This window comes from Variovorax sp. R-27, assembly GCF_049913215.1.
Lineage (GTDB): Bacteria > Pseudomonadota > Gammaproteobacteria > Burkholderiales > Burkholderiaceae_C > Variovorax.
In genome coordinates this window covers 3,659,643-4,105,005 of record NZ_CP183984.1, presented here as the reverse complement: position 1 = coordinate 4,105,005, position 445,363 = coordinate 3,659,643, and the positions used below count along the sequence as shown (strand labels likewise).

The window sequence follows — 445,363 nt, the reverse complement described above, 5'->3', positions numbered from 1 at the left end:
CTCGCGCCCAACGTGCCGACGCTGGCGGAGCAGGGCTACAAGGACGTCGAAGTGACGGCCTGGAACGGCCTCTGGGGCCCGCGCAACCTGCCGCCCGAAATCGTGAAGACGCTCAACGGCCACTTCAACGAAATCCTGAAGATGCCCGAGATCGTCGCGCGCATGGCGGTGCTCGGCACCACGCCCGTGGGTGGCGACGCCGACGTGCTCGGCAAGACCAACGCCGCCGACTACACGCGCTTCGGCAAGGTCATCAAGGAGCTCGGCATCCAGGCCGACTGAACCGACTGAAGCCCGCATCCCCATGACCGAACTCAAAGCCATTCCCGATCCATCGAGCCTGCAGGCACTGCTGGCCGAGCTGCCGGCCAACCTGCTGGCCGGCCGCCGCATCCTCGTGACCGGTGGCGCGCGCGGCCTGGGCCTTGCCTTCGCGCAGTGCATTGCCGCGGCGGGTGCGAGCGTGGTGCTGGCAGACATCCTGGGCGAACTGGCCGAGACCGAGGCGAAGGCGCTGCGCGAAGCGGGCCACACAGCCCGCGCATTGCCGGTCGACCTGTCGAACCCCGGCTCCATCGTGGCCTGCGCCGACGAAGCCATCCGCCTGCTCGGCGGACTCGACGGCCTCGTCAACAACGCAGCCATTACCAATTCGGGCGGCCGCGACGCGCACCAGCTCGAAATCGACATGTGGGACCGCGTGATGAACGTCAACGTGCGCGGCAGCTGGCTCATGGGCCGCGCCTGCCGCAGCGCACTGGCCGAAAGCGGCCGCGGCGCCATCGTCAACCTCGCGTCCGACACGGCGCTGTGGGGCGCGCCCAACCTGCTGGCCTACGCATCGAGCAAGGGAGCCGTCATCTCCATGACGCGCTCGCTGGCGCGCGAGTGGGGCGGCGACAACATCACCGTCAACGCCGTCGCGCCCGGCCTCACGCTGGTCGAGGCCACCGAATACGTGCCGATGGCGCGCCACCAGAAGTACCTCGAAGGCCGCGCCATTCCCCGCGAGCAGCAAGCCGCCGACGTGTGCGGCGCGACCCTGTTCCTGCTTTCCGGCCTCGCACGCTTCGTGACGGGCCAGTTGCTGGCCGTCAACGGCGGCTTCGCGATGCACTGATTTTTCCGACCAAGGAGTACACCCGATGAGCGATCTGTCCGAACAGCAGAAGATCAACGAAGCCGGCACCAACAGCCTGGCACAGCCCGAAGGCACCAGCCTCGCGGAGTGGATGAACACCCGCATCGCGCGCTACGAAACCCGCAAGTACGACTGGGACGCGTTGAAGTTCCAGTCCGACTTCGACCCCAAGTTCCGCCGCGCGCAGATGCGCTACGTGGGCACCGGTGGCACCGGCGTCGCTAAGGACGTCAACACCGTGCCCGCCGAGCACTTCACGTTTTCGACCATGGTCATCCCGGCCGGCCACGAAGGCCCGCCGCACCTGCACACCGACGTGGAAGAAGTGTTCTTCCTGATTCGCGGCAAGCTCAAGGTGGTGATCGAGAAAGACGGCGAGCGCTTCGAAACCATCATGACCGACCGCGACCTGATCTCGGTGCCGCCTGGCGTGTACCGCGAAGAGATCAACATCGGCGACGAAGACGCGCTGATGTGCGTGATGCTCGGCGCGAAGAAGCCCGTGACGCCGACGTACCCGGCCGATCACCCGCTCGCCAAGATCAAGCGCTGAGCGAACAAGCCATGAACGACGCCATCGCCACCGACGCGCTGACGCTGCCGGCCTCCGAGCTGGCGCGGCTCGACGCACGCTTTCCGGCCCGCAATGTCGCGGTCGCAGGTGGGGCCGTGGTGTCGGTGCGCGAATGCGGCCAGGGCCCGGTCGTCGTGTGCCTGCACGGCATCGGCTCGGGTGCGGCGTCGTGGATCGACACTGCCGCGCTGCTCGCGTCGCAGGCCCGCGTGATTGCGTGGGACGCACCGGGCTACGGCGAATCGACGCCGCTCGAAGCCGCCGCACCGACCGCAGCCGACTACGCGGCACGTCTCAGCGCCTTGCTCGATGCACTCGGCATCGAGTCGTGCGTGCTGGTTGGCCATTCGCTCGGCGCGATCACCGCTGCATCGGCTGCGCGCACCGATTCGCGCATCCGCCGACTCGTGCTCGTCAGCCCGGCGATCGGCTACGGCGCTCCGTCCCGCGCGGAGGCTCGTGCCAAGGTGCGCACCGAACGCCTCGCCACGCTCGACGAACTCGGCATCGCCGGCATGGCCGCGAAGCGCGCGGGCCGGCTCGTCTCCGACAAGGCCAGCGACCACGCCCGCCAATGGGTGCGCTGGAATATGGCCCGGCTGAACGACCGCGGCTATCGCCAGGCCGTCGAGCTGCTGTGCAACGCCGACCTGCTGGCCGACCTGCCGCCGCCCATGCCCGTACGCGTGGCCTGCGGCGCGCTCGACGTGGTCACGCCTCCGGCCGCCTGCGAAGAAGTCGCGCGCCAGTGCGGCGTGCCGCTCGAATTGGTGGACGATGCGGGCCACGCCGGCTATGTGGAACAACCGCAGGCCGTCGCCGCACTGCTGCGCGAATCGCTCGCCGGCTGACCGCAACACAAACACAAGACATCCAAGGAAGGAAAAAGAGGCATGGCCAACAACGACAACGAGACGATGGAAGAGGGCGCCGACCGCTACAACGTGCCCGCGCTGGAGCGCGGCCTGCGCGTGTTGTGCGAGTTCAGCCGCGAAAGCCGCACGCTCTCCGCCCCCGAACTGGCCCGCCGCTTCGACCTGCCGCGCTCCACCGTTTTCCGCCTGCTCACCACGCTTGAGAACATGGGGTTCCTCGAGCGCGCCGAGGGTGGGCGCGACTACCGCCTGGGCCTGGCCGTGCTGCGCCTGGGCTTCGAATACCTCGCCTCGCTGGAACTCACGCAGCTCGGCACACCGCTGCTCAACCGCCTGTGCGACGAACTGCGCACGCCCTGCAACCTGGTGGTGCGCGATGGCCGCTCCATCGTCTACGTTGCCAAGGTCGCACCGTCCACGCCCTTTGCCAGCTCGGTCACCGTCGGCACGCGTCTGCCGGCCCATGCCACCGTGCTCGGCCGCATCCTGCTCGAAGACCTCACGCTGCCGCAGCTGCGCGCGCTCTACCCCGAGGACAAGCTCGAAACCTTCTCGCCGAGCACGCCCAAGACCGTGAACGAACTCTTCGACATGGTGCAGGCCGACCGCCAGCGCGGCTATGTGCTGGGCGAGGGCTTCTTCGAGTCGAACATCTCCAGCATCGCTGCGCCGGTGCGTGACCACAGCGGCCACATCGTGGCAGCGCTGGGCGCCACCATCACCTCGGACCACATCGAGGAAAGCCGCATGGACGAGATGGTGCTGCGCGTGCGCGGCACGGCCGACGAGATCTCGGGCTTGCTGAATTACTCCCCAGCGCGCGCCGCCAAGGTGGTGCCGCTTCGCAGCGCATGACGGTCATGGCACAGCAGACTTCCTCCTTCTTTGCAGCCAAGGCGCTGGCCGGCCGCGTGGCCGTGGTCACGGGCGGTTCATCGGGCATCGGCCTGGCCACCGTCGAGCTACTGCTCGGCTGCGGCGCATCCGTCGCGCTGTGCGGCCGCAATGCAGAGCGGCTCGACGACGCCGTGACCGATCTGCACGCGCAGTACCCGAACGCCAAGCTCTTCGCCCAGCCATGCGACGTGCTCGACGGTGCCTCGGTCCGCTCCTTCGCCGCCGCCAGCGAAGCCGCGCTCGGCCCGGCATCGATGCTGGTCAACAACGCAGGGCAGGGCCGTGTCTCCACCTTCGCCGACACCGACGATGCGGCCTGGACCGAAGAGCTCAACCTGAAGTTCTTCTCCGTCATCAACCCCACGCGCGCCTTCCTGCCGCAACTCGCGGCGCAGCGCGCGGTGCTGGGCGATGCTTCCATCGTCTGCGCCAACTCGCTGCTGGCGCGCCAGCCCGAGCCGCACATGGTTGCCACCTCGGCCGCGCGCGCCGGCCTGCTGAACCTCGTGCGCTCCATGGCCACCGAATTCGCTCCGCAGGGCGTGCGCGTCAACGGCATCCTGATCGGCCTGGTCGAGTCGGGCCAATGGCGCCGCCGCTTCGAGGCGCGCGAAGACAAGTCGCAAGACTGGGCCGCATGGAGCGGGCAGCTCGCGAAGAACAAACACATCCCGCTGGGTCGCCTGGGGCTTCCGACCGAAGCCGCGCGCGCGATTCTTTTTCTTGCTTCCCCGCTCGCGTCGTACACGACGGGCAGCCATATCGACATTTCCGGAGGCCTCTCGCGCCATGCATAACCCCACGAACAACAACACGGTCACCGTCGGCGCAGTCGTCGCCGCCTTTCTCGAACAGTGCGGCGTCAAGGCGGCCTTCGGCGTGATCTCTATCCACAACATGCCGATCCTCGACGCCTTTGCGCAGCGCGGTGCGATCCGCTTCGTGCCGGCGCGCGGCGAGGCCGGAGCCGGCAACATGGCCGATGCGTATGCGCGCTCCACGGCCAGCCTCGGCGTGTGCCTCACCAGCACCGGCCCGGCCGCCGGCAACATCGCGGGCAGCATGGTCGAGGCACTGACCGCCGGCGCGCCGCTGTTGCACATCACGGGGCAGATCGAGACGCCGTACCTCGACAAGGGCATGTCGTACATCCACGAGGCGCCCGACCAGCTCACCATGCTCAAGGCCGTGTCGAAGGCGGCCCTGCGCGTGCGCAGCGTCGAGACGGTGCTCGGCACGCTCAAGCGCGCAGTGCAGCTTGCGATGACGGCGCCGACCGGCCCGGTGAGCGTGGAGATTCCGATCGACATCCAGTCCGCGCTGACGACCATGCCGGCCGACCTGTCGCCGTTGCCCATCGAGCGGCCCGTGCCTTCTGCTGCTTCGCTCGACGCACTGGTTGCGCGCCTTGCTGCAGCCAAGCGCCCGATGCTGTGGGTCGGTGGCGGCGCGCGCCACGCCCGAGCCGCCATCCAACGCCTGCAGAAGCTCGGCTTCGGCGTGGTCACCACCACGCAGGGCCGTGGCACGGTGCCCGAAGACGATGCCGGTTCGCTCGGCTCGTACAACATCCACAAGCCGGTCGAGGCGCTGTACCAGCGCTGCGACGCGATGCTGGTCGTCGGCTCGCGCCTGCGCGGCAACGAAACGCTCAAGTACGAACTGAAGCTGCCGCGCCCGCTGCTGCGCATCGATGCCGATGCGGCCGCCGAAGGCCGTGGCTACGCCACCGACCTGTTCGTCTGCGGCGACTCCGCTCTGGCCCTCGAAGGCCTGGCCGATCGCCTCGAAGCCGCGAAGTACAAGGCCGACCCGGAACTGCTCGCCGACCTGCGCGCCGCGCACGAGCAGGCCGTGGCCTCGCTCACCGACGGCCTCGGCCCGTATGCCGAGCTTGTGAAGGCGCTGCAGTCCGCCGCCGGCCGCAACTTCAACTGGGTGCGCGACGTGACCGTGTCGAACAGCACCTGGGGCAACCGCGAACTGCGCATCTTCGAACCCAGCGCCGGTGTGCACGCCACGGGCGGCGGCATCGGGCAGGGCATGCCCATGGCCATTGGCGCTGCCATCGGCGCGGCCGAAACGGCCTCGGGCCGCAAGACCTTCTGCCTGGCCGGCGACGGCGGCTTCATCCTGAACCTTGGCGAACTCGCAACCGCCGTGCAGGAGCAGGCCGACATGGTCATCGTGCTCATGAACGACAAGGGCTACGGCGTCATCAAGAACATCCAGGACGCGCAGTACGGCGGCCGCCGCTGCTATGCCGACCTGCACACGCCCGACTACGCGCTGCTGTGCAAGTCGCTGTCACTGCCGCATGCCCGCGTGCAGCGCATGGACGAGTTGAAGGCGAAGCTGGGCGAGGCGCTGGCGAAGAAGGGCCCGTTCCTGCTGGAGATCGACATGCTCTCCATCGGCGATTTCAAGAGCGCCTTCGCAGGCCCGCCGACCAACACCGTCACGCAGATTCCGGCGCTCGGCAAGGCTGCCGCCGCTTCGGTGGAGTGACGGACGTGAGCGCATTGCCCGCATTGCGTATTGCCCTTGTAGGCTGCGGTGCCATCGGCACCTCGGTGCTCGAACTGCTCAAGGGCGATGCCGCCCTGGAGGTGGTTGCCATCGTCGTGCCCGCCGAGGGCGTGGCCGCGGCGCAGAAGGTTGCGCCCGGCGTGCAGGTTGGCAGTAGCGTGCCTGCCGATGGCATCGACCTCGTGGTCGAGACGGCTGGCCATGCGGCCATCGAAGAGCATGTACTGCCCGCGCTGGCACGCGGCACGCCCTGCGTGGTCGCTTCGGTCGGCGCGCTGTCGGCCGCCGGCTTCGCCGAAAAGCTCGAAGCCGCCGCCATCGCAGGCAAGACGCAGGTGCAGCTGATTCCCGGCGCCATCGGTGCAATCGATGCACTCGCCGCAGCCCGCATCGGCGGCCTCGACAGTGTGCGCTACACCGGCCGCAAACCGCCGCAGGCATGGAAGGGCACGCCGGCCGAACAGGGCCGCGACCTCGATGCGCTGGTGCAGCCCACCGTGATCTTCGAAGGCAGCGCGCGCGAAGCGGCCTTGCTCTATCCGAAGAACGCCAACGTCGCCGCCACCGTCTCGCTCGCGGGGCTCGGGCTCGACAGGACACAGGTGCGCCTGATTGCCGACCCCGCCACCACCGAGAACGTGCACACCGTCGAAGCCGAAGGCGCCTTCGGCAGCTTCGAGCTGACCATGCGCAACAAGCCGCTCGCGGCCAACCCCAAGACATCCGCGCTCACCGTGTACAGCGCCGTACGCGCGCTGCGCAACCGCGTCGCCGCGCTCGCCATCTGAGTCACTCCATGATTTCTTCCGAACTCCTTCCGATCTGCATTGCCGGCGAATGGCGCCTGGGCGGCGGCGACGTCTACGAAAGCCTCTACCCCGCCACCGGCGAGCCCATCGCGCGCCTGAAGGCCGCGAGCCTCGCCGATGTCGAGGAGGCCATCACTCGCGCCGACCACGCCTTCCGCACCAGCGGCTGGGCCCAGCGCCTGCCGCACGAGCGCGCCGCCGTGCTGCACCGTGTGGCGCAACTGATCCGCGAGGAGAGCGAATCGCTCGCGCAGAAGCAGCGCCTGGACAACGGCAAGCCGATCACCGAAACGCGCAACCTCGTGGCCAGCGCTGCGGGCACCTTCCAGTTCTTCGCCGCCGCGCTGGAGACGCTGGAAGAAACCATCACGCCGTCGCGCGGCGCGTTTGTCACGATGAGCGTGCACGAGCCCATGGGCGTGGTCGCGGCCATCACGCCGTGGAACTCGCCCATTGCCAGCGAGGCGCAGAAGCTGGCGCCTGCGCTGGCTGCCGGCAACGCGGTGGTCGTGAAGCCCGCCGAGGTGACGCCGCTGATGGCGCTGGAACTGGCCCGCATCTGCGAGCAGGCCGGCGTGCCGAAGGGCATCGTCAGCGTGCTGCCGGGCAAGGGCTCGGTGATTGGCGATGCGATCACCAAGCATCCGCTGGTCAAGCGCGTGTCGTTCACCGGCGGCACCACCACCGGCAAGCACATCGCGCACATTGCGGCCGACAAGATGATGCCAGTGTCGCTGGAGCTCGGCGGCAAGTCGCCGACCATGGTGCTCGACGACGCGGACCTCGACCACGCGGTGAACGGTGTGCTGTACGGCATCTTCAGTTCGTCGGGCGAGTCGTGCATCGCGGGCTCGCGCCTCTTCGTGGCGCGCGGCATCTACGACGAGTTCCTGACGCGCCTTGCGGAAGGCGCCAATGCGCTGCGCGTGGGCGACCCGGCTTCGGAGCGCACGCAGATGGGGCCGCTCATCACGGCGAAGCACCGCGAAGGCATCGAGCGCTATGTGGACCTCGGCGTGTCCGAAGGCGGCAGGATTCGCACGGGCGGCGTACGCCCGCATGGTGATGGCTATGACCGGGGCTATTTCTACAAGCCGACCATCATCGAAGGCCTGGGCAACAGCGCCCGCATCAGCCAGGAAGAAATCTTCGGCCCGGTGCTCGTCGCGATGCCTTTCGACAACGAGGAAGAACTGATCGCGCAGGCCAACGACAGCGTCTACGCACTGGCTGCAGGCGTGTGGAGCCGCGACTTCAAGCGCGCCTGGAAGCTCGGCCGCGCGGTGCAGGCCGGCACGGTCTGGGTCAATACCTACAAGCAGTTCTCCGTGTCCACGCCGTTCGGCGGCTGGCGCGACAGCGGCCTGGGCCGCGAGAAGGGCCGCGAAGGCATCTTCCAGTACATGGAGCAGAAGAGCATGTACTGGGGCACGAACGAACAACCGCTCCCATGGGCGAACTGAAGAGGACCGCACCATGAGCGTACTTGGCATCGACCAGATCACCTACGGCGCGGACGACCTGCCCGCATGCCGCCAGTTCTTCGAGGACTGGGGCCTCACGCTGAAGTCGGAAGCCGCCGACGAACTCGTCTTCGAATGCCTCAACGGCTGCAAGGTGGTCGTCGCGGCGTTGGACAAGCCGGGCCTGCCGCCCGCGATGGAAGAGGGCCCGACGCTGCGCGAAGTGGTGTGGGGCGTCGAGAACGATGCGGATCTCGACCGCTACGCCGCCGCCATCGCGCAAGACCCGGCCTTCTTCGACAGCACGATCGACGGCGCGCGCCGCATCGGCTGCATCGACCCCAACGGCCTGGCCGTGCGCCTGCAGGTCAGCCGCAAGCGCGCGGTGGAAGTCGATTGCGCCGCCATGAACACCTGGAATGCCAAGCTGCGCATCAACCAGGCCGCGCCGATCTACGAACGCGCGACACCCATCGAAGTCGGCCATGTCGTGTTCTTCGTGAGCGACGTGAAGGCCACCAGCGCGTTTTACGCGCAGCGCTTCGGCTTCGTGGCGTCAGACAGCTACCCGAACCGCGGCGCCTTCATGCGCTGCGCGGCAGAGGGCGGCCACCACGACCTGTTCCTGCTGCAGATTCCCTCGGGCAAGCGCGGGCTGAACCACGTGGCCTTCACCGTGCGCGACATCCACGAAGTATTCGGCGGTGGCCTGCACTTCTCGCGCCGCGGCTGGGAAACGCAGCTGGGCCCGGGCCGCCACCCGGTGTCGTCCGCGTACTTCTGGTACTTCAAGAACCCGGCGGGCGGGCTCATCGAGTACTACGCCGACGAAGACCAGCTCACCGCCGAATGGCAGCCGCGCGAGTTCGAGCCGGGCCCGACGGTGTTCGCCGAATGGGCGGTGGACGGCGGCCTCGACGGCAACACGCGCCGCCAGAAGAACGCGGAAGGCCCGAAGGGCGCTTTCCTCACCGAAAAGAAATGAACCCCTCGAATCCCTCGACTCTCATGCAACGACGTTTCTCCTTCTCCGTTCTGTTCGCCGCGCTGGCGGCCATCACGCTTGCCGCACCCGTGCACGCACAGCAGAGCGAGGCCCAGAAGCAGCTCGCCAGCGAGCGCTTCACCATCATCTCGCCGTTCCCGCCCGGTGGCCCGGTCGACACGCTGGCCCGCGTGCTTTCCGATGGCCTTGCCAAGCGCTATGGCCAGGCGGCCGTGGTCGACAACCAGGTCGGCGCGGCCGGCAACATCGGCATGGAGAAGGTCAAGCGCGCCAAGGGCGACGGCCACACGCTGCTGGTGATTCCCGCGGGCAACGTCACCATCAACCCGACGCTGATGCCCAACTTCCCGTTCGACATGGCGAAGGACTTCGTGCCGATCACCATGCTGGCCAAGGCGCCCAACGTGCTGGTGGCGTCGCCCGCATCGGGCATCAAGAATGCGAAGGAGCTGGTGGCGCAGGCCAAGGCCAAGCCCGGCACGCTGTCGTATGCCTCGCCCGGCGTGGGCAGCGGCCTGCATCTGGCGGGCGAGCTGTTCAAGCAGCAGGCCGGCATCGACATGCTGCATGTGCCCTACAAGGGCACGCCGCCCGCGCTCAACGACGTGCTCGGCGGCTCGGTGCCGCTGATGTTCAGCAACCTGCCCGCAACGCTGCCTTTCCTGAAGCAGGGCAAGCTGGTCGCCATCGGCATCACGGAGGCCAGGCGCAGCCCCGCCGCACCCGACATTCCCACGCTGGCGGAGCAAGGCATCCAGGGCGTGACCGTGACCTCGTGGTACGGCCTGATGGCGCCCAAGGGCACGCCGCCTGCCGTGGTCGAACAGCTCGCGAAGGACGCGGCCGAAATGCTGTCGCAGCCCGAGGTGCGCGAACGCCTGAAGCTGCAGGGCATGACCGACGCGGCCATGAAGCCCGTCGAGTTCGCCGCCTACATCCGCGATGAGACGGCCACATGGGCCAGGATCATCAAGGCCCACAACATCGTTGCCGAGTAAGCCGGCCGCACGCGAAAGAAGCTCTCATGAAGACAAGCGAATCAACCATCGGCATCGTCGGCGCCGGCATCGGCGGCCTCGTGGCTGCCATTGCGCTGCGGCGCGCGGGCCACGACGTGATCGTGTTCGAGCAGGCCAAGCAGTTTGCCCGCGTCGGCGCGGACATCAACCTCACGCCCAATGCCGTGCGTGCGCTCGACGGCCTCGGCGTGGGCGAGGCGGCCCGCGTGACGGCAGCACGCCCGTCGCACCGCATCAGCCGCACCTACGACACCGGCGAAGAAACCTCGCGCCTGGAGATGGCCGATTCGGCGGAGCAGCGCTATGGCGCGCCGCAGCTCACCATCCACCGCGCCGACCTGCTGGCCGCGCTGGCCGACATGTTCCCGGCGGAGCAGGTCGCGCTCGGCAAGCGCGCCGAGACCATCGCCGCCGATGAAGCCGGCGTGACCATCGCCTTCACCGACGGCACCAGCGCCCGCGTCGGCGCGCTGATCGGTGCCGATGGCATCCACTCCTGCGTGCGCACCGCGATGTTCGGCGCGGAGAGCCCGCGCTTCACCGGCATCGTGGCGTACCGCGCCGTGGTGCCCGCAGAGCGCGTGGCCGGCGTGCCCAACCTCGGCGCCTTCACCAAGTGGTGGGGCCCCAACCCGCAGAGCCAGATCGTCACCTTCCCGCTCAACCGCGGCAAGGACATCTTCATCTTCGCCACCACGCCGCAGGACACCTGGCATCTCGAGTCGTGGACCGCGCCGGGCAGCGTCGACGAGCTGCGCGAGCAGTACGTGGCCTACCACCCCGAGGCGCGTGCCCTGCTCGACGCCTGCGACACGGTGCTGAAGACCGCGCTGTACGAGCGCGACCCGATGCCTGCCTGGGCGCGGGGCCGCATGGCGCTGCTGGGCGACGCCGCGCACCCGATGCTGCCCTTCATGGCGCAGGGCGCGGGCATGGCCATCGAAGACGCGGTGGTGCTGTCGCGCCACCTCGAAGGCGTGGCCATGGCCGACGTTCCGGCCGCACTGCAGGGCTTCGAGAAGGCGCGCATCGAACGCGCCAGCCAGGTCCAGCTCGGCTCGCGCGGCAACAACTGGCTGCGCGAAGGTGGCAATGCCGACTGGGTCTATGGCTACGACGCCTGGACCGCGCCGCTCGCAACCCCGGCCATGGCCGCCGCCTGATTCACTTCACCTCGCTCGCCCCACGGAGGCTCACGATGCAACCCCAAGACCGCTACCTGCAACCGCACCAGGCGCGCCAGCGCCCCGCGACCACCTACGAAGACCTGCTGGGCGACGTGATCGAGCGCGCCTTCGGCGACGGCATCCACGACCTGCCAGGGCTCGTGCAGCGGCTCAACGATAGCGGCCTCGCCACGCCGGGCGGCCAGTCCTGGACCGAGGCGCTGTACCGCAAGGAAATGGCCGCGCTGGCCGCCTGAGGAGTACCCACCATGACCATCGCCATCCAACCCGTTCCCGCCGATCCTGTCGATCATCTTCTGGAGATCGGTCTGAAGGACCTCTGGTATCCGATCTGCCCCTCGCACTTCATCAAGGAGAACCCCATCTCCCTGCGCCGCCTCGGCCGCAAGATCGCGCTGTGGCGCGACGGCGAAGGCGTGCTGCATGCGCTGGAAGACCGCTGCCCGCATCGCGGTGCGCCGCTGTCGCAGGGCGTGGTGCTGGGCGACCGCCTCTCGTGCCCGTATCACGGCGTCGAGGTGCGGCATGACGGTGTCGTCACGCGCGTGCCCGGCAGCCCCGGCTGCAAGCTCGAAGGCTCGAAGGCGACTCGGCATTTCCACGTGCAGGAGCGCGCGGGTGCGGTGTTTCTCTACAACTCGAAGGAGCCGGTCGACATTCCGCCGCCGCTGATGCTGCCCGAGCAACTGACCGACGACGCCGAGTATTCGAGCTTCCTTTGCTACACCGAGTGGAAGGGCGACTACCGCTACGTGCTCGACAACGTGATGGACCCGATGCACGGCACGTACCTGCACAAGCAGTCGCATTCGATGGCCGAGGGCGACTCGAGCGCGAAGTTCGGCATTCGCCCGACCGACATCGGCTTCGTGTTCGAGAAGGAAGGCCAGCGCAACGTCAACTTCGACTGGACCGAGTGGGCCGACACCGGCATCCACTGGATGCGCCTGGAAATTCCGTACCCCAAGACCGGCGGCCCTGGCGGCAACTTCATCATCATTGGAGCCTTCTCGCCGATCGTGAAGGGCATGACGGCCACCTTCTTCTGGCGCGTGCGCAAGCTGGAGCCGGGCTGGCAGCGCGACACCTGGCGCTTCCTCTACAAGAACCGTCTCGAAGCGCGCCACTGGCACGTGCTGGAGCAGGATCGCGTGATGCTCGAGGAGATGGAGCCCGACGCCAATCAGCACGAGAACCTGTACCAGCACGACCTGGGCATCGTTCGCCTGCGCCGCCACATGCGCAACCTGGCGCAGGCCCAGCTGGCGGAAGCCGCAACGGCCTGAGCGGGAAGCGAGCATCGCCATGTCTTCTCCCACGCTCAACGCCCTCGTGCACACCATGCGCTACGAGGCCGACGGCATCGTGAGCGTCGAGTTCCGGCCGGCCACGCCTGCCGTGGACTTTCCTGCCTTCGAGGCCGGCTCCCACATCGACCTGCACCTGCCCAACGGGCTTGTGCGCAGCTACTCGCTGTGCAACCCATCGAGCGACCGCCAGCGCTACGTGGTGGGCGTGCTCAACGACCGCAAGAGCCGCGGCGGCTCGCGCTACGTGCACCAGCAGCTGCGCGTGGGCATGACGCTGCCCATCTCGGCGCCGCGCAACAACTTCAAGCTGGAGGAGGGCGCGGAACGCTCGGTGCTCGTGGCCGGCGGCATCGGCGTGACGCCCATCTGGTGCATGCTGCAGCGGCTGGTGGCCATCAGCAAGCCGGTCGAGATCCTGTACTGCGCACGCACCCGCAAGGAGGCTGCCTTCTGCGATGCCATCGAAGCGCTGGCGAAAGAAAAGTCGGTGCAGCTGACCTGGCACTTCGACGACGAGAAGGGCGCGCCGCCCAACCTCGTCGAGCTGTTGTCGGGTAAGGGCAGCGCCAGCCACTACTACTGCTGTGGCCCCACGCCGATGCTCGATGCCTTCGAGAAGGGCTGCGAGCAACTGGGCTACACCAACGCGCACATCGAACGCTTCGCCGCCGTGCATGTGGAGGCGCCCAGCGCCACGCAGAGCTACGTGGTGCAGTGCGCGAAGAGCGGCAAGAGCGTCGAGGTGCCGGCGGGCAAGTCGATTCTCGACAGCCTGATCGACGCCGGCCTCAACCCCGACCACAGCTGCAAGGAAGGCGTCTGCGGCGCCTGCGAAACGGCTGTGCTCGAAGGCGAGGTCGACCATCACGACGGCATCCTCACCAAGATCGAACGTGCGTCCAACAAGACCATGATGATCTGCGTCTCCCGCTGCAAGGGCGAGAGGCTGGTGCTCGACATCTGAGGCCCGCGGCCAGAGAAAAACCACTCCCGAAAATCCAATGAAAAACTACTTGATCGCGCTGGCTGCGGCCAGCACGGCTGGCGGAGCGCTGGCCCAATCTTCCCTCACGCTCTTCGGAGTGGTCGACGCAGCCGTCACCTACACCAAGGGCAGCGGCAACGGTTCGGCCCACAAGACGCAGCTGACCAACAGCGGCAACATGTTCAGCCGCCTCGGCTTTCGCGGCACGGAAGACCTGGGCGGTGGCTACTCGGCCAACTTCTGGCTGGAGATGGGTCTGCAGAACGACAGCGGCACGGGCTTTCCGTCGAACTCCAACAACCAGGCCAGCGGCAACGGCACCGCGGGCGTGCTGAGCTTCAACCGCCGCTCCACCGTGAGCCTTGCAGGGCCGTTCGGCGAACTGCGGCTGGGGCGCGACTATGTGCCGGCGTTCTGGAACACCGCCATCTTCGACCCCTTCGGCACGGGCGGCGGCATCGGCGCGAACCAGATCTACTTCTCGGGCCTCGGTGGCCTCGTCGCGCCCACGGGCACGCGTGCCTCGAACAGCATCGGTTACCTGCTGCCGGCCAGCCTCGGCGGCTTCTACGGGCAGGTGATGTACGCGATGGGCGAGAACGATTCCAACTCGGTGCTGCCTGGCACTCGGGTGTCGAACGAGCATGACGGCGACCACACGGGCGCGCGCTTCGGCTACCAGAGCGGCGGGCTCAACATCGCGCTGGCCACCGGCCGCACGCGCTATGCGAACGGCGACCTGCGCGTGACGAACCTCGGCGCGTCCTACACCTTCGATGCGTCGCTCATGAACCTCAAGCTCACGAGCGAGTTGTACAAGGAGTCGAAGGGCACGACCGATGCCAAGGGCGCGCTCATCGGCTTGCAGCTGCCCATCGGGCCCGGCGAGATCAAGGCCTCGTATGCGCGCTACCGGCTGGAGCCTGTCGGTGCAGCGCTGAAGCCAACCTCGTCGAAGCTGGCGATCGGCTATGTGCACAACCTGTCGAAGCGCACCGCGCTGTACGCGACCATCGCGCGCATCAGCAACAGCAATGGTGCGTCGCAAGCCCTTTCGGGCGCTATCACCGCGCCGAACCGCGCCTCCAGCGGCACAGAGTTCGGCATGCGCCACATGTTCTAGGCGCACGGGCGCGTCACCACCCCACATCGGCAGGACAGGTCATGCAGAGCAACAGCATCCGCAGTAGCAAGAACTTTCGTTGGTACGGTGTCATCACGCTGTTCGTGATCGTCGCGATCTCCTACGTGGACCGCATCAACATCGCGGTGCTGATCACCGATGCCGCGTTCCTGAACCATGTGGGCATCGCGGCCACCGACCGCGTGAGCCAGGGCTTCCTCGCGACGGCCTTCATGCTGGGCTACGGCGTGTCGGCCTTCGTGCTCACGCCGTTCTGCTCGGCGCTGTTCGGCGTGCGGCGCAGCCTGGTGTACGGCCTGATCCTCTGGGGCGTGGTGACGTGGGCCTCGCCGATGTTCCACAGCTACGGCATGCTGCTGGCCTCGCGCATCCTGTTGGGCGTGTCGGAGGGGCCGCTGTTCTCGCTGGCCTCGGCGTACATCAAGGCGCATTTCCGTAGCGATGAAAACGGCAAGCCCAATGCTTTCGTGAACATGGGCACGGGGCTGGGGCTGGCCATTGGCTATCCGCTGGTTGGCTATCTGCTCACGCAGTTCGCGTGGGACACATCGTTCCACGTGCTCGGCGTGCTGAACATCGTGCTCGGCATTCCGCTGGTGCTGGCCTTCGTGCGCATGCCGCCGGTGCATGCCGATGGCGTGAAGCCTTCGTCGTTCGGTGAGGCGATGGCGCGCGTGGGCGGCATCGTGAAGGGCGCGCTGCACACGCGGCACCTGTTCCTCATCACGCTGCTGACCTCGGCCGCGCTGGCTTATCTCTGGGGCAGCAGCAACTGGCTGCCGACGTATCTGCGCGAAGCGCGAGGCTTTTCGATGCGCGAGATGGGCTGGCTGGCCTCGCTGCCGCAATACGCCACGGTGCTTGCTGTGTTCGTGGGCGGTGTGCTCATCGACAAGGTCGGGCGCGAGCGCGTGCCCTTCATCTTCATGGGCGCGAGCTTGGGTGTGGCGCTGTCGGTGCTGATGGCCATCAACGCACGCGATCCATACGCGGCGGCAAGCTGCCTGGTGGCGGCCAACTTCTTCTGGGGCCTCCAGAGTCCGGCCATTCCGAGCACGGTGCAGTACTGCTCGCGGCCCGAGCACACGGCCAGTGCGTTCGGCGTGACCAATGGCGCGGGCAGCCTCGTGGCGGGCTTCATGCCGGCGCTGATGGGCGGCGTGATCGGCGCGGTGTCGCATGTCTCGGGCACCGCGAGCACGGCCGCTGCATCGGCGGCATCGGCCTCCGGTTTCTTCGCGGGCTTTGCGCTGCTGATCGGCACGCAGGTCGTGGTGTTCGCATGCGGCCTCTTGCTGTGGCTGCGCGACCGCGCGCACGGCGCTGCAGCAGTCTCAGGTTCACAGCTTTCCTGAGCTTTTCGAAGGCTTGTACCTTCGTACTGTGGCCACGCGGTCACAGTGCATGGGGTCGATTTCTGTCATCTGCGTGAGCAGGTGTTTCGGCGCTAGAACCATCTACATAGCGCACGGCATGCGCTGCATGTCATGACGCCATTCGGCCTATGGCGCGCGAACATTTTGAGAGAGAAAAGTTCCGCGATTCGTTGAGCTGACTTGTTCGTTCAGCTAAAACTGGCGCACATCAATGGACGAGGGAATGCGCGTGAAATCAACGACAAGAGCCGCAGAAAGTCTTGCCATAACCGACATGGCTCGTGCCGCTTCCGCTTCGCGGAAACGCACCGCGCAGATGCGCCGGCACTGAGCGCGAGCCTTCGCACTACAGCCCCGCGCTTGCATCCCATCACCCCGCGTCTGACGGGAATGGAACCTCTTACGCCCCGCATCCTGGGACCACCGCCTCGCACGCGGTGCGACCTTGCATGACTGTGCGGTCCTGACGAACGAAAGCGTTCGCCGGGAGGGCAGTGTGTTGCCCGTTTTTCTTCCCAGATAACCCCGTTGTTCATCTCATCACCGCGCGCGTCACGCGCATCGCCGGCTATCCGCCGGGCGCATGCGGGACGGCGCATGTTTCTTCTTACCAAGAGTACTCAGAGGCGATCATGAAAAAATTCAGTACCCCGGTGGTCAATCATCTTGCCATCACCGCAGTGACCCTTGCCGTTCTGACGGCATGCGGCGGCGGCGGAGACAGTGGCGGCGCTTCGCTCGGCGGTGCCGGCACCGGCCTCAGCGCACCGTCGGACTCCGTTGTTTCGGCGCCCGTGTCCGACCCCACCTCGAAGACGCCCGACGACGGCGTGCCCAATGCGGCGAATGCCGCCGTTGCAGCGGTCGATCGTTCGGCCAAGCCGATGGAACTGCCCGACACCGTCTGGCCCAGCAACTACAAGCTGTGGTTCCGTCCCGATGCGGCGCTCAAGACTTTCGTGGGCCGTGGCGATGTGGAGATCGAAGTGCTCAAGCCGGTCGACGCCATCGTCGTTGCCGCGCACAACCTGAACTTTGCAAAGGGCCGCACCACGCTGCGCAAGGTGTCGAGCCCCGCCGAGGCGATTCCGCTGATTCCCACGCCGCAGACGCTGGGCGACTTCGTGCAGCTGCGCCTGAACGACGGCCAGATCGCAAAGGGCAAGTACCTGCTGCACATGGAGTGGGACGGCAAGATCCAGTTCTCCGACGCCGAGTACTGCCCGCCCGCGGAGGTGGCGCGCAACCCGTTCTGTTCGGCCGCCACAGGCATCTTCAAGGTGGGCCTCTCCACGCCCGAGGGCGTGAGCAGCGATGCCATCGTGACGCAGGGCGAAACCAACTATGCGCGGCAATGGTTCCCGGGTTGGGACGAGCCGGCCTTCCGCCACACCTTCGAGATCTCGGCCGAGGTGCCGGGCGACTGGAAGACGGTGTCGAACGGCGCACAGACCGAGGCAACGAAGCTGCCCGACGGCTACCAGCGCGTGGCCTTCGAGAAGACGCCTTCGATGCCGATGTACCTGACCTTCTTCGGTGGAGGCAAGTTCGACATATTGGCCGACAACTTCAAGAACCCGCTCGACGGCAGCGACATGCCGCTGCGCTGGTTCACGCCGCCGGGCCGCGCCGACTGGGCCAAGTTCGCGATGGAGTGGACCAAGGTGTCGATGGACTACTACTACAAGTACACCGGCATCCCGCTGCCCTTCAAGAAGTTCGACACCGTCGCGGCCAACGACAGCTACAACAACAAGCCCAACACCGGCTTCGGCGGCATGGAGAACTGGGGCTCGATCTTCGAGTTTGCCGATTCGGTGCTCACCAAGCCGGGCGACACGCCCACGCTGTACTCGGTGACGGTGGTCACGCATGAGGTGGCGCACCAGTGGTTCGGTGACCTGGTCACGCTCGACTGGTGGGACAACGTGTGGCTCAACGAGTCGTTCGCGCGCTGGTTCGAAAGGCGCACCACGATCAAGTTCCACCCCGAGTACTACAGCTTCTCCGACTACGTGCTGGACAAGCACAACGTGATCGTGGCCGACCTGAAGAACACGGCGGTGCCGGTGCAGCGCAACCTCAACGACGCGGGTTCGTTCGGCTTCATCAGCCCGTCGATCTTCGTCTACAACAAGGGCAGCCACGTGCTGGAGACCATCCAGAACTACATCGGCGAAGAGGCGATGCAGAAGGGCCTGCAGATCTACCTGAAGGACTACGCGTACGGCAACGTCACGCCTTCGCGGCTGTGGAGTTCGCTGGAGAAGGCCACCGACAAGAAGGTGAGCGACATCGGCGACAGCCTCATCCGCCAGACCGGCATTCCGCTGCTCACGGTCGATGCGCAGTGCGCGGGCAACAGCACCTACGTGAACATCACGCAGGAGTCGTTCCCCAACCAGAACGTGTACCCGGCCTCGACCTGGACCGTTCCCGTCACGCTGGCATACGGCGACGCGATGGAAAAGCGCCAGACCTTCGTGATGTCGAACAACAGCACGCAGATCGAGCTACCAGGCTGCACGGCCGTGCTGGCCGGGCCGACCGGGCAGGACTACTACGTGAGCAACTACAGCGCGCAGTCGTGGAGCGCACTGCTGGCCAAGGCGCAGAGTTTTGCAAGCAACAAGCCGCTGCTGCTGAACATCGAGCGCGATGCGTTCCGGCTGCTGAGCGTGGGGCGCATCACGCAGGCGCAGTACGACCAGATCAAGGGTGTGGTCAACCTGCCGGCGACCTTGCTGGCCAAGACGCAGGTGAGCCAGCAGAAGATGGCGGCGGTCGATGCCGGGGTCGAGAAGGAAGAGTACCCGCATGCGCTGCGCTTCCAGGGCAGCCTGAAGCTGCGCGAGAACGACAAGCGCTGAGCGTTGTTTGAACCGGCGCGCGCCGCCCGGCATATCGGTCGGTGCGCGCCTCATCGCACGAGGATCAACATGAACACAGCATTGAAATGGCTGGCCGCCGGGGCGTCGGCATTGCTGCTTGCCGCATGCGGCGCAAGCAGCAGCAGCGGACCCGAGGCCGAACTGGTCGGCACCTACGCCGTCAAGCAGAACGGCGCGCTCAAGGAACTGATCAAGATAGAGAAGCAGGGCAACCGCTACGTGATGCGCGACAAGGTGCGCACGCCCGAGTGGAGCGAACCGAAGATGCAGATGAAGCCGGTCACGCGCGAGCAATGGGCTCGCATCACCACCGACAAGGAGAGCACCGCCTTCGTCGGCATGGCGAGCGAGCAGCTAGGCATCTTCAAAGTGCCGGCGGGCTGGAAGAAGAACGGCTTCCAGACTTCGACGGGCTACTTTCTCTTCTACTCGCGGGGGCCGGTGGAGGCGTACAAGCTCTGACGGCTGAAGCGCCGGTAGGTCAGGCCGCGGGTGCCACGCTCGCGCCCTCGATGCGATGGCGCTTCAGCGCATCGGCCACGAAGCCGCTGGCCTTCATCTCTTCGACGAAGGCGGCGAGCAGCGCTTGTGCTGCGGCGCCGCGGCTGGCCGGCGTGCCCATGGCCTGCTGGATCACCATGAAGCGGCCCGGCAGCACGCGCACGCCGGGTGCGCGCTGCGCTTCGCCTTCGAGCATCTGGCGGATGCCGGCCGCCACTTCGACTTCGCCGGAACGCAGCGCAGCAAGCGCCGGGCCCGCGCCCTGCAGCCGCACGATCTCGGCTGCCTTGATCTCGCGCGTGAGGAACAGGTCGTAGGCGCTGCCTGAGCCGACCGAGATGCGGTGGCCCTTCGCATCGACCTGCGCGTTGTCGGCGAGCGCCGAAGCTTCGGGCACGAGGTAGCTACCCTCGATCAGCACATAGGGCGCGGTGAACAGCAGCCCTTCGCTGCGTGCCGGGTCGATGGCGAAGAAGCCGATGTCGGCCTTTTCGTTTTTTACAGCCTCGACCGAAGCCGCCGCCTTCTCGAACACCACCAGCTCGACGCCTACACCGAGCCGCCGTGCGAACTCTCGCGCCAGATCGATCGAGACGCCTACCGGCTCGCCGCTGGCCGCGTCCTTGTTGGCCAGGATGGGGTTGCCGAGGTTGATCGAGGCGCGCAGCGTGCCGCCGGGCGCGAAAGCGGAAACGAGGGCGGGGGAGATCGTCATGGCGTGGGTCGTCGATGAGAGCTGGGGGATGCGCGTCAGTTTACGGCGCGGTCAGTGGCTCCAGCCCCGTCTTGGCAATGGTGGGCGCGGCAGCGGGCGAGTTGAGATAGCGGATCAGTTGCCGTGCCGCATCGGGTTGTTTCGATGCGGTGGCCACGCCGGCAGAGAACACCGTCACCTGCTGCACTTCTGCCGGCAGCGGGCCGATGTAGTCGATGCCCGCGATGGGCAACAGCTCGCTCACCTGCTGCAGGCCGAGCGCCGCGTCGCCGCGCGCTACCACCGTGCCGACGCGCTCGCTCAGGATGCGCCTGCTCTTGGGCTTGACCTGGTCTTCGATGCCGAGCTTCTTGAGCAGCTCGGTCTCGTAGTAGGTGCCGCTTGCGCTGGCCGAGTAGGCGATGGACGGGGCCGCGAGCAGCGTGCGCTTCAGTGCATCGACGGAACTGATGTCTGGCTTGGGCGCGCCCTTGCGCACCGCGAAGCCGATGGCCGAGCGCACCAGGTCGACCTGGCTGCCGGGCACGACCTTGCCCTGTGCGACGAGTGCATCGAGCGCGGGGCGAGCGAGGATCACCACGTCGGCCGGCTCGTTGCGCGCGAGTCGGCTGGGGATCGAGTCGTCGGCGTTGCCCATCGAGGCGCCGTATGCCGTCTTCACGGTGCGGCCGCTGCTGCGCTCGAACTCGGGGCGCAGGTCGTTGTAGGCGGCGGTGAAGCCGCCCGAGGTCATGACGTGGATGTCGCCACCGGCGGGCTTGCTGCCGCCGCCGAGGCTGCCGCAGCCGGCGAGTGCGAGGGCCGCAATCAGCGGAAGGGCTGCGCGGCGGGTGAGGGTGCGAAAGGAAGAAAAAAGAATGGGCTTTGTCACGATGTCTCCAGAAGGAAGGGAGCGGCGGCGTGGGCGCCGCCTGCTACTGCCATCGTAGAAGCCGTGGCTGTCATTCGGCCTTCAGCGGATTCGGGGTTATCACTGAGGGGATGACGCAGGCTCGTCGGGCTTGCCCGCGTCCGCGGCGGGCAGCCTTCCTCGCCTGGCCAGCCCTTCGCGCAGCAGGAACTCGACCTGCGCGTTCGCGCTTCGCAGCTCCTGCGCCGCCAGGCGTTCGATCTCGGCCCACAGGGCCGGATCGATGCGCAGGGGGTAGGATTTTTTTCCGGGACTGGCCATCGGGTGCGGGTAGAGAGACGGGCTTCAGGTGTACAGCGTACCGGTGTTGACCACGGGTTGCGTCTCCCGGTCGGAGCACAGCACCACCAGCAGGTTCGACACCATCGAGGCCTTGCGCTCGTCGTCCAGCACCACGAGATTGCGCTCCGACAGGCCCTTGAGAGCCGCTTCGACCATGCCCACCGCGCCCGCCACGATCTGGTGCCGTGCGCTGACGATGGCCACCGCCTGCTGGCGGCGCAGCATCACCTGAGCGATCTCGGGGGCGTAGGCGAGGTGGGTGAGCTTGGCGTCGAGCACTTCGACGCCCGCGCTGGCAAAACGCTGGTTGAGCTCGTCCTTGAGCGCATCGGCCACCGTGTCGAGCCCGGCGCGCAGCGTGGTTTCTTCGCTCTGCAGGTCGTCGCCGCTGTCGTAGGCATAGAGAGTGGCAAGGTGGCGGATGGCCGCTTCGGCCTGGATGGCGACGAACTTGTTGTAGTCGTCGATCTCGAACACGGCCTGCGCCGTGTCGTAGACCCTCCACACCACTGCCGCGCCGATCTCCACCGGGTTGCCGCGCTTGTCGTTCACCTTCAGCGGCGGTGTGTTGAGGTTGCGTGCGCGCAGCGAGATCTTCTGGCCGCTTTGCAGCGGGTTGGTCCAGCGCAGGCCCTCGGTGCGGTCGGTGCCCTGGTACTCGCCGAACAGCGTGAGGATGATGCCCTCGTTGGGCTGCAGCATGTAGAGGCCAGGGATCAGCACGAGGCCGATCACGATCAGCAGAATGCTCATGGGCAGCGGCATCAGGCGCTGCACCAGCGCCCATGCGCCGACGACGATCAGCAGCAGCACCACGGCCGACACGCCGTAGCCGTTGATCGACCGGTAGGGGCGCTCCTTGCGGACCTTGCGCGGTGTTGTGGGGGTCTTCTCTTGCATGTAGCCTCCGTTAAAAGTGATATCACTTTAATATCTTTTTGAAGGCCGTCAAGATGTTTTCGACGCCGATGAAGCGCTGCCTCGATCCAGAAGTAAAGACGGCCTGCTTTACCCCGGGTTTACGGGCTCGCAACGCCCGGGACAGCTGCCGCGCCTGAAATGCGCGGTGGTCCTTCGAGGGCCAGGCATCGAAGGAACCTGCAATGATGATGAATCGACCCCTGCAGCGCTTCGCGCTCGCCGCAGCCCTTGTCGCCGTGAGCGGCCATTGCTTTGCGCAATTCGGCGGTGGCGGAGGCCGGCGCGGTACGCGGCCCGACAGCACGACGAGCCCGCGCACAGGCGATGGCCTGTCCACGCCGGCAACCGCTGCGGGCAAAATCCGCGACAAGCTCTACGACTTGCGCGTGCAACTCATGATCACGCCCGAGCAGTCCCAGCTGTGGGACCGCTTCTCCGATGCGGTGTGGGACATGGCCAGCCGCGCCGGCATGACCGCTGCGGCACCACCAGACGACCTGACCGCCGTGCAGTTCGCGCAGCAGCGCGCCATGCAGGCACAAGATCGTGCCCGGCGCACACAGGCGGTGAGCGATGCGCTGTCGAAGCTCTACGACGCAATGACGCCCGAACAGCGCCACACGGCCGACCAGAACCTGCCGGCCGTCATTCCCTGACCGGGCCGATGCATCGGCGGGCGATCAGGTGATGAGGTCGAAGCAGCAGCCCGCGTAGTACGGCTTGTCCCCGCCGTCGACGAAGGGAACCTCGATAGGCTTGCCCTCGTTGCGCCACACATCGCGCTTCCTGTAGCCGGAGCGCGCGAGGTCGGCCAGGAGTTCGTCGTGGTGCTGGATGCGGTACGGGCACACGGCCACGCCGATGCTGTTGAGCGTGTAGATGGTGCGTTCCGGGTGCACGGCCGTGGTATTCATGACGATGCGCCTGGGCTTCACGGCCAGTGCGGAAAGAATCGCGTCCATGCGGGTCGGCAGGTACTGCAGGCTGCCCGACACATACAGCACGTCGCAGCCGCTCGCATCGCGGTAGTCGGTGGTAAAGCCGAGCTGCTCGGTCGCTTCGCGCTTGACGGCCATCGCGCGGCCGCTCTCGACCACGCCAGGCACGTCGCACACCGTCCAGCGCAGGGTGTCGGGGTAGCTCAGCACGCGGCGGAAGGCGTAGTACTTGATGCCGACGTGTCCGCCCAGGTCGAACACGCGCGTCAGGCCTGCATCGATGGAGCGGCCCAGCCAGAAGAGGCCGGGATAGTCGTAGAAATAGATCTGCGGGCTGTAGAGCTCGCCCGCGTCGGCATTGGCGTAGCCAACGGCCTTGCTGGGCGGTGCGCCAGCCTCGGCCGCCGCGAAGCTCTCGAACGAACCCATGAACAGGTTCTCGTCCGTGTTGTTCAGGAACTTGCGCCTGTACGCACTTTCGCGGGGAGGAAACTGCAGAAGGCTTGAAAGCATCTATTTCTCCGGTGGCATGCCCATTCTGGGTGCAACCGGAGCATTCGAGGGCTATAGCCCAGTGCCGTTGGGGCGGTTACCCCATGGGGGTTACATACCGCTCGCCAGCGCCGCCGCAGCCGCCCGCGTTTCCACCCCCAGCTTCTCGAAGATGTGCTCCAGGTGCTTGTTCACCGTGCGTGGGCTGGTGCCCAGGATCTCGCCGATGTCGCGGTTGGTCTTGCCCTTGGCGAGCCAAGACAGCACCTCGGTCTCGCGCGGCGTGAGTGCGGCGTCGGCCAGGCGGGCGGCCGGCCCCTCGCGCTGGATGGCGAAGAGCAGCATCGTCTCGCCGAGTGCCGCCGCGCCGAGGTTGCGCACCGACAGCCGCATGCCCGTGGCGGTGCCGATGGCAATGGCCGCGCCCGGCGCGAGAGCCGGTTCCAGCGAAGCAGGCAGCAGGCCCGGCGCCACCGGGTCTTCCAGCGCATGCAGCCACAGCGCGGCCTGCGGCGAGCGCCACGCGATGCGCCCGCGCGTGTCGATGAACACCACGCCCATGCCGGCCACGTCAACCGCGTCGCGGGCCATGCGCGTGATACGCGCGTTGCGCGCGTGCGTGTGCAGCCGCGCCAGCACCTCCTGCGCGCGGATCGGCTTCACCACGTAGTCGACGCCGCCGCACTCGAAGCCCTCGACCACGTGCGAGGTTTCAGAAAGCCCCGTCATGAACAGCACGGGAATGTGCGCCCATGCCGGGTTGGCCTTGATGCGCCTGCAGGTCTCGAAGCCCGAGAGGCCGGGCATCAGGCCGTCGAGCAAGATTGCGTCGGGCACCACCAGTTCGAGCCGCTGCAGCGCGGCCTCGCCGTCGGCCGCCACCAGCACGGTGTAGCCGCTGGCCTCCAGCGTGTCGCACAGCATGCCGAGGCTGCTGGGTGCGTCGTCCACCACCAGCACCACGGGGCGTTCGGATGATGATGGCGATTCAGGGGGTGAGGGTGTCTGCATCTTCGGCCAATGCGTTGCGGAGGTTGTCGAGTTCGAAGCGCGTGACCATGCCGCGCAGCCAGGTGCAGGTCGATGCCGCTGCGGGCGAGGCGGCCGCCAGCCGGTCGAGCGCCGTGTGCAGGCCGCGCACGTGGCCCATCTGCACGAGGCGCATGAGCTCGGCGCGGTCGTCTTCCGAAAGGGCAAGCTGGCGCGGGCGCTGCGGCGCGTCTTCTGCAGCGGCGGGCGGCAACGCCTCGCTGCCCGACAGCCATTCGAGGCCGAGGTGCCGCTCCAGCGTGGCGATCAGCGCCGACTCGATCACCGGCTTGCCCACAAAGGCTTGGCAGTCCGCCGCGCGCAGCCGCTCGCTCTGGTTCTCGAACATGTTGGCCGAGACGATGATGATCGGGATGTCGCGAAAGCCCGAGGCGCGCACCGACGCGGCGGTCTGCCAGCCGTCCATGTCGTCCATCGTCAGGTCGAGCAGGATGGCCGAGGGCAGCTCCTCGCGCAGGCTGTCGAGGCACTCGGTGCCGCTCGCAGCCTCGCGCACCTCGAAGCCCAGCGGCGCGAGCATGCCGGCGAGCATCTGGCGCTGCACGGGCTGGTCGTCGACCACCAGCAGCGTGCGGCGCGCGCCGATGTAGCCCGACACGGGTTGCCGCAGCGCGCCGGCCTTGCTGGCCTGCGGGCCGGGGTCGGCCACCTCGCGCAGGTACACCCGCACGCTGAAGGTGCTGCCTTGCGAAGAGGTCGAGGCCAGCTTGAGCTCGCCGCCCATCAGCGAAGTGAGCAGCCCGGTGATCGTCAAGCCCAGCCCCGTGCCGGGCTCGCCGCGACGGCGGCCCGCCGCACCGCGCTCGAAGGGCAGGAAGATGCGCTGGTGGTCCTGCGCCGCCACGCCGATGCCGGTGTCGACCACGTCGAAGCGCAGCACCTCGCGCCGCGCATCCACATGCAGCGTGACGGTGCCGCTGTCGGTGAAGCGCACCGCGTTCGTCAGCAGGTTGATGAGGATCTGCCGCAGCCACTTGGCGTCGGCATGCACCCAGGGCGGCAACTGCCCGGCGTGCGTGAAGACGAAGGCCAGTCCCTTGTTCTCTGCCTGCGGCCGCACCATGTGCACGAGCTGGTCGAGAAAGGCCGGCAGCGCGAGCGGCGCGGGCTCCAGCTGCAGCCTGCCGGCCTCGATGCGCGCCAGGTCGAGCAGGCCGTCGATCAGGCCCAGCATGTGCTCACCGCTGCGGTGGATGGTCTGCACCGCCTCGCGCGGCGGCGTCACCGCGTCGCCCTTCAGCAGGATCTGCGAGTAGCCCAGGATGCTGTTGAGCGGCGTGCGCAACTCGTGCGTCATGCCGGCCACATAGCGCGTCTTGGCCTGGTTCGCGGCCTCGGCGGCTTCCTTGGCGGTCTGCAGCGCGGCATCGGTGCGGCGGTGCGCCTCGATTTCGAGGGCCAGCAGGTTGTTGTGGCGGTTCGATTCTTCCTGCGCCATCTGCCGGCTTTCGCTGCCCAGCACCACCCACCACGCGGCCACAGCGGCCACGACGGAGAGCAATGCGAACACTTTGAGAAAGGCAGTGGCCATGACCGAATCGCTGGTGCCCGCCAGCGCCTCCTGCGCATAGACCACGCCGACCACGGTGGCCAGCAACGCGATGAGCGAGGCGGCTATCAGCAGGTAGTGCGCCACGCGGAAGTTCAGCCGCGCCGACAGCGCCGGCGGCAGCAGCGCCTGCAGCCAGCCGCTCATCTGCTCGGCCGCGCGCGAGTTTGTCTTGCAGCGATCGTGGCAGCGCGATTCGAGCGTGCAGCACAGCGAGCAGATCGGCGCGCTGTAGGCAGGGCAGTGCGCCATGTCTTCAGACTCGAAGCTGTTGTCGCACACCGAGCACTTCACGCTCTGGCCCGGCTTCCAGCGGTCGATGTCTGTGCGCGCGAGGTAGTAGCGCCCGCGCGTGCGCCAGGCCAGCAGCGGAGACACGGCCATGGCCGTCACCAGCGCGATGAAGGGCGAGAAGGCGCGGGCCCAATGCCCCAGCACGCCGGAGTAGGCCAGCATGGCCAGCGCGGCCGCCACCAGCATCGCCATCAGCCCCACCGGGTTGATGTCGTACAGGTGCGCGCGCTTGAACTCGATGGTCTTCGGGCTCCAGCCCAGCGGCTTGTTGATGACCAGGTCGGCCACCAGCGCGCCGACCCAGGCGATGGCGATGTTGCTGTAGAAGCCCAGCACGTGCTCCAGTGCCGCGAATACGCCCAGCGCCATCAGCAATATCGCGATGACCACGTTGAACACCAGCCACACCACGCGCCCCGGGTGGCTGTGCGTGAGCCGCGCGAAGAAGTTCGACCAAGCGAGCGAACCCGCGTAGGCGTTCGTCAGGTTGATCTTCATCTGCGAGATCACCACGAACAGCACCGTGATGCCCAGCACCCAGGCCGGGTCGCGCAGCACGTACGAAAAGCCCGTGAGGTACATCTGCGTGGGCTCGATCGCGTGGTTGGCCGGTATCTCGTGCTGCAGGGCCAGGAAGGCGAGGAACGCGCCGCCCATCATCTTCAGCATGCCCGGCACGATCCAGCCCGGCCCGGCGATGAGCACCGCGGTCCACCAGCGGCCACTGTTGGCGGCGGTCTTCTCTGGCAAGAAACGCAGGTAGTCGACCTGCTCGCCGATCTGCACCACCAGCGAGAAGGCCACCGTGGCGGCGGCGCCGAACATCAGCGGATCGAAGCCGCTGCTGTCCGAAGTGCGTCCGACCAGGCTGGTGAAGTCGGCGTACAGCTCGGGCTTTTTCACCAGCACCGCAATGAAGGGGCAGACGAACAGCACGATCCAGATCGGCTGCGTCCACAGTTGCAGCCCCGATATGAGCGTGATGCCCCGCGCCACCAGCGGAATGATGACGATCGACGACACCATGTACAGCAGCCATAGCGGCCAGTCGAGGTACATCTGCAGCGCCAACGCGAGGATGGCCGCCTCCAGCGCGAAGAAGATGAAGGTGAAGCTTGCGTAGATCAGCGATGTGAGCGTGGAGCCAAGGTAGCCGAAGCCCGCGCCGCGCGTGAGCAGGTCCATGTCCACGCCGTGCCGGGCCGCGTAGTACGAGATGGGCAGGCCCGTGAGGAAGGTGATGAGCCCCACCACCAGGATGGCCCACAGCGCATTCGAGAAGCCGTAGCTCAGCGCGATGGCCCCGCCGATGGCCTCCAGCGCCAGGAACGAGGTGGCGCCGAAGGCCGCGTTGGCCACGCGGAACTCCGACCACTTGCGAAAGCTGCGTGGCGTGTAGCGCAGCGCGTAGTCCTCCAGCGTTTCGTTCGCGACCCAGGCGTTGTAGTCGCGGCGGATGCGAAAGATCTTCTGTCCGGAGACGGATTGCATGGCTGGTTCTCGCGGCGGCGGTGGCATGGGGCAGGTACAGCAAGAAGCGCTCCCTGTGCTTCTTTACCCTCGATGTTTTCCACCGATGTCTGGCTCGCGAGTCTGCGGGCAGGGCCGGCTCCCGCCGCTACGTTGAATGACGTATTCGCGCAAACCCGGGTGATTTCTAAAGTACCAGCCATGGTGCTCGAGGCACCGTCCGATGCACTGCGATGGTGCGCGGCTCTACTTTCCAACAACCTGCCTGGAGTTTCCTGATGTCGCGTGATTCAGATCTTTCTCTCGATGCCCTGGCATTGCGCCGCCGCCGTCTGCTGCAGGGCGCCGCCGCGCTGCCCGTGATGGGCCTGAGCGGCCTGAGCTTCGGCCAGGGGCAGTTCCCCACGGCCAAGGTCAACACCACCAAGCTCGCCGTGACCGACACCGAGGTGACGGTGGGCCAGCTGCATTCGTCCACCGGCACCATGGCGATTTCGGAGACCGGCTCCATCCAGGCCGAACAGCTCGCCATCGACCAGATCAACGCCATGGGTGGCGTGCTGGGCCGCAAGATCAAGGTCATCAAGGAAGACGGCGCCTCCGACTGGCCGACCTTCGCCGAGAAGTCGAAGAAGCTGCTGGTCAACGACCACTGCGCGGCCGTGTTCGGCTGCTGGACCAGCGCCTCGCGCAAGGCAGTGCTGCCTGTGTTCGAGAAAGAGAACGGCCTCCTGTACTACCCGACCTTCTACGAAGGCCTGGAACAGAGCAAGAACGTGATCTACACCGGCCAGGAAGCCACGCAGCAGATCATCTGGGGCCTGGACTGGGGCGCGAAGGAGAAAAAGGCCAAGACCTTCTTCCTGGTGGGCTCCGACTACATCTGGCCGCGCACCTCGATGAAGATCGCGCGCAAGCACATCGAGAACTTCCAGAAGGGTTCGGTCAAGGGCGAGGAGTACTACCCGCTGGGCCACACCAACTTCAACTCGCTGATCAACAAGATCAAGGTGGCCAAGCCCGACTGCATCTTTGCGGCCGTGGTGGGCGGCTCCAACGTGGCCTTCTACAAGCAGCTCAAGGCTGCGGGCATCACCGGCGACAAGCAATTCCTGCTGACGCTGGCCGTGACGGAAGACGAAATGACCGGCGTGGGCGGCGAGAACTTCGCGGGCTTCTACTCGTCGATGAAGTACTTCCAGACGCTGGACAACGCGAACAACAAGAAGTTCGTGGAAGCCTTCAAGGCGAAGTACGGCAAGGACGCCGTGATCGGCGACGTGACGCAGGCGGGCTACCTCGGTCCGTGGCTGTGGAAGGCGGCGGTGGAGAAGGCCGGCAGCTTCGACGTGGACAAGGTGGTGGCGGGCTCGCCGGGCATCGAGCTGAAGACGGCACCCGAGGGGTACGTGAAGCTGGATGCAAACCATCACCTGTGGAGCAAGGCGCGTATCGGGCAGGGGCAGCTCGATGGCACGTTCAAGGTGGTGGCGGAGTCGGCTGAGCTGATCAAGCCGGATCCGTTCCCGAAGGGCTACCAGTAAGCCAGCAAGCAGGCCGTCGGCCCTCACCCCAACCCTCTCCCGCTGGCGGGAGAGGGGGCAACTCCAACATTCCGGACTTCCCGCCATGACTCTGTCGGACATGATGAACATCGGCCTCATGCAGGGCTTCGCGGGGCTGAGCCTCTTCGCGGTGCTGCTGCTGATGGGGCTGGGCCTGGCGATCATCTTCGGCCAGATGGGCGTGATCAACATGGCGCATGGCGAGTTCATGACCATCGGCGCCTATTCGATCTACCTGGCTGCACGCATCACCGAAAGCCTGGCGCCGGCGTTCATGCCGTACTACTTCCCGATCGCCATCGGGCTGGCCTTCGTCTTCGCCTTCATCACCGGATGGATCGTGGAGTGGGTGCTGATTCGCCATCTGTACAAGCGCCCGCTCGACACGCTGCTCGCCACCTGGGGCGTGAGCCTGGGCCTGCAGCAGATCTTTCGCACCTTCATCGGCCCGAAGGAAGTGAGCCCCACGCTGCCCGAGTGGCTCATGGGCTCGTGGACGCCGCATGAAGGCCTCGACATTCCGATCAACGGCCTGTTCGTGCTGGCGCTCACAGCGCTGGTCACGGGCGGCGTGCTCATTGCTCTGCACAAGAGCCGCTGGGGTCTGCGGGTGCGCGCCACAGTGGCCAACCGCACGATGGCCAACGCCACCGGCATCGACACGAAGAAGACCGACCGCCTGACCTTTGCCATCGGCTGCGGCATTGCCGGCATGGCGGGCGCGGCCTTCACCACCATCGGCTCGACCGGGCCGACCTCGGGTTCGCTCTACATCGTCGACGCCTTCCTGGTCGTCACCTTCGGCGGCGCGGCCAGCCTCTTCGGCACGGTGGTTTCGGCCTTTGGCATTGCGCAGACGCAGTCGATCTCCGAGTTCTTCATGACCGGCTCGATGGCCAAGGTGCTGACGCTGTCGCTGATCGTGCTGATTCTGATGATGCGACCCCAAGGCCTGTTCGCCGTCAAGGTCCGCCGCTGATGAACCCGATTCCCTTGCAGGAGAACGTTCCGATGAATTTCATCAAGGCCTCGATCCAGCGCTACCAGCTCGGCAGCCTGCTGCTCCTGGTGCTGCTGCTCGCGGTGGTGCTGCCGCTGTCGCTCGACATCTTCCGCCTCAACCTCGTGGGCAAGTACCTCACCTACGCCTTCGTGGCCGTGGGGCTCGTCATGGTGTGGGGCTACGGCGGCGTGCTGAGCCTGGGGCAGGGCGTGTTCTTCGGCATCGGCGGTTATGCGATGGCGATGTTCCTCAAGCTCGAAGCCTCCGATCCCATCACGACCAAGATCCAGTCGACGCCCGGCATTCCGGACTTCATGGACTGGAACCAGATCACCGAGCTACCCACGCTGTGGCTGCCGTTCAAGAGCCTGCCTCTGAGCCTTGCGCTGGTGGTGCTGGCGCCGATGGCACTGGCCTGGCTTGTCAGCTTTGCGATGTTCAAGCGGCGCGTGGGCGGCGTGTACTTCGCGATCATCACGCAGGCGGTGGCACTCATTTGCACCGTGCTCATCATCGGCCAGCAGGGCTACACGGGCGGCGTGAACGGCATGACCGACCTGAAGACGATGCTGGGCTGGGACACGCGCACCGACAGCGCCAAGTACGTGCTGTATTACGTCTGCGTCGGCTTGCTGGTGGCGAGCATCCTGCTGTGCCGCTGGGTGCAGACCAGCAAGCTGGGCACGCTGCTGCTTGCCATGCGGGACAAGGAAGACCGCGTGCGCTTCTCGGGCTACGACGTGTCGAACTTCAAGGTCTTCATCTTCTGCCTGGCGGCCGGGCTCTCGGGCATCGGTGGCGCGATGTTCGCGCTGCAGGTGGGCTTCATGTCGCCGAGCTTCGTGGGCATCGTGCCCTCGATCGAGATGGTGATCTTCTGCGCGGTAGGCGGGCGCATGAGCCTGGTGGGCGCGGTGTACGGCGCGCTGCTGGTGAATGCGGGCAAGACGCTGTTCTCCGAGAGCTTTCCGGACCTGTGGCTGTTCCTGATGGCTGGCCTCTTCATCGGCGTGACCATGGCCTTCCCGATGGGGCTTGCCGGAGTGTGGGAAGAAAAGATCCGGCCGTGGTGGAAGTCGCGTCGCCAGGCGCTGCGCGATGCAGCCGTCAAGCCGCCGGTCTCTGCTGTTGCACCTGCACCCGTGGCACCAGTCGCGGCACAACCCGAACCCACGCTGCCCGAAGGCGTCGGCAGCCAGCGCGCCTGACGACTGAACCTGGAGCCACACCCTCATGAGCAACACCGACTTCGCGCTCGCCGTGGAAGATCTCACCGTCTCCTTCGACGGATTCAAGGCCATCGACGACCTCACGCTGTACATCGACCGCAATGAGCTGCGCGTGATCATCGGCCCCAACGGGGCAGGCAAGACCACGCTGCTCGACCTGATCTGCGGCAAGACGCGCGCGAGCGCGGGCAGCATCAAGTTCAAGAACACCGAGCTCACGAAGATGGCCGAGCACAAGCGCGTGCGGCTGGGCATCGGCCGCAAGTTCCAGACACCATCCATCTACGAGAACCTGAGCGTGTTCCAGAACCTGGAGGTGTCGTTCCCGAAGGGCCGCTCGGTGTTCGGCGCGCTGGCTTTCAAGTGCGACGACGAGGTCAAGGCCAAGGTGCAGGCGATTGCGGAAGAGATCGGCCTGGCCGACCGCCTCGACACAGAGGCCGGCCTGCTGAGCCACGGCCAGAAGCAGTGGCTTGAGATTGGCATGTTGCTGATGCAGGAGCCCGAGCTGCTGATGCTCGACGAACCCATTGCCGGCATGAGCGCGCGCGAACGAGAGCTCACGGCCGACCTGCTCAAGCGCATCTGCCAGAACCGCGCGGTGATCGTCATCGAGCACGACATGGCCTTCGTCAAGCAGATCGCGCACAAGGTCACCGTGATGCACCAGGGGAGGATCCTTGCCGAGGGGCCCATGGAGAAGGTGCAGGCGGATCCCAAGGTCATCGATGTTTATCTGGGGCACTAGATGAAGGGCCGTCGTTCAAGGTGCGATCACGCCGACGGGGTACCTTGCTCCGCGAATGTCCCCCGCCCTTCGGGCTCCTCCTTTATTTCGCTGCGCAAGGCACCCCGCCGTCGTGATCGTTGGACAGAGCAGTCGTTGATCAGTCGTGCACCAGCGGCCTGTGCAAGCACCCCGAACACAACCCGAGAGAGTCCAAAGATATGAGCAACCTCATGCTGAAGGTAGAAGACCTGCACGTAGCCTACGGCCAGAGCGAGGCCCTGCACGGCATCTCCTTCGAGGGCCATGCCAACGAAACCATCGCCATCATGGGCCGCAACGGCATGGGCAAGACCACGCTGTTCAAGAGCCTCATGGGCGTGCTGCCGTTGAAGAGCGGGCGCATCGAAGTGGCGGGCCAGGACGTGTCGCGCGACGAGAGCTTCCGCCGCGTGGCAAAAGGCATCGCCTACGTGCCGCAGGGCCGGATGATCTTTCCGACACTGACGGTGGAAGAGAACATCCAGACCGGCCTCGAGAACTCGAAGACCCGCCGCATTCCCGAGGAAATCTACGCGCTGTTCCCCGTGCTGTGGGACATGAAGAGCCGCAAGGGCGGCAACCTCTCGGGCGGCCAGCAGCAGCAGCTTGCGATTGCACGCGCCCTCGTCACCGACCCCAAGGTGCTGCTGCTCGACGAGCCCACCGAAGGTATCCAGCCTTCGATCATCAAGGACATCGCCAAGGCGCTCAACGAGATCCGCAAGCTGCGCGGCATCACCATCGTCGTGTCCGAGCAGGTGCTCAGCTTTGCGATGGACGTGGCTGATCGGCTCTTCGTGATCGAAGGCGGCCGCCTCGTGCACGAGACCGCGCGTGACAAGACCGACGTGGACCACATCAAGGCCTACCTCTCCGTTTGATTTCCGTTCAACCACAACCCAACCAGGAGCCACTGCAAATGACGGACACGCTGATCAAGGTCGATCTGACCAAGTCGCCCACCGAGAACGAGTTGATTCACAACCGCTGGCACCCGGACATTCCGATGGCCTGCTGGGTCAACCCGGGCGACGACTTCATCCTCGAGACTTTCGATTGGACCGGCGGCTTCATCAAGAACAACGACAGCGCCGACGACGTACGCGACATCGACCTGAGCACCGTGCACTACCTCTCGGGCCCCGTGGGCGTGAAGGGTGCAGAGCCCGGCGACCTGCTGGTGGTCGACCTGCTCGACATCGGCGCCAAGCAGGACAGCCTCTGGGGCTTCAACGGCTTCTTCTCGAAGAAGAACGGCGGCGGCTTTCTCACCGACCACTTTCCCGAGGCGCAGAAATCGATCTGGGACTTCAAGGGCATGTTCACCAGCTCGCGCCACATTCCGGGCGTGAACTTCGCGGGCCTCATCCACCCCGGCCTGATCGGCTGCCTGCCCGACAAGCCCATGCTCGACATGTGGAACGAGCGCGAGAAGGCGCTCATTGCCACCGACCCCGATCGCGTGCCCGGCCTTGCCAATCCGCCGTTCGCCGGCACCGCCCACATGGGCAAGATGACCGGCGAGGCGAGGGCGAAGGCCGCCGCCGAGGGTGCGCGCACCGTGCCGCCGCGCGAGCATGGCGGCAACTGCGACATCAAGGACCTGTCGCGCGGCTCCAAAGTGTTCTTCCCCGTGTACGTCGACGGCGCAGGCCTCAGCGTGGGCGACCTGCACTTCAGCCAGGGCGACGGCGAAATCACCTTCTGCGGCGCCATCGAAATGGCCGGCTGGGTGCACATGAAGGTCACGCTCATCAAGGGCGGCATGGCCAAGTACGGCATCAAGAACCCGATCTTCAAGCCCAGCCCGATCACGCCGCAGTACAACGACTACCTGATCTTCGAAGGCATCTCGGTCGACGAGAGCGGCAAGCAGCACTACCTCGACGTGAACGTGGCCTACCGCCAGGCCTGCCTGAACGCCATCGAGTACCTGAAGAAGTTCGGCTACTCGGGTGCGCAGGCCTATTCGATTCTTGGCACGGCGCCGGTGCAGGGCCACATCAGCGGCGTGGTCGACGTACCCAACTCGTGCGCCACGCTGTGGCTGCCCACGGGCATCTTCGACTTCGACATCAACCCGAACGCCTCGGGCCCGGTGAAGATGATCGACGGCAGCATCAGCATGCCGCTGTCGCACGACCTGCGTTGAAAGACAGCCTGGCCATGCCCACTTACGACTACGCCTGCGGGCAATGCGGCGGCTTCGAGGCGCTGCGGCCTTCGGGCTTGCGCGACGAGCCCGCCGCATGCCCCGATTGCGGATGCGCCGCGCCGCGTGTACTTTCAGCCGCACCGCGGCTCGCGCTGATGGCCTCGGGCACGCGCCGCGCCATGGAGACCAACGAGCGCGCACGGCACGAGCCCGGCAGTTCGCGCGACTACGCGCGCTTCAAGCATCCGGCGGGCTGCGGCTGCTGCAGTTCGGGCAAGCGGGGTGCGACGGTGACGGCGCCCAACGGGGCCAAGTCCGCGCCTTCGAGGCGGCCGTGGATGATCAGCCACTGAGGCTGCCGTTTCATGGGGCAACCCCTATTGACCGGCTTCTTTTCAAGGCCCTGATTGTTTCAATCCTGTGAACGCCGTGGTTCATTTCGACGGCGTTTTTCAGGGCTCTTCAGGATCAAACTTCTCCTCACCAACCCATCACTTGAAGGAGATTGAAATGAATGCCTCGAAGATCCTCGCCGCTGCTGCCCTCTCGCTCCTGGCTGCTGCCGGAGCCCACGCAGAAACCTACGACGGCGTGCACGTCGTGAACTCTTCTGTGACCCGCGCTGAAGTCGCACCGCAAGCCGTTGCCGCCGCTCGTGCTGGCAACGAATACAGCGATGCCTCGGGCGCTGGCGCGCAAGCCTTCACGTCGACCGCCAACCGCGCGACCGTGCAAGCCGAAGCCGTTGCCAAGGCACACGACCCGTTCGCCAGCCTCGACCGCCGCGCGTTCTACCGCGACGAAGTGCCGGCTGCGTACAAGAAGCCCAGCGTGTCGTTCACGCGCCAAGCTGGCCTGTAAGCACCGACCACGACACCTCCGGGTGTTGCAAAAGAAAGAACGGGCCCTCGGGCCCGTTTTTTCATGGCCGATCACTTTGTGGTTGTTGTCAAAATATACGCATTGAGTATATATTTGCGGCCCATGAACATGCCGCAACAGGTGCTCCTTCGCGACGCGATGCGTCAACTCAACATGACGCGTGATGCTTTCGCAGAGCGCATCGGCAGCCGCAGAAGGGCGCTCGACGCCTGGCTCCTGCCCGACGAATCCAATGAATTCAGGGCCATGCCCGAAGTCGCACGGCGCTTCGTGAGCGAAATTCTGGCTTCAGACGGGCGGCGCAGTGAATATACGCAAAGCGCACATGAAGGCGCTCTGCGACAGGCGCTGGCCACTGAAGGCTCGCACCACCTGCTGTCGGTCAGCCAGTTCAACCGCGACGCCATCGACGAACTGTTCCAGCTGGCTGACGTGATGCAGCCCATCGCGCGTCGCCGCAAGGTCAGCCGCGTGCTCGAAGGGGCCGTGCTGGCCAACCTGTTCTTCGAGGCCAGCACGCGCACCCGCGTGAGCTTCGGCGCGGCGTTCTGCCGGCTCGGCGGCTCGGTGTGCGACACCACGGGCTTCACTTTCTCGTCGATGGCCAAGGGTGAATCGATCTACGACACCAGCCGCGTCATCAGCGGCTATGCCGATGCGATCGTGGTGCGGCATCCGGAGCAGGGCTCGGTCGCCGAATTCGCACGCGCCACCAACGTGCCGGTCATCAACGGCGGCGACGGCCCGGGCGAGCACCCCAGCCAGGCGCTGCTCGACCTGTACACCATCCAGCGCGAGTTCTCGCGCCTGGGCAAGCTGGTAGACGGCGCGCACATCGCGATGGTCGGCGACCTGAAGTACGGGCGCACCGTGCATTCGCTCATCAAGCTGCTTGCGTTGTACCGGGGCCTGAAGTTCACGCTGGTCTCGCCGCCGTCGCTCGCAATGCCGGCGGAAATCGTGGAGGCCGTCAGCCGCAACGGCCATGTGGTCGAGACCGCCGCCACGCCCGCGCAGGCGCTGGCCGGCGCCGACATCATCTACGCCACGCGCATCCAGAAAGAGCGCTTCGCGAACGACGAAGTGCTGGAGGGCTTCGACAACGCATTCGAGATCAACCGCGCGCTCATCGAATCAGCCTGCAAGCCCGAGGTGGTGGTGATGCACCCGCTGCCGCGCGATGGCCGCCCCGGCTCGCACGACCTGAGCGTCGACCTGAACAACGATCCGCGCCTGGCCATCTTCCGCCAGACCGACAACGGCATCCCGGTGCGCATGGCGATCTTCGCCACGCTGCTGGGCGTGGAAAAGCTCGTCAGCCGCTCGATGCGCGATGCTGCCTGGACGCCGCCCTCGCACATCGGGCCGGACGACAGCGTGTTTCACGGGCTCGATTGAGGCTCGCGAGAGCGCGTGGCCGTCAGGCGTGCGCGAGGATGTTGACCAGCTTGCCGAACGGATCGCGCACGTAGAAGCGGCGCACGCCCCAGGGTTCGTCTGCGGGGCCGTATTCGATGGCGAAGCCCGCGGCCTTCATGCGTTCGAAGGCCGTGTCGATGTCGTCGACCTCGATGGACAGATCGGGCACTGGCGTACCCGAGCCGCCTTCCGATGCGAAGCTGACCTGCAGCGTCATCTCGGTCTGCGAGCCGTAGGTCTGGATCCAGCCGTGGTCCATGAGCAGATCGAGGCCGAGGATGTCCTTGTAGAAGACAGCCGCACGCGCGGGCTCGGGCGTTGCGAAGTTGGCGACCAGTCGTTTGACTTTCATGGGGCAGGTTTTCTGATCGTGAAGGTTTGGAGTTGGCCGTCGCGCTCGACGTGCAGCAGGCCGCCTTCGATGCGGATGCCGGTCCAGCGTTCGATGCGCCCGTCCGAATGGATGATCTCGATGCCGTCGTCGGACACCACTCGGTAGTTGAACAGCGGCCCGGCCAGAGGGCCGTTCTTCTTGCCGATCGTCGCGGTCACTCGGCCCGTCGATCGAAAGCAGTAGCTGTTGACCAGCGTGTCGGACACGAGGTCAAGGAAGTGGTCGATGGGCAGGGCGTGGTTCGGCGTGATCGTCATGCTCTGGCGTTCGTTGTTTCCACAAGGCAGCCTTCCGATTCAGAAGCGGCCAAATATAGAGCCTCAAGCAGCCGCACGCCGATACGTCAGCAACCGCCCCCTGTATGCCGCCCGGCTCACGGTTGCGATCTGGTCCAGCCGCTCCTCGCACATGCCGAAGCCTTCGTCCGCCATCTGCCTGTTGAATGCCGATCGATTGCCCCGATCCGGGTCGACGATCCACACCTCGGCGGCGGGGCTGGTATGGCGGCCGATGAAGGCGGCGAGCAGGCCTTCCGCATCGCGCTCGTACAGCAGGTCGCTGCCGATCACGAGGTCGAACAGGCCGTGCACGTCGCCGTCGGCGCCGGTCTCCTGCATGCCCCAGTGGCCGCGCCTGTATTTCATGGGCGGCAGTGCGTTCAGCCGAAGGTTCTCCAGCAGGAAGCCGCCAGCGAGCGGGTGGCAGTCGCTCGCTGTCATGTCGTTGCCGCGCCGATGGCCGACCAGGCTTGCTAGCGCGAGGCCGCAGCCGATCTCGAGCACGCGCGCGCCCAGCACCACGGGGTGCAATGCCATGCGCGCGGCCAGTTGCGCGCCCGAGGGCCACAGCAGCCCGAACATTGGCCACGAGGCGGAAGAGATTCCCTGCGCGGCAGCCGTGCCCAAAGGGTCTGAGAACTGTTGCCGATCGAGCAACGATTGAATGACGAGGTCGTCGGCACCCGCGATGGCGATGCGCTCCAGCTTGAGTAGATAGCCCGGCATCGAAGGGAGCAGGGTCTCGCGTGCGAGGCCCCGGTGCAGCAAAGGTGGGCCAGTATGCGCCCTTGCCGGTTGCGTGCCTTCTCACGCTCATCTAAGCAAACTCTCACTGCTGTGTAAGCGGCCTCTCACGGCCTGGTAAGTACCGCGTCCTAGAGTGAATTCATCGTCATCACTCAAGGAGACAACCATGAGATTTCGTATCGCAACCCTCTGCATCGCCGCCGTTCCGGCGCTGGTGCTGACATCGCTCGCGCACGCAGGCGGGCTGGCCGATCCCGACTATCCGCAGATCTCGCATTCGACCCAGTCGCGCGATGCGGTGGCCGAGGACGCCATGCGCGCCAACAACGGCATTCACGCAACAGAGGTTCTGGAATCGCAGGTGCAGGCGCCTGTGTCGGGCGCCGACCGTGCGCAGGTGCAGGCCGAGGCGATTCGCGCGAACACCGGCATCCATCCGACGGAAGTTCTGGAATCGCAGGTGCAGCCGCCGGTGGCTTCTGCGAACCAGCCGGATGCGGCGATGACACACGCCACCAACACAACTGGCGCGACCACCTACTGAGCCGCCGCGGCGCCTTGCACGCCCGGCGTCAATCGCGCGTGAGCACGAAGCGCCTGCGGATGCCGCTTGCGGCCGAAGGCGCCACCCACAGATCGAACTCGCCGGGCTCGACGGTCGGCTTCATGTCGCGGCCGATGAACGCCAGGTCGTCGGCCGTGAGCGTGAATTCGACGACCGCTGAAGCTCCCGGCGCGATGCCGATCTTGCGAAAGCTCTTCAGCTCGCGCACCGGCCGCGTCACGCTTGCCGCGCGCTGGCCGATGTAGAGCTGCACCACTTCCTCTGCATCGCGCTGGCCGGTGTTGGTAACGGTGGCGCGCACGCGCAGCGTTTCCGACATTGGCAGCCGCTCTGTACTCAGTTCGACGTTGTCGTAGCGCACCGGTGAATAGCCGATGCCGAAGCCGAAGGGGTAGAGCGCTTCGTTCGTCGCGTCCAGGTAGCGCGTCTTGAATGACGTGCCCGGCGCGTTCTCGGGCGACGGCCTGCCGGTGCGCTTGTGGGCGTAGTAGTAGGGCACCTGGCCGGCCGTTTGCGGAAAGCTCACGGGCAGGCGGCCCGAGGGGTTGAAGTCGCCGAACACGACGTCGGCGATCGCGTTGCCGGTCTGCACGCCGAGGAACCACGTGACGAGGATGGCGCGCGCATTGCGCACCGCGCCCTTGAGCGCCATCGCTCGGCCGTTGCTCAACAGCACGATCACGGGCTTGCCAGTGGCGGCCACGGCCTCGGCCAGGTCTTGCTGCGCCTGCGGCAACCCGATGTCGCTGCGCGAGCGCGCCTCGCCCGACATCTTCTCGCTCTCGCCGATGGCGAGCACCACCACGTCGACATCGCGCGCGGCCGCCACCGCGGCGTCGATGCCGCCGGGCAGCGTCGACTCGATGCCCGAGCCGCGCACCACGTTCACCGACGAATTGGGCCCCAGCGCCGCGCGCAGGCCCTGGTCAATGCCCACCGGTGCCGACTGTCCGGGGAACAGGCTCCACGCGCCCATCAGGTCGACGGTGCCCTCGGCGAAGGGCCCGATCAGCGCGATCTTCGTGCCGGCCTTGGGCAGCGGCAGCAGCATGCGCTCGTTCTTCAGCATCACGATGGAGCGGCGCGCGCTCTCGCGGGCCAGTGAGATGAATTCGGGGTTCTCGGGGCGCTGCGAGGCGGGTGGGCCGTCGAGGCCGTGCATCGGGTCGTCGAACAGGCCCAGCTTCTGCTTGACGCGCAGCACGCGGCGCACGGCCTCGTCGAGCCGCTCCATGGGCACCTCGCCCGAGGCCACGAGGTCGGGCAGGTAGCGCATGTACAGGCCGCTCTGCATGCTCACGTCGGTGCCGGCCATGAAGGCCTGCTTGGCGGCCTCGCGCGGGTTGGCGGCGTAGCCGTGCTCCACCAGTTCTTCGTCGGCCGTGTAGTCGGAGACCACGAAGCCCTGGAACTTCCATTCGTCGCGCAGCACGCCTGTGAGCAGCGAGTGGTTGGCGGTGGAGGGCACGCCGCCGATTTCGTTGAAGGCGCTCATCACCGAGAGCGCGCCGGCATCCAGTGCCGCGCGGAACGGCGGCAGGTACACCTCGCGCAGCGTCTGCTGCGAGATGTCGCTCACGTTGTAGTCGAGCCCGCCTTCGCCCGCACCGTAGGCCGCGAAGTGCTTGGGCGTGGCCAGCATCGAGTCGGGCCGCGAAAGGTCGGGGCCCTGGAAGCCGCGCACGCGGGCGGCTGCGAACTGCCGCGAGAGGTATACGTCTTCGCCCGCGCCTTCGAGGCCGCGGCCCCAGCGCGCATCGCGCGCGATGTCGACCATGGGCGCGAAGGTCCAGCGGAAGCCGTCGGCCGTGGCCTCGACCGCCGCGGCGCGCGCGGTGCGTTCGGCCAGGTCCGGCTCCCAGCTGGAGGCCTCGGCCAGCGGCATCGGGAACATGGTGCGAAAGCCGTGGATCACGTCCGCGCCGAAGATCAGCGGAATGCCCAGGCGCGACTCGTTCACCGCAATCTGCTGCAGCCGCCGCTTGCCTTCGAGGCCGGCGTTGTTGAACAGGCCCGTGAGCCGGCCGGCGCGCACGTCGGCAGTCTCCTGCTGTGCATTGCGCCAGCCGGCCTGGGGGTTGTTGGGGGTGTCGATGTCGGCGGGGCCGTACAGGGTGAGCTGGCCGGCCTTCTCCTGCACCGTCATGCGGGCGATGAGGGCCTCGATGCGGGCCTCGGGCGTCAGCGCTGCATCTGCCGCGGCAGGGGCAGCGGATGCAGGGGGAAGCAGGAGCGCGAGGGAGAGAAGGGCGGAGGCGGGAGCGAGAAAGGAAGCCGGGGTTCTGATGCGCATGGCCTCCTATTCTCCAGATAACGCCGCCGTGCCCTCTCGGCGGGTTTCCGCGCTGGCCGTAGGCCTTCTCCGATAGCCGGGGCCGTGCTTACTCTGCGGTGGCGCCCGAATCCTTCGCCACCTTCACCCATTTCGTCGTCTCGCTGCCGATGAAGGTTGCGAGCTCGGCCGGCTTCATGCTGCCGGCCGTCACGCCCTGTTCCTCGAAGCGTTTCACCACGTCAGGCTGCTGCAGCACGCGCGACACCTCGGTGTTCAGGCGCTGCACCAGTTCGGGCGGCGTGCCGTGCGGCGCCATGAGCGCGAACCAGGTGGTCATGTCGTAGCCCTTGAGGCCGGCCTCGTCGAGCGTGGGTACGCCGGGGTAGGCGGGCGAACGTGTCTTCGTGGTCACGGCCAGCGCCTGCACCTTGCCGGCGCGGATGTGCGGTGCGGCCGAGGGGCTGGTCTCGATGGCCATCTGGATCTGCCCGCCCATCAGGTCGGCCATCATCGGCGCGCCGCCCTTGTAGGGCACGTGCACGATGTCGGTCTTCGTCATTGAACGAAACAGCTCGCCCGAGATGTGCTCCGTGCTGCCATTGCCCGCCGAGCCGTAGTTGACCTTGCCCGGGTTGGCCTTGATGTAAGCGACGAGTTCGGCCACCGATTTCACGGGCACCTTCTCGTTCACGATCAGCACGTTGGGCGTGGATGCGACCAGCGCCACCGGATCGAAGTCGCGCTGGAAGTCGTAGGGCAGCCGCTTGTAGAGGCCCGGCGCGATCGAATGTGCGATGGTGGCCATGAACAGCGTGTAGCCATCGGCCGGCGCCTTCGACGCGATGGCCGCGCCTACGGTGCCGCCCGCACCGCCGCGGTTGTCGATGATGACCGGCTGCTTGAGCGCTTCCGACAGCTTCTGGCCCACGGTGCGCGCGACGATGTCGGTAGTGCCGCCCGCCACGAAGGGCACGACGAGGGTGATGGGCTTGGCGGGCCAATCGGCCGCGCTGGAAGACGCCGCGGCGGTGGCCAGCAGCAGGGCGGCCATGCAGGTGCGCAGAAAAGTCGAGGGGTGCGGGAGGGAGGATTTCATGGTCTGGATGTCGTGGCGTCGTTGTTATTGGCTATTGAAAAAAGCGCGCGCTTCACGCCACGCGGTTCACCAGCGGCTGGTTGCGCACCCACCGCCGCAGGTTGTCGAGAAAGATCGCGGCCACGCGCGCTTCGTTGCCGTCCGAGTGGCCGGCGCTGTGGGGCGTGACGATCACGTTGGGCAAGCTCCACAGCGGCGAGTCGACCGGCAGGGGCTCGTGCGCGAACACGTCGAGGTAGGCGCCGGCCAGTGCGCTGCTGCGCAATGCATCGATGAGCGCTGGCTCGTCGATCACTTCGCCGCGAGAGACGTTCACGAGCCGCGCACCGGCGGGCATGTGCGCCAGCGCCGCCGCATCGATGAGGCCGCGCGTGCGATCGCTCAGCGGGCAGGCCAGCAGCAGCCAGTCCGCCTTCGGCAGCACTGTGTGCAGCTGTTCGTAGCTCACGCTCTCGTGGGCCGGCACGGCGGCCGGGGCCTCGCTCCCGCGCACGGACACGACACGAAGCCCGAGCGCCGCGAGCAGCGCACCGAGGCCTTGCCCGATCGGCCCCCAGCCGACGACCACTGCCGTCTGCCCCGCAAGATCGCGCGGCAGGCCACTGCCCATGAGCGGTGACCAAGTGCGTGCGTGCTGCGCGGCCAGCAGCTGTGGAAACTGCCGCGCCAGCATCAGAACGCCTGCCAGCGCGGTCTGCACGACCACGCCGGCGTTGGCGCCGGACGAGGTCGTGACCTCCACGCCGCGCGCCCGCAGCTCGCCGTACACCGGCCGGTCGGCGCCCGCGGAATGCGCGTGTACCCAACGCAGCGAGGGCGCGTGGCGCATTGCGTCGTGAAAGGCCTGCGTGTGCGGCAGCACCTCGTGCTTGGTCGACAGGCCGGTGACGTCGCGCGAGACAAAAGCGACGTCGGCGTCGTCGCCCGGGTTCACCAGCACGTGGGTGCGATCGCCGAGCGCCGCGGGCAGGCCGGGCACTGTCTGCGCCGCGGCTTGCGGCGTCATCAGGATGCGCAGCGGCGAGCTCATTCGGCCGTTGCGCCCGATTCGCGCACGATCGCCTTCCACTTCTCGTACTCCTGGCGCGTGAACTTGCCGAACTGCTCGGGTGTGCCGCCCACCGGGTCGGCGCCCTCGCGGATCATCTGCGCCTCGAGCGAGGGCAGCGCCTCGTTCACCGACTTGTTGAGCAGCGCGATTACCGGGGCTGGCGTGCCCTTCGGCGCGAAGAAGCCGAACCACGAGCCGGCGGAGAAATCGGGGAAGCCCTTCTCGGCCACGGTCGGCACGTCGGGCAGCGAGCGCGAGCGTTTCTGGCTGCTCACCGCAATGGCCCTGAGCTTGCCCGCCTTGATGTGCGCGATGACCGATGGAATGGTCGCGAACATGAATTGCACGCGGCCCGCGAGCAGGTCGTTGAGCGCGTTCGCGCCCTTGTAGGGCACGTGCAGTGTCTCGGCCCCGATGCGCTTGCTGAGCATGTAGCTCGACAGGTGCGACGAGGTGCCGACGCCGGTGGAGCCGTAGTTCAGCTTGTTGGGGTTGGCCTTGGCGTAGGCGATGAATTCCTCCAGCGTCTTCGCGGGCACCTCGGGGTTGACCACCAGCACGTTGGGCACGTCGGCGATCTGCACCACCGGCACAAGGTCGGTGAGCGGGTCGTAGGGCAGGTTCTTGTAGAGCGTCTGATTGACGGCCATCGGGCCGACCGAATTGACGATCAGCGTGTAGCCGTCGGCCGGTGCGCGCACCACGAATTCGGTGCCGATGTTGCCGCCGCCACCGGGCTTGTTGTCGATGATGAAGGACTGCTTGAGCCTTTCCGACATGTGCTGCGTGACGGCGCGCGCGAGGATGTCGGTGGTGCCGCCGGCTGTGAAGGCGACGACCACGCGCACGGGCTTGCTCGGGTAGGCCGTCTGTGCGGTGGCGCAGACGGCTGTGGCCAGCAGCGCCGCGGCGCAGAAGAGGCTCCGGAAGAAGCGGGAAGAAGGTTTGTCTCGTGTCATTGTTGTGTTCTCGTGGGTAGTCGGTCTGGTGTTCAGTCGCGAAAGCCCGGGTCCATCCGGTCGAGCTTGCGCAGCAGCGCAGGCCATTCCATGAGGCCGTAGGGCCGGCGCGTGCCGGGCTGGTAGTTGTTCCAGGTTTCTTCCAGCACCTGCTGCGGCACGGCCCGCAGCAGCGTGTTGCAAGACATCGCACCGATCTGCGCGCGGCAGGCCAGCTCGAGCCGGTGCATCCAGTTGAAGGCTTCGCCCACGCTGCGGCCCACCACCAGCGCGCCGTGGTTGCGGAAGATCACGGCCTCGCGGTCGCCCAGGTCGGCCAGCAGCGAGGCCTGCTCCTCGGTGTTCAGCACCACGCCCTGGTAGTCGTGGTAGCCGATCTTCAGGAATCGCATGGCGGTCTGAGTGAGCGGCAGCAGGCCGCATTCGAGCGACGACACCGCCATCGACGCCCAGCTGTGCGTGTGGATCACGCAGGCCACGTCGGGCCGTGCCGCGTGCACGGCGCTGTGGATCACGTAGCCAGCCTTGTTGATGCCGTAGTCCAGCTCGCCGAAGTCGGGCTTCGAGAGGATGTTGCCGTCCTGGTCGACCTTGATGAGGCTGGAGGCGGTGATCTCCTCGTACATCATCCCGTAGGGGTTGATGAGGAAGGCACCTTTCTCGCCCGGCACGTGCGAGGAGATGTGGTTGGCCATCATGTCGGACATGCCGTAGAGGTCCACCAGCCGGTAGCAGGCCGCGAGGTCGATGCGGGCCTGCCATTCGGCATCGGAGCATTGGCCCTTCATGGAGGGAATCTGGAGTACGCCGGGTCGTGTCATGGGGTTTCCTTCGGATGCATGGGGTTCATTCAGTCGGCGCCAAGCTGCAGGCGGTTGGGCAGGCGCTTCTCGATGGCGAACTTCAGCAAGGCGGCCGAGCGGAAGATGCCGTGCGCGAACTTGCCGTAGGGCAGGGTGAGAAAGAGCGCCATCACCACGCCCAGGTGCACCGCCAGCAGCAATGCCATGAAGGGCGTGTCGCGCCACGCCAGCAGCGCAAGGCCGGTGAGGCTGGTGAGCAGCAGCAGGGCGATGAAGCCGCGGTCCATGGGGCGCTGCGCCACGTCGCCGTGCGCCGGGTCGCGCCGCAAGTTGAGGCACAGCAGTCCGACCGGGCCCACCACCAGGCCGATGCCGCCCGCGGTGCCCAGCAGCACCGGCAGGCTGGTGAGCGCATAGGGCGCATGCAGGCTGAACAGGTAGTGGTACAGCGTGGCCACGCAGGTCGACGCGAAGCACAGCATGAAGCCGTAGAAGGTGAAGTGGTGGAAGCGCCGGCGCCACAGGGTGAAGCGGTCGTCTTCGTTGTTGCAGCCTTCGCCATGTCCGCCGCCCAGGTACTTCAGGCGCAGTGCATCTTGCGCGGCCTCGGCGCTGGCCGCGCCGCGTACGCCGGTCACCTCGGCAGGCACGTTGTCACGCGACGGCGATACCTCGCGCCAGAAGCGCCGCACGCCCATGGCCAGCGCGAACATCACGAAGAGAAACACCGCGCCGAACACCAGCGCGAGAAAGTTGTGCGGAAAGATCGCGTAGAAATTGCCCGCGAGCGGCTCGTGCAGCAGCGAGCCCGAGATCGCCACTGCCAGCACCAGGAAGAGCGCGAGCCCGCCGGCCAGAGCGAGCGCAACCGTGAGGCCCGCGCGCTGGTAGAGCGCACCCATTGCAGGCGGCCAGGCGTAGTCGTGATACGTCTGCATGCGCACCTGCGCCATCGCCTGCGGCACGTTCACCGCGAACTCGTGCGGCGGCGCGTACTGGCAGGCGTGCAGGCAGGCGCCGCAGTTGTGGCACAGGTTGGCGAGGTAGTGCGTGTCGGCCTTGCCGAATTCGAGCCGGCGCGTCATGGCCGGGAACACGGCGCAGAAGCCTTCGCAGTAGCGGCAGGCGTTGCAGATCTGCAGGATGCGGGCGACTTCGCCTTCGCTCGCTGTCAACGGAAGGGCGGGCTGTATCGGGATCACGCGAGACGTGGCACCGCCACCGATGCCGTCGGCATCCGCACGGGCGCGTGCGACGAGATCAGTGAGCTGCTGCAAGGGCGGTCTCCGGGGATTTCTTCGAAAGGTTCTTTGCCGCGTTCGCGGCCTGCGTGCCGGCAATGCGCCCGAAGGCCGTGCCGATGCTCATGCCGACGCCCGCCGTGTAGCCCTTGCCGAGCACGTTGCCGGCCATCATTTCGCCGGCCACGAACAGGTTGGGGCTGGCCCGGCCGCCGAAGCGCACGGCCGCTGTTTCGTCAACCTTCAGGCCCAGGTAGGTGAAGGTGATGCCGGGGCGTACGGGGTAGGAGTAGAAGGGCGCTGTGTCGATGGGGCGCGCCCAGTGCGTCTTGGCTGGCGCCAGACCCTCGGTGTGGCAGTCGTCGAGGGCAGTGTGGTCGAAGCGGCCTACGCGGCAGGCGGCGTTGTAGTCCTCCACCGTGCGCACGAAGGTGGCTTCGTCGAGGCCGATCTTGCGTGCCAGTTCGCCGAGCGTGTTCGCCTGCGTGCCGGGGAACACCGGCGGCATGAAGCGTCCGACCGCTTTCTGGTCGATGACCGACCAGGCAATCTGCCCCGGCTGCTGCGCGACGAGCCGGCCCCAGATCGCGTATCGCTTGGGCCAGAAATCTTCGCCCTCGTCGTAGAAGCGCTTCGCCTCGCGGTTGACGACCACGCCGAGCGACACGCAGTCGATGCGTGTGCAGATGCCGCCGTCGTACAGCGGCGCGCGCGCGTCGATGGCCACCATGTGGCCCTGCGACGGATCGCCGATGCTGTCGGCGCCCGCCGCGATCATGTGCTTCAGCAGCACGCCCTGGTTGAAGCGCGTACCGCGGATCAGGAAGTTGTCGGCCGGCCATTCGCCGCGCTCGTTCTGGCCCCAGGCTTCGCGCAGCCATTCGCGGTTCGACTCGAAGCCGCCTGCGGCCAGCACGCAGCTTTTCGCTTCGATGCGCTCGCCGGCCTCGGTGCGCGCGGCCACGAAGCGGTCGCCGTCGAGCTCGACCGATGCCACGGGCGTGTCGTAGCGGATCTGCACGCCCAGCCGTTCGGCGCTGCGGAAATAGGCGTTCACCAGCGCCTTGCCGCCACCCATGAAGAAGGCGTTGGTGCGCGCCACATGCAGCGCGCCCGACAGCGGCGGCTGAAAGTGCACGCCGTGGCTGCGCATCCAGTCGCGGCAGTTCGACGAGGCGCGAATCACCAGGCGCGCCAGGTGTTCGTCGGTGAGGCCGCCGGTCACCTTCAGCAGGTCTTGCCAGTATTCCTCTTCAGGGTAGGCCTCGATCAGCACGTCCTGCGGGGCGTCGTGCATGCAGCGCAGGTTGCGCGTGTGCTGCGAGTTGCCGCCGCGCCATGCCTTGGGCGAGGCTTCGAGCAGCAGCACCGAGGCGCCGGCCTCGCGTGCCATCAGGGCGGCGCACAGCGCGGCATTGCCGCCACCGACAACCAGAACATCTATCACTCGTGGGTCTCCTTGGAATACGGGAGACTCTAGGCACGCCGGCCTTCAGGCGAAAGACCGATCCGGGCAACGGGTGTTCAGTTTTCGAGAAGACTTGCTCCTGTCCAACTGCCATCGCGCACCAGGGCGCGCGCCGTGTCGGCCATCACCACGCGGGTCGCCAGCGCGGCGGGAGAGAGCTCGTCGTCCGACAGGCTCACGAGCAGGTTGCGGCGGCCCACGTGCGCGTCGGCGATCTGCGTGAGCTGCAGGTCATCGCGGTCGTGCCGTGCGGTAGCGGCGCCGGGCTGGATGGTGGCGCCGTGTCCCGCGCGCACCGCATCCATCAGCAGCGCGAGGCCGTCGACCTCGGCCACGATGCGCGGCGCAATGCGTGCCCGGGCGAAGGCCGCCATCAGCGTGGCGCGCAGGCCATGGCTGCCGCTGGGCAGTATCAGCGGCAGTTCGGCCAGTTGCGACAGGCGCACGCGGGCGCCGGTGGGGCGCTGCGGCAGCGTGGGGGATGCAATGACGAAGAGCTTCTCGGCCAGCAGCGGGGTCACGCTCCAGCGCCGCGGCGTGTCGGTCTGGAACAGCACGGCCAGGTCGAGCTGCCGCGCCTGCAGCATGGTCGTGAGGTGACCGGACAGTGCTTCGACCATGTGCAGCCGCACTTCGGGGTAGCGCTCGCGCATGGCGCGCATCAGCGGCACGCCGAGCACCGTGGCGGTGGTGGGTGCCAGGCCCACGCTCACGTGGCCCGAGAGCCGCGCCTGTTGCGCGGCGCGTACCGCGTCGTCGGCATGGCGCAGCGTGAGCTGGGCCTGGTGGAGAAAGGCCACGCCCGCATCGGTGGGCGCAACGCCGGTCGAGCTGCGCTGCAGCAGCCGGGTGGACAACTCGCTTTCGAGCCGGCTGATCTGCTGGCTCAGCGCCGAGGTGACGACGCCCAGCTCGACCGCCGCGCGGCCCATGCTGCGAAGCTCGCAGACCTTGACGAAGTAGCGCAGTTGCCGGAGTTCCATCGCCCGATCATCGCGCAGGCACGGCGGCCGGTGCGGGCCGGCGCAACAGCAGCCAGCCGAACAGCGGTGCGGTGATGTACATCACCACCGAGTAGATGGCCGCCGGCAGCGCGAGCTGGAAGCTGCCGAGCACGCTCACCGCGATGAAGATCGCGAGCGTGGAGTTGTGGATGCCGATCTCGTAGCTGATGGCGGTGGCCAGCGGCTTGTCGAGGCCCGCAGCGCGGCTCAGGTAGTAGCCCGCGAGCAGGCTCACGAGGTTGAACAGCAGCACGGGCACGCCGATCTCGGCGAAGGTGGCGGCCATGGTCTTCCACTCGTTGGCGATGGCGAGCACCGTTACCACCGCGAGCACCACGCCGCTGAAGATCTTGGTCGGCTTTTCCATGCGCGCAGCGAAGCCGGGGCTGCGCGAGGCCACGAACATGCCGATGGCCACCGGCACCAGCACGATGGCGATCACCTCCACCAGCTTGCGTGTCTGCAGCGGCACCACCTGGCCGCCCTGAGCGAAGTGCCCGATGGCCCAGTTCGCGATGAGCGGCAGCGTGACGATGGACAGCAGCGTGTTCACGGCCGTGAGCGAGATGTTCATCGCCACGTTGCCGCCGAACAGGTGCGAGAACAGGTTGGCCGAGATGCCGCCGGGCGAGGCCGCGAGCAGCATCAGCCCGACAGCGAACACGGGCGACAGCCCGAAGCCCACGATGATCGCGTAGCAAGCCAACGGCAGGCCGATGACCTGCAGCACGAGCGCGATGGTCACGGCCTTCGGGTGCTTGAAGAGGCGCCTGAAGTCGGCGAGCGAAAGCGAAAGCCCGAGCCCGAACATCACGAGCGCGAGCGCGCCGAACAGGAAGCGGGTAACGATGACGGTGGCGTCCATGGATTTGTCTCCTCGATGGTTCTTGTAGTTTTGATGCGTAAAAAAATAGCCGCCAGCACCTGTCGTGCAGGCGCTGGCAGCCGTGGAAACCGGGGTCGACGCTGTCTTATTGTTTGTAGCTGTCGTCGATGCGGTCGAGCTTGCGGATCAGCGAAGGCCAGACGAACTGGCCGCCCAGCCCGCCTGTCTGCACCTTCATCGCCTGGCCTACGCCCTCGACGATCTTCGGGTTGACTTGCGTGAGTTCGCTGCCGCCCGATTGCGCCGCAATCTGGATCTGGCAGGTGTTCTCGAAGGTGTACATCGAAAGAAAGGCGTCGGCAATGGTCTTGCCGCAGGTCAGCAGGCCGTGGTTGCGCAGCATGAGGAAGTTGGCGCTGCCCATGTCGGCCTGCAGGCGCGGCTTCTCGTCGTCGCGGAAGGCCACGCCTTCGTAGTCGTGATAGGCCAGCGAGGCCAGCACGAAGGTCGATTGCTGGCTGATGGGCAGCACGCCGTTCTTCTGCGCACTGACGGCGATGCCGGCCTTGGTGTGGGTGTGCAGCACGCACTGGATGTCTTCGCGCGCGGCATGCACCGCGCTGTGAATGACGAAGCCGGCCGGGTTCACGGGGTAGGGCGAGTCGATGATCTTGTTGCACTGCTGGTCGACCTTGACCAGGCTCGACGCGGTGATCTCGTCGAACATCAGGCCGTAGGGGTTGATCAGGAAGTGGTGCTCGGGGCCGGGAATGCGCGCGCTGATGTGCGTGAACACGAGGTCGCTCCAGCCGTAGAGCGCCACCAGGCGGTAGCAGGCGGCGAGGTCGACGCGAAGCTGCCACTCCTCGGCGGAGACGAGCTTCTGGATTTCGGGTTGGGAGAAGGCGTTCATGGTTTCCTCTTGTCGATGTCAGGCGGCCGCGGGCTCGGTCAGCGCGGCCTTGTAGATGCTCTGCTTCGGCTGCGCCATCACGCGGCGCAGCATGGGCTCGAACTCGCTGACGGGCAGCGTCTCGGCCTTGGGGTCGAAGGCGGGGTTGTCGTAGAGCGCGCAGAACTCGGCCGTGCGCTCGTAGTGCGGGTGGCCCTTGAAGTTGTCGCGCATGTCGCGGTCCAGGCCGATGTGGTGAAAGAAGTAGTGGCCCTGGAAGATGCCGTGGTTCTGCACCATCCAGTGGTTGGCTTCGCTCACGAAGGGCTTGAGGATGGCGGCGGCGATGTCGGGGTGGTTGAAGCTGCCCAGCGTGTCGCCGATGTCGTGCAGCAGCGCGCACACGACGTACTCCTCGTCGCGGCCGTCGCGCAGGGCGCGGGTGGCGGTCTGCAGCGAGTGGGTGTAGCGGTCGACCGGAAAGCCGCCGTAGTCGCCTTCGAGAATCTGCAGGTGCTTGATCACGCGCGCCGGCAGGCCGGTCGTGAACTGCATGAATTCGCCGCCGATCAGTTGCCAGTCTTCGCGCGTGCTTTCCTGCATGCTCTTGAAACTTGCGCGTGCGTTCATCGCTGGGGTCTCCGTTCTTGTGGGGTGCCGGCCACTGTATGCCTGCGCTTGACCTTGAACTGTCAAGAATTTGACAATGTGGGGTTCTGGTAAACCCCCGCCTCGCAGCGGTTCATGCCCATGGCTGCCTCCCCTAGACCGCGTCTTTCCGCTGCGCACCGCGCCGCGCTGGAGGGCAATCCGTGGTTCATGAGCATGCCGCGCGCCCAGCGCGAGGCGCTGCTGGGCGCGGCCGAACTCCACCACGTGCGGCGCGGCGCGATGGTGTTCCGCCAGGGCGATCCCATTCACGCGGCGGGCGGCGGCTTCTACGGGTTGGTGGCGGGCACCATCAAGATTTCATCGCTGCGCCAGGACGGGCGCGAGGCCATCCTCGCGGTGCTGGAGCCCGGCAACTGGTTCGGCGAGATCACGCTGATCGACGGCTCGCCGCGCACGCACGACGCCACCGCGCTGGAGGCGCTCGACCTGTTGATGGTGCCGCCCGAGGCCTTCGTGCAGCTGATGCGTGACGTGGTCTTTTCCAACGCCATTGCCGCGATGCTCGCGGCGCGCGTGCGCATGCTCTACGGGCTGGCCGAAGACGCCACGCTGCGCAGCCTGCGCGCCCGCGTGGCGCACCGGCTGCTGGTGCTGGCGCGCGGCGATGCCACGCAGTCGGTGCACCTGCGGCACGAACTGCAACTGCCGCAGGAAGCGCTGGCGATGATGCTGGGCGTGACGCGGCAGACGCTGTCGAAGGAGCTCAATGCGTTGGCGGGCGAGGGCGTGGTCGCGCTGGGCTACGGGCGCATCGAGCTGCTGTCGCTCGATGCGCTGCAGAAGCTGGTAAGCACGGGCTAGGCCCGCCTGCTGCCGTCAGCGCAAGACCCGGCCGTCGGCGGAGATGCTGATCAGGTCGATGTTGCGCACGCTGTCGCGCAGGCCCGGGCGCAAGTTGATGCGGAAGCCGCCCACGTCGTAGTCGGTCATGCCCGACATCACGCGCTGCAGGCTCGCGGTGTTGAAGCCGCGGCCGGCGCGGCGCACCGCTTCGCCAGCCGCCTTGGCGGCGATGAAGCCTTCGAGGCCTTCGTACGACGCGGTCTGGTCGGAGTTGTCCACGGCCGCGAGGTATTCCTTGACGATGGGAATGGCCGAGGGCCGCGGCGACGGCACCACCTGCGAGATCACGATGCCGCCGATGTCCTTGCCCAGCGTGGCGTAGAGCGGGTCGATGCCGACGATGGAAAAAGCCATGAAGCTGCCCGAGTAACCGCTCTTGCGCAGCGCGCGGATGGCGTTGGCCGTGGTGCCCGAGAGCGACACCAGCACGATGGCCTGGGGCGATTGCTGCTGCACCGTCTTCAGGGCTGCATCGAGCTTGTTGCCGGTGGGCGGCACCAGCGCGCTCGCGACCAGCGGCGTGAGCCTGAGCTCGGTGATGGCCTGCTCGACGGCCGCCATGCCGGCGCGGCCCATGGCGTCGTCGTCGCCCACCAGCGCGATGCGGGTCTGCCCCACGGTGGCGCACTGCTTCACGATCTTCAGGGCCTCGTCGATCATGCCGGGCCGCACATGGAACACGTTGGGGTGTTCGGCGCCGCGCAGCGTGTCGGAGGCCGCGAAGGGCGCGAACAGCAGGCTGCCCTGCTGCGTGGCGACGTTGGCGCCGGCTTCGCTGCTGGCCGTGCCGACAAAGCCGAAGAGCATGTCGGCCTTGTTGGTGGTGAGCAGGGTGCGCGCGTTGGCGGCTGCGCGGGCTGCGTCGTAGCCGTCGTCGAGCTGAAGCAGCTTCAGCTGCAGGCCGGTGGCGGCGTTCTTGTCGTTGAAGTCGCTCACCGCGAGGCGGCTGCCGGCGGCGAAGGCGGTGCCTATTTCGTAGGCACTGCCGGTGAGAGGCACCGATTGCCCGAGCAGCACGACACGCGGTGCGCCGCCGGCCGCGCGCGTGGACTGGGCCATGACGGGGTGGACGATGCCGCTTCCCAGCGCCAGTGCGCCCCACGCCGCCTTGCTCAACCATTCCCTGCGAGATGGGTTCATTGGACACCTTCTTTCACATTAGTAAAAAAGTGTAGCAATAACGGGGCCAGGGGGGAAGTCGGGTGCCGGGGCGGAATTCCCTGATGAGAGGGCCCGGGAAGGGCCGAGGCCGTTCAGGCGGCGCGTTCGAACACCAGGTCCCACACCCCATGCCCCAGCTTGATGCCGCGGTTCTCGAACTTGGTGAGCGGGCGGTATTCGGGCTTGGGCGCGTAGCCCTCGGCGGTGTTGCGCAGCAGCGGCTCGGCCGCGAGCACTTCGAGCATCTGCTCGGCGTAGGGCTGCCAGTCGGTGGCGCAGTGGATGTAACCGCCGGGGCGCAGGTGCTGCGCGAGCTTGGTCACGAACTCGGGCTGGATCAGGCGGCGCTTGTTGTGGCGCTTCTTGTGCCACGGGTCGGGAAAGAACACATGCACGCCGGCCAGCGTGCCGGGCTGCAGCATGTGGTCGAGCACGTCGACCGCGTCGTGCGCGCAGATGCGGATGTTCGACAGCGACTGCTCGCCGATGCGCTTGAGCAGTGCGCCCACGCCGGGCTCGTGCACTTCGCAGCAGAAGAAATTGGTTTCGGGCAGCACGGTCGCGATGTGCGCCGTGGCCTCGCCCATGCCGAAGCCGATTTCCAGCACGGTCGGGCCGGCGCGGCCGCCGAAGGCCGCAGTCAGGTCGAGCGGTTCGGGCTTGTAGGGCACGAGAAACAGCGGGCCCAGTTCGGAGAAGGCGCGTGCCTGGCCTTCGGTGGTGCGGCCGGCGCGCTTGACGAAGCTCTTGAGGCGGCGGTGCAGCGGGTGCGGCTTGGCCGCTTCTTCTTCGTCGCTGGCGTCTGGAGTGGGCGCATCTTCGCTGCGCGGGATGTCGTTGGGCACGGTGTCGGGAAAGTTCATGGAGGCCGCGAATTGTAGAGAGCGCGCCATTCGGGCACCCAGCCGGCCAGGGCGTCCGCGCAGTTGGCGCCCGTGGTGCGCCGCAATCCGAGTACGCGCGCGGCCGCATCGAGCGCGGCCAGCGCGGCGGCGGGGGAGCCTGTGTCGATGGATGTTGCGCCGTTCTGCTTCGACAGCTTGTCGCCGTCCGCGCCGCGTACCAGCGGCGTGTGCAGGTAGCTGGGCGTGGGCAAGCCCAGCGCGCGCTGCAGCAGGATCTGGCGCGCGGTGTTGTCGGCGAGGTCTTCGCCGCGGACCACGTCGGTCACGCCCTGTTCGGCATCGTCGACCACCACGGCGAGCTGGTAGGCCCAGGGGCCGTCGGCGCGGCGCAGCACGAAGTCGCCGACCTCACGGCTCACGTTCTGGCACTGGCGGCCGAGGCGGCGGTCGGTCCAGCAGAGTTCGCTGCCCGTGCCGGAATCGGCCGTTTCATCCCAGGGCACGCCCGGCGTGGGCGGCCGGTCGGCCTCGAATTTTTCGGTGGCGAAGCGCCAGGCCCGCGCGGGCTTGCCGTGCAGCCCGTCGCGGCAGGTGCCGGGGTAGACGCGCTCGCCGTGGCGCTCGTGCCGCTGGCCGAGTCGCGCGAGGGCTTCGTTGATGTCCTTGCGCGAACAGCCGCAGGGGTAGGCGAGGCCGCGCGCCTGCAGCCGCGCCAGCGCGGCTTCGTAGCGCGCGGTGCGCTGCGTCTGCCACACCGGAGCTTCGTCGGGCAGCAGGCCGCAGTCGGCCAGTTGCTGGAGGATGTGCTCGCCCATGCCGGGCAGGCAGCGCTCGGTGTCGGCGTCTTCGATGCGGATCAGCCAGCGCGCCTGCGGACCGCGGGCGCGCACGTCGAGCCAGCTCGCGAGCGCGGCCACCAGCGAGCCCGCATGCAACGGGCCGGTGGGCGAGGGCGCGAAGCGGCCGGTCTCCCTCATCTCCCGATCAGATGACGTCGAGCGCGAGCGACAGGCCCGAGAGGAAAGCGTCTTCGACGCGGTGGCCGGTGCACCAGTCGCCGGCCACGCCGATGCGGGCCTTGCTGTCCCAGAGGTGCGTCGTGCCCACGGGCACCTGCGTCTGCGCTTCGTTCCAGCACAGGGCCTGGGCGTGCGCGGGCGTGGCATGGATGCCGGTGATCTCGGCGAAGGCGCGCAGCAGCTTGGCTTCAACGCGCGCGGGCGTGTCGCGCAGGTGCTCTTGCGACCACGTGGCGCTGGCCTGCAGCGTCCAGCGCTCGATGGGCTCGCGGCCGGGCTTGGACGATTCGCGCGCCAGCCACGCCACGCGGTGGTGGGTGCTGCGGGCTGCATTCCATTGCGGGCCAAGGTGCGACATGGTGGGCTGGTTGGCCTGGGGGTAGGCGACCATCAGCGTCCAGCAGGGGGCGATGCGCACGGGTTCGATCTTGCGGCTGAGCGTGGCCGAGAGCTTGCCGTCGCCCAGCAGTGCACGGGTGCGTGCGGGCGGCACGGCGAGCAGCACGGCGTCGAAGCCGGAATACACGTGTTGCGAATCGTCGGCGCCCGCGGTGCGCAGTTGCCAGCGCTTCGCATCGAGCGCATCGGGCTCGATCTGCGTGACCTGCGTGCCGGTAATGAGGCTGTCGCCCAGCGGCTTGGCCCAGTGGGCGGCCAGCGCGTCCATGCCGGGCTGCGCCACCCAGTGGGGCTCGAGCGAGGGCAGGGCCGCCTCGGCCACGCGGCCATGGGCGTCGAGCACGCGCACGAGGTTGGCGCTCCAGCGCTTGCACAGGCCGGGCGTGCTTTCGAGCGCCAGCGCAAAGCGCGGGTCGCGCACGGTGAAGTACTGCGCGCCGCTGTCGAAGCGGCCGAAGGCGGTGTCGATGCTCGCCATGCGCCCGCCGGCCGCGGCCTCGCGTTCGAACAGCGTGACCTTGTGGCCGGCCTGCACCAGCGTTCGTGCACAAGCCACCCCGGCGATGCCGGCGCCGATGACGGCGAAATTGCGCGGCACGCGCGGGGTGGCTGGGGTTCGGTGACGGTCGGCGGCCTTGGCCGGCTTCTTTGCAGTTGCGCGAGTGCTCATGACGAACTCTTTTCTTCTGGATGGAATGCGGTTGGATGTGTCTGCACTCTACATCGGTCCGAGAGCCGCTTCGCCTGAGGACACACCCTTAGCGGCGCTGCGCGAATCCTCGGCAATACTCGTCAACCCCTCATCGACCCCGATGCCGCTCGAGCAGCGCACGCCGCGTGCCTTCATGCTCGAACTGCGCCAGCCACCATTCGAGCGCCCGCCCCGGCTTGCCCGCGCTGCGCACGCGCCATGCGCAATGCATCGTTCCCATTGGCGGCATGCGCTCGGTCTTCAGCTCGACCAGATGCCCGGCCTCGATGTACGGCCGCGCCATCGGCTCAGGCAGAAAGCCGCCACCCAGCCCGTGCAATTGCGCCGCGATCTTGGCCTGCATGCTCGGCACGGTGAGCACGTCCTGCCCGCCCATGAGGTTCACCGTCATGCTCGGCCCGTGCCGCGCCGAATCGGCCGCGGCCACCGCGCGGTGCTGCCGCATCACCGCGTCGCTCAGCGGCTGGGCCAGGCGCGCCAGCGGATGGTGCGGCGCTACCGCATAGACGAAGCGCAGCTCGCCGATCGGCCGGGTACGGATGCCCGTGGCGGTGAGTGCCAGGCTCGCGGCATCGAGCACCGCGCCGATGGCCAGGTCGGCCTCGCCGCTGGTCAGCGCCTCGATGGTGCCCAGTAGCGTTTCGTCGCGCAGCTTGAGCCGCGTGGGCGGCTCCAGCGCGAAGAAGGCTGTGGCGAGGTCGAGCAGCGGGTCGCGCGCGATCACGCTGTCGACCGCGATGGTCAGCATCGGCTCCCAGCCGGTGGCCACGCGCTTCACGCGGTTGGCCACTGCGTCGATTTCGTTGAGCAGCCGGTCGGCCTCGCGCAGCAGCTCGGCGCCGGCCTCGGTCACCTTGGCCTGGCGGGCGCTGCGGTCGAACAGCAGCACGTCGAGCGCGTCCTCGATCTGGCGCACCCGGTAGCTCAGCGCGCTGGGCACGAGGTCGAGGGCGCGGGCGGCGGCGGCAAAGCTGCCGGTGCTGGCCACGGTCTGGAGCATGGAGAGGGCGTCGGGGGTCAGCACGTCACGGGGGCTGGGCATGGTGGCTCCATTGATCAAATTATTTGAATGGTGCCATCAAACTGCGGCGTCTTTCCGAATGGGGTGCGGACCTAAAGTTCTTTACATCCGCTGCGCATCCGGCGCGGCATACGAAAAAGGCCCGCACACCCCCACAGGGCAGGGCCGAAGGAGTTCGACGATGTTGCAAGTCCGTAAATCACAGGAACGCGGTTATGCCGACCATGGCTGGCTGCGCTCGTTCCACAGCTTTTCTTTCGCCAACTATTACGACCCGGAGCACATGGGCTTCGGCAACCTGCGGGTGATCAACGAAGACCGTGTGGCGGCGGGCGCCGGTTTCGGCACCCACGGCCACAAGGACATGGAGATCATCAGCTACGTGCTTTCGGGCGAGCTGGCGCACAAGGACAGCATGGGCAACGTGGAAAGCATTCCGCCCGGCGACGTGCAGCGCATGAGCGCGGGCCGCGGTGTGATGCACAGCGAGTTCAACCACAAGGCCGACGAGACCACGCACTTCCTGCAGATCTGGATCCAGCCGAACGTGCGCGGCATCGAGCCCGGCTACGAGCAGAAGAAGTTCAGCGACGCCGAGAAGCGCGGCAAGCTGCGCCTCGTGGCCTCGCCCGACGGCACCGATGGCTCGGTGACGGTGCATGCCGATGCGCGCCTGTTTGCCGGCCTGCTCGATGGCGAAGAAAAAGCCAGCCTGGCTCTCGACCCGAAGCGCAAGAGCTACGTGCACCTGGTGCGCGGTGAGCTCGAAGTGAACGGCCAGAAGCTCGTGGGCGGTGACGCCGCGATGCTGGAAGGCGAATCGCAACTGACGCTGGGCGCCGGCAAGGACGCCGAAGTGCTGGTGTTCGACCTGGCCGCCTGATCCCCCTTGCCGGGCGCTTGCCGCCCGGCTTTTCTTTTTCCTTTTCCCTTTTCAATTTCAACAACCGAGGAGTTTTTCAATCATGGCAACTACAACTACCCCCAATTCGACCCAAGACCTGCAGACCCTGATCGGTCGCATCCTGATCGCCACGCTGTTCATTCCCGCCGGCTTCAGCAAGCTCATGGGCTTTTCGGGCACCGTCGGCTACATCACCAGTGCGGGCCTGCCGCTGCCGGAGATCGCAGCTGTGATCGCGATCATTGTCGAACTCGGCTTGGGCATCGCATTGCTGGTCGGTTTCAAGACGCGCTGGGTGGCCCTCATCATGGCTATCTTCACGGTCGCGACGGCGTTGTTCTTCCACAAGTTCTGGGCCGATGCGACGCAGAACATCCAGTTCTTCAAGAACATGGCCATTGCTGGCGGTCTGCTGTCGTTTGCTGCCTTCGGTGCCGGCCGCTTCAGCATCGACAAGCGCTGATCGCAACACCTCACCCACTCAGGAGCACCCAAACATGGCAAACATCGTCGTCGTCTTCCATTCCGGCTACGGCCACACCCAGCGCGTGGCGCAAACCGTGGCGGACGGCGCGGGCGCCCAGCTGCTCGCCATCGACGCGGACGGCAACCTGCCCGAAGGCGGCTGGGAGCTGCTGGCCGCGGCCGACGCCATCGTCTTCGGCTCGCCGACCTACATGGGCGGCGTGAGCTGGCAGTTCAAGAAGTTCGCCGATGCGTCGTCGAAGGTCTGGTACACGCAGGGCTGGAAAGACAAGCTCTTCGCCGGCTTCACCAACAGCGCCACCATGAACGGCGACAAGGTCACGACCATGACCTACCTGTGGACGCTCGCGATGCAGCACAGCGGCATCTGGGTCAGCATGGGCATCCTGCCGAGCAACAGCAAGGCCGCCACGCGCGACTCGATGAACTACGTGGGCGGCTACGGCGGCCTGCTGACGCAATCGCCGTCCGATGCGAGCCCGGCCGAAATGCTTAAAGGCGACTTCGACACGGCCCGCGCATTCGGCGAGCGCATTGCCACAGTGGCAAGATCGCGCGAATAACCGGCACCCGCCACCCCACGGAGAACACGATGACCGACACCGCCCCCGAGACCCAACTGCTCAAGCCGCACGACAAGGACCTCGGCGGTGGCTTCAAGGTGCGGCGCCTGCTGCCCGCGGCGCAGCGCCGCTCGGTCGGCCCCTTCGTGTTCTTCGACCATTTCGGCCCGGCCACCGAGCAGCCGGGCAGCGAGCACGACGTGCGGCCGCATCCGCACATCGGCCTCTCGACGGTCACGTACCTCTTCAAGGGCGCGATGATGCATCGCGACAGCCTGGGCAGCGTGCAGGAGATTCTTCCCGGCGCCATCAACTGGATGACCGCCGGCAAGGGCATCGTGCACTCCGAGCGCAAGCCCGATCGCCTCAAGGCCGACACCTACGTGAACCACGGCCTGCAGCTGTGGGCCGCGCTGCCGCAGGCGCATGAAGAAACCGAACCCAGCTTCGAGCACACGCCGGCCGATGCGATTCCCGAGCTGGTGGAGCAGGGCGTGGCGGTGCGCGTGCTGGTGGGCGAAGCCTTCGGTGCCCGCTCGCCGGTCAAGACGCTTTCGCAGACCGTGTACCTCGACATCGCCTTGTCTGCAGGCGGGCGCTTCGAATTGCCTGCGCTCGCATCCGAGCTGGCCATCTACGCAGTCGATGCCGATGTCAGCGTGAATGGCGAGCCGGTTGAAGCGCACACCATGGCCGTGCTGCCTGATGGACAAGGCGCGGTGCTCACGGCGAGCGCCGCCGCACGCCTGATGGTGATCGGCGGCGAGCCGCTCGACGGCCCGCGCTACATCACCTGGAACTTCGTATCGAGCCGGCGCGAGCGCATCCTCGAGGCCGGCTCCGATTGGGCCGCCCAGCGCATGGGCCACGTGCCCGGCGAGACCGAATTCATTCCGTTGCCCGGCAAGCCCTTTGGTGTGCGCGAACCCGACACGGGCACCACGCCGGTCTGAAGCTGAAACTCGAGCGCCAATGAAAAAGGCCCGACGTATCGGGCCCTTTTTGTTTCTGCGGTTACTCGTTGCCGATCGCCACAGTTTCCGACGGCGATGCACCCGGCGGTGCCTTCGGAAGCTCGACCATGCCCTTGCGGCCACCGCGACCGCGCCAGGCCGAGTAGCCCACGCCCAGCAGCAGCAGCACGCACAGCCCGATGAAGGTGCCGCTGATCGGCCGTGTCACGAACACCGACATGTCGCCGCGCGAGAGCAGCAGCGCGCGGCGGAAGTTCTCTTCCACCATCGGCCCGAGCACGAAGCCCAGCAAGATCGGCGCGACCGAGAATTCCAGCGACATCAGCAGGGCGCCGACGATGCCGAACACCAGCACTTCCCAGATCTGGAACAGGCTGTTCTGCGTGCTGTACACACCCGTCGCAATGAAGAACATCGCGGCCGGGAACAGGTACTTGTAGGGCACCTTCAGCAGCTTCACCCACACGCCGATGAGCGGCACGTTCAGGATCACGAGGATCACGTTGCCGATCCAGAACGAGGCGATCAGGCCCCAGAAGATGTCCGGATGCTCGGTAATGAGCTGCGGGCCGGGCTGGATGCCCTGGATCAGCAGCGCACCCAGGATCAGCGCCATCACCGCGTCGCCCGGAATGCCCAGGCTCATCGTCGGGATGAAGTCGACCTGCGTCTTCGAGTGGGCAGAGGCCTCGGGTCCGGCCACGCCTTCGATCATGCCGGTGCCGAACTTGTTCGGCGTCTTCGACACCTTGCGCTCCAGCGCGTAGGCGATGAAGGTGGTGATGGTCGGGCCCGTGCCGGGCATTGCGCCGAACACCGTGCCGACGATGGTGCCGCGGATCATCGCGGGGAAGGCGCGCTTGAGCTCTTCCTTGCTCGGGCGCATGTCGCTGAGCTTGAGCGTGCCGGTGTCGCCGATGGTCTTCATGCGGTTCACGTTGAGCAGGAAGTCGGCCACGCCGAACAGGCCCATCGAGATCGCCACCAGTTCGAGGCCGTCGCTCAGCTCGGGCAGGCCGAACGCGAAGCGGAAGCTGCCGCTGTTCACGTCGGTGCCGACCACGCCGCACAGCAGGCCGAACAGCGTCATGGCCACGCCCTTGAGCGGCGAGCCGCGCGACATGGTGGAGCCGGCGAGCAGGCCCAGCAGCATGATCGAGAAGATCTCGGTCGGGCCGAACTTGAACGCGATCTGCACCAGCAGGGGCGAGGCGAAGATCATCACGATGATGCCGACGGACGCCGCGAAGAACGAGGCGATCATCGTCACCCCTAGCGCGACGCCCCCTTTGCCCTGCTTGGTCATCGGGTACCCGTCCAGACAGGTCACCGCATGCGGCGGGTGCGACGGCATGTTCATCAGGATGGCGCCGATGGCGCCGCCGTACTGCGAGCCGTAGAAGATGCCGGCCAGCATCAGGATGGCGGGCACCGGATGCATCACGTAGGTGAGCGGCAGCAGGATCGAGATGGCCTGCAGTGCGCCCATGCCCGGCAGCACGCCGATCAGGTTGCCCACCAGCACGCCGAAGAAGGACCACATCAGGTTCGAGCCCTGGAAGGCCACGCCGAAGCCGAACCAGAGGTCGTGGAGCGATTGACCGATCATGGTGTCAGCCTCCCCACTGGAACAGGGGCAGCTGCAGCTTGAGCGCCCACCAGAAGATCACCACCGCGATGAAGCACATCGCCAGCGACAGCAGCAGCGCCTCGGTCAGCGTGTTGTCTCGGTCGCCGAGCGCCGAGATGAACACGATGGCGAAGGTGGCCGGCAGCAGGCCGCCGTATTCGCCGAACAGCAGGAACGCGAGGATGCCCAGGATGATGCAGATGCCGCCGCGAATGTCGGGCATGCCGCCCGGATGGCCGTGCGACGCGGCTTCTTCGCTTGCGCCTTCAGCTTGCTTGTCACCGCGCGCGGAGACAGCGATCAGCAGCCCCGTGAGTGCCAGCAGCGCACCGAGCGCGACCGGGAAGAAGCCCGGCCCCATGTGCGCAAGCTCGCCGACGCGGTAGCCGATGCCGGCATAGACGGCGGCCAGTCCGATGACGATCAGCAGGGCGCCGCCGTAGTAATCTTTTTTGAATTTTGAAGCGGGCCGAAGCGCGTGCGAGGCCGGATCTTCACCGAGCTGGTGCTGCATTGAGTCTCCTTCGATTGGAAGGAGCGCAGTCTAGGAATCGAGGCTTTCAATCGCCTTTCGGAGCAGGCGCAAACGGCCCGGCGACCCGCAAAATACGTGTAATCACGTACCGGTGTATCGGGTGAAACCCTTGCAAAAAAGGGCCTCAGAAGGCGCGCAGCGGCAGCCTGAGGATCGCGCGCAGTCCGCCGCCGTTGGGGCTCTCGGGCGTGTCGGCGTTGCCCAGTTCGATCTCGCCGCCGTTGCGCCGCGCATAGCTGCGAGCAATGGTGAGGCCGAGGCCCGCGCCCTGTGTTGCAACGGCAGCCACGGATGGGTCGCGATGGAAGCGCTCGAACACGCTGTCGCGCCTTTCGGGTGCGATGCCCGGTCCGCTGTCGCACACCTCGGCCAGCGCATATGAGGCCTCGCGCCGCACGGTCACGGTGATGTTGCCGCCGCGCGGCGTGTACTTGATGGCGTTGTGCACAAGGTTGGCAAGCACCTCGTGCAGCTCGGCGGCGTTGGCTGCCACGGGCAGCACGGGTGAGTCGTCTTCATCGCCGGCTTCGTCGGTGCCGTCCGTGTCTTCTCCGTCGTCGCCCGCGGTGGCGATGCGTTCGGCGGCGCCGTCGCCGCGCGCATCGACCCAGCCCAGGTCCTGGTCGTTCTCGCGCGCCAGCGGCAGGTATTGCAGCACCACCTCGCGCGCGATGGCGTTGAGGTCGACCACCGTGGGCTCGGCAGGGGCGACTTCGTCTTCGGTGGTGGCATGGGCCAGCGCCAGCAGTTGTTCGCTGAGGCGGCGCGTTCGCGCGAGCTGCCCGACGATGGCATGCAGCGACTCGCGCATGCGCGCCGGATCGGTCTCGCGCACCGCGTAGCCGGCCTGTATCGACAGGATGCTCAGCGGCGTGCGCAGCTGATGCGAGGCATCGGCCAGGAACTGCGATTGCTCGGCCACCATGCGCCGATGGCCCGCGATGTGGTGGTTCACCGCGTCCACCAGCGGCGCGACCTCCTGCGGCACGCCGCTGGCGTCGAGCGGCGTCAGGTCGTCGCGCGATCGCTCGCGCAGCGAGCTGCGCAGGCGCTCCAGCGGGCGCAGCGTCCACGCCACGCCGAGCCACACCAGCAGCGCCATCACCAGCACCATGCGCGTGTCGCGCAGCAGCTCCTGGCGCAGCGACTCGGCCTGGGCCTCGGTGCGCGGGCCGGTGCCCTCGGCCGCCTGGATCAGCACGCTGTAGGCCGCGCCGGGGTGGACGTTGTCGTACACCGTCTGGCGCAGCGCGGCCACGCGCACCGGGTGCTGCTCGTGCACCGCGTCGTAGAACACCGGCGTGCCGTCGGGCGGTTGCTGTGCCGGGCGGGGCAGGCCGGGCACGCCCATGAGCGTGGTCTCGGGCGAATTCACGTCGAGCGTTTCGCCCTTGGGAATGCGCTGCACGCCGACGTGCAGGTACTTGTAGCGCAGGTGCGTGGACTCGAACATTGCCTGGATCGAGAACGGCTCCTGCACGCGCACGCTGCCGTCGCTCGCCACCACGATGCCGTTGGCCAGCGCCTGCACGGGTTCGAGAAGGCTCTGGTCGTAGGCGACCACGAGCGAATCGGTCAGGGCCTTGTAGTCGTTCCAGCTGTCGAGCGCCAGCAGCGCGACGATGCCGGGCAGCAGCAGCGCGAGCAGCCGCGCGCGGATGCCGAAGCGCTGGGGCTGCGGCTCAGTCGTCTTCGCCGGGGAGTTCGGGTTGGGCTGGGGCTGAGGATCCATCGGCAATGCTCTCCAGCATGTAGCCCAGGCCGCGCACGGTGACGATGCGCACGTCGCTGTCCGCGAGCTTGCGCCGCAGCCGGTGCAGCACCACCTCGATGGCGTCGGGGCCGGCGGTGCTGTCGTTGGTGAACACCTTGGCGAAGAGCTGCGACTTGCCGACCGGCGCGCCGCTGCGCATCAGCAAGGCGGTGAGCGCGGCCTGCTCGCGCGGCGTGAGCGACAGCAGCGTGCCGCGCAGCGTGAAGGCGTGGCTCTGGCTGTCGTACGAGAGCGAGGCGCACTGCAGGCGCGGGTGCTGCTTGCCGCGGCTGCGGCGCACCAGGGCCGACAGGCGGGCTTCGAGTTCGACCAGCTCGAAGGGCTTGGTGAGGAAATCGTCGGCGCCCAGGTTCAGGCCGCGCACGCGGTCTTGCAGGGCGCCTTGCGCCGTGAGGATCAGCACCGGCGTGCGGTCGTCGGCATTGCGCATGTCGGCCAGCACGCTCAGGCCGTGCTTGTCGGGCAGGCGCAGGTCGAGCACGATGGCGTCGTATTCGGTGCCGGCCATGAAGGCTTCGGCGGTGCGCGCGTCGGGCGCGTGGTCGGCCACGAAGCCGCTTTGCGTGAGCGCGCGGATCAGCCACGAGGCCATGTCCAGTTCGTCTTCCACCAGGAGGATGCGCATGGGAGGCCTGTCGACGTCTTGGTTGTTGCCGTTACTGCTTGATGGCGAGGTCGGGGTCTTCCGAGGCGCGGGCGCTGGCGCGTGCCGAGCGTGCGCTCAGGTCGGGCGCCAGGGCCTCGCGGCCATCGAACACGAAGCAGTCGCCCTTGTAGTGCGCGCCGCCGACCTGCTCGAAATACTTGAGGATGCCGCCTTCGAGCTGGAGCACGTGCTCCACGCCTTCTTCGCGCATCAGGATCGCGGCCTTCTCGCAGCGGATGCCGCCGGTGCAGAAGCTCACGACCGTCTTGCCCTTGAACTCGTCGCGGTGCGCTTTCAGGGCGGGTGGGAATTCGGTGAACTTGCCGATGCGCCAGTCGATCGCGCCTTCGAAACTGCCGTGATCGACCTCGAAGGCATTGCGTGTGTCGAGCAGGGCGATTTCGCGGCCCTCGTCGTCGTGGCCCTGGTCGAGCCAGCGCTTGAGCGTGGGGGCGTCCACGCCGGGCGCCCGGCCCGCGGCGGGCTGGATGGCCGGATGGTCCATGCGGATGATCTCGCGCTTGAGCTTTACCAGCATGCGGCGGAAGGGCTGAGCGGCGGACCAGCTTTCCTTGGCCTCGAGGTCGGCAAAGCGGGCGTCGGCACGCAAATGGGCCAGAAAGGCCCGCACCCCGTCGGCGCTACCGGCCAGGAACAGGTTGATGCCCTCGGGCGCCAGCAGGATGGTGCCCATGAGGCCCAGGGCCTGCGTGCGGGCGCGCAGGTCTTCGCGCAGCACGGGGCTGTCGTCTATGGCCACGAACTTGTAGGCCGCGATATTCAGAATCTCTTGCACGGGGCGCGATTGTAGGGACTGGCAAAGAGTGAGCGCGCGAGGAGGATGCTTTCGTCTTATCGCGGTCATGACTGTAAAGTCCGCGCACAAATTATTACGAGGAGAAGTATGCGAAGAATCTCAGTGATTCTCGTCGCCGTCGTCTTGGCAGCCCCGGCTTGGTCTGCGTCTGGTGCGATAGAGGAGTCTTTCGATCTGTGCAATACGGGGCGTGGATTCACGACGGACAGACTTGCCGCCTGCGATAGCGTGATTGCGGCCAAAGGTCTCGCGAAGCGGCAGTACGCTGTGGCGCACACGGTCCAAGGTAACGCGCTGAAAGAGGCTGGAGACCTTGCGAGCGCCTTGGTCAAGTATGAGGAAGCTTCGCGCATCGACCCTCTGTATCCCTTCGGCTACAACAATCGTGGGGCGGTGTGGAACATGGCGGGTGAGTCACGAAAGGCGCTGCCTTTTTTGGACAAGGCAGTCGAAGTGCACAAGCAGCTTGCCAAAGAGGAGAGAAGTGCTCCCAAGTATTCGTCGATATATTCCAACCGCGGTGCGGCGTGGTCCAACCTAGGCAATGTGGAGAAGGCACTTGCCGATTTCGCCGAGGCGATTCGCCTAGACCCCAATAATTCAGATGCCTATCAAGGCCGGGCGATTCTCTGGAGCAATAACGGCGATCAAGATCGCGCGGTTGCGGATAACACGGAGGCCGTCCGTGTTGATCCTCGGAATGTGCAAGCCCTGAACAATCGCGGGTCTGTATGGCTGAAGAAAAACGAGCTGGACAAGGCCATGGCGGACTTCAACGAAGCTATTCGCCTCGCCCCCAATTTTCCGATGGCGCTTATGAATCGGGGGTACCTGTGGAGTCGCAAAGGTGACCATGATCGGGCGATCGCGGATTTCGATCGCGCGATTCAGCGTGTGCCGAGCTTCGCCATGGCTTATGTGGGGCGCGGTCTTGCGTGGCACGACAAAGGCGAGCATGACAAAGCGATGGCTGACTATAACGAGGCGATCCGCGTCGAGCCGCGGCAGACAAATGCGTATGTTTACCGTGGCAACGAATGGATGAGAAGGCGCGATTTCGATCGGGCATTTGCCGACTTCGATCAAGTCACCCGTGTGCAGCCGAACTATGTCGACGGCTATTTCGGCCGAGCAGATGCGCGCAAGGCCAAGGGCGACCTCGACGGTGCGCTGGTGGATCTCGACAAGGTCATCAGTTTCAAGACTTGGCGCGCCGTCGATGCTCATTTTTCGCGAGCTGAAATCTGGCGGAGCAAGGGTGATCTGAAGCGTGCCACGGAGGAGGAGGAGGCCGCCTACCGCCTCGATCCCGGACTTAAGGCCCGTCTCGCAAAACCGGCGAAATAGTCTGAGCGAGGGTCTTCCTGGCGGTGCCCAGTGCCCTTGAAAACTACAATGGCCGGATGTTTGTTCACCTGCGCCTGCACACCGAATTTTCCGTCGTCGACGGCACCAACCGGATCGACGAAGTCATCAAGGCCGCCGCTGCCGACAAGCAGCCCGCGCTGGCCATCACCGACCTGAACAACCTGTTCGGGGCGGTCAAGTTCTACAAGCAGGGCCGCGGCAAGGGCGTCAAGCCCATCATCGGTGCGGAAGTCTTCGTGGAAGGGCTGGGCAAGGAGCCCGGCGTGCTCACCCGCATCGTGCTGCTGGTGCAGAACATTGAAGGCTATCTGCACCTGTCCGAACTGCTGGCGCGGGCGTGGACGCAGAACGTGGGCCGGGGCCAGTCGCAGGCGGCCTGCAAGCTGGAATGGCTCGAAGAGCTCGCGGGCGGGCTGATTGCGCTCTCGGGCGCGCAGGCAGGGCCGCTGGGGCAGCCGCTGCTGCAGGGGCAGGGCGAGCGCGCGGCCGAGCTGGCATTGCGGCTGGCGGGGATTTTTCCGCACCGCTTCTACATCGAGCTGCAGCGCGCAGGCCGGCCCGAGGATGAGCCGCACGTCATCGCCGCTGTGCAACTGGCGGCCCGGCTGCATCTGCCAGTGGTCGCCACGCATCCCGTGCAGTTCGCCGCCCGCGAAGACTACGAAGCGCACGAGGCGCGCGTGTGCATTTCCGAAGGCGAAATTCTCGGCAACCCGCGCCGGGTGCGCCGGTTCACCGAAGAGCAGTATTTCAAGTCGACCGCCGAAATGCAGGCGCTGTTCGCCGACGTGCCGAGCGCGCTGGCCAACACGGTCGAGATCGCCAAGCGTTGCAACCTGACGCTGGTGCTGGGCAAGCCGCAGCTGCCCGACTTTCCGACGCCCTTCGTCAGCGAAGGCGTGCGCATGCCGATCGATGACTTCTTCCGCCAGGAGTCATTCGAGGGCCTGGAGGTGCGCCTGAAGCACCTCTACCCCGACGAGGCCAAGCGCGAGGCCGAGCGCCCGCGCTACGTGGAGCGGCTGGAGTTCGAGATCAACACGATCCTGAACATGGGGTTCCCCGGCTACTTCCTGATCGTGGGTGACTTCATCCAGTGGGCCAAGGCCAACGGCTGCCCGGTGGGCCCGGGCCGGGGCTCGGGCGCGGGCTCGCTGGTGGCCTATGCGCTGAAGATCACCGACCTGGACCCGCTCGAATACAAGCTGCTGTTCGAACGTTTCCTGAACCCTGAGCGCGTCTCGATGCCCGACTTCGACATCGACTTCTGCCAGGGCAACCGCGACCGCGTGATCGACTACGTGAAGGACAAATACGGCCGCAACGCCGTGAGCCAGATCGCCACCTTCGGCACCATGGCCGCGCGCGCGGCCATCCGCGACGTGGGCCGCGTGCTGGACATGAGCTACATGTTCTGTGACGGCATCAGCAAGCTGATTCCGAACAAGCCCGGCATGTCGGTCACGCTGCAATACCCGCCCGAGAAAAAAATCGAAGGCGACAAGAACAACTACGCCATCGAGATGGAGCCGCAACTGGCGGAGCGCATCGAGAAGGAAGAAGAAGTCCGCATGCTGGTCGAGCTCGCGCAGAAGCTCGAGGGCATGACCCGAAACATCGGCATGCACGCCGGTGGTGTGCTCATCGCACCGGGCAAGCTCACCGACTTCTGCCCGCTCTACCAGCAGCCCGGCAGCGAATCGGCCGTGAGCCAGTACGACAAGGACGACGTCGAAGCCATCGGCCTCGTGAAGTTCGACTTCTTGGGCCTTGCGACGCTCACCATCCTGGAGATTGCGCGCGAGTTCATCATGAAGCGCCACAAGGGCCAGGAGAACTTCGCGTTCGAGAACATCCCGCTGAACGACGCGGCCACCTACCGGCTGTTCTCCGACGGCAAGACGGAAGCGGTGTTCCAGTTTGAATCGCGCGGCATGCAGGGCATGCTGAAAGATGCGCGCCCGACACGCCTGGAAGACCTGATTGCGCTGAACGCGCTGTATCGCCCGGGCCCGATGGACCTGATTCCCAGCTTCGTGGCGCGCAAGCACGGCCGCGAGACGGTGGAGTACCCGCACCCGGCCGTGGCCGAGATGCTCTCCGAGACCTACGGGATCATGGTCTACCAGGAGCAGGTGATGCAGACCGCGCAGATCCTGGGCGGCTACTCGCTCGGCGGCGCCGACCTGCTGCGCCGCGCAATGGGCAAGAAGAAGCTCGAGGAGATGGCCGAGCACCGCGAGAAATTCCGCGCGGGCGCCCTTGCAACGCACGGCATCGTCCAGGACAAAGCCGACGAAATCTTCGATTTGATGGAGAAGTTCGCGGGCTACGGCTTCAACAAGTCGCACGCGGCCGCCTACTCGCTGCTGGCGTACCACACGGGCTGGCTCAAGGTTCACTACACGGCCGAGTTCTTCTGCGCCAATATGACCGTGGAAATGGACGACACGGACAAGCTCAAGCTGCTGTTCGAAGACGCCCAGAAAAACTTCGGCATCACCTTCGAGCCGCCGGACGTGAACCGCGGCAACTACCGCTTCGAGCCGGTTACCAACAAGATCATTCGCTACGGCCTGGGGGCAGTGAAGGGCACGGGCCAGCTCGCGGTCGAGGCCGTGGTGCGGGCGCGCGAAGAGGGCGGGCCGTTCAAGAGCCTGTTCGACTTCTGCGTGCGCATCGACCGCCAGCGCATCAACAAGCGCACGGTCGAAGCGCTGATCAAGGCCGGCGCCTTCGACGCGATCCAGCAGAACCGCGCGTCGCTGATCGCCTCGCTCGACCGTGCCTTCGAATTTGCGAATGCCACCGCGGCCAATGCATCGCAGGTCGACATCTTCGGCGACGCCGAGCACGGCTCGGCCACCGCCGAGCCCGACCTCGTCGACGCTACGCCCTGGGGCGTGAAGGAGCGGCTGACGCTCGAGAAAACAGCCGTCGGCTTCTACCTCTCGGGCCACCTGTTCGACGAGGTTTCGCACGAGGTGCGGCGCTTCTGCAAGCGCGAGATCGGCGACCTGCTCGACAGCCGCGACCAGCAGGTCATTGCCGGCATCGTGAGCGACTTCCGCGTGATCAACGGCCAGCGCGGCCGGCTGGCGATCTTCAAGCTCGACGACAAGTCGGACTCGATCGACGCCACCGCCGACGAGGCGACCATCAACGCCAACCGCAACACGCTGAAAGACGACGAGCTGGTCATCGTCAGCGGCCGGCTTCAGCCCGCGCGCGGCGGCTTCGAGGCGCGCTTCCAGGTGCAGCAGGTGTGGGACCTTGCCACGGCGCGCTGCCGCTTCGGCAAGTTCCTGCGCGTGGCAGTGAACGGCAAGGCGCCCGACATCGCGCGCCTGCTGAAAGACTTTCCGCCGCGCACCGAGCAGACCGAGGTCGGCGACCTGATCCAGGGCCTGCCGGTGCGTCTGTCGATGGCGCGTGGCGGCGCGCAGGTCGAGCTGCAACTGGGCGAGCGCGCCAAGTTCTTCCCGACCGATGCGGCGCTTGCCAGCTGGACCGCGCAGGCGGAAGCGGGCAAGGCGCTGATCGTCTACGACTGATCTGATCGCGCACGGCAAGAGCGCGACAAGTGCTTGGGTGGCGTGGGCCCTTTGACGGGCCCGCTACGATCCTTTCTGCTTTTTCCAATCAGCAGTTCAAGGAGGAACTCGCCATGAAGAAATCATCCCTCGTCCTCGCATTGGCCCTGGCGTTGCCCTTTGCCGCATCCGCCCAGTACGCCGGCCCCAGCACCGTGCCGACGATGAGCGTCAAGCAACTGCTCGACACCGGCAAGGATGATCAGCACGCCACGCTGCGCGGCTTCATCGTGTCGCATGACGGCGGCGAGCACTACACCTTTGCCGACGACACCGGCCGCATGAAAGTGGAGATCGACGCCAAGCATTTCCCGGCCGGCGTGAAGATCGACGACAAGGTGCGCGTCGAGATATCCGGGGAGTTCGACAAGGACCTGGTCGGCAACAAGGCCGAGCTCGACGTGAAGCGGCTCAGCGTAGTGCGCTGAACCGGGTTCGCGGGCTCAGTGCGCCATTGGCGCCACGGCGAGGTCGGGCACCACGTTCATGATGCGCAGCGTCTGCTGCACAACCTGGCTGAACACAGGTGCCGCCACCAGCCCGCCGAAGTACTTGCCGGCGCTGGGTTCGTCGACCATCACCGCGACGATGATGCGCGGCTTGTCGATGGGCGACATGCCGGTGTACCAGGCGCGGTACTTGTTGCTGGCGTAGCCCTTGCCGACCTGCTTGTGCGCGGTGCCGGTCTTGCCGCCCACCGAATAGCCCACGGTCTGCGCCAGCGGCGCGGTGCCGCCGGGCGCGGCCGCCATGTGCATCATCTGGCGCACCTCGCTTGCGACCAGCGGCGAAAACACCTGCACGCCGGCCGGCTCCTCGCCCATGTTCTTCAGCAGACTCACCGGGATCACCTCGCCGTTGTGCGCGAAGGCGGTGTACGCATGCGCGATCTGGAACAGCGAGGCCGAGAGGCCGTAGCCGTACGACATGGTGGCCTGCTCGATGGGGCGCCATGACTTCCACGGCCGCAGCCGGCCCGTTACCGCGCCGGGGAAGGGCGTCTGCGGCTTCTGCCCGAGGCCCACGGCCGTGAGCGAATTCCACATCTCCTGCGCAGTCATGCGCTGCGAGATCTTGGTGGCGCCCACGTTGCTCGACTTCTGGATCACGCCCTCGACCGTCAGCACGCCGAAGTTCTCGTCGTCGTGGATGGTCGCGCCCGACACGGTGATGCGCCCGGGGTTGGTGTCGATGATGGTCTTGGGGGTGACTCGGCCCAGTTGCAGCGCGGTGGCGATGGTGATCGGCTTCATCGTCGAGCCCGGCTCGAACACGTCGGTCATCGCGCGGTTGCGCAGCTGCTCGCCGGTGAGGTTGCGGCGGTCGTTGGGGTCGTAGCTCGGGTAGTTGGCCATGGCCAGCAGCTCGCCCGTCTGCGCATCGACCACCACCACGCTGCCGGCACGCGCCTTGTTGGCGACGACGGCGTCGCGGATCTTCTCGTAGGCCACGAACTGCACGCGGTCGTCGATGCTCAGCTGGATGTCGTGGCCTTCGGTCGGCGGCACCTGGTCCTCGGTGTCCTCGACGATGTGGCCCAGCCGGTCCTTGAGGACGTGGCGCGAGCCGGACTTGCCAGCCAGCTCCTGGTTGAAGGCCAGCTCCACGCCTTCCTGCCCGATGTCTTCCACGTTGGTGAAGCCGGCCAGGTGCGCCGCCGCCTCGCCCTCGGGATACTGGCGACGGTAGTCGCGGCGCAGGTAGATGCCCTTGATGTTGAGCGCCGCAACCTCCTTGGCAACCGGCTGGTCGACCTGGCGCTTGAGCCATACGAAGGTCTTGTCCTCGTCCTCCAGCTTCTTGTCGAAGTCCTTCTGCGGCATGCCGAGCAGCTTGGCGGCCTGCTTGAGCTTGGCCTGTACCTCGGGGTCGTCGCGCTCGATGTCCTCGGGAATGGCCCAGATGCTGGGCGCCGGAATGTCGGAGGCCAGGATCAGCCCGTTGCGGTCGAGGATGCGGCCCCGGTTGGCTGGCAGCTCCAGTGTGCGCTGGTAGCGCACCTCGCCCTGATGCTGGAAGAAGTCGTTGTTGAAGATCTGGACATAGGCGGCCCGACCTGCCAGCAGCACGAAGCCGAAGGCGATGCTGGCCACGATGAATTTGCTGCGCCACACGGGGGTGGGGCTGGCGAGCAGCGGACTGCTGCCGTAGCGGATGCGGCCGTTGGGATTCATCTTGTGCGGGCGTGGCGCCCGGCTGTTGTTGTCCGCGTGTAGACAGCGCGGCATCGAACGAGTTCCGGGCGGTTGTTCATTGCCGCCCGGAATCGATGCACGAATCGACGTTGTGCCGTCAGCGCTTGGGCCGCAGCGACACGATCAGCGAGGGGAAGATGCGCCCGTCGGTGTCGCGCGGCAGCTTCTCGGTCTTGCGCAGGCCGCGTTCGGCGGCCTCGTCCCAGCCCTGCAGGCCGCTCGACTTGCTGAGCTTGACGCCGACGATGGTGCCGTCGGGCGCCAGGTTGACTTCGAACTCCGCGGCCGGGTTGCCGTTCACCATGTCGGCATCGGGGAAGGTGATGTTCGGGCGCACGGCTGCGGCGATGCGGCCGGCGTAGCCGCTCGAGGGGCCCGACGAACGCTGGGCTGTGCCCTTCGAATCGTCGGCACCGCTGGCGCCCGCAAGACCCTGCATGCGCTTGAGCGCGGCGGCACGGTCGGCGGCTGCCTGCTTCGCAGCGGCGTCGGCCTTCTTGGCTTCAGCCTGCTTGGCGTCGGCTTCCTGTTGCTTCTTCTGGTCGGCCAGCTTCTGCTGCTGCTCTTTCTTGCGCTGGGCCTCGTCTTCGGCGCGCTGCTTGGCTTCGAGCTCTTTCTTCTTTTGCTGCTGTTGCTGCTCGAGTTCGCGCTCTTTCTGTTCCTTCTGCTCCTTGAGCTTCTTCTCGCGCTCCAGGGCAATGTCGGGCGCCTTCGGCGCGGGTGCGGGCTCGGGCGCCTTCGCCACCGGTGGGGGCGGCGGTGCGGGTGCGGGCGGCGGCGGCGCGGGGGCAGGTGTGGGGGCTTGCGGTGCCTGCAGGCGGGGTGCCGCCTGCTGCACCGTGGACGACCACAGCTCCGCGTCGACCGCGCCTTCGTCGGGGTCGCTGCGCCAGCGCACGCCCCAGGTCAGCGCGGCGATCAGCAACGCATGCGCAATGAGGGCCAGCACGACGGCACGCGGCGTGCCGCGCTGTGGCGGCGGCGCGAACTCGGGGCGATCCAGTGCGAGCGACATGCCTTATTTGCCGCCCGTGGTCGTGACCGACAGGCCCACGCGCTCGATGCCGCTGCGCTTGAGCTGGTTCATCGCCTTCACGACGGTTTCGTACTTCACCGACTTGTCGGCGCTGATGACCACCGGGCGCTGGTCGTCGCCGCCCTGGGCCTGCTTGGCCGCGGAGCCGATCTGGGTCATGGGGATCGAGGTGCCGCCCGAGCCGGTGGACGGGTCTTTCTTGATCTGTACTTCGTCTTCGCTCTTGATGACGATCTCGATGGGCTTGTCGGGCTGCTTGTTGGCGCGGTCGACCGAAGGCAGGTTGATCACGCTCGGCGTGATGAGCGGTGCCGTGACCATGAAGATGATCAGCAGCACCAGCATCACGTCGATGAACGGGACCATGTTGATCTCGTTGATCGTCCGGCGGCCGCGGCCCCGGGATGAAACGGCGGGCATGCGCTGCGCCTCCGTTCAGCGGTTGGCCGGAGCCACCGACGATGCGGCGCCGCCGGCCGTCGGATTGGCCGACAGGTTGCGCTGCAGGATGTTGGAGAACTCCTCGATGTAGGTTTCGAGGGCAATGGCGATCTTGTCGATCTCGCGGGCGAAGCGGTTGTAGCCGACAACGGCAGGAATGGCAGCGAACAGGCCGATGGCCGTGGCCACCAGCGCCTCGGCGATGCCGGGCGCTACAGTGGCCAGCGTCACCTGCGCCAGCGCAGCCAGGCCGGTGAAGGCGTGCATGATGCCCCAGACCGTGCCGAACAGGCCGACGTAAGGCGAGACCGAGCCCACGGTGGCCAGGAACGAGAGGTTCTGCTCGGCCGCGTCCAGCTCGCGCTGGAAGCTGGCGCGCATCGCGCGGCGGGCGCCGTCGAGCAGCGTGGGAGCATCGGTCACGTGGCGTTCGCGCAGCTTTTGATACTCGCGCATGCCCGAAGCGAAGATGCGCTCCATGGGGCCGGCGAACTTGGCGTTCTGCGCGGCCGAGGCGAACAGCTCATTGAGGCTGGTGCCCGACCAGAACTCGCGTTCGAAGTCGTCGTTGAGGGCACGCATGCGCCGAAGTGCGAAGTACTTGCGGATGATCGCGGCCCAGCTGGCGATCGAGACGATCACCAGCAGCAGCACGACCAGTTGAACCACGAAGCTCGCATGGAGCAGGAGATTGATGATGGAGAGGTCTTGGTTCATGGCTTGAAAGGTTGTGTCATGGAGCCGCTGTAGCGCTCGAGGGTTCCCGTCACTTGCTTCGGAATGCGTGCGGGACGCAATGTGGCGGCGTCCACCCAGCCGATGCGGATCGTGCCTTCGCACAGCAAGACGGGTGCCGAGGCCCCCGTTCGCTCTTGCTCTGTTTTTGATAGCACTCGCTGACCGATTATCAACGACGCAGTGCCCAATTGTTGAAGATCGGCTGTAACGAGCAGTTCGTCGTCCAGCCGCGAGGGCCGATGGTATTTGAGCTGCGTTTCGCTCACCACGAACTGGCCGCCCGTTTCCTCGCGCAGCTTGCGCTGTTCGACGCCCAGGGAGCGCAGCCACTCGGTGCGGCCGCGCTCCATGAACTTCAGGTAGTTGGCGTAGAACACGATGCCGCCGGCGTCGGTGTCTTCCCAGTAGACGCGGATCGGAAACGCGTAGCTCATTGCGCCTGGTTCTCTGCCATGGCCCGCAGGCGTTCGATGGATTCCTGCAGGTGCGCCATCGAACTGGCAGTGGAGAAGCGCACGAACTTGGCCGTCTCGGCTGTGCCGAAGTCGCGACCGGGCGTGACAGCGACGTGGGCGCGCTTCATGGTCTCGAAGGCGAAGTCCCAGCTGCCCGAGATGCCGAGCTTTTCGGCGAAGCTCGTGCAGTCGGCCCAGGCGTAGAAGGCGCCGTCGGGCACCACGGGCACGTTCAGGCCCAATGCGTTGAGCTGCGGAATGAACCAGTCGCGGCGCGCCTTGAATTCGGCGCGGCGGCGTTCGTACTCGGCAATGCTCTCGTCCTCGAAGCAGGCGAGCGCCGCGTACTGCGACACGGTGCTCGCGCAGATGAAGAGGTTTTGCGCGAGGCGCTCGACCACCGGCACCAGCACTTCGGGCACCACCAGCCAGCCAAGGCGCCAGCCGGTCATGTTGAAGTACTTGCTGAAGCTGTTGATGCTGATGACGTTGTCGTCGATGGCCAGCGCCGTCTGTCCGAAGGCATCGTCGTACGAGAGGCCAAGGTAGATCTCGTCGATCAGCGTGATGCCGCCGCGCTGCGACACCACCTCGTGGATGCGGCGCAGTTCATCGGGCGCGATCGAAGTGCCGGTCGGGTTCGACGGCGAGGCGAGCAGCACCCCGCGCGTCTTGTTGGTCCACGCGGCCTCGACCTTGGCCGCCGTGAGCTGGAAGCGCTCTTCGGCGGTGGTCGGCACCAGCACGGCCTTGCCGTCCGCCGCGCTCACGAAGTGGCGGTTGCACGGGTAGCTCGGGTCGGGCATCAGGATCTCGTCGCCGGATTCGATCAGCGCGAGGCAGGCAAGCTGCAGGGCGGCCGAAGCTCCGGCAGTGACGACGATGCGGCGGGCCGGCACGTCGACGTTGAAGCGCTGGCGATACCAGGCGCTGATGCGTTCGCGCAGGTGGTCGAGGCCGGTGGCCTGCGTGTACTGCGTGGCGCCGGCGCGCACGGCGCGGGCCGCGGCTTCCTGCACCAGAGGCGGGGCGGTGAAGTCGGGCTCGCCGATGTTCAGGAAGATCATCGGCCGGTCGGTGTGGGCCACCTGGCGCGCCAATGCACTGGCGGCCTTCGCCACTTCCATCACATAGAAGGGCTCGATGCGCTGCGCGCGCGTCGAAATCCTCATGCCTTTGCTTTCCCCGAAGCGCGGTCTGCTTCCACTTCGAGCGGACGAAGCTGCGGCGCCAGTCCGTTGAGCACGGCGTTCACGTACTTGTGTCCGTCGGTGCCGCCGAATTCCTTGGCGAGTTCGATGCACTCGTTGAGCACCACGCGCCACGGCACGTCGGGGCAGTTCTGGAACTCGTACACGCCGATCCACATCACGGCGTGCTCGATGGGCGAAATCTCTTCGAACTTGCGGTCGAGCAGGGGGCGGATCAGTGCGTCGAGCTGCTCGGCGCCTTCGATCGAACCGTGCAGCAGCGCGTCGTAGTGCAGCGCATCGGCCTTGTGGAAGCCTGCGAGGTCGCGCGTGAAATGGTCGATTTCGGTCGGGTCGTTGCGGCCCACCAGGTGCTGGTAGAGCGCCTGCAGCGCGAACTCGCGCGCGCGGCTGCGGTTCGACTTGGCCGAAGCCTTGCGCGCGCCCGTGCTGGTGAGGCCGACGCGCGACTGGCGCGGCTTGGCGCCAGCGGGCTTGAGGGGCTTGGAGGTGTCTTCGGTCATGAAAGGGTGGCCAGCAGTTGCGCCATCTCGACCGCCACGCGGGCCGCGTCGCGGCCCTTGTCGGTCTGGCGGGCGATGGCCTGCTCGAGGTTTTCGGTGGTGAGGATCGCGTTGGCGATGGGCAGGCGGTAGTCGAGCGCAATGCGGCTCACGCTCGCGCCCGATTCGTTGGCCACGAGTTCGAAGTGATAGGTTTCGCCGCGGATGATGCAGCCCAGCGCCACCAGCGCGTGGTAGCCGCCGCGTTCGGCGAGCGCCTGCAGCGCCACGGGCACTTCGAGCGCACCGGGAACCTGCAGGTGATGGATGTCGCTGGCAGCCACGCCCAGCGCCTCGAGCTCCGAGAGGCAGGCCGAAGCCAGCGCATCGGTGATGTCGGCGTTGAAGCGCGCCTGCACGATGCCGATGCGCAGGCCTTTGCCGTTGAGCGTTGTCTCGCCCTTGTTTGAACCTTGCATGGTCGTTCAGTCTTTCGTGAGGTAGCCGGCGATTTCGAGCCCGTAGCCCGCCGCCATGCTTGGCATGCGACGCGGCGTGCCCAGCAGATTCATCTTGTGCACGCCGCATTCGCGCAGGATCTGCGCGCCGATGCCGTAGCTGCGCAGGTCCATGCGGCCGCGCTCGGGTGCTTGCGCGGGGCGCGCGGTGCCGTCGAACTGGGCGAGCAGCTCACCGGCGGTTTCGCCGCAATTCAGCAGCACGGCCACGCCCTTGCCCTCGTTCGCGATGTGCGAAAGGCTTGCGTCGAGGCTCCACGAGTGCAGCGAGCGGTTGATTTCGAGCGCGTCGAGCACTGACAGCGGCTCGTGCACGCGCACCGACACCGTGTCTTCGGGGGCCCACTTGCCGCGTACCAGTGCAAGGTGCACGCCGTGGCTGGGCTTGTCGCGGAAAGCGTGGGCGGTGAAGGCGCCCCAGTTGGTCTGGATCTCGCGGCAGCCGACCTTCTCGACCAGCGATTCGACGCGGCTGCGGTGCTCGATGAGCGCGGCGATGGTGCCGATCTTGAGGCCGTGCTCGGCCGCGAAGATCTGCAGGTCGGGCAGGCGGGCCATGGTGCCGTCTTCGTTCATCACCTCGCAGATCACCGAGGCGGGCGAGCAGCCGGCCATGGCGGCGAGGTCGCAGCCGGCTTCGGTATGGCCGGCGCGCATCAGCACGCCGCCGTCCACCGCCTGCAGCGGGAAGATGTGGCCGGGCTGCACCAGGTCGGCAGCTACGGCGTTGGGTGCCACGGCGGCCTGCACGGTGCGGGCGCGGTCGGCGGCGGAGATGCCGGTGGTCACGCCTTCGGCCGCTTCGATGGAAACGGTGAACGCGGTCGAATGCTTGGCGCCGTTGCGCTGCACCATCGGCGGCAGCTGCAGCCGCTCGCACATCTCGCGCGAGAGCGTGAGGCAGATCAGGCCGCGGGCATGGCGCGCCATGAAGTTGATGGCCTCGGGCGTGATGTGGTCGGCCGCGACGACGATGTCGCCTTCGTTCTCGCGATCTTCCTCGTCGACCAGGATCACCATGCGGCCGGCGGCAAGCTCGGCCACGATTTCCTCGACCGACGAGATCGGGGCTGGGGCGCGCGCGGCGCGGGGAGCGCCGATCGGCGTGACGGAGGCGTTCATTCGGCTGTGTCCTTGGAATACGTGGAAGAGGGGGGCACCAGCACGCCCGCCTGAAGCATGCGCTCCACGTAGCGCGCCACGGTATCGATTTCGAGGTTGACCTTCGAGCCGGCCTTCAGGCCGCCGAGGGAAGTGTTCTCGACGGTGTGCGGGATCAGGTTGATGCTGATCTCGGCGCCATCGGCGATGTCGTTCACCTTGTTGACGGTGAGGCTCACGCCGTTGACGGTGATCGAGCCCTTGTAGGCGAGGAAGCGGGCCAGCGCGGGCGGTGCCACCACCCGCAGTTCCCAGCTTTCGCCGATGGGCTCGAAGAAGCTCACGGTGCCGATGCCGTCCACATGGCCCGACACGATGTGGCCGCCGAGACGGTCGCTGGCGCGCAGGGCCTTTTCGAGGTTGATGCGGCTGCCCTCGTCGGTCAGGCCCGCGGTCTTGTCGAGGGACTCGGCGGAAATGTCGATGGTGAACTGCTGTCGCTCGGGAGCGAGCGTGGTGACGGTCATGCAGGCGCCGTTGAGCGCGATGCTGTCGCCAAGGCCCACGTCATCGAGATACCCGTCGGGCACCGCAATGCTGAGTCTTTTGCCAAAGGAGGAGGAGGTGCCGAGGTCGTGGATGGCGGCGATGCGCCCCACGCCGGTGATGATTCCGGTGAACATCTCGGCATTTTCGCAGAGAACGAGAGGGGCTTCGGGCTAAACGTCAGAAGGTGCCCCTTCCGGCGACTCGGGCCACGATGCGCAGGTCGGGCCCGATCTGCTCGAAGCCGCGGAATTCGAGGGGAAGAGCGCCCGTCAATTCGGTCAATGCGCCGCCGACGTGGATGCCCGAGGCGATATCCAGCCCGTCGCCGATCAGCTTGGGCGCTAGGTAAATCAACAGCTCGTCGACCAGCCCTTCGCGCAGCAGCGAGCCATTGAGCTTGTGCCCGGCCTCGACATGCAATTCGTTGACTTCGCGGCGGGCGAGATCCTTCAGCATCGCAGCGAGGTCGACCTTGCCCTGCGCATTCGGCAAGTAGGTGACGGTTGCACCGCGCGCCGCCAGTGCAGCCGCCCTCTGTTCGTCCTGCCTGGCGGCGTAGATCCAGACCGCGCGGCCGGGCACGAAGAGCTTTGCATCCGGGGGCGTCTGCAATTGGCTGTCGATCACCACGACGCGCGGCTGGCGCGTGGTCTGCACCAGGCGCACGTCGAGGCGCGGGTCGTCTTCCAGCACCGTGCCCACGCCGGTCAGCACTGCGCTGGCGCGAGCCCGCCAGGCATGGCCGTCGGCGCGTGCCGGCTCGGAGGTGATCCACTGGCTCACGCCGTTGCGCAGGCCGGTCTTGCCGTCGAGCGAGGCCGCCGCCTTGAGTCGCACCCACGGCGTCTTGCGCACCATCCGGCTGAAGAAGCCGAGGTTGAGCTCCCGAGCCTCATCAGCTCCAGGCCCGACCTCGACCGCCACGCCCGCGGCACGCAGCCGCTCGAAGCCCTGGCCCGAAACCAGCGGGTTGGGATCGGCCATCGCCGCCACGACCCGGCCGATGCCGGCCGCGACCAGGGCATCGCAGCACGGGCCTGTACGGCCGTGATGCGAACAGGGCTCCAGCGTGACCCAGGCCGTCGCGCCGGCGACCGAATTGCCGCGCGCCGCCGCATCGCGCAGCGCCATCACCTCCGCATGCGGACCGCCGACCTGCTGGGTGTGGCCCCTCCCGATCACCGTGCCGTCGGGCGCAGCCAGCACGCAGCCGACGCGGGGGTTCGGATCGGTCTCCGGGCCGGCCTGGCGCGCGAGATCCAGGGCCTGAACCATGAAATTCGGATTTTCTTTTGTCATTCTTTTGTTAAATCAATTGCCTTGCAAATGTCAATTTTGAAATCCATTGAAAACAATTCGCCGCCAATCCATTTGTTTTGACCGTCTGTCGCGCAATTGACGTTATTGGCCGGCCAACGGGAAATCGGAAAAATAGAATTCGCACCCATCGAAATCAGGGAGGAGCGCCCGTCCGGCACACAGGTGCAAGGCGGCGGGCGGCACGACATGGACAACAACGGATTCTGCGCGTCCGAACGAGGCTTCACGCTCATCGAGATGATGGTCGTGATCGTACTGATGGCCGTGATGCTGGGATTGGCGCTGCCGAGTTTCAGCGGCCTCGTCGAACGGTATCGGGTCGAAGGCATGGCCAAGGCGCTGATGGCGAGCATCAGCGATGCCCGCGCCGAGGCGGCTCGCCGAGGGGTGAAGGTGACCATGCAGCAGCGACCGGGGTGCCAGGGCCGGGACTGGAGCTGCGGCTGGGAGACGCTGGTCGGAAGCGGCGACGCCGCCGAAATCCTCAAGCGCCAGGACCCCGACGGCCGTGTCTCCATCGAGAAGAGTCCGGCTGGCACCATGTCGTTCGACCCCATGGGCCACTCGACCGGCGCGGGCCGTTTTCGCCTTCGTCCGGCCGACAGCGCCGATTCACCCAACATCGTTGCGGTATGCCTCGCGCTCGGCGGGCGCGTACGGCTGGGGAAGGGAGACGGCTCGTGCTGATGCAGCGTCTTTGCGTTCGCCGGCTGCATCGGGTGCAGTCGGGCTTCTCGATGATCGAAGCGCTGGTCGCGCTGCTCGTGCTCTCGCTGGGCCTGCTGGCGCTGGCCGGTTTCCAGGTTCGTGTGCTGGTCGACAGCGTCGGCGCAAGCAACCAGAACCTCGCGATGCAGCTGGCCGGCGACATGGCCGATCGCATCCGTGCCAATCCCGCAGCAGCGGCGGCGAAGCCCAGCCGGTACGTGTCAGACTGGTCGGCTGCAGCAGCCGACCGGCCCAGCCCTTCTTGCGAGGGGGCCAGGGCCGCCTGCAACGCCGCCGAACTCGCGGCGCACGATCTGTGGAGCTGGAAGCGCGCGATAGCTGCCGCATTGCCCGGCGGGGTGGCCGACGTGAAGGCCAGCGCGACGGCGGGCGGCATGCTGTTCATGCACGTTGCCTGGGATGAGCCGGCGGTGATCGACCCGATCGCGCCCGACCCGAACTGGCAGTGCCCCACGGGAAAGGCCTGCCTCGAAGTCGCCGTCGCGGTGCCGCAGCCATGAAGCGCCGAACGCCATCCGGCTTCACGCTGGTCGAGTTCCTCGTCGCGCTGGTCGTCGGCATGCTGATCGTGCTGGCCGCGATCGCGGCCATGCTCGGCACGCGCAGCGCCGCCATGACCGGCGACGACGTCAACACGCTCAACCAGTCCTCGGCGCTGGCCTTCAGGATGCTGGGCCAGCAGATACGGCAGGCCGGCTACATCCCCATCGATCCCACTGAGCCGCTCTACTACTTCAACGTCAGTGCCGACCGGGGCACCAACCTGAACGACGAGCGGGCTTTCTTCGCGATCAAGGGCGTGGAGTCTGCGGGAGGCTCCGCCAATGACAAGCTGAAGCTGGGCTATGCGCCGAACCCCGACTATTTCAAGGACTGCCTGGGTCAGGAGCCAGGGCGGTCTTCGGGCGGCGAATACGACAGGGCCGCCCCCGAAGCGCAGGGCAATGCGCGGCTCATCACCAGCGAGTTCTCCGTGTCGGACGGCGTGCTCAGGTGCCGGGGCAGCGGCAATACGACCCTGCAGCCGGTCATCGACGGTGTGGAGCGTTTCGACGTCATGTATGGGGTCAGCGCCACATCCGGAAGCCGGCAGGTGGTGCGCTACGTGACGGCCGACGACGTCGATGAGGGCTTCCGCGACGTCCGCACGGTTCGCCTCTGCCTGCAGCTCGCAGGCACTTCCAGGAGCAACCCTGCAGGCAGCCATGTCGACTGCGACGGGGTCTCGAAGACGAGCGGCGACGGCAAGCTGCGGCGCGTCTACACGGCAGTGTTCTCGCTGCGAAACGACCTGGGGGCGTTGTGAGCACGGCGAAGGCGACAGGTCCCGCCCGCAGGCTGGCCGGCGAACTGCCGGCACAGCATGGCTTCACGCTGTTCATCGTGATGATCATGCTGCTGCTTTCGGCCCTGCTGCTGATCGGTGGCGCGCGCACCGCGGTGCTTCTCGAGTCGATGGCGGGCAGCCAGCGCGAATACCAGCGCGCCTTCGAGGCTGCCGAGGCAGCGCTGCTGGATGCGGAGCGCGACATCCGGCAACTGGCCTTCGATTCCGCGAGCAAGACCTACGTGGCGTGTTCGGCACTTGCCGCGGCGCGCTGCCGCAAGGCAGAAGACGGCCGCGTCTTTCCCGACCGGGATACGGGCTGGGTCACCGCCTACATGAACGCCGGCCCCAACAGCTGCGAGCGGGGCATCTGCTATTTCTCCGAACCCGATTCGGTCGCCGCCGCCGCAGGCAGCGAGGCCTACCGCTTCTGGCGCGGCGATGCCTACAAGGCCAAGTACGCCAGGTACGGCGAGTTCACCGGAGCGCCCAGTGCCGGCAGTCCGGCGCTGCGCGGCGCCAGGTACTGGATCGAGGTGATCGATCGAAGGAACAGCAAATATCCGCTGTATCGCATCACGGCGACTGCCACGGGAGCGCGCAGCGGCACCGGCAAAGGGGATGCGACGAAGGTCGAGCTGCAGGTGTCCTTCGATCCGGACCCGGTCTCCGGGGTGAACTGAATATAGGGAGAGAAAGAGATGAGGATCAGGAAGCTGCCGGGACGCGCCGTCGTGTCCGGCCTGGTGCTGGCACAGACCGTCGTGCACGCCGCGCAGTATCCGCTGGCGCAGGTGCCGCGAAATGCCGCGGTCGCGGAGCCGGCGCCGAACGTGATCGTTTCCGTCGACAACTCCGGAAGCATGTACGGCAGCGGCATGGCTGCCCTGCAGGCTGCTCTCAGGGAGAACTTCTCCGAGGCCAACATTCCCGATCACCGCATCCGCCTCGCCTGGCAGGCGCTGAACGACGATCGCAGTGATCGCAACTGCGCTGCATTCAGAAGCGCCGCGCTTCCTTGCAGGATCGGCGGACGTGTCAACGCGAACCTGATGCGTTCGCTGGACCGGACGCACCGCGCCAATTTCATGGCCTGGGTCAATGCCGTTCAGGCGACGGGGGGCACGCCTCTTCACGAAATGATGACCCGTGCCGGCGAGTACATGCAGATCACCGGCCAGCACAGCCCCTTCTCGGATGATCCGGGTGTGGCCGGAGCCCCGCAGTCGGGCTGCCGCAGGTCGTTCCACATCTTCATGACAGATGGCGACTACTGGCCTCCCTCGGGGTTCGAGAGCTTCATGCCCATCGTCGCCAACGAAGACGGCACGCACCGGCGGCTCCCGGACGGCACCCTCTACGCGCCGTACGCACCCTATGCCGACAACTTCGGGAGGATGAAGCGTCCGACGCTCGCTGACTTGACCTTCGAGTACTGGGCCCGCGATCTGCAACCAGGCGTGCCGAACAGCCTGAGGAAGATCATTGCCGAACCGGGCGATGTGACAGTGGGGCGTGCCAAGGTTCCCGAGTACTGGAATCCCAAGAACGATCCGGCCACCTGGCAGCACCTGACGACCCACTTCATCGGGTTCGGTGCTGCGGGTGACTGGTGGTCGCGACCGAAAATCTCGACGACTGCATTGCACCCCACCTACAGCGGAGACTATGCCGGCGTGGTCGACGGCTCGATCCAATGGCTGGATCCGTTCAGTGGCAATGCACGCATGGACCTCTGGCATGCCGCCCTGAACAGCCGTGGCACGTTCACGCCGGCTTCCAATGCCAAAGCCCTGAGCAGCGCCTTCAAATCCATCCTTGGACAGGTTCTGGTCAACACCGGCACCCCGCTGACCTCCATTTCCGCCAGCGCTTCCCGAGTCTCGACAGACACTTCCGTCTATCAGGCCGGCTACGACACGGCCGACTGGTCCGGCAGGCTCAGCGCCACGAAGTTCGGCACCGACGGCAGGCTTGCTGCCAAAGCCGACTGGTCGGCGCGCGACCTGCTCGATACCCGCATGGCAAGCGCTGGCGCACACGACCGGGACCGCGTTGTACTCAGCTTCTCCGGTACCACGGCTGCGTCGAGGGGCCGCGCAGCGACCACCGGCGCGGGCGTGCCGTTCAGGTGGGCCGACTTGAGCGACGCGCAGAGGGCCGCGCTCAAGGCCAGCACCGACACCGACGCCGAGAGCACCGCCCTCGGCCGGGCCGTGCTCGACTTCCTGCGCGGCGACCGCAGCAACGAGGGCGCCGGCCGCCAGTTCCGCAAGCGCGGCCATGTGCTCGGCGACATCGTGGGCTCCAGCGTCTGGTACGCGGGACAGCCGAAGAGCGGCTTCACCGGCGACGCCTATGCGGCGTTCGCGGCCATCCCCCGCGCGCCGATGGTCTATGTCGGCGCCAACGACGGCATGTTGCATGCTTTCAACGCGAGCACCGGCAAGGAGGCGTTCGCCTACGTGCCCGAAGGCCTCTACGGCACGGCGGCGGCGCCGAATCTCAAGCGGCTCAGCGAAGGCGGCTACACCCACCGGTACTACGTCGACGGCAGTGCCTTCGTCGCCGACATCTACATGGGGCCGACATCCTCGGCCAAGACGACCGACGAGCAGAAGGCGGCGAACTGGAAGTCTTTGCTCTTGGGCACGCTGGGCGCGGGTGGCAAAGGCTACTTCGTGCTCGACGCCACCAGGCCCGAGAGCGTCGACGAGGGCAAGGCCGCCAGCGTCGCGCTGATCGACACGACCGCGCTTGCGGACGACGACCTGGGCCATCAGTTCCAGCAGCCTGCGCTCGATTCCTTCTCGGGGCGGGCGCTGCAGGTCGCCCAGTTGAGCAACGACCGAAAGGCCCTGATCCTGGGCAACGGCTACAACAGCAAGAGTGAGAAGGCGGTGCTGTGGATCCAGTATCTCGATGGCGACAAGGCGGTGCTCAAGATTCCGGCGCCGGTCACGCAGGAGAAGGACACGGGCAACGGCCTGTCCGCGCCACGTCCGGTGGACCTCAATGGCGATGGCAAGGTCGACCTTGTCTACGCCGGAGACCTGCTCGGCAATCTCTGGAAGTTCGACCTCGGCGGCACCGACAGCCGGCAGTGGAAAGCCACGATGGGGCCTCTCAGCTCGAATCGTCCGGCCGCAACCGGGGCCGCGACCCCGTCCGGCCTCGACAACAAGCCGCTGTTCGCGGCCGGCGCCAGCCAGCCGATCACGACGGCGCCGGTGGTTGTGGGGCATCCGCGCGGTGGCTACATGGTGGTGTTCGGCACCGGTCGGCTGTTCGCCTCCGGCGACGAGCGCTCGACCGCCGACCAGTACCTGTACGGCATCTGGGACCCGGTCAACGGAAGCTCGAGCACCGCGACGAGGAGCGACCTCGTGGCGCAGACCATCGGCGCCACACCGGTCGAGGAGGGCGATGCCGAGTTGCGCACCGTCTCCCACAACGCCGTGAGCTACACCGGCTCGGAGGCCAAGCGCGGCTGGCACCTGAAGCTGCCTGCGTCGGGAGAGCGTGTCGTCTATCCGGGTGATGTGCTGACCAGCGGCATCGGGCTGTTCTCGAGCACCATTCCCGGCTCAGGCAGCAATTCGGTCACCTGCACCGCCGGAACGGGCGACGACGGCTGGTCGCTGGTAATCGACTTCTTCAGCGGCTCTGCGCCCGAGGGCATTGCGTATTCCACTTCCGGCGCGGTGGGGGCCTATGCCGGCTTCCGGAATCGCTCCGGCAAGGACGACATGGTTCTTCAGCCGAAGAACAAGGAAAAGGGCAAGGACGTGATCTGCAATGCCGCCGGAGAGTGCAAGACGTTGACACGGCCCGACGTCGTGCGCCGCTTCGGCTGGCGCAGCCTGATGTCGACCGACTGAAGGGAGGAGAACCATGAAAAAGCAATCCAGGACACAGTCTGGTAGACGGGGCCGCTCGCGCGGCTTCACGCTGATCGAACTCATGATCGTGACGGCGGTGATCGGCATCCTCGCCGCCATCGCCTACCCGAGCTACACGCGCTACGTGCTGCGGGCCAAGCGGGCCGACGCGAAGCAGCAGTTGTTGCAGGCGGCGCAGTGGACCGAGCGCTACATGACCGCCAACGGACGCTATCCGCCGGCGACCGTCGCGCTGCCGGCCGGACTGGGGCAGTCGCCGTCGTCCGGCACGGCGAACTATTCCATCAGCTATGTCGCAAGAAACGAGACCAGCTACACCTTGCAAGCCGTTCCAGCGGGGGCTTCGCGCAATGACGAGTGCGGAACCCTCACGGTCAACCAGCTGGGCGTCAAGCTGGCGGGCAGCAGCACCGACGCTTCGAGTGCGCTGGTGCAGCTTTGCTGGAACCGTTGAGGTGCCTGTGAGAGTACGTCGGTTGCCGACGCGGCTCAGATATCGCGCAGCAACTGCCTGAACTCGTCCACGTCCTCGAAGCTGCGGTACACCGAGGCAAAGCGCACGTAGGCGACCTTGTCGAGCTTCTTGAGTTCGCGCATCACGAGCTCGCCGACCTTGGTCGAGTCGATTTCGCGCAGGCCGCTGGCCAGCAGCTTCTGCTCGATGCGCAGCAGGGCGTTGTCGATCTGCTCGATGCTCACCGGGCGCTTGCGCAGCGCCAGCATCATGGAGGCGCGCACCTTGGTCGATTCGAAGTCGGCGCGGCTGCCGTCCTTCTTCACGACGACGGGAAAATTGACGTCCGGCCGCTCGTAGGTGGTGAAGCGCTTGTCGCAAGCGCTGCACTGGCGGCGCCTGCGGACGAAGTCGGCGTCTTCCGAAACGCGGGTCTCGACGACCTGCGTTTCAAGATGACCGCAAAAAGGGCATTTCATGCGGTCAGGTCTTCTTGCTCGGAATCAGCGGTAGACAGGGAAGCGGCTCGTCAGCGCGTGGACCTTGGCGCGCACGGCGTCGATGTTCGCCGCGTCGCGCGGGTTCTCGAGCACGTCGGCGATCAGGTTTGCGGTGATTCGGGCCTCTTCGTCCTTGAAGCCGCGGGTGGTCATGGCGGGGGTGCCGATGCGCACGCCGCTGGTGACCATCGGCTTTTCCGGGTCGTTGGGGATCGCGTTCTTGTTGATCGTCATGTGGGCGCTGCCCAGCACGGCTTCGGCTTCCTTGCCGGTGATGCCCTTGGCGCGCAGGTCGACCAGCATCACATGGCTTTCGGTGCGTCCGCTCACGATGCGCAGGCCGCGCTGGGTGAGGGTGTCGGCCACGATCTGGGCGTTCTTGACCACCTGTTGCTGGTAGGCCTTGAACTCGGGCGCCATGGCTTCCTTGAAAGCGACGGCCTTGGCGGCGATCACATGCATCAGCGGGCCGCCTTGCAGGCCGGGGAAGATGGCGCTGTTGATGGCCTTCTCGTGCTGCGACTTCATCAGGATGATGCCGCCGCGCGGGCCGCGCAGGCTCTTGTGGGTGGTGGAGGTGACCACGTCGGCATGCGGCACCGGGTTGGGGTACACGCCCGCGGCCACGAGGCCTGCGTAGTGGGCGATGTCGACCATGAAGATCGCGCCGACGTCCTTGGCCACCTTGGCGAAGCGCTCGAAATCGATGCGCAGCGAATACGCCGAGGCGCCCGCGATGATGAGCTTGGGCATGTGCTCGTGCGCCTTGCGTTCCATCGCGTCGTAGTCGATGGCTTCGTTGGCGTCCAGGCCGTAGCTCACGACGTTGAACCACTTGCCGCTCATATTGAGAGGCATGCCGTGGGTCAGGTGGCCGCCTTCGGCCAGGCTCATGCCCATGATGGTGTCGCCGGGCTTCAGGAAGGCGAGCATCACGGCTTCGTTGGCCGAGGCGCCGCAATGCGGCTGCACGTTGGCGGCGTCGGCGCCGAAGATCTGCTTGACGCGGTCGATGGCCAGCTGCTCGGCCACGTCGACGTGCTCGCAGCCGCCGTAGTAGCGCTTGCCCGGATAGCCTTCGGCGTACTTATTAGTGAGCTGCGAGCCCTGGGCAGCCATGACGGCCGGCGAGGCGTAGTTCTCGCTGGCGATCAGCTCGATGTGATGTTCCTGGCGCGCGTTTTCGGCTTGAATCGCGGCCCAGATTTCGGGATCGGTCTGTTCGACCAGGATGTTGCGTTGGTACATGGCAGTCCTTTGAAGACGAGGTCCTTGTTCTTCAACCAAACAAGGGCTGCCCAGGCGAACGGCTGAACGCCTGTTGTGGTCAGGCGGTACGCTTCCCAGTGGTATTCCACGTCAGCGCGTGGCACCGTGTTCGGGTGCTGCGCCTATCGCCAGTCGCGTACCCGCCGAGTGTAGCTCACACCCGGCCCGAAACCTCTTCAGGAAACGGAGGAGAGCAGGGCCACCTTGGCCGGCTCAGTGCGTTCTTCGGCAGGCTTGGGCGGTGTTGCCACAGGGATCGGCTGCGGACGCACGGTTGGCGGTGTGACCGTCGACGGCGCGCGGCCGTTGGCCACCTGCAGCAGGCGTTCGTGCTCGGCCATCACCTTGGCGGCGTAGCCGCCGTCGTCCTCGAGGTTGGCCGCGCCCACGTAGTAGCGCAGGCCGCCTTCGAGGGAGCCGGCGCGCGAGATGCATTCCTGCAGCACCTTGACGCCGACGCGCATGTTGGTCACCGGGTCGAAGGCGGTGAGCGTGCCGCCCGCGCTTTCGTACTTGTCGCCGTGCACGCGGGTCATGACCTGCATGAGGCCTTGCGCGCCGACCTGGCTCTGGGCGAACGGGTTGAAGCTGGATTCGACGGCCATGATCGCGAGGATCAGGGTCGGGTCGATCTTCGTGCGCTTGCCGATGCCATAGGCCTCGGCCACGAGCACGCTCAGCGGTTCGGCGGCCACGCGGTACTTCTTGCTCAGCCAGTAAGCCACGGCGGCCTGCTGCTTGGGCAGATCGGCGGGGCTCGCGGCCGTGGTGCGCTCGATGGCGGTGGGCTCGAGATCGGTGACTTCAGGCGCAGGCTTGCGCGACTGCAGCCAGCCCATCAGTTGCTCCTCGCCGGTCTTGCGCAGGTCGGGCCGCGCCACGAGGGCGAGGGCCGCGAACACAATGGCCAGGCCGACCAGTGCAAACCCGTTGTGGGTAATTTCAAAAAAGCCGTCTGCCACATCGGACACGAAGGTCCTTAGCCCGCGGGCCGTGACATCAAACGCCTTGTTCATCGCTCTTCCTTTCTGTGCGGCACCCGAGTCGCAACGCCACGGAAGGCGATGGATGAAGGCAGCGGCGCTTGGATTGGTACGAATCAGGCTCCGCGCATGGAGTGAAGGGGGTTAGGGGCGCGGCGACCTGATCAAGCCGGGGGAGTTCGGCAGCGGATTCAGGGTGGCTCTGCCGCGTCGGGCGGTCAGAGCAGGGCGGATTCTAGCGTGGCTAAATACCCGGTCAAGCATAAGGACTTGCTTCGTTATGCTAATAGTTGTTTAAAAAAGTTGCCGTTTCGAGGCGTTTCGGCTTAGGGGAAATCCCTTTGTAAAACGCGTTTGCAATCCGAGGGTGCGACGCCTAATCTGGACGGGCCTGAGCTTTTCAGGTGTTTTTCCGAGGTCCGGCAGCCCGAGGTGCAAGTCAAGGGTTCAGCGTCCGAGGATCCACGGTGGCAATCTCTTGCTGCCAGCACGGCAGGAACCATTGACTTCCGGTCGCGCGAATCGATGGCATGGGTTTTGTGCCCGCCATCAAGCCCGGTGACTAGACACTCCGTCGAATCACCGGGCTTTCTTTTGGCTTGCCCCCAGGCCGCGCGCACTTCGTGTCGCTTCTCCTACCCCCTGCCGGGGGCAACACTTGAGGCCCGGCAAAGCCGGTTCCTCGGTGTTTCTGGCATTTCTTCCGGAGGTGGGCTTGCGTCCTTTTTGCGTACCTCGCGTTGCCGCTTGTTTGCGGCACACTCTGGCGATGGACGTAGCTTCGATCAAACAAAACAAATGGGTGCGACGTGGGATCGTCGCGGTGCTGGTTCTGTTGGCCTTCTGGGTCATTGCCTGGCTGGCGGTGCCGCCGATTGCCAAGAGCCAGCTTCAGAAGATCGCAAGCGAGAAGCTGGGGCGGCAGGTAACAGTCGGCAAGATCGATTTCAAGCCTTGGACGCTCGAACTCACGCTGAACGACCTGCGCATTGCCACCGCCGACGGCAGCAAGTCGCAGGTGGCCATCAACCGCATCTACGCCGATGCCGAATTGCAGTCGATCTTCCGGCTCGCACCAGTGATCGACGCGGTCACGGTCGACGGGCCTGCAATCCTGCTCACGCACCAGGCCGACGGCAAATACGACATCGACGACATCCTTGCCAAGCTCTCGGCCGGCCCGCCGCCCGACCCGAACGCCAAGCCGGCGCGCTTTGCCATCTACAACATCGCAATCAATGGTGGTTCCGTCGACTTCGACGACCAGACCGTCAAGCGCAAGCACGAACTGCGCGACTTCGTGCTCAAGGTGCCCTTCCTGAGCAACCTCGATTCCAAGCGCGACATCAACACCGAGCCCAAGCTCGCCTTCGCTCTCAATGGCAGCAAATTCGACTCGGCCGCCTTCACCACGCCCTTCTCCGACAACCGCAAGACCGACGCCCACGTGCAGTTCAAGGGGCTCGACCTCGTGCCGTATCTCGGCTACATCCCGGGCGGCCTGCCGGTGAAACTCCAGGCAGGCAGCCTCGATGCCGACCTGAAGATCGGCTTCGAGCAAGCCGCGACCACTGGTCTGAAGATCACTGGCACGGTCGAGGCGCACGCCACCAAGGTGGCCGATGCGCGTGGCCGCGACCTGCTGGCCTTCGATTCGCTCAAGCTGGCATTGGCCGACGTGCGCCCGTTGGAGTCGGTGTTCCATCTGAGCGAAGTCGCGCTGGTCAAGCCGCAACTGGCGGTGGCGCGCGACGCGGCCGGAAAGCTCAATCTGCTGGCCACCGACCCGGCCACCGGCGCGACCGAGAAGGTCGCGTCACCACCCGCCGCGGCAGCGAGCGCACCGGCCGGCAAGCCGGCACCAAAGCCCGTTCTGAAGGTGCAGGTCGACAAGGTGGCCCTGAACGGCGGGCGCATCGGCTGGCGCGACGAAACCGTCAATCCCGCTGCCGCCGTCGACCTGACCGACCTCGGCATCGACGTCACCGGCGTCACCTGGCCGATGGAAAAGCCGGCAGAGTTCAATGGCAGCACGGCCATTGCCGGCGCCTCGCTCAAGTTCAAGGGCAGCGCTACAGACAAGGTGGCCGACGTGCAGACCGAGGTCGACGCGCTGCCGCTGTCACTGGCCGCACCTTATCTGGCGCAGAGCCTGGAGCCCACGCTGGATGGCAAGCTCAGCGGGCAGATCGACATCGCCTGGGCCCAGCCCGACCTGAAGTTCAAGGCGCGCCGCCTGTCCGCCGATGGGCTTGCGCTGACCCAAGCCAAGACCGCACTGGCCAGCGTCGGCCGCTTCGAACTGGTCGACGCCGAGGTCGATATGACGAAGCACACATTGAATGTGGCCTCGTTCACTGCGACCAACCCCAAGGTGCGCGTGGAGCGCGACAGCGAGAAACGCTGGATGTTCGAGCGCTGGCTCAAGACGCCGGCCGGCGGCGGCACCAAGGAAGCCGAGGCGAAGGTCGCCGCACCCAAGCCTGCGGCTGCCGAAACGCCGCAGCCCGGCGCCAACACCAAGCCCTGGGCGCTGACCATCGGCACGCTGGCGGTCGACAACGGCGCGCTCTCTTATGCGGACAAGGCCGGCGCGAACCCGGTGACCGTGGAAGTCACTGCCTTCAAGCTCCACGCCCAGAAGGTCGCGCCCGACACCAATACGACGTCGCCGCTCGAAGTTTCCGGCCGCATCGGTTCAGGGCGCTCCGACCCGGGGCGCTTCGACTACAAGGGCAATGTCGTGCTCAAGCCGCTCGCGGCCGAGGGCCGGCTGGAGGTGGTGTCGTTCCCCGCCCATACCTTCAAGGCTTACTACGCGGATGCGCTCAACGTCGACATCCGCCGCGCCTTCGCGAGCTATCGCGGCACGGTGCGCTATGCGACGTTGCCGGCGGGCATGAGCATCAAGCTGTCGGGCGACACCGCACTCGACGACTTCCGCGCCAACAGCGTCTCGCTCACCCAGTCGCCCGGCTTCGACCGCAACACCAACCAGCTGCTGAGCTGGAAGACCCTGAGCCTGCGCGGCCTGCAGGTCAGCATGGCGCCCAACGCGCCGCCGAACGTGGACGTGCGCGAGACCACGCTGACCGACTTTTTCGCCCGCGTGATCATCGACCCCACCGGCCGGCTCAACCTGCTGAACCTGACCAAGAAGGGCGAGGCACAAGCCAACGCCGTTGCCGCGGCAGCGGGCGAAGCCTCCACCCGCAAGGGCCCGGGTGGCACGACCACCACGACACGAGCCGTGCCGGCCAGGCCTTCGGGCGGCGCACCGGTGTCGGCCGAAAACATGGTCGGGGGAACGCCCGAGCCGGCCAAGCCGGCGGCAGCCGCCGCGCCAGTCGCCACCGCGCAGGCGGACAGCGGCCCCGCGCCCGTCATCAACTTCGGCCCGATGAGCCTGGTCAACGGCAAGATCGACTTCACTGACCTGTTCGTCAAGCCCAACTACTCGGCCGACCTCAGCGAGCTGACCGGCAAGCTCAGCTCGTTCTCGTCGAACCCGCCGAAGGGTGAGAGCGGCCGGCCCGCGCTGGCCGACCTCGAACTGCGCGGCAAGGCGCAGCAGACAGCCGCGCTGGAAATCACCGGCAAGCTCAACCCGCTGGCCAAACCGCTCGAACTCGACATCACCGCCAAGATGCGTGATCTCGACCTGGCCCCGCTGTCGCCGTACTCGGTGCGCTACGCCGGCCACGGCATCGAGCGCGGCAAGATGAGCATGGACGTCAACTACAAGGTCGCGCCCGATGGCCAGCTGACGGCCACCAACAAGCTGGTGCTCAATCAGCTGCAGTTCGGCGACGAGGTGGCGGGCGCGCCTGCCAGCCTCCCGGTGAAGCTGGCCGTGGCCCTGCTGGCCGACCGCAACGGCGTGATCGACGTCGACCTGCCGCTCAGCGGCTCGCTCAACGATCCACAGTTCAGCGTCGGCCCGCTGATCTGGAAGGCCGTGGTCAACCTGATCGTCAAGGCCGTGACGGCACCGTTCAGCCTGCTTACCGGCGGCCTGGGCGGCGGCAGCGGTGAATCGAGTGCCATCACCTTCGAGCCCGGCAGTTCCGAGCTGAGCGCCGCCGCGAAAGAAGGCCTGGACAAGGTCGCGAAGGCGCTGACCGACCGGACCACGCTGCAGATGACGGTGATCGGCACTTCCAGCCTCGAGAAGGAGCGCGACGCCTACCAGCGCCAGCGCGTGCGCCAGCTCGCCTACGCCGAGAAGCGCCGCGTTGCGGTGCGCGGCGGCCAGACCGGCACCGACGTGCCACCCGTCACCGACGCCGAATACCCGGAGCTGCTGACCGCCGTGTACAAGCGCGCGGACATCACCAAGCCGCGCAACCTCGTCGGCCTGGCCAAAGACCTGCCCGTGCCGGACATGGAAAAACTGCTGTTCGCCAGCGTGCCGGTCGACGAGGAGTCGATGCGCCAGCTGGCGGTCGAGCGCGGCGCGGCCGTGCGCGACTACCTGCTCGCGAAGAAGCTGCCGAGCGAGCGCCTCTTCCTGGGAGCCGTGCGCACAAGTGCCAGCGGCAGCGACTGGAAACCGGGCGCCGAGCTCAGCCTGACCATGAAGTGAGGCGCGACGACCCGATCAGGATCCGGTCCGCGGACTTGGTTTTTTTCTCCAGCTTGCTATATATGTAGTCCGTTAACCTCCACGCCCACAACCCCGCGTACGCCACCGTTTCTGGACGGAATTCAATGGCCAGCCGCAAGTGGGTGAAAATGTCGATGTGCGCCGGCCTTTGCCGGCGCCTTCGCTTTCTCTACCAAGACAACGATTTCGCGCAGTGACCTCTACTTCTTCCAAGCCACACGACCTTCAGGCCCTCGACACGCTCACCGGCGGCGCCTTCACCGCGCCGACTTCCGGCGAGCGCGCCGCGCGCATCCGCGACTGGCTCGCGGGCACTCCCACTGCCGAGCAGATGCAGGAGGTCTTCAAGGAGCTGAGCGGTCGTGACAAGGGCGCCGCGCGCCTGCTGCGCGAAAAGCTCGACGAACTCAAGCGCGCCAAGGGGCAGGAGGCAATTGCCGCCGAATGGGCGCAAAAGGCCGAGGCCCTGCTGGGGCAGTCCAAGCTCAACATCGCCGATGCACTGGCCTGGCAGCGCGACGCCGCCAAGGCCGGCGCGCCGCTGTCGCGCGAGCCGTTGGCCGGCCTGAAGCTCAAGCTGGCCGAACGCGTCAAGGGCATCGAAGACCTGCAGCACCGCGCCCAGGTGCACCGTGAAGCCGCCGTGCTGCTGGCGCAGCGCTTCGAAGTGCTGTCCACCAAGGGCTGGCAGGACGCCCAGGCCGCCGAAGAATCGCTGCGTGCCGACGTGACCCACTGGCAGCAGCAGGCAGCCGAGATCACGACCGACGCCAACTGGACCAGCCTCGACGCCAAGTTCGCGCCGCAGCTCGAATCGTCCAAGTCGCAACTGCTGGTGGTGTCCGATGCGTTCCACAGCGCATTGGCCCAGGCCCTTGCTGCTGCCGCCGATGCTGCTGCGCCGTTGCCGCCAGTGCCCGTGTGGGCCGACGAACTGCGCGCCGCGCGCGGTGAGGTCGTGGCGCCCAAGCCCGCCGCGCCCGCTCGCCCCGCCGCACCCAAGGTCGACCCGGCCTTGCGCGCCGCCGCGCAAGACGCCGTGCAGGCTGCGCTCGCCAAGCTCGAACAGGAAACTGCCGAAGGCCATGGCAAGGCCAGCGCCGGCGCGGCTGCCGCGCTGCGCGCCGTGCTCAAGGAGCACGGCAAGCTGGTCGAAGCGCCGCTCGAAGCCCGCGTGCATGCCGCGCTGGTGGCCGCTGGCGAACTCGAAGGCTGGCAGCGCTGGAGCGCCGACAAGGTGCGCGAAGACCTCGTGGCCAAGGCCGAAGGCCTGCTCAAGCGCCCCGAAGGCCAGGCCCTTGGCGGCCGCAAGATGCAGGAAACGCTGCGCGCTCTGCGCGACCAGTGGAAGCAGGCCGACCAGGGCGGCGTGCCGAACCACGCGCTCTGGAAGCGCTTCGACGAAGCCTGCAACGAAGCCCACAAGGTGGTCGAGGCCTGGCTCGAAAAGGTTCGCGCCGATGCGGCCGAGCATCGCGCGCTCCGCGTCGCGCTGATCGAGGAAGTCAAGGCCTGGGCCGCCGAGCATGCCGGTGCCACCGACCTGAAGGCGCACAACCGCGCGCTGCACCAGTTCGCCGACCGCTGGCGCGATGCCGGTCACGTGGGCGAAAAGGTGTTCGCAGAGCTGCAGCCGCTGTGGAACGAAGCCTTCGGCGCGGCCCGCGCTCCGTTCGAGACGGCGCAGAAGGCCAGCGTCGAACGCCGCCAGGCCATGATCGCCGAGGCGGCTGAACTCGGCGCCCAGCCGATGCTGCGCATCGACGCCGTGAAGGCGCTGCAGCAGCGCTGGCAGGCCGAGGCGCAGAGCGTGCCGCTCGACCGCCGCCACGAACAGAAGCTGTGGGACGCGTTCCGCGCGCCCATCGACGAAGCTTTCAACCGCAAGACGGCAGAGCGCGAAAAGGCGTCGGCCGCGATGAGCGAGCACGACCGCTATGTGCTCGAAGCGTCCAAGGCGCTCGACGCAGCCAATGCCGGCGGCGACGTGCAGAAGATCCGTGCCGCCATTGCCCGCCTGGAAGGCGCGCTGCGCGGCGAGGCACCGCCGCCCGCGCCGAAGGCCGAGCAAGCCGCTGTCGCGACCGACGGCCCATCGGTCGGCGCGACCGAGGTCGTGGCCCCGGGGCAGGCGGCTGCCGAATTCGGCGAAAGCGCCGAGCAGGCACCGAGCCCGAGCGATGCGGAAGCCTCGCCCGGCACGACCGCCGATGCAGCGCCCGCCGCTTCGGCCGATCTCGTGGCTCCCGCCGACGGCGCCGATGCTTCGGCACGCACCGATGGCGAGGCGCATGACGCCGGCGAAGCCGCCGCTGCGGAAGCGCCAGCCGCGGCGCCGAAGCCCGCACCGAAGCCAGTCGTGGCCATGCGTGGCGACGACCGCCCGAGCAGCAAGAAAGCCGAAGCAGCGCCTGCAGCCCGCGGTGCCGGTGGCCGTTTCGGCGACCGTCGCGATGGCGGACGTCCCGGTGCCGGTGGCCCGGGTCGCCCTGGTGATCGCGGCGACCGTGGGGCGCCCCGTGGCGACGCGCGTGGAGATCGCGGTGCACCAGCCGGCCGCTTCGGCGATCGTCCGCCGCGCTTCGAAGATCGCGGCCCGCGCCTGGGCGACGCGGCCTTCCGCGCGCAACGCGAAGCGCTCGAACGCGCCGACATGGCGCTGCGCAAGCTCGCAGCACAAGCGCATGGCGAAGCCCTGACGCAGGTGCTGGGCGCATGGGAACAGCGCGACGCCAGCCGCTTGCCGAGCATCCAGGAACTGGGCCGCGCGGTCACGCCCGCGGTGCGCACTGGATGGTCGCAGGCCATCGGCTCTGCGCCGACGGCCGCCGCGAACGATGCCGCCGAAGCGCTGCTGCGTCTCGAAATGGCCGCCGAAGTGCCGACACCTGCCGAGCAACTCGACGCGCGCCGTGCACTGCAACTCAAGCTGCTGACGAAGCGCGGCGATCCGGCCCCGGCTCAGACCTGGGGCCAGGATGCCGGCAAGGTGCTGGCCGCGGCGCACGATGCTTCCAGTGCGCGCCGTCTGCAGAATGCGCTGAAGGCATTGCTGCGCAAGTAAGAGGCAACCTCCAAAGCCTCCGGCCAGATATCGATGGCCATGAAAAAGGCGCCCCGCGGGGCGCCTTTTTCTTTGGGGCAGTTGCTGCAAGTCGACTGCCCCCTGTTCAGGTGTCAGGGCCTTCTGGGCAGAAAGAATTCATCGAAGAGCGCGAGCACGCCGGGGAAGTCGCGAGCGAAGTTGGGACGGCTCACGAAGTAGGCCTCACAGGCTACCGCGAAGAATTCGCTGATCGACGTGGCGCCATAGGCGTCGAGCCACGGCGGCTCGGTGCCGAAGCGCTCAGCCTTGATGGTCTGCTCGCGGAAGTCGTCGTAGGCGGACTGCAGCACGGCGAGCCAGGCTTTGCGGGCCGCGCGCGCGTTGCGCTGGCCCGCAAAGCCGGGCGGCAGCGGCGGGCAGCCGTTGGCGTCGCCGCTGCGCATGTCGATCTTGTGGGCGAACTCGTGGATCACGACGTTGTAGCCGCGCTCACTGGTGACGCTGCTCGCCAGCACGTCGTCCCAGCTCAGCATGACGGGGCCACGCTCCATCGCTTCGCCAGCCACGACTTCGCCGTACTCGTGCACCACTTGGGCTTCATCAACCACTTTGCGCCGCGCTACTACCTCGGAGCGGTGCACGACGATGCCGACGAAATCGTCGTACCAGTTCAGCCCGCCCTTGAGGTGCAGCACCGGCAGCACGGCCTGGGCCGCGATGGCCAGCGCCACTTCGTTGGTGATGGTGAAGCCCTTGGCGCCGTGGAATTCCTTGTCGCGCAGGAACTCGGCCGTCAGCGTGCGAAGGCGTTGCCGGTCGGCTTCCGGCAGTGCGCCCAGGAAGGCGTAGCGCCTGAGCGCGGCCTGCCAGGCGGCTTCAGGAATCGGGGGCAGGGCGCGCAGGCGGCGCAGCCACTTGAACATTGCTGGCGGCGGCGCGGCTAGCGCAGATCGACGCGCTGCGCGCCGGCAGTGGAGAGGCACAGCAGCTGTGCGCGCGGCGGATGCGCGGCAGCATCCCAGTCGCTCAGCACGACGCGGCGCAGGCCGTTGCCCATGTCGTGATCGGCGGGGCGATGAGTGTGGCCGTGCACCAGCGTGCTGGCGTTTGCCTGTTGCAGCCACTCGCGTGCGGCGGCGGTGTCGACATCGGCCCAGACGGTCGACGGATTGCGCTTGCGGTCTTCGCTCTGCACGCGCATGGAGCGCGCGAGCGCGCGGCGCTCTTCCAGCGGCCTTGCGAGGAACGCGGCCTGCCACTCGGGCGTGCGAACCTGCGCGCGGAACTTGAGGTACTCGGTGTCTTCCAGGCAGAGGATGTCGCCGTGGCTCAGCAGCCAGCGCTGACCGTGCAGCACGAGCACCGTCGGGTCGTCGAGCAGCGTGAGGCCGCACTGCGTCGCAAACGCCGGGCCGACGAGGAAGTCACGGTTGCCGTGCATGAAGAACACCGGCAGCCGCTGCGCGGTGCGGCGCAGCAAGTCGGCGCACTGAGCCTCGAAGCCGGGGAGGGTGGCCGAATCGTCGCCGACCCACACTTCGAACAAATCGCCGAGGATGATCAGCGCGTCGGCAGGCGTGGTCTGCAGATAGCCCTGCCAGGCCTCGAAGGTGGCGGGCTCGCCGGCCTGCAGGTGCAGGTCGGAAATCAGGTCGACAGTGCGCCACGCGGGTGGCGCCACCAGCTCGGTAAAAGCCGGGTTCGCCACAGTCGTCATGCCGCGTCGCGCCTGTTCGTCATTCAGCGGTGACAACGGCCTTTTCGATCACGACGTCTTCGAGCGGCACGTCGTCATGAAAGCCCTTGCGGCCAGTCTTCACGGCCTTGATCTTGTCGACCACGTCGGTGCCGTTGATGACCTTGCCGAACACGGCATAGCCCCAGCCCTGGGCCGAAGGTGCGGTGTGGTTCAGGAAGCCGTTGTCGGACACGTTGATGAAGAACTGCGCGGTGGCCGAGTGGGGCGCGCTGGTGCGGGCCATTGCCACGGTGTAGTTGTCGTTCTTCAGGCCGTTGTTGGCTTCGTTCTGGATCTCGGCGTCGGTGGGCTTTTGCTTCATGCCGGGCTCGAAACCGCCGCCTTGCACCATGAAGCCGGGGATCACGCGGTGGAACACCGTGTTGTCGTAGTGACCCTTCTTCACGTACGAGACGAAGTTCTCGACCGACTTCGGCGCCTTGGCGGCGTCGAGTTCGAGCGTGATCACGCCGTAGTTCTTGATATGCAGTTCGACTTGGGGGTTGCTCATGAGGGCTCCTGCTTGAGAAAGGGGGAAAGGGATTACTTCGCCAGCAGCGTGGCGGACTTGATGGTGACGGCTTCGAGCGGCACGTTCTGCATGCCGCCCTTGTTGCCGGTGGCCACCGCGCGGATCTTGTCGACCACGTCGGCGCCGGCAACGACCTTGCCGAACACGGTGTAGCCGTAGCCGTCGGGGTTGGGCGCGTTGAGCGAGTCGTTGTTCTTCACGTTGATGAAGAACTGCGAGGTCGCGGAATTCGGATTGCCGGTGCGGGCCATGGCGATCGTGTACTTGTCGTTCTTCAGGCCGTTGCTCGCTTCCAGAGGAATGGGCGCGCGCGTGGGCTTTTGCTGCAGGTCGGCCGTGAAGCCGCCGCCCTGGATCATGAAGCCGTCGATCACGCGGTGGAACACCGTGCCGTCGTAGTGCTTGTCCTTGACGTACTGCAGGAAGTTCTCGACCGACTTGGGCGCCTTGGCTGCATCGAGCTCGACCACGATGTCGCCGGCCGAGGTGGCGAGCTTGACGCGCGGTGCCGCGGCCGTTTGCGCGTGGCCCGTGGCGGCGAACGTGAGTGCGGCGGCCAGGACGAGGGCGCTACGGCGGCTGAAACGGGAGAGGGTGTGAGTCGTCAAACGGGGCTCCATGTGCGGATGAAGGGGCGGGGCTGCGCGGCAGGCACCCTGGGGCGCCCGTGCCGGCGGCGATTACTTGCTGGTGCGGCCGACCGGCTTGCGGATGACCACCGGCGGCGCGGGCAGGGCGGCCGCTTCGGCTTCGGCCTTCGAGCTGAAGATCTGGCGGATCAGCGCGAGCTTGGGCGCGACGCTGGCGTTGGTGCTGGCGAACTGCTGCGCGCGCACGTATTCCTGTGCCGCGAGGCGGGCGTACACGTCGCCGAGGTTCTCGTGCGCCGTGGCGTAGTTCGGGTTGAGCTTGAGGGCTTGCTCGAGGGCGTTGCGCGCCTGGTCGAACTTGCTTTGCGAAGCGTACAGCGCGGCCAGGTTGTTGTAGGGCTCGGAGAGCTCGGGGAAATCTTGCGTGAGCTGCGTGAAGGCGGTGATGGCCTCGGCCTGCTTGTTCTGCTCGGTGAGGATCACGCCGCGCAGGAAGCGCATCTGCGGGTCGCGCGGCTTGCCGGCGATGTAGGTGTCGGCCTTGGCAAGCGCTTCGTTCGACTTGCCCTGGCGCAGCAGCGCGTTCACGTCGTCGTATTCGTTGGCGTGCACGGCGGAGCCCCACAGGCTGAACAGCAGTGCGAAGGCAATGGAGAGTCTGGAGAATGCGGCGTGCTTCATGAAGCCTCGGCGGAAATGGGGGGAGATGCAGGCTTGCGGGCTTGGGGAACACCCGAACGCTGCGCGGTGGCAGCCGTTTATACTTGGTTTCATTGTAGCCGAGGGGCCATGTCCAACCCCTCGCGACCACAGTCCCCGTCACCCCTGAAAAACACCGTCGTTCGCCCGTGCCGTACGTGCGCGAAGCGACGCTTTCCGAATCTCATGAGTCTGCGCATCTACAACACGCTGTCGCGTGAATTGGAGGAATTCTCCCCATTGCAACCGGGACAGGTGCGCATGTACGTTTGCGGCATGACGGTCTACGATTTCTGCCACATCGGCCACGCCCGCATGATGATGGCGTTCGACGTGGTGCAGCGCTGGCTGCGCGCCAGCGACTACGCCGTGACCTACGTGCGCAACATCACCGACATCGACGACAAAATCATTGCCCGCTCCGTGCAGCGCGGCATCACCATCCGCGAGCTGACCGACGAGGTGATCGCGGCCATGCACGAGGACATCGGCGCGCTCGGCATCGAGCCACCCACCATCGAGCCGCGCGCCACCGAATACGTGCCGCAGATGCTCGGCATCATCGAGAAGCTGGAGCAAAAAGGCCTGGCCTACCGCTCGGACAACGGCGACGTCAACTACGCGGTGCGCAAGTTCCCAGGCTACGGCAAGCTGTCGGGCAAGTCGCTCGACGAGCTGCATGCGGGCGAGCGCGTTGCCGTGCTCGACGGCAAGCAGGATCCGCTCGACTTCGTGCTCTGGAAGGCCGCCAAGCCGACCGAGCCCGCCGACGCCAAGTGGGAAAGTGCCTACGGCACAGGCCGGCCGGGCTGGCACATCGAGTGCTCGGCCATGAGCTGCGCCACCCTGGGCGAGACCTTCGACATCCACGGCGGCGGGGCGGACCTCCAGTTCCCGCACCACGAGAACGAAATCGCCCAGAGCGAAGGCGCCAACGGCAAGCCGCTGTCGCGCTTCTGGGTGCACAACGGCTTCGTGCGCGTGGACAACGAGAAGATGTCCAAGAGCCTGGGCAACTTCTTCACCATCCGCGAAGTGCTGCAGAAGTACGACGCCGAGAGCCTGCGCTTCTTCCTGGTGCGCACGCATTACCGCAGCGCGCTCAACTACAGCGACGCGCACCTCGACGACGCGCGCAATTCGCTCAAGCGCCTGTACACCGCGCTCGACCTGGTGGCCCCGGCCGACGTGGCCATCGACTGGGCCGATCCCCATGCGGCGCGCTTCAAGGCCGCCATGGACGAGGACTTCGGCACGCCCGAAGCCATCGCCGTGCTGTTCGAGCTGGCTGGCGAGGTCAACCGCACCAAGTCCGCCGAGACCGCCGGCTTGCTGAAGGCGCTGGCCGGCTCGCTGGGTCTGCTGCAAGGCGACCCGCGGGCCTTCCTGCAGGCCGGTAGCACGCTCGACGACGCGGCCATCCAGGCCCGTATCGCGGAGCGCGCCGCCGCCAAGGCCGCGAAGAACTTCGCCGAAGCCGATCGCATTCGCCAGGAACTCCTCGAGCAGGGCATCGTGCTCAAGGATTCGCCCACGGGCACGACCTGGGCGGCTGCGCAGTGAACGGAACGACGAACCCCATGCCCGCCAGCAAGAAGACCAGCGTTCAGATCTACACGCCGGACTATTGGGAAGAGGCATGCAAGCACCTCTCGCGGAAAGACCGCGTCATGAAGCGGCTGATTCCGAAGTTCGGCGACGCGTGTCTCGAATCGCGCGGTGATGCGTTCACCACGCTCGCTCGCAGCGTCGTGGGCCAGCAGATCTCGGTGAAGGCCGCGCAGTCGGTCTGGGACAAGTTTGCCGCGCTGCCGCGCAAGCTGACGCCGGCCAACGTGCTCAAGCTCAAGGTCGACGACATGCGCGGGGCGGGGCTCTCGGCGCGCAAGATCGAGTACTTGGTCGACCTGGCCCTGCATTTCGATTCGGGCATGGTCCACGTCGATGCGTGGAAGGACATGTCGGACGAGCTCATCATCGAAGAACTCGTGGCCATTCGCGGCATCGGCCGCTGGACGGCCGAGATGTTCCTCATCTTTCACCTGATGCGCCCGAACGTGCTGCCTGTAGACGACCTGGGGCTGCTCAACGGCATCAGCGTCAATTATTTTTCGGGCGATCCGGTCAGCCGAAGCGATGCCCGCGACGTCGCCGTGGCCTGGGCACCATATTGCAGCGTGGCGACTTGGTATATTTGGCGATCGCTGGACCCGGTTCCAGTCGCGTACTGAACAACAGGAGAAGACGTTGGCGAAACGAACCTTCCTCGACTTCGAGCAGCCCATTGCTGAACTCGAAACAAAGATCGAAGAATTGCGCTATGTGCAGACCGAATCCGCGGTCGACATCTCTGAAGAAATCGATCAGCTCGGCAAGAAAAGCCAGCAGCTCACCAAGGACATCTACAGCGACCTGACGCCCTGGCAGATCACCAAGATCGCGCGGCATCCGGAGCGCCCCTATACGCTCGACTACGTCAACGAAATCTTCACCGATTTCGTCGAACTGCACGGCGACCGGCATTTCTCGGACGACCTGTCGATCGTGGGCGGCCTCGCGCGCTTCAACGGCGTGCCCTGCATGGTGCTCGGCCACCAGAAGGGCCGCGACACGAAGGAGCGCACCGCGCGCAACTTCGGCATGAGCAAGCCCGAGGGCTACCGCAAGGCCTTGCGCCTGATGAAGACGGCCGAGAAATTCAAGCTGCCGGTGTTCACCTTCGTGGACACCCCCGGCGCGTACCCCGGCATCGACGCTGAAGAGCGCGGCCAATCGGAAGCCATTGGCCGCAACATCTTCGAGATGGCGCAGCTCGAAGTGCCGATCATCGTCACCATCATCGGCGAAGGCGGCTCCGGCGGCGCGTTGGCCATCTCGGTCGGCGACCAGCTGCTGATGCTGCAGTACTCGATCTACTCGGTGATCAGCCCCGAAGGCTGCGCTTCCATCCTGTGGAAGACCAGCGAAAAGGCGCAGGAAGCTGCCGATGCGCTGGGTATCACCGCGCACCGCCTCAAGGCGCTGGGTTTGGTCGACAAGATCGTGAACGAGCCCGTCGGCGGCGCGCATCGCGACCATCGTCAGATGGCTGCGTTTCTCAAGCGCGCGCTCAATGATGCCTTCCGCCAGGTCAGCGACCTGAAGCCGAAGGAACTGCTGGAGCGCCGCTACGAGCGCCTGCAGAGCTACGGCCGCTTCAACGACACCAAGGCCGACACCGGCAGATAACGCGCAGGCGCTGTCATGAACTCCGCTTTCGAACGCGCCATTGCCGCGTTCGAGCCGGCGCATTGGCCGCTGGCGGTGGGATTCAGCGGCGGTGCCGATTCAACCGCCTTGCTGGCCGCCTGCGCGGCGCGCTGGCCGGGGCAGGTGCTTGCCTTTCATGTGCATCACGGGCTGCAGGCTGCGGCCGACGGCTTCGAGCAGCATTGCCGTGTGGTGTGCGAGCGCATGGCCGTGCCGCTGGTCGTTCATCGCGTCGATGCCCGGCATGCGCCCGGCGACAGCCCTGAAGACGCGGCCCGCCGTGCTCGCTACGGGGCGTTTGCCGAGATGGCGCGCGCAAATGGGGCGAGGGCGGCTATCAAATCCATAGCGCTGGGGCACCATGCCGACGACCAGGTCGAAACCCTGCTGCTGGCGCTGTCTCGCGGCGCGGGGCTGCCGGGGCTGGCGGCCATGCCAGTGCATGCGCAACGCCACGGGCTCGACATCTACCGGCCGCTGCTTGCGGTTGCCGGCGCCGATATCCGTGAATGGCTGGCCGGCCGCGATCTGCCGTGGATCGAAGACCCGACCAACGACGACGCGCGCTACACCCGCAACAAAATCCGCTCCGTGCTGCTGCCCGCGCTGGAGCAAGCATTTCCGCAGTTCCGCACCACCTTTGCGCGAAGCGCCGGCCACGCCGCGCAGGCGCAGCAGTTGTTGAGCGAGCTGGCGGCACAAGACCTGGACGCCGTGGGCAGCCCGCCGCGCATTGCGACGCTGCAGACGCTGTCGCGCGCCCGCCAGGCCAACGTGCTGCGCCACTGGCTGATGCAATCGCATGGCTGCGCCCCCAGCGCTGCGCAGCTCGACCAGCTGCTGGACCAGGTCCGTGCCTGCACCACGCGGGGCCACCGCATCCACCTCAAGGTGGCCGCCGGTTTCGTCCAGCGGCAGGGCGATTTCCTGCATTGGTACAATGCCCCGCCCTCGCCAAAGACTTTGCTCTGACAGCTTGCAGGGCGCCGCCTTTCAAGCGGCCCTTTCCTTTTCTCTGATTTCACCCATGGCATTGATCGTTCACAAATACGGCGGTACGTCGATGGGCTCGACCGAGCGCATCAAGAATGTCGCCAAGCGCGTCGCCAAGTGGGCGCGCGCAGGCCACCAGATGATCGTGGTTCCGAGTGCCATGAGCGGCGAGACCAACCGCCTGCTCGGCCTGGCCAAGGAACTGGCGCCCAGCAAACCCGGCGTGGCGCACAACCGCGAGCTCGACATGCTGGCCTCGACCGGCGAGCAGGCATCGTCGGCGCTGCTGGCCATTGCGCTGCAGGCCGAGGGCGTCGAGTCCGTGAGCTATGCGGGCTGGCAGGTGTCGGTTCGCACCGACAACTCGTACACCAAGGCCCGCATCGAAAGCATCGACGACGAGCGCGTGATGGCCGACCTGAACGCCGGCAAGGTGGTGGTCATTACCGGCTTCCAGGGCGTGGACGACGACGGCAACATCACCACGCTGGGCCGTGGCGGCAGCGACACCTCGGCCGTGGCCATCGCCGCGGCCATGAAGGCGCACGAATGCCTGATCTATACCGACGTCGACGGCGTCTACACGACCGACCCGCGCGTCGAGCCCGATGCGCGTCGCCTGACGACCGTGAGCTTCGAAGAGATGCTCGAAATGGCGAGCCTGGGCTCCAAGGTGCTGCAAATCCGCTCGGTGGAATTCGCCGGCAAGTACAAGGTGCCGCTGCGTGTGCTTTCGAGCTTCACGCTGTGGGACATCGACATCAATGAAGAGGCCAAGTCCGGCACGCTGATCACTTTCGAGGAAGACGAAAACATGGAACAAGCCGTCGTATCCGGCATCGCATTCAACCGCGACGAAGCCAAGATCTCGGTGCTCGGCGTGCCCGACAAGCCCGGCATCGCGTATCACATCCTCGGTGCTGTGGCAGACGCCAACATCGAAGTCGACGTGATCATCCAGAACCTCAGCAAGGACGGCAAGACCGACTTCAGCTTCACCGTGCATCGCAACGAGTACGCGAAGACGATCGACCTGCTGCAGTCGAAGGTCATGCCCTCGCTGGGCGCGACCGAGATCGTCGGCGACACGAAGATCTGCAAGGTCAGCATTGTCGGCATCGGCATGCGCAGCCACGTGGGCGTGGCGAGCAAGATGTTCCGCGTGCTGAGCGAAGAGGGCATCAACATCCAGATGATCTCGACCAGCGAAATCAAGACCTCGGTCGTGATCGACGAAAAATATATGGAACTGGCCGTGCGAGCGTTGCATAAAGCGTTCGATCTCGACCAACCGAGCGCCTAAGTGATGGCATAATCTCGGCTTCTTTCAGGAACTGTGACCGAGTGGCCGAAGGTGCTCCCCTGCTAAGGGAGTATGGGGTGTAGAGCCTCATCGAGGGTTCGAATCCCTCCGGTTCCGCCAAGACAAAAGCCCCTGTAGTTGTGAGACTACAGGGGCTTTTTTCTGTCCGAGCCCATGGCAGAAAAGAACTTTGGCACTAAGCCTTGCTGCGCAGAGCCGAACCTCCGACCAGGAGCGCCACCAGGCTGGCGGCCGCGGCGAACATCACATACCACGCAGGGGCGAGCGGGCTCCCGGTCCGGGCGATCAGCGCCGTGGCAATGAATGGCGCGAAGCCCCCGAAGATCGTGACAGCAAAGTTGTACGCAATCGAAAGCCCCGTGGACCTCACCTGCGGTGGATAGAGCTCGGCCATGGCGGCGGGAGCGGGGCCGGTGAACCCGGCGATCAGTACGGCAAAGACGACCAGCACAGCCGTCAAGGTCGCGGCACTCGGAAAGGCCGTGAGCAGCCAGAGCGCCGGATAGGCCAGCACGAGGATCGCGGCAGCGAACCCGACCAGCAGCGGCCGGCGTCCGATCCGGTCCGACAGCCCGCCGAAAACCGGCGCCAGCACGACCAGCACCAGGAGCCCGGCGCCATTTGCCCACAGCGATGCGCTCTGCGGCAACTTCAGCGTGCGCACGGCGTACGTCGGCATGTAGACCAGAAAGAAATACGTGCACACCGTCCACACGATGGTGACGCCGAACCCGGCAATGATTTCCTTGCGGTACGAGCCCATCACCTGCCTCAGCGGCGACGCCTGTTGGTTGGCGGCCTTGGCCCGCTCGAAGGTTGCGGGCTCCCGCGTCTTGGCGCGGATGTACCAGCCCACCGGGCCGATGACCAGGCCGAACAGAAACGGAATCCGCCAGCCCCACGCTTCCAGTTGCTGGGGGCTCAGAACCCCCGTCAGCGTCGCGCCAAAGAGCGATCCGAGCAGGAGTGCACCGGCCTGGCTCGCCTGCTGCCAGCTTGCGAAGTAGCCCTTGCGATCTTTCGGCGCGTGCTCGACGAGAAACGCCGTCGCCCCTCCGACCTCGCCGCCGGCGGAGAAGCCCTGGATCAGCCTCGCCAGCACGATCCACGCGGGCGCCCAGAGGCCCGCATCGGCGTACGTCGGCGCCAGGCCGATCATTGCCGTTCCAAGCGCCATCAGCAGGATCGTTGTCGACAACGCGGCTTTGCGCCCATGTGTGTCGCCGAGCGCGCCAAGAATCACTGCACCGATCGGTCGCATCACGAAGCCCACGCCGAAGGTCGCCACGGTCAGCAACAGCGAAGAGGTTTCGTCGCCCGTGGGGAAGAACAGCTTGGAAATCGTGATCGCGAAGAAGCCGTAGACGGCAAAGTCGAACCACTCGAGCGTGTTGCCGATGACCGCCGCGGGAATCATCCGGCGCGTTGCATCGTGGGGCTCGTTGGAGGTGAGGGTGCCGAAGGCGCTGGTGGCATCAGCCACCGTGGCTGCGTCGAGGTTTTTCATGCTGTCTTGAGAGAAGGGGCGGGTGAGACATCGGCTTCGGCGAGCGCCCATGCGCCGGCCGATTGCATGAAGCGATCGGCCGCCTGCAGTTGGGCTGCGGAGATCCATTCGTCCGGCTGATGGGCCTGCGCGATGGAGCCGGGGCCGCATACCACCGTTGAAATGCCGACCTGCTGGAAGAAGCCCGCTTCGGTGCCGAACGGCAGGTCTGCCTCCGGCCAGAGCGCGCCGAGTTCGCGTGCGACCGAGACTGCCGCATCGTTGTCGCGTGCCGACAGCGCCGGCACGCCCGCTACCTGCACCGCCTCGACCGTGACGCCAAGAGGAAGGTCCATCAGCGCATCCCGGACCGTATCGCGCACGAGTTCCGCAGCCGCTTCGTCTTGCGGACGAAACTCCCACAGGACCTCGCAGCACCCCGGCACGATGTTGATGGCGGTGCCTCCGTCGATCCGGCCGATGTTGATGGTGGCCTCGCCACCCCGGCTGGCAAAGCTGCGCCGCAACCCGGCCAGGCAGGTGACCAGGTAGGCGGCGGGCTCGATCGCGCTGGCGCCGAGCGACGGGTCGCTCGAATGCGCGGGAAGCCCGCTGAAGAGCGCCCTGTGCCCGAAGAAACCCCGGTGCCTGACGCCGATCCGCATCTCGGTCGGCTCGCCGATGATGGCCAGCGCGGGGGCTTCCACTTGCGTCTTCAAGCGGTTCACGAGCTCCGGAACGCCGAGGCACCCGATCTCTTCGTCATAAGAGAAAGCAAGGTGGATCGGACGGCCCAGGGGGCGCCGCTGCCAGGCAGGCACGGCCGACAGGCAGGCGGCGATGAAGCCCTTCATGTCCGCCGCGCCGCGGCCGTGGAAGCGGCCGTCGCGTTCGACCAGCGTGAAGGGATTGGCGCTCCAGTTCTGGTCGGTCACGGGCACGACGTCGCTGTGCCCGGAGAGCACCATGCCGCCCGCCATGTCGGGGCCGATGCTGGCGAGCAGGTTCGCCTTCCGCTTGTCCTCGCTGTGCACGAGGTGCACCTTCACCCGGTGTCCCGCGAGGTAGTCGGCGATCCAGTGGATCAGGTCGAGGTTCGAGCGATGCGAGGTCGTATCGAATGCCACCAGGGTTCTGAGGATCTCGATGGTGGTCATGCGACACGCTCGGCCAGGGCATTGCTGGCGCTGTTGTTGCCGTTGTTCGCGCTTCTGCCGGAGTTGCCGCCGCCCAGCCGCTCCTGCACGAGCTGCATGGCCGCGGATTGCGTCGGCATGCCCGTGCGCCCGGCGAGTTCGAAGATCCGGTGCAGGGTGGCGCCGATGGCTTTCACCTGCGAATCCACTTTTGTGGAATTGAAGCCTTCGTGCTCCGACGCCACGCGGATCAGGCCGCCCGCGTTGATCACGAAGTCCGGCGCGTACAGGATTTCCTTGTCGCGCAACTGCCTGCCATGTTCGTCGCCGGCCAGCTGGTTGTTGGCGCCGCCGGCGATCACCCGGAACTTCATCTGCGGCAGGGTTCGATCGTTCACGACGGCGCCCATCGCGCAAGGAGAGAACACGTCGGCCTGAACGGCATAGATCTCGTCGGGCTCGACCGCCTGCGCATCGAACTCGGAGCAGGCCTTGCGCGCGAGCGCCGCATCGACGTCGGATACCGTGAGGCGTGCCCCCGCGCCGGCGAGCAACCGGCACAGGTTCCAGCCGACGTTGCCCAGGCCCTGCACTGCCACCGTCAGCCCACGCAGGTCGCGGTCCAGCCGATGCGCGACGCTGGCCACGATGCCGTGATAGACGCCCAATGCCGTGGTCGGCGAAGGATCTCCGGTGCCGCCCAGTTCTTCCGGCAACCCGACCACGTGCCGGGTGTTCTGTCGCACCCAGGCGAAGTCGGCGACAGTGGTGCCCACGTCTTCGGCGGTGATGTAGCGGCCCCCCAGGCGGTTGACCGCCACGCCCATCGCCCGCAGCAGTTCGGGCGTCTTGCTCTTGCGCGGGTCGCCGAGGATCACCGACTTTCCTCCACCCAGGCCGAGCCCCGCGGCCGCGGCCTTGAAAGTCATTCCGCGCGACAGGCGAAGCACGTCGCGCAGGGCGGAAGCTTCGTCGGCGTAGGGGTACATGCGACATCCGCCCAGGGCCGGCCCGAGCCGGGTGCTGTGAATGGCGATGATGGCCCGGAGCCCGACCCGATCATCGGATACGAAGACCACCTGTTCATGGTCCGCAAAAGACTCGGTAGAGAAGACGGTCATTTATTTATCTGTTTTTTGAGTTTCGATGTGAACGAATGCGGACGCGGCCTGCTCCAGGGCCGCTGCCGCATCAATGCCCGGGAACGCAGGCTAGAAACAGCAGCAAGCGGTGTAGATATAGCGATAGCTCTACTGGAGGAACGTCGAGCACCGCATCGGTGAGCGACAGAACTTCAGGGCTTGCTTGGCGGAATGATTGCGTCATGTGATGGCCTCGCTGTTGGGCACAGCATGACATCGGGAGACGCGGTGATATTGGTGAAAATTTGGCGCCGCAAGATCAGGCGCGGGACGGCTGCAATGCGGGCGCTGTCGTGATCAATCCCATCTCGCTGAACAGCCTTTGGTACTCGTTAAGCGCGAGATCCTGCAGCGACTGGTGATGCTCGGGGTCGATTGTTATTTCGCCGCCGGAAAATTCGAATTTTGCCGAATCTATCCAATCTTCATATTGAAGTTTGATTGGCGATGCCGGACGCTCCGGATCGGAGGCTTCGATCGTCGAATGAATATCCGGTATTCCCGGCTCGCCTTGGGGGATCAGGCAAGTCCAGACAAGGCCATGGCGTTCAACAGCAGGAAACATCGTGATCCTGAAGCATTCCACCGTCTTGAGTGCAAGCTTCTCCGGGGCCTTGCGGCATTGCCCATCGGACCCGTAGCGCAGGCCGTGATAGGCGCAGACCAGTTCGTCTTCTTCGATGCGCCCCGTGCTCAATGGCAGTCCGCGATGCGGGCACATGTCCCGGCCAATGCGAATGCCATGCGGCATGCGATAGATGGCCAACCGCAGATTCAGCAAGATCACCTGCCTCGGCTTTGCCGGCACCTCGTCGACGCGTGAGACCGGAAACCATTGCCTGGCCAGAACCGGCCAGTCTTGCTCGGAGAACGTGCAGTTCGGAGGCAAAAAGCCCTCGGGCAGAGGGCGCGAGGGGGGCGGTTCAACGGGCGGCATGGCTCGCTCGTCTTATTTGACCAGGCCGATCCGGATCCTCCGGTTGTGCTGCCCCTTGTTCTCGATCTTCAGGATGCGCAACGGTGCCGATTGCGAAGTCTTCGAAAGATGCGTTCCACCGCAGGCCTGCCGGTCGAGTCCCACGATTTCGATGATGCGCGTGGTGCCGTCGTCCTGGCTCGGCGGTGCGACGGACCGGCTGCGTAGTACCCCCGGTTCGCGCGAGAGTCCGGCTGCGTCGAGGTACACCGCATTCACCTGCAGCCCGTCGGAGATGAGGGTGTTGAGCTCGGGCTCGAGCTTGCGCAACTCGTTGTTGTCGGCCGCGGGCAAGTCGAAGTCGATGCGGGCCGTGCCGTCGGCCGCCATTTGCACGCCCGTTACCAGCGAGCCCTCGAAGCGCTGATAGACGAGCGCATTGAGGATGTGCAGGCCCGTGTGCAATTGGCTCATCATGAAGCGGAAATCCTGATCCACTTTGGCGACGACCTTGTCGCCGGGAATGGAGGCGGTTTCAGCCTCGTCGAAGACGTGCCACGCATTGCGACCCTCCGTTTCGACCCGGCCGATCTTGATTTCGCCACCATTCCATTGCAGCGTGCCGCGATCCGCCAATTGCCCGCCACCGCCCGGATAGAAGAAAGACCGGTCGAGAAGAACCGCATTCGGGCGGCGCGCTATGACATTGGCTTCGAATTGAAAGCAATCGGGTTCGATATGGCAGAGATAAGGAGACATGAATTCCTCGGTTGGCGAAACGCTTATGAAAATCGTCGTGCGGTAACGATGCCGATCAGAATGATCACGGCCCCCGCAAACTCGGTGGCGCTCAGATATTCGTGGAACAGATAGGCGCCGAGCACGGTTGCAATGACAGGCTGTATCAGCAGGGTGATCGAAGAAAGCGCGGCCGGGAGCTTGGCCAGCGCATAGGCAATGAGGCCCTGGCCTCCGACATGCGACACGACAGCCAAGGCCAGCAGCATCAGCATTCCGTTGATCGTGTGCGGAACAAGCGACTCGCCGCGCAGGATCGTGATGGGCAGGAGAATGATCAACGTACCGACGCTGCTCCACGCCATGACGGTCATCGTTCGATAGTTCGAGCGCACGAGGCTGACCGCCAGAAGATATGAGCCGTAAAAAACCGCGGTCAAAAGGCCTAACAGATTTCCTGCCATGTAGGTCGAACCAAAATCCAGCCGATGTCCGATCAGGATGAATGCGCCGGCCAGCGCAAACAGCATTCCGAACAGGAAGCCGGGCTTGAATTTCTTCCCCAGAAACAGGTTGGACCCAAGCACCACGAAGATCGGGGCAAGGTTGGCAAGAAGATTGGAATTGGCCAGCGTAGTCAGCGTCATCGACCAGTGATAAAGCGCCAGATTTCCGGAAAAGATGAATCCGACAAGGATGAGCTTGATCGGAATGGCCGGCATTTTTTCAGTGGGCGAGCCAGTCGTGCGCACGGGCTCGGCTCTTGCCGAAAGCATGTCGAGCAGAAAGAAAATCGGAATTGCCAGCGCAACCCGATAGACCGCGCTCGCGGTTGGAGGCAATTCGCTGTGGCGAAGAAAAACGCCGCCCAGCGCCAACGCCGCCGCGCCAAGCAGAAGCGCAACGAAAGAAAAGAAGTTTTTGCTTTTTGAAGCAACAGGTAGGGCAATAGTCGTCATATTTCGTTCCGGCACGACCGGGTCTCCATCGGTCGTGCCAGCCAGTTTGTTTTTTAAAGCATCAAAAGGGCAGGGCGAAAAGCTATCGCTATTCAAATCCCTCGATCACCATGAGCTGCATATCGGCTGCAGCATCTTTTCGCAATTCCTTTGCAAAGGTGTATTCCGGCGATTCGTAGAATTTTCTCGCCGCATCGGCAGATTTGAATTCGACAAGAACCACGCGCCGATCATCCAGAGCGCCTTCCAAATGCATGCGCTCGCCTCCCCGCGTCAGAAACCTGCCTCCGAACTTTTCTATGATCCCGGGCGTGAGTTGCTTGTATTGGTTGTATTGATCCGGATCCACAATGGACATCCGGCCAATCAGATAGGCGACCATATGACAACCAGGCTTGGCGCCGCCGTTATACGTAAGCCACTTTTCTTTGCTCCGCGGCGACACCGGATTGCAGCAATGCCGCATCCAGAACGTCCCAGAGGCCGGTCAGCGAATCGAGAAAATCGTCCGCGCCTTCGATGACCAAGTGGGCGTACTCGGTTTTCAAGGCGAGTTCGACCGCGGTGCGGGCGTTTTGCTCGTGGTGCTGCTCGGCGCCGACTTCGCCCCAGTGCTCCAGCAGGTAGTGCATTTCAGGCACTTCGAGGTCGGCGTTGTAGATGCCGCTGTCCACCAGGCAATACTTTTCGCCCGGAATCAATTGCTGGTTGGAGATCATTTCCAGCGCCAGCGTGGTGCCGAGATTCCGGTAGGTGTTTTCGATGTCCGTCATCTTGCGGTGATCGAAGACACCGATGGCCTTGCGGACTTGCGCGGTCAACCCGGTGTCCATGTCGTAGCCGGGCAGGGAGCCGAGCAACTGGTTGGAAAAGTCCTTGAGCTTCGCTTCGACCTTTTCCTGGTTGTAGAGGTCTGCAAACACGGGCTTTTCGGCCGACTGATTGACGATGTATCCCGCCATCGTCGCCAGTTCAGGGCCGTGGCCCGATTCGCTCTCGACGATTTCTTCCAGCAGCTCGCTCTGCCTGTGCAGCCCGTGCTCCTTGAGCGCATCCGGAAAACTCCATCCGGGACGCGTGGACGCGCAGAAGCTCTGGATCTGGTGGAAAAGGGCTCCCACAACAGGAGGCTCCGGTTCGATCTTTACCCAATTCTTGAAAATCGGGTGGGAATAGCAACGATGACTTTTAACTCTCTCAACCAGATCGGAAATGGTAACGCTCATTTCGTGCTCCTAATTACAGTTGGTTAAAAAATGCCGTGAAAATTCAATTATTTACTGGCCATCAACATTCGCCCTCCAGGGTGATCAAGTATTTCGACCCGCACATTGGAAAAGCCCGCGCGGAACAATTTTTCAGTCCATTCATCTTCACTGAGAAGCTTCCTGGACATGAAATGATTGTGCAGATGATTGAATGCCGCAGCGAACGGCTTTTCCCAGCTGGATTGAGCAACAGGAATCGCATCGACGATGATCAGCGTGCCCTTGATTGCATTGGCGCAGCAGGCACGCAGCAACGAGTCGAGCGTTTCTTCTTCGGCAGGAAGAAGATCGTGCATGACAAATCCTGCGTGGATGATGTCCGCGTCCCTGATGAGAGAGGCATCTTCCGTGAGGATCTGGATGGGGGCAGTCACGAACTGGAGCCTGTCGCTCATTCCCGCTTCACTGGCTGCGCGAACGGCCTGTTCGGTGGCCGACGCGCTCAGATCAATTCCAACGCCTTTTGAGCCCGGAATTTTCCTGAGCATGCGGATCAGGAACCCGCCGGAGCCTGATCCAAGATCTACGATTTTCTTTGGTGCCATCGCGACGATGGCGTTTTCCGGCTGCGGATAGAAGGATTTTTCGCCCATCCATTTCGATGTGCGGGCGACCAGACCACCGCTGCGTGGGTATTTGAGTTGCGCCTCTTCGTTGTTTTCCGAAAACTCTTTCGCGTTGTTGATCAAGGGGGCGCAAGCGCGGAGCGCCCAGGAAAGATATCCGACTTCATTGATCAATTCGTCGAAATTGCTGCCGGCCTTGTAGGTGGCGGGTGCTTTTTCATCCAACACCTCGATGATTCCGGCCTTGCTCAGGGAGTCGAGGTAGGCGGAAATCACCGATTCCTTGATTCCGCAGGATCGGGACGCCGTTGCAGCGTCCACGACCGGCGATTTCTGGAGAAATTCAATGATTCCGTACTCTGCACCTATTTCCAGCAGGATTGCGGAGCCTGCGAGGGAGGAACCAGTAATGCCGCGATCAACATTTTGCATGGGTCACCTGTGGGTTAAACACTATTGAAAACGAACTAATTACTTTGCGCTGGTCGAAACCATTTAGTTGCACGATAGTCAGCGCGGAGAAACCCGTATTGGTAAAAATTGCGGCCGGAAGCAATCGCGCCAAAAAGACGAATCCGAATTCCGCGCGAGCCGAGCGGAAACAAGAAGCGGAGGAAAGAAGGCCCTCAGCGCATGGCTCGAGGGCCGGGGGAAGCGGCTTCTCAGCAGGTCCGGGCGCGGACGTACTGGAGAGGCGTCATGCCGAAGGTGCGCTTGAAGTGCCTGGTGAGCGCGCTCTGGTCGTAAAAGCCGCTCGCAACAGCGGCTTCGATCAGCGGCCGGCCGGCAGTGAGATGACTGATGGCGGCCCTGAGCCGCAACTGCGTGAGGTACGTGTGGGGCGTCAATCCGATCGTGCGGTTGAATGCGCCGATCAGCTGAAAGGGCGTCAGGTCGGCGGCCGCCGCCATCTGCTCGAGGGTCAATCGCTCTGCAAAAGAGTCGCGCAGCAGTTCAAGCACTGGCGCGAGCACGTTGGCATCTGCCGGCACCGGGAGCACGCGTTGTCCCGGCTGTGCGTGGCTCTGGAAGAGCGTTCCGAAGCTATGAACGAACAACTCCTGCTGCCGCAGAGGGTCCCATTGATCGCTGTTTCCGTCGTAGGCGCGATGAAGTTCCAGAAAGCTGCCGATGAGCTCCTGGTCGCAGTAGATGTTCGATCCGAAGTACCGGGTCTGATCGATGCCCAGTGTCGTCATCAGATGCCTGATGCCCGGCTCGGCCAGATAGAGGGCCCGGTACCGCCAGCGGGCACTGCCGCCCATGCGGCCTGAATGGGGTTCGGCCGGGTTGAAGACGAGGAGCGCCTGCTGATTGGCAATGCCCGTGCGGCCGCGGCTCTTGAATTCGGCGCCTCCAACCTCGGTGACTGCGATCACGAAGGAATGGTGCACGTGGGGCGCGTATTCGTGCGTCGTGAAGTCCGCATGCAGCATGTCCATGCCCGGCATGCCGGGCACATGCCAGTAGCGCGATGTATTCAGAGGGTCCAGCTTGGCCAACGAAGCCTCCGTTTGGATCAGCGGTTGTAACGCTTTCAGCGTCCAACCGGTTGCATGGCACCTGAATGGTGAGCAAGGCTGTCTATTCCAGTGACTACGGCGCGATCTGGGGAGCGGGCGGGGCGGCGCCAGGTCGCTGTAGCCTGAGCACGCAAAGACTGTGCCATTTTGTGGTCCTGGTGTGTCGGGTGCCCGGCCCGGGAAAGAACGGATTCAGGTTCACGAATCGCGAAGAATGATTCACTATGCCTGTAGCGCGGCGAACTTCTGGAGACCTTCATGAACATGCCCCTCGAAAGTACGGCTCTGGCGTTTCAGTTTCCCCTGGCCGATGGCGTCGAGACGCACAGGGTATTCAACCAGGCCAGTGCTTGCACCGGCCACAACGCGTTCACAGGCGATGTGGCTCTACGAGAGCTCGTGGAGCGTCATGCGGCCTGGAGCATTCCTGATGCAACGGCGGTCGGCGCATTGGCGGGCAATGAAGAGGTGCAGGACCTTGCACGATTGGCCAACGAGCACAGCCCGCAACTGCGCACGCATGATCGGTTCGGCAATCGTCTGGACTGGGTCGAGTTTCATCCCGCCTGGCATCAACTCATGGCCCTGGGTTTCGCGCATGGCGTACCGAGCCTTGCATGGACAACCAATGAGCCGTCGGGCCACTTTGCGCGTGCGGTGCTGAGCTACCTGTGGAACCAGGTCGAGAACGGCACCGGATGCCCCACTGGCATGGCATACGCTGCCTGTGCTGGTTTTGCGGGGCGGCCGGAGTTTGCAATGTGGCGGGAGAAGACACTCTCCGGTCGCTACGACCCGCGCCGCCTGCCGCTCCCGCAGAAAACGGGCGCCGTGATCGGCTACGCCATGACCGAGAAGCAGGGCGGCTCCGACCTGCGCCAGACGCAGACCACGGCCACCTTCGTCGGAACCGAGAACGGTGCTCGCATCTACAACGTGACGGGCCACAAGTGGTTCTTTTCGGTTCCGACTTCCGACGGCTTCTACACGCTGGCTCAAACCAATTCGGGCGTGAGCTGCCTTTTCGTTCCGCGCTTCCTGCCGGACGGCAGTGCCAACCGCGTTGCCGTGCAGCGCCTGAAGGACAAGTGCGGAAACCGCTCCAACGCATCGAGCGAGGTCGAGTTCAACAAGACCTGGGCGATGCTGGTCGGCGAAGAGGGACGCGGGATCCGCGAGATCCTGTCGCATGCGCATCTGACCCGCCTCGACTTTGCCGTGGGTTCTGCAGGCCTGATGCGCCAGGCGCTCACGCTGGCGATCAACCACGCATCGACACGCGACGGCTTCGGTCGCCGGATGGCCGACCTGCCCATGCAGACGAATGTGCTGGCGGACCTGGCGCTGGAAAGCGAAGCGGCCATGTTGTCGGCGATGCGTGTCGCACGCGCAACCGACAGCATGGAATCGAACGAACGTGAGCGGCTTCTTGCCCGCGTGGCAACGCCCGTGGTCAAGTACTGGAACTGCCAGCGTGCGACGTACTTCGTCTACGAGGCATTGCAGGTTCACGGCGGCAACGGCTTCATCATGGAGAACCCCATCGCGCGGCTGTACCGCGAGGCGCCACTCAATTCGATCTGGGAAGGCACGACGAACATGATGTGCATGGACGTGGTGCGCGCGCTCGGCCGCGAGAAGGGCTCGCTCGAAGTCTTTCTCGATGAAGTCTCCCAGCCGGGAGTTGCCAACGCGGCGTATGCGAAGTTCATCGCCGGCCTGCGCGACGATCTTTCTGCGGGTGCAGTCGATGAGGGCAATTCGCGCGCCATCGTAACGCGCATGGCTCTTGCGCTCCAGGCGAGCGAGATGCTCAGGCACAGCGATGGCGCGGTGGCACAGCGCTTCGTCGAGTCGCGCCTGGGCGGCCAGCACGCCGGAGTGATGGGGACTCTGGCTACTGGGGCGGATCTGCGCGGAATCGTCTCTCGCGCTGATGTGTCTGAGGCGGCGCAGTCGGTATCCATCTGAAGGCTGGCCTCAAGCCGACTGGCGCTCCCGCTGCAACGGCAGCCACAACACGAACCGCGTTCCCGTCGGTTTGGATTCCCACTGGACCACGCCTTTGATCGCCTGCGCTCGCCGCCGCTGGTTCTGCAGGCCTCGGCCCCCCGCGGACTGATTGCCCATCACCTTCTGGACGTCGAAGCCCTGGCCGTTGTCCTCGATCGTCACCTGCACGCCCGCGCCTTCCAGCGAGGTGCCCACGCGTATCTCCGTCGCGCGCGTGTGCCTCAGGATGTTCGAGATGCTTTCCTGCACGATGCGCAGTATGTGCAGCGCACTCGACGGGTCGAGCCAGTCGAGGGCCGGCAGCTCCTGCACTTCCCACCGCAGCGAGACACCGGTGCCTTCGAGCCGCGGTTCCAGCCGGTAGCGCAGCGTGGCCAGCAGCAGCAGCAGGTCGGCTTCGATCGGCTCCAGCGAGTCGAGCGTGAGCTTCAGGTCGTCCAGGCAGCTCTTGAGAATCTGCGAGACCTTGTCGTCGCTCATGCCGCCGCCTTCGACCGAGCGGATGGCGCTGATCAGCGAAGAGCCGAGGCCGTCGTGCATGTCCTGCATCAGGCGCTGGCGTTCGTCGCTGATGGTCTGCAGGCGCTCGACCTCGCGCAGCCGCCGGTGGCTGAGCTCGAGTTCGGCTTCGCGCTTCTGCAGGCGCTGCGCAAGGCTCGCATTGAGCTGCTCGACCTCGCCGATGGCGTGCATGTAGCGGCGGTACATCAGCGCGCCGAAAACGCTGAAGGTGACGGCGTTGGTGTACGCCCCCAGATACCAGCCTTCGGGGCTGATGAAGTTGTTCTGCAGCAGCCAGTCGGTCATGCCAAGCAGCACGCAGATGCCGATGCCGACCGCGACCAGCCGGCCTTCGGTGGAGCGGCGCCATGCGCTGACGCTACCCACCAGGCAGACCAGCGTGCCCATCAGCGCCGCGACAGCGTAGATCAGGGGCGTTACCTGCGGCGTGTTCTGCACGATGTTCAAGCCGGGCAGGGTGACGAGGCCGATGGTGGTGGTCGCCACGACCACGCCGACGGTCAGCCACTTGAGCTGCAGGCCGTGCAACTGGCGCAGGAAGAAGTGCACCACCATCACCAGCCAGAAGAGCGAGTTGACGGTCAGCCACGCGAACCAGTCATTGGCGACGGGCAGGCTCACGTAGAAGTGCAGTCCCCGCATGAAGGAAGTGGCCGCGAGGTTGAAGAACAGCAGGTAGCCCGTCTCGTCGCGGCGCCTGAACCACACGAACAGCGCGAACACGCCCACGGCCATGAATGCCGCGCCGAGCATCGCGGGCAGCTCCTGCTGCAGCCACTGGCGCATGCCATGGCGCCCCCTGAGTGCGTCGATGGGGCCGATCCACAGCGACGACAGCGCCACCTGGGCGTTGCGGGTGTGCTCCAGGCGCAGGAGGATCTCGCTGGGCGGCTTGCTGTCGGCACTGTTGTCCAGCTGGACCCACAGCGGAGTGCGGGTGCTGTTCCACAACGGGCCCGACTGCTGCGCGCGATGGACCAGTTGTCCGTCGGCATAGACCGCGATGGTGCCGTCGGTCTTGATCCGGATGCCGTACAACGCCAGCGGCCCGGCGTCGGGCGGCAGGCCGCGCGTGGACAGCCTGATCCAGGTCGTGCGCGTCGTCCTGGTGGAGGCGGTCTCCGCCTGGCGCAGCAGCGCGATGGGAAGGGCCAGGGGCAGTTCGACCCGCTTCCAGGTGTCCGGCAGGGCGCCGCTGTCCTGCTTCAACGGCGGAGTGCTGAAGCCCGAGGCTTCATCGACCTGCCAGTCGGCGCGCGTCAGGTGCAGCAGCGAGTCGGACTGCTGCAAGCCGGCCGTCCCGCCCAGGAAGGCACCGATGGCGCCCAGCAGTGCCATCGACAGGACGAGCACCACGTTGGCGAAGAAGGGTGCGGGACGGTAGTTCAAGGGGTGTTCGGATGAGTCGCGCCCAAAGCTGATGCGGCAGCGCTTATGTAACCTATTTTCTCATTCTGTAACCATGCGCGCGATGTTGCTCGTCCAGGGCTTCTCGGTATGGCCCCACCGATCCAGGTCAGCCGTAGTGCATTCACGACAAATGCAGTTCAAGAGTAACTATATGTATGGTTAAATCCCCGCAACTATCGCGAAGAAGACGAGGGATTGCATGAAGCTGCTGCTGAGCATTGCGTTCGCTGCCGTGGCCCTGGCCGGTTGCGCCAGCGCACCGACTACACCCACCGAGCCCGGAACGGGCAGGGGCACTTCCTATGTGCCCATGGTCGCCATGGAGGGCGTGGACAAGGTGCGCTACGACAACGACGTGGCGGAATGCCGCACGGCATCGAACCGCATCACGGCGCGCAGCGAAACCGGCGACGCCATGTGGGGCGCGCTGGGCGTCGGCCTGATCACGGTGTACGGGCAGGGCATCGTCGCCGCGGCGTCGTATACCGGCATCACCGCAGCCGTCATCGACTGGAACGGCCGTCCCGACTCGGAGCTGATTGCCGAGCACCAGCAGATCGCCATCGTGCATTGCATGGCCAAGCGCGGCTATCGCAACCTCGACCCCAACGTGCGCGACTCGTTCTATGGCAACACCTTCGACCCCGGCGTCGTCATGAAGCCGCGCCGCACCGGCGTCGATACCTACAACGTCGAAACGCTGGCCAAGGCCGGCCGCTGCAACCTTCAGCCGCGCGCCGAACTCACGGCCAAGGGCCCCGGCTACGAAACCTACAACGTGCCTTGCGACAACGGCGGAACCTGGGCGGTGCGCTGCGAGTTCGGCAAGTGCCGCGTGCTGGCGCAGGCGCTGATCCGCCGCTCCTGAGCTTTCGATGGGCCCGCGAGGGCCCTGCCTGCTCAGCCGTCGCTCACTTGACGATCATTCCCTTGAGCGCCGGGTCCGGCGGCGGAGCCTTTAGCTTCATCTGACGCATCGTCTTCACCAGCAGCTGCGCGATCATCACGTTGCGGTGCCGCTTGCTGTTGGCTGGCACCACGTACCACGGCGCATGGTCGGTCGAGGTGGCGCCCAGCGCGTTCTGGTAGGCCTGCTGGTAGGCGCTCCACTTGGTGCGGACCTCCAGGTCGTCCATGCTGAACTTCCATTGCTTGCCGGGCGTGTCGATGCGGGCCTGCAGGCGTTCGCGCTGCTCGTCCTTGTCGATGTGGAGCATGCACTTGACCACCACCGTGCCTGTCTCGGTGAGCAGGCGCTCGAAGTCGTTGATCTGCGCGTAGCGGCGTTTTGCCTCGGCCTTGTCGATCCAGCCCTCGACCACGGGCACCAGCACGTCTTCGTAGTGGCTGCGGTTCCACACCATGATCTCCCCGGTGCGCGGCACGACGGCGTGGCAGCGCCAGAGGTAGTCGCGCGCGCGTTCGTCCACGGTCGGCGCCTTGAAGGCCGATACGCGCACACCCAGCGGCGAGGTGCGTGAGAACACCCAGCGCACGGTGCCGTCCTTGCCGCTGGTGTCCATGCCCTGCAGCACCAGCAGCAGCTTGCGCCGTCCCTCGGCGTGCAGCAGGTCCTGCAGCTCGTCGAGCTCGACGGCCAGCGCATCGACTTCGGCGCGCTGGGAGGCTTCGTCGCCCTCGCAGAAGGGCGTGTCGCCGGGGTCGATGTGCGAGAGCTTGAACTTGCCGCCGACGCGGTATTTCTTGAAGCTGGCCATGTAAGCGGGACTCCGTGAAGAACAACGAAGCCGACAGCGTAAGCGATCGACCCGATGGATGGTCGTCAGCGGTCGTCGTCTTCAGGGGGCAGCGAGGCGCTCCAGCGGTTGTCCCAATCGGCATGCTGGCGCACTGCGCCGTCGAGATCGCGCCGGTCGCGCTTGGTGGGGCGGCCCTGTTCGATGGCCAGCGCCGGTTCGCTGCCCATGCGGCGCAGCTCCCGGAAGGCGGCCTGCGCCGCCACGCTTTCGGCTGTTTCCTCGTAGAGCTGCTGCGCGACCGGTGCCGGTCCGCGCTGGCCGCTGAGGCCGAGCACCTTCACGGTTCGCGTCAGCGGGCCCATGCGCATGGCCACGGTGTCGCCCGCCTTGACCTCGCGCGAGGCCTTGGCGACGTCGCCGTTCACCTGCACGCGGTTCTTGCCGATTTCCTCCGCGGCCAGCGAGCGCGTCTTGAAGAAGCGGGCGGCCCAGAGCCATTTGTCGATGCGCAGACGGTCCATGGAGTGTCGGAAGTGGATTTCAGGAATTGTGCCGCGAGAGCGGCGCCGACGACAGCGGCAGGCGCACGACGGCGTCGAGCCCGATCACCTGTTCGGCGCCATCCTCTCCGGCCGGCGCACTGCGGTTGTCGAGGCTGATGCGCCCGCCGAGCGCCAGCACGATCTCGCGGCAGATCGCCAGCCCCAGCCCCGAGCCGCTCGACGTGCTGCCGGCGGAGAAGGGCGCGAACAGGCGCTGCCGCAGCTCGGGCGAGATGCCGGGGCCGCTGTCGCGCACCGTGAGCACCGCGTCCGCGCCTTCGGAGCGCACCGAGACCGACAGCGCGGCGCCCGCGGGGCTCTGCTTGATCGCGTTGTGCAGCAGGTTGCGCGTGAGCTCCTGAAGCATCCAGTGATGGGCCTGCACCGGCACGGGCTCGTCGATGGCGAGTTCGAAGTCGAGCGCCTTGTCGGCCACCAGCGGCGACAGGTCGAGCGCGATCTGCCGGGCCACCTCGCCGAAGTCGAGCGTTACCGACTCCGGCTGCTGGCGCAGTTGCTCCACCTTGGCGAGCGACAGCATCTGGTTGGCCAGCGTGGTCGCGCGCTCCACCGTGTGGCTGATCTCGCCCAGCGCCTGCTCGGGCGCCACGTCGCCGCGCTGCGCCGACTGCACCTGCGCCTTCAGCACGGCCAGCGGCGTGCGCAGCTGGTGGGCGCTGTCGCGCACGAAGCGCTTCTGGTGGTCCAGCAGCTGCTGCAGCCGGCCCATGACCTGCGTGGTGGCGTCGATCAGCGGCCGCAGCTCGCGCGGCGCGTCGGGCGCGTCGATGGGCGAGAGGTCGTCGGCCTGGCGCTTCTCGATGGCTTCGCCAAGCTCGCGCACCGACCGCGTGGCGCGCTGCACCACGAACACGGTGACCAGCGCGATCACGCCCATCAGCAGCAGCTGGCGCCACAGCGTGTCGATCAGCAGCTTGCGCACCAGTGTCTCGCGCAGCTCCAGCGTCTCGGCCACCTGCACCACGGCCATGCCGCGGCCGGTTGCGCTTGCCACCGGCTGCAGCAGCACCGCGACGCGCACCGGCTGGTTGCGGAACTGCGCGTCGTAGAAGTCGACCAGCGCCGCATACGCGCTGCGGTCCGGAATGCGGCCGCGCCAGAACGGCAGCTCGGCAAAGCCCGAGATCATTTCACCGTCGAGCGCCGAGACCCGGTAGAACAGCCGGCTGCGGTTGTCGGCCTCGAAGGCCTCGAGCGCGGAATAGGGCACGATGGCCCGCAGCTGCGCCAGGTCGTCGTAGCCCTCCACGTCGAGCTGTTCGCCGATGGTCTTGGCCGATGCGAGCAGCGTGCGGTCGTAGGCCGTGGTGGCGGCCGCGAGGCTCTGGCGGTACAGGCTCACGCTATTGATCACGATGAACACCGCAATCGGCGCGAGGATGCCGAGCAGCAGCCGCGCACGAAGCGAAGAGACGCGGGTCATGCCTCGGGGCGCAATAAATAGCCGAGGCCGCGCATGGTCATCAGCACCGCGCCGGTGCCCGCGAGCTTCTTGCGCAGGCGGTACACCACCACCTCGATAGCTTCGTACTGCACCTCGGTCTCGCCCGGAAACACCAGCTCGAACAGGCGCTCCTTGGTCACGGCGTGGCCCGGCTTCATCATCAGCGCCTTCAGCAGCGCCAGCTCGCGCGGCGTGAGTTCGAGCAGTTCGGCGCGGTTGTAGATGGCGCCGTTGTCGGGCTCGAAGCGCAGCCCGCCTATCTCCTGCGGGTTGAGCCCCGCGTCCGGTCCGGCAACGCCGTGGCTGCGCCGGCGCAGCGCGCGAATGCGGGCTTCGAGTTCGTCGAGGTCGAAGGGCTTGGGCAGGTAGTCGTCGGCACCGGCGTTCAGGCCGACGATGCGGTCGCCGACCGTACCGCGCGCCGTCAGCAGCAGCACCGGCGTGCGCAGACCCTCGGCGCGGGCCTGGGCCAGCACCTGCAGGCCGTCGAGGTTGGGCAGGCTCAGGTCGAGGGCGACCACGTCGGGCTCGATGGCGCGCCACTGGGCGACGGCTTCGGCCCCGTCGCCGCAGACGCGCACGTCGATCCGGCGGCGCCCGAGGGTTCGCTGCAGGGTGATTTGCATCGATGGGTCGTCTTCGACCAGCAGCAGCTTCATACGGTGGCGGCGGGCGTGTTTACTTTGGTGTTTTCCCCAGTCTGGCGGACAGCCAACTGACAGCAGGGCGGCGCATGATAGCGCTCAGCTAAAAGTCAGCTTCCTTTCAAGTTCCTTCCAATTCCAGGAGACACGCATGCGTCGCGACACCTTTCTGAAGTCTTTGGCCGCACTGGCCGCCGCCGGAGCGCTGCCGCTCTCGGCACGTGCTGCAGCCAACGTCAAGATGATGATCCCCGCCAACCCGGGCGGCGGCTGGGACACCACCGGCCGTGCGCTGGGCAAGGCGCTGAGCGACGCCAAGGTGGCCGACACCGTCACCTACGACAACAAGGGCGGCGCTGCCGGCGCACTGGGCCTGGCCCAGTTCGTGAACGGCTCCAAGGGCGACGCCAACGCGCTGATGGTCATGGGCTCGGTCATGCTGGGCGGCATCATCACCGGCAAGCCGCCGGTCAAGCTCGAGCAGGCCACGCCCATTGCGCGCCTGACCACCGAATACAACGTGTTCGTGCTGCCGGCCAATTCGCCGCTCAAGACCATGAAGGACGTGGTCGACCAGCTCAAGAAGGACCCGGGCAGCGTCAAGTGGGGCGGCGGTTCGCGCGGGTCCACCGAGCACATCGCCGCGGCCATGATCGCGCAGAAGGTGGGCGCCGATCCTTCCAAGATCAACTATGTGGCATTCCGCGGAGGCGGTGAAGCCACCGCCGCCATCCTGGGCGGCAACGTCACCGTCGGCGGCAGCGGCTACAGCGAATTCGCCGAATACATCGCCGCCGGCAAGATGAAGGCCATTGCCGTCACCTCCGCGCAGCGCCTGCCGGGCATCAACGTGCCCACGCTGAAGGAGCAGGGCATCGACGTCGAAATCGGCAACTGGCGCGGCGTGTACGGCGCCCCCGGCATCTCGGCCGAGCAGCGCAAGGCGCTGACCGACATGGTGCTGGCCGCCATGAAGAGCGCGTCGTGGGCCGAATCGCTCAAGAAGAACGACTGGACGCCGGCCGTACTGTCGGGCGAAGCTTTTGCCAAGTTCGTCGACGACGACTTCGCCAGCCTGCGCGCCATCATGACGAAATCCGGCATGGTCTGAAATCGGCTCGCCCCCAGGCTGCGCGCACTTCGTGTCGCGCGCGCCAACCCCCTACCGGGGGCAACACCTGCGGCCCGGCAAAGCCGGTTCCGCGGTGTTTCTGGAAGGGGCACCCGTACTCCCACTCCAGGACAAAAAAATGACAACTCCAGAATCCTCGGCCCCTGCGCAACCCGCGGCCACGTGGCCACAAACCCTGGTCGGTGTCGGCGTGCTGCTGACCGGCCTGGCGCTGGCCTTCGGCGCCATCGGCATTTCTTCCGAAGCCGGCTACGGCGGCGTCGGCCCCAACTTCCTGCCCTGGCTGGTGTCCGTGGTGCTCGTGCTGTGCGGCGGGTGGATCCTGTGGGAGGCACGCACCGGCGGCTTCCGCGAGCTCGATGCGCCCTCGGGCGCGGAGCATGCCTACTGGCCCGGCTTTGTCTGGGTGTCGGCGGGGCTGCTGCTCAACGCTGCGCTCATCACCACGCTCGGCTTCATCGTGAGCTGCACGCTGTGCTACCTGCTGGCCGTGCAGGGCCTGCGCCGCGCCAGCGGACAGGGCGGCGTCAACTCACCGCGCACCTGGCTCATCGACATCGTCACCGGCGCGCTGATCGCGGCCCCGGTGTTCTGGATGTTCACGCAATTCCTGGCCATCAACCTGCCTGGCCTCACTTCCACCGGGTGGTTCTGACATGGAAATCTTCAACGCACTCATGGCGGGTTTCGCCACGGCGATCACCCCGATCAATCTGCTCTGGTGCCTCGTCGGCTGCGCCCTGGGCACGGCCGTGGGCGTGCTGCCCGGCATCGGCCCGGCCGTGGCGGTGGCCATGCTGCTGCCCATCACCGGCAAGGTCGACATCACGGCCTCGATGATCTTCTTCTCGGGCATCTACTACGGCGCCATGTACGGCGGCTCGACCACCTCCATCCTGCTGAACACGCCCGGCGAAACCGCGAGCATGGTGACGGCGATGGAGGGCAACAAGATGGCCAAGAGCGGAAGGGCGGGCGCGGCGCTCGCAACGGCCGCCATCGGCTCTTTCGTTGCCGGCACCATTGCCACCGTCATCGTCACGCTGTTCGCGCCCTTTGTGGCCGAGTTTGCGGTCAAGCTCGGCCCGCCCGAGTACTTCCTGCTCATGCTGCTGGCCTTCACCACCGTGAGCGCGGTGCTCGGCAAGAGCACGCTGCGCGGCATGACGGCGCTGTTCGTCGGCCTGGCGGCCGGCTGCGTCGGGCTTGACCAGATCTCGGGCCAGGGCCGCTACACCGGCGGCGTGCCCGAGTTGCTCGACGGTATCGAGATCGTGCTGGTGGCCGTGGGCCTGTTCGCCGTGGCCGAAGTGCTGTACGCCGTGCTGTATGAAGGCAAGGTGGTCGAGGGCCAGAACAAGCTCAGCCGCGTGCACATGACCAAGCGCGACTGGAGGCGATCCGTTCCCGCCTGGCTGCGCGGCACTGCCATCGGCACGCCCTTCGGCTGCATTCCGGCCGGCGGCACCGAGATTCCGACTTTCCTGAGCTATGCGATGGAAAAGAAGCTCGCCAAGGACAAGGACGCCAAGGCCGAGTTCGGCACCACCGGTGCCATCGAAGGCGTGGCCGGCCCCGAGGCTGCCAACAACGCCACGGTGACGGCCGCGTTGATTCCGCTGCTCACGCTCGGCATTCCGACCTCGAACACCACCGCCATCCTGCTGGGCGCGTTCCAGAACTACGGCATCCAGCCGGGCCCGCAACTCTTCACCACCTCGGCCGCGCTGGTGTGGGCGCTTATCGCCTCGCTCTACATCGGCAACGTGATGCTGCTGGTGCTGAACCTGCCGATGGTCGGCCTCTGGGTCAAGCTGCTGAAGATTCCGAAGCCCCAGCTCTACGCCGGCATCCTGATCTTCGCGACGGTGGGTGCCTACGGCATGCGCCAGAGCGGGTTCGACCTGTTCCTGCTGTACGCCATCGGCCTGCTGGGCGTGGTGATGCGTCGCTTCGACTTTCCGACCGCGCCCGTGGTGGTCGGCATGATCCTCGGCCCGCTTGCCGAAGCGCAACTGCGCAACGCCATGTCGATCGGCGAGGGCAGCGCGGTGGTGTTCTTCCAGCGCCCGATGTCGATCGCGCTGGTCGTCATCGTGGTGGCCGTGCTGGTGCTTCCGCGCCTGGCCAAGCGCATGAGCGAACGCAAGCTGAAGCGGCTGGCACAGCTGGACGCCTGATCTTCCTTGGGGCAAAAAAAAGCTGCGGCAATGCCGCAGCTTTTTTTATTTCCGCCGGGGCGCCTTACCGCCCCGCCGCAGGCGTCTCGATCAGGTCGTCGTCGATATGCGGATCCGCCGGCTGCCCGCGCAGCTTGCGCACGGTGCGACGAATCCAGTGCTCGATGTCGTCGATGTAGGTGAACACGGCAGGCACAACCAGCAGGCTCAGCACCGTCGAGGTGATCAGCCCCCCGATCACCGCCATCGCCATCGGAGAGCGGAAGCTCGAATCTGCCGCGCCGAAGCCGACCGCGATCGGCAGCATGCCCGCGCCCATGGCGAGCGTAGTCATGATGATGGGCCGCGCGCGCTTGTGGCAGGCGTCGCGCAGCGCGTCCCAGCGGCTCATGCCGTGGTCGCGGCGCGCGACGATGGCGTACTCCACCAGAAGAATCGAGTTCTTGGTGGCAATGCCCATCAGCATGATGAGCCCGATCAGCGAGGGCATCGACAGCGCCTTCTGCCCGATCAGCAGCCCCACGAATGCACCGCCCAGGGCCAGCGGCAGCGCGCACAAGATGGTCACCGGGTGCAGGAAGTCCTTGAACAGCAGCACCAGCACGATGTAGATGCACAGCACGCCCGTCAGCATCGCGAGCCCGAAGCTCGCGAACAGCTCGGTCATGACTTCAGCGTCGCCTATCTCGGCGATGCGCACGCCCGGTGGCAGGTTCACGATCGACGGCAGCTTCGTCACCGCGTCCTTGGCGTCGCCCAGGCCCACGCCCGACAGCTCGATCTCGAAGTTCACGTTGCGCGAGCGGTCGTAGCGGTCGATGACGGCCGGGCCGCCTTCCATCGTGAGCGAGGCCACCTGGTTCAGCATGACCGGGCCGCGCGTGCCAGGCACTGCCAGGCGTCCGAGCAGGTCGATGTCTTTTCGCGCGGAGTCTTCCAGCTTCACCACGATCGGCACCTGCCGCTGCGCGAGGTTGAGCTTGGCCAGTGACTGGTCGTAGTCGCCCAGCGTGGCCACGCGCAACGTTTCGGCAATGGCGGAGCTGGTCACGCCCAGGTCGGCGGCGCGTGCGAAGTCGGGGCGCACGGCAATTTCGGGGCGGATCAGGCTCGCGGTGGAGGTGATGTTGCCCAGGCCGGGAATGGTGCGCAGGTCTTTCTCGACCGCGCTGGCTGCGCTGGCCAGCGCCACCGGGTCTTCGCCGGTCAGCGCCAGGATGTACTTCTCGCCCGAGCCGCCCAGGCCCACGGTGCTGCGCACGCCGGGCAGCGTTTCGAGCGCGGCGCGAATCTGGTTTTCGATCACCTGCTTGCGCGGCCGGTCGCCGCGCTCATCGAGCTTGATGGTGAGCGTGGCCTTGCGCGTCTCGGGCGTGCCGAAGTTCGCGAACGGGTCGCCGCCCGCACTGCCGCCGGCCACCGTGGTGTAGACGCTCTTCACGTGGTTGATCTGCATCACGCGGTTGCGGGTTTCCTCGGCGGCCGCGGTGGTTTGCGCCAGCGTGGAGCCGGGTGCGAGCGACAGGTAGATCTGCGTCTGCGAGTTGTCGTCCGGCGGAATGAAGCCGGTCTTGAGCAGCGGGATCATCGCCAGCGAGCCGAAGAAGAAGAGGGTGGCGAACACCATCGTCTTGAAGCGGTTGTGCGTGCTCCACTCCACCGCGCGCATGTACCAGCGCAGCCAGCCGGGTTCCTTCTCGGCGCCGACGACGGGCTTCAGGATGTAGGCCGCCATCATGGGCGTGAGCACCCGCGCGACCACCAGCGAGGCGAACACCGCGAGCGATGCCGTCCAGCCGAACTGCTTGAAGAACTTGCCAGCCACGCCGCTCATGAAGGCCGTGGGGAGGAACACCGCGATCAGCGTGAAGGTGGTGGCGATCACGGCCAGGCCGATTTCATCCGCCGCCTCCATGGCCGCCTGGTAGGGCGACTTGCCCATGCGCAGGTGGCGCACGATGTTCTCGACCTCCACGATGGCGTCGTCCACCAATATGCCGACCACCAGCGACAGCGCGAGCAGCGAGATCACGTTGACCGAGAAGCCCAGCAGGTGCATGCCGATGAACGCCGGAATCACCGACATCGGCAGCGCAATCGCCGAGACGAAGGTCGCGCGCCAGTCGCGCAGGAACAGCCAGACCACGATCACCGCGAGGATGGCGCCCTCGTACAGCAGGTGCAGCGAGCCGTTGTATTCCTCTTCCACCGGGTCGACGAAGTTGAAGGCCTCGGTCAGCTCGATGTCGGGGCGTTGCGCGCGCATGTCGGCCAGCGCCTTCATCACCGCGTGGCCCACTTCCACTTCGCTGGCGCCACGGCTGCGGGCCACTTCGAAGCCCACCACCGGCTTGCCGTTGAGCAGCGCGGCCGCGCGCGGCTCGGCGATGGTGTCGCTCACGCGCGCCACCTGGTCGAGGCGGATGCGGCGGCCATCGGTCAGCACGATCTGCATGTCGGCGAGCTGGTCGGCCGACTTCACGGTGGCCATGGTGCGCACCGGCTGTTCGCTGCCGCCAAGGTCGAAACGGCCCCCAGCGCTTTCGGTCTGCACCTGGCGCAGCTGGCGCGAGATGTCGGCCGCCGAGGCGCCCAGCGCCTGCAGCTTGCTCGGGTCGAGGTCGATGTGCACCTGGCGCGTGACGCCGCCCACGCGGTTCACCGCGCCCACGCCGGGCAGCGCGAGCAGCTTCTTGGTGACGTCGTTGTCGACGAACCAGCTCAGTGCCTCGCTGTCCATGGCCGACGAGGCAATGGTGAAGGCCAGCACCGGCTGGGCCGCGAAGTCGAGCTTGGTGACGACCGGGTCGCGCACATCGGCCGGCAGGTCGGCGCGCACGCGCTGCACCGCGGAGCGCACGTCGTCCACGGCTTCCTGCACCGGCTTCTCGAGGCGGAATTCGACGATCAGCGTGGCGGCGCCGTCCTGCACCTTGGTGGTGATGTGCTTCAGGCCCTGCACCGTGGCAATGGAGTTCTCGAGCTTGCGCGCGACGTCGGTCTCAAGTTGCGAAGGCGCGGCGCCGGGCAGCGACGCCGAGACCGTCACGGTCGGCAGGTCGATGTCCGGAAAGTTCTGCACTTTCATCGCGTTGAACGACAGCAACCCACCGAAGGTGAGCAGCACGAACAGCATCACCGCCGGAATCGGGTTGCGTATGGACCAGGCGGAAACGTTCATGGGCGTGTTCCTTTGAATTGCTTACTTGGCCGCGGCAGCGGAGGCCGCAGACCTGGCCGGCTGCGCCGCGGATGCGGATGCGGGCGCATCCACCACGCGCACCAGGTCGCCGTCGTTGAGGAAGCCCGCGCCTTGCACGATCACCTGGGCGCCGTCGGGCAGCGCGCTGGTGATCTCGATGCGGTCGTTCAGGCGCCGGCCGATCTGCACCTTCAGCTGGGTCACCTTGTTGTCGGGCTTCAGCAGAAAGACGTTGTTGAAGCCGTCGCGCGGCACGATGGAGGCCTGTGGCACCGTCGGCGCCGTGCTGCGACCCAGCTCGAAGTCGCCGCGCGCGAACATGCCGGCCTTGATGCCGGTGTTCTGCTGCACGTTGGGCAGGTCGACGTACACCAGCGCTGCGCGCGTCTGCGGATCGACCGTGGGCGCGATGCTGCGAACCTTGCCGCGCACCTGTGCGCCGCTGGCACTCACCACGAAGGCGGTGGTGCCGACCGCGATGCGGCTGAGTTCGGCCGAGGTCACTTCGGCGCGCCATTCGAGCCGGCCCTGGCGGATCAGCCGGAACAGCTCGGTGCCGGCCGACACCACGCTGCCCACCGTGGCGGTGCGTGCCGAGATCACGCCGTCGTCGGGCGCCAGCACCTGCGTATTGCGACCGCGCACCTGCTGCGCGGCCAGCACGGCCTCTGCCGCCTCGACGCGTGCCTTGGCGGTCTGCTCGGTGGTCTGGTACTGGTTGATCTGCTGCTGGCTCAGTGCGCCGGTGGCCTGCAGCGTGCGGGCGCGTGCGGCATTGCCTGCGGCGTCGGCAGCAGTGGCGCGGGCTTCGGCCAGGGAGGCGCGCGATTGCGCAATGTCGGCCTGCACCGTCTCGGGCGAGAACACCGCGAGCACCTGGCCCTTCTTGACCAGGTCGCCCACGTTCACGCGCACCTCGGCCAGCTTCAGGCCGTTGGACTCGGAGCCGACCACGGCCTCCTGCCAGGCGGCCACGTTGCCGTTGGCTGCGAGCGTGAGCATCAGCTCGGTGGCTTCGGGCTTGGCGACGGTGACGGTCAGCGCGGGCTTGGGCGAGTGGGCGCCGTCCTTGGTCTTGGCTGCTGCGGCAGGATCGGCCGACTTGTCCGACGGCTTGCCGCGCGTCATGAAGAAGATCGCCGCGATGACGACGACCAGCGCAATCAGCGCGATGACGAGGGTGGAACGCTTCATTGATTTCATGGCGACGTCGCGACCTTGGTGGCCGGGGTGGAGGTCATTGAGGACGATTCGGAAGATGGGGCCGAGGCCGACTGGCGGTTCCAGCCGCCGCCCATCGAGCGGTACAGCGCAACCCATGCCTCGGTGCGCTCGCGCTGCAGCGTGACGCGCGCGGTCTGCGCGGTGAACAGCGTGCGGCGCGAGTCTTCCAGCTCGAACAGGCTTGCGAGGCCGCTGCTGTAGCGGGCCTGCGTGGCGTCGAAGGAGGCTTGGTAGTTCTTCACCGCGGCGTCGGCATCGGTGGTGCGGGCGTCGGTGGCGTCGAGGTTGACCAGCGCTTCTTCGACTTCGCGCACCGCCTGCCGCACGTTGGAGCGGTAGAGCGACACGGCTTCGGCGTAGCGCGCCTTGGCTGCATCGATGTTCGCCTTGCGCGAGCCGCCGTCGAGCAGCGGCACGGTCAGCGAGATCGGGCCCACCGTCCAGGTTTCGAGCGACTGGCGCAGGCCATCGACGCGGTACTGCGTGCGACCGATGGAGCCCGACACCGTGAGCTTGGGGTAGCGCTCGGCCTCGGCCGAGCCCACGTCGGCGCTGGCCGAGGCCACGCCGAGTTCGGCCGAGTACACATCGGGCCGCTGCGAGATCGCCTCGGCCGGCACGCTGGCGATGCTGCCCACGACCGGCAGCGCGCGCTGCGCGGGCGAGGCGGCGAGCTTCTGTTCGAGCGTGGTTTCGTCGATGCCGCTGAGCGCCACCAGCGCCTTGCGCTGCACCGCGCACTGGGCACGCTGCTGCGTGAGCCGGCCCGAGGCGTCGGAGGCGCTGGCGCGTGCCAGCGCGGCATCGGCCGGCGCGGTGAAGCCGGCCTTCGCGGAGAGGTCGTTGAGCCGCGCGGTTTCCGAGCGCGAACGCGCGTCCGCTTCGGACACGCGCAGTTGCTGCTGGCAGGCGCGCTCTGAAAAATAGGCGTTGGCCGTTTCGGCTGCCACCGCCACGCGGGCGTCGTGCCACTTGGCGTTGGCGCTGTTCTGCTTGGCTTCGGCGGAGTCGCGGTCGGCGCGCAGGCGGCCGAACAGATCGACTTCCCACTTCGACTGCAGGCCGGCCTGAAGCGTGGTGATTGGCGTGCTGGCCGAGAGGCTGCTGCTCGAACTGCTGCTGGAAGAAAAGCCCGAGGTGCCGCGGCTGGCCGATGCCGTGCCGTCCAGGCTCGGCAGCAGCGCGGCGCCGGCCTGCACGCGCGTGGAGCGCGCTTCGGCCACGCGCGCCGCGGCGCTGGCGACGTTGGGGCTCGCAGCCTCGGCGGCGGCGATCAGCTCGACCAGCAGCGGATCGTCGAGCTGGCGCCACCAGTCGGCCAGCGACGCGAGCGAGCCGCCATGCGGCAGGGGAGCGTGCCATTGCGCGGGGACGGGCGCTTCCACCTGTGTCGGCGGGCGCGTCAACGAGCAACCTGCCAGGCCGATGCCCAGGCAGAGAGTGACGATCAATTTCAGTCGGAGTCTTCTCATCATTTCTTCAGCTTTCTCTCGGCGCGGCGGCGGGCCGCTTCGGCTTCCACCAGCGCCAGCGCATAGCCCGTGAGGCGGTCGGCCCAGGTGTCGATGGCGCGCGGCGTGCGCAGCAGCGAAGGGCGGATGGCCTCGATGAAATCCTGGCTCACGTAGAGCTGCATCGACAGTCCGGTGATCGCGAAGGTCAGGCGGTGGATGTCGTCGTCGGCCCGTTCCACCTTCAGGTGGCGGCACAGCAGGTCGGCAATGGCGCGGTGTGGGCCCTTGATGTCGCGCTCCAGCTCCTCGGCCCAGCGGCTGGTGGGCTCCAGCATCTCGCGCATGTGCAGCTGGATGCATTGCCGCACGATCTCGCCCTGCTTGAGCGGGTCGATCATGGACACCATGCACAGGCGCAGCGTGGTTTCGAGCGACTGGCCGGGCGCGTTGCAGGCGACGATCAGGTCGCTGGAGTCGCCGCCCATCGGCTCGCAGAAGGTGGCCGTGTACAGCCCTTCCTTGTCACCGAAGTAGTAGCTGATGGCCGAGATGTTGACTTCGGCCTCGCGGGCAATCTCGCGCGTGGAGGTCTTGGAAAACCCCTTTTGCGCGAACAGCCGCAGTGCGGTGTGGAGCAGCCGGTGGCGTGCCTCGGCGCCATCGCTGCGCGGTGCGCGGCGCGCGGCCTGGGTAATCGGGTCTCTCGCGTTCATGCCCGGCATTACACCACGCATGAAATCAAACGATTGATTTACTTAAGGCTTGCTGAAGGGTTTTGTCCGCGCGCCGGATCCTGAGCATTTCCTGAAGGCATTTGATGCCCGATTTGTTGCGGTTTGATGCGCGCTACGATTCGCGCCATGCCCGCCGCTCCCACCGCACCGCCCACATTGCCCCTCGATGCCGAAGGGATCCTCGCGCTGGCCGCGCGCTCGATGTTTCATTTGTTTTCAAGCATCAGCCAGGGCATGTTCCTGGTGGACAGCAGCGGGCGCATCGTGTGGGTGAATGAAGGCTACCGGCGCTTCCTGCCGGCGCTGGGCTTTTCTTCCATCGACCAGTTCATGGGGCACATGGTGGAAGACGTGATTCCCAACACGCAGATGCGGCGCGTGCTCGAGACCGGCGAGCCGATATTGATCGACCTGCTCACCAACAAGGCCGGCACCTTCGTGGTCAGCCGCATCCCGTTGCGCGAAGAACGCGGGGGCGGCGAAGGAGGAATGGGAGACGTGATCGGTGCCATCGGCATCGTGCTGTTCGACCAGCCCGAGACCACGCTGCAGCCGCTCATCAGCAAGTTCGCGCTGCTGCAGCGCGACCTCGACGATGCGCGGCGCGAGCTTGCGAGCCAGCGCAACAACCCGCTGTACCAGCACGCGCCCGACGGCCAGCGCCGTTCCAAGTACACCTTTGCGAGCTTCATCGGCAGCAGCCCGGCGGCGGTGGAAGTGAAGCGGCACGCGCGCCGCGCGGCGCAATCGGCCAGTCCGGTTCTACTGCTGGGCGAAACCGGCACCGGCAAGGAACTGCTGGCGCACGCGATTCATGCCTCGTCCGCGCGCGCGAAGGGGCAGTTTGTCAGCGTCAACATCGCGGCTGTGCCCGACACGCTGCTCGAAGCCGAGTTCTTCGGCTTCGCGCCCGGCGCCTTCACCGGCGCTGACCGCAAGGGCCGCGAAGGCAAATTCAAGCTGGCCGACGGCGGCAGCCTTTTCCTCGACGAGATCGGCGACATGCCGCTCGGCCTGCAGGCCAAGCTGCTGCGCGCGCTGCAGGAAGGCGAGATCGAGCCGCTGGGCTCCAACAAGCTCGTGCCCTTCGATGCGCGCGTGATCGCCGCCACCTCGCGCGACCTGCCCGAGCTGGTGCGGCGCGGGCAGTTTCGCGAAGACTTGTACTACCGCCTCAATGTGCTTCCGCTGCGCGTGCCGCCATTGCGCGAGCGGCGCGCGGATATTCCCGCGCTGGTCGAAGCGCTGGGCGAAGACATGGCGCTGCGCAGCGGCGAGGCACCGCCCGAACTCACGCCCGACGCGCTCGCGCTGCTCGCGGGCCAGCATTGGCGCGGCAACATCCGGGAGCTGCGCAACGTGCTGGAGCAGGTGACCATGCGCAGTGACTCGCAGCGTATCGACGCCGTTCAGCTCGAACGCATCCTGCGAGAAGCGGGGCTCGACCAGATTGCGCCGCCTGACGCCATGCAGCTGTCGGGCGACGAAGAGGGAGCGCTGCTGCGGCCGCTGGCCCAGCAGATTGCGGAGCTGGAGCACAAGGCCATTGCCGCCGCGCTCGCGAGCACGGGCGGCAACAAGCTCGCCACCTCGCGGCTGCTCGGCATTTCGCGCGCGACGCTGTACGAGCGCATGACGAATCCGGTTCGCTGAAGAGGAAGCGCCCGGGCCTGCGGAGGGCGGCCGCGTTCAGCAACAAAGCTGCAACACGGTGAAATTTGTGCGCAAAGCGGCTTGCGGAAGCTGCGGGTTTTAACCTGCAAGAAACCCCGCATGAAAACCTTCGGCGCCCACCCCGAATCGCAACACCACGGCCACAGCCTGGCAGAAGACCTTCCGCGCATGGAGGCGCAACTCCTGGAGCGTCGCCGAGCTTTGCTCTGGCTTTCTTCCTCGGCGCTGCTGGCCAGTTGCGGCGGGGGCGGCGGCAGCGATTCGAGCGGCGCCAGTGCGCTGACCGCTGCCGCCGTAAGCGCTGCGGCGTCGTCGGGCACCACGGCCGCCAGCACGAATACGACCTCCAGCACGTCGACCAGCACCACTACGAGCTCCAGCAGCAGTGCCTGCCCCGCGTTGCCCGCTGAGACCTCCGGCCCCTATCCCGCGGACGGCACCAACACCGCCTCCGGCTCGACCTCCGACGTGCTCACCGCCAGCGGCATCGTGCGAAGCGACATCCGCAGCAGCTTCATCAGTTCGAGCACCGTGGCGCAGGGCGTGGCCCTGACGATCACGCTGACGCTGCAGAACACCAACGCCAGCTGCGCCGGGCTGGCGGGCTATGCGATCTACCTGTGGCACTGCGACCGCAGCGGCAACTATTCGTTGTACACGGCGTCGGCCGAAAGCTACCTGCGCGGCGTGCAGGTCACCGACAGCGCGGGGCAGGTGAGCTTCACGACCATCTTCCCGGCCTGCTACTCGGGCCGCTGGCCGCACATGCATTTCGAGGTGTTCACCAGCCTGTCGGCCGCTACCACCGGTAAGAACTCCGTGCTCACCTCGCAGCTGGCCATGCCCAGCGACGTCTGCAATGCGATCTACCCGAACGTCACCGGCTACAGCGCGAGCGTGGCCAACCTGGCGGCGGTGTCGCTGTCCACCGACAACGTCTTCGGCGACAACACGGCCGCGCAGATTGCGGCGATGACGCCCACGATGTCGGGCAGCGCCAGCGCTGGCTACACCGCGCGTGCCGTCATCGGCCTCGCGGTGTAGGCGATCCGGGTGGTCCGAGAATGGGGGCATTGCATCACCCCCATTTCGTATCACCCATGAGCGTGCAAGCACTCAGATCGTCTTTCGGATCCAACTGTCACTGGTGCGGCCTGCCGATGGATTTCGAAGAGCCGCGCGACAAGCCCGATTCGGCGACCATCGAGCATCTTTTCGACGCAACCCTGGGCGGCGTTCGAAAACCAAAGTACCGGCGGCTCGCGCATGCCATCTGCAATCACACGCGCAACGAATTCAGGCTGCAGGCGCAGCGCCAGTTCGAGCAGTGGATCGCGCAGCGCCAAACCTCTGGCAAACCCTGACTGTAAAAAATACACTTGTCCGAAATTCAGGCAATACAAGTGTTTTGAATTCAGGCGAAAGGCACATCTTCCGAGTGAAGAAGCCTTTGTTATCAACGAGTTGGCGCGTGGCACGAACTGTGCAATATTCAGTCACCAATATCAGGAGACATGAATATGAATCGTCGCCACCTAGTCGCGCTGGCTGCGCTCGCCACGTGTGCCGCTGCCGCCCCTGCATGGGCCCAATCCAACGAAATCCGCATTGCCCACATCTACAGCAAGACGGGCGCGCTGGAGGCCTACGGCAAGCAGACCCAGACCGGTTTCATGATGGGCCTGGACTACGCCACCGGCGGCACGATGATGGTCAACGGCAAGAAGATCGTGGTCATCGAGAAGGACGACCAGGGCAAGCCCGACCTCGGCAAGTCGCTGCTGGCGGCGGCCTATTCCGACGACAAGGCCGCGCTGGCCGTGGGCCCGACCGCTTCGGGCGTGGCGCTGGCGATGCTGCCAGTGGCCGAGGAATACAAGAAGATCCTGCTGGTCGAGCCCGCGGTGGCCGACTCGATCACCGGCGACAAGTGGAACAAGTACATCTTCCGCACCGGCCGCAATTCGAGCCAGGACGCGATCTCCAACGCTGTGGCCGTCGACAAGGCCGGCGTTACCGTCGCCACGCTGGCGCAGGACAACGCATTTGGCCGCGACGGCGTGAAGGCCTTCGGCGCCGCGCTCAAGAAAGCCAAGCTGGTTCATGAAGAGTACCTGCCGCCCACCACCACCGACTTCACGGCCGGCGCGCAACGCCTGATCGACAAGCTGAAGGACCAGCCGGGCCGCAAGATCATCTGGATCGTGTGGGCCGGCGCGGGCAACCCGTTCAAGATCGTCGACCTCGACCTGAAGCGCTACGGCATCGAGATCGCCACCGGCGGCAACATCCTGCCGGCCATGGCGGCCTACAAGTCGCTGCCGGGCATGGAAGGCGCGGCGTACTACTACTTCGGCATTCCGAAGAACCCGGTGAACGAGGCCATGGTGTCGGCGCACTACAAGCAGTTCAAGACGCCGCCGGACTTCTTCACCGCCGGCGGCTTCTCGGCCGCGATGGCGGTGGTGACGGCGCTGAAGAAGACCAACGGCGACACCAACACCAACAAGCTCATCAGCACCATGGAAGGCATGAGCTTCGACACGCCCAAGGGCAAGATGACCTTCCGCAAGGAAGACCATCAGGCGATGCAGTCGATGTACCACTTCAAGATCAAGGTCGACCCGGCGTTCGCCTGGGGCGTGCCGGAGCTGGTGCACGAGATCAAGCCTGAGGAAATGGACATCCCGATCAAGAACAAGCGCTGAACACGACAGCGCCGATCACCCCCTGACCCGCGCGGCGCTCGAGGAAGCGCTGCTCCCCTTTCGCCCCGGATGGCCGCCGGGCGAAGCGCCAGCCTGCGTCCGCGCAGCCTGTCGCGACCTACGGCCGATTCGTCAGTCTGCAAGCAAGCGTTCGATACCCACAACACAAGGAGACAGCGATGCCAGCGATGAAATGGAACTGGAAGGGACTTGCCGCGGCTGCGGCAATGGCGGTGGCGGCGCATGCCGCGACGGCGGCGGTGCCGCTGCCGGCGCTCGGCGCCAACCCGGCGGAGGTGAGCGTGTCGGGCCTGTCGGCCGGCGGCTTCATGGCAGTGCAACTGCACGTGGCGTACTCGGCCACATTCAAGCGCGGCGCCGGCGTGGTGGCGGGCGGACCGTTCTATTGCGCCGAAGGCTCGGTGGTCAACGCCACCGGGCGCTGCATGACGCACAGCACCAGCATCCCGGTGTCGACGCTCGTGAGCACCACCAACAGCTGGGCGGCCAGCGGGGCGGTCGACCCGGTGTCGAACATGAGCGGCTCTAAGGTGTACCTGTTCTCGGGCACGTCCGACAACACCGTCAAGCAGGCGGTAATGGACGACCTGAAGACCTACTACCAGAGCTTCTTGCCCGCGGCCAACACGGTCTACAAGAACAACATCGGTGCGGGCCACGCGATGGTCACCGACGACTACGGCAGCGCCTGCAGCACCACTGCGGCGCCCTACATCAACAACTGCGGCTTCGATCTTGCGGGCGAGATCCTCACGCAGCTCTACGGGCCGCTGAACCCGCGCAACAACGGCACGCTGGGCGGCACCTTCACCGAGTTCAACCAGTCGGAGTTCATTTCCGGCCACGGCATGGCCACCACCGGCTGGATCTACGTGCCGCAGGCCTGCACCACCACCTCGTGCCGCGTGCACCTGGTGCTGCACGGCTGCAAGCAGAACTACACCGACGTGAGCGACCAGTACGTGCGCAAGACCGGCTACAACCGTTGGGCCGACACCAACAACATCGTGCTGATCTACCCGCAGACCAGCACGGCAGCCACCAACAGCTGCTGGGACTGGTGGGGCTACGACAGTGCCAACTACGCGAAGAAGTCGGGCCCGCAGATGGCGGCGATGAAGGCCATGATCGACCGCGTCACCGGTTCGGCGGGCGGTGGCGGCCTGCCCGCGCCCACCGGCGTGGGCACATCGGGCGCGACCAGCAGCAGCATGGTGATCGGCTGGGCCGGCGTGACGGGTGCCAGCGGCTACAACGTGTACCGCGGCGGCAGCAAGGTCAACGCCGCGCCCGTCGCCGCCACCAGCTACACCGACACCGGCCTGGCCGCGTCCACCACCTACAGCTGGACCGTGGCCGCGCTGGACGCCAGCAACGTGGAGGGTGCGATGTCGACCGCGGCCACGGGCGCGACCACCGCGGGCTCTGGCGGCGGCGGAACGTGCTACACCGCGAGCAACTATTCGCACACCGTCGCCGGGCGTGCCTATGCACTGTGGGGCCTGACCTATGCCTACGGCTCGGGACAGTCGATGGGCCTGTGGAACATCTACGTCACGACCACGCTGAAGCAGACGGGCCCCAACTACTACGTGATCGGCACCTGTTGAGGCAGGCTGCTCTTCGTTTCTCTTTTCGATTCGCAATGACCAACAACGATGCTTGAGACCCGAGATCTGACCATCCGCTTCGGTGGGCACGTAGCCGTCAACAGTGTGAGCTGCGCTTTTGCGCCGGGCACGCTGACGGCCATCGTCGGCCCCAACGGCGCGGGCAAGACCACTTACTTCAACCTGATCTCGGGCCAGCTCAAGGCGAGCGCGGGCACGGTGTCGCTCGACGGGAAGTTGCTGTCGGGCCTGTCCCCCTCCGCGCGCACGCATGCGGGGCTGGGGCGGGCCTTCCAGCTGACCAACCTGTTCCCGAACCTCACGGTGCTGGAGAACGTGCGCCTCGCGGTGCAGGCCACGCGCGAGGGCGCGCACCGGCGCGGGCTCAACCTGTGGAGCATCTGGAGCGACCATAAGGCGCTGACGGAGCGCGCCGACCAGATCCTGGCCGACGTGGCGCTGAAATCGCGCGAGTACGCGACGGTGGCGAGCCTGCCGCACGGCGACCAGCGCAAGCTAGAAGTGGCGTTGCTGATGGCGCTGGAGCCCAAGGTCTTCATGTTCGACGAACCCACGGCTGGCATGAATGCGGCCGAGGCGCCCGTCATCCTCGACCTGATCCGCAAGCTCAAGCAGGACAAGAGCAAGACCATCCTGCTGGTCGAGCACAAGATGGACGTGGTGCGCGAGCTTGCCGACCGCATCATCGTGCTGCACAACGGCACGCTGGTGGCCGACGGCGAACCAGCGGAGGTGATTGCCTCGCCGGTGGTGCAAGAGGCCTACCTGGGCGTCGCGAAGGAGGCCGCATGAGCACCCAGAATCTTTTGACGCTCGAAGGCGTGCACACGCACATCGGGGCGTATCACATCCTGCATGGCGTGGACCTCGCCGTGCCCAAGGGCCAGCTCACGATGCTGCTGGGCCGCAACGGCGCGGGCAAGACGACCACGCTGCGAACCATCATGGGCCTGTGGCATGCGTCGCAGGGCAGGGTGCGCTTCGGCGACAAGGAAATCACCGCGCAGCACACGCCGCAGATCGCCGGCCTGGGCATTGCCTACGTGCCCGAGAACATGGGCATCTTCTCCGACCTCACGGTGAAGGAGAACATGCTGCTCGCCGCGCGCGGTGCGAAGAATGCAGCGCAGATCGACGACACGCGCCTGAAGTGGATCTTCAAGCTCTTCCCCGCGGTCGAGAAGTTCTGGAACCACCCGGCGGGCAAGCTCTCGGGTGGGCAGAAACAGATGCTGGCCGTGTCGCGCGCCATCGTGGAGCCGCGCGAGCTGCTCATCATCGACGAGCCCAGCAAGGGCCTTGCGCCCGTGATGATCAACAACATGATCGACGCCTTCGCCGAGCTCAAGCGCAGCGGCGTGACCATCCTGCTGGTGGAGCAGAACATCAACTTCGCCCAACGCCTGGGCGACAACGTCGCGGTGATGGACAACGGCCGCGTGGTGCACAGCGGCTCCATGGCGGCGTTCTCGGCGGACGCGCAATTGCAGCAATCGCTGCTCGGACTGGCTTTATGAAGAAACTCGACTTCGACTGGAGGCCGCTGCTGCTGGCCCCGATTCTTGCGCTCGTCGCGCTGCCGCTCACCGGTTCGTTCTCGACCTGGCTCACGCTCACGGTCGCGGGGCTGGCGATGGGCATGATCATCTTCATCATCGCCTCGGGCCTCACGCTCGTATTCGGGCTGATGGACGTGCTGAACTTCGGCCACGGCGTGTTCATCGCTCTCGGCGCCTTCGTGGCGAGCAGCGTGCTCGGGCTGATGGGCGACTGGACCGGTTCGGGCGAACTGTGGCGCAACCTCGTGGCGGTGTTCCCGGCGATGCTGGTTGCGATGGCAGTCGCCGGGGCGGTGGGCCTGGCCTTCGAGCGCTTCATCGTGCGGCCCGTGTACGGCCAACACCTGAAGCAGATCCTCATCACGATGGGCGGCATGATCATTGGCGAAGAGCTCATCAAGGTGATCTGGGGGCCGGCGCAGATTCCGCTGCCTTTGCCTGAGGCGCTGCGCGGCTCGCTGCTGATCGGCGATGCGGCCATCAGCAAGTACCGGCTGCTCGCGGTGGCTGTGGGCGTGGTCGTGTTCGGTGTGCTGGCATGGACGCTGGGCCGCACCAAGATCGGCCTGCTCATTCGCGCCGGCGTGCAAGACCGCGAGATGGTCGAGTCGCTCGGCTATCGCATCGGCCGGCTGTTCGTCGGTGTGTTCGTGGTGGGCAGCGCACTGGCTGGCCTGGGAGGCGTGATGTGGGGGCTGTTCCAGCAAAACCTGGTGCCGCAGATGGGCGCGCAGGTCAACGTGCTGATCTTCATCGTGATCATCATCGGCGGGCTGGGCTCGACGGGCGGGGCGCTCATCGGCGCGCTGCTGGTGGGGCTGATGACCAACTACATCGGCTTCCTGCTGCCCACGCTTACGCAGTTCGCGAGCATCTTCCTGATGGTGGCCGTGCTGCTGTGGCGACCGCAGGGCGTGTACCCCGTGGCGAATCGTTGAGGAAGAAGACGACATGTTCCTGAAACGACTTCTCTCCAACGACATGCCGAAGAGCCGCCTGCTGGCGCTGCTGCTGGTGGCGCTGTTCATCGCCCTGGCGTTCGCGCCGTTCATCTTCCCGGGCGTGAAGGCGCTGAGCGTCGCGGCCAAGATCCTGGTGTTCGTGGTGCTGGTGGCCAGCTTCGACCTGCTGCTGGGCTACACCGGCATCGTGAGCTTTGCGCACACCATGTTCTTCGGCATCGGGGCCTACGGCATCGCGATTTCGGCAACGCGGCTCGGGCCCAGCTGGGGCGCGGTGCTGGTGGGGCTGGGCGCGTCTCTGGCGATTTCGCTGGTGCTCTCGTTCGCCATCGGCTTGTTCTCGCTGCGGGTGCGCGCGATTTTCTTCGCGATGATCACGCTGGCCGTGGCCTCGGCCTTTCAGACGCTGGCCTCGCAGCTGTCGGATTTCACCGGCGGCGAAGACGGCCTGACTTTCAAGCTGCCCGAGCTGATCTCGCCGAGCTTCGAGTTCTCGGAAGAGCCGTTTCTCGGCGTCTCGCTCGATGGGCGGCTGCTGTGCTACTACCTGCTGTTCGTGGCCGCGGTGGTGCTGGTGCTGGCGCTGCTGCGCATCGTGAACTCGCCCTTCGGCCGTGTGCTGCAGGCCATTCGCGAGAACGAGTTTCGCGCTGAAGCCATCGGCTATCGCGTGGTGGTGTACCGCACCACGGCCGCCGTGCTGTCGGCGCTGTTCGCCACGCTGGCCGGCGCGATGCTTGCGATCTGGCTGCGCTACAACGGGCCGGATACCTCGCTGAGCTTCGAGATCATGATCGACGTGCTGCTGATCGTGGTGATCGGCGGCATGGGCACGATCTATGGCGCGGCGATTGGCGCGGTGCTGTTCGTGGTGGCGCAGAGCTACCTGCAAGACCTGCTGCGCCTGGGCAGCGAGGCTGCGAGCGGGCTGCCGTGGCTGGCCGCGCTGCTGTCGCCTGACCGCTGGTTGTTGTGGCTGGGCGTGCTGTTCGTGCTGTCGGTCTACTACTTTCCGACCGGCATCGTGGGCAAGCTGCGGGCGAGGGCGGCGCGATGAGCGACAACAACATTCCGCTCTCCCGCTACGCCCAGCTCGCGGGCCGCGAAGTCCATTGGCTCGAATGGGGTGCACCCGAGGCGCCGGTGGTCATTGCCTGGCATGGCCTGGCGCGTACCTGCCGCGACATGGACGAACTGGCGCAGCACTTCGCGTCACGCGGCTTCCGCGTGATCTGCCCCGACACCATCGGCCGCGGCCTGAGCCAATGGAGCCCGCTGCCCGACGAGGAATACAAGCTGGCGTTCTACGCGCGCATCGCCAATGCGCTGTGCGACGAGCTGCGCCTGGGGCGCGTGCACTGGGTCGGCACCTCGATGGGCGGCGCCATCGGCACAGTCTGCGCGTCGGGCCTGTTCGAGCCGCGCATGAAGGCGCGCATCGCGAGCCTGGTGCTGAACGACAACGCGCCCGAACTGGCCCAGCCCGCCATCGAGCGCATCCGCGCCTATGCGGGCCAGCCGCCCGCGTTCGACACGGTGGCCGAGCTGGAGGCTTTCTTCCGCACCGTCTACAAGCCCTACGGCTGGCTCAGCGATGCGCAATGGCGCCGCCTGACCGAGAGCTCCACGCGCCGCCTGCCCGACGGCCGCGTCACGCCGCACTACGACCCGGCCATGGTCCGCCAGTTCAGCGCGCACGACAACGACTACCTGATCTGGCCGCACTACGACGCTATCGAAGCTCCGGTGCTGTGCCTGCGCGGCGCCGAGTCCGACCTGGTGCTGCCCGGCGTGATCGAGGAGATGGAGCGCCGGGGCCCCGGCGCGGCCGGCAGGCTGCAGGTCATTGAAGTGCCTGCCTGCGGTCACGCGCCCGCGCTGAACGTGCCCGGACAACTGGAGCCGATCGAAGGGTTTATTCGGGCGGCCGGTCGTTGAAGGAGCGGCGGCGTGACAATCGCCGCCGATTCCAACCACAACAAGGCCTCGAACACCATGACGCTCTCTCTGTACGACCTGTCAGTGCCCGTCTTTACCCGCGGACTCGGCCAACTCACCCACCTGCTCGACAAGAGCCTTGCGCATGCCAAGGCCAACGGCATCGACCCGGCCACGCTGGTCGAGGCGCGCCTGGCGCCCGACATGCTCACGTTGGCCGGCCAGATCCAGCGCGCGAGCGATGCTTGCAAGCTGGGCACGGCCCGCATCGCGGGCATCACCGCGCCGAGCTTTCCCGACGAAGAAAAGACCTGGGACGACCTGCTGGCGCGCATCGTGAAGACGCAGGACTTCCTGAATAGCGTCGAGCGCGCGCAGATCGACGGCCAGGAAGAGCGCCCCGTGACCATCAAGGCGCGCGAAGGCGAAGCACATTTCACCGCTCAGCGCTACCTGCTGCAGTTCGCGCTGCCCAACTTCTTCTTCCACGTGACCACGGCCTACGACGTGCTGCGCCACAAGGGCATGCCCATCGGCAAGATGGACTATCTGGGCAAGTTCTGAGGCGTTGAGGGCCGGCGGCCTTCACACCGCCGGGACAAACTTCAAATTGCCGTGACACATGCGCACGCACGGCGTGCGCCGCAAACAATCGCGCCAGACCGCTGTCGGTCTGACACACGAACGAGGTTTGCGATCATGAAGATGTTGTCCAGAAGGGCGTTCTCGGGGCTCGCCATGGGGTCCTCTGCGCTTGTTGCGGCAGCGGGCGGCGGATGGCCGGTGCGCAGTGCGCTGGCTGCGTCGCCGGGCCTGCGGGACTACGGCAAGGCCCCCGAGTTCGCAGGCATCGACAAGTGGCTCAACTCGCAGCCGCTCACGATGCAGGGGCTGGCCGGCAAGGTGGTGCTGGTCGACTTCTGGACCTACTCCTGCATCAACTGCATTCGCACGCTGCCGCACGTGGTGCGCTGGTACGAGAAGTACAAGGACCGGGGCTTCGTGGTGGTCGGCGTGCATTCGCCCGAGTTCGCCTACGAGAAGTCGACGCGCAATGTGCAGGACGCGATCGAGCGCTTCAACATCCGCTATCCGGTGGCGCAGGACAACAGCTTCACCACCTGGAAGGCCTACAACAACCAGTACTGGCCGGCGTTCTACCTGGTCGACAGCAAGGGGCAGGTGATGCGGCAGCATTTCGGCGAAGGGGAATACGCCGAGATGGAGGCTGCGATCGAGGTGCTGCTGGCGCGCAGGCCGGCAGCCTGAGCCAAGGCTACGGGGCTAATTCGGCGATTCGACGATGCGTCGTACTGCCGCCTTGCCCGCGGGCGTGAGCACCGGGCCGAGGTCGGCGTAGGGCACTTCGATCTCGACCGCGCAGCCGTTGCCGAAGTCGGGCTGCGCGAAGCGCATGCCCTTGGCTTCCAGAGTCAGGTCGTAATAGGCGTCTTGCCTGTAGTTGAACTCGCAGTTCTCTTCGGCCTTTGACGGATCGATGCCGGCGTGGCGGAACAGGAAGCGGCGCAGTTTCGGCGTCATGGAGCCGCCGCTGGTGGCGATGGGGCCCGGCCCGGGAGCGTTCGGCGACGGCTGGCGAGAGGCGAACCATGTCCACAGGTCGACCTGCTTGCCCGTCTGCAGGTCCCAGGTGCGATAGAACCACGAGATGCCGGCACGGCCCGTGCCGGCCGTCCAGGTGTAGTTGCGGATGCTCAGCCACTGCGAGGTCCAGTAGGACGGATCGGCGGTGTTCTCGTCTTCCGCCGGCACGCCGACCCGTCCGAGGAACTCGCGGCGCTTGTCGAAGTACTCCTTGATCGTGTCTTTGCTGGTGTCGAAGTCGCGGCGCAGCTCGCGGTTGATGGCCGCCAGCGTGGGCTCGGGGCCAGAGAGTTCGATGGTTTCCTGCCCGGCGAAGCGCAGGCGGCGAAAGCTGCGGCCGGCCGCGAATTCCTCTTTCTTCCCGGTCTCGATCTTCGGCGGTGCTTCGAGCAGGCCTGCATAGCCGTCGCTCGCGCAGGCCTTGTCGCCGCCCGTGGCATCGGACAGGTTCAACTGGATGGGCAGCGTCACTGGCGTGCCCTTCACGTTCTTCCAGGTGCCGGTGAGCGTCGCGCCTTTGCCCGGGCCGAGCGCCCACAGGCCGGTCTCGCCGCCTTCGTGCCAGAAGCTGTCCTTCTCGGAGCGGCCCAGCGCGATGGCCTTCCTGTATTGCCTGTAGAAGTAGCTGCCGCTCGGATATTCGGCGTTGAAGCAGGCCACGATGGCCTTGGTGCCGAGCGTGCCTTCCCACACGCCCTTGGGCACTTCGACGGTTCCAGTCGCGCTGGCCAGGAAGGGCGCCAGCAGAAAAAGGCCACCGAGGATGCGAAAGGGTTTCATGGCTTGCGTGCGGAGATCGAATACATGAGCGGAATGCGCGGCATGCCCTCGGGCGGCGCCATGCGGCGCCCACCGATGTCGCGCATGCCTTCGAAGGGCTTCCAGCCGTTGGCGTACGGGTACTCGTCGAGCCGCTCGATGACGAGACCGGCCAGCGACAGCGCGGTCGTCACCTGGCCCACGCCCCATGTGAACTCGAAGCTCGGATGCGGGTTGCTGAAGTTCTCCACGCCGCGCTCGTAGCCCTCGCGCACGAGGCCGTCGCCGGACTCGGCCACGTAGTCGCCCACGCCTTCCTCGGGCACGGGAGCTTCGTTGAAGTAGTCGTAATGGAACTTCCAGGCGGGGTCGAACACGAGTGCGAAAGGATGGAACTCGATGAAGACGAAGCGGCCACCGGGCTTGAGCAGCTGCGCCACGCCGCGCGCCCAGGCGCCGATGTCGGAGAGCCAGCACAGAGTGCCGTACGAGCAGAACACGATGTCGAAGCGCTCGCCGCGCGCCTGTGCATCGCGAAAGTAGTCGTAGACATCCGAGCGCACGAAGCGCACCGCGATGCCCGATTGCTGCGACAGCCGCGTCGCGAAGTCGATGGCCTCGTCGGAGATGTCCACGCCCGTCACTTCGGCACCCAGGCGCGCGATGCTCAGGCTGTCCTGCCCGGCATTGCACTGCAGGTGCAGCACCGACAGGCCCGTCACGTCGCCGAGCAGGCCGGCTTCCTCGGGAAAGAGGGTGGAGCCGCCCTTGCGGAAGAAGGCGGCCTGGTCGCCCTTGTGGCTGTTGTGCGCGACAGTGGCCGCGTTCCACGAGAGCCGGTTGGCTTCGTGCAGGTCCTGCTTCATGGAGTGGTGCTTGTTCTTTGCGTGGGCCAGCCCGCCAGATTGCGTTCGGCGATGCCCGCGAGCGCGGTGATCCATGCCGGGCTGTCGTTGAGGCAGGGGATGTAGCTGAAGGCTTCACCGCCTGAGTGCAGGAAGGCTTCGCGGCCTTCCATGGAGATTTCTTCGAGCGTCTCGAGGCAGTCGGCCGGGAAGCCCGGGCAGACCACGTCCACGCGCTTCACGCCGGAGGCGCCGAGTTCGCGCAGCGTGGGCTCGGTGTAGGGCTCCAGCCACTTGGCGCGGCCGAAGCGCGACTGGAAGGTCACGCGGTACTGGGCTGTGGAAAGGCCGAGCCGAGCGGCTAGCAGGCGCGCGGTTTCGAGGCACTGTGCCTGGTACGGATCGCCCAGCGCGATGTTGCGCGCGGGAATGCCGTGGAAGCTCATCAGCAGCACGTCGCCGCGGCCTTCGGTCTTCCAGTGGCGCTCGATGCCTTGAGCCAGCGCATCGATGTAGGCGGGGTCGTCGTGGTAGTCGTTGACGAAGCGGAACTCCGGCACGCGGCGTTGCTTGCGGCTCCAGTCGTTCACGGCATCGATCACGCTCGCGGTGGTGGTGCCCGAGTACTGCGGATAGGCCTGCAGCACCAGCACGCGCGTGGTGCCTTCGGCCTGCAGCGCGTCGAGCCGGGAGGCGATGGATGGATTGGCATAGCGCATCGCGTCGCGCACCGTCAGGCGGTGGCCGCGCTCGCCGAGCCAGCCGGCCAGCAGCGTGGCCTGCTTCTGTGTCCACACCTTGAGCGGCGAGCCTTCGGGCATCCAGATGCTCGCGTACTTGGCGGCAGATTTTGCCGGCCGCGTGCGCAGGATGATGCCGTGCAGGATCAGCGCCCAGAGCACCTTCGGGATCTCGACCACGCGCGGGTCGCCCAGGAAGCCGGCGAGATAGGGGCGAACGGCGGCGGCGGTGGGGGCGTCGGGCGACCCCAGGTTGCACCAGAGCACAGCGGTGCGCGGGGTACGGGGGGTACTTGGAGAGGCGGTCTCGTGGCTTGGAGGCATGCGATATTCTCGGGCATGACTTCCGCTCCCACGGCCTCCGCAAGCGCCGCGCCTCTCGATCTCAAGCGCATCTCGGCGATCTCTCTCGACCTCGACGACACCCTGTGGCCGATCTGGCCGACCATCGAACGCGCCGAAGCTGTGCTGCATGAATGGCTGTTGCGCGAAGCGCCGAAGACGGCCTCACTGCTCATGACGCCGGGCATTCTGCGCGAACTGCGTGAAGCCACGGCCAAGGAGCGCTCAGACCTCGCGCACGACCTGAGCGCGCTACGACGCGAGTCGATTCGCACCGCGCTCAAGCGAGCGGGAGAAGACCCGGCGCTGGCCGAGCCGGCCTTCGATGCCTTCTTCGCCGAGCGCCAGCGCGTGACGCTGTACGACGACGCGCTGCCCGCGCTGAAGTGGCTCAGCGAACGCTATCCGCTGGTGGCGGTCTCCAACGGCAACGCCGACATCCACAAGACCGGCGTGGGCCGCTGGTTCCGCACCGCCTTCAACGCACGCGCCTTCGGCAGCGGCAAGCCGCACGCGCCGATCTTCCGCGCTGCCGCAGCTTCGGTCGGCCTGCTGCCGAAGGACGTGCTGCACGTGGGCGACGACGCCGAACTCGACGTGGTCGGTGCGCTCAACGCCGGCATGCAGGCCGCGTGGCTGGTGCGCGACGAGCGGCCGTGGGTGCATGGCGCACGGCCGCAGCTGATCGTGCCGAACCTGCACGCGCTGTGCATGGCGCTGGGCGCCTGAGGCACTATTTGAAGACGGGGCGGAAGAAGCTGCGCTCGTAGCTGAGGATGCAGCGGGTTTCTTCCGCGTACTTGAACGCAGCCTGGCACTCCGGGTCTTGCATCGAATCGGCGCGGTACTTTTCGTAGGTGGCCAGGCTGGGAAACGTGAACATTGCCAGCGCAACGTCGTTCGCGCCCTCCGACGGCAAAAAGTAGCCATGGTGTTGGCCGCCGAACTTCTCGACCAGCGGAATCCAGAGCTTGCCGTAGTGCTCGAATTCCTTGAGCTTGTAGGGATCGACGATGTAGCGCAGGTAGCAGGTGACCATGGGTGTCTGTTCCGTGAGGTGGGCTGATGAGGGGTATTGGCGCGGCGTCTGCAGCGATTCGCCGGGCTGACTATAGTTTCCCGTCTGTCTCACCGTCTTGCGGCCTCGCGCCGGGCAGGAACCCCAAAGTGCATTTCTCCAACTGGCTCATCTTCTGCGGCGTCACGCTGCTTGTCGCCTTCACGCCTGGACCGGCGGTGCTGCTCGCGGTCTCGAATTCGATGAGCGTGGGCCCGCGACGCGCAATGATCAGTTCGCTCGGCAATGCAATGGGCCTGTTCATGGTGTCGGCCGCCGCTATGGCCGGGCTGGGCGTGGTGCTCTCCACCTCGGCGCATGCCTTCATGGTGCTGAAGCTGGCCGGCGCGGCCTACCTGATCTACCTGGGCATCAAGCAATGGCGCAGCCAGGGCAGCGTGTTCGCCGACCTGCAGGGCTCGTCGGCAGCGGCCTCGCCGCGTTCGAGCTGGCGCTTGTTCGGGCATGGCCTGACGGTGGCGCTGACCAATCCCAAGGGCATTCTTTTCTTCTCGGCGCTGTTCCCGCAGTTCCTCACGCAGGACGCGCCGCTCGCCATGCAGTTCGCGGTGCTGACGACCACCTTTGCGGCTGCCTCGGTGCTGTCGCATGCGTTCTACGTGCTGCTGGCGCGCCTGCTGCGCAAGCAGCTGTCGGACCCGCGCCGCACGCGGCTGTTCAACAAGCTGTCGGGTGGGGCGTTCGTGTTGCTGGGGCTGAGCCTGCTGCGCTTGCCCAACAAGACGGCCTGATTCTTTTCTTCTTGCTCAGTCGAGCGCGAACTGCTCGCGCAGTGCCGCGCAGAAATCAGCTGTACCGCTGAGCGAGAGGGTGACGGTGTCGAAGCGCGCATCGTCTTCCTGCATCTGCTGCAGGTCGTAGTCCCACATTGCGCCTTCTTCGAGCGCGCCGCGGGCATTGGGGAAGGTGGCTTCGGCCCAGGCGAGCACCTGCGCGATTTCGGCCTGCACCTCGGGCGTCTTGTCGGGCGTGGTGGATGCCATCGCATCGAAGGTGCCGTGGCCTTCGGTATCTTCGCTGTAGTCGAAATCGAGATAGCGCAGTTCGGTCGTCATGAGGTCGCCAATGCTTTCGCGGCTGCCAGTCCGCTGAGTACCGCGCCTTCGAGCGTGGCCGGGTAGGGGCCTTCGATGTAGTCGCCGCAGGCCTGCAGGCCGGGGGCGATGGCCGAAGCGGGTCTCGAAAGTGCGGGCGTGCAGGCGAAGGTGGCGCGCTTCTCGACCACTGTCTGCACGAGCTGCAGGTTTGTCTGGCCCAACTGTGCGGCCGCTTGAGCGACTACCTGTTCTTCCAGCACCTCGCGCGGTGTTTCATTGGCGCTCACGACCATCGCGAGCACGCCTTGCAGGCCGGTGAGCTGGCCGCGGTCGAACGCGAATTGCGCCGGTGCCGTGGCCGGGTTGCTGCGCAGCGCGAGCATCGGTTCTGCAAGTGGTGAGGCGCCGCGCACGTAGATGGTGGCGATGGCTTCGAAGCGCAGGGCTTCAGTGGTGTCGCACCAGGCATCCGCTTGCAGGCCAGACGCACGGACGAGCCGGGCGGCGTCCCACGGCGCGCAGGCCAGCACGACCTGGTCGAAGACTTCATCATCGACGAGCCATTGCCCGGCCTCAGGCGTGACGGCGCGCACGCGGGTGCCGATGCGTGTCACGGCACCATGCTGCGCCAGCCATCGGATCGCCGCGTCGGGAAGCAGCGCGCCCAGGTCGGCACGCGGCAGCAGAAGGTCGGCGCCGCCGCTGCCGCTGAAGAGGGCGTCTTTGAGCACGCGCAGGAAAACTTCACCGCTCGACTGCGCAACGGGCGTGTTGAGGGCCGAGACGCACAGCGGCTCAATCAGCTCCTGCATCACGCGGGGCGTGAGGCCGGTGCACAGGTTTGCGACGGTGGTGCTGGCGGCGCAGCGAAAACCCGAGAGCCGCCAACCGATTGCCGTGCGCAGCAGCGAAGACTTGTCACGCCACGTCCAGCCGCGCGCTGTGAAGATTCCGGCCAGCAGGTCAAGCGGCGCGGGCAGCCGCGGCAGCTTGAGCCCGCCGCCATCGGCGAAGCGCAGCGAGAGCGGCATGCGCAACAGCGCGCTGTCGACATCGACGCCAACGTCGCGCATGAGCTTCAGCGTAGCGGTGTACGCGCCGATCAGGATGTGCTGCCCGTTGTCGAGCGCCAGCCCGTGCATGTTGTCGACCCGCCGCGCGCGGCCGCCCGGCATGTGCGCCGCTTCGAACAGCGTGACGGCATGGCCGAGGCGCGTGGCCTCGACTGCGCAGGCGAGGCCGGCCCAGCCGGCGCCGATGACCGCAATTCTTTTCATTGAAAGTCGCGCGGGAGCAGGATGCGGTCGCTGTAGGGGTCCAGGTCGTTGTCCGGCTTCTCGCAACGGACGAAACACCCATGCGTGAGCAACTCGATGCGCTCGGCCCTTGTCAGCCCGTCTTCGCGCATTCGCAGGCCGCTGTCATTCAAGTCGTATTTGCCGTCTGCGTTGAATAGCAGCTTGTCGCCCAAGATGTAGTCGCGCCTGAACTGCGTGGCCCATTGCGAGTTGGAGCCCCATCCGTCCGCCAGATCCTCCCTGGGGCGGTATTTGCGCCGGTGAGCCCAATAGAGGGTCGACGACGTCGCGATTTCAGGTTGTAGTGCGCCAGACACGCAGGACACGGCGACACCTGCTCGCGAGAACATCATGGGACCGAGCATCAGTGCGGGCCAATCCACCCGTTCGAGATCGATGTAATCCTGGCGGGGGCTGGTTCCGTCTGCTTCGACGACTTCGACGATTTCATGAAAGAAGGGCGAGTAGGCCGGCTCGTCGACCACGCGAAAGCCCAGGCCAGTCATGAACGCGAGGTACTCCGGCATGGTCAAGGCCGGGCCTTCCCAGATGTCGTGTGTTCCCCGTTGAAATGCCATCAACAAGATCTGGTTGATGCGCGAAAGCGCATAGAGGCGCCATGAGTCATCGATTTCAATGGGCTCTGGCGACGTTTGCTGCTCGAACGCGGTCAACCATTCGCGCTCGCCTGCTATCCATGGACTGAGCAGCTCATGGAAAAGGTCAGCTTGGGGGTCTATGCTGAGGATCGCCCTGAACAGACCGACATGCGAAAGCTGGGAAGCATCCATGGAAACCGAAGCTAGATGCGCCCGAGCGCCTGGACCTTCCACGCCAGCCAGAACTTGCGCACCGGCGTCAGGCTCACCCGCTGGTTCAGCACCTGGAAGTTGTCGCGCTCGATCTCGCGCAGCAGCGTGCGATAGATGCTGGCCATCATCAGGCCCGGCTTCTGCGTGCGGCGGTCGGCGAGCGGGAGCAGGGCGAGCGCTTCGTCATACGCCACGTGGGCGCGCGCGGCCTGGAACTTCATCAGCGTGACGAAGCGCTCGGAGTGCACGCGGTTCAGGATCTCGTGCGCCTTCACGTCGAACTTCTGCAGTTCGTTCACCGGCAGGTAGATGCGCCCGCGCAGGGCGTCTTCGCCGACGTCGCGCAGGATGTTGGTGAGCTGCAGTGCCAGGCCCAGCTTGTGGGCGTAGGTGGTGGTTTTCGGATCGGTCTGGCCGAAGATGCGCGCCGCGACTTCGCCGACCACGCCGGCCACCAGGTGGCAGTAGCGTGCGAGGCCGGGAAAGTCGAGGTAGCGGGTCTGGTCCAGGTCCATCTGGCAGCCGTCGATCACTTCGTTGAGCTGGCGCGCCTCGATGCCGTAGGCCGCGGTGTGCGGCATCAGCGCCTGCATGACCGGATGGCGCGGCGTGCCCGCGAAAGACTGGGCTACCTCGGTGCGCCACCAGGCGAGCTTGGTGGCGGCCACGCCGGGGTCGGTGACCTCGTCGACCACGTCGTCGACCTCGCGGCAGAAGGCATAGAAGGCCGTGATCGCGGCGCGGCGCGGCTTGGGAAGGAACAGGAAGGCGTAATAGAAACTGCTGCCCGAGGCGGCGGCCTTGTCTTGCACGTATTGCTCGGGATTCATCGGGGAGGCGCTGCTTTCATGGGCCGCCATTGTCTCCGCATCCGCATGGCCTTCCAGAGCAGCACGGGCGCGTCGGTCTTGCCGATGGTGGGGCGCTGCGAGAAGGTGTCGAAGCCCAGGTCCTCGATCTTGTCGAGGATGCGCAGGCCGCCCTGCACGACGAGGCGCAGCTCCCAGCCGGCGCGGCCGGGCAGGCGGTGCACGAGAGGGGCACCTTCGTGCATGAGTTCGCGGGCCCAGTGCGACACCACTGCTATCAGATTGATAGCTTCCTGCGGCGGCGGGGCGTTCGAGAGCGGCGCAAAGACCTTGAAGTTTTCGCGCGTCATCTTGCGGCGGGCACAGTCGGTCAGCGGAAAGTAGAAGCGGTCGCGCGGCAGGTCGACGCTCGGGTCCTGCCAGAAGTTGATGAGCTGCAGCGCGCTGCAGATGGCGTCGCTCTGCGCCAGCGCCTCGGAGTCGTGCACGCCGTAGAGATGCAGCAACAGGCGGCCGACGGGGTTGGCGGAGCGGCGGCAGTAGTCGAGCAGTTCGGCGCGGTCGGCGTAGGTGCCGCGGTCGCGGGTCTTCTCGATGTCCTGCATGAAGGCGCTCAGCAGGTTGGCGAGCAGGTCTTCGGGCAGGCCGTATTGGGCAATGCTGTGGGCCAGCGGGCCGAATACGTGCGGCCAGCGCGACGACGGGAGCACTTCGCCCCGCGCGGCGGCGGCGAGTTCTTCACGGTAGGCGTGCAGCTCGGCCAGGCGCTCGCCGGGCGAGGCGGTGCCTTCGTCGGCAATGTCGTCGGCGGTGCGCGCGAAGTGGTAAATAGCCGCGATCGGCGGTCGCAGGTGTGGCGGGCACAGCCACGAGGCGACGGGGAAGTTTTCGTAGTGCGCAGGCGGCGCAGCGAGGTGGGGAGTGGCGGACACGCCACGATTGTCAGCGACGATGCAAAGCCCCGGCACTATGCTCGCAGCGTCGCCACTTTGAACTTCTGCTTCATGAAAGCATCCGCTTCGGCTTCCGGGCCCCAGGTTTCAGCGTACGGCGAGGCGGCGCATCCGAAGGGGCCCACGCTCATGATCGCGGCGCTGGGCGTTGTGTTCGGCGACATCGGCACCTCGCCCCTCTACGCCTTCAAGGAAACGATGAACCCCGAGCACGGCGTGCCGTTCTCGCCCGATTCGGTGCTGGGCCTGCTCTCGCTGATCTTCTGGGGGCTGATGTTCGTGGTCACGCTGAAGTACGTGGTGTTCGTGCTGCGCGCCGACCACGACGGCGAGGGCGGCATCCTGGCGTTGCAGGCGCTGGCGCGCAGCGCGGTTGCGGGGCCCAAGACCAAGCCGTGGGTGTGGAGCGTCATCGGCATGCTGGGCCTGGTGGGGGCGGCCATGTTCTACGGCGACAGCCTGATCACGCCGGCCATCTCGGTGCTGTCGGCAGTCGAGGGGCTGGAGGTGCAGGCGCCGGTGCTGCAGCGCGCGGTGATCCCGATCACGGTGGTGATCCTGGTTGCGCTCTTCATGGTGCAGAAGAAGGGCACGGGCGTGGTCGGCAAGATCTTCGGGCCGGTCATGCTGCTTTGGTTCGTTGTGCTGGCGGCAGCCGGGTTGTGGCAGGTGCTGCAGCAGCCCCAGGTGCTGGCGGCGCTGGACCCACGTCGCGCCCTCGGCTTTCTCGTCGAGCATCGGGCGCAGTCGCTGGCGGTGCTGGGCGCGGTGTTCCTGGCGTTCACGGGCGGCGAGGCGCTGTATGCCGACATGGGGCACTTCGGCGCCAAGCCGATTCGCCTGGCGTGGATGTTCATCGCACTGCCGGGGCTGGTGCTGAACTACTTCGGGCAGGGTGCGCTGGTGCTGGCGAACCCGGCGGCCATCGACAACCCGTTCTTCCGGCTCTTTCCCGCGTGGGGCGTGCTGCCGATGGTGGTGCTGGCCGCGATGGCGACGGTGATCGCCTCGCAGGCGGTGATCTCGGGCGCCTTCTCGCTCACGGCGCATGCGATGCGCATGGGCTACCTGCCGCGCATGCGGGTGATACAGACTTCGGGCACGGCCATCGGGCAGATCTACGTGCCGGCCGTCAACTGGCTGCTGATGGTGGGCGTGCTGCTGCTGGTGCTGGGCTTCCGCAGCTCTGGTGCGCTGTCGGCTGCGTACGGCATCGCGGTGTCGATCACGATGGTGACGACCACGCTGCTGGCCGGCATCGTGGCCTGGGGTCTGTGGCGCTGGAACAAGGTGGCGGTGGTGGTCGGCGTGGCGGCCTTCGCGGTGGTCGACCTGACCTTCGTGATCGCCAACAGCCTGAAGGTGGCCGAGGGCGGCTGGCTCACGCTGGCGGTGGCGGCCGTGGTGATGGTGGTCTTCACCACCTGGGCCAAGGGGCGCCGGCTGGGACTGGAGGCCGCTGCGGCCGAGAGCCTGCCGCTGCGCCCATTCGTCGAATCGCTGGCGTTGCACATGCCGCACCGGGTGAGCGGCACGGCGGTGTTCCTGAACCCCGACGCCACTGCGGTGCCGCATGCGCTGCTGCACAACCTCAAGCACAACCAGGTGCTGCACGAGCAGGTGATCGTGCTGCGCGTGCTGCCCTGCGACACACCGCGCGTCGATGCACGCATCCGCATCGAGGCCGAGCAGCTGATGGAAGGCATCTGGATGGTCACGGCGCGCCACGGCTTCATGGAGCGGCCCGACGTGCCCGAGTTCATCCGCATCCTGGCGTACCAGAAGACGTTGGCGATCGATTCGATGAAGACGTCCTACTTCGTCTCGCGCGCCTCGGTCGGCGAGGAAAACCTGCCGGGCATGAACCCGGTCCGGCGTGTGTTGTTCGGCTGGCTGCAGCGCAATGCGGGGCGGGCTTCGGACTACTTCGAGCTGCCTGACAACCGGCTTGTGGAGATGGGTCAACGCACCTAGTGACCGGCGGGTCATTGACAGTAGTTCACGTTTACCCTAAATTACTAACCAGTGGGTCAGTAATGATCCGGTTCGTCCTTTCCAGGGTGTTTCATGACCGCCTCCGCCGTCCTCTCGTCCCGTGTCCGCAGCGCCGCCTGGTTGCTGCTTCCCGCCATTTTTCTGGCCGGCTGTTCGCCGAAACCTGCGGCCGAGGACCCCGTTCGCGCGGTCAAGTTCGTGACCGTCGGGGCGAGCGAATTCGATGCCCAGCCCGAGTTTTCTGCCGAGGTGCGCGCGCGTGTCGAATCGCGCCTTGGCTTCCGCGTGGCGGGCAAGATCACCAAGCGCCAGGCCGAACTCGGCCAGCATGTGCAGGCCGGCCAGGTGCTGGCCCAGCTCGATCCGCAGGACTACCGCCTCGCCGCTGAAGCCGCACGTGCCCAGCAGGCCGCCGCGCTGACCAATCGCGACCTCGCGGCCGCCGACCTCAAGCGCTACGCCGAACTGCGGGCGCAGAACTTCATCAGCGGCGCCGAACTGGAGCGCCGCGAGACCACCTGGAAGGCCGCGCAGGCCCAGCTCGAGCAGGCCCAGGCGCAACTCGCCTCGCAGGGCAACCAGGCCAACTACACGACGCTGGTGGCCGACGTGGCCGGCATCATCACTGCCATCGAGGCAGAACCGGGCCAGGTGGTGCAGGCCGGCACGCCGGTCGTTCGCATTGCGCAGGACGGCGCGCGCGACGTGGTGTTCGCGGTGCCTGAAGACCGCGCCACGCTGATCAAGGCCGGCTCGCCTGTCACGGTACGTGGCTGGTCGGGCGGCAACGAACTGGAGGGCCAGGTGCGCGAAGTGGCAGCCAGCGCCGACGCGGTGACGCGCACCTACTCGGTCAAGGTCGCCATCGACGCGGCCACCTCTCCGCCGCTCGGCGCCACGGTCTATGCGCGTCCGCAGGCGCTCGCGCACGGCACCACCACGGTGATGAAGCTGCCGACCAGCGCGCTGCGCCAGGAAGGCAAGGGCTCGGCCGTATGGGTGCTCGACAAGTCGACCATGACGGTGCGCTCACAGACCGTGCAAGTAGCCACGGCCGACGGCAATGAGGCCGTGATCGCCGGCGGCATCGCGCCCGGCATGATGGTCGTGGCCGCTGGCGTGCACGTGCTGTCGCCGGGGCAGAAGGTCACCATCTACCAGTCCAAGGAGGCGGCAGCGGCCGCCGCCAATGCCGGTGCGAAGGAATCGGCGCAGCCCGTCGCGGCTGTCGCTGCGACGAACAAGGAGATCGCAGCGGGTGCCGGCAAATGAGCGGCGGCGCAGCGACTCCCACTGAAAAGCCCGCCGGCTTCAACCTCTCCAAATGGGCGCTGGACCACGCGCCCCTCACGCGCTACCTGATGGTGGTGCTGATGGTGCTGGGCGCCTTCGCGTACTTCCAGCTCGGCCAGGACGAAGATCCGCCCTTCACCTTCCGTGCGATGGTCGTGCGCACCTACTGGCCCGGCGCCACCGCGCAGCAGGTGGCCGAGCAGGTCACCGACAAGCTCGAGCGCACGCTGCAGGAAGCGCCGTACGCCGACAAGATCCGCAGCTACTCGAAGCCGGGTGAGTCGCAGATCATCTTCAACATCAAGGACTCGTCGAAGTCCACCGAGGTCGCGAACGTCTGGTACACGGTGCGCAAGAAGATCGGCGACATGCGCGCCACCTTGCCCGCCGGCGTGCAGGGGCCGTTCTTCAATGACGATTTCGGCGATGTCTACGGCGTGATCTACGCGCTGGAGAGCGACGGCTTCAGCTACGCCGAGCTCAAGACGCTGGCCGACGACGTGCGCCAGCAGCTGCTGCGCGTGAAGGACGTGGCCAAGGTCGACCAGTTCGGCGTGCAGGACGAGAAGGTCTACATCGAGATCTCGCAGAAGCGCCTGGCGCAGCTGGGGCTCGACTTCAACGCGGTGCTGGCGCAGCTCGGTTCGCAGAACGCGATCGAGAGCGCGGGCACGATCCAGTCGCCGCAGGACGTGGTGCAGGTGCGCGTCGCGGGCCAGTTCACCAGCGTCGACCAACTGCGCGAGATGCCCATTCGCGGCAGCTCGGGCAACCAGATCAAGCTCGGCGACATTGCGGACATCCACCGCGGCTACATCGATCCGCCGTCGGTCAAGATGCACCACCAGGGCAAGGAAGTGATCGGCCTGGGCGTGTCGATGGCCAAGGGCGGCGACATCATCGCGCTGGGCAAGGCGCTGAAGGCCACCACCGCGACCATCGACCAGCGCCTGCCGGCCGGCGTCAAGCTGGCGCAGGTGCAAGACCAGCCGGTGTCGGTGGCGAGCTCGGTCAACGAATTCGTCGGCGTGCTGATCGAGGCCGTGGCCATCGTGCTGGCCGTGAGCATCATCTCGCTCGGCCTGCACAAGGGCGGGCGCTTCGGCTGGTACATCGACATGCGCCCGGGGCTGGTGGTGGCAATCACCATTCCGCTGGTGCTGGCCGTGACCTTCCTGGCGATGAACTACTTCGGCATCGGGCTGCACAAGATATCGCTGGGGTCGCTCATCATCGCGCTCGGCCTGCTGGTGGACGACGCGATCATCGCGGTCGAGATGATGGTGCGGAAGATGGAAGAGGGCTACGACAAGGTCCGCGCCGCCACCTTCGCCTACGACGTGACGGCCAAGCCGATGCTCACGGGCACGCTTATCACTGCGGCGGGTTTCCTGCCGATCGGCATCGCCAAGTCGGTGACGGGCGAATACACCTTCGCGATCTTCGCGGTGACGGTGATCGCGCTGGTGCTGTCGTGGATCGTCTCGGTGTACTTCGTGCCGTACCTCGGCACGCTGCTGCTCAAGGTGAAGCCGCACGACCCCGATGCACCGCCGCACGAGCTGTTCGACACACCGTTCTACAACGTCTTCCGCCGCACGGTGAACTGGTGCGTGCAGCACCGCTGGATGACCATCGGCGCCACGATTCTGATCTTTGCGCTCGGCATCGTCGGCATGGGCAAGGTGCAGCAGCAGTTCTTCCCCGATTCGAGCCGGCCCGAGATCCTGGTCGACCTCTGGTTTCCTGAAGGCACCTCCTTCGCCGCCAACGAAGAAGTGGCCAAGCGCGTCGAGCAGCGCGTGATGCAGGAGGCCGGCGTGAAGACGGTCAGCACCTGGATCGGCTCCGGCGTGCCGCGCTTCTACCTGCCGCTGGACCAGGTGTTCCCGCAGACAAACGTGTCGCAGCTGATCGTGCTCGCCAAGGACCTGAAGGTGCGCGAGACGCTGCGCATCAAGCTGCCGCTGGTGCTGGCGCAGGAGTTTCCCGAGGTGCGCGGCCGCGTCAAGCTGCTGCCCAACGGGCCGCCGGTGCCGTACCCGGTGCAGTTCCGCGTGATCGGCCCCGACCCGGCGTTGCTGCGCGGCCATGCCGACGAAGTGAAGGCCGTGCTGCGCGACAACGCCAACATGCGCGGCGTGAACGACAACTGGAACGAGTCGGTGAAGGTGATCCGCCTCGAGATCGACCAGGCCAAGGCGCGCGCGCTCGGCGTGACGAGCCAAGCCATCGCGCAGGCCTCCAAGACCATGTTCAGCGGCACCACCGTGGGCCAGTACCGCGAGAACGACCTGCTGATCGACATCGTGCTGCGCCAGGCGCCCGACGAGCGCCAGGCTATCTCGGACATCGGCAACGCCTACATCCCGACGACCTCGGGCCGTTCGATTCCGCTCACGCAGATCGCCAAGCCGGTGTTCACCTGGGAGCCGGGCGTGATGTGGCGCGAGAACCGCGACTACGCCATCACCGTGCAGGGCGACGTGGTCGAAGGCCTGCAGGGCGCGACCGTGACGGCGCAGCTGCTGCCGAAGCTGCGCGAGCTAGAAGCCGGCTGGGTGGCGGCCGGGCAGGGCGGCTACCGCATCGAGGTGGCGGGCGCGGTGGAGGAGAGCAGCAAGGGCTCGGCCTCGATCGTGGCCGGCGTGCCGATCATGCTGTTCCTGGTGTTCACGCTGCTGATGCTGCAGCTGCACAGTTTCAGCCGCTCGCTGCTGGTGTTCATCACCGGGCCTATGGGCATTGCCGGTGTGGCTGGCGCGCTGCTGGTGCTGAACCGGCCCTTCGGCTTCGTGGCGCTGCTGGGCGTGATCGCGCTGATGGGCATGATCCAGCGCAATGCGGTGATCCTGATCGACCAGATCGAGCTCGACCGCGCGGCGGGCGTGCCGGCGTGGGACGCGATCGTGGAGTCGGCGGTGCGGCGGCTGCGTCCGATCGTGCTGACGGCCGCGGCGGCGGTGCTGGCGATGATCCCGCTGTCGCGCAGCGTGTTCTGGGGGCCGATGGCGGTGGCCATCATGGGCGGCCTGATCGTCGCGACGGTGCTGACGCTGCTGGCCTTGCCGGCAATGTATGCAGCGGCATTTCGTGTGAAGCGGGAGCCGAAAGAGGCGCCGATTAGCGTTTAAAATCGAAAGTTGACCGATTTCAAGCGGATGGTCTTTGGCCCATGGGCTTCCATGGTGCAAAGGGACCGTCCGCTTTTGCATTCACCTGAAAGATTGGCACTGCGCGGGTGGCGAAATTGGTAGACGCACCAGGTTTAGGTCCTGACGTTCGCAAGAACGTGCCGGTTCGAGTCCGGCCCCGCGCACCAGCCCTGCTATGTAGCCCGTCTATCGAGCAGTGAAAAAGCCCCGTTTCGCAAGGAACGGGGCTTTTTCTTTTCTGCCTTCTACCAATCGCTGCTGCTACCGCTGTCGCTGCTTCCGCTGTCACTGCTGCTGTCGGAACTGCTGCTGCTCGAGTCGTCCCACGAGCTCGTGTCCTTGATGCCGAAGTCGTTGTCCACGAAGCTGCGGTCGGGTTGCTGGTCCGGCTCCGGGTCGGACGAGGGCCAGAGGCTGCGGCCCATGCTGGCGTTGCCGTGACTGTCGCGGTGGTTGTTGAAGATGTTGACGGTGCTGCCCCTGTGGTCGTCGGAGCGGTCGTTCAGCAGGTGGCGCAGCACTTCGCCCGCGACCACCGCGCCGACACCTGCCACGGCCCCGGCCGCCAGCGCTCCACCGATGCCCGGGCCCTGGCCGGCTGCTGCGGGAGCCGAGGCGGGGTACTCCCGGTCTTCGTCGGCCCTGCTATAGCCCATCGACGAATCGCTGGTGGGCCTGGAGAACCGTGGCGCGCCAGCGGCGGCAGGCGCATCAAAGGTGGTGGCGCGCCTGCGCCGCTGGAAGACGAGGTAGGCGACGATGAAAAGGGCCACGATGCCGATCGGTGTCCAGGGGATTGGTCCGGACGACGACGCCGTATCTGCCTTCTCGGGTGAAGCGGCTGGCGCGGCGACCGGGCTGGGCACGGGCGGCGGTGGCTCGGCCTTGATCTCGGCCGGCTTCTCGAGCTTGCGTTCGAGCTTGGCGACCGAGTCGGCCTTCGCGAACTTGAGGCCCGGTGACAGCTCCTTGGCCTGGGACAGTTCGTCCCTGGCGTCGTCGAGCTTGCCGTTCATCGCGAGGAGTTCGGCGTGAACGTAGTGGGCCTTCGCGCTGTTGGGATGGTTCTTCAGCACCTTCGCGATCATCGCGTCGGCTTCCGCCATCCTGCCGCCGTTCGCCGCTTCGTAGATCTGCTGGATGGTCGGCTCTTTCGTCGCCGGCGCGCCCGCTGTCTTGGCCAGCGCGGGCGAAGGCATGCCGAATGCGAGGATCAGGGTGAAGGCGAGGGCGGCGAACAGTCGCTGTAGGGGCATGGGCATTCCTGTGGGCAATGGCGAATCGCAGCCACTGTAAAGGCGATGGAGGCGAAATCTCCGCGTGCAGACCCCCGGCCCGGCCAAAAGGGGTGTCTCCAGCCGATTAGAATCGCGGGTTGCCCAGTTTTGCGCGCGGCACGCGTGTGCCTCCGCTTAAATCCCGCTAGCGCGTGTAAGTCCTTGATCTGTATTGATAAAAAGATGCAGGCCCCGCGCACCAGCCCCCTCACAAGGAAGACATCATGACCGTGAACGTTGAAACTCTCGAGAAGCTCGAACGCAAGATCACGCTGACCCTGCCGGTCGGCACCATTCAGTCCGAAGTCGATTCGCGCCTCAAGAAGCTCGCGCGCACCGTCAAGATGGACGGCTTCCGTCCCGGCAAGGTGCCGATGAACGTCGTGGCCCAGCGCTATGGCTACTCGGTGCACTACGAAGTCATGAACGACAAGGTCGGCGAGGCCTTCTCGCAAGCCGCCAACGAAGCCAAGCTGCGCGTTGCCGGCCAGCCCCGCATCACTGAAAAAGAAGACGCACCCGAAGGCGAACTGGCCTTCGACGCAGTCTTCGAAGTGTTCCCCGAAGTCAAGATCAACGACCTGTCCGGCGCCGAAGTCGAGAAGCTCTCGGCCGAAGTGGGCGACGACGCGATCGACAAGACGCTCGACATCCTGCGCAAGCAACGCCGCACCTTCGCCCAGCGCGCGCAAGACGCTGTTGCGCAAGACGACGACCGCGTGACCGTCGACTTCGAAGGCAAGATCGACGGCGAGCCCTTCCAGGGCGGCAAGGCCGAAGACTTCCAGTTCGTCGTCGGCGAAGGCCAGATGCTGAAGGAATTCGAAGACGCCGTGCGCGGCATGAAGGCTGGCGACAGCCGCACCTTCCCGCTGTCGTTCCCGGCCGACTACCACGGCAAGGACGTGGCCGGCAAGCAAGCCGACTTCATGGTCACCCTGAAGAAGATCGAAGCCTCGCACCTGCCCGAAGTCAACGAACAGCTCGCCAAGTCGCTCGGCATCGCCGAAGCCACGGTCGAAGGCCTGCGCGCCGACATCAAGCGCAACCTCGAGCGCGAAGTGAAGTTCCGCCTGCTGGCCCGCAACAAGAACGCCGTGATGGACGCCCTGGTGGCCAATGCCGAGCTCGACCTGCCGAACGCCAGCGTGCAGTCGGAAGTCAACCGCATGGTCGAAGGCGCCCGCGCCGAACTCAAGCAGCGCGGCATCAAGGACGCCGACAAGGCCCCGATTCCCGACGAAGTGTTCCGCCCGCAAGCCGAGCGCCGTGTGCGCCTGGGCCTCGTGGTGGCCGAGCTGGTGCGTGCCAACAACCTGCAGGCCAAGCCCGAGCAGATCAAGGCCCACATCGACGAGCTGGCCGCCAGCTACGAAAAGCCGGCCGACGTGGTGCGCTGGTACTTCAGCGACAACAACCGCCTGGCCGAAGTCGAAGCCGTTGTCATCGAGAACAACGTGACCGATTTCGTCCTGGGCAAGGCCAAGGTCAACGAAAAGTCGGTGTCGTTCGACGAGCTGATGGCGCAACAGCAAGGCTGATTTCCGCCGCCGCCCGCTACGCCAATGGGGCTTGTGCTTTGCGGCACGAGCCCCATTTCACTCTGGCGTACAGTGCAAACAGCAGTGAACGATCCCATCTTCCGGAGAGAAAATTCATGATCGCAAACGAAATTCAAGGCCTCGGCATGGTTCCGATGGTCATCGAGCAGTCGGGCCGCGGCGAGCGGTCTTATGACATCTATTCGCGTCTCCTCAAGGAACGCATCATTTTCCTGGTGGGCGAGGTCAACGACCAGACGGCCAATCTCGTGGTGGCCCAGCTGCTGTTCCTCGAGAGCGAAAACCCGGACAAGGACATCTCGTTCTACATCAACTCCCCGGGCGGCAGCGTGAGCGCCGGCATGGCGATCTACGACACCATGCAGTTCATCAAGCCCGACGTGTCGACCATGTGCCTCGGTTTTGCGGCCAGCATGGGCGCCTTCCTGCTGGCGGCCGGCGAGAAGGGAAAGCGTTTCTCGCTGCCCAACTCGAAGATCATGATCCACCAGGTGCTGGGCGGCGCACGCGGCCAGGCGACCGACATCGAGATCCATGCGCGCGACATCCTGCGCACCAAGGACCAGATGAATCGCATCCTGGCCGAGCGCACCGGCCAGCCGCTGGAAAAGGTCAAAGCCGACACCGAGCGCGACTATTTCCTCACGGCTGACGAGGCCAAGGAATACGGTCTGGTGGACCAGGTCGTCGCCAAGCGCGGTTAAAGCTGCGGGGCGCCGGTGGCGCCAAATGGCAAAAAACGGCGTTTTCCACACGGGAAACGCCGTTTTTGTTTAGTTATCATTGTGCATACCCTGTCACGAGGCAAAAGTCCATGGCCGATAAAAAAGGCTCTTCCAGCGAAAAAACGCTTTATTGCTCGTTCTGCGGCAAGAGCCAGCACGAGGTCAAGAAGCTGATCGCGGGCCCTTCGGTCTTCATCTGCGACGAGTGCATCGACCTTTGCAACGAGATCATCCGCGACGAGCTCCCGGCGGGCGAAGAAGCGCGTGAAGCACGCAGCGATCTGCCGACTCCGCTGGAGATCAAGACCAATCTCGACAACTACGTGATCGGCCAGGAGCCGGCCAAGCGCATGCTGTCGGTGGCGGTCTACAACCACTACAAGCGCCTGCGCCACAAGGAAAAGGCCAAGGGCGACGACGTCGAGCTCAGCAAGAGCAACATCCTGCTGATCGGCCCCACGGGCTCGGGCAAGACGCTGCTGGCTCAAACGCTCGCGCGCATGCTCGACGTGCCTTTCGTCATGGCCGACGCCACCACGCTGACCGAAGCCGGCTACGTGGGCGAAGACGTCGAGAACATCATCCAGAAGCTGCTGCAGAGCTGCAACTACGAAGTCGAACGCGCCCAGCGCGGCATCGTCTACATCGACGAAATCGACAAGATCTCGCGCAAGTCCGACAACCCCTCGATCACCCGTGACGTGTCGGGCGAGGGCGTGCAGCAGGCCTTGCTGAAGCTCATCGAAGGCACGATGGCCAGCGTGCCGCCGCAAGGCGGGCGCAAGCACCCGAATCAAGACTTCCTGCAGATCGACACGACGAACATCCTGTTCATCTGCGGCGGTGCGTTCGCGGGCCTCGAGAAGGTCATCGAAAACCGCACCGAGGCCTCGGGCATTGGCTTCGGCGCCGCGGTCAAGAGCAAGGCCCAACGTAGCATCACCGAGGTGTTCCGCGAAGTCGAACCCGAAGACCTGATCAAGTTCGGCCTGATCCCCGAACTCGTGGGCCGCATGCCCGTGGTCGCATCGCTCGCGGAACTCAGCGAGGATGCGCTGGTCCAGATCCTGACCGAGCCCAAGAATGCCGTGGTGAAGCAGTTCACCAAGCTGCTGCAGATGGAAGGCGTGGACCTCGAGATTCGCCCTGCGGCGCTCAAGGCGATTGCACGCAAGGCCCTGGCCCGCAAGACCGGTGCACGCGGTTTGCGCTCGATCCTTGAACAGTCGCTGATCGACACCATGTTCGAATTGCCGAACGCGACCAATGTCGACAAGGTGGTGGTCGAGGAATCGACCATCGACGAAAACAAGCCCCCGCTGCTCGTGTACCGCGAAGCGGCGAAAAAGGCCTAAAGCCAAAGACGCGAAGGATCTGCATGTCTGGCCATACCCCTCTGCCTCCCGAGGCCCTCGACCTGCCGCTGCTGCCGCTGCGCGACGTCGTGGTGTTTCCCCACATGGTGATCCCGCTCTTCGTGGGTCGCCCCAAGAGCATCAAGGCGCTCGAGCTGGCCATGGAGGCGGAGCGCCGCATCATGCTGGTGGCCCAGAAGGCCGCTGCCAAGGACGAGCCCTCCGTCGAGGACATGTTCGAGGTCGGCTGCGTCTCGACCATCCTGCAGATGCTCAAGCTGCCCGACGGCACGGTGAAGGTGCTGGTCGAAGGCCAGCAGCGCGCACGCGTGAACCGCATCGACGACGGCGAGACGCACTTCTCGGCCAACGTGACGCCCGTCGAGGCGCCCGAAGGCGGCGAGAAGGGTACCGAGGTCGAGGCGCTGCGCCGCGCGGTGATGCAGCAGTTCGACCAGTACGTCAAGCTGAACAAGAAGATTCCGCCCGAGATCCTGACCTCGATCTCGAGCATCGACGATCCGGGCCGCCTTGCGGACACCATCGCAGCGCACCTGCCGCTCAAGCTCGACAACAAGCAGGCCGTGCTCGACCTCGACGACGTCAAGGCGCGCCTGGAGAACCTGTTCGGCCAGCTCGAGCGCGAAGTCGACATCCTCAACGTCGACAAGAAGATCCGTGGCCGCGTGAAGCGCCAGATGGAAAAGAACCAGCGCGACTTCTACCTCAACGAGCAGGTCAAGGCCATCCAGAAGGAGCTCGGCGAAGGCGAAGAGGGCGCGGACATCGAGGAGATCGAGAAGAAGATCAAGCTCGCGAAGATGTCGAAGGAAGGCCTGAAGAAGGCCGAGGGCGAGCTCAAGAAGCTCAAACTGATGTCGCCCATGTCGGCCGAAGCCACGGTGGTGCGCAACTACATCGACGTGCTCATCGGCCTGCCGTGGAGCAAGAAGACCAAGATCAAGCACGATCTGGCCAATGCCGAGGCCGTGCTCAATGCCGACCACTACGGCCTCGAGAAGGTCAAGGACCGCATCCTCGAATATCTCGCGGTGCAGCAACGCGTCGACAAGGTCAAGGCGCCGATCCTGTGCCTCGTGGGACCTCCAGGCGTGGGCAAGACTTCGCTGGGGCAGTCGATCGCCAAGGCGACCGGCCGCAAGTACACCCGCATGGCGCTGGGCGGCATGCGCGACGAAGCCGAGATCCGCGGCCACCGTCGCACCTATATCGGCGCACTGCCGGGCAAGGTGTTGCAGGGCCTGAGCAAGATCGGCACGCGCAATCCGCTGTTCCTGCTCGACGAAATCGACAAGCTGGGCACGGACTTCCGCGGCGACCCTTCGAGCGCGCTGCTCGAAGTGCTCGACCCCGAGCAGAACCACACCTTCGGCGACCACTACGTGGAGGTCGACTTCGACCTGAGCGACGTGATGTTCGTCGCCACCTCGAATTCGATGAACATTCCGCCGGCGCTGCTGGACCGCATGGAAGTCATCCGCCTCTCGGGCTACACCGAGGACGAGAAGACGCACATCGCGATCAAGTACCTGCTGCCGAAGCAGTTGAAGAACAACGGCGTCAAGGAAGAAGAACTCCTCGTCACCGAAGAGGCCGTGCGCGACATCGTGCGCTACTACACGCGTGAAGCGGGTGTGCGTTCGCTCGAGCGTGAACTGTCCAAGATCTGCCGCAAGGTGGTGAAGGGCCTGCTGCTCAAGCAGTTCACGCCCAAGGTCACGGTCGACGGCACGAATCTCAACGAGTTCCTTGGCGTGCGCAAGTACAGCTTCGGCCTCGCAGAGAAGCAGAACCAGGTCGGCCAGGTGGTTGGCCTCGCATGGACCGAAGTCGGCGGCGACCTGCTGACGATCGAAGCCGTGACCATGCCCGGCAAGGGCGTGATCAGCCGCACCGGTTCGCTGGGCGACGTGATGAAGGAATCGGTCGAGGCCGCGCGCACGGTGGTGCGCAGCCGCTCGCGCCGCCTGGGCATCAAGGACGAGGCGTTCGAGAAGCGCGACATTCACATCCACGTGCCCGATGGCGCTACGCCGAAGGACGGCCCGAGCGCGGGCGCGGCGATGACGACGGCCTTCGTGTCGGCACTTACGGGCATCCCCGTGCGCAGCGACGTCGCGATGACCGGCGAGATCACGCTGCGCGGCGAGGTGACGGCCATCGGCGGCCTGAAGGAAAAGCTGCTGGCCGCGCTGCGCGGCGGCATCAAGACCGTGCTGATTCCGGAAGAGAACGCCAAGGACCTGCAGGAGATTCCCGAGAACGTGAAGAACGGCCTCGAGATCGTGCCTGTGAAGTGGATCGACAAGGTGCTCGAGATCGCTCTCGAGAAAATGCCCGAACCGCTGTCCGACGAAGAGGTGGCTGCATCTGCGGCTGCAGTGGCAGAACTGGCCAAGCAGCGCGCAGGGGCGCCAGCTTCGGAAGGCTCGGTCAAGCACTGACCGGTTGATCGCAAAACTTGTGGAGCCTCGAAAAACTGGTATATAATTCGAGGCTCGAAACGCGGGAATAGCTCAGTTGGTAGAGCGCAACCTTGCCAAGGTTGAGGTCGAGAGTTCGAGACTCTTTTCCCGCTCCAGTTTTGAAAAAGGGAAGCAACAGCTTCCCTTTTTTTCGCTAGTTCGATTTCGTATTTCTGCGTGGCGCGATAGCAAAGCGGTTATGCAACGGATTGCAAATCCGTCTAGCCCGGTTCGACTCCGGGTCGCGCCTCCACTCTCTCGGTTCAACCAGATTCGACCCCGACTATCAAGCCCCGCCAACCCACGTTGCCGGGGCTTGTTTTGTTTGGGTTATCGTCGATGTTCAACCTGACGCCCGGATGGTGAAATTGGTAGACACATCGGACTTAAAATCCGCCGCTTCCTTAATCGGGGCATACGGGTTCGACCCCCGTTCCGGGTACCAAACTTACAAGGGAGCATTCGATGCCTCGCTACAACGCTCCATTTGAGATCCATGTGCACGGCGACGTGCCGCTGCGTTCGGACGTCACCTTCGACCAGATCCAGGAAGCGCTCAAGCCGCTCTGGAAGTACGCTGGTGCCAAGTCGCTGGCCGACGGTGCAACCAGCACCTATGAAGAAGAGCCCGGCATCCGCTTCGAGCAGAAGGACCACACGCTGCAGATGTGCTGGACCGTGCCCGGCGACGAAGATTTCCGCCAGGCGCTCGACGAGATGTGCATGGGCCTGAACGAGCTCTCCGAACGCGGCGCAGCCATCGAGGTCACCTTCTACGACACCGACTTCGACGAGGAAGAGGGCGACCCCGAAGAAGAATCGCGCGACGACTTCCTGATGCTGTTCGTCGGCCCGAACCCGGCCGCGATCATGCAGGTGCAACGCGACCTACTGGTGGAAGACGTCGTCAACCTCATGGAACGCCACTTCGACGGCGCCGAGCTGGGTGGCGTGGTCTCCGAGATCGACCGCCTCTTCAGCGATCGTTTCGACGCGCTGGTGAACTCGCTCGAAATCGGCAAGCGCCCGCGCGGCACCGGTGGCCCGGGCAGTGGCGGCAGCGGTGGTGGCCATGGCGGCGGTCGCCGTCCGCGTCACCTGCACTAAGCAACCCCACGCCCTGGTCCAAGGCCAAGGCCGCATGGCCCTGTTTCCCGCCTCCGCGCTGCGCCCGGGCGTTCGCAAGCGCGAGGTGTTCGGCTGGGCGATGTACGACTTCGCCAACTCGGGCTACACCACGGTCGTCATAACAGCCGTGTTCGCTGCCTACTTCGTGGGTGGTATTGCCAAGGGCGCGCCGTGGGCCGCCTTCGCGTGGACAGCGGCGCTCAGTACCTCCTACGCAATCGTGATGCTCACGATGCCCGCCATCGGCGCCTGGGCCGACTTGCGCGCGGCCAAGAAGCGGGTACTCGTCTTCGCGACCATTGGCTGCGTCTTCGCGACAGCGGCGCTTGCCATCACGCCGGGTTTTTCGGGTGCATCCGGTGTCGCGCTGGCGATGGCGCTGGTGATCGTCTCCAACGCCTTCTATTCCTACGGCGAGTCCCTCACGGGCGCCTTCCTGCCCGAACTGGCCACGGCCGAGGGAATGGGCAAGGTCAGCGGGTGGGGCTGGGCCTTCGGCTACGTCGGCGGCATGCTGGCGCTGGGCATCTGCCTGGCCTATGTGTTGTGGTCGCAATCGAAGGGCTTGCCGGCGGCGCATTTCGTGCCGGTGACGATGCTGATCACGGCAGTCATCTACGGTGGGGCCGCCTGCGTCACTTTCGTGTTGCTGCCCGAGCGCGCAAAGCCCCAGGCGGCCCGCGCGGAGCAGGGAGGTGCATGGCGGCAACTGCGCGCCACATATCGGCAGGCCCGGGCCTATCGCGACTTCATGTGGCTGCTGGCCTGCACGGTCTGCTACCAGGGCGGCGTGGCCGTGGCCATCACGCTTGCGGCGATCTACGCGGAGCAGGTGATCGGCTTCGTCGCGAGCGAAACCATGGTGCTGATCTTCGTGCTCAACATCGCGGCTGCGCTTGGCGCTTTCAGTTTCGGCTACATCCAGGACCGCACCGGCCACAAGGTCTCGCTGGCCGGCACGCTGGTCGCGTGGATCGCGGTCTGCGTGATCGCCGCGCTGGTGACGACCAAGGGCGGCTTCTGGTGGGCCGCCGCCATCGCAGGGCTCTCGATGGGATCGAGTCAATCGGCCGGTCGCGCCATGACGGGCTATCTGGCGCCGCCGCAACAGCTCGCGGAGTTCTTCGGGCTCTGGACCTTCGCGACGCGGCTGGCGAGCATCGTCGGCCCGCTGAGCTTCGGCGCCATCACGTGGATGACCGGCGGCAACCAGCGCATCGCGATCTTGTCGACCGCGGTGCTGTTCGTGGCGGGGCTTTTGCTGCTGCTGCCAATCAACATGCAGCGCGGCCGGCAAGCCGCGCTGCGTGCCTAGCCAACAATCAAGGCAGCTTGTCGCCGAACAGGCTGTCGTTGGTCAGCGGATAGCCGACTTCCGGTGCGTAGCGCTTGATCCAGTTCGCCGGGTCCTTCACGCGGGCAGCAAAGGCTGCCAGGTCCGAGCGGTCGAGCGAGCCGTTGTAGATCGCGTTGGTCTGGTTGGCGGGCAGCACCGTGAAGCTGATGCCTGTGCCGGCCGTCGTGACTGCGTCGGGGATGGTGCCCGCAGCACCGCCCAGCGTGATGGTCGCGAGGTGGTTGCCGACAGCGGTGATCTGTCCCGCCTGGCCGTTGCCCAGTCCGGCGATGGTGCCACCCGCGATGGCGTAGATGGTTTCCGATTTGCCGATGCCGCCCGGCGATCCGAGCGTGAAGCCCTTGTCCGCAATCGGATTGCCGGTGACGTCGGTCTGGATGGTCACGATGGTGCCAGCCGGCAGGTTCTGGTCCGCAGTCCAGAAGAATGCTGTTTCGTTGGTGATGCCGGCGAATTCGGTCGTGCCCGCCTTGCGGTCGCGGTCGGTGAACAGCACTTGCGTGCCACCGTTCACGGCCTTCAGCAGTACGAAGGCATAAGCGTCGGGCGCTTCGGCATTGGCTGCCATGAAGAGCAGGTCGCCGGCCACCAGCGGTGTGGCGCCGGCAGTGGTCGTGAAGCTCAGCTTCGTCGTATCGGAAATGCCTGCGAAGGCGTTGCCGGCCGCGTCGGTGATGGCATTGGCATCCACCGTGATGTAGTAGCCGGTGCTCAGCTCGAGCGGGGCCGTCGGCACCAGCTTCAGCACGTTGAAGGCCACCTGCAGGCGCGCGGCGGGGCTGTTGGTGTGGAAGGTCTCGATCACGCTGCCGTCGGCCTTGTGCAGCACGATGCTGCCCGAGCCCAGGCGCACGGCCTCGTTGAACGACAGCGTGATCGACGTGTCGAGGTTGACGCCCACGCGACCGGCCGCCGGCATTGACTTCTGCAGCTTCGGCGCGGCGGTGTCGACCCACGGCTTGCCGAGGCGCACGACGAAGCCGTCGAATTTCTGGTCGACGGCGGGCAGGTCTTTCGAGGCCGTCTTGCCGTCCCACTTGGTGTCGCCGTTGTCGAGCAGCAGTTGCACCTGCGTGCCGGCCGTCACGGGGCCAGGCACTTCGACGGTGGATTCGAAACTGCCGCCGGTTTCCTTGCGCAGCGCATCGAGGTCGTTCGACAGTTCCACCGGCGCGCTGTTCGGGTTGCCGTCCCATGCGAACAGGGCGAAGTTGCGGTCCACCTCGGGTACGGCGGCGCCAGCCGGGCCAGCGACGATCAGGTACTTGCCGTCGGTGCCCTTGTCGATGGAGCGGATGCCGCGGCCGCCCAGCTCCAGCTCGATGGGGGCGCCGAAGGTGGCTTGCGTGGTGGTGCCCGCCATCAGCGCGGCGTAGTTCTGCAGCGGCACGATCAATGCCTTGGCGCGTACTTGAGTGCCCGTCTGCGGAGCGCGAAAGCCGAGCCACAGGGCGGTGTCGCCCGGTGCGCTGGTCATGCCCTCGATGGAGAAGCCGTCGACGCGCTCGGGCACGATGCCGGCCGCGGCAGACACGGCAAAACCGAAGTGGTTGACGCCGAGCCCATGGAGGTTGCCCGTGTCCCAGGCGATCAGCTGCGCTTCGAGCAGCGAGAACTGGCCGACATAGTCGAAGGCGGTGGCGGCGCCCGTGCCGCTGACCTTGACTGCGAAGAGGTGCGAGCGGTCGGCGGCTGCGTCGGCGCCGTCCTTCTTGTTGCTGTTGGAGCCGGTGAAGTACAGCGTGTCTCCGATGCGCGTGCCGGCCTCCAGGTCGAGCTCCTTGGCCAGCTTCGGGCCTTCGAGCTCGTAGCTCCATTCCTTCACCGCGGCACCGCCGCCGCGCGGGTAGACGCGCAGCACGTTGGCCTCATCGTCCGCCACGATCATGAAGTTGTCGGGCAGCGCGATGGCGGTCGATGCGTCGGACGATCCCTTGGTGGTGCCCGCATTGGGCGTGAACCGTGCCTTCGACACGAACTGGTCGGGCTCCGGCTGTGCGGCGGGCGGCTGGGCCGGTGGCGGCGCAGTGCTGGTGGGCGGAATGAATCCGCTGAAGCCGCCTGAATTGTTACCACCGCCGCAGGCGCCCAGCAGCAACGCGAGTGCGCTGGCGAGCAACAGGGGCTTGAAGGGGATGCGGGTCTGGGAGGGTGAAGTCATTGTGCGCGGTAGTTCTTTTGGCTAAACCGCGCATCCTGTTACCTTAGTGTGACGGCTCGGTGAAAAACCGGCCGTGGGTCAGGCGCCCGTCAGGGCGTCTGTTGTCGCAGCGACTTCGGCACCTTGAAGCGCTCCCCGTCGTAGCGCAGCGTGACCGTGTCGAACTTCGCGGGCAGTGCCTTTTCCACGCAGCCCTGGTCTTCCTGCTCCTGCGCACGGCTCTGCAGCAGCGTGCGCGACAGCTGCAGATCGGCAAAGCCGTTGCTGCTGCCCTTGCCGACCGACAGCATGGTGCGCAGCTTCTCGAAGTGGCCGGTGCAAGTGGAGTCCCACCCGCCGTGGTCGTGGTCGAGCTCGATCTCCTGCAGCACTTGGCGCAACTGCTTGCCATGGTGCACGTAGAGCCGCACGGTTTCGCTGGCCAGGGGGCTGCCGGGCGCGTTGCTGCCCCGGTAGCGCACGCGCAGGCCGAAGGCGCGGGCCTCGGGCGACAGCACGTAGCGCGAGGTGTCGATGCGGATGTCCTGGATCGACGTGGTGGCGTCTTCGTCGAGTGCCTCGGGCTGCACGAGCCGGCCGATGACGGTGTCGCGATCGGTGTTGCCGTTGTCGGGGCGCTGGATCAGCAGGATTTCCAGGTCGAAAACCTTGGCGCCCCGGTCGGTGGTTTCGCGCGGCATCGGCAGCACGACGATGCTGCGTCCGGGAAAGGCCGGCCAGACCTTGCAGGCCGCGAGCCGCTCGTCGAGCGGGCGATTGGGATGCAGCTTGGCGTGCATGCGTTCGGCAAGGCCGCTCTCGCAGGCCGCGTGGCTCAGGCCGGCGGCCGAGAGGCACAGGAGGAGGGCGGCGTGGCGCAGGAGACGCATGACTCGGACCAGGTCAGGTCGTGGCCGCAGCAGAAGGGAGCCCGAGCCATCGCGCGGCCGCGGCTTCGAGCACGGCGATGTCGCCGCTGCTCTGCAGAAGCAGGCCGCCACTGCCGCTGTCCGCGAGCTGGCCTGCCGCTGTCAACAGGCGCCGCGTCTGCTGCGCGACCGGCACGCCCGTGTCGATGAACCGCAGCGTGGCCGGCGCATGTCGGCGCAACTCGTCCTTCACGAGCGGGTAGTGGGTGCAGCCAAGCACCACCGTGTCGACTTCGCCAGGCGCATCGCCGAAGGGGCCGGCTTCGGCCATGTAGCGTTCGCACAGCGCCGCGATGCCCGCCGAGTCGAAGCCTTCGATGGCCTTCACGAGCCCGTCGCAGGGCACGGGACGCACATCGGCCGACCCGGCGAACGAGGCGCGCAGCGTGGCGTACTTGGCGCTGGCCAGCGTGCCGCGCGTGGCCATCACCGAGATGCGCCCCGTGCGGCTCGCGGCCACGGCGGGCTTGAGACCAGGTTCCAGCCCGACGATCGGCAGGTCGGGATTCTCGGCGCGCATCAGATGGATGGCGGCCGTGGTCGCCGTGTTGCAGGCCACCACGAGCGCCTTGATGCCGTGCTCGCGCCGCAGGTGTTCGACCACGGTGCGCGAGCGCTCGATCACATAGGCGTCTCCGCGCTCGCCGTACGGCGCATAGGCCGTGTCGGCGAAGTACACGAAGCGTTCGTGCGGCAGTTCGGCCCGCAGCGCGGCCAGCACGCTGAGCCCGCCGACTCCGCTGTCGAAGACGCCTACAGCGCTCAAGCTTCTTCCATCATGATGGTCTTGAACTCGCCGCTGGCAATGCGCTTCTGCCACTCGGCCGGGCCGGTGATGTGCGCGCTGGTGCCGCCGGCATCGACCGCCACCGTCACGGGCATGTCGACCACGTCGAATTCATAGATCGCTTCCATGCCCAGGTCTTCGAAGCCCACGACCTTGGCGGTCTTGATGGCCTTGCTCACGAGGTAGGCGGCGCCGCCCACGGCCATGAGGTAGGCGCTCTTGTGCTTCTTGATGGCCTCGATGGCAACCGGGCCGCGCTCGGCCTTGCCGATCATCGCGATCAGGCCGGTCTGCGCCAGCATCATCTCGGTGAAGCCGTCCATGCGCGTGGCGGTGGTCGGGCCGGCGGGGCCCACGGCTTCGTCGCCGACCGGATCGACCGGGCCGACGTAGTAGATGACGCGGTTGGTGAAGTCCACCGGCAGCTTCTCGCCCTTGGCCAGCATGTCCTGGATGCGCTTGTGCGCGGCGTCGCGGCCGGTGAGCATCTTGCCGTTGAGCAGCAGCGTGTCGCCCGGCTTCCAGCTTGCCACTTCGGCGGGCGTGAGCTTGTCGAGGTCGACGCGCTTGCTCTTCTTCTCGTCAGGCGCCCAGTTGACGTCGGGCCACAGGTCGAGCGACGGCGGGTCGAGGTAGACAGGGCCGCTGCCGTCCATCGTGAAGTGCGCGTGGCGGGTGGCCGCGCAGTTGGGGATCATCGCAACGGGCTTGCTCGCCGCATGCGTCGGGTACATCTGGATCTTGACGTCGAGCACGGTGGCCAGGCCGCCCAGGCCCTGTGCGCCGATGCCCAGCGCGTTGACCTTCTCGTACAGCTCGATGCGCAGCGCCTCGACCTTGCTCAGCTCGGCGCCCGACTTCTTCTTGGCCTGCAGCTCATGCATGTCGAGGTCGTCCATCAGGCTTTCCTTGGCCATCAGCGCAGCCTTCTCGGCCGTGCCGCCGATGCCGATGCCCAGCATGCCCGGCGGGCACCAGCCGGCGCCCATGGTGGGCACGGTCTTGAGCACCCAGTCGACCACGCTGTCGCCGGGGTTCAGCATGACCAGCTTGCTCTTGTTCTCGCTGCCGCCGCCCTTGGCCGCGACCGTCACTTCAACGGTGTTGCCGGGAACGATCTCGGTGAAGATCACCGCGGGCGTGTTGTCCTTGGTGTTCTTGCGGTCGAACTGCGGGTCGGCCACGACCGAGGCGCGCAGTGTGTTGTCGGGGTGGTTGTAGCCGCGGCGCACGCCTTCGTTGATGGCGTCGTCGAGGCTGCCGGTGAAGCCACCCCAGCGCACGTCCATGCCCACCTTGAGGAACACGTTGACGATGCCGGTGTCCTGGCAGATCGGACGCTGGCCCGTGGCGCTCATCTTGCTGTTGGTCAGGATCTGCGCGATGGCGTCCTTGGCCGCGGGGCTCTGCTCGCGCTCGTAGGCGCGGGCCAGGTGGGCGATGTAGTCGGCGGGGTGGTAGTAGCTGATGTACTGCAGCGCGGCGCTGATCGATTCGATCAGGTCGGCCTGCTGGATCGTGGTCGTCATGGTGGGGGGAGTTTTTTTGGAGTGTGAAACGCCCCCCGATTATCTCAGCCGACGCGCCTACCGCGCTGCGGCTCGGGCTTGCTCTATCCAGCCGTCGAACAGAGGACGGTGCACCCGGATCCACCCGTCGGTGTGCCGCTCCACGTCCTGCTGCGTGTTGGCGCCCTGGCTCATGCGCAGGTTCTGGGCATTGATGTCGCCGATCGGCAGCTTCATCACCTCGAAGAGCTTGGCCGCGGCCGGGTTCTTCTCGGCGAAGGCCCGGTTGGCGACGATCTGCTCCTGGTTGGCCTGGAAGCCGTAGTTCCTGCCGTTGGGCAACTGCGTGTCGACGTTGCCGCCCTGCGAGGAGCCTTGCGAGGAAGAGAAGGGCACCTGCAGCCACACAACGTCAGCGCCCGGGCGCAGCACGGCGCTCACCCAGTACGGCGTCCACGTGTAGTACAGCACCGGCTTGTCCTGCTTGAAGCGGGCGATGGTGTCGGCCATCAGCGCGGCGTAGCTGCCCTGCTTGTGCGTGACGGTGTCGCGCAGCTGATAGGCCGTGAGGTGGTTCTCGATGGCCAGCTCGCAGCCCCAGCCGGGGTTGCAGCCAGTCAGGTCGGCCTTGCCGTCGCCGTCTGCGTCGAACAGCTTCGCGATGGCAGGGTCCTTCAGCTGTGCGATGTTCGTGATGCCGTACTGCTCTGCCGTCTTGCGGTCGATCAGGTAGCCCTGCACGGCGCCGTCCGAGTACACGCCCTTGCGCCACAGCTTGGCGTCGCCGCCGCTGTTCTTGTAGAAGTCGGCGTGCAGCAGGCTCCAGTGGTTGGCCATGAAGGTGGCGTCGCCGTTGGCAATGGCCAGATGCTCGGTGGCGGGCTCCAGGTCTTTCATGGGCTCGACGGTGTAGCCGAGCTTTTCGAGCGCGCGCATCACCAGCAGCGTCTGGAAGGCTTCTTCCGCGAGCGAGCTTTTCAGCGGCTGCACGGTAACGCCCTTGCCGGGCAGGTCGTTGGCAGCATGGGCGGCCATGCCCGAGGCCACGAAGGCGAGGGCCAGCAGGCCGCGTGCGATGAAACTGGTTTTCTTCATGCGTTGTGTTCCTCCGTGCGGCTTATTGCGCTTGCGTGGACAGGGCGGGAACCGGCTGGTTGCCCGGTTGCGAGGGCGAACCCACAAGGCGCTGCAGCACTCGCAGCGCGAAGCCCACTGGCCCGGTGTGCCACCAGCGGCGGCCAGCGCTGCGGCGCGACTTGCCCATGGCTTGCGTCAGCCGGTCCAGCGAGATCGCCAGCAGCACGATGCCGAGCCCGCCAACGGTCGCCAGGCCCATGTCGAGCCGGCCGATGCCGCGCAGCACCATCTGGCCCAGGCCGCCTACGGCGATCATCGAGGCGATGACGACCATCGACAGCGACAGCATCAGCGCCTGGTTGATGCCCGCCATGATCGACGGCATGGCCAGCGGCAACTGCACCTTCACCAGCATCTGCCAGGGCGAAGCGCCGTAGGCGCGCGCGGCCTCGATGAGGTCGGGGCGCACCTGGCGCAGGCCGAGGTTGGTCAGGCGCACCAGCGGCGCCAGCGCGAAGATGATCGTCACGATCACACCCGGCACATTGCCGATGCCGAACAGCATCACCACCGGCACGAGGTACACGAAGGCCGGCGTGGTCTGCATCGCGTCGAGCACCGGCCGCATGATTCGCTGCGCCCGGTCGCTGCTTGCCAGCAGCACGCCCAGCGGCAGGCCGATGACCATGCAGAACACCAGAGAGGTCAGCACCAGCGACAGCGTCACCATCGCCTCGGGCCAGATGCCGAGCATGGCCACGAGCAGCAGCGCCACCGTGGTGCCGATGGCCAGCGCGCGGCCGGCGAACTGCCAGGCGAAGAGGCCGATGAGGGCGATCATCGCCAGCGTGGGCAGGCCGGTGAGCAGGCCCTGCACCCAGTTCAGCGTGCTGTCGATGGGCAGGCGCACGGTCTGGAAGAAGGGGCGGAAGTGCTCGACCACCCAGCCGAGGCCCTGGTTGATCCACGATTCGACGGGCAGGGAGCCGTCCCACAGGCGGTGCAGCTGGAAGCCGCTGGTGGCGGCGTCGGCTTGTCCCGCAAGTTGGTGGGCGGCGTTCACCGGCGCGTCGAGCCAGGCGCTGGTGGCCGAGGTGTCGGGCGCGGCCGAGAGCGCTTCCCACGGATCGACGAAGGCAGGGGCCGCGGGCGTGCTCAGGTCGGAAGGAAGTGTGTTGTCGTTCATCGTTCAGGTCCTTCGTGAATTCAGTGCGGCTCGGCGGCGAGAGCAGGGGCAGCGTTGGGCAAGACGGGCTCGATCGGCGGCGTGTCGCGGTCGAGGAATTTCAGCAGCGTCGTCTTGCTGATCGCACCGCAGAAGCGGCCGTCGTTCGCCACTACTGGCAGCGCGCACGGCGCCTGCGCGAGCTGGCCGATCAGGCCTGCCACGGGAGCTTCGGCGTCGATGCGCGGCAGCTCGTTGAGAAACGCGTGCTGCAGCCCCAGCGGGCCCGAATGTCCATCGAGCGCGCCGCGCAGCGTGTCCGCCGACACCACGCCGAGGAAGCGCTTGTTGGGGCTCGTCACGTAGGCGAAGTCGCGATCCTGGTCTTCCAGCAGCTTGAGCGCCGCGCGCGCACCGCGCTCGGGGTGCTCGCACACCACGGTGAGCGATTTGCGCGCGATGTCCGCTGCCTTGAACACGGCCGCCGCGTCCACGCCGCGCACGAAGCTGCGCACGTAGTCGTTGGCGGGACTGCGCAAGATCTCGTCGGGCGTGCCGACCTGGATCACCTGGCCGTCCTTCATGATCGCGATGCGGTCGCCGATGCGCATGGCCTCGTCGAGGTCGTGCGAGATGAAGACGATGGTGCGGCGCTGCTCCTGTTGAAGCCGCAGCAGCTCCGACTGCATCTCGGTGCGGATGATCGGGTCGAGGGCCGAGAAGGCCTCGTCCATCAGCAGGATCGACGGGTCCGAGGCCAGCGCCCGCGCCAGGCCCACGCGCTGCTGCATGCCGCCCGAGAGCTCGTCGGGATAGCTGTCGCCCCAGCCCGCCAGCCCCACCTGCGCGAGCGCGAGGTCGGCTTGCGCCAGGCGCTCCTTCTTGCTCGTGCCCGAGAGTTCGAGGCCGAAGGCGGTGTTCTCGCGCACCGTCATGTGCGGCATCAGCGCGAACGACTGGAACACCATGCTGATGTCCTTGCGGCGCAGCGCGCGCAGCTTGGTGTCGGAGTGTTCGTTGATGTCCGCGCCGTCGATCACGATGCGGCCCGCGGTCGGTTCGATCAGCCGGTTCAAGAGGCGCACCAGCGTCGACTTGCCCGAACCCGAGAGACCCATGATGACGAAGATTTCTCCGGCCTGGATTTCGAAGGTGGCGTCGAACACGCCGATCGACTGGCCGGTGCGCGCCAGGATTTCCTTCTTGGAAAAACCTTGCCGGACCAGCTCCAGGGCTTGTTCGGGCTCGTCGCCGAACACCTTGAAGACATGGTCGATGAGAATTCCTTTGGCCATACGTCGGGGCTCCTTTGGTGAGGGGTTGACAGATCGCCACCCCCGCAAGGGCGACGCGAGCACGCCCCCAGCCCATTGGATGGGCTGCCGACAGGCACTGAAGACGACATGGCGACGAAGCCAGTGCCCGCCGGATGCTTCATTCGCAGGGCAACGGGCCTGGTCGAGGGGCGCCGCCTGGATGAGCGTGACGTGGCAATGGGGACGGAAAAGATCCGGCCGGTTTGCCGGGCTGGGCCCGGCGGGAGAACCTTGCACCGCGACGGGATTCGGAGATCCGCGAGTAGTGAAGGGGTGACCTGCAAGTTCAAGAGAGCGGGGAACCCGAACTCATCATGACTTGTTGGTCGTCAGAAGCCTTTGATCATAACTTTTCGACATGATGCGGTCAAGGCGGGAGGCGTATCGTGATGTCAGCGGCCAGCCAATGGCCTCGTCAGATGCGAGCTATTCCTATTGGCCGATACTCGGGCTCGCGCCCGCCGAGCGGCGCGACCTTTCATGATCCTGCGGAGCTTTTTCTCATGACGACTTCCCCCAAGACCCGTGCCGAGCGCGATACCTTCGGACCGATCGACGTGCCGGCCGACAAGCTGTGGGGCGCGCAAACGCAGCGCTCGCTGCAGAACTTCGACATCTCCGGCGAGCAGCAGCCGCGCGAGATCATCAAGGCGCTGGCACAGGTCAAGCGCGCATCGGCCGTGGTCAACCACGCGCTGGGCCTGCAGGACGAAAAGAAGACCAAGGCCATCGTGGCGGCCGCCGACGAAGTCATCGCCGGCAAGCACCCGGGCGAGTTCCCGCTGGTGGTCTGGCAGACCGGCTCGGGCACGCAGACCAACATGAACGTCAACGAGGTGCTGGCCAACCGCGCCAGCGAAATCCTCGGCGGCGAGCGCGGCGAAGGTCGCCTCGTGCACCCCAACGACGATGTGAACCGCAGCCAGTCGAGCAATGACGTGTTCCCGACCGCCATGCACGTGGCCGCCGTCGAGGCCATCACGCACAAGCTGCTGCCGGCCATTGCCAAGCTGCGCGGCACGCTGGAGCAGAAGTCCAAGGACTTCGCCGACATCGTGAAGATCGGCCGCACCCACCTGCAGGACGCCACGCCGCTTACGCTGGGCCAGGAGTTCTCGGGCTACGTGGCGCAGCTCGCGCACGGCGAGGCGCATGTGCGCGCCGCGCTGCCGCACCTGAGCGAACTGGCGCTGGGCGGCACGGCCGTCGGCACCGGGCTGAATGCGCCCAAGGGCTATGCAGAGCAGGTGGCCGCCGAGCTGGCGAAGCTCACGGGCCTGCCGTTCGTGACCGCGCCGAACAAGTTCGAAGCGATGGCCAGCGTCGACGCGCTGGTGCACGCCCACGGCGCGCTGAAGACGCTGGCCGCCAGCATGAACAAGATCGCCAACGACGTGCGTTGGCTCGCGAGCGGCCCGCGCAGCGGCATCGGCGAACTGAGCATTCCCGAGAACGAACCGGGCTCGTCGATCATGCCGGGCAAGGTCAACCCGACCCAGAGCGAGGCCGTCACGATGCTGGCCGCGCAGGTGTTCGGCAACGACGTGGCCATCAACATCGGCGGCGCCTCGGGCAACTTCGAACTGAACGTGTTCCGCCCGATGGTGGCGCACAACTTCCTGCAGAGCGTGCGCCTGCTGGCCGACGGCATGGTGAGCTTCAACGACCACTGCGCGGTGGGCATCGAGCCGAATCGCGAACGCATCACGGAGCTGGTGCAGCGTTCGCTGATGCTGGTGACGGCGCTGAACACGCACATCGGCTACGACAAGTCGGCCTACATCGCCAAGAAGGCGCACAAGGAAGGCACGAGCCTGCGCGAAGCGGCGATTGCCTCGGGGCACCTCACGGCCGAGCAGTTCGACCAGTGGGTGGTGCCGGAGAACATGACTGGCCGTTGATTCGGTCAGCCCATTGAAAAAGGACCCTCGTCGGGTCCTTTTTTGTTTCAGTAGCCGATCGTGTATCGCTGACGGGAGTGCGCCGGCTTTTCAAGCTCGTCGATGAACGCGATTGCGTAGTCCTCGAAGGTGATCCAGCTGCGGCCTTGGGCGCTCACGAGCAGGTCGTCCTTGCCCAGGCGGAACTTGCCGGTGCGCTCGCCTTCGACGAACTCGGCCGAGGGCGACAGGAAGGTCCAGTCGAGTTCCTTCTCGTTGCGCAGCGTGTCGAGGAACACGCCGCCGGCCGAAGCTTCGGCGCGGTAGGCATCGGGGAAGTTCGGCGTGTCGATCACTTTCAGGCCGGGCGCCGCGAACAGGCTGCCGGCGCCGCCGACCACCAGCAGGCGCTTCACGCCCGAGCGCTTGACCGGCTCGATGATGGCCGCGGGCGGTACCGTGGAGAAGTGCGCGGCACTGAACACGGCGTCGTGGCCGGCCAGCGCTTTTTCGAGCGCTGCGCCATCGAGCACGTCGAGGTCGACGGCCTTCACGTTGGCGCGGCCTGCCAGCTTGTCGGTGGCCTTGCGGGCGATGGCCGTGACGGTGTGGCCGCGGCGCAGGGCTTCTTCCAGAAGGCGGCCGCCGGCGCGTCCGGTGGCGCCGATGATGGCGATGTGGCTCATGAGTGACTCCTGTGAAAGATCGAAAGATCGGATGGGATGAACCGCATCTTAGGTTTCTGGTTTCGAAAGAAATACCTCGATTTGCGCGCTTGTTTATTCCTAAAATCGTTCGAATGGACCGATTGAACGCCATGCGCGTGTTTGTGAACGTGGTCGATTCGGGCAGCCTTTCGGCCGCCGCCGACAAGCTCGACATGTCCCGCCCGGTGGTCACGCGCTACGTGGCCGAACTGGAGCAATGGACCGGCGCGCGCCTGCTGCACCGCACGACGCGCCGCCTTAGCCTCACTGCGGCCGGCGAAGAGCTGCTGCCGCGTTGCCGCCAGGTGCTGGAGCTCACGGGCGACATGCAGGCCGCGGTGCGGCATCCGGCCGAGGCGCCGCGCGGGCAATTGCGCATCACCACAGGAACCTCGTTTGCGCAGGCGCAACTGGCCGACGCGATTGCCGACTATGTGCGGCTTTATCCGGCCGTGATGGTCGACCTGGTGTTGCTGGATCGAACCGTCAATCTCGTGGACGAGCGCATCGACCTCGCGATTCGTACAGCGGCAGAGATCGACCCCAATCTGATCGCTCGCCGGCTCACCACGTGCCGATCGGTGGTTTGCGCTTCACCCGCCTATCTGAAGGAGCACGGAAAACCCCTGCGCGTGGAAGAACTGGCCCAGCGCAACTGCCTCACGCATTCCTACTTTGGACGCAGCCTCTGGAACTTCACGCGCAAGGACAACGGGGAGCCGGTGTCCGTGGCCGTGGATGGCAATGTCTCCGCCAACGACGCGGCGAGCCTGATGTACCTGGCAAGGGCAGGGGCCGGCATCGCTATGCTGCCGACCTATCTCACGTCGGAGCTGCTGCAGAAGGGAGAACTGGTGCGGCTCTTCGGCGATTTCGAGCCGCAAGTGGTGGGCATGTACGCCGTGTACGCCTCTCGCAAGCACATGCCGGCCACCTTGCGCACGATGCTCGACTTCCTGGCCGAGCGATTCACCGAAGTGCCTGCGTGGGACGCGCCGCACGCAGGCTAGGGGGCAAGGCTCAGTGGCCGTCGCCGGCGTGAGGCGCCGGGGCCATCAGCCGGTCGGTGTAGGCAATGGCCATTGCCGAGAACAGGAAGGCGATGTGGATCACGGTCTGCGCGATCAGCACGCGGTCGGTGTAGTTGTCCGCGTTGATGAAAGTCTTCAGCAGGTGGATGGAACTGATACCGATGATGGCGGTGGCCAGCTTCACCTTGAGCACCGAGGCGTTCACGTGGCTCAGCCATTCGGGCTGGTCACGGTGGCCTTCGAGGTCCATGCGGCTCACGAAGGTCTCGTAGCCGCCCACGATCACCATGATGAGCAGATTCGAGATCATCACCACGTCGATCAGCGCCAGCACCACCAGCATGATCACCGTCTCGTTGAGCGTGCCGACCGGCGCCGTGGTCTTGTAGCCGATGCTGGTAATGAGCGCCTGCAGTGCTTCCTTGCTGCCGAACGCGGCCTCGACCAGGTGCAGCAGCTCGACCAGGAAGTGCACGACGTACACGGCCTGCGCCACGATCAGCCCCAGGTACAGCGGCAGCTGCAGCCAGCGGCTCGCGAAGATCAGCTTGGGCAGGGGACGCAGCGGTGAAGCGCGGGCTGGTACGGGCGGGTTCCGGGGGTCGAAAGGTTCGGGAGCGGACATCGGCAAGGCGGTGGTTGGGGACCGGGGATTCTAGAGGTGCCCCAGTGACGCACTCGTGATAACCCCGAGAACTAACATCTGACCTTCGCAAGCCCGTCAGTGACCCGTAAGTGGACCCGTCGACATTACGGCCGCACCCATCCAGGAGACATAGAGCATGAGCAGCGCATCGAAGAACATTGAATCCGTCCTGGTCGAGAACCGCGTGTTCCCGCCCGACGCCCGCGCCACCGAAGGCGCCCGCATTTCCGGCATGGCCGCCTATGAGGCCCTGTGCAAGGAGGCCGAGCAGGATTTCGAAGGGTTCTGGACCCGCCTTGCCAAGGACAACCTGGACTGGACCAAGCCCTTCACCAAGACGCTCGACGAGTCGAAGGCGCCGTTCTACGAGTGGTTCGGCGACGGCGAACTCAATGCCAGCGCCAATTGCCTCGACAGGCACATCGGCACCCCGGTCGAGAACAAGACGGCCATCGTCTTCGAAGCCGACGACGGCACCGTCACCAACGTCACCTACAAGGAACTGCTCGCCCGCGTGAGCCAGTTCGCCAACGCGCTGAAGGCGCAGGGCATCCAGAAAGGCGACCGCGTCGTCATCTATATGCCGATGACGGTCGAGGGCGTGATCGCCATGCAGGCTTGCGCGCGCATCGGCGCCACCCACAGCGTGGTGTTCGGCGGCTTCTCGGCCAAGGCGCTGCAGGAGCGCATCATCGACGCGGGTGCGGTGGCGGTCATCACGGCCAATTACCAACTGCGCGGCGGCAAGGAGTTGCCGCTCAAGGCCATCGTGGATGACGGCATCGCGCTCGGCGGCTGCGAGTCGATCAAGACGGTGTTCGTGTACGAGCGCACGCCTAGCGCGTGGAACCGCGTGGAAGGTCGCGACAAGACATTCGCCGAAGCGCTGAAGGGCCAGAGCACCGAGTGCGCCCCCGTGCCAGTCAACGCCGAGCACCCGCTCTTCATCCTCTACACCTCGGGCTCCACCGGCAAGCCCAAGGGCGTGCAGCACGCAACTGGCGGCTACCTGCTGTGGGCCAGGCTCACGATGGACTGGACCTTCGACATCCGCCCCGAAGACGTGTTCTGGTGCACGGCCGACATCGGCTGGATCACCGGCCACACCTACGTCGCCTACGGCCCGCTCGCGGCCGGCGCCACGCAGGTGGTGTTCGAGGGCATTCCGACCTTCCCGCATGCGGGCCGCTTCTGGCAGATGATCGAGAAGCACAAGGTCAGCGTGTTCTACACCGCTCCCACCGCCATCCGCTCGCTCATCAAGGCGGCCGAGGGCGATGAAAAAGTGCACCCGAAGAACTGGGACCTCACGAGCCTGCGCATCCTCGGCTCGGTCGGCGAGCCGATCAATCCTGAAGCGTGGATGTGGTACCACCGCAATATCGGCGGCGAGCGCTGCCCCATCGTCGATACCTTCTGGCAGACCGAGACCGGCGGCCACGTGATCACGCCGCTGCCGGGCGCCACGCCGCTGGTGCCGGGCTCGTGCACGCTGCCGCTGCCGGGCATCATGGCCGCCATCGTCGACGAGACCGGCAAGGACCTGCCCAACGGCGCGGGCGGCATGCTGGTCATCAAGCGGCCATGGCCCTCGATGATCCGCACGATCTGGAACGACCCCGAGCGCTTCAAGAAGAGCTACTTCCCCGAGGAGATGGGCGGCACGATCTACCTCGCCGGCGACGGCGCTGTGCGCAGTGCCGACCGCGGCTACTTCCGCATCACCGGTCGCATCGACGACGTGCTGAACGTGTCGGGCCACCGCCTGGGCACGATGGAAATCGAATCGGCGCTGGTGTCCAAGACCGACCTCGTGGCCGAAGCCGCGGTGGTAGGGCGGCCCGACGACGTGACGGGCGAGGCAGTGTGCGCCTTCGTCGTGCTCAAGCGCGCGCGTCCGACCGGTGAAGAAGCCAAGCAGATCGCCAACGAGCTGCGCGCCTGGGTCGCGAAGGAAATCGGCCCTATCGCCAAGCCCAAGGACATCCGCTTCGGCGACAACCTGCCCAAGACCCGCAGCGGCAAGATCATGCGACGGCTGCTGCGCAGCATTGCCAAGGGCGAGGCGATCACGCAGGACACCTCGACGCTCGAAAATCCGGCCATCTTGGAACAGTTGTCACAGACCAACTGACCGGTGCTGTAGGACATGGCCGTCTATGCGGCCATCTGCACCGAACGGAGCTCTTCGCTGAGGTAAAACCGTCGCAACCACCGTGCGCCTCGACGCGCACGGGTTTTCGACGTGTTCGATCTTTCCGAAGGAGGCCCCCATGGGCGTGAGATCCGCTTTTCTTTTTGTCATCGTGCTGCTCATCGCGGCGCTGGCCGCGCTGAACTGGGGCACGCTGTCTGCATCCACCGATGTGTGGCTGGGCTTCATGACCGTCTCGGCGCCGCTGGGCCTGATCATGCTGGGCCTGACGGTGGTACTGGCCGCCTTCTTCCTCGTCTACGTGCTGTACCTGCACAGCTCGGTGCTGATCGACACCAAGCGCCACACCAAGGAAATGCAGGTCCAGCGCGACCTGGCGGACAAGGCCGAAGCCTCGCGCTTCACCGAACTGCGCAATTTCCTGGAGGCGCAGGAGAACAAGCACATGGCGCAGAACGCCGATCGTCAGGCGGCGATGCTGGCTCGCCTGGAGCAGCTCGAAACCGCGATCCGCCTGCGCTCGGACCAGACCGACAACACCGTGGCCGCGCACATCGGCCAGCTCGAAGACCGCATCGAGCGCCGGCCGGTACCGGCGGACATCAACCCGCAGGCGTGATGCCCTGGGGCCTACTTCGTCGACAGCACCCAGGCCGCGAGCTTCTTTGCGTCGGCTTCGCTGACCTGGTTGTTCGCCGGCATCGGCACCGGTCCCCACACGCCGGAGCCGCCCTTCATGATCTTGCTGGCAAGAGTGTCGACGGCGCCCTTGTCGTCCTTGTACTTGGCGGCGACGTCCTTGAACGACGGGCCGAGCACCTTGCGCTCGACCGCATGGCAGCTCATGCAGTTCTTCGAAGTCGCCAGGGCCAGGTCTGCGAAGGCGGGCGCGGCGAGCGTTACGAGGCCGAGGCCCAGAGCTGCCGACAACAAGACTCTTTTCATGGGGGATCTATTTGGTAAGGGCTGAGTTACATTCGACTCAACGCGATTGTAGGTAGCACCGTGCACGGCGTACGGATGCGTTGCCAGTACGACCCGGAGGGATTCGCAATGTGGTTTCTGGCATTGGGCCTGCTTGGACTGGCCCTCAAGTATCTCGAAGTAGGCATGGTCGCCGGCTGGAGCTGGTGGATCGTGCTGTCTCCGTTCGCGATGGCCGTCGCGTGGTGGGCCTGGGCCGATTCGTCGGGCTATACCAAGCGCAAGGTCATCGAGCGGGAAGAGCGGCGCAAGCAGGACCGCATCGACCGCCAGAAGACCAACATGGGCATGAAGACCAGCAACGGGCAGCGCCCGCGCCGCTGAGTCAGCGCCATCGGCCGAAGTCCCGGCACCGCATGCATCAAGCAGAAGTGCCATGGACGAAGAAGCCACTACCCACGCACTGATCGTCTTCGGGCTGTCCCTGCTGCTCGGCCCGGCCCTCGGCGGGCTCGTGGGGTGGCTCAAGAGCTTTTTCTGGGGCGTGGGTGTCGGGGCGCTGGTGATCGGCTTCGCCGGCCTCTACGGTGCGGCCACCATCGGCTGGCACCGCTACCAGTCGATTGCCGGAACCACCAGCGTGCAGGGCAGCCTGGTCGAGTTCGTCGACGAACAAAGCAAGGACAGCAACGGCCGCACCACGGTTTCGCGCGCGCCCATCGTCGAATACACCGCTTCCGACGGGGAGAAGCGCCGCGTCAAGGGGCTGGGCGGCGGCCTGTCGGGCAAGGAGTGGGGCGACGCGGTGGAGGTGCGCTACAGCGTGGCCGATCCCTCGAAGGCGCTGGTGGCCGATTTCCAGAACATGTGGGGCGGGGTCTGGGGGCTCGGCATCTTCGGTGCGTTTCCGAGCATGTTCGGCCTGTTCTTCATCGGCATGGCTCTGAAGGAGGGGCGCAGCAGATACGGCTACGGCAGCAGGCCGCCGCCGGTGCGCGAGCCCACGCCTGTGCAGAAGCGCTGGCGCACGCGCGGCACCGTGCTCGCCAACATCGTCTTCCTGGCCGGCTTCGCGCTGGTGTTTCTCTATCCCGACCCGGAACCGATGAAGCAGTTTGGCGCGGGCTTCATGACCATCGGCGCCGGCGCCATGCTGCACTTTCTCGTGCAAAGCCTGCCGCCGGCACTGGAGTTCCAGGCTCGCAGCATCCTCGCGATCGTAGGCCTCGGGTTTCTGGCCTTCGGCTACGGCGCGTGGATGATGGCCTGACTGGTGGATTTCAGAACTTGTCGAGCACCGCGCCCGAGCTCGCGCTCGAGGCGTTGAACGCGAACTTCGCCTGCACGCCGCGCGTGTAGCGCGGAGCCGGTGCCTTCCAGCCTTCGCGGCGCTTGGCGATCTCGGCTTCTGGCACGTTCAGTTCGAGCTTGAGTTCGTGTGCGTCGATGGTGATCGAGTCGCCCTCGTTCACGAAGGCGATGGTGCCGCCGGCTGCGGCTTCAGGTGCTACGTGGCCCACCACCATGCCCCAGGTACCGCCCGAGAAGCGGCCGTCGGTGATCAGGCCCACGCTTTCGCCGAGACCCGCGCCGATCAGCGCGCCGGTCGGCGCCAGCATTTCGGGCATGCCCGGGCCGCCCTTGGGGCCGAGGTAGCGCAGCACCATCACGTCGCCGGCCTTGATCTTGCCGTCGAGGATGGCCTTGAGCGCCGACTGCTCGTCGTCGAACACGCGCGCCGGGCCGGTGATGACCGGGTTCTTCAGCCCGGTGATCTTGGCGACCGCGCCTTCGGGCGACAGGTTGCCCTTCAGGATGGCGAGGTGGCCTTCCGCGTACATGGGCTTGTCGATGGGGCGGATCACGTCCTGGTCGGCGCGCGGCACGTCCGGTACGTCCTTCAGCACTTCGGCGATGGTCTGGCCGCTGATGGTGATGCAGTCGCCATGCAGCAGGCCGGCCTTCAGCAGCACCTTCATCACTTGCGGAATGCCGCCGGCCTGGTGCAGGTCGACCGCGAGGTACTTGCCCGAGGGCTTCAGGTCGCAGATCACCGGCACCTTCTTGCGCATGCGCTCGAAGTCGTCGATGGTCCATTCGACCTCTGCCGCATGCGCAATGGCCAGGAAGTGCAGCACCGCGTTGGTCGAGCCGCCCGTGGCCATGATGACCGCCACCGCGTTTTCGATGGCCTTCTTGGTCACGATGTCGCGCGGCTTCAGGTCTTTCTTGATCGCCTCGATCAGCACCTTGGCCGATTCCTTGGCCGAGTTGGCCTTCTCGTCGTGCGGGTTGGCCATAGTCGACGAGTAGGGCAGCGAGATGCCCAGCGCCTCGAATGCGCTGGACATGGTGTTGGCCGTGTACATGCCGCCGCAAGAGCCGGTGCCGGGAATGGCGCGCTTCTCGATCTCGTGCAGGTCTTCGTCGCTCATGTTGCCGGCGGCGTTCTGGCCCACGGCCTCGAACACGCTCACGATGTTCAGGTCTTGCCCCTTGTAGCGGCCCGGCAGGATGGTGCCGCCGTAGACGTAGATGGCCGGTACGTTGGCGCGCAGCATGCCCATGAGGCCGCCGGGCATGTTCTTGTCGCAGCCGCCGACCACCAGCACGCCGTCCATCCACTGGCCGCCCACGCAGGTCTCGATGCAGTCGGAAATGACTTCGCGGCTGACCAGCGAGTACTTCATGCCCTCGGTGCCCATGGCCATGCCGTCGGAGATGGTGGGCGTGCCGAACACCTGCGCGTTGCCGCCTGCTTCCTCGATGCCGGCGATGGCCGCGTCGGCCAGCTTCTGCAGGCCCGAGTTGCAGGGCGTGATGGTGCTGTGGCCGTTGGCGACGCCGACCATCGGCTTCTTGAAGTCGCCCTCTTCGTAGCCCATGGCGTAGAACATCGAGCGGTTGGGCGCGCGACTCTTGCCTTCGACGATGTTGGCGCTGCGGCGGTTGATCTGGATTGGCTTGGTGTCCATGGTGTCTCTTCTATCGTGGGGAGATCGGGGGAGCCCAAGTATCGGACTTCTGATTGATTGCTTCCAATCCATTTTCAAGCACAGATTAATATGCTTGGCATATGAATGAAGCCCTGATCGACCTGCGGGCCTGGCGCCAGTTCGTCGCCGTGGCCGAAGAGCTGCACTTCGGCCGCGCCGCGCTACGGCTGCACATGACGCAGCCACCGGTCACGCAAGCCATTGCCCAGCTCGAGAAGACGCTGGGCGTGGTGCTGTTCGACCGTACCCGGCGGCGCGTGGCGCTCACGCCGGCCGGCGAGGCCTTGCTGCCAGATGTGCGCGAGCTGCTGGCCCGCGCGCAGGCGTTGCCTGCCCGGGCGCGGGCAGCGGCGGCGGGGCAGGTGGGCCGGGTGCGCATCGCCTTCGTCTCGACCGTCGGCTTCGAGCAACTGCCGGCCTGGGTGCGCGAGTTCCGCGTGCTGTGCCCCGAGGTGGCGCTCGAACTGGTCGAGGCCACCGGCGACGTGCAGCTCGAAGCCTTCGCACGTGGCGAGATCGATGCGGGGCTGATGCTGCATTCGCCCGGTGCGGCGCCGCCAGGGCTGGCCCGGTTGCCGGTGGAGGAAGAGGCGCTGGTGCTGGCCCTGCCGGCGCAGCACCGGCTCGCCCGCGCGCGGCCCGTGCCGCTGGCGGAGGTGCTGGCCGAGCCGTTGGTGATCTTTCCGCGCCGCATCGTGCCCTCGCTGCACGACGCGGTCTTCGACCTCTATCACGCGGCCGGCCGCGTGCCGCAGGTGGCGCAGGAGGCAATCCAGATGCAGACCATCGTCAATCTGGTGTCGGGCGGCATCGGCGTTGCCTGGGTGCCGCACAGCGTGATGCAGTTCCGGCGCGCGGGCGTCGTCTACCGGCAGGTCGACGAGTTCAAGGGCGTTGGGCGGCGCCGCGTGGCCTTGCCGGCCTGCGAGACAAGCCTCGTGTGGCCCGCACAGGCCGCGCATCCGGCGCTGGCGCGTTTCGTGGCGTTCGTGCGCGAGCGCACGGCACGGGCCCAGGCGAAATAGCGGGCAGGGCGCCTGCCTTTGCCTCTATCTGCGCGATGCCCGCGCGCCACCCGTCTTCGACATCGCTCGCGGGTCGAGCGAATCGGAGAGCAGGGTTTCGAGCCAGCCCGCGAAGGCCTGCACGCGCCGCGACAGGTTGCGCCGGTGCGGGTACACGAGCTGCACCGGCAGCGGCTCGGCGCGTGCGTCGGCCAGCACCTCGATCAGTTCGCCGGCCGCGAGGTGCTCGCGCACGTCGTACGCCGGAATCTGGATCAGGCCCAGGCCGGCCAGTGCGCAGGCGATGTAGGTCTCGGCATTGTTCGCCGCCACCTGGCTGCGCATGCGCAAGCTCGCGGTTTCCCCGTCGCGCTGCCATTCCCACGGCGCCGCGCGCCCGCTGGTCGGCGAGGCGTAGTTGACGGCCATGTGTTGCGGCAGATCGGCGGGCGTGCGCGGCGTGCCGTGGCGTGCCAGGTAAGCCGGGCTCGCGCAGTTGATCAACGTGAAATGCCCGAGCGGCCGTGCCACCAGGCTGCTGCTGGCCAGCGGCCCCACGCGCAGCGCACAGTCGACGCCTTCGAGCACAAGATCCACCGCGCGGTCGCTGGAGCCCAGTTCGAGCTCGATGGCCGGATGGCGCTCGAAGAAGCCCGGGAGTGCTGGCGCGATCAGCCGCCGCGCGATGCGGCTCGGCACGTCGACCTTGAGCCGGCCGCTCACCTGGCCGTGCGCGGGCAGGAACTGCTGCTCCATGTCTTCCATGTCGGCCACCAGCGCGCGGGCACGCTCCAGCATCACTTCGCCGTCGGGCGTGAGGCCCACCCGGCGCGTGGTCCGGTGCAGCAGGCGAGAGCCGAGGCGGGTTTCGAGCTGCTGCACGGCCGTCGAGATGGTCGCGCGCGGCAGGCCCAGGCGGTCGGCTGCGCGTGTGAAGCTGCCGGCCTCGGCCACGCGCACGAAGACCTGGAGGAGGTCGATGCGGTCCATGGGTAATCTGGATTGTTCGTGATTTATTGAACAGTCTAGCCTTGACTGGGTGATTTATCTGTCGTGTACTGATCAATAGACTGAATGCTCCCGTCACGCATCACCCTCTACAAAGGAGTCCATTCATGTCCGCACGCACTCTCAAGAACAAGGTCGTCGTCATCGCCGGCGGTGGCAAGAACCTCGGCGCCCTCATTGGCCGCCAGATGGTCGACGGCGGCGCCCGCGGCGTCGCCATTCACTACAACAGCGATGCCTCGCGCGCCGATGCCGAAAAAACCGCCGCCGCGCTCAAGGCCAAGGGCGCCGATACGCTGCTGGTGCAGGGCGATCTCTCGGTGGTCGACAACAGCGCGAAGCTGTTCGACCAGGCCGTGAAGCACTTCGGGCAGGTCGACATCGCCATCAACACTGCCGGCGTGGTCATCAAGAAGCCGATCCTCGACGTCACCGAGGCCGACTACGACAAGAGCTTCGACGCCAATGCCAAGGCTGCTTTCTTCTTCATCCAGCAGGCCGGCCGCACGATGGCCGACGGCGGCAGCATCGTCACGCTGGTGAGTTCGCTGCTGGCGGCCTACACGCCGTTCTATGCGATCTATCCGGGCTCGAAGGCGGCGGTGGAGCACTACACGCGCGCCGCGTCGAAGGAGTTCGGCGAGCGCGGCATCTCGGTCAACGCGATTGGCCCTGGCCCGATGGACACGCCGTTCTTCTACGGGCAGGAGAGCAAGGAGGCCGTCGAATACCACAGCAGCGCCGCCGCGCTGAGCAAGTTCTCGAAGAAGGGCCTCACCGACATCGAAGACATCGCACCCATCGTGCGCTTCCTCGTCACCGAAGGCTGGTGGATCACCGGGCAGACGATTTTTGCCAACGGCGGCTACACCACACGCTGATCCGGCAAGATGCCGCCTGGAGGACGAACGACATGCACACGATCATGGTGATGGGCGGCGGCTTCGTGCTGCTGGTGGTGTTCCTGCTGGCCGCGCGCTTCACGGGCGACGGCTCTTCGGCGGCGCTGGCCGTGGCGGCCAAATGGTTCATTCCGGCGTGGTTCATCGGCGCGGGCATCAACATGGCCGTGGGCGTGATCAAGGCGGGGTACTCGGTGGCCGAGGAGCTGCCGATCTTCCTGCTGATCTTCGCAGTGCCGGCCGTGGTGGCAGGGCTGCTGTGGTGGAAGTTCGGGCGCTAGTTCTTCGGTAGCGGCCTGAATATCCCCGTCCCGGCCCCGACATTCGGCCGGGGCACAATCCGCGGATGCTCATGTATCCGCAGATCAACCCCATCGCCCTGCAACTCGGGCCGGTGGCCATTCACTGGTACGGCCTGACCTACCTGGCCGCGTTTGCGCTCTTCTATTTTCTCGGCACGCGCCGGCTGCGGCATGAGCCGTATCGCTCGCTGGTGGGCGCAGGCGCATGGCAGCGCAGGGACATCGAGGACATTCTTTTCCTCGGCGTGATGGGCGTCATCGTCGGCGGGCGGCTGGGTTATTGCCTGTTCTACAAGCCCGAGTTCTATCTCACGCATCCGCTCGAAATCCTCTACGTGTGGCAGGGCGGCATGAGCTTCCACGGCGGGCTGCTCGGCGTGATTGGCGCAATGGTCTGGTTCTCGCGTTCGCGCGCACGGCCGTTCTGGCAGGTGATGGATTTCGTTGCGCCCTGCGTGCCGACAGGTCTGGCTGCCGGTCGCGTGGGCAACTTCATCAACGGCGAGCTGTGGGGCCGCTTCAGCAGCCCCGATCTGCCTTGGGGCATGGTGTTTCCGCAGAGCGGATCGATGCTGCCGCGCCATCCCTCGCAGGTCTACCAGTTCCTGCTCGAAGGGCTGCTGCTCTTCGTGGTGATGTGGCTCTATGCGCGCAAGGAACGCAAGCAGGGGCAGGTGGCCGCGGTGTTCCTGATCGGCTACGGCGTGCTGCGCTTCGTGGCCGAGTACTTCCGCGAGCCTGACGATTTCCTCGGCCTGCGTGCACTCAACTTGAGCCAAGGGCAGTGGCTCAGCGTGCCGATGGTGATTGCCGGTATCGCGCTGTGGTTCTGGTTCGGCCGCGTCGGCAGCAAGGCCGCCACCGCGCGCGCTTGAGCCTCTTGAATCGGAAGTTCGCAGGGTAAGTACCAGCCGCGCCGGATCGGGTGCAGGCTCAGAATTACGCGTAATTACAGAAAATTACGTCGCACTTGCTGCCCCGATCCGTATGCGCCTGGTCCCCAACTCCCTGCACGATGAAGTCGCCGCCACGCTGCGCGAGCAGATCTTCGACGGCACGCTGACTCCCGGCAGCTTCCTGGACGAGGCAGCCCTGTGCGAGCGGCTCTCCATCTCGCGCACGCCGCTGCGCGAGGCGCTCAAGGTGCTTACCGCCGAAGGCCTGCTGCGGCACGAGCCGCGGCGCGGCTGCTTCGTCAACGAGGTGACCGAGCGTGACCTCGACGAGATCTTTCCCGTCATCGCGCTGCTCGAAGGCCGTTGCGCCTACGAGGCCGCCCGCAATGCCAGCGACGCCGAGCTGCACGAACTCGACGCGCTGCACGAGCGGCTGGTGCGCCACGCCAAGGCGCGCCGCATCAACGACTACTACGCCACCAACCACATCATTCACGAGGCGATCATCAAGCTCGCTGACAACAAGTGGCTGGCGCAGGTGATCGGCGACCTGCGCAAGATCCTCAAGCTTGCGCGGCTGCAGCAGCTGCATGCGCCGGGTCGGCTCGACCAGAGCCTGTCGGAGCATCTGGCCGTGTTCGCCGCGCTCAAGGCGCGCGACAGCGAAGGCGCCGACGCCGCCATGCGCACGCACATGACGCGCCAGCGCGAGGCGCTGCGCGAAGTCATGAGCCATCAGAAATCAAGGGTGATGCCGTGACGATCACCCCCTCAAGCATTGGAGTCCCCCGATGAGTGCGACCGAATGGTTCCAGGCGCGGCTGCGTTCTGGCGAAAAGTCCAAGGTGCCCGTGGCGCCCGAAGCCGCTGCCAAGAGCGCGCCGAAGAATGCGCCCAAGCCCAGCGCACGCTCGACCGCCGAGCGCCTGCAGGTCACTCTGCGCAAGGCTGACGAAGCCCTGTCGCCGCGCGCGCTGCGCCGCGTGCTGGCCGACTTGCAGGCCGTGATCGACCCGCGCGTGAGCGAGGTCGAGGGTGGCCGCCGCGCCCACGCCATCGCGGACGCCTACCGCGCCGCCACGGCCGAGGAGCGCCGCGACTACTGGGCGCTGATGAGCGAGCATTTCGCCGCCGATGCGCAAAAGCTCAAGACTGCCCGCGACCAGCACCAGGCGGCGGTCGGCACGCCCGACGAAGGCCAGGCCGAGCTGCGCCTGCGCCGCGCACTGGTGTCGCCGCGCATGCGCCTGCTGCAGCGCTTTGCGGTCGAGCCTGAAGGCATGCGCTTCCTGGTCGACCTGCGCGCCGACCTGCTTCCGTGCCTGAAGGCCGACAAGCGCCTGCTCGCGCTCGACGCCGAGCTGGAGCAACTCTTCTCCACCTGGTTCGACGTGGCCTTCCTCGAACTGCGCCGCATCGACTGGGATTCGCCCGCCTCGCTGATCGAAAAACTCATTCGCTACGAAGCGGTGCACGACATCAAGAGCTGGTCCGACGTTAAGAACCGGCTCGACGACAGCGACCGCCGCTGCTACGGCTTCTTCCATCCGCGCCTGCCCAACGAGCCGCTGATCTTTGTCGAAGTGGCGCTGGTCGATCGCATCAGCGACGGCATCACGCCGCTGCTCGACGAAGCCGCCGTGCCCGTGCTGCCGGCAAGGGCCACCACCGCGATCTTCTATTCGATCAGCAACACGCAGAACGGCCTGCGCGGCGTGAGCTTCGGCGACTCGCTCATCAAGCGCGTGGTCGAGACCCTGCAGGACGAGCTGCCGCGCCTGAAGACCTTCGCCACGCTTTCGCCGATTCCGGGCTTTCGCACCTGGCTCGCGAAGAACGCCGCCGACCTGCTGCCGCGCCTCGACGAGAAGCGCGAGGCCGAGCTCGGCCGCCTCGTCGGCTCGCTTCCGCCGACCGCCGAGCGCCTGCTTGCCGCGGTGGACGCGGCCGCCACTTTCGATGCCAAGTCGCCGCTGCGCCAATGGCTGATGCAGGCCGCCGCCGAGTACCTCGGCCGCGCGCTGGTCGACGGCACGCCGGCCGACCCGGTCGCTCGCTTCCACCTGGGCAACGGCGCCCGCGTGGAGCGCCTGAACTGGGCGGGCGATCCGTCGCCCAAGGGGCACAGGCAGTCTTACGGGCTCATGGTCAACTACCTCTACGACCTCAAGCGCCTGGACAAGCATCGCACCTGGCTGGCGGATGGCAAGGTGGCAGTATCGGGAGACGTCGAAAGCCTGTACTTCAAAAAAGGCTGAAGTCCTTATCGGAAAGTCCCAAGCGCCGGCGCCGCAAGCGCCTGCAACAGCCGCATGGTGCGGCAAGATCCACAACGACAGACAGGAGAAGAGACATATGAACCCAAGCTTTCAACGCCGCGACGTCCTGCGCGTGGCTGCCGCCGGTGCGGCCGTTCTGTGCGGCGCAGCGCGGGCCCAGCAGGGCTGGCCGACGAAGCCCGTGACGATGATCGTGCCGTTCCCGGCCGGCGGCGGGACGGACGCGTTCGCGCGGCCGCTGTCGGGGCAGTTCTCGAGGCTGACGAACCAGTCGCTCATCATCGACAACCGCGGCGGCGCTGGCGGCACGCTGGGTGCGAGCGTGGCCTCGAAGGCTTCGGCCGACGGCTACTCGCTGTTCATGGGCGCGGTGCACCATGCCATTGCGCCGTCCGTCTATCCCAAGCTCGACTACGACATCGAGAAAGACTTCGCGCCGCTGATGCTGCTGGCCAACGTGCCGCAGGTGGTGGTGGTCAATCCGCGCCGCGTGGCGGCCAACAACATCAAGGAATTCATCGCGCTTGCCAAGGCCAACCCCGGCAAGCTGAACTACGGCTCGGCCGGCGCCGGCACCTCGCACCACCTGGCCGGCGAGTTGTTCAAGATCCAGACCGGCACCTTCATCACGCACATTCCTTACCGTGGTGCCGGGCCGGCACTGGCGGACCTGATCGCCGGCAATGTCGACCTGATGTTCGATGGCCTCGGCTCCTCGGCCCAGTACATCAAGAGCGGCCGCATCAAGGCACTGATGGTGGCCGGCACCAAGCGCAACCCCGCGTTCCCCGACGTGCCGTGCGCCGCGGAGGTGGGCTTGCCCGACTACACCGTGACCACCTGGTACGGACTGTGGGCACCACGGCGCACGCCCGCCGACGTGCAGCCGCAGATCGTCGCCGAGATGCAGAAGGTGCTGGCGGCGGACGACATCAAGAACATCTGGGCCCAGAACGGCTCGGAAATCCCGACCCTCACGGGCCCTGCCTACGGCAGCTTCGTGAGTTCCGAGATCAAGCGATGGGCCACGGTGGTGAAGGCCTCGGGCGCAAAGATCGAATGACAGGCGGCAGCGGCATCTCGTTGCGCCAGGAAGGCGCCAGCGCGTTCGTCACGTTGTCGAACGCGGGGCGCCTCAATGCCATGACGCGCGCCATGTGGCGCGAGCTGCGTGCCGTGTTCGACAGCCTGCGCAACGACGATGGTGGCCTGCGCTGCGTCGTCGTGCGCGGCGAGGGCGGGGCCTTCTGCGCAGGCGGCGACATCTCCGAGTACCCGTCGTTCCGCTTCGAAGAGCCCAGCCTGCGCGAGTTTCACGAGAACGAAGTGTGGGCCGCGCTGCAGGCCATGCTCGACTGCCCGCTGCCACTCGTCGCGCAGATCGAGGGCGCCTGCATGGGCGCGGGCATCGAGATCGCGAGTTGCTGCGACATCCGCTTGGCCGGCGCGTCCGCGAAGTTCGGCGCGCCTATCGCAAAGCTCGGTTTTCCGATGGCGCCGCGCGAAGCCGCGCTGGTGCATGGCGCCATTGGCGACGTGCTCGCGCGCGACATGCTGCTCGCCGCTGGCGTGCACGGTGCGCAGCGCCTGTACGACGCGGGCTTTCTGCTGCAGGTGCTGCCCGACAACGAAGTGGCAGCCGCCGTGCAGGCGCACGCCACGCGCATCGCCGCGCTCGCGCCGCAGGCCGCGCGCCTGCACAAGCAGACCTTTGCAGCACTGCGGGCCGGAGCCCCGTCGGCCCACCACCTGCTGGCCACCGCCTACGACTACGCCGACTCCGCCGAACACCGCGAGGGCATCGCCGCCTTTCTCGCCAAGCGCACCCCGAATTTCTGAAGATAAGAAACCGTCAGATGAAGAAGACCGCCAACGCCAACCTGTTCGCCGCCCTGCGCGCGGCTTTCCCAGCCGATCTCGACAGCATCGCCGTCGAAACCGACAACGGCCTGTTCTATTCCTGGCGCGACGTCGAGCGCGCCAGCGCCATGATCGCCAACCTGCTCGATGCGCTGAAGCTGGAGAAGGGCGCGCGCATCGCGGTGCAGGTCGAGAAATCTGTCGAGGCCATGCTGCTGTACCTCGCCACGCTGCGCGCGGGCTATGTGTTCCTGCCGCTCAACACCGCCTACCAGAGCGCCGAGATCGAATACTTCATCGGCAACGCCGAGCCGGCCGTGGTGGTGTGCACCAGCCGCAATGCGTCGTGGGTGGGGCCGATCGCCAACGCGGCGGGCACGCAGCACGTCTTCACGCTGGACGACGACCGCACCGGCACGCTGCTCGAAATTGCCGCGCAATGCAGTGACCAGCACACGCCGGCCCAGCGCAAGGCCGACGACATGGCCGCGATCCTCTACACCAGCGGCACCACCGGCCGCAGCAAGGGCGCAATGCTCACGCACGGCAACCTGCTGTCGAACGCCCAGGTGCTGAAGGACTACTGGGGCTGGACCGAAGGCGACGTGCTGATCCACGCGCTGCCCATCTTTCACGTACACGGCCTGTTCGTCGCGCTGCACGGCGCGCTGCTCAATGGCAGCAAGATGCTGTGGTTCTCGAAGTTCGACCCGAAGCGCGTCGTGCAGAAGCTGCCCGAAGCCACGGTGTTCATGGGCGTGCCCACCCTGTATGTGCGGCTGCTGGCCGAGCCGGGCCTCACGCGCGAGGCGGTGCGCAACATGCGCCTGTTCGTCGCGGGCTCGGCGCCGCTCTTGATCGAAACCTTCGACGAGTGGCGCGAGCGTACCGGCCACACCATTCTCGAACGCTACGGCATGAGCGAGACGGTCATGCTCACGTCGAACCCCTACACCGCCGCACAGGGCGAACGCCGCGGCGGCACTGTCGGCTTTGCGCTGCCGGGCGTGCAACTGCGCGTGCGCGACGACAGCGGCCGCGACTGCACCACCGACGAGATCGGCAACATCGAGGTCAGCGGCCCCAACGTGTTCGCGGGCTACTGGCGCATGCCCGAGAAGACGAAGGAAGAGTTCACCTCCGACGGCTTCTTCAAGACGGGTGATGTGGGCAAGATCGACGGCCTGGGCTACATCGTCATCGTCGGGCGCAGCAAGGACCTGATCATCAGCGGCGGCTACAACGTGTACCCGGCCGAGATCGAGGGCTACATCAACGAGATGGCCGGCGTGGCCGAGAGCGCGGTGGTCGGCGTGCCGCACCCCGACTTCGGCGAGGTGGGCGTGGCCATCGTCATCGCGAAGGCAGGTGCTTCGCTGGATGCCGAGGCCATCGTGGCCGACCTGAAGGCCAGGCTCGCGAACTTCAAGATTCCGAAGCGCTGCTTCGTCGTGCCGGAACTGCCGCGCAACGCGATGGGCAAGGTGCAGAAGGCGCTGCTGCGCGCGGAGCACAAGGCGCTGTTCGCGGCCTGATCGAATCGGCTCATGCAACGGGCGCCAGCCCGTTCATCAGCCCGCTGCGCGCGTGGCAGTTGATGTACTCGTAGCTCTGCTCGTCGGCCTTGAGCACCGACACCTCGTGGTACACGCGCAGCAGCAGCTGGAAGTTCAGCGCCTGCACATAGCGCATGAAGCTGCCGAAGATTGCGACGTGCGTGGGGTGCGATTCGGCCCAGCGCTCCATGTCGGCCAGCGAGCGCCAGTAGCTCAGGCCGAAGGACTTCTGCAGCGGTGCGCCTTGCGCGTCGAGGTGATGCATATAGCGGTTGCTGTAGCAGCCGATGGGCAGGCCCTGGTCGCGCAGGAAGTCCATGCCCTCGCGCAGCACCGGCTCCATGTCTTCCAGGTAGAGCGTGCGCTCCTGCCCGGTGGTGTCGGTCCATTCCTGTCCGGAGCGGATCATTGCGATGTTCTCGTGGCCCGCGATGCGCACGCGCTGGCCCGGAGCCGGCGTGCCGGCAATCACTGCACGCGTGCCCGAAGGCGCCATCGCATCGGTCTGCGAGAGCGGGATGCGGTCGCGCATCGAACCCCAGTAGCCGTGCTCCTGCAGTTCGCCGCTGACCTCGCCCATGACCACGCCGACGCCCTCGAAGCGGTCGGGTGTGTTGAACATGGTTTCGAAGTGCTCGACGCGCGGCGACGCGATCTCGCGGAAGTAGCCGAGGCCTTCGTTGAGCCGATCGTCGGAGCGCCACCAGGCATCGATTGCGGGCGTGGCGCACCAGCGTGCGTAGGCCGCGGCGTCGCTCCAGTAGGCGATGGCGACCATGTTGTCGAAGCCGTCGGCATCGACGTAGTGCGTCATGTCATGGTGGCCCGGGCCGTCGGGCAGGGCGAAGTCGCGGGCGATCTTCATCAGCGCGGCGCAGGCGCGGCCCTGTATTTCGGGGCCGCGCGATTGCACGCCGAAGTAGCCCATCACGACCTGCTTCACCGATGTTGGCGCACGGGCCGACCACACGGGGTAGGGCGGCGTGTAGTCGTCTTCCACGCGACGGTGCCGCGTGCGAGGGCACTTCAGATGCTCGGCAATGGCGGATTCCATGGCGTGCCTCCTTGGGTTCAGGCCGCGACCGGCTCGGGCACGCTGCTTTCAGGCTCGGGCGTGTGCTGCACCACCACGGGTTCGCGGCGCGTCTTGTTGAGCAGCAGTTGGGTGACGTCAGGCCGCGAGTAGTGGCCGCTGGGATCGGCCGCCGCCTTGGCGAGCGAGATCATGCCGAGGTCGATGTCGGCGATGACCAGACCCTCTTCGTCTTCCGCCAGCGGCGTGCCCAGGGGTGAACCGTCGGGCGCGTAGATGCGCGCAAAGCCGCCGCCAGTGCGCAGCATCTGCTGCTTGCCCGCGTCGGTGCACATCAGCTCGCTCATGGCCTTCGACACGGTGGCGCAGGGCGCGACCACGAAGCACTGGCCCTCGGCCGCATACACCTGGCTCGCGGCGTTGTTGACCTCGGGGCCCAGCGCGTAGGCCGCGCCGCGGTACAGCGAAAAGCTCGGCCATGCGCCGCAATGGATCTGCTCGTTCTGCGAATACATCGCGTACTTGCTCAGCGGCTGCAGGTGCTCCCAGCACGAGAGCGAGCCGATGTTGCCCAGCGCCGTCTCGACCACGGCGAGGTCTGAGCCGTCGCCTTCGCCGAACACCGTGCGCTCCACATGCGTGGGCTTGAGCTTGCGCCGCGTCTGCACTGTGTTGCCCTGGTCGTCGATGAGCGCCTGCGCAATGTAGAGGCTGCCCGCCGCCTTCTCGCTGTAGCCGAGCGAAACCCAGATCTTGAGCTTGCGCGCTGCCTCCCTGATGCGGTCGAACTCGGCCGAGCCTACGACCAGCGAGTTGTCGTGATAGCGCTGCACGAACTGCATGCCCCAGGCCGGCGAATCGAGCCAGATCCACCACGGATAGCCGGGCACCCAGGTTTCGGGAAAGGCGACGAGCTGCACGCCCTGTTTCGCGGCCTGCGCCATCAGGTCGATGGTCTTGTCGATGGTGCCGTCGAGGTCGAGGAACACGGGGGCGGCCTGTACGGCGGCAACGCGCAGCTTGGGGTGGACGGTGGTCGGCATGGTGGTTCTCCAGATGCAATGAAAGTAACGAGGCGTCTTCCGCACCTACGGCGCACCGGGTTTGCGCTGTGGCATGCGGGTTGCTTGAAGCGTAAATTCGCGCCGCCGGAACGCCTTGACCCGGATTGGCGGCGTTCTTGTTCCAGCGTTGCATGCCCTTGTTGCCAAGGCTTTCCGAGGACCCCCCGATGACCCAGTTGCTCAGCACCGACGCCGTCCCGCGGGACCAGCGGCTTGCCTACTGGACCGACATGATCTGCAACGTCTACGTGCAACTGGGCTGCGATCCGGTGCGCGAAGGCGATACCTGCGATTTCGAAGGCAGCATCCGCCAGCACGCGCTGCCCGGGCTCGACGTGTCGGTCGTCACCTCGAGCCCGCAGAAGGTGATGCGCACGCCGGGGCACATCTCGCACTCCAGCGACGACTACTTTCTCGTGAGCATCCAGGCGCGCGGCCGTGGCGTGGTGCGGCAGGACGGCCGCGACGCCGTGCTCGCGGCCGGCGACTTCGCGCTGTACGACAGCACGCGGCCTTATCAGCTGCTGTTCGACGAGTCCTTCGAGCAGATCGTGCTCAAGCTGCCCGGCGAACGTCTGCGCAGCGAACTGCGCGACACCGAGGCGCTGACGGCCACCACGGTGTCAGGCCGTGCGGGCGCGGGGCACCTGCTGCTGGGCATGATCCACACGCTGCGCGAAGACATCGACACGCTGCAGCCCGCGTCGGCGCTTGCTGTGGCCAACGGCGTTCAGAACATCCTGGTGGCGGGGCTGCAGACGCTGCCCGCGGCGAGTGCGCCGTCGCTCAGCAATCTCACGGCGTATCACCTCGCGCGCGTGAAGCGGCTCATCGACGAGCAGCTGGCCGACCCGTCGCTGTCGGTGGGCACGCTGGCGGCGGGGTTGGGCGTGTCGGTGAGCCACATCCACCGCGTGTTCAGGAGCGAGCCGCTGACGCCGTCGCAGTACATCTGGGAGCGCAGGCTGGAGGCGTGCAGCCGCGACCTGCTGGAGCCGCGCCTCGCGGGCCGGCCGGTGGCCGAGATTGCCTATGGCCGCGGCTTCAACGACGCGGCGCATTTCAGCCGCGCGTTCCGCGAGCGCTTCGGCTGCTCGCCGCGCGAATGGCGGCAGCAGCGCATGCAGTAAGAAGGGCTACTGGACCAGCATCACCGTCGTGTTGGTTTCGGCGACCACCTTGGTGGCGACCGAGCCCATCAGTGCGCGACCGAAGATGCCGTGGCCATGGGTGCCGAGCACGATCAGCCCAGCTTGTGCCGCCGCGGCCGACTTGAGGATTTCCTCGGCCACATGGCCGTGGCGCGAGTCGATCGTGTAGTTGCTCACGCCGCTCTCGGCGAACAGCGCCTTCACCGGGTCGAGCACCTTGGCGTTTTCCTCGGCGTAGTAGTCCGTCACCAATTCTTTGCTCAGGTGGCGCGCGACATGGCCCGAGATGCCGGTGCACACGTGCACCACCACCAGCTGATGCCCGTCCACGAACATGGCGCGATTGGCAAGCAGGTAGTCGAGCGCCTTGCGGGTGTAGGCGCTGCCATCGACGGCGATGAGGATTTTCATGAAACCCTTATACGGCGCGGCTCCGCGCACCGCAACGGGGCGTACCTCAGGCCCGAAGGGCTTTGCCCGGCCAGATCAGCCGTGCAGGCCCTTCCAGAGCATGTAGGCCGCGAGCAGGTACAGGATGCTCGCGAATACGCGCTTGAGCTTCTTCACCGGCAGGCTGTGCGCCGCCTTCGCGCCCAGCGGTGCGGTGAACACGCTGCACAGCGCAATCACGGCCAGCGCGGGCAGCCAGATATAGCCGAAGGAGCCGGCCGGCAGGCCTTGCACCGACTGGCCGCTGACCGCATAGCCGAGCACGTTCGCCACTGCAATCGGAAAGCCCAGCGCCGCGCTGGTGGCCACCGCGTTGTGAATGGACACGTTGCACCACGTCATGAACGGCACGCTGATGAAGCCACCCCCCGCGCCCACGAGGCCGGAGATGAAGCCGATCGCGCCGCCCGCCGCGAGCTGGCCGCCCGTGCCCGGCATCTGCCGCGTGGGCGCGGGCTTCTTGTCGAGGAACATCTGCGTGGCCGAGAAGCCCACGAACAGCGCGAAGAAGATGGCCAGCGCCGTGCCCTTGAGCAGCGAGAACACGCCCAGGCTGCCAGCAAGGCTGCCGATGACGATGCCGGGTGCGAGCCGCCGCACGATGTCCCAGCGCACGGCGCCGCGCCGGTGGTGCGCGCGCACGCTGGACACCGAGGTGAAGATGATCGTCGCCATCGAGGTGGCGATTGCCATCTTCACCGCGAGGTCGGCCGGCACGCCGCGATGGCCCATGATGATCGTGATGAACGGCACCATCAGCATGCCGCCGCCGATGCCCAGCAGGCCCGCGAGAAAACCGGTGCCGAGGCCGAGAGCGGCGAGTTCGGCGATCAGGAGAGGGTCGAGCAGGGCAGCGATATTCACGGGAAAGTCACGCAAGAGAAGTGAGGGGCTGGAAAAAGCAACGGCCCCGAGCAATGGATGCAGGGGGCCGTGGCAGGAAAAGGTGTCTGCAGGTGATGTGCCGGACCCGCATCCTGAACCAGGGTTCAGGTGGGCGAGGGCAGCAGGACTTCGGGTTCATCTGACGCGAGATGATCACGCCCGTCGAGCGATGTACCAAGCCCGGCTCCGGAGAGCATTGGAACAAGGAAATATTAAGCCCGACACAGTCTGCAGACGGACTGGATTTTACGCCTCGTCCGTCTTCGTGCCAGCCTTATTCAGAGTAAATGTCCATCGCCAGCCAGGGCCTGATCGAGTTTCTGGATGAGCTGCGTGGCCTTCGCGTCGGTTTCGACGCTGTCTGCAGCCGAAGTGGCAACTGGTGCCGCGGGCGCTGCGACAACAGCGGCCTGCTGCGCGGCGAGGTCGAACGCCAGGTTCAGCGAAGCCAGCACCGCAATGCGGTCACGGGCCTTGACTTTTCCGGCATCGCGGATCTTGCACATGGCTGCGTCCACGCGTTCGACGGCTTCGCGCAGCTGCGCCTCGCCGCCATCGGGACAGCCGAGCAGATAGCTCTGGCCCATGATCTGTACTTCAATCTGCTTCATGCGGGGGAGTCTTCGGAGGGTGGTTCAGCCGGCAACCGTTCGAGCAGGGCATCGAGGCGCGTGCGTGCCGCAACGAGCCGCGACTTCAGGGCGTCGCGTTCGCGCGTGAGCGCATCGACCTGCTCCTGCAGCAGCGCATTGGTGCGTTGCACCTCTTCGTGACGCACAAGCAGTCGTTCAACACGCTCGGCGATCTGATCGATAGGGCTGGAGGCGGGCATGGTTGGCGATTGTAGTTTCCCAAGGAAGCGGCCCCCAGGCGGTGCCTGGGCGTGGCATGGATTCTGCTGCCTTCCAGTTGCCTTTCAAACTCCAATAGCCTGTCAATGACCACGAAGAACAACACTTTATTCAGTCGGCGCGACCTGCTTACGCTCATCGGCAAGACCGCAGGGGGCGGCGCGATGTACCAGGCGATGACCTCGCTGGGCTTTGCCGCCGAATCCAACTACAGCGGACCACCGAAGCTCGATGGCGCAAAGAAGGGTGCGTCGGTGCTGGTTCTTGGCGCAGGCCTGGCCGGCATGGCCGCCGCGCTCGAACTGCGCAACGCAGGCTACTCGGTCAAGGTCCTCGAGTTCAGCAATCGCGCGGGCGGCCGGTGCTGGACGCTGCGCGGCGGCGACACCTTCACCGAGCTGGGTGGCGCCGTGCAGCAATGCGGCTTCGCCAAGGGCGAGTACTTCAATCCGGGGCCGTGGCGCATTCCCTATCACCACCATGCAGTGCTGGGCTACTGCAAGCGGCTGGGCGTGGCGCTGGAGCCCTTCGTCCAGGTCAACTACAACGCGCTGGTGCATTCGAGCAAGGCCTACGGCGGCAAGCCGCAGCGCTACCGCCACGTGCAGGCCGACTACCAGGGCTACGTCGCCGAGCTGCTCGGCAAGGCCACGACGCAAGGCAACCTCGACGCGGCATTGACGAAAGAAGACAAAGAGAAACTGCTCGAAGGCCTGCGCCGCTGGGGCGCGCTCGACACGCAGTTCCGCTATCTCGAAGGCACCATCAGCAGCGACCGCCGCGGCTACGAAGTCGATGCGGGCGGCGGCCTCATGCCGCTGGCCAAGCCGTCGAAGCCGCTCGACATGAGCGAGCTGCTGCAATCGAATCTTTGGCGTTACATCGCCAGCGGGCAAGACTACGAATTCCAGAGCGCGATCTTCCAGCCCGTGGGCGGCATGGACATGATCGCCAAGGCCTTCCAGAAGGAGGTCGGCAGCCTGATCCGCTACGGCGCCAAGGTCACGAAGATCGAGCAGAACGACCGCGGCGTGACGGTCACCTACACCGATGCATCAAAGGGCGGCGCGGTCACGCAGGCCAAGGCCGACTGGTGCCTGTGCACCATTCCGCTGTCGGTGCTCAGCCAGATCGACATCCAGGTGGGCTCGGCAATGCAGGAGGCCATCAACGCCGTGCCTTATGGCGCATCAGTAAAGGTGGGCCTGCAGTTCAAGCGCCGCTTCTGGGAAGAAGACGAACACATCTACGGCGGCATCAGCTACACAGACCTGCCGATCTCGCGCATTTCGTATCCCTCGACGCGCTATGGCGCCAAGGGCAAGTCGGTGGTGCTGGGCGCCTACGTGTTCGACGGCCCGAACTCCTACGAATTCACCGCCATGGCGCCCGAGGAGCGCGTGCGCCGCGCGGTCGAGTTCGGCACGCAGCTGCATCCGCAGTACGCGAGCGAATTCGACAACGGCATTTCCGTGGGCTGGCACCGCGTGCCCGGCACGCACGGCTGCTACGGCATGTGGACCGACGAGACGCGCCAGAAGCACTACAAGAACCTGTGCCAGGTCGACGGCCGCATCGCGCTGGCTGGCGAGCACGCTTCCTACATTCCGGCCTGGCAGGAGGGCGCACTGCTCTCGTCGCTCGACGCCATCCAGCGGCTGCATGCCCGCGCCGTTGCGTGAAAGCCGAGTGAAGGACACACCCACCATGAACAACAACATCACGACCTTCAAGCGCGCGTTGCTCGGCCTTTCGCTGGGCGCGCTGGCCTCGGTGGCCGGCCAGGCCGCTTTCGCGCAGTCGCCGGAGCCCGTCTTTTCCGTCGGCCCCCGATTCCAGGAGAGCTCGGGCGAGGCGATCTACCGCGCGACCTGCCAGGGCTGCCACATGGCGCAGGGACAAGGGGCGAAGGGCGCAGGCGCCTATCCGGCGCTCGCCTCGAACCCGCGGCTCGCAAGCGCGGAATACCCACTCTACGTGGTGATCAACGGGCAGAAAGGCATGCCCGCCTTTGGCAAGATGCTGAGCGACGAGCAGATCGCTTCCGTGGTCGGCTATGCGCGCACCCATTTCGGCAACCAATATCCTGACGCCATTGCGGCGGAGAGCGTCAAGAAGCTGCGGCCTTGATCGGCCTTCTTCTTTCGATACCTGGCAGATCCTTTCTTCATCCACCCCAGCAGAGAGACAACACGCATGACCATGACCTCCATCACGAAGAAGCTGGCGCTCGCCGCCGCACTGCTCGCAGCCGGCACCGGCGCCGCCCATGCGGCCGATGAAATCATTCGCCACCGCATTCCGAACTCCACCTTCCCGATCTCGGCGGCGGTGGAGGTGCCGTCTTCGTTCACCAACGTCTACCTCTCGGGCCAGGTGCCGCCGCTGCAGGACGCGACCGCGCCCAAGAACAGCGCGGCGGCCTATGGCGGCGACACCAAGGGCCAGACCGTCGGCGTGCTCAAAGCCATCGAGAAGAGCCTCACAGGCCTGGGCCTGACGATGGGCGACGTGGTGAAGATGCAGGTGTTTCTCGTCGGCGATCCGGCCAAGGACAACAAGATGGATTTCGCCGGCTTCATGGAGGGCTATACCCAGTTCTTCGGCACCACCGCGCAGCCCCGGCTGCCTGTGCGCTCGGCGATGCAGGTAGCGGCGCTCGCCAACCCGGCCTACCTGGTCGAGATCGAGGTGATGGCGGTGCGTCCCGCCAAGTAAAAAAGCAGTGCTGCGCTACTCGCTCAGCCGCACGTAGGTGGCGAGCAGCGCGCTCTTGGCAACAATCCCGAGCAGCACAGGGTTGCCGGCGCTCTCGATCACCGGCAGTCGCTCGCCCAGGTGATCGAGAAAACGCTGCAGCGCCTCGCCCAGCCCGGTGTCGGCGGTGAGCGGCTGGATGGCCTGCGAGAGCAGGGCGCCCGCGGTCGTTTCCGCTGGCGCCGTGCCGAGCGCCGAAAGCGGCACCACGCCGAGGTAGCGGTTGCCCGCATCCACCACGTACAGGTACTTCACCGGGTGCTGCAGGAAGAGCTTGCTCATGGCCTCGCGGTCCGCCTCCGGGCCCACCACCGTTTCGGCCGGCTGCACCAGGTCGCGCATGTGCAGCCCGCGCAGGCGCATCTGCGTGTCGCGCTGCTCGTTGCGGTGCAGGGTGATCTCGTACATCGAGCCGGCATTGGCCGAGCGCGCGACGAAATACGCGATGACGCTCGCCGCCATCAGCGGCAGCATGACCTGGTAGCTCAGCGTCATCTCGAAGATCATCAGGATGGCCATCAGCGGCGCCTGCGTGGCGCCCGCCAGGAACGCGCCCATGCCGACGATGGCATAGGCGAACGGCGCCGAGGTGGCCGCTGGCCACAGCGCCTGCGCGCCAAGGCCGAACAGCGCACCGACCATGCAGCCGAAGAACAGCGCCGGCGTGAACACGCCGCCCACCGCGCCCGAGCCGGCCGTGGCCATCGTGGCGACCGCCTTGGCGACCAGCACCATCGCGATCAGCGTCCACGGCCAGGGGGTGTGCAGCACCGAATTGACCACGCTGTAGCCGTTGCCCCAGACCTCGGGCATGGGCACCGACACCGCACCCATCACCAGCCCGCCCAACGCCAGCCGCCACGGCAACGCAACCGGCAAGCGCGAGAACAGCGCACGGCTGCCCTGCAACGCGCGCAGGAAGCCGACCGCCGCAAAGCCCAGCAGCACGCCGAGCACGCAGAACAGCACGACCTCGGTGCCGTGGATCTCCGGGAACGCCGGCATCTTGTAAGGAGGCTGGTAGCCGGGCAGGGCGCGCATCGCGACGTTGGCGACCACCGAGGCAATGATGATCGGCCCCACGCTTTCCATCGCGATAGAGCCCAGCACGATCTCGGCGACGAAGAAGGCGCCGGCAATGGGTGCGTTGTAGGCGGCGGTCAGGCCGGCCGCCGCGCCGCAGGCCACCAGCAACCGCAGCCGCTCGACCGGAAAGCGGAACAGCCGCCCCAGCAGAGACGACGCCAGCGCCGCCAGCTGCACCATCGAGCCCTCGCGCCCGATGGAACCACCGGTGCCGATGCTCACCAGCGACGAGGCGCTGCGCACCAGCGTCTGCGCCACCGGAATGCGCCCATTGCCGAGCACGATGGCTTCCATGTAGTCGGAGGCGGCGCTGCGCAAGGCGACGCGTTTCGCCAGCACCAGCAGGCCGCCGGCCACCAGTCCACCCAGCGTGGGGCAGGCGATGCGCGCCCACCACGGCAGGTGCTTCGCCATTGCCACCAGCCCTTCGCCGGGACCGAGCACCAGATGCTCGAAGTGATAGAGCGCCGCGCGGAAGAGTTCGGTCGCCAGCGTGCCGAGCAAACCGGCCACGATGGACCACAGCAGCATCGATTGCCAGCCCGAGACACCGAAGACACGCTGCAGCGCCGAACGAAGATTGAGAACTACCGAGGCGGGCCGCATCATGGGCTGGGATGTTAGCTGCGAGCGCCACCCAGGCGGGAACACCGAGGAACCGGCTTTGCCGGGCCTCAGGTGTTGCCCCCGGTAGGGGGAAGGAGAAGCGACACGAAGTGCGCGCAGCCTGGGGGCGAGCCAAGTCACTGGCATAAAATCCCGCCCGTTGGTGCTCGCGGCGTGGTTCGCACGGCGCAGTTCAACGGGAAGCAGGAGTGGAAGCCCCCGACCTCATCAGGACGGAACAAGGCCGAAGCCGCCTGCGCTGCCCCCGCAACGGTCAAGCAGACGGCGCCGCAAGGCGCCAACCCCTTTCCATCGAAGCCACTGGGTGCCCTGAAACAGGCGCCTGGGAAGGCGGTGAGGGGCCGTTCTGCCAGCCCGGATACCGGCCAACAAGGCGGCTGCCGCATGCGTGATCTGTGCATGGGGCGGCCATGGCGCCCAGGCGCCGGCGGGGAGGCCGGCGAGGGGTATTGACGTTCGTTCGGCTCATTCATGATTTCCCACGTTTGCTTTTCTCGCGGCCGCGCTCCTGCGCGCCGTCTCCGCCATGCCTGCCTGCCGCTGGCGCTGGCTTCCGCCTTCGGTGGCCTGGCCCATGCACAAGACGCCCCCACGCTGGGCGAAACGGTGGTCACGGCCAACCGCACGCCGCAGGCGCTGTCGGACCTGGTGGGCGACGTGTCCATCATCGACCGCAAGACCATCGAGCGCAGCGGCGCGACCGGCGTGGCCGACGTGCTGGCGCGCCTGCCCGGCATCGAGATCTCGCGCAGCGGCGGCGTGGGCAACACCACCAGCCTGTTCATCCGCGGCGCTGAAACGCGCTTCACGGCCGTGTACCTCGACGGCGTGCGCATCGACTCGCAATCGACCGGCGGCGCCGGCTGGGAAGGCATTCCGCTCTCGCAGATCGACCGCATCGAAGTGCTGCGCGGCCCGGCCGCCGCGGTGTATGGCTCCGACGCCGTGGGCGGCGTGATCCAGCTCTTCACCAAGCGTGGCGAAGAGGGCGTGTCGCCTTACGCCGGCATCGGCTTCGGCAGCAAGGGCCTGCGCAAGATCGAAGGCGGCGTGAGCGGCAAGTCGGGCCTGTTCGACTATTCGTTCGGCGTGGCGCATGAGGAAAGCAAGGGCTACAACGTGCAGCCCGCAAGCAAGCGCAACGTGGTGAAAGACGGCTACACCAGCCCCGACCGCGACGGCTACAACAGCACCTCGGGCAACGTGAAGCTGGGCTTCCAGATCACGCCGGACCAGCGCCTGGAGGCTACGCTGCTCACCAGCGACATCAAGGCCGGCTACGACGCCACCGTCTCCTACAGGACCAAGCCGCCGATCCTGTTCCGCGACGACTTGTCGAACAACACGCTGCGTACCGCCGGCCTGACTTGGTCGGCCAAGTGGAACGACATCTACAGCACCCGCGTGCAGGTGACCGATTCGCAGTCGGTCTACAAGACGCAGCCTTCGTTCTACCGCACCGAAACCAACCTGCGCGGCTACCTGTTCCAGAACGAGTTCCGCTTCGGCCCGCACCTGGTGACGGCCACCCTCGAGCGCCGCGAAGACGCGCTCGAAAACGCGCCCACCACCTCGTCGAAGCTGCTGTCGCGCGACCGCTCGCAGGACGCCATTTCGCTCGGCTACGGCTTCGTGCAGGGCCTGCATTCGCTGCAGCTGCATGTGCGCCACGACAGGGACAGCGAGTTCGGCGGCAAGACGACTGGCAGCGCGGCCTATGGCTACGCCATCACCCCGTCGCTGCGCTTCACGGCATCGGCTGGCACCGCCTTCCGCGTGCCCACGCTGTACCAGCGCTTCAGCGAATACGGCGTGTCCACGCTGCGGCCCGAAAGCAGCCAGAACGTCGAGCTGGGCATGAACTACGCCAAGGACGGCACCACCGCAGGCATCGTGGTGTACCGCAACCGCGTGCGCAACCTGATCAACTTCGTCGGCACCGCCACGGGCTGTGCCTCGACGTTCGGCTGCTACACCAACGTGAACCGTGCCACCCTGCAGGGCGCCACGCTGTCGGCCAGCCAGCGCCTGGGCGACGTCACGCTGCGCGCCTCGCTCGACGTGCAGGACCCGAAGGACGCCGACACCGGCAACCTGCTCGCGCGCCGCTCCAAGCGCCATGGCACCCTGGGCGCCGACTGGCGCGTCGCCGGCTGGACGCTGGGCGCCGAGGTGCAGTCCTCGAGCAAGCGCTACGACGACGCGGCCAACACCATCAAGCTCGGTGGCTACACCGTGCTGAACCTGTCGGCCAGCACGCAGATCACGCGAGACCTCAACCTCGTGGCCCGCGTCGACAATGTGGGCAACAAGGACTACCAGTTCGCGCGGCTGTACGCCAATGCCGGCCGCACCGCGTACGTCGGTCTCAAGTGGACGCCTCACTAAGCCAAGCTACCCAACCAGGCGACACCGCCGGTGCCGCGGCAGTCTCGTGCGCCGCGGTGCTGGTGGCTGCCCCGGCTTCGGGGCAGGGCAAGACCACCGTCGCCGCGGCGCTCGCGCGGCTGCATGCGCGCCAGGGGCGGCGCGTGCGAGCCTTCAAGTGCGGGCCCGACTTTCTCGACCCGCACTGGCTGGCGCTGGCCACCGGCGCGCCGGTGCATTCGCTCGACCTCTGGATGACCGGCGAGGCCGATTGCCGCTCGCGCCTGCGCGCCGCGGCGGCCGAGTGCGACCTGGTGATTGTCGAAGGCGTGATGGGCCTGTTCGACGGCACGCCCAGCGCGGCCGACCTGGCCGAGCGCTTCGGCCTGCCGGTGCTGGCGGTGATCGATGCGCACGCCATGGCGGGCACCTTCGGCGCGCTGGCCTACGGGCTGCAGAACTTCCGGCCCGGGTTGCCATGGGCCGGCGTGCTGGCGAACCGCGTGGCCAGCGAGAGGCACGCGGGCATGTTGAAAGACGCGCTGCGCGAACCCTCGCAGTGGCTTGGCGCCTTGCCGCGCGACGCGGGGTTCACGCTGCCCGAGCGGCACCTGGGGCTCGTCGCCACTACCGAACTCGGCGATGCGATGGCGCGGCTCGACGCGGCGGCCGACGTGCTGGCCGCCACGCCGCTCGGGCAGATGCAGACCAGTCAACTGCCGCAGGTGCGTTTCGAGGCACCCGCTTCCGGCGAGGCAGAAGCCGTGCCGCCGCTGCTGGCTGGCCGCACCATCGCCATTGCGCGCGATGCGGCCTTTTCATTCATCTACCCCGCGAACCTCGACGTGCTCACGGCGCTGGGCGCGCGGCTGTCCTTTTTCTCGCCGCTCGCAGGCGATGCCTTGCCGGCATGCGACGCGGTCTGGCTGCCCGGCGGCTACCCCGAACTGCACGCAGAAGCGCTGGCCGCCTGCGCGCCGATGCGCGAATCGCTCGCCGCACATGCCGCTGCGGGCAAGCCGGTCTGGGCCGAGTGCGGCGGCATGATGGCGCTGTTCGACGAACTGGCCACGCAAGACGACGCGCAGGTCCACCGCCTCTGGGGCCTGCTGCCGGGCCGCGTGACCATGCAGAAGCGGCTCGCCGGCCTTGGTCCGCAACAGCTCACCCTCGGCAGCCACACCCTGCGCGGACACACCTTCCACTATTCGCGCTGCGAAACGCCACTGGCGCCCGCCGCGCTCACTGCCAGGCCCGGCGCGACGCAGCCCGTGGGCGCACGCGGCGGCGAGGCGCTGTACGTGCACGGCCCGGTGCGCGCGAGCTATTTCCACGCGTGGTTTGCCTCCAGTCCGCAAGCCACGGCCCGCCTTTTCGGCGCCATGCCCATCGAGTTGGAGAGCCATGCCGCAATCGAATAAGCCGAAGACCGTCGAGCACGAGTTCATCCTGGGCGGCCAGAAGAGCGGCAAGTCGCGCCGCGCCGAGCAGCGCGCGATCGACTGGTTCGCGGCCGATTCCCGCACGCACCGCGCCGTGCTGATCGCCACCGCGCAGGCCTACGACGACGAGATGCTGGAGCGCATCGTGCGCCACCAGGCCGACCGTGCCGAGCGCGTGCCCGGCATGCGCACCATCGAGGAGCCGATCGAACTCGCGCGCGCCGTCGTCACGCAGAGCACGCCCGAGACGCTGGTGGTGGTCGACTGCCTCACACTGTGGCTCACCAACCTGCTGATGCCGATTCACTCCGAAGACGCCCGCCCCGTGACGCGTACTCCGGCGACACACATCGCCATGCTGCTGGTCGCGCTGCGCGAGGCGCGCGGGCCGGTGGTGCTGGTCGGCAACGAGATCGGCCTGGGTGTGATTCCGCTGGGCCGCGAGACGCGCGCCTTCGTCGACGCGCTCGGCCGCCTGAACCAGGACGTGGCCGCCGCCTGCGACCGCGTCACCCTGATGGCCGCAGGCCTGCCGTTGAGCCTGAAAGCGCCTGCTGCATGAAGAAGAAAAAGACGATCCGCACTCCGCTGGCCGCGCTCGGTCTGGCCCTGTTCGCGCTGGCCGCGCACGCCTTCGATGTGGTCGACGAGCGCGGCGTGTCCGTGAGCCTGCCGCAGCCGCCGCAGCGCATCGTCTCGCTGCTGCCGTCGCTCACCGAATCGATTTGTGCGCTCGGTGCCTGCAACCGGCTGGTGGGTGTCGACCGCTATTCCAACTCGCCCGAACAGGTGAAGGCGCTGCCGCAGCTCGGCGGCGGGATCGACCCGAACGTCGAGGCCATCGTCGCGCTCAAGCCCGACGCGGTGCTGCTTGCCAAGTCGTCGCGCGTCACGCAGCGGCTCGAGGCGCTGGGCCTGAAGGTGCTGGTGCTCGAACCCAAGAGCCATGCCGACGTGCAGCGCGTGCTCGACAAGCTCGACCAGGTGCTCGGCACGCACGAAGCGCCGAAGGTCTGGCGCGTGATCGATGCCAGCGTGTCGGCCGCCGCGCAGTCGGTGCCCGCGAGCGCCAGGGGCATGCGCGTGTACTTCGAAGTGAACAGCGCGCCGTATGCGGCGGGCGAGTCGTCGTTTATCGGTGAAACGCTCACACGGCTCGGCGTGAGGAACATCGTGCCGGCTTCGCTCGGCCCGTTCCCCAAGCTCAACCCCGAGTACGTGGTGCGGGCGAACCCCGACCTCATCATGGTCAGCGTGCGCAGCGCGCAAGGGCTGGAGCAGCGCCCCGGCTGGGCCGGCATCCGTGCGGTGCGCGAGGGCCGCATCTGCCGCTTCAGCGCGGAACAGTCCGACGTGCTCGTGCGCCCCGGCCCGCGCATGGACGAGGCCGCGCGCCTGATGGCGCAGTGCCTTGCCGACAAGGGAGGCAAACGGTGAACGCAGCGCGAAGGCACACGGTCCATCTGCGCCGCGTCTTGCTGCTTGGCGCAGGCCTGCTGGTGGCGGGCGCTGCGCTGATGGTGCTGGGCCTGGGCATCGGCAGCACCGGTTTCGAAAGCCTGCTCGCGGCGCGGCACGACCCGGTGGCACTGCAGATCGTGTGGGACATCCGCCTGCCGCGCACGCTTGGCGCGTGGCTGGCGGGCGCGCTGCTGGGGCTGGCGGGCGCGGTGGCGCAGGGGCTGTTCCGCAATCCACTGGCCGATCCGTACCTGCTGGGCAGCGCCTCGGGCGCCTCGCTGGGCGTGGCGCTGGCGCTGCTGATGTTCGGCGGCTCGGCCGCCAGCGCGCAGTGGGTGATGCGGCTCGGGCTCACGGGCGCGGCCTTTCTCGGTGCGGTACTGGCGGTAATGCTCACGCTGATGCTGGCGCGGGGCGTGCAGCAGACGCTGCGCCTGCTGCTTGCCGGCGTGATCGTCGGCGTGGTGCTCGGCGCGGCGAAAGACCTCATCACCATCGCCTCGGCAGACATCCTGCAAGCCATTCAGGGCTTCATTCTCGGCAGCACCGGCCTCGTCGGCTGGAGTGCCTGCGCGGTGATGGCGATGGTCGGCGCGGTCTGCCTGCTGCTGGCCTGGGCGCTGGCGCCGGTGCTCGACGGGCTCGCGCTCGGCGAGGCCACCGCGCGCAGCCTCGGCCTGCCGCTGGGCGCGATGCGCGCGGCGCTGGTCGTGGTGCTGGCACTGGCCACCGGCGCAGCCGTGGCACAGACCGGGTTGATCGCCTTCGTCGGCCTCGCGGCGCCGCACCTCGTGCGCTCGGCCATCAAGACCACGCACGCGCGGCTGATCCTGCTGTCGGCGCTGATGGGCGGGCTGCTGCTGATGGCGGCCGACCTGCTGGCGCGTTGGCTGATCGCGCCGCAGGAACTGCCGGTGGGCGTGCTCACGGCCGCGCTGGGCGGCAGCTACCTGCTGTGGTTGATGCACCGGCGCGGCGCGCGGAGTGGCGTGGCATGAGCAGCCGGCAGAACACACCCGCTCTCGAAGCACACAAGGTAAGTGCCACGCTCGGCGCAACCGAGGTGCTGCACGACATCGATCTGGCGTTGTCGTCGGCCCGCTGGACCAGCATCGTCGGCCCGAACGGTGCGGGCAAGTCGACGCTGCTCAAGGCGCTCGCGGGCCTGCTGGCGCACCGGGGCGAGGTGCGGCTCTTCGGCGAGGCGCAGAACAAGGTGCCGGCGCGCATCCGCGCCCAGCGCCTTTCCTGGCTCGGCCAGAGCGGCACGGGCGAGGGCAGCGCCGACGACCTGATGGTCTATGACGTCGCCATGCTTGGCCGCCTGCCGCACCAGCGCTGGCTGGCCGCCCCCAGCGAGGCCGACCGCAAGGCGGTGGAGCGCGCGCTGCGCAGTACGCAGGCTTGGGACTGGCGCGACCGCCCGCTGGGTCAGCTCTCTGGCGGCGAACGTCAGCGGGTGCTACTGGCGCGCGCGCTCGCTGTCGAGGCCGAACTGCTGCTGATGGACGAACCGCTTGCCAACCTCGACCCGCCGCACCAGGCCGACTGGATGCAGACCGCCCGCGCGCTGGTTGCCGAAGGCAAGACCGTGATCAGCGTGCTGCACGAGCTGCCGATGGCGCTGGCGGCCGACGAACTTGTCGTGATGGATCGCGGCCGGGTGGTGCACCACGGCGGCTGCAGCGACCCTGCCACGCACGCGGCGCTGGAGCAGGTGTTCGACCATCGCATTCGGGTGCATCGGGTGGCTGAGCAATGGATTGCGTTGCCGTTATGAGATGCGCTGTGTTTTCGGTGCGTTGTTGGGGGCGCGATCACGCCGACGGGGTACCTTGCTCCGCGAATGTCCCCCGGCCTGCGGCCTCCTCCTTTATTTCGCTGCGCAAGGTACCCCATCGACGTGATCGTCGGGCGCTGCGGTCGAACCGCCAGCATGAGAGCTGCGTCTATGTGCGAATGGCACCGGGTGCTCCCCGCAGCGAAATAAAGGAGGAGCCGAAGGCGGGGGACATTCGCGGAGGGGAGTACCCGGTGTCATTCGCACGCACCCCGAAACAACAGCCCCGAAACTGAACTGGAAAAGCCATGCAAATAGAGACCCCCCCGAGCGAAAAGCCATACGAGAAACCAGAAGGCGAACGCCGAGGCCTCGTCATCGTCAACACAGGCGACGGCAAGGGCAAGAGCACCGCCGCCTTCGGCCTCGCGCTGCGCGCCCACGGCCGCGGCAAGGCCGTGAAGATCTACCAGTTCATGAAAGTGCCGACCGCGCGCTTCGGCGAACACCGGATGTTCGAGCAGATTGGCATTCCGATCGAAGGGCTCGGCGACGGCTTCAGCTGGAAGAGCCAGGACCTCGAACGCTCCGGGCAACTGGCGCGCGACGGCTGGGAGAAGGCCAAGGCCGCGATCCTGTCGGGCGAGTTCTTCCTGGTGGTGCTCGACGAGATCACTTATCCGCTGATCTACGGTTGGCTGCCTCTGGAAGGCGTGCTCGAAACGCTGCGCGCGCGGCCAAAGCATGTACACGTGGTGCTCACCGGCCGGCGCTGCCCGCCCGAGATCATCGAACTGGCCGACACGGTGACCGAGATGACGCTCGTCAAGCACGCCTTCAAGGCCGGCATTCCTGCACAACGCGGCATCGAAGATTGAGCGTGATGGCACATGCGTTCGCGGTCGACGAGGTGAGGGCGGTCTACCGCGCCATCCACGAGCGGCGCGATATGCGCCACTTCGCGGGCGGGCAGGTCGCGCCCGAGGTGCTGCGCCGGCTGCTCGACGCGGCGCACCACGCGCCCAGCGTCGGTTTCATGCAGCCGTGGCGCTTCATCCGCATTCGCGGCGAAGCGCTGCGGCAGCAACTGCACCGTGTCGTCGAGCAGGAGCGCGTGCTGACCGCTCGGGCACTCGGCGAGCGCGAAGACGAGTTCATGCGCCTGAAGGTGCAGGGCCTGCTCGACGCGGCTGAGCTGCTGGTGGTGACGCTGGCCGAGGGCCGCGAGAAGCACGTGTTCGGCCGCCGCACGTTGCCGCAGATGGACCTGGCCTCGGCCTCCTGTGCCATCCAGAACCTCTGGCTCGCGGCGCGTGCCGAAGGGCTGGGCGTGGGGTGGGTGTCACTGTTCGATCCGGCCGAGGTGTCGGTGCTGCTCGGCCTGCCTGAAGGCGCGGAGCCCATCGCCTTGCTGTGCCTGGGGCCCGTGTACAGCTTTTACGAAGAGCCGATGCTGCAGCGCGAACGCTGGGCGAAGCGCGAGCCGCTCGCGTCGCTGGTGTTCGACGAGGGCTGGGGTCGGCCTTCGGACCTTTTCGACCATCCGTCTCCCGTGGAGCCCACCTGATGCTGGCTTTCGACACCGTTCTCTTCGAGCTTGCGCGCCTGTTCCTCTGGCCGGTGACGCTGGGCGTGCTGCTGTCTTTCGTCTATGCCGTGTACTGCCTCGGCGCGTTCGGCATCGAATACTTGCAGCGCCGCCGCGACCCATCGCGCGCGCTGGTGCTGCAGGGCCATGCGCAGGCCAGCCAGGAGCAGATGGAGCTGGTCGTGCTCAAGCAGCTCGAAGGCGTGCGCCTGTGCAGCCGCGTGGCGCCGATGCTGGGGCTGATCGCCACCATGATCCCGATGGGCCCCGCGCTCGTCGCCGTGGCCTCGGGCGAATCGCAGGGCGTGGCGCAGAGCCTGGCGCCCGCATTCGCGAGCGTGATCGTGGCGCTGGCCTCGGCCTCGATCACCTTCGTGGTCTATACCGTGCGGCGCCGCTGGCTGATGCGTGAGCTGGTGTCGGTGCTCGATGCTCGGGACCGGCTTTCATGAGCCGCCGCCAGTTTTCCATTCTGAGCAGCCTGGACAGCGATGACGACGATCCGGTGCTCTCGACCATCAACCTGATCGACGTGTTCATGGTGGTGATCGGCATGCTGATGATCGCGGTCATCAACAACCCGATGAACCCCTTCGCGCAGGACAAGGTGACGATCATCCGCAACGAGGGCCAGCCGAACATGGAGATCGTCACGCGCGAGGGCCGCAAGATCACGCGCTTCAAGGCCAGCGGCGCGACGGGGCAGGGTGATGGCGAGAAGGCCGGCACTGCCTGGCGGTTGAAAGACGGCACGATGGTCTATGTGCCGGCGGATGCTGTTCCGGCGCAGGGCGGGAAGTGACGCGGGTTTTCTTCTTCTGGCTTTTGGTGGCGGTGCTGGGGTTTCTTGCGCCGGCACAGGCCCAGCCTGCGGGTGGACGCATCGTTGTGCTGAGCACCTCGCTGGTTTCGCCGGCGCGGGTGGTTCGATTGGAGGCTGCGGCGCGTGAAGCCGGGTTGCCGTTGCAGGTGGTTTCGGCGTCGCAGGACTCGCCCGAGACGCTGACTGCTGCGCTCGAAGGGGCGCGTCTGCTCGTCATCGATGCACCGCACATCAGCGTCGCGCAGGCTGCTGCAGCGCGCTTCGGCGACACGATCTCGCGAAGCACTGCGCCGTATGTGCTGATCGGCGAATTCGCGCTGGTGGCCAAGGGGCAAGCCTCCACTGCCGCGCCGCTGGTGACCGAGCGCGGTGTCGATGCCGTATGGGCGCAGCGCCTGCGCGAGTACTGGCGCTTCTCGGGCGCGGCCAATCTCGGCGCGGCGATGAAGGCCCTGGAGCAGCCCGGCAAGCTCGATGGCCTGCCCGACCCCGTGCCGCTGCCGCTGGCCGGCCTCTATCACCCGGGCTGGCCGCGCATCGAGACCGACATCGCCGCCATCGAACGGTTGCCCGGCAGCAGCGGCACGGTCGCCATCGCCATCAACAGCGCCACCGTGACGGGCGACGACACCGGCTGGCTCGATGCGCTGATCGCCTCGCTCGAACGGCGTGGCCTGCGCGCCTATGCCTTCTACGGTCCGCGCCAGCAGAAAGACCTGTTCATTCGCATGACGCGCGCCGGTGATCGGCGCGTGGCCGATGCGATCGTCAATGCCTCGCTGGTCTTCAGCCCGAACGAGCGCAAGGCCGAGCTTGAGCGCATCGGCGTGCCGGTGCTGCAGACATTGCCCTCGCTGGCCATGGACGCCACCCAATGGACGCAGAGCAAAGATGGCTTGTCGCAAACCGACATTGCTGCCTACTACAGCCCGAGCGAGCTGGCCGGCATGACCGACCCGATGCTCGTGAGCGCCCGCGACGCAGCGGCTGGCACGCTGCAGCCGTTGCCCGCGCAGATCGATGCTGTGGCAGACAAGGCGGCTGTGTTGTTGCGGCTTCAACGCACGCCGGCCGCGGACCGCCGTGTGGCGATGCTGGTCTACAACTACCCACCGGGCGAAGCCAACTTCGGCGCGTCCTTCCTCAACGTGCCGCGCAGCGTGAGCAACATGCTCGCGGCAATGAAGTCCGCCGGCTACCGCACCGAACTGCCGGGCGCCGACGCGCTCATCGCGCAAGTGCAGGCGACGATGAGGGCCTACTACCCGACGGGGCAGGGCGACGAGCTGCAGCCGCTGCTCGACAAGAACCTGGCCGATGCGATGCCGCTGTCACGGTACCTCGCATGGTTCCGGTCGCTGCCGGTGGAAACGCAGCGCCGCATCGAGAGCTACTGGGGCCCGCCTGAGAAGTCGACCATGCTGCGCCCCGTCGCGGGCGAGCAGGCCTTCGTGATCCCGCGCGTGCAGTTCGGCAACGTCGTCGTGCTGCGCCAGCCGCCGCGCTTCGAGCCCGGCACACAGGTGGCGGACAAGGCTGAGCAGGTCTACCACCGCTCGGCCATTCCGCTGAGCCACGGCTACCTCGCCACCTACCTCTGGCTGCGCACGCAGTTCGGCGCGAGCGCCGTGGTGCACGTGGGCACGCATGGCACGGTCGAATGGTCGGCGGGCAAGGAGCGCGGGCTGTCGGTACAGGACGACCCATTGCTCGCGCTCGGCGATCTGCCCAACGTGTACCCGTACATCATGGACAACCTCGGCGAGGCCACCACCGCCAAACGCCGCGGTCGCGCGACCATGGTGAGCCATTCGACGCCGATGTTCGCGCCCGCCGGTTTTCGGCCCGGCGTGCAGGCCATGCACGAGCGCATGCACGACTGGGAGACGCTGTCGCCCGGCCCGGTGAAGACGGCGATGGAAAAGCAGCTGACGGCCGAGTTCGTGGAGCAGCACTACGACCGCGACCTGAACTGGACGCCCGCTCGGATTCGCGCGGACTTCGCCGGCTTCATCGCGGTGCTGCATCCGTACCTCGACGAACTCGCGCAGACCGCGCAGCCGCTGGGTCTGGCGACCTTCGGGCAGGCGCCCGATGCGCAGCGCCGGCGCATGACGATCCTGCAGATCCTTGGCAAACCTCTGGTCGAGGCGCTGGGTGAAGACATCGACGAGGTTTTTCTGATCGATGCGAAGAGCGTTGCCGGCTCGCGGCCCGCGCGCTGGGTCGAACTCGCGCTTACCGATGCGCAGGCAGCGAGTGCCATGGGCAAGACCCCGGCCGAACAGCGAAGTCTGCTGTCGCTGGCCCAACGCGCGCAGAAGCTCGATGCCGTGCTCGCCCACAACGAAGAAATCGAAGGACTGCTCACGGCGCTCGACGGCCGCTACCTGAAGTCGAGTTACGGCGGCGACCCGGTGCGCAACCCCGACAGCCTGCCGACCGGCCGCAATCTTTACGGCTTCGACCCGAGCCGGGTGCCGACGCGTGCGGCCTGGGACGCAGGCGTTGCCGCGATGGACGCCTGGATCGCCGGACACGCGAAGACCCATGCCGGCAAGGCGCCGGAAAAGATCGCCTTCACGCTGTGGGCTGGCGAGGCCTCGCGCCACCAAGGCGTGCTGGAAAGCCAGGCCTTCTACGCCATGGGCGTGAAGCCGCGCTGGGACGAGGGCGGGCGCATGATGGGCATCGAGGTGATTCCCGCGTCGGTGCTGAAGCGGTCGCGCATGGACGTGCTGATCAGCGTCACCGGCTCCTACCGCGACCAGTTTCCCAACGTGATGCGCTGGCTCGACGAGGCGGTGCAGCAGGTGGCTGCCTTGCGAGAGCCCGGCAACGCCGTCGCGCAGCACAGCGAGGCGATGGCGCGCAGGCTGCGTTCGGAAGGCGCGTCGGTGCAGGAGGCGCAGCGCTGGTCCACAGCGCGCGTTTTCTCGAACGAGCAGGGCAGCTATGGCGCCGGGCTCGAGGAGGCCGCGCTTGCGAGCGACGTATGGAAGAACCAGCAGCGCGGCGGCGGCGATGCGCAGATGGCGCAGCTCTACATGGATCGCATGGGCCACGCCTACGGCAAAGGCCTCGACGGCGCCGCACGGCCGGGCGCCTATGCGGGCAATCTCATGCAGGTCGATGCGGCGCTGATGGCGCGCAGCTCCAACCTGTATGGCGTGCTGACCAACGACGATCCGTTCCAGTACCTCGGCGGCATCGCGCAGGCCGTGCGCCAGCTCACAGGCAAGGACCCGGCGCTGTACGTGCAGAACCTGCGCGACGGCAGTGCGGTGCGCACCGACACGGCCGCAGGCGCCATCGCACGCGAGATGCAGACGCGCTACCTGCACCCGCAATGGATCGAGGCGCAGAAGGCCGAAGGCTACAGCGGCACGTTGCAGGTGCTCAAGACTGCGCAGTTTCTCTGGGGCTGGCAGGTCACGGCGCCGCAGGCGGTGCGGCAGGACCAGTGGCAGTCGCTGCACGACGTGTATATGCGCGACAAATACAAGCTGGGCACGCGCGAGTGGCTGGAAGGCGATAACCGGGCGGCCTTCGCGCAGACGCTGGAGCGCATGCTCGACGCAGTGCGGCTGAATTACTGGAAGCCGGATGGCGCCACGCGGCGCGAACTGGCACGGGCCTATGCGGAGGCGGTGCGCGCGACCGGACTGCTCGAGCGGAATGCGGGTGTGCAGCGGTTCGCGCAGGCGGAGTTGTCGCCACCTGCGCCTACGCACCAGCCGCGCCCGTCGGTCGAGCCCGTGGTCGCAGCAGCGCCCGTGCCAGCTCCTACCCCGGCAGCCGAGTCAGCGCCGGACAGCCCCCAGCCCGTCAGCGGCCTCAAGCTCGAACCGACGCCCGCTGACGCGCCATCGCCAAAGGCCGAGACCATCGTCCTTCGGCTCTGGGTGGCGTTGGGGGCCGCGCTGCTTGTCGCACTCGGTGCACTGATGCAGTGGCGCCGGGGCAGGGCGACTGCCTGATTCGCGAGAATGGCGGCTCCCATGCTCCTCCAGAATCTCGAATACGCCATCGCTGTAGCCGCCGCGCTGTGGATCGCGCTGGCTATCGACCACTGGCTGGGCGAACCTCCCGCGCCGCTGCACCCTGTCGTATGGATGGGACGCTACCTCGGGCTCGGTTCGCGCATCGCGCCGCCTGCGTACCCCGCGAAGCCGGTGGATCTGCCGATGTTCTTCATTGGCGCGTTGGTGTGGTGCGTGGGGGGCGCGTGCGTCTGGGGCGTCGCCATGGTCTTGCAGACGCTCATGGTGCTGTCGCTGCCTGCATGGGCCGTTGCACTGCTGCTGGGCCTGCTGCTGAAGCCACTCTTTGCCTGGCGCATGCTGCGCGATGAAGTACTTGCGGTCGAGGCCGCGCTGGCCGTTTCGCTCGATGCCGGCCGCAAGCAACTGGCGCGCTTGGTGAGCCGCGACGTTTCCCGGCTCGGCGAGCGCGAAGTGCGCGAAAGCGCCATCGAATCGCTCGCGGAAAACCTCAACGACTCGCTCGTGGCCCCGGTGTTCTGGTTCGTGCTGCTCGGCCTGCCGGGTGCGGCGCTCTACCGTTTTGCCAACACCGCCGACGCGATGTGGGGCTACCGCGGCGAGCGCAACGGCCGTGATTGGACCTGGCTCGGCAAATGGGCCGCGCGCGCGGACGACGTGCTCTCATGGGTGCCGGCGCGCATCACCGTGGGGCTGCTGGCGCTGGCGGCGTGGCGGTGGCCCACGGGGCTGTCAGAAGAGGCGCGCCGCACGCCGTCGCCCAACAGCGGCTGGCCGATGGCGGCGATGGCGCTACTCCTTGGTGTGCGGCTGGCGAAGCCGGGCGTGTATGCGCTGAATGCCGAGGGGCGTGCGCCTTCCGCGTTGGACATGCAACGCACCGCGCAACTGGGTGGCCGGGCCGCGCTGGCGGCGGGCGTGTTCGCGTCGCTGGTCATCGTGGCGACGGCCGGCTGGAGGTGGGTATGAGCACGGTGGTGCATGGCGGTCCTGATGCGGCTGGCGCCGCGCCGCACGACTTCTCGACCAATGCCAATGCCTGTGGCCCATGCCCCGAGGCTCTGGAGCGGGTCGGCGCTGCCGACGTCTCGCGGTATCCCGATCCGGCCTACACGGCGTTGCGTGAGCAACTTGCGGTCATGCACGGCGTGGAAGCCTGGCGCATCGTGCTTGCAGCCGGGGCCAGCGAGTTCATCCGGCGCATCACCACCTGGGCGGCCCTGGAAGATCGCGGCGGCCATGGCGAGGTCGCGCTGCCGCCCATGTCTTACGGCGACTATGCGGCCGCCGCGCGAGCCCATGGGTTGCAGGTGGTGCGCGCGCCGCATCCGGCGCGCCAACTGCGGCTCGCCTGGTGCTGCGATCCTTCCACGCCGCTGGGTCAGGCGCAGCAGGGCATTCTCGAGACAGTGGATGCCCTGCCCGAGGGCGTGCCCTGCGTGCTCGACCGCGCCTACGAGCCCTTGCGCCTGGAGGGCCGCCTTGCGCTGAGCCAGAGCCGCCTGGATCGCCTCTGGCAGATGTGGTCTCCCAACAAGGCGCTGGGGATGACAGGAGTACGTGCGGCCTATGTGATCGCTCCGTCAAACGCGCAGGATGCGGTGCGTGCCTTGCTGCGCCTGAGCGCCTCGTGGCCGGTGGGCTCGCACGGCGTGGCAATGCTCTCGGCCTGGACGCGGCCTGACGTGCAGGCCTGGATTCGGGAAAGCCTCGGGACCTTGCGCGACTGGAAGGCGTCGCAGATGGCCATGTGCAGTGAGATCGGTTGGCACGTCTGGCCCAGCGACGCGAACTTTCATGTCGCCCAGCCCATGGTGGACGACTTCGCCGGTCTGCTGAAGCACCTGCGCGCCGAAGGCATCAAGCTGCGCGACTGCGCCTCCTTCGGCCTGCCGGGCCATGTGCGTCTCGGCGTGCTGCCGCCCGACAGCCAGCAGGCGTTGAAAGAGGCCTGGACAAACGCGTCCTGAACACATACATCCGCACCCACAAGAAAAATGCTCTACGCCATCACCACGCTCTTTCTCTGCCAACTGGCCGGCGAACTGCTCGTGCAGTGGCTCGGCCTGCCCATTCCCGGTCCGCTGATCGGCATGGTGCTGCTGTTCATCGGCCTGCTGGTGCGAGGCGGCGTGCCTCAGGTGCTGACCGACACTTCGGGCCATCTGCTGCGCAACCTGATGCTGCTGTTCATTCCGGCCGTGACCGGCGTCATGCTGCATTTCGAGCGGGTGGGGCGCGAGTGGCTGCCGTTTCTTGCGGCGGGCATCGTCGGCGCGGCCTTCACCATGACGGTCACGGCGCTCACGTTCCGCTGGATGATCCGCCTCACCGGCAAGGATGCGCAATGACCGCGCCGGCCAAGCTTTCTGAAATCTGGGTCTTCCTCGCGCAGTCGCCGCTGCTGTGGCTGTCGCTCACGCTGCTGGCCTATCTTGGCGCGCTGTGGCTGCACACCCGCAGCGGGCGCAATCCTGTGGTCAACCCGGTGCTGATTTCGGTGATCGTCATCGTCGGCGTGCTGCTGCTCACGCGCACGCCCTACGACACGTATTTCGAAGGCGCGAAATTCGTGCATTTCCTGATCGGCCCCGCCACGGTGGCGCTGGCCGTGCCGCTGTACAGCCAGGTTGGCCGGCTGCGGCGGCTGTGGCTGCCCATCGGTGTGGCGCTGCTGGTGGGCTCGGTCGCGGCCATCGTGTCGGCCATCGGCATCGCGTGGGTGCTGGGCGGCTCGCACGAGTTGATGATGTCGCTTGCGCCCAAGTCAGCCACCATGCCCATCGCGATGGGCGTGGCCGAGAAGATCGGCGGGCTGCCTTCGCTGGCGGCGGTGGCCGCGGCCGTTGCGGGCATCTCGGGCGCGATCATGGCGACCGGGCTGCTGAACCTGCTGCGCATCAGGGAACCCGCGGTGCGCGGCTTTGCGGTCGGCATGGCGGCGCATGGCATCGGCACGGCGCGGGCCATCCAGGTGAATGAGACGGCGGGCGCGTTCTCCGCGCTGGCCATGGGGCTGAACGGCATCGCGACGGCGCTGCTGGTGCCGCTGATCGTCAGGCTGATGGGAGCATGAAGCCATCCATGTCCAAGGCCGAGACCCGTCCGATGGAACTGGTCTGGCCCGCCAAGGCCTACCTGCCCAGCTATGTGTCGGCCCTGAACCGGGGCTGGGCGCGCGACGAGACGCGACCCGAATCGGGCTCCGAGGAGCGCGCCGCCATCAAGGCCAATGCCGACCGCTTCCTTGCCAGCCTGGTGGACCGCGAAGCCAAAGGCGGGCGCATCGTCATGCCCGACGGCTCCAGGGTGCGGCGCCTGCCTGGCTACAAGTGCTGGATGTGGGACGGCGAGTTCTGCGGCAGCATCGACCTGCGCTGGCAGCCCGGCACCGACGCCTTGCCTCTCTACTGCCTGGGGCACATCGGCTACAACGTCGTGCCGTGGAAGCAGCGCAAGGGCTATGCGACGCGTGCGCTCGGCGCCATGCTGACGCTTGCTGCGGGCGAGGGGCTGAACCGCGTCGAGATCACGACCAGCCCGGACAACTTCGCGTCGCAGAAAGTGATCGCGGCCAATGGCGGCGTGCTGATCGAAACCTTCATCACCCTGCCGAGCCAGGGCAGCCTCACCAAGTTTCGCTACCGCATCGATCTCTGAAGGAAAATTGCGCATGGCTCACTACACCGCTGAAATCCTCTGGCTGCGCGGCGAGCAGGACTTTCTCGGCAACACCTACAGCAGAAGGCATTCGCTGCGCTTCGACGGCGGCGCGGAAGTGGCGGGCTCGTCGTCGCCGCACGTGGTGCCGCTGCCGATGTCCGATGCGTCAGCGGTCGATCCCGAAGAGATGTTCGTCGCCTCGCTCTCGAACTGCCACATGCTGTGGTTCCTCACGATGGCCGTGAAGCGCAAGTTCGTCGTCGACCGGTATTTCGATGCAGCCACTGGCGTGATGGAGAAGAACGCCGAGGGAAAGATGGCGATGACGGTGGTCACGCTGCGGCCGGAAGTGACCTTTTCCGGCGAGAACGTGCCGACGCGCGAGCAGATCGAGCAGATGCACCACCGGGCGCATGAAGAATGCTTCATCGCTAATTCGGTGAAGACCGAGGTGCGCTGCGAGCCGGCGTACTGACGCGCTCCCTGCCTCGGCTGCCCGCGCGGGCCAATTCAGCGGCGCTGCAGCCGCGGGTTCTTGGCAAACAGCTCCGCTGCCCAATCAACGAACGCCCGCACCTTCGCGCTCAGATGCCGGTTGGGCGGGTACACCACGTGAATGGGCAGCGGATCGCGACTCCAGTCCGGCAGCACCTCGACCAGTTCGCCGCTTTCAAGCAGCGGCTCGGCCATGAAGGTGATGCACTGCGAAATGCCGAAGCCGCCGAGCACTGCCGTGATGTGCGCGTTGCTCTCGTTGACCGACACGCGGTAGTGCCCGTTGAGCTCGATGTGCTCGTCACCCTTCTTGAACTCGTGCGGGTACACGCGGCGCGTGGTGCCCGAGAAATAGCTCACCACCACGTGGCGCTTCTCGATGTCGTTCGGGTGCTGCGGCACGCCGTAGCGCTTGATGTATGCCGGTGACGCCACGGTGACGAAGTGCAGGGTGCCGATGCGCCGTGCCACCAGCGACTGGTCGCTGAGGTCGCCCGCGCGGATCACGCAGTCGACGTTGTCGCTGATCAGGTCGACGGTGCGGTCGCTCACGCCCAGGTCGACCTGGATGTCGGGGTAGCGGTCGCAGAAGGTGGCCAGCGCGGGCAGGATGATCTGCCTCGCCACCGATGTGCCTATGTCGATGCGCAGCCGCCCCGTGGGGTTGGCCTGCGCATTCGTCATGCTGGCTTCCATGTCGTCGAAGTCGTTGAGCAGGCGCGCGGCGCGCTCGTAGTAGGCCGCGCCGTCGGGCGTGACGGTGACGCGGCGCGTGGTGCGGTTGAGCAGCTTCACGCGCAGGCGCGATTCGAGCGCCTGAATCTGCTTGGTGACCGTGCCCTTGGGCAGGGCGAGCGAGTCTGCCGCCCGGGTGAAGGTGCCGGCTTCCACGACGCGGACGAAGATCCGCATGGCCTGGATTTGATCCATCGAATGCCTGTTGTTGGTGCCCGGCCCACACCGGGGGGAGCGGATTCTCACACAAGGCGCCAAACCCTTGCGAAGCGCCGCGATTGTTGTCGGTTTGGAAACAGAGTAGGGGCGGCTTGCCTGTTTAACGTCACACTGGGCGACTTATATTTCAACCATCGCCCAATTCCCTGAGGTCGCCCATGTCACCCGTTCCATCGTCCCGTTCTGCCGAAGCCGCCGCCCGCGCTGCGGCGCAAGGCGTGGAAGCCGATCTGTCGATCGAGCTGCCTGGCCGCGAACCGGTCGGTGCCCGTGTGTACGGCCAGCGCGCCAAGGGTGACGTCGCACCGCTGGTGCTGCACTTTCATGGCGGCACCTTCGTCTGCGGCGACCTCGACAACGGCCGCAATGTGGCCCGGCTGCTGGCCGGAGCGGGTGCGGTGGTGGTGTCGGTGGCTTACCCGCTGGCGCCCCAGTCGCCGTTCCCGGAGCCGATCGAGGTGGGCTATGCCGCCCTCGAATGGCTCTACAAGCAGCGCACCAAGCTCGGTGGCAAGGGTGCGCAGGTGTACCTGGCCGGCGAAGAAGCCGGTGGCAACCTGGCGGCCGCGGTGGCACTCATCGCTCGCGACCGGGCGCATCCGCCGGTGGCAGGCCAGATCCTGCTGTCGCCCATGCTCGATCCGTGCGCCGGTACCGCCTCGCTGCGTAACGCCACCAGCGACGAGCCCGAGTGCCGCTGGGCCAGCGGCTGGGAAAAGTACCTGAGCTGCCCCTCGAACGCCACGCACCCCTATGCGGTGCCTAGCGGTTCGCTGCGGCTGTCGTCACTGGCGCCCGCGCTGGTGCTGGTGGGTGCGGACGACGCCATGCGCGACGAGGCGCTGACCTTCGCGGGCCGCCTGCGTGCCGCCGGCATCGAGGTCACGAGCAGCGTGCTGCCCAGCGCCTCGAACTGGCCCAAGGCGCTGTACGACACCGAGAACACGGGTTGCGTGGCCTGTGAGGCCACGGTGCAGCAGCACTTCCGCGAGTTCTTCAGCGCGACCACACCGCCGACCACCGTGCCCACGGGTGCGGCGCCCAACCACCCCAGCTAGCTCCCGGCCAGCCACGGCTGCCTGATCGACACGCTGCCAGCGCGGCAGCGTGCGAGGGCCCTCTTTTTCCTGAATTCCGCCTCCTGGTGCCAAAAGCGCCGGGGTGGCCTGTTGCATCCCCAAAGTCATCGAGAAGGACGAACCATCATGTCGAACAACGAGAAAAAGCTGTCTTCCGTAGCCCGCAAGGGCCTGTGGCCCGCCGTGACCGGCATTACCGCTCTGCTGGCGGTGGCCGCCGCGGTGGTTGGCATGTACAGCTTCAAGGCCGAAGCCAACAACGCCCCGGCCGCGCCGCAAGCTACGCCGGTTTCCGTCGCCACCGTGGCGTCGAGCGAGATCAACGCCTGGGACGAGTTCTCGGGCCGGCTCGAAGCCGTCGAGCGCGTCGACGTGCGCTCCCGCGTCGCGGGGGCCGTGCAGTCGCTGCACTTCCGCGAAGGCGCGCTGGTGAAGCAGGGTGAGTTGCTGGTCACCATCGACCCCGCACCGTACGCGGCCGAGGTCGAGCGCGCCGAAGCGCAGGTGGCATCCGCACAGGCCCGCCAGTCGTTCAGCCGCAGCGAGCAGGAGCGTGCCAAGCGCCTGTGGGACGACAAGGCCATTGCCCAGCGTGAATACGACGAGCGTGTGAACGCCGGCCGCGAAGCCGACGCCAACCTGCGTGCGGCGCAAGCCTCGCTGCAGTCGGCGCGCCTGAACCTGGGCTACACCCAGGTGCGGGCTCCGGTGTCGGGCCGCATCGGCAGGATCGAGGTGACGGTGGGCAACCTGGTGGCGGCCGGTCCGGGCGCTCCGGTGCTGACCACGCTGGTCTCGGTGAGCCCGATCTACGCGAGCTTCGATGCTGACGAACAGGTCATCACCCGTGCGCTGAAAGACCTGCCGAGCGGCTCCAGCGCCCGCGGCCAGATCGAGTCGATTCCCGTGCAGATGGGCACCGCCGGCCTCGACGGCACGCCCTTCACCGGCAAGCTGCAGCTGATCGACAACCAGGTCGACGCCCGCAGCGGCACGGTGCGTGTGCGTGCCTCGTTCGACAACAAGGACGGCGCGCTCATCCCCGGCCAGTTCGCCCGCATCCGCATGGGCCAGGCTCGCAACGACACCGCACTGCTGGTGAGCGAGCGTGCCATCGGTACCGACCAGAACAAGAAGTTCGTGATGGTCGTGGGTGAAGACAGCAAGGCCACCTACCGCGAAGTGACCCTGGGCACTTCCATCAACGGCCTGCGTGTCGTGAGCAAGGGCCTGAAGGCGGGCGATCGCGTCATCGTCAACGGCCTGCAGCACATCCGCCCGGGTGCGCTGGTGGCGCCGCAGCAAGTGACCATGGACGCCAAGGCGGACCCCAAGCAACAACAACCGGAACGCGTCGCGGAAGCGGCCAAGTCCTGATTTCGGAGGAGGGCGCACCCGCGCCCACCGGAGAACCATCATGAATCTCTCAAAATTCTTCATCGACCGGCCGATCTTTGCCGGCGTGCTGTCGCTATTGATGCTGATAGCCGGCCTGATCGCGCTGCGCGGGTTGCCGATCTCGGAGTACCCGGAAGTCGCGCCGCCCTCGGTGGTGGTGCGCGCCACCTACCCCGGCGCCAACCCCAAGGTGATCGCCGAAACCGTCGCCACACCGATCGAAGAGCAGATCAACGGCGTCGAGGGCATGCTCTACATGGGCAGCCAGGCAACCACCGACGGCGTGCTGACGCTCACCGTCACGTTCCGCCTCGGCACCGATCCCGACAAGGCACAGCAGCTCGTGCAGAACCGCGTCTCGCAAGCCGAGCCGCGCCTGCCCGAGGAAGTGCGCCGGCTCGGCATCACGACCGTCAAGAGCGCGCCTGACCTGACGATGGTGGTCCACCTCGTCTCGCCGAACAACCGCTACGACATCAACTATCTGCGCAACTACGCGGTGCTGAACGTGAAGGATCCGCTGGCGCGCATCGAAGGCGTGGGCCAGGTCCAGATCTTCGGCGGCGGCGACTACTCGATGCGTGTGTGGCTCGACCCGCAGAAGGTCGCGCAGCGCGGCCTCTCGGCCAGCGACGTGGTGGCTGCCATCCGTGGCCAGAACGTGCAGGCTGCGGCCGGCGTGGTCGGCGCGTCGCCGGGCCTGTCGGGCGTGGACATGCAGTTGTCGATCAATGCGCAAGGGCGCCTGCAGAGCGAAGAAGAATTCGGCGACATCATCGTCAAGAGCGGCACCGATGGCGCCGTGACCCGCCTGCGCGACATCGGCCGCCTCGAAATGGGCGCCGCCGACTACTCGCTGCGTTCGCTGCTGAACAACGACCCGGCCGTCGGCATGGGTGTGTTCCAGGCACCGGGCTCCAACGCGCTCGACATCTCGTCGAACGTGCGCAAGACGATGGCCGAGCTCAACAAGAACATGCCCGAGGGCCTGGAATACCGCATCGCCTATGACCCGACGCAGTTCGTGCGCGCATCGATCGAATCGGTGATCCACACGCTGCTCGAAGCCATCATGCTGGTGGTGCTGGTCGTGATCCTGTTCCTGCAGACGTGGCGCGCTTCCATCATCCCGCTGCTGGCCGTGCCGGTGTCGGTGATCGGTACCTTCGCGGTGCTGCACATCCTCGGTTTCTCGATCAACGCGCTGAGCCTGTTCGGGCTGGTGCTGGCCATCGGCATCGTGGTGGACGACGCCATCGTGGTGGTGGAGAACGTCGAGCGCAACATCGAGGCGGGGCTCACGCCGCGTGAAGCAACCTACCGTGCGATGCGCGAAGTGTCGGGGCCCATCATCGCGATCGCGCTGGTGCTGGTGGCCGTGTTCGTGCCGCTGGCCTTCATCAGCGGTCTCACGGGCCAGTTCTACCGCCAGTTCGCGGTGACGATTGCGATCTCGACGGTGATCTCGGCGATCAACTCGCTCACGCTGTCGCCCGCGCTCGCTGCCTTGCTGCTGCGCGGCCACGATGCTCCCAAGGACGCGCTGACGCGCGGCATGGACAAGGCTTTCGGCTGGCTGTTCCGCGGCTTCAACAAGCTGTTCCATCGCGGCTCCGAGGCCTACAGCGGCGGCGTGAAGCGCGTGATCTCGCGCAAGGCGCTGATGCTGGCGATCTACGTCGCGCTCGTCGCGGTGACCTTCGGTCTCTTCAAGGCGGTGCCCGGCGGCTTCGTGCCGGCGCAGGACAAGCAGTACCTGATCGGTTTTGCCCAACTGCCCGACGGCGCCACGCTCGACCGCACGGAAGAGGTGATCACCCGCATGGGCGACATCATGAAGAAGAACCCGAACGTGGAAGACGCCATCGCCTTCCCGGGCCTGTCGATCAACGGCTTCACCAACAGCTCGAACTCGGGCATCGTGTTCGCAACGCTCAAGCCCTTCGACCAGCGCAAGCGCCCCGACCAGAGCGGCGGTGCGGTGGCCGGCCAGCTCAACGGTGCCTTCGCGGGCATCCAGGACGCCTTCATCGTGATGTTCCCGCCGCCGCCGGTGGCGGGCCTGGGCACCACGGGCGGCTTCAAGCTGCAGCTGGAAGACCGTGCCTCGGTGGGCTACGACCAGATGGACGCGGCAGTGAAGGCCTTCATGGCCAAGGCACAGCAGGCGCCCGAACTGGCCGGCATGTTCACGAGCTGGCAGGTCAACGTGCCGCAGCTGTATGCCGACATCGACCGCACCAAGGCGCGCCAGCTCGGCGTGCCGGTGACGGACATCTTCGACACCATGCAGATCTACCTCGGCAGCCTGTATGCGAACGACTTCAACAAGTTCGGCCGCACGTACAGCGTGCGAGTGCAGGCCGATGCGCCTTACCGCGCCCGTGCCGAAGACGTGGGCCTGCTGAAGGTGCGCTCGACCACGGGCGAGATGGTGCCGCTGGCTGCGCTGATGAAGGTGAATTCGACCTTCGGCCCTGAACGCGCCATGCGCTACAACGGCTACCTGGCCGCCGACATCAACGGCGGCCCGGCACCGGGCTATTCGTCGGGCCAGGCGCAGGACGCGATCACCAAGATTGCGGCCGAGACGCTGCCCAAGGGCGTGAGCTTCGAGTGGACCGAGCTGACGTACCAGGAAATCCTGGCCGGCAACTCCGCCTTCCTGGTGTTCCCGCTGGCCATCTTGCTGGTGTTCCTGGTGCTGGCCGCTCAGTACGAAAGCCTGACGCTGCCGATCGCGATCATCCTGATCGTGCCCATGGGCATCATGGCCGCGATGGCGGGCGTATGGATATCGGGGGGTGACAACAACGTCTTCACGCAGATCGGGCTGATCGTGCTGGTGGGGCTGAGTGCGAAGAACGCGATTCTTATCGTGGAGTTCGCACGGGAGCTCGAATTCGCCGGCCGTACACCGATACAAGCCGCCATCGAAGCCAGCCGCCTGCGCCTGCGCCCGATTCTGATGACCTCGCTGGCCTTCGTGATGGGCGTGCTGCCCCTCGTGCTGTCGACCGGCGCGGGCTCGGAGATGCGCAAGGCCATGGGCGTGGCGGTGTTCGCCGGGATGATCGGCGTGACGGCCTTCGGCCTGTTCCTGACGCCGGTGTTCTACGTGCTGCTGCGCCGCCTCGCGGGCAACCGGCCGCTCAAGCTGCATGGCGAAGTGCCGCATGGCGACGACTTCGTGTCGGCCGAGCATCCGGCTGCGCCGTCGCACGGTGGCTCGGGCGGTGGTGGGCTGCACCCTGTGCCTGCATCGCCGCGTCCCTCGCATGACGACTGATCAATAAGAAAGAGAAAGCTCATCATGAAATTCTCAGTTCAACCGCTGGTGAAGCCTCTTCGTACCGCCTTGCTGCCGCTGATGGCCGCCCTGGTGCTGGCCGGCTGTGCCACCGTGCCTTCGGGCCTGCCCGAGATCACGACCACGGCGCAGTTCAAGGAGCAAGGCAAGGACGGCATGTCGCCGCCCGCCGGCTTCACGCGTGCCGTGCCTTCCGAGGCACAGGCACGCGGCGCCTGGTGGCTGGCGTTCAATGACCCGACGCTGAATGCGCTGGTCGAGAAGGCCGACGTCAGCAACAACAACATCCAGGCCGCGGCCGCGCGGCTGGCCGAGGCCCGCGCGCTGGCGCGCAGCGCCAACGCCGACCGCCTGCCGCAGATCGGCCTGAGCGCCGGCGCCAACCGCGGCGCCGGCCTGGACAAGGCCACGGCCAGCACCACGCCGGCCACGATGACCAACATCGGTGCCACGTTCTCGTACGAAGTCGACCTGTTCGGCCGCCTCTCGGGCGCCAGCAATGCGGCCAAGCTCGACGCGACCGGCCGCGAGGCGCTGCTGCAAAGCACCCGGCTCGCGGTACAGGCCGAAGTGGCGCAGACCTACCTGCAGCTGCGCGCGCTCGATGCCGAACGCGCGCTGGTGCGCGAGCAGGTCGAGGCTTATCGCGACACGCTGCGCCTGTCGCAGCGCCGCGAACAGGCCGGCGACATCGCCGAGCTCGATGTGGCGCGCGTGCAGACCGAGGTGTCGTCGACCGAGTCGGACGCGCTCGCACTCGACCGCCAGCGCGCCCAGGTGGAGCATGCGCTCGCGGTGCTGGTGGGCGACTCGGCTTCGAGCTTCGGCCTGCGCACCGACGAGTGGTCGACCGCCTTGCCGTCGATCCCGCCGGGCGTGCCGGCCACGGTGCTCACGCGCCGGCCCGACGTGTCGGCGGCGCAGAACGCTGTGCTCGCCGCGCAGGCCCGTGTCGGCGTGGCGCAGGCCGCGTGGTTCCCGGACATTTCGCTGACCGGCGCCGCCGGCTATGCCTCGCCCGAGGTCGGCGACCTCTTCAAGTGGTCGGCGCGCTCGTGGGGCGTGGGCGCGCTGCTGTCGCTGCCGATCTTCGACGGCGGCCGCCGCGAGGCCGGCGTGCAGGGCGCCAATGCCCAGCTCGACGGTGCGCTCGCGAGCTATCGCACGCAAGTGTTGGTGGCGTTCCAGGAGGTCGAAGACCAGCTGGCTGCCATACGCATCCTGCAGGAGCAATCGGTGGTGCAGGCGCAGGCCGTGACCTCGGCCCAGCGCGCTACCAGCCTGTCGGACACGCGCTATCGCAACGGCTACATCAGCCAGCTCGACCTGCTGGACGCACGCCGCAGCGAACTGCGCAACCGGCGGCAGGCGCTGCAGGTGAAGTCGGCCCAGTACCAGGCGGCCGTGGGGTTGATCCGCGCCATTGGTGGTGGATGGGAAGCTCCGGCGCCCGTGGCTGCGGCCGGCGCACAGACCAAGGTAGCCACGCGCTGAAAAGTGACGACCCAGACGACCCAGGATTGAAATTGACAGCCTGAACGCCGCAAGGCGGTCTTTGCGCCGTCGTGGGCTTAGCCGGCTTTGCCGGCGAGGTTCGCGGCGGCGCTTATTTTTTGCAGCTCCGCCGCGCCCATGGCCAGGGCGCTGGAATAGCTGGCCTGCGGCCTGGCCGCCGTCCGGTAGACCCGGTAGTCGAGGGTCTCGGAGGCTTCGTCGCCATGGCGGGCTTCGAGCAGGGTCCAGAAGAACTGGCCCGGTTCGCGTTCCTCGACGGTGAGCGCCAAATCGTTCAAGGCTGGCATGGGTCCCTGGGGTGCAGTGCGGTGTGTGATGCCGGGTTTACGCAAGAAAGGGACTGTTGGATTCACCGGATGCGTTTGCAACGCCTTGGGTGTGAAAAATGTCTCATTTCGTCGGCTTGGTTCTGTCTCGCTCGGTCTTTTTCGGGCCGGCGCGGTGCTCAACGACAATCCGCCGATGAGTTCAAAGGCGAAAAGCGGGCCGGCGCGGTGCGTCATGGTTCTGGGCACCACCAGCGGAGCCGGCAAGAGCTGGCTGGCCACGGCGCTGTGCCGCTGGTATGCGCGGCAAGGCCTGAAAGTAGCGCCCTTCAAGGCGCAGAACATGAGCAACAACGCCCGCGTGGTCGATGGCGGCGAGATCGGCAGCGCCCAGTATTTCCAGGCCCTGGCCGCGAATGCGCTACCCGACGTGCGCATGAACCCGCTGCTGCTCAAGCCCGAGCGCGATACCCATAGCCAGGTGGTGCTGATGGGGCAGGTGAGCGAAGAACTCTCGGCCTTGCCCTGGCGTGGCCGCAGCGAGCGCGTCTGGCCGCAGATTGCGCAGGCGCTAGACGAACTGCGCGGCGACAACGACGTGGTCGTGATCGAAGGCGCCGGCTCGCCGGCCGAGATCAACCTGATGGCCAGCGACATCGTCAACATGCGCATCGCCCGGCATGCTGGCGCGCGCTGCCTCCTGGCGACCGACATCGACCGCGGCGGCGCTTTCGCCCACCTGTACGGCACCTGGGCGCTGCTGCCCGAGGCCGACCGGGCGCTGCTGCGCGGCTTCGTGCTCAACAAGTTCCGCGGCGATGCCTCGCTGCTCGCGCCCGCGCCGCAGCAACTGCAGGAACTGACTGGCGTGCCCACCGTGGCCACGCTGCCGATGTGGTGGCAGCACGGCCTGCCCGAGGAAGACGGCGTGTTCGACGACCGCAGCCGCGCCAGCGGCACCGTCACCCGCACCGTGGCGGTGGTGGCGTACCCGCGCATCAGCAACCTCGACGAATTCCAGGCGCTGAAGAACGTACCGGGCGTGCGGCTGGTCTGGGCCCGCACGCCGGCCGACGTGGCTGGCGCCGACTGGATCGTGCTGCCCGGCTCCAAGCACACCAGCGGCGACCTGGCCTGGCTGCGCGCGCAGGGGCTGGACGGCGCCGTGGCCGCCCACGCCGAACGCGGCGGCGCGGTGCTGGGCATCTGCGGCGGGCTGCAGATGCTGGGCGAGGCGCTGGTCGATCCGCACGGCATCGACGGCAACGCGCCGGGGCTCGGCCTGCTGCCGCTGGTGACGGTGTTCGCGCGCGAGAAGACGGTGCTGCATCGCGCCGCGACCTTCGGCGAGCTGACCGGCACTTGGGGCCCGCTGTCGGGCGTGCCCGTTGTCGGCTACGAAATTCATCACGGCCAGACCGCCGCACACCCGCAGATGGCGCAGGACGGCCACGCGGTGATGCCTGACGGGCTGGCCTGGCAGAACGCGCGCGGCAACGTGCTCGGCATTTACCTTCACGGCCTGTTCGAAGACCCCGGCACGCTGCATGCATTGTTCGGTGCCTCCGTGCCCACGCTGGACGCCACCTTCGACGGCCTGGCCGACTTCATCGACACCCACTTCGACGCCGGCGTGCTCGCCGGACTGATTGCATGACCGAGACCATCCCCACCATTTCCGACGTCACCGACGCCCAGCTTGCCGCCCGCCTGCACAGCGCGATCGACAACAAGACCAAGCCGCTCGGTGCGTTGGGCCGGCTCGAAGCGCTGGCCTTGCGCATCGGCAGCATCCTGGGCACTGAGAACCCAGTGCTCGAAGCCCCGCAAATGCTGGTCTGCGCGGGCGACCACGGGCTGGCGGCGCGCGGCGTCTCGGCGTTTCCTGGCGACGTGACCTGGCAGATGGTCGAGAACTTCCTCGCCGGCGGCGCCGCCGTGAGCGTGCTCGCGCGCCAGCACGGGCTGGCGCTGACGGTGGTCGATTGCGGCGTGCGGCGCGACTTCCAGCCCCGCCCGGGACTGGTGTCGCGCCGGATCGCCGAGGGCACGGCCGACGCCTCCACGGGCCCGGCCATGACGGCAGCCCAGTGTGCACAGGCCATCGTCAACGGGCGCGAAGTGGTGCGTGCGCTGCCGGGCAATGCGCTGCTGCTTGGTGAGATGGGCATCGGCAACAGCTCGTCTGCCGCGCTGCTGCTGTCGCGGCTGGGCGGGCTGGACATCGACGTCTGCATCGGCGTCGGCACGGGCCTGGACGCGGCTGGGCTGGCGCGCAAGCGCGAGGTGCTGCGGCAGGTGCTTGCGTTGCACGCGGGTGCGACGGCGCCGCTGGACGCACTGGCGGCCTTTGGCGGTTTCGAGATCGCCACGCTGGTCGGCGCGGTGCTGCAGGCGGCCGAGGAGCGGCGCGTGATCGTGGTCGACGGCTTCATTGCCAGCGCGGCGGTGCTGGTGGCACAGGCGCTGCAGCCCTGTGTGGTGCAGCGCTGCGTGGCCGCGCACTGCTCGGCCGAACCCGGGCATCTGCTGCTGCTGGAGCGGCTGGGGCTGGACCCACTGCTGAACCTCGAACTGCGCCTGGGCGAGGGCTCGGGCGGTGCGTTGGCCTGGCCGCTGCTCGAATCGGCCTGCCGCATCCTGCGCGAGATGGCGAGCTTCGAGTCGGCTGGCGTGTCGCGCAAGGACGCCTGAAGCGGATGAACGGCGTTCGCCACTTCCTGCTCGCGCTGCAGTTCTTCACGCGTGTGCCGGTGACGGGGCCACTGGCCGCATGGGTCGGCTTCAGCCCTCAGATGCTGCGAGCGAGCGCGGCCCATCTGCCCGGCATCGGATGGCTGGTGGGCGGGGTGGCGGCGCTGGTGTTCACGGGTGTCGGCATGGGGCTGCCCGGCGTCGCGGGCGCGCTGGCGGCCGCGTTGCTGAGCACCGTCGCCACGGTGATGCTGACCGGCGCCTTCCATGAAGACGGACTGGCTGACGTGGCCGATGGCTTGGGCGGTTCGGCCGACCGGGACCGGGCGCTGGAAATCATGAAGGACTCGCGCATCGGCGCCTTCGGTGCGATTGCGCTGGCGCTGGCGCTGGGCCTGAAGTGCGCGCTGCTCGCCGTGCTGGCCGGGCGTGGCCTGCAGACCGTGGCCATTGCCATCGTCGGCGCGCACGTGTTGTCGCGGCTGATGCCGCTGTTCCTGATCCGCTGGCTGCCTTATGTGGGCGACAGCGGGGCGAGCAAGGCCAAGCCGCTGGCGGATGCGATCAGTGGCGGAGCGCTGGTGATTGCGCTGGTGTGGACGGTTCCGGCGGTGGCGCTGCTGCTGTGTGCGCACGACGCCGTGCACGTCGGGGCGGCCGTGCTTGCGGCCGTTCTGGCCGCGGGCTGGATGGCGAGGCTGTTTCTTCGGCGGCTGCAAGGCTTCACCGGCGATGGCCTGGGAGCGACGCAGCAGGTCTGCGAGCTGACGATCTACCTCGCGCTGGCGTGGCGTGCATGAGCACAAGCCGAAACCTCTGGCTCCAGCGCCATGCGCCCGTGGTGGCCGAGCCCGGCCTTTGCTACGGCGCCACGGACCTCGAAGCCCATGCGGACGCGACGCTCGAAGCCGCGCAGCGCATCGCGCCCTTGCTGCCTGCGGACATCACCTTGATCAGCTCGCCGCTGCGGCGTTGCGCCGGGCTGGCCGATGCCATCGCTGCATTGCGGCCCGATCTCCGGGTACAGCACGACGCCCGGCTCGCCGAAATGAACTTTGGCGGCTGGGAAGGGCGGCCGTGGTCCGCCATTCCGCGCGAAGACTTCGAAGCCTGGACCGGCAACTTCGCCGACGCGCCCGCGGGCGGCCATGGCGAAAGCGTGCGCGCCTTCATGCAGCGCGTGGCGGCCGCGCACGATGAATGGCTGGCGGGCAAGGGCGACGCGCTGTGGGTCACCCACGCTGGCGTGCTGCGCGCGATGACGCTGCTGCACCGGGGTGTGGGCTGTCCTGCAGCTGCTGCCGATTGGCCTGCCGGCGAGATTGCGTTCGGCAGCTGGCTGACTTTCGACAATTCACCCGCCATCTGACAGGCTCCCCGGCCAGTCAGCTCAGTTCTTCTGCCGCCACTGTTCGCGCCAGAGCCGGTCCAGCTGCGGTGCCAGCGCCGCCGGCGGCGAGCCTACGAGGCGGTTGCTGCCGTTGCGCTGCACCAGGCCGTAGATGCGGCCGGAGCCCTGGTCGTAGAGCGCGATCGCGTTGTTGTCGAAGCAGTCGTGCGGCTTGCAGAAGGCGTGCAGCAGGTAGCGCGTGCCCTCGACCGTCACCCATTGCGGCTCGGGTGCCGGGCCTTCGCGGCGCACCAGCCAGCGGTCGTTCTCGCGCGCCCCCAGGGCGGCGCGCCAGGCCTTCTGCATGGCCGGGCCCTGCGCCAGCGCCGCCGGGCTGCCCGTGGGCGGGGGAGGCACCTTGGCCTTGGGCTCGGTGGGCGGGGGCTCGGCCCGCGCGGCGCCTTCGCAGCGCCAGTAGCGTTGCTTCATCAACTCGGGGCCCAGCTGGCCGGCGACCGGCTTGTCGGCGTCCAGCGTGATGTACTGGCCGCGCGCTGTGCGGTAGACGAGGAATGTCATCGAGCCGGCCTTGCCCGCGTCGCTCATCAGCGCCACGTCGAAACCTGCCGGTGGCGGGCTGTTGCCGAAGAAGCTGTGGGCTGTCTGCGGCTCGCGGGTGACCACGCGGCGCTTGCCGCTCTCGGCGATCAGCTTGTCCTGGAGCACCTGCAGCGTCGGCGCCGAGGCGTCGGCGCAGTTCGTCGACCAGCGGCCGCCGTAGAGCGTCATGGCGTCGGGCGGCAGGCCCGCGGCCGGCTGCTGCGACCAGGCCGCGGCCGGGAGGAGGGCTGCCAGCAGCGCGGTAGCCAGCAGCGTCCGGGTGTCGTTCTTTCGTGTCGTCATTCTTCAGGCCGTTTTCGGGGAGGGCGTCTTTGGTTTATAGGCGCAGAAGGTGGCCACCGCACATTCCCAGCACCGCGGCTTGCGCGCCACGCAGATGTAGCGGCCATGCAGGATCAGCCAGTGGTGCGCATGCAGCCGGTATTCCGGCGGAACGCGCTTCTCGAGCTTGAGCTCCACTTCGAGCGGCGTCTTGCCGGGCGCGAGCCCGGTGCGGTTGCCCACGCGAAAGATGTGCGTATCGACCGCGATCGTCGCCTCGCCGAAGGCCACGTTGAGCACCACGTTCGCGGTCTTGCGTCCGACGCCGGGCAGCGCCTCCAGCTCGGCACGGGTGCGCGGCACCTCGCCGCCGTGCAGCTCCACCAGCATGCGGCAGGCCTCGATCAGGTGCTTGGCCTTGCTGCGGTACAGGCCGATGGTCTTGATGTATTCCTCCAGCCCCTCGACCCCCAGGTCGAGGATGGCCTGCGGCGTGTTCGCCACCGGAAACAGCTTGCGCGTGGCCTTGTTCACGCCCACGTCGGTGGCCTGCGCCGACAGCAGTACGGCTGCCAGCAGCTCGAAGGGGGTGTCGTATTCGAGCTCGGTCTCGGGTGTGGGGTTGGCCGCCTGCAGGGTGGCGAAGAAGAGGGGGATGTTGTCTTTTTTCATTGGGCTTCGTGAGAGCGGCTCGCGCAATATATCGTTGAAAGGCGATAGCCTTACGCAGCTTTATTGCCCGAGCTTTGGTGACAATGTCACCCAGAAAGTGAGACTGACCATGCAATTCGCCTCCCGCCTCGACAACGTCGAGACATCCGCCATCCGCGAACTCTTCAAGCTGCTGGGCAAGCCCGGCATCATCAGCTTCGCGGGCGGCTTCCCCGACAGCGCCATGTTCGACGTCGAGGGGCTCAAGGAGGCGAGCCAGAAGGCGCTCACCGAAGAACCCGGCGGTGCGCTGCAATACGGTGCCACCGAAGGCTACGAGCCGCTGCGCACCCAGCTCAGCGCTTTCATGAAGACCAAGGGCGTCGACGTCGACCCGAGCGGCCTGATCGTCACCACCGGCAGCCAGCAGGCGCTGGACCTGCTGGGCAAGACCATGATCTCGCCCGGCGACAAGGTGATCGTCGAGGGCCCGACCTTCCTGGCGACCATCCAGTGCTTCCGCCTTTATGGCGCGCAGCTCATCAGCGCGCCCATCGACGCCAACGGCGTGAAGACCGACGAGCTGGAGAAGCTCATCGCCGAGCACAAGCCCAAGTTCGTCTATCTGATCCCCACCTTCGGCAACCCCAGCGGCGCGATGCTGACGCTGGAGCGCCGCAAGAAGGTGCTCGAACTGGCCGTGAAGTACCAGACGCTGATCGTCGAGGACGACCCCTACGGCGACCTCTACTTCGGCGAAGCCCCGCCGCCGTCGATCCTTGCGCTGAGCAAGGACGTGCCCGGCAGCCGCGAACTGCTGGCGCATTGCGGCAGCCTGAGCAAGGTGCTGAGCCCCGGCCTGCGCATCGGCTGGATGATTGCGCCGCCCGAGCTGCTGGCCAAGGCAACGATGTGCAAGCAGTTCAGCGACGCGCACACGAGCACCTTCTCGCAGGCCACGGCCGCCCAGTACCTCAAGAGCGGCCGCATGCCCGCCACGCTGGCGCATGTGCGCGAGGTGTACGGCCAGCGCGCGCAGGCCATGGGCGCGGCGCTGAAGCGCGAGCTGGGCGATGCGGTGAGCTTCACGCAGCCCAACGGCGGCCTGTTCTTCTGGGCGCGCCTCACGGGCGCCAACGGCAAGCTGGCGGATGCGAATGAACTGGCGAAGCGCGCGATCGAGAAGCTCGTGGCCTTCGTGCCCGGCGCGCCGTTCTTTGCCGAGAAGCCCGATGTGGCGACGCTGCGTCTGAGCTTCGCGACGGCCGATGTGGCGAAGATCGAAGAGGGCGTGAAGCGTCTCGGTCAGGCGCTATAAAGAGCGTTGCCGATCAGGGCGAGCGGTGCAGCCGGGGCGCCGCAAGCAGCTCCAGGTTGTCCGCAATGGCCGCATCCACGTTCGGATAGCGGCCTTTCATTTTCGAGAGCGTCATGATGGTCTGCAGCGCCTTCAGGTCCTTGACCGAGGGCGCGACCTTGATCTGCGCGATGGCGGCGGTGGGGTTACCACCATTGATCAATGCCATCACCTTGCTTGCCCAGTCGTTTGCGCGCGCCATGTCTTTACCTGCTTCCATTCGAAGCGCCGACTGTACACAGCGCAGCGGCCGTCGCCGCCAAGACCATCACGCGATATCCGCGAATCCCCCGAAGAAGGCACTTGCATTGGCTTCCAGGCTCTCCAGGTGATAGCCGCCTTCCTGGACGATCAATGTCGGCAAGCCCAGCGCGCCAACAGCCTTGCCCAGGCGCCCGAAGCCCTCGGTCGTCACTGCGACCTGGGACTGCGGATCGTCCTTGTAGATGTCGAAGCCGAGGGCCAGCACCAGCGCGTCGGGTGCGAAGCGCCGCAGCGCCTCCGTGGCCTCGTCGAGCCGCTCGAAGAAGACGGCTTCCGGCGCGCCGTGCGGCATAGGGAAGTTGACGTTGAAGCCTTCGCCCTCGTTGGTCCCGCGCTCGTCTTCGTAGCCGGCCACTGCCGGGTAGAAGTTGGTCGGGTCACCGTGGATCGACACGTACATCACGTCGCTGCGGCCATAGAAGATTTCCTGCACGCCCTGGCCGTGGTGCATGTCGGTGTCGAGCACCGCCACGCGAGCGAAGCGCCCCCGCAGCGCCTGCGCGGCGATGGCGGCGTTGTTGAGGTAGCAGAAGCCGCCGGCGGCATCGACGCGTGCATGGTGGCCGGGAGGGCGGCACAGCGCATAGGCCGCGCGGGCGCCGTCGGTGATGGCCGCCGCGCCGGCCACCGCGCTCTGGGCCGACCAGTACGCGGAGCGCCAGGTCTCGGCTCCGACCGGGCAACTGCCGTCCGCAAGGTAGCGCGCCGCCTTCGCCAGGATGCCGCGCAGGCGATTGGGCTCGCGCACGTAGACGTTCGACATCACCTCGTCGCCCCAGTCGGGCGGCATCTGCTTCCATTCACCATGTGCTTCTTCGAGAAAGCGCAGGTAGTCGTCGCTGTGCACGGCGGCCAATGGCGCCATGCCGGCATCGGCCGGTGTCTGGAGGTCGAAGCCGAGCGATTGCACGGCGGCGACGAGCCGCAGCGCGCGCTCGGGAATTTCCTGTGGGGTGCGCATCTGCCCGCGCGACAGATAGCTGCGCGGATGGTGCAGCAGCTGCTCCGGATGAAAAAAGGTCAGCATGGGTGATTCGGCGTGGCCGCCGCAAAATTTGCCTGGCAGCCATGGTAGCGAGCAAGATCGATGCCCATCCAGGGCATCGGGCGGTGCCGGATTCGGTGGCTTTCACATTGGTTACGATCACCCATGAGAAAAACCTTTCAGCTTCAGGTCGAGGGCAAGCACCCCGACCGTCTCCTCGAAGCCATCAAGCACGAGATCCGCAAGTACATCAAGCGCGAGCGGCGGCGCGTATTGCCCGAAGGCGCGGACTTCTGGGACTTCGACTGCAAGTTCGGCACAGAGGCCGAGAACGCCGAAGTCGTTCACCTGTCGGCCATCACCGGCCTCATCGACGGTGTGGTGAAAGAGGCCGGCAAGCAGTTCTACGTCGAGATCCTGGCCAAGCCCGGCCAGCGCAAGGCGCGCCCCGCGGGCGAAGCCGCACCGCCCACCGACGCAGAAGACTGACCCTCGCTCAGACCAGCGCCTGCGCCAGCCGCAGGCCGTGGCGCTGCTCCGCATCGTGCAGCGAGCGCGCAATCGACGGGTGCAGCCGCACCCCGTTCTTCGACTGCGCTTCCCGACGCTTCAACCCGCCTTCGCCCGGCAGCCGCACAGGCCTGGCCGGGTCGATGGGCGTGTTGTCGCGGCACTTGGCCGCCACATGGTCCATCTGGTGCAAGAAGGCGTCCTTGCCGCCGAAGGCGTTCAGGTCGTGCAGCGTGATGTGCACCGTCGCGCCCCAGCCCTCGGGCGGGTCGGCACGGCCATGGCCCGCGAGGCCGGCCGTGAGGGTCTCGACCAGCAGCGCCATTCCGTAACCCTTGTGGCCGTGGCTCAGCCCGCCAACCGGCAGCAGCGTGCCTGGCGGCTGGTCGAACAGCACCTGCGGGTTGTTCGACGGCTTGCCGGTGGCGTCGATCAGCCATTCCTCGGCGAAGGTCTCGCCGGCCGCGCGCTTGCGGTTGCTCATGCCGTTGGTGGTGATGGAGGCCGAGATGTCGACCATCACGCCGCCCTGCGACAGCGGAAAGCCCATGGCCAGCGGGTTTGGCGTGAACACCGCCTGCGTGCCGCCGAAGGGCGCGACGCTGGCGGCATTGGGGTCGGAGCAGGCCAGCAGCATCAGCATGTCTTCCTGCAGCGCGCGCAGCATGTAGACGGCAAGGCAGGCGATGTGATGGCTGCGGCGGATCACGAGCGAAGCCGTGCCCAGCTCGCGCGCACGCGGCACCAGCAGGTCCATGCCCTGGTCCATGAGCCAGGGGCCGGGCAGGCGCTTGCCGTCCCACAGCACGGCGGCGGGGCGGTCCGACAGCACCTCGGGGGCGCCGTCACGCGTCATGCCGCCTGACTCGATTTCCTTCACATAGCCGGCCAGCAGTGCGAGGCCGTGCGTGTCGTGGCCCAGCAGGTCGCCTTCGACCAGCGTGCGGGCCACGCTGTCGGCCATCGACGCGGCGAGCCCGGCCTTCTGCAGCAGGGCGCTGGCGTAGTCCCTGAGCGCGTCGGCGCTGTAGAGCGGGGCGGTGTCGGTCATTTCAATACCTCCAGCACGCGGTCGAGGCCGCCTTCGTTGATGGCCACCATGGCCTGCTCGCGCACCTTCGGCTTGGCGTGATACGCAACCGAGAGGCCGGCCTCGCCCATCATCGGCAGGTCGTTGGCGCCGTCGCCCACGGCGATGGTTTCCTGCGGCGAGATGCCCATGAGCGACGCCACTTCGAGCAGCGTGCGGCGCTTTTCGGCGCCGTCGCAGATGTCGCCCCAGCTCTGCGTGACCACCTGGCCGGTGAGCTTGCCGCCAGCCTCGTCGAGCAGGTTGGAGCGCGCGAAGTCGATGCCCAGCCGGTCCTTCACGCGGTTCGCGAAGAAGGTGAAGCCGCCCGACACCAGCAGCACCTTGAGGCCGGCCGCCTTGCAGGCCGCCACCAGCTCGCTCGCGCCGGGGTTGAGCTTCAGCCGCTCGTCGTACACCTGCTGCAGCGCCTCGACCGGCACGCCCTGCAGCAGTGCCACGCGGCGGCGCAAGCTTTCCTTGAAGTCCTTGATCTCGCCGCGCATCGTGGCTTCGGTGATGGCAGCCACCTCGGCCTTCTTGCCGACCGCATCGGCGATCTCGTCGATGCATTCGATGTTGATCAGCGTCGAGTCCATGTCGAACGCGATCAGCTTGAAGTCGGCGAGCTTGAGCGGCGGCTTCACGCGCTGGATGACGAGGCCGGGGGAGATTTCTGTAGCGCTCATGCGGTGACGGTTTCCTTGACGATGGGTTGGCCCAGGCTGCGCAGCACGTCGCGCACCAGCTGGGCCCGGTCTTTGGGCTCTTTCAGTTCGCGCTCGATGCGCAGCTTCTCGTTGCCGGCGAGCTTGATGTGCTTGTTCTTCTGGATCAGCTGGATGATGGCCATGCCATCGACCGGCGCGTCCTTCTTGAAGGTGATGTTGATGATCCCCGGCGCCGCATCGACCTTCACCACGCCGTAGGGCCGTGCCAGCACGCGCAGGCGGTGCGTGTCGATCAGCGTCTGCGCCTGCGGCGGCAGCTTGCCGAAGCGGTCGACGATTTCTTCGAGCAGCGTGTCGATCTGGTCGGGCGTCTTCGCGGTGGCCAGCTTCTTGTAGAACGACAGCCGCAGGTGCACGTCGCCGCAATAGTCGTCGGGCAGCAGGGCGGGTGCGTGCAGGTTGATTTCGGTCGTGACCGACAGCGGCGACAGCAGGTCGGGCTCCTGGCCGGCCTTGAGTGCACGCACGGCTTCGCTCAGCATCTCGTTGTAGAGCTGGAAGCCGATCTCCATCATGTTGCCGCTCTGGTTCTCGCCCAGCACCTCGCCGGTGCCGCGGATCTCCAGGTCGTGCATGGCCAGGTAGAAGCCGGAGCCCAGCTCTTCCATCTGCTGGATGGCGTCGAGCCGCTGCGCCGCATGCTTGGTCAGGCCTTCGGTGTCGGGCACCATGAGGTAGGCATAGGCTTGGTGGTGCGAGCGGCCGACGCGACCGCGCAGCTGGTGCAGCTGCGCCAGGCCGAACTTGTCGGCGCGGCTCATCACGATGGTGTTGGCGGTCGGCACGTCGATGCCGGTCTCGATGATGGTCGAGCACAGCAGCAGGTTGTAGCGCTGCGCCACGAAGTCGCGCATCACGCGCTCCAGCTCGCGCTCGGGCATCTGGCCGTGGGCCACGGCGATGCGGGCCTCGGGCAAGATTTCTTCGAGCTTCTGGCGGCGGTTCTCGATGGTCTCGACCTCGTTGTGCAGGAAGTAGACCTGCCCGCCACGCTTGAGCTCGCGCAGCACGGCTTCGCGGATCACGCCGGTGCCCTCGTTGCGCACGAATGTCTTGATGGCCAGCCGGCGCTGCGGCGCGGTGGCGATCACGCTCAGGTCGCGCAGGCCTTCGAGCGCCATGCCCAGCGTGCGGGGAATCGGCGTGGCCGTCAGCGTGAGCACGTCGACCTCGGCGCGCATGGCCTTCATCGCCTCTTTGTGGCGCACACCGAAGCGATGCTCCTCGTCGATGATGAGCAGGCCCAGGTTCTTGAACTTGACCGACTGCGAGAGCAGCTTGTGCGTGCCGACCACGATGTCGACCTGGCCCTCGGCCAGCCCCTTGGCGGCTGCGGTGATTTCCTTGGCCGAGCGGAAGCGGCTCATCTCGGCCACCTTCACGGGCCATTTGGCGAAGCGGTCGACCAGCGTCTGGTAGTGCTGCTCGGCCAGCAGCGTGGTGGGCGCGAGAAACGCCACCTGCTTGCCACCAGTCACAGCGATGAAGGCGGCGCGCAACGCAACTTCGGTCTTGCCGAAGCCCACGTCACCGCACACGAGGCGGTCCATCGGCTGGGGCGAGATCATGTCCTGCACCACGGCGTGGATCGCGGCCTTCTGGTCCGCCGTTTCCTGGAAGCCGAAGTCGTTGGAAAACACTTCGTAGTCGGCCGGCGAGTAGCGGAAGGCATGGCCCTCGCGCGCGGCGCGGCGGGCGTAGATGTTGAGCAGCTCGGCGGCCGAGTCGCGCACCTGTTCGGCCGCCTTGCGCTTGGCCTTTTCCCACTGGCCGGAGCCTAGCTTGTGCAGCGGGGCTTCGTCGGCGCTGACGCCGGTGTAGCGACTGATCTGGTGGAGCTGCGACACCGGCACGTAGAGCGTGGCCTTGTCGGCGTACTCCAGGTGCAGCATTTCCTGCAGCAGCGGCTTGCCTTCGGCGTCGGTGCCCTGGCCCAGGTCCATGTGGATCAGGCCGCGGTAACGGCCGATGCCGTGTGCGGTGTGGACCACCGGGTCGCCCACGTTGAGCTCCGACAGATCCTTGATGAGCGCTTCGACGTCGCTGACCTGTTCCTGCTTCTTGTTGCGCCGGCGCGTGGTGGGCGCGGTGGCGAACAGCTCGGTTTCGGTGACGAGGTCGATGCCCTGTTCGCGCCAGGCGAAGCCCGAGGCCAGCGCCGCGGTGGCGATGCCGATTTTTTCGTCGGCGGAGGCTTCGAACTCGGCCAGCGAGTCGAAGGCCGGCGGGCTCACGCCGCTGGCGCGCAGGAAGTCGAGCAGGCTTTCGCGGCGGCCATCGCTCTCGGCGATCAGCAGCACGCGGTGCGGCGTGGCGCGGATGTGGGCCTTCAGGCCGACCAGCGGGTCTTCGGCACCGCGCACCACGGCGAAGGGCGGCAGTTTGTCGAACTCGGCGTAGGGCGCGTCGGTAGGCACGTCACCGCGAATTGCGAGCTGCGCATGGGGCTTGGCGCGCTGGTAGAACTGCTCGGCGTTCAGGAACAGCGCCTCGGGCGGCAGGGCCGGGCGCTCGGGGTCGCCGCGCACCAGCCGGTAGCGTTCGTTCGTGTCCTGCCAGAAATGCTGGAAAGCCGGTTCGAGATCGCCGTGCAGCACCACGGTGGCATCCGGCCCGAGGTAGTCGAACACCGTGGCCGTCTCGTCGAAGAACAGCGGCAGGTAGTACTCGATGCCGGCGGTGGCCACGCCGTTGCCCATGTCCTTGTAGATGCGGCTCTTGGTCGGGTCGCCTTCGAGCAGTTCGCGCCAGCGGCTGCGAAAGCGCCCGCGCGCGTCGTCGTCCATCGGGAACTCGCGGCCCGGCAGCAGCCGCACTTCGGGCACCGGGTACAGGCTGCGCTGTGTGTCGGGGTCGAAGGTGCGGATGGAGTCGATCTCGTCGTCGAACAGGTCGACGCGGAAAGGCACCGGCGAGCCCATGGGGAACAGGTCGATCAGGCCGCCGCGCACCGCGTATTCGCCGGGGCTCACCACCTGCGTCACATGGGTGTAGCCGGCCAGCGTGAGCTGGGCCTTGAGCTTCGACTCTTCCAGCTTCTGCTTGGCCTTGAACTGGAAGGTGTAGCCGGCCAGGAAGGCCGGCGGCGCCAGCCGGTAGAGCGCGGTGGTGGCGGGCACCAGCACCACGTCGGCCTCTTTCTGGCTGATGCGCCAGAGGGTGGCAAGGCGCTCGCTGATCAGGTCCTGGTGGGGCGAGAAGCTGTCGTAGGGCAGCGTTTCCCAGTCGGGGAAGAGGGCGCAGCGCAGGTCGGGCGCGAAGAAGGCGATCTCGTCGATCAGGCGCTGGGCATCGTTGGCATCAGCTGTGAACATCGCCGTGGCGCGCCCCGCGGCTTTCTCGCGCATGGCCAGCTGCGCCAGCAGCAAGGCATCGGCCGACAACGGGGGGCGCGGCAGCGTGAAACGCTTGCCCGCCGTGAGGTGGGGGAGGTCCATGGAACGCTTGGTGGAAATGCACAACACCCCGCGCCGGCTGGCGAGGGGTGTGCACAGCGGGCAATTCTAGAATGGCGGCCCCTTATTCGCTTGTCGGCCACCGCCGACGCCGGGCCCTCCCTCATGTCCTCTTCCCGACTCTTCGTGCTGATCCCGTGTGCCGGCTCCGGCTATCGCGCGGGGCATGCGCAGTCCACGCAGCCCAAGCAGTACCGGCGCTTGGCCGGCCTGCCGATGGTGGCCCACACGCTGGAGGCCTTCCGCGCGCTGGCGGGGCGCTTCGCCGGGCTGGCGCTGGTGGTGTCGCCGGACGATCGAGACGTGGATGCGGTGCTGCCGCGCTTTCCCGCCGAGAACGAATACCTGCTGCGCGTGGGCGGCGTGACCCGCGCGGCCACGGTGCGCAACGGCCTCGTGGCGCTGCGGCAGAAGGGCGCCGGCGCACACGATTGGGTGCTGGTGCACGACGCGGCGCGCTGCCTCGTCACCTCGAGCCAGATCGAGGCGCTGATCGCGGCCTGCGAGCACGACGCCGTCGGTGGCCTGCTGGCGCAGCGGCTGGCGGACACGCTGAAGTCGTCGACCACCGAAAGCCGCGTGGCCCAGACCCTGCCGCGCGCCGACAAGTGGCTGGCGCAGACGCCGCAGATGTTCCGCATCGGCATGCTGCTCGATGCGCTGGAACGCACGGGCGACACGGTGACCGACGAGGCCGGCGCCATCGAGGCGGTCGGCTTGTCGCCGCTGTTGGTGCCAGGCAGCGCGCAGAACTTCAAGGTGACCTTTCCCGAAGACTTTGCGCTGGCCGAAGCAGTTCTGCTTGGCCGCAAGAAGGGCCTGGCATGACGAGCGCTTTCAATATCCGCGTGGGCGAGGGCTGGGACGTTCACCAGCTGGTGGCAGGGCGCAAGCTGATCCTGGGCGGCATCGAGGTGCCGCACACCACCGGCCTGCTGGGCCATTCGGATGCCGACGTGCTGCTGCACGCCATTACCGATGCGCTGCTGGGCGGCGCGGGGCTGGGTGACATCGGCCGGCATTTTCCGGATACCGACCCGCAGTTTCGCGGCGCCGATTCGTCGGTGCTGCTGGCCGAGGCGGCGCGCCGGGTGCGCGCGGCGGGCTGGGAGATCGGCAACGTCGACAGCACCGTGATCGCGCAGGCGCCCAAGCTCGCGCCGCACATTCCGCTCATGTGCCAGCGCATCGCCGACACGCTGGGCATTGCGCTCGGGCAAGTGAACGTGAAGGCGAAGACGGCCGAGAAGCTCGGTCCGGTGGGTGAGGGCCGCGCGATGGAGGCCCGCGCGGCCGTTCTCCTTCACCGCTGACGCGGCCGGATCAGGCCGGCTTCTTGCCGCCGCCCTGCGGCTCGCCGGGCTTGGCGCTGCCGGGTGGCATCGCGCGCGGCATCCGGATATGCGCCGCCAGGCCGCGGCCCGGCGTGCTGGTCAGCGCAAAGGTGCCGCCCATGCGTTCGATGTTCTTCGCCACGATCGACAGGCCCAGGCCCGCACCGGCGGCTGAGGTGCGCGCGGCATCGCCACGGAAGAAGGGCTTGGTCAGCTGCGAGAGCAGGGCGGGCTCGACACCCGCGCCGTGGTCGCGCACCTTGATGAGCACCGCGTCGTTGTTGGCCTGCGCCTGGATCGTCACGTCGGCCACGCCCGTGGAGGGCGACTTGCCGTAGCGCCGCGCGTTCTCGACCAGGTTGGAGATCACGCGGGTGAGCTCGACCTCGTCGCCCAGCACCCGCAGGTCGGGGGGCACCTCGACCTTGATGTTCATTTCCTCGTAGTCCTGTACGGCGTAGGTACAGGCGTCGACCACGTCGCGCAGCAGCACGGGGCGCGGATCGACATGGTCGGGCCGCGCGTAGTCGAGGAACTTGTCGATGATCGCGTCGAGTTGGGCGATGTCGGCGGCCATGTGGTCGCGCGCGTCTTCGTCGGCCACGCTCATTTCGGTTTCGAGCCGCAGCCGGGCCAGCGGCGTGCGCAAGTCGTGCGAGATGCCGGCCAGCATGATGGCGCGGTCCTGCTCGATCTTGGCGAGCTGGTCCGCCATCCGGTTGAAGCCGATATTGACCGCGCGAATCTCGTTGGTACGGGCGCGCTCGTCGAGCCGGTGCGCCTCGTACTCGCCCTCGCGCACCTGCATGGTCGCGCGCGACAGCTGCTTGAGCGGCAGGTTGATGAGCCGGGTGATCAGCGCCGCGCCAGCCAGCGACAGCGCCATGGCAGTGCTGAGCCACACCAGCCAGGTGCGCCCGCCCACGCGGCTGAAGCGCGTCGGGTCGAGTAGCAGCCAGTAGGTGTCGCTCTCGATGGTGAAGCCGATCCACAGGCCGGCTTCGTCGTTCACGCGGCTGGCCACCGTGGTGCCTTCGCCCAACTGGTCGATCAGCTCCTCGGTCACACGCAGGTCGAGCGCGCCGCTGGTGTAGGGCTGGAACCGGTCGTTGGGTTCGCGCGGCAGGATGCGCACGCCCTCCTGGTCGGCCAGCGTCTTGATCAGCGACACCCGGGTGATGGCGTCCGAATACACCAGCGCCGCGCGCGTGAGGTTCACGAGCGAGGCGATCTGGTGGGCGGTTTGAATGGCGCGCGGCTCGTATTCGAGCGAGCGGAAGGTCTGCAGCCAGGCGACGGTACAGCCGATCAGCAGCAGCGCCAGCAGGAAGAAAGTGCGCCAGAAAAGGCTGAAGCCCAGCTTGAGGCCGGGGCGTCGGTCACGTTGCGCGCTCGCTTCGAGCGGGCTCGGCATCGTGACCTGTGCGCCGTCCTCCTGAGCGGGGCCTGGTCTGGTGGATTGGCCGATGGCCACCTCTCAACGTGGCGTCAGGCCGTGCCGTCCGGCACGAACACGTAGCCCACGCCCCAGACGGTCTGGATGTAGCGCGGCGCTGCGGCGTCGGACTCGACCAGCTTGCGCAGGCGCGAGATCTGCACGTCCAGGCTGCGGTCGAAGGGCTCGAACTCGCGCCCGCGCGCCAGCTGGGCCAGCTTTTCGCGCGACAGCGGTTGACGCGGATGGCGCACCAGCGCCTTCAGCATCGCGAACTCGCCGGTGGTCAGCGAGAGCTCTTCGCCATCCTTTTTCAAGGTGCGCGAGCCGAGATCGAAGGCGAACGGGCCGAAAGTGACGGTCTCGTTCTCCGTGGAGGGGGCGCCCGGCGCTTCGAGCGGCGGACGGCGGCGCAGCACTGCGTGCACACGGGCCAGCAGTTCGCGCGGGTTGAAAGGCTTGCCGAGGTAGTCGTCTGCGCCGACTTCGAGACCGACGATGCGGTCCACGTCTTCGCCCTTGGCGGTGAGCATGATGATCGGCGTACGGTCGTTGGCGGCGCGCAGGCGTCGGCAGACCGAGAGGCCGTCTTCGCCGGGCATCATCAGGTCGAGCACGATCAGGTCGACCGTGTCGCGCAACAGGATGCGGTTGAGCGCCTTGCCGTCCTCGGCCACGATCACTTCAAAACCTTCCTGGGTCAGATAGCGGCGCAGGAGGTCGCGGATGCGGGCGTCGTCGTCGACGATCACGATCTTGTCGGTGCGAGCGGGAACTTGAGTCATTTCTACAACGATGAATTTGTAACAGGGCCGATTCTGAAGGCGTTGGGTGGTCGTTGAGCCGGATTTACTTATGGTTTGACACTAAGTTACAAAACTTGCGGACGCTCGCCGTCTGGTCATCTGACGTTAGCGCGGAGGTGGCAAAGTCGCTTTTCCTGATGACTTCCACTCAATGAGACGTCCTTTTTCAGCCCTCCCGTTCATCCTCGTTTTCGCCTGCGGCCCGTCGCTGGCGGTGTCTGGCGACTTTTTCAGGGTGGGCGAGGTGCGTCGCAGCGAGGTCCGTGACGCGGTGGCGGCCCATCGGGCCGCGCAGCGCGAGGAGGTTCGCCGCGAACAGGCGATCGCCGGCCGGCGTCTTACCGCCGCCGAACTGTTCGAGCTGCGGCAGCAGGTCCGCGGCCAATGGACCCCGCCCGCGGCGGGTGCTTTGATCAATTCGGCAGAATCGCAGCCGGCCGAGCGGATCGTGCCGGTGCCTCCGGCCGCGGACCGCCAGTCGCTGACCGCGCCGCGCAGCCAGCGCCGCTGACGCGCCGGCTGGCCTGCCTGCTAGCGCAGGCCTGTTTTTCACACCGACAAAAGGGAGTACTTCGCCTTGAAGAAAAAAATCAAACTGCTCGCGGCCTGCGCCGCCCTGGCCGCTGCCGGTAACGCACTGGCCCAGAATGTCGTCACACCCGCGCCACAGAACGTGTTGCAGCTGACGGCTTCCGGCACGATCGAAGTCCAGCAGGACATGCTGAGCATGACGCTCGTGACCACCCGCGACGCAACCGACGCAGCCACCGTGCAGACGCAACTGAAGGCTGCGCTCGACGCCGCACTGGCCGAAGCGAAGAAGAACGCGCAGGCGGGCCAGCTGGACGTGCGCACCGGCAACTTCAGCCTGTCGCCGCGCTACACGAAGGACGGCAAGATCAACGGCTGGCAGGGCTCGACCGAGCTGGTGCTCGAAGGCCGCGACTTCCCGCGCATCACCCAGACGGCCGGGCGCATCACCACGCTCAGCGTGGGCAACGTGGGCTTCGGCCTGAGCCGCGAGCAGCGCGCCAAGACCGAGACCGAGGCGCAGAACATCGCCATCGAGAACTTCAAGCAGAAGGCCGGTGAACTGGCCAAGGGCTTCGGCTTCGGTGGCTACACGCTGCGCGAGGTGTCGGTGAACGCGAGCGACAACGGCCCGATCCGTCCGCGCATGATGGCGGTGCAGGCCAAGTCGTTCTCGGCTGATTCGGCTGTGCCGGTCGAGGCCGGCAAGACCAGCGTGGTGGTGAGCGTGTCGGGCTCGGTGCAGCTCAAATAAGAGAAACCCGTACCGGCGGGCTACCCTTTACTGGGCAGTCCATCCGCCGTCCATGGCCCAGGCAACGCCCCGGACCTGGTCGGCTGCCGGCGAGCACAGGAAGACGGCGAGGCCGCCCAGTTGCTCGACCGTGGTGAACTGCAGCGAAGGCTGCTTTTCGCCCAGCAGGTCGTTTTGTGCCTGTGCGGCTGTGATGCCTTCTCGCGCTGCGCGGTCGTCGATCTGCTTCTGCACCAGCTGGGTCAGCACCCAGCCCGGGCAAATTGCATTGGCGGTGACGCCGGTGGTCGCGGTTTCGAGCGCGACCGACTTGGTCAGGCCGACGATGCCGTGCTTGGCCGCCACATAGGCCGACTTCTGCGCCGACGCCACGAGGCCATGGGCCGACGCGATGTTGATGACGCGGCCCCAGTTGGCCTCGCGCATCGCGGGAATTGCCAGGCGCGTCGTATGAAAGGCGCTGGTGAGGTTGATTGCGATGATGGCGTCCCAACGTTCGGTGGGAAAGTCTTCGACCTTGGCCACATGCTGGATGCCGGCATTGTTCACGAGGACGTCGACGCGGCCGAATTTCGAAGCGGCGAAGCTCATCATGTCTTCGATCTGGTCGGGCTTGCTCATGTCGGCGCCGTGGTACTCGGCGCGCACGCCGAGCGCTTCGATCTCGGCCTTGGGGGCTTGGGCATCGCCGAAGCCGTTGAGCACGATGTTTGCTCCTTGTTGAGCGAGAGCCTTGGCGATGGCGAGGCCAATGCCGCTGGTGGACCCCGTGACAAGCGCGGTTTTGCCTTTGAGCATGAAGATCAATCTCCGGATGAATTAGGATGCGACGAGACAATTATCCGCACCAGGACGACTTCGTTTTCATGACCGAACCGACGCTTCATTACGTGGCGTGCGACGACGCCCAGGGCGGCCATCGCATGGCCTATTGGCAATGGGGCGACGCGCGCAGTGCGCATGTCGTGATCTGCGTGCACGGGCTGACCCGGCAGGGTCGCGATTTCGACCTGCTGGCGCAAGCCATCGTTGCGCGCGCCAAAGGCAATGTGCGCGTGGTCTGCCCTGACGTGGTGGGCCGTGGGCGCAGCGACTGGTTGCGTGATCCGGCCTTTTATCAAGTGCCGGTGTATGCGGCCGACATGGTCGCGCTGATTGCGCAACTGCATCGCGAGCAGGCCATCGACACGCTCGACTACCTGGGCACCAGCATGGGCGGGCTGATCGGCTTCGTGCTTGCAGGCCACAAGGAACTGCCGCTGGCGCGGCCTATCCGCCGCTTCATTGCGAACGATGTCGGCCCGACGATCGAGCCGGCCGCGGTGCAGCGCATCGGTGCCTATGTAGGAAAGAACGGCAGCTACGAGAGCGTGCAGGCGGCGGCTGATGCCATGTGGGCGCTGTCGACCACCTTCGGCCCGCACACTCCGGCCCAGTGGCTGGCACTGTCGCAACACATGGTGGTGCCTGCCTCGCAGCGCACGGCCGACGGTTCGGCCAAGGTCGAAGCGGGCAGTGATGATGAAGGCTCCTGGCTGCTTCACTACGATCCGGCCATCGGCGTCGCGCTGCGCGCCATCACCCCCGAGGCTGCGGCACAGGGTGGCGCGATCATGTGGAGCTTGTACGACGCGATCGAGGCGCGCACGCTCATCACTCGCGGCGCTGTGTCGGATCTGCTCTCGCGCGAAACTGCCCTGGCCATGACGAAGCGCGGCCCGCATGCCAAGCTGGTCGAGTTCGAGGGCGTGGGCCATGCGCCGACCTTTGTCGACCCCGCACAGATCGCTGCCGTCACCGACTTCCTTTTCGACTGAGTGATTGAGTGAACGAAGCGTGAAGCGCGATTCTTCGAGCCTCCAGACGGCACCCATGTCCGACGCGGCCATGGTCGACTACCCGTTGTCCGCCGCAACGGCCGACCGCACGCCGGTGATGGAGAACATGCTGGCGCGCGCGCGTGCGTTCGCCGAGCCGCTGATCGCCGATGAAAAGCTCGACACGGGCGAGAACACGCTCGCACACGCCGACGCGGTGGCCACCATCGTCGCGAAGATGGGCGGCTCCGAGGCCATGCAGGCGGCGAGCTACCTGGTCTATTCGTGCCAGCACCTGAACCGCCCGCAGGAAGTGATCGCCAAGGTGTTCGGCGACAACTTCGCAGCGCTCGCGGTCGAGACGACCAAGCTGGTGCGTGTGCAGGAGCAGGCCCGCTCGGCTTCGCAGGGGCATCACGTCGAAGGCGCCGGTGCGCAGACCGAGAACGTGCGCAAGATGCTGCTGGCGTTCTCGCGCGACCTGCGCGTGGTGATGCTGCGGCTGGCCTCGCGCCTGCAGACGCTGCGGCATGCGGCTGCGAGCAAGCGGCCCGCACCCGAGGGCGTTGCGCGCGAGTCGCTGCAGGTGTTTGCGCCACTGGCCAACCGGCTGGGCATCTGGCAGGTGAAGTGGGAGATCGAAGATCTCTCGTTTCGCTTCCTCGAACCTGAAACCTACAAGCTGATCGCGCGCCTGCTCGACGAAAAGCGTATCGAGCGCGAAGGGCACGTCGAGCAATTGCGCTCGCAGCTGGAGAGCGAGCTGCAGGCCGAAGGCGTCAAGGCTGCGGTGCAGGGGCGGCCGAAGAACATCTACAGCATCGTCAAGAAGATGCGCGGCAAGTCGCTCGACTTCGAGCAGGTCTTCGACATCCTCGCGCTGCGCGTGGTGGTGCCTGACGTCAAGGACTGCTATGCGGCCCTGGCGTGGGTGCACTCGCATTTCCAGCCGATCGACGAAGAGTTCGACGACTACATCGCGCGGCCCAAGCCCAATGGCTACCAGTCGCTGCACACGGTGGTGCGCGAGTTGGTGGATGGCAAGGCAGGCAAGCCGATCGAGATCCAGATCCGCACCGAAGAGATGCACGACCACGCCGAGCATGGCGTGGCGGCGCACTGGGCCTACAAGGAAGCGGGCCACAAGGGCTATGCGGGCGTGTGGGCCAGCGGCGAGTACGACGCGAAGATCGCGGTGCTGCGGCAACTGCTGGCGTGGGAGCGCGATCTTTCGGGTGGCCTGCAGGGGCAGGGGCTGTTCGATGACCGCATCTATGTGCTGACGCCCGATGCTGCCATCGTCGAACTGCCGCAGGGTGCGACGCCAGTCGACTTTGCCTATACCGTGCACACCACGCTGGGCCATCGCTGCCGCGGGGCGCGTGTCGATGGCGCGATGGTGCCGTTGAACACGCCGCTGTCGAACGGGCAGACGGTCGAGATCATCGCGGCCAAGGAGGGCGGGCCTTCACGCGACTGGCTCAATGCCGAGCTGGGCTACCTGGCCAGTCATCGTGCACGCGCGAAGGTGCGTGCATGGTTCAACGCACAGATCACGCACGAGACCGTGGCGCGCGGACGCGAAGCGGTCGAGAAGCTGCTGCAGCGTGAAGGCAAGACGGCCGTGCGGCTTGAAGACCTGGCGTCGCAGCTGGGCTTCAAGTCGGCGGACCATCTGTTCGAAGTGGTGGGCAAGGACGAATTCTCGCTGCGCAACATCGAGACGCTGCTGCGCCCACCGGAGCCCGCGCCGGGGCCCGACGACGGCGTGCTCATCAAGAAGGCGCGCGGCAGCGAGAAGTCGGGCAAGGGCGGCGTGCTCGTGGTGGGCGTGTCTTCGTTGATGACCCAGCTTGCCAAGTGCTGCAAGCCTGCGCCGCCCGATGCCATTCGCGGCTTCGTCACGCGAGGCCATGGTGTCAGCGTGCACCGCAGCGATTGCAGCAACTTCCGCACGATGGCTGCGAAGGATGTCGAGCGCGTCATCGACGTGGAGTGGGGCGTCGCGAAGAAGGGCGCCGACGCGCCCGTGTATGCGGTGGACGTGGCTGTGGAAGCTGCCGACCGTCAGGGCCTGCTGCGCGATATCTCCGATGTGTTCGCACGCGAGAAGATGAACGTGATCGGCGTGCAGACGCAGTCGATCAAGGGCACGGCGTGGATGACGTTCACCGTTGAAATCGCGGATGCCGCGCGGCTCACGCAGGTTCTTGGCATGGTCACGGCAGTGATTGGTGTGCGATCTGCACGTCGTCGCTGAAAAGCACGTTTTCTCCTGCTACAATAGCTGCTTCTCGGACACATCCTTAGGCGCGTAGCTCAGCTGGTTAGAGCACCACCTTGACATGGTGGGGGTCGTTGGTTCGAGTCCAATCGCGCCTACCAATTTCTGCTTCAGTCCCGGCCAACCACCGGATCAGCTGACAGAGCATGCACCGGGTTCCCCGGTGCACATATCGTCCCTTGTGGTGATGCAGGCAAAGACCTTGGCCATGTTGTTGTGCTACCTTGGCTGCTCTGCAATTCCATTCCACTTTTCTTGATAAGCGATCAGATGAATACGCGATCAACGCCTGTTGATCGGGCTCATGCCGACAAGCGCCTGGCCGCACTGTTGAGGCAGGCTCCTCTTGAGTTTGCGCGTGCTGTCTACGGCATCAACGACTATGCAGGTGGGCGCACCGACACCATGGCGGCACGCGAGGTGGCGCGTGCGCAACGCCAGGGCATTCCTCTGACCGAAGAGCGCGCCGAGCAACGCGCTCGCGCATATCTGCCGACCGTGGGACAAGAACATTGCCCGCGCTGCTGGGTTGTCTACGGGCAGAAAACCCCGCTGCGGTTTCGGGAGGCCGACGAAGAGCGACCCGAGACGGCTGCCTGCCATGCATGCGGCGCGGAGTACGCGACATCGCCGGATTGAGGAAAGTGCCGCGTCTGGTCAGGGTAAACCTTGTCGCGGCGCAGCAAAACCGCTCCCTAGAATCATCCGATGACATGGGCGTCCATGTGAAGGAGTCCGCAGTGCAGAGCAAGAAGTCCGGGGTCAAGCCGGTACAGCGTGTGATCAAGAAGTACCCCAACCGAAGGCTCTACGACACCGAGACATCCACGTACATCACGCTGACCGAGGTGAAGCAACTGGTCATCCAGAGTGCCCAGTTCGTGGTGCGCGATGCCAAGACCGGCGACGACCTCACGCGCAGCATCCTGCTGCAGATCATTCTCGAAGAAGAGGCGGGCGGTGCGCCGATGTTCACCGAGCAGGTGCTGGCCAACATCATCCGTTTCTACGGGCAGGCGATGCAGGGCTACATGGGCCCGTACCTCGAGAAGAACATCCAGGCCATGACAGAGGTGCAGGCGCAGCTGGCGGAAAAGGCCGAAGGCCTGACGCCCGAGATGTGGTCGCGCTTCATGACCATGCAGTCGCCGATGCTGCAGGGGCTGATGGGCAATTACGTCGAGCAATCGAAGAACGTTTTCCTGCAAATGCAGGAGCAGATGCAGAAAAACACCGAGCAGGTACTGGGGGCCTTTGGCATTAAGCGGCCCTGAATGTCCTGCCGTCACCGATAGCTGGGACAATAGAGGCATATGAGCGAAGTTGCCTCCCCCGAACGTACGGCCACGCCGACCGCCCCCAAGGTCGGTTTCGTGAGCCTGGGCTGCCCCAAGGCCCTGACCGATTCCGAACTGATCCTGACCCAGCTGAGTGCCGAGGGTTATCAAACCGCCAAGACTTTCGAAGGTGCCGATCTGGTGATCGTCAACACCTGCGGCTTCATCGACGATGCCGTGAAGGAGAGCCTGGACACCATTGGCGAAGCGCTGGCTGAAAACGGCCGTGTGATCGTCACCGGCTGTCTGGGCGCCAAGACCGGCGACCAGGGCGGCAATCTGGTGCGCCAGATGCACCCGAGCGTGCTGGCCGTGACCGGCCCGCACGCCACGCAGGAGGTGATGGATGCGGTGCATGCGAACCTGCCGAAGCCGCACGATCCCTTCATCGACCTGGTGCCGAATACTTTCGGTGTCGCCGGCCTCAAGCTGACGCCGCGCCACTATGCCTACCTGAAGATCAGCGAGGGCTGCAACCACCGCTGCACCTTCTGCATCATTCCCTCGATGCGCGGCGACCTCGTGTCGCGGCCGGTCGGCGATGTGTTGAGCGAGGCCAAGGCCTTGTTCGAAGGCGGCGTGAAAGAGCTGCTGGTGATCAGCCAGGACACCTCGGCCTACGGCGTCGACGTGAAATACCGCACCGGGTTCTGGGACGGCAAGCCGGTCAAGACCCGCATGCTCGAACTGGTGCGCACGCTGGGCGAAATCGCCGAGCCATATGGCGCCTGGGTTCGCCTGCACTATGTGTATCCGTACCCGAGCGTTGACGAGATCATTCCGTTGATGGCGAGCGGTCAGGTGCTGCCGTATCTCGACGTGCCCTTGCAGCACAGCCATCCCGATGTGCTGAAGCGCATGAAGCGCCCGGCCAGCGGCGAGAAGAATCTGGAGCGGCTGGCGCGCTGGCGCGAGGTGTGTCCGGAACTCGTGATCCGCAGCACCTTCATCGCCGGGTTCCCCGGCGAGACGGAACAGGAATTCGAGCATCTGCTCGACTTCATCCGTGAAGCCGAGATCGACCGCGCCGGTTGCTTTGCCTACAGCCCGGTCCAAGGCGCCACCGCCAACGACATTCCGGGCATGCTGCCCGAAGCCGAGCGCGAGGCGCGCCGCGCGCGTTTCATGGAGGTGGCCGAGGCGGTGTCGATCGCCAAGCTGCAAAGGCGCGTCGGCTCGACGATGCAGGTGCTGGTCGATTCGGCGCCGGGCATGGGCCGCAAGGGCGGGGTGGGGCGCACGTATGCCGATGCGCCGGAAATCGACGGCACGGTTCGCCTGCTGCCGCCCGAGAAGATCAGCAAGACGCTGAAGGTGGGTGAGTTCACCCGCGCGCGCATCGTGGGTGCCGAGGGCCACGACCTGATCGCATTGCCTGTTTGATGCGGATTCGAATGGACAAGAAAAAAGCCACCGGAGGCCGGTGGCTTGAATCGAATGACCTGGTAAGGGTCTGCTTGAATTTGGTGCCCAGAAGAGGACTCGAACCTCCACGATGTTACTCGCTAGTACCTGAAACTAGTGCGTCTACCAATTCCGCCATCTGGGCTTGTTCTGCTTTTCAGCAAAGACTACGAGTATACACAATTTGGCCCGGCAATTCCGTCGTCTCGAAGCGTGTGGAGAAGCTCCAGCGTCTGCTTGGCCTCGCTTGTGAAGGCTGCATCGAGCGTTTGATGCAAATTCAAACGGCCATGAAAAAAGCCACCGGAGGCCGGTGGCTTGAATCGAATGACCTGGTAAAGGTCTGTTTAAACTTGGTGCCCAGAAGAGGACTCGAACCTCCACGATGTTACTCGCTAGTACCTGAAACTAGTGCGTCTACCAATTCCGCCATCTGGGCCCACAGAGCTGCCGAAGCAGCAATGTTTTGAATTTCAGGAAAGAAGGAGATCATATCAAAAATAATGTCACTTCCAGCGGCTTGCTGGATGAATTCGAAGGAACTGTTCAAGGACATCGCGATGGGCACGGCTTCGTGCAGCGCGACGACGGTGAAGCAGACATCTACCTGCCGCCGAACGAAATGCGCGCGGTGTTGCACAAGGACCGCGTCAAGGCGCGTGTCGTGCGTCAGGACCGCCGCGGTCGCCCCGAAGGGCGCGTGGTGGAAATCGTCGAGCGTCCCGAGCAGCCCATCATCGGCCGCCTGTTGCACGAAGGCGGCATCTGGCTCGTTGCACCGGAAGACAAGCGCTACGGCCAGGACGTCCTGATTCCCAAGGGCGCAACCGGTCCCGCGAAGGTGGGGCAGGTGGTTGTCGTGCAACTCACCGAGCCGCCGGCTCTGTTCGGCCAGCCCGTTGGCCGCGTGAAAGAAGTGCTGGGCGAGATCGACGACCCCGGCATGGAGATCGAGATCGCCGTGCGCAAGTACGGCGTGCCGCACGAGTTTTCCGCGGAGTGCCTGGCCGAAGCCAAGGCATTGCCAGAGAAGGTCCGTCCCGCCGACAAGAAGGGGCGCGTCGACCTCACCGATATTCCGCTCGTCACCATCGACGGTGAAGACGCGCGCGACTTCGACGACGCCGTGTACTGCGAACCCGCGAAGGTGGGCCGCGGCAAGGGCTGGCGCCTGCTGGTTGCCATCGCCGATGTCAGCGCCTATGTGCAGACCGGCTCGGGCATCGACATCGACGCCTACGACCGCGCCACCAGCGTGTACTTTCCGCGCCGCGTGATTCCGATGCTGCCCGAGAAGCTGTCGAACGGCCTGTGCTCGCTCAACCCCGAGGTCGAGCGCCTGTGCATGGTGTGCGACATGCTGGTCGCGGCCGACGGCGAGATCTACGCGTACCAGTTCTATCCGGCCGTGATGTTCAGCCATGCGCGCTTCACGTACACCGAGGTGGCTGCCATCCTCGGCAACACGCGGGGTCCCGAAGCTGCCAAGCGCAAGGATCGCGTCAAGGACCTGCTGAACCTAGCCGACGTCTACAAGGCGCTGCTCAAGCAGCGCGGCAAGCGTGGCGCGGTCGACTTCGAAACCACCGAGACGCAGATCATCTGCGACGACGCCGGCCGCATCGAAAAGATCGTGCCGCGCACGCGCAACGAGGCGCACCGCCTGATCGAAGAGGCAATGCTCGCGGCCAACGTCTGCAGCGCCGACTTCATCGCCGAAGGCAAGCACCCGGGCCTGTACCGCGTGCACGAAGGCCCGACGCCCGAGAAGAAGGAAATCCTGCGCGGCTACCTGAAGGCGATGGGTGTCGGCCTGAGCATCACCGACGATCCCAAGCCGGGCGAGTTCCAGGCCATTGCCGATGCGACCAAGGAGCGCCCCGACGCGCAGCAGATCCACACCATGCTGCTGCGCTCGATGCAGCAGGCGATCTACACGCCGATCAACAGCGGCCACTTCGGCCTGGCCTACGAGGCCTACACGCACTTCACGAGCCCGATCCGGCGCTATCCGGACCTGCTGGTGCACCGCGTGATCAAGGCGATCCTGTCGAAGACGCGCTACCAGCTGCCGATGCTGCCCACGCCCGGCGAGGCGCATGCCAAGTTGGCCAAGCGGCTCGCGTCGCGCGTGAAAGCGCCAACCAGCAAGCCGCAGAAGGCCACTGTCGCTCCCACCAAGGAAGTGCTGGCATGGGAAGCCGCAGGCCTGCATTGCAGCGCCAACGAACGCCGCGCCGACGAGGCCAGCCGCGACGTCGAGGCCTGGCTCAAGTGCAAGTACATGCGCGAGCACCTCGGCGAGGAATACGGCGGCGTGGTCACTGCGGCCACCACCTTCGGCATCTTCGTCACGCTCGACGCGATGTACGTCGAGGGCCTGGTGCACATCACCGAGCTCGGCGGCGAGTACTTCAAGTTCGACGAGATGCGCCAGGAGCTGCGCGGCGAGCGCACCGGCATCCGCTATGCCATCGGCACGCGGGTGCGGGTGCAGGTGAGCCGCGTCGACCTGGACGGCCGCAAGATCGACTTCCGCCTCGTGCGCGAAGGCGAAGAGCTCACGGCCCGCGCCATGAAGGACAAGGGTGCGGCATCATCGGGCGTGCCGGTCAAGGCCTCGGCCAAGCGCAGCACGCGTCACAAGGCTGAGGCTGGCAACGCCGAGTCGCGCGCAGAGCGCGGCACCTCGGCCACGGCCGGGCCGCAGTCGGCGATGCAGGCCTTCAAGTCGGCGGTCAAGAAGGCCGCCAACAAGATGAAGGGGCGCAAGCCGCGCCGCTGAAGCAAGCCTCGCACGTCGCACGAACCATCGACAAACCGAAAAGAGAAAGAGACAGACAGCATGAGCGCTGAAGACAACAAGGGCCGCATCGCCATCGTCACGGGTGCGGGTTCCGGCATCGGCCGCGCCGCCGCGCTGGCGCTGCTGGGTGACGGCTGGAGCGTGGTTCTGGCGGGGCGCCGCCTGGAGCCGCTGGAGCAGGTGGCGCAAGAATCGGGCGCCGGTGCGCGCGCTTTCGCGGTGTCGACCGACGTGTCCAATGCGGACTCGGTGCAGGCCCTGTTCGCCGCCACCGTCGAGCGGTTCGGTCGCGTCGACCTGCTGTTCAACAACGCCGGCGTGGGCAACCCGCCGGGCCCGTTCGAAGACTGGACGCCCGAGCAATGGCAAGGTGTGGTCGACATCAACCTGACCGGCATGTTCTTCTGTATCCAGCAGGCGTTCCGCACAATGAAGGCGCAGACGCCGATGGGCGGCCGCATCATCAACAACGGCTCCATCTCGGCCACCGCGCCACGGCCGAACTCGGCCGCCTACACGGCGACCAAGCACGCGGTCGAAGGGCTGACCAAGACCGCGTCGCTCGACGGCCGCAAGTACGACATCGCCGTGGGGCAAGTGGACGTGGGCAACGCCATGACCGAACTGGCCGCGCGCATGGCCAAGGGCGTGCCGCAGGCCAGCGGTGAACTCGCGATCGAGCCGCTGATCGACGTCAAGATCGTGGGCCAGTCGGTGCTCTACATGGCGAACCTGCCGCTGGAGGCCAACGTGCTGTTCCACACCATCATGGCGACGAAGATGCCCTTCGTCGGGCGCGGCTAAAAAGCTCGCGTCAGGCGGGCGTGCGGCGGGCCAGCGTGCCTGCCGTGAGCGGGGCCGCATCGGCCGGCCATGTGTCGGCGATGTGGCCGTGCTGCCAGACGGCTTCGCGCGCTGCTTCGAAAGCCGGCTGGCGCATGGCCAGCGCCGTGCCGATCATGCCGGCCAGCACGTCGCCGGTGCCTGCAGTCGCGAGGCTGGCATTGCCGGTCAAGTTGATGACTGGCAGGGTGTCGGCGGCGCCGGCAATGACGGTGCCCGAACCCTTGAGCACAACCACGACACCGAAGCGTGCGGCGAGTTGGTGGGCGGCGGTCAGCCTGTCGGCTTGGACATCGCCGACGGTGCAACCCAGCAGGCGTGCAGCCTCCAGCGGATGTGGCGTGATCACGGTGGGCGATCCGCTTTTTCCCCGGGACGTCAGCTGTGCTTGCAGCGCGCCATCGGTTGCGATGGCGTTGAGCGCGTCGGCATCGAGCACCAAAGCGGCCGCCGTCGAGAGCACGCGCGGCAGCAGTTCTTGCACCGCCTCTCCACCGCCGCAGCCGCACACCGCCGTCATGCCTGACAGGTCGAGCGTTCGGGCGTCGCGCAGCATCAGTTCGGGTTGCGCGGTGTCGACGGGGGCCGCGCTCGGGTCGAGCAAGCCGACGAACACGCGTCCCGCGCCGCCATGCAGTGCCGCCGAGCCGGCCAGCAAGGCGGCGCCCGCCATGCCGGACGCTCCGCCGATCACCGCGACATCGCCGTAGCTACCCTTGTGCGAGGCATGGGTGCGCGGCTGTGCATCGGGTGCTCCGGCGATTCGGGCCAGGGGTTGATCCTTGAACGCGCTGCAACCCAGATCGTCGAACCACACCGTGCCCGCCGCATCACGGCCCTGGGCTGTGAACAGGCCAGGCTTCAATGAAAGAAAGGTGATGCAGGTGCGGGCCGATGCTTGCGCGTGGTCGATGCCGTGGGGCAGGGTGCCGGTGTCCGCATTCAAGCCCGATGGCACGTCGACGCAGAGCACGGGTTGGCCGCTCGTATGCATCTTCGCCAGCCACTCGGCCATCGTGCCTTCGGGCCGCCGCGTCGATCCGATGCCGAGCAGCGCGTCGATGGCCAGTTCGTAGGCCGAAGGCGGCGTCGATGCAAAAGTGACGCCCGCATCGCGGGCACGCTGCAGCGAAGCCTTGGCGTCCGGCGGCAAGCGGCTTTCATCTCCCAGGAACGTGACGACCGGAAAGAAGCCCCGGTGACGCAGCTGCGCGGCCGCCTCGAAACCATCGCCGCCGTTGTTTCCCGGCCCGCAAGCCACCCAGATCGTCCGCGCATGCGGCGCAATCGCCATCGCGAGCCGCGCTACCGCAAGGCCGGCGCGCCGCATCAGCGTGTGGGCGGGCAGGGCGGCCGCCGCGGCATGCTCGATTCGGCGCGTGGCGGCGATGTCGAACAACTCGGCAGCGGTGGCGGAGGTGATGCGTTGCATCGGCGCATTGTGCCGCCGCGCTGTCTCCCTATCATCCGGGGATGAGCTTCAAAGGCGTCGGTTGGCTGCTTGTCCTGCTTTTCGCAGCGCTTGTCTTTTTCCTCGCTGCGACGATGGCGTGGATTGCAGGGCTGGGATGGGTTCTGGGCCTGTTGTGCGCCGTATGGGGCGTCTTCCTGCTGGCAGAGCTGAAGCGGTGGGTGTCTCTGCGGGACGTGGCCTGGGCCGCCAATGTCGGCTTCGGCTGCAGCGTGATCCGGTGGTTCGACGTCCCGGGTGAAACTGCTTCCGGCCTGATGAGTCTGGCCCTGCTGGGTGCCGCTGCGCTGTGCCTGATTTTCTTTGCGCTGCTCAGCCCCGGACTGCTGGGATGGATTGCGAGCAGGCTTCGCCCACCGCCGGAGCCCGCGCTGCCTGTAGAGCAGCCGGCGAGCCCCGAGGCCCTGCGCCGGTGGGGTCCTAAAGACTGAGCCGTTCGACCCCGAGTCCTTCGAGGTCGATGCCCGGGTCCTGTCCAGCAATCAGGTCGCCCAGCACGCGCGCGCTGCCGCACGACAGCGCCCAGCCGCTCGATCCATGGCCGAGGTTGAGCCACACGCCGGGAATGCCGCTGGCACCCAGCACCGGTGGGCCGTCCGGCAGCATCGGCCGTGCGCCTTTCCATTGCTGGACGCCGGACTGCAGCGTTGCCGCACCCGGGAACCAGTCGTGCAGCACCTTGTAGAGCGTTTGCACCGCGGCCGGGTTCATCGTGTCGAGCGAGCCGCCGATCTCGGCGCTGCCAGCCACCCGCACGCGTTGGCCCAGGCGGGAGATGGCGACCTTGTAGCGTTCGTCCATCACCGCGCTGCGCGGCGCGTTGAGCGGCTCGCGGATCGGCGCGCTCACCGAATGGCCGTAGACCGGGGCCATCGGGATGCGCAGGCCCAGCGGCCGCAGCAGCGCGGCCGAAGCCAGGCCGGCGCACACCACGACTGCGTCGTAGCGCACGGGGTCGGAGCCGCTCGCCAGCGACAGCGAGGTGGGTGCCGCGCGGCTCAGCGGCGCGATGTCGCAGTTGAAATGAAACTGCGCGCCGAACGACTCGGCCTCCCATTTGAGCAGCAGCGCGAACTGGCGGCAGTTGGCCACTTCGTCTTCGGGCAGGTGGATGGCGCCTGCCAGCGGGGTATCGGGGTTGAGGGCGGGCTCGATCAGCCGGGTCTCGTCGGCGTCGATTTCCTTGAAGACGCTGCCCGCCGAGCGCAGCACCTCCAGCCCGGCCTGCACCAGTTTCTTGTCGCGCTTGGAACGCAGCAGCACCAGGTAGCCGTCGCTGCGTTCGTAGCTGAGCTCGCGCGCCTCGGTCACCTCGTGCAGCCGGTTGCGGCTGTAGAAGGCCAGGCGCTGCATGCGGGCGCGGTTGGCCAGGTAGGTTTCGAGCTTGCAGGCTTTCTGCCAACGCGACAGCCAGCCGAGATCGCGCGAGCCCAGCGGCCAGCGCAGCTTGATGGCGCCGTGCGAGGACAGCAGCGAGCGCAGCACCTTGCCGCGCATGCCGGGGGCGGCCCACGGCGTGACGTACCCGGGAGCGACCACGCCGGCGTTGGCGAAGCTGGCTTCTTCTGCGGCGGCGCCCCTGCGCTCGAACACGGTCACTTCATGGCCGTCGGAAACCAGTTCCCAGGCGGTGGTGACGCCGATGATGCCGGCGCCCACGATCGCGATTTTCATTGAATGTTCTGAATAAGAGAGATGGCTGACGCCCGTGAGGTGGGCAATGTCAGCTGTTAATTTTGCAGTGCGCGCTCGGTCTGGAGCGCCACTGCAAGCACCGCGTCGTCGTGCAGCGCGGCATGCCACAGCATCAGGCCAACCGGCAGTTCGCCGTCGGCGTGGCAGGGCAGCGAGATCGCGCAGCCGTCGAGCATATTGATGATCGACGGGTTGCGCAGCAGCAATGCATTGACGCGGAAGAATTCGTCGTCGCGCTCGGCGCCCGGCGCCACGCTGGCGATGGACGGTGCGGTGATCGGCACTGTCGGCGACAGCACGGCGTCGAACGGGGCGAGCGCGGTTTCGACTCGGGCGATCCAGTCGCGACGGGCATTGATCAGGTCGATGTATTCATGCGCCTTCATCGTGGCGCCGCGCAGGATGCGTTGGGCCACGCGCGGGTCGTAGCCTGCACCGCTGCGCTCCAGCAACAGGCGGTGCCAGGCGTGCGACTCGGCGGCGGAGAAGCCGCCGGTGGCGTTGATGGTGGCCAACTCGGCGAGTTCGGGCAGTTCGATTTCCACGATGCGGGCGCCGGCTGCGCGGAGCGCCTTCAGCGAGCGCTCGAAGGCGGCGGCCACGGCGGGCTCGATGCCGTCGAAGAAGATGTTCTTCGCCACGGCCAGCCTGTAGGCGGCCAGAGGGGCGTTGCCGGCGGTCACTCGCCGGGCCGCGAGGATCTCGTGCGCGGTGATGGCGTCGCGAACCGAGCGCGTCATGGCGCAGACAGTGTCCAGAGTGGTCGAGAGCGGCAGCGCGCCGTCGGCGGGCGTCAGCCGGGCCGTGTTCTTGAAGCCGACGATGCCATTCAGCGCCGCCGGGATGCGGATCGAGCCGCCGGTGTCGGAGCCCAGGCCGATGAACGCGGCCCCGCTGGCCACCGAGATCGCGGCGCCGGACGACGAGCCGCCCGGAACGCGCGGCGTAGCGGCGTCGCTCACGTTGGCCGGCGTGCCATGGTGAGGGTTGATGCCAACGCCCGAGAAAGCGAATTCCGTCATGTTGGTGCGGCCGGTCAGCACGCCGCCCGCGGCGCGCAGCCGCGCCACGGCGAAGGCGTCGGCCCTGGCGGCTGGTCCATGGGCCAGGACCACGGAGCCGGCGGGCGTTGGCTGGCCTTCGATGTCGAACAGGTCCTTGGCGGTGAAGGCGAGGCCCGAAAGCCGGCTGTCGGGGTTCGACCCGGCGGCAGCCTGCCGGGCCTCGTCGAACATGGTGCGGGTGAAGACGTGCGCGCAGACTGGGGACTGGGCGATGCCGATGGCGCGCTCCATTTCGGTGCGTGCATCGGAGCCACCTGCCAGAAGGTCGAGACGGGTGGCGTGAAGGTCGTTCATGAGAGGAGGCAGAGGCTGTGCGAGCAGCTCGGGTTCAGGGAGGAGGGGCGACGGCCGTGCTATACTCTTTGGGTTTCGCTGGCTGAGCGACGGCTCCCGTTGCACCCAGTCAAACACATCCGCAAACCGGCCCAATCAAGGTGTTGTGACTCCATTCAAAAAGAGCACAAAACGGGCTGGATTTTAGACCCAACCTTTGGAGTAATTTCAATGTCTACCACCATGCGCGAAATGCTGGAAGCAGGTGTCCATTTCGGTCACCAAACCCGCTTCTGGAACCCCAAGATGGCCCCGTACATCTTCGGCCATCGCAACAAGATTCACATCATCAACCTGGAAAAGTCGCTCCCGATGTTCCAGGACGCGATGAAGTACGCCAAGCAACTCACCGCGAACCGCGGCACGATCCTGATGGTCGGCACGAAGCGCCAGGCCCGTGAAATCGTGGCGGCAGAAGCCCGTCGCGCCGGCGTGCCCTTCGTCGATACCCGCTGGCTCGGCGGCATGCTGACCAACTTCAAGACCGTCAAGACCTCGATCAAGCGTCTGAAGGACATGAAGGCCCAGCAGGAAGCCGGCCTCGACTCGCTGAGCAAGAAGGAGCAACTGACCTTCTCGCGCGAAATCGAGAAGCTCGAAAAGGACATCGGCGGCATCCAGGACATGGCCGCGCTGCCCGACGCCATCTTCGTGATCGACGTGGGCTTCCACAAGATCGCCGTGGCCGAAGCCAAGAAGCTCGGCATTCCGCTGATCGGCGTGGTTGACTCCAACCACTCGCCCGAAGGCATCGATTACGTGATCCCTGGCAACGACGACTCGTCGAAGGCTGTCACGCTGTACGCCCGCGGCATCGCCGACGCGATCATCGAAGGCCGCAACAGCGCCACCGGTGACGTGGTCAAGGCCATCGCCGAAGGCAATGGCGACGAATTCGTCGAAGTCGAAGAAGGCGCTTCGGCCTGATTGGCGCGCCTGCGAGCCTGAAGAAGGGGCTTTGGTGCCCCTTTTTTTTAACCTGATTTTTGGATTTACGGAGATACCACAAATGGCTGCAATCACCGCAAGCATGGTCGGCGAACTGCGCGCAAAGACCGACGCGCCGATGATGGAGTGCAAGAAGGCCCTGACGGAGGCCGACGGCAACATGGAAAAGGCCGAAGAGCTGCTGCGCATCAAGCTCGGCAACAAGGCTGGCAAGGCATCGGGCCGCATCACCGCTGAAGGCGTGGTCACGGCTTTCGTCGACGGCGCTGCCGGCGGCATGATCGAAATCAACTGCGAAACCGACTTCGTCACCAAGAACGACAGCTTCCTGGCCCTGGCCAACGCCGCCGCCATGCTGGTCGCGAAGTACAACCCCGCGGACATCGCTGCGCTGGGCGCACTCGCCTATGAGCAAGACGGCTTCGGTCCCACGCTCGAAGACGTGCGCAAGGGTCTGATCGGCAAGATCGGCGAGAACATGAGCTTCCGCCGCTTCAAGCACTTCGCTGGCAACGGCAAGCTGGCTTCGTACCTGCACGGCACGCGCATCGGCGTGATGGTCGAGTTCGAAGGCGACGACACGTCGGCCAAGGACGTGGCGATGCACATCGCCGCCATGAAGCCGGTCGCCATCCAGGCATCGGACGTGCCTGCCGACCTGATCGAAAAAGAGCGCGCAGTTGCCAAGGGCAAGGCCGACGAAGACCGCAAGACCGCCGAAGCCGAGGGCAAGAAGCCGCAGCCGGACGACATCGTTGCCAAGCGCATCGAAGGCGGCGTGCAGAAGTTCCTCAAGGAAGTCTCGCTGCACAACCAGCCGTTCGTGAAGAACGACAAGCAGACCGTCGAGCAGATGCTCAAGGCCGCCAGCACCACGATCAAGGGCTTCACCCTTTACGTGGTCGGCGAAGGCATTGAGAAGAAAGTTGACGACTTCGCAGCCGAGGTGGCCGCGCAAGTTGCAGCGGCCAAGGCTGCTGCTTAAGCCTTTAAGGCTCAACGGCGGTGCGCCCACGCGCGCCGCCGTTTTTTCATCGCTACGTTTTACACTCGTCCCAGTCCAACCAAAGGAAATTGCCCATGTCTGATGCCCGCCCAGCCCACAAGCGAATCTTGTTGAAGCTGTCGGGAGAGGCGTTGATGGGCGATGACGCCTTCGGCATCAACCGCGCGACCATCGTGCGAATGGTGCAGGAGGTGGCCGAGGTCGTGAACATGGGCGTGCAGGTGGCGGTCGTGATCGGTGGAGGCAACATCTTCCGCGGCGTCGCGGGGGGCTCGGTCGGCATGGACCGCGCCACGGCCGACTACATGGGCATGCTGGCCACGGTCATGAACTCGCTGGCGCTGGCCGATGCAATGGACAAACAGGGCCTCGTGGCTCGTGTGATGTCCGCCATTGCCATCGAGCAGGTGGTCGAGCCCTATGTGCGCCCCAAGGCCCTGCAGTACCTCGAAGAGGGCAAGGTTGTGGTGTTCGCAGCCGGCACGGGTAACCCGTTCTTCACCACCGACACGGCAGCTGCGCTGCGCGGTGCCGAGATCGGTGCCGAACTGGTGCTCAAGGCGACCAAGGTCGACGGCGTCTACACCGCCGATCCCAAGACCAACCCCGACGCAACGCGCTATGTCTCGCTCAGCTTCGACGAGGCGATCGCAAAAAATCTCGGCATCATGGACGCCACGGCCTTTGCGCTGTGCCGCGACCAGAAGCTGCCGATCAAGGTGTTCTCGATTCTCAAGAACGGCGCTTTCAAGCGCGTCGTCATGGGCGAGGACGAGGGCACGCTGGTGCATGCCTAGGAGTATTTGAGATGACCATTGCAGATATCCGCAATGCGACCGACGCGAAGATGAATCAGTCGCTCGCCGCATTCCAGAACAACCTTACGAAGATCCGTACCGGCCGCGCCAACTCTGCGCTGCTCGACTCGATCCATGTCGAGTACTACGGCTCGCAGGTGCCGTTGAGCCAGGTGGCCAATGTGTCGGTGCTCGATTCGCGCACCATCAGCGTCCAGCCTTGGGAAAAGGGCATGGGCGCCAAGATCGAGAAGGCCATCCGCGAAAGCGACCTGGGCCTGAACCCCGCCTCCATGGGCGACCTGATCCGCGTGCCGCTGCCCGCCATGAGCGAAGAGCGCCGCAAGGAAATGACCAAGCTGGTCCGCAACGAAGGCGAAACCGCCAAGGTCGCCACGCGTAACCTGCGCCGCGATGCGAACGAGTCGGTCAAGAAGCTGGTCAAGGACAAGCTGGCGTCGGAAGACGACCAGAAGCGCGCCGAGGCCGAGATCCAGAAGGTCACCGACCGCCACATCGCGGAAATCGACCGCCTGGTCGCGGCCAAGGAAGCGGAGATCATGGCCGTTTGAGGCCTGTCATGGCCTCTTCAGCGCCACGCATTCCCCACCACGTTGCCATCGTCATGGATGGCAACGGCCGTTGGGCCACGCGGCGCTTCCTGCCCCGCGTCGCGGGGCACAAGCAGGGCGTCGAATCGCTGCGCCGCTGCGTCAGGGCCTGTGCCGACCGCGGCGTGGGCGTACTCACGGTGTTCGCGTTCTCGTCCGAGAACTGGAACCGTCCCGTCGAGGAAGTCTCCGGCCTCATGGACCTGATGGTCGGTGCACTGGCCCGCGAGGTGCCCAAGCTCAGCGCCGATGGCGTGCGGCTGCATTTCGTCGGCGAGCGGGCCGGCCTGTCGCCGAAGATGGTGAAGGGCCTGGTCGATGCCGAGGAAGCCACGGCGCACAACACACGCATGGTGCTCAACGTCTGCTTCAACTACGGCGGCCGCTGGGACATCGCGCAGGCCGCCGCCAGGCTGGTGGCGCAGGGCGATGCGATCACCGAGGCGAGCCTCGACCGCGCCATGGCCCTGGCCCATGTGCCCGACCCCGACCTGTTCATCCGCACGGGCGGCGAGCAACGGTTGTCCAACTTCCTGCTCTGGCAGAGTGCCTACGCCGAGCTTTTCTTCAGCGACAAGCTGTGGCCCGAATTCGACGAAGCTGCGCTGGACGAGGCCATTGCCGCGTTCCAGGGCCGTGAGCGGCGCTTCGGCCAAACCTCGGCACAGGTCAAGACCGCCACGGCCTGAGGGCCTGACAACTTCCCGCATGCTCAAACAACGCATCCTCACGGCGATCGTGCTGCTCGCGATCCTGCTGCCAGCGCTGTTCTATCGAAACTACATCCCCTTCGCCTGCGTCATGCTGGTGTTGATCGGCGCTGGCGCCTGGGAGTGGGGGCGTCTGAATGGATACGGCCAGCGGCTGTCGGTGTTTCTCGGCGTTGAAACGGTGGTGCTGTGCGCGCTGTCCTGGTGGCTGGGGCTGCTGGAGCAGCCGTTGGTCTTGATGTGGACCCTGGCCAGTGCGGCCTGGGTTCTGGGCGGCGCAGCGCTGCTGCGAGTGGCGGTGCCGGGCTGGCCCCGCATTCCGCGTGGGCTGCGGCTGGTCGGCGGTTTGCTGGCGCTATGGGTGGCATGGCTCGCTGCAGTGCAGGCACGCATGATCGGCATCAACTTCCTGCTGTCGATCCTGGTGCTGGTGTGGGTGGCCGACGTGTTCGCCTATTTCGCCGGCCGCGCTTTCGGCCTGAAGTTCACCCGCAACAAGCTCGCGCCCGCGATCAGTCCCGGCAAGAGCTGGGAAGGCGTGTGGGGCGGAATGATCGGCGTGGTGGTGCTGGCCTTTGCCTGGGTCTGGGCCGACAAGGCCACGGGCGCGACCGTGGCCAGCCTCTATACCCGCCTCAACGAGCGTGGCTGGTGGCTTTTGCTGCTCGCCGCGCTGTTCCTCGCGGCCATGAGCGTCGTGGGTGACCTCGTCGAATCTCTCATCAAGCGCAGCGCCGGCGCCAAGGACAGCAGCCGGCTGCTGCCCGGCCACGGCGGCGTCCTCGACCGCGTGGATGCCCTCTTGCCGGCGCTTCCCATTGCCATGATGCTGGCTTTCCTGTGAACACACCCAGAAGACAACGCGTCACGGTGCTTGGCTCGACCGGTTCGGTCGGCGTGAGCACGCTCGACGTCATTTCGCGGCACCCCGAGCGTTTCGAGGTGTTTGCCCTTTCGGCGGCTACCAAGGTCGACGAGTTGCTGGCGCAGTGCGCTCAGTTCTCGCCCCGGTTCGCCGTGATGGCCAGTGCGCCGCATGCTGCGTTGCTGGCTGAAAAGTTGAAGCAGAACAGCCTGAAAACGGTTGTTCTGGCGAGCGATGATGCTCTCGAAACGATAGCGTCTCACGACGAAGTCGATGCTGTGATGGCCGCCATCGTCGGTGCGGCGGGCCTTGGCCCTTGCCTGGCCGCCGCGCGCGCTGGCAAGCGGCTGCTGCTGGCCAACAAGGAAGCGCTGGTCGTCGGCGGCGAACTCTTCATGCGTACCGTGCGCGAAGGCGGCGCGACGTTGCTGCCTATCGACAGCGAGCATTCGGCCATCTTCCAGTCGCTGCCTGAAGACCCGTCCACCTGGGCGCGGCGTATCGACAAGATCATCCTGACCGCATCGGGTGGCCCGTTCCGTACTCGTGCGCCGGAAACCCTGGGTACGGTGACGCCCGAACAGGCCTGCGCCCATCCGAACTGGGTCATGGGCCGCAAGATTTCGGTCGACTCGGCCACCATGATGAACAAGGCCCTCGAAGTGATCGAGGCGCGTCACCTGTTCGGCGTCGCGCCTGATCAGATCGAGGTCGTGATCCATCCGCAGAGCGTGGTGCACTCGATGGTGCAGTTCACCGATGCTTCGGTCATCGCCCAGCTCGGTACGCCCGACATGCGGGTGCCGATCGCGGTGGGCCTGGCTTGGCCTGAGCGCATCGAGAGCGGTGCTGCGCGGCTCGACTTCCGCCAGATGGCCTCGCTGACCTTCGATGCGCCCGACGCGGCGCTCTTTCCCGGACTGGGCCTGGCATGGCATGCACTGCGCGCCGCGCCGGGCACGACGGCGGTGCTCAATGCTGCCAACGAGGTCGCAGTTGAAGCTTTCCTGAACCGCCGCCTGCGTTTTGATTGCATACATGCGGTCAACATGGAAACTTTGGAAAGGGTCGCCCCCTCCAAGCCGGCATCGCTGGCCGACCTGCTGGCGATCGATGCCAGCGCCCGTGCGGCGGCCAATGCCGCGGCGCTGCGTTTCGCAGCCTGACCTGACGACCCTCCGTAGAGACCAAGGACCCCGATGCTGCTCACTGTCATAGCCTTTGTGGTCGCACTCGGTGTCCTGATCGCGGTGCACGAATACGGGCACTACCGCGTGGCTGTTGCCTGTGGAGTCAAAGTCGAGCGTTTCTCCGTGGGATTCGGCAAGGCGCTGCTGCGCTGGCAGCCCAAGCGCCAGCATCCGGGGCAACAGACCGAGTTCGTCATCGGTGCATTCCCGTTCGGCGGCTACGTCAAGATGCTCGACGAGCGCGAGGGGCCGGTCGCACCTGAAGAGCGCCATCGCGCCTTCAACACCCAGCCTTTGCGTTCCCGAGCGGCCATTGTTGCGGCGGGGCCGATCGCCAATCTGCTGCTGGCTGTCGTGCTTTACACGGCCGTCAACTGGATCGGCGTGCAGGAGCCGGTCGCCAAGCTCGCGCGGCCGGTCGCCGCCTCTCTGGCCGAAGCGGCGGGCCTGCGCGGCGGCGAGCACATCACGCAAGCGGGCTTCGATGGCGACCTGTCGCCGGTCCAGTCCTTCGAGGATCTGCGCTGGCGCATGACGCGTGGCGCGCTCGATGGCCATGACCTGACGCTCGAAGTCGCAGGGGAACCCGGCCGGCCTGCGCGCCAGCTGGTGCTGCCGCTGAGCCGCATGGAGACCAAGGACGCCGATCCGCAGATGTTCCGCAAGATCGGCGTCGTCGCACCCCTGACCCGGCCTGAGATCGGCGAAGTCATGGCGGGTAGTGCGGCGGAAAGCGCCGGCCTGCGCAACGGCGATGTGGTGCGCGCCATCGGCGACACGGCCATCGTCGACGGGCAGCAGCTGCGCGAGGTGATCCGGGCGTCGGTCGATGGTGACCAGCCGCGCACCCAGGCCTGGCAGGTCGAGCGCGGCGGCCAGCCGCTCAAGATCGACGTGAAGCCCGAGGTGCGGGAGGAGGGCGGCGTCAAGGTGGGGCGCATCGGCGCCTACGTTGGTGCGCCGCCCGAAATGGTGACGGTGCGCCAGGGGCTGGTCGACGGTGTCTGGCGTGGTGTGGTGCGCACCTGGGAGGTGTCCGCGCTGACCGTGCGCATGATGGGCAAGATGGTCATCGGCGAGGCTTCGCTCAAGAACCTGAGCGGTCCGCTCACGATTGCCGACTACGCTGGCAAGTCCGCAAGCCTCGGTTTTACTCAGTATCTGGTCTTCCTGGCGCTCATCAGCGTGAGCCTCGGAGTCCTCAATCTCATGCCGCTGCCGGTCCTCGATGGGGGACACCTGATGTATTATCTTTGGGAGGGCCTGACCGGCAAGAGCGTCTCCGACGCTTGGATGGAACGGCTTCAGCGCGGGGGTGTGGCCCTGCTGCTGGTCATGATGTCGGTCGCACTCTTCAACGACGTCACACGGCTCTTTGGTTAACTTTCTGCCCGGCCCTTTCCGTGCCGGCTCAATTCTCAGATGAACAAAAACTTCAGTCGCTTTCGCCTGCGTAGCGTTGCCGCGGTGGTTGCCAGTGCGCTTGCCGCCACGGCAGCCTGGGCCGTAGAGCCTTTCACGGTGCGCGACATTCGCGTCGAAGGTCTGCAACGCGTCGAAGCCGGTACGATCTTCGCGTCGCTGCCGCTGCGCGTGGGCGATACCTACAGCGACGAGCGCGGTTCCGCCGCCATCCGTGCGCTGTTCGACCTGGGGTTGTTCAAGGATGTGCGCATCGACGTGAACGGCAACGTGCTGGTGGTGATCGTCGAAGAGCGACCGACCATTGCAGACGTCGATTTCGTCGGCACCAAGGAATTCGACAAGGCCGCGCTGCAGAAGGCGCTGCGCGAAGTCGGCCTGACCGATGGCCGTCCTTACGACAAGGCACTGGCTGACCGCGCCGAGCAGGAGCTCAAGCGCCAGTACGTGAGCCGCAGTCTTTACAACGCGCAGGTCGTGACCACTGTCACGCCCATCGAGCGCAACCGCGTCAACCTGACCTTCACCGTGACCGAAGGCGAGTCGGCCCGTATCCGCGAAGTGCACGTGGTCGGCAACAAGGCCTTCAGCGAATCGACGCTGCTGAGCCTGTTCGATCAGGACAGCGGCGGCTTCATGAGCTGGTACACCAAGTCGAACCAGTATTCGCGCGCCAAGCTCAACGCCGACCTCGAAACGCTGCGCTCGTACTACATCACCCGCGGCTACCTCGAGTTCCGCATCGACTCGACCCAGGTCGCCATTTCGCCGGACCGCAAGGACCTGACGGTGACCGTGAACATCAGCGAAGGCGAGAAGTTCGTGGTGTCGAGCGTCAAGCTCGACGGCAACTACCTCGGCCGCGACGACGAGTTCAAGTCGCTCATCACCATCAAGCCGGGCGAGCCCTACAACGGCGAGCAGGTCACCGAGACCACCAAGGCCTTCAACGACTATTTCGGCACCTTCGGCTATGCGTTCGCACGCGTGCAGGCGCGCCCCGATATCGACCGCGCGAACAACCGCGTGGCGCTCACGCTGCAGGCCGAGCCCTCGCGCCGTGTGTACGTGCGTCGCGTCTCGGTGGGCGGCAACAACAAGACCCGCGACGAAGTCATCCGTCGCGAGTTCCGCCAGTACGAAGCCTCCTGGTACGACGGCGACAAGATCAAGCTGTCGCGCGACCGCGTGGACCGCCTGGGCTTCTTCACCGAAGTGAACGTCGAAACGCAGGAGGTGCCCGGCTCGCCCGACCAGGTGGACCTGACCGTCAACGTGGCTGAAAAGCCCACCGGCAGCCTGCAACTCGGCGCCGGCTACTCGAGCGCCGAAAAGGTCGCGCTGACCTTCGGTATCTCACAGGAAAACGTGTTCGGCTCGGGTAACTTTCTGGGCGTGCAGGTCAACACCAGCAAGTACAACCGTACGCTGTCGGTGACCACGACCGACCCTTACTTCACGCCGGACGGCATCTCGCGCACGATCAGCCTCTACCACACCACGACGCGCCCGTATCAGACCTCCACCGATGGCGACTACAAACTGGTGAATCAGGGCGCTTCCATCCGCTTTGGCGTGCCGTTCAGCGAAGTCGATACCGTCTTCTTCGGCATCGGTCTCGAGCGCTATGCGTTCGATCCCAACAGTTCGACTGCATTCTCCGGCCTGTACACGCCGCCGTCTTACCTTGCCTATTTCCAGTGCCAGAAGGATGCCACGGGCCTGCTGGTGGTCAACTGTGACCAGAAGAGCGTCTGGGGTGTTCCGCTGAGCATCGGCTGGGGGCGTGACAGTCGCGACAGCGCGCTGATCCCGACCACGGGCCGTCTGCAGCGCGCCAACCTCGAAGTGGGCGCGGCCGGGGACATGAAGTACATCAAGACGAACTACCAATACCAGCAGTTCTTCGCGATCAGCAAGCAGTACACCTTCTCGATCAACGGCGAAGTCGGCTATGCCAAGGCGCTCGGCAACAAGGTCTACCCGATCTTCAAGAACTTCTATGCCGGTGGCCTGGGTTCCGTCCGTGGCTTCGAGCAGAACTCGCTGGGGCCGCGCGATGCCCCTCTGTTCCTCCAGAGCGAAGGTGCAGCCCTCGGTGGCACCAAGAAGGCGGTCTTCAATGCCGAACTGAGCACGCCGTTCCCGGGTGCCGGCAACGACCGCACGCTGCGCTTGTACGGCTTCTTCGACGCTGGCAACGTGTTCGGCACGCGTGCTGCTGGCGTGACCGACGAGCAATGGAAGGCCGAGAAGAAGTTGCGCGCGTCGGTCGGTCTGGGCGTCAGCTGGATTTCGCCGCTGGGCCCGCTGCGTCTTGCTTATGCCTTCCCCGTCAGGTCCCAGAAGGAAGTGGGGCAGCCGTTTACAGCCGGGTATATCCCGAAGGATAGAATTCAGCGCCTCCAATTCCAGATCGGAACGTCTTTCTAAATGAAGCATTTGATTCGCGCTGCGGCAGGCGCGTTGTTGATTCCCGCTCTCGCATTCGCTGCGGTGCCCGCCCAGGCGCAGGAAACCTTTCGCATCGGTTTCGTGAACCCGGACCGCGTGCTGCGCGAGGCGCAGCCGGCCAAGACTGCCCAGGCGAAGCTCGAAGCCGAATTCCTGAAGCGCGAGAAGGATCTGACCGCACAAGGCGACGCCCTGAAGGCGGCTTCTGAGAAGTTCGAGCGCGAGGCGCCCACCTTGTCGGAAAGCCAGCGGGTCACGCGCCAGCGCGCGCTGGTCGACCAGGACCGCGACTTCCAGCGTAAGCGCCGTGAATTCCAGGAAGACCTGAACGCGCGCAAGAACGAAGAGCTCCAGCAGGTCTACGAGCGCGCCAACCGCGTGGTGAAGCAGGTGGCCGAGGCCGAGAAGTACGACGCCATCCTGCAGGAAGCGATCTACATCAATCCGAAGCACGACATCACCGACAAGGTGATCAAGGCGCTGAACGCGTCGGTCGGCTCTCCTGCGCCCGCGGCCGGCAAGTAACGCCGCGAACCGGCGTGTCACTGCAGCTCGGAGCCATCGTTGACGCCCTTGGGGGCGAGCTTCATGGCGATGCGGCGCTGTCCATCGAGCGGCTTGCGCCGCTGCAGAATGCACAGCCCGATGCGCTCAGCTTCCTGAGCCATCCCAAATACCAGCAGGAACTGGCGGCCTCGAAGGCCGCCTGCGTGATCGTCTCGCCCGCCATGCGCGAGGCGGCCGCGGCGCGTGGCGCTTTCATCGTCACGCCCGATCCGTACTTCTACTTTGCCCGCCTGACGCAGCTCTGGAAGGCGCATCACGCGCGTCCGGAGGCCGACCGGATCCATCCCAGCGCGGTGATCCACGCCGAGGCGCAGGTCGACGCCACGGCGCGCATCGGTGCGCTGTGCGTGGTGGAGCGGGGCGCACGCATCGGCGCGGGCACGGTGCTGAAGTCGCGCGTGACGGTCAGTGAAGACTGCTTCATCGGCGAGCGCTGCCTGCTGCACCCTGGCGTGGTCATCGGCGCTGACGGCTTCGGCCTCGCGCCGCACGAGGGGCGCTGGGTCAAGATCGAGCAACTGGGTGCGGTGCGCATCGGCAACGACGTCGAAATCGGCGCCAACACCTGTATCGACCGCGGCGCGCTCGACGACACCGTGATCGAAGACGGCGTGAAGCTCGACAACCTGATCCAGATCGGCCACAACGTGCGCGTCGGCAAGAACACCGCCATGGCGGGCTGCGTTGGTGTGGCCGGCAGCGCCGTCATTGGCGCCAATTGCACTTTCGGCGGTGGCGCCATCGTGCTGGGCCATCTGACAGTGGCCGACGGCGTGCACATATCCGCCGCGACCGTGGTCACCCGTTCAATTCACAAGGCCGGCCAGTACACCGGTATGTTTCCCATCGATGACAATGCGAGCTGGGAAAAAAATGCGGCAACGCTCAAGCAGTTGCACAGCCTGCGCGAACGACTGAAGGCGCTGGAGAAAGCTCCCTCGAAAAAATGACGACGATGCAGGAACAGAAAATCATGACGACGACGCTCGATATCCATCAAATCCTCAAGCTGCTGCCCCACCGATACCCGTTCCTGCTGGTGGACCGCGTGCTCGACATGGAAAAGGGCAAGCGAATCACCGCGCTCAAGAACGTGACGATGAACGAGCCGTTCTTCAATGGCCATTTCCCGCACCGCCCCGTGATGCCGGGCGTGCTGATGCTCGAAGCCATGGCCCAGGCCGCGGCCCTGCTGTCGTTCCATTCGCTCGACATCGTGCCGGACGACAACACCGTCTACTACTTTGCCGCCATCGACGGCGCGCGCTTCAAGCGCCCGGTGGAACCCGGCGACCAGCTGACGCTCGAAGTCGAAATCGAGCGCATGAAGGCGGGCATTTCCAAGTTCAAGGGCCGGGCCCTGGTGGGCAGCGAACTCGCCTGCGAGGCGACGCTGATGTGCGCCATGCGCCAGATCAGCTGACCCGGCCGCAGCCAGTCGTCTCACAAGGCATGACCCAGGTTCATTCGACAGCACTCGTCGACCCCAAGGCACAACTCGACGCCTCGGTGTCGGTTGGGCCCTATACCGTGATCGGCCCGCACGTGCGGGTGGGCGCGGGCACCACCATCGGCGCGCACTGCGTAATCGAAGGGCGCACGACCATCGGGCGCGACAACCGGATCTTCCAGTTCTCGTCTCTCGGTGCCATACCGCAGGACAAGAAATACGCCGGCGAGCCGACGGAGCTCGTCATCGGCGACCGCAACGTGATCCGCGAGTTCTGCACCTTCAACCTCGGCGTGCCGGGCGCGGGGGGCGTGACGCGCGTGGGCAGCGACAACTGGATCATGGCGTACACGCACATCGCGCACGACTGCCGTGTCGACAACCACACCACGCTGTCCAACAACACCACGCTGGCGGGGCATGTGCACCTGGCCGACTGGGTCACGGTCGGCGGGCTCACGGGCATTCACCAATTCGTTTCGATCGGTGCCCATGCCATGCTTGGCTTTGCCAGCGCTGTCACGCAAGACGTGCCGCCTTTCATGCTGGTCGACGGTAATCCGCTGGCTGTGCGCGGCTTCAATGTCGTCGGCCTGCGTCGGCGCGACTTTTCCGCCGGGAGGCTCGCGGCGGTGAAGCAGATGCACCGCCTGCTGTATCGCCAGGGCAAGACGCTCGAAGAGGCGCGCGCCGGCATCGCCGCGCTCGCGACGGAAATGCCGGAAGCGGCAGGCGACGTCGCGCTGATGGAAGCCTTCCTCGCCAACTCGACGCGCGGCATCGCGCGCTGACGTGACGGCGATGCAGAAGGACGAACAGCGACGTTTCGCGCTGGTCGCAGGTGAAGCCTCCGGCGACCTGCTGGCGGGTCTGCTGCTCGACGGCCTCCAGGCCCGTTGGCCCGATCTCCAGACCGCCGGCATCGGCGGTCCCCGCATGCTGGCCCACGGCTTCCAGAGCTGGTGGCCCCAGGAAAAGCTCGCGGTGCGCGGCTACATCGAGGTGCTGCGGCATTACGCCGAGATCGCCGGCATTCGCCGCAAACTCAAGGCCCGACTGCTGCAGGAGCGCCCCGAACTCTTCATCGGCGTCGACGCGCCCGATTTCAACCTCGACCTCGAGGCCGGCCTGCGCAGCCACGGCATGAAGACAGTGCACTTCGTCTGCCCGTCGATCTGGGCCTGGCGGCCGGAGCGCGTCGAGAAGATCCGGGCGGCGGCTGACCATGTCTTGTGCATCTTCCCGTTCGAGCCTGCATTGCTGGCGGAGCACGGTGTGGCTGCGAGCTATGTCGGCCACCCCATCGCCAACGTGATCCCGATGATGCCCGACCGTGCCGCCGCACGCGCCGCGCTAGGCCTGGTGCCCGACGCGCAGGTCGTCGCCTTGCTGCCGGGCAGCCGTCGCTCGGAAATTCGCTACCTGGCCGCGCGTTTCTTCGCTGCAGCCGCACTGATGCAGAAGGTGCGCCCGGACCTCCAGTTCGTGGCCCCCATCCTGCCGGGCCTGCGCGCCGAGGTTGAGGCCCTGCTGCAGGCCAGCGGCATGGCCGGGCGCGTGAAGTTGCTCGATGGCCAGTCGCACGCCGCGCTGGCCGCCTGCGACGCCACGTTGATCGCCAGCGGCACCGCCACGCTCGAGGCTGCACTGTTCAAGCGGCCGATGGTCATCGCCTACAACATGAATGCGCTGTCGTGGCGTTTCATGCAACGCAAGCAGTTGCAGCCCTGGGTCGGCTTGCCCAACATCCTGTGTCGCGAGTTCGTGGTGCCGGAGTTGCTGCAGGAAGCCGCCACGCCCGAGGCACTGGCCCAGGCCACGCTGGCCTGGCTCGACGCGCCCGGGAAAACGCAAGCCTTGCAACAAAGATTTTCAGAGCTGCATGTGCAATTGCAGCGCGATACGCCGACACTTTGCGCCGATGCGATCCAGAAAGTTCTTGAAGGCTGAACAGGCCCCGCTGGTGTGGGACGCACCGGGGCTGATGGCGGGCGTCGACGAGGCGGGGCGTGGCCCCCTGGCCGGTCCGGTGGTGGCTGCGGCCGTGATCCTCGACGACCTGCGGCCGATTCGCGGCCTGGCCGATTCCAAGACTCTCACGGCCCTGCAGCGCGAGCGTCTGCACGACCAGATCCTGGCCAAGGCGCTGTGCTGTTCCATCGCGCAGGCCACCGTCGAAGAGATCGACACCCACAACATCCTGCAGGCCACCATGCTCGCGATGCGTCGCGCGGTCGAAGGGCTGCGGCTGAAGCCCGTCAAGGTGCTGGTCGACGGCAATCGCCTGCCCACGCTCGACGTGCTGGCCGAAGCCATCGTCAAGGGCGATTCGCGGGTGAAGGCCATTTCCGCTGCGTCGATCCTGGCGAAAGTGCACCGCGACCGACTGTGCGAGCAGTTGCATGCCGAATTTCCGCACTACGGCTTTGCCGGCCACAAGGGCTACGGCACGCCCGAACACCTGGAAGCGCTGCAGCGCCATGGCGCCTGTGTGCACCACCGCAGGTCGTTCAGCCCAGTGGCCGCGGCGCTCGCCCGCACGGGCGGCGTCTTGAATGTGGTGCTGCCGGCCGAATCTGAGCAGCCGGCGATGATGATCGGCGCCGTCGAGGCCGTGCGCCTCGATGATCTCCGCGCTGCCCCCTGAACCTTCAATGACCTCCGACACCGGCGCCAGCCACATCAGCTCGCGCGACAACCCGCTGCTCAAGGATTTGCGCAAGCTCGCGCAGGACCCGGGTGCTTACCGCAAGCTCGGCCGCCTCTGGCTCGAAGGCGATCATCTGTGTCGGGCGGCGCTGGCGCGGGGCGTCAAGCCCGCAATTGCCGTGTTTTCGGAGTCTTTCTGGCCCCAAGCACCTGCTGAATGGGCGAGTAGTGCTATCAAAACCGTAGTGGTCGCCGACGACCTGCTGCGTGGCGTCAGCGGGTTGGAATCGCCGGCGCCCATGGGCTTCGTGCTCGACCTGCCGTCCCGCCCGGAACTGATTCCCGACGCCCCCAGCGTCGTGCTCGACCGTCTGCAGGACGCCGGCAATGCGGGTTCCATCCTGCGCAGCGCCGCCGCCTTCGGCTTCACCCAGGTGATCGCGCTCAAGGGCACGGCCGCGCTGTGGGCGCCGAAGGTGCTGCGCGCCGGCATGGGTGCCCATTTCGGCCTGCGGCTGATCGAAGGCGTGGACGCCGATGTGCTCGACGGCCTGAAAGTGCCGCTGGTGGCGACCAGTTCGCACCATGGCGAGTGGCTCCACAAGGCCGAACTGCTGCATCCCTGCGCCTGGCTCATGGGCCACGAGGGGCAGGGCGTTTCGCCCGCGCTGGAAGCCCGGGCGACGCACCACATCCGCATTGCGCAGCCGGGCGGCGAGGAGTCGCTCAACGTGGCCGCTGCCGCTGCAATCTGCCTGCATGCGAGCGGAGCAGCCCTGCAGGCCAAATAACACACTCAGTCCGGGCTACAATCGGGGGCTTACTCGCAAATCAGCGTCGCCCGGCCGCCTTTAACGCCAAAATCCCCTTAAGCAGCAGCTCGCAGGCAACGCGCCTGGGGCTCCGGGCGACCGTAACCATCCGGAGAACCCAGTGCTTTTGTCTCTCAAGGGAAGTTTCCCGCCCGCCATCCTGGCGCTCGCAGACGGCACGGTCTTTCAAGGCAATTCGATCGGAGCCGCCGGCTCCACGACCGGTGAAGTGGTGTTCAACACCGCCATGACCGGTTACCAGGAAATCCTCACCGACCCGAGCTACTGCCAGCAGATCGTGACGCTCACGTATCCGCACATCGGCAACTACGGCGTCAACGGGGAAGACATCGAAGCCGACAAGATCCATGCCGCGGGCCTGATCATCAAGGACCTGCCCCTCGTCGCCTCCAACTTCCGCAAGACCGCCACGCTGACCGAATACCTCGTGTCCGGCAAGACGGTGGCCATCGCGAACATCGACACCCGCAAGCTCACGCGCCACCTGCGCACCCACGGCGCGCAGAACGGTTGCATCCTGGGCCTGGCCGAAGGCGAAGCCGTCACGCAGGCGCTGATCGACAAGGCCATCGCCGCCGCCAAGGCCGCGCCGAGCATGTCGGGCCTCGACCTCGCCAAGGTGGTGTCGGTCAAGCAGACCTACGAATGGACCGAAACCGAGTGGAAGCTGGGTTCGGGCTACGGCGTGCAGATCACGCCGAAGTTCCACGTCGTTGCCTTCGACTACGGCGTCAAGAAGAACATCCTGCGCATGATCGCCCAGCGCGGCGCGCGCATCACCGTGGTGCCGGCGCAGACGCCCGCGGCCGACGTGCTCAAGCTCAAGCCAGACGGCATCTTCCTGGCCAACGGCCCCGGCGACCCGGAGCCCTGCGACTACGCCATCAGCGCTGTCAAGGAACTGATCGAGACCGGCATTCCCACCTTCGGCATCTGCCTGGGCCACCAGATCATGGCGCTGGCCTCCGGCGCGAAGACCTTCAAGATGAAGTTCGGCCACCACGGCGCGAACCATCCGGTGAAGGACCTCGACAACGGCCGCGTGAGCATCACCAGCCAGAACCACGGCTTCGCGGTCGACGAGAAGTCGCTGCCGGCCAACCTGCGTCCCACGCACATCAGCCTGTTCGACAACACGCTGCAGGGCCTGGCGCGCACCGACAAGCCCGCGTTCTGCTTCCAGGGTCACCCTGAAGCCTCGCCGGGTCCGCACGACATCGGCTATTTGTTCGATCGCTTCACGGCACTCATGGAAAAGAACAAGACGGAAAAGACGGAGAAAGAGAATGCCTAAGCGCACAGACCTCAAATCGATCCTCATCATCGGCGCCGGCCCGATCATCATCGGCCAGGCCTGCGAGTTCGACTACTCCGGCGTGCAAGCCTGCAAGGCACTGCGCGAAGAGGGCTACAAGGTCATCCTGATCAACAGCAACCCCGCGACGATCATGACCGACCCGGCCACGGCCGACGTCACCTACATCGAGCCCATCACCTGGCAGACGGTCGAGAAAATCATCGCCAAGGAGCGCCCCGACGCGATCTTGCCGACCATGGGCGGCCAGACCGCGCTGAACTGCGCGCTCGACCTGTGGCGCAACGGCGTGCTCGACAAGTACACCGGCGCGGCCACCAACAAGCCGGTCGAGCTGATCGGCGCCACGCCTGAAGCCATCGACAAGGCCGAAGACCGCCTGAAGTTCAAGGACGCGATGACCAAGATCGGACTGGGCTCGGCCCGTTCCGGCATTGCGCACTCGATGGACGAAGCCTGGGCCGTGCAGAAGTCGGTCGGCTTCCCGACTGTGATCCGCCCCAGCTTCACGCTCGGCGGCACCGGCGGCGGCATCGCCTACAACCCGGAAGAATTCGAGACCATCTGCAAGCGCGGCATCGAAGCCTCGCCCACCAACGAGCTGCTGATCGAAGAATCGCTGCTCGGCTGGAAAGAGTACGAGATGGAAGTCGTGCGTGACAAGGCCGACAACTGCATCATCGTCTGCTCGATCGAAAACCTCGACCCCATGGGCGTGCACACCGGCGACTCGATCACCGTGGCCCCCGCGCAGACGCTGAGCGACAAGGAATACCAGATCCTGCGCAACGCCTCGCTGGCCGTGCTGCGCGAGATCGGCGTCGACACCGGCGGCTCGAACGTGCAGTTCTCCATCAACCCGAAGGACGGCCGCATGGTCGTCATCGAGATGAATCCGCGCGTGTCGCGTTCGTCGGCGCTGGCCTCCAAGGCCACGGGCTTCCCGATCGCCAAGGTCGCGGCCAAGCTGGCCGTGGGCTACACGCTCGACGAGCTGCGCAACGAAATCACCGGTGGCGCGACGCCCGCGTCGTTCGAGCCATCGATCGACTACGTGGTCACCAAGATCCCGCGTTTCGCGTTCGAGAAGTTCCCGCAGGCCGACTCGCGTCTCACCACGCAGATGAAGTCGGTGGGCGAGGTGATGGCCATGGGCCGCACCTTCCAGGAGTCGTTCCAGAAGGCCCTGCGCGGCCTCGAAGTGGGCGTGGACGGCCTCAACGAGAAGACGCAAGACCGCGAAGTGCTCGAGAAGGAGCTGGGCGAGCCCGGCCCCGAGCGCATCTGGTACGTGGGCGATGCTTTCGCCATGGGCCTGAGCGTGGACGAAGTGTTCGCGTTGACCAAGATCGACCCGTGGTTCCTGGTGCAGATCGAAGAGATCGTGAAGATCGAACTCGAGCTCGAAACCAAGTCGCTCGACGACATCGACCGCGACACGCTGCTGGCGCTGAAGAAAAAGGGCTTCTCCGACCGCCGCCTAGCCAAACAGCTCAAGACCACCGACACGGCCATTCGCGAGAAGCGCCGCGCCCTGGGCGTGCGCCCCGTCTACAAGCGTGTGGACACCTGCGCGGCCGAGTTCGCGACCAACACGGCCTACATGTACTCGACCTACGAGGACGAGTGCGAAGCCGACCCGACGGACAAGAAGAAGATCATGGTGCTCGGCGGCGGTCCCAACCGCATCGGCCAGGGCATCGAGTTCGACTACTGCTGCGTGCACGCCGCGCTCGCCATGCGCGAGGACGGCTACGAGACCATCATGGTCAACTGCAATCCCGAGACTGTGTCGACCGACTACGACACCTCGGACCGTCTGTATTTCGAGCCGCTCACGCTCGAAGACGTGCTCGAGATCGTCGACAAGGAAAAGCCGCTCGGCGTGATCGTGCAGTACGGCGGCCAGACGCCTTTGAAGCTCGCGCTCGACCTCGAAGCGAATGGCGTGCCGATCATCGGCACCTCGCCCGACATGATCGACGCGGCCGAAGACCGCGAGCGCTTCCAGAAGCTGCTGCACGAGCTGGGCCTGCGCCAGCCGCCGAACGCCACCGCTCGCACCGAACCCGAAGCGCTCGAAAAGGCCGCGGCCCTGGGCTACCCGCTGGTGGTGCGCCCGAGCTACGTGCTCGGCGGCCGCGCGATGGAAATCGTGCACGAGCAGCGCGACCTCGAGCGCTACATGCGCGAAGCCGTCAAGGTCAGCAACGATTCGCCGGTGCTGCTCGACCGCTTCCTGAACGACGCCGTCGAGTGCGACGTCGACTGCATCCGCGACGCCGAAGGCGGCACGCTGATCGGCGGCGTGATGGAGCACATCGAACAAGCCGGCGTGCACTCGGGCGACTCCGCCTGTTCGCTGCCGCCCTACAGCCTGAACGCCGACACCGTGGCCGAGCTGAAGCGCCAGAGCGCCGCGATGGCGGCCGCGCTGAACGTGGTCGGCCTGATGAACGTGCAGTTCGCGATCCAGCAGAAGGACGGCAAGGACGTCATCTACGTGCTCGAAGTGAACCCGCGTGCTTCGCGTACCGTGCCCTACGTGAGCAAGGCCACCGGCATCCAGCTCGCCAAGGTGGCGGCACGCTGCATGGCTGGCCAGTCGCTGAAGTCGCAAGGCATCACGAAGGAAGTGACGCCGCCGTACTTCAGCGTGAAGGAAGCCGTGTTCCCGTTCGTCAAGTTCCCGGGCGTGGACACCATCCTCGGCCCCGAGATGAAGTCGACCGGCGAAGTGATGGGCGTGGGCAAGACCTTTGGCGAAGCCTTTGTGAAGTCGCAACTGGGCGCCGGCACGCACCTGCCGAAGTCGGGCAAGGTCTTCATCTCGGTGAAGAACAACGACAAGGCGCGCGCGGTCGAAGTGGCGCGCGGCCTGGCGAAGCTGGGCTTCGAGCTGATTGCCACCAAGGGCACGGCCGCCGCCATCAGCGCCGCCGGCATCGAGTGCGCAACGGTGAACAAGGTGACCGAAGGCCGTCCGCACATCGTGGACATGATCAAGAACAACGAGATTGCGCTGGTCATCAACACGGTGGAAGAGCGCCGCAACGCCATCACCGACTCGCGGCAGATCCGCACCTCGGCACTGCTGGCGCGTGTGACTACCTTCACCACGATCTTCGGTGCCGAAGCCGCGGTCGAGGGCATGGGCTTCATGGACGAACTCGGTGTGATCTCGGTGCAGGAGATGCACGCGCAACTGGCCTCGGCCTGAGCGTCATCATGGAAACGCAGCTCGTCGAACTGGACCTGACGGACTGGAATGCAGCCACGCCCAACGAGGCGTGGATCGCGGAACTGGAAGCGGGCAAGGTGCTGTACTTTCCGCGCCTGGGCTTCGAGCTGCTGCCCGAGGAGCGCAGCCTGCTCACGCCCAGCCTGCTGTCGCCCGACGTGCGCAACATCAGCCTCGACGCCAACGGCAAGCTCAAGGGCGCGGTTGGCGACGAGGCGGTGCAGCGCATGGCGGCTGCAATGGTGGGGCGCTTTCGGGCGCAGGCCACGCAGCTGATTCACGGGCTGCTGCCGCACTACACGCCCGCCTTGCGGCTCGCACCTACCAGCTACCGACCGGCGAAGGTCGAGACGCGGGTGCAGTCGTGGCGCGCCGACGACCGGCGTTTGCACGTCGATTCGTTCCCGTCGCGGCCGAACTACGGCGAGCGCATCCTGCGCGTCTTCACCAATGTCAACCCTGAAGGCGCGCCGCGGGTGTGGCGCGTGGGCGAGCCGTTCGAGGACGTTGCCAAGCGCTTCCTGCCGCGCGCCAAGCCCTATGTGCGCTGGCAGGCAAAGCTGCTGCGCGCCTTGCGCGTGACCAAGTCGTTCCGCAGCGAGTACGACCACCTGATGCTGCAGCTGCACGACGGCATGAAGTCGGACATGGCGTACCAGGAAAACTCGCCGCAGGAAACCGCCAAGTTCCCGCCGGGCTCGGTGTGGGTGTGCTTCTCCGACCAGACCTCGCATGCCGTGATGGCGGGCCAGTACATGCTCGAGCAGACCCTTCATCTGGCCGCTTCGAAGCAATACAATCCCGAATCGAGCCCGCTCGCCATCCTGAGCCGGCTGACCGGACGCACACTCGTCTGATCAATTCCCTCAATCGACCGCCGAACGGCAGCGTTCGGCGGTTTCGCTTTATGGAGAACCAACAACATGGCAACCATCCCCATCACCAAGCGCGGCGCTGAAAAACTGCGCGCCGAACTGCACCAGCTCAAGACGGTGGACCGTCCCTGGGTCATCAATGCAATTTCCGAAGCACGCGCCCAGGGCGACCTGAGCGAAAACGCCGAATACGAAGTCGCCAAGGACCGCCAGGGCTTCATCGAAGGCCGCATCCAGGAAGTCGAAGGCAAGCTGTCGGCCGCGCAGATCATCGACCCGAGCGAGCTCGATGCCGGCGGCAAGGTGGTGTTCGGCTCGACCGTCGAGCTCGAGGAAGAGGAAAGCGGCGAAGCCGTGAAGTACCAGATCGTCGGCGAAGACGAAGCCGACCTGAAGCTCGGCCTCATCAACATTTCCAGCCCGATCGCGCGCGCGCTCATCGGCAAGGAAGAGGGCGACACCGCCGAAGTGCAGGCTCCCGGCGGCCTCAAGCGCTACGAGATCGTGGCCGTTCGCTACCTCTGATTCTTCGACCCATGAAAGACCGCGTTGCGCTGATGCTGGCCGCCTTCTGGTGGGGCAGCCTCACCACGATCGGTTTCCTGGTGGTGCCGCTGCTGTTCGCAAGGCTTGGCAACCCATCGGTGGCGGGCAACTTTGCCGGCCAGCTGTTCGAGGCGCAGAGCTGGATCGCAATCGGCTGTGGGCTGATCCTGCTGATCCACTTCAGGGCCAAGGCCGACGATCGCATGAGCGGGCCAGCGATGACCGCCATCTTCTTCATCCTGGGAGCACTGCTGCTGGCGCTGCTTCAGCAGTACGCCGTGGCGCCACGCATTCTGGCGCGCGAGAACCTCAAGCTGTGGCACGCCGTGGGCAGCGGCATGTACCTCGTGCAGTGGGTGTGCGTCGGCGTGCTGCTCTGGCGCATGGGCGCCCGCAAGCCAGACTGAACGGCAGAGGCGGCAGCCGCCGCCTCCGTGCTTACTCTTTCCAGTACTTCGCGACCCAGCGCGCCGGCCGGATGAACCGGAAGGCCCGGTTGCGGCGGCCCGCCAGCGCGTCCGGTGGGTTGCACTCGCCATGGAACACCATGATGCGTGCGCCCTCGGGCACGAAAGGCTCTTCCCAGTAGTTGGTCGGCCAAGTGGGGATGCCGTGGTACTTGAAGCTCGGGCACCAGCCGTCGGGCCAGTAAGCCAGCTTGCCCTGCTTGTGGAGCACGTCCGACAGGTAGGCCTGCTCGTTGCGGTATTCGGCCTGAACCTTGTCCATGTTGGCGCGGAAATACGCCAGCACGTCGGCGTGGGCGCCCAGCTCGAAGCGGTAGACCGACGAATTGCCCGTGATTCGCTCGCGCCGCCAGGGGCGGGCGTAGTCGTGAATGATCAGGAATTCACCGGGTTGCTCGAAGAAGGCGTCCAGGCTGCCCACCACGACCACGTCGAGGTCGAGGAAGAGGGCGGGACCGCGCAGGCCGTGCAGGTCCTGCTCGAAGGTCGTGAGCTTCTTCCAGGCGCCGTCGCGCTGGCCAGGGGCCAGGTGCAGGTTGAGCGGCGGAATCGGCAGGCAGGTCACCTCGGGGCGAACGCCGTTGCCATCGTCGGTCAGGCACACGAACTTGAAGTCGCCACTGAGGTTGCGGCGGACCATCGCGTAGAGCCGGTTGACGTATTCGGGGCCGTATTTCGTGCCCCACTTCATGCAGAGAATATGGCGCTGGGCGCCTTGCGCTGCCACCAAGCTCAGTCCGCCTGGTTACGCTTCTTGGCCGACAGGGGCCGTTTTGCCTTGGCGCGCTTGATGGTGCCGCCAGGGGTCAGGCGCTGGTTGCCGAGCACGCGCAGGGTCTTGATTTCAGGCCGTTGGCCGCCGCGCTTGCTGTACTTGACGATCTTCACGTCGCGCGGGCCGGGCATGCGGTCTTCATCGACCACGCGCTCCTTTTCGGGCTTCGGGCGCCACAGCACCAGCAGCTTGCCGATATGTTGAATGGGGGCGGCATCGAGCTCGTCGGACAGTTCGCGCAGCATGGCGTCGCGGGCGAGGCGGTCGTCGGAGAAGACGCGGATCTTGATCAGGCCATGGGCCTTGAGCGCCGCGTCGGCTTCTTTTTTCACGGCAGGGGTAAGCCCGTCTCCACCGACCATGACGATCGGATCCAGGTGGTGAGCTTCGGCGCGGTGCACCTTGCGCTCGGCAGGGGTAAGTTGAATGGCGGGCATCCCCGTATTATCGACGCGTACACGAAGACCCTCATGAGCACCAAAGCCAAAAGCAAAAAAGTCAATAAAGCGTGGCTTCACGACCATATCAACGACCCCTACGTGAAGCTCGCCACCAAGGAGGGTTATCGCGCACGCGCCGCCTACAAGCTCAAGGAGATCGACGAGTCGCTCGGTCTCGTCAAGCCGGGCCAGCTGGTGGTGGACCTCGGCTCCACTCCCGGCGCCTGGAGCCAGTACCTGCGCCGGCGCATGTCGCCCGGCGGCGCTGCGGCCGGCGAGTTGAATGGCACCATCGTTTCGCTCGACATCCTGCCGATGGAGCCCATCGAGGGCGTGACCTTCCTGCAGGGGGATTTCCGCGAAGATGCGCTCCTGCAACAGTTGCTGGGTGTCCTGGCAGGCCGCAAAGCCGACCTGGTGGTGTCGGACATGGCGCCCAACCTGTCGGGCATCCATTCGGCCGACGCCGCCCGGGTGGCGCACCTGATCGAGCTTGCAATCGATTTTGCCCAGCACCACCTGAAGCCCGAGGGGGCGCTGGTGGCAAAGCTGTTCCACGGGAGCGGCTACGACGAGCTGGTGAAGCTCTTCAAGGCGAATTTCCGCATCGTGAAGCCCTTCAAGCCCAAGGCGTCGCGGGACAAATCGGCCGAGACTTTCCTGGTCGGCATGGGCCTGAAGGCCCCGGATACGCCTTGATACCTTGCCGCTGAGAGTGCGTTTGTGGCGCAAACCCTTGTCAGGCTATGGCTGCATTAGGGAAATGCCCGCTTTTCGTAGCTTGAAAAGCCTAAAATGGGGCGCAATTGCGTACCCACAGCGCGTTTTTTCATTTAACTGTCACGCGCTTTAGCCTGGAGCTTCGTTTGAACAATCAGTGGTTTTCCAAAGTTGCCGTATGGCTCGTCATTGCCATGGTGTTGTTCACTGTGTTCAAGCAGTTCGACACCCGCGGTGGCGTCGGCTCGGGGACAGTCAGCTACTCCGAGTTTCTGGACCAGGTCCGCAACAACCAGGTCAAGAGCGCCGTCATTCCTGAGGGCGCTGCCGGCGGCGAGATCGTCGCAGTCACCAATGACGATCGCAAGATCCGCACGACCGCCACGGTGCTCGACCGTGGCCTCGTGGGCGACCTGATCGACCACAACGTCAAGTTCGACGTCAAGCCGCGCGAAGAGAGCTCGCTGCTCATGACGCTGCTGGTCAGCTGGGGCCCGATGCTGCTGCTGATCGGCGTCTGGATCTACTTCATGCGGCAGATGCAGGGCGGCGGCAAGGGCGGGGCGTTCAGCTTCGGCAAGAGCAAGGCCCGCATGATGGATGAGAACAACAACACGGTCACTTTTGCGGACGTCGCGGGCTGCGACGAGGCCAAGGAAGAAGTCCGTGAAGTGGTCGACTTCCTGAAAGACCCGCAACGTTTCCAAAAGCTCGGCGGCCGCATTCCCCGCGGTTTGCTGCTGGTTGGCCCTCCCGGCACCGGCAAGACGCTGCTGGCCAAGTCGATCGCCGGCGAAGCCAAGGTACCTTTCTTCTCGATTTCGGGCTCCGACTTCGTTGAAATGTTCGTCGGCGTGGGCGCGGCCCGTGTTCGCGACATGTTCGAGAACGCCAAGAAAAACGCTCCTTGCATCATCTTCATCGACGAAATCGATGCGGTGGGCCGTCAGCGCGGCGCCGGTCTCGGCGGCGGCAATGACGAACGCGAACAAACACTCAACCAGATGCTGGTCGAGATGGACGGCTTCGAAACCAACCTCGGCGTGATCGTGGTGGCCGCCACCAACCGCCCCGACATCCTGGACGCCGCACTGCTGCGCCCCGGTCGCTTCGACCGTCAGGTGTACGTCACGCTGCCCGACATCCGCGGCCGTGAACAGATCCTCGGCGTGCACATGCGCAAGGTCCCGCTTGGCCAGGACGTGAACCCGAGCGTGATCGCCCGTGGCACGCCCGGCATGTCCGGCGCCGACCTGGCCAATCTCTGCAACGAAGCCGCCCTGATGGCCGCCCGCCGCAATGCGCGCGTGGTCGAGATGCAGGACTTCGAGAAGGCCAAGGACAAGATCTTCATGGGCCCTGAGCGCAAGAGCATGGTCATGCCCGAGGAAGAGCGCCGCAACACGGCCTACCACGAGTCCGGCCACGCCCTCATCGGCAAGCTGCTGCCCAAGTGCGACCCGGTCCACAAGGTCACGATCATTCCGCGTGGCCGCGCCCTCGGCGTGACCATGAGCCTGCCAGCGCAGGACCGCTACAGCTACGACCGCGAATACATGCTGAACCAGATCAGCATGCTGTTCGGCGGCCGCATTGCCGAAGAAGTGTTCATGCACCAGATGACCACCGGCGCGAGCAACGACTTCGAGCGCGCGACCTCCATCGCCCGCGACATGGTCACGCGCTACGGCATGACCGACGCGCTGGGCCCGATGGTCTACGCCGAGAACGAAGGCGAAGTGTTCCTGGGCCGTTCGGTCACCAAGACCACGAACATGAGCGAGCAGACCATGGAAAAGGTCGACTCCGAAGTGCGCCGCATCATCGACGAGCAGTACGCCCTGGCGCGCCGCCTGATCGAAGAGAACAGCGACAAGATGCACGCCATGGCCAAGGCGTTGCTCGAATGGGAAACCATCGACAGCGAGCAGCTCGACGACATCATGGCCGGCCGCGCACCGCGCCCGCCCAAGGACTGGACGCCGCGCATCCCGCCTTCGGGCAGTGGTGGCAGCGGCGGCACGCCGGCAGTCAACCCTGACCCGGCGCCCACTGCGGCCTGAGGTGGACTTGGCATCAAGCAACAACGGGGCCTCTGGCCCCGTTTTCCATGGGGCGCCATCCGGCGGGGTGTGGCAGACCTCGCGCTTTCGCATCGACCTCGCGCAGCCGCGCGTGATGGGCATCGTCAACGTCACGCCCGATTCCTTTTCTGACGGCGGTGCCCACGCTTCTACCCAGGCCGCGCTGCAGCACTGCGAGCAGTTGCTGAAAGAGGGCGCCGACATCCTCGACATCGGCGGCGAATCGACCCGCCCTGGCAGCCCCGCGGTGCCGCTCGACACCGAACTGGCGCGTGTGCTGCCCGTGGTGCGCGAGGCGGTGAAGCTCAACGTGCCTATCTCCATAGACACCTACAAGCCGGAGGTGATGCGCGCGGTGCTCGACCTGGGCGCGGACATCGTCAACGACATCTGGGCGCTGCGGCAGCCGGGCGCGCGTGAAGCCGTTGCGGCACACCCTTCGTGCGGCGTCTGCCTGATGCATATGCACCGCGACCCGCAGACCATGCAGGCTGTGCCCATGGCGGGCGACGTGATCCCCGAGGTGCTGTCGTTCCTCACGGCGCAGGTGCAACTTCTGCGCGCGCTCGGGGTCGACCATTCGCGCATCACGCTCGACCCCGGCGTGGGCTTCGGCAAGACGGTGGCGCAGAATTTCGCCTTGCTGGCACGCCAGCGTGAGTTGCTTGCCGCCGGCTATCCGCTGTTGCTGGGCTGGTCGCGCAAGTCGTCGATCGGCGCGGTCACCGGCATCGAGGCGGCGGGGGAGCGCATCGTGCCCAGCGTCGCTGCTGCCGTGCTGGCTGTGGACCGGGGCGCGGCTGTGGTTCGCGTGCATGACGTGCGCGACACGGTCGCTGCGCTCGCGGTATGGCGCGCCATGAAGGCGCAAGAGTCACAACAACAAACACAAGAGCAGACATCAACACCATGACTCGCAAATATTTCGGCACCGACGGCATCCGTGGCACTGTCGGCCAGGCGCCCATCACGCCAGACTTCGTACTGCGCTTAGCGCACGCCGTTGGCCGCGTGCTCAAGAAGACCCAGTCACGCCCCACGGTGCTGATCGGCAAGGACACGCGCATCTCGGGCTACATGCTCGAGTCGGCGCTCGAGTCGGGCTTCAACTCGGCCGGTGTCGACGTGGTGCTGCTGGGCCCGCTGCCCACACCAGGCGTTGCGTACCTCACGCGCGCCCAGCGCGCGAGCCTCGGCGTGGTGATCAGTGCGAGCCACAACGCCTACCCCGACAACGGCATCAAGTTCTTCAGCGCGCAGGGCACCAAGCTCGACGACGCCTGGGAACTGGCCGTCGAAGCCGTACTGGAAGAAGCGCCGGTGTGGGTGGACTCCGCCAATCTTGGCAAGGCCCGCCGCCTCAACGACGCGCCGGGCCGCTACATCGAGTTCTGCAAAAGCACCTTCGCCAACGACCTGACCCTGCGCGACATGAAGCTGGTGGTCGATGCGGCGCACGGCGCGGCCTACCAGGTGGCGCCCAACGTGTTCCACGAGTTGGGCGCGGAAGTGACCAGCATCGGCGTCTCGCCCGACGGGCTCAACATCAACAAGGGCTTCGGCGCCACGCATCCCGAGGCCCTGGTGGCCGCGGTAACGGCTCAGCGAGCCGACTACGGCATTGCGCTCGACGGCGACGCCGACCGCCTGCAGCTGGTCGATGCCAGCGGGCGGCTCTTCAACGGCGACGAACTGCTCTACCTCATGGTGACAGAGCGCATCGCGCGCGGCGAAAAGCCGGTGGGCGTGGTCGGCACGCTCATGACCAACAAGGCCGTCGAAGTCGCGCTGCGCGGGCATGGCATCGAGTTCGTGCGCGCCAAGGTCGGCGACCGCTATGTGCTCGAAGAACTCGACAAGCGCGGCTGGCTGCTGGGCGGCGAGGGCTCCGGCCACCTGCTGGCACTCGACCGCCACACCACGGGTGACGGCATCGTGAGCGCACTGCAGGTGCTGCAGGCTTGCGTACGCAGCGGCAAGACCGTGGCGCAGTTGCTCGAAGGCGTCACGCTGTTCCCGCAGACGCTGATCAACGTGCGCCTCGCGCCCGACCAGGACTGGAAAGCCAACAAGGCGCTCGCTAGCGAAACGCAGCGCATCGAGGCCGAACTCGGCGACAGCGGCCGCGTGCTGATCCGTGCGAGCGGCACCGAGCCGCTGGTGCGCGTGATGGTCGAGGCGCGCGATGCGAAGCAGTCCGAGTCGTGCGCCAGTCGCCTCGCCGCCACGCTGGAGCCGGCCAAATGAGCATCGAAACCTTCGTGGTTGACTACCGCGACGCCGCGCAGGCTGCCGCTCTGGTGGACCTTCTCGACGCCTATGCCAGCGACCCGGCCGGCGGCGGCACGCCGCTCGATGCGGATGTGCGCAAGAGCCTGCCTGCGGCGCTGGCGGCGCGCCCCCAGGCCTTCAGCGTGCTGGCTTACGACGGTGGGCAGCCCGTGGGCCTGGTCAACTGCATCGAGGGCTTCTCGACCTTCGCCTGCAAACCGCTGGTGAACGTGCACGACGTGGTCGTGCTGCCCAGCCACCGCGGACAACGCGTGGCGCAGAAGATGTTCGTGCAGGTGGAGCAGGAGGCGCGCAGGCGTGGTGCCTGCAAGCTCACGCTCGAAGTGCTGTCGGGCAACGCGCCCGCGCTGCGCGCCTACGAGCGGGAAGGGTTCATGGGCTATCAGCTCGACCCAGCGTTCGGCAACGCTGTCTTCCTGCAGAAGAAGCTCTGAAAAGAAAAAGGGCCGGGGCGAATCGATCGCCGTCGGCTCTCACCCCAGCCCTCTCCCCAAGGGGAGAGGGAGCAGGTCAAATCAGAAGCGCGTCACCGGCATTTCGGCGTCGGCCTTGTTCGGCGCGTACTTGCCCAGCTCCCACTTGGCGATCGCGTTGCGGTGCACTTCGTCCGGACCATCCGCGAAGCGCAGCGTGCGCGCGCCGGCATAGGCGGCCGCCAGCGGAAAGTCGTCGCACATGCCGCCGCCGCCGTGGACCTGCATGGCCCAGTCGATCACCTGGCAGGCCATGGATGGCGCGACGACCTTGATCATCGCGATCTCGTTCTTGGCGACCTTGTTGCCGGCCACGTCCATCAGCCATGCGGCCTTGAGCGTGAGCAGGCGGGCCATGTCGATCTTGCAGCGGGCTTCGGCGATGCGTTCCTGCGTCACGGTCTGCGAGGCCACGGTCTTGCCGAAGGCCACGCGCGACGAGGCGCGCTTGCACATCAGTTCGAGCGCGCGCTCGGCCAGGCCGATCAGGCGCATGCAGTGATGGATGCGTCCCGGGCCAAGGCGGCCTTGTGCAATTTCGAAGCCGCGGCCTTCGCCGAGCAGCATGTTGCCGGCCGGCACGCGCACGTTCTCGAAGTACATCTCGACGTGGCCGTGCGGCGCGTCGTCGTAGCCCATCACGTTCAGCGGGCGCACGATGCGGATGCCCTTGGCATCGGCCGGCACCACGATCATGCTTTGCTGCGAGTGGCGGGGCGCGTCGGGGTCGCTCTTGCCCATGGTGATGAAGACCGCGCAGCGCGGATCGGCCGCGCCGGAAATCCACCACTTGTGGCCGTTGATCACGTACTCGTCGCCCTGGCGTTCGATGCGCGTGGAGATGTTGGTGGCGTCGCTCGATGCTACTTCGGGCTCGGTCATCGCGAAGGCCGAACGGATCTGGCCTTCGAGCAGCGGCTTGAGCCAGCGTGCCTTGATCTCGTCCGAGCCGTAGCGCGCGATGGTCTCCATGTTGCCGGTGTCGGGCGCCGAGCAGTTGAAGGCCTCGCTCGCCCACGGCACCGCGCCCATGATCTCGGCCAGCGGGGCGTATTCCTGGTTGGTCAGGCCCGCGCCTTCATAGCCCGAGGCGGCGGCGCTGTCGACCGGCAGGAACAGGTTCCACAGGCCCTGGGCCTTGGCCTTGTCCTTGAGCTTCTCGACCGTCTTGAGGGCCGACCAGCGCTTGCCGGCCACCGTGTTGGCGGCCAGTTCGGCGTGGTACTCGGCTTCGGCCGGATAGATGTGGTCGTCCATGAAAGCCTGGACGCGTTTCTGCAGGTCTTTGGTCTTGGCCGAGTATTCGAAATCCATCTTCGTCTCCTGGTGGGTGTGGGGCGGCTTATGCCTTTTGGGCAAACTGCCAGGCCATTTCGGCCATGGGGCGGGCGCCGCGGGCCGAGGCCACGGCTTGTTCGCTCGACGCGGTGCCGGCCTCGACCCGCTTGGCAATGCCTTGCAGGATCGCGGCCATGCGGAACAGGTTGTAGGCCTGGTAGAAGTTCCAGTCGGGCGCCAGCGCCTCGGGCGTGCTGATGCGGGTGCGTTCGCAATAGCGGCGGATGTATTCGCTCTCGGTGGGAATGCCCAGCGAGACAAGGTCTACACCACCGATGCCGCGCCCAGTGCTGGGCGGCATGTGCCAGGACATGCAGTGGTAGCTGAAGTCGGCCAGCGGGTGGCCCAGCGTGGAGAGCTCCCAGTCGAGCACCGCGATGATGCGCGGCTCGGTGGCGTGGAACATCACGTTGTCGAGGCGGTAGTCGCCGTGGACGATCGACACCTTGCTTTCGTCGCGTGCGCTCGCCGGCATGTGGGCGGGCAGCCAGTCGATCAGCCGCTCCATGGCCTCGATGGGCTGCGAGAGCTCGCCGGCGCCGTCGGCCGAGGCCTTGTACTGCTTGCTCCAGCGGCCGATCTGGCGCTCGAAGTAGTTGCCGGGCTTGCCGTAGTCGGCCAGGCCGCGGGCGGCGAAGTCGACCGTGTGCAGCGCCGCGATCACGCGGTTCATCTCGTCGTAATAGGCCGCGCGCTCGGCGTTGCTGAAGCCGGGCAGCGACTGGTCCCACAGCACGCGGCCCTGCATGAACTCCATGACGTAGAAGGCGCGGCCGATGATGGCCTCGTCTTCGCACAGGCAATGCATGCGCGGCACCGGCACGTCGGTGCCGGCCAGGCCGCTCATGACCTTGAATTCGCGCTCCACCGCATGGGCCGAGGGCAGCAGCTTGGCGACCGGGCCCGGCTTGGCGCGCATCACATAGCTCTGCGAGGGCGTGACGAGCTTGTAGGTCGGGTTCGACTGGCCGCCCTTGAACATCTCGACCGTCAGCGGGCCCTTGAAACCGTCGAGGTTCTTCTCGAGCCAGGCCGCGAGCGCATCGACATCGAAAGCGTGCTGTTGCGAGACGGCACGGGTGCCGATGAAGTTGGAGAAGTCCTGGCTCATGTCTGCTTTTTGGTTTGTCAGTGCTCTGCTTCGGAGACCCGCATCAAGGCTGCTCGGTCCAGAACCACAAGGCCGCCCGGCTCGATCCGGATGGTGCCCTCGCGCTCCATGGTCTTCAGTTCCTGGTTGACCCGCTGGCGCGACGCGCCCAGCAACTGCGCCAGTTCTTCCTGCGCCAGTTGCAGGCCGATACGCATCTGGCTGCCGTCTTCCAGGTTCGGCACGCCGTAGCTGCGCACGAGGTGAATCAGCTGCTTGGCCAGCCGTGCCCGCAGGGGCAGGGTGTTGAGGTCTTCCACCAGCCCGAACAGCGTGCGGATGCGGCGCGCCTGCAGCCGCATCAGCGCTTCGTACAGTTCCACGTGCGAGGCAAGGATCTTCTGGAAGTCGGCCCGCGCCACGCACAGGATGGTGCTGTCGCCATGCGAGTAGGTGTCGTGCGTGCGCCGGTCCCCGTCGAACATCGCCACGTCGCCGAACCAGATGCCCGGCTCCACGTAGGTCAGCGTTACCTGCTTGCCCGAGACGGCCGTCGAACTCACGCGCACCGCGCCCTTGGCGCAGGCAATCCAGTGGTCGGGCGGGTCGCCGCGGGCAGCGATCAGGTCGCCGTCCTTGTAGCGTTTGACAAAGGCGCATCGGAGGATGTCGTGCCGTAGCGATGGAGAAAGAGAAGAAAACCAGCGACCACTGTTGATCGCTTCACGTTCTTCGATGGTAAGAATGGGGTCGTCCATTGGTCTGTCCTCTCGGCGACTGAAAAGCTGGGGGGTGTCACGGGAGCGACGCCGTTTGGCGTTACTCGTATTGCGGCGGCTTCTTCTCGAGGAACGCGGCGATGCCGATGCCCGCGTTCGCATGGTGCAGGTTGCGCACGAAGTGGTCGCGCTCCTGCGAGAGCTGCGAAGCCAGCGTGGCGCCCCGTGCCTCGCTGAGCAGTTCCTTGATGCTGGCCAGCGAATTCGGCGCGCGCGCGTTGAGCTTGGCGGCCAGCGCCAGCGCACCCGCGAGCGCCTGGCCGTTTTCGGTGAGTTCGTTGACGAGGCCCAGCGCATGCAGGCGCGGCGCGCCGATGCGCTCGCCGTTCATCAGCCATTCGCTTGCCAACTGGCGAGGCAGCTGCTGCCCCAGGTGCCAGCTCAGGCCGCCGTCGGGCGACAGCGCCACGTTGCTGTATGAGGCCGCGAACACGGCGTCGCGCGCCGCAACCACGAAGTCGCAGGCCAGCGCGAGCGAGAAGCCGGCGCCCGCGGCAGCACCTTCGACCGCCGCGATGATCGGCTTGGGAAAGGTGCGGATCGAATCGATCCAGTTGTGCAGGCCCTCGATGCTTTCGGCCTGTACGGAGCGGTCGAGTTGCCGGTTGGCCAGAAGCCGCTGCAGCGAGCCGCCGGCGCAGAACCATGAGCCTTCGCCCACGATGACGACGCTGCGGATCTCGGCGCTGTTCTCGGCGCCGTTGAGCGCCTCGATACCGGCGGCGTAGATCTCGGGGCCCAGTGCGTTGCGCTGGGTGGGGTTGGCGATCGTCAGCACCATGGTGCTGCCTTCGCTCGTGCTTTTGAGTTCGGCGGTCATGGCTTGTTTTTATTCTTCTTCGTGCAGCAGGCTCAGGCCCAGCGCGCCGCGGCGGCGCAGCCACGGGCTCGGGCGATAGCGCGGGTCGCCGTAGACCGTCTGCAGGTTGAACAGCACTTCGAGCATGTTGGTCGGGCCGTAGAGGTTGCCCATGGCGAGCGGCCCGCGCGGATAGCCGAGACCCAGCTGCACCGCGGTTTCGAGGTCGGCCGGCGTGCACACGCGCTGCTGGCACATGTCGGTGGCGATGTTGACGATGGTGCCGATCACGCGCTGCGTGACGAAGCCGCCGCTGTCGCGGATCACGCTCACGGCCTTGCCGTCGCGCGCGAAGAGGGCGTGCGCGGCGTCGCGGATGTCGCGGCGGGTGGCGGGGTTGGTGGCGAGCACGCGGCGCTTGGTGGCGGCGTCATCGATCAGCATGTCGATGCCGATGGTGCGCGTGGCGTCCAGGCGTTCGACTGCGGCGACCGTGGTCACATCGAAGCCCAGCGGTGCGACCAGGATCAGCGAATGCGGCGCGGCGGTGGCGCCGCTGTCGATCTGCGCGCCCAGCGTGTTCACCAGGCGCAGCAACTCGGCGCGGCGTGCTGCGCGCGGCGACACCCAGACCGAAGGCGTGCCCTCGACCACCGGCGGCGGCGGCTCGGGCGTCTGCTGCATCACGCCGTCGTTGTAGCGGTAGAAGCCCTCGTTGGTCTTGCGGCCCAGGGCGCCGGCGGCCAGGCGCTGCGCGGTGATCACGCTCGGGCGGAAGCGCGGCTCCTCGAAGTACTGGTGGTAGATCGATTCCATCACCGGGTGCGACACGTCGAGCGCCGTCAGGTCCAGCAACTCGAACGGGCCGAGGCGAAAGCCGGCCTGGTCCTTGAGGATGCGGTCGACGGTCACGAAGTCGGTCACGCCTTCGCCGACGATGCGCAGCGCCTCGGTGCCGTAGCCGCGGCCCGCGTGGTTGACGATGAAGCCGGGCGTGTCCTGCGCCTGCACGGCGCTGTGGCCCATCTGCACCGCATAGTCGGCCAGTTGCTTGCAGACCTCGGGCGCGGTCTTGAAGCCCGCGACCACCTCGACCACCTTCATCAGCGGCACGGGGTTGAAGAAGTGGAAGCCCGCGATGCGCTCGGGCCGCTTGAGGCCGGCCGCGATGGCGGTCACCGAGAGCGAAGAAGTGTTGGTGACCAGCGTCGCGGTCTCGGCCACCACGCCTTCGAGTTCGCGGAACAGCTTGCGCTTGATTTCCAGGTCTTCGACCACGGCTTCGATTACCAGGTCGCAGCCTGCCAGTGCCTGGATGGAATCGACGGCCTTGACGCGCGCGATCTGGGCATCGCGCGTGGCGGCGTCGATCTTGTTCTTCTCGTGCAGCTTGTTCCATTGGGCGACGAGGGCTTCGCGGCCGCGTTCTGCGGCACCCGCGAAGCTGTCGAGCAGCAGCACTTCGCTGCCCGCCTGGGCGGCGATCTGCGCGATGCCGCGACCCATGGCGCCGGCGCCGATGACGCCGATTCGGGAGTAGTTCACTGTCATTTGCTGGAGATTTTCACTGGTTGGGTGGTTCCGGGCCTGCCGTGCAGGCGCCAATGCAGGTGTCGACGCAGGTGCCGAGCAGATGCTGCTGTCGAAGGCTTCGATTTTGCAGTCCCGCGCGGACGGGGCGTGACGGGTTTTACGCGGAGGCGTTTTCAGGCCGCGCGGCGCGGCTGCGGTCGATAGCCACGCTCAGCGAAATGGCGATCAGCACCAAGCCCAGGCCGGCCCAGCTCATCCAGGCGCCCGCATCGTTGGCGAGCAGCCAGCCGCCAAGCGCGGCGCCCACGGCCTGGCCGGTGTAGATGCCGGAGCTGTTGAGCGCTACCGAGCCCGGCGCGAGCGCGGGCGCCAGGCCCACCAGACGGGCCTGCTGGGCCGAATTGGTGGCGAAGCAACCCAGGCCCCAGGGAACGAGCACAACGGCCAGCCAGGCGAGCGTGGAGGCCAGTGGCCACACCAGAAGGCTCGAGGCGATCAGCACGGTCGTGATCAGCACCATGCGGCCGGCACCCACGCGGTCGATGTACCGGCTGACCACCATGTTGCCGATCAGCCCGCAAACGCCGAACAGCGCCCACATCACGCTCAGCGTGGTGGCGTCGGCGCCGAAGCTCTGCTTGAGGATCGGCCCGAAATAGCTGAACAGCACGAACTGGCCGGCGCCCTGCAGCGCCGTGACCGACACGATGCCCATCAGCACAGGGCTGCGCAGCACACGCAACCATGCTTCGGCGGTCAGTGCGGCAGGGCGGATGCCGCTCGGCAAGGTGAGCCAGATAGATGTCGCGCTCGCGACACTGAGCGCCGCGATTGCCATGAATGCCATGCGCCAGCCCAGATGCCCACCGATCAGCGCGCCGATGGGCAAGCCCAGCACCGATGCCATCGACCAGCCGAGGAAGACGAAGGTGACGGCGCGCCCGCGATGCTCGGGCGGCACCAGCATGCCGGCGCAGGCCGCAGCCTGGGGCGTGAAGATGGCCGGCGCGATCACTGTGAGCATGCGCACCGGCAGCAATGCACCGAAGCTCGGCATCAGCGCGCAGAGGACGTGACCGGCGGCGTACCAGAGCAGGGTGATGGCCAGCAGCTGCCGACGGTCCCAGCCCGCGACCGCGGCGGCCAGCAACGGAGCGCCGATGCACATTACCGCCGCGGCAGCCGTGATCAGTTGCCCTGCGGTGGCGACCGTGACCGAGAGCGATGCGCTGATTTCATTGAGCGTGCCGGGCACCACCATCACGCCCGTGCCGATCACGAAATTGCCAACGAGCAGCGCCCAGAGCGCACCCTGTGGCGCCGGCCGGCTCACCGGCGGACCTGCAGCGCGCCGGGATTCACGATGTTCGTGGGGTTGCCGTTGATGTAGCTCACGACGTTGTCGAAGGCCTGCCCGAAATAGCTCTCGTAGCTTTCCTGCTCGACGTAGCCGATGTGCGGCGTGCAGATGCAGTTCTCGAGGCGCAGCAGCGCGTGGCCTTGCAACGGCGGTTCGCTTTCGAACACGTCGATGGCGGCCAGCCCGGGGCGGCCGCGGTTGAGTGCGGCGAGCAGGGCGTCGGCTTCGACCAGTTCGGCGCGCGAGGTGTTGACGAACAACGCCGTCGGCTTCATGCGCGAGAGGTCTTCCAGCGTGATGAGGCCGTTGGTTTCTTCGTTGAGCCGCAGATGCACCGACAGCACGTCTGCAGCGGCGAAGAACTCGTGGCGGTTCTGCGCGACCTGGAAGCCGTCGGAGCGGGCCTTGGCGCAGCTGGCTTCACGGCCCCAGATCACAACCTGCATTCCGAAGGCCTGCCCATAGCGCGCGACCAGCTGGCCGATGCGGCCATAGCCCCAGATGCACAGCGTCTTGCCCTTGAGCACCGAGCCGAGCCCGAAGTTGGGCGGCATCGAGGCCGACTTGAGGCCTGACTGTTGCCAAGCACCGTGCTTGAGGTTGCTGATGTACTGGGGCAGCCGGCGCATGGCAGCCATGATGAGCGCCCAAGTGAGCTCCGCAGGCGCTTGCGGAGAGCCCGAGCCTTCCGCCACCGCCACGCCACGCTCGGTGCAGGCTGCGACGTCGATATGCCCGGCGACGCGCCCGGTCTGCGAGATGAGCTTGAGCTTGGGTAGCTTCTCGATCAGCTGGCGCGAGATATGGGTGCGCTCGCGGATCAGCACGATCACGTCGGCATCCTTGAGGCGGACCGATAGTTGCCCGATGCCTTTCACCGTGTTGGTGTAGACCTTGGCCGCGTACGCGTCCAGCTTGGCGGCGCAGCGCAATTTGCGCACGGCGTCCTGGTAATCGTCGAGGATCACAATGTTCATGGCGTGCCATTGTGCCTCGCAGCATTGGAATGTCGTGCCCGTGAACGTTTGGATACCCGCCCCCACAGCCGCTCGCAGGGGTGTTCGGGCTCAATGCAGGCGTGTCGAGCGCGGTGCCGTGGCCATGGTTTCGGCGGTTTCGAGTGCTGCTAGCCGGTCGAGTTCGGCGCAGACGTCGGCCATGCGGCCAGAGATCACGACGCGGTTGCTGTGCTGCTGGCCCTTGCCGTCGACCACGCGGACCACGCGCAATGGGCGCGCCGGTGCTGTGGGCGTTGCAGTGCCGCTGGAGCGGGCAGTGCAGGCGGGGCGTACTGCCACATAGCGCAATCCGGCCGAGGTTTCAGCTGCGTCGAGGTGATCCCTGCGGTGAGGGCGGCGTGCCGGCATCAGGCGGCTGGCCAGCGATTGCAGCGGCATCCAGAAATCAGCGATGGCGAGGAGGGCGATTCCCATGTGAACTCCAAAAAAGTATGAGGTTGAACACAGGCAGGATTTCTTGAATCGGCCGCGACAGGGTGATGGCGACTCTTCGCCATACGCCCGCCACCTGTTGCTGCCGGATGGGGTGCTGCGGAAAGCAGGCCGTGAGGCCTACATCAGCATGGTGTTGCGGATGAGCCCCACTGCGAGGCCTTCGATTTCGAACGGCTCGCCGGGCTGGACGATGATGGTCGGGTAGTCGGGGTTCTCGGCGTGCAGCTCGATGACCTGCTTGTTGCGCTTCAGGCGCTTGACGGTCACTTCGTCACCCAGGCGCGCGACCACGATCTGGCCGTTGCGCGCTTCCTTGGTGGCTTGCACCGCGAGAAGGTCGCCATCCATGATGCCGGCGTCGCGCATCGACATGCCGCGCACCTTGAGCAGGTAGTCGGGCTGGCGCTGGAACAACGTGTTCTCGACGTAGTAGGTCTGGTCGACGTGCTCTTGCGCGAGGATGGGGGAGCCGGCTGCGACGCGACCGATGAGCGGCAACGCCAGCTGGGCCATGCCGGGCAGCGAGAGCGAGAACTGGCCGCCCTCGCGGTGGCGCGTTTCATTGAGAGAGCGCAGGGCGTCGCCCTTGAGGCGGATGCCCCGGGAAGTGCCGCTGACCAGCTCGATGACGCCCTTGCGGGCTAGTGCCTGCAGGTGCTCTTCGGCGGCATTGGCCGACTTGAACCCGAGCTCATTGGCGATTTCGGCGCGCGTGGGTGGCGCACCAGTGCGTGCGATGGCGCTCTGGATGAGGTCCAGGATCTGCTGCTGGCGGGCTGTAAGCTTCACGGCGAACTGCATATGTGGTTCCTTGCGGCACTGGCTAGATATCCAGTACCTGTATTTTTAACCAGTTTTTAAAAGTTGACAAGCCATGGTCAATTCCTCTTCGCCTGAAGTGCGCCGTCGTGTGGTGGTTTTGGGAACGGGCGGCACCATTGCCGGCAGGGCAGCCAGCAGCGGCGACAACATCGGCTACACCGCCGGGCAGGTGGGCGTGGCCGATCTGTTGGGCGGGATCGAGGCGCCCGAGGGTGTATCGCTGGAAGCAGAGCAGGTGGCGCAGGTCGACAGCAAGGACATGTCGTTCGACATCTGGCAGCAGTTGGCCCGACGCTGTGCACACTGGTTGGCGCAGGCCGACGTGGCGGGCGTGGTGATCACGCATGGCACCGACACGCTCGAAGAGACGGCGTTCTTCCTGCACTCTGTGCTGGCGCCGTCCAAGCCCGTGGTGCTCACCTGTGCGATGCGCCCGGCCACCGCGCTGGCGCCCGACGGACCGCAGAACGTGCGCGACGCCATCAGCGTTGCCGCGACGGAAGGCGCACGGGGCGTGACCGTGGTGTGCGCCGGCGCAATCCACAGCGGCATCGATATCCAGAAAGTGCACACCTACCGACTCGATGCTTTTGCTTCAGGTGATGCGGGGCTGGTCGGCTACGTCGAGGAAGGAGAGGTACGCCGTGTCCGGGAGTGGCCCGAGGGATCGGCGTCGCAGGCGTCGAAGCTCTTCGAGGCGACCACCGTGCAGTGGCCCCGCGTCGAGATCGTCATGAGCCATGCCGGCGCCAGCGGCGCTGTGATCGACGCGTTGCTGCAGTCCGGAGGAGCCGATCCCGTGCGTGGACTGGTGCTTGCTGCCACCGGCAACGGCACCTTGCACCATGCGTTGGAGGCCTCAGCGCTCAAGGCGCAGGACGCGGGCGTTGCGGTGGTTCGAGCCACGCGCTGCGCGAACGGACGGATACTGTCGAAGACCGGCGATCAGCTCCGCGATGCGGGTGCGCTGACGCCCGTGAAGGCGCGCATCGCGCTGATGCTGGAACTGCTGGGGTGAAAACAAAACCGCCCCGTTGAAGGGGCGGTTTCGGAAATCAGATCAGGATCAGCTGCTCAGTGCAGCCAGCGCACGCTGCGTGATCTCGTCAACCGTGCCCACGCCCTTGATGGCACGGTACTTCGGCGCGGCGGCCGGGTCGGTCTTGGCCCAGGCGGAGTAGTAGTCGACCAGCGGGCGTGTCTGCTGGCTGTACACGTCGAGCCGCTTGCGCACGGTTTCTTCCTTGTCGTCTTCGCGCTGGATCAGGTCTTCACCGGTCACGTCGTCCTTGCCTTCCACCTTGGGCGGATTGAACTTGACGTGGTAGGTGCGGCCCGATGCCGGGTGCGAGCGGCGGCCGCTCATGCGTTCGATGATGTCGCCGAAGGGCACGTCGATTTCGAGCACGTAGTCGAGCTTGACGCCAGCCGCCTTCATGGCGTCGGCCTGGGGGATGGTGCGCGGGAAACCGTCGAACAGGAAGCCGGCTGCGCAATCGGGCTGCGCAATGCGTTCCTTGACGAGATTGATGATCAGGTCGTCACTGACGAGAGCGCCTGCGTCCATGACGGCCTTGGCCTGTAGCCCGAGCGGCGTGCCGGCCTTGACGGCGGCGCGCAGCATGTCGCCGGTCGAAATCTGGGGAATGCTGTATTTCTGGCAAATGAAGGCCGCTTGCGTGCCTTTGCCCGCCCCGGGCGCGCCCAGCAAAATTAGTCTCATGGTGTCCTCGGACGGTTCTTAGATTTTGTGTCGCGCCGAGCGTCGGCCCGAGGGCTGGGCAAGGCGGAGTTGCGTCGAGGATAGCACGCGTGCCCTCGAAGAATTCCAGCCGCCCGCGCAGGCATGAGGGCGCCTCAGGCGGGGGGCGCGGCGGCGAAGACGGCGCGTACGCGCGCCAGGTCTTCGGGCGTGTCGATGCCCGGCCCGGGCGCGACATGGCTCACGTGCACCGCGATGCGATGGCCGTGCCACAGCGCGCGCAGCTGTTCGAGTGCCTCGGTCGCCTCGACGGGAGCCGGTGGCAGCGACGGAAACTGCCGCACGAAGCCCGCGCGATAGCCGTAGATGCCGATGTGGCGCAGTGGGGCAGGGGTGGGCAGTACCGCAGGCGCCGAGCCGTTGGCGGAGCCGTCGCGCCACCACGGGATTGGTGCGCGGCTGAAGTACATGGCGTTGCCCTGTGCATCGAGCACGGTCTTCACCACGTTGGGGTTCATGAAGTCGCCGACAGAGTCGATCTCGTGGGCGGCCGTGCTCATCGCGGCTTCCGCATGGGTGGCCAGCGTGGATGCCACGGCGTCGATCAGCGCGGGGTCGATCAGCGGCTCGTCGCCTTGAACGTTGACGACGATGTCGTCGCCGTCAAGGCCCAGCAGTTCGCAGGCCTCGGCCAGCCGGTCGGTGCCGCTGGGATGATCTTGACGAGTGAGGATGGCCTCGACACCGTGCGCCTGGCATGCCGCAATGATGGATGGATCGTCGCCGGCGACCACCACGCGCGCCGCGCCGGATTCGCTGGCGCGCTGCGCCACGCGCACCACCATGGGCACGCCGGCGATGTCGGCCAGGGGTTTGTTGGGAAGCCGTGTCGACGCCAGGCGCGCCGGCACCAGAACGGTGAAGCTCACAGCCCGAGCTCTTCGTCGGAGAGCGTGCGTGCTTCGTTTTCGAGCAGCACCGGAATGCCGTCGCGCACCGGATAGGCAAGGCGCGCGCTGCGCGAGCAGAGCTCCTGCTTCTCGGGGTTCCAGGTCAGCGGCCCCTTGGTGACGGGGCAGACGAGCAGTTCAAGCAGCTTGATATCCATCGAGCGATGATAGCTTTGCGTCGAGCGCGGCGAAGAAATCCGCGGAGGGCGCGAACTCCAGCGGCACGGCCAGCGCATCGGGCGCCTTGCGCCACAGTTTGATGGCGTCTTTTTCGGTGCAGATGAGGGTATGCGCAGTGCCAGCAGGGCGCTGCCAATCCTCGAAATCGAAGTGATCGGGCAATGCAATGGTGTCGGCGAGCGTCAGGCCGCGCGCGCGCAGCATGTCGAAGAAGGCCTCGGGCCGTGCGATCGCCGCCAGCGCGGTCACGGGCTGGCCCGCAAGGGCAGCCAATGGCACACGCTTCCCGTCACTGCCCAACGCATCGTGCGCGAGAGCCCGGGTGGCCGTATAGCCCCCGGCAAAGGCCGGCTGTGCCCCGCTGTGCAGCACCAGATCGCATCGGCGTGGCCAGGCTTCGCGCAACGGCCCCGCGGGCAGTCGCCAGCCGTTGCCGATACCCCGGTCGTCGAACACGCAGATCTCGATGTCGCGCGCGAGCGCCAGGTGCTGCAGTCCATCGTCGCTGACGATGACCTGCGTGGCCGGATGCCGCTCGAGCAGCGCCCGCGCAGCATCGATGCGCTGGCGTGCCACGAACACCGGCGCCCTTGTTGCATGGTGAATCAGCGCAGGCTCGTCGCCGACATCCTGCGGATCGCTGTCGCCGAGCACTTCGCGGCAGTCATCGGTGCGGCGGCCGTAGCCGCGCGACACCACGCCGAGCCGAAATCCTCGCTCTCGCAGATGTCGCACAACGGCCATCACGACCGGAGTCTTGCCGGCCCCGCCCGCAATCACATTGCCGACCACGATCACCGGGACGCGCACACGCTCAGTCCGCAGCCACCCCACGCGATAGAGCCAGCCACGCACAGCGAAAAGCGCAGCGTAGATGAGCGACAGCGGCCACAGCAGGCAAGCCAGAGGGCCGCGACGCAACCAGGCGTTCTGCAGCCGCGAAGCCGACGGCGAACCCGTGTTGCCGCTGCTGCTGTCGGAAGGCACTCAGTGCCCGGCTTGCGCCGTCGACTGTGCGGCGAAGGTGATCTGCATCAGGCCGGCGCGGCGCGCGGCCTCCATCACCGTCACCACGGCCTGGTGCGGGCTGGTCGCGTCGGCGCTGATGATCACCACGCTGTCCTTGCCGCCCGTGGCCGCGGCGGCGAGGGCGGCCGTCACGGTCTCAACGCTGCGGTCGGCCACCGGGGTCTTGTTGATCGAGTAGCGGCCGTCGGCCGATACCGCCACGATCACTTCCTTCGGGTAGTCGCGCTGCGCATCGACATCCGCCGTGGGCAGCCGCAGCTGCATTTCGGTGAACTTGCTGTAGGTGGTCGACAGCATCAGGAAGATCAGGATCACCAGCAGCACGTCGATGAACGGGATCAGGTTGATCTCCGGCTCGTCGCGCGCGCCGTGGCGGAACTGCATGCGGGCGCGGGTCATGACAAGCCTCCGCCGGGCCGCCCCAAGGAGGCGGCGGCCCCCTCGGGGGGCAGCGCAGCACACGCAGTGGCAAGCGTGGGGGTCGTCATTTGCGCAGGGCGTTCAGGTGGCGGGCGAAACGCTCGCCCGAGAGTTCGAGATTCAGCAGGTACTCGTCGACCCGGCTGCGGAAGTAGCGCCAGAAGATCAGCGTCGGAATGGCGACGATCAGGCCGAAGGCGGTGTTGTAGAGCGCGATCGAGATGCCGTGCGCCAGTTGCGCCGGATTGCCCGAGCCCACTGCGCCGCTGCCCGGCGACTGCGAGCCGAAGATCTCGATCATGCCGATGACCGTGCCCAGCAGCCCCAGCAGCGGGGCGGCCGAGGCGATGGTGGCCAGGGCAGGCAGGTAGCGCTCGAGCTTGTGCGCCACGGTGCGGCCGGAGGCTTCCATGGCGGCGCGCAGGTCGTCTTCAGTGCAGCGCGGATTGGCATTCAGTGCGCGCAGGCCCGCGGCCAGCACCTGGCCGAGCATCGAGTTGCGTTCAAGTTTGGTCACGATGTCCGGGCCGGGAATGGCGCCGTGCGACACGGTGATGGTTTCGTCGAGCAGCTTCGGCGGCAGTACCCTCACGGTCTTGAGACTCGTGAAACGTTCTATAACCAGCGCGAGCGCAATGACTGAACAAGCGAGCAAGGGCCAGATTGGCCAACCCGCGGCAACTATGATGGAAAACAAGAAAATCCTCCGGCCCGTAGACTGCAAATGCGCGGCGATTATCCACTGAGCCCACCATCAGCACGCGCCTTGTTTTTGTGTCGGCAAGGACGCACAGATTCTGTGGATAACTTTGTGATTAACCTGCTGCGCAACTCATCCGGACCCGCATGGGGCGGCCTTTCCGCTAGATCGACTGAATTTTGAGCAGCACTTTTTTCAATGAAATCAATGGCTTGCACGAGAAACCGTGCGCCTGCCCCGCACCGGGGCCTGGAGACAGGGGGCGTGCGGCGCGTTGTGGAAGAGTGGCATTTGGCCGAGCGTGCATTTTGTGAACTTGCGTGAATCGAATTCCGCGCCCGGGCCACGCGTCTGGGCAGTCGGCGCGTTGTGCCACGCGGTGGCCGACGCGCTCGATGCGCGCTTCAATCCGGTGACCGTGCGCGGCGAGATCTCCGGTTTTTCGCGCGCGTCAAGTGGACATTGTTACTTCGCGCTCAAGGACGAGTCGGGCCAGCTGCGCTGCGCGATGTTCCGGCGGGCAGCCGGTTTGCTCGACTTTTCGCCCCGCGATGGCGATCAGGTCGAGGTGCGCGGGCGTCTTGCGGTGTACGAGCCACGCGGCGATCTTCAACTGGTTGTAGAGAGTCTGCGGCGAGCCGGGCAGGGCGCCTTGTTCGAGCAGTTCATGCAACGCAAGGCACGCCTGGAAGCCGAAGGACTCTTCGATCCGGCGCGCAAGCGAGCGCTACCGGCCATGCCGCGCGCGGTCGGTGTCGTCACGTCGCTGGGCGCGGCCGCCTTGCACGACGTGGTGACGGCGCTGCGAAGGCGCGTTCCACACATTCCGGTCGTGCTTGCACCAGCGGCAGTCCAAGGAGCCAATGCGCCGGCCGAACTGGTGCGGGCACTGCAATCGCTCTATGACCTCGCCCCTGCGGTCGACGTGATCTTGCTGGTGCGTGGCGGTGGCTCCATCGAAGACCTCTGGGCCTTCAACGACGAGACCCTGGCACGCACCATCGTGCAAAGTCCGGTGCCGTTGGTCAGTGGCGTGGGGCACGAAACCGACTTCACGATCGCCGATTTCTGCGCCGATCTGCGCGCGCCCACGCCAACCGCCGCGGCGGAATTGGTGAGTGCGCCGCGCGACATGTGGCTCGGTGCGCTCGATCTGCTCGACGAGCGTCTCGGCGATGCGCTGGGCGGGCGCCTCGACGCCCTCGGACAGCGCGTCGACCAGGCGGCGGGGCGTCTCGGCCGACCCTCGAACCTGGTGACGCGCCAGCAACTGCGCCTGGCGCACCATGTGCAGCGCCTTCGATATGCGGTGCTGTCGAGACGGGAGCGCCTGTCGCAGGCGCCCCGGTCAATCGCCGCCGACTTTCCCTTGAAGCTGGGGCGTGCGCTGGTGCAGCGTCGCGAGCGCCTGGAACGCGTGGCCTTGCGCATGCGGCTGCTCGATCCGGCACTGGTCTTGCAGCGCGGCTATGCGTGGCTGACCGATACAGACGGTCATGCGATCGTCAGCGCAACGCAACTGGCGGCGGGCGACGCCATCAAGGCGCGGCTCGCCGATGGCGAAGTCGACCTGACCGTCACGCCGGGCGACGCGACGGGAACGCGTCCGACGCTGCCTCAATAATTACTTCCTAGAATCCCTGATTCCCACAACCAACCCACGAGAAAAAACCATGGAACATGTGCTCCCACCCCTGCCGTACGCCCTCGACGCACTGGCACCCGAGTATTCGAAGGAAACCCTCGAATACCACTACGGCAAGCACCACAACGCCTACGTGGTGAACCTCAACAACCTGCAAAAGGGCACCGAGTTCGAGTCGCTGACGCTCGAAGAGATCATCAAGAAGTCCAGCGGCGGCATCTACAACAACGCCGCGCAAATCTGGAACCACACCTTCTTCTGGAACTGCATGAAGCCCCAAGGCGGCGGCGCTCCCACCGGCGCGCTGGCCAAGGCCATCGATGCCAAGTGGGGCAGCTACGACGCCTTCAAGGAAGCCTTCGTGAAGTCGGCCGTGGGCAACTTCGGTTCGGGCTGGACGTGGCTTGTGAAGAAGGCCGACGGTTCGGTGGACATCGTGAACACCGGCGCCGCGGGCACGCCGCTGACCACTGCAGACACCGCGCTGCTGACCGTGGACGTCTGGGAACACGCCTACTACATCGACTACCGCAACCTGCGCCCGAAGTTCGTCGAGACCTTCCTGGCCAAGCTGGTGAACTGGGACTTCGTCGCCAAGAATTTCGGCTGAGCCCGGGTTTCCCCAACAAAAAAGCCGACCCTTGGGTCGGCTTTTTTTCGGGCTTCAGGCAGCAGGAGCTCAGCGCTTGGTGACTGCGAACAGTTCGCCGCCGAGCTTTGCGCCCTTCTTGATGTTCTTCTTGGCGAACCAGCCCTGGTTCATTTCGAGCACGTAGCGCACCGGCTCCAGGGAGCAGTGCGAGTTCTCGGTCATGGGTTGCATGTCGACCAGATTCACGATGCGGCCATCGTCGGCCACGAAAGCGGCAGTCAGCGGAAGGATCGTGTTGCGCATCCAGAAGCACTGAGTGGCGGGCTGCTCGAACACGAAGATCATGCCTTCAGCCTGCGGCATTTCCTTGCGGAACATCAGGCCGATTTCGCGTTGCAGGGGTGTTTGCGCAATCTGCGCATCGATCTTGTACAGGCCGACCGACAACTGCGTGCGCGGCAGGTCGGTCTGGGGTTGCTGCTGGGCGTGCGCAGGCATCATGAAGGACGCGGACGCGAGGAGCAGGGCGGCTAGACGCTGGAACATCGGGCAACTCTTTCAGGGCGGGGTCAGGGCCCGGCCTAAATCAAAAAAACGCCAATAAAAATGCCCGCTGATGCGGGCATTGCCGGTGAGCGTGAAAGCTTACACCTTCTTGGCAGCGGCCGTGTGGGCCTTCGCCACGTGGCTGACCTTGTGCTTCTTGGCAGCAGCGTGCTTCTTGGCAGGCGCGTGCTTGGCGGCCTTGGGAGCGGCTGCGGGAGCAGCGGTGGTGGGTTCGGCTTGTTGAGCGAAAGCACCGGCAGCGAAGAGACCAGCGACCAGGGCTGCGAGCAGCTTGTTCATGAACATATCCTTTGAAATTCGTTGATTTGGATTGCCCTCCCTGCGGAAGGTAGACATTCAACGGAGGCCGATTCCTGCGGTTGACAGCAGAACGCTTGCGGCAGGCGAAAAAAAAGCGCTCCGAAGAGCGCTCTTTTCTGGGGCTGGGCCGACTTACTTGGCGCCTGCCATGTCAGGCGTACCGCCTTGGGTCGACTTGCGCTTCACGCTGCCGTCCTTGTTGCGACGACGCTGGTCGCGGGTGCTTGCGCGCTTCTCGCCAGAGGCAGCAGCCTTGTCGGCACCGATGGCGCCGCCTTCGGGCGTCTTGGCTTCGTCGCCAGCGGCAGCCTTGACTTGGCCAGCGGGCTTGGCAGCCTTCTTGGCTTCGGCACGTTGCTGCGACTTGCTGTTGGTGGCGTTACCTTGCTCAGGCGTCGTACCGGCCGGGTTTTGGGCGTAGGCGCCAGCGGCGAACAGGCCAGCGATCATGACTGCGAGAATTTTGCTCATTGATGATTCCTCTATCGAGAATTGGTTGGAAACGCCTCCCGGCGAGCAGAAGGTCAGCCACTAACGAGCCCATTGGCTCGCCGGTTGACAAACGCTTGCTGATGGGTTGCGTCTAAAATGTACAGCGATTTGTTCGCGGGCTGTACAGCGAATCCACCCCGTGTCTGAATTCGCTGACAGTCGTCAAAATTACGTCAATCCCGGAGCCATCCCCCCTCATGACCAGTTATCAGCACATCAAAGTCCCGACCGAAGGTCAGAAGATCACGGTCAACGCCGACAACTCGCTGAATGTGCCTGACCAACCGATCATTCCCTTCATCGAAGGCGACGGGACCGGCCTGGACATCACGCCAGTGATGCTGAAGGTGGTGGACGCAGCGGTGGCCAAGGCCTACGGCGGCAAGAAGAAGATCCATTGGATGGAGGTCTATGCTGGCGAAAAGTCGACCAAGGTCTATGGTCCCGACGTCTGGCTCCCCGAGGAAACCCTGCACGCTGTGCGCGACTACGTTGTCTCCATCAAGGGCCCGCTGACCACGCCCGTCGGCGGCGGCATCCGCTCGCTGAACGTCGCGCTGCGCCAGGAACTCGACCTTTATGTCTGCCTGCGCCCCATCCAGTATTTCGAAGGCGTGCCGAGCCCGGTGCGCGAGCCGCACAAGACCAACATGGTGATCTTCCGCGAGAACTCGGAAGACATCTACGCGGGCATCGAGTTCGAAGCCGAGAGCGACAAGGCCAAGAAGCTCATCAAGTTCCTGCAGGACGAGATGGGTGTCAAGAAGATCCGTTTCCCCAATACCTCGGGCATCGGCGTCAAGCCCGTGTCGAGGGAAGGCACCGAGCGCCTCGTGCGCAAGGCATTCCAGTACGCCATCGACAACGACAAGCCCAGCGTCACCTTGGTGCACAAGGGCAACATCATGAAGTTCACCGAAGGTGGCTTCCGTGACTGGGGTTACGGCCTCGCAGCCAAGGAGTTCGGCGCTGAACTGATCGACGGTGGCCCGTGGATGAAGTTCAAGAACCCGAAGACGGGCAAGGAAATCACCGTCAAGGACAGCATCGCCGATGCATTCCTCCAGCAGATCCTGCTGCGTCCCGCCGAATACAGCGTGATCGCCACGCTCAACCTCAACGGCGACTACGTGTCGGACGCGCTGGCCGCGCAGGTCGGTGGCATCGGCATCGCCCCGGGCGCGAACCTGAGCGACACCGTCGCCATGTTCGAAGCCACCCACGGCACGGCACCCAAGTACGCCGGCAAAGACTACGTGAACCCAGGCTCCGAAATCCTCTCGGCTGAAATGATGCTGCGCCACATGGGCTGGAAGGAAGCTGCCGACCTGATCATCAGCTCGATGGAAAAATCTATTGCCAGCAAGAAGGTCACCTACGACTTCGCCCGCTTGATGGACGGCGCCACGCAGGTGAGCTGCTCGGGCTTCGGTCAGGTGATGATCGACCACATGTAATTGCCGCGTGCTTCGACGTCTTGCGACGTCGTTGCAATGCAATGGGCCCTTGAACTTCCAGAAGGAATTCAAGGGCTTTTTATTGGCTCTTCGATCGGGCCGCGGCCATCCCTTTTTGCCTAAAACTCTCCGCAGGTGCGCTTCATCAAAAAAGCTGTCGCAACCGCCGCAATGCCCTTGAATTGTCGGATACGCGCCACCAAGTTTTTTTCGCCGGCACGGTGCTTGCACGCTCTATAGAATCTTTTTCATGGCAACGAGAATTCCCAAAACTCCCAGCACTCCGCCGGCCCAGAAGCCGGCCGGGGATGACGGAGATTCGGTCGTCCTGGAGCGCCGGCCGCAGAAAACCGCGCCGCCCCAGATGTACCAGGTGGTCATGCTGAACGACGACTACACCCCTATGGAGTTCGTGATCGTCGTGCTGCAGGAATATTTCAGCAAGGACCGAGAAACCGCGACCCAGATCATGTTGAAGATCCACCTCGATGGCCGCGGCGTCTGTGGGGTCTATTCCCGCGACATGGCGGCCACCAAGGTCAATCAGGTCATGGAAGCGGCGCAGCAGGCTGGGCACCCGCTGCAATGTGTCAGTGAGCCAGTTGCGTGAACCTGTTGAATTGCGCAAGCTCCAACCCATCTGAGAACTTATTTACAGCAAGGCAAAAGGAAATCACATGATTGCCCAGGAACTGGAAGTCAGCTTGCACATGGCCTTTGTCGAGGCCCGGCAGCAGCGCCACGAGTTCATCACCGTGGAGCATCTGCTGCTCGCTTTGCTGGACAACCCGAGCGCCGCGGAAGTTCTGCGCGCCTGCTCGGCGAACGTCGACGACCTTCGAGCGTCGCTCACCAACTTCATCAAGGACAACACGCCTCAGGTGGCGGGTACCGACGATGTAGACACCCAGCCGACCCTGGGTTTCCAGCGCGTCATCCAGCGCGCCATCATGCATGTGCAGTCCACCGGCAACGGCAAGAAGGAAGTCACCGGCGCCAACGTGCTGGTCGCGATCTTCGGCGAGAAGGACTCGCACGCCGTGTACTACCTGCACCAGCAGGGCGTCACCCGCCTCGACGTGGTCAACTTCATTGCCCACGGCATCAAGAAGAGCGATCCGCCGGAAGCCGTCAAGGGCAGCGGCGAAGCGCCTTCGGGCGAAGGCGAAGACGGTGGCGGCGAGCGCAACGAGAAGGCATCGCCGCTCGAGCAGTTCACGCAAAACCTCAACCAGATGGCCAAGGACGGCAAGATCGATCCGCTGATCGGCCGTGAGTACGAGGTCGAGCGCGTCATCCAGATCCTGTGCCGCCGGCGCAAGAACAACCCGCTGCTGGTGGGTGAAGCTGGCGTGGGCAAGACCGCCATCGCTGAAGGCCTCGCATGGCGCATCACGCAGGGCGACGTGCCGGAAATCCTGGCCGAGTCGAACGTGTTCTCGCTCGACATGGGCGCGCTGCTGGCCGGCACCAAGTACCGCGGCGACTTCGAACAGCGCCTGAAGGGCGTTCTCAAGTCGCTCAAGGACAAGCCGAACGCCATCCTGTTCATCGACGAAATCCACACCCTGATCGGTGCGGGCGCAGCCTCGGGCGGCACGCTCGACGCGTCGAACCTGCTCAAGCCGGCGCTCTCGAGCGGACAGCTCAAGTGCATCGGCGCGACCACCTTCACGGAATACCGCGGCATCTTCGAAAAGGATGCGGCCCTGTCGCGTCGCTTCCAGAAGGTCGACGTGGTCGAGCCGTCGGTGCAGGAAACCGTCGACATCCTGAAGGGCCTGAAGTCGCGCTTCGAGGAACACCATGGCGTGAAGTACGCCGTGGCGGCCCTGCAGGCCGCGGCCGAGCTCAGCGCCAAATACATCAATGACCGTCACCTGCCCGACAAGGCCATCGACGTCATCGACGAAGCGGGCGCCGCCCAGCGCATCCTGCCGCCGAGCAAGCGCAAGAAGACCATCAGCAAGACGGAAGTCGAGGAAATCGTGGCGAAGATCGCGCGTATTCCCCCGGCCAACGTCAGCAACGACGACCGCAGCAAGCTGCAGACCATCGAGCGCGACCTCAAGAGCGTGGTGTTCGGCCAGGACAAGGCACTCGAAGTGCTTGCCTCCGCGGTCAAGATGGCTCGCTCGGGCCTGGGCAAGGGCGACAAGCCGATCGGCTCGTTCCTGTTCTCCGGCCCCACGGGTGTCGGCAAGACCGAAGCGGCGAAGCAGCTCGCCTACATCATGGGCATCGAGCTGATCCGCTTCGACATGTCGGAGTACATGGAGCGTCACGCGGTGAGTCGCCTGATCGGCGCGCCTCCGGGCTACGTCGGTTTCGACCAGGGCGGCCTGCTGACCGAAGCCGTCACGAAGAAGCCGCACGCGGTGCTGCTGCTCGACGAAATCGAGAAGGCACACCCGGACATCTTCAACGTGCTGCTGCAGGTCATGGACCATGGCACGCTGACGGACAACAATGGGCGCAAGGCCGACTTCCGCAACGTCATCATCATCATGACGACGAACGCGGGTGCCGAGACCATGAACAAGGCAACCATCGGCTTCACCAACCCGCGCCAGGCGGGCGACGAAATGGGCGACATCAAGCGCCTGTTCTCGCCCGAGTTCCGCAACCGGCTGGATGCCATCGTCAACTTCAAGGCGCTCGATGAAAACATCATCCTGCGCGTGGTCGACAAGTTCCTGCTCCAGCTGGAAACGCAACTCAGCGAGAAGAAGGTGGAAGTCACCTTCAGCGACAAGCTGCGCAAGCACCTGGCGAAGAAGGGCTTCGATCCGTTGATGGGTGCACGACCGATGCAGCGCCTGATCCAGGACACGATCCGTCGTGCGCTGGCCGACGAGCTGCTGTTCGGTCGCCTGACCGACGGCGGCCGCCTCGAAGTCGACCTCGACGACAAGGACGAAGTGCTGCTCGACATCCAGCCGCTTTCGAAGAAGGAAGGCAAGTCGAAGCCCGAAGCTGAAGAAGCTGCGACAGGTTGAAAGAACCGGGCAGTCCGCGGCCGCTGAGGTTGCGGAACCGCCTCCAAAGGCCGGTAGCATCACGCTGCCGGCCTTTTTCTTTGGGCCGCCGAAATCACGAAGCCTCCTCGCCTTGATCCTCCCCGAACTCAGCCACGAATGGAAAACCGGCCTCTCCCTGGCGTGGAGCGGCTACATCGCGGTGTTGTCGATCTGGATCGTGATGCAGAAGCGCGCGCCGGTGTCCACGATGAGCTGGATCCTGTCGCTGGCGCTGCTGCCGTTCGCGGGCTTCGTCATCTACTACTTCCTCGGGCCGCAGCGCCTGCGAAAACAGCGGCTCAAGCGCCTGCGCAGTCGCGCCGGCGCCTCCGCCCAGGCCGACGTGGCGCGGCTGCGCGACGCGGCGCAGAACGCCCCACCGGCGCTGCAGCAGATGGCCAAGCTGGGCACCGCGACCTGCGGGCTGCCAGTGTCGAGCGCCGTCGACGTCGAGCTGCTCTCAGGCGGCGCACGCACTTTCGACGCGATCTTCGAGGCCGTGCGCGCCGCGCAGAACCACATCCACCTCGAGTACTACATCTTCGAGCCTGACAAGATCGGCACCGCCTTGCGCGACCTGCTGATCGAGCGCGCGAAGCAGGGCGTGGCGGTGCGGCTGCTGATCGACGCACTGGGCTCCAAGCGCATCGGCCGCAATTTCATGGCGCCGATGCTCGAGGCGGGCGTGAAGGTCGCGCTGTTCCACGACACCAAGATCGGCCGCCGCCTGCGCCCGGTGACCAACTACCGCACACACCGCAAGATCGTTGTGTGCGATGGTCGCATCGGCTTCACGGGCGGCGTGAACATCACCGACGAGGAAGACAAGCGCACCAACCCCGACGCCTACCACGACGTGCACCTGCGCATCGAGGGCAGCGCGGTGCGCTGGCTGCAGACCACCTTCCTCGAAGACTGGACCTACGCCACCGGCGAAGACCCGCGCGGCATGGACGACACCCTGAACGCCATGCTGCCGCAGCTGGAAGCCGGCGACATTCCCGTGCAGATCGTCACCAGCGGCCCCGACAACGCGATGGAAGCCATCCACCGAATGCACGTCGAGGCCATTCACTCGGCCACGCACCGCGCCTGGCTCACTACGCCGTACTTCGTGCCCGGCGAGCCGGCGCTGATGGCGCTCACCAGTGCCGCGCTGCGTGGCGTCGACGTGCGTCTGCTCGTGCCGCGCCGCAGCGATTCGGCCATCGTGAGCGCCGCGGCGCGCTCGTACTTCGACGAGCTCATCGCCGCCGGCGTGAAGGTCTGGGAGTACAAGGCGCGCATGCTGCATTCCAAGACCTTGGTGGTCGACGACCATTGCGCGATGATCGGCACCGCGAATTTCGACAACCGCAGCTTCCGCCTCAACTTCGAGGTGTGCGCGGTGGTTTATGGTCCGGAACTGACCCGGCCGCTGTCAGCGCAGTTCGAGACCGACCTGCAGAATGCCGGTGCGGTGCGCGGCAACCGGCACCAGAGTTTCTGGCGCCGCCTCGGCGACGCCATTGCGCGCTTGTTTTCACCCTTGCTCTGAATGAACCACACCTTTCTCTGGCACGACTACGAAACCTTCGGCGCAGTGCCGCGTCGCGATCGTCCCTCGCAGTTCGCCGCCATCCGCACCGACGCCGAGCTCAACGAAGTCGGCGAGCCGCTGATGATTTATTGCAAGCCCGCGCTGGACTACCTGCCCAGCCCCGAGGCCTGCCTGATCACCGGCATCACGCCGCAGGTGTGCCTGGAGCGCGGCATCCCCGAGCATGAATTCGCCGCGCACATCGAGCGCGCCTTCTCGCAGCCCGGCACCATCGGCGTCGGCTACAACACCATTCGCTTCGATGACGAGGTCACGCGCTTCCTGTTCTGGCGCAACCTGATCGACCCCTATGCGCGCGAGTGGCAGAACGACTGCGGCCGCTGGGACCTGCTCGACGTGGTGCGCCTCACGTACGCGCTGCGCCCCGACGGCATCGAGTGGCCGAAGAAGGAAGACGGCAAGCCCAGCTTCAAGCTCGAAGACCTGGCGCGCGCCAACGGCCTGCTGCACGAGTCGGCGCACGATGCGCTCTCCGACGTGCGCGCCACCATCGCACTGGCACGCCTGATCCGCGACAAGCAGCCCAAGCTGTTCGACTTCGCATTCGGCCTGCACAAGAAGGAGCGCGTTGCCAGCGAACTCGGCCTGCCCGCGATGCGTGAAACCGCGAAGCCCTTCCTGCACGTCTCGGGCATGTTCCCGGTCGAGCGCGGGTGCCTGGCCGTGATGTGGCCGCTGGCCAGCCATCCGACCAACAAGAACGAGCTGCTCGCCTGGGACCTGGCCCACGACCCGAGCGAGCTGCGCGACATCGACGTCGATACGCTGCGGCTGCGCCTGTTCACCCGCACGGCCGACCTGCCTGAAGGCGTGGTGCGCCTGCCCGTGAAGGGCGTGCACCTGAACAAGTCGCCGATGGTGGTCGGCAACCTGCGCACGCTGGCGCCGGCCATGGCCGAGCGCTGGGGCGTCGACCTCGACACGGCCATGCGGCATGCCGCCATCGCACGCGACCTGCCCGACATGAGCGCCATCTGGTCGCAGGTGTATGCCCGGCCAAAGGAGGCAACGCCCGACGTCGACGAAGACCTCTACGGCGGCTTCGTCGGCAACGCCGACCGCCGACGGCTGAACCAGCTGCGCGGCCTGTCGCCCGAGGAGCTGGCCAAAGACCGCACCGGTTTCGACGACGGACGGCTCGACGAGATCCTGTTCCGCTACCGCGCACGCAACTGGCCCGAGCTGCTCAACGAAGACGAGGCCGAACGCTGGGAAGCCTTGCGCGTGGCAAAGCTCTTCAAGGGCGAGGGCGGGGCGCGCACCATCGAGATGCTGTTCAGCGAGGTCGATGCGCTCTCCGAGAACGCCGACGAGCGTGGCGAGGAAATCCTCGGCGCGCTCTACGAATACGCCGAGGCCATCGCGCCCGAGGCTTGATCCGCGTCGCCCATGAGCCTCTCGATCAACGCCGAACTGTCGAAGGGGCTCGAAAGCTACGGGCTGTTCCTGTCGGAAGGCTCGCTGCTGCCAACGCCATTCCGCTTCGAGACACCGGTGCGCGTGTGGCATGCCGTGCAGATGCACGGCGGGTGCTCCGTGGGCACGTATTCGAGCATCTCGCCCGGTGCGCTGCTCGTGGACGTGCGCATGGGGCGCTATTGCTCGATCGGCGACGGTGTGCAGACCCTGTCGGATCATCCCGCCGGCTGGCTCACGACGCACATGCTGGCCTATGCGCCGAATTTCCCTGAGCCCTACCGGCACCAGTCAGTAGGTCAGTTTCCGTCGCACTCTCCAGTCGTGATCGGCAATGACGTGTGGATTGGCTCGAGGGTGAGCCTCAAGAGCGGCATCACCATCGGCGACGGCGCGGTGATCGGTGCGGGCGCCATCGTGACTCGCGACGTGGCGCCTTTCACCGTCGTTGGCGGCGTGCCGGCCAGGGTGATCCGCCAGCGATTTCCCGATGCGCTCATCGAACGCGTCCAGGCCTGCCCCTGGTGGGACTGGGACTTGCGCACGTTGGCGCTCGATTGGCAGCACCCTGAAAAAGCCCAGTCGACGCTGGAGGCCGGCGTTGCCGAAGGTCGTCTGTCGCGCTGGAATCCCGGCTGGCGCCTGCTCGACCACGGTACGCCGCCCGCCGAGGGCCAGCCTGCGCCGCTGGTCTTTCTGCCGGGTTGATCACGCATGGAGGTATTCGCATGACTACAGGTATTTCGCCCCTTGTCCGCACCGCGCTGGCAGCCGTCGCGATGGCCGCGGCGCTCGCCGGATGCAGCGCCTTGCCATCGGCGCCTGGTGCGGCGAAAGCCTGCGGGAGCAGCTTCGAGACCTTCGAGCGCGACACGCTCTATTTCGGCCGGGCCATTCCCTCGGGCGGCCAGGTGTCGGATGCCGAGTGGACGGGCTTTCTCGACACCACCATGACGCCGGCTTTTCCGCAGGGCCTGACGGTGATCGATGCCGCCGGCCAGTGGCGCGGCGTGTCGGGCGACGTGGTGCGCGAGCGCTCCAAGCTGGTGGTGCTGCTGCATCCGCGCAGCGACAAGGACGACGCCGCCATCGCCAGCATCATCGGCACTTACCGCCAGCGCTTCGCGCAAGAGGCGGTGCTGCAGGAGCGGCAATCCGTCTGCGTCCGCTTCTGAGGCTGCCGCGCTCAGGAGGGTTGTCCGTCGATGGCCGGCAGCCCACTCAGGTCTTCCGACCACGCCAGCGCGGAGCGGCACCAGATACGGCGACGCGGGGGCAGCAATGCGCGCTGCGCCAGTGCTCCCACGCGCAATGCATAGCTTGGCGGCGTGTCGCTGTCCGCGGCGGCCCAGATTGGCGAGCCGCAGTTCGCGCAGAAGCCGTGTCGTCTCCGCGCGCCGCTGTCTGCCGTCTTCACATAGGTCTTCGGCGTGCCGGTCAGCAGCCGGTAGCTGGAGGCCGGCACCGGCACCGACACGCGGTAGGCGGAGCCCGACAGCACCTGGCAGTCGCTGCAATTGCACAGCGAAACCTTCTCCGGATCGAGGTCGGCTTCGAAGGTGATCTGGCCGCAGTGACAGGCGCCTTGTACTTGCATGCGAATTCCTTTTTTCGGGGGAAGTGGGCATCGTAGGAAGAGCGGCCTGCGGGCGCAATGGCTGGCTATTTCCCCGGCCGCGCAGCCTCTGGCGCGGCCACGTATGCTCCCCGGATGGACGCCAATTCCACCGCGCTCGCCGACTTCGCCACCCGCCACCGCAAGCTCTTCGTGCTCACCGGCGCGGGGTGCAGCACCGAATCGGGCATTCCCGACTACCGGGACGTCGAGGGCGAATGGAAGCGCCCGTCGCCCGTCACTTACCAGGCCTTCATGGGCGAGGAGTCCACGCGACAGCGCTACTGGGCGCGCAGCCTGATCGGCTGGCCGACCATGGCCGGCGCCCGTCCGGGTGCGGCGCATCGCGCGCTGGCGCGGCTGGAGGCGGCGGGCCGCGTGGGCTTGCTGCTCACGCAGAACGTCGATGGCTTGCACGAAGCGGCCGGCAGTCGCGGCGCCATCGACCTGCACGGGCGCATCGACACCGTGCGCTGCATGGCCTGCGAGCGGCGCACGCCGCGCGCGGCGCTGCAGCTCGAACTGCGGCAGCGCAATCCGAGTTGGGCCGCACTCGAAGCCCGTGCCGCACCTGACGGCGACGCCGATCTCCAGGGCCATGATTTCTCCGCCTTCGACGTGCCCGCGTGCACGCACTGCGGTGGCCTGCTCAAGCCCGATGTCGTGTTCTTCGGCGAAAGCGTGCCGAAGGAGCGCGTCACGACCGCCTTCGCGGCACTGGAAGAAGCCGACGCGGTGCTCGTGGCCGGTTCGTCGCTGATGGTGTATTCGGGCTTTCGCTTCGTGCAAGCGGCCGCCGCGGCGGGCAAGCCCGTGGCGGCGGTGAACCTGGGGCGCACACGGGCCGATGCGCTGCTCTCGCTGAAGGTCGAACGGCCGGTGGGCGAGGCGCTGGAGGCGCTTGCGCAGCAACTGGCGCCCGAGCCGCAACCGGATCGCGGGGCCTAGCGTTCGCCCGGCGCCTTGCGCAGGGATCGGATGAACGCGTCCACCGACGCCGTGTATGCACCGGGCAGGCCCAGTTCACCGTCGATCTGCGCGTGCGTGAGGTCTTCAGGCACTACCTCCGCGCGGCCACCAATTGCCGCGGCCCGAGTCGCGAACTGATTCGCCTGCGTGCACGAGCCATCGCGCCGCTGGGTCGAGCACACCAGCAGCATCGGTGGTGCACCAGGCGCAAGAGTGTCGGTGGGCGATACGGTGCGCCAGTAGGCGGGGTCGTCGCCGAACACGCGGTCATAGAAGGGCATGTGGCGACGTCGCATCAGTGCCGCAGTGTCCAGCGCCGCGCTGTCGAGTGCCACGGTGCCGAGCCACGGGCGTGCGCCTTGCTGCCGCGCGATGCCGGGCGATGCACTGATCAGCGCAACAAGGTGCGCGCCGGCCGAATGGCCCATGAGCACGAAGCGGCCCGCATCGCCGCCCCACGAAGGCGCGCTTGCCTGCGCAGTGGCCACCGCGCGCGCCACGTCCTGAGCCTGCTGCATCACGTCGACCTGCGGCACGAAGCGGTAGCCCACCGACACCAGGATGAAGCCCTGGCCGCGCACCCAGTGCTCGATCTTCATGTCGACCACCGAGGCGGCTGCCTTGTTGCCGAACATCCACGCGCCGCCGTGGACCATCACGAGCACCGGGGCGTTGCGTGCGTTCGGTGGCAGATAGACGTCCATGCGCTGGCGTGCATCGGGGCCGTAGGGCACGTCGGCAAGCCGTTGCACGCCGGTGGGGGCGACCGGCGCGCCAACTTGCTGTGCCATCGCCGGAAAGAAGAGCAGCATGCCCAGCCAGGCCGCGCAAATCCGCAGCAAATGTGTCATGACGAAGCTCCCGGAGGACCGAAGAGGGTCGAGATTTTCGCGCGCCAGCCGTCGGCCTTCCAGAGGTCGCGGCCCAGGTTCACCCACTCGTGGAAGGCGATGCGCAACGGGTTGTGGGTGCGCAGCGGCGTGGTGAGGCCGTAGCGCAGCGTCAAGTCCTTGCGCTCGGCAGCGAAGGTGCCGAACATCCGGTCGAACACGATCAGCACGCCGCCGTAGTTGCGGTCGAGGTATTCCGGGTTCGACGCGTGATGCACCTTGTGGTGCGTCGGCGTGTTCAGTACCCATTCGAGCGGCCCCAGGCGCGGCATCCACGGCGCGTGCAGCCAGAACTGGTAGAGCAGGTTGGCCGCCAGCGTGGCCACCACCGCCAGCGGCGGAAAGCCCAGCCACACCAGCGGCGCGAAGAACAGGGCCGTGCCGGTGAGCTTGCCCGTCCAGCCCAGGCGCAGCGCGGCAGCCAGCGTGAGCTCGTTGGGCGAGTGGTGCACCGCGTGCGTGGCCCAGAACCAGCGCACGCGGTGCGCAGCGCGGTGATACCAGTAGTAGCAGAACTCCTGCCCTACGAAGAGCAGTGCGAAGGCCGCGGGCGTCGACAGTGAAATGGTGTCGACCCGGTGCGCGTGCGCCCAGGCCAGCACCGGCGCGGCAATCGACAGGCCCAGCGCATCGACCGCGCGCCGGCCTACCGCGTCGGCCAGCGAGGCGCCGTAGGCGCGCCAGTCGTAGGCCTGGCGCCGCACGAAGCTCTGCACCAGGCCTTCGAGCGTGGCTGCGGCCAGCACGAAGACGAGCAGGCCGGTCAGCCACAGCGCGATGCCCGGCCCCATCGACTCGCGGATCAGGTCGAAGGACATGCTATTTCTGCCGGCTGCTGCGTTGCTGGGTCACGGCATAGGCCTCGATCTGCGCCATCGTCACCGAGCCCGTGTGAGCGCTGTCGATGGCGTCGAAGTTGCGGTAGACCCACGGCATCTTGCCGCGTGCTTCGTCGCGTGTGAGACGGCCATCGACATTGGTGTCGGCGGCGCCGAAGCGCTTGTGCAGCTCGGCGCGCATCTGTTCGGCGCGGCCGGCATCGGGCGCCTGGGCGCAGGCGGCGAAGGACACGGCTGCGAGCAGCAGCGGCAGGACGTGGCGGGTTGTCATGGGCACGCTCCCTTGCATCAACGGCAGGGAATGAGCGCGCCGGCCGCGCTGTAGCAGGTGGCGCTGTGCGTCAGGCCGGTGGCGCTGTTGTAGCTCGTGCTGCTCTGCACGCTGTTGCCGGTGGCGGCGCTGGTGGCAGTGGTGCTGCGGCTCTGGGTCACGTTGCCCGATGCGTCGCGGCTCGCGCTGCCGCTGCTTTCTGCGCTGCCGCGCGTGCCGGCTGCAGCGAAGCCACTGCGGTGGCTGGCCGAGCCGTCGGGGTTGACCGAGGTCGTGCCGGCGCGGGCAGCATAGCCTCCGCCGGGCCCGCGTACCGCGCGCATGTTCGTGGCGGTGGTGCCACCCGCGGCGTTGGGCCGCACGACATGCCGGCTGGCCGCGCCAGCTTGGGTGGCCGTGAAGGCCGCCGCCAGCAGCACGCCGGCCAGCGCGGCGGAAGTGGACAGGGAAAGAACGCGCTTCATGTTCAAGACTCCTTGCGGTGCCGGCTGCGCACCTCGCGAAGCCGTGAAAGCGACTGTGGCCGCGAGATGTGAGCCAGCCATGGCGCAGCGCGGTGCGTTCATGACAATCCGTGAGCGCCCGTCCGGGGCTCTGTCATCGTTTGTCATGAATTCCCGCGCGACCGGGCAAGGCAGCCGCCGTTACGATTCGCCGCATGACCGAAGCGCTGGCCCGCATCCTGATTGCCGACGACGAAGCCGACCTGCGCGCGCTGCTGCAGCGCTACCTCGGCGACCAGGGCTATGCCGTGCGCACTGTCGAGAGCGCCCAGCCGCTCGACAAGCTGCTCGCGCGCGAGCGCTTCGACGTGCTGGTGCTCGACGTCATGATGCCCGGCGAAGACGGCCTGGCTGTGTGCCGCCGGCTGCGCGCACAGGGCGAGACCATTCCAATCCTGATGCTGACTGCGCGCGGCGACCCGGTCGACCGCATCGTCGGCCTCGAGATGGGCGCCGACGACTACCTGCCGAAGCCCTTCAACCCGCGCGAGTTGCTGGCACGCATCCAGGCGCTGGTGCGGCGCCAGCGCATGCTGGGCGCGCACACCGGGCCGGCGCCGGTGCAGGAAAGCGTGCGCTTCGGCGCCTTCACGCTGCACCTCGGCGAGCGACGCCTCGAGCGCGAGGTGGAGGGCGCGAAAGAAGACATCCCCCTGACCACCGGTGAGTTTTCGCTGCTCCAGGCGCTGGCGCTCAACGCCAACCGGTCGTTGGGCCGCGAGCGCCTGATCGAACTGGCCCACGGCCGCGAGCACGAGGCCACCGACCGCAGCATCGACGTGCAGGTCATGCGTCTTCGCAAGCTCATCGAGGCCGAGTCCGCGCAACCGCGCCACATCCGCACGGTCTGGGGCGTGGGTTACCTGTTCGTGCCATGAAGCTCTTTCCACGCAGCCTGTTCGGGCGCAACGCGCTGCTGCTCGTGCTGCTCATCGCGCTGGGCCAGATTGGCGGCGGGTTGCTGTTGCGCGAGATGGTCATCAAGCCACGGCTCGACCAGATTGCCGAGAGCGTGGCGCGCAACGTGGCAGCCATCCGCGCGGGCATGCTGGCACTGCCGCCGGCCCAGCGGCCGGCATTCGTGGACGGGTTCAACCAGCAGGCGACGGCTGGCCGCGCCGACAAGGCGCGCGGCCCGCGCGTGCTGCTCACGCCGCTGGAGCGCGGCTTCGTGCGCTCGGTGTCGGCGCGCATCGCGAGCCAGGGCGTGGAGGCCGTGTGGCGCCGCGAGCCCGACGGCGGCCTGGCGCTGCGGCTCACGCTCGATGGAAGCGATCACTGGGTCGTGATGCCCGGCCTCTTGCCCGCGCGCGAATTCACGGGTGCGCTGGTGGCGGTATCTGTAGGCAGCGCGTTGCTCGCGCTGGCGGGTGCGCTTTGGTTCCAGCGCCGGCTCAACCGGCCGCTGGTGCGCGTGGTGGAGGCCGCGCACACGCTGGCGGCGGGCCGCGAGCCCATGCCGCTGCCCGAAGACGGTCCCACCGAAGTCGCGACTGTGAGCCGCAGCTTCAATCAACTGGTCGGCAGCCTGCGCCAGACCGAGCGCGAGCGCGCCCTGATGTTGGCCGGCATCTCGCACGACCTGCGCACGCCGCTCACCAAGCTGCGCCTGAGCGTGGAAATATTGCGCGACCGCATGGAGCCCGAGCTCGTGAGCAGCATGACGCGCAGCGTGGAAGAAATGGACGCCATCGTCGGCCAGTTCCTCGACTTTGCGCGCGGCGACGGTGACGAGCTGCCGGTGCCGACATCGCTCGACGACATGGCCCGGGCGCTGGGCTCGGCCAGCGCCGACCATGGCCGGCCCATGGCGCTGCAGCTGGGCGGCGTGCCCACGCTGCCGCTGCGCCAGCAGGCCATGCAGCGCGCCATCGGCAACCTGATCGAGAACGCCTGGCGCCACGGCCGGGCGCCGGTCACGCTGTCGACGCGCGTGGTGGGGCAGGAGGCGATTGTCGAAGTCGCCGACCACGGCGACGGCATCGACCCGGCCGAGGCGGATGCTCTCAAGCAGGCGTTCCGCCGTGGCAATGCGGATCGCGGCGGGACGGCAGGTGCGGGGCTCGGCCTGGCCATCGTGCAGCGCATCGCGCAGGCGCATGGCGGTCGGCTCGAACTGGAGACACCCCCGGGCGAGGGCCTGCATGCACGCCTGCGGCTGCCGTTGCCGCCGGGCTGACGGCCTCGTTCAGCCGGCGCGCTTCGGTGCCATCCAGCTCGTTGCGGCGTCGCGTCCCGCGAGGTGCAGGCTCGCCGTGGCGGCAGGCGTTTCGGCCACCAAGCGCCCCTTGCGGAACACCTTGAGCCGCGTGGCGCGCAGGCGGATCGCCTCGACCGGATCGCGCGCCTGCAGCAGCACGAAGCTCGCGTCGCAGCCCGCCTCGATGCCGTAACCCTGCAGGTGCATCACGCGCGCCGCATTCGTCGTCACCGCCTCGAAGCACTGGCGAATGCCGGCCTGGCTGGTCATCTGCGCCACGTGCAGGCCCATGTGCGCCACTTCGAGCATGTCGCCCGAGCCCATGCCGTACCACGGGTCCATCACGCAGTCGTGGCCGAAGGCCACGTTCACCCCGGCGGCCATCAGCTCGGGCACGCGCGTCATGCCGCGGCGTTTGGGGTAGGTGTCGTGGCGGCCCTGCAGCGTGATGTTGATGAGCGGGTTTGCGATGACGGCCACGCCGCTCTGCGCGATCAGCGGCAGCAGCTTGCTCACGTAGTAGTTGTCCATCGAGTGCATCGAGGTGCAGTGCGAGCCGGTCACTCGGCCTTGGAGGCCGAGGCGCTGCGCCTCGAAGGCCAGCGTCTCGATGTGGCGCGAGAGCGGGTCGTCGGACTCGTCGCAATGCATGTCGACCAGCTTGCCCCGTCCGGCCGCGATTTCGCACAGCAGCTTCACGCTGGCCGCACCATCGGCCATGGTGCGCTCGAAATGCGGAATGCCGCCGACCACGTCCACGCCCTTGTCGAGCGCGCGTTCCAGGTTCTCGACGCCGCCGGGGGAGCGCAACACGCCGTCCTGCGGGAAGGCGACCAGTTGCAGATCGAGGTAGGGCGCCACCTGGCGCTTGACCTCGAGCAGCGCGTCGACCGCCAGCAGGCTCGGGTCGCTGGTGTCCACATGGGAGCGCACGGCCAGCAGTCCCTTGGCCACAGCCCAGTCGCTGTAGGCCAGCGCGCGTTCGATCAACGCATCGGCCGTGAGCAGCGGCTTCAGCTCGCCCCACAGCGCAATGCCTTCGAGCAGCGTGCCGCTTTCGTTGACGCGCGGCAGGCCGTAGCTGAGCGTGGCGTCCATGTGGAAATGCGGGTCGACGAAGTGGGGGGCGAGCAGCAGGCCTTGCACATCGAGCGTTTCGTGCGCCGGGGCGACGAGGCCTTCGGTCACTTCGGCGATACGGCCGCCCTCGACGGCAATCGACATGCCGGTGCGGCCGTCAGGGAGGGTGGCGTTGGTGATGAGGAGGTCGAGCATCGTGGGACCCTGTGATCGGTTGAACGGTATTTTCGGCCGCTTTGAGCGCCGCCGGAGAGCCGCTTCAGCGCGTGTTCTGCGCCCGGTACCGGTATTGCCCCGGTGCAGGCCCGACCTCGATGGTCACGCGGCGCAGCTTCTCGTCGTGCCCCGAGTCGGCCTTGGCCGTCACCACGATGCCGCGCGGCGTGGTGCGGCAGGTGAGGTCGGACAGCGAGATTTCTGCATGGTCGTTGTCGAGCTCGGCGATCGCCACCGTGTGCTCGGCGCGCAGGCTGCCGTTGGCGTCGCGCGTCATCCATTGCACATAGAGGAAGGACTGGGCGTACTGCTCGGCGTGCACCACCCGGTAGGTGCCCTGGTGGTCCTTGCCCCAGGTGCCGCACATCTGCACCCAGGTCACGGCATCGGCGGTGCTGAAGGCCTCGTAGCCGTAGTTCATGCCAAGTGCATGAGCACCGTTGCCGCCCAGCGCCAGCAGCGCCGCGAGCAGGGCGCCTCGCGCGGCGGTGGCGGTCCGGGTGGTCATCATCAGCGTTCCCCCTTGCGGTACGGTTTCATCAGCGCCTGCGGATAGCTCGCCTTGCGTGCCACCAGTACCAGCGCCAGGATCGACAGCAGGTAGGGCAGCATCAGGTACAGCTGGTAGGGCAGCACGGCATCGCCCGATTGTTGCAGCCGCAGCTGCAGTGCGTCGAAGAATGCGAACAGCAGCGCGCCGATCAGCGCCTTGCCCGGCCGCCACGAAGCGAACACCACCAGCGCCACGCAGACCCAGCCGCGGCCGTTCACCATGTTGAAGAAGAAGGCGTTGAAGGCCGACAGCGTAAGGAACGAGCCCGCCACGCCCATCAGCGCGGAGCCCGCGACGATGGCGCCGGTGCGCGTTGCTGCGACCGACACGCCCTGGCTCTCGGCCGCCTGCGGGTTCTCGCCAACCATGCGCAGCGCGAGGCCGAGCGGCGTGCGGTACAGCACCCAGCCCACCACGGGCACCAGCAGCAGCGCGAACAGCGTGAGCGCGGTCTGCGCATTCAGGATCGGCACCGGCAGCCAGTCCATCGGTGCAAACGGCGTGATGGTCGGCGGCGTGTTCACTTTCGGAAAGCTCACGCGGTAGCCGAAGTAGCTGAGCGCGGTGGCAAGCAGCGTGATGCCCAGCCCCGACACATGCTGCGACAGCGCAAGCCCGACGGTCAGAAAGGCATGCAGCAGCCCGAACACCATGCCCGTGAGCGCAGCCACGCCCACGCCCACCCACAGCGGCGCGCCCGCATACACCGCGAGCCAGCCGGTGAAGGCGCCCGCGACCATGATCCCTTCGATGCCGAGGTTGAGCACGCCCGCGCGCTCGCACAGCAGCACGCCGAGCGTGCCCAGAATCAGCGGCGTGGCGATGCGCAGCACCGCGACCCAGAAGGCGGGGTTGGCGAGGATGTCGAGGAGGTCCGTCATTTCTTCATCCGCACCCGGTATTGCGTCAGCAATGTCGCCACCAGCACCGCGATCAGCGATGCGGCAACGATCACGTCGGCGATGTACGTGGGCACGCCGACCGCGCGGCTCATGGTGTCGGCACCGACCAGCACGCCCGCAACGAACACGGCAGCCGCGATCACGCCCAGCGGATGCAGCCCTGCCAGCATCGCAATCACGATGCCTGTGTAGCCATAGCCCGGCGACATGTCGAGCGTGACGTAGCTCGTGCGGCCCGCCACCTCGATCGCGCCCGCCAGCCCGGCCAGCGCGCCCGAGAGCAGCGCCACCATCACCACGGTGCGCGTCACCGGCACGCCAGCGAAGGCCGCGGCACGCGCATTCGCACCCACGGCACGGATGTCGAAGCCCAGCACCGTGTACTTGAAGACCGCCCACACCATCACCGCGAGCGATACGGCCCACAGCAGCCCGGTGTGCACGCGCGTCTGCGCGATGAGCTTTCCGAGTTCGAGATCGGACTGCAGCGACACGCTCTGCGGCCAGCCCATGGCGCTGGGGTCTTTCATCGGCCCGTCGAGCAGCGCCGACACGCCCAGCAGCACGATGAAGTTGATCAGCAGCGTGGTGACGACTTCGTCCACGCCGAGCTTGTTCTTCATCAGCGCCGGGCCCAGCAGCATCAGCGCACCCGCCACGGCGGCGGCCAGCATCATCAGCGGGAACAGTACCCACGGCGACAGCTCGAAGCCCGTGCCGCCATGCATGCCGCCCACGGCGACGGCCGCCAGCGCACCGGCATAGAGCTGGCCCTCGGCGCCGATGTTGAAGAGCCGCGCCTTGAAAGCGACTGTGGCGGCCAGCCCGGTGAGGATCAGCGGGATCGCGCGCGTCAGCGTCTCGCTCCATGCGAACACCGAGCCGAAGCCGCCCTGCAGCAGCAGCGCGTAGGTGCGGCCGACCGGCGCGCCGGCCCACAGCACGAGCAGGGCGCTGACTGCCATGGTGAAGACGACCGCGCCGATGGGCGCAAGCACCAGCGCCGTGCGCGAGGTTTCGTGGCGCCGTTCGAGCCGCATCATGGCGTGGCTCCCTTTGCGGGGGCAGCCGTCGCGCCGGCCATTGCCAGCCCGATGGCTTCGCGTGTCCAGGCCGCGGCCGGGCGTGCCTCGCCCAGATGGCCGCCATGCATCACGGCCACGCGGTCGCCGAGCGCGAGCACTTCGTCGAGGTCGTCGGAAATCACCAGCACCGCCGCGCCGGCATCGCGCGCGGCAATGAGCTGCTGCTGCACATAGGCCACGGCGCCGATGTCGAGGCCCCAGGTCGGCTGGTGCGCGACGATCAGGCGCGGCGCGCGGTTCGGGTACTTCTTGTTGTCGTCGCCCTTGGCCGCTTCGGGCTGCTCGGGCGCCAGCAGGGCGCGGCCCAGAATCAGTTTCTGCATGTTCCCGCCGGAGAGCGAACGGGCCGGCGCCATCAGGCCGGCGCCGCGCACGTCGAATGCCTTTTCGATGCGCCGCGCATGCAGGCGGGCGGCCGCGCGCTTCACGATCCACGACCAGCGCGAGAACACCGGGCTGTGCAGACGCTCCGACACAGCGTTCTCCCACACCGGCAGGTCGCCGACCACGCCGACGGCATGCCGGTCTTCCGGAATGCGCGCGACACCGCGCTGCACCAGCCGGGCGGGCGAGGGCGGCAAGGCGCGGCCCATCAGTTGAGCCGTGCCAGACGTGGCGCGGCGTGTGCCGCACAGCAGCTCGGCCAGCGCCACCTGCCCGTTGCCGGAAACACCGGCGATGGCGGTGATCTCGCCGGCGCGCAGCGTCAGCGACACCTCGCGCAGCCGGTCTTGCCCGCCGTTCTTGTCTGATGCGGTGCTCACGTGGTCGAGAACGCAGACGGCATCGCCCACCGACTTGGCTGGCCGCCGCTGCGGCGCATCGACCGCATGCCCGACCATCCACAGTGCCAGCTGTGCCTGCGTGGTGTCGGCCGTGCGCGCCTCTGCCACGAGCTTGCCGCCGCGCAGCACGGCGATGCGGTGCGACACGCGCAGCACCTCGCCGAGCTTGTGGCTGATGAAGATCACCGACAGCCCTTGTGCCACCATCTGCGCGAGCGTGGCGAACAGTGCCTCGCTTTCCTGTGGCGTCAGCACGGCGGTCGGCTCGTCGAGGATCAGGATGCGTGCGCCGCGATACAGCGCCTTGAGAATTTCCACCCGCTGGCGCTCGCCGACCGACAGGCTGCCGATCTGCGCGTCAGGCTGCACCGGCAACCCGAAGCGCTGGGCCACGTCGAGAAGCCGGGCGCGTGCGGCCGCGCGGCGCGACACCGGCCGCCACAGCGGCTCGGTGCCCATCATCACGTTGTCGAGCACGCTGAGGTTGTCGGCCAGCGTGAAGTGCTGGTGCACCATGCCCACGCCGGCAGTGAGCGCGGCCTTGGGGTTGCCTGGCGGCAGCGGTGCGCCGAAGACTTCGATGCTGCCTTCGTCGGCGACGTAGTGGCCGAACAGAATCGACATCAGCGTCGACTTGCCCGCGCCGTTCTCGCCGAGCAGCGCCAGCACTTCGCCGGCCTGCAGGTCGAGGGAAATGGCGTCGTTGGCGACGAGGCTGCCGAAGCGCTTGGTGATGCCCTGGAGGCGCAGGACGGTGGCGTCGCTTCCTCCCTCCGTGGGAGGGAGAGAAGACTGGGTCACTTCCACGCAGCCAGGAAAGCCAGCATGACCTTGGCGGAGTTGTCCGCCGCGATGCCCATGAAGGTGCCCATCTCGTTCTCGCCGTCGCCGCCGCCTGCGAGGTCGCTGAGCGAGCGGAAGGCGATGTACGGCACGCCGTTGCTGTAGGCGACCATGCCCACGGCCGCGGTTTCCATGTCGAGCACGTTGGCCTGGAAGGTCTTGTAGGTGTATTCGCGGTAGGCCTTGTTGTCCATGAAGGCCTGGCCCGAGACGCCGTTGCCGCCAACTACCAGTTGGGGCTTGCGCGGCAGGCACTTGCCGGCGCTGCAGTTGGCCAGGTCGACGTTGCGGATGCTGCGTGCCACCTCGAGCATCTTCGGATCGGCCTCGAACCAGAACTTGCGCTGGATCTCCGGACGCGCGGCCGAGCGCACCTCCACCGGGCGCGGGAACATCATGCCGAAGTTGGGCAGCGTGGCGTCGGTGATGAAGGGCGGCGCGGCGTACTTGCCGGGCGCGGTTTCGCGCGCCATCAGCACTTCGAGGTACTGGCCCCATTGCGCCGGCACCGTGACGTCGCCCACATGCAGAGACGGATTCACGCCACCCGCGATGCCGCTGAACACGATGTTCGTCACGCGGAAGCGATTGAGCACGAGCTGCGTGTTCATCGTCGCGTTCGTCATGCTGATGCCCGACAGGAACAGCACCACGGGCTTGCCTTCGAGCGTGCCGGTGGTGAACTCCACGCCGTTCACGCTGTGCTTCGCCGGGCCTTGCAGGCGCGTGAGCAACAGCTTGAGCTCGGGCTCGAAGGCCGACAGCACCGCGATGCGCGGCGTGTCGTCGAGGCGCGTGCTGCTGTTGATGCTGACGCCAGTGCCCTTGTAGACGCCGACGCAGCCCGCGAGGCCAAGGGCCAGCACGCCGGCCGCGAGAAGGGAAGCCCAGCGGATCTTCATCGGCGCGCTCACTTTGCGGTGGACTTCGGTTGCGCGTCGTCCACCTTCACGGTGAACTTGCCCGAGAGGATGTCAGCCTGCTTGGCTTTCACCTTGGCGACGATGTCGGCAGGCACCTTCTTCTCGAAGGTGCCCAGCGGTGCCAGTTCGGAACCCTTGTGCTTCATCTGCGCGTACACGCCGTAGTCTTCGGCCGCGAACTTGCCTTCCTTCACGAGCTTGATCGCGCGGTCGGCCGCGGGCTCGAAATTCCACAGGGCCGAGGCGACCACCGTGTCGGGGTACTGGCTCTGGGTGTCGATCACGTTGCCGATGGCGAGCTTGCCCTTTTCCTTGGCTGCGTCAGAGACGCCGAAGCGCTCGGCGTACATCACGTCCGCGCCCTTGTCGATCATGGCGAAGGCCGCTTCCTTGGCCTTCGGCGGGTCGAACCAGCTGTTGATGAAGCTCACGCTGAACTCGACCTTCGGATTCGTTTCCTTCGCGCCGGCCATGAACGCGTTCATCAGCCGGTTGACCTCCGGAATCGGGAAGCCGCCGACCATGCCGATGCGATTGCTCTTCGTCATGCCGCCGGCCACCATGCCGCTCAGGTAGGCCGGCTCCTGGATGTAGTTGTCGAACACGCTGAAGTTGGGCGCCTGCGGCTTGAGCGACGAGCCCATCAGGAAGGCGACCTTCGGAAAGTCTTTCGCGACCTTGCGTGCCGCAGCTTCTACGCCGAACACCTCGCCGAGGATCAGCTGGTTGCCGGCCGTGGCGTACTCGCGCATCACGCGTTCGTAGTCGGCGTTGCTGACGTTCTCGGTGGCCTTGTATTCGATCTCGCCGCGCGCCTCGGCCGCCTTCAGCGCCTTGTGGATGCGGCCCACCCATTGCTGCTCGAACGGCACGGTGTACACCGCCGCCACCTTCAGCTTGGCCTGCGCGAGCGCAAGGCCGGGCGCGCCGGCCGCAAGTGCTACGGCAATGGCGACGGAACGGATGATCAACTGGCGGCGTGCTGTCACGGTGCTTCTCCTCGAGGTATGGAAATCTTCTTGTCGCTGCCGGGGGCAGCGCGGCGCCCTTCAATCGGACGCCGGGGCGTTACTTGGTGCCGAAGATGCGGTCGCCTGCGTCGCCCAGACCCGGCAGGATGTAGCCGTGGCTGTTCAACTCGCGGTCGATCGCGGCGGTGTAGATCGGCACATCCGGGTGGGCCTTCTGCATCGTCGCTACGCCTTCGGGGCAGGTCAGCAGGCAGACGAACTTGATCGACTTGGGGTTGAGCTCCTTCAGGCGCTCGACCGCGGCCACGGCCGAGTTGCCGGTGGCCAGCATCGGGTCGACCACGATCACGTCGCGGTTCTCCATCTCGCCGGGCATCTTGAAGTAGTACTCGACGGCCGTCAGCGTCTTCGGGTCGCGGTACAGGCCGATGTGGCCGACGCGGGCGCCGGGCACCACTGTGAGCATGCCGTCCAGGATGCCGGTGCCGGCGCGAAGAATGGATACCAGCACCAGCTTCTTGCCGTCGATGACCTTGGCCTGCATGGTCTCGAGCGGGGTTTCGACCTCGATGTCCTGCATCGGCATGTCGCGCGTGACCTCATAGGCCATCAGCATGCTGATTTCGTTGAGGAGCCGGCGGAAGCTGTTGGTGGACGCATCCTTGCGGCGCATCAGCGTGAGCTTGTGCTGGACGAGGGGGTGGTTGACGAGGTGGACGTTGCTCATTGGATTTTTTCTATCGTTGCTGCTGAACCCAGGAGTCTAAAAGACGGTGCCGTCGCTCTCGATCAGCAGAGGCGGAGCACCGTCACGCAAGCGTTGTGCCAGCGCCCGGCCCGCGGCCCAGGTGCCGCCTTCGAGCACGCAGGCCAGCGGGAGCTCTTCCTCGGTGCGGTCGAGAACCTTGCGCACGCGCGGCGCCACTTCGTCGAGCAGCGCCACGGTGAGCGCGCGCCATTCGACGATGAATTCGTCACTGGCCTTCCAGCGGCGGGTGAGAAACGCCGGGTCCTTCGGCACGATCACCCCGCTGTCGATCAGCAGGCCGCCGTTGCGGTACTCGGGCAGGGCGGTGAGCGCGTCGAGGTGGCGCACCTTCACGCCGGCCCATTCGAAGGGTTCGAGCAGCGAATACGTGAGCCACTGCGAGAGCTTGTGAAAGGGCATCCAGCCGTTGGTGAGGCCGGGGCCGCGCACCGCGCTGTGGCGCCAGCAGTCGCCCAGCGCCAGCGCCGGGTCGCCGGAGCCGATGCCGCCCGCGCTGTCGCTGCCGTCGGCCGCGATGCTGTCGACGGCATTGGCCGAGGGCCAGATGCGGGAGAGCGTTTCGAGCAGCAGCGAGAGGATCTGGTGCGCGGTGATCTCCGCAGTGGGCGGCGCGGCCGGGCCGTAGGGGCCGACCAGCGCGTCGAACAGGCCCCCGGGCCGGCCGTCGTCGCCGAAGGTCTCGGGCTGCTCGCTCATGGCTTCTCCGAGCCGGCGCAGCAGTGTGGTGCGGCCCGCCAGGCCGACCAGCGGATTCACCTCGCTGACCTGGAAGGCGTCGCCGAGCCGGTCGGTGACCAGGCCGCGCAGGCCGGCCGCATCGGCCTGGTAGGGATGGTTTGGGTCGGACGAGAAAAGCCCGCTCATGAACGCGTGGTAGCTCGCCACGCCCAGCCCTTCGGAACGCGTGAAGCGCTCGCCGGTGGCCGATTCGGTGTAGTGCCAGTCGGGGCCGGCGCCGGCGTCGAGCAGCACGCTCACGAGCACCAGGTCGATGTGGGCCCGGGCGCGCTGGCGGGCGTCGCATTCGCCCAGCAATGCGTCGAGTTCTTCAAGGCGATTGACGCCGCCGGCCTCGAAATGGCGCCAGCGGCTGTGGTACGGGATGGTGTCCCACGGATAGCGCTCGCGCGTGACCTCGGCGACGGTGCGCGCCGCGTCTTCGAGCGTGTTGTCGCTTCCGATGCGGAACCACTGCGATTCGCCCCGGCGTGCGCGTGCCAGCAGGGCGCCCGCGCGCTGGCGGATGGCGGCGGTGGTGCGCAGCAGGCTGGCCGCGCCGGCCGGGTGCGCGGTGTCGGCAGTGAATTCGATGGACGGATCGACCTTGCCCGCGCCGCCCGGCGGCAGGCTGCCGGAGCCGTCGACGGGCATGTTCTTGTCGTCGCTGTTGCGGTTGCTCATTCGCTCAATCCCCGGCCCTTGGCCTTCTTCAGTTCCTCGGCGTCCGGCACAGGGCCGGGCGTGAAATAGCCGGCGGCCATCTTGGCGTCCATCTCGACGCGGGCGTCGGCCGGAATCAGCGCGTCGGGAATGTTCACGCGTTCGCCGATCTCGATGCCCGAGCCGGTGATCGCGTCGAACTTCATGTTGCTCATCGACACGAGCCGATGGATCTTCTTGATGCCCAGCCAGTGGAAGACGTCGGGCATCAGCTCCTGGAAGCGCATGTCCTGCACGCCGGCCACGCATTCGGTGCGCGCGAAATACTGGTCGGCCGTGTCGCCGCCCACCTGGCGCTTGCGCGCGTTGTAGACCAGGAACTTGGTGACTTCGCCGAGCGCGCGGCCTTCCTTGCGCGAATAGGCGATGAGGCCGACGCCGCCGCGCTGCGCGCCCTGGATGCACTCCTCGATGGCATGCGTCAGGTAGGGCCGGCAGGTGCAGATGTCGGAGCCGAACACGTCCGAGCCGTTGCACTCGTCGTGGATGCGCGCGGTGAGCTCGACCTCGGGGTTGGCCAGGTCGCGCGGGTTGCCGAAGATGTAGAGCGTTTGCCCGCCGATGGGCGGCAGGAACACTTCGAGGTCGGAGCGCGTGACCAGCTCGGGGTACATGCCGCCGGTTTCCTCGAACAGCGTGCGGCGCAGGTCGGTCTCGGAGCAGCCGAAGCGGCGCGCCACCTCGGGCAGGTACCACACGGGTTCGATGGCGGCCTTGGTCACCATCGCGGCGCCGCCGGTGGTGAGGAAATGGCCGTCGGCCTTCAGGCGGCCGCTTTGCAGCGCCTCGATGACCTCGGGCAGGATCACATGCGCCTTGGTGATCGCGATGGTCGGGCGGATGTCGTAGCCCGCCGCCAGCTCGGTGGAGAACACATCCGCCACCAGTGCGCCCCACGGGTCCAGCGACACGATGCGCCCCGGCTCGCTCCACTGCGGATAGGGCCCGATCACGTCGGTGGGCGCGGTGTTGGTGAGGTCGGCCTTGTGCTCGCGCTTGAGCGCCCCGGCCGCCACTGCCAGCGCGCGGTACACGCTGTAGGAGCCGCTGTGCGTGCCGATCACGTTGCGATGCGCCCGCTTGGTGGTGGTGCCGACTACCGGTCCGCGCTCGGTTGCAGTGGCCGCGCCCCAGTGAATGGGCAGCGCACCGAAGCCGCCGGCATGCGAAGTCAGCCGGATGTGGCCGGTCGACGACGAGGGATGAAGTGGGGGGAGGGGCGTGACACCGCCCGGGGTGGAAGGGATCGTTGTGCTGTCTGCAGACATTGGTAGCCCTCAAAAAATGCAATGTACCGATCACTTGTGCGGCTGGCAAGCGAGGGCGCGCCCTTGGTTGCAGCGCGCTTCGGCGGTCCGCGGATGTTGAACAACAATGCGAGTGGACGGACCGCACCCACAACATCTTTTGCTGGAGGAAATCAATGCGCACGCTTCTCTGTGTATTTCTCGCCTTGAGCCTGTCTGCCTGCGACAAGGCCACCGAAGGCTTCTCGCAGGGCTTCGATTCCGCCTTCAAGACCAACTTCAGGACGAGCTTCATCGACAGCTGCGTCAAGAGCGCCGGATCGCGCGGGAACAAATCGCAGGAGGAGCTCACCAAGCTGTGCACCTGCGCGGCCGATGGCGTCATGAAGGACGCCACTGTGTCGGATCTGCAGGACGTGGACAAGATCAGGAGCAAGAGCGGCCCGATCATCGAGCAGTGCGTGAAGGAGGCCGTCGGCCTCGTGGTGGATACGCCGGCGCGGGTGTCTTGAGGCTCCGGTCCGGGGCCGGCCGCCGCTCGCGGCACAATCCACCGGAACTTTTTTCGACAAGGCTGTAACCAGCCAGCCCGATGGAACGAAACACCGTAGGCAGCAGGACGAACCCGAGCGACGCGGAAGCGGCGCTGCGCAGCCTGTTCCTTCGCGGCCTCGACGGCGACGCGAAGGCCTACCGCGACTTCCTGCAGCGACTCAGCGCGCACCTGCGCGCCTTTCTGGGCAAGCGCCTTTTTGGCTGGCCCGATGAAGTGGAAGACCTCGTCCAGGAATGCCTGCTCGCCATGCACAACCAGCGCCACACCTACCAGAGCGACCAGCCGCTGACGGCCTGGGTGCATGCGATTGCGCGCTACAAGATGATCGATCTGCTGCGCGCCAAGTCGGTCCGCGAAGACCTGCATGATCCGCTGGACGACGACCTGGCCGTGTTCGCCGAATCAGCCGAAGAGGCCAGCGATGCGAAGCGCGACCTCGGCGGCCTGCTCGAAACCCTGCCCGAGCGCCAGCGGCTGCCGATCGTGCACGTGAAGATCGAAGGCCTGTCGGTTGCCGAGACCGCGAGTCTGACAGGCATGTCGGAGTCGGCGGTCAAGGTCGGCATTCACCGGGGGCTCAAGGCGCTGGCCGCCCGGTTCGGCAACAGCTGGGGAGGTGCGGAATGAAGACCGACGATCTGGTCGCGATGCTGGCGAGCGGCGAGGTGGCCGTGCCGCGCCGCCGTGCCAGCCGACGCATCTGGCTGGCGGTGCTGCTGGGTTTGCCGTTCTCGCTCCTGATCCTGTTCGGCGAGTACGGCATGCGGCGCGACATCGTGCAGGCCATGTTCTGGCCGATGTTCTGGGTCAAGGTGCTGTTTCCCTTGTGCATCGCAGCGGCTGGCTTCGTGGCCGTGGAGCGGCTTGCGCGGCCGGGCGTCAAGCCGCGGCGCACCTGGGTGGGCGCGGTGCTGCCCGTGCTCGCGGTGTGGGTGCTGGCGGTGATCGCCTGGTTCACCGTGCCGGCAGAGGAGCGCATGCCCTCGCTGATGGGGCAGTCATGGCGCGTCTGCGCACTGAGCATCGGGCTGATGGCGCTGCCGGTGTTCGCGGCCACGATGGTGGCGCTCAAGGGAATGGCGCCCACGCGGCCGGCGCTGGCCGGGGCTGCGGCAGGGGCGCTTGCCGGGGGCATTGGCGCGGCGGTCTACGCGCTGCACTGCATGGAGCTGACCGCGCCGTTCCTTGCGGTCTGGTATGTGAGCGGGATCGCTGTGCCGGTGCTGGTTGGTGCCGTGCTCGGGCCACGCCTGCTGCGCTGGTAGCGCGCCGGCAGAGGCCCTGGGCCGGTCAAGTCAACGCTTCTTCGAGCCGAAGATCCCGCCGAGCACGCCGCGCAGGATTTCCTTGCCAACAGACGTACCCATGGTGCGCACCGCCGACTTGGCCATGGTCTGCACCAGGCCGTCGTGCTTCGCGCCGCGCGGGCCGGTGGTGCCGAAGAGCATGTCGTTGAGCATGCCGCCCATGCCGGAGCCGGAGGCCTCCGCCGCATCCTTGCCGCCGGGCAGCGTTGCTGCCGGTGCGTCGGGTGCGCTGTCGGCGCGGCCCTTGAGCTTTTCGTAGGCCGATTCGCGGTCTACCGTTTTCTCGTAGACACCGGCGACGAGCGAGCCGGCGATCAGTGCCTTGCGCTGGTCGGGCGTGATGGGGCCGAGCTGGCTGCCGGGCGGCAGCACGAACACGCGCTCGGTCACGCTCGGGCGGCCCTTTTCGTCGAGGAAGCTCACCAGCGCCTCGCCAACCGCGAGCTCGGTGATGGCGGTCTCGATGTCGAGGCCCGGCTTCTGGCGCATGGTGCTGGCGGCCGCCTTCACGGCCTTCTGGTCGCGCGGCGTGAAGGCGCGCAGCGCGTGCTGCACGCGATTGCCCAGCTGGGCCAGCACCGTGTCAGGGATGTCCAGCGGGTTCTGCGTAACGAAATACACGCCCACGCCCTTGGAGCGCACCAGCCGCACCACCAGCTCGATGCGTTCCACCAACGCCTTGGGCGCCTCGTTGAACAGCAGGTGGGCCTCGTCGAAGAAAAAGGCCAGCTTGGGCTGCTCGGGGTCGCCGATTTCGGGCAGCTGCTCGAACAGCTCGGACAGCATCCACAGCAGGAAGGTGGCGTACAGGCGCGGCGAGTTCATGAGCTTGTCGGCCGCGAGGATGTTGACGACCCCCTTGCCGCCCACGGTCTGCATGAAGTCGGCGATGTTGAGCATCGGCTCGCCGAAGAACTTGTCGCCGCCCTGGGTTTCGATCTGCAACAGGCCGCGCTGGATGGCGCCCACGCTGGCGGCGCTGATGTTGCCGTACTGGGTGGTGAACTGGCTGCTGTTTTCGCCCACGTACTGCAGCATGGCGCGCAGGTCTTTCAGGTCGAGCAGCAGCAGGCCGTTGTCGTCGGCGATCTTGAACACGAGGTTCAGCACGCCGGCCTGTGTTTCGTTCACGTCGAGCATGCGGCCCAGCAGCAGCGGGCCCATGTCGGAGACGGTGGCGCGCACCGGGTGGCCCTGTTCGCCGAACACGTCCCACACCGTGACGGGGCAGGCGGAGGGCTCGGGCAGCTCGATGCCCCGTTCCTTGAGGGTCGCAGCCAGTTTGCCGCCGATGGCACCCTTTTGACTGATACCGGTCAGGTCGCCCTTGACGTCGGCCATGAACACCGGCACGCCGATGGCGGAGAGCTTTTCGGCGATGGTCTGCAGGGTGACTGTCTTGCCGGTGCCGGTGGCGCCGGTGATCAGGCCATGGCGATTGGCCAGGCTGGGGAGAAGGCTGCACTCGATGGCGTCGTGCCGTGCGATCAGAAGTGGGTCGGCCATGGGGCGCTCCGGTCGTATCGAAGCGGGCAGTCTAATCAAGCGGCACTCCTATAATCCACGGCCCGCACGGTAGTTCAGGAAAAAGTTTTAGGAGGTTTTTTTGTCATCGACTGCTCAGCCCCCCATTCCCGCCACTGGCGATGCCTCCGAACAGTCGCCGATCGAAAAAGAGCTGGCCGTGCTGCTCGTGAACGCGCTGAATCTCGAAGTGGCCCCCGAGGACATCGTGCCGACCGACCCGCTCTATGGCGAAGGCCTCGGGCTCGATTCGATCGACATCCTCGAAGTAGCGCTCGAAGTCTCGCGCCGCTATGGTTTCCAGCTGCGTTCCGACGACGAACGCAACCAGCAGATTTTCCAGTCGCTGCGTACGCTCGCGACCCACGTCGCCCAGCATCGCGTGGTTTCCTGATCCCATGTCGCGATGGCGAATAGCACTCCTTCTGGTGGCAGGCGTGGCGTATGCCGGCCTGTCCCACTGGATGACGCTGTTCCATGCGACGGAACCGTGGGCGGTCGTGGTGTTGCTCGGGCCGCTCTGGCTCGCTGCCATGGGCCTTGCCGCCAGCTGGTTCGGTCGCTGGGGCCTTGCCGCCGTGGCCGTCCTGGGCGTGGGCGGCTTCTCGCTCGTCTTCCTGGGTGAGGCAGGCGATCCCAACCGCTTGTACGTGCTGCAGCACGTGGCCATCAACGCCGCGCTGTGCGGCTGGTTCGGCTCCACGCTGCGCGGCCGGGGCCTGCCGCTGATCACGCAGTTCGCGCAGCGGGTGCACCCGCTCAAGGGGCACATGCTGTCCTACACCACGCAGCTCACGCGCATCTGGACCGGCTTCTTCGCGCTGACGGTGCTGGCGTCGATCCTCATCTACCTGACAAGGCCGTTTTCCGACTGGTCGCTGTTCGCCAATGTGCTGTCGCCCGTGATGGTGACGCTGCTCTTCGTGGGCGAGCACTTTGTGCGCTACCGGCTGCATCCCGAATTCGAACGCACGCGCCTCGTGGATGCGGTGCGCGCGTTCTATGGCACATCGTCGGTGGACACCAGCCCCGGCGGCCAATGACACAGGCGCCGCCCGCGTGACGACAGATACCCGTTTCCTGCCACTGCTCACCGACCGAGACCCAGATTCCATCCTGGCCTGGCGCGCCGGCGTGCCCGTGAGCACGCGGCAGTTCCTGGCCGACGTGGCCCGCTTCGCGCCCGAGCTTCCGGGCGAGGGCTCCGCCGTCAATCTCTGCGTAGACCGCTATGCCTTTGCCGTGAGCCTGGGCGCGGCGCTGGTGCGCGGCCATGCCAGCCTGCTGCCGCCCGACGCGCGGCCCGACACGCTCGCGCGCCTGCTCGAGTCCGGTGGCTCACGTCTTTTTGCGCTCACCGACGATCTGAAGCAGCAAACGCCAGGCATGCAGCGCGTGCTGATCGAGAACAGCCAAAGCCGCGCGAGCTCTGAGGCCCCCGTGCCGCAGATCGACGCAGCCATGCACGCCGCCAGCCTGCTGACCTCCGGCTCGACCGGCGTGCCGCAGCCGCACGCCAAGACCTGGGGCACGCTGGTGGGCGACGTCGCGGTGGCCGTGAAACGGCTGTGCCGTGTGCTCGAGCGCCCCACGCTGGAAGGCCTGACGCTGGTCGCGACCGTGCCGGTGCAGCACAGCTACGGGCTCGAGTCGTCGGTGCTGCTGGCAATGCTGGGCGGCGCGGCCTTCGAAAGCGGCCGGCCGTTTTTCCCGGCCGATGTGGCGAAGACGCTGGCCTCGGTGCCGCGCCCCCGCGCGCTGGTGACCACGCCGTTCCATCTCAAGACATTGCTGCTCTCGGGCATCGAGCTGCCGCCGGTCGACCTGATCCTGTCGGCCACCGCGCCGCTGTCGCCGCAACTCGCGCAGCAGGCAGAGCAGGCGATGGGCGGCGTGCTGCTCGAAATCTACGGCAGTACCGAGTCGGGGCAGGTCGCCACGCGCCGCACCACCGACAACGAGATCTGGGAGACATTCGGCGAGATCCGCGTGCACGCCGAGCCTTCGGCGGACGGTAGCCCCGAGCGCTTCATCTTCAGCGGCGACTTCATTCCCGAGCCCACGCCCATGGCCGACGTGCTCGAACTGCTGGACGAGCGCCGCTTTCGCCTGTTCGGCCGGGCCAACGACCTGATCCACGTGGCGGGCCGGCGCAGTTCGCTGGCGCACCTGAACTTTCACCTGAACAGCATTCCCGGCGTGGACGACGGCGCCTTCTGGCTGCCCGACGAGGTGGCCGACGGTGTCGTGCGGCCGGTGGCCTTCGTGGTGGCGCCCACTCTGTCGGCGGGCGACATCATCGCGGCCCTGCGGCAGCGGCTCGAACCCGTGTTCGTGCCGCGCCGCGTGGTGCAGGTCAAGGCCTTCCCGCGCGAAGGCACGGGCAAGCTCACCGTGCGGGCGCTGCGCGAATTTGCGCTGGCGCAGCTAGCGGAAGACGACACATCGGTGCAGATGGCCCACGTGGTGCCAGCTGACCACCCCGTGTTTGCCGGTCATTTCCCGGGGCAGCCGCTGCTGCCGGGCGCGCTGGTGCTGGCCGAGGTCATGGAGGCCATTCGCCGCGTGCCGGCCCTGGTGGCTCGGCTGGGCGCGCATCCCACGCTCGCCGCGGCCAAGTTCCTGGCGCCCGTGCGGCCCGGCGCCGCGCTGTCCATCGAGCTGCATCCGGAAGCCGGGCCCGGTCGCGGCGTGCGTTTCGACGTGCGTTGCGACGGCGTGGTGGCTGTCACGGGCCGCTGGACGGCCGTGCAAGAGTCCGCGTGATGAAGCACACCGATGTCGAGGCGCGCGCCGTGAAAGAGGCAACCAGGGCAGGGCAGGCGGCACCGAAAGGCGAGCGCGGCGAAAGCGGCGACTGGGCCCGTGCGCCCGAGCGCAGCAACATGCTGGCGCTGCGGTTCATCGTTTTCATGGCGCTTGTGTGCGGACGCCACGTCACGCGCCTCCTGCTGCCGCCGATTGCCCTGTACTTCCTGCTGTTCGCGCCGGCGCAGCGCCGGCACATCAAGCGCTACCTGTTCCGGGCCATCGGTCCGCAGGCGGGTTGGGTCGACGGCTTCCGCCTGCTGCACGCCTTTGCCTCGACGGTGCTCGATCGCGTGTATTTCCTGCGTGGGCGCCTGGACCTGTTCAAGGTCGGCATCGAGGGCAATGCACCGATCGATGCCGAGATCGCGCGAGGGCGGGGAGCCTTTCTGCTCGGCGCCCACATCGGCAGCTTCGAGGTGCTCGGCGCCTGCAAGCAGCAGACGCACCAGTGCAACCTGCGCCTGGCGATGCTGATGTACCCGGACAACGCGCAGCGCATCACGGCTGTCCTCAACACCATTGCCGTGCCCGAGCTGCGGCCGCACGTCATCGCGTTGGGCCGGCCGCATTCGATGCTGGCCCTGCGCGACTGGCTCGACGGCGGCGGCCTGGGCGGCATGCTGGCCGACCGCACGCTGCCGGGCAGCGAAGAGCAGCCCGCGCATCAGCGCGGCAACAACATCGTGCTGCCGTTCCTCGGGCAGCCCGCAGTTTTCAACGATGGTCCTTTCCGCCTGGCGGCCTTGCTGCGTCGCAAGGTGTTCTTCATGGCCGGGCTCTACGGCGGCGGTGCCCGCTATGACGTGCGATTCGACCCGCTGGCCGACTTCGGCGAGCCGGTTTGCAGCCCCGCGGAGCGCGAAGCGCGCATTCGTGCTGCCGTCGAAGCCTATGTGGCACGCCTCGAAGCGCTGTGCCGCGCGTATCCCTACAACTGGTTCAATTTCCATGATTTCTGGCTCGAAGATGCGGCTTGACTGGCTTTGCAGGGCATGCGTGCTCGCACTGGCCTTTTGCGCCGTGCCGGCCTGGGCGGCGTTCGACCTGCCCGAGCTGATGACGCTGCTGGCCAAGCAGAAGAGCGGGGAGGCCCGTTTCACCGAACAGCGCTTCGTGCACGGCCTGGAAGGCCCGCTCGACGCCAGCGGTACGCTGAGCTTCGATGCGCCCGACAAGCTGGTGCGCCGCACGCTGTCGCCGCGCGTCGAGACCATGGCGGTCGAGGGCAACACGCTGACGTTGTCGCGCGGCGGCCGCAACCGCACGCTGGCGCTCGACAGCATGCCCGAGCTGCTCGGCCTGGTCGAAGCCATGCGAGGCACGCTGACCGGCGACGGCGCCACGCTGCAGCGCTATTTCCGCAGCACCGTGTCGGGCTCCGCTGCCAAGTGGACGCTCGACCTCGTGCCGATGGACAGCCGGCTGGCCGCGCAGGTGCGCAGCATCCGCATCAGCGGCCGCGCGAGCGACGTGCTGGGGCTCGAGATGGAGTTCGTCGGCGGTGACCGCTCGGCCATGAACATCACGCCGGGCGCGACAGCACCCGCGCCAGCCAACGCGGCTCCGTCCGGCGCCACCGGACGCACCACGCCGTGACGCCACAGCAGCAGGCGGGCGGCCCGCCGGGCTGGCGGCGCAGGGCGATCGTGCTGCTGGCGTGGCTGCTGGTGCTGGTGTGCGGCGCCGTGGTCATCGCGCGCACGCAGATCGGCGCCGACCTCTCGGCCTTTCTGCCCAAGAGCCCGGATGTGCGCCAGCGCGTGCTGATCGAGCAGCTGCAAAGCGGCGTCGCCTCGCGCACGCTGATGCTGGGCATCGAGGGCGGCAGCGCCGAGCAGCGCGCCGCGGTGTCGCGCGCGGTCGCAAAGGACATGCGCGAGAGCAAGCTCTTCGACCTGATCCAGAACGGCGACGTCGGCGACTGGAGCGAGGCGGGAAACTGGGTACTCCAACACCGCTACCAGCTGTCGCCCGGTGTCACGCCCGGGCAGTTCACTGCCGAGGGCTTGCGCGACGCGATCAATGAAACGCTGTCGATGCTGGGCACGCCTGCCGGCAACGTGATCAAGCCCCTCCTTGATCGCGACCCGACCGGCGAGACGCAGCGCATTGCCATGGAGCTGACGCCCGCCAGCGCGCCGCGCAGCGAGGACGGCGTGTGGATGTCGCGCACCGCGCCGCGCGCGCTGATGGTCGCCACCACGCGCGCTGCCGGCAGCGACCTCGACGCGCAGGCCATCGCCATTGCGCGCGTGCACGCCGCCTACGCGGCCGCGACGCGCGACATGGGCGCAACCGCGCCCAAGCTGCTGCTGAGCGGTCCGCCCGTGTTCTCGGTGATGAGCCGCGACAAGATCAAGACCGAAGCGATCCACCTCGCGGTGGTGGGCGGCATCGTGATGGGCGGGCTGCTGTTGCTGGCCTTTGCATCACCGCGCGCGCTGGTTATCGCCTTCCTGCCCGTGGCCACGGGCGTGGTGATCGGCACCGCGAGCGTGAGTCTGGTGTTCGGCTCGGTGCACGGCCTCACACTGGGTTTCGGCAGCACGCTGATCGGGGAGACGGTCGACTACGCCATCTACTACCTCATCCAGGCGCGTGGCGCCGCCGTGGCCGGCACCGGCTGGCAGCGTTGGCGCGACCTGAACTGGCCGACCGTTCGGCTCGGGCTGCTGACCTCGGTGTGCGGCTTTGCGGCGCTGGTGTTCTCGGGTTTTCCGGGGCTGGCGCAGCTGGGTGTGTTCTCCATTGCAGGCCTTGTTGCGGCCGCACTGGCTACGCGTTACGTGCTGCCGATGCTCGCGCCCGACGGTGCCACCGGCATGGGCATGCGCAAGTACATGGCGCAAATGGCCGGCGCGCTGGTGCGCGGCCTGCCGCGCCTGCGCTGGCCTCTGGCCGCGCTGGGGGTGGCGGCATTGGCATTGGTGCTGTGGCAGGGCGGCCATCTGTGGCGCGCCGATCTTGGCGCGATGAGCCCGGTGCCCAAGGCAGCCCAGCAGCTGGACGAAATGCTGCGCAACGACATCGGCGCGAGCGACGGTGGCGTGCTGGTGGTCGCCTATGGCGACGACGAGCAGGCCGCGCTGCGCAACACCGAGGCGGCGGCGCAGCGGCTCGATGCGCTGGTGGATCAGGGCGAACTCGTCGGCTACGAAACGGTCACCCGCGTGCTGCCCAGCGTGGAAGTGCAGACCGCGCGCATCGCAGCCCTGCCGGACGCCGAAACGCTGCGCGCCAACTTGGCAGAGGCAACCAAGGGCATGCCGCTGCCGGCTTCGCGGCTCGGACCGTTCCTGGCCGACATCGAGGCTGCGCGCAAGCTGCCACTGGTGCAGCGCGCCGAACTGGCCGCCGGGCCGCTCGGCTCGGTCCTGAACACGCTGATGTACCAGCGCCCGGGCGGCGGCTGGGGCACGCTGGTCGTGCTGCATCCGGGCGCCAAGTTCGATCAGGGCCGTCTGGAAGCGGCGCTGGCCGGCCTGCCTGAAGTGCAGGTGGTCGACGTCGGCCGCGAACTTGCGAGCCTGTACCAGCGCTACCTGCACGAGGCCTTCGTGCAGGTGCTGCTCGGCGCGCTGGCGGTGGTGCTGTTGCTCGGCATCTACCTGCGTTCGTGGCGCCGGCTGCTGGCCGTTTGCCAGCCGCTGGTGTTCGCGGTGGTGCTCACGCTCGGGGGAATGGCCGTGCTGCAGGCGGCGCTGGGCATCCTGCATCTGGTGGGGCTGCTGCTGATCGTGGCGGTGGGATCCAACTACGCGCTGTTCTTCGACCAGCTGCGCACCACCGGGCGGGCCGACGAGGACACGCTGGCGTCGCTGATGCTGGCCAACCTGACGACCGTGGTGTCGTTCGGGCTGATCGCGATTTCGGACATTCCGGCGCTGTCGTCCATCGGCCGCGTGGTTGCGCCTGGGGCGCTGCTGGCGCTGTTGCTTTCGGCAGCATTCGCACGCAGCGTGGGGCCTTCGCAGGCTTCGCGTGGCTGACGGGGGAAAATCCGGCCCCATGTCCATCGCTCCCGCACCTACCGAATCCTGGCCCTGGCCGCCTGCCATCCGCGCCAGCGCGGCGTGGCACGTCGCGGCCATCGGTGCGGGCGTGCTGGTGCCGGGCGCGTTGCCGTGGGCCATCGGCGCGATCGTGCTGAACCATGCGTTGATCACCGGTGCCGGCCTGACGCCGCGCAGCAGCCTGCTGGGCCCTAATGTCACGCGGCTGCCCGAAGCGGCCGCGGCGCGGCGCGAAGTGGCGATCACCATCGACGACGGGCCGGAGCCCGAGGTAACGCCGCGCGTGCTCGACCTGCTCGACGCGCACGGCCAGCGCGCCACCTTCTTCTGCATTGCCGAGCGCGTGCTGGCGCACCCCGAACTGGCACGCGAGATCGTGGCGCGCGGCCACAGCATCCAGAACCACACGGCGCGGCACCGGCACAATTTTTCCTTTCTCGGGCCGCGCGGTTTCGCCGCCGAGATCGCGCGGGCGCAGGACATCCTGAGCGACGTCACCGGCCAGCGCCCGACCTGTTTCCGCGCGCCCGCTGGCCTGCGCAACCCGTTTCTCGAACCCGTGCTGCACCGCCTCGGCCTCTCGCTCGTGAGCTGGACGCGGCGCGGCTTCGACACGCGCGAAGGCGACGCCGCCAAGGTGTTGGCACGCCTGAGCCACAACCTGCAGGCGCGCGACATCCTGTTGCTGCACGACGGCAATGCCGCGCGCACCGTTGCTGGACAACCTGTTTTGCTGGAGGTACTGCCCTTGTTGCTCGAACGCCTGCGCGCCGATGGATTGCGCTCCGTGACCCTGCCTGAAGGATTGAAGTCATGAGCGCCGCCCGGCCGCCCGAAGGCGCTCGCACCGTAGCGCGAAGCGCGGAGGTTTCCGAATGAGCGCCGTGATGTTGTCGACCGATAGCGCCTGGCGCGAGCTGCATGAAGCCGCGACCATTCCCTACAAAAAAGGCGGCAGCTTCGCCTGGCACTTCGCACGCGGCAAGCTGGGGCGCGACCCGGTGTTTCGCGGGCTGCTCGAACGCGGGCTGTTTGGCGCGCCGCACCAGCGCGTGGTCGACATCGGCTGCGGGCAAGGCCTGTTCGCAAGCCTGCTGGCATCGATGAGCGCGATGCAGAAGCAGGGCCGCTGGCCGTCAGCGTGGCTCGCCACGCCGCACAGCGCCGACTACACCGGCATCGAGCTGATGCCGAAGGACGTGGCGCGCGCCGAGGCCTCCATTGGCCATCTGGAGCCCACGCCCAGGCTCGTCTGCGCCGACATGTGCTCGGCTGCCTTGCCGGACTGCGACCTCGTCGTGATCCTCGACGTGCTGCACTACGTGAACCTCGAAGCGCAGGAAGGTGTGCTCCAGCGCGTGCGCGACGCGCTGCGCCGTGGCGGCAATCCGCACGCACGGCTGCTGCTGCGCGTGGGCGATGCGTCGAGTCGCCGCGGCTTCGCAATCAGCCAGTGGGTCGACCGCACCGTGACACGCATTCGCGGCCACAAGGTCTCGCCGACCTGGGGCCGTCCGCTGTCCGACTGGACCGCGCTGCTGCAGCGCCTGGGCTTCCGGGTGCAGAGCATCCCGATGAGCGAAGGTACCCCGTTTGCCAACGTACTGCTGGTCGCCGACCTGGAGGCCGCAGCTTGACTGCACCGCAGACGCTCGACCGCGCAGGCATTGCGCAGCGCATTCCGCACAGCGGCAGCATGTGCCTGCTCGAACGGCTCGAAAGCTGGGACGCCGACGCGATCCACTGCAGCACTACGACCCATGCGCAAGCGGGCAACCCGCTGCGCACGGAAGGCGGCCTGCTCGCACCGAACGCAATCGAATACGCGGCGCAGGCCATGGCGCTGCATGGCGGCTTGCTGGCCACCGAGGGCAGCGCGCCATCGGCCGGTTTCCTGGCGAGCGCGCGCAATGTGAAGCTGGCGGTGGCACGCCTCGACGACGTGCCCGGCGCCTTGCAGGTGGGCGCCCGGCGCCTGTCGGGTGACGATCGCCAGATCCTCTATGAATTCACCGTCAAGGCCGACGACGGCCGCATGCTGGCCGAAGGCCGTGCCGTCGTGGTCCTGAACACGCCGCTCGCAGCAGAACAACAAGAAAGCACGACATCGCCATGAGCCTCGAAGGAAAACGCGCACTCATCACAGGCGCAAGCGGCGCACTCGGCGCCGCCATGGCCGAACGCCTGGCTCGGGACGGCGCCACGGTGCTGCTGCATGCCAATTCGCGGCCCGAGGCGGTCGAGCAACTGGCGGCGTCGATCACGGCTGCAGGAGGCAAGGCGGAATGCCACGTGTTCGACCTGCGCAGCGACGAGGCGTCGGCGGCAGCTTGCGCGCGCATCCTGGAGGGCGGGGCGGTGCAGATCCTCGTCAACAACGCGGGCGTGCACGACGACGCCGTGCTGCCGGGCATGCGCGCCGAGCAGTGGCACAAGGTGATCGACGTGTCGCTCAACGGCTTCTTCCGCGTCACGCAGCCCTTGCTGCTGCCGATGATGCGCACGCGGTGGGGCCGCATTTTGAACATCTCGTCGGTGGCCGCGATTGCGGGCAACCGGGGGCAGGTCAACTACGCCGCTGCCAAGGGGGCGCTGAACAGTGCGACCAAGGCGCTGTCGCTCGAAGTTGCATCGCGCGGCGTGACGGTGAATGCGATCGCGCCCGGGATCATCGCGTCGCCGATGGCGGATGCAGTGTTCGACCAGGCGGTCATCAACCAGATGGTGCCGGTGAAGCGGGCGGGGACGCCGCAGGAAGTGGCGGCGCTGGCTGCTTTCCTGGCCAGCGACGAGGCGGCCTACATCACGGGGCAGGTGATCTCGATCAATGGCGGGATGATCTAGGGGCGCTGGTCGGTGGGTGCTGTGCCCTTGGGCGGCCCCAATAAAACCTACAACGGCAGCGTGTCGAACGCGGCGTAAACCGTAGCCAGCCAAGACTTCACGCGCTGGCGCTCCAGCAGCCCCAGCGCATGTGGCCCTTCGCGGTCGTTCACGGCCTTCCAGAAACTGGTGTTCTGCGCATCGATCTTGCGCATGCTCGCGTCATGCAAACGCGGCAGCGCAATCACGCGAGCGCCATTGGCCGTGGCCTTCGAAAGCGATTGCGAACCCAGCAGCATCCCGAAGTCGCTGCCACGCCCGTAGTTCTGCACCACGATGTAGTTGGGTCGGTTGCCGAAGGTGTCGATCAGCGAGCCGAGCAGGTCGGTCGAGTCCTTGCCGTCGTCCAGCACGTGCCAGAAATTGACTGTGACGCCAATCTCGGCGAACACGTCGAACAGGTCCGACTCCTTGATCCAGCGCGACAGTGGCGCCAGCGTCTGGGCCGCGAGGTCGACGATCACGCTTTGCTGCGGGTTGGTCTCGAAGCCGTTGACGACCGTGTCGAGTCCTTCGAAGCTGTCGACCACCACGGGCGAGGCAAAGCCTTCGTAGAAACGGGTGAACGAGCTGTGCGAGCGGTCGGTGTCGAAGCCGGTGAAGGGGCGGCTGTGGTCGATGAAGTACTGCGCTAGCACGCGCGCGGTGACCGACTTGCCGACACCGCCTTTTTCGCCGCCGATGAAATTGATGGAGCTCATGAGTTGATGCTGCCTCGAATGGGTTGAGGAGGGGTGGAGGGCGGATTCATTCTAGGGGGCTGCTTTTTCTTTTTGTTTGCCACCTTTTGAAATGGCTTGCAGCAAGGGATGTGCCTGCAATCGCTGCTGCAGCCGTTTCTTCCAAGGGGCCGGCAGCGCCGAGGCTTCGATCATTGCGGGCCACTTGTCGCGGGCGAGCCGCGCGGTGTCGGCGATCACACGGCGCACCAGCGGCTCGTGCAGCCCGGTCGAGAAGCAGAAGGCGCGCACGCTGGCGGGCGTGAACAGGGCCGTGCGCCTGGCCGCGCTGGCGGCTGCGGGCAGCAATGGCAAGGCGTGGCCGTCGACGCCCTGCAGCGCTGCGTAGGCGACGATGTCGTAGGCCGGGGCAAAGCGCGGCGCGATGCCATCGGGGTACAGCACGCCGAAGTTCTTCAGATGCGCATCGGGGTTGCCGAGGAGGTCGTTCACCGCAAGGCGCCGCACGAGCTCGAGCACCGCTTCGTCGCCCAGCGACGGAAAGGCGCGCATTGCGAGCGCCATGTCGAGGTAGCTCCCGCTGTACTTGCGCATCGGGTCGATCGCCAGCACCTGCGCGAAATCTTCGAAGTGGATGCGGCGCGCGCCGTCGCGGTCGAAACGCGTTACTGCCAGAAACTCGGGCTCGTCGGGCAGCGCATAGCTGTGCTCTGCGGCAATGGCCGAGAGCGGTGCGAGTTCGGCATGGCAAACCTCGACGCCCGCCGCGCTCGCCATCTGCAGCGACAGCATTTCGAGCTGCGGCATGTGCGGCCGGCCAGCCACCGGCAGCTTGGCGATGACCCGGGTGCTCGCACCGGCCCGTGTGCGGGCAACATACCGTCCGCCCTGGCGGCGCAGGCCCAGCTTGGGCTGCACGCCGGAGACCGAAATGCCCTGCGGCATCGGCAGCTCGACCACCGACATCTCCAGCGCGTCCTGGTCCTGCGTGATGAGCCGCTGCAGCGTGCCGCGGTCTACCGACACTGGCCTGGCGCTCACGGCGCCGGGCAGGTCGCCGCCACAGGCCGCGAGCAGCTCGAAATAGTCGTTCTCGCGGCAGCCGCGAAGCTGCGCGATGTGGCTGCGCAGCACGCCCTCGGGCAGCAGGTTCTGGAAAAAGCTGGGCAGCAGGCCGCTCTGGGCGTTGAACAACGGGTTCTTGACGTCGCTCCACAGCGCCGACTGGGTGGGCGGATCGCTCGCCACCATCGAGAGCGACAGCACTTCGAGCGATGGGCTGGCGACCAGGTCGGGTTCCGCCACGAAGCGGCACAGGTCGGCGTACTGGAACAGTTTGCCGAAGCGGCGTGCGCCGAGCGAAATCTCGAGGATCTTGACGTTCATGGCGGTGAGCGGCGCTTGACGTAGGGCGGGGCGGGCGCCTGCGCCACGGCATGGCCGACACGCGTGGTCACGGGGCGATAGCCGGCATCGGTTGCCGTCGTTTCACCGAAGCCCTTGGGCGCAAGCTGCAACTCGAGCCCCAGCGCATCGACCAGCGCCAACAGGGACGACAGCTGCGGATTGCCACGCAGGCTCAGGGCGTTGCGCACGGAGCGCTCGGTGAGCCCAGAGCGCAGCGCGATCTCGGCATTCGAGATGCCGGCGGCCTCGCGGCGGGCAGTCAGGGTGGTGATGAGTTCCTGCTTGTTCACGGAAACATATTACCGCAGATGCAGATTTGGGAAATATCTTTCCTATGCTGCATTCCCCCGCGACCTCACTTGGGCAGCAGCGTGAAGAAGGGCATGACCACGCCCATCACCCAGTTCTGGCCGAAGTCGAGTGCCGCCCGGCGGTATTTCTCGTCGGCCTGGGCGGCCAGCAGATCGAGCCGCGCCACCACCTTCGACAGTTCGCGGTCGGCCACGAGGTTGCGGCCGCGGTCGCTGATTTCGGTGGCCAGCAGCAGCGGCTGGCCGTCGGGGCCGGTCTTGGAGGAAATGAGCCAGAGCGAGATCTCGAAGTTGCGTGCGGCCCGGAAGCTGTTTTCGGCGTTGACGCCGTCGATCATGGTCTGGTCCCAGGTGTCGCCGTTGGCCTGCTTGAGCATGGTGGCCCAGCCAACCACCAGTGCCGCGACGCGGTCGCCCTGGTAGCCCTGCGGCCCGGTGTCGAAGGCCATGCGGATCGCGTCGATGCCGGTGGCGCCCTTCAACTCGGGCAGGGGCGGGCCTTTGAGCACGGCGTCCCAGGCGCGCTGGGTGGCCTCGTCCATGCTGGCTGCCGACTTGCGCCATTCGCGCGGGTTGCGCTTGTACAGCGTGCTCTGAACCCGTCGCACCGACTGCAGGTTGTCGCGCAATGACAGGTTCGCGATGCGGTTGGCGCCGGACTGCAGCCACTCCTGGTTGTTGTAGGGTTCGGCGCGCTGGGTGTCGCGTACCGACGAGCAGCCGGCAAGACCGAGCAGGGCGGCCGTGCCCGCCAGCAGCCAGGTTCGTCTTACGGCAAGGGGTGAAACCGGGGAATCGCTCATGCCCTGACGTTATCATCCACGGCTGGGGCGGCGGCCTGCATCAAGCTGCGGGCCCGTGCAATTTTCCTTACAAATCAATACCTTGGCGCTACAGCCAAGGCAGGCCGACAAGTCGTGCGTCTTAATTCCATCAAGCTTTCGGGCTTCAAGTCGTTCGCCGAACCCACCAACTTCCTGCTGCCGGGCCAACTGGTCGGTGTTGTCGGGCCCAACGGTTGCGGCAAGTCGAACATCATGGACGCGGTGCGCTGGGTGCTCGGCGAGTCGCGCGCGTCGGAGTTGCGCGGCGAATCGATGCAGGACGTGATCTTCAACGGCACGACCACGCGCAAGCAGGCCAGCCGTTCGAGCGTGGAACTGGTGTTCGACAACGCCGATCACCGTGCCGGCGGCCAGTGGAACCAGTTCGGCGAAATCGCCGTGCGCCGCGTGCTCACCCGCGACGGCACCAGCAGCTACTACATCAACAACCAGCCGGTGCGCCGCCGCGACGTGCAGGACGTGTTCCTGGGCACGGGCCTCGGCCCCCGCGCCTACGCCATCATCGGCCAGGGCACGATCAGCCGGATCATCGAATCGAAGCCCGAGGAACTGCGCCTGTTCCTCGAAGAAGCCGCGGGCGTTTCCAAGTACAAAGAGCGCCGCCGCGAAACCGAAAACCGCCTGGGCGACACGCGCGAGAACCTCACGCGGGTCGAAGACATTCTTCGCGAACTCAACGCCAACCTCGAAAAGCTCGAAAAGCAGGCCGAGGTGGCCGCGCGCTACAACACGCTGCAGGGCGACGCCACGAAGAAGCAGCACCAGCTGTGGTTCCTGAAGCGCAGCGAAAGCAACGCCGACCAGTCCAAGATCAAGGCCGATTCCGAAAAGGCCATCAACGACCTCGAATCGCGCACGGCAGACCTGCGCCACATCGAGGCCGAGCTCGAAACCGTGCGCCAGGCCCACTACGGGGCCGGTGACCAGGTCAACCAGGCGCAGGGCAAGCTCTACGAGGCCAGCGCCGAAGTTGGCCGGCTCGAAGGCGAGATCCGCTTCGTGGTCGAAGGCCGCCAGCGCGTCGAGCAGCGTCTTGTGCAACTGCGCGAGCAAATGGGCCAGTGGGGCCGTCGCCGCGAAGAAGCCGAAACCGAGATCGAAACCCTGGCCGGCGCGGGTGTAGACGCTGAAGAGCAGGCCATCATGCTGGCCGCCCAGCTCGAAGAGCACGACGCGCGCATGCCCGACCTCGAAGAGGCCGTGCAACGCGCCCAGGACGAGGCCAACACCCAGCGCACGACCGTGTCGCAGGTGCAGCAGCAGATCCAGGTGCTGGCCGCCGACCAGCGCAACATCGAAGAACAAAGCCGCCAGCTCACGCAGCGCAGCGAACGCCTGCGCGCCGACCAGAATGCGCTGGCCGCGCCCGACGAAGCCCGCCTGCTCGACATGCAGGAGCAGCACGCCATGGCGCAGGAAGCCGCCAGCGAAGCCGAAGCGCGCCTGCACGAGCTGCAGGAAGCCGTGCCGCAGCTCGACGACGACCGCCGCGCCAAGCAGCAGGCCGTCAACACCGAGGGCGCCCGCCACGCCGAGTACTCGGCCCGCCTCGAAGCGCTGCGCGCGCTGCAGGAAAAGGTCAAGACCGACGGCAAGCTGGCCCCCTGGCTCGCCAAGCATGGCCTCGACGGCCTGCAGGGCCTGTGGAGCCGCATCCACATCGAACAGGGCTGGGAAAGCGCGCTCGAAGCCGCGCTGCGCGAGCGCCTGGGCGCGCTCGAAGTCAGCCGCCTGGAGATGGTGCGCGCCTTCGGCAACGACGCGCCGCCCGCCAAGCTCGCCTTCTACAGCCCGCCGGCCGCCGGAGCACCCGAAGGCACGGCCGCGCTGCCGCGCCTGTCGAGCCTGCTGCGCCTGAACGACGCGGGGCAACAGGCCTTGCTGAACGACTGGCTGCACGGCTGCTACACCGCCGCGAGCTTCGAGGAAGCGCTGGCCCAGCGCGCCGCGCTGCAGCCGGGTGAGGTCATCTACGTGCAGAGCGGCCATGCCGTGTCCTCGCACAGCGTCAATTTCTACGCACCTGATTCCGAGCAGGCTGGCTTGCTGGCCCGCCAGCAGGAAATGGAAAACCTGGAGCGCCAGCTGCGCGCCCAGACGCTCATCAACGAAGAGGCGCGCACCGCGCTGGTCCGCGCCGAAGCGGCCTATGCCGACGCTGCGCAGCGCCTCGTGACCGCGCGGCGCGAAGCCGCCGAAACCCAGTCGCGCGCGCACGAACTGCAGGTCGAGACCCTGCGTATGACGCAGCTCGCCGAGCAGACCCGCGCCCGCAGCCAGCAGCTGGCGGCCGACCTCGGCGAAGTCGATGCGCAGCTCGAAGAACTGCAAGAAAAACGCATCGCTGCCGAAGGCCGCTTCGAAGAGCTCGACATGCAACTGGCAGACAGCCAGGAGCGCCACGCCGAACTCGACGAACGCGTGATCGAGGCCGGCCGCGCGCTGGCCGCGAGCCGCGAGCAGCATCGCAGCCTTGAACGCCAGGCACAGGAAGCGACCTTCTCGCAGCGCACGCTCGAAGCCCGCCGCGCGGAGCTCAACCGCTCCATCGAAACCGCTGCGCAGCAGACCGTGGCGCTGACCGACGAAGACGAGCGCGCCCGCGCCGAGTTGAGCCGCCTGTCAGACGCCGCCGCGCAAGCCGGCCTGCAGGATGCGCTGGCCCTCAAGCTCGAGCGCGAAGCTGCGCTCGGTTCGGCGCGCAGCCAGTACGACGACCTCACTCTCAAGCTGCGCGCCAGCGACGAGCGCCGCCTGCAGCTCGAACGCGAACTCGACCCGCTGCGCCAGCGCATTACCGAGTTCCAGCTGAAGGAGCAGGCCGCGCGCCTGGGCGTCGAGCAATACCAGCAACTGCTGGACGACGCCGGCGCCGACCTCGAAGCCATCGAGCAGTCGATCGAAACCGACAAGGTCAAGCTCACCGGCCTGCAAAGCGAAATCGACCGCCTCAACCGCGAAGTGGTCGCGCTCGGTGCGGTGAACCTGGCCGCGCTCGACGAACTTGCCATTGCGAGCGAACGCAAGACCTTCCTCGACGCCCAGTCGGCTGACCTGAACGAAGCCATCGGCACGCTCGAAGACGCCATCCGCAAGATCGACGCCGAAACGCGCGACCTGCTCGGCGGCACCTTCAAGATCGTCAACGAGCACTTCAGCCGCATGTTCCCCGAGCTGTTCGGCGGCGGCAATGCCAAGCTCATGATGACCGGCGACGAAATCCTCGACTCCGGCGTGCAGGTGATGGCCCAGCCCCCGGGCAAGAAGAACCAGACCATCCACCTGCTCTCGGGCGGCGAGAAGGCGCTCACGGCCATTGCGCTCGTGTTCGCCATCTTCCAGCTGAACCCGGCGCCTTTCTGTCTGCTCGACGAAGTGGACGCGCCGCTGGACGACGCGAACACCGAGCGCTATGCCAAACTCGTCACCGCCATGAGCCGTGAAACCCAGTTCCTCTTCATCAGCCACAACAAGATCGCCATGGAAATGGCCGAGCAACTGATCGGCGTGACGATGCAGGAGCAGGGCGTGTCGCGCATCGTCGCGGTCGACATGGAGTCGGCGGTCTCGATGGTCGAAGCCGCGTAAGCCGAGCGGCACCCATGACCAATCTCACTCTCGCCCTGGCCATCCTCGGCGGTCTCGTTCTCGCGGCCGTCGTTGCCTACAACACGCTGATGTCGCGCCGCAATGCGCCGCGCCAGCCCGATGCGGTCGACCTCGCGCTGGCCGATGCGGAGCGCGCAATGTCGGGCTCGCCCGACGGCGCGGAGCCGATGCTGCACGTCGACCCGTACCAGGTGCAGCAGGGCGCCGACCGCCACGAGCCCCTGTTCGACCCCGACCTGCCGGCGCCCAGCGGCGTGCCCGTGCCGACCGGCGAGCGCCGCGGCGGGCTCGATCCGCTGATCGACGTGATCGCGCCAATCTCGCTCGACGGGCTCGCGTCCGGTGACGCCGCCATTGCCGCCATGCCGTCGACGCGGCGCGCGGGCAGCAAGCCGGTGGCCATCGAGGGCCTGAACGAACACAACGGCCAATGGGAGCCGCCCGTGCCCGGTCAGCGCTACAGCGCCTTCCAGGTCGGCGTGCAGCTGGCCAATCGCACGGGCGCGCTCAACGAAATCGAGTACTCCGAATTCGTGGTCAAGGCGCAGGCATTTGCCGACGCGGTCAACGGTGCACCCGAGTTCCCCGAGATGCTCGACGAAGTGGCGCGTGCCCGCGAGCTCGACCAGTTCGCCAGCGCGCACGACGCGCAGCTGGGCTTTGTCCTGCGCGCATTGCATGCGGCCTGGAGCCCGGGCTATGTGCAGCAGAACGCGGCGCGGCTCGGCTTCGTGGCCGGCATCATCCCGGGGCGCATGGTGCTGCCGACCAGCGAAGTTGGTTTGCCGCCGATCCTCGGATTGGCCTTCGACACGCAGGCCGCACTGGCTGACGACCCGGCCCAATCCGCCATTCGCGAACTCAGCCTGAGCCTCGATGTGCCGCAGGTCGACCGCGGCGAGGAGCCGTTCCGCCGCATGCGCGAAGCCGCCGCAACGCTGGCGCGCGAAATGGACGGCGTGGTTACCGACAGCGACGGCCAGCTGCTGCGCGACGAGACGATGGACGTGATCGGCGCCGACCTCGAGCAGCTCTACGACACGCTCGATGCGCGCGACCTCGCTGCGGGTTCTCCGCTGGCGCGACGCCTCTTCAGCTAACAACTCCGACCTTCGGGAGACACCCCATGACGACGCGCGACGAAGCGGCACGCGAAGCCGCCGCACTGAGCGAACAGCTCCACCGGCACGCCCACCTCTACTACGTGCTCGACACGCCCGAACTGCCGGACGCGGAGTACGACAAGCTCTTCCAGCGCCTGCAGGCCATCGAGGCCGAGTTTCCCGATCTGCGCACGCCCGATTCGCCGACGCAGCGCGTGGGCGGCAAGGTGCTCGACGGTTTCGTCAAGGTGCGCCACAAGGTGCCGATGCTGTCGATCCGCACCGAGACCGACATCACGCCCGGCGGCGCGAGTGCCTTCGATGCGCGCGTGCGCAAGGAACTGGGCTTGCCCGAGGACGGGCCGCAGGTCAGCTATGTCTGCGAGCTGAAGTTCGATGGCCTTGCCATGAACCTGCGCTACGAGAACGGTGTGCTGGTGCAGGCTGCCACGCGCGGCGACGGCGAGGTGGGGGAAGACGTCACGCAGAACATCCGCACCGTGCGCGAGATCCCTCTGCGGCTCAACGGCACGGCACCGCCCGTGGTCGAAGTGCGCGGCGAGGTCTACATGAAGCGCGCCGATTTCGACGCGCTCAACGAGCGCCAGCGCCAGAAGATTGCGGACGGGCAGAAGAACGAGAAGGTGTTCGTCAATCCGCGCAATGCCGCGGCCGGCGCGGTGCGTCAGCTCGACCCGGCGATTGCCGCGGCGCGGCCCCTGAGCTTCTTTGCCTACGGGCTGGGCGAGGTCACGCCGGCGGCCGAAGGCGGGCCAGATTGCCCGACGCAGTTCGACTGGCTGCAGCAGTTCCACGCATGGGGCTTTCCTGTGGCGACGCAGACGGCACGAGCTACGGGTGCTATCGAACTCATAGCATTCCACGAAAACATCGGGCGCCAACGCGATGCCTTGCCCTACGACATCGACGGCGTTGTCTACAAGGTCGACAGCATCGAGTTGCAGCGGCAACTTGGCTTTGTCTCACGCGAGCCGCGCTGGGCCGTGGCTCACAAGTACCCGGCCCAGGAGCAGCTGACCGAAGTGGTCGGCATCGAGATCCAGGTCGGGCGCACCGGCAAGCTCACGCCGGTGGCCAAGCTCGCGCCGGTATTCGTCGGCGGCGTGACCGTGACGAACGCCACGCTGCACAACGAAGACGAAGCGCGCCGCAAGGATGTGCGTGTGGGCGACACGGTGATCGTGCGTCGCGCGGGCGACGTGATTCCCGAGGTGGTCGGCGTGGTGCCCGAAAGCCTCGCAAAACCCGAGGGCGAGCGCGGTGCGCAGTTCACCATGCCGCACAAATGTCCTGTGTGCGATTCGGAGGCCGTGCGCGAAGAGGGCGAGGTCGACTACCGCTGCACTGGCGGCCTGTTCTGTGCGGCGCAGCGCAAGGAAGCCATCCTGCACTTCGCAGCGCGGCGTGCGGTCGACGTCGACGGCCTTGGCGACAAGCTGGTCGAGCAACTGGTCGATGCCAACCTGATCCGCACCTTGCCTGATCTCTACAAGCTGGGCTTCACCACGCTGGCCGGGCTGGAGCGCATGGCCGAGAAGTCGGCGAAGAACCTCGTGGATGCGCTCGAAGCCTCGAAGAAGACCACGCTGCCGCGCTTCCTGTTCGGCCTTGGCATTCGCCACGTGGGTGAGACCACCGCGAAAGACCTGGCCAAGCACTTCGGCAAGCTCGACGCGATCATGGACGCGACCGAAGAGCAATTGCTCGAAGTGAACGACGTTGGCCCGGTGGTGGCGCAAAGCCTGCGCACCTTCTTCGACCAGCCGCACAACCGCGAAGTGGTCGAGCAGCTGCGCGCCTGCGGACTGACATGGGAAGAGGGCGAGCCGGCCGCGCGTGCCCCGAAGCCTTTGGCGGGCCTGACCTTCGTCATCACCGGTACCCTTCCTACGCTGAGCCGCGACGAAGCGAAGGATAAATTGGAGGCGGCCGGTGCCAAGGTTTCCGGCTCCGTCAGCAAGAAAACCCATTACCTCGTGGCCGGGGAAGAGGCCGGGAGCAAGCTCGACAAGGCACGCGAGAACGGCGTCGAGATCATCGACGAGGCGCGTATGCTGGAGATACTCGCCAACGGTGTCCCGGCAGAAGACGCGGGCGAGTGAGCGGGGAAACGTGACGGCAGATCCTCTTTACCGGCCGTTACGCGACTTCATCGCAGCGCAGTCAACAGGGTCTACAACCTGGCGTTGAAAGCTAATTGAAGGCCACAAGGAGAGTCCCTCATGCAAAAAATTCGAGTTCTCGGTGCCTGTGTTGCACTCGGCGGCGTTGCGCTGCTGAGCGGCTGCGTGGGCGTGCCTGCCGATCCCTACTACGGCGGGGGCTATTCGTCGGGGCCTTACTACAGCGAGCCTGCGCCCGTGGTCGTGGCGCCTGCGCCGGTCTACATCAACGGTGGCGGCTACTACGAGCGCCGTCCGTATTACGACGGTGGTCGTCCTTATTACGGCCGTCCGGCTTATCCGGCCGTGCGTCCGGGCTATCCGGCGGCGCGTCCGCCGAATTGGGGTGGCGGCCGGCCTCCGGCCGTGGTGCGACCGCCGATCGCAGGTGGCGGTCCCGGCTCCATCCCGACTCAGCCGCGCGGCAATGCGCGCTTCTGGACCTCGCCGGACTCCAAGACGCAAAGCCCTCCCTGATCCCGCCAGGGACGAACGAAGGCGCGGGGCTGTCGCGATAATCCCGCCATGGCCATCCGCGAAATCCTCAAGATGGGCGACCCCCGGCTGCTGCGTATCGCGCAGCCGGTAGCTGCCTTCGACACCGACGAACTGCACCTGCTGGTGCGCGACATGTTCGAGACCATGCATGCGGTCAACGGCGCCGGCCTAGCCGCGCCGCAGATCGGCGTGGACCAGCAGCTCGTGATCTTCGGCACCGATGTCGTGAACCCCCGTTATCCCGATGCGCCGCCGGTGCCACGCACCGTACTGCTCAATCCCGTCATCACGCCGCTGAACGACGAGGAAGAAGAGGGCTGGGAAGGGTGCCTGTCGGTGCCGGGCCTGCGCGGCGTGGTGCCGCGCTTTGCCAACATCCGCTATACCGGTTTCGACCCGTACGGCGACCCGATCGACCGGGTCGCCATCGGCTTTCATGCGCGCGTGGTGCAGCATGAAGTCGATCACTTGCTGGGCAAGCTCTACCCGATGCGGGTGCGCGATTTCTCGCGCTTCGGCTACACCGAGGTTCTGTTTCCGGGCCTCGATGCAGCCGACGACGACTGATCGAACCTGATCAGTTGTATTTACTGCTGAGCGCGAAGCGGCCACCGCCCATGAAGGCGAGAGCCAGCGCCGCGAACAGGAACATGCCTTGCAGTTCCAGCGCCCAGCCGCCTTGCTTGCCGAGCGAGGTCAGGTCCTTCATGTGGACCAGCGCGAATGCCACCAGCATGTTGATGACCACGATCCACGCGGCGGGACGCGTGTAGAGGCCGATGATCAGCAGCACGGGCGCCACCACCTCACCGATATAGACCAGATAGGCCAGCGCGCCCGGCAGCCCGTGCTGGGCCAGCATGCCGGAGATGAAGCCGACGCCGCCTTGCAGCTTGGCGATGCCGTGCAGCAGGATCAGGACGCCAAGCGAAACGCGCAGGATGAACTTGCCGGTGTCGTCGGATTTGACCATTTGTGTGGATTCCATTGGAGTGGTTGATTGGAGGGCCGTATGGTAGTGAACCTGCGACGCTTCGAGCCAGCTTTTGCGGCGCATATGCATCCAACCCGGAGTTCTTTGGCAGAGTCTGGTGTCGGCCCGTACACTGCCTTTTGCCTACTGTTGAGGAGAACACACCAATGAACAATCGATTCCGCCCGGCACTGCTTGCAGCCGCCTCCGTCATCGCCTTGGCCGCGGCCGCACCGGCCTTCGCCGGCAAGACGCTCGACGCGGTCAAGCAGCGCGGCACCGTCAAGTGCGGCGTGACCAACGGCGTGGCGGGCTTTTCCGCGCCAGACACGCAGGGCAACTGGTCGGGCCTCGACGTCGACACCTGCCGCGCCATCGCAGCCGCCGTGCTCGGCGACGGCAAGAAGGTCGACTTCGTGCCGCTCAACTCACAGCAGCGCTTCTCGGCCCTGCAGGCCGGCGAGATCGACATCCTCGCGCGCAACACCACCTGGACGCTCACGCGCGACGCCTCGCTGGGCTTCAACTTCACCACCATCACTTACTACGACGGCCAGGGCTTCCTGGTGCCGAAGAAGCTCAAGGTGACGAGCGCCAAGCAGCTCAAGAACGCGACCATCTGCACGCAGTCGGGCACCACCAACGAGAAGAACGTGTCCGACTACTTCCGTGCCCAGAATATCCCGGTGAAGACGGTCGTCTTCGAGAGCTTCGAGGCTTCGTTCAAGGCCTTCTTCTCGGGTCGCTGCCAGGCCTTCACGACCGACGCCTCGGCGCTGGCCGGCCTGCGCAACAAGGAGGCTCCGAACCCCGACGACTACATCATCCTGCCCGAGCTGATCTCCAAGGAGCCCCTGGCGCCGCTGGTGCGCCGCGGCGACGACGAGTGGTTCGCCATTGCCAAGTGGGTGCCCAACGCGCTCATCGAGGCCGAGGAATTCGGCGTTACCCAGGCCAATGCCGACGAGCTCAAGGCCAGCAGCAAGGATCCGGCGCAGCAGCGCCTGGTCGGCACCGGTGAAGACCTCGGCAAGCTGCTGGGCCTGGACAAGGACTGGTCGTTCCGCGCGATCAAGGCCGTGGGTAACTACGGCGAGATGTTCGAGCGCAACGTCGGTCCCAAGTCGGTGCTGAAGCTGCCGCGCGGCTCCAACAACCTCTGGAGCAAGGGCGGTCTGATCTACGCACCCCCGGTTCGATGAACGGCGGGGCCTCGCGCCGCGGGGTCTGGCTGGCGTGGGCCGTCCAGGCACTGCTGGTGCTGGCCGTGGTGGCCGGCGCGGTCTGGGTGGTGCACCATGCGCTCGAGGTGCTTCGCGCGCGCGGGGTTCGCTCGGGCTTCGACTTTCTCACCGAGCCCGCGGGCTTTTCGATCAGCGAAGGTTGGCTCGATTTCGATGCGAGCCAGCCGTTCTGGCGCGCCTTTCTCGCGGGCCTGATCAACACGGTGCGCGCGGCCGTGCCGGCGGCGATCTTCTCGGTCGTGCTCGGCACACTCATCGGCATCGGACGGCTCGCGCCGCACGTGCTGCTGCGCGGCATCTGCACCGCGTACGTCGAACTGCTGCGCAACGTGCCGCTGCTGGTGCAACTGCTGATGCTGGCCTTTGCCATGGCCAACCTGCTGCCCGACCCGACCGAGCCGGTTCGGCTGCTGCCGGGTGTGTGGCTCAGCAAGGGCGGGCTCAGCGTGCCGTGGCCCATGGTGGGCGAGGGCGGTCTGCATTTCGAGTTTCCCGAGCGCGGTGACTTCGGCGTGAGCGGCGGCGCGGCGCTGAGCCCCGAGTACGTGACCATCGTCGCGGGCCTGAGCTTCTATTCGGCCGCCTTCGTGGCTGAGATCGTGCGGGCGGGCATCCTGTCGGTGTCGCAGGGGCAGGTGCTCGCGGGGCAGGCGCTGGGGCTGTCGCCGGTGCAGCAACTGCGCATCGTCGTGCTGCCGCAGGCGCTGCGGGTGATCGTGCCTTCGCTCACCAACCAGCTGTTGAGCCTCACCAAGAATTCGTCGCTGGCGGTGGCCGTGGGCTATCCGGAGCTGGTGTCGGTGGCCAACACCACCATCGGCTCGAACGGCCGCGCCTTCGAGTGCATCGCGATCATCATGGCGGTCTACCTGCTGCTGTCGCTGCTGATCTCCTTCGGCATGAATCGCTACAACGCGCGCGTCGCGCTGCGGGGCTGGCGATGAGGAACGTTGCACAAGGCCCCATCGCATGGCGCAGCGAACTCTGGGGTTCGCCGCTGCGCTCGCTTGCCACGGTGCTGCTGCTGGCGCTGCTGGCGTGGGGCGGCTTCCACGTCATTGAATGGGGCATCGTGCATGCGGTGTTCCGGGCCGACGCCGAGGCCTGCCGTGCTGTTCAACATGGCGCCTGCTGGGGCGTGGTGGCCGAGAAATGGCGGCCGATGTTGTTCGGGCGCTTTCCGTATGAGGAGCAGTGGCGGCCTGCTATCGCGGTGGTCGTGCTGTCCGCTGTCACGATGCTCAGTGCGTGGCCGCGCAGCTGGCGCTGGTGGCTGGTGCCGCTCTGGGCCGTCGCATTGCTGCTGTTCGTACTGTTGATGCGCGGCGGCGTGCTCGGCCTGTCCCAGGTGCCGACGAGCCGCTGGGGCGGCCTGCCGCTGACGATCGGGCTGGCGGTGGTGGGGCTGGCGCTGGCCTTTCCGCTGGCCTTGCTGCTGGCGCTGGGGCGCCGCTCGGGCTGGCCCGTGGTGCGCACGCTGAGCGCGAGCTACATCGAGCTGGTGCGCGGCGTGCCGCTGATCTCGGTGCTGTTCATGGCCTCGTTCCTGCTGCCGCTGCTGTGGCCGGCCGGATGGCAGCCCGACGTGTTGGTGCGGGTGCTCGCGGGCCTCGTGCTGTTCGTGGCTGCCTATCTGGCGGAAATCATCCGCGGTGGCCTGCAGGCCGTACCGCGCGGACAGACCGAAGTGGCCATGGCGCTGGGCTTCGGCCGCTGGCCGGTGCAGCGCGACATCGTGCTGCCGCAGGCGCTGCGCCTCGTCGTGCCCGCGCTCACCAACAGCGTGGTCGGCACGTTGAAAGACACCTCGCTCGTCACCGTGGTCGGCCTTTTCGAGCTGACCGGCGCGCTGGGGCTGGCGCTCGGCGGCGATCCGACGTGGCGGCCGTTCTACCTCGAGGGCTATCTCTTCATCGCGGCCGTGTACTGGGTGCTGTGCTTCGGGCTCTCGCGCTACAGCGTGTGGCTCGAAAAACGGCTCTCGGCTGCGCCCTGAGCCGGACGCCGCCGGGCTCCTGTACACTCCGGGCCTTCATGTCGAGCCACAACTCCCACTCCGCATCCAACGCAGCCCTGATGGCTCGCATGATGCCGCCTGCCTCCGCGCAGGCGATGGTTGTTGCTCGAATGATTACCACCATTACCACCGCGGTCACCTGACACGCGCAGGTGGCCGTTCCGGCAGCCACCTGGTGTATCGCTCTCTCCCCGAACGAATGAACCCAGCTCTGGCAGCTGGGTTTTGTCTTTTCGTCTGGAGATGTCCATGTACCGCGATCCCGTTGAATCCCTCGAGCCCTTGCACAGCCGCCCCGCGGCCATTCGTACCCTGCGCGTGGGGATGATCGGCATCGGCACCGTGGGCTCTGGCACCTTCCGCGTGCTGGCGCGTAACCGGGCCGACATCGCGGCGCGGGCCGGCCGTTCGATCGAGCTTGTGATCGTCGCCGCGCGCAACCTGGAGCGGGCCGCCGGCATCGTGGGAGAGGGCGTTCCGCTCACGGCCGACGCGATGCACGTGGCCACGCACCCCGATGTCGACGTGGTGGTGGAAGTGGCAGGTGGCACCGGCCCGGCGCGCGACTGGGTGCTGGCCGCCATTGCGCACGGCAAGCACGTGGTGACGGCCAACAAGGCTCTGCTGGCAGTGCACGGCACCGAGATCTTTGCGGCCGCGCGGGAGAAAGGCGTGGTCGTGGCCTACGAAGGGGCGGTGGCCGTGAGCATCCCCATCATCAAGGCGCTGCGCGAAGGCCTTGCGGCCAACCGCATCGAATGGGTGGCGGGCATCATCAACGGCACCACCAACTTCATCCTGAGCAAGATGCGCGACGAGGGTCTCGACTTCGTCGCCGCGCTCGCGCAAGCACAGGCGCTGGGCTACGCGGAAGCCGACCCGACTTTCGACATCGAAGGCACCGACGCCGCCCACAAGCTGACCCTGCTCGCCGCCAACGCTTTCGGCATGCCGCTGCGCTTTGCCGACGCGCAGGTGGAAGGCATCACCGCCCTGCAAGGGCTGGACGTGGCTTGTGCCGAACAGCTCGGCTACCGCATCAAGCTGCTGGGCGTGGCGCGACGGCAAGCATCTGGCGTCGAACTGCGCGTGCAGCCCGCGCTAGTACCCGCAGACCATCTGATGGCGCACGTGAAGGGCTCGATGAACGCCGTCATGGTCAAGAGCGACGCGGCTGGCCTCACGATGTACTACGGTGCGGGCGCCGGCTCGGAGCAGACAGCTTCGGCCGTGATCGCCGACCTCGTGGACGTGGCGCGGCTCGATGGCGTCGACGCCTCGCAGCACGTGCCGCACCTGGGCGTTCACGCGCATGCGACGAATGCTTTGTCGGTGCTGCCGCGCGCGGCCGTCGATACCTCGCACTACCTGCGTGTGCCGGTGCACGCGGTCGGCCAGATCCAGGCGGTCACCGCCTGTCTCGCCGCGCAGAAGGTGCCCGTGCGGCAGGTAGCACTGGCGGCCGAATGCTCCGGCACCGGGCCGCAGGTGCTGGTGCTGACCGGGCCTGTAGTGCAGGGCGCGCTCGATCTCGCCGTGCATGCGCTCCAGGCGCGGAACGAAGTGGCCGGCCCGGTGGTTACGCTGCGCGTGGAAGCGTTGGAAGGCTGATCAAGCCGCCCGGATCTGCAACCCCAGCGCGACCGCATCGCGCTGCGGCGCCCGGGTGGCCAGGCTCACCGACACGACCACGGCCGCATTGATCGCCATCGCGATCAGCCCAGCTTCCCACTGCGGCACCGCGGTCGCCCAGAACTTCGCCGCGAACGGCGCCAGCAGCGCGACGAAGCCCGCGACCAGGCCGGCCAGCACGCCGATGGCGCTCGTGCGCTTCCACAGAAACCCGAGGAACACACCCGGCGCGAGCATGCCGATGGCCGAATAGGCGTCGAGCAGGATCTTCACCAGCGAGCCCTTCTGGCTGATCGACAGCCACACCGCAATCGCCGCGAACACCACCAGCGAGCCGCGCGAGAGGGCCAGCGACCCGCGCTCGCCCAGCCCCGGGCGAAACGGCCGCACCACGTTGCGCGTGAAGATCGAGCCCGCCGTCAGCAGTAGCAACGAGCCCGGCGCCAGCGCCAGCAAAAAGCCCGTGCCAGCCAGCAGCCCGACCGTCCAGGCCGGGTAGCGGTCCGACACGAACTGCAGCAGCGCCGCGTTCAGGTTGCCGCCCGGCGGTTGCGTGTTCGCCAGCAGGGCCGCGAAGCCGAGCAGGATGATGAAGAAGTAGGCCAGCGAATACAGCGGCTGCCAGATCGCGTTGCGCCGGATGGCGGTGGCGCTGTGCGCCGTGTACGACATCTGGAACAGGTGCGGAAAGACCCAGTTGCCCAGCGCGATGTTGATGGCCGAGGTCATGAGCCAGATCGCCGTGGTGGGGGAGGTGGCGTCCAGCCCCGGGAACTTGCCGATGCCCGGGTGCTTGGCTTCCGCCATCGAGAACAGATCCATCAGCGAGGCTGCGCCAACTTTGCTGGCCACCGTCACGCTCAGCAGCACCACGACGACGACCATGAGGACGTCTTTCACGCCAGCCGCGAAGGCGGCGGAGCGCACGCCGGCCGCGAACACGAAGGCGATCATCAGCGCGCCCGCGCCGATGGTTGCGGCTTCGCTCGAGATGCTGTTGCCCAGCGTGAGCTGCACGATCAGCCCGAGGCTCACGAGCTGGATCTGCACATACACGACCAGAGACGCGATGCCCACAACGCCGGTCAGCACGCCGAGCCAGGGCGCGTCGTAGCGCGCGGCGAAGAAGTCCGATTGCGTGAGCAGCCCGCGCAGTCGTCCCGCGCGCCAGATCTTCGGCATCAGCCAGTAGCCGACCGCGTAGCTCATCGAGACGGAACAGAACGCGAGGTAAGCGGGAGCTCCCAGCGCCCAGGCGTAGCCCGAGATGCCGAGCACCGCGAAGGTGGTGTAGACCTCGCCCGCATTCATGAACCAGAACACGAGCGTGCCGAGGCTGCGGCCGCCGACGGCCCAGTCCGCAAAGCTCTTGCCGTGGCGCGTACGGCGGCCGTAGGCCATGGCGCCTGCCACGGTGGCGAGCAGGATGGCGAGGACGATTGCGAGTTTCATGCCGCGCCGTCCTTGTCGTTCTTGCCAGCGTCTTCGGCCTTCAGGCTCCTGTCGAGGAAGTCGGCCTCTTCGGCCTCGACGCCGGCCAGGGCGTCGAGCCTGAAGACGATCGCGATCACCACGCTCGTGAGCACGATGCCCGCCATCTGCCAGAACATGGGAAAGGGCATGCCGAAAGGCCTGGCCGCAATGTCGTTCACCGCCGGCGCGAGGCAGGCCTGCCAGACGAAGGGGAAGACCAGCAACCATCGATGGCCGAGGCGGGGTGAATCGCTGCTGCGCGCGGGAGGGGTATCGACCATCTCTCTGCTCCTGTAAAGTGATACTGCACAAAAACTGGCTGGAGTGTGCAATCGGATTGTCAAAAAGCGCAAGCTGGATTTCAGCCATTGCCCGAAGAAATGCCAATGCACGAATGTGACGCGAGTGCACCATTGACGTGCAGTCACACAGCACATACCATCGCCACCCAATGAAGCCACACTGCACAGATAACGGAGCGACCGGATGATCGGCGAGCGATTGAAAGAGCTGCGGACCGTGCGCGGCCTGTCCTTGCGCGAGCTCGCGGCCCAGGCCGGTGTGTCGGCCACGCTGCTCAGCCAGATCGAGCGCTCGGTCACCGACCCGAGCCTCGAAACCATGCGCCGCCTGGCCGGCGTGTTCGGCGAATCGGTCTCGTCGTTGTTCTCCGAGCCCGCGCCGCCCTCGGTGTGGATCAGCCGTCCGGGCGAACGCTCGCTGCTCACCGCGCCCAAGGGGCAGGTCGGGTACGAGCGCCTGACAGCCGGCAATGGCCAGCTCGAAGTGCTGCGTGCCGTGCTGCAGCCGGGCCAGGTGTCGGCGGACGAACCGCGCGGCCATGCATCGACTGAGTGCGTGTACGTGGTCGCGGGCGCGCTGGTGGCACAGATCGCGGGCGTCGACTACCCGGTGCTGGCGGGCGAGAGCATCTCGTTCGACTCGCGCCTGCCGCATCGCTACCTGAACCAGTCGCAGGCCCCGACCGAAATCATCCTGTCGGTGACGCCGCCCAACCCCTGAACACGCGAGGCCCACGATGACCGCTGTCCCCAGTTTCACGCTCCACGACCTGCGCGTCGAAGTCGTAGCGCCGGAAGGCGCCCGCATCTACTGCGGCGCCAAGGTGGGCGACTATTTCGAGCTGCGCGGCGAGATGCTGCATCTGCCCGAGGGGCAGGGCTTCTCGATCTATTCGCTGGGCGCCTTGTTGCCGCTGTTGGCCGCCAAGCAGCGGCCGACCGACGCGAACGACTGGATGAGCACCGACGCCGAGGTGGCCTGCCCTGACCCGAACTGCCCCTCGCGCTTTCGCATCACCCGCATGGGGCTGCGCACTTTTCGCCACGCCGACACCACGGCGGTTGTCCATCCATCGAACGAGTCTTCATGAACCCCTCGCAGCATTCGCACCATCGCATCGAGCTCGCGCCCGGCTATGAAATTTCCCGCCTGCTGAAGGGCGGATGGCAACTGGCCGGCGGCCACGGTGACGTGGATCACGCAGGTGCCATCGCCGACATGGCGGCCTACTATGACGCCGGCATCACCACCTTCGATTGCGCCGACATCTACACCGGCGTGGAAGAAATGATCGGCGAGTTCCGCGCCGACTACCTGCAGCGCCATGGCCGCGACAGCCTTTCGCGGTTGCGCGTGCACACCAAGTTCGTGCCCGACCTCGCCATCCTGCCGACCATCGACAAGCGCCAGGTCGAGCAGATCATCGATCGCTCGCTGAAGCGCCTGCGCATGGAGCGGCTCGATCTCGTGCAGTTCCACTGGTGGGACTATGGCGTGCCGCGCTATCTCGAGGTTGCGCACTGGCTCCTGGAGTTGCAGCGCGCCGGCAAGATCGACCGCGTGGGCGGCACCAATTTCGACACGGCGCATGTGCGTGAACTGGCCGACGCCGGCGTACCGCTCTTCAGCATGCAGGTGCAGTACTCGCTGCTCGACCAGCGGCCCTTGCCGCTGATGACGCCGTACTGCGAGCAATCAGGCATGAAGCTGCTGTGCTACGGCAGCGTGGCCGGCGGCTTCCTCTCGGAGCGCTGGCTCGGCGTGAGCGATCCGGGCCAGTCGTTCGAGAACCGCTCGCTGGTCAAGTACAAGCTCATCATCGACGACTTCGGCGGCTGGGACCTGTTCCAGCAACTGCTGGTGCAGCTGAAGCAGATCGCGCTGCGGCATGGCGTGTCGATTTCGACCGTGGCGATGCGCTGGGTGCTGCAGCAGCCGTCCGTCGCGGCAGTGATCGTCGGCGTGCGGCGCGGCGACCACCTGGCGGATCACCTGAAGGTGCTTGACCTGCAACTCGACGCGGCCGACCTTGCGTCGCTGGATGCGGTGCTCTCGCAGCGCAGCGCGCCGAGCGGCGACGTCTACGCCGTAGAGCGCGACCTCGAAGGCCGCCATGGCCGGATCATGAAGTACGACCTGAACGACAAACCGCACTGAGTTCGGCGTAGCCGGTGAGCGGGTCGTGCGTGCGCGCGAACTGCCAGTCGGGCAGCACGGCGACGAGGATTTCCGCCGTGGTGCGCACTGTGCATCCGGGCGCTGCATGGCCGCCGAAAACTCGGCCCTCGGCATCCGACACGCTGATGTGAAGATGCGAGCCGTCCGGCGACAGGCTGCCCGCCAGCGTGAGGATTTCCAGGTCGCCTTCGATGCGCGCCGCGTTCTCTGCGCCTGCAAACCGGATGCTCGCCCCGCTCAGGCTGCCGATGCCCGAAACCACGAACGCTGCGTCGGCACCGCCTTGCTTCAATACTGAATCGAGCGACGCGCGCAGGTCGCCGCCGGGGTTCAGCCGCAGCACCAGCGTCTGCATGCGTTCAGGCTCCCGAGAGCGCCCCGTCCACCACCTGCTGCGCCTCTTCGAGGATGCGCGCGAGGTGTTCCTTGCCCTTGAAGCTCTCGCCGTAGATCTTGTAGATGTTCTCCGTGCCCGAGGGCCGCGCGGCGAACCAGCCGTTGTCGGTCACGACCTTCACGCCGCCGATGGCCGCGCCGTTGCCCGGCGCATGGCTCAGCACATTGACGATCTTGTCGCCCGCCAGCTCGGTCGAACGGATCTGTTCCGGCGAGAGACTCGACAGCCGCTTCTTCTGCTCGACGGTGGCGGCCGCATCCACGCGGTCTGACACCGGCTGGCCCAGCGCCTGCGTCAGCTCGGTGTAGCGCTCGCCTGGGTCACGCCCGGTGCGCGCGGCGATCTCGGCCGAGAGCAGGGCGGGCACCAGGCCGTCCTTGTCGGTGGTCCACACCGAGCCGTCCTTGCGCAGAAAGGTCGCGCCCGCGCTTTCCTCGCCGCCGAAGGCCAGCGAGGCATCGACCAGCCCGTCTACGAACCACTTGAAGCCCACCGGCACCTCGTACAGCCTGCGGCCGAGCCGTGCGGTGACGCGGTCGATCATCTGGCTGCTCACCACCGTCTTGCCGACGGCCGCCTGCGCCGGCCATTGCGGGCGGTGCGTGTAGAGGTAGTCGATCATCACCGCGAGGTAGCTGTTGGGTTGCATCAACCCGGTGCTGCCCGAGACGATGCCGTGGCGGTCGTGGTCGGTGTCGCAGGCGAAGGCGATGCCGAAGCGGTCCTTCAGTTCGATCAGCTTGTGCATGGCGTCGGGCGACGACGGGTCCATGCGGATGCGGCCGTCCCAGTCGAGCGACATGAAGCGGAAGGTCGGGTCGACTTCCTGGCTCAGCACGTTCAGGCGCGTGAGCTTGTAGCGCTCGGCAATCGCGGGCCAGTAGCGCACGCCCGCGCCGCCCAGCGGGTCGACACCCAGGTCGAGGTTCACGTCGCGGATCGCGTCCATGTCGAGCACCTGCGCCAGGTCTTCGACGTAGGTGTTCAGATAGTCGTGCCGGTGCGTGGTCGATGCGCGCAGCGCTTGCGCGAGCGGCATGCGCTTCACGCCTTCGAGCTTGTTCGCCAGCATCTTGTTGGCCGCCGCCTCGACGGCCGAGGTGATGTCGGTGCCGGCCGGTCCGCCGTTCGGCGGGTTGTACTTGAAGCCGCCGCTCTCGGGCGGGTTGTGCGAGGGCGTGATGACGATGCCGTCGGCCAGCCCCCCGGTGCTTCTGGTGCGTCCACGGTTGTAGACCAGGATGGCGTGCGACACGGCCGGTGTCGGCGTGTATTCGTCGTCCTTCGAGATCATCAGCTCGACGCCGTTGGCCGCGAGCACTTCCACCGCGCTGCTGAAGGCCGGCGTGGACAGCGCATGCGTGTCGATGCCGAGGAAGAGCGGACCGTCGATGCCTTTCTGCTTGCGGTAGTCGCAGATGGCCTGGCTGATTGCCAGCACGTGCCATTCGTTGAATGCATCGTCGAAGGAGGAGCCGCGATGCCCCGAGGTGCCGAAGGCCACGCGTTGGCTCGGCACCGACGGGTCTGGCCGGCCGGTGTAGTAAGCCGAGATCAGGCGCGGCACGTTGACCAGCAGTTCGAGAGGGGCGGGCTTTCCCGCGAGAGGGTTGGTTGCTTGGCTCATGTCGATGGAAAGTCAAAGTTGATCAGGTCGCCGATGCGTTCGACGGTGATGTCGGCAGGGGCGTAGGCGGCAATGGCCTGCTCATCAAGTGCATAGTGCCCTTGCCGCACGAAGACCGTCGTCAGACGAGGCCCCCAGATGGCCTTCATGGCCGAAAGAATGCGCAGCTTGTCGTCGACCATCACGTAGTGCTGGGCGGGGTGGCACTGCTCGATGGTGTCGAGCATCTGTTCCTTGTGCACGTAGATCAGCACGCGGCCCTCGGTGGCCTCCCACAGGCCCGAGCGCTGCACCTTGCGCGGCTGGAACACCACGTCGCCATCAGACAGGATCACCGTGGGCCCGTGCCGGCGCAGATGCTTCAGTGCTTCCAGCGCGCCGGGGTAGAGCCGTTCGGCAAAGGGGTAGTCGATGAGAAAGCTCGACATCAGCAGCAGCCGCGAATCGCTCATGCCGCGGCGGCTCTCTTCGGCGCGGTAGCGCTGCAGGGCGCCGAGGTAGTCGACGTAGCCGAGTTCGCTGCGCAATTGCTCGAAGGCCACCCAGTAGCGGCCGGCGCTTTCGGCGCCGAAGGCCTGTTCGAGATGGGCGCGAAGATCGGCCACGACGCGGTCGTTGTCGAGCAGGGTGTTGTCGACGTCGATCAGGAAAACGGTGGCGGGAGGAGGTGTCATGGGTGTGCGGCCAAAGTGCCTGAACTTGGGGGCCCGAACTGCGCGTGTCGCGGCCAGCATACGCCTTGAATGGCCCTGAATGCGACGCCAGACAGCCGTCGCGTGAATTGGTCGCCACTTTGCGGACCATCGACTTAATCCCTGCCGCGGGACTGTCCCCGGAGTCGAATAAGCTTCCGCCCAGATTGAAGAAGAAGGAGCAAGACAGATGCGCATCACGAACGGTCGACTCCGGGCCGGCTTGCCGGCTGTGGCCCTGGGCCTCTTGCTGGCTGGCTGCCAGACACCTCCGGCCGACCGGCCCCTGACATCGGAAGTGCCCGAACCCCCGAGCTTCGTTACGCCGCCGGAAACCTGCCAGGCCACGGCCGTGCGCTTCGGCCTGGGGTTGCGCATCAGCCAGCAACTGCTGGAAGAAATGCGCCAGCGCTCCGGCGCCCGCGTGGCACGCACCGTGCTGGCCACCGAAGCCGCCGACCCGGCGCAAGACATGACGCGGCTCAACGTGCAGGTCGAGCCCACCGGGCGCGTGGTGGGTGCCTATTGCGGCTAGCCACACTGTATGCACGAGTGTTGTTCGTACACCTCGTCTGTAACAAAATCTCACTGCAAGGTGTGGAACGGCCCGGATTGGGAGAACAATAGCCCGCGACTTTCGGAGCCCCAGTCTTTTGTCGAACCAGCAACCCACAGTCTCCTTGCCGTCGTACTACGACGGGTCGGCACGTCTTCCGCCGGATGAAGTGCTGCGCCCGTTGATGGCCGACTGGGCCCGCGCCGGCAAACGCCTGGCTGCCGTCTGCTACATCGACGTCGACCGCTTTGCCGAGCTGAACGATCACCTCGGCATGGTCGCGGGCAACGCCGCCCTCGAAGAGGTGGCCCGCCGCATCAAGGCCCAACTGCCGCGCGAGAGCGTGATGGCCCGCGTGGGCGGCGACGAGTTCGCAGCCCTGTTCGCCGGCATCGGAACCTCGCAGTGCACCCAGGTGCTCGAGCGCATCCAGGCCTCGCTCGGCGAGCCCTGGAGCTGGCGCGACCAGACAGCCAGCATCGACGCGAGCATCGGCGCCATGCTGCTCGACAGCAACGGCCCGCCACCAGAGACAGCCCTGCGCCAGGCGCAGCACGCGGCCTTCTTCGCCAAGCGCGCGGCCGACGGCAAGGTGCATTACTTCGACGCGCCCCAGGCGCGCGCCGACGAGCAGGTGGTGCGCGAGCGCCAGCGCATCCAGGAAGGCCTGCTGCAGGGCGAGTTCTTCCTGGTCTACCAGCCCAAGGTCGACATGCGGCGCGGCGTGGTGGCCGGTGTCGAGGCGCTGATCCGCTGGCAGCACCCCGAGCGCGGCCTGCTGCCGCCGGCGCAGTTCGTGCCGCTGATCGAAGACGACCAACTGGTCGAGCAGGTGGGCGACTGGGCCATTGCCACGGCCCTGTGGCAGGCGCATCAGTGGCGCCTGGCGGGCCTGCAGATTTCGGTGAGCGTGAACGTGGCGCCACGCCACATGATGCGCTGGGACTTCGTCGAACGGCTCGCGCGGCACCTGGCGCAGTTTCCGAAGATGGGCGTGGGCATGCTCGAGCTCGAAATCCTCGAGACCACGGCGATCAGCCAGTTTGCGAACGTCGCGTTGTTCGTCGAGGCCTGCAAGATGCTGGGCGTGGGCGTCACCATCGACGACTTCGGCACCGGGTATTCGTCACTCACCTACCTGCGGCAATTGCCGGTGTCGACCGTGAAGATCGACCAGTCCTTCGTGCGCGGCATGCTCGACAACGACCAGGACCGCGCCATCGTGCAGGGCATCGTCGCGCTGCTCCACGCGCTTGGCCTCACGGCCGTGGCCGAGGGGGTTGAAACGGTGAAGCAGGGCGAAGCGCTGCTTGCGCTGGGCTGTACGCTGGGCCAGGGCTACGGCATCGCGATGCCGATGGCGGCCAAGGATGTCGTGCAATGGGTGGCGCAGTATGAGCAGGCTCCCCTGTGGGGCGTCGATACGGCGGCGCTGCCTGCCACCTCGTCCGTTTAGTCGCGTTCAGTCAGACAGGGCTTCCCCGGCGTCGCGGACCATGCCGCGGCGGCTGTGCTTGACGGCGTACATGGCGGCATCTGCCTGCCGCAGGGCTTCCTCGGCAGAGGTGGTGCGCGGGTCGACCGCCACCACGCCGACGCTGGCGCCTGCGTAGTCGATCGTCATGCGCTTCAGCCGCAGCTCGCCGATGGTGTTTTCTGCCAGGCGGTCGGCCAGCGCCCGCGCCCCGGTGCGCGGCGATTCGCCCAGCGCGGGCCCCAGGCCGATCACCACGAACTCGTCGGAGCCGAAGCGCGCCAGCATGTCGCTTGCGCGCACCGAGTTCGCGAGCTGCTTTGCCATGGCCGCGAGGAATTCGTCGCCGATAGCGTGGCCGTGCGCGTCGTTGATCTTCTTGAAGTCGTCCAGGTCGACGAAACCGACCAGCACGCTCTGGCCGCTGCGCGCACCCTGCGCCAGCATGCGCTGCAGCGCGTCGACGAGCACGCGGCGGTTGGGCAGGCCGGTGAGGGCGTCGATGGCGGCGTGCGTGGCGAGTTCGGCATTGGCCTCCCTGAGCTTCTCGACCAGCAGTTCGCGCTCTACCTGCTGCCCGATCAGCCGCGCGAACAGCCGCAGCACTGGCTCCGCTTGTGGCGGCAAGGGCATTTGCTGTGCGCTGGCGGCGCACAGGGCGCCGAAGAGCTCGCCGCTGTCGGTTTTTACCGGAGCACTCACGCAGGTCTGGATGCCGAGCTCGTGGGCGGCATCGGCGTCGCCCCAGCAGCCGCCGGCGTCGTCGGTGTAGGTGCGGTCTTCTTCGAGGGCGTGCCGGCAGAGCGTGTTGGCCCAGGGCACGAAGGCTCCCTCGGGAATGGTCAGCAGCTCGCCGGTGTTGTGGGCGAAGAGGATGTGCTGGCGGCCCTTGTCCGGGTCGACGCTCACGAGGTAGGCCGACTCCAGCCCTGTGGCCGCCTCGAGCATCTCGAGCATCGGGCGGGCGAGGTCTTCCAGCGTCTTGGCGGAGGAGACGCAGTCGGATAGCTGTTCGATCAGGGATTCCATGGCCGACATTCTGAGGGGATAGGTTGTTTTCAGGAGGCCAGGGCTTCCATGAGTTCGGTCTCGATGGCCAGCTGGGTCTTCTGGCCCTGCAATTCGGGGCCGCTGATCAGGAAGGTGTCTTCCACCCGTTCGCCCAGCGTCGTCACCTTGGCGAGCTGCAGATTCAGGTGGTGGCGCGCCAGCACCCGGGCCACCGAATACAGCAGGCCGGCGCGGTCGCTGGCCGAGATGTTGAGCAGCCAGCGCTGCGCCTTGTCGTCGGGCAGCAGGCTGATGCGCGGCTTGATCGGAAAACTGCGCACCCGGCGGGACACCCGGCCCATGCTGGGCGGGGGCAGGGCGCCGGCTTCGGTGAGCGTTTGCGCCAGGCCCGACTCGACCATGCTGATCAGGTCGCGGTAGTGATCCGGCAGGAAGGTGGTCACCACCTGGAAGGTGTCGAGCGCGTAGCCGTTGCTCGTGGTGTGCACCTTGGCGTCGAGGATGCTGAAGGACGACTGGTCGAAGTAGCCGCAGATGCGCGCGAAAAGGTCGGGCTGGTCGGGCGTGTAGACGACCACCTGCAGGCCTTCGCCCACCGGCGACAGGTGCGCGCGCACGATGGGCGGTGCCTTCGGGTCGATCGGCACGTTGGGCGGCGGTACGAAGCGCGAGAGCTGCTTGGCGTGCCAGGCGATCTCGGTGGCGTCGTGGCGCATGAAGTAGCCGACGTCGAGCGTGTCCCACAGGGCCTTGTGCGCTTCGAAGCGCTGGGCGTGCAGGGCCAGCTGCACCAGCGCCTCGCGCTTGCGCGACTCGACTTCGGCGTCCGGGTCGGGCATGCGGCCGCCCAGCGCGCGCAGGGTGTAGCGGTACAGATCTTCGAGCAGCTTGCCCTTCCAGGCATTCCACACGCGCGGCGAGGTGCCGCGGATGTCGGCGATGGTCAGCAGGTAGAGCGCGGTCAGGTAGCGCTCGTTGCCCACGCGCTTGGCGAATGCGCCGATCACTTCGGGGTCGCTCAGGTCCTGCTTCTGGGCGACCTGGCTCATCACCAGGTGCTCGGCCACCAGGAATTCGATGAGCTTCGCGTCTTCGCGGGCAACGCCGTGCTGCTTGCAGAAGCGCTGCACGTCGCGTGCGCCCAGCATGGAATGGTCGCCGCCGCGGCCCTTGGCAATGTCATGGAAGAGGGCGGCCACGTACAGGATCCAGGGCTTGTCCCAGCCGGCTGCCAGCTGCGAGCAGAACGGGTACTCGTGTGCATGCTCGGCGATGAAGAAGCGCCGCACGTTGCGCAGCACCATCAGGATGTGCTGGTCCACCGTGTACACGTGGAACAGGTCGTGCTGCATCTGCCCCACGATGCTGCGGAACACCCGCAGGTAGCGCCCCAGCACCGAGGTCTGGTTCATCAGCCTGAAGGCATGCGTGATGCCGTAGGGCTGCAGCAGGATCCGCATGAAGGTCTCATGGTTGACCGGGTCGTTGCGGAACTTGCTGTCCATGACGTGGCGCGCGTTGTAGAGCGCGCGCAGCGTGCGCGCCGACAGGCCCTTCACGCCAATGGTCTTCTGGTACAGCAGGAAGGTTTCGAGCACCGCGTGCGGCTCGCGCTCGTAGAGGTCGTCGCTCGCAATCTCGATCAGGCCGGCGCGCTCGTAGAAGCGCTCGTTGACGGGCGTGTGCTGCTCGTCGCTCGGCTGCAGGCGCTCGGAAATGTTGAGCAGCAGGATCTGGTTGAGCTGCGAGACCGCCTTGGCGGCCCAGTAGTAGCGCCGCATCAGCGCCTCGCTCGACTTGCGCTGCGATTCGCTTTCGTAGCCGAAGCTGGCTGCCACGGCGGTCTGCAGGTCGAACACCAGGCGGTCTTCGCGGCGGTTGGCAATCACGTGAAGCCGCGCGCGGATGAGCGAGAGCAGCGCTTCGTTGCGCTTGATCTGCTGCGCCTCGAAGGAGGTGGCCAGGCCGTTCTTGGCGAGGTCGTCCCAGCGGCTGCCGTAGCCGGCCGCCTTGGTCATCCAGAGGATGGTCTGCAGATCGCGCAGGCCGCCCGGTGACTCTTTGCAGTTGGGCTCCAGCGCGTAGGGCGTGTTGTCGTACTTCTGGTGGCGGTGCCGCATTTCCTGCGACTTGGCTACGAAGAAGGCCTGCGGGTCGATCGCGCGGGTGAAGCGGCGGCGAAAGGCCGTGAAGAGCTTTTTGTCGCCTGCGATCAGCCTCGCTTCGAGCAGCGAGGTCTGGACGGTGACGTCTTTCTCGGCCTCGGCCAGGCATTCGTCGACCGTGCGCACGCTGGAGCCGATTTCCAGGCCCGCGTCCCAGCAATGGCCGATGAAAGCCTCGATGCGGGCGGGGTCGATGGCGTTTTCGTGGTCTTCGGGCGGCAACAGCAGCAGCACATCGACGTCGGAATACGGAAACAACTCGCCGCGCCCGAAGCCGCCCACGGCGGCCAGCGAGAACGAGTCACCGAAGCCGGCGTCGCGCCACAGCGTGCAGAGCGTTTCGTCGGCCAGTGCCGAGAGCTGGCGCAACACCGTGTGCACGCTGCGGGTTGGGGCGCGCGCGAAGCGCAGGGTGTCGAACAGGGCGAGCTTTTTCGCGCGATAGGCTTCGCGCAGCGTCGCCACGTCGATGTTGGCTGCTTCGATCACGGCGGGGAGACGCGTTGCCGCGTCAGGTCTTGGTCGAGGTGACGAAGGAGGGCAGCGGCGGGCTGCCTGCGGAGAGCGTCAGCACTTCGTAGCCGGTCTCGGTGACGAGCACCGTGTGCTCCCACTGGGCCGACAGCGAATGGTCGCGCGTGACGATGGTCCAGCCGTCGTACTGGCCGCCCTTGAAGTCTTCCTTCACGTCGCGCTTGCCGGCGTTGATCATCGGCTCGATGGTGAAGATCATGCCGGGCTTGAGTTCTTCCATGGTGCCCGGGCGGCCGTAGTGCAGCACCTGGGGTTCTTCGTGGAAGCGCTGGCCCACGCCGTGGCCGCAGAACTCGCGCACCACCGAGAAGCCCTGGCCTTCGGCGAACTTCTGGATCGCGTGGCCCACGTCGCCCAGGTGCGCGCCGGGGCGCACCTGCAGGATGCCGTGCCACATGGCTTCGAAAGTGATGCTGCACAGGCGCTTGGCTGCGATGGAGGCGTCGCCGATCACGTACATGCGGCTGTTATCGCCGAACCAGCCGTCCTTGATGACGGTCACGTCGACGTTCATGATGTCGCCCTTCTTCAGGGGCTTGTCATTGGGAATGCCGTGGCACACCACGTGGTTCACCGAGGTGCACAGCGACTTCGGGTACGGGACGCTGCTTGCGCCCATGTATCCCACCGTGGCCGAGGTGGTGCCCTGCTTGACCATGTACTCGGCGGCGAGCCGGTCGACATCGTTGGTCGTGATGCCGGGCTTGATGAGGGGCGTGAGGTAATCCAGCACCTCGGAAGCCAGGCGGCAGGCGACCCGCATGGCTTCGATGCCCGCAGCGTCTTTGTAGTTAATGCTCATCCCCGAATTATCCCATTCGGCAAGCTAAAATTCCGGGCTAACGCGGATGGCCCCAGTCAGCGGCCATCTGCCTCGATTCCTTGATTTCCAACGCGGCCCCCGAGGCCCCATCGACCGTGACGCAGCCCGCACCTCAAGCCCTTCCCGTCGTAACCATGTTCGAGGGCGGCAGCGCGCTCAGCGACTTCCGCGCACGCCAGCTGCTGCCGAAGCTCCAGGCCATCGAGCCGCGCATCGAGGGCATTTCGGCCCGTTTCGTGCACCTCGTGGTCACCGATGCGGCGCTGGATTCGGCCGGCCGCGAGCGCTTTGCGGCGCTGCTGACCTACGGTGAGCCCTTCGAGGCGCCGGCCAAGGCTGGCACCTCGGTGGTGGTCACGCCCCGCCTGGGCACGGTGTCGCCCTGGGCCTCCAAGGCCACCGACATTGCCCATAACTGCGGCCTGGCCTTGCGCCGGGTCGAGCGCGTTACCCAGTACCACCTGAAGCTCAAGGCCCCGCTGATCGGCAAGGCCCCCGTGATCGAAGGCGACACGCTGGCCGCCGTGGCCGGCCCGCTGCACGACCGCATGACCGAATCGGTGCTGGCCACCGTCGATCAGGCCGCCAGCCTGTTCAGCGAACTGCCTGCCCAGCCGATGGCGCAGGTCGACGTGCTGGCCGGCGGCCGTACGGCGCTGGTGGCAGCCAACACCGGTTTCGGCCTGGCGCTGGCCGAGGACGAGATCGACTACCTGGTCGACGCCTTCACCCGCCTGGGCCGCAACCCCAGCGACGTCGAACTGATGATGTTCGCGCAGGCCAACAGCGAGCACTGCCGCCACAAGATCTTCAACGCCGACTTCACCATCGACGGCAAGGCGCAGCCGCAAAGCCTGTTCTCGATGATCCGCCACACCGAGAAGCAGAACCCGCAGCACACGGTGATCGCCTATGCGGACAACGCCTCGGTCATGGAAGGCGCGACCATCGAGCGCTTCATTCCCGCGACCGGCTCGCAGAGCTATCAAAAAGATAGCGCCCTGAGCCATGTGCTGATGAAGGTCGAGACCCACAACCACCCGACCGCCATTTCGCCGTTCCCGGGCGCTTCGACCGGCGCAGGCGGCGAGATTCGCGACGAAGGCGCCACCGGCCGTGGCTCCAAGCCCAAGGCCGGCCTGACCGGCTTCACCGTGTCCAGGCTCTGGCCTGAAGAGGGCCACTACGGCAAGCCCGAGCACATCGCCAGCCCGCTGCAGATCATGACCGAGGGCCCGCTGGGCGGCGCCGCGTTCAACAACGAGTTCGGCCGTCCCAACCTGCTGGGCTACTTCCGCGAATACGAGCAGACCGTGGCGAGCGACCTCGACACCGTGCAGCGCGGCTACCACAAGCCCATCATGATCGCGGGCGGCCTCGGCAGCATCGACGCCGCGCAGACCAAGAAGATCCGCTTTCCAGCCGGCTCCCTGCTGATCCAGCTCGGCGGCCCCGGCATGCGCATCGGCATGGGCGGCAGCGCCGCCAGCTCGATGGCCACCGGCGCCAATGCGGCCGAGCTCGACTTCGACTCGGTGCAGCGCGGCAACCCCGAAATCGAGCGCCGTGCGCAGGAGGTCATCAACCACTGCTGGCAGCAGGGCGCGGCCAACCCGATCCTGGCGATCCACGACGTGGGCGCCGGCGGCCTGAGCAACGCCTTCCCCGAGCTGACCAACGACGCCGGCCGCGGCGCGCGCTTCGACCTGCGCGCCGTGCCGCTCGAAGAGTCGGGCATGGCGCCGAAGGAAATCTGGTGCAACGAAAGCCAGGAGCGCTACGTGCTGGCCATCGCGCCGGAATCGCTCGACCAGTTCAAGGCCTTCTGCGAGCGCGAGCGCTGCCCGTTCTCGGTGGTCGGCGTGGCGACCGAAGAACGCCAGCTGCTGGTGGCCGACGAGGGCGCACAGGTGCAGCCGGTCGACATGCCGATGGACGTGCTGCTCGGCAAGCCGCCGAAGATGCACCGTGACGTCAAGACAGTGGCGCGCAGCTTCAAGCCGCTCGACCTCACGGGCGTCGACCTGCAGAAGGCCGCCATCGACGTGCTCGCGAATCCGACCGTGGCTTCGAAGCGCTTCCTCATCACCATCGGCGACCGCACCGTTGGCGGCCTGAGCCACCGCGACCAGATGGTCGGCCCGTGGCAAGTGCCAGTGGCCGACTGCGCCGTGACGCTGGCCGACTACAAGGGCTTCGCTGGCGAAGCCATGAGCATGGGCGAGCGCACGCCGCTGGCCGCGCTCGACGCACCGGCCTCGGGCCGCATGGCCGTGGCCGAGGCCATCACCAACCTGCTGGCCGCGCCGATCGAACTCTCGCGCGTCAAGCTGTCGGCCAACTGGATGGCCGCCTGTGGCGAGCCCGGCGAAGACGCCGCGCTGTACGAGACCGTCAAGGCCGTTGGCCTGGAGCTGTGCCCGGCGCTCGGCGTGTCGATTCCAGTCGGCAAGGATTCGCTGTCGATGCGCACGCAATGGAAGGACGGCGCCGAGGCCAAGAAGGTCACGTCGCCCGTGAGCCTGATCGTCACCGCCTTCGCCTCGCTGGCCGACGTGCGCGGCACGCTCACGCCGCAGCTCGACGCCGAAGAAGCCGACACCACGCTGGTGCTGATCGACCTGGGCCAGGGCAAGCACCGCATGGCCGGCAGCATCCTGGCGCAAACGCTGGGCCAGAGCGGCGACACCGTGCCTGACCTCGACGACCCGGCGCAACTCGTGGCGCTGGTCAACGCCGTGAACGCGCTGCGCGCCGACGGCAAGATCCTCGCGATGCACGACCGCAGCGACGGCGGCCTGTTCGCCACAGCCTGCGAAATGGCCTTTGCGGGCCACGTCGGCGTGGCGCTGAACGTCGACATGCTCGTCACCGAAGGCGACGGCATTTCCGACAGCCGCATGGAAACCGGCGACGCCAAGAACTGGGCGCAGCAGGTCAGCGCGCGGCGCGAAGAACTCACGCTCAAGGCGCTGTTCAACGAAGAGCTGGGCATGGTGCTGCAGGTGCGCACCGCCGAGCGCAACGACGTCATGCAAGTGCTGCGCGCTCACGGCCTCAGCACGCACAGCCACTTCATCGGCAAGACGCGCCCTGCCAGCTCCACCATGGATGCGGGCAAGGGCAAGGTCGAAGTCTGGCGCGACGCCAAGTCGGTGTTTAGTGCCAGCCTGCACGACCTGCAACAGGTGTGGGACTCGGTCAGCTGGAAGATCGCCCGCGAGCGCGACAACCCAGCCTGTGCCGATGCCGAGCACGCCGCAGCCGGCGTGCCGAGCGATCCGGGTATGCACGTGTTCCTGCCGAATGCGCAGCCTGCCGCGCCGGCCATCCTGCAGTCGCGCCCCAAGGTCGCCATCCTGCGCGAGCAGGGCGTCAATTCGCACGTCGAGATGGCCTACGCCTTCACCGAAGCCGGCTTCGAAGCCTTCGACGTCCACATGACCGACCTGCAGACGGGCAGGGCGGACCTCGCCAACTTCAAGGGCGTGGTCGCCTGCGGCGGCTTCAGCTACGGCGACACACTGGGCGCTGGCATCGGCTGGGCGCGCAGCATCACCTTCAACCCGAAGCTGGCCGAGCAGTTCAAGACCTTCTTCGGCCGCACCGACACCTTCGGCCTGGGCGTGTGCAACGGCTGCCAGATGTTCGCCGAGCTGGCCGACATCATTCCGGGCGCCGAGGCCTGGCCGCGCTTCACCACCAACCAGAGCGAGCGCTTCGAGGCGCGCCTGTCGATGGTCGAAGTGCTCGAATCGCCGAGCATCTTCTTCGCGGGCATGGCCGGCAGCCGCCTGCCGATCGCGGTGGCGCACGGCGAGGGCTATGCCAACTTCAAGCACCGTGGCGACGCCGCCAAGGCCATCGGCGCGATGCGCTTCGTGGACAACCACGGCCAGCCCACCGAGCAGTACCCGTTCAACCCGAACGGCAGCGCGGGCGGCCTGACCTCGGTGACGACGCCTGATGGCCGCTTCACCGCGGTGATGCCGCACCCCGAGCGTGTGTTCCGCAACATCCAGATGAGCTGGACCTCGGGTGACAAAAGCGAGCTGAGCCCGTGGATGCAGATCTGGCGCAATGCCCGCCGCTGGGTGGGCTGATCGACACAAACCCGCCACGCGGCGGGCAACAAAAAAGCGGCCCGCGGGCCGCTTTTTTCATGGGGCTGCAAGGCTCCGGTCTTACTCGACCTTGGCCTTGGCGCGCAGATCCTCTTGGTACTTCTGCAGGCGCTGCTGCTGCAGTTGCTGCGTGATCTGCGGCTTCACTTCTTCCAGCTTCGGCAGTTGGGCCTGGCGGATGTCGTCGACGCGGATGATGTGATAACCGAACTGGGTCTTGACCGGAGCGGGGGTGGTTTCGCCCTTCTTGAGCTTGATCATCGCTTCCGAGAACTCGGGCACGAAGCTCGCGGGGTTGGCCCAGTCGAGGTCGCCGCCGTTGGCGCCCGAACCCGGGTCCTTGCTCTGCTTCTTGGCGATGTCTTCGAACTTGGCACCCTTCTTCAGGTCGGCCATGATCTTCTTGGCCTGGTCCTCGGTCTCGACCAGGATGTGGCGAGCCTTGTATTCCTTGCCGCCATTGGCCGCCACGAACTTGTCGTACTCGGCCTTCACGTCGGCGTCCGAGACCGGGTTGGTCTTGCGGTAGTTCTCGAACAGTGCGCGGATCAGGATGGCCTGGCGGGCGAGTTCGAGCTGGTTCTTGTAGTCGTCGCTGGCGTCCAGGCCCTGCTTTTGCGCTTCCTGCATGAACACTTCGCGCGCCACGATTTCCTCGCGCAGCTGGCTCTGCATTTCAGGCGTCACCGGGCGGCCTGCGGCTGCCAGTTGCTGGGCCAGAACGTCCATGCGGGCCTTGGGCACCGGCTTGCCGTTCACGATGGCTGCGTTCTGCGCCAGAGCCGCCATGGACGTGGCACCGAGCAGCACTGCGGCCGCGACGGCCTGCAAGATTTGTTTTTTCATGGAATGAATATCGAGCTGGAAAGGAAATGCGCGTGTAGGAAAAGGCGCGGGAAAGAAAGCAGGGATAGGGAAGAAAAGAAGGGGAGCAACGGCCGGTGCAAACGCGGCGTGCGATCCGGTGGACGACTCAGAGCACCTCGATGGCGATGGCGTGCAGACCCTGTGCGATAAAAACCTGGAGGGCATCATACACAAGCCGATGTCGCGCCACGCGGGGCTTCCCTTCGAACAGAGGGGAGGCGATGCGCACGCGGAAATGGGTGCCGCGGCCCTCCGCGTTGGCGCCCGAATGGCCTGCGTGGGCGGCGCTCTCGTCGATCACTTCGAGCTGCGTGGGGCTAAGCGCCTCGCGCAGCGCGGCTTCGATGTCGGCGGCTGTGGGCAGCAGTGTGGTGCTCGTCGTCATGCCGTCGGCTTGTCTTCGTTCTTCAGGTGCGGCGCGATGTACAGGCCCTGCGCCACCAGGAAGACGATGGGGAACACATAGCCCCAGAGCTTGAAGTTGACCCAGGCCTCGGTCGTGAAGTACGCCGCCACGTAGCCGTTGATGATGGCCATGAACAGGCAGTAACCGATCCACGCCACATTGAGCCGGCCCCAGATGCGGTCGGGCAGCTCGAGCTGCGAGCCCAGCAGCATCTTCAAAAAGTTCTTCTTCAGCGCCCAGAGCGCCACGGCCAGCGCAATGGCCATTGCGCCGTACAACACCGTCGGCTTCCACTTGATGAAGCGGTCGTCGTGCAGAGCCAGCGTGAGCGTGCCGAACAGCAGGATCAGCACCAGCGTGGCTTTCTGCATGGCCTGCAGCTTGCGCTCGGTGGCGTAGATGATCGCCATCTGCACGACAGTGGCGGCCATCAGCACGCCGGTGGCGGTGTAGATGTCGCCGAGCTTGTAGGCGCCGAAGAACAGCAGGATCGGGAAGAAGTCGAGGAGCAGTTTCATTTTTTCTGGAAGTCGAGCGACGCCGAGTTCATGCAGTAGCGCAGGCCGGTTTCGGTAGGGCCGTCGGGGAACACGTGGCCCAGGTGGGCGCCGCAATTGGCGCAGACGTTCTCGGTGCGCACCATGCCGTGCGAACGGTCGACGATGTTGCGGATGGCACCGGGCACGGCTTCTTCCGAGAAGCTGGGCCAGCCGCAGCCCGCGTCGAACTTGGTCGTCGACTCGAACAGCTTGGCGCCGCAGCACACGCAGTGATACGTGCCGTCGTCCCAATGTGCTTCGTACTTGCCGGTGAAGGGGCGTTCGGTGGCGGCGTGGCGCGTTACCTCGAAGGCAGCGGGCTCAGCGCCTTTTTCAGCGAGCAGGGCTTTCCATTCGGCGTCGGTTTTCTGTACGGGAGTGGTCATGATGAGCAGCTGATTTCGATCGTGGAGGCCCAGTCGGGCGGGAAGCCGGCCAGTGCGTCGGCGTCGGGATGTTCTTCAAATGGGGACTGGAGCACAGCCAGCAAGGTTGCCACGGCCGAGTGTTCCTTTTGCTGACTTGCTTCGATGGCTTGCTGTCCCAGGTGGTTCCGCAGCACGAATCCGGGATTCGATTTGAGCATCAGATCGGCAGCTTGCGCGCGCCCAGTGGGCGTATGGCGCTCCGAAAACGCTAGCGCCCATGCATCGAAATCCTCGCGGTCCAGGAACAGGTCGCGCACCGGCTCGACGTTGCCGTCGGCCATGTAGTTCGAGAGCCGTCGCCAGAAGATCGTGTAGTCGACCTTGCCCGCGGCCAGCAGCTTGAGCACACCCTCGATGAGCGCGCGGTCGCCTTCGGCCGCCTCGGCAAGGCCCAGCTTGGCGCGCATGCGGCCTTCGAACTCGTTCGGGAACACCGTCTTGTAAGACTCAAGCGCGGCCACCGCCACTTCCTGGTCGCCGATCAGCGGCAGCAGCGCCTGCGCCAGGCAGAACAGGTTCCAGTAGGCGACGTTGGGCTGCTGGTTGAAGGCGTAGCGCCCGTTGGTGTCGCTGTGGTTGCAGATGTGGCGCGGATCGAAACCGTCGAGGAACTGGAACGGCCCGTAGTCGATGGTGAGCCCGAGGATGCTCATGTTGTCGGTGTTCATCACCCCGTGGCAGAAGCCCACGGCCTGCCATCGGGCGAGCAGGGCGGCGGTGCGCTCGCTCACGGCTTCGAGCAAGGCTGCGTACGCGTTGCCGTTGAAGCGGTCGGTGGTGCGGCACGCCGGGTAGTAGCGGTCGATGACGTAGTCGGCCAGCGCGCGCAACTCGTCTTCACGCTGGTTGGCCGCGAAGTGCTCGAAGTGGCCGAATCGGATGAAGCTAGGCGCCACGCGGGTCACGACAGCCGAGCTTTCCGGCTCCTCGCGGTACACGCGGGCGTCGGAGCCGGTCACGCAGAGTGCGCGGGTGGTCGGGATGCCGAGGCCGTGCATGGCCTCGCTGCAGAGAAACTCGCGGATGCTGGAGCGCAGCACCGCGCGGCCGTCGCCGCCGCGCGAGTAAGGCGTGCGGCCCGCGCCCTTCAATTGCACTTCGAGCCCGCTTTCGGTTTCGCCGATCATGATGGCGCGCCCGTCGCCCAGTTGGCCGGCCCATACGCCGAACTGATGGCCGCTGTAGACCGTGGCAAAGGGGCGTGTGCCGGCGATGGGCAGGCTGCCGGTCAGGGCCGCCAGCGTTGCATCCGACGAATGCCAATCAGGCGGCAGGCCCAGCTCGCGGGCGACGGCTTCGCTGCGGCCCACCCAGTACGGATCGGGCAGCGGCGTCGGCCGCAATTCGGTGAGAAACGCAGGGCCAAGGGTGGCGAAACCGGGTTTCCAGCGCAGCCCAAGGTCCGCGACCTCGGTGTCTTCAGCAAGCAAGCTCATAGGCGGATTGTCCGGCACAGCGCGTAACCCCTTGCCAAGCGGGCCATCGAGGCCCGTTGCACGAGTTCAGGCGGCTAGCGGCGCGGGGCTGTCCCAGATGCGAGCCCGGTACTGCGCCGGCGGCACGCCGAACCAGCGCTTGCAGGCGCGAAAGAAGTTGCTGGTGTCGACGAAGCCCAGCATGTCAGCCACGTCGGTCAGCGTATGCCGGTCTTCCGCCAGGTACTGCTGCGCCAGCTCTCGACGGGTGCGGTCTAGCAAACCCTGGAACGACACCGACTCTTCCTGCAGCCGTCGCTGCAGCGTGCGCTCGGCCAGTCCCAGGCCCGAGGCCACGTCCTGGCGGCGCGGCTCGCCGTGCTGGAGCCGGCGCGCGATTTCGGCGCACACCAGGCTGCTGGTGGTGGTCTGGCCCAGCAGATTGAGTTGATCGTCGAGCAGGTGCTCCTGCATCTCGCCGAGCACCGGGTGGAAGGTGGGCAGCGGCATCGTCATATCGGCCGTCGACAGCAGCAGCCGGTTGGCGACGGCGTTGAAGCGCACTTCGCAGCCGAAGGCCTCGCGGTGCAGCCGGTCGTTGGCCGGCGCGGGGTACACGAACTCCATGGCCAGCGGCTGCAGCTCGCGCCGCGTGAGCCACTGGCACTGCATGAACACGGTCAGCAGGGCGTATTCGACGCGCTGGCGCGGAATCGGCAGGCTGCCGCCGGTGTGCTCCATCACCATCCAGCAGCCGCGCGGCTCGGGGTGCATCGAGAAGGCGGTCGCGTCCGAGATCACCGCCATGTAGCGCGTCAGCCGTGTGAGCGCAGCGCCCAGGTCTGGGCTGCAGGCCATGGCGTGACCGACCGTGCCCAGCTTGCTGTGCGTGGCGGCCAGGTCGCGGTGCAGGCCCAGCGTGTGCTTGCCGGCGCGCGCCACCGCGAGCTGCCAAAGCACCGAGATCTCGTCGACCGGGATGCGCGTGTTCTGGCGGTGCAGCGAATCGGGGTCGAAGCCGGCATCGCGCAACAGCGAAGGCACGTCCAGCCCCTCGGCCTCGAACATCGACAGCACGCCCTCTAGCCACGCGGCCGAGCTGGTGCGCAGCTCCGGCTGCGGCATGCCGCCGGCCCGTCGCTGCGGCCCGCGTTGGCGGTGCGACAGGGAGGCTCCTGAAGTCATTCGTTTGGCTTCCTTGCGATAGCGGTGAAAACGACGCCGGTTTCTAGAATTTTTTGCGTGCTCGGCGGCCCGGAGTATGGGTGCCGCGCACCAGGCCAGGAATTCCGATTAACCCGGTGTGGAGACAAAAACATGAAGACAGAGACAACGGCACAAAACCAGGGTGCAGCAAGAAAAACGGCGGTGGGCAAGGCCATCGCCACCATGGCGGCAGCGGCGGCCCTTGCGGCCCTCTCGGCCTGCGGAGGCGGTTCATCCGGTTCGTCCGGCTTCACCTTCCTGCCGAGTGCGCCCCCACCGGCGCCAGCGCCCCCGGCTCCGCCTCCAGCCGACGGCCCGATGGTGCGCCAGACCACGGCCGGCAAGATCGAAGGCGTGGACGACGGCGCCAGCTCGGGCACCTACTACTGGAAGGGCGTCCCGTTCGCCCAGCCGCCCGTGGGCGCGCTGCGTTGGCGCGCACCGGTCGCACTCGAAGCCTGGAGCGATATTCGTCAGACAACCAAGTTCGGCAATGCCTGCCTGCAGATCGGCCGCATCTTCAGCCCGGGCCTCAACAACACATACGACGCCACCATCGGCACCAACCTCGGCAAGCCGGTCGGCAGCGAAGACTGCCTGTTCGTCAACATCTGGCGCCCGGCGACGGACGAGAAGAACCTGCCCGTGCTGCTGTTCGTGCATGGCGGCAGCAATATCTCGGGCTACACAGCCGACCCGCTGTACGACGGCGCCAAGCTGGCGAAGACCGCCAACGCGGTGGTCATCACCGCCAGCTACCGCCTCGGCATCCTGGGCTTTCTCAACATGCCGCAGCTGAAGCCGGGCGGCACCGCGGGCGACGACTCCGGCAACTTCGCGCTGCTCGACAACATGGCGGCGCTACGGTTCATCCAGAACAACGTTGCCAACTTCGGCGGCGATCCGGGCAACGTCACGCTGTCGGGCGAGTCGGCGGGCGCCACCAACCTGCTGTCGGTCATGACCTCGCCGATGGCCAAGGGCCTGTTCCACAAGGCCTTCGAGATGAGCGGCGGCATTTCGCTCGCGAGCAACCTGCCGCCCGGTACGCTGCCTTCGCTGTCGCCGGCCTCTGCTTCGCTCGCGCAGGGCGCGGCCATCCTGGAGAAGCTGCTCGTTGCAGACGGCACCGCCGCCGACGCGACCGCTGCCAAGGCCTACATCGCCACCCGCACGCCGGCCCAGATCGCCGAGTACCTGCGCGCGCAGGACGGCGGCAAGATGCTGGGCACCGTGGTCGCCGCGGGGCTGGGCTCGGTCGGGCCCATTCCAGATGGCACCGTGATCCCGACCGACCCGATCGGCGCCATCGCGGCCGACCAGTACGTGAAGGTGCCCATGCTCGCCGGCAACACGCGCGACGAGGGCAAGCTCTTCGCGTCGCTGCTGGGGACGATCGGCTTTCCGACCTCGGGCTGGATCGTCAACGACGCCCAGCGCTTCTCGCTGATGTTCAACTTCGACCCCGATGCCGCACCCACGCTCACCGTGAACGACATCATCGACCCGTTCTACCTTCCGGTAGACAAGCCCGGCACCGGCTACAACGCAGCCACCGCGCTCGTCACGAAGGGGCTGTTCGAGGCCAACCGCAGCAACCTGCTCGACACGATGAAGACGCGCCAGTCGAACATCTGGCACTACCGTCTCGACTGGTCGCAGGAAGCGGCGCCGTGGAATGACGTGTACGGCGCCTCGCATGCCTTCGACCTGCCGTTCGTGTTCGGCAATTTCGGCCCCTCGGTGCTGTCGAACGTCATGGGCGGCAAGGCCAACGAGAAGGGGCGGCTGGCGCTGTCGAACGCCGTCATGGCCAGCATCGGCGCCTTCATGCGCAAGGGAGATCCGAACACGCCCGAACTTGGTGCGACCTGGGCGCCGTGGCCCGCGCAATTGCTGCTCGACGCCACGCCGCTGGCGGCCAAGATCACGCCGATGCAATGAGCCGCTTCGTTCAATCGTGCAGTGCGGGTTTGTGTCATTGTGGAAGTGGCCGAAGCTTGCGTGAATCCGTTGTCCGCAGGTTTTCATGAAGTCATTTCACATAGGAGTTCGTAGATGCTGGGTTTGATGCAAGACCAACCGCTTTTGATCTCGTCGCTGATCGAGTTCGTCGAGCGCCACAACGGCGACGGCGAGATCGTCTCGCGCCGTGTCGAAGGCGACATCCACCGCTGCACATGGAGCGACATCGCATCGCGCGCCAGGCAGGTGGCCAATGCGCTGGACGGCGAGCAGTTGCTGTTCAGCGACCGCATCGCCACCCTGGCCTGGAACGGCTATCGCCACCTGGAGCTGTACTACGGTGCGAGCGGCAGCGGCCGCGTGCTGCACACCATCAACCCGCGCCTGCACCCCGACCAGATCGCGTGGATCGCCAACCATGCCGAAGACCAGATCCTGTGCTTCGACCTCACGTTCCTGCCGCTGGTGCAGGCCGTGCATGCGCGCTGTCCCACGATCCGGAAATGGGTTGCACTGTGTGATGCGGACAAGCTCCCCGCCGACAGCGGCGTGCCCAACCTCGTGAGCTACGAAAGCTGGATGGGCGCGCAGTCCACCGACTACGAGTGGCCCAGCTTCGACGAGAACTCCGCCTCGAGCATGTGCTACACGAGCGGCACCACGGGCAACCCGAAGGCCGCGCTCTACAGCCACCGCTCGACCATGCTGCATGCCTACGCCGCGGCCTTGCCCGACGTCATGCGCCTGTCGGCACGCGACTCGGTGCTGCCGGTGGTGCCGATGTTCCACGTCAACGCCTGGGGCATTCCGTACTCGGCGGCGCTGGTGGGCTGCAAGCTCGTGTTCCCCGGCCCGGCGCTGGACGGCAAGTCGGTGTTCGAGCTGATCGAAGGCGAGGGCGTGACCTTCGCGGCGGGCGTGCCCACCGTGTGGCAGATGATGCTCGGCCACATGCAGGCGAACGGGCTGAAGTTCAGCAAGCTCAATCGCACTGTCATCGGCGGTTCGGCCTGCCCGCCGGCCATGATCAAGGCGTTCCAGGAGAACTACAACGTCGAGGTGCTGCACGCCTGGGGCATGACCGAGATGAGCCCGCTGGGCACGCTGTGCACGCTGAAGAACAAGCACTTGTCGCTGCCGGCCGATGCGCAGCTGCAGATCCGCATGAAGCAGGGCCGCGCCATCTTCGGCGTCGACATGAAGATCGTCGACGGCGACGGCAAGGAACTGCCGTGGGACGGCAAAGCCTATGGCGACCTGCTGGTCAAGGGCCCGTGGATCGTCAAGGAATACTTCAAGGGCGAGGGCGGCAATCCGCTGATTCCCGACGAGCAGAACCGCGGCTGGTTCCCCACCGGCGACGTGGCCACCATCGACGCCGAGGGCTATCTGCAGATCACCGACCGCAGCAAGGACGTGATCAAGTCAGGCGGCGAGTGGATCAGCTCCATCGAGATCGAGAACATCGCCGTCGCGCACCCGGCCATCGCCATGGCCGCGTGCATCGGCGTGTTCCATCCGAAGTGGGACGAGCGGCCGATCATCGCGGTCGTGAAGAAGCCCGGCGCCGAAGTCACGCGCGAAGAGCTGTTGAAGTTCTACGAGGGCAAGACTGCCAAGTGGCAGATCCCGGACGACGTGGTGTTCGTCGAGGCCATTCCGATCGGCGCCACCGGAAAGATCCTCAAGACCAAGCTGCGCGAGCTGCTGAAGGACTACAAGCTGCCGACCCTCTGAAGACAAGGACACGAGCCAAGCCCACCCGCACTGTCGCCTACGCGATAGGAAAGCCGCCCCGGCGGCCTTCCTTCCGGGCATTCCCTGTGCGGCGAAGAAAAGGGCGCTTGTACGCTGGCATTCCGCCTTTCACACTGGAGACTCTTCATGCAATTTGCTATCAAGTCAGTAGCTGCCTGTGCAATGTTGGTGAGCGCTGCCGCTGCCTTCGCTCAGAAGGGCGAGACCGTCAAGATCGCCTGGCTCGACCCGCTGTCGGGCCTCATGGCCGCGGTTGGCACCAACCAGCTCAAGACCACGCAATTCCTTGCTGAAGAGTTCAACAAGAAGAACCAGTCGGGCGTGAAGTTCGAGATCATCGCGCTCGACAACAAGCTCAGCCCGCAAGAGACCACCGCCGCGCTGCGTTCCGCGCAAGACCAGGGCGCGCGCTACATCATGCAGGGCAACGGCTCCGGCCCCGCGCTAGCCATCATCGACGCCGTCGAGAAGAACAACGCGCGCAATCCGGGCAAGGAGCTGCTCTACATGAACTACGCGGCGGTCGACCCCGACCTGACCAACAGCAAGTGCAGCTACTGGCACTTCCGGCTGGACGCCGACACCTCCATGAAGATGGAGGCGCTGACCACCTGGATGAAGGACCAGCCCGACATCAAGAAGGTCTACATCCTCGGCCAGAACTACGCCCACGGGGTGCAGGTATCCAAGTTCGCCAAGGAAGACCTGAAGGTGAAGCGCCCCGACATCCAGATCGTGGGCGACGACCTGCATCCGCTCGCGCAGGTGCGCGACTTCTCTCCGTACATCGCCAAGATCAAGGCTTCGGGCGCCGACACCGTCATCACCGGCAACTGGGGCTCCGACCTGTCGCTGCTCATCAAGGCGGCCAACGACTCGGGCCTGAACGTCAAGTTCCTGACCTACTACGCGCCGGGTGCGGGCACGCCCACGGCCATGGGCGCCACTTCCGACGGCAAGGTCTACACCGTCGCCTACGCCCACTACAACATGGGCGGGGAAATCCAGCAGCTGCTCGCCGGCTACAAGAAGCGCATGAACGACGACCTCACGCAGTCGTCGATCTATCACGTGTTCGCACTGCTCGATGCCGCCTTCGCCAAGACCAAGTCGACCGACCCGGTCAAGGTGGCCGCGGCGCTGGAGGGCATGAAGATCAAGAGCTTCAACGGCGAGGTCGAGATGCGCAAGGCCGACCACCAGCTGCAGCAGGGCCTGTACATCTCGCGCTGGGAAAAGGCCAGCGCCAAGTACCCCTACGACGCGGAGAACACCGGCTACACGAACGTTCCCGTGAAGTACTACGAATCGTACGTGGCGAGCACGCCCACGTCGTGCCAGATGAAGCGCCCCTAGGCGTCTTTGTGAACGCGTTTCCTACCCATTGGTAGCAGCTGTCTACCAACGGGTAGCAAATTGGAGAAACGCGGTGTCGCATGCGCGATAGAAACGGGCCTTTGCAGCACCCCTCTTACGGGCATTCCCTGAGGGGAGGGGCTGCAAACGCTTGTACTCTCGTGCGGCGTTTTGAATCGGTTTGACCAGGAGATATAGATTGAAGTTCGCTCTGAAAATCGCTACCGCGGCCGTCATCGCGGCAACCGCCACCGGCGCCCTTGCCCAGAAGGGTGAAACCGTCAAGATCGCATGGCTCGACCCGTTGTCGGGCCTCATGGCCGCGGTCGGGACGAACCAGCTCAAGACCTTCCAGTTCTTTGCCGAAGAGTTCAACAAGAAGAATGCGGCAGGCGTGAAGTTCGAGATCATCGGCATCGACAACAAGCTCAGCCCGCAAGAGACCACCAGCGCACTGCGCTCGGCGCTCGACCAGGGCGCGCGCTACATCGTGCAGGGCAACGGCTCCGGCCCTGCGCTGGCCATCATCGACGCGCTCGAGAAGAACAACGCGCGCAATCCCGGCAAGGAAGCGCTGTACCTGAACTACGCCGCCGTCGACCCCGACCTGACCAACAGCAAGTGCAGCTACTGGCAGTACCGCTTCGACGCCGACACGTCGATGAAGATGGAAGCGCTGACCACCTACATGAAGGACCAGCCGGAAATCAAGAAGGTCTACCTGCTCAACCAGAACTACGCGCACGGCCAGCAGGTCTCCAAGTTCGCCAAGGAAAACCTCAAGAACAAGCGCCCCGACGTGCAGATCGTCGGCGACGACCTGCATCCGCTGGCCCAGGTGCGCGACTTCGCGCCGTACATCGCCAAGATCAAGGCCTCGGGCGCCGACACCGTCATCACCGGCAACTGGGGCTCCGACCTCGCGCTGCTGATCAAGTCGGCCAACGACTCGGGCCTGAACGTCAAGTTCTACACCTACTACGCCGTGACCAGCGGCACGCCGACCGCCATGGGCGCAGCGTCCGACGGCAAGGTGTACCAGGTCGGCTATGCCCACTACAACATGGGCGGCGACATGCAGAAGTACGCCGAAGAGTTCAAGAAGAAGTTCAACGACGACCTCTACACCACCGACGTCTACACCGTGTTCCAGGCGCTGACCGAAGCCTTCGTGAAGACCAAGTCGACCGACCCCGTCAAGGTGGCCGCCGCCATGGAAGGCATGAAGTTCAAGAGCTTCAACGGCGAGATCGAACTGCGCAAGACCGACCACCAGGCACAGCAGGGCCTGTACATCGCCAAGTGGGAGAAGGCCAGCGCCAAGTACCCGTACAGCCCGGAGAACACCGGCTACACGCTGGCCCCGGTGAAGTACTACGACGCCTACGTGGCCAGCACGCCCACCTCCTGTCAGATGAAGCGGCCCGGCGGCGCCTCCTGATCGCTGTCTGATCGCCACCTGACAGGTCGAGGCCCGACTTCAACACTCGGGCCTTTTTCTTTTTTACCTGACACGAAAGACCGATGAACGTCGAATTCTTCGTCATCTCGCTGCTCAACGGCGTGAGCTACGGCTTGCTGTTGTTCATGCTGAGCTCTGGCCTCACGCTGATCTTCAGCATGATGGGCGTGCTCAATTTCGCGCACGCCAGCTTCTACATGCTGGGCGCCTATTTCGCCTACACGCTGTCGGGCATCGTCGGTTTCTGGCCGGCGCTCTTCATCGCGCCGCTCTTGGTGTTCGCGCTGGGCGCGGCCTTCGAGCGCTACTGCCTGCGCCGGGTCCACAAGTTCGGCCATGTGCCCGAGCTGCTGGTGACCTTCGGTCTTTCGTACCTGATCCTCGAACTCGTGCAACTGGTGTGGGGCCGCTCCACGGTGCCGTACGGCCTGCCGTCGGCGCTGCAGGGCCCGCTCTTCTCGCTCTACGGCACGCAGTTTCCCAAGTCGCGCTCGTTCATCATGCTGGTGGCGGTGCTGATGCTGGTGTCGGTGTGGCTGCTGCTCACACGCACGCGCATCGGCCTGGTCATCCAGGCGGCGCTGAAGCACCCCGACATGGTCGAGGCGCTGGGCCACAACGTGCCGCGCGTGTTCATGCTGGTGTTCGGCGGCGGCGCCGCGCTGGCGGGCCTCGCGGGCGTGGTCGGCGGCAACACCTACGTCACCGAGCCGGCCATGGCGGGTTCGGTCGGCTCCATCATCTTCGTGGTGGTGGTGGTCGGCGGCATGGGCTCGCTGGCAGGCGCCTTCCTGGCCTCGCTGATCATCGGCGTGGTGCAGACCTTCGCCGTGGCCATGGACCAGTCGCTCGCCACCGGCCTGCAGGCGCTCGGCGTGGCGGTGAGCGACCAGACCTTCGGCTACGAGCTGCTCAAGCTCACCATTTCGCAGGTGGCACCGATCCTGCCGTATCTGTTCCTGGTGCTGATCCTCATCTTCAGGCCCAAGGGTCTTCTCGGGACGCGGGAGGACTGACGCCATGAACACTGCAACCACCACAACCACGCCAGCCGCTTCGGCCACCAAGGCGCCGACGCAGTACTACCGCTTCAAGCCGCTGAACATCGGCCGCATCCTGATCTGGTCTTTCTTCGCGCTGCTGCTGATCGTGGCGCCGATGATCTTCACCAGCAGCCTGGCTCTCACCATGCTGTCGCAGATCGGCTACCTCATCATCATCTGCCTGAGCTACAACATGCTGCTGGGGCAGGGTGGCATGCTCAGCTTCGGGCATGCGGTGTACGTGGGCCTGGGCTCGTTCATCGCCATCCACGCGATGAACCTGGCCAGCGCCGGCAAGCTGCCGATTCCGCTGGTGCTCATCCCGCTCGTGGGCGGCCTGGGCGGCATGTTCTTCGCCGTGGTGTTCGGCTACGTGTCGACCAAGAAGTCGGGCACCACCTTCGCGATGATCACGCTCGGCCTCGGCGAGCTTGTCGCCGCCATGGCGCTGATGTTCCCGAGCTTCTTCGGCGGCGAGGGCGGCATCACCACCAACCGCGTGTACGGCGCCTCGGTCTTCGGCATCAACTTCGGGCCGCAGAACCAGGTGTATTACCTGATCGCCGTGTACTGCTTCATCTGCACCGGACTGATGTTCGCCTTCACCGGCACGCCCCTCGGGCGCATGCTGAACGCGGTGCGCGACAACCCGGAGCGCGTGGAGTTCATCGGCTACAACACGCAGCGCGTGCGCTACTACGCCTTCATCATCGCGGGCTTCTTCGCGGGCATCGGCGGCGGGCTGGCTGCCATCAACTTCGAGATCGTGAATGCGGCCGACAGCCTGAACGGGCTGCGCTCGGGCAGCTACCTGCTGTTCACCTTCCTGGGCGGCGCGACCTTCTTCTTCGGGCCGATCATCGGCGCGGCGTTGCTGGTGTTCGCGCTGGTGCTGCTGTCCGAGCTCAGCAAGGCCTGGCTGCTGTACGTGGGCCTGGTGTTCCTGTTGATGGTGATGTTCGCGCCCGGCGGCGTGGCCAGCCTGATCATGATGAACGTGCGCGTGGCGCTGTTCGGCAAGATCAAGCGCTTCTACGCACTCTACGTAGGCCTCTTCATCGGTGCGGCCATCATGCTCGCGGGCGCTGCCGCCATCGTCGAGATGATCTATCACATGCAGCTGAATGCGGCGCTCGGGCCCGTGGTGCCGCTCGCGGGCCTGCAGCTCGATACCTCATCGGCCACCAGCTGGATCATCGCGGTGGCGCTGCTGGCGGTGGGCCTGGGCGTGTTCGAGGTGGTGCGCCGTCGCTTCGCGAAGGTCTGGGGCCATGCACAGGAAGAAATCGAGGCCGAGATCAAGCGGCGGGAGACGGCATGACCTATTCACTTGAACTCAAGAACCTGCGCAAGAGCTTCGGCAAGACCGACATCATCCGCGGCGTCGATCTGGCCGTGACGGCCGGCGAGCGCATCGCCATCATCGGGCCGAACGGCGCGGGCAAGTCCACGCTGTTCAACCTGATCAGCGGGCGGCTCACGCCCACCAGCGGCGAAGTGCTGCTCAACGGCCAGCGCATCGACGGCATGAAGCCGTACGAGATCAACCGCATGGGCCTGTCGCGCAGCTTCCAGATCACCAACATCTTCCCGAAGCTCACCGTCTTCGAGAACCTGCGCTGCGGCGTGCTGTGGAGCCTGGGCTACAAATACACCTTCCTGCGCTTTCTCTCGAACCTCGACGACGCCAACGAGCGCACCGAAGAGCTCATCAAGCAGATCGGCCTGGAGAAGAAGCGCGACGTGCACGCGGTGAACCTCACCTACGCCGAGCAGCGCGCGCTGGAAATCGGCGTGACCATTGCGGGCGGCGCCAGCGTCATCCTGCTGGACGAGCCCACGGCGGGCATGAGCAAGACCGAAACCTCGCACTTCATCTCGCTCATCAAGCACGTCACGGTCGGCAAGACACTGCTGACGGTGGAGCACGACATGGGCGTGGTCTTCGGGCTGGCCGACAAGATCGCGGTGGTGGTGTACGGCGAAGTCATTGCCTTCGACACGCCTGCTGCCGTTCGCGCGAATGCGCGCGTGCAGGAGGCCTACCTCGGCTCGTCGGTCGCGGATGCACAAGGGGCGGGACACTGACATGCTGAAGCTCAAAGACATCCACGCCTACTACGGCAAGAGCCATGTGCTGCACGGCGTTTCGTTCGACGTGAACCCCGGCGAAATCGTCGCGCTGCTGGGCCGCAACGGCTCAGGCCGCTCGACTACCGCCAAAGCCATCATGGGCCTGGTGCACGCCGAGGGCGGCCTGCACTGGAAGGGGCAGGACATCCTGCGTCGCAAAGCCTACGAGATCGCCCATTTCGGCATCGGCTACGTGCCAGAGAACCGCGACATCTTCCCCAAGCTCACGGTGCACCAGAATCTGCTGCTGGGGCAGAAGGGCTCGGGCAAGGGCAGCCGCTGGTCGTTCGACGACATGTACGGCATGTTCCCGCGCCTGAAGGAGCGCCAGCACACCGAAGCAGGCGTGCTCTCGGGCGGCGAGCAGCAGATGCTTACGCTGTGCCGTACGCTGATGGGTGACCCCGACCTCATCATCATCGACGAGCCGACCGAAGGCCTCGCGCCCAAGATCGTCGAGCTGGTGGGGCAGTACCTGCGCACGCTGAAGGACAAGGGCATCTCGGTGCTGCTGATCGAGCAGAAGCTCACCATTGCCATGCAGATCTCCGATCGCGCGCTCGTCATGGGCCACGGCAGCATCGTGTTCGACGGCACGCCGGACAGCCTGCGCGCCGACGCCACCACTCGCAAAGAGTGGTTGGAGGTTTGATACCCCCAGGGGATTCGGGCCACGCCCCGGATCCCCTTGTCTCTCCAGCGACTGCGTGCCATTGTTGGGCCACGCGAAACGCCTAGAATCCCCCGAAAAAGAACACTCGTGCTTTTTCTTCTTTTTCTTCACACACCAAGGAACGCAGCATGACGGCTGAATACAAAGTGCTCGGCGATATCGCCGTGATCACACTGACCAACCCTCCGGTCAACGGTCTCGGTTTCTCGACACGCATCGGCATCACCGATGGCCTGTCGAAGGCCAATGCCGACGACGCCGTCAAGGCCATCGTCATCACCGGCGCCGGCAAGGCTTTCTCGGGCGGCGCGGACATCAAGGAGTTCGGCACGCCCAAGGCGCTGCAAGAGCCCAACCTGCTGAGCGTGATCCTCGCGCTCGAAGCCTCTCCCAAGCCCATCGTCGCATCCATCCACTCGGTGTGCATGGGCGGCGGCCTCGAACTGGCCCTGGGCTGCCACTACCGCGTGGCTGCCCCCGGCACCAGCGTGGCACTGCCTGAAGTCAAGCTGGGCCTGCTGCCCGGCGCCGGCGGTACGCAGCGCCTGCCGCGCGTGCTCGGCGTGGAAACCGCACTGAACATGATCGTCAGCGGCGAGCCCGTGAAGAGCGAACTGCTCGCGAGCCTGCCCGGCCAGAAGCTGTTCGACAAGCTCGCCGCCTCGGCCGAATCGGTGTTCGAAGAAGCCGTGACCTTCGCCAAGAGCGTGGCCGGCAAGACCGGCGAAGCGCTGCCGCTGGTGCGCAACCTGCCGTGCAAGCACCCACAGGGCGACGCCTACTTCCAGTTCGCGAAGAACATGGTCGGCGGCATGTCGAAGAACTACCCGGCGCCGCTGAAGTGTGTCGACGCCGTGCAGGCCGCGACGAAACTGAAGTTCGACGAAGGCATGGCCGAAGAACGCCGCCTGTTCACGGCGCTGATGTTCACGCCCGAATCGCTGGCCCTGCGCCACCTGTTCATGGCCGAGCGCGCCGCGAGCAAGATTCCCGACGTGCCCGAAGACACGCCCAAGCGCGAGATCAAGGCCGTTGGCGTGATCGGCGCCGGCACCATGGGCGGCGGTATCTCGATGAATTTCCTGAACGCGGGCATCCCCGTCAAGATCCTCGAGATGAAGCAGGAAGCGCTCGACCGCGGCGTTGCCACCATCAAGAAGAACTACGAAGCCCAGGTCAAGAAGGGCAAGCTCAAGCAGGACAAGTACGAGCAGCGCATGGCGCTCCTGAGCACCACGCTGAGCTACGACGACCTGAAGGACGCCGACCTCATCATCGAAGCCGTGTTCGAAGAAATCGGCGTCAAGGAAAAGGTCTTCAAGGAACTCGACCGCGTCGCCAAGAAGGGCGCGATCCTGGCCTCGAATACCTCGACGCTCGACGTCGACAAGATCGCCTCGTTCACCGACCGTCCGCAGGACGTGGTCGGCATGCACTTCTTCAGCCCCGCCAACGTGATGAAGCTGCTCGAAGTGGTGCGCGGCAAGGCCACCGCCAAGGACGTGCTCGCCACGGTCATGGACATCGGCAAGAAGATCAAGAAGACTTCGGTGGTCTCGGGCGTGTGCGACGGCTTCATCGGCAACCGCATGATCGAGCAGTACTCGCGCCAGGCAGGCTTCCTGCTGGACGAAGGCGCCACGCCGCAGCAGGTCGACAAGGCCGTCGAGAAGTTCGGCTTTGCCATGGGCCCGTTCCGCATGGGCGACCTGGCCGGCAACGACATCGGCTGGGCCATTCGCAAGCGCCGCGCCACCGAGCGCGCCGACATGAAGTACAGCCGCACGGCCGACAAGCTCTGCGAACTGGGCCGCTTCGGCCAGAAGACCGGGGCAGGGTGGTACGACTACCAGGCCGGCAAGCGCGATGCCATTCCGTCGGAACTCGTCAACAAGATGATCGAAGACCACCGCAAAGAGCTTGGCATCACGCCGCGCAAGATCTCCGATGAAGAGATCGTGCAGCGCCTGGTGTACGCACTGGTCAATGAAGGTGCGCACATCCTGGAAGACGGCATTGCCTCGAAGTCCGGCGACATCGACATGGTGTACCTCACCGGCTACGGCTTCCCGATCTGGCGCGGCGGCCCGATGCACTACGCGTCGCAGGTCGGCCTGTACAACGTGGCCGAGACGATGAAGCGCTTTGCCAAGAACCCGCGTGATGACGGCGCGTTCTGGCAGCCCGCACCGCTGATCCAGAAGCTCGTGGCCGAAGGCAAGCAGTTCAGCTGATCCACTAAGGCAAAGGGGCCGACCGCCAATGTTGAAACGCATCTTCCTCGGGCTGCTGCTGGCAATCGTCTTGCTGGTGGCCGCCGTGGCGGTCAAGACCTGGACCACACCGTCGCAGCAACTGGCGGTGGCGCCCGCGCCGAAGCTGGACATCGACCTGCAGGCAGCAGCCAAGCGGCTCTCTACAGCGATCACGTTCCGCACGGTGTCGGGCATGGACGATCCGGCTGCCAACGCGGCCGAGTTCGACAAGCTGCACGCATTCCTCGCGCAGCAGTTCCCGAAGGTGCATGCCACTCTCAAGAAGGAAGTGGTCGGCAACAAGGCGCTGCTCTACACATGGACCGGCACCGATCCCTCTGCTAAGCCCATCGCATTGATGGCGCACCAGGACATGGTGCCCATTGCCCCGGGCACCGAGAAGGCGTGGACGGTCGACCCCTTCGCGGGCGAGATCAAGGACGGCTTCATCTGGGGCCGTGGCACGCTCGACAACAAGAGCAATCTTTTCGCGCAGATGGAAGCCATCGAGCTGCTCATCGGCGCCGGCTTCAAGCCCAGGCAGACCGTCTATCTCGTGATGGGCGACGACGAAGAGGTGAGCGGCCTGCGCGGTGCGCTGCCTATTGCCGAACTGCTCAAGTCGCGCAATGTGCGCCTCGACTGGGTGCTCGACGAAGGCCTGCTGGTGCTCGACGGCGTGCTGCCGGGCCTGAGCAAGCCCGCTGCGCTCATCGGCCTGGCTGAAAAGGGCTATGGCACCTTCTTCCTCTCGCTCGACACCTCCCCCGGCCACTCGTCGATGCCGCCGCAGCACAGCGCCATCGGCAGTATGAGCGCGGCGCTGGCACGGCTCGAAGCCAACCCGATGCCCGGTGGCATCAAGGGCGTGGCCGGCCAGATGTTCGGCGCGCTCGCGCCCGAGATGAGTGGCGTCAATCGCGTGATGCTGTCCAACCTGTGGCTCACCGAGCCGCTGGTGCGCGGCCAGCTCGAGAAGAGCCCGAGCAGCAATGCCATGCTGCGCACGACCACCGCGCTGACCATCGTTCGCGCCGGCAACAAGGACAACGTGCTGCCCGGCCGCGCCGAGGCCGCTGTCAACTTCCGCATTCTGCCGGGTGACACGCTCGCCAGCGTCGAGGCCCACTTGCGCAAGACGCTGGCCAACGACGACATCAAGATCAAGCAGTACCCCGGCAACGCCGAGCCGTCGCCCGTGTCGGCGACCGACAGCACCGGCTACCGCGCGATCCAGCAGGCCGTGCGTCAGACCTTCCCCGATGCGGTGGTGGCCCCCGGCCTCATGACCGCCGCTACCGACTCGCGCCACTTCAGCCTCGTGAGCGATGCCGTCTTCCGCTTCTCGCCGTTCCGCGTGAAGGGCGAAGACCTGGCGCGCTTTCACGGCAACAACGAACGCCTGGCCATCTCGAACTACGGCGAGATGATCGGCTTCTATCACCAGCTCCTGAGCAACACCAACGCTGCTCCGGCGCAATGACGACAACCTCTTTTCCCTTCCATCTGCTTCAAAGGACCTCACCATGACCAGCGCCGTCATTGTTTCCACCGCCCGCACGCCGCTCGCGAAGAGCTGGAAGGGTGCCTTCAACATGACGCACGGCGCCACGCTCGGCGGCCACGCCGTGCAGCACGCGGTGCAGCGCGCCGGCATCGACCCTGCTTCGGTGGACGACGTCATCATGGGCTGCGCCACGCCCGAAGGCGCGACCGGCTCCAACATCGCGCGCCAGATCGCGCTGCGCGCCGGCCTGCCGATCACCACTTCGGGCATGACCATCAACCGTTTCTGCTCGTCGGGCCTGCAGACCATCGCCACCGCCGCCCAGCGCATCATCGCGGGCGAGGGCGAGGTGTACGTGGCCGGCGGCGTCGAGAGCATCTCGTGCGTGCAGAACGAAGCCAACAAGCACATGCTGGCCGACCCGTGGCTCGTGAAGCACAAGCCCGAGATCTACTGGAACATGCTGCAGACGGCCGAGCAGGTCGCCAAGCGCTACAACATCGGCCGCGACGCCATGGACGAATACGGCGCCGCCAGCCAGCAGAAGGCCACCGCCGCGCTGGAAGCCGGCCGCTTCAAGGATGAGATCGCCCCCATCACCGTGCTGGCCGGCGTGGCCGACCCTGTGCTGGGCCTGCGCACCAAGGAAGTCACCATCGAGAACGATGAAGGCATTCGCGCCGGCACCACCAAGGAAGGCATCAGCGGCATCCGCTCGGCCATTCCCGGCGGCCTGATCTCGGCCGGCAATGCCAGCCAGTTCTCCGACGGCGGCGGCGCCTGCGTGGTGGTCGACGAGAAGTACGCCGAGCAGAAGGGCCTGAAGCCCCTGGGCCGCTTCCTCGGTTTTGCCGTGGCCGGCTGCGAGCCCGACGAAATGGGCATCGGCCCCGTGTTCGCCATTCCGAAGGTGCTCAAGCGCCTGGGTCTCACGGTCAACGACATCGACCTGTGGGAGCTGAACGAAGCTTTCGCCGTGCAGGTGATCTACTGCCGCGACAAGCTCGGCATTCCGGCCGACCGCCTGAACGTGGACGGCGGCGCCATTGCTGTGGGCCACCCCTACGGCGTGAGCGGCCAGCGCCTCACGGGCCACGCGCTCATCGAAGGCAAGCGCCGCGGCGCCAAGAAGGTCGTGGTCACGATGTGCATCGGCGGCGGCATGGGCGCCGCGGGCGTGTTCGAGGTCTTGTAATCATGTCCGGCTTGGGCCACGACCACGAGGTCTCGCCCGAAGCCGTTCTGGCCTACGGGCGCCGCATGCTTGCATCGCAGCCGTTCAGCGTGCTGATCGGCGCGGAGTTGCACGCGCTGGCGCCGGGCCTTGCCGAGCTTCAGCTGCCGCTCACGGCGCAGCTGAAGCAGCAGAACGGCTTTGCCCACGGCGGCATCGTGAGCTACATGGCCGACAACGCGCTCACCTTTGCCGGTGGCAGCGCGTTGCGTGTGCCGGTGGTGACTTCCGAATTCAAGATCAACTATGTGCGGCCGGCTCTTGGCGACCGATTGATCGCACGCGCCACCACCGCCCATTGCGGCAGCTCGCAGGCCGTCTGCACCTGCGAAGTGTTCGTGGTGAACGACGGTGCAGAGAAGCTCTGCGCGCTGGCGCAGGGCACCATCGCGAAACTGCCTGACTCTCCGAAAAAGTAGCAAGAAGAGACACCCTCATGAGCCTGCGTTCCACCCTCGACTTCCTGCTCTACGACTGGCTCGACGCCGAGTCGCTCAACCAGCGCGAACGCTTTGCCGACCACTCGCGCGAGACCTTCGACGCGGTGCTCGATACCTGCGAGCGCATCGCGCGCGAAAAGTACGCGCCGTTCAACCGCACGGTCGACACGCAGGAGCCGCATTTCGATGGCGAAAAAGTCATCCTGCCGCAGGCCACGCACGACGCGCACAAGGCTTTCGTCGAGTCGGGAATGATGAGCGCGGCACAGGACTACGACATCGGCGGTATGCAGCTGCCGTACACGCTCTCTGCCGCGGCCAACAGCTTCTTCGCGATGGCCTCCGTGAGCATCGGCTCCAACATGCTCACGAGCGGCAACGCCAACCTGCTGATGGTGCACGGCACCGAGATGCAGAAAGAGGTGTTCGCCAAGAACGAGTTCTCGGGCCGCTGGGCCGGCACCATGTGCCTGTCGGAGCCGCAGGCCGGCTCGTCGCTGAGCGATGTGGCCACGCGCGCAGTGCCCGACGGCGTTGACTTTCAGGACGACCCGCTGGGCCCGCGCTATCGCCTCACGGGCAACAAGATGTGGATCTCGTCGGGCGACCACGAGCTGACCGAGAACATCGTGCACATCGTGCTGGCCAAGATCCCCGACGAGAACGGCAAGCTGGTGCCGGGCACGCGCGGCATTTCGCTCTTCATCGTGCCCAAGCGCATGGTCGATACCAAGGGCGAGCTGACGGGCCAGCGCAACGACGTGGCGCTCGCGGGCCTGAACCATAAGTTGGGCTGGCGCGGCACCACCAACACGCTGCTGAACTTCGGCGAGGGCAAGTACCCGGTCGACGGCAAGGCCGGTGCCGTGGGCTACCTGGTCGGCGCGCCTGGCAAGGGCCTGCACTGCATGTTCCACATGATGAACGAGGCGCGCATCGGCGTCGGCACGGCTGCCACCATGCTCGGCATGGCGGGCTACCACGCCTCGCTCGAATACGCCAAGAGCCGCCCGCAGGGCCGGCTGGTGAAAAAGCCGGATGCAGCAGGGGCCGCAGTCGCCAAGGACTCGGCCGCGCCGCAGGTGCGCATCATCGAACACGCCGACGTGCGCCGGATGCTGCTGGCCCAGAAGGCGTATTGCGAAGGCGCGCTGGCGCTGGAGCTTTACTGCGCCCGGCTGGTCGACGAGCAGAAGACCGGCGACGCGCAGGCCGCCGACGACGCGCGCCTGCTGCTCGAAGTGCTCACGCCCATCGCCAAGAGCTGGCCCAGCGAGTGGTGCCTGGAAGCCAATTCGCTGGCCATCCAGGTGCATGGCGGCTACGGCTACACGCGCGACTTTCCGGTGGAGCAGTACTGGCGCGACAACCGCCTGAACATGATCCACGAGGGCACCCACGGCATCCAGGCGGCCGACCTGCTGGGGCGCAAGGTGCTGATGGAAAAGGGCCGTGGCCTGCAACTGCTGGCCGGGCGCATGACCGACACCATCGGGCGCGCCGCCAAGGTGCCGGCATTGGCCGCTCATGCCAAGGCGCTGGGCGCCGCGCTGCAGCGCATCGGCAGCGCCACCGAGGCCGCATGGTCCACCGGCGACCCGGCCGACGCGCTGGCCAACGCCGTGCCGTACATGCAGGCCTTCGGCCACACGGTGCTGGCCTGGATCTGGCTCGACGTGGCCCAAAGGGCCCTGCAGACCGACGGTGAAAAGGCGAGGGCGGTAACAGCTGGCAAGATCGGCGCCACGGACTACTTCTTCCACTACGAGCTGCCGAAAATCGGTGCATGGCTCAACGTGGTCGAAACCCGCGACCCGACCTGTACAGCTTTGCCCGAGGACGCCTTCTGATGGCCACTACCGATTCGCCGAACGCCAACCCCAACAACACTCCCGCCGTCAAACCTCCCAAGCCGCACGCGCGGCTCGAGAAGTGGATCTGGATCCTGATCTACGGCGGCCTGTTCGTCGTGATCCTGGGCATTGCCACCGGCCGCACCGACGCCGCGCTGGGCTGGTCCCTCGCAGTGCCTGGCGGTGTCGTGGCGCTGGTCGGCTTCGTGCTGATCTACGTGCGCTCGCGGCTGCCCAACACCCCTACCAAGTAAAGAGGCCCGCCATGCTCAAGCACATCGTGATGTGGAAGTTCAAGGAACACGCCGAGGGCACCGACAAGGCGACCAACCTGCTGAAGGCCAAGGCATTGCTCGACGCCTGCGCCAAGCTGTCGCCCGGCACGCTGCGCTTCGAGGTGGCCATTGCCCAGCCCGGGCTGGAAGCCACCTACGACCTCGTTCTGTACTCGGAATTCACCGACTCCGCCGCGCTCGCAGCCTATTCGGACCATCCGCAGCACGTGGCCCTGAAGCCTTTCATCGGCGCCGTGCGTGAAGCCCGCCAGTGCATGGACTACGAGATCTGAGCCTGACATTCAAAACCGGAGACACCTCATGACGCCCCGCAACATCAAGCAGCTGTTCGACCTCACCGGCAAGACCGCACTCATCACCGGCGGCTCGCGCGGCCTGGGCCTGCAGATGGCCCACGCGCTGGGCGAAGCCGGCGCGAAGATCATGCTGAGCTCGCGCAAGGCCGACGACCTGGAGCAGGCCGCCGCCGAGCTGCAAGCCGCCGGCATCGACGCGCGCTGGATCGCCGCCGACTGTTCGAAGGAAGAAGACACCCGCCGCCTGGCCGACGAAACGCTGCAGCGCATGGGCGCAGTCGACATCCTCATCAACAACGCGGGCGCCAGCTGGGGTTCGCCGGCCGAGAGCCACCCGGTCGAGGCCTGGGACAAGGTGATGAACCTCAACGTGCGCGGCTATTTCATCTTGTCGCAGCAGATCGCCAACGGCTACATGATTCCGAAGAAGACCGGCCGCATCATCAACATCGCCTCGATCGCCGGGCTGAACGGCAACCCGCCCGAAATGCAGACGCTGGCCTACAACACCTCCAAGACCGCGGTCATCGGCTTCACCCGCACGCTGGCCGCCGAATGGGGCCGCTACGGCATCAATGTGAACGCGATCTGTCCCGGCTTCTTCATGACGAAGATGGCCGCCGGTCTCATCAAGTCGCTGGGCGAGGAAAAGATGGCCGCGCAGGCCCCGCTCGGCCGCCTGGGCGACGAGGAAGACCTGAAGGGCCTGACGCTGCTGTTCGCGAGCGATGCCGGCAAGCACATCACCGGCCAGTGGCTGGCTGTAGACGGCGGCGTGAGCGTGGTGCTGGGTGCGGCCTGACATGTCTTCTTCAGATTCCAGCGACATCAACATCCGCTCGTACACGAGCCAGATCCCGTTCGCGCGCCACCTGGGCTTCGAGCTGACGAAGTTCGAGGGCGGCGAGTCGGAGATCATCTACACGGCGAAGCCCGAGCACCTGAACACCTTCGACGTGACGCACGGCGGCGCCTGCATGACGCTGCTCGACATCACCATGGCAGCAGCCGCGCGCAGCGTGGCGCCCGAGACGGGTGTGGTCACCATCGAGATGAAGACCAGCTTCATGCAGCCTTCGGTTGGTCCGCTGCACGCACGCGGCATGCTCATTCACAGGACGGCGACGCTGGCTTTCACTGAGGCCAAAATCTACGACGAACAGGAACGCGTGTGCGCCCACGCCACCGGCACCTTCAAGTACGTGAAGCGCCGGCTGCCGACCGGCCCCGCCAGCGCCAACGAGATGCGCCCGCCGTCGACCGACTGACTGACTGACACTTTCCCGGAGACATTCATGCCGATCAACAAGCAGATCCACCTCGACAACCGCCCCGACGGCGAGGCCGTGGCCGGCAACTTCAAGCTCGTGTCCGCCGAGACCCCCGCGCTCAAGGACAACCAGGTGCTCGTGCGCCACCACTACATGAGCCTCGACCCGTACATGCGCGGCCGCATGAACGACGCCAAGAGCTACGCGCAGCCCCAGCCGCTGGGCCAGACGATGCAGGGCGGCACGGTCGGCGAAGTGGTCGAGAGCAAGCACCCCAAGTACGCCGTGGGCGACAAGGTGGTCGGCTTCGGCGGCTGGCAGGAATACAGCGTGGTCGATGCCTCGCAGCCCGGAGCGCTGAAGAAGGTCGACACCACGCACGTGCCGCTGTCGCACTACCTCGGCGCGGTCGGCATGCCCGGCGTCACGGCCTGGTACGGGCTGGTGAAGATCATTGCGCCCAAGGCCGGTGAAACGGTGGTCATCACCGCCGCCAGCGGCGCCGTGGGCAGCGCCTTCGGTGCGCTGGCCAAGGCGCGCGGCTGCCGTGTGGTCGGCATTGCCGGTGGCCCCGACAAGTGCAAGTACGTGACCGACGAGCTGGGCTTCGACGCCTGCATCGACTATCGCGTGCACGCCGACGTCAAGTCGATGAGCGCGGCGCTCAAGGAAGCCTGCCCGAACGGCATCGACGGCTACTTCGAGAACGTCGGCGGCTACATCTTCGACGCGGTGCTGCTGCGCGCCAACGCCTTCGCCCGCGTGGCGCTGTGCGGAATGATCGCGGGCTATGACGGCCAGCCGCTGCCGCTGGCCAACCCGGCGCTGATCCTCATCAACCGCATGAAGATCGAAGGCTTCATCGTCAGCGAGCACATGGAAGTGTGGCCCGAGGCGCTGACCGAGCTGGGCACGCTGGTGGCCACCGGCAAGCTGAAACCGCGCGAGTCGATTGCGCAAGGCATCGAAGCGGCGCCTGAAGCCTTCCTGGGCCTGCTCAAGGGCAGGAACTTCGGCAAGCAACTCGTCAAGCTGATCTGATGCACTGGATGAACTGAACGCACGGCAAGGAGGCCGGTCATGGAACCCACGCACGAGGTGTTCAACCAGCCCACGCCGCTGGTGGACTACAACCTCTTCGACACCAACCGGCCCTTGCGCGATGCGCTGAAGTTCAACGCGCCCGCGTTGCAGACGACGCAGCTGCATGAGCTTGGCGCCACCCTCGGCACGGCCGGCATGCAGGCGCATGCGCGGCTCGCCAACATCCACACGCCCGAGCTGCATACGCACGACCGCTTCGGGCGGCGCATCGACGAGGTGGAGTTCCATCCGAGCTACCACGCGCTGATGACCGCCGCCGTGGGTGCCGGGCTGCACGGCACGCCCTGGACGGGCACTTCGGCCTCGCCGCATGTGCTGCGCGCAGCGGGCTTCATGCTCTTCACCGAGCTGGAGCCATCGATTCTTTGCCCCATCTCCATGACCTACGCGGTCACGCCCGCGCTGCGTGGCAATGCGGCCGTATACGCCGACTGGGGCCCGAAGCTCGGCAGCCTCTGGTACGACCCGGCCCTGAAGTTTTTCAGCGACAAGCCCGGCGTGACCATGGGCATGGGCATGACCGAGAAGCAGGGCGGCTCCGACGTGCGGGCCAACACCACGCAAGCCGTGCGCGACGGCAGCGATGCCTGGGGCGAGCGCTATGCCATCACCGGCCACAAGTGGTTCTTCTCGGCGCCGATGTGCGATGCCTTCCTGGTGCTGGCGCAGGCGCCCGCGGGGCTTTCGTGCTTCTTCCTGCCGCGTGTGCTGCCCGACGGTTCGCGCAACGCCATCCAGATCCAGCGGCTGAAAGACAAGCTCGGCAACAAGGCCAACGCAAGCTCCGAGGTCGAGTTCCAGGGCGCGAGCGCGTGGCTCGTGGGCGAGGAGGGCCGCGGCATCCCGCAGATCCTCGAGATGGGCACGATGACGCGGCTCGACTGCGCACTGGGCACCAGCGGGCTGATGCGCCAGTCGCTGGGCATCGCGCTCAACCATGCGATGCAGCGCAAGGCCTTCGGCAAGCCGCTGATCGAACAGCCCTTGATGAAGAACGTGCTGGTCGATCTCGCGCTAGAAAGCGAAGCCGCCACCGCGCTTGCCATTCGCCTGGCACGCGCCTTCGACAACCAGGCCGACGAGCACGAGCGCCTGATGGCCCGCCTGCTCACGCCGGTCGCCAAGTTCTGGATCTGCAAGCGCGGCAGCGCCTTCGCGCAGGAGGCCATGGAATGCCTCGGCGGCAACGGCTACGTGGAAGAGGGTGGCGAGGGCGTCATGGCGCGCATCTACCGCGAGATGCCGCTCAACTCCATCTGGGAAGGCGCGGGCAACATCATGGCGCTCGACCTGCTGCGCGGCCTGCGCAAGGGCGACGCGGTGGCCGCGCTGACGAAGGAGCTGGCGCCTGCGCGTGGTCAGCACGCAGCGCTCGACCGGCTGGCCGACGCGCTGCCGGCACGCATCGAGGCGATGGCCTCCGAAGCCGAGGCCCGTCGCCTCGCGCAAGACGTTGCGCTCGCCGTGCAGGCTGCACTGCTCGTACAGACCGCGCCGACCGCCATTGCTGGCGCGTTCTGCGCCTCGCGCCTGGGTGGCGACTGGGGCAATGCCTTTGGCACGCTGGCCGCGGGCACCGATTTCGATTCGATCATCCAGCGCGCGAAACCCCGTTGAAGCGCGCCGAACCCACCACAGAAGAAAGACCCCACCCATGGCCGACCTGATCCTTCACCACTACCTGACCTCCCCGTTCTCGGAGAAGGTGCGCCTGATCCTCGGTGCCAAGAAGCTGCCGTGGAAGTCGGTCTTCATCCCGCCGATCATGCCCAAGCCCGACGTGGAGGTGCTCACCGGCGGCTACCGCAAGACGCCGTTCCTGCAGATCGGCGCCGACATGTATTGCGACAGCGCGCTCATCGCCGACGTGCTCGAACACCTGCAGCCCGAACCCACGCTCTACCCCGAGCCTGAAAAGGGCATGTCGCGCATCCTCGCCCAGTGGGCCGACACCACGCTCTTCTGGGCTGCCATGGCCTGGAACCTGCAGCCCAGGGGCGCGGCCGAGGTGTTCGCCAAGGCCCCGCCAGAAGCCGCAAAAGCCTTCGGCGAAGACCGCGGCAAGATGAGCGCCGGCAACATGACCCGCCTGCGCCCGGCCGACGCCACCAGCGCCTACAAGTCGTACCTGCGCCGCCTGTCGGACATGCTCGACGAGAAACCCTTCCTGCTCGGCGAGGTGCCCAGCATTGCCGACTTCTCGGCCTACCACCCGCTCTGGTACACGCGGCGCATCGAGTCGGTTCGCACCATCCTCGACCTGACGCCCGCGGTGATCGACTGGCTCGACCGCATGGCCGCCATCGGCCACGGCGTTCCCGAGAAGTTCACGAGCGACGAGGCCATTGCAGTGGCCAAGGCCGCGACGCCGCACACGCTGCTGACCGACAGCACCTTCCAGGACGACCACGGCATTCCGCTCGGTAGCGCCGTCACCGTGCGCGCCGAGAGCTTCGGCCTCGAAGAGACGCCCGGCACGCTGGTCGCGGCTACGCGCACGCACTACACGCTGGAGCGCAGCAGCGAGCGGACGGGCACGGTGCATGTGCACTTTCCGCGGATCGGGTATGTGCTGAAGAAAGCCGAGGCCTGAAACCTGCCGAGACAAGCAGACGGGCACTTTCGTGACTGCGCCGGCGCGCTTTCCGTATTTCAATAGCGTCTCCACCCCAGAGACATTCAACAAAGCAGAAGGACACCGGCAAATGATTCAGGACTTCAAGGGCAAGACCGCCGTACTCACCGGCGCGGGCTCGGGCTTCGGCCTGGAGTGCGCGCGCATCGGCGCCGCCCGCGGCATGAACCTCGTGCTGGTCGACGTGCAGCAGGACGCGCTCGACAAGGCCCAGGCAGAAATGGAAGCAGCCGGTGCTCAGGTGCTGGCGCGCAAGGTCGACGTGTCGAACGCGGCGCAGATGGAAGCGCTGGCCGCTGCCGTGAAGGAGCGCTTCGGCGCGCCGCACTTCGTGTTCAACAACGCGGGCGTGGGCGCCGGTGGACTGGTGTGGGAGAACACCGTGGCCGACTGGGAGTGGGTGCTGGGCGTAGACCTGTGGGGCGTGATTCACGGCGTGCGCCTCTTCACGCCGATGATGCTCGAGGCCGCCGCGAAAGACCCGGCCTACCGGGGCCACATCACCAACACCGCCAGCATGGCGGGCCTGCTCACGCCGCCCAACATGGGCATCTACAACGCCGCGAAGGCCGCGGTCGTGAGCCTCACCGAAACGATGTACCAGGACCTGAACCTCGTCACCGACCAGATCGGCGCGAGCCTGCTGTGCCCGTACTTCGTGCCTACCGGCATCACCAGCAGCGAGCGCAACCGACCGAATGCGCCGAAGGAAACCGAGCTCACCAAGAGCCAGCTCATCGGCCAGGCCATGAGCAACAAGGCTGTGAGCAGCGGCAAGATCACGGCCGCCGAAGTCGCGGCCAAGGTGTTCGACGCCATCACCGCCAACCAGTTCTACGTGTTCAGCCACCCGAAGGCGCTGGGCAACGTGCGCAGCCGCATGGAGAACATCGTCTCCATCACCAACCCGGCCGACCCCTTCCTGGAGCGGCCAGAGATCGGGCAGAAGCTGCGTGAGCAGCTGCGCTCGGCCTGAGCAGTTTTTTTCCCAGTCATCAGGAGGCCTGCAGCTCGCCCACCAGCGCCTCGACGCGGGCGAGCGCGCTGGCGATGGAGCGGTCCAGCAGGTCCCCATGGTCTTCGGCGTGCTCGATGGCCACGCTGTGCACTTCGTTGAGACCGAGCAGGGCCAGCGGGCTCGTGATGCCGGGCGTGAGCAGGTCGAGGTGCGCCTGGAACCCGCCCGGCCCGTAGCCGCTGCTGCCGCACGAGGTCAGCAGCACCGTGCGGCGGTTGCGCTCGGCCAGAAGCGGCACATACGGGTTTTCGCGGCCGCGGTCGAAGTCGAAGGTGGCTCCGACGCGCACGATGTTGTCGATCCATGACTTGAGCGGTGCCGGCATGCTGAAGTTGTACATCGGCACGCCGATCACCAGCACGTCGGCGCGGCGGATCTCGGCAATCAGCGCGTCGCTTTCGGCCAGTACGGCGTGCATCCACGGTTCGCGTTCTGCGGCGGGCGTGTAGCCCGAGGCGATCCATTCGCCGGTGACGTTGCTCGGCGGCGTGGCGCCGATGTCGCGGTAGATCACCTCGGTGCCCGGCTGCGTCGCGAGCCAGCTCGACACGAAGTGATGGCTCAGCCGGCGCGAATGCGAGCCGTGAACGTGGGTGCCGGAACGGCCGGGGCGGGCGCTGGCGTCGATGTGGAGCAGTGTGGTCATGGCGTGGTCCTCGTTGACGTGAAGGATGGGATGAAGAGAATTCAGCTGTCTGCTTGACATGGTTCTCAATTTATCCATATGTACCCAGCGCGACAAACGACGATTTCTTTGCATTGCTAAAAAATTAATTCATCCATGGCCAACCTTCGCCAACTCCCTCCGCTGGCGGCGCTGCGCGCCTTCGAGGCGGCCGCGCGGCACTGCAGCGCCAAGCTCGCGGCCAATGAGCTTTCGGTCACGCCTACCGCCATCAGCCACCAGGTGCGGCAGCTCGAAGACTCACTCGGCGTGCCGCTGTTCATTCGCCAGCCGCGGCAACTGGTGCTCACGCCGCAGGGCAGGGAACTGCAGGCGGTGCTGAGCGAATCGTTCAATGCCATGGCGAATGCGGTGGCGCGGCTGCGTGCACCGCCCGAGCGCAGCGCCATCACCTTGTCGGCCACGCCGGCCGTCGCGGCGCGCTGGCTGCTGCCGCGCGTGAGCACCTTGCGCGCGCTGCACCCGAGGCTCGACCTGCGCATTCATGCGTCGCACGAAGCGGTTGCGCTCGACGGTGTCACGGCTGACATCGCCATCCGCTACGGCAAGGGACAGTGGCCGGGCATGGTCGCCGAGAAGCTGTTCGACAACGTCTTCGCGCCGGCCTGCAGCCCCGCCCTCAAGCTGCGCCGGCGCAGTGACCTGACGCGGCACACGCTGCTGCACTTCGCGGTCCCCGGCAACAAGAGCCAGCCCGGCACCTGGGCCGAGTGGCAGCTGCAGGCGCAGGTGCCCGGCCTCGACGTATCGGCCGGGCCGGTGTTCTCGGACGAAACGCACACCGTGTCTGCCGCGCTGCAGGGGCAAGGCGTGGCGTTGATGGGCCTTGCGCTGATTGCCGACGAATTGCGCGCGGGCAATCTGGTGCAGCCCTTCGGTCCGGAGTTGCCTGGGCTGCCGTTCTATCTGGTGTGCCTCGAGTCGCGGCGTTCGGAGCCGGCCGTCGCTGCGGTGTTCGAGTGGGTGAGGGGGCTTCAGCCGCTGGGTGCCTGAGCGCGTGACTTTCGACACTGGTGGTCGCTCGTTCGCAGTCCTAGAGTCCGGCGGTGAGTCGCTTGCGCGGCTCATCTCGGGTTGCAGGAGCGAGATGTCCTGCGTTCAGAAGTACCAATGGAGGGAAGAAATCATGAAACGTGCAACCGCAATCAAGGCTGGCGCCGTGGCCGCGATCTTGTCGTCGCTGGCTCTGGCTGCCCCGGCTGTCGCAGGGCCGTTCACCCAGTGCAGCGACCACTGGCTGTTCTGGAGTGGCTACCAGCTGATCATGGAAGCGATCTTCGACCTCTGCGGCTGAGAGGTGCCTGCGCTGCGCAATGTTTGACATTTGTCAAATATTGCGCAGGTTCACTGGCTTTCTGCACCGAACCCGCTCTCATGTGCGGTGCGCGCGAATTAATCCCTTAGCCCGATCGGCTGTTCTTCTTAACCTTCCTGTACTTTTTTGACGAAGGTCAGGAAAGGTTGCGCGCAGTCCATGCTGCCTCGCACCTGCCTGCACCGGCTACCGAATTACACGCGACATCTTGCGAAGAGGGAGGCTATTCATGCGCACACCGTTCCAACCCGAAACCAGCCCGGACGAGCCTTTGGCGGCCGGGCGCGGGCCAGCGTACATGGCATGGTTGTCCGTGCTCTTGTGCATCGTGGCAGCCGTGGCCTTTGTGGTCGTGGCCATCCTTGTTCCGAACATCATTGCGGCATCGATGTTCACGACGGCAGCCATCATGTTCCTGGGTGCTGGCCTGATCCTCGGCTTGAGCATGTGGGTCTTTCCGGACCTTCCCCGCTAGATGGCTTCGCAGGAACCCATGGCGGGCAAATCCGCGGCATCCATCTTTCGCGTTCAGGGCTGGCGGGTGACCCTGGTCGCAGCCTTGGTCGGCTTGCTGATCGTGCTGGCTGGGCTCATGAAGTGGATCGTCGAATTCCAGGTCGAGGCCGCGCGGGAGCGGCGCTTGAGCGAAGCCGTTGCGCGCGAGGCGGTAGCGCGTTGCCACGAGAAGGCACCACTCCAGGCGGTCAACGCCTGTCTGGGCGAACTGGCTGCTGCCAGGGCTCTTCCATCCAATCGCTGACGATCAGTCAGTCGGCGCTGCGCCATCGTCCGGACTCCGGGCACACGATGGCCCGTGCGCCGTTCAGCCAGACTTGCTCTTCATCCAGCTGCGGTGGGGTCGAAAGATCGATGTCGAATGCGACTCCCAGTGCGTGCCCGACATGGACATCCTCGATGGGCAGTTCCCAGGTCAGGAACACTTGGCTGCAATCCCGCGCGGGTGCGAAGTCGGCCGCATCGAAGCCGCTGCTGCCGCGTTGAATGACGGCGTGAGGCTGGCCGGTATCGAAGATCACCACCGTGCCCCGGGTCAGCGGGATCCTGTGATCTGCAAAGGGAAAGTGCAGGTCCAGCCCCTTGTCCTCGCTCACGAAGAGATTGCAGAAGGCCGCGCCGCCGTACTGCGCACCGTCGTGGTGGTACTTCGCGCCGCGGCAGGCCATGAGGGCCACGTCGCTGGAGGCAAGCACATCGGACAGCCCAAGCGTGCGCATCCAGTCGGACACCGCCTGCACGCAGTGTTTGTAGTCAGGCCAGCGCGTACGCGCCCGGGCCAGGGGCAATGGTTCGACGTCTCCGGGTTCCAGGAACAGGCGCGAAGAAATCTCACTCTCCCAATCTGCAAGCAGGCGCGCAGGGGGCACAGGCACGTCGACCGTGGCAGACAACACGACATTGCTCACGCTTCGGCTGCGGATGACGTCGCCGCTCCAGAAGTAGGAAGTCAGGATGTCTCGCGCGCGCTGCGGTCGAGGAGGGTGGTTCATCGGAGGGCAGTGTAGTGAGCTTGGTAGCATCGCCGCGTTCGGCCGGGAGCCTCCAAGGACACCGTATGCACGTTGAACTTGTCTCTGAAGCCCAGCATGAGTCGCTGACAGACCTGCTGTGCGAGTTGCATGCCTTCTACAACGATGGCGCCACAGTCTCTCGGGAGGCCGTGAGAGAGCACCTCCTCGGCAACCTCCTGGCGACTGGGTCGCCCCATCGTCTGGTCGTGGCTTCAGGCGATGACGGCGCGGTGGTTGGTCTGGCGGCCATCTCGCTGGTGTATTCGCTCGTCGAATTTGCTCCTGACAGGCGCAAGCACTGCCAGCTCAAGGAACTGTATGTGAAGGCTTCTGGCAGGAGCAATGGAGCCGGCAGGGCGCTCATGGCCTGGGTGGCTCGGTACGCTGTCGAGAGCGGCTGCTGTCGCATCGACTGGCCCGTCAAGGCATCGAACGACAGGGGCATCTCGTTCTACGAAGGCCTTGGTGCCGGGAGGGTTCTCGACAGGCTCAGCTACCGGCTGTCCGAACCCCAGTTGAGTCAGCTCGCCCAAGGCCTTGGCGCATGACAGGGCCGCCCGAGTTCAGGAGCGAGGAAGCCAGCGCGCGGTACAAGACGCGGAAAAGCTTTACGAACCCCAGGCGATGCTGAAGCTGGCGCAGCGCCGGATGCCGGGCTTGGAGGCTGCGATCGTGCCGGGCGCAGACCACATCGCGGCCATGTCGCAGCCTGAGGATGTCAATGGCCAGATCATCCGATTCCTGCAAAAGGGAGGGGCGGACAAGAATGGCGACCGTTGACGCTCAGAAAATACCCTGAGGCATATTTGAGTACCAAAGAGTTAACATTTGGGCTGTCAGGCAGACAAGGAGGCTACCCCCATGGAAACATATCCAACCCTAAGACAGGCCACAGGCGTGGCCCGCACCCTCAGCAAGCACTCGTCGTGCACCATGGTGGTCTACCGCGTGACAGAGGAAAAATTCGTGGCTGCGCATGCCGCCGACCGCGTGCAGGGAAGCATCGAGGCCGTGTACCGCGACGGTTATCTCGTGCCGACTCTCCTGAGCAAGCGCGTCGAATGAAGAGAAAGCCCGGGCCCCGCCTGGAACCCGGTCAGCGCAGGCCTCCTTCGGGAGGCCTTTTCACTCCTGGGGCGAATTGGGCACGGCCTGCATCAGCAGCGTCAGCGCCTTTCGCAGGCTCGTGGCCTTAGCCTGTAGCGGCCTGCGACGCAATCCACTCCCACACGGCACGGATGGCCGGCTCGTTCTCCCTCCCGCTCGCAACCGCAAGAAAGTAGCTGCCGGTTTCGAGCGCGGGCCCGAAGGGCTGCACCAGTGCGCCGCTGCGAAGCTCTTCGGCCGACAGCGTGAGGCTCAGCAATGCAACGCCGTGCCCCGCGAGCGCGGCCAGCATCGCATGCGTCTCGTCGGAAAACGACAGGCCTGAGGCCTTCATCGCACGCCCCCTCGGCGGTGCGACGCCGGCTTCGCGAAACCAGCGCGGCCACACGGCGGGTGCGAGCGCCTGCGGCTGCCAGTCGCAATGGATCAGCTGATGCTTTGGCAGGTCTGCCGCGCGCTTGAGACCCAGCATCGGGCTGCACAACGGCGCATAGCGCTCGGGCATCAGTTCGCGCGACACCAGCCCCGGCCAGTTGCCACGGCCTGAGCGCACAGCGATGTCGGCATCGCCGCGCGCCAGATCGACCACGGTATCGCTCGCATGCAGCCGCAGCTCCACCCCGGGGCTGGCCTTGCGGAACGCCTCCATGCGCGGCAGCACCCAGCGCGCGGCGAAGGCGGTGTTGGTGGTGAGGGTGACGGCCTGCGATGCGGCCGGCCGGCGCAGCTTGTCCACACCGGCTTCGAGCACGTCGAAGCCCATGCGCAGGTCGTCGAACAGTCGCTGGCCCGCAGGCGTCAACGCGAGCTGTCGCGTGAGCCTGCGGAACAGTGGCAGGCCGAGCGTGTCTTCGAGCGCACGCACCTGGTGGCTGATGGCCGAGGGCGTAACCGAGAGTTCGAGCGCTGCGCGCTGAAAGCTCAGGTGTGCGGCCGCGGCCTCGAAGGCGCGCAGCGACAGCAGCGGAGGCAGCTGGCGGGGATGTCTGATAGATGAGCCAATCTCGTTCATAGGCAGAGAAATCGTCGTTTGTGATGGCAGGCATGCATCCATAGATTCAAGGCCTGCGCGCCATTCTGGCAGCGCGGAATGAAAGACATCAATTCATCCATAAAGGCCATGACCATGAACCTCCTTCACATCGACGCCAGCGCTCGTCCGGGCCGTTCCGACACCGATCTCCACGGCTCGCACACGCGCCGTCTCTCCGCGCGTTTTGTCGAGCGCTGGCGCAAGACGCGGCCCGACGACCGCATCGACTACCTCGACGTAGGACAGCGGCCGCCCGCGCACGTCGACGGCCGCTGGATCCATGCGGCCTTCACACCGCCGGCCGCGCGCGAGCCGTGGATGGCCGAAGCGCTTGCCGAGAGCGACCGGCTGGTCGATCAGCTCATTGCGGCCGACGTGGTCGTGATCGGCTTGCCGATGTACAACTTCAGCGTGCCCGCGCAGTTCAAGGCCTGGATCGACAACATCGTGCGCGTGGGCCGCACCTTCGGCTTCGACCGTTCGCGCGGCGCGGTGCCGTACTGGCCGCTGCTGGCGGACGCAGGCAAGCGCGTGGTGCTGCTCGGCGCGCGCGGCGACCACGGCTACGACGCGGGCGGGCGCATCGCGCATCTCAACCACACCGAGGGCAGCGTACGTTCGGTTCTCGGCTACATCGGCATCACCGATGTGTTCGAGGCCGCAGTGGAGTCCGATGAGTTCGGCGGCGAGCAGCTCGCGCAGTCGATGCGGCGTGCGGAGCAGCGCGTGGACGAGCTTGTCGATGTGTTGACAGCTACTGACACCACGCTGTCAGCAGCGGCGGCATAGGATTTTTCGCTCCACTTCCTGAGCGAAAAAATGAAGCCCGACGTTTTGCTTGAGCGCTTTCCCCGCCCGCCCACCGCCGAGCTTTTCAGTCAGCGCGTGCTCGATTTCGACAAGGCCAAAGGATCGATCCGCCTGAGCTTCATGGCCACCGATGCGTTTCTCAACCCCGCGGGCGCGGTGCAGGGCGGCATCCTCGTCGCGATGCTCGACGACACGATGGGGCCGGCGTTGTGGGTCATGAATGGCGAAGAGACTTACTCCGTCACCATCGACCTCAGCGTGTCTTTTCTGGCGGCCGCGAAGCCCGGCCTGCTGTATGGCGAAGGCAGGGTCGTGCAGCGCGGCAAGACCATCGCTTTTCTCGAGGCGCAACTGAGCGATCCGGACGGCCGCGTCGTGGCGCGCTCCACGGCCAGCGCGCGGGTCGTGAAGGCCTGATGGCTCAATCCTTCTTCTGCATCGCAAGCAGATAGCCCACGCTCAGCGAACGGTGGAGCCTGAAGTTGCGGGTGAGCAGGTTGTAGCCCAGGCCGCGCTGGTCCCGCAGCGCGAGGCCGGCATTGGCGGCCGCGCTCTTGAGTTCGTCAGGGCGGATGAGCTTGTGGTAGTCGTGCGTGCCGCGCGGCAGGATGCGCAGCACCTGCTCCGCGCCGAAGATCGCGATCAGCCATGCCCACGGCGTGCGGTTGATGGTGGAGAAAAAGACCCAGCCTCCGGGCTTCGCCATGCGGGCGCAGGCCTCGATCACGGCTGCTGGCGACGGCACGTGTTCGAGCATCTCCATGCAGGTGACGACATCGAACTTCGCCTCGTTGTCAGCGGCCAGGTCTTCGGCGGAAATGGCCTGGTAGGTCACGCTTGCCGCGCTGCTGCGTGCATGAAGCGTTGCGACCTTCAGCGGCTTGTCGGCGAGGTCGATGCCGAGCACGTCCGCGCCGCGGTGCGCCATCGATTCGGCCAGGATGCCGCCGCCGCAACCGACGTCGAGCACCTTGCGGCCGTTCAGCGCGGCGAGCTTGTCGATCCAGTCCAGCCGCAGCGGATTGATCTCGTGCAGGGGGCGGAATTCAGACTGCGGGTCCCACCAGCGGTCGGCCAGGGCCTGGAATCTGGCCAGTTCGGCGGGGTCGAAGTTGGATGCTGCGCTCATGGGTTCTTCTCCTTGGTTTACCAATGACCCCGCGACCGGTTCCAGCGGTAGAGCTGGTGCGCGAAGAGGTTGTAGAGCCAGGCGCCGAGCGTTCGCAGCCCGGGCCACTGAAGCGGCCTTGCCAGCCAGCGCCATCGCGGAGCAAGGGCCAGCACGCCGGCGATGGCGTCGGCGCCGATGTGCGTGGCGCCCGAGGTGTCGACGAGGTGCAGGCGTTCGCGCACGTCCTCCAGTTGCAGGCCCAGCGGTTCGAGCACTTCCGGGCGGGTGTGCACGTCGATCCACTCGACGCTTGCGTCCGGTGTTTTCTCGCGCATGGCGCAAACGCCGGCATCACAGACGGGACAGGCGCTGTTGTAGTAGACAACCGTGCGCGGGGAAGGGGCGGTGGGTGCTTGCATGTCGTCGGCTCCTGTTCGGGCCATTGTGCCATTCATTTAGCTAAATGGCTAAATAACTAATTAGAGAATTGCCTACTCGCGAGCTAAACTGAACCGATGGAAAAAGTTTTCGAAGCGCTTGCCTCCACGCCGCGGCGCAAGATCCTGGCGTACCTGTCGGAGACCGAACTGTCGGCCGGCGACATCGCCTCGCGCTTCGACATGACCAAGCCTTCGCTCTCCAAGCACCTGAAGATCCTCGAAGGCGCGGGGCTGGTAAAGGCCGAGAAGCGCGGCCAGTTCGTGTTCTACAGCCTGCAGCGCGAGAGCCTGGCCAACACGCTGACCGGCTTCGTACAGGCGGTCTGCCCGGTGTCGAAGGCGCTGAAGAAAGAAAGCCGCGCCCTGGCCAGCAAGCGCTCGGCGGATTCCTCGGGCACCTGACGCAGCGCCCCGCGCTTTTCCTTCCCGGAAGGCAAAAGTACGGCAAAGGAATTCATTTTTCCGCCGTGCCACGCGGTTCATCGGAGCCTGTGTCCCTGAGTCTTTCTCCGCACGCGGAACGCACCGATACTCTGCCCGGAAACTCCCCGCCGGCAACGTACCGGCTCCGAACAAGTTCAATGACTCCAACAGGCTTCTCGAAAATCCGCTTCGGTTTGCACACGCGCCTGAGCCTCGGCGTGGCAGCAGTGGTTCTGCTGACCACTTTCGCAATCGCCACCTTCGCCCTGCATCTGGTCAAGAGCAACATGCGCGCCTCGATCGCGACCGAGGAGGTCGCCCGCGTGGGCGCCATCGCGGATGCGATCGACCAGAAATTCGGCAGCCGCCGGATCCTGCTGCAGACCTTTGGCGGCAGCGTGGAAGCGCAGGACCTCCAGGGCGCTGCGCTGCAGGCCTTTCTAGAGAAGCATGGCTCGCTGCGCAAGGCTTTCGACAACGTTGCGTTCGTCGACATGGACGGCAACCTGGTAGCCAACCTGAACGGCGTGCAGGCGATCGGCAAGGTGAACGTGAAGGATCGCCCCTACTTCCAGCAGACGGTCGCTTCCAAGGCCGGCCTCGTGTCCGAGCCTTACCGCAACCGCCTCAACGGACTGGCGCAGGTGGCCATCACCGAGCCGGTGCTCGACAACGCGGGGCAGGTGAGGTTCGTGATCTCCGGCGCCATCAACCTGAAGGACCGGAACATCCTGGGCACGCTCGGCGACGTCAGGTTCGGCAAGACCGGCTACCTGTTCGTGACGACCGTGGACGGCATCGTGGTCGACCATCCGCAGACTTCGCGCATCCTGAACCAGGTCCAGGCGGATGGCCGCGGCAATGCCGAAATCCTGCGCGCGATGGCCGGTTTCCAGGGCTCGAGCGAGGGCATCAACGATGCCGGCGTGCCCGCCCTCTATGCCTTCGACCGCACCGAGCAGACCAACTGGATCGTCGGGGCCATGTATCCGCGCAGCGAGGCCTTCGCGAGCATCGACGCCATCGAGCGCGGTGCATTGTTCGGGGCGATGGCGCTCGCGCTGTTCGCGGGCGCACTGGCCCTGGGCGTGGCGCGCCGGCAGCTGAAGCCGCTGTCGGAGCTGCATCGGCACATGCAGTCCACGAAGGAGGCACCTGCAGCCGCCGCCGAGCCGCGCAGCAGTTACGCCCCCGACGAGATCGGCGACCTTTCGCGCACCTTCGACGAGCTGATGGCACAGCGGCGCGCCATCGAGCTCAGCCTTGCGCGCAGCGAGGCGCAGGTGCGCACCATTGCCGACAACATCCCGGCGATGGTTTCGCATGTAGACGCATCGCTGCGCTACACCTTCGTCAATGCACACGTGCGGGCCCTGCACAACAACTCAGCGCTGGTGGGGCGCCTGATGCCCGAGGTGCGCGGCGCCGCAGACTTTGCGCTCGTGGAGCCGCACTTCATGCGCGCGCTGGCCGGCGAGACGGTGATCCTCGAGAAGTCGGGCGACCCGGCCCTGGGCATCGGCAACCGCACCTTCAAGGCCCACTACATTCCTGACGTCGATGCCGACGGCGTGGTGTGCGGCGTGTTCTCGATGACCTTCGACATCACCGAGGAAGTGAACATCCGCCGGGCCCTGACCGAGCAGGAAAAGCTGCTGCGCGACGTGACCGACAGCATTCCGGCGCTGGTCGGCTATTTCGACCGCGAGCAGAACTGCCTGTTCGCCAACATCCGGGCGCGGCAGATGGCGGGCCTGAGCGAAGGTGCACCGCTGCAGGGCACGACCATGCGCTCTGCCCTCGGCAGGGCGGTGTACGCGCAGCACAAGCCCTACCTTCCCGTGCTGTTCTCTGGCAAGAAAGTGCGCTTTCCGGTGCGTGCACCCATCCACGGCAGGGAGGGGTACTTCCAGGTCAACCTGATACCGGACAAGAACCTGCGCGGCGAGGTCGTGGGCTTCTACCTGATGTCCTTCAACATCACGGCGCTGAAAGAGGCGGAGCTGCGCCAGGCCGAGAGCGAACTGCGCCTGCGCGCCATCACCGACAACATGCCGGCGCTGATCACCTACATCGATCGCGAGGAGAAGATCACCTTCGCCAACGCCACCAGCCGCGAGTGGCTCGGGCTCGATCCGGTCCAGGTGCTGGGGCGCCACGTGCAGGAGGTGTCGGGCCGCGATGTGTACCTGTCGCGCCAGCCGATGCTCGCCCGGGCGCTGTCCGGCGAGCGTGTGGAGTTCGAGACCAGCACGCAGCGCGCGGGGTTCGACCGCGTCACGCAGGTGATCTACGTGCCCGACGTGCGCGCCGACGGGGCGACGCACGGCATCTTCTCGCTGGCGCTCGACATCACGGCGCTGAAGGTGGTGGAGCACAAGCTCATCGAGCTGGCGCGGCTCGACACGCTCACTGGCCTGCCCAACCGGCTGGCTTTCAACGAGTACCTGCCCGAAGCCGTGTTGCGCGGGCAGCTCACCGGCCACGCAATGGCGCTGATGTTCCTCGACATCGACCACTTCAAGGCCATCAACGACACCATGGGCCACGCGGTGGGCGATGCGGTGCTGGCCGAATACGCGCGGCGGCTGCTGGGTTGCGTGCGCGGCACCGACATGGTGGCCCGGCTGGCCGGCGACGAGTTCGTGCTGGTGCTCGAAGGCCTGAACGCGCCGGGCACTGCAGCCACGGTAGCGGCCAAGGTTGTGGAAAGCATCCGCACGCCGCCCTTCGTGGTGGACGGCCAGCGCATCGAGGTGACGACCAGCATCGGCATCGCGTATCACCGCGCGGCCGATTCCTCCGTGACAGCCGAAGAACTGCTGGCGCGGGCCGACGTCGCGCTCTACAACGCCAAGGCGGCGGGGCGCAACCGGTTCGAGTTCTTCATGCCGATGGAAGAGGCGCGCAGCGATTCGCCTACGCGGCAGCACTGATCATTCCGGCGGCCGCTCATGGCCGGCCCAGCACGTGGTTCTCGTGGCGGCCTTCGCCCAGTGCGAACCAGGTCGTGCCTTTTCTGGCGAACCCGTGCTTCTCGTAGAAGCGGCACGCCCGCTGGTTCTGGACGTTGACCGTCAGCCACAGCGCATCGTTGCCTGTCCGGTCGCGGACCGTGGCGCGAGCCTTGTCGAGCAATGCGGAGCCCACGCCCGATCGGGTGAACGGCTCCTGCACGTAGAGCGTGCAGAGCTCGGTGCTGGCTGAGGGAACGAGGGCCTGTCGCCCACCGAAGCGCAGGCGCGCATAGCCGACGAGATGGGCATCGGCCTCGGCGACGATCAAGGCGGTGTCTGCGTCGTTCGTCCACGCGATGAACGCGGCCGGCGTGAACTGGTCGAGCACGTAGCGCGCGAGCAGGTCGTTCACGCCCGCGGTCGCGTAGGTGGCGAGCCAGACCTGGATCGACAACGCCGCCAGCGCAGGAGCGTCGGCGGCGTTGGCGGGGCGGGTGATGAGGGGAGCGTTGCGCATGCGGGATTCTGCAATCCCCAATCCCTTCACCTCTTGGAAGAGGATCAGACCCGCGCCGAAGCGCAATCCCCCAGCGCATTGCGCGGTTCGCGCCGGTCGAGCGAGCGGCTCCACAGCGCGATGGCCAGCCCCACCAGCGTGAGCAGCGCCGCCACCCAACCCAGTGCGCGCAGCCCCGGGCCATGGTCGATCACCACACCGCCAACCCAGGCGCCGAGCGCATTGCCAAGGTTGAAGGCCGCGATGTTCAGGCTCGACGCAAGGTTCTGGCCCGCGCCCGAGGCCTTCTCCAGCACCCGCAACTGCATGGGCGCCACGGTGGCGAACGAGGCCACGCCGAGCAGGCCGACGAAGACCACCGCGGTGAACGGCGTGCCGATAGTGAACTGCATCGCGCCGAGCACCACCGCCAGAGCCACCAGCGTGCCGAGCACGGCTGCCATCGGCGCACGGTCGGCCAGCTTGCCGCCGAGGATGTTGCCGACCGCAAGGCCGCCGCCGAACACCAGCAGGATCGGCGACACAGCCGACTCCGAAAGACCGGTGACCTGCGTGAGCAGTGGCTGGATGTAGGTGAACACCACGAACACGCCGGCAAAGCCGAGCACCGTCATCGCCAGGCCGAGCAGCACCTGCGGGCGCGCCAGCACAGCCAGTTCTTCGCGCAGCGGCGCAGGCTTTGCCTCGCCCTTGACGCGCGGCACGAACACCGCGAGCACCGTGAAGGCCAGCACGCCGATCAGCGTTACGGCCCAGAAGGCCGAGCGCCAGCCGAACTGCAGGCCCAGCCACGCGCCGGCCGGCACGCCGAGCAGCGTTGCGGCGGTCAGGCCGGTGAACATGATCGCGATGGCCGAGGCGCGGCGTTCGGGCGCCACCAGGCCGGTGGCCACCACCGAGCCGACGCCGAAGAAAGTGCCGTGCGCCAGCGAGGTGATGACGCGCGCGGCCATCAGCATTTCGTAGTTGGGCGCCACGGCACAGGCGAGGTTGCCGAGCGTGAAGATCGCCATGAGCGCCAGCAGCACGGTCTTGCGCGGCAGCTTGCGGGTGGCAATGGTGAGCACCGGCGCGCCGACCGCGACCCCGAGCGCGTAGCCCGAGATCAGCAGGCCGGCGGCCGTGATGGAGACATGAAGATCCGTCGATACCTGCAGCAGCAGGCCCATGATGACGAACTCGGTGGTGCCTATACCGAAGGCACCGGCGGTGAGGGCGAGTAGAGCGATTGGCATGATGCCCTGTACTGTGCGGACGAAAGCCTTCGATGACTAGAATGCCGCTGGTACACATACTTGTGATTTGAATTCACAAATTGGAGAAGCAGCCATGCCGCGCATCGACGTCAACCGCTCCGGCGAGATGGAGGCCTTCGTGCAGGTGGTCGAGTCAGGCGGTTTCTCGGCGGCGGCGCGTCTGCTGGGCATGACGCCCTCGGCCGTGAGCAAGCTGGTGGCGCGGCTCGAATTGCGCCTGGGCATCCAGCTGGTGCACCGCTCCACGCGCAAGCTGCAGCTCACGCCCGAAGGCATGGAGTTCTACGAACGCAGCCTGCGCGTGCTGGCCGACATGGACGAGGCCGAGCGCTGCGCGGCGGCCGGCGCCGCGCCACGTGGGCGGGTGAGCATCAACGCCAGCGTCTCGTTCGGCCATCACAAGCTGGTGCCTCTGGTGCCGCGCCTGCTCGAACTACATCCGCAGATCACGCTCGACATTGCGCTGACCGACCGCATCGTCGACTTGATGGACGAACGCGCCGACATCGCGATCCGCTGGGGCCAGCTGCCATCGTCCGACCTCGTGGCGCGGCGGCTGGGCGAAACCAGCCAGGCCATCGTCGCCGCGCCGGACTACCTTGCGAAGTACGGTACGCCGCGCACGCCGCAGGAACTGGAGGCGCACAACCGCCTTGGCTGGAGTTACCGGCGCAATTCGCCCGACTGGCCGCTGCGTGTGGACGGCCGCATGGTGTGGCTGCCCGTGGCCGGCCCGGTGCGCGCGGGCGACGGCGAAACGCTGCGGCAGTTGGCCATCGCGGGGGCGGGGGTGGCGCGGCTGTCGCTGTATCACATACAGCACGACATCGACGCTGGCCGGCTGGTGCCGCTGCTCGATGAATTCAACGCCGGTGAGATCGAGCCGATTCACGCGGTGTACATCGGCAAGGCCGGCACGCTGCCCGCGCGGGTGCGGGCGGTGCTCGACTTTCTGGTGGCTTGCTCGGGCGTGGGCGGCGGGCGCTACACGCTCAAGCGGACAGCGCCGATGCCGGGGAATTCCGCCGTCACCTGATCTCCGCGCCGGCAGGGCAGGATGCCGACCCACGAACCGGTGGTGACCACCGTGCCGGCGGGCACGGTCTGCCCGTGGCGCGTGAGGTGGCGCAGCCAGATCGGCAGCAGCCAGGTGGGGTCGGCCAGCGGATGCGTGCCTTCGCGCACCACCGTCTCAGCGTCGCCGATCTTCGCTTCGCAGTGCTGCGAGGCCCAGTCGATGGCGGCGTAGGGCTTCCACTCGCCGAGCACCAGCGCGCCGTGCACTTGCGAATCGGCCAGGCGGAGCAGGGCAGGTGTCGAGGCGAGGTCTTGCCAGCGCGTGTCGACTACCTCGACGGAGACGGTAATGGCATCGACGAGTGAGACGGCGCTTGCGTGATCGAGCTTCGCTGCCTGCGCGGGCGTGACGTCCTGGCCGAGACGCAAGGCAATTTCGGCCTCGATGCCGGGCGTGTTGAACACGAGGTCGCTGAAGTTCGCGGGGCTCTGGCGCACGCCGGAAGGCGGCAGCGGCGCATGTGTGAGCGTCGCGCTGCGGGAGCCGCCACCGGACTTCCACGCGCCCGGTACTGGGCGACCGTCGAACCAGCCGAGTGCAGCCGCGACGGCGTCTTGCACCTCATAGGCTTGCGTGTCGGTTTCGAGCGTGCCGAGCCAGGGCGTGGCGTCGAGGGTGCGATTGCCGCGGCGTGCGGCCACGAGTGCGTCGGTGAGGGCAGTCTGGGATGGGGTCATTTTTCGGATCTTCTCAGCAAAACCTGGCTGGTGTCGGCGTCCTTTCGTGGAACACCGAGGAACCGGCTTTGCCGGGCCTCCGGTGTTGCCCCCGGAAGGGGGTTGGCGCAGCGACACGAAGTGCGCGAAGCCTGGGGGTGAGACTGGTTCTTCAGCTTTCGACGTGAACGTTGCCGTCCTTCACCACCTTCGCCCACTTCGCAATCTCGGTGCTGATGAACTGCCTGAACTTGTCCTGCGAACCACCGCCGTCTTCCGCGCCGTAGGTGTCCATCCGCTCCTGCACATCGGGCATTGCCAGCACCGTATTCACGTCTCGATTCACCTTCTGCGCAATCGACGCCGGCAACTTGCCCGGCCCGGCGAGCCCGTACCACGTGGTCGCCTCGAAGCCGGCAAAGCCTTGCTCCTGCATCGTCGGCACGTTGGGATGGCCTTTGGCACGCTTGGTGCGCGTCTGCGCCACGGCGATGACGCGGCCGTTCTTCACGTGCGGCGTGGCGGCCGTCATGGTCTCGAAGCTGTACTGGATCTGCCCGCCCATGAGGTCGGCCAGCAGCGGGCCGCTGCCCTTGTAGGGCACGTGCAGCGCATCGACGCCGCCCTGCAGCTTGAACATCTCCAGCGCCAGGTGCTGCGCCGAGCCCGCGCCGGCCGAGCCGAAGCTGATGGTGCCGGGAGCGGCCTTGCAGGCGGACACGATGTCTTTCACCGTGAGCGCCTTCTGGCCCGGGTTGGCGATCAGCAGGTTGGGCGTGACGCCCACCAGCACGATCGGCACGAAGTCGCGCTCCACGTTGTAGCGCAGCTTGGGCTGCAGGCTGGGTGCGAGTGCGTGGCTGTTGATGTGGGCCATCAGCAGCGTGCTGCCGTCGCTCGGCTGCTGCGCCACGTAGTCGGCCGCGAGCACGCCGGCCACGCCGCCCTTGTTCTCGACGATGACCTGCTGGCCCCACATGATGGTGAGCTTCTGCGCGACCACGCGGGCCAGCGCATCGGTGCCGCCGCCCGGCGGAAAGCCGACCACGATGCGCACCGGCCCCGATGGCCATTCCTGCGCGAAGAGCCGGGGCACGCCCAGTGTGGCGGCCGCGGCGCCCGCGGCCTGGATCAACGAACGTCTCTGCATCTTCTTGGTCTCCGTCGTGGGTGGGAATGGTCCGATGCGCGCCGGGGCGGCCCCGCGTGCCTATGCGGCTTTTTGCAGCGCGGCCGGTGCCGTGTGGTTCGAGAAATGGTCCATCGCCGCATGCACGCCGCTGCCGGCCAGCTTGATGCCCGAGAGCTTCATGCCCATCTCGACGCCCGCGACCATCGCTACCAGCGTCAGGTCGTTGCTGTCGCCCAGATGGCCCATGCGGAACATGCGGCCCTTGAGCTTGCCCAGGCCGGTGCCCAGCGAAAGATCGAAGCGCTGGTGGATCAGGCGGCGCAGCGCGTCGGCATCGATGCCTTCGGGCGTGATCACGCCGGTGAGCACGGGCGAATACACGGCCGGGTCTGCGCACTGGATCGGCAGGCCCCACGCATTGACCGCTGCACGCACGCCGGCGGCCCAGCGCTGGTGGCGCACGAACACGTTGTCGAGCCCTTCGCCGAGCAGCATGTCCAGCGATTCCGAGAGGCCATAAAGCAGGTTGGTATTGGGCGTATAGGGCCAATAGCCGTCCTTGTTCATCTCGACGATCTCGTCCCAGGCCCAGAAGGCGCGCGGCAGCTTCGCGCTCTTCGCGGCTTCAAGAGCGTGCGGCGAGAGCGCGTTGAAGCTGATGCCCGGCGGCAGCATCAGGCCCTTCTGCGAGCCGCTGATGGTCACGTCCACGCCCCATTCGTCATGACGGAAATCGGCGCTGGCCAGGCCCGAGATGCTGTCGACCATCAGCAGGGCGGGGTGGCCCGCAGCGTCGATGGCCTTGCGCACCGAGGCGATGTCGGAGGTGACGCCGGTGGAGGTTTCGTTGTGCACCACGCACACGGCCTTGATCTTCTTTTCGGTGTCCTTGCGCAGGCGGGCTTCGATGAGTTCGGCTTGCACGCCGCGGCGCCAGCTGGGCGCGTTGGGCAATTGCGCATCGGTGCCCGACCACGAGAGGAACTCCGTCGATAGGCCGAGGCGCGTGGCCATCTTCTGCCACAGCGAGGCGAAATGGCCGGTCTCGTACATGAGCACGTGGTCGCCGGGGCTCAGCGTGTTGGCGAGCGCGGCCTCCCAGGCGCCGGTGCCCGAGGCGGGGTAGATAGCGACCGGGTGCTTCGTCTTGAAGATCTGCTTGATGCCGCCGAGCACCTTCAGGCCCAGCGTGCCGAATTCGGGCCCGCGGTGGTCGATGGTGGGCAGGCTCATGGCCCGCAGGATGCGGTCGGGCACCGGGCTGGGGCCGGGAATCTGGAGGAAGTGGCGGCCGGTGGGATGGATGTCGAGTTGCAGCATGGACTGTCCTTTCGCATTCAGTTTTGCATTCAAAATGCTTTTTTGTTTGATGGTTTACCCTTATTCACTTGGGTTGTGAGCCTTCTTTTTTGCATTCAAAATGCAATCAAGAGGCAAAGCCATGACAGCCGACATCATCGAAATCTCCAGACTCTCCCTGCACGACCAGGTGGCCGCGCGCCTGCGCACCATGCTGGTCGAAGGGCTCATCGCACCTGGCGCCAAGCTCAACGAGCGCGAGCTGTGCCTGCAATTGCGCGTGTCGCGCACGCCGCTGCGCGAGGCCATCAAGCTGCTCGCGGCCGAAGGGCTGGTCGACCTGCTGCCCAACCGAGGCGCGGTGGCGGTGAAGCTCACCGAGGCCGACGTGCTCGACACCTTCGAGGTGCTGGCGATGCTCGAAGGCATGTCGGGCGAACTGGCCGCCAAGCGCATCACCGACGAAGAGCTGGCCGAAGTGCGCGCGCTGCACTACGAAATGCTGGCCTGCTTCTCGCGGCGCGATCTCTCGGGCTACTACCGCCTGAATGCACGCATCCACACTGCCATCAACGAGGCGGCCGCGAACCCGGTGCTGTCGAACACCTACCGCTCCATCAACGCCCGCGTGCAGTCGCTGCGCTTTCGCACCAACCAGAACGAGACGAAGTGGAAGCACGCCGTCGAAGAGCACGAACAGATGATCGATGCGCTGGCCAAACGCGACTCAGCGGCCATGCGCAAGGTGCTCGTGGCGCACGTGCTGCGCAAGCGCGACACCGTGCTGGAGCTGCTGCGCGCCGGCGAAATCTATCCCTCGGCCAAGTCGAGCTGAGCTTCTGACCTGCCACAAGAAAAACGACCCACCATGCGCATCGATCCCGCCAGCCACATGCAGCCAGCCGGAACCGTTCTTCCGCCCAACGACACCTGCGAACTGCTCGCGCGCCGCCTGCGCTCCGACACGCAGGGCGAAGTGCTGTTCGACGACGGTTCGCGCGGGCGCTACGCCACCGACGCGTCGATCTACCAGATCACGCCCGTCGGCGCCTTCGTGCCGACGAACGAGGGCGACATTGCAACCGCCATCGACATCGCCCGCGACCTGAAGGTGCCGGTGCTCGCGCGCGGAGGCGGCACCAGCCAGTGCGGGCAGACCACCGGCGCGGCGCTGGTGATCGACAACAGCAAGCACTTTCGCCGCGTGCTCGACGTGAATGTGGAAGAGGGCACGGCCACGGTCGAGCCCGGCCTCGTGCTCGACCACCTGAACGCACAGCTCAAGCCGCACGGCCTGTGGTATCCGGTAGATGTGTCGACCAGCGCGCAGGCCACGCTGGGCGGCATGGCGGGCAACAACTCCTGCGGCTCGCGCTCCATCGCCTACGGCAACATGGTGCACAACGTGCTGGGTGCGAGTGCATGGTTGTCGAGTGGCGAACTGGTGGAGTTCGGAACGGTCGGCACGATGGGCGTGCGCGCGGCCGGCATCGCGCAGTTCTTGCGCGGGCTTGCACGCCAGCACCGCGAGCAGATCACCGAGCACTGGCCCAAGGTGATGCGCCGCGTGGCGGGCTACAACCTCGACATCTTCGACAACCAGAGCGAGCGGCCCTACACGGCAGACGGCAGCGTGAACCTCGCGCACCTGCTGATCGGCTCCGAAGGCACGCTGGCCTACACGAAGAACCTGAAGCTCAAGCTCGCGCCGCTGCCGCGCGCCAAGGTGCTGGGCATCGTCAACTTCCCGACCTTCCACGCGGCGATGGACGCGGCGCAGCACATCGTGAAGCTGGGGCCGACGGCGGTGGAGTTGGTCGACCGCACGATGATCGAGCTGAGCCTTGCCAACCCGGCCTTCAAGCCGACGGTCGAGACTGCGTTGATCGGCAAGCCGGCGGCCATCCTGCTGGTGGAGTTTTCCGGTTCGAACAAGGCCGCGTTGCTGCCGCAGCTCAAGCAGCTCGTCGAGCTGATGGGCGACCTCGGCCTGCCCGGCAGCGTGGTCGAGATGCCCGACGACGCGCGGCAGAAGAACCTGTGGGAAGTGCGCAAGGCCGGCCTCAACATCATGATGAGCCTCAAGGGCGACGGCAAACCCGTGAGCTTCATCGAAGACTGCGCCGTGCCGCTCGAACACCTGGCCGAATACACCGACGCGCTGACCGAGGTGTTCGCCCGGCACGGCAGCCGTGGCACCTGGTACGCGCATGCCTCGGTCGGCACGCTGCATGTGCGGCCGATTCTCGACATGCGTGCGGACGGTGCCGCCAAGATGCGCTCCATTGCCGAAGAGGCGAGCGCGCTGGTGCGCAAGTACAAGGGTGCGTTCAGCGGCGAGCACGGCGACGGCCTGTGCCGCGGCGAGTGGATCGAATGGCAGTTCGGCCCGGCCATCAACGAGGCGTTTCGCGCCATCAAGCGCAAGCTCGACCCGATCGGCCTGTTCAACCCCGGCAAGATCATCGACCCACCGCGCATGGACGATGGCGCGCTGTTCCGTTTCGCGCCGCCGACCGCGCCCAAGCCCTACCGCCGCATCGAACTGAAGCCCGTGCTCGACTGGTCGGGCTGGAACGTCAACGCCGACCCGGTGACCGAGGTGACGACCGCGCCCGGCACCGGCGGCGACAGCACCGGCGGCCTCGCCAAGGCCGTGGAGATGTGCAACAACAACGGCCACTGCAGAAAGTTCGATGCCGGCACCATGTGCCCCAGCTATCGCGTGACTCGCGACGAGCAGCACCTGACGCGCGGCCGCGCCAATACGCTGCGACTGGCGCTCTCGGGCCAACTCGGCCCCGATGCCTTCACCAGTGAGGCCATGCACGACACCATGGACCTGTGCGTCGGCTGCAAGGGCTGCAAGCGCGATTGCCCCACGGGCGTGGACATGGCGAAGATGAAGGTCGAGTTTCTCGACCACTACAAGAAGCGCCACGGCCACACGCTGAAAGACAGGCTGGTAGCAAACCTGCCCGACTACGCGCACAAGGCCAGTCGCATGCCGTGGCTGCTGAACCTGCGCAACAGCGTGCCCGGCGCCGCATGGCTTGGTGAGAAGCTGCTGGGCTTCTCGGCCAAGCGCTCGCTGCCCGAATGGCGCAGCGACACCTTCTGGCGCGGCAAGGCCAACGAACCCGGCCTGTTCGTCGAGCGCGACGTGGCGTTGTCGATTGCGCGGCGCGGCGGCAAGGCGGCGGTGCTGTTCGTCGACACCTTCAACGGCACCTTTGAGAGCGAGAACGCCTTTGCGGCAGCGCGCGTGCTGCAGGCTGCGGGCTATGTGCTGCACACGGTCGAGAAGCGCGGCGGGCACCATTGCTGCGGACGCACCTTCCTGGCGAGCGGCATGGTCGCGCAGGCCAAGGAAAAGGCCGAGGCATTGATCGATGCGCTCGTGCCGCTGGCGCGCGCCGGCGTGCCCATCGTCGGGCTGGAGCCATCGTGCCTGCTCACGCTGCGCGACGAAACGCTGGTGATGGGTTTCGGCGAAAAGGCCGAGATGGTGGCGAAGCACGCGTTGCTGTTCGAGGAGTTCATTGCGCGCGAAATCAAGCTGGGCCGCTTCGAGCTGGCACTGAAGCCGGCCGAGGCGCCTATCCTGCTGCACGGACACTGCCACCAGAAAGCCTTCGGCGCGGTGAGCCCGGTGATGGAGGTGCTGAAGCTCATTCCCGGCGCGCAGCCCGAACTCATCGAAAGCTCGTGCTGCGGCATGGCCGGCAGCTTCGGCTACGAGGCCAGCCATTTCGAGGTGTCGATGAAGATGGCCGAGGCCAGCCTGCTGCCGGCCATCCGCGCGAAGCCCGGCGCCATCGTGGTGGCCGACGGCACCAGCTGCCGCCATCAGATCGAGGACGGCGCGCAGCGCGAAGCGGTGCATGTGGCGGTGCTGCTGGAGCGGCATCTGCTGCACGCCGACCCGATGCCTGACGCGGGTTGACCGGGCGGGCGCGGGCAGGGCGGCGGCGCCTGCCGCAAAATGGCCAGCCGCCCGCTCCCATGTCGACAACGCTCACTTCTTCTGCCGCCCCTGCGCAGCCCACGCTGCGTCTTGCATTTGCGCTGTCGATGGGCGCGGCGGTTTCGCTCGGTATCACCCGCTTCGCATACGCATTGCTGCTGCCGCCCATGCGCGCGGACCTTGGCTGGAGCTATGCGCTGGCCGGCGGCATGAACACGGCGAATGCGGTCGGCTACCTGGTCGGTGCGCTGATCACGCCGATGCTGATGCGGCGCTTCGGCACGACGCGGCTGCTGGTGGTCGGGGCTGTGCTGGCGAGCGTGTTCATGGCGGGCAGCGGTTTCGTGACCGACGCGCCGGCCTTGCTGCTTCAGCGCCTGCTGGCCGGGGTGGCCAGCGCATGGGTGTTCGTGGCGGGCGGGTTGCTTGCAGCGCGGCTTGGTGAGGCGGGGTCTTCGCGCGGTGGGTTGTTGCTCGGCATCTACTACGGCGGCACTGGTTTCGGCATCCTGCTGTCGGCGCTGCTCGTGCCGCAGGTGCTGCGGGCGGCATCGGGCGTGCCGCACGGATGGGCCTGGGCGTGGTGGGCGCTGGCGTTGGCGAGTGCAGCGGCCACCTGCCTGCTGGCCTGGGCTGGCCGCGCGATGCCTGACAGGCCAGCGCCAACAGCAGCCGCCGCTTCGACGGACGCTGCGCCGCCGGTCGCACTGCATCGCTTCGGCTGGGCGCTCGCCGGGTATGCCTTGTTCGGCATGGGCTACATCGGCTACATGACTTTCGTGATCGCGCTGCTGCGCGAGCAGGGGGCGAGCGCTTCTTTCGTCACGCTGTTCTATTCCTTGCTGGGCATTGCCTGCGTGGCGTCGTCGCGGCTGTGGGCCGGGCTGCTCGACCGCTACCGCGGCGGGCAGCCGCAGGCGCTGCTGAACGGGCTGCTCGGCGTGGCGACGCTGCTGCCGGTGCTGAGTGCGTCGGCGCCGGTGGCGCTGGTTTCAGGTGTGCTGTTCGGTGGGGTGTTCCTGTCGGTGGTGGCTTCGACCACTGCGCTGGTGCGCCACAACCTGCCGCCGTCGCGCTGGGCGCAGGGCATCAGCATGTTCACCATCATCTTTGCGCTGGGGCAGATCGTCGGGCCGACTGTCACTGGATGGATTTCCGACGGCCCGGGTGGGCTGGCGCGGGGCCTGGTGGCTTCGGCAATGGCCCTTTGGCTCGGCGCTGTGCTGGCGTCGCGCCAGCATTCGCTGTCACAGGAGACGCCATGACGGGCTTTGCCTTGTTCGAAACTTCCATTGGCATGTGCGCCCTGGCATGGGGACCGCGCGGATTGGTCGGCGTGCAACTGCCTGCCGACAACGGCGAGGCAGCCACGCGTGCGCGCATGAAGCAACGCTTTCCGGACCTGAGCGAAAGCCCGCCGAGCGAAGCAGCGCAACGCGCCATCACCGCCATCCAGGGCCTGCTGCAGGGCGTGCACGACGACCTGAGCCACATCGAGCTCGACATGCGTGGCGTGTCGGAATTTCACCAGCGCATCTACGCGATCGCGCGCCGCATTCCGCCGGGGCAGACGCGCACCTACGGCGAGATCGCCGAAGAGCTGGGCGACAAGGGCCTGTCGCGCGCCGTGGGTCAGGCCATGGGCCACAACCCGTTCGCGCCCGTAGTGCCTTGCCACCGCGTGCTGGCCGCGGGCAACAAGCCCGGCGGCTTCTCGGCCGGCGGCGGGGCGTTGACCAAGCTGCGCATGCTCGACATCGAGGACGCGCGGCCCAACGGAATGGCGTCGCTTTTCTAGTACGTACGGCATCCCTCGAATGGGGGATGTAGAAGCGTCGGCAAACACGCACAGTTGCAACCCTCACGGGACGAGGGAGGCGTGGCGTGCAACTCTGGCTTGAGCAAATCGAGAAGGCGCGGGAGCGAAGCGAAGGCATCGACCTGCGATCTCTTGCCGACTATGCGAGAGACAAGACCCCGCGCGAACTGAGCACGCCGAAGCAGCTCGATGACCGCAGGAGCTTCTTGCGCGAAAGCCTGGGCGACGATGAAAAATCTGCCGTCGCGTATGAGCGAATCATCTCCGGCAGCGAGATACAGGACGTCAACTACCTGGCTCGCGGAGCGCGAGCCGCAAAGGCGGTCAGTCGCATCCTGATCAGGGACACGGCAGGGCGGCTTGTGGCTTACGGCACCGGATTCCTGATAGCGCCGAACGTGCTCATCACGAACAACCACGTTCTGCCATCCATCGAGTCCTGTCGCCGCTCGGAAGCCCAGTTCGAATTCGAACTCGACATCGACGGCGCCGCACTCAACCCCACGACCTACAGCCTTCAGGCGCAGGAACTCTTCTTCACTTCGAAAGACCTCGACTTCACCGTCGTGGCCGTCACCTCCAGCTCGACAGTGGGAGATGGCCAGCTCGAACACTATGGGTTCCTGCCGCTCGTAGGTGCCACCGGCAAGGCATCGGACGGTGAGTGGCTCACCATCATCCAGCACCCCAACGGCGACCGCAAACAGGTGTGCGTGCGCGAGAACAAGCTTCTCAAGCGCACGGACGACGTGCTCTGGTATTCGACCGACACGCTCGGAGGATCTTCGGGCTCCCCGGTCTTCAGCAACGACTGGTATGTCGTGGCGCTCCACCACAGCGGCGTACCGGATGAAAGAGATGGCCGTACGCAAACCATCTCAGGCCGCGACTACGACCCCGCAAAAGACGGCGAGCAGGACATCAAGTGGATTGCCAACGAGGGCATCCGCGTCTCCCGCATCGTCGAGACGCTTCATGCAGCCCTTCCCGCGCATCCGTTGCTCCAGCCGGTCTTCGGCGCCACGCCGGAAAACTCGCGGCTGATGCTTCCTTCCGTCGACCTGCTGCAGTCAACGGCGACCCATGCTGCCGGGAGCTTGCCGCTTCCCGGTCTGCTCATTCAACAAACCCCAACCCGGAAGACGACCATGAACGACATGCAATCTGGTGGAAGAAGGACCCTCACGGTGACGCTCGGCATCGAATCGGATGGAAGCGTCTCCGTCCTCCGATCCGGTCCCGCTGCCCGCGAGTCGCAAAGCGTTTTCGAAGAAGCCGCACGTGCCAAGGCGAAGAAACCAGCCCCCGCCATCGACGTGCCCTTCAATGCGAAGTACGACGATCGCAAAGGCTTCGAAGCCGGGTTCCTCGCGCCGGGTAAGCCCGAGATGTCGGTGCATCTGCCGCTGCTTGGCAAGGCTCTTGCGAAGGAGACGGTAGAACTGGTCGACGGCCCCCCGGGCGAGAACGTGCTGAACTATCACGGCTACAGCCTCGTGATGCACAAGGCGAGGCGGCTGGCTCTCTACTCGGCAGCCAACGTCGACTTCAGCGGCCGGTTCGAACTGGCCCGGCCGGCGGATGTGTGGAGGCAGGACCCGCGGATTCCCGCAAGCGCACAGCTGACCAACTTCTACTACGAGAACAACCAGTTCGACCGTGGCCATCTGACGCGCCGTGAAGACATGGAATACGGAGCCACCCGCCTGGCTGCGCTCACCACTGCGGCAGATACCTGCCACTGGAGCAACTGCACGCCCCAGCATTCCAAGTTCAATCAGAACAAGGAGCTCTGGCAGGGCATCGAACGCCACATCTTCGAGGACGCGATCAAGCTCGACAAGTTCAGGGCGCAGGTCATCACGGGCCCCATCCTCGAAGAAAGCGACCCGGTCTGGGACAAGTACCCGAAGATCCAGTACCCGGTTCGCTTCTGGAAAGTCGTCGCGGCGATCACGGCTAGCGGCAAGCTGTTTGCCACGGCCTACATCCTCGATCAGTCGGGTGTGATCGAGGAATTTGGCATCGAGGCTGCACGCGAGATTCCTTTCGATGCCTACAAGACCTTCCAGGTCCAGATCAATGAAGTCGAGCGGCTCACCGGGCTCAGCTTCACGGGCGGTCCGGTCAGGAGGGTGTTCTCGCTTTCCACGGTCGATCCACTCGCCAAGAAGCCTGTAAGAAAGCCCACCAGAGTTCGTGCGCAGGAGTCCGCTCTGGTTGACGTACCGGATGGCTGGCTGCCGCTCGACTCGCTGGAGTCGATGGTGCTTCCCGACCTGGAGTAAACGAAGCTCAGGTGGCCGGCACAGGCAACCGGTGCAGCCCCGCGATGCGCGACGCGAAGATGATCGCCGCCTGCAGAACGAACCCGGCCAGCGCCAGCAGCAGGCACGCCGGCTCGCCCCAGGCCGCACCAACCAGGCCGCCGAGCGCCGCGCCGATGGGCCGCGCTCCCGCATTGATCGTGAGGAACACGGCCGACACCCGGCCCAGCATGGTCGAAGCCGTCACGCTCTGGCGTAGCGTGGTCGAGGTGATGACCCAGACCATCGGCCCTGCGCCGAACAGGAAGAACGAGAGCGCGGCCAGCGCGGCGGTCGGCACCAGGAGCGTGGCTGCCATCGTCGCTGCTGCAACAACTGCGACCGCGGGGCCGACCTGGATCGCGCGGCCGAAGGGCAGGCGCGCCACAACGCGCGGCGTGAGCAGCGCGCCAACGACCATGCCCGCGCCGTACATCGCCAGCGTGAAGCCGACCGCCTGCGCGCCGAGGCCGAGCACCCGCACTGCATAGGGCACATACCCGGCCTGCAGCACGAACCATGAGATGTTGAACACCGCGCCGGTCATCAGCATCGGCCGCAGCATGTCGTGCTGCCAGACAAAGCGCGCGCCGTCGCGCACTTCGAGCAGCGGATGCCGTCCGGAGGCGGGTGCGCGCGGTGCTTCGGTCAAGCGCAGCAGCAGGCCCACGGCCGCCACCGACAGCACTGCTGCCAGCACGAACGCAGCAGGAGCACCGGCCCACGCCACCAGTGCACCCGCGAGTGCGGGGCCGGCGGTGAACGCGGCACTGCGCGCCAGTTCGAGTCGCCCGTTGGCCGTTGCCAGTGCTTCGCG

General features: G+C 66.4%; 421 protein-coding genes, 8 tRNA genes and 2 riboswitches (2 of these 431 only partly in view). Of the genes, 248 read left to right on the top strand and 181 right to left on the bottom strand.

Going from position 1 to position 445,363, the window contains the following annotated elements:
* The 19 genes from ACN9MV_RS19245 to ACN9MV_RS19155 all read left to right on the top strand — a co-directional run.
* On the top strand, positions 1–282 hold the 3' portion of the coding sequence (locus ACN9MV_RS19245) for a Bug family tripartite tricarboxylate transporter substrate binding protein (protein WP_093073557.1). It extends 702 nt beyond the left edge of the window; 282 of the gene's 984 nt are visible here — the last part of the coding sequence; its start codon lies beyond the left edge, outside the window; its stop codon occupies positions 280–282.
* A 22-nt stretch (positions 283–304) separates the two neighbouring features.
* On the top strand, positions 305–1,120 hold the full coding sequence (locus ACN9MV_RS19240; protein ID WP_426388997.1) for an SDR family oxidoreductase: 816 nt from the start codon (positions 305–307) through the stop codon (positions 1,118–1,120).
* Positions 1,121–1,145: 25 nt separating this feature from the next.
* Entirely contained in the window at positions 1,146–1,694 is a 549-nt protein-coding gene (locus tag ACN9MV_RS19235) for a cupin domain-containing protein (RefSeq protein ID WP_093055812.1), read from the top strand.
* An 11-nt stretch (positions 1,695–1,705) separates the two neighbouring features.
* Positions 1,706–2,566, top strand: a complete 861-nt coding sequence (locus ACN9MV_RS19230) for an alpha/beta fold hydrolase (protein ID WP_426388996.1) — start codon at positions 1,706–1,708, stop codon at positions 2,564–2,566.
* A 42-nt stretch (positions 2,567–2,608) separates the two neighbouring features.
* A complete protein-coding gene (locus ACN9MV_RS19225; protein ID WP_426388995.1) occupies positions 2,609–3,445 on the top strand; it encodes an IclR family transcriptional regulator in 837 nt (278 codons plus the stop codon).
* A gap of 5 nt (positions 3,446–3,450) precedes the next feature.
* Complete coding sequence (locus ACN9MV_RS19220; protein ID WP_426388994.1) at positions 3,451–4,284, top strand: SDR family oxidoreductase; 834 nt, start codon at positions 3,451–3,453, stop codon at positions 4,282–4,284.
* A complete protein-coding gene (locus ACN9MV_RS19215; protein ID WP_426388993.1) occupies positions 4,277–5,995 on the top strand; it encodes a thiamine pyrophosphate-binding protein in 1,719 nt (572 codons plus the stop codon). The genes ACN9MV_RS19220 and ACN9MV_RS19215 overlap by 8 nt, the downstream gene beginning before the upstream one ends.
* A gap of 14 nt (positions 5,996–6,009) precedes the next feature.
* Positions 6,010–6,804 (top strand): aspartate dehydrogenase, encoded by a 795-nt coding sequence (locus tag ACN9MV_RS19210; RefSeq protein ID WP_093075107.1) that lies wholly within the window; start codon positions 6,010–6,012, stop codon positions 6,802–6,804.
* Positions 6,805–6,812: 8 nt separating this feature from the next.
* Complete coding sequence (locus ACN9MV_RS19205) at positions 6,813–8,288, top strand: aldehyde dehydrogenase (protein ID WP_093176076.1); 1,476 nt, start codon at positions 6,813–6,815, stop codon at positions 8,286–8,288.
* Positions 8,289–8,301: 13 nt separating this feature from the next.
* Positions 8,302–9,273: a VOC family protein gene (locus tag ACN9MV_RS19200; RefSeq protein ID WP_426388991.1), complete on the top strand. Its 972-nt coding sequence runs from the start codon at positions 8,302–8,304 to the stop codon at positions 9,271–9,273.
* 23 nt (positions 9,274–9,296) lie between these two features.
* Positions 9,297–10,292, top strand: a complete 996-nt coding sequence (locus ACN9MV_RS19195) for a Bug family tripartite tricarboxylate transporter substrate binding protein (RefSeq protein ID WP_426388989.1) — start codon at positions 9,297–9,299, stop codon at positions 10,290–10,292.
* Between the two features lie 26 nt (positions 10,293–10,318).
* The gene (locus ACN9MV_RS19190; protein WP_093055824.1) at positions 10,319–11,476 is read left to right on the top strand and encodes an FAD-dependent monooxygenase; all 1,158 of its coding nucleotides are present in this window, start codon (positions 10,319–10,321) and stop codon (positions 11,474–11,476) included.
* Between the two features lie 35 nt (positions 11,477–11,511).
* Positions 11,512–11,736, top strand: coding sequence for a recombinase-like helix-turn-helix domain-containing protein (locus tag ACN9MV_RS19185; RefSeq protein WP_426388987.1), 225 nt, complete (start codon positions 11,512–11,514; stop codon positions 11,734–11,736).
* 12 nt (positions 11,737–11,748) lie between these two features.
* Positions 11,749–12,786 carry a Rieske 2Fe-2S domain-containing protein gene (locus ACN9MV_RS19180; protein WP_426388985.1) on the top strand — a complete coding sequence of 346 codons (1,038 nt, stop codon included), beginning with the start codon at positions 11,749–11,751 and terminating at the stop codon, positions 12,784–12,786.
* A 19-nt stretch (positions 12,787–12,805) separates the two neighbouring features.
* On the top strand, positions 12,806–13,774 hold the full coding sequence (locus ACN9MV_RS19175) for a PDR/VanB family oxidoreductase (RefSeq protein ID WP_426388983.1): 969 nt from the start codon (positions 12,806–12,808) through the stop codon (positions 13,772–13,774).
* A gap of 37 nt (positions 13,775–13,811) precedes the next feature.
* Positions 13,812–14,918 (top strand): porin, encoded by a 1,107-nt coding sequence (locus ACN9MV_RS19170; RefSeq protein WP_426388981.1) that lies wholly within the window; start codon positions 13,812–13,814, stop codon positions 14,916–14,918.
* A 41-nt stretch (positions 14,919–14,959) separates the two neighbouring features.
* Positions 14,960–16,294, top strand: coding sequence for an MFS transporter (locus ACN9MV_RS19165; RefSeq protein ID WP_093055832.1), 1,335 nt, complete (start codon positions 14,960–14,962; stop codon positions 16,292–16,294).
* Positions 16,295–16,947: 653 nt separating this feature from the next.
* Positions 16,948–19,185 (top strand): M1 family metallopeptidase, encoded by a 2,238-nt coding sequence (locus ACN9MV_RS19160; protein WP_093176063.1) that lies wholly within the window; start codon positions 16,948–16,950, stop codon positions 19,183–19,185.
* Positions 19,186–19,254: 69 nt separating this feature from the next.
* Positions 19,255–19,668, top strand: coding sequence for a hypothetical protein (locus ACN9MV_RS19155; RefSeq protein ID WP_426388979.1), 414 nt, complete (start codon positions 19,255–19,257; stop codon positions 19,666–19,668).
* A 19-nt stretch (positions 19,669–19,687) separates the two neighbouring features.
* On the opposite strand, the gene ACN9MV_RS19150 is transcribed toward ACN9MV_RS19155, so the two are convergent.
* The 4 genes from ACN9MV_RS19150 to ACN9MV_RS19135 all read right to left on the bottom strand — a co-directional run bounded on the left by ACN9MV_RS19150 (position 19,688) and on the right by ACN9MV_RS19135 (position 22,514).
* Positions 19,688–20,422 carry a transporter substrate-binding domain-containing protein gene (locus ACN9MV_RS19150; RefSeq protein ID WP_093073588.1) on the bottom strand — a complete coding sequence of 245 codons (735 nt, stop codon included), beginning with the start codon at positions 20,420–20,422 and terminating at the stop codon, positions 19,688–19,690.
* Between the two features lie 40 nt (positions 20,423–20,462).
* On the bottom strand, positions 20,463–21,293 hold the full coding sequence (locus ACN9MV_RS19145; RefSeq protein ID WP_258354309.1) for a substrate-binding domain-containing protein: 831 nt from the start codon (positions 21,291–21,293) through the stop codon (positions 20,463–20,465).
* A 99-nt stretch (positions 21,294–21,392) separates the two neighbouring features.
* Positions 21,393–21,593, bottom strand: coding sequence for a hypothetical protein (locus tag ACN9MV_RS19140; protein WP_093073590.1), 201 nt, complete (start codon positions 21,591–21,593; stop codon positions 21,393–21,395).
* 24 nt (positions 21,594–21,617) lie between these two features.
* A complete protein-coding gene (locus ACN9MV_RS19135) occupies positions 21,618–22,514 on the bottom strand; it encodes an SPFH domain-containing protein (RefSeq protein ID WP_426388978.1) in 897 nt (298 codons plus the stop codon).
* A gap of 206 nt (positions 22,515–22,720) precedes the next feature.
* Between ACN9MV_RS19135 and ACN9MV_RS19130 the strand changes: the two genes are divergently transcribed.
* On the top strand, positions 22,721–23,191 hold the full coding sequence (locus ACN9MV_RS19130) for a Spy/CpxP family protein refolding chaperone (RefSeq protein ID WP_426388977.1): 471 nt from the start codon (positions 22,721–22,723) through the stop codon (positions 23,189–23,191).
* A gap of 24 nt (positions 23,192–23,215) precedes the next feature.
* On the opposite strand, the gene ACN9MV_RS19125 is transcribed toward ACN9MV_RS19130, so the two are convergent.
* The 3 genes from ACN9MV_RS19125 to ACN9MV_RS19115 form a co-directional block, all read right to left on the bottom strand.
* The gene (locus ACN9MV_RS19125) at positions 23,216–23,986 is read right to left on the bottom strand and encodes a TIGR04325 family methyltransferase (RefSeq protein WP_093073596.1); all 771 of its coding nucleotides are present in this window, start codon (positions 23,984–23,986) and stop codon (positions 23,216–23,218) included.
* A 90-nt stretch (positions 23,987–24,076) separates the two neighbouring features.
* Complete coding sequence (locus ACN9MV_RS19120; protein WP_093055847.1) at positions 24,077–24,976, bottom strand: response regulator transcription factor; 900 nt, start codon at positions 24,974–24,976, stop codon at positions 24,077–24,079.
* Complete coding sequence (locus tag ACN9MV_RS19115) at positions 24,954–28,349, bottom strand: hybrid sensor histidine kinase/response regulator (protein ID WP_426388975.1); 3,396 nt, start codon at positions 28,347–28,349, stop codon at positions 24,954–24,956. Before ACN9MV_RS19115 ends, ACN9MV_RS19120 begins: the two co-directional genes overlap by 23 nt.
* Before the next feature lie 257 nt (positions 28,350–28,606).
* Here ACN9MV_RS19115 and urtA point away from each other — a divergent pair, with 257 nt between their 5' ends.
* From urtA to ACN9MV_RS19070, 9 genes are all read left to right on the top strand, one after another.
* Positions 28,607–29,872 carry an urea ABC transporter substrate-binding protein gene (gene urtA / locus ACN9MV_RS19110; protein WP_093055851.1) on the top strand — a complete coding sequence of 422 codons (1,266 nt, stop codon included), beginning with the start codon at positions 28,607–28,609 and terminating at the stop codon, positions 29,870–29,872.
* An 85-nt stretch (positions 29,873–29,957) separates the two neighbouring features.
* Complete coding sequence (gene urtB, locus ACN9MV_RS19105; protein WP_093055853.1) at positions 29,958–30,872, top strand: urea ABC transporter permease subunit UrtB; 915 nt, start codon at positions 29,958–29,960, stop codon at positions 30,870–30,872.
* Positions 30,873–30,904: 32 nt separating this feature from the next.
* A complete protein-coding gene (gene urtC / locus ACN9MV_RS19100; protein WP_093176050.1) occupies positions 30,905–32,104 on the top strand; it encodes an urea ABC transporter permease subunit UrtC in 1,200 nt (399 codons plus the stop codon).
* Positions 32,105–32,129: 25 nt separating this feature from the next.
* Positions 32,130–32,873, top strand: a complete 744-nt coding sequence (urtD, locus tag ACN9MV_RS19095) for an urea ABC transporter ATP-binding protein UrtD (protein ID WP_093055857.1) — start codon at positions 32,130–32,132, stop codon at positions 32,871–32,873.
* Between the two features lie 212 nt (positions 32,874–33,085).
* Positions 33,086–33,775: an urea ABC transporter ATP-binding subunit UrtE gene (gene urtE, locus ACN9MV_RS19090; RefSeq protein ID WP_093075114.1), complete on the top strand. Its 690-nt coding sequence runs from the start codon at positions 33,086–33,088 to the stop codon at positions 33,773–33,775.
* A 38-nt stretch (positions 33,776–33,813) separates the two neighbouring features.
* Positions 33,814–35,046, top strand: coding sequence for a formamidase (gene fmdA, locus ACN9MV_RS19085; RefSeq protein WP_093055859.1), 1,233 nt, complete (start codon positions 33,814–33,816; stop codon positions 35,044–35,046).
* A gap of 14 nt (positions 35,047–35,060) precedes the next feature.
* Positions 35,061–35,402, top strand: a complete 342-nt coding sequence (locus ACN9MV_RS19080; RefSeq protein ID WP_093176044.1) for a zinc ribbon domain-containing protein — start codon at positions 35,061–35,063, stop codon at positions 35,400–35,402.
* A gap of 157 nt (positions 35,403–35,559) precedes the next feature.
* Positions 35,560–35,910: an alpha/beta hydrolase gene (locus ACN9MV_RS19075; protein ID WP_093055861.1), complete on the top strand. Its 351-nt coding sequence runs from the start codon at positions 35,560–35,562 to the stop codon at positions 35,908–35,910.
* A gap of 123 nt (positions 35,911–36,033) precedes the next feature.
* Positions 36,034–37,329 (top strand): aspartate carbamoyltransferase, encoded by a 1,296-nt coding sequence (locus ACN9MV_RS19070; protein WP_093073604.1) that lies wholly within the window; start codon positions 36,034–36,036, stop codon positions 37,327–37,329.
* Between the two features lie 22 nt (positions 37,330–37,351).
* Here ACN9MV_RS19070 and ACN9MV_RS19065 read toward each other — a convergent pair whose 3' ends face one another.
* The 3 genes from ACN9MV_RS19065 to ACN9MV_RS19055 form a co-directional block, all read right to left on the bottom strand.
* Entirely contained in the window at positions 37,352–37,702 is a 351-nt protein-coding gene (locus tag ACN9MV_RS19065; protein WP_426388974.1) for a VOC family protein, read from the bottom strand.
* A complete protein-coding gene (locus ACN9MV_RS19060; RefSeq protein WP_093055867.1) occupies positions 37,699–38,001 on the bottom strand; it encodes a hypothetical protein in 303 nt (100 codons plus the stop codon). Before ACN9MV_RS19060 ends, ACN9MV_RS19065 begins: the two co-directional genes overlap by 4 nt.
* Before the next feature lie 63 nt (positions 38,002–38,064).
* On the bottom strand, positions 38,065–38,748 hold the full coding sequence (locus tag ACN9MV_RS19055) for a class I SAM-dependent methyltransferase (protein WP_097198980.1): 684 nt from the start codon (positions 38,746–38,748) through the stop codon (positions 38,065–38,067).
* 187 nt (positions 38,749–38,935) lie between these two features.
* On the opposite strand from ACN9MV_RS19055, the gene ACN9MV_RS19050 reads away from it, so the two are divergent.
* Positions 38,936–39,313, top strand: a complete 378-nt coding sequence (locus ACN9MV_RS19050; protein ID WP_093073610.1) for a hypothetical protein — start codon at positions 38,936–38,938, stop codon at positions 39,311–39,313.
* A gap of 28 nt (positions 39,314–39,341) precedes the next feature.
* On the opposite strand, the gene ACN9MV_RS19045 is transcribed toward ACN9MV_RS19050, so the two are convergent.
* From ACN9MV_RS19045 to ACN9MV_RS18995, 11 genes are all read right to left on the bottom strand, one after another.
* Entirely contained in the window at positions 39,342–41,627 is a 2,286-nt protein-coding gene (locus ACN9MV_RS19045) for a glycoside hydrolase family 3 N-terminal domain-containing protein (protein WP_426388973.1), read from the bottom strand.
* Positions 41,628–41,715: 88 nt separating this feature from the next.
* Entirely contained in the window at positions 41,716–42,705 is a 990-nt protein-coding gene (locus tag ACN9MV_RS19040) for a tripartite tricarboxylate transporter substrate binding protein (protein WP_426388971.1), read from the bottom strand.
* Between the two features lie 52 nt (positions 42,706–42,757).
* The gene (locus ACN9MV_RS19035; RefSeq protein ID WP_426388970.1) at positions 42,758–43,735 is read right to left on the bottom strand and encodes a D-2-hydroxyacid dehydrogenase; all 978 of its coding nucleotides are present in this window, start codon (positions 43,733–43,735) and stop codon (positions 42,758–42,760) included.
* On the bottom strand, positions 43,732–44,715 hold the full coding sequence (locus ACN9MV_RS19030) for a Bug family tripartite tricarboxylate transporter substrate binding protein (RefSeq protein WP_097198984.1): 984 nt from the start codon (positions 44,713–44,715) through the stop codon (positions 43,732–43,734). The genes ACN9MV_RS19035 and ACN9MV_RS19030 overlap by 4 nt, the downstream gene beginning before the upstream one ends.
* A gap of 32 nt (positions 44,716–44,747) precedes the next feature.
* Complete coding sequence (locus ACN9MV_RS19025) at positions 44,748–45,536, bottom strand: class II aldolase/adducin family protein (RefSeq protein ID WP_426388969.1); 789 nt, start codon at positions 45,534–45,536, stop codon at positions 44,748–44,750.
* A gap of 29 nt (positions 45,537–45,565) precedes the next feature.
* Positions 45,566–46,795 (bottom strand): tricarballylate utilization 4Fe-4S protein TcuB, encoded by a 1,230-nt coding sequence (tcuB, locus tag ACN9MV_RS19020; protein WP_426388968.1) that lies wholly within the window; start codon positions 46,793–46,795, stop codon positions 45,566–45,568.
* The gene (gene tcuA / locus ACN9MV_RS19015; protein WP_426388967.1) at positions 46,779–48,206 is read right to left on the bottom strand and encodes an FAD-dependent tricarballylate dehydrogenase TcuA; all 1,428 of its coding nucleotides are present in this window, start codon (positions 48,204–48,206) and stop codon (positions 46,779–46,781) included. The genes tcuB and tcuA overlap by 17 nt, the downstream gene beginning before the upstream one ends.
* A 77-nt stretch (positions 48,207–48,283) precedes the next feature.
* Positions 48,284–49,210, bottom strand: a complete 927-nt coding sequence (locus tag ACN9MV_RS19010; protein ID WP_093055887.1) for a LysR family transcriptional regulator — start codon at positions 49,208–49,210, stop codon at positions 48,284–48,286.
* A gap of 7 nt (positions 49,211–49,217) precedes the next feature.
* Entirely contained in the window at positions 49,218–50,096 is an 879-nt protein-coding gene (locus ACN9MV_RS19005; protein ID WP_093073620.1) for a bile acid:sodium symporter family protein, read from the bottom strand.
* Between the two features lie 106 nt (positions 50,097–50,202).
* Positions 50,203–50,970, bottom strand: coding sequence for a class II aldolase/adducin family protein (locus ACN9MV_RS19000; RefSeq protein ID WP_093055891.1), 768 nt, complete (start codon positions 50,968–50,970; stop codon positions 50,203–50,205).
* An 18-nt stretch (positions 50,971–50,988) separates the two neighbouring features.
* On the bottom strand, positions 50,989–51,579 hold the full coding sequence (locus tag ACN9MV_RS18995; RefSeq protein ID WP_307615639.1) for an HD domain-containing protein: 591 nt from the start codon (positions 51,577–51,579) through the stop codon (positions 50,989–50,991).
* Positions 51,580–51,699: 120 nt separating this feature from the next.
* Here ACN9MV_RS18995 and ACN9MV_RS18990 point away from each other — a divergent pair, with 120 nt between their 5' ends.
* Positions 51,700–52,422 (top strand): Crp/Fnr family transcriptional regulator, encoded by a 723-nt coding sequence (locus tag ACN9MV_RS18990; protein WP_097198991.1) that lies wholly within the window; start codon positions 51,700–51,702, stop codon positions 52,420–52,422.
* 15 nt (positions 52,423–52,437) lie between these two features.
* Here the strand turns inward: ACN9MV_RS18990 and ACN9MV_RS18985 are convergent, their stop codons facing one another.
* The 5 genes from ACN9MV_RS18985 to ACN9MV_RS18965 all read right to left on the bottom strand — a co-directional run bounded on the left by ACN9MV_RS18985 (position 52,438) and on the right by ACN9MV_RS18965 (position 57,642).
* The gene (locus ACN9MV_RS18985) at positions 52,438–53,604 is read right to left on the bottom strand and encodes an ABC transporter substrate-binding protein (RefSeq protein ID WP_426388965.1); all 1,167 of its coding nucleotides are present in this window, start codon (positions 53,602–53,604) and stop codon (positions 52,438–52,440) included.
* Positions 53,605–53,717: 113 nt separating this feature from the next.
* Positions 53,718–54,488, bottom strand: coding sequence for a tRNA (guanosine(46)-N7)-methyltransferase TrmB (gene trmB / locus ACN9MV_RS18980; RefSeq protein ID WP_093073625.1), 771 nt, complete (start codon positions 54,486–54,488; stop codon positions 53,718–53,720).
* Complete coding sequence (gluQRS, locus tag ACN9MV_RS18975) at positions 54,485–55,447, bottom strand: tRNA glutamyl-Q(34) synthetase GluQRS (RefSeq protein WP_426388964.1); 963 nt, start codon at positions 55,445–55,447, stop codon at positions 54,485–54,487. Before gluQRS ends, trmB begins: the two co-directional genes overlap by 4 nt.
* 7 nt (positions 55,448–55,454) lie before the next feature.
* A complete protein-coding gene (locus ACN9MV_RS18970; protein WP_426388963.1) occupies positions 55,455–56,558 on the bottom strand; it encodes an NAD(P)/FAD-dependent oxidoreductase in 1,104 nt (367 codons plus the stop codon).
* Between the two features lie 130 nt (positions 56,559–56,688).
* Positions 56,689–57,642, bottom strand: coding sequence for a LysR family transcriptional regulator (locus ACN9MV_RS18965; RefSeq protein WP_093176006.1), 954 nt, complete (start codon positions 57,640–57,642; stop codon positions 56,689–56,691).
* A gap of 160 nt (positions 57,643–57,802) precedes the next feature.
* Between ACN9MV_RS18965 and ACN9MV_RS18960 the strand changes: the two genes are divergently transcribed.
* The 4 genes from ACN9MV_RS18960 (at position 57,803) to ACN9MV_RS18945 (ending at position 60,527) form a co-directional block, all read left to right on the top strand.
* Positions 57,803–58,504 carry a pirin family protein gene (locus ACN9MV_RS18960; protein ID WP_093055906.1) on the top strand — a complete coding sequence of 234 codons (702 nt, stop codon included), beginning with the start codon at positions 57,803–57,805 and terminating at the stop codon, positions 58,502–58,504.
* An 82-nt stretch (positions 58,505–58,586) separates the two neighbouring features.
* Positions 58,587–58,988, top strand: a complete 402-nt coding sequence (locus ACN9MV_RS18955; protein WP_426388962.1) for a DoxX family protein — start codon at positions 58,587–58,589, stop codon at positions 58,986–58,988.
* Between the two features lie 34 nt (positions 58,989–59,022).
* Positions 59,023–59,574 carry a flavodoxin family protein gene (locus ACN9MV_RS18950; protein WP_093055910.1) on the top strand — a complete coding sequence of 184 codons (552 nt, stop codon included), beginning with the start codon at positions 59,023–59,025 and terminating at the stop codon, positions 59,572–59,574.
* A gap of 29 nt (positions 59,575–59,603) precedes the next feature.
* Positions 59,604–60,527, top strand: coding sequence for a pirin family protein (locus ACN9MV_RS18945; RefSeq protein ID WP_426388961.1), 924 nt, complete (start codon positions 59,604–59,606; stop codon positions 60,525–60,527).
* A gap of 61 nt (positions 60,528–60,588) precedes the next feature.
* Here ACN9MV_RS18945 and ACN9MV_RS18940 read toward each other — a convergent pair whose 3' ends face one another.
* The 5 genes from ACN9MV_RS18940 to ACN9MV_RS18920 all read right to left on the bottom strand — a co-directional run bounded on the left by ACN9MV_RS18940 (position 60,589) and on the right by ACN9MV_RS18920 (position 65,929).
* Positions 60,589–62,157 (bottom strand): tripartite tricarboxylate transporter permease, encoded by a 1,569-nt coding sequence (locus ACN9MV_RS18940; protein WP_093055914.1) that lies wholly within the window; start codon positions 62,155–62,157, stop codon positions 60,589–60,591.
* A gap of 4 nt (positions 62,158–62,161) precedes the next feature.
* Positions 62,162–62,692: a tripartite tricarboxylate transporter TctB family protein gene (locus tag ACN9MV_RS18935; protein ID WP_176928806.1), complete on the bottom strand. Its 531-nt coding sequence runs from the start codon at positions 62,690–62,692 to the stop codon at positions 62,162–62,164.
* 145 nt (positions 62,693–62,837) lie between these two features.
* On the bottom strand, positions 62,838–64,445 hold the full coding sequence (locus ACN9MV_RS18930) for a sensor histidine kinase (protein ID WP_426388959.1): 1,608 nt from the start codon (positions 64,443–64,445) through the stop codon (positions 62,838–62,840).
* On the bottom strand, positions 64,396–65,112 hold the full coding sequence (locus ACN9MV_RS18925) for a response regulator (protein WP_093073641.1): 717 nt from the start codon (positions 65,110–65,112) through the stop codon (positions 64,396–64,398). Before ACN9MV_RS18925 ends, ACN9MV_RS18930 begins: the two co-directional genes overlap by 50 nt.
* 31 nt (positions 65,113–65,143) lie before the next feature.
* On the bottom strand, positions 65,144–65,929 hold the full coding sequence (locus tag ACN9MV_RS18920; RefSeq protein ID WP_093073643.1) for a sulfurtransferase: 786 nt from the start codon (positions 65,927–65,929) through the stop codon (positions 65,144–65,146).
* A 123-nt stretch (positions 65,930–66,052) separates the two neighbouring features.
* Between ACN9MV_RS18920 and ACN9MV_RS18915 the strand changes: the two genes are divergently transcribed.
* From ACN9MV_RS18915 to ACN9MV_RS18905, 3 genes are all read left to right on the top strand, one after another.
* On the top strand, positions 66,053–67,297 hold the full coding sequence (locus tag ACN9MV_RS18915; RefSeq protein ID WP_426388958.1) for a tetratricopeptide repeat protein: 1,245 nt from the start codon (positions 66,053–66,055) through the stop codon (positions 67,295–67,297).
* 56 nt (positions 67,298–67,353) lie between these two features.
* Entirely contained in the window at positions 67,354–70,872 is a 3,519-nt protein-coding gene (gene dnaE, locus ACN9MV_RS18910; protein WP_093055922.1) for a DNA polymerase III subunit alpha, read from the top strand.
* Between the two features lie 113 nt (positions 70,873–70,985).
* The gene (locus ACN9MV_RS18905) at positions 70,986–71,339 is read left to right on the top strand and encodes a YgiW/YdeI family stress tolerance OB fold protein (protein ID WP_093055924.1); all 354 of its coding nucleotides are present in this window, start codon (positions 70,986–70,988) and stop codon (positions 71,337–71,339) included.
* A 15-nt stretch (positions 71,340–71,354) separates the two neighbouring features.
* Here the strand turns inward: ACN9MV_RS18905 and ACN9MV_RS18900 are convergent, their stop codons facing one another.
* The 11 genes from ACN9MV_RS18900 to ribD all read right to left on the bottom strand — a co-directional run bounded on the left by ACN9MV_RS18900 (position 71,355) and on the right by ribD (position 80,936).
* Positions 71,355–73,085: a peptidoglycan D,D-transpeptidase FtsI family protein gene (locus tag ACN9MV_RS18900; protein ID WP_093055926.1), complete on the bottom strand. Its 1,731-nt coding sequence runs from the start codon at positions 73,083–73,085 to the stop codon at positions 71,355–71,357.
* Positions 73,086–73,203: 118 nt separating this feature from the next.
* Complete coding sequence (tolA, locus tag ACN9MV_RS18895; RefSeq protein WP_426388957.1) at positions 73,204–74,121, bottom strand: cell envelope integrity protein TolA; 918 nt, start codon at positions 74,119–74,121, stop codon at positions 73,204–73,206.
* A 3-nt stretch (positions 74,122–74,124) separates the two neighbouring features.
* The gene (locus ACN9MV_RS18890) at positions 74,125–74,562 is read right to left on the bottom strand and encodes an ExbD/TolR family protein (RefSeq protein ID WP_093055930.1); all 438 of its coding nucleotides are present in this window, start codon (positions 74,560–74,562) and stop codon (positions 74,125–74,127) included.
* 15 nt (positions 74,563–74,577) lie between these two features.
* Positions 74,578–75,300, bottom strand: coding sequence for a protein TolQ (gene tolQ, locus ACN9MV_RS18885; RefSeq protein WP_093055932.1), 723 nt, complete (start codon positions 75,298–75,300; stop codon positions 74,578–74,580).
* Positions 75,297–75,755: a tol-pal system-associated acyl-CoA thioesterase gene (ybgC, locus tag ACN9MV_RS18880; RefSeq protein WP_093055934.1), complete on the bottom strand. Its 459-nt coding sequence runs from the start codon at positions 75,753–75,755 to the stop codon at positions 75,297–75,299. Before ybgC ends, tolQ begins: the two co-directional genes overlap by 4 nt.
* The gene (locus ACN9MV_RS18875) at positions 75,752–76,948 is read right to left on the bottom strand and encodes a pyridoxal phosphate-dependent aminotransferase (RefSeq protein ID WP_426388955.1); all 1,197 of its coding nucleotides are present in this window, start codon (positions 76,946–76,948) and stop codon (positions 75,752–75,754) included. The genes ybgC and ACN9MV_RS18875 overlap by 4 nt, the downstream gene beginning before the upstream one ends.
* Positions 76,945–77,490, bottom strand: coding sequence for a transcription antitermination factor NusB (nusB, locus tag ACN9MV_RS18870; protein WP_426388954.1), 546 nt, complete (start codon positions 77,488–77,490; stop codon positions 76,945–76,947). The genes ACN9MV_RS18875 and nusB overlap by 4 nt, the downstream gene beginning before the upstream one ends.
* Positions 77,487–77,948 (bottom strand): 6,7-dimethyl-8-ribityllumazine synthase, encoded by a 462-nt coding sequence (gene ribH / locus ACN9MV_RS18865; RefSeq protein WP_093055938.1) that lies wholly within the window; start codon positions 77,946–77,948, stop codon positions 77,487–77,489. The genes nusB and ribH overlap by 4 nt, the downstream gene beginning before the upstream one ends.
* A 6-nt stretch (positions 77,949–77,954) precedes the next feature.
* Entirely contained in the window at positions 77,955–79,109 is a 1,155-nt protein-coding gene (gene ribBA, locus ACN9MV_RS18860; RefSeq protein ID WP_093073649.1) for a bifunctional 3,4-dihydroxy-2-butanone-4-phosphate synthase/GTP cyclohydrolase II, read from the bottom strand.
* Positions 79,106–79,771, bottom strand: a complete 666-nt coding sequence (locus ACN9MV_RS18855) for a riboflavin synthase (RefSeq protein ID WP_093055942.1) — start codon at positions 79,769–79,771, stop codon at positions 79,106–79,108. Before ACN9MV_RS18855 ends, ribBA begins: the two co-directional genes overlap by 4 nt.
* A 43-nt stretch (positions 79,772–79,814) precedes the next feature.
* A complete protein-coding gene (ribD, locus tag ACN9MV_RS18850) occupies positions 79,815–80,936 on the bottom strand; it encodes a bifunctional diaminohydroxyphosphoribosylaminopyrimidine deaminase/5-amino-6-(5-phosphoribosylamino)uracil reductase RibD (protein WP_426388953.1) in 1,122 nt (373 codons plus the stop codon).
* Between the two features lie 207 nt (positions 80,937–81,143).
* Between ribD and ACN9MV_RS18845 the strand changes: the two genes are divergently transcribed.
* From ACN9MV_RS18845 to ACN9MV_RS18820, 6 genes are read left to right on the top strand one after another with little or no spacing between them, the layout of a single operon-like run.
* Positions 81,144–81,644, top strand: coding sequence for a GspH/FimT family pseudopilin (locus ACN9MV_RS18845; RefSeq protein WP_426388952.1), 501 nt, complete (start codon positions 81,144–81,146; stop codon positions 81,642–81,644).
* A complete protein-coding gene (gene pilV, locus ACN9MV_RS18840; protein ID WP_426393183.1) occupies positions 81,644–82,186 on the top strand; it encodes a type IV pilus modification protein PilV in 543 nt (180 codons plus the stop codon). The genes ACN9MV_RS18845 and pilV overlap by 1 nt, the downstream gene beginning before the upstream one ends.
* Complete coding sequence (locus ACN9MV_RS18835; RefSeq protein WP_426388951.1) at positions 82,183–82,992, top strand: PilW family protein; 810 nt, start codon at positions 82,183–82,185, stop codon at positions 82,990–82,992. The genes pilV and ACN9MV_RS18835 overlap by 4 nt, the downstream gene beginning before the upstream one ends.
* Positions 82,989–83,696 carry a pilus assembly PilX family protein gene (locus ACN9MV_RS18830; protein ID WP_426388950.1) on the top strand — a complete coding sequence of 236 codons (708 nt, stop codon included), beginning with the start codon at positions 82,989–82,991 and terminating at the stop codon, positions 83,694–83,696. Before ACN9MV_RS18835 ends, ACN9MV_RS18830 begins: the two co-directional genes overlap by 4 nt.
* An 18-nt stretch (positions 83,697–83,714) precedes the next feature.
* The gene (locus ACN9MV_RS18825) at positions 83,715–86,894 is read left to right on the top strand and encodes a PilC/PilY family type IV pilus protein (protein ID WP_426388949.1); all 3,180 of its coding nucleotides are present in this window, start codon (positions 83,715–83,717) and stop codon (positions 86,892–86,894) included.
* A 13-nt stretch (positions 86,895–86,907) separates the two neighbouring features.
* Positions 86,908–87,369 carry a type IV pilin protein gene (locus tag ACN9MV_RS18820; RefSeq protein WP_426388947.1) on the top strand — a complete coding sequence of 154 codons (462 nt, stop codon included), beginning with the start codon at positions 86,908–86,910 and terminating at the stop codon, positions 87,367–87,369.
* 35 nt (positions 87,370–87,404) lie between these two features.
* Here ACN9MV_RS18820 and nrdR read toward each other — a convergent pair whose 3' ends face one another.
* The 3 genes from nrdR to ACN9MV_RS18805 all read right to left on the bottom strand — a co-directional run bounded on the left by nrdR (position 87,405) and on the right by ACN9MV_RS18805 (position 90,154).
* Complete coding sequence (gene nrdR / locus ACN9MV_RS18815) at positions 87,405–87,848, bottom strand: transcriptional regulator NrdR (protein WP_093175968.1); 444 nt, start codon at positions 87,846–87,848, stop codon at positions 87,405–87,407.
* A gap of 24 nt (positions 87,849–87,872) precedes the next feature.
* Positions 87,873–89,117, bottom strand: a complete 1,245-nt coding sequence (gene glyA / locus ACN9MV_RS18810; RefSeq protein WP_093073667.1) for a serine hydroxymethyltransferase — start codon at positions 89,115–89,117, stop codon at positions 87,873–87,875.
* 41 nt (positions 89,118–89,158) lie between these two features.
* A riboswitch (ZMP/ZTP riboswitch) is annotated at positions 89,159–89,284 on the bottom strand.
* Positions 89,285–89,314: 30 nt separating this feature from the next.
* Positions 89,315–90,154, bottom strand: a complete 840-nt coding sequence (locus tag ACN9MV_RS18805; protein ID WP_093055958.1) for a lytic transglycosylase domain-containing protein — start codon at positions 90,152–90,154, stop codon at positions 89,315–89,317.
* Between the two features lie 736 nt (positions 90,155–90,890).
* Between ACN9MV_RS18805 and ACN9MV_RS18800 the strand changes: the two genes are divergently transcribed.
* Positions 90,891–94,706, top strand: coding sequence for a DUF748 domain-containing protein (locus ACN9MV_RS18800; protein WP_426388944.1), 3,816 nt, complete (start codon positions 90,891–90,893; stop codon positions 94,704–94,706).
* A gap of 214 nt (positions 94,707–94,920) precedes the next feature.
* Positions 94,921–97,791 carry a DUF349 domain-containing protein gene (locus tag ACN9MV_RS18795; RefSeq protein WP_426388943.1) on the top strand — a complete coding sequence of 957 codons (2,871 nt, stop codon included), beginning with the start codon at positions 94,921–94,923 and terminating at the stop codon, positions 97,789–97,791.
* Between the two features lie 113 nt (positions 97,792–97,904).
* On the opposite strand, the gene ACN9MV_RS18790 is transcribed toward ACN9MV_RS18795, so the two are convergent.
* Genes ACN9MV_RS18790 through ACN9MV_RS18770 form a run of 5 tightly spaced genes read right to left on the bottom strand, consistent with a single transcriptional unit; the run spans position 97,905 to position 101,314 of the window.
* Entirely contained in the window at positions 97,905–98,696 is a 792-nt protein-coding gene (locus tag ACN9MV_RS18790) for a zinc-dependent peptidase (protein ID WP_426388941.1), read from the bottom strand.
* A 17-nt stretch (positions 98,697–98,713) separates the two neighbouring features.
* On the bottom strand, positions 98,714–99,490 hold the full coding sequence (locus tag ACN9MV_RS18785) for a UDP-2,3-diacylglucosamine diphosphatase (protein ID WP_426388940.1): 777 nt from the start codon (positions 99,488–99,490) through the stop codon (positions 98,714–98,716).
* A gap of 19 nt (positions 99,491–99,509) precedes the next feature.
* Positions 99,510–100,022, bottom strand: a complete 513-nt coding sequence (locus tag ACN9MV_RS18780; RefSeq protein WP_093056403.1) for a peptidylprolyl isomerase — start codon at positions 100,020–100,022, stop codon at positions 99,510–99,512.
* A 32-nt stretch (positions 100,023–100,054) separates the two neighbouring features.
* The gene (locus ACN9MV_RS18775; RefSeq protein WP_426388938.1) at positions 100,055–100,663 is read right to left on the bottom strand and encodes a peptidylprolyl isomerase; all 609 of its coding nucleotides are present in this window, start codon (positions 100,661–100,663) and stop codon (positions 100,055–100,057) included.
* Between the two features lie 60 nt (positions 100,664–100,723).
* Positions 100,724–101,314, bottom strand: coding sequence for a tetratricopeptide repeat protein (locus ACN9MV_RS18770; protein ID WP_093056405.1), 591 nt, complete (start codon positions 101,312–101,314; stop codon positions 100,724–100,726).
* A 204-nt stretch (positions 101,315–101,518) separates the two neighbouring features.
* Between ACN9MV_RS18770 and cysS the strand changes: the two genes are divergently transcribed.
* The 6 genes from cysS (at position 101,519) to ACN9MV_RS18740 (ending at position 106,997) form a co-directional block, all read left to right on the top strand.
* Positions 101,519–102,895 (top strand): cysteine--tRNA ligase, encoded by a 1,377-nt coding sequence (cysS, locus tag ACN9MV_RS18765; protein ID WP_097199011.1) that lies wholly within the window; start codon positions 101,519–101,521, stop codon positions 102,893–102,895.
* 17 nt (positions 102,896–102,912) lie between these two features.
* Positions 102,913–103,563, top strand: coding sequence for a DNA-3-methyladenine glycosylase family protein (locus ACN9MV_RS18760; protein WP_093056579.1), 651 nt, complete (start codon positions 102,913–102,915; stop codon positions 103,561–103,563).
* A 16-nt stretch (positions 103,564–103,579) separates the two neighbouring features.
* Complete coding sequence (locus ACN9MV_RS18755) at positions 103,580–104,560, top strand: acetyl-CoA carboxylase carboxyltransferase subunit alpha (protein ID WP_093056407.1); 981 nt, start codon at positions 103,580–103,582, stop codon at positions 104,558–104,560.
* A 15-nt stretch (positions 104,561–104,575) separates the two neighbouring features.
* Entirely contained in the window at positions 104,576–105,553 is a 978-nt protein-coding gene (gene tilS / locus ACN9MV_RS18750) for a tRNA lysidine(34) synthetase TilS (RefSeq protein ID WP_426388937.1), read from the top strand.
* Between the two features lie 55 nt (positions 105,554–105,608).
* Complete coding sequence (locus ACN9MV_RS18745) at positions 105,609–106,877, top strand: aspartate kinase (RefSeq protein WP_426388935.1); 1,269 nt, start codon at positions 105,609–105,611, stop codon at positions 106,875–106,877.
* A gap of 27 nt (positions 106,878–106,904) precedes the next feature.
* Positions 106,905–106,997, top strand: a tRNA-Ser gene (locus ACN9MV_RS18740).
* A gap of 76 nt (positions 106,998–107,073) precedes the next feature.
* Here ACN9MV_RS18740 and ACN9MV_RS18735 read toward each other — a convergent pair.
* The 10 genes from ACN9MV_RS18735 to ACN9MV_RS18690 form a co-directional block, all read right to left on the bottom strand.
* Positions 107,074–108,405, bottom strand: coding sequence for an MFS transporter (locus ACN9MV_RS18735; RefSeq protein WP_426388934.1), 1,332 nt, complete (start codon positions 108,403–108,405; stop codon positions 107,074–107,076).
* Positions 108,402–109,541: an acetylornithine deacetylase gene (gene argE / locus ACN9MV_RS18730; protein ID WP_097199014.1), complete on the bottom strand. Its 1,140-nt coding sequence runs from the start codon at positions 109,539–109,541 to the stop codon at positions 108,402–108,404. The genes ACN9MV_RS18735 and argE overlap by 4 nt, the downstream gene beginning before the upstream one ends.
* Positions 109,538–110,641, bottom strand: a complete 1,104-nt coding sequence (locus ACN9MV_RS18725; protein ID WP_426388932.1) for a Leu/Phe/Val dehydrogenase — start codon at positions 110,639–110,641, stop codon at positions 109,538–109,540. Before ACN9MV_RS18725 ends, argE begins: the two co-directional genes overlap by 4 nt.
* 280 nt (positions 110,642–110,921) lie before the next feature.
* Positions 110,922–111,599, bottom strand: a complete 678-nt coding sequence (locus tag ACN9MV_RS18720; protein ID WP_426388931.1) for a Rieske 2Fe-2S domain-containing protein — start codon at positions 111,597–111,599, stop codon at positions 110,922–110,924.
* 12 nt (positions 111,600–111,611) lie between these two features.
* Positions 111,612–112,337: an alanyl-tRNA editing protein gene (locus tag ACN9MV_RS18715; protein WP_093056414.1), complete on the bottom strand. Its 726-nt coding sequence runs from the start codon at positions 112,335–112,337 to the stop codon at positions 111,612–111,614.
* Between the two features lie 23 nt (positions 112,338–112,360).
* Positions 112,361–113,275, bottom strand: a complete 915-nt coding sequence (locus tag ACN9MV_RS18710; protein WP_426388930.1) for a DMT family transporter — start codon at positions 113,273–113,275, stop codon at positions 112,361–112,363.
* Between the two features lie 88 nt (positions 113,276–113,363).
* Complete coding sequence (locus ACN9MV_RS18705) at positions 113,364–113,657, bottom strand: DUF1330 domain-containing protein (protein WP_093056416.1); 294 nt, start codon at positions 113,655–113,657, stop codon at positions 113,364–113,366.
* 25 nt (positions 113,658–113,682) lie between these two features.
* Positions 113,683–114,501 carry a hypothetical protein gene (locus tag ACN9MV_RS18700; protein WP_093056417.1) on the bottom strand — a complete coding sequence of 273 codons (819 nt, stop codon included), beginning with the start codon at positions 114,499–114,501 and terminating at the stop codon, positions 113,683–113,685.
* A 47-nt stretch (positions 114,502–114,548) separates the two neighbouring features.
* Entirely contained in the window at positions 114,549–115,541 is a 993-nt protein-coding gene (locus ACN9MV_RS18695) for a class I SAM-dependent methyltransferase (protein ID WP_093175927.1), read from the bottom strand.
* A 230-nt stretch (positions 115,542–115,771) separates the two neighbouring features.
* Complete coding sequence (locus tag ACN9MV_RS18690) at positions 115,772–116,611, bottom strand: AraC family transcriptional regulator (RefSeq protein WP_093073695.1); 840 nt, start codon at positions 116,609–116,611, stop codon at positions 115,772–115,774.
* Between the two features lie 279 nt (positions 116,612–116,890).
* On the opposite strand from ACN9MV_RS18690, the gene ACN9MV_RS18685 reads away from it, so the two are divergent.
* Positions 116,891–118,603, top strand: a complete 1,713-nt coding sequence (locus ACN9MV_RS18685) for an acyl-CoA dehydrogenase family protein (protein ID WP_426388928.1) — start codon at positions 116,891–116,893, stop codon at positions 118,601–118,603.
* Between the two features lie 9 nt (positions 118,604–118,612).
* On the opposite strand, the gene ACN9MV_RS18680 is transcribed toward ACN9MV_RS18685, so the two are convergent.
* On the bottom strand, positions 118,613–120,556 hold the full coding sequence (locus tag ACN9MV_RS18680; RefSeq protein ID WP_426388927.1) for an ATP-binding protein: 1,944 nt from the start codon (positions 120,554–120,556) through the stop codon (positions 118,613–118,615).
* A gap of 220 nt (positions 120,557–120,776) precedes the next feature.
* On the opposite strand from ACN9MV_RS18680, the gene ACN9MV_RS18675 reads away from it, so the two are divergent.
* Entirely contained in the window at positions 120,777–121,445 is a 669-nt protein-coding gene (locus ACN9MV_RS18675) for a hypothetical protein (protein ID WP_093073697.1), read from the top strand.
* Between the two features lie 43 nt (positions 121,446–121,488).
* Here the strand turns inward: ACN9MV_RS18675 and ACN9MV_RS18670 are convergent, their stop codons facing one another.
* The 4 genes from ACN9MV_RS18670 to ACN9MV_RS18655 form a co-directional block, all read right to left on the bottom strand.
* Positions 121,489–122,295: a PPK2 family polyphosphate kinase gene (locus ACN9MV_RS18670; protein ID WP_093073699.1), complete on the bottom strand. Its 807-nt coding sequence runs from the start codon at positions 122,293–122,295 to the stop codon at positions 121,489–121,491.
* Positions 122,296–122,360: 65 nt separating this feature from the next.
* Entirely contained in the window at positions 122,361–122,798 is a 438-nt protein-coding gene (locus tag ACN9MV_RS18665) for an RNA-binding S4 domain-containing protein (RefSeq protein WP_093056422.1), read from the bottom strand.
* Between the two features lie 19 nt (positions 122,799–122,817).
* Positions 122,818–124,263, bottom strand: a complete 1,446-nt coding sequence (locus tag ACN9MV_RS18660) for a sensor histidine kinase (RefSeq protein WP_426388926.1) — start codon at positions 124,261–124,263, stop codon at positions 122,818–122,820.
* Positions 124,260–124,943, bottom strand: coding sequence for a response regulator transcription factor (locus ACN9MV_RS18655; RefSeq protein ID WP_093056424.1), 684 nt, complete (start codon positions 124,941–124,943; stop codon positions 124,260–124,262). The genes ACN9MV_RS18660 and ACN9MV_RS18655 overlap by 4 nt, the downstream gene beginning before the upstream one ends.
* Positions 124,944–125,079: 136 nt before the next feature.
* Between ACN9MV_RS18655 and ACN9MV_RS18650 the strand changes: the two genes are divergently transcribed.
* The 3 genes from ACN9MV_RS18650 to ACN9MV_RS18640 all read left to right on the top strand — a co-directional run bounded on the left by ACN9MV_RS18650 (position 125,080) and on the right by ACN9MV_RS18640 (position 128,240).
* Positions 125,080–126,039 (top strand): tripartite tricarboxylate transporter substrate binding protein, encoded by a 960-nt coding sequence (locus ACN9MV_RS18650; protein WP_093073703.1) that lies wholly within the window; start codon positions 125,080–125,082, stop codon positions 126,037–126,039.
* A gap of 139 nt (positions 126,040–126,178) precedes the next feature.
* Positions 126,179–126,715 (top strand): tripartite tricarboxylate transporter TctB family protein, encoded by a 537-nt coding sequence (locus ACN9MV_RS18645; protein ID WP_093056425.1) that lies wholly within the window; start codon positions 126,179–126,181, stop codon positions 126,713–126,715.
* 1 nt (position 126,716) lies between these two features.
* Positions 126,717–128,240, top strand: a complete 1,524-nt coding sequence (locus tag ACN9MV_RS18640; protein WP_426388925.1) for a tripartite tricarboxylate transporter permease — start codon at positions 126,717–126,719, stop codon at positions 128,238–128,240.
* 64 nt (positions 128,241–128,304) lie between these two features.
* On the opposite strand, the gene ACN9MV_RS18635 is transcribed toward ACN9MV_RS18640, so the two are convergent.
* From ACN9MV_RS18635 to ACN9MV_RS18620, 4 genes are read right to left on the bottom strand one after another with little or no spacing between them, the layout of a single operon-like run.
* A complete protein-coding gene (locus ACN9MV_RS18635; RefSeq protein ID WP_426388924.1) occupies positions 128,305–131,421 on the bottom strand; it encodes an efflux RND transporter permease subunit in 3,117 nt (1,038 codons plus the stop codon).
* A gap of 21 nt (positions 131,422–131,442) precedes the next feature.
* Positions 131,443–132,645 carry an efflux RND transporter periplasmic adaptor subunit gene (locus ACN9MV_RS18630; protein WP_426388923.1) on the bottom strand — a complete coding sequence of 401 codons (1,203 nt, stop codon included), beginning with the start codon at positions 132,643–132,645 and terminating at the stop codon, positions 131,443–131,445.
* On the bottom strand, positions 132,642–134,138 hold the full coding sequence (locus ACN9MV_RS18625; protein WP_097199023.1) for an efflux transporter outer membrane subunit: 1,497 nt from the start codon (positions 134,136–134,138) through the stop codon (positions 132,642–132,644). The genes ACN9MV_RS18630 and ACN9MV_RS18625 overlap by 4 nt, the downstream gene beginning before the upstream one ends.
* The gene (locus ACN9MV_RS18620; RefSeq protein WP_426388921.1) at positions 134,138–134,842 is read right to left on the bottom strand and encodes a CerR family C-terminal domain-containing protein; all 705 of its coding nucleotides are present in this window, start codon (positions 134,840–134,842) and stop codon (positions 134,138–134,140) included. The genes ACN9MV_RS18625 and ACN9MV_RS18620 overlap by 1 nt, the downstream gene beginning before the upstream one ends.
* Positions 134,843–134,980: 138 nt before the next feature.
* Here ACN9MV_RS18620 and ACN9MV_RS18615 point away from each other — a divergent pair, with 138 nt between their 5' ends.
* The 12 genes from ACN9MV_RS18615 to ACN9MV_RS18560 all read left to right on the top strand — a co-directional run bounded on the left by ACN9MV_RS18615 (position 134,981) and on the right by ACN9MV_RS18560 (position 146,616).
* Positions 134,981–136,507, top strand: a complete 1,527-nt coding sequence (locus ACN9MV_RS18615) for a sigma-54 interaction domain-containing protein (protein WP_426388920.1) — start codon at positions 134,981–134,983, stop codon at positions 136,505–136,507.
* Positions 136,508–136,627: 120 nt separating this feature from the next.
* Entirely contained in the window at positions 136,628–137,572 is a 945-nt protein-coding gene (locus tag ACN9MV_RS18610; RefSeq protein WP_426388919.1) for an intradiol ring-cleavage dioxygenase, read from the top strand.
* A 116-nt stretch (positions 137,573–137,688) separates the two neighbouring features.
* A complete protein-coding gene (locus ACN9MV_RS18605; protein WP_256330778.1) occupies positions 137,689–137,892 on the top strand; it encodes a hypothetical protein in 204 nt (67 codons plus the stop codon).
* Between the two features lie 156 nt (positions 137,893–138,048).
* Positions 138,049–139,236: a substrate-binding domain-containing protein gene (locus ACN9MV_RS18600; RefSeq protein WP_426388917.1), complete on the top strand. Its 1,188-nt coding sequence runs from the start codon at positions 138,049–138,051 to the stop codon at positions 139,234–139,236.
* A gap of 179 nt (positions 139,237–139,415) precedes the next feature.
* Positions 139,416–140,867 (top strand): extracellular catalytic domain type 2 short-chain-length polyhydroxyalkanoate depolymerase, encoded by a 1,452-nt coding sequence (locus ACN9MV_RS18595; protein ID WP_426388915.1) that lies wholly within the window; start codon positions 139,416–139,418, stop codon positions 140,865–140,867.
* Positions 140,868–140,915: 48 nt separating this feature from the next.
* Positions 140,916–141,680, top strand: a complete 765-nt coding sequence (locus ACN9MV_RS18590; RefSeq protein ID WP_093175899.1) for an ABC transporter ATP-binding protein — start codon at positions 140,916–140,918, stop codon at positions 141,678–141,680.
* Entirely contained in the window at positions 141,677–142,405 is a 729-nt protein-coding gene (locus ACN9MV_RS18585) for an ABC transporter ATP-binding protein (RefSeq protein WP_097199026.1), read from the top strand. Before ACN9MV_RS18590 ends, ACN9MV_RS18585 begins: the two co-directional genes overlap by 4 nt.
* On the top strand, positions 142,402–143,385 hold the full coding sequence (locus tag ACN9MV_RS18580; RefSeq protein WP_093056436.1) for a branched-chain amino acid ABC transporter permease: 984 nt from the start codon (positions 142,402–142,404) through the stop codon (positions 143,383–143,385). Before ACN9MV_RS18585 ends, ACN9MV_RS18580 begins: the two co-directional genes overlap by 4 nt.
* 13 nt (positions 143,386–143,398) lie before the next feature.
* Entirely contained in the window at positions 143,399–144,466 is a 1,068-nt protein-coding gene (locus ACN9MV_RS18575; RefSeq protein ID WP_093056437.1) for a branched-chain amino acid ABC transporter permease, read from the top strand.
* A complete protein-coding gene (locus ACN9MV_RS18570) occupies positions 144,463–145,347 on the top strand; it encodes an alpha/beta fold hydrolase (RefSeq protein ID WP_093175891.1) in 885 nt (294 codons plus the stop codon). The genes ACN9MV_RS18575 and ACN9MV_RS18570 overlap by 4 nt, the downstream gene beginning before the upstream one ends.
* A gap of 57 nt (positions 145,348–145,404) precedes the next feature.
* Complete coding sequence (locus ACN9MV_RS18565) at positions 145,405–145,911, top strand: DUF1993 domain-containing protein (protein ID WP_093056584.1); 507 nt, start codon at positions 145,405–145,407, stop codon at positions 145,909–145,911.
* A gap of 141 nt (positions 145,912–146,052) precedes the next feature.
* Entirely contained in the window at positions 146,053–146,616 is a 564-nt protein-coding gene (locus ACN9MV_RS18560; protein ID WP_426393182.1) for a thioredoxin family protein, read from the top strand.
* A gap of 15 nt (positions 146,617–146,631) precedes the next feature.
* Here the strand turns inward: ACN9MV_RS18560 and ACN9MV_RS18555 are convergent, their stop codons facing one another.
* Genes ACN9MV_RS18555 through hemH form a run of 3 tightly spaced genes read right to left on the bottom strand, consistent with a single transcriptional unit; the run spans position 146,632 to position 149,620 of the window.
* Positions 146,632–147,732, bottom strand: coding sequence for a hypothetical protein (locus ACN9MV_RS18555; protein WP_426388914.1), 1,101 nt, complete (start codon positions 147,730–147,732; stop codon positions 146,632–146,634).
* Positions 147,729–148,577: a class I SAM-dependent methyltransferase gene (locus ACN9MV_RS18550; protein WP_426388913.1), complete on the bottom strand. Its 849-nt coding sequence runs from the start codon at positions 148,575–148,577 to the stop codon at positions 147,729–147,731. The genes ACN9MV_RS18555 and ACN9MV_RS18550 overlap by 4 nt, the downstream gene beginning before the upstream one ends.
* A complete protein-coding gene (gene hemH, locus ACN9MV_RS18545; RefSeq protein ID WP_426388912.1) occupies positions 148,574–149,620 on the bottom strand; it encodes a ferrochelatase in 1,047 nt (348 codons plus the stop codon). The genes ACN9MV_RS18550 and hemH overlap by 4 nt, the downstream gene beginning before the upstream one ends.
* Before the next feature lie 15 nt (positions 149,621–149,635).
* Between hemH and ACN9MV_RS18540 the strand changes: the two genes are divergently transcribed.
* Positions 149,636–150,367 carry an HAD family hydrolase gene (locus ACN9MV_RS18540; protein WP_426388911.1) on the top strand — a complete coding sequence of 244 codons (732 nt, stop codon included), beginning with the start codon at positions 149,636–149,638 and terminating at the stop codon, positions 150,365–150,367.
* A 4-nt stretch (positions 150,368–150,371) separates the two neighbouring features.
* Here ACN9MV_RS18540 and ACN9MV_RS18535 read toward each other — a convergent pair whose 3' ends face one another.
* Positions 150,372–150,677: an NIPSNAP family protein gene (locus ACN9MV_RS18535; protein WP_426388909.1), complete on the bottom strand. Its 306-nt coding sequence runs from the start codon at positions 150,675–150,677 to the stop codon at positions 150,372–150,374.
* Between the two features lie 128 nt (positions 150,678–150,805).
* Between ACN9MV_RS18535 and ACN9MV_RS18530 the strand changes: the two genes are divergently transcribed.
* Positions 150,806–151,447, top strand: coding sequence for a LysE family translocator (locus ACN9MV_RS18530; protein WP_426388907.1), 642 nt, complete (start codon positions 150,806–150,808; stop codon positions 151,445–151,447).
* Positions 151,448–151,462: 15 nt separating this feature from the next.
* Here the strand turns inward: ACN9MV_RS18530 and ACN9MV_RS18525 are convergent, their stop codons facing one another.
* From ACN9MV_RS18525 to hpnC, 5 genes are read right to left on the bottom strand one after another with little or no spacing between them, the layout of a single operon-like run.
* Positions 151,463–151,771: a hypothetical protein gene (locus ACN9MV_RS18525; RefSeq protein ID WP_426388905.1), complete on the bottom strand. Its 309-nt coding sequence runs from the start codon at positions 151,769–151,771 to the stop codon at positions 151,463–151,465.
* The gene (gene hpnE, locus ACN9MV_RS18520; RefSeq protein ID WP_426388903.1) at positions 151,768–153,030 is read right to left on the bottom strand and encodes a hydroxysqualene dehydroxylase HpnE; all 1,263 of its coding nucleotides are present in this window, start codon (positions 153,028–153,030) and stop codon (positions 151,768–151,770) included. The genes ACN9MV_RS18525 and hpnE overlap by 4 nt, the downstream gene beginning before the upstream one ends.
* Positions 153,027–153,842 (bottom strand): hypothetical protein, encoded by an 816-nt coding sequence (locus tag ACN9MV_RS18515; RefSeq protein WP_426388901.1) that lies wholly within the window; start codon positions 153,840–153,842, stop codon positions 153,027–153,029. The genes hpnE and ACN9MV_RS18515 overlap by 4 nt, the downstream gene beginning before the upstream one ends.
* Positions 153,843–153,853: 11 nt before the next feature.
* Entirely contained in the window at positions 153,854–154,693 is an 840-nt protein-coding gene (gene hpnD / locus ACN9MV_RS18510) for a presqualene diphosphate synthase HpnD (protein ID WP_426388899.1), read from the bottom strand.
* Entirely contained in the window at positions 154,690–155,604 is a 915-nt protein-coding gene (gene hpnC / locus ACN9MV_RS18505) for a squalene synthase HpnC (RefSeq protein WP_426388897.1), read from the bottom strand. The genes hpnD and hpnC overlap by 4 nt, the downstream gene beginning before the upstream one ends.
* Before the next feature lie 150 nt (positions 155,605–155,754).
* Here hpnC and ACN9MV_RS18500 point away from each other — a divergent pair, with 150 nt between their 5' ends.
* From ACN9MV_RS18500 to ACN9MV_RS18485, 4 genes are all read left to right on the top strand, one after another.
* Complete coding sequence (locus ACN9MV_RS18500) at positions 155,755–157,599, top strand: potassium transporter Kup (RefSeq protein WP_093073747.1); 1,845 nt, start codon at positions 155,755–155,757, stop codon at positions 157,597–157,599.
* Between the two features lie 93 nt (positions 157,600–157,692).
* Positions 157,693–158,892, top strand: coding sequence for an efflux RND transporter periplasmic adaptor subunit (locus ACN9MV_RS18495; RefSeq protein ID WP_093073749.1), 1,200 nt, complete (start codon positions 157,693–157,695; stop codon positions 158,890–158,892).
* Positions 158,889–162,047 (top strand): efflux RND transporter permease subunit, encoded by a 3,159-nt coding sequence (locus tag ACN9MV_RS18490; protein WP_093056451.1) that lies wholly within the window; start codon positions 158,889–158,891, stop codon positions 162,045–162,047. Before ACN9MV_RS18495 ends, ACN9MV_RS18490 begins: the two co-directional genes overlap by 4 nt.
* 101 nt (positions 162,048–162,148) lie before the next feature.
* Positions 162,149–162,235 (top strand) — tRNA-Leu (locus ACN9MV_RS18485).
* Positions 162,236–162,313: 78 nt separating this feature from the next.
* Here the strand turns inward: ACN9MV_RS18485 and ACN9MV_RS18480 are convergent.
* Positions 162,314–163,324, bottom strand: coding sequence for a tetratricopeptide repeat protein (locus ACN9MV_RS18480; RefSeq protein ID WP_426388894.1), 1,011 nt, complete (start codon positions 163,322–163,324; stop codon positions 162,314–162,316).
* Positions 163,325–163,569: 245 nt separating this feature from the next.
* Between ACN9MV_RS18480 and tig the strand changes: the two genes are divergently transcribed.
* The 9 genes from tig to ACN9MV_RS18435 all read left to right on the top strand — a co-directional run bounded on the left by tig (position 163,570) and on the right by ACN9MV_RS18435 (position 171,916).
* The gene (gene tig, locus ACN9MV_RS18475) at positions 163,570–164,886 is read left to right on the top strand and encodes a trigger factor (protein WP_093056453.1); all 1,317 of its coding nucleotides are present in this window, start codon (positions 163,570–163,572) and stop codon (positions 164,884–164,886) included.
* A gap of 116 nt (positions 164,887–165,002) precedes the next feature.
* Positions 165,003–165,611: an ATP-dependent Clp endopeptidase proteolytic subunit ClpP gene (gene clpP, locus ACN9MV_RS18470; RefSeq protein WP_093056454.1), complete on the top strand. Its 609-nt coding sequence runs from the start codon at positions 165,003–165,005 to the stop codon at positions 165,609–165,611.
* 110 nt (positions 165,612–165,721) lie between these two features.
* Positions 165,722–166,987 (top strand): ATP-dependent Clp protease ATP-binding subunit ClpX, encoded by a 1,266-nt coding sequence (clpX, locus tag ACN9MV_RS18465; protein WP_007829783.1) that lies wholly within the window; start codon positions 165,722–165,724, stop codon positions 166,985–166,987.
* 23 nt (positions 166,988–167,010) lie between these two features.
* The gene (gene lon, locus ACN9MV_RS18460; RefSeq protein ID WP_093056455.1) at positions 167,011–169,452 is read left to right on the top strand and encodes an endopeptidase La; all 2,442 of its coding nucleotides are present in this window, start codon (positions 167,011–167,013) and stop codon (positions 169,450–169,452) included.
* 61 nt (positions 169,453–169,513) lie between these two features.
* Positions 169,514–169,589: transfer RNA gene (locus tag ACN9MV_RS18455), tRNA-Gly, on the top strand.
* A gap of 63 nt (positions 169,590–169,652) precedes the next feature.
* Positions 169,653–169,726, top strand: a tRNA-Cys gene (locus ACN9MV_RS18450).
* A 100-nt stretch (positions 169,727–169,826) separates the two neighbouring features.
* Positions 169,827–169,918: transfer RNA gene (locus ACN9MV_RS18445), tRNA-Leu, on the top strand.
* Positions 169,919–169,938: 20 nt separating this feature from the next.
* Complete coding sequence (locus tag ACN9MV_RS18440; protein ID WP_093056456.1) at positions 169,939–170,580, top strand: DUF6806 family protein; 642 nt, start codon at positions 169,939–169,941, stop codon at positions 170,578–170,580.
* Positions 170,581–170,614: 34 nt separating this feature from the next.
* A complete protein-coding gene (locus ACN9MV_RS18435) occupies positions 170,615–171,916 on the top strand; it encodes an MFS transporter (RefSeq protein ID WP_426388890.1) in 1,302 nt (433 codons plus the stop codon).
* Between the two features lie 7 nt (positions 171,917–171,923).
* Here the strand turns inward: ACN9MV_RS18435 and ACN9MV_RS18430 are convergent, their stop codons facing one another.
* The 7 genes from ACN9MV_RS18430 to proV form a co-directional block, all read right to left on the bottom strand.
* On the bottom strand, positions 171,924–174,119 hold the full coding sequence (locus ACN9MV_RS18430) for an Ig-like domain-containing protein (protein WP_426388888.1): 2,196 nt from the start codon (positions 174,117–174,119) through the stop codon (positions 171,924–171,926).
* Between the two features lie 89 nt (positions 174,120–174,208).
* Complete coding sequence (locus ACN9MV_RS18425) at positions 174,209–174,988, bottom strand: hypothetical protein (protein ID WP_093175852.1); 780 nt, start codon at positions 174,986–174,988, stop codon at positions 174,209–174,211.
* 13 nt (positions 174,989–175,001) lie between these two features.
* Positions 175,002–175,793, bottom strand: coding sequence for a glutamate racemase (gene murI / locus ACN9MV_RS18420; protein WP_426388886.1), 792 nt, complete (start codon positions 175,791–175,793; stop codon positions 175,002–175,004).
* The gene (locus ACN9MV_RS18415; protein ID WP_093056461.1) at positions 175,790–177,343 is read right to left on the bottom strand and encodes a fumarate hydratase; all 1,554 of its coding nucleotides are present in this window, start codon (positions 177,341–177,343) and stop codon (positions 175,790–175,792) included. Before ACN9MV_RS18415 ends, murI begins: the two co-directional genes overlap by 4 nt.
* A 57-nt stretch (positions 177,344–177,400) precedes the next feature.
* Positions 177,401–178,417 (bottom strand): glycine betaine/L-proline ABC transporter substrate-binding protein ProX, encoded by a 1,017-nt coding sequence (gene proX, locus ACN9MV_RS18410; RefSeq protein ID WP_426388884.1) that lies wholly within the window; start codon positions 178,415–178,417, stop codon positions 177,401–177,403.
* Positions 178,418–178,439: 22 nt separating this feature from the next.
* Positions 178,440–179,585 (bottom strand): glycine betaine/L-proline ABC transporter permease ProW, encoded by a 1,146-nt coding sequence (proW, locus tag ACN9MV_RS18405; protein WP_093073764.1) that lies wholly within the window; start codon positions 179,583–179,585, stop codon positions 178,440–178,442.
* A gap of 20 nt (positions 179,586–179,605) precedes the next feature.
* Positions 179,606–180,859 carry a glycine betaine/L-proline ABC transporter ATP-binding protein ProV gene (gene proV / locus ACN9MV_RS18400; protein WP_426388882.1) on the bottom strand — a complete coding sequence of 418 codons (1,254 nt, stop codon included), beginning with the start codon at positions 180,857–180,859 and terminating at the stop codon, positions 179,606–179,608.
* A gap of 524 nt (positions 180,860–181,383) precedes the next feature.
* On the opposite strand from proV, the gene fumC reads away from it, so the two are divergent.
* Entirely contained in the window at positions 181,384–182,781 is a 1,398-nt protein-coding gene (fumC, locus tag ACN9MV_RS18395) for a class II fumarate hydratase (protein ID WP_093056465.1), read from the top strand.
* A gap of 47 nt (positions 182,782–182,828) precedes the next feature.
* Here the strand turns inward: fumC and ACN9MV_RS18390 are convergent, their stop codons facing one another.
* Positions 182,829–183,446 (bottom strand): NAD(P)-dependent oxidoreductase, encoded by a 618-nt coding sequence (locus ACN9MV_RS18390; protein WP_426388881.1) that lies wholly within the window; start codon positions 183,444–183,446, stop codon positions 182,829–182,831.
* A 113-nt stretch (positions 183,447–183,559) separates the two neighbouring features.
* Between ACN9MV_RS18390 and ACN9MV_RS18385 the strand changes: the two genes are divergently transcribed.
* Positions 183,560–184,477, top strand: coding sequence for a LysR family transcriptional regulator (locus tag ACN9MV_RS18385; RefSeq protein WP_093056467.1), 918 nt, complete (start codon positions 183,560–183,562; stop codon positions 184,475–184,477).
* 10 nt (positions 184,478–184,487) lie between these two features.
* Here ACN9MV_RS18385 and ACN9MV_RS18380 read toward each other — a convergent pair whose 3' ends face one another.
* Positions 184,488–185,123, bottom strand: a complete 636-nt coding sequence (locus tag ACN9MV_RS18380) for a YqhA family protein (protein ID WP_093056468.1) — start codon at positions 185,121–185,123, stop codon at positions 184,488–184,490.
* 157 nt (positions 185,124–185,280) lie between these two features.
* Between ACN9MV_RS18380 and acs the strand changes: the two genes are divergently transcribed.
* Both acs and ACN9MV_RS18370 read left to right on the top strand, forming a co-directional pair.
* Positions 185,281–187,278 (top strand): acetate--CoA ligase, encoded by a 1,998-nt coding sequence (acs, locus tag ACN9MV_RS18375; RefSeq protein ID WP_426388880.1) that lies wholly within the window; start codon positions 185,281–185,283, stop codon positions 187,276–187,278.
* 139 nt (positions 187,279–187,417) lie between these two features.
* Positions 187,418–187,918 (top strand): Signal transduction histidine kinase, encoded by a 501-nt coding sequence (locus ACN9MV_RS18370; protein ID WP_093073774.1) that lies wholly within the window; start codon positions 187,418–187,420, stop codon positions 187,916–187,918.
* 11 nt (positions 187,919–187,929) lie between these two features.
* Here the strand turns inward: ACN9MV_RS18370 and ACN9MV_RS18365 are convergent, their stop codons facing one another.
* Positions 187,930–188,244, bottom strand: a complete 315-nt coding sequence (locus ACN9MV_RS18365; RefSeq protein WP_093056471.1) for a c-type cytochrome — start codon at positions 188,242–188,244, stop codon at positions 187,930–187,932.
* Positions 188,245–188,352: 108 nt separating this feature from the next.
* On the opposite strand from ACN9MV_RS18365, the gene ACN9MV_RS18360 reads away from it, so the two are divergent.
* A complete protein-coding gene (locus ACN9MV_RS18360) occupies positions 188,353–188,607 on the top strand; it encodes a TIGR04438 family Trp-rich protein (RefSeq protein ID WP_093056472.1) in 255 nt (84 codons plus the stop codon).
* Between the two features lie 52 nt (positions 188,608–188,659).
* The gene (locus tag ACN9MV_RS18355) at positions 188,660–189,493 is read left to right on the top strand and encodes a DUF3592 domain-containing protein (RefSeq protein ID WP_426388879.1); all 834 of its coding nucleotides are present in this window, start codon (positions 188,660–188,662) and stop codon (positions 189,491–189,493) included.
* A gap of 10 nt (positions 189,494–189,503) precedes the next feature.
* Here ACN9MV_RS18355 and ilvD read toward each other — a convergent pair whose 3' ends face one another.
* Entirely contained in the window at positions 189,504–191,198 is a 1,695-nt protein-coding gene (gene ilvD / locus ACN9MV_RS18350; protein ID WP_093056474.1) for a dihydroxy-acid dehydratase, read from the bottom strand.
* A gap of 101 nt (positions 191,199–191,299) precedes the next feature.
* Between ilvD and ACN9MV_RS18345 the strand changes: the two genes are divergently transcribed.
* Positions 191,300–192,244: a LysR family transcriptional regulator gene (locus ACN9MV_RS18345; protein ID WP_093073776.1), complete on the top strand. Its 945-nt coding sequence runs from the start codon at positions 191,300–191,302 to the stop codon at positions 192,242–192,244.
* Positions 192,245–192,268: 24 nt separating this feature from the next.
* Here ACN9MV_RS18345 and ACN9MV_RS18340 read toward each other — a convergent pair whose 3' ends face one another.
* The gene (locus ACN9MV_RS18340) at positions 192,269–193,213 is read right to left on the bottom strand and encodes a LysR substrate-binding domain-containing protein (protein ID WP_426388876.1); all 945 of its coding nucleotides are present in this window, start codon (positions 193,211–193,213) and stop codon (positions 192,269–192,271) included.
* A 125-nt stretch (positions 193,214–193,338) separates the two neighbouring features.
* Between ACN9MV_RS18340 and ACN9MV_RS18335 the strand changes: the two genes are divergently transcribed.
* From ACN9MV_RS18335 to ACN9MV_RS18300, 8 genes are all read left to right on the top strand, one after another.
* The gene (locus ACN9MV_RS18335; protein ID WP_426388874.1) at positions 193,339–194,112 is read left to right on the top strand and encodes an SDR family oxidoreductase; all 774 of its coding nucleotides are present in this window, start codon (positions 193,339–193,341) and stop codon (positions 194,110–194,112) included.
* A gap of 32 nt (positions 194,113–194,144) precedes the next feature.
* Positions 194,145–194,414, top strand: coding sequence for a hypothetical protein (locus ACN9MV_RS18330; RefSeq protein WP_426388873.1), 270 nt, complete (start codon positions 194,145–194,147; stop codon positions 194,412–194,414).
* A gap of 65 nt (positions 194,415–194,479) precedes the next feature.
* A complete protein-coding gene (lgt, locus tag ACN9MV_RS18325; RefSeq protein WP_426388872.1) occupies positions 194,480–195,310 on the top strand; it encodes a prolipoprotein diacylglyceryl transferase in 831 nt (276 codons plus the stop codon).
* 112 nt (positions 195,311–195,422) lie between these two features.
* Positions 195,423–196,091, top strand: a complete 669-nt coding sequence (locus ACN9MV_RS18320) for a GntR family transcriptional regulator (RefSeq protein WP_093073782.1) — start codon at positions 195,423–195,425, stop codon at positions 196,089–196,091.
* 31 nt (positions 196,092–196,122) lie between these two features.
* Positions 196,123–197,589, top strand: coding sequence for a malonyl-CoA decarboxylase (locus ACN9MV_RS18315; protein ID WP_093175822.1), 1,467 nt, complete (start codon positions 196,123–196,125; stop codon positions 197,587–197,589).
* Between the two features lie 97 nt (positions 197,590–197,686).
* Complete coding sequence (locus ACN9MV_RS18310) at positions 197,687–198,673, top strand: Bug family tripartite tricarboxylate transporter substrate binding protein (RefSeq protein ID WP_258354427.1); 987 nt, start codon at positions 197,687–197,689, stop codon at positions 198,671–198,673.
* Positions 198,670–199,449, top strand: a complete 780-nt coding sequence (locus ACN9MV_RS18305; RefSeq protein WP_426388871.1) for an enoyl-CoA hydratase/isomerase family protein — start codon at positions 198,670–198,672, stop codon at positions 199,447–199,449. The genes ACN9MV_RS18310 and ACN9MV_RS18305 overlap by 4 nt, the downstream gene beginning before the upstream one ends.
* Before the next feature lie 17 nt (positions 199,450–199,466).
* The gene (locus tag ACN9MV_RS18300) at positions 199,467–201,005 is read left to right on the top strand and encodes a malonate--CoA ligase (protein WP_426388870.1); all 1,539 of its coding nucleotides are present in this window, start codon (positions 199,467–199,469) and stop codon (positions 201,003–201,005) included.
* 10 nt (positions 201,006–201,015) lie between these two features.
* Here ACN9MV_RS18300 and ACN9MV_RS18295 read toward each other — a convergent pair whose 3' ends face one another.
* Together ACN9MV_RS18295 and ACN9MV_RS18290 are read right to left on the bottom strand one after the other, a co-directional pair.
* Positions 201,016–202,080: a phenylacetaldoxime dehydratase family protein gene (locus ACN9MV_RS18295; RefSeq protein ID WP_426388869.1), complete on the bottom strand. Its 1,065-nt coding sequence runs from the start codon at positions 202,078–202,080 to the stop codon at positions 201,016–201,018.
* A 17-nt stretch (positions 202,081–202,097) separates the two neighbouring features.
* Positions 202,098–203,102 (bottom strand): carbon-nitrogen hydrolase family protein, encoded by a 1,005-nt coding sequence (locus ACN9MV_RS18290; protein ID WP_307615182.1) that lies wholly within the window; start codon positions 203,100–203,102, stop codon positions 202,098–202,100.
* 188 nt (positions 203,103–203,290) lie between these two features.
* Between ACN9MV_RS18290 and ACN9MV_RS18285 the strand changes: the two genes are divergently transcribed.
* Complete coding sequence (locus ACN9MV_RS18285; RefSeq protein ID WP_426388867.1) at positions 203,291–204,253, top strand: helix-turn-helix domain-containing protein; 963 nt, start codon at positions 203,291–203,293, stop codon at positions 204,251–204,253.
* A 6-nt stretch (positions 204,254–204,259) separates the two neighbouring features.
* On the opposite strand, the gene ACN9MV_RS18280 is transcribed toward ACN9MV_RS18285, so the two are convergent.
* The 4 genes from ACN9MV_RS18280 to ACN9MV_RS18265 all read right to left on the bottom strand — a co-directional run bounded on the left by ACN9MV_RS18280 (position 204,260) and on the right by ACN9MV_RS18265 (position 206,441).
* Positions 204,260–204,685, bottom strand: a complete 426-nt coding sequence (locus ACN9MV_RS18280; RefSeq protein ID WP_093056488.1) for a universal stress protein — start codon at positions 204,683–204,685, stop codon at positions 204,260–204,262.
* Between the two features lie 75 nt (positions 204,686–204,760).
* Positions 204,761–205,582 carry a sulfite exporter TauE/SafE family protein gene (locus ACN9MV_RS18275; RefSeq protein ID WP_093056586.1) on the bottom strand — a complete coding sequence of 274 codons (822 nt, stop codon included), beginning with the start codon at positions 205,580–205,582 and terminating at the stop codon, positions 204,761–204,763.
* Positions 205,583–205,887: 305 nt separating this feature from the next.
* Positions 205,888–206,220 carry a cell division protein ZapA gene (locus tag ACN9MV_RS18270; protein WP_093073796.1) on the bottom strand — a complete coding sequence of 111 codons (333 nt, stop codon included), beginning with the start codon at positions 206,218–206,220 and terminating at the stop codon, positions 205,888–205,890.
* Complete coding sequence (locus ACN9MV_RS18265; protein WP_019652365.1) at positions 206,217–206,441, bottom strand: hypothetical protein; 225 nt, start codon at positions 206,439–206,441, stop codon at positions 206,217–206,219. Before ACN9MV_RS18265 ends, ACN9MV_RS18270 begins: the two co-directional genes overlap by 4 nt.
* Positions 206,442–206,546: 105 nt before the next feature.
* Here ACN9MV_RS18265 and ACN9MV_RS18260 point away from each other — a divergent pair, with 105 nt between their 5' ends.
* The 3 genes from ACN9MV_RS18260 (at position 206,547) to ACN9MV_RS18250 (ending at position 209,178) form a co-directional block, all read left to right on the top strand.
* Entirely contained in the window at positions 206,547–208,142 is a 1,596-nt protein-coding gene (locus ACN9MV_RS18260) for a flavin monoamine oxidase family protein (protein WP_426388866.1), read from the top strand.
* 25 nt (positions 208,143–208,167) lie between these two features.
* A complete protein-coding gene (locus tag ACN9MV_RS18255; protein WP_256216624.1) occupies positions 208,168–208,590 on the top strand; it encodes a c-type cytochrome in 423 nt (140 codons plus the stop codon).
* Positions 208,591–208,656: 66 nt separating this feature from the next.
* Positions 208,657–209,178: a RidA family protein gene (locus tag ACN9MV_RS18250; protein ID WP_177142339.1), complete on the top strand. Its 522-nt coding sequence runs from the start codon at positions 208,657–208,659 to the stop codon at positions 209,176–209,178.
* Positions 209,179–209,193: 15 nt separating this feature from the next.
* Here ACN9MV_RS18250 and ACN9MV_RS18245 read toward each other — a convergent pair whose 3' ends face one another.
* Entirely contained in the window at positions 209,194–210,912 is a 1,719-nt protein-coding gene (locus ACN9MV_RS18245; protein WP_426388864.1) for a ClcB-like voltage-gated chloride channel protein, read from the bottom strand.
* 142 nt (positions 210,913–211,054) lie between these two features.
* Positions 211,055–211,314, top strand: a riboswitch (cobalamin riboswitch).
* A gap of 87 nt (positions 211,315–211,401) precedes the next feature.
* Here ACN9MV_RS18245 and ACN9MV_RS18240 point away from each other — a divergent pair.
* From ACN9MV_RS18240 to ACN9MV_RS18160, 17 genes are all read left to right on the top strand, one after another.
* The gene (locus ACN9MV_RS18240) at positions 211,402–213,318 is read left to right on the top strand and encodes a TonB-dependent receptor domain-containing protein (RefSeq protein ID WP_426388863.1); all 1,917 of its coding nucleotides are present in this window, start codon (positions 211,402–211,404) and stop codon (positions 213,316–213,318) included.
* Entirely contained in the window at positions 213,303–214,718 is a 1,416-nt protein-coding gene (locus ACN9MV_RS18235; RefSeq protein ID WP_426388862.1) for a cobyrinate a,c-diamide synthase, read from the top strand. The genes ACN9MV_RS18240 and ACN9MV_RS18235 overlap by 16 nt, the downstream gene beginning before the upstream one ends.
* Positions 214,702–215,301 carry a bifunctional adenosylcobinamide kinase/adenosylcobinamide-phosphate guanylyltransferase gene (locus ACN9MV_RS18230; protein ID WP_097199108.1) on the top strand — a complete coding sequence of 200 codons (600 nt, stop codon included), beginning with the start codon at positions 214,702–214,704 and terminating at the stop codon, positions 215,299–215,301. The genes ACN9MV_RS18235 and ACN9MV_RS18230 overlap by 17 nt, the downstream gene beginning before the upstream one ends.
* Positions 215,298–216,176, top strand: a complete 879-nt coding sequence (locus ACN9MV_RS18225) for an ABC transporter substrate-binding protein (protein ID WP_426388861.1) — start codon at positions 215,298–215,300, stop codon at positions 216,174–216,176. Before ACN9MV_RS18230 ends, ACN9MV_RS18225 begins: the two co-directional genes overlap by 4 nt.
* Complete coding sequence (locus ACN9MV_RS18220) at positions 216,173–217,198, top strand: FecCD family ABC transporter permease (protein ID WP_426388860.1); 1,026 nt, start codon at positions 216,173–216,175, stop codon at positions 217,196–217,198. Before ACN9MV_RS18225 ends, ACN9MV_RS18220 begins: the two co-directional genes overlap by 4 nt.
* Positions 217,195–217,980, top strand: a complete 786-nt coding sequence (locus ACN9MV_RS18215) for an ABC transporter ATP-binding protein (RefSeq protein WP_426388858.1) — start codon at positions 217,195–217,197, stop codon at positions 217,978–217,980. The genes ACN9MV_RS18220 and ACN9MV_RS18215 overlap by 4 nt, the downstream gene beginning before the upstream one ends.
* Before the next feature lie 308 nt (positions 217,981–218,288).
* Positions 218,289–218,858 carry a cob(I)yrinic acid a,c-diamide adenosyltransferase gene (gene cobO, locus ACN9MV_RS18210; RefSeq protein WP_093056498.1) on the top strand — a complete coding sequence of 190 codons (570 nt, stop codon included), beginning with the start codon at positions 218,289–218,291 and terminating at the stop codon, positions 218,856–218,858.
* Between the two features lie 5 nt (positions 218,859–218,863).
* Entirely contained in the window at positions 218,864–219,547 is a 684-nt protein-coding gene (gene bluB, locus ACN9MV_RS18205; protein WP_426388857.1) for a 5,6-dimethylbenzimidazole synthase, read from the top strand.
* On the top strand, positions 219,547–220,020 hold the full coding sequence (locus ACN9MV_RS18200; protein WP_093073815.1) for a MotA/TolQ/ExbB proton channel family protein: 474 nt from the start codon (positions 219,547–219,549) through the stop codon (positions 220,018–220,020). The genes bluB and ACN9MV_RS18200 overlap by 1 nt, the downstream gene beginning before the upstream one ends.
* A complete protein-coding gene (locus tag ACN9MV_RS18195; protein ID WP_093073817.1) occupies positions 220,017–220,370 on the top strand; it encodes a DUF2149 domain-containing protein in 354 nt (117 codons plus the stop codon). Before ACN9MV_RS18200 ends, ACN9MV_RS18195 begins: the two co-directional genes overlap by 4 nt.
* Entirely contained in the window at positions 220,367–224,371 is a 4,005-nt protein-coding gene (gene cobN, locus ACN9MV_RS18190; protein ID WP_426388854.1) for a cobaltochelatase subunit CobN, read from the top strand. The genes ACN9MV_RS18195 and cobN overlap by 4 nt, the downstream gene beginning before the upstream one ends.
* Before the next feature lie 21 nt (positions 224,372–224,392).
* Positions 224,393–225,364, top strand: coding sequence for an adenosylcobinamide-phosphate synthase CbiB (gene cbiB / locus ACN9MV_RS18185; protein ID WP_426388853.1), 972 nt, complete (start codon positions 224,393–224,395; stop codon positions 225,362–225,364).
* Complete coding sequence (locus ACN9MV_RS18180) at positions 225,361–226,365, top strand: aminotransferase class I/II-fold pyridoxal phosphate-dependent enzyme (protein ID WP_426388852.1); 1,005 nt, start codon at positions 225,361–225,363, stop codon at positions 226,363–226,365. Before cbiB ends, ACN9MV_RS18180 begins: the two co-directional genes overlap by 4 nt.
* A gap of 27 nt (positions 226,366–226,392) precedes the next feature.
* Positions 226,393–226,746: a CidA/LrgA family protein gene (locus tag ACN9MV_RS18175; protein ID WP_093056505.1), complete on the top strand. Its 354-nt coding sequence runs from the start codon at positions 226,393–226,395 to the stop codon at positions 226,744–226,746.
* Positions 226,743–227,471, top strand: a complete 729-nt coding sequence (locus tag ACN9MV_RS18170) for an LrgB family protein (protein WP_093175787.1) — start codon at positions 226,743–226,745, stop codon at positions 227,469–227,471. The genes ACN9MV_RS18175 and ACN9MV_RS18170 overlap by 4 nt, the downstream gene beginning before the upstream one ends.
* A complete protein-coding gene (locus ACN9MV_RS18165; protein ID WP_257014715.1) occupies positions 227,468–228,055 on the top strand; it encodes a GNAT family N-acetyltransferase in 588 nt (195 codons plus the stop codon). Before ACN9MV_RS18170 ends, ACN9MV_RS18165 begins: the two co-directional genes overlap by 4 nt.
* Positions 228,056–228,068: 13 nt before the next feature.
* Positions 228,069–228,533 (top strand): OsmC family protein, encoded by a 465-nt coding sequence (locus ACN9MV_RS18160; protein ID WP_426388851.1) that lies wholly within the window; start codon positions 228,069–228,071, stop codon positions 228,531–228,533.
* Positions 228,534–228,568: 35 nt separating this feature from the next.
* Here ACN9MV_RS18160 and ACN9MV_RS18155 read toward each other — a convergent pair whose 3' ends face one another.
* Positions 228,569–229,483 (bottom strand): LysR family transcriptional regulator, encoded by a 915-nt coding sequence (locus tag ACN9MV_RS18155; protein ID WP_093056509.1) that lies wholly within the window; start codon positions 229,481–229,483, stop codon positions 228,569–228,571.
* Between the two features lie 182 nt (positions 229,484–229,665).
* Here ACN9MV_RS18155 and ACN9MV_RS18150 point away from each other — a divergent pair, with 182 nt between their 5' ends.
* The 4 genes from ACN9MV_RS18150 (at position 229,666) to ACN9MV_RS18135 (ending at position 236,788) form a co-directional block, all read left to right on the top strand.
* Complete coding sequence (locus ACN9MV_RS18150) at positions 229,666–230,565, top strand: alpha/beta hydrolase (RefSeq protein WP_093056510.1); 900 nt, start codon at positions 229,666–229,668, stop codon at positions 230,563–230,565.
* A gap of 147 nt (positions 230,566–230,712) precedes the next feature.
* On the top strand, positions 230,713–231,963 hold the full coding sequence (locus tag ACN9MV_RS18145; RefSeq protein ID WP_093056511.1) for an efflux RND transporter periplasmic adaptor subunit: 1,251 nt from the start codon (positions 230,713–230,715) through the stop codon (positions 231,961–231,963).
* A 40-nt stretch (positions 231,964–232,003) separates the two neighbouring features.
* Positions 232,004–235,273: an efflux RND transporter permease subunit gene (locus tag ACN9MV_RS18140; RefSeq protein ID WP_093056512.1), complete on the top strand. Its 3,270-nt coding sequence runs from the start codon at positions 232,004–232,006 to the stop codon at positions 235,271–235,273.
* Positions 235,274–235,297: 24 nt separating this feature from the next.
* Positions 235,298–236,788, top strand: a complete 1,491-nt coding sequence (locus tag ACN9MV_RS18135) for an efflux transporter outer membrane subunit (RefSeq protein ID WP_307615165.1) — start codon at positions 235,298–235,300, stop codon at positions 236,786–236,788.
* A gap of 77 nt (positions 236,789–236,865) precedes the next feature.
* Here the strand turns inward: ACN9MV_RS18135 and ACN9MV_RS18130 are convergent, their stop codons facing one another.
* The gene (locus ACN9MV_RS18130) at positions 236,866–237,096 is read right to left on the bottom strand and encodes a hypothetical protein (RefSeq protein WP_093073835.1); all 231 of its coding nucleotides are present in this window, start codon (positions 237,094–237,096) and stop codon (positions 236,866–236,868) included.
* A gap of 175 nt (positions 237,097–237,271) precedes the next feature.
* On the opposite strand from ACN9MV_RS18130, the gene ACN9MV_RS18125 reads away from it, so the two are divergent.
* From ACN9MV_RS18125 to ACN9MV_RS18110, 4 genes are read left to right on the top strand one after another with little or no spacing between them, the layout of a single operon-like run.
* On the top strand, positions 237,272–238,732 hold the full coding sequence (locus ACN9MV_RS18125; RefSeq protein ID WP_426388849.1) for a cobyric acid synthase: 1,461 nt from the start codon (positions 237,272–237,274) through the stop codon (positions 238,730–238,732).
* Entirely contained in the window at positions 238,729–239,769 is a 1,041-nt protein-coding gene (cobT, locus tag ACN9MV_RS18120; RefSeq protein ID WP_426388848.1) for a nicotinate-nucleotide--dimethylbenzimidazole phosphoribosyltransferase, read from the top strand. The genes ACN9MV_RS18125 and cobT overlap by 4 nt, the downstream gene beginning before the upstream one ends.
* Positions 239,770–239,774: 5 nt before the next feature.
* Positions 239,775–240,569, top strand: coding sequence for an adenosylcobinamide-GDP ribazoletransferase (locus tag ACN9MV_RS18115; protein WP_426388847.1), 795 nt, complete (start codon positions 239,775–239,777; stop codon positions 240,567–240,569).
* A complete protein-coding gene (locus ACN9MV_RS18110) occupies positions 240,566–241,138 on the top strand; it encodes a histidine phosphatase family protein (protein WP_426388846.1) in 573 nt (190 codons plus the stop codon). The genes ACN9MV_RS18115 and ACN9MV_RS18110 overlap by 4 nt, the downstream gene beginning before the upstream one ends.
* Positions 241,139–241,159: 21 nt before the next feature.
* Here the strand turns inward: ACN9MV_RS18110 and ACN9MV_RS18105 are convergent, their stop codons facing one another.
* Both ACN9MV_RS18105 and nth read right to left on the bottom strand, forming a co-directional pair.
* Complete coding sequence (locus ACN9MV_RS18105; RefSeq protein ID WP_426388845.1) at positions 241,160–242,002, bottom strand: Ivy family c-type lysozyme inhibitor; 843 nt, start codon at positions 242,000–242,002, stop codon at positions 241,160–241,162.
* 3 nt (positions 242,003–242,005) lie between these two features.
* Positions 242,006–242,653 carry an endonuclease III gene (nth, locus tag ACN9MV_RS18100; RefSeq protein ID WP_097199121.1) on the bottom strand — a complete coding sequence of 216 codons (648 nt, stop codon included), beginning with the start codon at positions 242,651–242,653 and terminating at the stop codon, positions 242,006–242,008.
* 109 nt (positions 242,654–242,762) lie between these two features.
* On the opposite strand from nth, the gene ACN9MV_RS18095 reads away from it, so the two are divergent.
* Positions 242,763–243,950, top strand: coding sequence for a PLP-dependent aminotransferase family protein (locus ACN9MV_RS18095; protein ID WP_097199122.1), 1,188 nt, complete (start codon positions 242,763–242,765; stop codon positions 243,948–243,950).
* A 13-nt stretch (positions 243,951–243,963) separates the two neighbouring features.
* Here ACN9MV_RS18095 and ACN9MV_RS18090 read toward each other — a convergent pair whose 3' ends face one another.
* The gene (locus ACN9MV_RS18090; protein WP_081267286.1) at positions 243,964–244,191 is read right to left on the bottom strand and encodes a hypothetical protein; all 228 of its coding nucleotides are present in this window, start codon (positions 244,189–244,191) and stop codon (positions 243,964–243,966) included.
* Between the two features lie 66 nt (positions 244,192–244,257).
* Positions 244,258–245,280 carry a histone deacetylase family protein gene (locus tag ACN9MV_RS18085; protein ID WP_426388844.1) on the bottom strand — a complete coding sequence of 341 codons (1,023 nt, stop codon included), beginning with the start codon at positions 245,278–245,280 and terminating at the stop codon, positions 244,258–244,260.
* Positions 245,281–245,403: 123 nt separating this feature from the next.
* Between ACN9MV_RS18085 and ACN9MV_RS18080 the strand changes: the two genes are divergently transcribed.
* On the top strand, positions 245,404–245,727 hold the full coding sequence (locus ACN9MV_RS18080; RefSeq protein WP_093056523.1) for a DUF6172 family protein: 324 nt from the start codon (positions 245,404–245,406) through the stop codon (positions 245,725–245,727).
* A 7-nt stretch (positions 245,728–245,734) separates the two neighbouring features.
* Here ACN9MV_RS18080 and ACN9MV_RS18075 read toward each other — a convergent pair whose 3' ends face one another.
* Genes ACN9MV_RS18075 through mfd form a run of 3 tightly spaced genes read right to left on the bottom strand, consistent with a single transcriptional unit; the run spans position 245,735 to position 250,985 of the window.
* Positions 245,735–246,799: an Ldh family oxidoreductase gene (locus tag ACN9MV_RS18075; RefSeq protein WP_426388843.1), complete on the bottom strand. Its 1,065-nt coding sequence runs from the start codon at positions 246,797–246,799 to the stop codon at positions 245,735–245,737.
* On the bottom strand, positions 246,796–247,506 hold the full coding sequence (serB, locus tag ACN9MV_RS18070; protein WP_093175764.1) for a phosphoserine phosphatase SerB: 711 nt from the start codon (positions 247,504–247,506) through the stop codon (positions 246,796–246,798). The genes ACN9MV_RS18075 and serB overlap by 4 nt, the downstream gene beginning before the upstream one ends.
* Positions 247,503–250,985: a transcription-repair coupling factor gene (mfd, locus tag ACN9MV_RS18065; protein ID WP_093073851.1), complete on the bottom strand. Its 3,483-nt coding sequence runs from the start codon at positions 250,983–250,985 to the stop codon at positions 247,503–247,505. The genes serB and mfd overlap by 4 nt, the downstream gene beginning before the upstream one ends.
* A 123-nt stretch (positions 250,986–251,108) precedes the next feature.
* On the opposite strand from mfd, the gene ispD reads away from it, so the two are divergent.
* Together ispD and ispF are read left to right on the top strand one after the other, a co-directional pair.
* Positions 251,109–251,831: a 2-C-methyl-D-erythritol 4-phosphate cytidylyltransferase gene (gene ispD / locus ACN9MV_RS18060; RefSeq protein WP_093176353.1), complete on the top strand. Its 723-nt coding sequence runs from the start codon at positions 251,109–251,111 to the stop codon at positions 251,829–251,831.
* Positions 251,828–252,316 (top strand): 2-C-methyl-D-erythritol 2,4-cyclodiphosphate synthase, encoded by a 489-nt coding sequence (gene ispF / locus ACN9MV_RS18055; RefSeq protein ID WP_307615153.1) that lies wholly within the window; start codon positions 251,828–251,830, stop codon positions 252,314–252,316. The genes ispD and ispF overlap by 4 nt, the downstream gene beginning before the upstream one ends.
* A 10-nt stretch (positions 252,317–252,326) precedes the next feature.
* Here ispF and ACN9MV_RS18050 read toward each other — a convergent pair whose 3' ends face one another.
* Positions 252,327–253,751, bottom strand: a complete 1,425-nt coding sequence (locus tag ACN9MV_RS18050; protein ID WP_093056528.1) for a sensor histidine kinase — start codon at positions 253,749–253,751, stop codon at positions 252,327–252,329.
* 74 nt (positions 253,752–253,825) lie between these two features.
* On the bottom strand, positions 253,826–254,557 hold the full coding sequence (gene ompR / locus ACN9MV_RS18045) for a two-component system response regulator OmpR (RefSeq protein ID WP_007837017.1): 732 nt from the start codon (positions 254,555–254,557) through the stop codon (positions 253,826–253,828).
* 172 nt (positions 254,558–254,729) lie between these two features.
* Here ompR (ACN9MV_RS18045) and ACN9MV_RS18040 point away from each other — a divergent pair, with 172 nt between their 5' ends.
* Both ACN9MV_RS18040 and ACN9MV_RS18035 read left to right on the top strand, forming a co-directional pair.
* On the top strand, positions 254,730–255,089 hold the full coding sequence (locus tag ACN9MV_RS18040; RefSeq protein ID WP_093056529.1) for a hypothetical protein: 360 nt from the start codon (positions 254,730–254,732) through the stop codon (positions 255,087–255,089).
* A 66-nt stretch (positions 255,090–255,155) separates the two neighbouring features.
* The gene (locus tag ACN9MV_RS18035; protein ID WP_093073855.1) at positions 255,156–255,863 is read left to right on the top strand and encodes an SIMPL domain-containing protein; all 708 of its coding nucleotides are present in this window, start codon (positions 255,156–255,158) and stop codon (positions 255,861–255,863) included.
* A gap of 27 nt (positions 255,864–255,890) precedes the next feature.
* Here the strand turns inward: ACN9MV_RS18035 and ACN9MV_RS18030 are convergent, their stop codons facing one another.
* A complete protein-coding gene (locus tag ACN9MV_RS18030; RefSeq protein WP_093075152.1) occupies positions 255,891–256,661 on the bottom strand; it encodes a 3-hydroxybutyrate dehydrogenase in 771 nt (256 codons plus the stop codon).
* A gap of 26 nt (positions 256,662–256,687) precedes the next feature.
* On the opposite strand from ACN9MV_RS18030, the gene ACN9MV_RS18025 reads away from it, so the two are divergent.
* The 6 genes from ACN9MV_RS18025 to rimO all read left to right on the top strand — a co-directional run bounded on the left by ACN9MV_RS18025 (position 256,688) and on the right by rimO (position 262,684).
* Entirely contained in the window at positions 256,688–257,680 is a 993-nt protein-coding gene (locus ACN9MV_RS18025; protein ID WP_426388842.1) for an alpha/beta fold hydrolase, read from the top strand.
* A gap of 55 nt (positions 257,681–257,735) precedes the next feature.
* Entirely contained in the window at positions 257,736–259,940 is a 2,205-nt protein-coding gene (locus ACN9MV_RS18020; protein WP_426388841.1) for a RelA/SpoT family protein, read from the top strand.
* Between the two features lie 48 nt (positions 259,941–259,988).
* A tRNA-Val gene (locus ACN9MV_RS18015) sits at positions 259,989–260,065 on the top strand.
* A 169-nt stretch (positions 260,066–260,234) separates the two neighbouring features.
* Complete coding sequence (locus ACN9MV_RS18010) at positions 260,235–260,603, top strand: hypothetical protein (protein WP_426388840.1); 369 nt, start codon at positions 260,235–260,237, stop codon at positions 260,601–260,603.
* Between the two features lie 74 nt (positions 260,604–260,677).
* On the top strand, positions 260,678–261,238 hold the full coding sequence (phaR, locus tag ACN9MV_RS18005; protein WP_093073861.1) for a polyhydroxyalkanoate synthesis repressor PhaR: 561 nt from the start codon (positions 260,678–260,680) through the stop codon (positions 261,236–261,238).
* 39 nt (positions 261,239–261,277) lie between these two features.
* Complete coding sequence (rimO, locus tag ACN9MV_RS18000; RefSeq protein ID WP_097199129.1) at positions 261,278–262,684, top strand: 30S ribosomal protein S12 methylthiotransferase RimO; 1,407 nt, start codon at positions 261,278–261,280, stop codon at positions 262,682–262,684.
* An 81-nt stretch (positions 262,685–262,765) separates the two neighbouring features.
* On the opposite strand, the gene ACN9MV_RS17995 is transcribed toward rimO, so the two are convergent.
* Both ACN9MV_RS17995 and ACN9MV_RS17990 read right to left on the bottom strand, forming a co-directional pair.
* Positions 262,766–262,850: transfer RNA gene (locus tag ACN9MV_RS17995), tRNA-Leu, on the bottom strand.
* Between the two features lie 209 nt (positions 262,851–263,059).
* A tRNA-Leu gene (locus tag ACN9MV_RS17990) sits at positions 263,060–263,144 on the bottom strand.
* 81 nt (positions 263,145–263,225) lie between these two features.
* On the opposite strand from ACN9MV_RS17990, the gene rnr reads away from it, so the two are divergent.
* Both rnr and ACN9MV_RS17980 read left to right on the top strand, forming a co-directional pair.
* Positions 263,226–265,490, top strand: a complete 2,265-nt coding sequence (rnr, locus tag ACN9MV_RS17985) for a ribonuclease R (RefSeq protein WP_371127550.1) — start codon at positions 263,226–263,228, stop codon at positions 265,488–265,490.
* A gap of 60 nt (positions 265,491–265,550) precedes the next feature.
* On the top strand, positions 265,551–266,315 hold the full coding sequence (locus ACN9MV_RS17980) for an SDR family oxidoreductase (RefSeq protein WP_426388839.1): 765 nt from the start codon (positions 265,551–265,553) through the stop codon (positions 266,313–266,315).
* A gap of 10 nt (positions 266,316–266,325) precedes the next feature.
* Here ACN9MV_RS17980 and ACN9MV_RS17975 read toward each other — a convergent pair whose 3' ends face one another.
* Positions 266,326–267,786, bottom strand: coding sequence for an NAD(P)H-hydrate dehydratase (locus tag ACN9MV_RS17975; RefSeq protein ID WP_426388838.1), 1,461 nt, complete (start codon positions 267,784–267,786; stop codon positions 266,326–266,328).
* 41 nt (positions 267,787–267,827) lie between these two features.
* Between ACN9MV_RS17975 and ACN9MV_RS17970 the strand changes: the two genes are divergently transcribed.
* The gene (locus tag ACN9MV_RS17970; protein ID WP_426388837.1) at positions 267,828–268,256 is read left to right on the top strand and encodes a hypothetical protein; all 429 of its coding nucleotides are present in this window, start codon (positions 267,828–267,830) and stop codon (positions 268,254–268,256) included.
* Here ACN9MV_RS17970 and ACN9MV_RS17965 read toward each other — a convergent pair.
* On the bottom strand, positions 268,246–269,499 hold the full coding sequence (locus ACN9MV_RS17965) for a D-amino acid dehydrogenase (RefSeq protein WP_426388836.1): 1,254 nt from the start codon (positions 269,497–269,499) through the stop codon (positions 268,246–268,248). The two genes, ACN9MV_RS17970 and ACN9MV_RS17965, sit on opposite strands and share 11 nt — an antisense overlap.
* 56 nt (positions 269,500–269,555) lie before the next feature.
* Positions 269,556–270,878 (bottom strand): amidase, encoded by a 1,323-nt coding sequence (locus ACN9MV_RS17960; protein WP_426388835.1) that lies wholly within the window; start codon positions 270,876–270,878, stop codon positions 269,556–269,558.
* 210 nt (positions 270,879–271,088) lie between these two features.
* Here ACN9MV_RS17960 and rpsB point away from each other — a divergent pair, with 210 nt between their 5' ends.
* The 21 genes from rpsB (at position 271,089) to ACN9MV_RS17855 (ending at position 292,803) form a co-directional block, all read left to right on the top strand.
* Positions 271,089–271,844, top strand: coding sequence for a 30S ribosomal protein S2 (gene rpsB, locus ACN9MV_RS17955; RefSeq protein ID WP_093056541.1), 756 nt, complete (start codon positions 271,089–271,091; stop codon positions 271,842–271,844).
* Positions 271,845–271,926: 82 nt separating this feature from the next.
* Complete coding sequence (gene tsf / locus ACN9MV_RS17950; protein ID WP_426388834.1) at positions 271,927–272,850, top strand: translation elongation factor Ts; 924 nt, start codon at positions 271,927–271,929, stop codon at positions 272,848–272,850.
* 95 nt (positions 272,851–272,945) lie between these two features.
* The gene (gene pyrH / locus ACN9MV_RS17945; RefSeq protein ID WP_093056543.1) at positions 272,946–273,668 is read left to right on the top strand and encodes a UMP kinase; all 723 of its coding nucleotides are present in this window, start codon (positions 272,946–272,948) and stop codon (positions 273,666–273,668) included.
* Positions 273,669–273,679: 11 nt separating this feature from the next.
* Complete coding sequence (frr, locus tag ACN9MV_RS17940; protein WP_093056544.1) at positions 273,680–274,240, top strand: ribosome recycling factor; 561 nt, start codon at positions 273,680–273,682, stop codon at positions 274,238–274,240.
* A gap of 8 nt (positions 274,241–274,248) precedes the next feature.
* Complete coding sequence (uppS, locus tag ACN9MV_RS17935; protein ID WP_093056545.1) at positions 274,249–274,968, top strand: polyprenyl diphosphate synthase; 720 nt, start codon at positions 274,249–274,251, stop codon at positions 274,966–274,968.
* 19 nt (positions 274,969–274,987) lie between these two features.
* Positions 274,988–275,833: a phosphatidate cytidylyltransferase gene (locus ACN9MV_RS17930; RefSeq protein WP_093056546.1), complete on the top strand. Its 846-nt coding sequence runs from the start codon at positions 274,988–274,990 to the stop codon at positions 275,831–275,833.
* The gene (gene ispC, locus ACN9MV_RS17925) at positions 275,830–277,020 is read left to right on the top strand and encodes a 1-deoxy-D-xylulose-5-phosphate reductoisomerase (protein WP_093175738.1); all 1,191 of its coding nucleotides are present in this window, start codon (positions 275,830–275,832) and stop codon (positions 277,018–277,020) included. The genes ACN9MV_RS17930 and ispC overlap by 4 nt, the downstream gene beginning before the upstream one ends.
* 33 nt (positions 277,021–277,053) lie before the next feature.
* Positions 277,054–278,427 (top strand): RIP metalloprotease RseP, encoded by a 1,374-nt coding sequence (gene rseP, locus ACN9MV_RS17920; protein WP_093073877.1) that lies wholly within the window; start codon positions 277,054–277,056, stop codon positions 278,425–278,427.
* 39 nt (positions 278,428–278,466) lie between these two features.
* The gene (bamA, locus tag ACN9MV_RS17915) at positions 278,467–280,899 is read left to right on the top strand and encodes an outer membrane protein assembly factor BamA (RefSeq protein WP_093056549.1); all 2,433 of its coding nucleotides are present in this window, start codon (positions 278,467–278,469) and stop codon (positions 280,897–280,899) included.
* Positions 280,900–281,445, top strand: a complete 546-nt coding sequence (locus ACN9MV_RS17910) for an OmpH family outer membrane protein (protein WP_093056550.1) — start codon at positions 280,900–280,902, stop codon at positions 281,443–281,445.
* Between the two features lie 14 nt (positions 281,446–281,459).
* On the top strand, positions 281,460–282,437 hold the full coding sequence (gene lpxD, locus ACN9MV_RS17905; RefSeq protein ID WP_426388833.1) for a UDP-3-O-(3-hydroxymyristoyl)glucosamine N-acyltransferase: 978 nt from the start codon (positions 281,460–281,462) through the stop codon (positions 282,435–282,437).
* 23 nt (positions 282,438–282,460) lie between these two features.
* Positions 282,461–282,910 (top strand): 3-hydroxyacyl-ACP dehydratase FabZ, encoded by a 450-nt coding sequence (gene fabZ, locus ACN9MV_RS17900; RefSeq protein WP_013541729.1) that lies wholly within the window; start codon positions 282,461–282,463, stop codon positions 282,908–282,910.
* A gap of 29 nt (positions 282,911–282,939) precedes the next feature.
* The gene (lpxA, locus tag ACN9MV_RS17895) at positions 282,940–283,728 is read left to right on the top strand and encodes an acyl-ACP--UDP-N-acetylglucosamine O-acyltransferase (RefSeq protein ID WP_426388832.1); all 789 of its coding nucleotides are present in this window, start codon (positions 282,940–282,942) and stop codon (positions 283,726–283,728) included.
* 10 nt (positions 283,729–283,738) lie between these two features.
* Positions 283,739–284,887: a lipid-A-disaccharide synthase gene (gene lpxB / locus ACN9MV_RS17890; RefSeq protein ID WP_307615144.1), complete on the top strand. Its 1,149-nt coding sequence runs from the start codon at positions 283,739–283,741 to the stop codon at positions 284,885–284,887.
* A complete protein-coding gene (gene rnhB / locus ACN9MV_RS17885) occupies positions 284,859–285,584 on the top strand; it encodes a ribonuclease HII (protein ID WP_093075158.1) in 726 nt (241 codons plus the stop codon). The genes lpxB and rnhB overlap by 29 nt, the downstream gene beginning before the upstream one ends.
* Positions 285,585–285,591: 7 nt before the next feature.
* Complete coding sequence (locus ACN9MV_RS17880) at positions 285,592–286,377, top strand: TrmH family RNA methyltransferase (RefSeq protein ID WP_426388831.1); 786 nt, start codon at positions 285,592–285,594, stop codon at positions 286,375–286,377.
* Positions 286,378–286,519: 142 nt separating this feature from the next.
* The gene (carA, locus tag ACN9MV_RS17875) at positions 286,520–287,713 is read left to right on the top strand and encodes a glutamine-hydrolyzing carbamoyl-phosphate synthase small subunit (RefSeq protein ID WP_093056554.1); all 1,194 of its coding nucleotides are present in this window, start codon (positions 286,520–286,522) and stop codon (positions 287,711–287,713) included.
* Positions 287,706–290,954, top strand: coding sequence for a carbamoyl-phosphate synthase large subunit (gene carB / locus ACN9MV_RS17870; protein ID WP_093056555.1), 3,249 nt, complete (start codon positions 287,706–287,708; stop codon positions 290,952–290,954). The genes carA and carB overlap by 8 nt, the downstream gene beginning before the upstream one ends.
* A gap of 8 nt (positions 290,955–290,962) precedes the next feature.
* On the top strand, positions 290,963–291,832 hold the full coding sequence (locus ACN9MV_RS17865) for a Kdo hydroxylase family protein (RefSeq protein WP_093056556.1): 870 nt from the start codon (positions 290,963–290,965) through the stop codon (positions 291,830–291,832).
* Positions 291,833–291,898: 66 nt separating this feature from the next.
* On the top strand, positions 291,899–292,375 hold the full coding sequence (gene greA / locus ACN9MV_RS17860; protein WP_056581276.1) for a transcription elongation factor GreA: 477 nt from the start codon (positions 291,899–291,901) through the stop codon (positions 292,373–292,375).
* A gap of 11 nt (positions 292,376–292,386) precedes the next feature.
* The gene (locus ACN9MV_RS17855; protein WP_093056557.1) at positions 292,387–292,803 is read left to right on the top strand and encodes a DUF4149 domain-containing protein; all 417 of its coding nucleotides are present in this window, start codon (positions 292,387–292,389) and stop codon (positions 292,801–292,803) included.
* 31 nt (positions 292,804–292,834) lie between these two features.
* On the opposite strand, the gene ACN9MV_RS17850 is transcribed toward ACN9MV_RS17855, so the two are convergent.
* Positions 292,835–293,554, bottom strand: coding sequence for a glycosyltransferase (locus ACN9MV_RS17850; RefSeq protein WP_426388830.1), 720 nt, complete (start codon positions 293,552–293,554; stop codon positions 292,835–292,837).
* Positions 293,555–293,595: 41 nt separating this feature from the next.
* Entirely contained in the window at positions 293,596–294,075 is a 480-nt protein-coding gene (locus ACN9MV_RS17845) for a YhbY family RNA-binding protein (RefSeq protein WP_093056559.1), read from the bottom strand.
* A gap of 33 nt (positions 294,076–294,108) precedes the next feature.
* Between ACN9MV_RS17845 and ACN9MV_RS17840 the strand changes: the two genes are divergently transcribed.
* The 5 genes from ACN9MV_RS17840 to ACN9MV_RS17820 all read left to right on the top strand — a co-directional run bounded on the left by ACN9MV_RS17840 (position 294,109) and on the right by ACN9MV_RS17820 (position 299,608).
* The gene (locus tag ACN9MV_RS17840) at positions 294,109–294,777 is read left to right on the top strand and encodes an RlmE family RNA methyltransferase (protein ID WP_093056560.1); all 669 of its coding nucleotides are present in this window, start codon (positions 294,109–294,111) and stop codon (positions 294,775–294,777) included.
* 167 nt (positions 294,778–294,944) lie between these two features.
* Entirely contained in the window at positions 294,945–296,861 is a 1,917-nt protein-coding gene (gene ftsH, locus ACN9MV_RS17835) for an ATP-dependent zinc metalloprotease FtsH (RefSeq protein ID WP_093056561.1), read from the top strand.
* Positions 296,862–296,976: 115 nt separating this feature from the next.
* The gene (folP, locus tag ACN9MV_RS17830; protein WP_426393181.1) at positions 296,977–297,795 is read left to right on the top strand and encodes a dihydropteroate synthase; all 819 of its coding nucleotides are present in this window, start codon (positions 296,977–296,979) and stop codon (positions 297,793–297,795) included.
* Entirely contained in the window at positions 297,792–299,129 is a 1,338-nt protein-coding gene (gene glmM, locus ACN9MV_RS17825) for a phosphoglucosamine mutase (protein ID WP_426388829.1), read from the top strand. Before folP ends, glmM begins: the two co-directional genes overlap by 4 nt.
* On the top strand, positions 299,126–299,608 hold the full coding sequence (locus ACN9MV_RS17820) for a GNAT family N-acetyltransferase (RefSeq protein ID WP_426388828.1): 483 nt from the start codon (positions 299,126–299,128) through the stop codon (positions 299,606–299,608). Before glmM ends, ACN9MV_RS17820 begins: the two co-directional genes overlap by 4 nt.
* Positions 299,609–299,689: 81 nt before the next feature.
* Here the strand turns inward: ACN9MV_RS17820 and ACN9MV_RS17815 are convergent, their stop codons facing one another.
* The 9 genes from ACN9MV_RS17815 to lexA all read right to left on the bottom strand — a co-directional run bounded on the left by ACN9MV_RS17815 (position 299,690) and on the right by lexA (position 308,801).
* Positions 299,690–300,961, bottom strand: coding sequence for an acyl-CoA dehydrogenase family protein (locus ACN9MV_RS17815; protein WP_093056564.1), 1,272 nt, complete (start codon positions 300,959–300,961; stop codon positions 299,690–299,692).
* 28 nt (positions 300,962–300,989) lie between these two features.
* The gene (locus ACN9MV_RS17810; protein WP_307615139.1) at positions 300,990–302,096 is read right to left on the bottom strand and encodes a phosphotransferase; all 1,107 of its coding nucleotides are present in this window, start codon (positions 302,094–302,096) and stop codon (positions 300,990–300,992) included.
* A 17-nt stretch (positions 302,097–302,113) separates the two neighbouring features.
* Positions 302,114–302,833: a Crp/Fnr family transcriptional regulator gene (locus tag ACN9MV_RS17805; RefSeq protein ID WP_093056566.1), complete on the bottom strand. Its 720-nt coding sequence runs from the start codon at positions 302,831–302,833 to the stop codon at positions 302,114–302,116.
* A 61-nt stretch (positions 302,834–302,894) separates the two neighbouring features.
* Entirely contained in the window at positions 302,895–303,674 is a 780-nt protein-coding gene (locus ACN9MV_RS17800; protein ID WP_093056567.1) for an oxepin-CoA hydrolase, alternative type, read from the bottom strand.
* Positions 303,675–303,683: 9 nt separating this feature from the next.
* Positions 303,684–305,204 (bottom strand): 3-hydroxyacyl-CoA dehydrogenase, encoded by a 1,521-nt coding sequence (locus ACN9MV_RS17795; protein WP_093175708.1) that lies wholly within the window; start codon positions 305,202–305,204, stop codon positions 303,684–303,686.
* 139 nt (positions 305,205–305,343) lie between these two features.
* Positions 305,344–306,519 carry an MFS transporter gene (locus tag ACN9MV_RS17790; RefSeq protein WP_097199143.1) on the bottom strand — a complete coding sequence of 392 codons (1,176 nt, stop codon included), beginning with the start codon at positions 306,517–306,519 and terminating at the stop codon, positions 305,344–305,346.
* Positions 306,516–307,523, bottom strand: a complete 1,008-nt coding sequence (locus ACN9MV_RS17785; protein ID WP_093056570.1) for a D-2-hydroxyacid dehydrogenase family protein — start codon at positions 307,521–307,523, stop codon at positions 306,516–306,518. Before ACN9MV_RS17785 ends, ACN9MV_RS17790 begins: the two co-directional genes overlap by 4 nt.
* A gap of 90 nt (positions 307,524–307,613) precedes the next feature.
* Positions 307,614–307,979, bottom strand: coding sequence for a hypothetical protein (locus tag ACN9MV_RS17780; protein ID WP_093056571.1), 366 nt, complete (start codon positions 307,977–307,979; stop codon positions 307,614–307,616).
* Between the two features lie 138 nt (positions 307,980–308,117).
* Positions 308,118–308,801: a transcriptional repressor LexA gene (gene lexA, locus ACN9MV_RS17775; RefSeq protein WP_013541704.1), complete on the bottom strand. Its 684-nt coding sequence runs from the start codon at positions 308,799–308,801 to the stop codon at positions 308,118–308,120.
* 73 nt (positions 308,802–308,874) lie between these two features.
* On the opposite strand from lexA, the gene ACN9MV_RS17770 reads away from it, so the two are divergent.
* On the top strand, positions 308,875–309,840 hold the full coding sequence (locus ACN9MV_RS17770; protein ID WP_426388826.1) for an asparaginase: 966 nt from the start codon (positions 308,875–308,877) through the stop codon (positions 309,838–309,840).
* Positions 309,841–309,888: 48 nt separating this feature from the next.
* On the opposite strand, the gene adk is transcribed toward ACN9MV_RS17770, so the two are convergent.
* From adk to ACN9MV_RS17740, 6 genes are all read right to left on the bottom strand, one after another.
* Complete coding sequence (gene adk, locus ACN9MV_RS17765) at positions 309,889–310,545, bottom strand: adenylate kinase (RefSeq protein WP_093056573.1); 657 nt, start codon at positions 310,543–310,545, stop codon at positions 309,889–309,891.
* A gap of 134 nt (positions 310,546–310,679) precedes the next feature.
* A complete protein-coding gene (gene kdsB, locus ACN9MV_RS17760; protein ID WP_097199145.1) occupies positions 310,680–311,453 on the bottom strand; it encodes a 3-deoxy-manno-octulosonate cytidylyltransferase in 774 nt (257 codons plus the stop codon).
* Positions 311,450–311,632 (bottom strand): Trm112 family protein, encoded by a 183-nt coding sequence (locus tag ACN9MV_RS17755; protein WP_093056575.1) that lies wholly within the window; start codon positions 311,630–311,632, stop codon positions 311,450–311,452. Before ACN9MV_RS17755 ends, kdsB begins: the two co-directional genes overlap by 4 nt.
* Positions 311,613–312,641 carry a tetraacyldisaccharide 4'-kinase gene (gene lpxK, locus ACN9MV_RS17750; protein ID WP_093056576.1) on the bottom strand — a complete coding sequence of 343 codons (1,029 nt, stop codon included), beginning with the start codon at positions 312,639–312,641 and terminating at the stop codon, positions 311,613–311,615. The genes ACN9MV_RS17755 and lpxK overlap by 20 nt, the downstream gene beginning before the upstream one ends.
* Entirely contained in the window at positions 312,642–313,067 is a 426-nt protein-coding gene (locus ACN9MV_RS17745) for an ExbD/TolR family protein (RefSeq protein WP_056519147.1), read from the bottom strand.
* Between the two features lie 100 nt (positions 313,068–313,167).
* Positions 313,168–313,800: a MotA/TolQ/ExbB proton channel family protein gene (locus ACN9MV_RS17740; RefSeq protein WP_042674017.1), complete on the bottom strand. Its 633-nt coding sequence runs from the start codon at positions 313,798–313,800 to the stop codon at positions 313,168–313,170.
* A gap of 313 nt (positions 313,801–314,113) precedes the next feature.
* On the opposite strand from ACN9MV_RS17740, the gene xseA reads away from it, so the two are divergent.
* Positions 314,114–315,427, top strand: a complete 1,314-nt coding sequence (xseA, locus tag ACN9MV_RS17735; protein WP_093175693.1) for an exodeoxyribonuclease VII large subunit — start codon at positions 314,114–314,116, stop codon at positions 315,425–315,427.
* 49 nt (positions 315,428–315,476) lie between these two features.
* Positions 315,477–316,058, top strand: a complete 582-nt coding sequence (locus ACN9MV_RS17730) for a superoxide dismutase (RefSeq protein WP_426388824.1) — start codon at positions 315,477–315,479, stop codon at positions 316,056–316,058.
* 69 nt (positions 316,059–316,127) lie between these two features.
* Here ACN9MV_RS17730 and ACN9MV_RS17725 read toward each other — a convergent pair whose 3' ends face one another.
* The 3 genes from ACN9MV_RS17725 to ACN9MV_RS17715 all read right to left on the bottom strand — a co-directional run bounded on the left by ACN9MV_RS17725 (position 316,128) and on the right by ACN9MV_RS17715 (position 317,378).
* The gene (locus ACN9MV_RS17725) at positions 316,128–316,586 is read right to left on the bottom strand and encodes a DUF192 domain-containing protein (protein WP_426388822.1); all 459 of its coding nucleotides are present in this window, start codon (positions 316,584–316,586) and stop codon (positions 316,128–316,130) included.
* 99 nt (positions 316,587–316,685) lie between these two features.
* Positions 316,686–316,886 (bottom strand): hypothetical protein, encoded by a 201-nt coding sequence (locus ACN9MV_RS17720; protein WP_093075170.1) that lies wholly within the window; start codon positions 316,884–316,886, stop codon positions 316,686–316,688.
* 153 nt (positions 316,887–317,039) lie between these two features.
* Complete coding sequence (locus tag ACN9MV_RS17715; protein WP_093056973.1) at positions 317,040–317,378, bottom strand: cell envelope biogenesis protein TolA; 339 nt, start codon at positions 317,376–317,378, stop codon at positions 317,040–317,042.
* Between the two features lie 218 nt (positions 317,379–317,596).
* Between ACN9MV_RS17715 and icd the strand changes: the two genes are divergently transcribed.
* The 7 genes from icd to ACN9MV_RS17680 all read left to right on the top strand — a co-directional run bounded on the left by icd (position 317,597) and on the right by ACN9MV_RS17680 (position 326,067).
* Complete coding sequence (gene icd / locus ACN9MV_RS17710) at positions 317,597–318,856, top strand: NADP-dependent isocitrate dehydrogenase (RefSeq protein WP_093073915.1); 1,260 nt, start codon at positions 317,597–317,599, stop codon at positions 318,854–318,856.
* A 250-nt stretch (positions 318,857–319,106) separates the two neighbouring features.
* A complete protein-coding gene (gene clpS, locus ACN9MV_RS17705; RefSeq protein WP_042674481.1) occupies positions 319,107–319,466 on the top strand; it encodes an ATP-dependent Clp protease adapter ClpS in 360 nt (119 codons plus the stop codon).
* Positions 319,467–319,533: 67 nt separating this feature from the next.
* Positions 319,534–321,855 (top strand): ATP-dependent Clp protease ATP-binding subunit ClpA, encoded by a 2,322-nt coding sequence (gene clpA / locus ACN9MV_RS17700; RefSeq protein WP_093056971.1) that lies wholly within the window; start codon positions 319,534–319,536, stop codon positions 321,853–321,855.
* A 112-nt stretch (positions 321,856–321,967) separates the two neighbouring features.
* Positions 321,968–323,413, top strand: a complete 1,446-nt coding sequence (gene cls / locus ACN9MV_RS17695) for a cardiolipin synthase (RefSeq protein WP_426388821.1) — start codon at positions 321,968–321,970, stop codon at positions 323,411–323,413.
* Positions 323,414–324,853: an exodeoxyribonuclease I gene (gene sbcB / locus ACN9MV_RS17690; protein ID WP_426388820.1), complete on the top strand. Its 1,440-nt coding sequence runs from the start codon at positions 323,414–323,416 to the stop codon at positions 324,851–324,853.
* Between the two features lie 12 nt (positions 324,854–324,865).
* Positions 324,866–325,600 (top strand): CatB-related O-acetyltransferase, encoded by a 735-nt coding sequence (locus tag ACN9MV_RS17685; RefSeq protein ID WP_426388818.1) that lies wholly within the window; start codon positions 324,866–324,868, stop codon positions 325,598–325,600.
* Positions 325,601–325,620: 20 nt separating this feature from the next.
* Positions 325,621–326,067 (top strand): DUF3574 domain-containing protein, encoded by a 447-nt coding sequence (locus tag ACN9MV_RS17680; protein WP_093073921.1) that lies wholly within the window; start codon positions 325,621–325,623, stop codon positions 326,065–326,067.
* 11 nt (positions 326,068–326,078) lie between these two features.
* Here ACN9MV_RS17680 and ACN9MV_RS17675 read toward each other — a convergent pair whose 3' ends face one another.
* Complete coding sequence (locus ACN9MV_RS17675) at positions 326,079–326,489, bottom strand: GFA family protein (RefSeq protein WP_093073923.1); 411 nt, start codon at positions 326,487–326,489, stop codon at positions 326,079–326,081.
* 114 nt (positions 326,490–326,603) lie between these two features.
* On the opposite strand from ACN9MV_RS17675, the gene ACN9MV_RS17670 reads away from it, so the two are divergent.
* Positions 326,604–327,455, top strand: coding sequence for an NAD-dependent protein deacetylase (locus ACN9MV_RS17670; RefSeq protein WP_426388816.1), 852 nt, complete (start codon positions 326,604–326,606; stop codon positions 327,453–327,455).
* Here ACN9MV_RS17670 and ACN9MV_RS17665 read toward each other — a convergent pair.
* Genes ACN9MV_RS17665 through ACN9MV_RS17650 form a run of 4 tightly spaced genes read right to left on the bottom strand, consistent with a single transcriptional unit; the run spans position 327,452 to position 329,940 of the window.
* Positions 327,452–328,327: an alpha/beta hydrolase gene (locus ACN9MV_RS17665; RefSeq protein WP_426388815.1), complete on the bottom strand. Its 876-nt coding sequence runs from the start codon at positions 328,325–328,327 to the stop codon at positions 327,452–327,454. The genes ACN9MV_RS17670 and ACN9MV_RS17665 overlap by 4 nt on opposite strands.
* Positions 328,324–329,184: a sterol desaturase family protein gene (locus ACN9MV_RS17660; protein ID WP_426388813.1), complete on the bottom strand. Its 861-nt coding sequence runs from the start codon at positions 329,182–329,184 to the stop codon at positions 328,324–328,326. Before ACN9MV_RS17660 ends, ACN9MV_RS17665 begins: the two co-directional genes overlap by 4 nt.
* Position 329,185: 1 nt before the next feature.
* Entirely contained in the window at positions 329,186–329,476 is a 291-nt protein-coding gene (locus ACN9MV_RS17655; protein WP_307615126.1) for an EF-hand domain-containing protein, read from the bottom strand.
* A gap of 17 nt (positions 329,477–329,493) precedes the next feature.
* Positions 329,494–329,940 (bottom strand): hypothetical protein, encoded by a 447-nt coding sequence (locus tag ACN9MV_RS17650; protein WP_426388812.1) that lies wholly within the window; start codon positions 329,938–329,940, stop codon positions 329,494–329,496.
* Positions 329,941–330,134: 194 nt separating this feature from the next.
* Here ACN9MV_RS17650 and ompR (ACN9MV_RS17645) point away from each other — a divergent pair, with 194 nt between their 5' ends.
* Together ompR (ACN9MV_RS17645) and ACN9MV_RS17640 are read left to right on the top strand one after the other, a co-directional pair.
* Positions 330,135–330,857: a two-component system response regulator OmpR gene (gene ompR, locus ACN9MV_RS17645; protein WP_426388810.1), complete on the top strand. Its 723-nt coding sequence runs from the start codon at positions 330,135–330,137 to the stop codon at positions 330,855–330,857.
* Entirely contained in the window at positions 330,854–332,158 is a 1,305-nt protein-coding gene (locus ACN9MV_RS17640) for an ATP-binding protein (protein WP_426388809.1), read from the top strand. Before ompR (ACN9MV_RS17645) ends, ACN9MV_RS17640 begins: the two co-directional genes overlap by 4 nt.
* 9 nt (positions 332,159–332,167) lie before the next feature.
* Here ACN9MV_RS17640 and ACN9MV_RS17635 read toward each other — a convergent pair whose 3' ends face one another.
* From ACN9MV_RS17635 to ACN9MV_RS17590, 10 genes are all read right to left on the bottom strand, one after another.
* Entirely contained in the window at positions 332,168–333,454 is a 1,287-nt protein-coding gene (locus ACN9MV_RS17635; protein WP_426388807.1) for an amidohydrolase family protein, read from the bottom strand.
* Between the two features lie 64 nt (positions 333,455–333,518).
* Positions 333,519–333,986: a hypothetical protein gene (locus ACN9MV_RS17630; RefSeq protein ID WP_371127384.1), complete on the bottom strand. Its 468-nt coding sequence runs from the start codon at positions 333,984–333,986 to the stop codon at positions 333,519–333,521.
* Entirely contained in the window at positions 333,986–334,909 is a 924-nt protein-coding gene (locus tag ACN9MV_RS17625) for an ABC transporter permease (protein ID WP_426388806.1), read from the bottom strand. Before ACN9MV_RS17625 ends, ACN9MV_RS17630 begins: the two co-directional genes overlap by 1 nt.
* Complete coding sequence (locus ACN9MV_RS17620; RefSeq protein ID WP_177142302.1) at positions 334,906–335,970, bottom strand: ABC transporter permease; 1,065 nt, start codon at positions 335,968–335,970, stop codon at positions 334,906–334,908. Before ACN9MV_RS17620 ends, ACN9MV_RS17625 begins: the two co-directional genes overlap by 4 nt.
* Positions 335,970–337,601, bottom strand: coding sequence for an ABC transporter ATP-binding protein (locus ACN9MV_RS17615; protein ID WP_426388805.1), 1,632 nt, complete (start codon positions 337,599–337,601; stop codon positions 335,970–335,972). The genes ACN9MV_RS17620 and ACN9MV_RS17615 overlap by 1 nt, the downstream gene beginning before the upstream one ends.
* Positions 337,598–338,545 (bottom strand): 5'-methylthioadenosine/S-adenosylhomocysteine nucleosidase, encoded by a 948-nt coding sequence (locus ACN9MV_RS17610; protein ID WP_426388804.1) that lies wholly within the window; start codon positions 338,543–338,545, stop codon positions 337,598–337,600. The genes ACN9MV_RS17615 and ACN9MV_RS17610 overlap by 4 nt, the downstream gene beginning before the upstream one ends.
* 8 nt (positions 338,546–338,553) lie before the next feature.
* Positions 338,554–339,555, bottom strand: coding sequence for a BMP family protein (locus ACN9MV_RS17605; protein ID WP_097199161.1), 1,002 nt, complete (start codon positions 339,553–339,555; stop codon positions 338,554–338,556).
* 79 nt (positions 339,556–339,634) lie between these two features.
* Positions 339,635–340,264 (bottom strand): uracil phosphoribosyltransferase, encoded by a 630-nt coding sequence (gene upp / locus ACN9MV_RS17600; protein ID WP_007837874.1) that lies wholly within the window; start codon positions 340,262–340,264, stop codon positions 339,635–339,637.
* Positions 340,265–340,300: 36 nt separating this feature from the next.
* The gene (locus ACN9MV_RS17595; RefSeq protein WP_097199162.1) at positions 340,301–341,707 is read right to left on the bottom strand and encodes a URC4/urg3 family protein; all 1,407 of its coding nucleotides are present in this window, start codon (positions 341,705–341,707) and stop codon (positions 340,301–340,303) included.
* Positions 341,704–343,014 carry a GTP cyclohydrolase II gene (locus ACN9MV_RS17590; RefSeq protein ID WP_093056954.1) on the bottom strand — a complete coding sequence of 437 codons (1,311 nt, stop codon included), beginning with the start codon at positions 343,012–343,014 and terminating at the stop codon, positions 341,704–341,706. Before ACN9MV_RS17590 ends, ACN9MV_RS17595 begins: the two co-directional genes overlap by 4 nt.
* Positions 343,015–343,169: 155 nt before the next feature.
* Here ACN9MV_RS17590 and ACN9MV_RS17585 point away from each other — a divergent pair, with 155 nt between their 5' ends.
* The 3 genes from ACN9MV_RS17585 (at position 343,170) to ACN9MV_RS17575 (ending at position 344,814) form a co-directional block, all read left to right on the top strand.
* Positions 343,170–343,505 (top strand): hypothetical protein, encoded by a 336-nt coding sequence (locus tag ACN9MV_RS17585; protein WP_143042606.1) that lies wholly within the window; start codon positions 343,170–343,172, stop codon positions 343,503–343,505.
* Positions 343,506–343,585: 80 nt separating this feature from the next.
* A complete protein-coding gene (locus tag ACN9MV_RS17580) occupies positions 343,586–344,176 on the top strand; it encodes a sigma-70 family RNA polymerase sigma factor (RefSeq protein ID WP_426388802.1) in 591 nt (196 codons plus the stop codon).
* Complete coding sequence (locus tag ACN9MV_RS17575; RefSeq protein WP_426388801.1) at positions 344,173–344,814, top strand: NrsF family protein; 642 nt, start codon at positions 344,173–344,175, stop codon at positions 344,812–344,814. Before ACN9MV_RS17580 ends, ACN9MV_RS17575 begins: the two co-directional genes overlap by 4 nt.
* A gap of 30 nt (positions 344,815–344,844) precedes the next feature.
* Here the strand turns inward: ACN9MV_RS17575 and ACN9MV_RS17570 are convergent, their stop codons facing one another.
* Positions 344,845–346,362 (bottom strand): helicase HerA-like domain-containing protein, encoded by a 1,518-nt coding sequence (locus ACN9MV_RS17570; protein ID WP_426388800.1) that lies wholly within the window; start codon positions 346,360–346,362, stop codon positions 344,845–344,847.
* 100 nt (positions 346,363–346,462) lie between these two features.
* On the opposite strand from ACN9MV_RS17570, the gene ACN9MV_RS17565 reads away from it, so the two are divergent.
* Genes ACN9MV_RS17565 through fabG form a run of 10 tightly spaced genes read left to right on the top strand, consistent with a single transcriptional unit; the run spans position 346,463 to position 356,048 of the window.
* On the top strand, positions 346,463–346,774 hold the full coding sequence (locus ACN9MV_RS17565; protein WP_093073955.1) for a phosphopantetheine-binding protein: 312 nt from the start codon (positions 346,463–346,465) through the stop codon (positions 346,772–346,774).
* Positions 346,775–346,778: 4 nt separating this feature from the next.
* Positions 346,779–347,423: a hypothetical protein gene (locus ACN9MV_RS17560; RefSeq protein ID WP_093073957.1), complete on the top strand. Its 645-nt coding sequence runs from the start codon at positions 346,779–346,781 to the stop codon at positions 347,421–347,423.
* Between the two features lie 16 nt (positions 347,424–347,439).
* On the top strand, positions 347,440–349,146 hold the full coding sequence (locus tag ACN9MV_RS17555; RefSeq protein WP_426388798.1) for an AMP-binding protein: 1,707 nt from the start codon (positions 347,440–347,442) through the stop codon (positions 349,144–349,146).
* Positions 349,146–350,168 (top strand): acyl-CoA synthetase, encoded by a 1,023-nt coding sequence (locus ACN9MV_RS17550; protein ID WP_426388797.1) that lies wholly within the window; start codon positions 349,146–349,148, stop codon positions 350,166–350,168. Before ACN9MV_RS17555 ends, ACN9MV_RS17550 begins: the two co-directional genes overlap by 1 nt.
* Entirely contained in the window at positions 350,158–350,787 is a 630-nt protein-coding gene (locus tag ACN9MV_RS17545; protein ID WP_176928838.1) for a LolA-related protein, read from the top strand. Before ACN9MV_RS17550 ends, ACN9MV_RS17545 begins: the two co-directional genes overlap by 11 nt.
* Entirely contained in the window at positions 350,784–353,180 is a 2,397-nt protein-coding gene (locus ACN9MV_RS17540; RefSeq protein WP_097199165.1) for an MMPL family transporter, read from the top strand. The genes ACN9MV_RS17545 and ACN9MV_RS17540 overlap by 4 nt, the downstream gene beginning before the upstream one ends.
* A gap of 19 nt (positions 353,181–353,199) precedes the next feature.
* On the top strand, positions 353,200–354,021 hold the full coding sequence (locus tag ACN9MV_RS17535) for a polysaccharide deacetylase family protein (protein ID WP_426388796.1): 822 nt from the start codon (positions 353,200–353,202) through the stop codon (positions 354,019–354,021).
* A gap of 58 nt (positions 354,022–354,079) precedes the next feature.
* A complete protein-coding gene (locus ACN9MV_RS17530; RefSeq protein ID WP_426388795.1) occupies positions 354,080–354,841 on the top strand; it encodes a class I SAM-dependent methyltransferase in 762 nt (253 codons plus the stop codon).
* Complete coding sequence (locus ACN9MV_RS17525) at positions 354,838–355,320, top strand: hydroxymyristoyl-ACP dehydratase (RefSeq protein WP_426388794.1); 483 nt, start codon at positions 354,838–354,840, stop codon at positions 355,318–355,320. The genes ACN9MV_RS17530 and ACN9MV_RS17525 overlap by 4 nt, the downstream gene beginning before the upstream one ends.
* Positions 355,317–356,048 (top strand): 3-oxoacyl-ACP reductase FabG, encoded by a 732-nt coding sequence (gene fabG, locus ACN9MV_RS17520; RefSeq protein ID WP_307615111.1) that lies wholly within the window; start codon positions 355,317–355,319, stop codon positions 356,046–356,048. The genes ACN9MV_RS17525 and fabG overlap by 4 nt, the downstream gene beginning before the upstream one ends.
* A gap of 47 nt (positions 356,049–356,095) precedes the next feature.
* Here the strand turns inward: fabG and ACN9MV_RS17515 are convergent, their stop codons facing one another.
* The 4 genes from ACN9MV_RS17515 to ACN9MV_RS17500 all read right to left on the bottom strand — a co-directional run bounded on the left by ACN9MV_RS17515 (position 356,096) and on the right by ACN9MV_RS17500 (position 359,288).
* The gene (locus ACN9MV_RS17515; RefSeq protein WP_093056939.1) at positions 356,096–356,788 is read right to left on the bottom strand and encodes a mobilization protein; all 693 of its coding nucleotides are present in this window, start codon (positions 356,786–356,788) and stop codon (positions 356,096–356,098) included.
* A 51-nt stretch (positions 356,789–356,839) separates the two neighbouring features.
* Entirely contained in the window at positions 356,840–358,153 is a 1,314-nt protein-coding gene (locus ACN9MV_RS17510) for a type II toxin-antitoxin system HipA family toxin (protein WP_426388793.1), read from the bottom strand.
* Positions 358,150–358,464 (bottom strand): helix-turn-helix domain-containing protein, encoded by a 315-nt coding sequence (locus ACN9MV_RS17505; RefSeq protein ID WP_097199169.1) that lies wholly within the window; start codon positions 358,462–358,464, stop codon positions 358,150–358,152. The genes ACN9MV_RS17510 and ACN9MV_RS17505 overlap by 4 nt, the downstream gene beginning before the upstream one ends.
* A gap of 65 nt (positions 358,465–358,529) precedes the next feature.
* On the bottom strand, positions 358,530–359,288 hold the full coding sequence (locus ACN9MV_RS17500; protein ID WP_093073975.1) for a hypothetical protein: 759 nt from the start codon (positions 359,286–359,288) through the stop codon (positions 358,530–358,532).
* Between the two features lie 114 nt (positions 359,289–359,402).
* Between ACN9MV_RS17500 and smc the strand changes: the two genes are divergently transcribed.
* The 5 genes from smc (at position 359,403) to def (ending at position 367,290) form a co-directional block, all read left to right on the top strand.
* Positions 359,403–362,918: a chromosome segregation protein SMC gene (gene smc / locus ACN9MV_RS17495; protein WP_093056935.1), complete on the top strand. Its 3,516-nt coding sequence runs from the start codon at positions 359,403–359,405 to the stop codon at positions 362,916–362,918.
* Between the two features lie 14 nt (positions 362,919–362,932).
* Positions 362,933–364,039 carry a cell division protein ZipA C-terminal FtsZ-binding domain-containing protein gene (locus tag ACN9MV_RS17490; protein ID WP_093056934.1) on the top strand — a complete coding sequence of 369 codons (1,107 nt, stop codon included), beginning with the start codon at positions 362,933–362,935 and terminating at the stop codon, positions 364,037–364,039.
* Between the two features lie 26 nt (positions 364,040–364,065).
* Complete coding sequence (gene ligA, locus ACN9MV_RS17485) at positions 364,066–366,165, top strand: NAD-dependent DNA ligase LigA (RefSeq protein ID WP_426388792.1); 2,100 nt, start codon at positions 364,066–364,068, stop codon at positions 366,163–366,165.
* Positions 366,166–366,285: 120 nt separating this feature from the next.
* A complete protein-coding gene (locus ACN9MV_RS17480; RefSeq protein ID WP_093056932.1) occupies positions 366,286–366,702 on the top strand; it encodes a hypothetical protein in 417 nt (138 codons plus the stop codon).
* 48 nt (positions 366,703–366,750) lie between these two features.
* On the top strand, positions 366,751–367,290 hold the full coding sequence (gene def / locus ACN9MV_RS17475; RefSeq protein WP_426388791.1) for a peptide deformylase: 540 nt from the start codon (positions 366,751–366,753) through the stop codon (positions 367,288–367,290).
* Between the two features lie 10 nt (positions 367,291–367,300).
* Here the strand turns inward: def and ACN9MV_RS17470 are convergent, their stop codons facing one another.
* Complete coding sequence (locus ACN9MV_RS17470) at positions 367,301–367,696, bottom strand: DoxX family protein (RefSeq protein WP_093073981.1); 396 nt, start codon at positions 367,694–367,696, stop codon at positions 367,301–367,303.
* A 167-nt stretch (positions 367,697–367,863) separates the two neighbouring features.
* On the opposite strand from ACN9MV_RS17470, the gene ACN9MV_RS17465 reads away from it, so the two are divergent.
* The 4 genes from ACN9MV_RS17465 to ACN9MV_RS17450 all read left to right on the top strand — a co-directional run bounded on the left by ACN9MV_RS17465 (position 367,864) and on the right by ACN9MV_RS17450 (position 372,568).
* Positions 367,864–368,898: an amino acid ABC transporter substrate-binding protein gene (locus tag ACN9MV_RS17465; protein WP_093056929.1), complete on the top strand. Its 1,035-nt coding sequence runs from the start codon at positions 367,864–367,866 to the stop codon at positions 368,896–368,898.
* Positions 368,895–369,884 carry an amino acid ABC transporter permease gene (locus ACN9MV_RS17460; protein WP_093056928.1) on the top strand — a complete coding sequence of 330 codons (990 nt, stop codon included), beginning with the start codon at positions 368,895–368,897 and terminating at the stop codon, positions 369,882–369,884. The genes ACN9MV_RS17465 and ACN9MV_RS17460 overlap by 4 nt, the downstream gene beginning before the upstream one ends.
* Complete coding sequence (locus tag ACN9MV_RS17455; protein ID WP_426388789.1) at positions 369,881–370,936, top strand: amino acid ABC transporter permease; 1,056 nt, start codon at positions 369,881–369,883, stop codon at positions 370,934–370,936. Before ACN9MV_RS17460 ends, ACN9MV_RS17455 begins: the two co-directional genes overlap by 4 nt.
* 270 nt (positions 370,937–371,206) lie before the next feature.
* On the top strand, positions 371,207–372,568 hold the full coding sequence (locus tag ACN9MV_RS17450; protein ID WP_426388788.1) for a homoserine dehydrogenase: 1,362 nt from the start codon (positions 371,207–371,209) through the stop codon (positions 372,566–372,568).
* On the opposite strand, the gene ACN9MV_RS17445 is transcribed toward ACN9MV_RS17450, so the two are convergent.
* The gene (locus ACN9MV_RS17445; RefSeq protein ID WP_426388787.1) at positions 372,569–374,041 is read right to left on the bottom strand and encodes a sodium:solute symporter family protein; all 1,473 of its coding nucleotides are present in this window, start codon (positions 374,039–374,041) and stop codon (positions 372,569–372,571) included.
* Positions 374,038–374,343: a DUF3311 domain-containing protein gene (locus ACN9MV_RS17440; protein ID WP_093056924.1), complete on the bottom strand. Its 306-nt coding sequence runs from the start codon at positions 374,341–374,343 to the stop codon at positions 374,038–374,040. Before ACN9MV_RS17440 ends, ACN9MV_RS17445 begins: the two co-directional genes overlap by 4 nt.
* A 205-nt stretch (positions 374,344–374,548) precedes the next feature.
* Between ACN9MV_RS17440 and ACN9MV_RS17435 the strand changes: the two genes are divergently transcribed.
* From ACN9MV_RS17435 to ACN9MV_RS17425, 3 genes are read left to right on the top strand one after another with little or no spacing between them, the layout of a single operon-like run.
* Positions 374,549–375,085, top strand: coding sequence for a cupin domain-containing protein (locus tag ACN9MV_RS17435; protein ID WP_093056923.1), 537 nt, complete (start codon positions 374,549–374,551; stop codon positions 375,083–375,085).
* A 16-nt stretch (positions 375,086–375,101) separates the two neighbouring features.
* Positions 375,102–375,455 carry a TIGR04076 family protein gene (locus tag ACN9MV_RS17430; protein WP_426388786.1) on the top strand — a complete coding sequence of 118 codons (354 nt, stop codon included), beginning with the start codon at positions 375,102–375,104 and terminating at the stop codon, positions 375,453–375,455.
* A complete protein-coding gene (locus ACN9MV_RS17425) occupies positions 375,452–376,522 on the top strand; it encodes an aldo/keto reductase (RefSeq protein WP_426388785.1) in 1,071 nt (356 codons plus the stop codon). The genes ACN9MV_RS17430 and ACN9MV_RS17425 overlap by 4 nt, the downstream gene beginning before the upstream one ends.
* On the opposite strand, the gene ACN9MV_RS17420 is transcribed toward ACN9MV_RS17425, so the two are convergent.
* The 3 genes from ACN9MV_RS17420 to ACN9MV_RS17410 are packed head-to-tail and all read right to left on the bottom strand — an operon-like array spanning position 376,488 to position 379,241.
* Positions 376,488–376,898: a PPC domain-containing DNA-binding protein gene (locus ACN9MV_RS17420; protein ID WP_426388784.1), complete on the bottom strand. Its 411-nt coding sequence runs from the start codon at positions 376,896–376,898 to the stop codon at positions 376,488–376,490. The two genes, ACN9MV_RS17425 and ACN9MV_RS17420, sit on opposite strands and share 35 nt — an antisense overlap.
* 4 nt (positions 376,899–376,902) lie before the next feature.
* The gene (pgm, locus tag ACN9MV_RS17415) at positions 376,903–378,567 is read right to left on the bottom strand and encodes a phosphoglucomutase (alpha-D-glucose-1,6-bisphosphate-dependent) (protein WP_426388783.1); all 1,665 of its coding nucleotides are present in this window, start codon (positions 378,565–378,567) and stop codon (positions 376,903–376,905) included.
* Positions 378,564–379,241 (bottom strand): HAD family hydrolase, encoded by a 678-nt coding sequence (locus ACN9MV_RS17410; RefSeq protein WP_093074001.1) that lies wholly within the window; start codon positions 379,239–379,241, stop codon positions 378,564–378,566. The genes pgm and ACN9MV_RS17410 overlap by 4 nt, the downstream gene beginning before the upstream one ends.
* Before the next feature lie 208 nt (positions 379,242–379,449).
* On the opposite strand from ACN9MV_RS17410, the gene ACN9MV_RS17405 reads away from it, so the two are divergent.
* Both ACN9MV_RS17405 and ACN9MV_RS17400 read left to right on the top strand, forming a co-directional pair.
* Positions 379,450–379,794 carry a hypothetical protein gene (locus ACN9MV_RS17405; protein WP_093173357.1) on the top strand — a complete coding sequence of 115 codons (345 nt, stop codon included), beginning with the start codon at positions 379,450–379,452 and terminating at the stop codon, positions 379,792–379,794.
* Between the two features lie 118 nt (positions 379,795–379,912).
* Complete coding sequence (locus tag ACN9MV_RS17400; RefSeq protein WP_426388782.1) at positions 379,913–381,271, top strand: putative bifunctional diguanylate cyclase/phosphodiesterase; 1,359 nt, start codon at positions 379,913–379,915, stop codon at positions 381,269–381,271.
* 6 nt (positions 381,272–381,277) lie between these two features.
* On the opposite strand, the gene ACN9MV_RS17395 is transcribed toward ACN9MV_RS17400, so the two are convergent.
* The 3 genes from ACN9MV_RS17395 to map are packed head-to-tail and all read right to left on the bottom strand — an operon-like array spanning position 381,278 to position 385,801.
* On the bottom strand, positions 381,278–382,318 hold the full coding sequence (locus ACN9MV_RS17395) for a sensor domain-containing diguanylate cyclase (protein ID WP_093174131.1): 1,041 nt from the start codon (positions 382,316–382,318) through the stop codon (positions 381,278–381,280).
* A 29-nt stretch (positions 382,319–382,347) separates the two neighbouring features.
* Entirely contained in the window at positions 382,348–384,954 is a 2,607-nt protein-coding gene (locus ACN9MV_RS17390; protein ID WP_093056907.1) for a [protein-PII] uridylyltransferase, read from the bottom strand.
* 22 nt (positions 384,955–384,976) lie between these two features.
* A complete protein-coding gene (gene map / locus ACN9MV_RS17385) occupies positions 384,977–385,801 on the bottom strand; it encodes a type I methionyl aminopeptidase (RefSeq protein ID WP_093056906.1) in 825 nt (274 codons plus the stop codon).
* Positions 385,802–385,956: 155 nt separating this feature from the next.
* On the opposite strand from map, the gene purL reads away from it, so the two are divergent.
* Positions 385,957–389,925, top strand: coding sequence for a phosphoribosylformylglycinamidine synthase (purL, locus tag ACN9MV_RS17380; protein ID WP_426393180.1), 3,969 nt, complete (start codon positions 385,957–385,959; stop codon positions 389,923–389,925).
* Positions 389,926–390,006: 81 nt separating this feature from the next.
* Here the strand turns inward: purL and ACN9MV_RS17375 are convergent, their stop codons facing one another.
* From ACN9MV_RS17375 to ACN9MV_RS17350, 6 genes are all read right to left on the bottom strand, one after another.
* Positions 390,007–390,792, bottom strand: coding sequence for a peptidylprolyl isomerase (locus tag ACN9MV_RS17375; RefSeq protein WP_093074013.1), 786 nt, complete (start codon positions 390,790–390,792; stop codon positions 390,007–390,009).
* Positions 390,793–390,919: 127 nt separating this feature from the next.
* Positions 390,920–391,198 (bottom strand): BolA family protein, encoded by a 279-nt coding sequence (locus ACN9MV_RS17370; protein ID WP_093056903.1) that lies wholly within the window; start codon positions 391,196–391,198, stop codon positions 390,920–390,922.
* Positions 391,195–391,737, bottom strand: a complete 543-nt coding sequence (locus tag ACN9MV_RS17365) for a septation protein A (RefSeq protein ID WP_093056902.1) — start codon at positions 391,735–391,737, stop codon at positions 391,195–391,197. The genes ACN9MV_RS17370 and ACN9MV_RS17365 overlap by 4 nt, the downstream gene beginning before the upstream one ends.
* A complete protein-coding gene (gene msrB / locus ACN9MV_RS17360; protein ID WP_093056901.1) occupies positions 391,734–392,144 on the bottom strand; it encodes a peptide-methionine (R)-S-oxide reductase MsrB in 411 nt (136 codons plus the stop codon). The genes ACN9MV_RS17365 and msrB overlap by 4 nt, the downstream gene beginning before the upstream one ends.
* A complete protein-coding gene (locus tag ACN9MV_RS17355) occupies positions 392,141–393,622 on the bottom strand; it encodes a protein adenylyltransferase SelO (RefSeq protein WP_426388779.1) in 1,482 nt (493 codons plus the stop codon). The genes msrB and ACN9MV_RS17355 overlap by 4 nt, the downstream gene beginning before the upstream one ends.
* Before the next feature lie 66 nt (positions 393,623–393,688).
* Positions 393,689–394,768: an AraC family transcriptional regulator gene (locus tag ACN9MV_RS17350; protein ID WP_426393179.1), complete on the bottom strand. Its 1,080-nt coding sequence runs from the start codon at positions 394,766–394,768 to the stop codon at positions 393,689–393,691.
* 222 nt (positions 394,769–394,990) lie between these two features.
* On the opposite strand from ACN9MV_RS17350, the gene ACN9MV_RS17345 reads away from it, so the two are divergent.
* The 21 genes from ACN9MV_RS17345 (at position 394,991) to ACN9MV_RS17245 (ending at position 419,064) form a co-directional block, all read left to right on the top strand.
* Positions 394,991–396,751, top strand: a complete 1,761-nt coding sequence (locus ACN9MV_RS17345; RefSeq protein WP_426393178.1) for a carboxylesterase/lipase family protein — start codon at positions 394,991–394,993, stop codon at positions 396,749–396,751.
* A gap of 114 nt (positions 396,752–396,865) precedes the next feature.
* Positions 396,866–398,509, top strand: a complete 1,644-nt coding sequence (locus ACN9MV_RS17340) for a 3-(methylthio)propionyl-CoA ligase (protein WP_426388777.1) — start codon at positions 396,866–396,868, stop codon at positions 398,507–398,509.
* Positions 398,510–398,656: 147 nt separating this feature from the next.
* Positions 398,657–399,886: a branched-chain amino acid ABC transporter substrate-binding protein gene (locus ACN9MV_RS17335; protein WP_093056898.1), complete on the top strand. Its 1,230-nt coding sequence runs from the start codon at positions 398,657–398,659 to the stop codon at positions 399,884–399,886.
* A gap of 199 nt (positions 399,887–400,085) precedes the next feature.
* A complete protein-coding gene (locus tag ACN9MV_RS17330) occupies positions 400,086–401,327 on the top strand; it encodes a branched-chain amino acid ABC transporter substrate-binding protein (protein WP_093056897.1) in 1,242 nt (413 codons plus the stop codon).
* Between the two features lie 83 nt (positions 401,328–401,410).
* Entirely contained in the window at positions 401,411–402,364 is a 954-nt protein-coding gene (locus ACN9MV_RS17325) for a branched-chain amino acid ABC transporter permease (protein ID WP_426388775.1), read from the top strand.
* A 4-nt stretch (positions 402,365–402,368) separates the two neighbouring features.
* The gene (locus ACN9MV_RS17320; protein WP_093173368.1) at positions 402,369–403,712 is read left to right on the top strand and encodes a branched-chain amino acid ABC transporter permease; all 1,344 of its coding nucleotides are present in this window, start codon (positions 402,369–402,371) and stop codon (positions 403,710–403,712) included.
* Positions 403,709–404,479 (top strand): ABC transporter ATP-binding protein, encoded by a 771-nt coding sequence (locus ACN9MV_RS17315; protein ID WP_093173370.1) that lies wholly within the window; start codon positions 403,709–403,711, stop codon positions 404,477–404,479. The genes ACN9MV_RS17320 and ACN9MV_RS17315 overlap by 4 nt, the downstream gene beginning before the upstream one ends.
* A gap of 1 nt (position 404,480) precedes the next feature.
* Positions 404,481–405,176 (top strand): ABC transporter ATP-binding protein, encoded by a 696-nt coding sequence (locus tag ACN9MV_RS17310; RefSeq protein ID WP_093056893.1) that lies wholly within the window; start codon positions 404,481–404,483, stop codon positions 405,174–405,176.
* Positions 405,177–405,325: 149 nt separating this feature from the next.
* Positions 405,326–407,431 (top strand): 3-hydroxyacyl-CoA dehydrogenase NAD-binding domain-containing protein, encoded by a 2,106-nt coding sequence (locus tag ACN9MV_RS17305; protein WP_097199183.1) that lies wholly within the window; start codon positions 405,326–405,328, stop codon positions 407,429–407,431.
* Positions 407,432–407,459: 28 nt separating this feature from the next.
* Positions 407,460–408,935, top strand: coding sequence for a M20 family peptidase (locus ACN9MV_RS17300; RefSeq protein ID WP_093173371.1), 1,476 nt, complete (start codon positions 407,460–407,462; stop codon positions 408,933–408,935).
* A 43-nt stretch (positions 408,936–408,978) separates the two neighbouring features.
* Positions 408,979–410,154, top strand: a complete 1,176-nt coding sequence (locus tag ACN9MV_RS17295; RefSeq protein ID WP_093056890.1) for an acetyl-CoA C-acyltransferase — start codon at positions 408,979–408,981, stop codon at positions 410,152–410,154.
* A 2-nt stretch (positions 410,155–410,156) separates the two neighbouring features.
* Positions 410,157–410,612, top strand: a complete 456-nt coding sequence (locus ACN9MV_RS17290; RefSeq protein WP_093074029.1) for a PaaI family thioesterase — start codon at positions 410,157–410,159, stop codon at positions 410,610–410,612.
* 17 nt (positions 410,613–410,629) lie between these two features.
* Positions 410,630–412,483, top strand: coding sequence for an acyl-CoA dehydrogenase (locus ACN9MV_RS17285; protein ID WP_426388773.1), 1,854 nt, complete (start codon positions 410,630–410,632; stop codon positions 412,481–412,483).
* On the top strand, positions 412,483–412,740 hold the full coding sequence (locus ACN9MV_RS17280) for a hypothetical protein (protein ID WP_093056887.1): 258 nt from the start codon (positions 412,483–412,485) through the stop codon (positions 412,738–412,740). Before ACN9MV_RS17285 ends, ACN9MV_RS17280 begins: the two co-directional genes overlap by 1 nt.
* A gap of 11 nt (positions 412,741–412,751) precedes the next feature.
* On the top strand, positions 412,752–413,054 hold the full coding sequence (locus ACN9MV_RS17275) for a Dabb family protein (RefSeq protein ID WP_093074035.1): 303 nt from the start codon (positions 412,752–412,754) through the stop codon (positions 413,052–413,054).
* Between the two features lie 28 nt (positions 413,055–413,082).
* Positions 413,083–413,880: an SDR family oxidoreductase gene (locus ACN9MV_RS17270; RefSeq protein WP_093056885.1), complete on the top strand. Its 798-nt coding sequence runs from the start codon at positions 413,083–413,085 to the stop codon at positions 413,878–413,880.
* Between the two features lies 1 nt (position 413,881).
* On the top strand, positions 413,882–414,346 hold the full coding sequence (locus ACN9MV_RS17265; protein WP_426388772.1) for a PaaI family thioesterase: 465 nt from the start codon (positions 413,882–413,884) through the stop codon (positions 414,344–414,346).
* Positions 414,347–414,373: 27 nt separating this feature from the next.
* Positions 414,374–415,390, top strand: coding sequence for an NADP-dependent oxidoreductase (locus ACN9MV_RS17260; RefSeq protein ID WP_093056883.1), 1,017 nt, complete (start codon positions 414,374–414,376; stop codon positions 415,388–415,390).
* A gap of 39 nt (positions 415,391–415,429) precedes the next feature.
* Positions 415,430–417,070, top strand: a complete 1,641-nt coding sequence (locus ACN9MV_RS17255; protein ID WP_426388770.1) for an isovaleryl-CoA dehydrogenase — start codon at positions 415,430–415,432, stop codon at positions 417,068–417,070.
* Between the two features lie 37 nt (positions 417,071–417,107).
* Positions 417,108–418,046: a glutathione S-transferase family protein gene (locus tag ACN9MV_RS17250; RefSeq protein ID WP_093074041.1), complete on the top strand. Its 939-nt coding sequence runs from the start codon at positions 417,108–417,110 to the stop codon at positions 418,044–418,046.
* Positions 418,047–418,158: 112 nt separating this feature from the next.
* Complete coding sequence (locus ACN9MV_RS17245) at positions 418,159–419,064, top strand: SDR family oxidoreductase (RefSeq protein ID WP_093056878.1); 906 nt, start codon at positions 418,159–418,161, stop codon at positions 419,062–419,064.
* 19 nt (positions 419,065–419,083) lie between these two features.
* On the opposite strand, the gene ACN9MV_RS17240 is transcribed toward ACN9MV_RS17245, so the two are convergent.
* On the bottom strand, positions 419,084–419,752 hold the full coding sequence (locus ACN9MV_RS17240) for an FMN-dependent NADH-azoreductase (protein WP_426388769.1): 669 nt from the start codon (positions 419,750–419,752) through the stop codon (positions 419,084–419,086).
* A 135-nt stretch (positions 419,753–419,887) separates the two neighbouring features.
* Here ACN9MV_RS17240 and ACN9MV_RS17235 point away from each other — a divergent pair, with 135 nt between their 5' ends.
* The 4 genes from ACN9MV_RS17235 to ACN9MV_RS17220 all read left to right on the top strand — a co-directional run bounded on the left by ACN9MV_RS17235 (position 419,888) and on the right by ACN9MV_RS17220 (position 421,866).
* Entirely contained in the window at positions 419,888–420,784 is an 897-nt protein-coding gene (locus ACN9MV_RS17235) for a LysR substrate-binding domain-containing protein (RefSeq protein ID WP_426388767.1), read from the top strand.
* Between the two features lie 133 nt (positions 420,785–420,917).
* On the top strand, positions 420,918–421,085 hold the full coding sequence (locus ACN9MV_RS17230; protein ID WP_176928836.1) for a hypothetical protein: 168 nt from the start codon (positions 420,918–420,920) through the stop codon (positions 421,083–421,085).
* Positions 421,086–421,335: 250 nt separating this feature from the next.
* A complete protein-coding gene (locus tag ACN9MV_RS17225) occupies positions 421,336–421,581 on the top strand; it encodes a hypothetical protein (protein WP_093056874.1) in 246 nt (81 codons plus the stop codon).
* Positions 421,582–421,866 (top strand): hypothetical protein, encoded by a 285-nt coding sequence (locus ACN9MV_RS17220; protein ID WP_426388765.1) that lies wholly within the window; start codon positions 421,582–421,584, stop codon positions 421,864–421,866.
* 7 nt (positions 421,867–421,873) lie between these two features.
* Here the strand turns inward: ACN9MV_RS17220 and ACN9MV_RS17215 are convergent, their stop codons facing one another.
* Positions 421,874–422,614 carry a hypothetical protein gene (locus tag ACN9MV_RS17215; RefSeq protein WP_426388764.1) on the bottom strand — a complete coding sequence of 247 codons (741 nt, stop codon included), beginning with the start codon at positions 422,612–422,614 and terminating at the stop codon, positions 421,874–421,876.
* A 65-nt stretch (positions 422,615–422,679) separates the two neighbouring features.
* On the opposite strand from ACN9MV_RS17215, the gene ACN9MV_RS17210 reads away from it, so the two are divergent.
* The 3 genes from ACN9MV_RS17210 (at position 422,680) to ACN9MV_RS17200 (ending at position 423,700) form a co-directional block, all read left to right on the top strand.
* The gene (locus ACN9MV_RS17210; protein ID WP_426388763.1) at positions 422,680–423,183 is read left to right on the top strand and encodes a GNAT family N-acetyltransferase; all 504 of its coding nucleotides are present in this window, start codon (positions 422,680–422,682) and stop codon (positions 423,181–423,183) included.
* 76 nt (positions 423,184–423,259) lie between these two features.
* Positions 423,260–423,415 (top strand): alpha/beta fold hydrolase, encoded by a 156-nt coding sequence (locus ACN9MV_RS17205; RefSeq protein ID WP_177192710.1) that lies wholly within the window; start codon positions 423,260–423,262, stop codon positions 423,413–423,415.
* 117 nt (positions 423,416–423,532) lie between these two features.
* A complete protein-coding gene (locus ACN9MV_RS17200; RefSeq protein WP_179830439.1) occupies positions 423,533–423,700 on the top strand; it encodes a hypothetical protein in 168 nt (55 codons plus the stop codon).
* A 127-nt stretch (positions 423,701–423,827) separates the two neighbouring features.
* Here ACN9MV_RS17200 and ACN9MV_RS17195 read toward each other — a convergent pair whose 3' ends face one another.
* Entirely contained in the window at positions 423,828–424,754 is a 927-nt protein-coding gene (locus ACN9MV_RS17195) for a LysR substrate-binding domain-containing protein (protein WP_426388761.1), read from the bottom strand.
* A gap of 108 nt (positions 424,755–424,862) precedes the next feature.
* Between ACN9MV_RS17195 and ACN9MV_RS17190 the strand changes: the two genes are divergently transcribed.
* Positions 424,863–425,564 (top strand): FMN-dependent NADH-azoreductase, encoded by a 702-nt coding sequence (locus tag ACN9MV_RS17190; RefSeq protein ID WP_426388760.1) that lies wholly within the window; start codon positions 424,863–424,865, stop codon positions 425,562–425,564.
* A 30-nt stretch (positions 425,565–425,594) separates the two neighbouring features.
* On the top strand, positions 425,595–426,002 hold the full coding sequence (locus tag ACN9MV_RS17185) for a PaaI family thioesterase (RefSeq protein WP_093173401.1): 408 nt from the start codon (positions 425,595–425,597) through the stop codon (positions 426,000–426,002).
* Positions 426,003–426,006: 4 nt separating this feature from the next.
* Here ACN9MV_RS17185 and ubiG read toward each other — a convergent pair whose 3' ends face one another.
* Both ubiG and ACN9MV_RS17175 read right to left on the bottom strand, forming a co-directional pair.
* Entirely contained in the window at positions 426,007–426,714 is a 708-nt protein-coding gene (gene ubiG, locus ACN9MV_RS17180) for a bifunctional 2-polyprenyl-6-hydroxyphenol methylase/3-demethylubiquinol 3-O-methyltransferase UbiG (protein ID WP_426388759.1), read from the bottom strand.
* A 17-nt stretch (positions 426,715–426,731) separates the two neighbouring features.
* Positions 426,732–427,115: a thiol-disulfide oxidoreductase DCC family protein gene (locus ACN9MV_RS17175; RefSeq protein WP_426388758.1), complete on the bottom strand. Its 384-nt coding sequence runs from the start codon at positions 427,113–427,115 to the stop codon at positions 426,732–426,734.
* A 96-nt stretch (positions 427,116–427,211) separates the two neighbouring features.
* Between ACN9MV_RS17175 and ACN9MV_RS17170 the strand changes: the two genes are divergently transcribed.
* Together ACN9MV_RS17170 and ACN9MV_RS17165 are read left to right on the top strand one after the other, a co-directional pair.
* Positions 427,212–427,538, top strand: coding sequence for a metalloregulator ArsR/SmtB family transcription factor (locus ACN9MV_RS17170; protein ID WP_093056865.1), 327 nt, complete (start codon positions 427,212–427,214; stop codon positions 427,536–427,538).
* 179 nt (positions 427,539–427,717) lie between these two features.
* Positions 427,718–430,495 (top strand): sensor domain-containing diguanylate cyclase, encoded by a 2,778-nt coding sequence (locus ACN9MV_RS17165; protein WP_093173409.1) that lies wholly within the window; start codon positions 427,718–427,720, stop codon positions 430,493–430,495.
* Between the two features lie 16 nt (positions 430,496–430,511).
* Here ACN9MV_RS17165 and ACN9MV_RS17160 read toward each other — a convergent pair whose 3' ends face one another.
* Positions 430,512–431,033, bottom strand: a complete 522-nt coding sequence (locus ACN9MV_RS17160; protein ID WP_426388757.1) for a GNAT family N-acetyltransferase — start codon at positions 431,031–431,033, stop codon at positions 430,512–430,514.
* Between the two features lie 44 nt (positions 431,034–431,077).
* Positions 431,078–432,268 carry an MFS transporter gene (locus ACN9MV_RS17155; protein ID WP_093056863.1) on the bottom strand — a complete coding sequence of 397 codons (1,191 nt, stop codon included), beginning with the start codon at positions 432,266–432,268 and terminating at the stop codon, positions 431,078–431,080.
* 94 nt (positions 432,269–432,362) lie between these two features.
* Between ACN9MV_RS17155 and ACN9MV_RS17150 the strand changes: the two genes are divergently transcribed.
* Complete coding sequence (locus ACN9MV_RS17150) at positions 432,363–433,325, top strand: LysR substrate-binding domain-containing protein (RefSeq protein ID WP_426388755.1); 963 nt, start codon at positions 432,363–432,365, stop codon at positions 433,323–433,325.
* Here the strand turns inward: ACN9MV_RS17150 and ACN9MV_RS17145 are convergent.
* The 3 genes from ACN9MV_RS17145 to ACN9MV_RS17135 all read right to left on the bottom strand — a co-directional run bounded on the left by ACN9MV_RS17145 (position 433,274) and on the right by ACN9MV_RS17135 (position 436,475).
* Positions 433,274–434,044 (bottom strand): fumarylacetoacetate hydrolase family protein, encoded by a 771-nt coding sequence (locus ACN9MV_RS17145; protein WP_426388754.1) that lies wholly within the window; start codon positions 434,042–434,044, stop codon positions 433,274–433,276. The two genes, ACN9MV_RS17150 and ACN9MV_RS17145, sit on opposite strands and share 52 nt — an antisense overlap.
* A 151-nt stretch (positions 434,045–434,195) precedes the next feature.
* Positions 434,196–435,173: a Bug family tripartite tricarboxylate transporter substrate binding protein gene (locus ACN9MV_RS17140; protein WP_093056860.1), complete on the bottom strand. Its 978-nt coding sequence runs from the start codon at positions 435,171–435,173 to the stop codon at positions 434,196–434,198.
* 60 nt (positions 435,174–435,233) lie between these two features.
* The gene (locus ACN9MV_RS17135; RefSeq protein ID WP_426388753.1) at positions 435,234–436,475 is read right to left on the bottom strand and encodes a pyridoxal-phosphate-dependent aminotransferase family protein; all 1,242 of its coding nucleotides are present in this window, start codon (positions 436,473–436,475) and stop codon (positions 435,234–435,236) included.
* A 121-nt stretch (positions 436,476–436,596) separates the two neighbouring features.
* Here ACN9MV_RS17135 and ACN9MV_RS17130 point away from each other — a divergent pair, with 121 nt between their 5' ends.
* The 5 genes from ACN9MV_RS17130 to ACN9MV_RS17110 all read left to right on the top strand — a co-directional run bounded on the left by ACN9MV_RS17130 (position 436,597) and on the right by ACN9MV_RS17110 (position 444,528).
* Positions 436,597–437,289 (top strand): GntR family transcriptional regulator, encoded by a 693-nt coding sequence (locus ACN9MV_RS17130; protein ID WP_093056858.1) that lies wholly within the window; start codon positions 436,597–436,599, stop codon positions 437,287–437,289.
* Between the two features lie 33 nt (positions 437,290–437,322).
* Positions 437,323–440,400 (top strand): FAD-binding and (Fe-S)-binding domain-containing protein, encoded by a 3,078-nt coding sequence (locus tag ACN9MV_RS17125; RefSeq protein WP_426388751.1) that lies wholly within the window; start codon positions 437,323–437,325, stop codon positions 440,398–440,400.
* Between the two features lie 59 nt (positions 440,401–440,459).
* Positions 440,460–441,686, top strand: a complete 1,227-nt coding sequence (locus ACN9MV_RS17120) for a YbfB/YjiJ family MFS transporter (RefSeq protein ID WP_426388749.1) — start codon at positions 440,460–440,462, stop codon at positions 441,684–441,686.
* The gene (locus tag ACN9MV_RS17115; protein ID WP_426388748.1) at positions 441,683–442,219 is read left to right on the top strand and encodes a methylated-DNA--[protein]-cysteine S-methyltransferase; all 537 of its coding nucleotides are present in this window, start codon (positions 441,683–441,685) and stop codon (positions 442,217–442,219) included. Before ACN9MV_RS17120 ends, ACN9MV_RS17115 begins: the two co-directional genes overlap by 4 nt.
* Before the next feature lie 86 nt (positions 442,220–442,305).
* Complete coding sequence (locus ACN9MV_RS17110; protein ID WP_426388747.1) at positions 442,306–444,528, top strand: DNA/RNA non-specific endonuclease; 2,223 nt, start codon at positions 442,306–442,308, stop codon at positions 444,526–444,528.
* 7 nt (positions 444,529–444,535) lie between these two features.
* Here the strand turns inward: ACN9MV_RS17110 and ACN9MV_RS17105 are convergent, their stop codons facing one another.
* A protein-coding gene (locus ACN9MV_RS17105) for an MFS transporter (protein ID WP_426388746.1) crosses the window boundary here: on the bottom strand, positions 444,536–445,363 show its 3' portion. It continues 408 nt past the right edge of the window; only the last 828 of its 1,236 coding nucleotides appear in the window; the start codon falls outside the window, past its right edge; its stop codon occupies positions 444,536–444,538.

What these genes read in the sequence shown, in the direction of transcription:
- ACN9MV_RS19240 (WP_426388997.1), top strand. Translation starts at nt 305, where the DNA reads ATGACCGAACTCAAAGCCATTCCCGATCCATCGAGCCTGCAGGCACTG.
- ACN9MV_RS19235 (WP_093055812.1), top strand. Translation starts at nt 1,146, where the DNA reads ATGAGCGATCTGTCCGAACAGCAGAAGATCAACGAAGCCGGCACCAAC.
- ACN9MV_RS19230 (WP_426388996.1), top strand. Translation starts at nt 1,706, where the DNA reads ATGAACGACGCCATCGCCACCGACGCGCTGACGCTGCCGGCCTCCGAG.
- ACN9MV_RS19225 (WP_426388995.1), top strand. Translation starts at nt 2,609, where the DNA reads ATGGCCAACAACGACAACGAGACGATGGAAGAGGGCGCCGACCGCTAC.
- ACN9MV_RS19220 (WP_426388994.1), top strand. Translation starts at nt 3,451, where the DNA reads ATGGCACAGCAGACTTCCTCCTTCTTTGCAGCCAAGGCGCTGGCCGGC.
- ACN9MV_RS19215 (WP_426388993.1), top strand. Translation starts at nt 4,277, where the DNA reads ATGCATAACCCCACGAACAACAACACGGTCACCGTCGGCGCAGTCGTC.
- ACN9MV_RS19205 (WP_093176076.1), top strand. Translation starts at nt 6,813, where the DNA reads ATGATTTCTTCCGAACTCCTTCCGATCTGCATTGCCGGCGAATGGCGC.
- ACN9MV_RS19200 (WP_426388991.1), top strand. Translation starts at nt 8,302, where the DNA reads ATGAGCGTACTTGGCATCGACCAGATCACCTACGGCGCGGACGACCTG.
- ACN9MV_RS19195 (WP_426388989.1), top strand. Translation starts at nt 9,297, where the DNA reads ATGCAACGACGTTTCTCCTTCTCCGTTCTGTTCGCCGCGCTGGCGGCC.
- ACN9MV_RS19190 (WP_093055824.1), top strand. Translation starts at nt 10,319, where the DNA reads ATGAAGACAAGCGAATCAACCATCGGCATCGTCGGCGCCGGCATCGGC.
- ACN9MV_RS19185 (WP_426388987.1), top strand. Translation starts at nt 11,512, where the DNA reads ATGCAACCCCAAGACCGCTACCTGCAACCGCACCAGGCGCGCCAGCGC.
- ACN9MV_RS19180 (WP_426388985.1), top strand. Translation starts at nt 11,749, where the DNA reads ATGACCATCGCCATCCAACCCGTTCCCGCCGATCCTGTCGATCATCTT.
- ACN9MV_RS19175 (WP_426388983.1), top strand. Translation starts at nt 12,806, where the DNA reads ATGTCTTCTCCCACGCTCAACGCCCTCGTGCACACCATGCGCTACGAG.
- ACN9MV_RS19170 (WP_426388981.1), top strand. Translation starts at nt 13,812, where the DNA reads ATGAAAAACTACTTGATCGCGCTGGCTGCGGCCAGCACGGCTGGCGGA.
- ACN9MV_RS19165 (WP_093055832.1), top strand. Translation starts at nt 14,960, where the DNA reads ATGCAGAGCAACAGCATCCGCAGTAGCAAGAACTTTCGTTGGTACGGT.
- ACN9MV_RS19160 (WP_093176063.1), top strand. Translation starts at nt 16,948, where the DNA reads ATGAAAAAATTCAGTACCCCGGTGGTCAATCATCTTGCCATCACCGCA.
- ACN9MV_RS19155 (WP_426388979.1), top strand. Translation starts at nt 19,255, where the DNA reads ATGAACACAGCATTGAAATGGCTGGCCGCCGGGGCGTCGGCATTGCTG.
- ACN9MV_RS19150 (WP_093073588.1), bottom strand. Translation starts at nt 20,422, where the DNA reads ATGACGATCTCCCCCGCCCTCGTTTCCGCTTTCGCGCCCGGCGGCACG.
- ACN9MV_RS19140 (WP_093073590.1), bottom strand. Translation starts at nt 21,593, where the DNA reads ATGGCCAGTCCCGGAAAAAAATCCTACCCCCTGCGCATCGATCCGGCC.
- ACN9MV_RS19135 (WP_426388978.1), bottom strand. Translation starts at nt 22,514, where the DNA reads ATGCAAGAGAAGACCCCCACAACACCGCGCAAGGTCCGCAAGGAGCGC.
- ACN9MV_RS19130 (WP_426388977.1), top strand. Translation starts at nt 22,721, where the DNA reads ATGATGAATCGACCCCTGCAGCGCTTCGCGCTCGCCGCAGCCCTTGTC.
- ACN9MV_RS19125 (WP_093073596.1), bottom strand. Translation starts at nt 23,986, where the DNA reads ATGCTTTCAAGCCTTCTGCAGTTTCCTCCCCGCGAAAGTGCGTACAGG.
- ACN9MV_RS19120 (WP_093055847.1), bottom strand. Translation starts at nt 24,976, where the DNA reads ATGCAGACACCCTCACCCCCTGAATCGCCATCATCATCCGAACGCCCC.
- ACN9MV_RS19115 (WP_426388975.1), bottom strand. Translation starts at nt 28,349, where the DNA reads ATGCAATCCGTCTCCGGACAGAAGATCTTTCGCATCCGCCGCGACTAC.
- urtA (WP_093055851.1), top strand. Translation starts at nt 28,607, where the DNA reads ATGTCGCGTGATTCAGATCTTTCTCTCGATGCCCTGGCATTGCGCCGC.
- urtB (WP_093055853.1), top strand. Translation starts at nt 29,958, where the DNA reads ATGACTCTGTCGGACATGATGAACATCGGCCTCATGCAGGGCTTCGCG.
- urtC (WP_093176050.1), top strand. Translation starts at nt 30,905, where the DNA reads ATGAATTTCATCAAGGCCTCGATCCAGCGCTACCAGCTCGGCAGCCTG.
- urtD (WP_093055857.1), top strand. Translation starts at nt 32,130, where the DNA reads ATGAGCAACACCGACTTCGCGCTCGCCGTGGAAGATCTCACCGTCTCC.
- urtE (WP_093075114.1), top strand. Translation starts at nt 33,086, where the DNA reads ATGCTGAAGGTAGAAGACCTGCACGTAGCCTACGGCCAGAGCGAGGCC.
- fmdA (WP_093055859.1), top strand. Translation starts at nt 33,814, where the DNA reads ATGACGGACACGCTGATCAAGGTCGATCTGACCAAGTCGCCCACCGAG.
- ACN9MV_RS19080 (WP_093176044.1), top strand. Translation starts at nt 35,061, where the DNA reads ATGCCCACTTACGACTACGCCTGCGGGCAATGCGGCGGCTTCGAGGCG.
- ACN9MV_RS19075 (WP_093055861.1), top strand. Translation starts at nt 35,560, where the DNA reads ATGAATGCCTCGAAGATCCTCGCCGCTGCTGCCCTCTCGCTCCTGGCT.
- ACN9MV_RS19070 (WP_093073604.1), top strand. Translation starts at nt 36,034, where the DNA reads ATGAACATGCCGCAACAGGTGCTCCTTCGCGACGCGATGCGTCAACTC.
- ACN9MV_RS19065 (WP_426388974.1), bottom strand. Translation starts at nt 37,702, where the DNA reads ATGAAAGTCAAACGACTGGTCGCCAACTTCGCAACGCCCGAGCCCGCG.
- ACN9MV_RS19060 (WP_093055867.1), bottom strand. Translation starts at nt 38,001, where the DNA reads ATGACGATCACGCCGAACCACGCCCTGCCCATCGACCACTTCCTTGAC.
- ACN9MV_RS19055 (WP_097198980.1), bottom strand. Translation starts at nt 38,748, where the DNA reads ATGCCGGGCTATCTACTCAAGCTGGAGCGCATCGCCATCGCGGGTGCC.
- ACN9MV_RS19050 (WP_093073610.1), top strand. Translation starts at nt 38,936, where the DNA reads ATGAGATTTCGTATCGCAACCCTCTGCATCGCCGCCGTTCCGGCGCTG.
- ACN9MV_RS19045 (WP_426388973.1), bottom strand. Translation starts at nt 41,627, where the DNA reads ATGCGCATCAGAACCCCGGCTTCCTTTCTCGCTCCCGCCTCCGCCCTT.
- ACN9MV_RS19040 (WP_426388971.1), bottom strand. Translation starts at nt 42,705, where the DNA reads ATGAAATCCTCCCTCCCGCACCCCTCGACTTTTCTGCGCACCTGCATG.
- ACN9MV_RS19035 (WP_426388970.1), bottom strand. Translation starts at nt 43,735, where the DNA reads ATGAGCTCGCCGCTGCGCATCCTGATGACGCCGCAAGCCGCGGCGCAG.
- ACN9MV_RS19030 (WP_097198984.1), bottom strand. Translation starts at nt 44,715, where the DNA reads ATGACACGAGACAAACCTTCTTCCCGCTTCTTCCGGAGCCTCTTCTGC.
- ACN9MV_RS19025 (WP_426388969.1), bottom strand. Translation starts at nt 45,536, where the DNA reads ATGACACGACCCGGCGTACTCCAGATTCCCTCCATGAAGGGCCAATGC.
- ACN9MV_RS19010 (WP_093055887.1), bottom strand. Translation starts at nt 49,210, where the DNA reads ATGGAACTCCGGCAACTGCGCTACTTCGTCAAGGTCTGCGAGCTTCGC.
- ACN9MV_RS19005 (WP_093073620.1), bottom strand. Translation starts at nt 50,096, where the DNA reads ATGGACGCCACCGTCATCGTTACCCGCTTCCTGTTCGGCGCGCTCGCG.
- ACN9MV_RS19000 (WP_093055891.1), bottom strand. Translation starts at nt 50,970, where the DNA reads ATGAACGCCTTCTCCCAACCCGAAATCCAGAAGCTCGTCTCCGCCGAG.
- ACN9MV_RS18995 (WP_307615639.1), bottom strand. Translation starts at nt 51,579, where the DNA reads ATGAACGCACGCGCAAGTTTCAAGAGCATGCAGGAAAGCACGCGCGAA.
- ACN9MV_RS18990 (WP_097198991.1), top strand. Translation starts at nt 51,700, where the DNA reads ATGGCTGCCTCCCCTAGACCGCGTCTTTCCGCTGCGCACCGCGCCGCG.
- ACN9MV_RS18985 (WP_426388965.1), bottom strand. Translation starts at nt 53,604, where the DNA reads ATGAACCCATCTCGCAGGGAATGGTTGAGCAAGGCGGCGTGGGGCGCA.
- trmB (WP_093073625.1), bottom strand. Translation starts at nt 54,488, where the DNA reads ATGAACTTTCCCGACACCGTGCCCAACGACATCCCGCGCAGCGAAGAT.
- gluQRS (WP_426388964.1), bottom strand. Translation starts at nt 55,447, where the DNA reads ATGAGGGAGACCGGCCGCTTCGCGCCCTCGCCCACCGGCCCGTTGCAT.
- ACN9MV_RS18970 (WP_426388963.1), bottom strand. Translation starts at nt 56,558, where the DNA reads ATGAGCACTCGCGCAACTGCAAAGAAGCCGGCCAAGGCCGCCGACCGT.
- ACN9MV_RS18965 (WP_093176006.1), bottom strand. Translation starts at nt 57,642, where the DNA reads ATGCCCAGCCCCCGTGACGTGCTGACCCCCGACGCCCTCTCCATGCTC.
- ACN9MV_RS18960 (WP_093055906.1), top strand. Translation starts at nt 57,803, where the DNA reads ATGTTGCAAGTCCGTAAATCACAGGAACGCGGTTATGCCGACCATGGC.
- ACN9MV_RS18955 (WP_426388962.1), top strand. Translation starts at nt 58,587, where the DNA reads ATGGCAACTACAACTACCCCCAATTCGACCCAAGACCTGCAGACCCTG.
- ACN9MV_RS18950 (WP_093055910.1), top strand. Translation starts at nt 59,023, where the DNA reads ATGGCAAACATCGTCGTCGTCTTCCATTCCGGCTACGGCCACACCCAG.
- ACN9MV_RS18945 (WP_426388961.1), top strand. Translation starts at nt 59,604, where the DNA reads ATGACCGACACCGCCCCCGAGACCCAACTGCTCAAGCCGCACGACAAG.
- ACN9MV_RS18940 (WP_093055914.1), bottom strand. Translation starts at nt 62,157, where the DNA reads ATGATCGGTCAATCGCTCCACGACCTCTGGTTCGGCTTCGGCGTGGCC.
- ACN9MV_RS18935 (WP_176928806.1), bottom strand. Translation starts at nt 62,692, where the DNA reads ATGCAGCACCAGCTCGGTGAAGATCCGGCCTCGCACGCGCTTCGGCCC.
- ACN9MV_RS18930 (WP_426388959.1), bottom strand. Translation starts at nt 64,445, where the DNA reads ATGGATCCTCAGCCCCAGCCCAACCCGAACTCCCCGGCGAAGACGACT.
- ACN9MV_RS18925 (WP_093073641.1), bottom strand. Translation starts at nt 65,112, where the DNA reads ATGCGCATCCTCCTGGTGGAAGACGAACTGGACATGGCCTCGTGGCTG.
- dnaE (WP_093055922.1), top strand. Translation starts at nt 67,354, where the DNA reads ATGTTTGTTCACCTGCGCCTGCACACCGAATTTTCCGTCGTCGACGGC.
- ACN9MV_RS18905 (WP_093055924.1), top strand. Translation starts at nt 70,986, where the DNA reads ATGAAGAAATCATCCCTCGTCCTCGCATTGGCCCTGGCGTTGCCCTTT.
- ACN9MV_RS18900 (WP_093055926.1), bottom strand. Translation starts at nt 73,085, where the DNA reads ATGAATCCCAACGGCCGCATCCGCTACGGCAGCAGTCCGCTGCTCGCC.
- tolA (WP_426388957.1), bottom strand. Translation starts at nt 74,121, where the DNA reads ATGTCGCTCGCACTGGATCGCCCCGAGTTCGCGCCGCCGCCACAGCGC.
- ACN9MV_RS18890 (WP_093055930.1), bottom strand. Translation starts at nt 74,562, where the DNA reads ATGCCCGCCGTTTCATCCCGGGGCCGCGGCCGCCGGACGATCAACGAG.
- tolQ (WP_093055932.1), bottom strand. Translation starts at nt 75,300, where the DNA reads ATGAACCAAGACCTCTCCATCATCAATCTCCTGCTCCATGCGAGCTTC.
- ybgC (WP_093055934.1), bottom strand. Translation starts at nt 75,755, where the DNA reads ATGAGCTACGCGTTTCCGATCCGCGTCTACTGGGAAGACACCGACGCC.
- ACN9MV_RS18875 (WP_426388955.1), bottom strand. Translation starts at nt 76,948, where the DNA reads ATGAGGATTTCGACGCGCGCGCAGCGCATCGAGCCCTTCTATGTGATG.
- nusB (WP_426388954.1), bottom strand. Translation starts at nt 77,490, where the DNA reads ATGACCGAAGACACCTCCAAGCCCCTCAAGCCCGCTGGCGCCAAGCCG.
- ribH (WP_093055938.1), bottom strand. Translation starts at nt 77,948, where the DNA reads ATGCAAGGTTCAAACAAGGGCGAGACAACGCTCAACGGCAAAGGCCTG.
- ribBA (WP_093073649.1), bottom strand. Translation starts at nt 79,109, where the DNA reads ATGAACGCCTCCGTCACGCCGATCGGCGCTCCCCGCGCCGCGCGCGCC.
- ACN9MV_RS18855 (WP_093055942.1), bottom strand. Translation starts at nt 79,771, where the DNA reads ATGTTCACCGGAATCATCACCGGCGTGGGGCGCATCGCCGCCATCCAC.
- ribD (WP_426388953.1), bottom strand. Translation starts at nt 80,936, where the DNA reads ATGACAAAAGAAAATCCGAATTTCATGGTTCAGGCCCTGGATCTCGCG.
- ACN9MV_RS18845 (WP_426388952.1), top strand. Translation starts at nt 81,144, where the DNA reads ATGGACAACAACGGATTCTGCGCGTCCGAACGAGGCTTCACGCTCATC.
- pilV (WP_426393183.1), top strand. Translation starts at nt 81,644, where the DNA reads ATGCAGCGTCTTTGCGTTCGCCGGCTGCATCGGGTGCAGTCGGGCTTC.
- ACN9MV_RS18835 (WP_426388951.1), top strand. Translation starts at nt 82,183, where the DNA reads ATGAAGCGCCGAACGCCATCCGGCTTCACGCTGGTCGAGTTCCTCGTC.
- ACN9MV_RS18825 (WP_426388949.1), top strand. Translation starts at nt 83,715, where the DNA reads ATGAGGATCAGGAAGCTGCCGGGACGCGCCGTCGTGTCCGGCCTGGTG.
- ACN9MV_RS18820 (WP_426388947.1), top strand. Translation starts at nt 86,908, where the DNA reads ATGAAAAAGCAATCCAGGACACAGTCTGGTAGACGGGGCCGCTCGCGC.
- nrdR (WP_093175968.1), bottom strand. Translation starts at nt 87,848, where the DNA reads ATGAAATGCCCTTTTTGCGGTCATCTTGAAACGCAGGTCGTCGAGACC.
- glyA (WP_093073667.1), bottom strand. Translation starts at nt 89,117, where the DNA reads ATGTACCAACGCAACATCCTGGTCGAACAGACCGATCCCGAAATCTGG.
- ACN9MV_RS18805 (WP_093055958.1), bottom strand. Translation starts at nt 90,154, where the DNA reads ATGAACAAGGCGTTTGATGTCACGGCCCGCGGGCTAAGGACCTTCGTG.
- ACN9MV_RS18800 (WP_426388944.1), top strand. Translation starts at nt 90,891, where the DNA reads ATGGACGTAGCTTCGATCAAACAAAACAAATGGGTGCGACGTGGGATC.
- ACN9MV_RS18790 (WP_426388941.1), bottom strand. Translation starts at nt 98,696, where the DNA reads ATGTTCAAGTGGCTGCGCCGCCTGCGCGCCCTGCCCCCGATTCCTGAA.
- ACN9MV_RS18785 (WP_426388940.1), bottom strand. Translation starts at nt 99,490, where the DNA reads ATGACGACTGTGGCGAACCCGGCTTTTACCGAGCTGGTGGCGCCACCC.
- ACN9MV_RS18780 (WP_093056403.1), bottom strand. Translation starts at nt 100,022, where the DNA reads ATGAGCAACCCCCAAGTCGAACTGCATATCAAGAACTACGGCGTGATC.
- ACN9MV_RS18775 (WP_426388938.1), bottom strand. Translation starts at nt 100,663, where the DNA reads ATGGAGCCCCGTTTGACGACTCACACCCTCTCCCGTTTCAGCCGCCGT.
- ACN9MV_RS18770 (WP_093056405.1), bottom strand. Translation starts at nt 101,314, where the DNA reads ATGAAGCACGCCGCATTCTCCAGACTCTCCATTGCCTTCGCACTGCTG.
- cysS (WP_097199011.1), top strand. Translation starts at nt 101,519, where the DNA reads ATGAGTCTGCGCATCTACAACACGCTGTCGCGTGAATTGGAGGAATTC.
- ACN9MV_RS18760 (WP_093056579.1), top strand. Translation starts at nt 102,913, where the DNA reads ATGCCCGCCAGCAAGAAGACCAGCGTTCAGATCTACACGCCGGACTAT.
- tilS (WP_426388937.1), top strand. Translation starts at nt 104,576, where the DNA reads ATGAACTCCGCTTTCGAACGCGCCATTGCCGCGTTCGAGCCGGCGCAT.
- ACN9MV_RS18745 (WP_426388935.1), top strand. Translation starts at nt 105,609, where the DNA reads ATGGCATTGATCGTTCACAAATACGGCGGTACGTCGATGGGCTCGACC.
- ACN9MV_RS18735 (WP_426388934.1), bottom strand. Translation starts at nt 108,405, where the DNA reads ATGAAAAACCTCGACGCAGCCACGGTGGCTGATGCCACCAGCGCCTTC.
- argE (WP_097199014.1), bottom strand. Translation starts at nt 109,541, where the DNA reads ATGACCACCATCGAGATCCTCAGAACCCTGGTGGCATTCGATACGACC.
- ACN9MV_RS18725 (WP_426388932.1), bottom strand. Translation starts at nt 110,641, where the DNA reads ATGACCGTCTTCTCTACCGAGTCTTTTGCGGACCATGAACAGGTGGTC.
- ACN9MV_RS18720 (WP_426388931.1), bottom strand. Translation starts at nt 111,599, where the DNA reads ATGCCGCCCGTTGAACCGCCCCCCTCGCGCCCTCTGCCCGAGGGCTTT.
- ACN9MV_RS18715 (WP_093056414.1), bottom strand. Translation starts at nt 112,337, where the DNA reads ATGTCTCCTTATCTCTGCCATATCGAACCCGATTGCTTTCAATTCGAA.
- ACN9MV_RS18710 (WP_426388930.1), bottom strand. Translation starts at nt 113,275, where the DNA reads ATGACGACTATTGCCCTACCTGTTGCTTCAAAAAGCAAAAACTTCTTT.
- ACN9MV_RS18705 (WP_093056416.1), bottom strand. Translation starts at nt 113,657, where the DNA reads ATGGTCGCCTATCTGATTGGCCGGATGTCCATTGTGGATCCGGATCAA.
- ACN9MV_RS18700 (WP_093056417.1), bottom strand. Translation starts at nt 114,501, where the DNA reads ATGAGCGTTACCATTTCCGATCTGGTTGAGAGAGTTAAAAGTCATCGT.
- ACN9MV_RS18695 (WP_093175927.1), bottom strand. Translation starts at nt 115,541, where the DNA reads ATGCAAAATGTTGATCGCGGCATTACTGGTTCCTCCCTCGCAGGCTCC.
- ACN9MV_RS18685 (WP_426388928.1), top strand. Translation starts at nt 116,891, where the DNA reads ATGAACATGCCCCTCGAAAGTACGGCTCTGGCGTTTCAGTTTCCCCTG.
- ACN9MV_RS18675 (WP_093073697.1), top strand. Translation starts at nt 120,777, where the DNA reads ATGAAGCTGCTGCTGAGCATTGCGTTCGCTGCCGTGGCCCTGGCCGGT.
- ACN9MV_RS18670 (WP_093073699.1), bottom strand. Translation starts at nt 122,295, where the DNA reads ATGGCCAGCTTCAAGAAATACCGCGTCGGCGGCAAGTTCAAGCTCTCG.
- ACN9MV_RS18665 (WP_093056422.1), bottom strand. Translation starts at nt 122,798, where the DNA reads ATGGACCGTCTGCGCATCGACAAATGGCTCTGGGCCGCCCGCTTCTTC.
- ACN9MV_RS18660 (WP_426388926.1), bottom strand. Translation starts at nt 124,263, where the DNA reads ATGACCCGCGTCTCTTCGCTTCGTGCGCGGCTGCTGCTCGGCATCCTC.
- ACN9MV_RS18655 (WP_093056424.1), bottom strand. Translation starts at nt 124,943, where the DNA reads ATGAAGCTGCTGCTGGTCGAAGACGACCCATCGATGCAAATCACCCTG.
- ACN9MV_RS18650 (WP_093073703.1), top strand. Translation starts at nt 125,080, where the DNA reads ATGCGTCGCGACACCTTTCTGAAGTCTTTGGCCGCACTGGCCGCCGCC.
- ACN9MV_RS18645 (WP_093056425.1), top strand. Translation starts at nt 126,179, where the DNA reads ATGACAACTCCAGAATCCTCGGCCCCTGCGCAACCCGCGGCCACGTGG.
- ACN9MV_RS18640 (WP_426388925.1), top strand. Translation starts at nt 126,717, where the DNA reads ATGGAAATCTTCAACGCACTCATGGCGGGTTTCGCCACGGCGATCACC.
- ACN9MV_RS18635 (WP_426388924.1), bottom strand. Translation starts at nt 131,421, where the DNA reads ATGAACGTTTCCGCCTGGTCCATACGCAACCCGATTCCGGCGGTGATG.
- ACN9MV_RS18630 (WP_426388923.1), bottom strand. Translation starts at nt 132,645, where the DNA reads ATGAAATCAATGAAGCGTTCCACCCTCGTCATCGCGCTGATTGCGCTG.
- ACN9MV_RS18625 (WP_097199023.1), bottom strand. Translation starts at nt 134,138, where the DNA reads ATGAGAAGACTCCGACTGAAATTGATCGTCACTCTCTGCCTGGGCATC.
- ACN9MV_RS18620 (WP_426388921.1), bottom strand. Translation starts at nt 134,842, where the DNA reads ATGCCGGGCATGAACGCGAGAGACCCGATTACCCAGGCCGCGCGCCGC.
- ACN9MV_RS18615 (WP_426388920.1), top strand. Translation starts at nt 134,981, where the DNA reads ATGCCCGCCGCTCCCACCGCACCGCCCACATTGCCCCTCGATGCCGAA.
- ACN9MV_RS18610 (WP_426388919.1), top strand. Translation starts at nt 136,628, where the DNA reads ATGAAAACCTTCGGCGCCCACCCCGAATCGCAACACCACGGCCACAGC.
- ACN9MV_RS18605 (WP_256330778.1), top strand. Translation starts at nt 137,689, where the DNA reads ATGGATTTCGAAGAGCCGCGCGACAAGCCCGATTCGGCGACCATCGAG.
- ACN9MV_RS18600 (WP_426388917.1), top strand. Translation starts at nt 138,049, where the DNA reads ATGAATCGTCGCCACCTAGTCGCGCTGGCTGCGCTCGCCACGTGTGCC.
- ACN9MV_RS18595 (WP_426388915.1), top strand. Translation starts at nt 139,416, where the DNA reads ATGCCAGCGATGAAATGGAACTGGAAGGGACTTGCCGCGGCTGCGGCA.
- ACN9MV_RS18590 (WP_093175899.1), top strand. Translation starts at nt 140,916, where the DNA reads ATGCTTGAGACCCGAGATCTGACCATCCGCTTCGGTGGGCACGTAGCC.
- ACN9MV_RS18585 (WP_097199026.1), top strand. Translation starts at nt 141,677, where the DNA reads ATGAGCACCCAGAATCTTTTGACGCTCGAAGGCGTGCACACGCACATC.
- ACN9MV_RS18580 (WP_093056436.1), top strand. Translation starts at nt 142,402, where the DNA reads ATGAAGAAACTCGACTTCGACTGGAGGCCGCTGCTGCTGGCCCCGATT.
- ACN9MV_RS18575 (WP_093056437.1), top strand. Translation starts at nt 143,399, where the DNA reads ATGTTCCTGAAACGACTTCTCTCCAACGACATGCCGAAGAGCCGCCTG.
- ACN9MV_RS18570 (WP_093175891.1), top strand. Translation starts at nt 144,463, where the DNA reads ATGAGCGACAACAACATTCCGCTCTCCCGCTACGCCCAGCTCGCGGGC.
- ACN9MV_RS18565 (WP_093056584.1), top strand. Translation starts at nt 145,405, where the DNA reads ATGACGCTCTCTCTGTACGACCTGTCAGTGCCCGTCTTTACCCGCGGA.
- ACN9MV_RS18560 (WP_426393182.1), top strand. Translation starts at nt 146,053, where the DNA reads ATGTTGTCCAGAAGGGCGTTCTCGGGGCTCGCCATGGGGTCCTCTGCG.
- ACN9MV_RS18555 (WP_426388914.1), bottom strand. Translation starts at nt 147,732, where the DNA reads ATGAAACCCTTTCGCATCCTCGGTGGCCTTTTTCTGCTGGCGCCCTTC.
- ACN9MV_RS18550 (WP_426388913.1), bottom strand. Translation starts at nt 148,577, where the DNA reads ATGAAGCAGGACCTGCACGAAGCCAACCGGCTCTCGTGGAACGCGGCC.
- hemH (WP_426388912.1), bottom strand. Translation starts at nt 149,620, where the DNA reads ATGCCTCCAAGCCACGAGACCGCCTCTCCAAGTACCCCCCGTACCCCG.
- ACN9MV_RS18540 (WP_426388911.1), top strand. Translation starts at nt 149,636, where the DNA reads ATGACTTCCGCTCCCACGGCCTCCGCAAGCGCCGCGCCTCTCGATCTC.
- ACN9MV_RS18535 (WP_426388909.1), bottom strand. Translation starts at nt 150,677, where the DNA reads ATGGTCACCTGCTACCTGCGCTACATCGTCGATCCCTACAAGCTCAAG.
- ACN9MV_RS18525 (WP_426388905.1), bottom strand. Translation starts at nt 151,771, where the DNA reads ATGACGACCGAACTGCGCTATCTCGATTTCGACTACAGCGAAGATACC.
- hpnE (WP_426388903.1), bottom strand. Translation starts at nt 153,030, where the DNA reads ATGAAAAGAATTGCGGTCATCGGCGCCGGCTGGGCCGGCCTCGCCTGC.
- ACN9MV_RS18515 (WP_426388901.1), bottom strand. Translation starts at nt 153,842, where the DNA reads ATGGATGCTTCCCAGCTTTCGCATGTCGGTCTGTTCAGGGCGATCCTC.
- hpnD (WP_426388899.1), bottom strand. Translation starts at nt 154,693, where the DNA reads ATGAATCCCGAGCAATACGTGCAAGACAAGGCCGCCGCCTCGGGCAGC.
- ACN9MV_RS18500 (WP_093073747.1), top strand. Translation starts at nt 155,755, where the DNA reads ATGATCGCGGCGCTGGGCGTTGTGTTCGGCGACATCGGCACCTCGCCC.
- ACN9MV_RS18495 (WP_093073749.1), top strand. Translation starts at nt 157,693, where the DNA reads ATGACCGCCTCCGCCGTCCTCTCGTCCCGTGTCCGCAGCGCCGCCTGG.
- ACN9MV_RS18490 (WP_093056451.1), top strand. Translation starts at nt 158,889, where the DNA reads ATGAGCGGCGGCGCAGCGACTCCCACTGAAAAGCCCGCCGGCTTCAAC.
- ACN9MV_RS18480 (WP_426388894.1), bottom strand. Translation starts at nt 163,324, where the DNA reads ATGCCCCTACAGCGACTGTTCGCCGCCCTCGCCTTCACCCTGATCCTC.
- tig (WP_093056453.1), top strand. Translation starts at nt 163,570, where the DNA reads ATGACCGTGAACGTTGAAACTCTCGAGAAGCTCGAACGCAAGATCACG.
- clpP (WP_093056454.1), top strand. Translation starts at nt 165,003, where the DNA reads ATGATCGCAAACGAAATTCAAGGCCTCGGCATGGTTCCGATGGTCATC.
- clpX (WP_007829783.1), top strand. Translation starts at nt 165,722, where the DNA reads ATGGCCGATAAAAAAGGCTCTTCCAGCGAAAAAACGCTTTATTGCTCG.
- lon (WP_093056455.1), top strand. Translation starts at nt 167,011, where the DNA reads ATGTCTGGCCATACCCCTCTGCCTCCCGAGGCCCTCGACCTGCCGCTG.
- ACN9MV_RS18440 (WP_093056456.1), top strand. Translation starts at nt 169,939, where the DNA reads ATGCCTCGCTACAACGCTCCATTTGAGATCCATGTGCACGGCGACGTG.
- ACN9MV_RS18435 (WP_426388890.1), top strand. Translation starts at nt 170,615, where the DNA reads ATGGCCCTGTTTCCCGCCTCCGCGCTGCGCCCGGGCGTTCGCAAGCGC.
- ACN9MV_RS18430 (WP_426388888.1), bottom strand. Translation starts at nt 174,119, where the DNA reads ATGACTTCACCCTCCCAGACCCGCATCCCCTTCAAGCCCCTGTTGCTC.
- ACN9MV_RS18425 (WP_093175852.1), bottom strand. Translation starts at nt 174,988, where the DNA reads ATGCGTCTCCTGCGCCACGCCGCCCTCCTCCTGTGCCTCTCGGCCGCC.
- ACN9MV_RS18415 (WP_093056461.1), bottom strand. Translation starts at nt 177,343, where the DNA reads ATGACGACCACGATCCAGCAGGCCGACCTGATCGAATCGATCAGCGCC.
- proX (WP_426388884.1), bottom strand. Translation starts at nt 178,417, where the DNA reads ATGAAGAAAACCAGTTTCATCGCACGCGGCCTGCTGGCCCTCGCCTTC.
- proW (WP_093073764.1), bottom strand. Translation starts at nt 179,585, where the DNA reads ATGAACGACAACACACTTCCTTCCGACCTGAGCACGCCCGCGGCCCCT.
- proV (WP_426388882.1), bottom strand. Translation starts at nt 180,859, where the DNA reads ATGGCCAAAGGAATTCTCATCGACCATGTCTTCAAGGTGTTCGGCGAC.
- fumC (WP_093056465.1), top strand. Translation starts at nt 181,384, where the DNA reads ATGACGACTTCCCCCAAGACCCGTGCCGAGCGCGATACCTTCGGACCG.
- ACN9MV_RS18390 (WP_426388881.1), bottom strand. Translation starts at nt 183,446, where the DNA reads ATGAGCCACATCGCCATCATCGGCGCCACCGGACGCGCCGGCGGCCGC.
- ACN9MV_RS18385 (WP_093056467.1), top strand. Translation starts at nt 183,560, where the DNA reads ATGGACCGATTGAACGCCATGCGCGTGTTTGTGAACGTGGTCGATTCG.
- ACN9MV_RS18380 (WP_093056468.1), bottom strand. Translation starts at nt 185,123, where the DNA reads ATGTCCGCTCCCGAACCTTTCGACCCCCGGAACCCGCCCGTACCAGCC.
- acs (WP_426388880.1), top strand. Translation starts at nt 185,281, where the DNA reads ATGAGCAGCGCATCGAAGAACATTGAATCCGTCCTGGTCGAGAACCGC.
- ACN9MV_RS18370 (WP_093073774.1), top strand. Translation starts at nt 187,418, where the DNA reads ATGGGCGTGAGATCCGCTTTTCTTTTTGTCATCGTGCTGCTCATCGCG.
- ACN9MV_RS18365 (WP_093056471.1), bottom strand. Translation starts at nt 188,244, where the DNA reads ATGAAAAGAGTCTTGTTGTCGGCAGCTCTGGGCCTCGGCCTCGTAACG.
- ACN9MV_RS18360 (WP_093056472.1), top strand. Translation starts at nt 188,353, where the DNA reads ATGTGGTTTCTGGCATTGGGCCTGCTTGGACTGGCCCTCAAGTATCTC.
- ACN9MV_RS18355 (WP_426388879.1), top strand. Translation starts at nt 188,660, where the DNA reads ATGGACGAAGAAGCCACTACCCACGCACTGATCGTCTTCGGGCTGTCC.
- ilvD (WP_093056474.1), bottom strand. Translation starts at nt 191,198, where the DNA reads ATGGACACCAAGCCAATCCAGATCAACCGCCGCAGCGCCAACATCGTC.
- ACN9MV_RS18345 (WP_093073776.1), top strand. Translation starts at nt 191,300, where the DNA reads ATGAATGAAGCCCTGATCGACCTGCGGGCCTGGCGCCAGTTCGTCGCC.
- ACN9MV_RS18340 (WP_426388876.1), bottom strand. Translation starts at nt 193,213, where the DNA reads ATGGACCGCATCGACCTCCTCCAGGTCTTCGTGCGCGTGGCCGAGGCC.
- ACN9MV_RS18335 (WP_426388874.1), top strand. Translation starts at nt 193,339, where the DNA reads ATGTCCGCACGCACTCTCAAGAACAAGGTCGTCGTCATCGCCGGCGGT.
- ACN9MV_RS18330 (WP_426388873.1), top strand. Translation starts at nt 194,145, where the DNA reads ATGCACACGATCATGGTGATGGGCGGCGGCTTCGTGCTGCTGGTGGTG.
- lgt (WP_426388872.1), top strand. Translation starts at nt 194,480, where the DNA reads ATGCTCATGTATCCGCAGATCAACCCCATCGCCCTGCAACTCGGGCCG.
- ACN9MV_RS18320 (WP_093073782.1), top strand. Translation starts at nt 195,423, where the DNA reads ATGCGCCTGGTCCCCAACTCCCTGCACGATGAAGTCGCCGCCACGCTG.
- ACN9MV_RS18315 (WP_093175822.1), top strand. Translation starts at nt 196,123, where the DNA reads ATGAGTGCGACCGAATGGTTCCAGGCGCGGCTGCGTTCTGGCGAAAAG.
- ACN9MV_RS18310 (WP_258354427.1), top strand. Translation starts at nt 197,687, where the DNA reads ATGAACCCAAGCTTTCAACGCCGCGACGTCCTGCGCGTGGCTGCCGCC.
- ACN9MV_RS18305 (WP_426388871.1), top strand. Translation starts at nt 198,670, where the DNA reads ATGACAGGCGGCAGCGGCATCTCGTTGCGCCAGGAAGGCGCCAGCGCG.
- ACN9MV_RS18300 (WP_426388870.1), top strand. Translation starts at nt 199,467, where the DNA reads ATGAAGAAGACCGCCAACGCCAACCTGTTCGCCGCCCTGCGCGCGGCT.
- ACN9MV_RS18295 (WP_426388869.1), bottom strand. Translation starts at nt 202,080, where the DNA reads ATGGAATCCGCCATTGCCGAGCATCTGAAGTGCCCTCGCACGCGGCAC.
- ACN9MV_RS18290 (WP_307615182.1), bottom strand. Translation starts at nt 203,102, where the DNA reads ATGCCGACCACCGTCCACCCCAAGCTGCGCGTTGCCGCCGTACAGGCC.
- ACN9MV_RS18285 (WP_426388867.1), top strand. Translation starts at nt 203,291, where the DNA reads ATGACCCAGTTGCTCAGCACCGACGCCGTCCCGCGGGACCAGCGGCTT.
- ACN9MV_RS18280 (WP_093056488.1), bottom strand. Translation starts at nt 204,685, where the DNA reads ATGAAAATCCTCATCGCCGTCGATGGCAGCGCCTACACCCGCAAGGCG.
- ACN9MV_RS18270 (WP_093073796.1), bottom strand. Translation starts at nt 206,220, where the DNA reads ATGAAGCAGATTGAAGTACAGATCATGGGCCAGAGCTATCTGCTCGGC.
- ACN9MV_RS18265 (WP_019652365.1), bottom strand. Translation starts at nt 206,441, where the DNA reads ATGCCCGCCTCCAGCCCTATCGATCAGATCGCCGAGCGTGTTGAACGA.
- ACN9MV_RS18260 (WP_426388866.1), top strand. Translation starts at nt 206,547, where the DNA reads ATGACCACGAAGAACAACACTTTATTCAGTCGGCGCGACCTGCTTACG.
- ACN9MV_RS18255 (WP_256216624.1), top strand. Translation starts at nt 208,168, where the DNA reads ATGAACAACAACATCACGACCTTCAAGCGCGCGTTGCTCGGCCTTTCG.
- ACN9MV_RS18250 (WP_177142339.1), top strand. Translation starts at nt 208,657, where the DNA reads ATGACCATGACCTCCATCACGAAGAAGCTGGCGCTCGCCGCCGCACTG.
- ACN9MV_RS18245 (WP_426388864.1), bottom strand. Translation starts at nt 210,912, where the DNA reads ATGATGCGGCCCGCCTCGGTAGTTCTCAATCTTCGTTCGGCGCTGCAG.
- ACN9MV_RS18240 (WP_426388863.1), top strand. Translation starts at nt 211,402, where the DNA reads ATGATTTCCCACGTTTGCTTTTCTCGCGGCCGCGCTCCTGCGCGCCGT.
- ACN9MV_RS18230 (WP_097199108.1), top strand. Translation starts at nt 214,702, where the DNA reads ATGCCGCAATCGAATAAGCCGAAGACCGTCGAGCACGAGTTCATCCTG.
- ACN9MV_RS18225 (WP_426388861.1), top strand. Translation starts at nt 215,298, where the DNA reads ATGAAGAAGAAAAAGACGATCCGCACTCCGCTGGCCGCGCTCGGTCTG.
- ACN9MV_RS18215 (WP_426388858.1), top strand. Translation starts at nt 217,195, where the DNA reads ATGAGCAGCCGGCAGAACACACCCGCTCTCGAAGCACACAAGGTAAGT.
- cobO (WP_093056498.1), top strand. Translation starts at nt 218,289, where the DNA reads ATGCAAATAGAGACCCCCCCGAGCGAAAAGCCATACGAGAAACCAGAA.
- bluB (WP_426388857.1), top strand. Translation starts at nt 218,864, where the DNA reads ATGGCACATGCGTTCGCGGTCGACGAGGTGAGGGCGGTCTACCGCGCC.
- ACN9MV_RS18200 (WP_093073815.1), top strand. Translation starts at nt 219,547, where the DNA reads ATGCTGGCTTTCGACACCGTTCTCTTCGAGCTTGCGCGCCTGTTCCTC.
- ACN9MV_RS18195 (WP_093073817.1), top strand. Translation starts at nt 220,017, where the DNA reads ATGAGCCGCCGCCAGTTTTCCATTCTGAGCAGCCTGGACAGCGATGAC.
- cbiB (WP_426388853.1), top strand. Translation starts at nt 224,393, where the DNA reads ATGCTCCTCCAGAATCTCGAATACGCCATCGCTGTAGCCGCCGCGCTG.
- ACN9MV_RS18180 (WP_426388852.1), top strand. Translation starts at nt 225,361, where the DNA reads ATGAGCACGGTGGTGCATGGCGGTCCTGATGCGGCTGGCGCCGCGCCG.
- ACN9MV_RS18175 (WP_093056505.1), top strand. Translation starts at nt 226,393, where the DNA reads ATGCTCTACGCCATCACCACGCTCTTTCTCTGCCAACTGGCCGGCGAA.
- ACN9MV_RS18170 (WP_093175787.1), top strand. Translation starts at nt 226,743, where the DNA reads ATGACCGCGCCGGCCAAGCTTTCTGAAATCTGGGTCTTCCTCGCGCAG.
- ACN9MV_RS18165 (WP_257014715.1), top strand. Translation starts at nt 227,468, where the DNA reads ATGAAGCCATCCATGTCCAAGGCCGAGACCCGTCCGATGGAACTGGTC.
- ACN9MV_RS18160 (WP_426388851.1), top strand. Translation starts at nt 228,069, where the DNA reads ATGGCTCACTACACCGCTGAAATCCTCTGGCTGCGCGGCGAGCAGGAC.
- ACN9MV_RS18155 (WP_093056509.1), bottom strand. Translation starts at nt 229,483, where the DNA reads ATGGATCAAATCCAGGCCATGCGGATCTTCGTCCGCGTCGTGGAAGCC.
- ACN9MV_RS18150 (WP_093056510.1), top strand. Translation starts at nt 229,666, where the DNA reads ATGTCACCCGTTCCATCGTCCCGTTCTGCCGAAGCCGCCGCCCGCGCT.
- ACN9MV_RS18145 (WP_093056511.1), top strand. Translation starts at nt 230,713, where the DNA reads ATGTCGAACAACGAGAAAAAGCTGTCTTCCGTAGCCCGCAAGGGCCTG.
- ACN9MV_RS18140 (WP_093056512.1), top strand. Translation starts at nt 232,004, where the DNA reads ATGAATCTCTCAAAATTCTTCATCGACCGGCCGATCTTTGCCGGCGTG.
- ACN9MV_RS18135 (WP_307615165.1), top strand. Translation starts at nt 235,298, where the DNA reads ATGAAATTCTCAGTTCAACCGCTGGTGAAGCCTCTTCGTACCGCCTTG.
- ACN9MV_RS18130 (WP_093073835.1), bottom strand. Translation starts at nt 237,096, where the DNA reads ATGCCAGCCTTGAACGATTTGGCGCTCACCGTCGAGGAACGCGAACCG.
- ACN9MV_RS18125 (WP_426388849.1), top strand. Translation starts at nt 237,272, where the DNA reads ATGAGTTCAAAGGCGAAAAGCGGGCCGGCGCGGTGCGTCATGGTTCTG.
- cobT (WP_426388848.1), top strand. Translation starts at nt 238,729, where the DNA reads ATGACCGAGACCATCCCCACCATTTCCGACGTCACCGACGCCCAGCTT.
- ACN9MV_RS18115 (WP_426388847.1), top strand. Translation starts at nt 239,775, where the DNA reads ATGAACGGCGTTCGCCACTTCCTGCTCGCGCTGCAGTTCTTCACGCGT.
- ACN9MV_RS18110 (WP_426388846.1), top strand. Translation starts at nt 240,566, where the DNA reads ATGAGCACAAGCCGAAACCTCTGGCTCCAGCGCCATGCGCCCGTGGTG.
- ACN9MV_RS18105 (WP_426388845.1), bottom strand. Translation starts at nt 242,002, where the DNA reads ATGACGACACGAAAGAACGACACCCGGACGCTGCTGGCTACCGCGCTG.
- nth (WP_097199121.1), bottom strand. Translation starts at nt 242,653, where the DNA reads ATGAAAAAAGACAACATCCCCCTCTTCTTCGCCACCCTGCAGGCGGCC.
- ACN9MV_RS18095 (WP_097199122.1), top strand. Translation starts at nt 242,763, where the DNA reads ATGCAATTCGCCTCCCGCCTCGACAACGTCGAGACATCCGCCATCCGC.
- ACN9MV_RS18090 (WP_081267286.1), bottom strand. Translation starts at nt 244,191, where the DNA reads ATGGCGCGCGCAAACGACTGGGCAAGCAAGGTGATGGCATTGATCAAT.
- ACN9MV_RS18085 (WP_426388844.1), bottom strand. Translation starts at nt 245,280, where the DNA reads ATGCTGACCTTTTTTCATCCGGAGCAGCTGCTGCACCATCCGCGCAGC.
- ACN9MV_RS18080 (WP_093056523.1), top strand. Translation starts at nt 245,404, where the DNA reads ATGAGAAAAACCTTTCAGCTTCAGGTCGAGGGCAAGCACCCCGACCGT.
- ACN9MV_RS18075 (WP_426388843.1), bottom strand. Translation starts at nt 246,799, where the DNA reads ATGACCGACACCGCCCCGCTCTACAGCGCCGACGCGCTCAGGGACTAC.
- serB (WP_093175764.1), bottom strand. Translation starts at nt 247,506, where the DNA reads ATGAGCGCTACAGAAATCTCCCCCGGCCTCGTCATCCAGCGCGTGAAG.
- mfd (WP_093073851.1), bottom strand. Translation starts at nt 250,985, where the DNA reads ATGGACCTCCCCCACCTCACGGCGGGCAAGCGTTTCACGCTGCCGCGC.
- ispD (WP_093176353.1), top strand. Translation starts at nt 251,109, where the DNA reads ATGTCCTCTTCCCGACTCTTCGTGCTGATCCCGTGTGCCGGCTCCGGC.
- ispF (WP_307615153.1), top strand. Translation starts at nt 251,828, where the DNA reads ATGACGAGCGCTTTCAATATCCGCGTGGGCGAGGGCTGGGACGTTCAC.
- ACN9MV_RS18050 (WP_093056528.1), bottom strand. Translation starts at nt 253,751, where the DNA reads ATGCCGAGCCCGCTCGAAGCGAGCGCGCAACGTGACCGACGCCCCGGC.
- ompR (WP_007837017.1), bottom strand. Translation starts at nt 254,557, where the DNA reads ATGACTCAAGTTCCCGCTCGCACCGACAAGATCGTGATCGTCGACGAC.
- ACN9MV_RS18040 (WP_093056529.1), top strand. Translation starts at nt 254,730, where the DNA reads ATGAGACGTCCTTTTTCAGCCCTCCCGTTCATCCTCGTTTTCGCCTGC.
- ACN9MV_RS18030 (WP_093075152.1), bottom strand. Translation starts at nt 256,661, where the DNA reads ATGCTCAAAGGCAAAACCGCGCTTGTCACGGGGTCCACCAGCGGCATT.
- ACN9MV_RS18025 (WP_426388842.1), top strand. Translation starts at nt 256,688, where the DNA reads ATGCGACGAGACAATTATCCGCACCAGGACGACTTCGTTTTCATGACC.
- ACN9MV_RS18020 (WP_426388841.1), top strand. Translation starts at nt 257,736, where the DNA reads ATGTCCGACGCGGCCATGGTCGACTACCCGTTGTCCGCCGCAACGGCC.
- ACN9MV_RS18010 (WP_426388840.1), top strand. Translation starts at nt 260,235, where the DNA reads ATGAATACGCGATCAACGCCTGTTGATCGGGCTCATGCCGACAAGCGC.
- phaR (WP_093073861.1), top strand. Translation starts at nt 260,678, where the DNA reads ATGGGCGTCCATGTGAAGGAGTCCGCAGTGCAGAGCAAGAAGTCCGGG.
- rimO (WP_097199129.1), top strand. Translation starts at nt 261,278, where the DNA reads ATGAGCGAAGTTGCCTCCCCCGAACGTACGGCCACGCCGACCGCCCCC.
- ACN9MV_RS17980 (WP_426388839.1), top strand. Translation starts at nt 265,551, where the DNA reads ATGAGCGCTGAAGACAACAAGGGCCGCATCGCCATCGTCACGGGTGCG.
- ACN9MV_RS17975 (WP_426388838.1), bottom strand. Translation starts at nt 267,786, where the DNA reads ATGCAACGCATCACCTCCGCCACCGCTGCCGAGTTGTTCGACATCGCC.
- ACN9MV_RS17970 (WP_426388837.1), top strand. Translation starts at nt 267,828, where the DNA reads ATGAGCTTCAAAGGCGTCGGTTGGCTGCTTGTCCTGCTTTTCGCAGCG.
- ACN9MV_RS17965 (WP_426388836.1), bottom strand. Translation starts at nt 269,499, where the DNA reads ATGAAAATCGCGATCGTGGGCGCCGGCATCATCGGCGTCACCACCGCC.
- ACN9MV_RS17960 (WP_426388835.1), bottom strand. Translation starts at nt 270,878, where the DNA reads ATGAACGACCTTCACGCCACCCGTCTCGACCTTCTGGCAGGTGGCTCC.
- rpsB (WP_093056541.1), top strand. Translation starts at nt 271,089, where the DNA reads ATGTCTACCACCATGCGCGAAATGCTGGAAGCAGGTGTCCATTTCGGT.
- tsf (WP_426388834.1), top strand. Translation starts at nt 271,927, where the DNA reads ATGGCTGCAATCACCGCAAGCATGGTCGGCGAACTGCGCGCAAAGACC.
- pyrH (WP_093056543.1), top strand. Translation starts at nt 272,946, where the DNA reads ATGTCTGATGCCCGCCCAGCCCACAAGCGAATCTTGTTGAAGCTGTCG.
- frr (WP_093056544.1), top strand. Translation starts at nt 273,680, where the DNA reads ATGACCATTGCAGATATCCGCAATGCGACCGACGCGAAGATGAATCAG.
- uppS (WP_093056545.1), top strand. Translation starts at nt 274,249, where the DNA reads ATGGCCTCTTCAGCGCCACGCATTCCCCACCACGTTGCCATCGTCATG.
- ACN9MV_RS17930 (WP_093056546.1), top strand. Translation starts at nt 274,988, where the DNA reads ATGCTCAAACAACGCATCCTCACGGCGATCGTGCTGCTCGCGATCCTG.
- rseP (WP_093073877.1), top strand. Translation starts at nt 277,054, where the DNA reads ATGCTGCTCACTGTCATAGCCTTTGTGGTCGCACTCGGTGTCCTGATC.
- bamA (WP_093056549.1), top strand. Translation starts at nt 278,467, where the DNA reads ATGAACAAAAACTTCAGTCGCTTTCGCCTGCGTAGCGTTGCCGCGGTG.
- ACN9MV_RS17910 (WP_093056550.1), top strand. Translation starts at nt 280,900, where the DNA reads ATGAAGCATTTGATTCGCGCTGCGGCAGGCGCGTTGTTGATTCCCGCT.
- fabZ (WP_013541729.1), top strand. Translation starts at nt 282,461, where the DNA reads ATGACGACGACGCTCGATATCCATCAAATCCTCAAGCTGCTGCCCCAC.
- lpxA (WP_426388832.1), top strand. Translation starts at nt 282,940, where the DNA reads ATGACCCAGGTTCATTCGACAGCACTCGTCGACCCCAAGGCACAACTC.
- lpxB (WP_307615144.1), top strand. Translation starts at nt 283,739, where the DNA reads ATGCAGAAGGACGAACAGCGACGTTTCGCGCTGGTCGCAGGTGAAGCC.
- rnhB (WP_093075158.1), top strand. Translation starts at nt 284,859, where the DNA reads ATGCGATCCAGAAAGTTCTTGAAGGCTGAACAGGCCCCGCTGGTGTGG.
- ACN9MV_RS17880 (WP_426388831.1), top strand. Translation starts at nt 285,592, where the DNA reads ATGACCTCCGACACCGGCGCCAGCCACATCAGCTCGCGCGACAACCCG.
- carB (WP_093056555.1), top strand. Translation starts at nt 287,706, where the DNA reads ATGCCTAAGCGCACAGACCTCAAATCGATCCTCATCATCGGCGCCGGC.
- ACN9MV_RS17865 (WP_093056556.1), top strand. Translation starts at nt 290,963, where the DNA reads ATGGAAACGCAGCTCGTCGAACTGGACCTGACGGACTGGAATGCAGCC.
- greA (WP_056581276.1), top strand. Translation starts at nt 291,899, where the DNA reads ATGGCAACCATCCCCATCACCAAGCGCGGCGCTGAAAAACTGCGCGCC.
- ACN9MV_RS17855 (WP_093056557.1), top strand. Translation starts at nt 292,387, where the DNA reads ATGAAAGACCGCGTTGCGCTGATGCTGGCCGCCTTCTGGTGGGGCAGC.
- ACN9MV_RS17850 (WP_426388830.1), bottom strand. Translation starts at nt 293,554, where the DNA reads ATGAAGTGGGGCACGAAATACGGCCCCGAATACGTCAACCGGCTCTAC.
- ACN9MV_RS17845 (WP_093056559.1), bottom strand. Translation starts at nt 294,075, where the DNA reads ATGCCCGCCATTCAACTTACCCCTGCCGAGCGCAAGGTGCACCGCGCC.
- ACN9MV_RS17840 (WP_093056560.1), top strand. Translation starts at nt 294,109, where the DNA reads ATGAGCACCAAAGCCAAAAGCAAAAAAGTCAATAAAGCGTGGCTTCAC.
- folP (WP_426393181.1), top strand. Translation starts at nt 296,977, where the DNA reads ATGGGCATCGTCAACGTCACGCCCGATTCCTTTTCTGACGGCGGTGCC.
- glmM (WP_426388829.1), top strand. Translation starts at nt 297,792, where the DNA reads ATGACTCGCAAATATTTCGGCACCGACGGCATCCGTGGCACTGTCGGC.
- ACN9MV_RS17820 (WP_426388828.1), top strand. Translation starts at nt 299,126, where the DNA reads ATGAGCATCGAAACCTTCGTGGTTGACTACCGCGACGCCGCGCAGGCT.
- ACN9MV_RS17815 (WP_093056564.1), bottom strand. Translation starts at nt 300,961, where the DNA reads ATGGATTTCGAATACTCGGCCAAGACCAAAGACCTGCAGAAACGCGTC.
- ACN9MV_RS17810 (WP_307615139.1), bottom strand. Translation starts at nt 302,096, where the DNA reads ATGAGCCAGGACTTCTCCAACTTCATCGGCACCCGTGCCGTCTCGCAA.
- ACN9MV_RS17805 (WP_093056566.1), bottom strand. Translation starts at nt 302,833, where the DNA reads ATGGACGACCCCATTCTTACCATCGAAGAACGTGAAGCGATCAACAGT.
- ACN9MV_RS17800 (WP_093056567.1), bottom strand. Translation starts at nt 303,674, where the DNA reads ATGACCGCCGAACTCAAAAGCACGAGCGAAGGCAGCACCATGGTGCTG.
- ACN9MV_RS17795 (WP_093175708.1), bottom strand. Translation starts at nt 305,204, where the DNA reads ATGACAGTGAACTACTCCCGAATCGGCGTCATCGGCGCCGGCGCCATG.
- ACN9MV_RS17785 (WP_093056570.1), bottom strand. Translation starts at nt 307,523, where the DNA reads ATGAACATTGTGATCCTCGACGATTACCAGGACGCCGTGCGCAAATTG.
- ACN9MV_RS17780 (WP_093056571.1), bottom strand. Translation starts at nt 307,979, where the DNA reads ATGGGAATCGCCCTCCTCGCCATCGCTGATTTCTGGATGCCGCTGCAA.
- lexA (WP_013541704.1), bottom strand. Translation starts at nt 308,801, where the DNA reads ATGCAGTTCGCCGTGAAGCTTACAGCCCGCCAGCAGCAGATCCTGGAC.
- ACN9MV_RS17770 (WP_426388826.1), top strand. Translation starts at nt 308,875, where the DNA reads ATGGTCAATTCCTCTTCGCCTGAAGTGCGCCGTCGTGTGGTGGTTTTG.
- adk (WP_093056573.1), bottom strand. Translation starts at nt 310,545, where the DNA reads ATGAGACTAATTTTGCTGGGCGCGCCCGGGGCGGGCAAAGGCACGCAA.
- ACN9MV_RS17755 (WP_093056575.1), bottom strand. Translation starts at nt 311,632, where the DNA reads ATGGATATCAAGCTGCTTGAACTGCTCGTCTGCCCCGTCACCAAGGGG.
- ACN9MV_RS17745 (WP_056519147.1), bottom strand. Translation starts at nt 313,067, where the DNA reads ATGCAGTTCCGCCACGGCGCGCGCGACGAGCCGGAGATCAACCTGATC.
- ACN9MV_RS17730 (WP_426388824.1), top strand. Translation starts at nt 315,477, where the DNA reads ATGGAACATGTGCTCCCACCCCTGCCGTACGCCCTCGACGCACTGGCA.
- ACN9MV_RS17725 (WP_426388822.1), bottom strand. Translation starts at nt 316,586, where the DNA reads ATGTTCCAGCGTCTAGCCGCCCTGCTCCTCGCGTCCGCGTCCTTCATG.
- ACN9MV_RS17720 (WP_093075170.1), bottom strand. Translation starts at nt 316,886, where the DNA reads ATGAACAAGCTGCTCGCAGCCCTGGTCGCTGGTCTCTTCGCTGCCGGT.
- ACN9MV_RS17715 (WP_093056973.1), bottom strand. Translation starts at nt 317,378, where the DNA reads ATGAGCAAAATTCTCGCAGTCATGATCGCTGGCCTGTTCGCCGCTGGC.
- icd (WP_093073915.1), top strand. Translation starts at nt 317,597, where the DNA reads ATGACCAGTTATCAGCACATCAAAGTCCCGACCGAAGGTCAGAAGATC.
- clpS (WP_042674481.1), top strand. Translation starts at nt 319,107, where the DNA reads ATGGCAACGAGAATTCCCAAAACTCCCAGCACTCCGCCGGCCCAGAAG.
- clpA (WP_093056971.1), top strand. Translation starts at nt 319,534, where the DNA reads ATGATTGCCCAGGAACTGGAAGTCAGCTTGCACATGGCCTTTGTCGAG.
- sbcB (WP_426388820.1), top strand. Translation starts at nt 323,414, where the DNA reads ATGAACCACACCTTTCTCTGGCACGACTACGAAACCTTCGGCGCAGTG.
- ACN9MV_RS17685 (WP_426388818.1), top strand. Translation starts at nt 324,866, where the DNA reads ATGAGCCTCTCGATCAACGCCGAACTGTCGAAGGGGCTCGAAAGCTAC.
- ACN9MV_RS17680 (WP_093073921.1), top strand. Translation starts at nt 325,621, where the DNA reads ATGACTACAGGTATTTCGCCCCTTGTCCGCACCGCGCTGGCAGCCGTC.
- ACN9MV_RS17675 (WP_093073923.1), bottom strand. Translation starts at nt 326,489, where the DNA reads ATGCAAGTACAAGGCGCCTGTCACTGCGGCCAGATCACCTTCGAAGCC.
- ACN9MV_RS17670 (WP_426388816.1), top strand. Translation starts at nt 326,604, where the DNA reads ATGGACGCCAATTCCACCGCGCTCGCCGACTTCGCCACCCGCCACCGC.
- ACN9MV_RS17665 (WP_426388815.1), bottom strand. Translation starts at nt 328,327, where the DNA reads ATGACACATTTGCTGCGGATTTGCGCGGCCTGGCTGGGCATGCTGCTC.
- ACN9MV_RS17660 (WP_426388813.1), bottom strand. Translation starts at nt 329,184, where the DNA reads ATGTCCTTCGACCTGATCCGCGAGTCGATGGGGCCGGGCATCGCGCTG.
- ACN9MV_RS17655 (WP_307615126.1), bottom strand. Translation starts at nt 329,476, where the DNA reads ATGACAACCCGCCACGTCCTGCCGCTGCTGCTCGCAGCCGTGTCCTTC.
- ACN9MV_RS17650 (WP_426388812.1), bottom strand. Translation starts at nt 329,940, where the DNA reads ATGAAGCGCGTTCTTTCCCTGTCCACTTCCGCCGCGCTGGCCGGCGTG.
- ompR (WP_426388810.1), top strand. Translation starts at nt 330,135, where the DNA reads ATGACCGAAGCGCTGGCCCGCATCCTGATTGCCGACGACGAAGCCGAC.
- ACN9MV_RS17640 (WP_426388809.1), top strand. Translation starts at nt 330,854, where the DNA reads ATGAAGCTCTTTCCACGCAGCCTGTTCGGGCGCAACGCGCTGCTGCTC.
- ACN9MV_RS17635 (WP_426388807.1), bottom strand. Translation starts at nt 333,454, where the DNA reads ATGCTCGACCTCCTCATCACCAACGCCACCCTCCCTGACGGCCGCACC.
- ACN9MV_RS17630 (WP_371127384.1), bottom strand. Translation starts at nt 333,986, where the DNA reads ATGATGACCACCCGGACCGCCACCGCCGCGCGAGGCGCCCTGCTCGCG.
- ACN9MV_RS17625 (WP_426388806.1), bottom strand. Translation starts at nt 334,909, where the DNA reads ATGACGGACCTCCTCGACATCCTCGCCAACCCCGCCTTCTGGGTCGCG.
- ACN9MV_RS17620 (WP_177142302.1), bottom strand. Translation starts at nt 335,970, where the DNA reads ATGCGGCTCGAACGGCGCCACGAAACCTCGCGCACGGCGCTGGTGCTT.
- ACN9MV_RS17610 (WP_426388804.1), bottom strand. Translation starts at nt 338,545, where the DNA reads ATGAAGATCCGCTGGGCTTCCCTTCTCGCGGCCGGCGTGCTGGCCCTT.
- upp (WP_007837874.1), bottom strand. Translation starts at nt 340,264, where the DNA reads ATGAGCAACGTCCACCTCGTCAACCACCCCCTCGTCCAGCACAAGCTC.
- ACN9MV_RS17595 (WP_097199162.1), bottom strand. Translation starts at nt 341,707, where the DNA reads ATGAGCAACCGCAACAGCGACGACAAGAACATGCCCGTCGACGGCTCC.
- ACN9MV_RS17590 (WP_093056954.1), bottom strand. Translation starts at nt 343,014, where the DNA reads ATGTCTGCAGACAGCACAACGATCCCTTCCACCCCGGGCGGTGTCACG.
- ACN9MV_RS17585 (WP_143042606.1), top strand. Translation starts at nt 343,170, where the DNA reads ATGCGCACGCTTCTCTGTGTATTTCTCGCCTTGAGCCTGTCTGCCTGC.
- ACN9MV_RS17580 (WP_426388802.1), top strand. Translation starts at nt 343,586, where the DNA reads ATGGAACGAAACACCGTAGGCAGCAGGACGAACCCGAGCGACGCGGAA.
- ACN9MV_RS17575 (WP_426388801.1), top strand. Translation starts at nt 344,173, where the DNA reads ATGAAGACCGACGATCTGGTCGCGATGCTGGCGAGCGGCGAGGTGGCC.
- ACN9MV_RS17570 (WP_426388800.1), bottom strand. Translation starts at nt 346,362, where the DNA reads ATGGCCGACCCACTTCTGATCGCACGGCACGACGCCATCGAGTGCAGC.
- ACN9MV_RS17560 (WP_093073957.1), top strand. Translation starts at nt 346,779, where the DNA reads ATGTCGCGATGGCGAATAGCACTCCTTCTGGTGGCAGGCGTGGCGTAT.
- ACN9MV_RS17550 (WP_426388797.1), top strand. Translation starts at nt 349,146, where the DNA reads ATGAAGCACACCGATGTCGAGGCGCGCGCCGTGAAAGAGGCAACCAGG.
- ACN9MV_RS17545 (WP_176928838.1), top strand. Translation starts at nt 350,158, where the DNA reads ATGCGGCTTGACTGGCTTTGCAGGGCATGCGTGCTCGCACTGGCCTTT.
- ACN9MV_RS17535 (WP_426388796.1), top strand. Translation starts at nt 353,200, where the DNA reads ATGTCCATCGCTCCCGCACCTACCGAATCCTGGCCCTGGCCGCCTGCC.
- ACN9MV_RS17530 (WP_426388795.1), top strand. Translation starts at nt 354,080, where the DNA reads ATGAGCGCCGTGATGTTGTCGACCGATAGCGCCTGGCGCGAGCTGCAT.
- fabG (WP_307615111.1), top strand. Translation starts at nt 355,317, where the DNA reads ATGAGCCTCGAAGGAAAACGCGCACTCATCACAGGCGCAAGCGGCGCA.
- ACN9MV_RS17515 (WP_093056939.1), bottom strand. Translation starts at nt 356,788, where the DNA reads ATGAGCTCCATCAATTTCATCGGCGGCGAAAAAGGCGGTGTCGGCAAG.
- ACN9MV_RS17510 (WP_426388793.1), bottom strand. Translation starts at nt 358,153, where the DNA reads ATGAACGTCAAGATCCTCGAGATTTCGCTCGGCGCACGCCGCTTCGGC.
- ACN9MV_RS17500 (WP_093073975.1), bottom strand. Translation starts at nt 359,288, where the DNA reads ATGAGCGATTCCCCGGTTTCACCCCTTGCCGTAAGACGAACCTGGCTG.
- ACN9MV_RS17490 (WP_093056934.1), top strand. Translation starts at nt 362,933, where the DNA reads ATGACCAATCTCACTCTCGCCCTGGCCATCCTCGGCGGTCTCGTTCTC.
- ligA (WP_426388792.1), top strand. Translation starts at nt 364,066, where the DNA reads ATGACGACGCGCGACGAAGCGGCACGCGAAGCCGCCGCACTGAGCGAA.
- ACN9MV_RS17480 (WP_093056932.1), top strand. Translation starts at nt 366,286, where the DNA reads ATGCAAAAAATTCGAGTTCTCGGTGCCTGTGTTGCACTCGGCGGCGTT.
- def (WP_426388791.1), top strand. Translation starts at nt 366,751, where the DNA reads ATGGCCATCCGCGAAATCCTCAAGATGGGCGACCCCCGGCTGCTGCGT.
- ACN9MV_RS17470 (WP_093073981.1), bottom strand. Translation starts at nt 367,696, where the DNA reads ATGGTCAAATCCGACGACACCGGCAAGTTCATCCTGCGCGTTTCGCTT.
- ACN9MV_RS17465 (WP_093056929.1), top strand. Translation starts at nt 367,864, where the DNA reads ATGAACAATCGATTCCGCCCGGCACTGCTTGCAGCCGCCTCCGTCATC.
- ACN9MV_RS17460 (WP_093056928.1), top strand. Translation starts at nt 368,895, where the DNA reads ATGAACGGCGGGGCCTCGCGCCGCGGGGTCTGGCTGGCGTGGGCCGTC.
- ACN9MV_RS17455 (WP_426388789.1), top strand. Translation starts at nt 369,881, where the DNA reads ATGAGGAACGTTGCACAAGGCCCCATCGCATGGCGCAGCGAACTCTGG.
- ACN9MV_RS17450 (WP_426388788.1), top strand. Translation starts at nt 371,207, where the DNA reads ATGTACCGCGATCCCGTTGAATCCCTCGAGCCCTTGCACAGCCGCCCC.
- ACN9MV_RS17445 (WP_426388787.1), bottom strand. Translation starts at nt 374,041, where the DNA reads ATGAAACTCGCAATCGTCCTCGCCATCCTGCTCGCCACCGTGGCAGGC.
- ACN9MV_RS17440 (WP_093056924.1), bottom strand. Translation starts at nt 374,343, where the DNA reads ATGGTCGATACCCCTCCCGCGCGCAGCAGCGATTCACCCCGCCTCGGC.
- ACN9MV_RS17435 (WP_093056923.1), top strand. Translation starts at nt 374,549, where the DNA reads ATGATCGGCGAGCGATTGAAAGAGCTGCGGACCGTGCGCGGCCTGTCC.
- ACN9MV_RS17430 (WP_426388786.1), top strand. Translation starts at nt 375,102, where the DNA reads ATGACCGCTGTCCCCAGTTTCACGCTCCACGACCTGCGCGTCGAAGTC.
- ACN9MV_RS17425 (WP_426388785.1), top strand. Translation starts at nt 375,452, where the DNA reads ATGAACCCCTCGCAGCATTCGCACCATCGCATCGAGCTCGCGCCCGGC.
- ACN9MV_RS17420 (WP_426388784.1), bottom strand. Translation starts at nt 376,898, where the DNA reads ATGCAGACGCTGGTGCTGCGGCTGAACCCCGGCGGCGACCTGCGCGCG.
- pgm (WP_426388783.1), bottom strand. Translation starts at nt 378,567, where the DNA reads ATGAGCCAAGCAACCAACCCTCTCGCGGGAAAGCCCGCCCCTCTCGAA.
- ACN9MV_RS17410 (WP_093074001.1), bottom strand. Translation starts at nt 379,241, where the DNA reads ATGACACCTCCTCCCGCCACCGTTTTCCTGATCGACGTCGACAACACC.
- ACN9MV_RS17405 (WP_093173357.1), top strand. Translation starts at nt 379,450, where the DNA reads ATGCGCATCACGAACGGTCGACTCCGGGCCGGCTTGCCGGCTGTGGCC.
- ACN9MV_RS17395 (WP_093174131.1), bottom strand. Translation starts at nt 382,318, where the DNA reads ATGGAATCCCTGATCGAACAGCTATCCGACTGCGTCTCCTCCGCCAAG.
- map (WP_093056906.1), bottom strand. Translation starts at nt 385,801, where the DNA reads ATGAGCATTAACTACAAAGACGCTGCGGGCATCGAAGCCATGCGGGTC.
- purL (WP_426393180.1), top strand. Translation starts at nt 385,957, where the DNA reads ATGTTCGAGGGCGGCAGCGCGCTCAGCGACTTCCGCGCACGCCAGCTG.
- ACN9MV_RS17375 (WP_093074013.1), bottom strand. Translation starts at nt 390,792, where the DNA reads ATGAAAAAACAAATCTTGCAGGCCGTCGCGGCCGCAGTGCTGCTCGGT.
- ACN9MV_RS17370 (WP_093056903.1), bottom strand. Translation starts at nt 391,198, where the DNA reads ATGACGACGAGCACCACACTGCTGCCCACAGCCGCCGACATCGAAGCC.
- ACN9MV_RS17365 (WP_093056902.1), bottom strand. Translation starts at nt 391,737, where the DNA reads ATGAAACTGCTCCTCGACTTCTTCCCGATCCTGCTGTTCTTCGGCGCC.
- msrB (WP_093056901.1), bottom strand. Translation starts at nt 392,144, where the DNA reads ATGACCACTCCCGTACAGAAAACCGACGCCGAATGGAAAGCCCTGCTC.
- ACN9MV_RS17355 (WP_426388779.1), bottom strand. Translation starts at nt 393,622, where the DNA reads ATGAGCTTGCTTGCTGAAGACACCGAGGTCGCGGACCTTGGGCTGCGC.
- ACN9MV_RS17345 (WP_426393178.1), top strand. Translation starts at nt 394,991, where the DNA reads ATGGCGGCAGCGGCGGCCCTTGCGGCCCTCTCGGCCTGCGGAGGCGGT.
- ACN9MV_RS17340 (WP_426388777.1), top strand. Translation starts at nt 396,866, where the DNA reads ATGCTGGGTTTGATGCAAGACCAACCGCTTTTGATCTCGTCGCTGATC.
- ACN9MV_RS17335 (WP_093056898.1), top strand. Translation starts at nt 398,657, where the DNA reads ATGCAATTTGCTATCAAGTCAGTAGCTGCCTGTGCAATGTTGGTGAGC.
- ACN9MV_RS17325 (WP_426388775.1), top strand. Translation starts at nt 401,411, where the DNA reads ATGAACGTCGAATTCTTCGTCATCTCGCTGCTCAACGGCGTGAGCTAC.
- ACN9MV_RS17320 (WP_093173368.1), top strand. Translation starts at nt 402,369, where the DNA reads ATGAACACTGCAACCACCACAACCACGCCAGCCGCTTCGGCCACCAAG.
- ACN9MV_RS17315 (WP_093173370.1), top strand. Translation starts at nt 403,709, where the DNA reads ATGACCTATTCACTTGAACTCAAGAACCTGCGCAAGAGCTTCGGCAAG.
- ACN9MV_RS17310 (WP_093056893.1), top strand. Translation starts at nt 404,481, where the DNA reads ATGCTGAAGCTCAAAGACATCCACGCCTACTACGGCAAGAGCCATGTG.
- ACN9MV_RS17305 (WP_097199183.1), top strand. Translation starts at nt 405,326, where the DNA reads ATGACGGCTGAATACAAAGTGCTCGGCGATATCGCCGTGATCACACTG.
- ACN9MV_RS17300 (WP_093173371.1), top strand. Translation starts at nt 407,460, where the DNA reads ATGTTGAAACGCATCTTCCTCGGGCTGCTGCTGGCAATCGTCTTGCTG.
- ACN9MV_RS17295 (WP_093056890.1), top strand. Translation starts at nt 408,979, where the DNA reads ATGACCAGCGCCGTCATTGTTTCCACCGCCCGCACGCCGCTCGCGAAG.
- ACN9MV_RS17290 (WP_093074029.1), top strand. Translation starts at nt 410,157, where the DNA reads ATGTCCGGCTTGGGCCACGACCACGAGGTCTCGCCCGAAGCCGTTCTG.
- ACN9MV_RS17285 (WP_426388773.1), top strand. Translation starts at nt 410,630, where the DNA reads ATGAGCCTGCGTTCCACCCTCGACTTCCTGCTCTACGACTGGCTCGAC.
- ACN9MV_RS17280 (WP_093056887.1), top strand. Translation starts at nt 412,483, where the DNA reads ATGGCCACTACCGATTCGCCGAACGCCAACCCCAACAACACTCCCGCC.
- ACN9MV_RS17275 (WP_093074035.1), top strand. Translation starts at nt 412,752, where the DNA reads ATGCTCAAGCACATCGTGATGTGGAAGTTCAAGGAACACGCCGAGGGC.
- ACN9MV_RS17270 (WP_093056885.1), top strand. Translation starts at nt 413,083, where the DNA reads ATGACGCCCCGCAACATCAAGCAGCTGTTCGACCTCACCGGCAAGACC.
- ACN9MV_RS17265 (WP_426388772.1), top strand. Translation starts at nt 413,882, where the DNA reads ATGTCTTCTTCAGATTCCAGCGACATCAACATCCGCTCGTACACGAGC.
- ACN9MV_RS17260 (WP_093056883.1), top strand. Translation starts at nt 414,374, where the DNA reads ATGCCGATCAACAAGCAGATCCACCTCGACAACCGCCCCGACGGCGAG.
- ACN9MV_RS17255 (WP_426388770.1), top strand. Translation starts at nt 415,430, where the DNA reads ATGGAACCCACGCACGAGGTGTTCAACCAGCCCACGCCGCTGGTGGAC.
- ACN9MV_RS17250 (WP_093074041.1), top strand. Translation starts at nt 417,108, where the DNA reads ATGGCCGACCTGATCCTTCACCACTACCTGACCTCCCCGTTCTCGGAG.
- ACN9MV_RS17245 (WP_093056878.1), top strand. Translation starts at nt 418,159, where the DNA reads ATGATTCAGGACTTCAAGGGCAAGACCGCCGTACTCACCGGCGCGGGC.
- ACN9MV_RS17240 (WP_426388769.1), bottom strand. Translation starts at nt 419,752, where the DNA reads ATGACCACACTGCTCCACATCGACGCCAGCGCCCGCCCCGGCCGTTCC.
- ACN9MV_RS17235 (WP_426388767.1), top strand. Translation starts at nt 419,888, where the DNA reads ATGGCCAACCTTCGCCAACTCCCTCCGCTGGCGGCGCTGCGCGCCTTC.
- ACN9MV_RS17230 (WP_176928836.1), top strand. Translation starts at nt 420,918, where the DNA reads ATGAAACGTGCAACCGCAATCAAGGCTGGCGCCGTGGCCGCGATCTTG.
- ACN9MV_RS17225 (WP_093056874.1), top strand. Translation starts at nt 421,336, where the DNA reads ATGCGCACACCGTTCCAACCCGAAACCAGCCCGGACGAGCCTTTGGCG.
- ACN9MV_RS17220 (WP_426388765.1), top strand. Translation starts at nt 421,582, where the DNA reads ATGGCTTCGCAGGAACCCATGGCGGGCAAATCCGCGGCATCCATCTTT.
- ACN9MV_RS17215 (WP_426388764.1), bottom strand. Translation starts at nt 422,614, where the DNA reads ATGAACCACCCTCCTCGACCGCAGCGCGCGCGAGACATCCTGACTTCC.
- ACN9MV_RS17210 (WP_426388763.1), top strand. Translation starts at nt 422,680, where the DNA reads ATGCACGTTGAACTTGTCTCTGAAGCCCAGCATGAGTCGCTGACAGAC.
- ACN9MV_RS17205 (WP_177192710.1), top strand. Translation starts at nt 423,260, where the DNA reads ATGCTGAAGCTGGCGCAGCGCCGGATGCCGGGCTTGGAGGCTGCGATC.
- ACN9MV_RS17195 (WP_426388761.1), bottom strand. Translation starts at nt 424,754, where the DNA reads ATGAACGAGATTGGCTCATCTATCAGACATCCCCGCCAGCTGCCTCCG.
- ACN9MV_RS17190 (WP_426388760.1), top strand. Translation starts at nt 424,863, where the DNA reads ATGACCATGAACCTCCTTCACATCGACGCCAGCGCTCGTCCGGGCCGT.
- ACN9MV_RS17185 (WP_093173401.1), top strand. Translation starts at nt 425,595, where the DNA reads ATGAAGCCCGACGTTTTGCTTGAGCGCTTTCCCCGCCCGCCCACCGCC.
- ubiG (WP_426388759.1), bottom strand. Translation starts at nt 426,714, where the DNA reads ATGAGCGCAGCATCCAACTTCGACCCCGCCGAACTGGCCAGATTCCAG.
- ACN9MV_RS17175 (WP_426388758.1), bottom strand. Translation starts at nt 427,115, where the DNA reads ATGCAAGCACCCACCGCCCCTTCCCCGCGCACGGTTGTCTACTACAAC.
- ACN9MV_RS17170 (WP_093056865.1), top strand. Translation starts at nt 427,212, where the DNA reads ATGGAAAAAGTTTTCGAAGCGCTTGCCTCCACGCCGCGGCGCAAGATC.
- ACN9MV_RS17165 (WP_093173409.1), top strand. Translation starts at nt 427,718, where the DNA reads ATGACTCCAACAGGCTTCTCGAAAATCCGCTTCGGTTTGCACACGCGC.
- ACN9MV_RS17160 (WP_426388757.1), bottom strand. Translation starts at nt 431,033, where the DNA reads ATGCGCAACGCTCCCCTCATCACCCGCCCCGCCAACGCCGCCGACGCT.
- ACN9MV_RS17155 (WP_093056863.1), bottom strand. Translation starts at nt 432,268, where the DNA reads ATGCCAATCGCTCTACTCGCCCTCACCGCCGGTGCCTTCGGTATAGGC.
- ACN9MV_RS17150 (WP_426388755.1), top strand. Translation starts at nt 432,363, where the DNA reads ATGCCGCGCATCGACGTCAACCGCTCCGGCGAGATGGAGGCCTTCGTG.
- ACN9MV_RS17145 (WP_426388754.1), bottom strand. Translation starts at nt 434,044, where the DNA reads ATGACCCCATCCCAGACTGCCCTCACCGACGCACTCGTGGCCGCACGC.
- ACN9MV_RS17140 (WP_093056860.1), bottom strand. Translation starts at nt 435,173, where the DNA reads ATGCAGAGACGTTCGTTGATCCAGGCCGCGGGCGCCGCGGCCGCCACA.
- ACN9MV_RS17135 (WP_426388753.1), bottom strand. Translation starts at nt 436,475, where the DNA reads ATGCTGCAACTCGACATCCATCCCACCGGCCGCCACTTCCTCCAGATT.
- ACN9MV_RS17130 (WP_093056858.1), top strand. Translation starts at nt 436,597, where the DNA reads ATGACAGCCGACATCATCGAAATCTCCAGACTCTCCCTGCACGACCAG.
- ACN9MV_RS17125 (WP_426388751.1), top strand. Translation starts at nt 437,323, where the DNA reads ATGCGCATCGATCCCGCCAGCCACATGCAGCCAGCCGGAACCGTTCTT.
- ACN9MV_RS17120 (WP_426388749.1), top strand. Translation starts at nt 440,460, where the DNA reads ATGTCGACAACGCTCACTTCTTCTGCCGCCCCTGCGCAGCCCACGCTG.
- ACN9MV_RS17115 (WP_426388748.1), top strand. Translation starts at nt 441,683, where the DNA reads ATGACGGGCTTTGCCTTGTTCGAAACTTCCATTGGCATGTGCGCCCTG.